Source organism: Paraburkholderia aromaticivorans, from assembly GCF_012689525.1.
Lineage (GTDB): Bacteria > Pseudomonadota > Gammaproteobacteria > Burkholderiales > Burkholderiaceae > Paraburkholderia > Paraburkholderia aromaticivorans_A.
The window spans coordinates 858613-1319985 of record NZ_CP051515.1; the positions used below are offsets into that span (position 1 = coordinate 858613).

The window sequence follows — 461373 nt, forward strand, 5'->3', positions numbered from 1 at the left end:
GATGGATCGAGTTGACCGACTGGTCGCCGGTGAAACGCCTGACTTCGAGACGTCTCATCGGAGAACCAGGCGAACTTTGTCGATTTAAAGCGGATGAAGCTTGCCATTGAGGTCCATCGACCACTTCGAGCCATCGCCGAACGTGAGGACGCCATTCATGGCGTCGATATGGGTCGGCTTTCCGACAGGTTCTTTATCTTTTCCTCCGACGACGCGTGCCATGTCGGAGGAAGTCATTTCTTCGTTGCGATGCAATTCGTGGATCTTCAGGTCTTTCATGACGTTTCTCCTCGAGAAAATTACTGGGGTGTCGAGCACGTTTGTGTGTGCTCGCAAACTCACATTGCACAGGATGTGCCACGCCGTCTGAAAACCCTCAACGTGTTGATAGAAAAGAAAATGTCAGTTTGAAGAACCTGTGGCGAAGTTGCGGGTGGTGCAGTAACCCCAACAGTTGAACAACGCGCTGTCTGTTGAAGGACAACAGGCCTAAACGCGAATGCCCTCGCGCGGTGAGTTAAATGCCGGAAAAAAAGGAGCGTCGATCCGAAGAAGACCGACGCTCAAAAGGAGAACCCGCTGTCCACAGGTTCACACACACCGGGCCGCCATCAATGCATGGGCATGTCTTGCATTGCTGGCTGGTTGTTGTTTAGCGCGCTCTGCTGGGCTGCGTGCATGGCGGCTACTTTTCTTTCCGCTTCCTGAATGTCGGCGGGATAGTCGCTTTCGTCGCCGCGGGACGGATCGTAGCCGGCAGCTTCCAACTCTTCGAGTTCATGGCGCACTTCGGCGCGCGTGACCTGATGCGTGCCGGGCGTGGCCGACGTTTGCGCATAGGCACCGCTTGCCGTTGCCAGAAGGGCGGCGCTTGCAACGAGTGCGCCGGCTGCGGCGCGGACCATGAGACGGTTCAGAGAGGTCAGTTTCATGTCAATACTCCTCGATATGCGAGCGCAATGTTCGAACTCGACGTGAGTCGGCATCAGCACGCTCTGAACGGTTAAACCAGGGGAGTGGAGGTCTTATTCCCGGCAGCGCGTTGAAAAAAGCGCGGGAATAATCACGTCGGATTCCGCGTCTTGCAGTGCGTGAAGACACGAATTGGGGGTGAGCAAAATGAACATCATCGATATGGCCCGTGAATCGGGAATGGCCGTTATCCTCGACGCCCGGATCGGCCGGGAGGAATACCACAGCGTGTGCGGTTCGCTGTCAGCACTGGAGAAATTTGCCGACGCTATCCGCCAGACGCCGGTGAGTCACAAAACGGGTATCGATCGGCGGGAACGGCCTCTCACGCGAGGCCTGAAATGAATCGAACGCGTATTGCGACCTGGAAGCCACTGTATCCGGCCGACATGCTGCGAGCCGCCGGGCGCGCGCCGATAGCGCCTTTTCGGCGGCCGCTGAGTATGGCTGCCCGCGTTGTGAGGGAATCGACTGTCCATACTCTGCTGCGCCGTTGTCAGCTCGTGTCCGGCGTGGTGCTGCTGGTCTATCTGTCCCTGCATCTGGTCAATCACGCGCTTGGGATCTGGTCGCTGGATCTTGCGGGCCGCGGTCTTGTGCTGGCATTGCGGGTGTGGCGCAGCGCACCGGGAACGGTGCTTCTTTATGGCGCGTCGCTATTGCATTTTTCGCTGGCGCTGCGAACGATCTACGGCCGCCGTCACTGGAAAATGCCACTCACTGAATGGGTTCGGCTTTGGGCGGGACTGAGCCTGCCGCTGCTGCTGATCCGCCATGTGGTGTCCACGCGGCTCGCCTCGTCGCTGTACGGTTTCGAACCGAACTACGAGCGCATCGTGATATCGCTCATCACCAGCGGCACGCAAGGTTTGCAGCTTGCACTGCTTGCGCCCGGCTGGGTGCATGGTTGTCTGGGAGTGTGGCTGCGTATGCGTCATCGTACGGGGGCGCGGCGCGCGAAACCTTTTCTGATGGGGCTGCTCGTTGGGTTGCCCATGCTGTCCGCCGCGGGTTTTGTTCGAATGAAGCAGGCGGTCCTGGCACTTTGCGTCGGGCCATTGCAGTCCGACCCAAAGCTGGTCGCGCATCAACTCGCGCTCAATACATGGCGCCACAACATTCTGATGCTGTATCTGACGTTGCTGATCGCGGCGTTCGTCGCAGGTCAGTTACGCAACTGGCGGGAACGTCGGCGGCTTCGGAAGGCGACGATGACCATCTGATTCGCCGCCGTTCAGACTCCCGATCCTTTCGACGACGCCACGCACTCCGCAAAATATTCCGCTGTGGCGCTGAACACATGGTCCTTGCGATACATGAGACTCACGGTCAGTTCGGGCAACTGTGCGTCGGTGGCGAGTCGCGTGAGCAAGCCTGAACGCAGGTGTTCATCAAGCAGGAAGTCGGGCCACACGCTCACGGCGCCGGACTCGCCGGCGAGCTTCGGATACAGCTTGTGCGACGTGCAGACGCTCACGCGCGCCGGCTCCTGAATGGTCCGCTTGCCGCACAATTGCGACCAGAATTCCGGCCAGCTTTCACGCGTGTGGTTATAGAGCCAATGGCCATGCGTTAGAGCGTCGAGGCGGGTTTCGGCGCCAAACGGGTCGCCGTTGCGCACGGCAAGCGATTGCGATCGCACCGCAATGGGGTCGACCTGAAATTCCGCGGTCACGTCGCGCAAGGCAATCGCCGCGACGCAGAGATCGAATGTGCCGTCGCGCAGACCGTCGATGATCTGCCTCGGTTGGCACTCGTACACGCTGAAGCGTGAATCGGGAAACCGGTGCCGGAATGCCTCGATCGCATCCGGCACGGCGACTGACGCCGCGAGCATCGACACACCGATGGAAAGCGTGCGCTCCGACGACGACTTCATGTCCTTCAATTCCTGCTCAGCGCGGGCAATTTCCGTGACCACCCGGCGCGCTCGCTGCAACAGCGCCTCGCCGTACTGCGTAAGCCGCACGCCCGCTCCGCTGCGCACGAGCAGTTGAACACCCAGACGCGTCTCGAGTTCCTTCACGCTTTTCGTGACCGCGGGTTGCGAGAGATTCAACGCTTCGGCGGCGGCCATCAGCGTGCCGTGTTCAGCAATCGCAACGAGCATGCGCAACTGGGTCGTTTTCATGACTGGGCTGCCATAAGCATTCGCTATGGCCATAAGGAATTGGAAATTGATTTGCCCGTGCAATCGCTAGCATGGGCCTCTCGTTAGCGCTGCGTTGGCGCGGAAAGTATACAGGGAGGCACTCGACATGCAGCACACGGAAGCGGATCTCGCGGAACTGATTGCGTTACGCCGCGATATTCACGCCAATCCCGAAGTGGCGTTCGATGAATCGCGCACCAGCGAACTGGTCGCTGCGAAATTGCGGGCGTGGGACATCGAAACGCACACCGGCATCGGCAACACGGGAGTGGTCGGCGTGATTCGCGGACGGCGCGGCCCCGGCCGGTCGATCGCCTTGCGCGCGGACATGGACGCCTTGCCGATGCAGGAAGAGGGGATGCCTTTGCATCGTTCGCTGCGCAACGGCGTATTCCACGGCTGCGGACATGACGGCCACACGGCGATGCTGCTCGGCGCGGCGCGTCATTTCAGCTCGCATCGCGACTTTCGGGGCACGCTCGTACTGGTGTTCCAGCCTGCCGAGGAAACCGGCGGCGGCGCGAACGCGATGCTCGCGGACGGCCTCGAAACACGCTTTCCCTTCGACGAAATCTACGCGATGCACAACGCGCCGCATTTCGCGCCGGGCACCTTCGGCGTCAGGGATGGCGCGATGCTCGCCTCCTGCGATGAACTGCGTATCGAGGTTACCGGCGTGGGCGGACATGGTTCATCGCCGGAAAAGACGATCGATCCGATTGCGGCCGCTGCGCAGTTGATCTGCGCGTTGCAAACCGTGGTGAGCCGCTCGGTCGATCCGGGTTCGATGGCGGTGCTGAGCATCGGCAGCATTCATGCGGGCACGACTTCGAACGTGATTCCAGCGCATGCATCGCTTACCGGCACATTGCGCACGTTCGACGAGGCGATTCGTTCGCTCGCGAAAGGCCGCATCGAGACGATTTGCGCGGGCGTGGCGCTGGCGACCGGCTGCGCGCTCAGCGTCGAGTTCTATGGCAGTTCGCCCGCAACCATCAATCATCGCGAGCAGGCCGAAGCGACCGCGCGCGCTGCCACGACAGTCTTCGGCGCGGCGAACGTGCTGCGCGAATTTGCACCGCTGAATGGCTCGGAAGACTTCTCGGAGTTCCTGCTGCGCCGCCCGGGCGCATACGTATTGCTCGGGCAGGGCGGCGTCTACTGCCACCACCCCGAGTTCGATTTCAACGACGACGTGTTGCCGCTCGGCGTTCGCTTCTTCGTTGCATTGGCAGAAGATCGTCTCGCGGCCTGATTCACTCACTCTTCATTTACTCACTACCCAGGAAGCTGTCATGAAGGCTATTTCGCGCCTTGTTAGCGCGGCGTTTGCTACGTCCGCTGCGTTTGTTTTCGCGTTCCCCGTCAACACGCTCGCCGCGGATACGGCGACGCTGCGCATCGGTACCGACGCCGCTTATCCGCCGTATGAATACAAATTGCCCGACGGCACGCTCGCCGGACTCGAGATCGATATTGACAACGCGCTATGCGCCGAGGCCAATCTGAAATGCGAGTACGTGGTGGGCAGTTTCGACGGACTGATCGCGGGCCTTCAGTCGCGCAAGTTCGACGTGATCGCCGCCGCGATGGCGCCGACCGCCGCGCGCCGCGCCGTGATGGACTTCACACAGCCCGTCTATCCCGCGGATATCCGCCTCGTGGCCGCGAAAGCCGCGAAGCTGGCGCCGACAGCCACGGCGCTCGCGGGCAAGCGCGTCGGCGTGCTGCAAGGCTCGACGCAGGCGAATTTCGCCAGGGCGAATTGGGCGGCGCATCAGGTGACGATCGTCGAGTATCAGGATCAGGACAGCGCGTACGCCGACCTCGCGACCGGACGCCTCGACGCCACGCTCGTGGTTGGGCCTGCGGCGCAGGCAGGTTTTCTCAGCAAGCCGCAAGGCGCTGGTTTCGCGTTTGCCGGCGATCGTATCTCGGACCCCGCGATTCTCGGCGCGAGCAGCGTGATCGGCGTGCGCAAGGGCGACACGAAGACGCTCAACACACTGAACGCGGCGCTCAAAAAGATTCATGACGATGGCACGGTGGACCGCCTGATGCGCAAGTACCTCGGCGCCGACGCATCGACGCAATGACTGGCGCACGCAATCCAAACAACACCATCACTCCCGGAACGGGGCAAGATAAAACAATGAGACGCGCGCTATTGGGTTTGCTATTGACGGGCACGGCGGCGATGCCGGCGTTCGCTCAAAGCAGTGTGACGCTGTACGGACTGGTTGACGAGGGCATCGACTACGCGAGCAATATCGCCGGCCATGCGCAATGGAAGATGTCGAGCGGCGATGCACAAGGCAGCCGCTGGGGATTGAAGGGAACAGAAGATCTCGGCGGTGGCGTGTCGGCCATATTCAGGCTCGAAAACGGATTCGACGTCAACAGCGGGCGTTTGATGCAGGGCGGCCGCGAGTTCGGCCGGCAGGCTTTCGTGGGCGTCGCTTCGACGAGCGCCGGTACGCTCACGTTCGGGCGTCAATACGACTCGATGGTGCAATTCGTTGCACCGTTGACCGCGAACGGCAGTTGGGGCGGTTTCCTGTTCGAGCATCCCTACGATAACGACAACACGGACAATTCGTTTCGCGTGAATAACGCGGTGCAGTACACGAGTCCGTCGATGGGCGGCTTTCAGTTCGGCGGCACCTATGGGTTCTCGAATAGTGCTGGACAGTTCGCGACGAATCGCGCCGCGAGCGTCGGTGCGAACTGGTCGCAAGGCGGCCTGACGATAGGCGCGGCGTATCTCGCTGTCGACGATCCGGGTGCGAATGCGGTGGGTGCGGTCGCATCCAACGACGCGAACTTCCTCGCGCAACGCCAACGGACGTTCGGAGGCGGGCTTAGCTATCAGGCGGGCTCGGCACTATTCGGCTTCGTCTATACGCACACGGATCTGAAGAACCCGACTTCCTATGCGTACATCACAGGATCGATCGTGCCGCCGGGACAGACTGTCTCGTCGCTGAAGTTCGACAACTTCGAAGTGTCCAGCAGTTATCGCTTCACGCCGGCGCTGATGGTCGGCGGCATGTACGACTACACGCAAAGCCGGCTCGATGCGTCCGGTGGCCGATCCAGGCCGCGCTGGCACACGCTGGGCGCGATGGTCGACTACAACCTGTCGAAACGCACGGATGTGTATGTGATGGCGACTGCGCAGAAGGCAGTGGGTGGGAACTCGAACACCGCGCTCGATCATGCGTACGGCGGGGCCGATGATTCGTCTTCATCTGATCGGCAGGTGCTGGCTCGCGTCGGGTTGCGGCACGTTTTCTGACCTGAAGGCAGCGCGGCGCGGCAATGGATTGCCGCGCCGCGCCGCTGTCTTGCCCCGACCGATCGAGGCAAGTTACCGCTCAACTAGCAGCGCACCTCGCGATAGCGAGGAACGTAGGCATCAGAAGCGATGGCGAATGCCCACGCGGAATGCCAACTGGTTGTCCGCGCCCGCACCCGACGGACCGAAGAAGCTCGTGCTGGAGCCGATCTGCGCCTGCACATCGCCCGTTGCCGTGTTGTGGCCCGAAGCGATCTGGTAGATACCCAGCGCGTATACGTCGGTGCGCTTGCTCAGCGCGTAATCGACGCTCAGGTCACCCTGATTCCAGTGGCCTGTGTTCGCGTTGCTCAAATGCATGTACGTATAGCCCGCGCCGACCGTTAAAGCCGCGGTGAACGCGTATTTCGCGCCTGCATCGTAAGCCGTGAACGTGGTCGCCGCACCCGTCAGCGTTTCGAAACGCGTATTGCTGTAGAGCGCCCACAGCGTGGCCGCGCCGATCGTATAACGGCCGCCGACACCGTACGTACGCAGGTCGCGCACGTTGCCTGTCGTCACGTTGGCAAGGGTGGTCGAGAAGGTCGGGACGGCCTGGCTCGGGAAACGGATGTCCGTATACGCAGCGCCGACGCTGATCGGGCCGTTCGCGTAGTTCGCCCCGAAGCTATAAGCGCGCGACGAACCCGCGACCGGTGCCGCGGCCGTGCCGCTTGCCGGCGCGCCGGCAAATGCGCCCGCCTGGTTCGAGAAGCCGTACAACGCGCCGAACGTGAAGCCCGAGAAGTTCGCGCTGCTGAACTTGACCGCGTTGTTGATGCGGCTGGATGTCAACTGGTCGACGTCGTTGATGTGATAAGCGTAGTTGCCCGCAACAGTCTGGCTACCGGTCGAAATCTTCTCGTAAACGAATTCGTAGGTAGTTGTCGTCTTTATGACACACAGTAAGGCGACGTGCGCCGTGGACACCCGGCGTCCCGCTCGCTATATTCAAGCGGATATAACCGGAGAGATGGGATGGAAGCAGCGGCGAAGCAGGCGGTCGGCAGCAAATACGTGCTCGAGTCGATGAAATACGCGCAGGGCAAGACGTGGGAGGTCGTGAACCGGCTGGCGCAACGGGTACAGCCTGGCATGCTGGAGTCGGCGGCAAAGGCCGAATGCCATAACGTGCTCAACGAAATGGGCATGGACCGTATCTGGCATCCGATTCTGGTGCGCTTCGGCGAAAACACGCTGAAGGTTTTCAAGCAGCAGTCGGAAGGCGATCCGCGGCTCAAGGAAGACGATATTTTCTTCGTCGACCTCGGCGTCGTTTTTCACGGGCACGAGGGCGATGCGGGCGCCACGTTCGTAGTCGGCAGCGACGCTGAGATGAAGGCCTGCGCCGATGCCGCAAAAACCGTATTCGACGAAGTGGAACATCATTGGCGCACGACCCGCGCTGGCGGAAAAGCGCTATACGACTTCGCCGGGCAACGTGCGGCCGCGCTCGGCTGGCGTCTGAATCTGGATATCAAGGGTCACCGCGTGAGCGACTTTCCGCACGCAATCTACAAGGCGGGCAACCTCGGCGATTTCGCCGATTGCCCGGACGCCGGTCTGTGGATTCTGGAAATCCAGCTTGCCCATCCGACCCGGCCGTTCGGCGCGTTCTATGAGGACTTGCTGATCTGAGCCTGAACCCGCTGAGTCCTGCATCTCGCAGCGGAGTCAGGCCCTGGCCGTCACATCAGGACGCTGGCGGCACTCGACCTGGTGGCGGCCGTCGGCAACTCGAAGCAGAAGGTCGTGCCCGTTCCCGCCGTGTCGAGCAGACGTATCTGGCTCTGGTGCAATTGCAGCATGCGCTGGACGATCAGCAACCCCAGTCCACCGCCCCGATGCGCGCCGCCGGAACTGAACGGACGTTCGAACAGACCTTCGCGCTGCTCGGGCGGAATGCCGGGGCCGGTGTCGCTGACCGTCACCGACACTTTGCCGTCCCTATGCGCGAGGTCGACTTCAATCGATCCTTCAGCGGGCGTATGGCGAATCGCGTTGTCGAGCAGATTCGTCAGCACGCGCTCGATCATGCCGAGATCGGCGCAGACGGTCGGCAGACGTGGCGGAATATTCGCGCGCAATTGAATGTGCCGCGCCTCGGCCGGCAATTCAAATTTTTGAAAGACGTCCTGCACCAGATCGACCAGCGAGAACTGTTCGAGTGCGGGTTGCACGTTGCCGTGTTCAAGCCTGGCCAATTCGAACAAGGCCTGCGCGAGCCGGCCCACCTTGACGCTTTGCGCGAGCGCGATTGCCAGATAGCGTTTGCGCTCCGTTTCGCCGAGCGTGTCGGACTTCAGCGAGAGCGTTTCGAGGTAGCCGTGCAGCGAGGTCAACGGCGTGCGCAGGTCGTGCGAAATATTGGCGATCAGCTCGCGGCGCTGCTGGTCCTGCCGCGTTAGCGCGCGCCATTGTTCGCCGATGCGGTTTGCCATCTGCGCAAACGTCGCTTCGAGCACGGCGATTTCGTCGCGCCGTCCGGCCGGCGACGAACGCGGCACGCTCGGCTGGGTGTCGGGCTCGCCCTCTGCATCGAAGCGGCGCATGGCATCGGTCAGGCGGCGCAGCGGCCGCGTGATCAGGCCGAATGCGGTCAAACCGGCCAGTAGCCCCAACAGGGCGACCAGCGCCATCGACCACAACGTCGTGCGCAGCACGGAGCTAGCCGCCACGCGCGCGGCGAGCGCGTCGTGTTCCTCGCCGAGCAGGACCACGTAGATATAGCCGGACGGCGCCTGTCCGCTCAATTGCAGCGGTGCTGCGCTGAACACCTTTTTACCGTCGACGCTGCGCGGGTCGTCGCCGAGAATCGGCAGCGCGTCTCCCGTGATGAATTGCCGGATCGGCGCAAGATTCACCTGTTCGCGCTTGACGTGCCCGGCGGGCGCATCGTCGCCTTTTATGTGGCCCTGGTTGTCGAGCAGATACACCTCGACGCTCGGATTCACCCTCATCAACTGGCCGAATAGCTGCCGGACCGCGTCGGGCCGCAAGCCGTTGGCGTCCATCAGCGAGCTGCCATGAGCGATATGGTCGGCGAGATTGCGCGACAGGCTCTGTATGACCTCCTTCTCGTGCAGATCGCTCGAACGGATTTGCAGGAAGGCCGACGCGCCGCAGCATGCCAGTAGCAGCACGGAGAAAACGAGCGAGAGCCGCTGGGTCAGCGTCAGATTCACGATGGGTCCTTCGGTGTCTCGCCGGGCACGGCGAGCTTGTAGCCGCGTCCCCAGACGGTCAGGATGCGCTCGGGTTGAGCCGGATCGGCCTCGATCTTCGCGCGCAGCCGGTTGATATGAGTGTTGACGGTGTGCTCGTAGCCTTCGTGCTGATAGCCCCACACCGCATTGAGCAGGTCCATGCGCGAGAACACTTTGCCGGGATGCTGCGCGAAGTAATACAGCAGGTCGAATTCGCGCGGCGTGAGTTCGATCGGCTTGCCGTCGACGGCGGCCTCGCGTGTCAACGGATCGATCGACAACCCCGCGATGCGCAGACTGCCGGTTTCGATTTTCGAGTCTTTCGCCAGCGCGTCGACGCGGCGCAGCAGCGCTTTCACACGCGCCACCAGTTCGAGCACGGAAAACGGTTTGGCGAGATAGTCGTCCGCGCCGAGTTCGAGGCCGAGAATCCGGTGCACTTCACTCGAACGGGCGCTGGTGATGATGATCGGCGTATAGCGCGTCATCGCGCGGGCGCGCCGGCAGATTTCCAGTCCGTCGACGCCGGGCAGCATCAGATCGAGAATCAGCGCGTCCCAGCCGCCTTGTTCCAGCAGGCGCAGCCCTTCATTGCCGTCGGCGCTGTGCACGACTTCATAGCGCTCGTCGCGCAAATGCAGGCTCAGCACGTTGGCGATATCGACATCGTCTTCGACGATCAGGATGCGCTTCAGATTGTCCATGGTGGGCTTGAGCCGCGGTTCAGGGCTTGGTTGAGGAGGAAGGCCGGGCACGGCCGCCGGGAAAAGCGGCCATGGCGCCATTGTGCAAAATTTCCGGGCAGCGAGTTATCACATTTAATTTAACTTTTCGTGAGGACTTCGACACCGGCGGCGCTCTAGGATGTGGGCACTTTCTGCAGTATCAGGTTTTGAATGAACCGTACGCCGGCTGCCGCCCGAGCCAGCGTGCCCACTTTAACCGACCTATACGAACGTTCGGAACTGCCATGTTACTCATCGTTCTCGCCTATCTCGGCGGCGCCCTTACGATTCTCAGCCCGTGCATCCTGCCGGTGCTGCCCTTTGTTTTCGCGCGCGCCGACCAGCCTTTCGTGCGCAGCGGATTGCCCTTGCTGGCGGGCATGGCGCTGACCTTCGCCCTCGTCGCGACGCTTGCCGCGGTGGGCGGCGGCTGGGTCACGCAGGCTAACCAGTACGGCCGCTGGGTGGCTATCGCACTGCTGGCGATCTTCGGGCTGACGTTGCTGTTCCCGCGCTTCGCCGATCATCTGATGCGGCCGCTCGTCAGCGCCGGCAATCGCCTGTCGAATTTCGCGCAGACCGATGGTCAGCAGGTCCGCGCGGGTTCGTCGTTTCTGCTCGGCATTGCCACCGGCTTGTTGTGGGCGCCGTGCGCCGGTCCGATTCTCGGTCTCGTGCTGACGGGCGCGGCATTGCGCGGCGCGAGCGTCGGCACGACGTTGCTGCTGGTGGCCTACGCGGCCGGCGCGGCGACTTCGCTGGCAGTGGCGCTGCTGATCGGCGGCAAGGTGTTCACGGCGATGAAGCGCTCGCTGGGCGCGGGCGAATGGATCCGCCGCGGCATCGGTGCGTTGATGTTGTGCGGCGTGGCGGCGATCGCGCTCGGTTTCGACACCGGCGTGCTTGCTCGCGTCTCGACGGTTGCGACCGGCGGTCTCGAACAGAAACTCGTCGATAAGTTGTCGCCGAACGCGGTGCCGGGCAAAGCGCCGGTCGCCGGCAATCCGGCCGATGCGTCCGGCGGCGCGATGGCGAGCGTCAACCCGTCGTCGCAATCGACCGCTAGCGCCAATGCGGATTCCACCGTGGCCAATGCGACGCAGGGCGGCGCGATGATGCGCGCCGTTGCAGAGCCGGCGCCGTTGCCGGTCGAAGGCGTGCTGCCCCCGTTGAACGGCGCTGTCCAATGGCTGAATTCGCCGCCGCTCACCACGCAGGACTTGCGCGGCAAGGTCGTGCTGATCGATTTCTGGACTTACTCGTGCATCAATTGCCTGCGTTCGCTGCCGTATGTCAAAGCGTGGGCGCAGAAGTACAAGGATCAGGGGCTCGTCGTGATCGGCGTGCATGCGCCGGAGTTCGCCTTTGAACGCAATATCGACAACGTGAAGAAGGCCACGCACGATCTCGGCGTCGACTATCCCGTCGCGATCGACAACAACTATGCAATCTGGCGCGCGCTGAATAACCAGTACTGGCCCGCGCACTATTTCGTCGATGCGAAAGGGCAGATCCGTTATCACCACTTCGGCGAAGGCGATTACGCGGAATCCGAAAAGGTGATCCAGCAACTGCTGACCGAAGCGGGGCATGCGAACGCGTCGAAGGTCGCGATCGGTATCGCAAACGGCGGCGCGCAAGGCGTGCAGGCCGCGGCGGACAACGCCGACATGCAATCGCCGGAAACCTACGTCGGTTATCAGCGGGCGGAGAACTTCGCGTCGCCGGGCGGGGAAGTGGCGGACAAGACGCACACGTATGCAGCGCCGTCGCAACCCGGCGTCAACGACTGGGGCCTCGCCGGGTCATGGAACGTGGGCGCGGAGCACGCCACGCTCGTGGCACCGTCGGGACGCATCGTATATCGCTTTCATGCACGCGACCTGCATCTGGTGCTCGGCCCGGACAAGGACGGCAAGCCGGTGCGGTTTCGCGTGAGCGTCGACGGCGCCGCGCCCGGCGCGTCGCACGGCACCGACGTCGCCGCCGATGGCAGCGGCACCGTAACCGGGCAGCGTCTCTATCAACTGGTGCGGCAAACCGGCGAGGTCGGGGATCACACTTTCTCGATCGAGTTTCTGGACCCGGGCGTGCAGGCGTTTGCTTTCACGTTCGGCTAAGCCGGCGCAAGTGGCTCGACTCAACTCTTATTTGACCTAAAGGACTGACCATGCGCACGATATCTACCAGCACAGCGTCGCTGCGGAAGCGTTTCTCCGTCACACGAATCATGGGCCTCGTCGTCGTTGCTCTGGGCGTCGTGGCCGCGCAGCACGTCGCGCATTCCGCTGAGGCCGCCACGAAGATCCCCGCGCCCGTACAGGATGAAAAAGCCGCCGCGACGCATAGCGAAACGGCGGTGTTCGCGGGCGGCTGCTTCTGGGGCGTGCAAGGCGTGTTCGAACACGTGCGCGGCGTGAAGCAGGTTGCCTCGGGTTACACCGGTGGAGCGGCATCCACGGCGCAATACGAAACCGTCAGCGAGGGCGATACGGGACACGCGGAGTCGGTGCAGATCACTTACGATCCGACGCAGATCACGTACGGTCGCTTGCTGCAGATATTCTTCTCGGTCGCGCACAATCCCACCGAGTTGGACTATCAGGGCCCCGACCACGGTACGCAATATCGCTCGGCGATTTTCCCGGTGGATGCGGCGCAGCGCGGCATCGCGCAGTCGTATATCGCGCAACTCGACAACGCCCATGTGTTCTCAGCGAAAGTCGTGACTCGCGTCGAGGACTTCAAGGGCTTTTATCCGGCGGAAAGTTATCACCAGAACTTCCTCGCGCTGCATCCGGACTATCCGTACATCGCGATCAACGATCTGCCGAAAGTGACCGGCCTGAAGCGGATGTTCCCGGATCTGTATCGCAATGATCCGGTGTTGTTCGCGACGGCGTCGCGATAGGGCGTGGGTTGATGCGCCGCCACCACCGCGACTGCGGGCGCAGCCGTGGCGGCACGCGGCGCATCACGACCCATTGGCCGGAAGCGGCGCGTGACCCGACACGCGCACGGGCCGCACTTCTTCGACGATGCGGCCGTCTTCCAGCCGGATATAGTGGTCGGCTGCGCTGAAATAGCGGTCGTCGTGCGACATCACGATCGGCGTTTTTCCTTGGCGCTTCAGGTCCGGCAGGATCTCGCTATAGAAAATCCGGCGGAAGGTCGGGTCCTGGTCGGCGGCCCACTCATCGAGCACCATCACCGGGCGGCGTTCCAGATACGCATGCACCAGCCGCCCACCTGGCGCGCTGGCCGCTACCGGGTCATGCGCGGTTGCGCAGCATTTGCGAAAGCCTGATCGCCGGGCCGCCGAATAACGATACGCTCGAGCGCTGGGCTGAGCAGATCGGCGTAAGTTCATGGACCGGAACGCCAACGTAGTTCGTGCTGCGAAGTAAGCGCGAGATATCGACACTTCGATCGTTGAGTTCCGTTTGTTTCCTGGGACGAGCTGAATTTCTGATAAAAGGATGCGACACTATTTCTGCATTACATTCAAATTATCCGTCTTGGTTCGGATAAACGGTCGGCAGAGGCATCAGGGTATTGGTATTACTAATATAAAAATTGCACGACCGCAAAATCGATCTGCGAAAATTCCATCAATCTGCTGACAAATCAAACATTTACGTTTTATCCGCTCTCATGAGGTAGAGCTTTTCCATTCCTTGTCATTTGGAAAAGCTTCGGTCGAATCCTATCGAAATTCTTCGTAATTGTCACTTATCGCCCTTGAACCGGGCACGTTACGCGGATGAAACGTTTATAATTCGTCTGCCAAAAGCTTCTGTAAGTAATACCGGAGAGATGGATCGAGCGCCGACGGGTCTGTAACAGTTACACCCACCGTTGCTGCACTGCGGTAGCTGCTTTACATAGGCGAAGCGGATTGGCGGATCAACGGTTTTTTGGGTTCCGAACCCGACTCGCGAGGCGAGGGCGCACCTCGATCACTGTCGAGCCGACGGGTCCACATTAAAAACCGGCTGTCAACGGTGAACGAAAAAAATTGGATTAATTTTTCGTCATCCTGAATTTCTAAGTCGCCCATATTGGTGCGAAATTCGTTTATCAAACTGAGGTGCACTGGCCTGTCAGTGTGAGCCTCGCCAGATGTTCGAGTCGCGTCAGCGGCATGCATTAACCCCTTGTGACGTTTTCCCGGTCATGCGATCGGCGGGATTCTTCATGCCGGCGTCGACTGAATCTTTCACGCAATCGGTGCGCGTTGCGCTCGATTGCCGCTGTTGAAGATATCGAAGTAGTCATTGTTTGCGATTGTCGAAGGATCGCAGCGCAATGAAATAGTAAGTATAACGTAATAAATAGAATGTTCGCCCGACGCCGGGAAAACATTTCGATTACACCGCTGTTCGGTGAAAGTCGGAATGCGAGCGGACGGCAAGCGCGTCCGCCACCGGATAGCGGCACATCAAAGCTTCATCAGCAATGAACGCGGTCAGCGCGTTCTCAGGTTCACCTCTCTCTGGACTCGATAACGTCAAGGCGGGACGACTGATCGATCTTGCTGAATTCTCGGGGACAACCTGCTTTTACCGAAACATACGGACAATGACGAGATACTTGAAACTATTGGGCGTTGCATCAGCAACAGTGTTGGCATCGTTTGCCGCGGACAGCGCGCAGGCCCAGGCAAGCACCATCACGGTCTCAGGGCAGCAATACAAGTTGTGCGCGCAGGAGAATGGCAAGTGCTCATTCCTCGGAACGGGCTCGGTGGTGTTCGGTGCGGTTCCGCCCACGTCGCCGTCGGTGATGTTGACCGCACCGCGTACGTTCAGCAACGGCGTCGGCTGTTATGTCGGCGCAGTTTCGCAGTCGGACCCCGCGTACGGCTATGGCAAGTCTTGCTGGGTTAAGGCGGTTGCGGCAACGCCGACTCCGGCTCCTACCCCGACACCCGCGCCGACTCCCACGCCGACTCCCACGCCGACTCCCACGCCGACTCCCACGCCGACCCCGACGCCGACGCCGACGCCGACGCCCACTCCGACTCCGACGCCGACGCCTACTCCCGCGCCGTCCCCGACGCCGAGCAGCTCGACCATGTCGTGCAGCACGCCGACGCAAACGGCCGGCGGAACCGCGAACGGCGTGATCAGCGCCGACACGCCGACCACCGACGGCCTGCGCGTGTTCCAGAACAACGCGTCGTTCAAACTGGCGATTACGACGAACGCGCCGAGCGCGGATACGGTCGTCTGGTCCGTCGCGGATTCCAATGGCGCGATCAAGACGCAAGGTAGTTTTGCAGTCAAGGCCGGCGTACAAACCAGCACGATTCCGTGTACGTCGACGTGGTCCGGCTATGGCGCACTCACCGCCACCCTGCGTTCGAGCGGCGGCACGTTGCCGAGCAGCGGCACGCGTCCGGTCGGCATCGCGACGTTCGGCGTGTTGCCGAACCTCAGTTCGGTACTGGGCACCGTGACGTATGCGCACCAGGATCAGCACCGCTTCGGCATGCAGGGCTTCAACGGCAACATCGCCGCGCTGCACGCTCTGGGTATCTCGTGGACGATCGACGATCGTCAGGTATCGGCCATGGAACCCAACGGCCCCAACACGTACACGCCGAACGTGAATGACCTCGATCCGTTCTACAAGGCCAATCCTGATCAGATGCGTATCGTGCGTCTGGATGGACTGCCGGCGTGGGACTCGAAGACCGGCCAGTTCAACGACAGCTACTACGCGCCGTCGAACATGCCCGAGTTCCAGACCTTCATGGGCAAGGTCGGCACCGATACGAGCCTGATCCGCGCCGCCAATTACCCGAATCAGCAGAAGAACTACTATCAGGTAACGTGGGAACCGAGCCTCGGCTGGGCGGATAGCGATGCGAACTTCGTCGCCATGTACAAGGCTGCCTACGAGGGCATCCACTCGACCGATCCGAATGCGGTCGTGATGGGCACCGGCAATCCGTTTGCTTCCAATTGCGATACCTGTACGACGGGTTATCTGCAGAAGTTCGGCGCGCTCGGTCTGTGGAATTACATCGATGCGGTCGCAACGCACGGCTACTGGAATGCGGGTACGTACCCGGCTCACCCGCCTGAACTGCAGGACTCCGATCCGAGTACGGCGAACCAGGCCAACGCGCTCGACAACCAGATGACGCAGCTGCGTTCGGTCATGCAGGCCGGCAAGCCGAACATGAAGCTCTTCTTCACTGAAGCCGGCGTGAGTTATGACCCTGGTCTCAACTACGGTCCGAATGTGCCGTCGCAGAACCAGTTGTTCGCGCATGCGGCAGTCGGTGTGCGAGCGCACATCATCGTGCTTGGCGGCGGTGCGCAGGTGACGACGCTGTTCTACGGTCCGGACTATCCGGGCGAAGTGGGATACGGCTCGTTCTTCGACCTGAACGACGCCCAAGGCGCGTTTGGTGCATCGAACCTTTCACCGAAGCCTGAAGCGATGGCCTTTGCAACGATGACGCGTGTTCTCGACGGCACGAATACGCTGGGCCGGATCAACAGCGCGCCCGCCGGAGTCTTTGCGTATGGGTTCCAGCAACTGGGTAACGGCAAGGTCGTGACCGCCGCGTGGACGCACAGCAATGCGCAGTGGCCGGCGAGCAACGGTACGTATAGCCAGACCTATTCGACCGGCTATTCGCTCCAGGTCGACAACGCTGGCACGTCGGGCAATGTGACGAAGATCGATGGTTACGGCAATGTCAGCACGGTTGCGTACACCAACGGTCAGGTCGCGCTGACGCTCACTGAAGTGCCGCAGTACATCGTGTCGAACAACGCCACGGTTGCCAAAGCAAATGCGACTGTTCCGCTCGGTTACACGGGCCAGTAAGCGGCTCAATAAGCGCTGAAAGAGATCGACGCGCCGCCGATATGAAAGGCGGCGCGTCGATTACGCATCATGGTCAGGTCGGCGACGGTACGCTGTAGCCGTTGCGCGCCGACGTCGATCGCAAGCACGAAGTCCGCCCGCGCTCGCGGCGCATAAAGACGGAGAGAGAGCGGCCCCGCGCCGCGACGTTCTCTACCGCGCGCAACGCCTACCGTTGCGCGTTCAAAACCTCGACACCCTTATCCGTAAAGAACGCGAGCCCGGCACCGAGCATCGCGTATTGGCTCTTGATCACCGGCATATCGTGCGGAACGGCATCGCGTAGCGCCGCAAGATACTTGGGTGTGAAGATGCGGCTCCAGTTGGCGGCTAGCTGATTCGCCGAACCTATCATCTCGTGATGCGTCGCGCTCCAGTTCACTCGCAGCGGGAAGTGAACGAAGCGCGCCGCCTGCTTCGGGTCGCCCTTCAGTGCGGCGAAATAGAAGCCCTGAGCGCGTGCTTCGAATGCGTCATCCGTTTCGTCGGTGATCATCCCGTAGCGATGTCCCGCATTCGCGTCCGCGAACGACATGCCTTCGAGAATGAATTTGACCGGCAAAGTTTTCCCGCCGCCGTTCCAGCTGCCGGCAAGTCCCACGCTATTGGAAAAATCGAGGGGCTGGTCGCCGTTCGATCCATTGCCGACGAAGTGCAGCGTGAACGTGCCGTTCGCCTCCTGCAACGTCAGATTGGTGCCGGATTGTTGGCCTGTCAGCGCAATGTTCCTGAGGTAGCGGTAGTAGAAGTAATGTCCTTTGCCGATCACTTTCCCATGCAGCACGAGCGTCATGCCGACCTTCGCTTCGCCGACCGTACCGGAATACTCGACACTGGCCGTGTTTTCAGTCTGCGCGACGGCAGAGTGATTCATGCTCGTCGAAATCGTCAAGAGCGCGGTAAGCATCGCGATCGTGCGTCGCCGCGTCAGACCATGAAGGCGCAATCGAAGTGTGTTCATGCGACGTCCTGTTATTGGAAGTCACGAGGCTAGCATGAACAGCAAGGCTCCAGAGTCGCCTTGGTGCAGACCACTGAACTCCCGGTCGGACGAAACCGACCGGAAGCCGCGCGCCACATCAAAGCGGCTGCGCGACATTCGCCATCGCCTCGCGGATGAACACCAGCAGCGTTTCATCCGCCCATGTGCCGGCCATCAACTGCGGCTCCGTTTGCAGTGCGTGGCGGAACTTGGCCTGCGTACGTGGATCATCGCCCGCGTAGCTTCTGAAGAGTTCGAGCCAGTGAAGCGCAAGCTCGCGTGCTCGCGATGTCCGCGGCCCGACGCCCGCATCGATCGCATCGCGCACGTCGGCCATGAGTTGCGGCCATTCCATCTCGCGCTTGCCGTAGTTGGCGCGCATGAAGCGAATCTCCTCGGGCGACAGATACTTCTCGTAGATCAGCAGCTTTGTTTCGCTAAAGGCCTTCAGCACGTAGTCGCGCAACTGCGTCGAAATACCGATATGCGCCTGCATCGACGGTTCGTTGTCGTGCATCAGATTCAGCTTGGCGAGCAGACGCGGGTCGCCGTTCGTGTCGCGCACGAGCATCGTCATCCAGCGAATCGACAAGGCGCGCGCCTCGTCGCTCTCGGGTGGCACGCCGCTGTCCATCAGTGCGCGGACCTGGCCGATGAGCTCGGTCCATTCCGGGTTCGGCGTCTGGCTATTGCGGTACATCGGCATACGTGCGAGTTCGTCTTCGGAGAAATACTTGTCGTACATGGTCATCAACTCCAACGTGATAAGCCAATCGGTCAGATCCGGTTCCTTGCCGTCGAGCAACACGCCGTGCAGATCGACGAGGCGTTCGCGCAAGCGCTTCGCCTGTGCGATCTGGTTGTCGAGCATGGCGATCTGCCGCGCGACGATCGATACCAGCGGCGTCTCCGGCTGCATCAGCCAGGTCTGAATCTCGGCGAGGGCGAGTCCGAAACGGCGCAGCGCCTGGATCTGGTGAAGCCGGGCGATGTCGTCGCGGTCGTAAAGCCGGTAGCCGTTCTCAGCACGCGCCGAAGGCGTGAGCAGTCCGATTGCGTCGTAGTGGTGAAGCGTGCGGACGGTCAGTCCGCTGCGCCTCGCAAGTTCTCCCACTTTCAACAGCATTCGAGCCTCCGGTCAGTGTGCACGTTGGAGGTTAGAACCTTACGCTACGTGAGGGTCAAGAGGAACGGCGAGCGGATTCGCGCGACCCGCGAATCCCGGGACATGGCATATTGGCGAAGCTAGTCATCGACAGGAGCACACCATGCGAATCCAGACCTCTTTCCTCTTCGATCTCGACGGAACGCTGGTCGACAGCGTCTACCAGCACGTGCTGGCCTGGAAAGAAGCGCTCGACAGCGAAGGCATTCCCTTGTCGGTCTGGCGAATTCACCGCAAGATCGGCATGAGCGGCGGGCTCTTCACGAATCAGCTTCTGCGGGAAACGCACGGCGAAATCAGCGCCGAGCGGGTCGAGCGTCTGCGTCATGCTCACGCCGCCGCCTATCAGCGATTGCGCGCGCAGGTGTGTCCGCTGCCGGGCGCGCGGGCCTTGCTCGACGCGCTGACGCAAGCCGGAACGCCTTGGGCCGTGGCGACGAGCGGCCGCATGGAGACGGCGGCGCTCAATCTGGAGGCGCTCGGTGTCGATCCCGCGAAGGCCGTGGTCGTGACGCGCGACGACGTCAAATATGCAAAGCCGGATCCGGATCTGTTCATCGCCGCGGCTTTGCGGCTCGGCGTACCGGTCGAAAACACGGTGGTGGTCGGCGACAGCATCTGGGACATGCTCGCGGCGCGGCGCTGTCGCGCGCTGGGGGTGGGCCTGCTCTCGGGCGGGTACGGCACGGAGGAACTCGAGCGCGCCGGCGCGCTACGGGTCTACGACGATCCGGCCGATCTGCTGGAGCATCTGGACGAGGTGGCGTCGCGGCCGTAACAGGTAGCCCTCCAGCGCGGATTGCCCAGAACGCATAAGCGCGGCCGTTGATCGCCGCGGCGACTTCGCGCGATCGATGCCAAGGCCCTGTACTATATTGTTCAGCGGAAAACCGCCTTGGCGACCGGCGTGAGAGAATCCTGCCTATAAGCAGGTGCGAGGCGCGCCGGAATGTTCCATATGCGAACATGCGGGAACCGGAAGCGGCAAAATATGGCGCTGCCATGCGGCCAATGGCCGAGGCAGCGGGTCCCTATATGCTCGGGGAACCGCCGCGTCGCAACGTGTCGTGCGGGTTGCTGTGACCCACGGCTGGCGGCCCGCCGCGGTTGTCCTCCAGCGGGGGCGTGACGAACCACGTGAAAATATGAACAATTTTATTCGACCACCTGTTCTCCATCCGTCGACGGTTGTTTTCGTGGATGACAACGACAGCTATCTCGACGCGCTGCGGCGTTTCTTTCCGGATAGCGCCACCAATCTGTTTTTTACGCGGCCTCAAACCGCGCTTGCCTTCATCCGTCAGCACGCTCGCGAGAATTCGCTGGAGTTCGCGCCGGCGTCGGCATGTGTGAGTGAGACGGGTTTTGAGCGCTACATGGAAACCGCGGCGGAACGGGATATCCTGGCCCGCGGCTCCCGTTTCGCGGAAGTCGCGGCGGTGGTCGTGGATTTCGACATGCCGGGCATGAACGGCGTGGAATTCCTCTCGTCCATCTCCAATCTGCGCTGCGCGAAAGTGCTGCTGACCGGGGTCGCGGACGAAACCGTCGCGGTCAAAGCCTTCAATGCGGGAATCGTCGATTTATACCTGAGAAAAACGGATACCGACTCCGCCAACCGGCTGGCCCATTTCCTGAAGGATGCCAAGGCCAGGCACTGTTCGGAAGGCGGCTGGCTTGCGTTGGGCGAGAACGGCATGACGTATTGCGACCCGCGAACGCGTAAAGTCATCGACGAGGTGGTGGCCGCGAACGGTATCGTCGAGTATTACTGGCGCCCGGAACAGGACGCCATTCTGATGTTCGATCGCGCCGGCAACCCGAGCGTTTTCGTCGCGTGGGCCGAGAACGACTGGATCTCGCAGGGCGAAATCGTCGCAGACGAGGACGGGCCGGCCGACCTTCTGAAGCAAATGGCGGTGCGCGAGGTGATGCCGATCTTCTGGCCGAACCTGGCCTATCGCTCCGGCATGACCGTCAGAACGCTGACCCCACGGACCATTCCGGGCTGGGATGACGTCTTCTATTGCTGGACCCCGATCGACAGGGCCGACGTGGGCATGGACCTGATGACGTTCGCGCAATGGCGGAAGGAGCGGACTCGCTAAAGTCTGCCGAGACGTTAAGCCACATGTACGCCATTCCGACTGCCTGCGTGTCCGCGATGTTCGTGGTGTTCGGCCTATACGTACTGATTACGCAAGGCGCGACGCGTTTGTTCACGCCGTTCATCCTGATGTGCGTCTCGACCTTCGCCTGGCAAGGCGCATGGACGCTGCTGTTCCAGACGGACAACCCGCACACCGCGGACCTGCTGGTCAGAGGCGGCTATCTCTTCATTCTTTTTCTGCCGACAACCTTCTACCACTTCGTGACGGAGGTGGCGGCGCAGCGCCGTGAGCGGCCGATATTGCTCGCGTCGTACGGTCTGTGTTTCGTCCTCGCGATACTGCTGCCCGGTAACGAAGTGGTGGCGGGCTATCAGCATTTCTTCTTCGGCTACTATCCGGTCGCCGGGCCGCTGCATCCGTTGCATGTCGTGCAGACTGTGTTGCTGGCCGGCCGCAGCGCGCAGCTTCTGCTCGCCGCGCGCCAGAAGGCGGAGGGCGACGCGCGGCGGCGCCTCGATCTGTGTCTGGCGAGCCTGTGTTTGTACTCGTTTGCCGCGATGGATTACGCGGTCAACTACGGCTTCGGATTCTATCCGCCGGGCGTCCTGTTCATTGGCCTGAGCCTCGGGCTGCTGGCGATCACCATCGTCCGCTATCACCTGATTCACCCCTATGCCGTGGCGGCGACCATCGCGCACGAAATTTCGACGCCGCTCGCCACCATCGGCATGCACGCCGACGAAATCGCCAGCGTATGGGGGCATGTGTTCAAAGGGTATCGGACGGCCGTCACGCACGGGCTGTATGACGATCACGACGAGTCCGGACAGTCCGAACGCATCGGCCAGCTTGCGACCGCGATCCGGCGCGAAGTCTCCGGCACCAGCGCGATGGTCGAAATGGCGCTCGCGTCTTTCACGCTCGATCGTCTGGACCGCGGCGGCTTCAGCCGGCATTCCGTGCACCAGTGCGTGATGTCGGCGCTGGAGCGGTATCCGTTCAGCGGCGACGAGCGTGAGCGTGTCACGGTGATGCCCATCGACCTCGCCATGTCTTTTTCGGGCTCGGATACGGTCGTGGTTTTCGTGCTGTTCAATCTGCTAAAAAACGCGTTGCATGCCATTCGCGTGGGCGGCGATGGCGAGATCACGATCAGCGCCGTTCGGGATCAGGACTTCTGCGTGCTGCAATTCCGTGACACCGGGCCGGGCATCGCGCCCGACGTCCTGCCCTATATCTTCGACGCCTTCTTCACGACCAAGCGGCACGGCAGCGGTGCGGGCATGGGACTCGCGTTCTGCCGTCGCGCGACGGAGCTGCTGGGCGGCAGCATCGAGTGCAGTTCGATACGCGGCATCCATACGACCTTCACCGTGCGGTTGCCGGCACCGGACACGCCCGCCGATCGCGCACTGCGCAAGACACCTGCGCGTTCGCCACGCCGGCGTCAGAGCCAATAGATAGCCCACAGGTTGAAAGCGGTGGCCGTTGCGATTGACTATCCGGCGGCCTGAACGAGTGCTAACCACCGGCCGCGGACGACGACGGCGTCGCATGGGCGGACAGAAAACGGCACACCTCCGCGTGGAACCGCTGTACGCCGGGGCTCGACTCGATGGCGCGCCAGCATCCATGCACGAGCCCGGCGCCGATCAGGAGCCGCGCCTCGCCACCGGCCGCGTTGATACGCTCGGCAAACACGCGCGCGTCGTCCCTCAACGGATCATGTTCGACGCCGATCGCCAGCGTCGGCGGCAGGCCGTCGTAGCGCGTCGCATCGAGCGGGATCGTCCACGCGGGGTAGGGCGGGTGGGTGCCCCAATACAGATCACGGAACGCATGAACGTCGGTTAGCTTGAGCATCGGCGCGTGCGCTTCGCTTTCGCGCGCGGGCAACTGCGGCTCGGTGCCGAGCATCGGATAAACCAGCACAAGGCCGCTTATGCCTTGGACCGCGTCGTCGCGCAGCCGCATCGCTACGCTGGCCGCCAGCGTGGCGCCGGCGCTGTCGCCTGCCAGTTGCAGCGGAGCGCCGGCACGCAGATCGAACGGCAAGCGCCCTGCCAAAGCGGCGAGCGTGACCTCCATGCAATCGTCATGCGCGGCCGGCGCGGGGTGTTCGGGAGCCAGCCGGTAGTCGACCGCGATCACATCGAGACCGGTGTCCGCGGCAAGGCGTGCGGTCACGAGCTGATGGCTGTCCAGCGAGCCGAGCACGAAGCCGCCGCCGTGAAAGTACAGCACGGCGCCACGCGCCGCCTCATGACGCCTTGCACGGTTCCGGTACAGCCGCAGCGCGATCGAATGGCCGGCACCGGTGTGGAACTCGGCGTCCTGCGTCACGACTTCATCCGGCAACGCGGGGGTGACCGTCGCGGCGTACTGGTCGTAAATCTTGCGCTGTTCAGCCGGCGTCAACGAAGTCGAATGCCCCGGATAAATTGCGGCGGCTCTTTCGATGAACGAGGCCATCTCTGGCTCAAGCATGTCCACTCCCACTCGGCTTCGTCTTCGCGGGCAAGCCGATCACGCGGCCGGCAAACGCGGCGGGCGGCAGTGCGGCATGCGCGTCGGTCAATGCCCGCACGTGCGCCGCGACATCCGGATCGAATGCGGCGGCGCGTGGGCCGGCGGTGTCCACGTGCAGCAACATCTGCTCGCCTGCTGCCACCGGTTCGCCGCCATCGCCGGTGAACATCTCGAGGTACAGATGCAGCCGCTTCGCATCGTGCCCGAGCACGCGCATGTCGACGCGCACCTGCGCGCCTTCCTTGATCTCGTGCAGATAGTTGATATGCGCTTCGAGCGTGTAGATCGAGCGCCGGCGTTTCTTGCGCACGGTGTCCGGCAAACCGATCAGGTCGATCAGGGCGTCGGTCGCGAAGCTGAAGATCAGCATGTAGAACGCGTCGCGCAAATGGCCGTTGTAATCGACCCATTCGGGGCGAACCGTGTCGCGATAGTTAGGGAGGGCAGCGGCTTGTGGCGTCGGCAAAATCGTCTCCGTTGTTCGTATCAAAGGCGGCTGCGCGTGGGGCCATGCGACGCCAACGCGTGACGCGGGTGGCTTCCGCGCTCTTTGGTCCATCCGCGCTTTCCCGCTTCCGCGGCCCCCGTGCCTTTTGCGCGTACGGCATCAATCAGAAGGCTGCATGCCATGCCGCGCCTTCGCCTCCGCAATCGCCGCCAGCACGCTCGTAATGCAATCGTCGCGGTAACGTTCGAGCTGTTTGATCGAGCGCGGCCCGACCTGTTCGGCCGTGCCGTCCACGACGCGATCGATCAGCTCGTCCGTCAGCTTAGGCGCTACCAGTTTAGTCCAGGGCAACTCCAGCGCGGGTCCGAATTGCTGCATGAAATGGCGCATGCCCGCCTCGCCGCCCGCCAGCGTGTACGTCAGGAACGTGCCCATGAACGACCAGCGGATGCCCGCACCGAAGCGGATCGCGTCGTCGATTTCGCCCGTGGTCGCGACGCCTTCGTTGACCAGATGCAACGCCTCGCGCCACAGCGCTTCCAACAGGCGGTCGGCGATGAAGCCCGGCACTTCCTTGCGAACCCGCAGCGGCCGCATCGAAAGCGCACGATACACCTGCAGCGCGGCGTCGATGGTTTCCGGCGCGGTGCGTTCGCCGCCCAGCACTTCGACGAGCGGCAACAGATACACCGGATTGAACGGATGCCCGACGATGCAACGCTGCGGATTCAACGCCCGCGCGTAAAAATCGCTCGGCAGGAGACCCGACGTCGACGAAGCGATGATCGCATCCGGCTTGGCCGCGCGGCTGATCTGTTCGTGCAGCGAGAGCTTCAATTCCTCTCGCTCAGGCGCGCTTTCCTGAATGAAATCCGCTGGCCCGACGCAGGCTTCGATCGTCTCGACGAAGCGCAATCGCTCGGGCGACGCGCCCGCGGCGAGCCCCACGCGCTGCAGCGCCGGCCATGCGTTCGCGACGTTCTCGCGCAACTGCTTCTCGGCACCCGGCGCCGGGTCCCACGCGATGACATCGAGCCCATGCGCGAGCGCGCGCGCCACCCAGCCGCTGCCGATCACGCCCACGCCGATTGCCGCGAATGTTTTGATATCGACGATCACTGCCATTGCTGATGTTTCCTTTGCCTATGTATTGTCTGGTTTCGAAGCGAGTTGCATCGAGCGGGGTGAATCAAACGTACTGTCCCGCCGCACGGCGCTCCAATTGACGTTCGCCACGCGCGGGCAGACCCAGCTTGCGGCGCCCCTCAGCGGGCGTCAGCGCGCGTGCGCCGAGCCGTTCGATGATTTCGACCGCGCGTTGCACCAGCGTGCCGTTCGTCGCGGGCACACCTCTGTCGAGCCAGATGTTGTCTTCGAGGCCGACGCGCACGTGGCCGCCGAGCAGCATCGCCTGCGCGACCATCGGCATCTGCATGCGGCCGATGCCGAAGCCGGCCCATTGCGCGCCGGGCGGCAGGTTGTCGGCCATCGCTTTCATGGTCGTGGTGTCGGCGGGCGCGCCCCAGGGAATGCCAAGGCATATCTGGAACAGTGGCGGCGCGTCGAGCAGGCCTTCCTTGAGCAATTGCTTCGCGAACCACAAGTGGCCGGTATCGAAGATCTCCAGTTCAGGCTTGACGCCGAGTTCCTGGATGCGCTGCGCGCCGGCCCGCAATTGCGCGGGCGTCGATACATAGATGTAGTCGCCGTCGCCGAAATTGAGCGTGCCGCAATCGAGTGTGCAGATTTCCGGCAGCAATTCCTCGACATGGGCGAGGCGCGTGAGGCCGCCGACCAGATCGGTGCCTGCGCCGAAGCGCATCGGGTCTTCGCCCGTACCGATCTCCAGATCGCCGCCCATGCCGGCCGTCAGGTTGATGATCACGTCCGTGCCCGACGAGCGAATGCGGTCGACGACCTCGCGATACAGCTGTGGATCGCGGCTGCCGCGTCCGGTTTTTGGGTCGCGCACGTGGCAATGCGCAACGGTGGCGCCGGCCTTCGCGGCTTCGATGGCGGCCTCGGCGATCTGCTTCGGCGTGACGGGAATGGCCGGATGCTTGCCGACGGTATCGCCTGCGCCGGTGACCGCGCAGGTCACGATGACTTCATGATTCATGCGAGCTGGTTCCTGTGGATTGAAATGCGCGACGGTCGGTTGCAATCAAAGACCGAGATAGGCTTTGACCGCGAGCAAGCCGTCCTTGCCGTCGTAGGTCTTCACGCCGGCAAGCCATGCGTCGAGTACTTGCGGGTTTTTCTTCAGATACGCCTTGGCGGCATCGGCGGGTTTTTCCTTGTTCATGACTGATTGCATGACCACGTTTTCGAGCTGCGTCGAAAAGCGCAGATTGCTCACGAGCTTCCCCGCGTTCGGGCAGCGTGTCAGAAAGTCGGGGGACGTCAGCGTATAAACGCGTGCTTCGCCGTCGTTCGGACCGAATACGCCGTCGCTGCCGGTGAGATATTTCATATCGATCTGGATGTTCATCGGATGAGGTTCCCAGCCCAGAAAGACCACCCATTTCTTCTCGCGGATCGCGCGATCGACCGAGACCAGCATGCCCGCTTCACTCGATTCGATCAGCTTGAAACCGCCGAGGCCGAACTGATTGTTAGCGATCATCTTGAGGATCGCCGCGTTCGCGCTGCTGCCGGGCTCGATGCCGTAGATCTTGCCGTCGAGCTGATCGCGGTGTTTGGCGATGTCGGCGAATGTCTTCAGGCCCGCGTCGTATTCGTAGTTCGGCACCGCGAACGTGGCCTTGGCGCCGGTCAAATTAGGCGGCTGCAGCACCTGGATCGATTTCGAGTCGACGAACGGCGCGATCGCCTTTTCCTGCACCGGCCACCAGTAGCCGAGCGACACGTCGAGCTGTTTGCTCTTCAAGCCCGCGAACGAGATGGGTACGGAAGCGACGGTCGTCACCGGCTGATAGCCGAGTCCTTCGAACACGGTCGACGCGAGCGCGGTGGTCGAGGTGATATCGGTCCAGCCGATATCGGCGAAATGCACCGCGCGGCAGGCAGCGGGCTCCTGAGCCGAGGCTGGCGCCGTGGCGACGGCGGCCGCCAGGCACGCAAGATGGGCAAGCAGGGCTTTGATGCGTAACTTCATGACGTTCCCTCTTCTGACACGGGTGACAGCGTGTTTCGAACCGGGCCGCGCCTGAGCCAACGAAAAGCAGGCGAAGCGGCCCCCGGACATGCGATACGGCTTGTGTAATGCGTGACTGCACGAATGACGTAACGTTAATGCCCCATATTCCCGCCAAAGCGACCGCCAGCGACCCGTTCTTGCTTCCACGCGACAATGAGGGAAAACCTGCGTCGTCCCGCCCTGCGGCGCAACATCGGTCGATGCGGCAATTTTGGCGTGCCTTGCCGGCTCGGCTGCTGCTTGCTACGCTCGCCGGGAACCCGCCCGCGCCTGCGTTTTTTGTCTCCTGATCGAGTCTGAGCACGATGCCCGAAGATATGTCGTTCCTGCTGCTGCCGGGCTTTTCGGCGATCGGTTTCATGTCAGCGGTGGAACCGTTGCGCGTGGCGAACCGCTTCCGTGGCGATCTGTACCGCTGGCGCATTTTGAGTCTCGATGGCGCGCCGGTCGCCGCCAGCAACGGCATTTCAATCAATGCGGATGCCGCCATCGGCGACGTCGACGCGGCGCGGACGCTCTTCGTCGTCGCGGGCTTCGAGCCGCTCGCGTGCTACACGCGCGCACTGGGCGATCGTCTGAAACGCCTGGAGCGGGCGGGGGCGACGCTCGGTGGTATCGACACCGGCAGCTTCGTACTCGCGGAAGCCGGGCTGCTCGGCGGCGCGGACAGTGTGACCGTGCATTGGGAAGCGCTGTCGGCGTTCCGCGAACGCTATCCATCGTTGGACGCAAGTCAGGAGCTGTTCGAGATTGGCGCGCGGCGCATCACGTGCGCGGGCGGCACGGCGTCGATCGACATGATGCTCGACCTGATCGGCCGCGAGCATGGCGCCGCGCTGGCCTCGGCCGTCTCGGAGCAATTCGTGGTGAGCCGTATCCGGCAGCGTTCGGACCATCAGCGCATGGAGATCGCGGCGCGCTACGGCGTGCACAACCGCAAGCTGATTCAGGTGATTGGCGTGATGGAACAGCATATGGAGGAGCCGCTCACGCCGGACCAGCTCGCGCAGGAAATCGGCGTGACGCGGCGGCAACTGGAGCGGCTGTTCTGCGCCTCGCTGAAGGACACGCCGACGCATTTCTATCTGCAGTTACGCCTCACGCGTGCGCGCGAGCTGCTGCAACAGACCGACATGTCGATTACGTCGATTTGCGTGGCATGCGGATTCGAGTCGCCCTCGCATTTTTCACGGACGTATCGTGCGCGTTTCGGAGCGAGCCCGAGAAGTGACCGGCAGGCAACAGGCGGCCGAAATGCCGGTGAACTGGCGCCGTCGCAGGGGCGAAACCTGGCTTCCACGCCCCACTTAGCTCATTAATCGCAACAGTGAATTCGTTGATCTGGGGTTTACCCTGGATAATCTGACTCCTAGACTGTCTCCATACGCTGCAGACACAGGTCCGCAGCATGGCAAAAAACAATCTCTGGAGGTAGTCATCATGAAATCCCTGATCGAAGCCGTTGTTATCGCCGCGCTCATTTCCGCTCCGCTCGCCGCTTTTGCTCAATCGAATCAGCCGGTTACGCGCGCTCAAGTGCGCGCCGAGCTGGTCCAGCTGGAAAAGGCGGGCTACAACCCGGGCACCGCGAACGACGACGACTATCCGTCCAACATTCAGGCTGCTGAAGCGCGCGTCGCCGCACAAAAGAGCGCTGCTCAGACGAGCGGTTATGGTTCGGCCACCAATGGTTCGTCGCAGGCAGGCGGCCATTCGGACACGACGAACAGCTCGTATTCGGCTCCGGTTGTTAACTACGGTCGTTAATCGATCGCGGAGTGTGTAGTAGCTGTAGTAGTAGTTGTAGCCGCGCGCTGGATTGGTTGTCACGCTGGTCGTGACAACTCCAGCGCCTGTGAAACGGCCTGACACGTGGACCGTCCGATCTTATGGTCATACGTGTGGTTACTGGCCTCGATGGAGTCGATAGAACGTTCGACCCATTGCTTCAATTCGGTGACGATAGGCAGCGCGGTGCGAGCGAGTACGGTTAAGCCATACTCGATACGCGCCGGATGTCGGTCATCAACGCATCGCTCGACAAGCCCATCCCTTTCCATCGATCTCAGTGTCTGAGAAAGCATTTTGTCGGAGACGCCGTCTAATCGACGCCTGATCTCGGCAAAGCGCAAATGCTTTTCTCGCAACGCGATCATCGCCAATACGGTCCACTTCTGACCGAGGCGTGCGAGAGCGAGTCGGGACGGGCAAGCTCCCGAAAATGCATCTGGCGACGATCCGCTATGTCGCGGCATAACTTGCTTTACGCAGTAGTCCGCAGATATTGGAAGGGTTGTAGACACCACCTGCATGGCTCTCGCGCCGTCATTCATCCTCATTCCCGACATCTGATCGCACAAACGGCGCATCGTGAATAACATCGCCCTGATAAAACGCAGGGAAGCGGTCGAGTTGCCGTTGTGCGTCCTGTGGAGCGATACCGTCTTTCAGTACCGCACTTGAAAACCCGGTTCGCTCCATCTGAATCAACTGGTCGACGAGCACGTCGCCCGTTGCCCGCAGATCGCCTTTGAAGCCGAGGCGGCGGCGCAGGAGATACGCCTGACTGTAAGCCCGCCCGTCGGTGAAATTGGGAAAGTGCAATTCGACGCGCGCAGCAGTCGCGATCACCTCTTTTTGCTCGGCCGGGTCTGCGTCGTTTGCCAGAGAGACCACCTGCCCGGATGCGTCCGATGCATGCTCGGGTAAAGTGAGCAGCCTGATACGTGTCGAGCCGCTCATGCCGTTTTCTCCATCAGCGTACGCACGCGATCTGCAGCCGTCCTGAACGGTTCGATGCCTGCCCGTCGAACCGTTTCGACGAACGACTCGCGCCTCTCGCCAACCGTCGTCCGGATGTCGAGATAGGCCGACAGCAGCGCGTCGATGACCTCGGGCACTTCAACGGCGGAAAAAGACGGGCCGATGACCTTGCCCGCTTGCGCGCGACCACTGGCGCGCGAACCGTCCGAGCCGCCCAACGTCACCTGGTACCACTCCTTGCCATCCTTGTCGACACCGAGGATGCCGATGTGCCCGCTATGGTGATGTCCGCATGAATTGATGCAGCCGCTGATATGCAGATCGATATCGCCGATGTCGTTGAGTTCGTCCAGATCCTGATAGCGCTCGGTAATCGCCTCGGCAACCGGAATGGAACGGGCATTGGCGAGCGCACAGAAATCGCCACCCGGGCAAGCGATCATGTCGGTCAGCAGGTTCACGTTGGCGCTCGCGAGCCCGGCCTCGCGCGCGGCTTGCCAAAGCGGCAGGAGGTCGTTGACATGCACCCACGGCAGCACGACATTCTGCGTGTGGGTGACGCGCGCTTCGCCCGCCGAGAATCGCTCGGCCAGGTCGGCCACGCGATCGAGCTGTTGCGCCGAGGCATCGCCGGGCGCTTGCAGAAGGCGTTTGAACGAGAGCGTGACAATCCGCAAGCGCTGGTTCCTGTGCGGCGAGACATTGCGCTGGAGCCAGCGTTCGAATTGCGGCGTCTCGAGGGCCGCGGCGTTCGACGTTGCGATCGCTTCAAGGTCGATCGGCGCATCCACGGAAGGCTTGCACGGTAGAGCGAAGCACGCGCTGACGCGTTCGAGTTCCGCCAGCGGAATCGTATGCGGACCGCCGTCGTGCTCGACGATCTGGCGGAACTCTTCCTCGACGCCGTCGATGTAACGTTGACCTTCTGCCTTCACCAGAATCTTGATCCGCGCCTTGTACTTGTTGTCGCGGCGTCCGTACTGGTTGTAGACGCGCACCACCGCTTCGATGTAATTCATGATGTGTTGCCACGGCAAAAACTCACGCAGCACGGTGCCGATCACGGGCGTGCGGCCCATGCCGCCGCCCACCGTGACGCGAAATCCCAGTTCGCCCGCCTCGTTGCGTAGCAGATGGAGCCCGACGTCATGCCAGTCCGTCGCGGCGCGGTCTTCGCTCGCACCGGTGATCGCGATCTTGAACTTGCGTGGCAGGAACGCAAACTCGGGATGGAGGGTTGTCCACTGCCGCATGATTTCGGCGAACGGACGCGGGTCGGCGATTTCGTCGGGCGCGACGCCCGCGCGTTCGTCGCAGGAAATGTTGCGGATGCAGTTGCCGCTCGTCTGAATGCCGTGCATGTCGACGCTTGCGAGCAAGTCCATCACGTCCGCGGCCTTCGAGAGCGGAATCCAGTTGAATTGCACGTTGGTGCGCGTCGTGAAATGCGCATAGTTCGTGGGCAAGCGGACGGTGCCGAGCTTGCGCTGTGCTTCGCTGGCAAGGCGGTAGACCTCGGCCTCCGGTTCGTCGTATTCGCGCGCAATCCGGGCGAGCATGCGCAACTGCCTGCTCGACAACTCTCCGTAGGGGATCGCCACGCGCAACATCGGCGCATGCCGTTGCACATACCATCCATTCTGAAGACGCAACGGACGAAAGTCGTCCTCACTCAGCTTGCCGGACTGCCAGCGTTCGAGCTGGTCGCGGAACTGCGCAGAGCGGCTGCGCACGAATGATTGGTCAAACTCGGTGTATTGGTACATGGTCCGGTGCGGCTATCGCCCTACATGGCACAGTCTGGCTGCGCGTCGGTTTCGTTGGAAGGAGCCGTGGTGGCGTCGGACGACACATGACGTGCCGCGCCCGATCCGAGGGCTTCTGGCGAACGATAGAGGCAATGACGGTCGCTGAAAAGCAGCAGATGCCGCTGAAAACACGCTAGCAGATGGCGAGCGAACCGGCGACCGGGCAGCCGGTCGGTCGCGCAAGACTGCTGCGCTGGAATAGATCGCAACTGCTACTGTTTTGCGGAACCCGACCGGCTCAAACTATCACCTGAGATATAACAACCCCGCCTTGAAGGTGATGCCATGAACCTCTTGAAGATGACACGAATCGTACTGTGGAGTTTTTTCGGCATCCGCCGCGGTGCCTCGCATCAGGCCGACATGGCGGGCGTCAAGCTGCCCCTGCTGCCGCTAGTCGCGGTAGCCCTCGCCGCCGGATTCGGCGCGACGCTGTTTGCGCTCGCCAGGCTTGCGGTTAGCGTCGCGCATTGACGGTAGCGGTGCTTTCGTAGGGAGAGCGCGGTGAACGTGGTTCATCGGCTCGCCTGCTCGAGCAGTGAGCCCAACGTTTGGACAGCGCTTTCCGTGCTGTCGCTCCACGGATGACCGAAGTTCAACCGGATATGGTTCCGGAATTCGTGCCGCGCGGAGAAGATCGGACCCGGCGCGATGCTGATGCCGTTCTCTATCGCCAGGCGGTGTAATTGCATGGCGTCGACATGCGATGGCAGCCGGAGCCACAGAAAATAGCCTCCGGAGGGCAGCGTCCAGTGCGAATCGTCCGGCATGCAGCGGCGCAGCGCGGTGTCCATCGAGGCGAGCTGATTGCGGAACGCACCGCGTAGTTTCCGCAGGTGCTTGTCGTACCCGCCATGCTGTAGATAATCCGCTATCGCCGCCTGGGCGGGAATGCTGGCCGATAACGTGGTCATCAACTTCAGGCGCTGCACCTTCTCGGCGAAGCGTCCCGCCGCGACCCATCCAATGCGGTATCCGGGCGCGAGCGTCTTTGAAAATGAACTGCAGTGCATCACCAGCCCCTTCGTGTCGAAGGCGATGGCGGGCAGCGGGTAGGTCGCCGCATGATGCAATTCGCCGTACACATCATCTTCGATGAGCGGCACGTCACGCTGGGCGAGAAGTTCGACCAGCGCTTTCTTCTTCTCCTGCGACATCGCCGCGCCGGTCGGATTCTGATAGTTAGTCATGAACCAGCATGCGCGGACAGGGTGCTTGTCGAGCGCCTCCGAGAGCGCTTGCAAATCCATGCCTGAAACAGGATCGACTGGAATCTCGACCGCCCGCAGATCGAGGCGTTCGATGGCCTGCAGCGCCGCATAGAAGCCGGGCGACTCGATCGCGACCACGTCGCCCGGCCGCGTCACGGCCATCAAACACAGGTTCAATGCTTCCAGCGCGCCATTGGTGACGACGAGTTGCTCCATTGGCTGAGCAACGCCCATCCCCATGTATCGCAACGATATCTGGCGACGCAATGGCTCATTGCCCGGCGGAAGATCGACGACGGTGCTCCACGGACTGATCAAACGGCTCGAATGCGCGAGCGACCTGGCGAGACGCTGAAGCGGAAACAGTTGCGGAGACGGAAAGGCCGAACCGAACGGCACTACGTTGGGATGCTTCGCGGCTTCGAGCACCGAGAAGACAAGATCGCTGATCTCGACCTTGGCGGACTCCAGAGCGGCTTGCGGTCGGGGCGCCGGTTGCTGCTCGAGCGCGGCGCCCGGCGCGACATAGTAGCCAGAGCGTTCACGTGCTCGAATCAAGCCCCACTCTTCGAGCAGGTAATAGGCGCGAAACACGGTGGACTGGCTGACGCCGTGCTGCGTGGTGAGGTGCCGCAAAGACGGCATGCGGGAGCCGACTGGACGGCTGCCCGAGCGAATTTCATCGGCCATGGTGTTGGCCAGCATTTCGAAGCGTTTCATTTAACGGTCGTTATTCGGCTGCGTGCACCGCGGTCAACTGCCGCAATTGTGCCAGCAGTTTAACGACAGGCCTGGGAGAATGGGGATCCGCTTTTGTTCCCAGCGGAAGAACGGCCGCTGCCACCACACAACGCGTCTGTTTCCAGCGGGCCAACGAAAAACGGCCACGTCAGACATGCCGACGTGGCCGTTCCTCACTTCAAGCTTTGCGGTCAGATCCCGCCGACGCACATGTACTTGATGACCACGTAATCGTCGATGCCGTAATGTGAACCTTCGCGGCCCAAGCCCGATTGCTTGACGCCACCGAACGGCGCGACTTCGTTCGAGATGAGGCCCGTGTTGATGCCGACCATGCCGTATTCGAGCGCTTCCGCGACTCGCCAGACGCGGCCGATATCGCGGCTATAGAAGTACGACGCGAGACCGAACTCGGTGTCGTTGGCAAGACGGATCACTTCTTCATCCGACGAGAAGCGGAACAGCGGCGCGAGCGGGCCGAAGGTTTCGTCGCGCGCCACCTTCATGGCCGGCGTGACATCCGCGAGCACGGTCGGCTCGAAGAAGCCGTGGCCGAGCGCATGACGCTTGCCGCCGGTGACGACGCGCGCGCCTTTGGCGAGCGCGTCTTCGATATGCGACTCGACCTTGAGCACGGCTGCTTCGTTGATCAGCGGACCTTGCGTGACGCCGTCCTCGGTGCCGCGGCCAACCTTGAGTTGTTCGACGGCGACGCGCAGTTTCTCGGCGAACGCATCGTAGACCTTGTCGTGCACATAGAAACGGTTCGTGCACACGCAGGTCTGGCCGCTATTGCGATACTTCGATGCAATCGCGCCGGCCACCGCGGCGTCCAGATCCGCGTCGTCGAATACGATGAACGGCGCATTGCCGCCGAGTTCGAGCGACACCTTCTTCACCGTGGGCGCGCACTGCGCCATCAGCAAACGGCCAACCGGCGTCGAGCCGGTGAACGACAGCTTGCGCACGATCGGATTGCCCGTCATTTCCGCGCCGATGGCTTTCGGCTCGCCGGTCACGACGTTGAACACGCCGCGCGGCACGCCTGCGCGTTCGGCCAGCACAGCCAGCGCGAGCGCGGAGAGCGGCGTGGCTTCAGCCGGTTTGACGATGATCGGGCAGCCCGCCGCGAGCGCCGGACCGACCTTGCGGGTGATCATCGCGGCCGGGAAGTTCCATGGCGTGATGGCCGCGCAAACGCCGATCGGCTCTTTCGTCACGACGATGCGTTTGTCGTTGGCCGGCGTCGGGATCGTGTCGCCGTTCACGCGCTTGCCTTCTTCCGCGAACCATTCGAGGAACGACGCGGCGTACTGGATCTCGCCCTTGGCTTCGGCGAGCGGCTTGCCCTGTTCCGTGGTGAGGATCTTCGCCAGATCGTCGGCGTTTTCCATCATCAGGTCATGCCACTTACGCAGGATCACGGCGCGCTGCTTCGCGGTCGTGGCGCGCCATGTCGGCCAGGCGGCGTTGGCCGTGTCGATGGCGCGGCGGGTTTCCGCCGTGCCCATGCGTGGCACCGTCGCGATCGTCTCGCCGGTGGCGGGATTTTTCACTTCGAAGGTCGTGCCGTCGTCGGCGCCTTGCCATTCGCCCGCGATGTAGGCCTGGCTCTTCAGCAGCGACGGGTCTTTCAAGCTCAACGTGGTCATGTGGGTTTCCTTAAGCCGCGACGGTGACGCTGTCCTTGATCACGTCTTCGAGGATCGCCATGGCTTCGTCGAAGACCGCGTCCTGAATCGTGAGCGGGAACAGGAAGCGCACCACGTTCGAATAGACGCCGCACACGAGCAGCAGCAAGCCGCGTTCGAGCGCACGCGTCTGCACGCGCTTGGTGAATTCCGCGTCCGGTTCCGTGCCGCCTGCCTTGCAGAACTCCACGGCGACCATGCCGCCGGGGCCGCGCACGTCGGCGATTTGCGGCACGTCGCTTTGCAGCGCGATCAGCTTGGCCTTGACGCGGTCACCCAGCACCGTAGCGCGCTCGCAGAGCTTCTCTTCGTCGATGATATCGAGCACCGCATGCGCGGCGGCAACCGCCAACGGATTGCCCGCATACGTGCCGCCGAGGCCGCCAGGCGCCGCGGCGTCCATCACATCGGCACGGCCGATCACGCCCGACAGCGGCATGCCGCCGGCGAGACTCTTGGCGACCGTCATCAGATCGGGCACCACGTCGTAGTGATGCATGGCGAACAGCTTGCCGGTACGCGCGAAGCCCGTTTGGACTTCGTCTGCGATCAGCAGAATGCCGTGCTCGTTGCACAGTTTGCGCAAGGCGCGCACGAATTCGGCCGGCGCCGGATAGAAGCCGCCTTCGCCCTGAACCGGTTCAAAGATGATCGCGGCCACGCGCTTCGGATCGATGTCGGCCTTGAAGAGGAATTCGATGGCCTTCAGCGAGTCGGCCGTGGTCACGCCGTGCAGCGGATTCGGGAACGGCGCATGGAACACGTCCGACGGGAACGGTCCAAAGCCGATCTTGTACGGTGCGACCTTGCCGGTCAGCGCCATGCCCATCAGCGTGCGGCCGTGGAAACCGCCGGTGAAGGCGATCACGCCCGGACGGCCCGTCGCGGCGCGGGCGATCTTGATCGCGTTTTCGACGGCCTCGGCGCCGGTCGTGAACAACGCGGTCTTTTTCGGATGGTCGCCCGGCGCACGCTCGTTGAGCTTCTCAGCCAGTTCGACATACGACGCGTACGGCACGATCTGATACGCCGTGTGGGTGAAATGATCGAGCTGGTCGCGGATCGCGGCGAGGATCTTCGGATGACGGTGGCCCGTGTTGCATACGGCGATACCGGCCGCGAAGTCGATGAAACGGCGGCCCTCGACGTCCCACAGTTCCGCGTTTTCAGCGCGCTCGGCGTAGAAATCGCACATCACCCCGACGCCGCGCGGCGTGGCGGCGTCTTTACGGCTCTTCAGTTCTGCGTTCTTCATAGTCATCTCCTTCGCTCCTCGGTTTTTGCGGACGCCGCGCCCACAGCGCAGCACATGCAGCGACTATAATGAGATTTGGCTCTTAACTTCAGAGCCATTTCAATAAAAATGTAGGAGCCAATCATGCGCGCGAGCGTTTTGTCCGACTGGCTGGCCCAGCGCCTCGACCGGGGCAACGGTCAGCCGATCTATCGTCAGTTGCATCGGCTGTTGCAGCAAGCGATCCTGTCGCGCGAATTGCCGCCGGGCAGCAAGGTGCCGTCGTCGCGTTTGCTGGCGCAGGAGTTGGGCATCGGGCGCAACACCGTCACGCAGGTGTATGAGCAACTCGTACTCGAAGGTTATGTCAGTTCGGCGACCGGGCGCGGCACGTTCGTCGCCGATAGCGCGCCGGACGAGATCGTCGGCGTGCCGGATGCCGAGGCGCCCGCCGCGCGTCCCGAGCCGCCGCCGTTGCAGGCGCGGCGCGCGCTTTCCACGCGCGGCGCGCGGCTGATCGCGGGCGCGGGCGTGTCCAAGCGGCAGTGGGGCGCGTTCATGCCTGGCGTGCCGGACGTCACGAAGTTTCCGGCGCGGGTCTGGAGCCGCCTGCACAACAAATATTGGCGGCGGCTGCGCCCGGACCTGCTGACGTATGCGCCGGGCGGCGGCCTGGCTTCGCTGCGGCATGCGCTGGCCGACTATCTGCGTACTTCGCGCTCGGTGCGCTGCACGCCAGAGCAGATCATCATCACGACCGGGATTCACCAGTCGGTCGATCTTGCCGTGCGCCTGCTGTCCGATCCGGGCGACGTGATCTGGACCGAAGACCCGTGTTATTGGGGCGTGCGCAGCGTGCTGCACGTGTCCGGCCTGGAATCGCGGCCGATCGCCGTCGACGAGGAAGGCATCAATCCGCTTGCCGACGACCTCGCGCAGCCGCCGAAGCTGATACTTGTCACGCCTTCGCACCAATATCCGCTCGGCATGGTGATGAGTCTCGCGCGGCGGCGCATGTTGCTCGAATACGCGCGGCAGAACCAGTGCTGGATCATCGAAGACGACTACGACAGCGAATACCGCTATGGCAGCCGGCCGCTGGCGTCGCTGCAGGGTCTGGATACGTCGGGGCAGGTGATTTACGTGGGCAGCTTCGGCAAGACGCTGTTTCCAGGGTTGCGCATCGGCTACCTCGTGGTGCCGGAAGCGCTGGCGGAGAGTTTTGCCACGGCGAGCGCCGAGTTGTATCGAGAGGGGCAGTTGCTGCAGCAGGCGATGCTTGCGGAGTTCATCGCCGAAGGGCATTTCACGTCGCATATCCGAAAGATGCGCACGCTGTACGGACAGCGCCGCCAGACGCTGCTCGACGCCGCCGCGCAGCGTTACGGCGACGCCTTGCCGGCGGTGGGCGGCGACGCCGGTTTGCATCTCGTGATGCAGTTGCCCGATGGCAGCGATGACCGGCGGGTGGCGGCTGCCGCGCTGGAGCGCAATATCGTCGTGCGGCCGTTGTCGGGGTATTACGCGCAACCGTCGCTGGCGCCGTCGGGTTTGCTGATCGGCTACGCGTGCGTGCCGGATGAGGAGATCGCGCCGGCTTTCAACACGCTCGCCGATGCGATCGATGCGACGTTGCCGGAGTTTGCGTGAGGGGGAGCGCGTTTTGTTCAGATAGCGATGCTATAGGGCCGAACAGCCGAAACAGTTTGCGTGAGACCGAGCCTGGCTAGGGTGTCGAGGTACTCGTCGACGGACTTCGGCGGGTTCTTCAATGATTTCCTGTGCTCGGCCATTGCTTCGAGCACCTTCGCCTGGTTGAGGTCGAACAGATCGGCGATGAAGTCGTCCGGATGTTGCGCGGTTACGTTGAACGTGCCCAAGGCGGCGGCAGGAAAGTCTCTCAGATTGAACGTAACAATAAGTTCGGCCCCGCAGTGGACCGCGGCGGCGACGACGTGCGCATCAGTGGGATCCGGCAACTCGATGGCCGGTATCAAATGCTCGAAGTTTTCGACCAACGCATCGCGAACATGGGTGTCCATGAGTTCTCGGACGCGATAGATTTTGGCGCGATCCAGGTCTGGCCGGTTTGCGATCAGGTTTCGTACCCATTCATCATGGATAGCGCAGGTCCAACGCGCCCGGTAAAGGTCAGTAAGCGCCAGACGCATCAACAGGTTACGCAATGGTTGGGAGTACAGAACGCAAGCGTCGTAGACAGCGGTGAAGTGTGACGACATCGGCTATTCCAGACCCATGTCCTGTGATAAAGCCGCCAGTTCGTCCAGCGCCTTACGCCGCTGTGCGTCAATCCGATTCTTGTAGGCCATTACGTCTTCGTACCGTACGCGCCGGTGAGTGTTCACCTTGCGGAACGGAATCTCCTTCTTCTCAAGCAACTGCACGAAGTAGGGCCGCGACACATTCAACAGATCGGCGGCTTCTTGCGTAGTTAGTTCGGCATGAATCGGAATGATGGAAACGGCGTTCCCTTGGCCGATCTCCGTCAGAACATCGACCATCAGACGCACGACGGAAGTCGGCAATTCGACGGTGCGCGTTTGACCTCTGTCGTCCTTGAAGTCGAACTGCTGTGTCTCGGCGCGGCTGGACAGCACCACCGACAGATTCCGGCTGGAGGTGCGGGCAAGCTCGGCCTCCTGTTGTGACGGAAGCGGGGTGGGATGGATGGTGGTGTTCATAGCGCGACTCGGCTCCTTCGGTTGCGTCATTCTAAATCGAAATAAACGAAATCGCAATAAACGAAACGGAGCGAAGGGGCAGGTGAGCGGCCGTCGGCCGTCAAACCCGTATCAACACCGCCCCCAGCGTCACCAAGGCGCACGCAACGATCCGCCGCGTGGTCAGCTTCTCCCGCATGAACAGCCAGCCGATCACCACCGCGAAGATCGAGCTCATCTCGCGCAGCGCCGAAACCATTGCAATCGGCAGATAGCGGTACGCCTCGATGATCAGGCAGTACGCGCTCAACGCGAGCACGCCCGCCGCGATGCCCTTGAGCACCACCGCGCGCCCGATAAACAGTCCCTTGGCGCCGCCGCGCCAATGCCAGGCGAGCAGAAACTGCGGAATGTTCCAGATCAGATAGACCCACATGATGTAGCTCAGGCCATTGCCCGCCAGGCGCGCGCCGATACCGTCGACCACCGAATAGGTCGCGATAAAGATGCCGGTAAGGAGCGCGAACGGCACACTCTCACCCGAAAAGCGCATGCCGCGTCGAAACGCCAGCGAGACGATGCCGAGCGACACCAGCGCCACACCGATCGCCGCCAGCGGCTTGAGCGCTTCATGGGCGAAGACCAGTGCGCCGACGAATACGAGCATCGGCGAAAGGCCGCGCGCAATCGGATAGATCTGCCCGAAGTCGCCGCTTTTGTAGGCGCGGATCAGCGCCAGCAGATAGCCGAATTCCAGCACCACCGATGCAAAGATGTACGGCCACGCCGCCGGCGCCGGCAGGGGCAACACGATCACGCCGACCGCGCTGACGGCGATATACGGCATCGCCATCATGCCGAGCAGCCAGACGCGATCTTCGGAAAGATGCAGAAACGCATTCCACGTAGCGTGAAGCATCGCGGAGAGCAGCACCAGCAAAACGACTAAGGTTTCCATCGAAGACCAGGGAGAGGAGAAGCAAAGGCTCGCGTGCGGGCCATAAGCCCGTGATTATTCCAGCAGAACGCCGGAATAGAGGAGTGGACGACCCGATTGAAGGGGTTTTATGTGGAAAATTGAGGCGATTTGTGGCGTCAAAAAGACGCTGCAAAGACAGGCAACCCCGGCCAATGCGGGTTGGACCGTTAGCGCAACGGCGCGCGGCGGAAAGCTGACGAAGCCGCGCTTCGCCAAACTTCCCGCCGCCGTGCGAACGCAGTCAGGCCGCCAACTTCAGGTCACGCGCTCGCGCAGCCACGTGGAAACAAGATCGATCACCGTCACGACCACGATCACCATGATCATCACCGCGGCGGTTTGCGCATAGTTGAACGAGCGGATCGCCTCGTACAACACCACGCCGATGCCGCCCGCGCCGACCATGCCCACCACCATCGCCGAGCGCACGTTCGATTCGAAGCGATACAGCGCGTACGAGATCCACAACGGCAATACTTGCGGCAGCACGCCGTAAATGATCTCGTCGAGACTGGTCGCGCCGGTGGCGCGCACGCCTTCGGCGGGACGCGGATCGATGGCCTCGACCGCTTCGGCGAACAGTTTGGCGAGCACGCCGGTGGTGTGCACCCACAGCGCGAGCACGCCGGCAAAAGGACCGAGGCCGACCGCGACGATGAACAGCATCGCGAAGACCATTTCATTGATCGCGCGGCACGCGTCCATCATGCGGCGCATGGGTTGCACGATCCACATCGGCGCCATGTTGTGAGCGGACATCAGTCCGCACGGCACCGCGCACACGAGCGAAAGAGCGGTGCCCCACACCGCCACCGAGAGCGTCACAACCATCTCGTGCAGATAGCTGCGCCATTCGTGGAAGTCCGGCGGGAAGAAGTCCTTGGCGAACTGGCCCATGTTGCCGGAGTCGCTGAGCAGATCCAGCGGGCGCATGTCGGCGCCGTGCCATGCGCCGCCCAACACCGCAAGCACCGCGATCCAACCGAGCAGCGACAGCCAGCTACGCTTGCCGGCAGCCGGCGCGGGATGACGCGCCGCCTGGGCGTCGAGCGCTTCGCTCGCACGCGCCGGCGACGTGATCAGATCGACCGTGTTCATTGCTTCGATTGCGCGCTGTTCAGTGCGCTCAACTTCGCGTCGAGTGCGGCCAACTGGGTCTTGCGATCGTCATCGGAGAGATGCGCGTCGCTCTCGATCTTCTGTTTCTGCTGGAACAAGGCGACCTGGCGGATCGGCAGCAACTGCGCATCCGACGATGCCGCGAAGCCGCCATAACCGAAAATGCCCGCCATCACGGCCTTTTCGTGTGCATCGGTCTTCGCATAGTTGACGAAGAAGTTGCGCAGCTTGTCCTTGGTGGCTTGCGGCAGATCCTTGCGCCACACGATCGGGTCCGACGGAATCAGCGGCGAGGTCCACAGCACGCGCACTTGCGCGAACTTGTCCGGATGCTGCTTCTTCAAGGAATCGAGCATTTCCGTGTTGTTGGTCGCGATATCGATCTTGTTGTTCACCACCGCCAGCAGATTCGCTTCATGGCTCGACGGCAGCACGGTCTTGAACGAAGTATTGACCGGCGTGTTGTGTTGGGCGAACAGGTAGTAGCCCGGGATCAGCGTACCCGACGTGGAGTTCGGATCGCCGAAGCCGAGCGTGACGTCCTTCGTGTTCTTGAATACATCGTCGAGCGTCTTGAAGCGGCTGTTCACGTTGGTGATCAACACCGACTTATACCCGGCGTCGCCATTCGCGTACACGGTCTTGGCGAACACCTCGCCTTGCGAACGATCCACTGCTTCGATCGCCGACGCATTGCCGAGATACGCCACCTGGACCTTGTTGAAACGCATGCCTTCGATAATGCCGGCGTAGTCCGTCGCGAAGAACGCCTTGATGTTCAGACCGGTTTGCTTGTTCATGTCCTGAATCAGCGGTTCCCAGCGCTGTTTCAGCACGGAGGACGAATCGGTCGAAATGATGCCGAGGTTGAGGTCCTCGGCTTGCGCGGTGGCGACAGCAGCAAAGGTCGCCGCGCCGACGGCCAGCGTAATCAATGAACGCAGGAATTTCATTGTTTGAGATCCGGTTGAGTTGACAGAATGAATGGGCGCGCTCAGTTCGAGTGCGCCGGATTGAGTGCGAATGCGTAGCGCGTGGAGGCGGGCGCGGTGTCCTGAGGCGGTGTGCTGCCGGCGGCGTTTTGAGCCTCGATATCGTCCGCGCCTTGGGCGGCTTCATCGAGTAGTTCGCGGGCATCGTCGCCGTAGAGTTTTTTGAGCAAGGCAGGCGTGAGCGCGGCGGACGGGCCGTCGTAGACCACCTTGCCGCGGCGCAGCGCAATCGTGCGCGGGCAGTACTGCATGGCGATGTCGACCTGATGCAGCGACACCAGCACCGTGAGTTGATGCTCGACGTTCAGCGTGCGCAGCATCTCCATCACGCGGCGCGACGACTCGGGGTCGAGCGAGGCGATCGGTTCATCGGCGAGCACGATGCGCGCGCGCTGCACCAGCGCGCGGGCCAGCGCCGCACGCTGCTGCTGGCCGCCGGAGAGATTGGCGGCGCGTTCGCGCGCATGTTCGCCGATGCCGACTTCGTTCAACGCAGCCATCGACAACGCCCGCTCGGCACGCGGAAAACGGCCGCTGAGTCGACGCCACAACGGTAACCGCGCAAGCGCGCCGATCAGCACATTGCTTTCGACGGAGAGGCGGTTCACCAGATTGAATTGCTGGAACACGAAGCCGATATCACGGCGAATGCTGCGCACTTCGCGCACGATGCGGCCATTCTGCTGAATCGGCCGGCCCAGTATCGCGATCTGCGACGGCTGCGCATCCGAAGCCGTGAAGCCCGCGATATGGCGCAGCAGCGTCGACTTGCCCGAGCCTGAGGCGCCGATCAACGCAACCATTTCGCCCGGTTCGACGCGCAGATCGACTTCGTCCAGCGCCTTGCGGCCGTTGCTGAACGTCTTGCTCAACCGTTCGATACGGATTGCTTCCCGAATTGCTTCCATGAGTACCCCTTGATGCATCCGGCCTCTGCCGGCATGTGTGGGGCTCATTCTAGGAAGCGTCTGTGACGGTTGAGTGAAGGCATCGCAACGTCTAGACGACTATATCTATTCATGTCTTTTTTGCGTCGCCAGCAAGGCAAATTGGAGTCATCTGCTCGCATGAAAAATGACATGCATGTGACAGGATTTGCATCGGCCCGCGCCGCTTCAGCATGATCGCCGCCGGCCAGGCTATATTGCGTCAATCGGTGTGCCGTCCCCATTAACCTTGCAATTGCTTGCGACATCGTCATGCAGCCTCTGAGCTTCCTTCCCGACAGTTTTGCGGAGTACGAAGATCTCAGGACGATCCTCGAGCAGGGCAGCGCGAGCTTCGCGATCCGCACGGTCTGCGAGACGACGGTGCGCGGCCGGCAATTCGCCGTCCAAACCGCGAGCATCGGTTCCACCGACCCGCAAGCGCCGGCAATCGGCTTTTTCGGCGGCATTCACGGGCTCGAGCGGATCGGCTCGCAACTGGTGCTCGACTACATGCGCGCGCTGCTTGCGCGGCTCGAATGGGACGAACTGCTGGTGCGCCAATTGCAGTCGATTCGTCTGATCTTTATGCCGATCGTCAATCCGGGCGGTATGTGGGCGGCCACGCGCGCCAACCCCAACGGCGTCGACCTGATGCGCAACGCGCCGCAGAACGCCGACGAACGCGTCCCGCTGCTCGCGGGCGGCCAGCGCGTGGGCGCGTGGCTGCCGTGGTATCGCGGCCGCGAGGGTGCGCCAATGGAACCCGAGGCCTCCGCGCTCCTGCGGGTGGTCGAAACGGAACTGGCCGCGCGACCGTTGAGCATCGCGCTCGATTGCCACTCGGGCTACGGCTGGAGCGACAGTATCTGGTTTCCGTACGCACGCACCCGCAAAGTGATGCCGCATCTGCCGGAAATGTACGTGCTGAAAACCATGTTCGAACGCGCGCATCCCCATCATGGCTACGCATTCGAACCGCAGAGCCATCAATACCTGTTGCACGGCGATCTGTGGGACTTCGCATACGACCGCGCGCCCGCGCCCAACGTCTTTCTGCCGATGACCCTCGAACTCGGTTCCTGGCTGTGGATCAAGAAGAATCCGCGCCAATTGTTTTCGCGTCAGGGCATGTTCAATCCGGTGAAGGCACATCGCACGGCGCGTGTGCTGCGGCGTCACGCGAACCTGCTCGACTTTCTGGCGCGCGCGGCCTTTTCGTCGCAGCGTTGGCTGCCGCAAGGCAATCGTCGCGAGCAATTGCTGCAAAGCGCGATCGACCATTGGTACAAACCGGAAAGCGTATGAGCACGTGGATTCTGCTACGCGGGCTGACGCGTGAAATCCGCCACTGGGGCCGCTTGCCTGGGTTGCTGCAGGGAGCGGTCAATGAATCGCCGTATCGAGCGGGCGCAGCGGGACGTCTGCTGCTGCTCGATCTGCCGGGCAACGGCGAATTCGCGCACTTGCGCGCGCCGTCGACGGTCGCCGACATGGTCGGCTTCGTGCGAAATGCTGCTCTGCAAAGCGGCATGCCGGGTCCCTATTGCGTGCTGGCGATGTCGCTCGGCGGCATGGTGGCGACGGACTGGGCGCAACGGCATCCCTACGAGATCGAACGGCTGGTGCTGATCAACACGAGCATGCGGCCGTTCAGCCAGATGCAGGAGCGGTTGCGTCCTTCCGCATGGCCGGGCCTGCTGGAAGTGGCCGCGCACTGGCGCGACGCGCCGCGCGCGGAACACGGCATTCATCGGCTGACCTGCAATAACGTGGAGATGCTGGGCGACGATCTCGACGCCTGGAGCCGGATTCGCCGCAGCGCGCCCGTGAGCCGTGGCAATGCGTTACGGCAACTCTGGGCAGCGGCTCGTTTCACTGCGGGCGCGGCGCGACCGGAATGCCCGTTGCTGATTCTTTCCTCGCGCGCCGACAAACTGGTCGACCCAGTGTGTTCGGCGAAGCTCGCGGCGGCCTGGGGCGCCTTGCATGGCGAACATCCGTGGGCCGGCCACGACCTGCCGCACGACGACCCGGCGTGGACCAGCGAACAGGTCCGCGCATGGCTCGCGCAGGAGCATGCGGTTCCGAGGGCCGTGCTTTAAACAGCCGGGCGGGGCGTAACGATGCATTCACCGGCAGCGGGTATAACCTAAGTGCCGTCGTCCGTCGCATGCCGGTCGTCAGGTGCATAATTCCCCTTCAGACGATGCATGCGAATCAAGCGAGTATTAAGCCATACCCGCCATTGCCGCCCAGCCGGGGGAGTTGATCATGCAAGCAAAGAACGAAGAAGCCGTCACGCACTTGCTGAACGATGTCGTCGAATTTGCGCGAGGGCGATTGCCCGAGCCAACCTTCAAGGTCGTCGAGACCTTTCTGCGGCACTACTACGATTTCGTCGATGCCGACGATCTGCAAAGCCGCTCGATTGCCGATCTCTACGGCGCGGCGCTCGCGCACTGGCAAACGGCGCAGCGCTTCGTGCCCGGCGCCGAACGGCTGCGCGTCTATAACCCGATTCTCGAACAGCACGGCTGGCACTCCGATCACACGGTGATCGAGATCGTCAATGACGACATGCCGTTTCTGGTCGATTCCGTCTCAATGGCGGTCAACCGGCTGGGCCTCGCGCTGCATTCAGTCGTGCATCCGGTGTTTCGCATCTGGCGTGCGCCCGACGGCAGTATCGCGCGGCTGATCCAGGGCGCCGAGGAAGCCACCGATACGCGTTCGCAGTTGACGTCGTTCATCCACTTCGAAGTGGACCGTTGCGGCGACGCCGCAAAACTCGACGCGCTGCGTGACGAAATCGCCAAGGTGTTGCGCGACGTGCGGGCGGCCGTCGAAGACTGGCCGAAGATCGTCGAACTCGCGCGCGTCACGATCAAAGGCATGAAAGCCGGTGAGGGCGGACCGGAAGGTCTGGAAGCCCGCGCGTTTCTCGAATGGATGGTGGCCGATCATTTCACCTTTCTCGGCCAGCGCGATTACGAACTGGTGCAGCACGACATCGGCTATGGTCTGCGCGCGGTGCCGGGTTCGGGTCTGGGCATTCTGCGCGATGCGCTGCGGCCCACCGGCGCCGCCGAGATCACGCCCTTGCCGCCGGCCGCGGCCGAGATCATTTCCGGTTCGTCGCCGATCTTTCTGACCAAGGCCAATTCACGGGCCACCGTGCACCGGCCGGGCTATCTGGACTATGTCGGCATCAAGCTGACCGGCGCGGACGGCAAGGTGACCGGCGAGCGGCGTTTCATCGGTCTCTATACGTCCACGGCGTATTTCGTGTCGGCCGCGGAGATTCCGATCGTGCGGCGCAAATGCGCGAATATCGTGAGACGAGCCGGTTTCTTGCCGAAAGGTCATCTGGCGAAATCGCTGGTCACGGTGCTCGAAACCTATCCGCGCGACGAGCTCTTTCAGGCCGAAGAGAATCAGCTCTACGATATCGCGCTAGGCGTGCTGCGTTTGCAGGAGCATCAGCGCACCCGGCTGTTCATACGGCGCGACCGCTTCGACCGGTTCGTGTCGTGTCTCGTGTTCGTGCCGCGCGACAAGTACAACACCGATCTGCGTCAGCGCATTGCCAATCTGCTGGCCGACGCATTCAACGGCGAGAGTGTCGAGTTCACGCCGCTACTGTCGGAGTCGACGCTGGCGCGCATTCACTTCGTCGTGCATGCAAAGCCGGGCGGCATGCCCAATGTCGATACACGCGAGCTGGAAGCGCGGCTCGTGCAGGTCACACGCCGCTGGCAGGACGATCTCGCCGACGCGTTGCTCGACGCCTTCGGCGAAGAGCAGGGCAACCGTCTGCTGCAACACTACGGCGATTCGTTTCCCCCCGGCTATCGCGACGATTATCCCGCCCGTACGGCAGTGCGTGATATCGAACTGATCGAACGCGTGCAAGGCAGCGAGCGGCTCGCGATGAACCTGTACCGCCCGATCGAATCGGGCCCGCGCGCGTTCCGCTTCAAGGTGTATCGCGCGGGTTTGCCGATCGCGTTGTCACGCAGTTTGCCGATGCTCGAACATCTCGGCGTGCGTGTCGATGAAGAGCGGCCCTATCTGATCGAGGCGCTGGGCGCGACGCCCGCATGGATTCACGACTTCGGCCTCGAACTCGCGGACGACGCCGAGTTCGACATCGAGCGCGTGAAGGATCTCTTCGAAGAAGCGTTCGAGCAGGTGTGGACCGGCGCGATTGAAAGCGACGATTTCAATCGGCTCGTGTTGCGCGCGCAATTGAATGCGCGCGAGGTGACGATCCTGCGCGCATACGCCAAGTATTTGCGGCAGGTCGGCTCGACCTTCAGCGACGCGTATATCGAGCGCGCGGTGACGGGCAATCCGGCGATTGCGCGCATGCTGGTGGAGTTGTTCATCGCCCGCTTCGATCCGGTATTGGGCGAGACGCGCGAGGCGCGCGTCGACGGCTGGCTCCACACGATCGACAGCGCGCTCGACCAGGTGCCGAATCTCGACGAAGACCGCATACTGCGGCAATTTCTCGGCGTCATCAAAGCCACCAAGCGGACGAACTACTTTCGCTTCGACGCCGATGGCAAACCGAAGCCGTATCTGTCCTTCAAGTTCGATCCCGCGCAAGTGCCCGGCTTGCCCGAACCGAAACCGATGTTCGAAATCTGGGTGTACTCGCCGCGTGTGGAAGGCGTGCATTTGCGCGGCGGACGCGTGGCGCGCGGCGGCTTGCGCTGGTCGGACCGGCGCGAGGACTTCCGCACGGAAGTGCTCGGGCTGATGAAGGCGCAGATGGTGAAGAACGTGGTGATCGTGCCGGTCGGCTCGAAAGGCGGCTTCGTCGTGAAGAATCCGCCGCCGCAAACCGAACGCGATGCGTGGATGCGCGAAGGCATTGCCTGCTATCAGACCTTCCTGCGCGGCCTGCTCGATCTGACCGACAATCTCGCGAGCACGGCCATCGTGCCGCCGCCCGACGTGGTGCGCCACGATCCCGACGATCCCTATCTGGTGGTCGCCGCCGACAAAGGCACGGCCACGTTCTCCGACTACGCGAACGCGATCTCGCAGGAATATGGCTTCTGGCTCGACGACGCGTTTGCGTCGGGCGGCTCGGTCGGTTACGACCACAAGAAAATGGCTATCACCGCGCGCGGTGCGTGGGAGTCGGTCAAGCGGCACTTCCGCGAAATGGGCGTGGATACGCAGACCATGGACTTCACAGTGGTCGGCGTGGGCGATATGTCGGGCGATGTGTTCGGCAACGGCATGCTGCTTTCGCCGCATATCAAGCTCGTGGCCGCGTTCGATCATCGGCATATCTTTCTCGATCCGAATCCCGATCCGGCGGTCAGTCTTGCCGAGCGCGGGCGTCTGTTCATTCTCGACCGCTCCAGTTGGGCCGACTACGATCCTTCGCTGATTTCTGCGGGCGGCGGCGTGTTTCCGCGCAGCGCCAAGACCATTCCGCTGTCGCCGGCGGTGCAGTCGGTGCTCGGCATCAGTGCGCCGGCGCTCGCGCCTGCTGAATTGATGCGTGCGATTCTGCAGGCGCCGGTCGATCTGCTGTACAACGGCGGTATCGGCACCTATGTGAAGGCGAGCCGCGAAACGCATCTGCAAGTCGGCGACCGTGCCAACGACGCGATTCGCGTCAACGGTGCCGATCTGCATTGCAAGGTCGTGGCCGAGGGCGGCAATCTCGGCCTTACGCAGTTGGGGCGCATCGAATTCGCGCAGCGCGGCGGCCGTATCAATACCGATGCGATCGACAACTCCGCGGGCGTTGACTGCTCGGATCACGAGGTCAACATCAAGATTCTGCTGGGCCTGGTCGTCTCCGACGGCGAAATGACGGAGAAGCAACGCAACGCGCTGCTCGCCGAAATGACCGACGAAGTCGGCTTGCTCGTGCTGCAGGACAACTACTACCAGACGCAGGCGCTGTCGATTGCGGGCCGCTACGGCGTCGAATTACTCGACGCGGAAGCGCGCCTGATGCGCTACCTCGAACGTGCGGGGCGTCTGAATCGCGTGATCGAGTTTCTGCCGACCGACGAAGAAGTCGCCGAACGGCAGGCCGCCAAGCAAGGGCTCACCACGCCGGAGCGCGCGGTGCTGCTCGCCTACAGCAAGATGTGGCTGTACGACGCGCTGCTCGAATCGCCGATGCCGGAAGACCCGCTCGTCAGCGACATGCTGGTCGAGTATTTTCCGAAACCGTTGCGGCAGCGCTTCAGCGAACCGATGCAACGCCACCCGCTGCGCCGCGAAATTCTCGCGACGCATCTGACTAACGCGTTAGTGAATCGTGTGGGCTGCGAGTTCGTGCACCGGCTGATGGAGGAAACCGACGCGCAGCCTGGCGTTATCGTGCGGGCCTGCATCATGGCGCGCGACGTGTTCGATCTCGACGACGTCTGGCGCAGCATCGACGCGCTCGACAACCGCGTCGCCGACGACATCCAGGCGCGCATGTTCGTCGAAGTTGCGCGGCTCGTCGAGCGTTCCGCGCTGTGGTTCCTGCGGCAATTGCAATCGGGCGCGGTCAGCGACCGCGACGTGGCCGGCCTGCTCGCGCGTTGTCGCGACGCGGCGCAACGCCTTGCGCCGCAATGGCCCGCGCTGTTGCCGAGCGCCGATCTCGAAGCGCTCTCCGAGCGGCAACGCGTGTTCGTGGACGCCGGCGTGGACAGCGAACTGGCGGTGCGGGTCGCGGGCGGCGAGATCTCGGCCGCGTTGCTCGATATCGCCGAAGTGTCGTCGACCTGCGGACGCAGTCTCGAACTGGTGGCGGGCGTCTATTTCGCGCTTGGCACGCTACTCAATTCCAGCTGGATCAGCGAACGCGCGGCCGCGCTGCCGGCCCCCACGCACTGGGACATGCTGGCGCGCGCGACGGCGGTGGCCGACATCGCGCGTCTCAAACGCGCGTTGACGACGAGCGCATTGGCCGGCGCCGATGAAGCCTCCACACCCGAGACGCTAGTCGAGGCATGGCGTGAGAAGCGCACCGCGCAACTGGAACGCTACGCGCGCCTTCTGGCCGATCTGCGGGCCACCGGCGGTGCGAGCCTGTCGATGCTGCTGGTGATCGTGCGTGAAATGGCGGCGCTCGAAAGGGCATAACACGGCTTGAGGCGAAGGAAGGCGAACGAGGTAGAGCGCAAGCGGAGCACGGTGCAACAACACCCGGGTTGGACGCATGCCGCCCGGCATGCCCATAATACGGGCTGTTGCCCATCGAAAGCTCTTTGCAAACTCACGGACGCCTTCCACGACGATGAAAGAAGAATCGCCGAAAGCCATTTTTTATGCGCTCGCCGCCAACCTCGGCATCGCCATCTGCAAGTTCGCGGCTGCCGCGTCCACCGGTTCCGGCTCGATGTTCGCCGAGGCCATCCACTCCACCGCCGATTGCGGCAATCAATTGCTGTTGCTATTCGGTCTGCGTGAAGCGCGCAAGCCGGCGAGCCCGTTGCATCCCATGGGCGGCGGCCGCGAGATCAACTTCTATTCGCTGCTGGTCGCGCTTCTGCTGTTCTTTGTCGGCGGTGCGTTCTCGGTGTATGAGGGCGTGCATCGTTTGTTCGTGCGCGAGCCGTTGCAGTATGCGTATGTGGCGCTGCTGGTGCTCGGCGTGTCCGTGGTGCTCGAGGCGCTTTCCTTGTGGGGCGCCGTCAAGGAAATCCGCAAGACGCATCCCGACAAAAACATGTGGCGCTGGTTTCGGGAGACACGCGAATCCGAACTGCTCGTGGTAGCCGGCGAGGATATCGCCGCGCTGGCGGGCCTTGCGATGGCCTTCGTGGCCGTGCTGCTCACCATGGTGACCGGCAACCCTGTCTACGACGCGCTGGGGTCCATCGGCGTCGGCGTGCTGCTGATGGTGATCGCGTGGCTGGTGGCGCGTGAAGTGAAGTCGATGATCGTCGGCGAATCGGCGAGCCCCGAAGTGCGGCGCGCTATCGAAGCGCATCTGCGCGCGCGTACCGAGATTCGCAGCATCATCAATATGATCACGCTGCAATGGGGCCGTCATGTGGTGGTGGCCGTGCAGGCGGAAATGATCGACTACGCGAGCGGCCGCGCCATGGTCGATGCGATCAACGTGATCGAAGCGGACTTGCAGGCCACGTTTCCGCAAGTCCGCTGGGTGTTTTTCGAACCGGAGGTGCCGCGCGTTTGAGCGGCACGTGTGGCGCTTACTTGAAGCCGGTCACCGCGTGCGGCACATACAGCTCTTCGAGCTGGCGGATTTCGTCCTCGCTTAAGTTGAGCGAAAGCGCGGCCACCGCATCGTCGAGATGATGCAGCTTGGTCGCGCCGACGATCGGCGCGGTGATCGGCTTCTTCTGCAACACCCACGCGAGTGCGACCTGCGCACGCGGCACGCCGCGCTCCTTGGCGATCTGGCCGACCCGCTCGACAATCTGCCGATCCGCGTCTTCCGTCTGCGCGTAAAGCGTGCGGCCGAATTCGTCGGTCTCGGAGCGCGCGCTTTCGGTGCTCCAGTCACGCGTCAGGCGGCCGCGCGCGAGCGGGCTCCACGGAATCACGCCGATACCTTCGCTTTCGCAGAGCGGCAGCATTTCGCGCTCTTCCTCGCGATATAGCAGATTCACGTAGTTCTGCATTGTCACGAAGCGCGTCCAGCCATTCTTCTCAGCCACGTGCAACGCCTTGGCGAACTGCCACGCATACATGGACGACGCGCCGATGTAGCGCGCCTTGCCGGCCTTCACGACATCGTGCAGCGCTTCCATGGTTTCTTCGATCGGCGTGCCGTAGTCCCAGCGATGGATCTGGTACAGGTCCACGTAGTCCGTGCCGAGGCGCCTGAGGCTGTGGTCGATCTCCGACATGATCGCCTTGCGCGACAGGCCGGCGCCGTTCGGGCCCGGATGCATGCGGCTATTCACCTTGGTGGCCAGCACGATCTCGTCGCGCTTCGCAAAATCCTTCAGCGCGCGGCCGACAATCTCCTCGCTCGTGCCGTCCGAATAGACGTTGGCGGTGTCGAAGAAATTGATGCCGTGGTCGAGCGCCTGCTTGATGAAGGGGCGCGCCGCTTCATCGTCGAGCGACCAGGGATGCGTGCCGCGAGACGGCACGCCGTAGCTCATGCAACCGAGACAAAGACGCGATACATCGAGGCCGGTGCGGCCGAGTTTCACATAATCCATCGTGGTGCTCCTGTTATGAAGTGCACAAAGCCGGTGCGCTGCGGACTATCGATTATAAGAAAACGCCGAAGAACGCGTGCGGACCCGATTGGCGTGCTTTTCCTGCAGTGCACGTCAACGCTGACCGGGAGCGCATCGTGTAGTGGAAAATAATTTCTTCGCACCTATACTTCTTTCGGCCTGAAAGCAGCACTCTCTCCCAACCTGCATCACAAGCAAAAAGGAAGATCACGATGCTGACTCGCTCACTCGGCGCCGTCTGCGCCATTACCCTCGCGGCATGCGCGGCCTTTTCGTCCGGGCCGGCCAGTGCGGACGACAACGACGGTTTCTCGCACGGCGACGGCGGCTCGCACGGGCAGCCCGTCAAGGTGATGATCATTTCGATGTTCGGGCCGGAAGGGCAAGTGTGGCTCGATAACCTCGGACCCTGGCGCGAGATTGCCGTGGACGGCTTGTCGCCCGATTACCCGACCGTCCATTGCAACAAGCAGGACGTGTGCGTGATGACCACCGGCATGGGACATAGCAACGCCGCTGCGTCGATCATGGCACTGACGTTCTCGCCGCGTTTCGATTTGCGGCATACGTACTTCATGGTTGCCGGCATTGCCGGGATCGATCCGCAGCAAGGTACGGTGGGGTCCGCCGCGTGGGCGAAGTATCTGGTCGACTTCGGGATTCAATGGGAGATCGACGGGCGCGAGATTCCGCCCGGCTGGGATACGGGCTACCTTGGCATCAACACCACGAGTCCTTCGGCCAAGCCGCCGCTCGACTACCGCACCGAAGTGTTCCAGTTGAACATCCGGCTCGCCAATACGGCCTTCGCCTTGTCTCGCAACGTGACGCTGTCCGATAACACGCAGGCTCAGGCCGCACGGGCGAAGTATTCGTATGCCCCGGCGAATCGGCCGCCAACTGTCATTCAATGCGATACGCTGGCCGGCGATACGTGGTGGTCAGGAACCCTGCTTGGGCAGCGAGCCCGGGATTGGACCAAAATCCTGACCGATGGAAAAGGCGTCTACTGCACGACGCAGCAAGAGGACAACGCCACCTACGAAGCGCTCAAGCGCGCGGCTTCAGTAAACAAGGTGGATTTGAATCGCGTTGCCGTGTTGCGGGCGGGCTCCGATTTCGATCGGCCCTACGACGGGCAGACGAGTGCGGACAACCTGCTGAACTATGCCGCGCAAGGTGGCTTTACGATCGCCATCCAGAATCTGTTCCTCTCGGGCAATCCCCTCGTGCAGGATATCTCCACACACTGGAGCGAGTGGCGTGACGGCGTGCCGAGGCGCTAGGTCTCTGCAAATGTGACTGTGCCCGCGGACCTGGTCTGCGGGCACTTGCTGCTACCTTCGACACTTAGTGTTGCGGCGCGCGATACGGCGTCCACACAGGGGTGTCGGTATCCCAATTGTCGAGTTCCGAAGGTGTCATGATGAGCTCCTTTTTGAAGACTGCATGAATAGCGCCGCAATGATTATTTCTTTTGGAAACCGAATCATTGCGGCAAGCTGGTTTTACTGTCCGTTGGCCACGCGCGTGACGTCGCCGCTCGTGCCTTCCTGCAGCGCGATGCGTTGGGCCTGGGTTTGACCGATCAGACCTTTGTTCGGATACGTCGTGCGATTCAGCGCGGGCAGCGAACCGTCGCGATAGGCTGCGACAAGTTCGGCCTTCACTTCTTCACGCGACTTCGCGGTCGTGGTCGGCGCGGGTTGCGTGTCGTAAGAGCCGGCGCGGCCAATGCCGCCGCTGCTGCTTTGTGCAAACACCGGTGCGCTCACGAGCAGCGAAAGAGCCAGACCTGCTAAGAGATTGCGTTTCATGATTCACTCCTGTCGATTCGTTTGCAGCACGAGCGGCGCTGCGACAGGGTGAAATGTAGACTTCGAGGCAGTGCGGATAAACTACACTTTCGCGAAATGAATTGTCGCGATTCCAGAACAATCGCGCTGACACTGCGTGAAACGCCTTGCTGGCGTTGCCGCACAAGAAAACCGCGGCATTAGCGCCGCGGTTGGAATTCACTGTTCCAGATTCTGTACTTCGAACTTCAATTCGCGAGAATCACGCGACCCATTCCGTAATCACCGGCGTGTCGAGCATCGGTGCAGACTCGCGTTCTTCGAAAGTGCGCTTCGTGCACGTTGCGTCCAGACTGCCACGTCCGCTCAATAACGGACAACGGTCGAACAGCTCCGCGATCCAGTCTACGAAAACGCGGACTTTAGGCGACAGATGCCGGCTGTGCGGATAGACTGCCGAAATTGGCATCGGCAAAGGCTTCAGTTCCGGCAGCACTTCGACCAACTGGCCCGAGCGCAGATGCGGCAGCACCATGAAGAGCGCAGGCTGAATCAGGCCGAAGCCTTCCAACCCGCAAGTCACGTAGGCGTCCGCGTCGTTCACCGAGACGATGCTCTTCATTTTCACTTCGACTTCTTTGCCATCAACCACGAAGGCCCAATCGAGCGTGCGACCCGTGCGGCTCGAAAAGTAATTGACTGCTTTGTGATTCTCCAGGTCTTCGAGCGATGTCGGCATGCCCGCACGCTCGATGTAGTCGGGGGCCGCGCAGGTCACGCCCTCGAATAAACCGATCCGACGCGCCACCAGCGAGGAATCCTGTAGCGCGCCGACCCGCACCACGCAATCCACGCCTTCCTGCAACAGGTCAACCGGCCGGTCCGTCAGGCCGAGTTGCAGGTCGATGTCCGGATAGCGCGTGTGGAATTCACACAGCGAAGGAATCACCAGCAAGCGGCCGATCGACCCCGGCATGTCGATGCGCAGCTTGCCGTGCGGCTTTTTATTGCCGCTTTGAAAACTGGCCTCGGTCTCTTCGACGTCCGCGAGGATGCGCACGCAGCGTTCGTAGTACGCCGCGCCGTCCGGCGTGAGCGACAAACGGCGCGTGGTCCGATGCATCAGACGCGTGCCGAGGAACGCTTCGAGGTTCTGAATAATCGTGGTAACCGATGCGCGCGGCAGGTCGAGCGTTTCCGCTGCACGGGTAAAGCTGTTGGTGTCGACGACACGAGTGAACACTTGCATGGCCTGAAGCCGATCCATTGCAGACCTCCAATAGGGGCTGGCGCACTGAGCAGGAAAGGACTCCACCGCGAATCCGCAGACAATCCCATTCGATTGTTCAGGGGCGCCGAATTGTGTTGCCGGATTATAGGCATTTATTTACGAGTCTGCCGAACCCACAATTCGCACCATTGAAGTTCTATGCGCATTGCGCGGCTCGACATGGAAGCATTTAAACCGCCGTACTCCTTTGTGCCCACCGGCAGCAGCCCGGACGAGGCCGACAGCACGGCACTCGAAGTCACTGACGTGCAGATCGAAGGGCACGCGCAGGACATCACGTTGCGTCTGTACCGGCAGGCCAAGAAAACCGCACTGCCAGTACTGCTTTATTTCCACGGTGGTGGCTTTACGAAGGGCTCGATCGACCAGGCGGACTTCGCCTCGCGTTATTTCGCAGAACACTTACCGGCTCTGGTCGTGTCGGTCGGTTACTCGCTGGCGCCGCGGTTTCCGTTTCCCGCCGCACCTGAAGACGCGCACCGCGCGGCGCTGTGGGTGCAAACGCGGGCGCGTGCGTTCGGTGGCAACAGTAAGAAGGTCGGCGTAGCCGGCCACGATGCGGGCGGGCAATTGGCCAATTGCCTCGCTTTCATCGCGCGGGATCGCGGTGACGTGCGCATTTCCGCGCAAGCGCTGTTCGGGCCGATGCTCGACCCGAGTCTCACGCGCCTGGGCGACGAAAAGCGCCTCGGCTCGGACATCACGGCAAAAGAGTGCGCGGCGTGTTATCGCGCGTATCTGCCGCAAGCGTCGCAGCGCATGCATCCGTATGCCGCGCCGCTCGAATCGTCGCGGCTCGCGGGCCTGCCTGCCACGCTGATCGCGACGGCGCAAAACGACGTGCTGCATGTGGAAGCGGAGAAATACGCTAGCAGTCTGATCGACGCCGGTGTGCTGACTCAGGTGGTCCGCTATCCGAGTGTCTCGCATGCCGCGTTGGCCGATCATCCGCCCGCCTTGCAGGAAGCGGTGCGATTTTTTCAGTGGCGCTTCGATGCGCGCGCCCATCGCTGAAACACGCGCTGAAACACGAATAAGCAGAACTTTAATCAACGATCTCGGGAGCTTCACATGACTATCCTTCCTCTTTCCCGTCGCCGTGTGGCGATTGCCGCACTTGCTGTCCTCGTCGTGGCCGGGCTGGGCACGTTCGGCGCGATTCGCGTGGATGCGAGCTCGCCCGCCGCGCCGACCATCGTGCCGGAAGTCGATGTGGCCACCGTGGTGCAAAAAACGATCACCGACTGGCAGAGCTATTCGGGCCGCCTCGAAGCCGTAGAAAAAGTGGACGTGCGTTCGCAGGTGCCGGGCACCATCGTGTCCGTCAACTTCAAGGACGGCGCGCTCGTGAAGAAAGGCGACACGCTGTTCGTGATCGATCCGCGTCCGTACGCTGCTGAAGTGGATCGCGCCGAAGCGCAACTCGCCGCTGCGCAGGCGCGCACGGGCTACACGCAAAGCGATTGGGAGCGCGCACAACGTCTGATCGCCGACAACGCGATCGCCAAGCGTGACTACGACGAGAAGCAGAACGCCGCGCGCGAAGCGAGCGCCAACCTGAAGGCCGCGCAAGCCGCCGTCGAAACCGCCCGCATCAATCTCGGCTACACGAAGATTGTCGCGCCGGTGGCGGGCCGCGTGTCGCGCGCGGAGATCACGGTGGGCAACGTGATATCGGCGGGCGCGAGCGCGGCGCCGCTCACCACGCTGGTGTCGGTGTCGCCGATTTACGCATCGTTCGACGCGGACGAACAAACGTATCTGCAATACCTGAGCCGCGCGAAAGACGGCAGCAAGGTGCCGGTGGAACTCGGTCTCGCGGACGAAAGCGGGTACTCGCGCAGCGGCGTGATCGAGTCGGTGGATAACCGTCTCGACACGTCGTCGGGCACGATCCGCGTGCGTGCGCGCTTCGATAACCAGGATGGTGCGCTGATTCCGGGTTTGTATGCGCGCGTGAAAGTCGGCGGCAGCGAGCCGCATCCGGCGCTCTTGATCGACGACGCCGCGGTGGGCACCGATCAGGACAAGAAGTTCGTACTGGTGGTCGACGAGGGCAATCACGTCGTGTATCGCTCGATCGACGTGGGCGGCATGCAGGGCAATCTGCGCGTGGTCAAGGGCGGCCTGAAAGCCACTGACCGGATCGTCGTGAACGGCATTCAGCGCGTGCGTCCTGGCGATTCGGTGCGCGCGCATATGGTGCCGATGACAACGGATGACGATCCGAACAGCGCACCGCTCGCACAAAAGCAGACGCCCGCACAGCCGCAATCGCAGTCACAGGCGCAATCGCAGACGCGCACCAAAGCGGACAAGAATTCGTGAGCCTCGCGTGCCGCGGCCTGACTGCGCGGCGCATGCTCCAACGTTAAGAGCTTCCCATGAACATATCCAAATTCTTCATCGATCGACCGATCTTTGCCGGCGTACTGTCGGTATTGATCCTGCTGGCGGGCATTATTTCGCTCTTCAAGCTGCCGATCTCGGAGTATCCGGAAGTCGTGCCGCCTTCGGTGGTGGTGCACGCGCAGTATCCGGGTGCGAATCCGAAGGTGATCGCCGAAGCGGTCGCTTCGCCGCTCGAAGAGCAGATCAACGGCGTCGAGAACATGCTGTACATGCAGTCGCAAGCGAATAGCGACGGCAATCTCACGCTCACGGTGACCTTCAAGCTCGGCACCAATCCGGACCTTGCGACGCAGCTCGTGCAGAACCGCGTCAACCAGGCGCTGCCGCGTCTGCCGGAAGACGTGCAGCGTCTCGGCGTCACGACGATCAAGAGCTCGCCCACGCTGACCATGGTGGTGCATTTGATCTCGCCGAACAATCGCTACGACATGACGTATCTGCGCAATTACGCGCTGCTGAACGTCAAGGATCGGCTCGCGCGGATTCAGGGCGTCGGCGAAGTGCAGTTGTGGGGTTCGGGCGATTACGCGATGCGCGTCTGGCTCGATCCGCAGAAAGTGGCGCAACGCGGTTTGACGGCGACCGAAGTGGTCAACGCGATCCGTGAACAGAACATTCAGGTGGCAGCCGGTGTGATCGGCGCATCGCCTTCGGTGCCGGGCACGCAATTGCAGTTGTCGGTGAATGCGCGTGGCCGTTTGAGGACTGAGGGCGAATTCGGCGACATCATCGTCAAGACCACGCCGGACGGTGGCGTGACCTACCTGAAAGATATTGCGCGGATCGAACTCGCGGCCTCGGAATACGGCCTGCGTTCGCTGCTCGACAACAAGCCGGCGGTGGCGCTCGCCATCAACCAGGCGCCAGGCGCGAACTCGCTCGCGATTTCCGATCAGGTGCGCTCCGCAATGAAGGAACTCGCGGAAGACATGCCGGCGGGCGTCGAATACAAGATCGTCTATGACCCGACTCAGTTCGTGCGCTCGAGTATCGAGGCGGTCGTGCATACGCTGCTCGAAGCGATTGCGCTGGTGGTGATCGTCGTGATCGTGTTCCTGCAGACCTGGCGTGCTTCGATCATTCCGTTGATCGCCGTGCCGGTGTCGATCGTGGGGACGTTCTCGTTGCTGCTCGCGTTCGGCTTCTCAATCAACGCGTTGTCATTGTTCGGCATGGTGCTCGCCATCGGGATCGTGGTGGACGATGCGATCGTGGTGGTGGAGAACGTCGAGCGGAACATCGAAAACGGGCTGAGTGCGCGCGACGCGACGTATAAGGCGATGCAGGAAGTGAGCGGGCCGATTATCGCTATCGCGCTGACACTCGTCGCCGTGTTCGTGCCGCTCGCGTTCATGACCGGTTTGACGGGCCAGTTCTACAAGCAGTTTGCGATGACCATCGCGATTTCGACGGTGATCTCGGCGTTCAATTCGTTGACATTGTCGCCGGCGCTGGCCGCGATGCTGTTGCGTAGCCACGGCGCGAAAGAAGACATCCTGACGCGAGTGATGAACCGCCTGCTGGGTGGTTTCTTCAAGCGCTTCAACAAGGTTTTTCATCGCGGTTCGACGGAGTATGGGCGCGGCGTGACTGGCGTGCTGCGTCGTAAGGGCGCGATGCTCGCGGTGTACGCCATTCTGCTGGGCGCGACCGTGCTGATCTCGCGCGTGGTGCCGGGCGGCTTCGTGCCCGCGCAGGACAAGGAGTACCTGATTGCCTTCGCGCAATTACCGAACGGTGCATCGCTGGATCGCACGGAGAAGGTGATTCGCGACATGAGTTCGATCGCGCTGAAGCAGCCGGGCGTGGAGAGCGCGGTGGCGTTCCCGGGTCTGTCGGTGAACGGCTTCACGAATAGCTCCAGCGCGGGCATCGTTTTCGTCACGCTCAAGCCCTTCAAGGATCGCGGCAACAAGAAACTCTCGGCCGGTGCGATTGCCGGCGCGCTGAATCAGCAATACGGCGCGATCAAGGATTCGTTCGTCGCGGTGTTCCCGCCCCCACCGGTGCTCGGTCTCGGCACGCTCGGCGGCTTCAAGATGCAGTTGGAGGATCACGGCGCGCTCGGTTACGCGGAGTTGAACAAGGCCGCGGAAGCGTTCGTGAAGAAGGCCGCGCAGACGCCTGAACTCGGCCCGACCTTCTCCAGCTATCAGATCAACGTGCCGCAACTGAACGTCGACCTGGACCGCGTGAAGGCCAAGCAACTCGGCGTACCGGTCACGGACGTGTTCAACACGATGCAGATCTATCTGGGCTCGCTGTATGTGAACGACTTCAACCGCTTCGGCCGCGTGTATCAGGTGCGGGTGCAGGCGGACGCGCCGTTCCGTCAACGCGCCGACGACATCCTGCAACTGAAGACGCGCAATGCCGCGGGCGACATGGTGCCGTTGTCGTCACTGGTGACGGTGACGCCGACGTTCGGTCCGGAAATGGTCGTGCGTTACAACGGCTATACGGCTGCCGACATCAACGGTGGACCGGCGCCGGGCTTCTCGTCGGGTCAGGCGCAAGCCGCGGCCGAACGCGTGGCGGCGGAAGTCCTGCCGCACGGCGTGAAGCTCGAATGGACCGACCTCACGTATCAGCAGCTTCTGGCGGGCAATGCGGGCTTGTGGGTGTTCCCGATCAGCGTGCTGCTCGTGTTCCTCGTGCTCGCCGCACTGTATGAAAGTCTGACGCTGCCGCTCGCGGTGATCCTGATCGTGCCGATGAGCGTGTTGTCCGCGCTGACGGGTGTGTGGCTCACGGGTGGCGACAACAACATTTTCACGCAGATCGGTTTGATGGTGCTGGTGGGCTTGTCGGCGAAGAACGCGATTCTGATCGTCGAGTTCGCTCGCGAACTGGAGCATGACGGGCATACGCCGCTGTCGGCGGCGATCGAGGCGAGCCGCTTGCGTCTGCGGCCGATTCTGATGACGTCGATCGCCTTCATCATGGGCGTGGTGCCGCTGGTGTTGTCGAGCGGAGCCGGTTCGGAGATGCGTCATGCGATGGGTATCGCGGTGTTCTTCGGCATGCTCGGCGTCACGCTGTTCGGTCTGATGCTGACCCCTGTGTTCTATGTGGTGCTGCGTACGCTAGCGGGCGGAACGATTCACGTCGCGCAGAAAGACGCGCCGCACTATGGCGCGCCGGTGACGGACGCCTGAGGAGAAAACAATAATGAAACGCTTTGAATCTTTAGGCGGGTGGGGCCGCGCGGCTGCCAGCGGTTTGCTGGTCGCGTTGCTCGCCGCCTGCTCGTTGGAGCCCACGTATAAGCGGCCGGAGGTGGATACGCCGGTTGCGTTCAAGGAAGCGCCTGCGGCGTCGGCTACGTCGGCTGCTTCCGCGCCTTCGGGTGCGTCGGGTGCATCGGCGCAGGACAACGGCACGTGGAAGCAGGCCCAACCCGCCGACGACGCGCATCGCGGCGAGTGGTGGACGATTTTCGGCGACCCGCAACTCAACGCGCTCGAAGAGCAGGCGGCCGCCGCGAATCAGGACCTGAAGGCGGCCGCGGCGCGCGTGCAGCAGGCGCGTGCGGTGACGCAGGCAGCGAAGTCGGACTGGTTCCCGAAGCTCGATGCGGGCTTCGGCCCGACGCGCGAACGGGCTTCGGCGGCGTCGCAACTTCAGCCGGATAGCGTGGGTGGCACCACTGGCACGATCTGGCGCGCGCAAACCACCGCGTCGTACGAAGCGGATCTGTTCGGACGGGTCGGCTCGAACGTGAACGCATCGCGTTCGGACGAACAGCAAAGCGAAGCGCTGTTCCGTTCGGTGCAATTGTCCTTGCAGGCGGATGTCGCGCAGAACTACTTCGAGTTGCGCGAGCTCGATACGGATCAGGATCTGTACCGTCGTACCGTGGCGTTGCGTGAGGACACGCTGAAGCTGGTCGAACGGCGCTTCAAGGAAGGCGATATCGGCGAACTGGATGTATCGCGGGCTCGCAATGAACTCGCGAGCGCGCGTGCGGACGCCGTGGGCGTGGCGCGTCAACGCGCGGCATCGGAACATAGCCTGGCGATTCTGCTCGGCAAGCCGCCGGCGGATTTCTCGTTCGCGGAAGCGCCGCTGGCTCCGATGACGGTGCGTGTGCCGCCGGGCCTGCCTTCGGCGTTGCTGGAACGCCGGCCGGATATTTCGGCGGCGGAGCGCGCGATGCAGGCGGCGAATGCGCGTGTCGGCCTCGCGAAGTCGGCGTTCTTCCCGAAACTCGATATCACCGGCGCGGCTGGATTCGAATCGGCGACGCTCGGCGATCTGTTCAAGTGGTCGAGCCGCGCGTTCCTTCTCGGACCGATTGCCGGCACGGCGTTGACGCTGCCTCTGTTCGACGGCGGCCGCCGCAAGGCGAACCTCGCACAAGCCCGTTCGAAGTATGACGAGGACGTGGCGCAGTATCGTCAGCAGGTGCTGGTGGCATTCCGTGAGGTGGAAGACAACCTGTCCGATTTGCGTTTGCTCGACGATCAGATGCGCGAGCAGAACGATGCGGTTCAGGCCTCGCAACGGGCGGCGCATCTGTCGCGTACGCAGTACACGGAGGGTGCGGTCAGCTATCTGGATGTGATCGACGGCGAGCGGCAGGTGCTGACTTCGCAACTGCAGGCGAGCCATCTGTCGGGCACGCAGGCGGTGGCGACGGTCAATCTGATTCGCGCGTTGGGCGGCGGGTGGGGTGATGTGAAGGCGGCGGATACGGCGGTGGGTGCGGTTGCGCCGGCATCGGCTCCGGTGGCTGCAGTTGCTACCGTGCAGCAGGTGGCGAAGCAGTAAGTTTTTGAGTCACGGATGAGCGGTGCTCGCCGGGCCGCGCGAAAGCGCGGCCCGGCGTTTTTTTGCCCAAATCATTTTTCCCGCTTTCCTTACAAAAATCCCTTCGTAGACCGCCGCTTTGCCGCCCACTATGATGAGTCGCACCTCATCTGGAGAGAGGCGATGACCTGTCCGACCTTCCGCTGTCCGCGCTGACCCCATTGCGCGTCCTGTCGCTGCCACGCGCGGTTTAAGCCGCACGTAGGATTTTCCGTTGCCCGACTTATCCGGCAACGCTGATTACGTCTCGAAGGAACTCCCTTTGTAGGCACTTCAGCGCATGCCGCTGGATCGGCTCGCCTCGAATCAAACCACGCCCGAAACCTACGAGTTCACCATGCGCATTTTTCTATCCACCGTGCAGCGCTTTTTCCACACGCCGGCTGTCTCGCTTATCAGCGCGTTCGGTCTCGCACTCGCGTTGCAGGCCGCGCCCGCTTCGGCGGCCGACTCGCCCACGCTGAAAATCGGCACCGCAACCAGCCCGCAAATCGAAGCGCTCAAAATCGCCGCGCGCGAAGCGAAAGAACAGGGCCTCGACGTGAAGATCATCGAGTTCACCGACTGGAACACGCCGAACGCGGCGCTCGCCAACAAGGACATCGACGTCAACTACTTCCAGCACATTCCGTTTCTCGAGAATGCAAAGAAGCAAGGCGGTTATAACTTCGTCGCGATCGCGCCGGGCACGATCATGAAGATCGGCCTGTACTCGAAGAAGATCAAGCGCTTCGACGAATTGAAAGACGGCGCCACGGTCGCGATCGCCAACGATCCGGTCAACGGTGGCCGCGGCCTGTTGCTGCTGCAACGCGCCGGTCTGATCAAACTGAAGCCGGGCATCGACTATCGCGCGACGACACTCGACATTATCGACAACCCGAAGCATCTGAAGATCGTGCAACTGGAAGCATCGCAACTGGCGCGTTCGCTCGACGACGTCGATCTCGCACAGGGTTACCCGAGTTTCATCAAGCTGGCCGGCACCACCGATCCGAATAGCGCGCTGCTGTTCGACGGCCTGGAAAACAAGAACTACGCGATTCAATGGGTCGTGCGTCCGGAAAGCGCGAACGATCCGCGCATCCGCAAGTTCATCTCGATCTATCAGCATTCGCCGGCAGTGCGCGCCGCGCTCGACAAAGCCTTCGGCAATCTCTACGCCGTCGCCTGGTAACCCGCGCGGTTAGCCGAAACCGGAAAGCCAAAGGAGCCGCACGATGGCGAAGAAAAAGATCCTGCTGAACGCGTTCAACATGAATGCGGTCGGCCACATCAATCACGGGTTGTGGACGCATCCGCGCGACCGTTCGGCGCATTACACCGACCTCGACTATTGGACGAGCCTTGCGCAAACGCTGGAGCGCGGCAAGTTCGACGGGATCTTTCTCGCGGATATCGTCGGCGTGTACGACGTTTATCAAGGCGGCCCGGAAACGCCGTTGCGTGAATCGGTGCAGATTCCGATCAACGATCCGTCGCTGATCGTGCCCGCCATGGCGCACGTGACCAAACACATCGGCTTCGGCGTCACGTCGAATCTGACTTACGAGCCGCCGTATCTGTTCGCGCGGCGCATGTCGACGCTCGACCATCTGACCAAAGGCCGGGTGGGCTGGAACATCGTGACGGGCTATCTGGACAGCGCGGCGCGCGGCATGGGGCTCGCGCAGCAGATCAGCCACGACGACCGCTACGACTGCGCCGACGATTACATGGACGTGGTCTACAAGCTGTGGGAGCAGAGTTGGGAAGACGACGCGGTGGTGCGCGACCGCGCGGCGCGCATCTTCTCGCATCCGGACAAGGTGCATCGCGTGAAGCACGACGGTCCGTACTATTCGATCGACGCGATTCATCTCAGCGAGCCGTCACCGCAACGCACGCCCGTGTTGTACCAGGCGGGATCGTCGAGCCGTGGCGTCGATTTCGCGGCACGTCACGCGGAATGCGTGTTCGTCGGCGGCCAGAACAAGCAGTTGACGCGCTCGATTGTCGACGACATCCGCGCGCGTGCGGTGAGCTTCGGCCGCGCGCCGGACGACATCAAGATCTTCGCGGGCATCACCGTTGTAGTCGGCGAAACCGAGCGGGCCGCGCAGGAAAAATTCGAGGAATACCGCCGTTACGCGAGCGCCGAAGGCGGCATCGCGCATTTCTCCAGTTCGACCGGCATCGACTTCTCGCAATACGAATTGGACGAACCGATCTCCTACGTGAAGACCGAGTCGATGCAATCGGCCGTCGAGGCGATTTCGAAGAAGAGCGTGAGCGGTGTGTGGACCAAACGCAAAGTGCTCGAACAGATGACACTCGGCGGCCGCGCGAAGCCGGTGGTCGGCTCGCCGCAGCAGATCGCGGATGAACTGGTGTCGTGGATCGAGGAAGCGGGTGTCGACGGCTTTAATCTGACGCGCACGGTGATGCCTGAATCGTTCGAAGACTTTGTGAATCTGGTCGTGCCGGAATTGCAGAATCGCGGCGTTTACAAGGAGGATTACGATCCTGCGCCGACGCTGCGCGAGAAACTGTTCGGCGGCGGCCGTGCGCGACTGCCCGACGTACATGCGGGCGCGCAGCATCGCCGCCGGGTGCAAGCCGCCGCGGAAGCGTAAGAGAGGAGCGAAACCATGGCCAATCTTTTTGACGTGCCGCAGTTCATCGAAGACGCGCCGTCTCTCGCCGTCAATCCTGACTCGCACGCAACGACGGCGCAACCCGCAGTGATATTCGACAACGTCGGTAAAGTGTTCGCCGACGCACGCGGCGTGTCGACCGCGGCGCTCGCCAACGTCACGTTGAATGTGGCGCGGGGCGAAGTGTTCGGCATTATCGGCCGCAGCGGAGCAGGCAAGTCGACGCTGTTGCGGCTCGTCAACGGCCTGGAAAAGCCGAGTTCGGGCGCGCTGCGCGTGAATGGCGTGAGCGTCGGTGAACTCGACGAACGCGGACTCGTGGCGTTGCGCCGGCGCATCGGCATGGTGTTTCAGCACTTCAATCTGCTTTCGGCAAAGACGGTGCGCGAGAACATTGCGTTGCCGCTGAAAATCGCCGGTGTGCCGAAAGCGGCGATCGACAAAAAAGTCGATGCGCTACTGGAATTAGTGGGTTTGTCCGCCAAACGCGACGCGTATCCGGCGAGCTTGTCCGGTGGCCAGAAACAGCGCGTTGGCATTGCGCGCGCGTTGGTCACCGATCCGGACATTCTGCTTTGCGACGAAGCGACCTCCGCACTGGATCCCGAAACGACGCAAGCCATTCTCGCGTTGCTGCGCGATATCAATCAGCGCCTGAATCTGACCATCGTATTGATCACGCACGAAATGCAGGTGATTCGTGAAGTGTGCGATACGGTTGCGGTGATCGAGCGCGGCGAGGTGGTGGAGACAGGCCCAGTGTGGCGCGTGTTCGGCGATCCGCAACATGATGCGACACGCGCGTTGTTGCGCACCTTGGTGCATGACTTGCCGATTGACCTTGCGCAACGGATCAAGCCACTGCACGACATTGCGCAAGTGGACGCGCAGATTCTGCTGGACGTGCGTTTCACCGGCGTCGATGCGCGTGAGCCCGATCTCGGTGGCCTTGCGTCGGCGTTGAGTGCCGATGGCGGCCGGGTGAGTTTCGTGCATGGCGGCATCGACCGGATTCAGGGGCACGCGCAAGGGCGCCTCGTGGTGTCCGCGCAAGTGCGCGCGGACGAGGGCAGCACCGTACAGAAACAGATCGCGACGCTCCTCGAACGCGCGCGCCATTACGCCAATCACGTCGAGGTACTGGGCTATGTCTGAGTTGTGGCTTTCCGAACTCGCCGATGCGATTCGCGACACCATCGTCATGGTCGGCGTGTCCGCATTCATCGCGGCCCTGATCGGCATTCCTCTGGCGCTGGTGCTGGTCACGACGACACGCGGCGGCATCTTCGAGAAGCGGGCGGTGAACAGCACGCTCGGTGCGCTCGTCAACGCGTTCCGCTCCACACCCTTCATCATTCTGCTGGTCGCGTTGCTGCCGCTCACGCGTTTGCTGATCGGCACGACGATCGGTGTATGGGCCGCGATCGTGCCGCTCAGTATCGCGGCGATTCCGTTTTTTGCGCGCGTGGCCGAAGTGAGCCTGCGTGAAGTGGACCGCGGTTTGACCGAAGCCGCGCAGGCCATGGGTGCGCAACGCCGGCACATCATCTGGCATGTGCTCTTGCCTGAGGCGCTGCCGGGCATTCTCGGCGGCTTCACGATTACCGTGGTGGCGATGATCGGTTCCTCCGCGATGGCGGGCGCGGTCGGCGCCGGCGGTCTCGGCGATCTGGCGATCCGCTACGGCTATCAGCGTTTCGATACGACTGTGATGGTGACGGTGATCGTGCTGCTGATCGCGATCGTCACGGCGGTGCAGTTCGTCGGTGACCGGTTCGTGCGGCGGCTTGCGCAGCGGGTCTGATCGTATTTACCGCGCGGCTGCTATTTGCATGAAGAATAGCCGTTCACATTTGCTGCGCTCGCATCACCGCCTATCATGCTAGCTACGGCATCGAGCGCCGCAAACGTTCCGCTTGCTGCCGCTCGCCGAACAACTCTTCAAGTGGAAATTGCATGAACGATCCTCGTCATGCCGATGCGTTGCAAACGCCTCAGGCATTCGCTACGCCCGAGGTGCGCGATCTCGCTGGTTTGCTCGACGCGCTGCGCGCCAGTGCCGCGCAGCGCGATATCGATGGCGGCCATGCCGCGCGGGAAAAACAATGGATCGCCGACGCGGGGTTGCTCACGCTCGCGGTACCGCGCGAATTCGGCGGCCTCGGCGCGCGTTGGCCCGATATCTACGAGACGATCCGCAAGATCGCGCAAGTGGACAGCGCGCTCGCGCATCTGCTGGGCTTCACCTGCTTGCAGGTGGTCAGCGTCAATGTATGGGGCAATCCGGAACAACGAGCCCGCTATTTGAGCGGCACCGTCGAAGGACGATGGTGGTGGGGCAACGCCGTCAATCCGCTCGACACGCGACTGGTTGGAAGCGCAACCGATGACGGCGGCTACCTGCTCGACGGCCAGAAGGGCTTTTGCTCCGGCACACGCGGCTCGCAGATGATGACGGTCTCCGCGCACGATCCGCTCACCGGCAAACCGGTGTTCGGCGTGGTGCCGACGACGCGCGAAGGCATCACCGTTCACGAGGACTGGAACCCGATCGGCCAGCGGCAGACCGACAGCGGCAGCGTGTCCTTCACGCGGGTCAAGGTCGAACCCGATGAAGTGATGGTGCGGCCGGACACGCCGCATGCAAGTTTGCGCACGCTGATCTCGCAACAGGTGCTGACCAATCTGTTCGTGGGCATTGCCCAAGGCGCGCTCGACGAAGCGCGCGCCTACGTCACGCGGAACGGCAAGGCGTGGATCTATTCCGGCGTCGACAAGGCCTCCGACGATCCCTACCTGATCCAGCGTTTCGGCGAAATGCGCCTGCAAGCGGTGAGCGCCGAAGCGCTGGCGACGCGTGCGGCCTGGTTGCTGGAAGACGCGTGGCAACAAGGTCCGTCGCTTTCCGCGGAAACCCGTGCGCAGGTTGCGCTCGCCACGTCGGAGGCGAAGATCGTCGCGCACCGCGCCGCGCTCGACGTCAGCGAAAAACTGTTCGATGCCTGTGGCGCGCGCGCGACGCACGCGCCGCTCGCGCTCGACCGTTTCTGGCGGAACGCCCGCGTGCATACGCTGCATGATCCGCTCGACTATCGCGTGCGCGACGTCGGCCGATACGCGCTCACCGGCGCGTTGCCGGAAGTTTCTTTGTACACTTGAGGCGGTTCGCGGCGGCCGGCACGATGCGCCGCGTTTTATCCCCTTCAAGAGATTCCCGGATTGCAGTTCAAACTACCGACCACCGCAACGGCGCCGTTTTGCCCATCCGAGGTGCAAGGCTCGGTGGCCGTCTCGCAAGGCGCGCCTTTCTGGAAGAAGATCCTGCAATTCGCAGGCCCCGGCCTGCTGATCTCGATCGGCTATATGGACCCGGGCAACTGGGCCACCGACATCGAAGCGGGATCGCGCTATGGCTACAGCCTGCTGTTCGTCGTCATGCTGTCGAGTCTCGCGGCGATGGCGCTGCAATGCCTGAGCATGCGCCTCGGCATCGCGACTGGACGCGATCTCGCGGCGTTGTCGAGAGCGCGTTATTCGCCGGGTGTGGCGCGCTTTCAATGGCTGCTCGCGGAACTGTCGATCGTGGCCTGCGATCTGGCCGAAGTGCTGGGCGGCGCGCTCGCTTTCCATCTGCTATTCAAATGCTCGCTGACCACCGGCGTCCTGCTGACCGCGTTCGATACGCTGATCGTGCTCGGCCTGAAGGGTAAGAACTTCCGCGATCTCGAAGCGATCATGCTCGGCCTGATCGCGACCATCGGCGTGGGATACATCATCGAGCTCGCGCTGGTGCAGCCGCATTGGCCGTCGGTCGCACAAGGGCTGATTCCGTCGTGGCAGGCTTTGAACTCGCGCGAACCCATGTATCTGGCGATCGGCATTCTCGGCGCGACGGTCATGCCGCATAACCTCTATCTGCATTCGTCGATCGTGCAGACGCGCGCGGTGAAGCGCGACCCCGTCAGCATCCGCTCGGCGATCGGCATGTCGCGCATCGACACGATCGCGTCGCTGGTGTTCGCGCTATTGATCAACATGGCGATCCTGATTCTTGCCGCCGCGGCGTTCCATGCCACCGGCCACAATCAGGTCACCGAAATCGAAGACGCCTACAAGCTGCTCGCGCCGATCGTCGGCACCGGTTTCGCGGCGGTGTTGTTCGCCGTGACCCTGCTCGCCTCGGGGCAAAGCTCGACCTTCACCGGCACGGTGGCGGGGCAGGTCATCATGGAAGGCTTCCTGAAGCTGAAGATTCCGTGCTGGCAACGGCGCCTCATCACGCGCGCACTGGCCTTGATCCCCGCGCTGATCGGCGTGCAGATGATGGGTAACGGCGCGGTCGGCAAACTGCTGGTCGCAAGCCAGGTCGTGCTGAGCCTGCAACTGCCGTTCGCGCTTTATCCGCTGATCCGCATGACCAGCGACCGTTCGTTGATGGGCGAATTCGCCAACACGCTGCTGACGCGGTTCGTCGCGTGGACGCTGTTCGTGGTGATCAGCGCGGCGAATCTTTGGCTGGTGGTGCAGACGGTGGGACTGGCCGGCTGATCCGGCTTTTCGCCGCGTGCCTGATGCCGGCCGACGGCGCGAATGGGACGAAAAAAAGTCCGCGCTGAGGCGGACTTTCTAATCAAGGCTTCGGTTCGAATCGGGCTGGACCTGCCCTCATCGACTCAGCGGTGCTCCACTCAGGCGGCTTGCGCGATCTGTGCTGCTTCGAGCGCTTCCTGGCGGGCAGCCGCGGCTTTCTTCGTCTTGCCGGCACGCGACGGCGGCTGGCACGCGCCACACACCACGTTATGCTGCAGATCGTGTTTGTGCGCCACGAACTTGCCGGTGCAACGGCAGCATTTGGTCAATTGCAGAATGTCGGCGTCGAAGAAACGCACCAGCGTCCACGCACGCGTCAAGTCCAGCACGGGTTCGGTTTCGCTGTGCTGGCAATGTTCCAGATACAGCCGATACCCTTTGGTCAGCGCGTCCAGATGCGAGCAACGCGCTTCGTTCTTCAGAAACAGGTACGTGTTGTAGAACAACGACGCGTGGATGTTCGCGAGCCACGTCATATACCAGTCCGCCGAAAACGGCAGCATGCCCTTGGGTGGCGACACGCCCTTGACCTCGCGATACAGGCGGATCATGCGGTCGCGCGAGAGCGTCAATTCACTCTCGAGCACTTGCATGCGTGCGCCCAGTTCGATCAGCGCAATGGCGCGGAATACTTCCTGTGCGTCTTCCGTCAGGCTACGCTTGAGCATCGCAGTCACCTCGATTAAGCGAACTGTTCAGCCGGCTGGCCTGCAAGCAGGATCGCCGCGTGAGTCGGTGCCACTGCGGTGTGCTTTGTCGTTTGCGTCAACGCCGACAGCATCGAGTGATCGTTGAAGCGGAAGAAGCACAAAAGCTGATCGGAAGCGGCCAGCTTGACGATCTGCGCGAGCGACAGCCCGGCAAGCAAATCAGCCAGTTCCGACGACAGTCCCAGCCGGAACATACCGACCGGTTTGTCCTCACGCAACATACGTTGCGCAAGCATGATGTAAGACAAATTAATCTCGCGGATTGAATCCAGCGTCTCGCTGCTACGGTCCATTTCTGTTTTTTCCGAAGCCCCGAATTACTATGTCGGCATTTTTTGCCGTTATGTCTTTTGTGCCTCGCCGGAAACGTTGTCCTCCGGCTACGGGTTACCACCTGATACAGATGGCGACCTTTTTGATACATCACGTTACATTTCGTAACAGCTTGGGACGAATTGTATGAAGGGTAAAACAAGAAATCAATCCCTTCTCAAAAAAATATCTCAAAAAGATACATCAAATTTCGGTAACTCTTTCACGGTGCTGTAATAGACCATGCCAAGTGGATTTTCCGCTATCGGAGACATTTGTCTGCTCCATGGAAACCCTTGTACTACGGGCGTTTTGCTTGTTTGTCTGAGGGGAGAGAGCGGGCCGGCTGCGGATCGGTAATTCCCGCTCGACTCGGAAAGGAAATAGAAAGCGAGCGCAATATAGAGCAATAAATACCGCTATCCGGGGCCGCTATGGGGCCAAAACGAAGGTGTAACAGGTTGGTACGGCCCCGGTTACAAACAAGGCTGTATTTGTAACTTCCTACGTTACATCTGGCAGCCGGTGGAGCGAACGCGTTCGACTTCGAGACCGAACGCCGGCCGCAGGCGCGTGCCCAGCACATTCCCGGCAAAGGCCGCGACCAGCCACAGCCAGCCGTGCAAGCTGCCTGACACGATGCCGCTGAATCCCAGTGACGCTAACAATCGGTCCTGATTCTGGAGCGATTTCAGTGAAGCCAGTCAGCGGGCCCACGGTTCAGAAGCTCAGCAATTGAGCATCTATCAAGTCGGGCAGCCTCGTCAGTTGAGACGCGTAAAAAAGGTTGGCGCTTTCCCTGCGCAAAGACGGCCTTATCGGCTCCAGTTGCAGTCGATCAACGCATGAACGTGGCGCCAATCCTTCCAGTCGCAAAAGTCGAGCATCACGGTGCCGCACGTTTCCGAACGACTCGCGAGTCGCTCGGCAAGCTGCTCGTGAATACCGCGATGCTGTGGATCGCCAAGCGCCACGACGACTGGGGGTGCCGCCATGCCCGTGCCGCTGCAAAAGTTGATAACCCAACGTTCCCCGCACAGACTTGGGGCGAGGTCCAGCAGCGAATCGATGGCGCGCCATTTGGAAGCGATCGATATCGGCACCGGCACGCGAAACTCGTCCTGGATGGTGAACGGCGCCGCCACGTTGTCAATATCAAACGTCGCGTTGTCGTGCCAGGCCGTCAGATCCATACCGAGCGGCTTGTCGCTCGTGAAGCGCCGCAGCAGCACGATGCCCCCGCGTACCGTCTGTAGCAGCGGCAGTTCAGCGGCAAGGTGCCAGCGCACATCCGCTCGTTGCCTCACATACCATTCGAAGGTCGCGGCAAAGGTGCGGGTGCAGTCACGCGCGGGCCATTCGTCCTTGACGGACATCACGATGCATTCGCCGGGGTGACGCGCGAGAAACTGACTGCATGTCCGCACCACATCGTCGAAAGTGAGACCCAGCGGAATGCCGCCGTGATGAATCGCAAAGCGATCGCGCTCATGGCGGCAGCGGATGTCGAGGACCCGCACGCCATGGTGCAACTGATCGTCGAGCGTGGCATGCTGCGTGCGCGCTAGCCGGTCATCGACGGTGTAGGCGCAGGTGTCGTGGCTGCCCGGCAAGGTCGGTGCGGAAAGCAATCGGTTGCCATCGATCGCCGACATCCAGTCAGCGGGCGAAACAGTGGGATCGGTCAGGGCAGGGCACAAGAGAACCACTGGATAAGCAAAGCGTCTGCTGCAACCAACGACAGAAGATTGGAGCTCGCTACTTCAACCCGCCCGAAAAGCCCTGCATCAGGTAGCGCTGCACATAACCCGCGAGCACAAGCGTCGGTACTGACGAAATCAGCCCCGCGCTCATCAGTTCTCCCCAGTCGATGCCGTTCTCGGTCACATAGCCCGCCATGACGAGCGGAAGCGTGAAATGACTCGGCGACGAGACGAACAACAGCGCCAGCAGAAACTCGTTCCATGCAGTGATGAACACGAAGATGGCGGTGGCAACGAGACCTGGCGCGCACAGCGGCATGACGATGAAGACGATGCGCTGTGCGAGGTTCGCGCCGTCGAGCGCGGCGGCTTCTTCGAAGTCGATCGGCACGTCGCGCACGAACGGCAGCAACATCCAGATCGCCATCGGCAGCGTGTATAGCTGATACACGAGTATCAGCCCGAACAGGGAGTCGAGCAGATGGAGCCACTTTGCCAGCGAAAACAGCGGTACGGCCACCGCAATCGGCGGCATCAGCTTGAGGGCGAGCACGAGCATCAGGAACACCAGATCGAGCCGCGCCGGAAACGCAAGTCGCGCGAGGGCATAGGCGGCCGGAAAAGCCAGAGCGAGTGCGAGCAACGTGGCGCCCAGCGCGACCCACACCGAGTTCAGTACCGACTGGGCCATGCCGCTTTCCCACACCGCCGCAAAATGCTCGAACGTGGGCGTGGAAGGCCACAAAGCAAGCGGATGAGCGAGGCGTTCCAGCGTGGGCGTGAAGGCCGCGCCAACCATCCATACGCACGGCAGCAGCAACACCGCCAGCGCACCGAGCCGCAATAGACCACGCACCGCGGCACCGGACGAGCGTCGCGCGAATCCCTGCAGGCGCGCGACCGGCATCACCGGTCGCGCTTGACGGCCGATTTCCATATGTATCCCGAGACCAGCACCGCGCAGGTGACGAGCATCAGTACCGAAGCCGCGCTGGCAGGCCCAACGTTGAAGAACCGGAAGCCCGTGTCGTAGATGTACGTCGACAGCGTCTGCGTGGCATTGCCGGGACCGCCGCCCGTCAACGCGTACACCTTGTCGAACAGCTTGAAAGTGTCGATCGACCGCAGCAGCATGGCAAGGGCGATGTGCGGTGCAACGAGCGGCAGCGTGATGTACCGCAAGCACTGCCATTCGTTCGCACCGTCGGTGCGTGCCGCTTCCGCGACTTCAGGTGGAATCGACTGTAGCCCCGCGAGAATGATGAGGAATGCCATCGGCGTCCATTGCCAGACATCGACCAGCATCAGCGACCAGAGCGCGACGTGCGGATCGGATAGCCAGGGCACCCGCGGCAGACCTGCCGCCGTGAGCAACGCATTCAGGAAGCCGTTGTAATTGAGCCAGTTGCGCCAGATGGCGGAGCAGACGAGCGTGGAGAGCATCATCGGCAGCACGGCGAGCGGCAATGCGATGCGCCGGCCCGGAAACGCGCGAACGAACAGTAGCGCGAGCGCGAGTCCGAATAGGACTTCAGCGATCGAGGCGACGATCATGAACTGGATCGTATTGACGAAACTCGTGCCGAACTCGCCGTCCGCAATGACCGATCGATAATTGGCGAGCCCGATGAACGAGCGGTGCCCCGACGCGTAATCCACTGAGAAAAATGAATCGATCAGTACGCGTGCGACCGGGTAGAGCGCCAGCACGCCGAGCACGAGCACGGCTGGGCTCATCAGGACGATCAGCGGCAGGTAACGTCGCGACCGGCTCATCGACCCGTTTCCCCGCTTGCAGGCGCTGTCACTGCGAGACGGCGTTGGCCTGGGCGATCTTCTGCGCGGCCTGATGCAAGGCTGCGTCGGGCGCGGCCTGCCCGGTCAGCGCGAGTTGCAACGCGTCGCCGAGAATCGCCTCGATCTGCTGCCAGTCCTTCACGCGCGGGCGCGCACGGCCCGCTTCGAGCGCCTTGAGCTGGTCCGGATACCAGCGATATTGCTTGACGAGCGCCGGGTTGGCGAAGACGCTCTTGCGCGTCGGCGGAATGCCCAGCACGGCAAGTTGCGTTTGCGTTGCTGACGAAGTCAGATAGGCAAGGAAATCCGCTGCCACTTTCGCATGCGCTGCATCTTTCGCAATGCCCATTTGCCAGATGCCGAGCATCGGCGCCGGCCCCTTGACCTCGCCGGGCGGAGGCTGCAACGCGATCTGGCCGACGACTCGCGACTTCGCCGGATCGTCGAGCGCAGGCAGCCAGGCGGGCCACACTTCGATGGCCTGCGCGGCCGTGCCGCCCTGCAACGCGTCGCGCACTTCGCCGGCGCCATACACATCGACGTCCTTCGGTGCCCACTTCTTGAGGGCGAGGAGCATCTTCAGCGCGGCCAGCGCCTGGGGCGAATCGATTGTGACCTTGCCGTTCGTGTCGACGACTTCTCCACCATACGCCCACAGGATCGGCAGAAAACCGGTGACGACGGGGTTGCCCTTCATGCCGCGAAACACGACAGCCGAAACGTCCTTGTCGGCTGTACCGATGGTCTGTGCGATTTTCAGCACGTCGTCCCAGTTGCGCGGCGGCTGCAGGCCGCGACTCGCCAGCAGATCCTTGCGATAGGCGAACATCTCGACGTTGCCGACGATCGGCATCGCGTACAGGATGCCCGTCGAGGCGCGTCCCAGGGCGATTGTGGAGGGCACCATGTCAGCGTCTGCGAGCGTGGCGGGCAGCGGCTGAAGCCATCCGTTGGCGATGAATTCGGGGGACCAGGTGTCGTCCATCATCACCAGGTCATAGGCGCGCGTGTTTTCCCGCAACGAGAGCTTCAGCTTCTGATAGAGGTCGTTGTTCGGCAGCTTCAGCAACTCGATATCGACGCCCGGGTGCTGTTTCCTGTAGCCGTCCACCGCCTGCGCGAGCCCGCGGCCGTAGATGTCGTCCCGGCCTGCGATCACGAGATCCGCGGCATGGGCTCCAAGTGCGGCGATGGACAGGGAAGCCGCGACAGACGCCGTGCGGAGGCAGGAGAACAGAGTCGTCCACTGGATCATCGAAGCCATGGCTCTCGAATTCCTCTTGGGGATAGGCGTATGCGTACGATAAGTCCAGAGCTACTCACCCCGTTTTTTTCTTCGCGCGCGGAGGCGCGGAAACATAGATGCCAGTTGCGGCGGTGGGGATTGCAGCAAACTATCATGACGAACATGTGTCAGCAATCAGGGTTGGCGCGTAGCGTTCGAATCGGCACGCAGGCAGGATTGCCGCGTTGTCGGCTCCCGCGCCGCGCCCGCCCTCCGCTAGCCATCGCGCGGGTTGAGGCTACAGATTGCAGCGATGCGCATGGGACGAGGGGACTCTCGCTGGCCATGCCTCCGGTCAGCGTTGAAGGCGGTGGATGGTGGTCAATGAGGCTGCCCTGCCGTTCGACGGTCGGGCCGCGCGCCACGGGCCTGTGCTGAGGCAATTACCAACATCTGGTGAATAGGGGAACGGTATGCCGATGGGCCTGCGGCAGTCTTGAGCCCGGCGCTGCGGCGTCCGAGGCCTGAGGCGGGAGCCACTGGGCACGCGATGCTACGTCATCGTGGAACGGTCATTGCTGGAGCTTCGTCGATGGCTTCGGATCAGATCGTTGCAGTGCTGCCGCAAAAGGTGACCAGATGAGACTTCGCGTAGGGTACGAGTTGGTGTACGAGTGTGCGCAATCGACGCCGATGCTTCTAATGCTGAACACGCACAGCTCCCGCGCCGCGGACATGATCGCTCCGGATCACCTCATTACGCATCCGTGGGTTCTGCTCCGGCAGTATCACGACTCGTTCGGCAACCTCTGCACGCGTCTCACGACGCCACCCGGCGTGCTGACGCTGTCTGCGCGCGGCGTATTCGACGTGTCTCCGAATCAGGAGCTATGCGGGGCCAACAACTATCAGAACGCGATCGAAGAGCTACCCGACGAATGCATGATTTTCCTGCTTGGCAGCCGTTACTGCGAGACAGATCTGCTCTCGGAGGCTGCGTGGCAATTGTTCGGCCACACGCCGCTTGGGCGAGCTCGCGTGCAGGCGATCTGCGACTTCGTGCACAACCATATCCGCTTCGACTATAACTGCGCGCGGCCGACTAAAACGGCGTGGCAAACATGGCAGGACGGTGTCGGCGTATGCCGCGACTACGCGCATCTCGCGGTCGCGCTGTGCCGGGCGATGAACATCCCCGCGCGCTATTGCACTGGCTACATCAGCGACGTGGGTCTTCCACCTCCCTACGCACCGATGGACTTCTGTGCCTGGTTTGAGGCGTATCTGGGAAACAAATGGGAAACCTTCGATCCGCGCAACAATGCGCCGCGCACCGGGCGCATCCTGATGGCACGCGGCCGGGATGCCGCCGATGTCGCGATCAGCAATACGTTCGGACCGGTGGCGCTTACCCGATTTATGGTCGTTTGCGAGACAGACGGTTGACGGTTGACCTGTTGTCACCAGGCTTTACTCTTCAACAGACCTGAGGGACGGGCAGCGCCGATGCAGTCCGCCTGGTAGCAATAAAGTCGTGGCGCAAGAATTGGCTTACGTCGCCCGGCCGAAAACCAACACGAAGGCATGTCGTCATCGATCTCTCGTGGCTTTCAACGGGGCAGGGGACGGGAATGGTCGTTGCGGGCGCTTTGGCGAACGCCCTCGTTCCACGTCGCGCCCAACCTAGGTAAGGCCATGAAAACAGACGCAAACAGAGATGCACCACGCCCCACCGAGGGGAATACGGCGCCGCGCGTGTTGGTGGTTGACGATTGTCGCGCTTCCGCAGACGCCCTCAGCGCCTATCTGACGGCGGGCGGCATGGAGGTGCGCGCGGTTTACCACGGTTCAGATGCGCTGAAGGAAGCCAAAAACTGGCGGCCGGAATGTATTGTCCTTGACGTCGCCATGCCGGGTCTTTCGGGGATCGGCGTTGCGACGGCCCTTAGACGTATCGAGGCCACTGCGACAATTCCCCTTCTGGCGTTCACCGCATACGACACAGTCGATCAGCTTCGAGAGATGGAGGAAGTCGGATTCGAGGCGGTCTGCCTGAAGCCGGCGGAATTAAGTCAGCTCGAAAACCTGATTTTACGATTGATGGGGCGAGAACCGCCCGAAGCGTTTCAGGTCGTCGCGGCTCAGTCGCTTGGCGCGTGACCGATTCATGAACGTCATGTCGTCTTCCAGGTCCGCCCTCAGGCCTGCCGGCCTGTAGGCATACGGGTTGCTGGGCATGGTGCTGAACCGCTGCAGCCGGCCGCGCTGCAGAGCAAGCTCGACGCGGCAGGTAGCAGACTGGTTGGCGACAGCACACTCGCTGTCTAAATCCAGCAACGCGACAGCCATCGCGCCTGCCCATCAAAGCAACAGGCACTTATGACCCTCGAACAGCGGCTTCGCAGCATGCGCAAGACGATGCGCGTCATGTTTGGCATCGCGAGATTGCGCGCCGGACAGGAGGACATCATTCGCAGCGTGCTGGAACGGCACGACCCGCTTGCGACGATGCCCACCGACGCCGGAAAGTCACTGTGCGATCAGTTGCCGGCGCTGCGCCTCGATGGTACGGCGCTTGTCGTGTCGCCGCTCATCGCCTTGATGAAGGATCAGGCTGACAAACTGATGGCGGCGAGGGCATGCGAAGCTGCGCAAGATGCGTTCATGTCGGGCGAGACACGCGTAGTGGTGGCCACCAACGCGTTCGGGATGGGCATCGACAAATCCGATATCCGTTTCGGCATTCATTATCAGATGGCGGGCAGCCTCGATGCCTACTATCAGGAAACCGTCGACAAGGCGGTCGAAGACACCTTCCCCGAAGTGACCCACCCGCGACAGGCGGAACGGCCCGGATTGAGTCAGAGGACGACGAAGAAGCCGACGAGGACGAAGCTATTCGGCAACTATTTTCCAGTCTTGGGTACAGGCTCAACGCGCGAGGTTCCGTATGCTGCGTCAAATAAAAAATCAGTCGATCCCGCGCAAGCTAACGCTGATGTCCACCGCGCGGACCGCCATCAGCAAGTTCTCGGACGACCGCTGCTCAATGATGGGCGCGAGCATCGGTTTCTTTTCCGCATTTTCGCTTGCTCCAACGCTACTCATCGTGCTCGCTGTCGCCGGGTGGTTTTTCGGCCCGGACGCCGCCAAAGGGCGGCTCTTTGACCAGGTCAAAGGCGTTCTTGGCAACGACGCGGCGAGCGCGATGCAAACCCTCGTCGAACATGCGCATAGGGCGAGCGGAGGCGGCATTGCCTCTGCGATATCAGTTGCACTTGTTGCCGTCGGTGCTTCGGCAACGTTTTCATCGCTCAACACCGCTCTCGACGTCGTGTTTGCCGCAGAATCGCCCAAAGGTATCGCTGGACTAGCGCTTTTGCTACGCGCGCGACTGATTTCCTTCGGGATGGTCATGGGCCTAGGCTTCCTGCTGGTTGTTTCCCTTGTGCTGGACACAGCCATACAGTTCGCTGGCCGCATGGTTTTTGGTGACTCCAAACTGGTTGTGCTCGCGGCAATAGGTGAATCAGTCTTCGGACTGGTGATACTCGCGATTGGGTTTGCTGCCCTTATCAAGTTGCTGCCGGATGCAAAGGTGCGTTTTCGCCATGCCCTTATCGGAGGTGTGACTGCATCGGTGCTCTTTACGGCTGGGAGGCATCTGTTCGGGTTTTATCTTGCCCATGCGGGCACTGCAAACTCATTCGGTGCGGCAGGCTCTCTTGCCGTACTAATGATGTGGCTATATTTCTCAGCCGTTGTTTTCTTATTCGGTTCGGAGATTGCCGCATCCATCAGGAAGGCATCAGAAGCAACGGGCGAAAAACCTGCCACGGATCCGCGACCTTCTATAGCGACAAGGCGGTGACAGACGCGGTTGGCGCAATCAGGTTGCGGGGTCGTCGATTCAATTCACGCCCGGACAATGACTAGCGCGCGGCCTATTGGATTCACCGTCTTTCCTGTCCGTGACAGACTTACAGCGGCTGCGAATACTTTGGTGCCGCGCGCCGCATCCTTTTCTTCTTCACGGCTGCGGATGCGGAGATGAGAAGGGTTTTAGGCGGCGTCGCTCCGAACAGTGCGTAATGTCGGACCGCAGTTGCGCCCTCACTGTTTGCGCGGGCATCAAGTTTTTCCGCCAATGCCAGCAGAAAACCTTTTAGATGGATGTTTCCATATCGCGTCAGAAAATTCTCGCTCAGCTCTTCGACACATGCTTGCCGCGACGCTGGATACAACATGCTGATAACGTGCGAGGTTCCGACGGACAGCTCCAATAGATACGCAGTTTCAATTTGAGCCGGTGTGAAGCTTTTCCTTTTTACCTGGTTGCCCACGTCTTTTCTCCGTCGACGTATCTCGTGACCAGCTGAACATGTTTCGGAGTGCCGGGCCCTTTCATCTAGAAAAGCTTGGTGACGCAGGTACCTAGCAACGTGCGAAATGTGCCATGCCGGTGCTCGGCAAGAAGGCGAGCCACGACTCGTAGCACGTCCGGATTGTGAACCATGCCCCAATGACTCACGTTCTCCACTTCGATGTTCCGATGGTACTCGGACTCGGTCCCGACGCATCCTTCCCACCCCACGATACCATCCGATGGCGAATATACCGATGTGCAAGGGACCACAGGGCCTATACTCAGCCGCCGGAGCAACGCCTCATCCATCGGCGATACTCCGCCGTTAAGGAGCGTGAAAAGCCATCCGGCATGGGTTGAGTTTGGCTGGTCTGCAAACGGAGTCCCGAGGGTAATGGCCTGCCGTACCAATCGCGGATGTTTTTTCGCGAGTTCGCGAGCGTACACTCCGCCAAGGCTCCAGCCGATTAACGAAACGGTGCGACTATTCCGGTCATATATCTGCCTCAGTTGCCCGCTTAGTAAGTCGAGAAAGCTGTCGAAATCGGTCTCGGGCCATTGGTTGACGCCCTGTTCCCAATCGTGGACTTCGTAGTTCAACTCTCGCAACCTCTCACGCATGCCTTCGGTCGCGTATCCGCTGACACCCAGACCTGGGAAAATGAGAACAGGGTGACCATCACCTGGCGGCAACGGCTCCGATAAGGGAGCAAGGCTTGCAAAGTAATCCGATATGGCGCGAAGGGGTTCCAGCGCGAGAAGTATTGCCGGGGGTGGCGTTAACGCAAGGTTTTCCATCGAATCTCCCGAGGCACCGATATAGGGTCGACTGCGCGGCGACCAAAATTGTCACAACGCATAGGTCCGTGCGTGCGCGTTGCGGACTGCAAAAAAGCACCAGAGGGACGTAGCCAACGTGGCCCGACCAAACTTCATGGGGTGAGCAGCGGTGAGGCTGTGCGGCACAGAACCCGGGCGCTCAATAGATCGCTCCGCGCCACTGTGCGAATCATGCCCACCACGCGGGCTCGCGGCCCACGTGCAACAGCACGAAACCGGTACCCCGATCTGCATTTATTCTGCTTCGACAATGTTGGTACCGAGCGAAGCGTTCTTCGTGAGGTTCTCGACGAATCCCTGTGCGTCACGCTGAAATTGCTGGTACTGGGACGGCGCGGTTGCGGATAGTGCAATCTGAACGCCTGACATGATTTCGTAGACGTGGCGGCTGTATGCCGCGATTTTTTCCGCCGTGGGCTTCGCGAGGCTTGTCGATAACGCAAACAGTTCTTCAGGCTTCGAGGACAACGCCTTAGCCATCAGCGCCTGGTTTTCAGCGAGCGTCGCCTTGACCACCTGAAGATTCAACGCGGTCAGCTTTTCGATGCCATCGAACGCGCTGCTCGAGAGCGCGAATAGCTGCGTGATACCGGCGGTTTGTGTGTCTGCCAAACGTTGGGGGATAAGCGTGTTCATGGATGCTCCAGATAGGGAAGACGACGAGTGCATGAAACTGATGAATTCACGGTCACGCACAGCTGGCAAAGGCTAATTGCTGCGATGCAACAAAATTCATTGTAGGCGGATAATTTTTGAAGTCAATCGTGCCCTTGTAGTTAATCACTTCGGCGCTGACAAATAGTCCGGACCTTATCGGTCAAAATATTTTCAGTAGAACGAATCAGAGGTAAAATATGGCAGATAGGCTATTGGACGGAGCCGCTCCTACGTCGCCAACTATTTCACTTCACAGCTTCTCCCACTCCGAGGTCGGAGCCGGTCGTCGGAGCGGAGGATGTGTCAGACGCCGTACGCGAGGCCATGGCACGAAGAACATCGGCGTCGTCGGCGGACACGTTAATGGTCGTCGAGCCATCGCCACCATCCACTGCCGGTTTCGGCGCATCGACAGATCCCACTCGGGCCCATCTTTCCACGGATCTCGCGGAGAGCCGTCGCTCGCGGACATTTTGTAAAAGACACTTGTAAATTCCGGGACGCCAGGAAGCTTTCCTTGAGGAAAGTTCGGCTGGATAGAGTGAAGCGCTTTTTCGAACGACTTCTGACGAGCGATTTCACGCGTCATCAGGAAGCACAATGTTTCCTTAATGTCCGGGTCATCGGTTACGTTGATCAGTCGTTCGTAGACTATCTTTGCCCGTGCTTCCGCCGCGATGTTGGAGCGAAGGTCTGCGGTAGGCTCACCGATGGTGTCGACATAAGCCGCTGACTATGGAACACCGGAATGGTAACCGTCTCGTATCGCCACGTATTGGTTTCACCGGAGTCGAGAAACCGAACTTGAAATAATCTGAGTGGGATTTCAAGTTTGCAGTAAGGTGCCGTGGCCCTTACAGGCGACCACAGTTCCGTGACGGTCGAGTTTTTGGTGCAGGACTCGGTTTTCCTCGCAGGACGGGTGCGCCAGACACAGTCGGGGTCATCGCGGTTGCGGAAACAGTTTCCTTGAGCCAGCATCGAGCGTAGTTCCTGCATGAAGCGGTAAGGTAGTGTTTCCTTGGGCGGCGCCAAGAGATCGAGCGACTCTCTGCTGTTGGCCGGAATATGCGGAACGGGGTTCTCGAACTCAACGGCGGTCGCGCCATCAGGACTGTCGTGGATGGTGAGTTTCTTATCGATAATCCAGTCGAGGAAATCGTGCACGTGGTTATTAATGTTGAGCTGATGTTCAACGGTTCCATAACCGACAGGCTGTTTGTCTTGCGTACGGGCTGATTCTTCAGTAGTTCCATGAATGAGCCTTTCGGCACGTCTTTACGCAGGAAGACCGCCGGATCGAATTCGGGACCCTGTCGTGGAAGGTAGCGCATCAGAAAATGATCCAGGGCAACGTGGCTAGCTGCCTTACCGTTTGTCTTCGAAGCGAGCGATCGCAGGCGAGGTTGGCCCATTTTTTCCATACGGGCGTCACAAGCCACTATGTAGCGGAACGGCGTGTCCAACGATTTGAAGAGGATCGTTTTGCAAATGCGCTGTACCGGATTCGAAAAATCGCTTCGCCGCACACGATGTCCGTCGTCGGTTGTTTCTGATACGTGTTCCCGCAGGATCCATTGGAAGAAATCGTGCCGGCTGTCATTGAGCGCCTTTCCTCCACTGAGCTTCTCCGGGCCCAGGGTCTTAGCGATGGGGGGCGTGCAAGTGCGTTCAGGAAAAAATCTTCCGGCCTTTTATCGAACTGAATCCTGACGATGTAATCGGCAAAGAAACGCGTCAGGGCACGCCAGGCTGTGCGCCCTTTGCCTTCCTTGCTGTGCCACTCTGCCGCTAGATGTTGCCATGCACGAAACGCTGGATCAATCGCGAGGAGGTCCGCATAGCTCGGATCATATTTTCGCTTTTTTCGGTTGTTCAATGCGGTTTCCGCGCGGAATTGCCGATGGGCGATCCGGATCATTGGATTCGTTAGCTTGACTACGGGATCCGAGCCTTCCTCAATGCCGCACGTTGAATTCGTATTTTCAAGAACCCATTCAAAAAATCGAAAAGCAGGCATCTGGGCGCGCAGGCCGGCGCCGCGGCCGTCGGCGATAAAACCCCGCCACGCCGACGTGAAGCCGAATGCCGCGTGATACAGCGACATGCCGAGCAGGGCGCCGACAAGATAGAGCGCCGCCTGGCGGCCGCCGACGGTTCGCGCCAGATAAACGTCGCCGAGCGCGATCAGTACGAGCGCGGCGCCGAGCGGTTTCGGATTGATATCGAAACGGCGTGGCACGCGCGGAAGCGAAGTGGAGAGGTCGGACATGTGTGAGTTGACTGACAAACGCCGGATCGAGAGCAGCCCGACGGCGGCTGGAAAGCCGTTTTCAGGGCGGGTGTGGCGAAAAGGCAGTCAAAAAAATAGTACGGATCGCGTGCTGTGGCTGGGCGATTGAATGAGCGTGACGGGGCGCGACGTCCGCCGCGCCAGTATCAGCCAGTATCAATTAGATAAACAGCGCCATCAGATCCGCATCATGAAACACGCCGCCGACATTCAGCGCGCCGATCTCGCAGCCATATTTGCGAAACCCAAGCGACTCATACAGTTTTCTCGCAGCTTCGTTACGGCTGCCGACCAGCAACTGGATTTGCCGTAGGCCTTCCACGCGTGAGGCCCGCGCCAGCAATTCGTTGAGCAACGCGCGTCCAACGCCACGGCCCGCGGCTTCCGGCGCGACATACATGCCGATCACGGCAGCTTTATGCCGCTGCTTGTCGCTCGGATTGCGGATCAGGCCGACCACGCCGATCAACGGCGTTCCGGCCGATGCGTAAGCGCCGAGCAAAAAATCGCCTTCAGCCGCACGCGAGCCCTTCAGCATCGCATCGTGTTGTGACGCACCTTTGGCGAGCGCTTCCTCGTAGCTCTGGCCGAACGAATCCGGATGCGCCCTCAGTCCGCGCAGGCGAAGCTGGAAGTAATCGTCGCGGTCGTCGGGACCGAGTTGGCGTACGAGTACGGCGTTGTCGTTCAAGTGCATCTCTCCGCGTCAATCTGGCGAGTGAAAGGACATGGGCTTAACGCAGCAGTGTGCCTCGTCTTCTACCATCAGGCTACGGTTGGCGTGCCGCTTCGGCGCGCTGGCTCTCGCCGAATTCGCGCAGTGCCGCCGCAGTTTGCTGATCGGCCGGAAAGAACGCTTCGATGGCGAGTTCCGAGAGCGTCACGTCGACCGGTGTACCGAATACCGTGGTCGTGCTGAAAAACGATAGCACGCCGATCGGCGTGCGCAGCCGCAACGGCACCGCGATCTGATTGGCGGCGGCGTTGTCGTGCCCGGCCGCTTCCGCGTCCGGCGGCGCGGGATAGGCGGCCAGTTCGTCGCGCAACGCGCTCAGCGTGCTGTCGCCGCTCACGTCGATTTGCCGCTGCAGCCGAGCCAGAATGTGCTCGCGCCAGGCATGCCAATTGACGATCGACGCCGCGATGCCCTCCGGATGCAAGCTCAGGCGCAGTGCATTGACCGGCGGCTTCAGCAGTTCCGGACTGGCGCCGGTCAGCAGAGGCGCGAGCGCATTGTTCGCGGCAATGATGGTCCAGTGCCGGTCGATGGCGAGCGCCGGGTAGGGCTCGTGTCCCTTCAGCACCAGTTCGACGGCCTCGCGCGCCGCGGCCAATTGCGGATCCGATAGCGGACGCTCGCGGAACAACGGCGCATAACCAGCCGCGACCAGCAGTGCATTGCGCGCGCGCAGCGGCACGTCGAGCCGTTCGGCAAGATGCATGACCATTTCCCGGCTCGGCACCGCGCGACCTGATTCGACGAAGCTCAAATGCCGGGTCGAAATATCGGCTTCAGCCGCAAGCAGCAACTGGCTCATTCTTCGCCGCTGGCGCCATTCACGCAGCAGATCGCCGACCGTGCGGCTGGCCGCCGACGCATGCGACGGGATGGTTTGCGCAAGAGAGAGTGTGTTCATGCCACCGATGATAGCCAAACCGCGCTAGCCATCCATTACCTGGGAGGTAATGGAATACCCCCAAATACACCCGGCCAGGCCTACGAAACCCCGGAAACATTCCTGACAGCCCAGCCCATCCAACGTGCTGACCACCCTACGAAGCCGGCAGAACGGGAAACGCGACTCAGGCCGCCGCCGCGCCTTCCGGCACTGCGTTGAGTTTCACGCCGAGCGCGCGCAGCAGCTTGAACACCGTGTCCATACGCGGTTTGGAACCGGGCGCGAGCGTTTTGTAGAGGCTTTCGCGCCCGAGGCCTGCGTCTGCCGCAACCTTGGCGATACCGCGCGCTTTGGCGATGTCGGCGATAGCGGCGAGCAGAACGTCGGCGTCGCCGTCTTCAAGCGCTGCGTTGAGATACTCAGCGATCACTTCCTCGCTGTCGAGGTAGTCCGACGCGTCGAACCGTGCGATTTTGATCTTGGTCATGACAGTTCCTTTCTGATTGCTGCCCACATTGTTTTGGCATGCTTGATATCCGCCGGCTGGGTAGACTTGTCGCCGCCGCAGAGCAGCAGATACATCATGCGCCCTTCACGCGCAAGGTAGACCCGATAGCCCGGGCCACAGTCGATGCGCATCTCGGACACACCGTCTTCCAGCAACTTCATGTCGCCGAAATGCCCGCGTTCCGCGCGCCTTATCCGCACGAGTATTTTCGTCTTTGCTCGTAAATCCGCGAGCCGCGCAAGCCAGGTGTCGAATTCCTCGGTGCGGTTGACCGTGTACACAGGTGGTGAACCGATCTGCTGAGAATTGTATCCTTGCGGATACGGTTGTGCAAGTGTGAAAGCCATATTGAAAAAGCGCCCCGTGTCCGTGTCGGTTGAGTGCGTCACATGCCGCACGCCAGCGCCGCGCGGCCCCCATTCGCCACACGAGGTTAGCGGCTGCCGCCGCGGCTGACGACTCAGCCGGATGGCCAATCCGATGGACAACACGACGCGCGCGAGGATGCTTACCTCCCACGTAATCGACGCGCCGCGCCCAAGCCGTCAATCTTCATTCCGAGCCCGCCGCCTACATCGAGTCTGCCGAGCGTAGTGCTCAGTCCTGCCAATCAAGGAGTCTGGAGATGAACGCGCATACCGATCTGATCGACCGTTATTTCGACGCATGGAACGAAACCGATGGCACGCGCCGTCGCGAGTTGATCGCCGCGACATGGAGCGCCGACGCGGACTATCGCGACCCGCTGCTGGCGGGCGCGGGCCACGACGGCATCGACGCGATGATCCGCGCGGTGCACGAGCGCTTCCCGCATCACACGTTTCGCCGTACGGGCCAGGTCGATGGCTTTGCCGACCGGCTGCGTTTCTCGTGGGAGCTGACCACGCCCGCGGGCGACGCGATCGTGAAGGGATCCGACTTCGGCGTGGTCAATCCGCATGGACGCTTGCAGGCCGTCACCGGCTTCCTCGACCAGGTGCCTGACGGCGTCTGACCACCACTTTTTTACGGAGACGATCATGCACGAGCCCGCTGCCGCCACGGCTTCCCAATCGGCCCTCACGTTGGCGCGCCTGTGGGGCGCACTCGACTCGCTGTCCAGCGTGATCGCCGGCTTCGCGCTGCTCGCCGGAGCGCGCGCGTTCATGTTCATCGCGCTGCTGGGCTGGCGCGAGCCGGTGTTGGGCGGCGCGGGTCTCGTGCTGCTGGCGGTGGTCGGCTGGCTGCGCTGGCAGTGCGGCGGCGCCGCGACTCTGCCGGCCATGCAGCGCGTTCGGCCGACGACTCGCTCGAGCAACGCGACGTGCAGCCGCCTCGCGCTACCCTCGACGAATGCCCGCAACGTTGCTTGCTACAATCGTCCGCTGGAATGCGATTCGTCGCGCGGACACGCCTTCATCGATCCGGGCGCCTGCTGCTTCAGCCCGACTCGAACGCGGGCGTGATCCGCTCGCTTCGCGCGACCCGATAACCCACGTCCAAACCTCGGCGGTCAGCCGCCAACCGGACCACAAGGAGACACCGTGCTGAAGAATCTGGACCCGCTGCTGAACGCCGACATACTGCATGCGCTGCGCGCGATGGGCCATGGCGACGAACTCGTCATTTGCGACGCCAATTTTCCCGGCGACTCGGTGGCGCGCGACAGCGTGCTGGGCAAACTGCTCCGCCTCGATGGCGTGAGCGCGCCGCGCGCGATTCGCGCGGTGCTGTCGGTGATGCCGCTGGACACGTTCATCGAGCATCCCGCGTCGCGCATGGAAGTGGTGGGCGAGCCGCATACGATTCCGGCCGTGCAGCGCGAGGCGCAGGTCGAGATCAACGCCGCGGAAGCGCGCGACGTACCGTTCGCGTCGATCGAGCGGTTTGCGTTTTATGAACGGGCGCGCAAAGCGTATTGCGTGATCGCCACGGGTGAGGAACGCGGCTATGGTTGCTTCGTCTTCACGAAGGGCGTTCTGCTCGCGCCGGACGCGCCTCAGTCGTAACCTTCGTCAGCTCCATTGCGGCGCGAAGCCATGAGCACAACGCGGCGGCCGCCGCACGCGAATCTCGCGCACGTGCTAATTTTTCGTCTGAGCGCTGGCGGCGGATCGAGCTGATCCGTCACGGCGCATCGCCCTTCATCACGGGGACGAAAACCATGAGCTTCTCGATAGACAGTCTCGATCATCTCGTTCTGAACGTCGCCGACGTGGAAGCCAGCGCGGCGTGGTACGCACGTATGCTCGGCATGCGGCGCACCGAGTTCGAGTCGCGCACCGGCACGCGGGTGGCGATGTTCTACGGCGATCAGAAGATCAATCTGCGTCCCGCGACCGCCGACACCGTCGCGTGGTTCACCGGCCGTGAGCCGGTGCCCGGCAGCGCCGATCTCTGCTTCGTCACGACCACGAGCCCGGCCGAGGTCGAGGCGCATTGGCTTGCCCAAGGCGTCGAAATCGAGGCCGGTCCGGTGCAGCGTGACGGCGCGCGCGGCAAGATGACCTCGGTGTATTGCCGCGATCCGGACGGCAATCTGATCGAAGTCGCGACGTATCCTCAAGCATAAGCACGGCGGCGATTCCGCCATCGGCATGCGCCGTGGCCGCTACCGGGCGGACCGCCCGGACACTTTTTCCTTTCCCGGCATGCGGTGCGTCCCGTGCTGCTCATCCTGGTCCGTGCTAGGAAAAGGCGGGCAAGCTCCCTATTGTCAGGTGCAAAGTGGGGAACTGCGGGCTGCGGGCCGGGTCTGCTGCTTATTCATTTACTGGAGTCCCTCATGTCGCGTCCCGTCGATTCCGGCGTTATCCTCATCGCGCGTATTGCCCTTGCCGTGCTGTTTCTGTGGGGCGGTGTGATGAAACTGCTGGGCTATGCGGGCTTTGTCGGCTACCTGCATTCGAAGGGCGTGCCGTTCGTGCAGATCGCCGCGCCGATTGCGACGGCGGTCGAGGCGCTCGGCGGTCTGTTGCTGATCGTCGGCTTCAAGGTGCGCCCGCTCGCGCTGATCATGGCGGTGTACACGGTGGCGACCGCAGTGCTGGGCCACGATTTCTGGAATGTCACCGACGCCGCCTTGCAACGCGACATGGTCATCCATTTCTGGAAGAACATCGGCATTGCCGGCGGTTTCCTGCTGCTGTTCGTGACCGGCGCGGGCCGTATCAGCATCGACGGCGCACGAGCGCCGCGTGGCGGACTCGGTCGTTGACGCGGCAGTTGAGGTAGTCTGTGCGGATCGCTTTCGATTCTGGCTGTAACCAAGGGAGCAAATAATGATTCAAAGTTTTGAGCAAACCATTGGCGGCAACGTCACGCAGTTGTGCGCGAGTCTTGGTGAAGGGCCCACGCCGCATCGGGTGATTATCAGTCTGGCTGATTCGGCGAAGACGCTGGTGGTGCTGGATGCGTCCGGGCTCATCAGCACGATCAAGGCCGAGATCGAGGAACCGGAGAAACTGATCGCCGACGCTATCGCCAAAGCGCAAAACGAAGGTCTGATCGAGCGCGCCATCGACACCGGCACGATTCAGGAAGCGTCGCTATAAGCCGGGAGGCGGCGTGGCGAACTAGCCAGTTGCCTCCGAACCATTGGTAACCACCCCCGCCATGCGCATGCATCGCGGGGGTCGTTTTTTTGCGCACACGATCCTGAGAGGCGGCACCCTCAGCGCGATTCGCCGACCCGCTCGCGACCTCCATGGCGATGCGCGGCGTCCGACGCCTGCGGCTGTGGATGCACGAAACAGCTCAGCACGCCGCCGAGCACCAGCAAGCCGACCGAGACGGCGGTCGCCGCCCGCATGCCCGAGACGATCTGCGTGGCGGCCGCGCCGCTCGCCAACGCGCCGAAAGCCGCCACGCCGACCGCGCCCCCTGCCTGCCGCGCCGTATTCAATACGGCGGACGCCGTACCGGCGCGTGGCGCGTCCGTCGAGGCGAGCACGGCGGTGGTCATCGCCGGGACCGCCAGGCCCATGCCCGACGGAATCAGCAGGAACGGCAGCAGCAGGCCGATGAGCGGCGTGCCGGCATCGACGAAATGCAGCAGGCCATAGCCGAGCCCGGCCGTGATCGCGCCCGCGATCATCGGCACCCGGACGCCGAAGCGGCCGACCACCCAGCCGCTCGCCACGTTCGACAGCAGAAAACCGCCCGTCAACGGCAGGAACGCGAGGCCCGCCTGCAACGGCGTATAGCCGCGCACGCCCTGCAAATACAGGCTCAGCACGAATACCATGCCGTAGTAGGTGAGATTCACGCAGATGCCGAACAGCACCGCCACGCTGAAGGAGCGTTTGCTGAAGAGCGAGAGCGGCAGCATCGGCGCCGCGACGCGCGATTCCACCCAAATAAAGGCGCTCGCTGCGATCAGCGCAAGCACGAAGCCGCCGGCCACGAGCGGGTGGCCGAGCCCCAGTGGCCGCCATTCGATCACAGCAGCGACGAACGCGGTCAGCGCGACGATGGCAAGACACTGGCCGCTCAGGTCGATGCCGCGCGGCTTCGTGACGAGAGCGGGAGTTGCAGCCGATTGCGGGCCTTGACGCGTCACGGCCCCGGGCCGTGGCACCCATAGCAAGATCGCCAGAAAGCCGGCGGCACAAATCGGCAGATTGACGAGAAAGATGCTGCGCCAGCCGAACGCCGCGATCAACAGGCCGCCGACCACCGGCCCCGCCGCGATCGCAATCGCGCCCGCCGCGGTCCACAGTCCGACCGCGCGGGCCCGCAGTTTGGGATCGTGTCCGTACGACTGATTGAGCAGCGCCAGCGAGTTCGGCAGCATGGCGGCGGCGCCGACGCCTTGCACCGCGCGCGCCGCAACCAGCATGGTCGAGTCGAGCGCGAGGCCGCAGGCGAGCGACGCGAGCGCGAACAGCACAATGCCGGCCGCGTACAGGCGTCGCGCGCCGAAGCGGTCGCCGAGCGCGCCGGCGGACAGCATCAGCACGGCGAACGCGAGCGTGTAGGCGTCGACGACCCATTGCAGGCCCGCGACATTCGCATGCAGATCGGCGCCGATTTTCGGCAGCGCGATGTTGACGATGGTCACGTCGAGTTGCGTGACGACGAAGCCGACACTGACCGTCGCGAGAACGCGGCCGAGTGCGGACGAGTGGGGGGAATTTGAGGAGTTCATGCGATACATCGTAGGCCCGATGCGGCGCACCATGTTTCGGAGTGGCATGAAGTGTGGATGTCGCGTGCGGGCGCGGGGCGCGTCGAGCCCGACGCAAACAGAAACGGCGCACCGTGCGGCGCGCCGTCGTTGCAAAGCACAAGCAGCCGATCAGTGCTTCTGCGGCACGTCCTTGATGAACAGCGTGGTCAGGGCGCCGAGAATGCAGATCGTGCCGACGTACATCGGTGCGGCCATCGGGTTGGACTTCATCATCAGCGAGACGGCGATCGGCGTGAGGCCGCCGAACACGGCGTACGCCACGTTGTACGAGAACGAGATGCCCGAGAAGCGCACCGCCGGCGGGAACGCCTTGACCATCACGAACGGAATCGCGCCGATCACGCCGACGAACAGGCCCGCCAGCGCGTACAGCGGCACCAGCGCGGAGGTGTCGACGGTCAGTTGCTGGAACATCACGTAGTACGTCACCGCCAGCGCCAGGCCGCCGATGAAAATCGTGCGCCCCGCGCCGATGCGGCCGGCGATCGAACCCGCCATCACGCAACCGATCGTCAGGCACAGCGTCGCCACGCAGTTCGCCAGCAACGCAGTGGCCGGCGCGATGTGGAACTGCTTTTGCAACAGCGTCGGCGTCATCAGGATCACCACGACGATCGCGGCGGAGAGCATCCACGTGAGCAGCATCGAGACGATTACGGCGCGGCCGTGGTCGCGCAGCACGGCTTTGAGCGGCACTTCGGCGGCAATCGCCTTGCGCTGCTTGAGTTCGGCGAACACCGGCGTTTCATGCAGCCAGCGGCGCAAATAGACCGAGAACATGCCGAACACGCCACCGACGAGGAACGGAATGCGCCACGCGTACGCGGAGATTTCCGCCGGCGCGAAGTTGCGGTTCACCGCCGAGGCGATCAGCGAGCCGAGCAGAATGCCCGCCGTGAGGCCGGCCGTCAGCGTGCCGCACGCATAGCCGATGTGCCGTTGCGGCACGTGCTCGGAGACGAACACCCAGGCGCCCGGCACTTCGCCGCCGACCGCCGCGCCCTGCATCACGCGAAACAGCAACAGCAGGACCGGCGCCAGCACGCCGATGCTGGTGTAGGTGGGCAGCAGGCCCATCATCAGCGTCGGCACGGACATGAGCAGCACGCTCAGCGTGAACATGCGCTTGCGGCCGAACAGGTCGCCGAAATGTGCCATGATGATGCCGCCCAGCGGCCGCGCCAGATAGCCCGCGGCGAAGATGCCGAAGGTTTGCACCTGACGCAGCCAGTCCGGCATTGCCGCCGGGAAGAATAGCTGGCCGATCGCCGGCGCGAAAAACACGAAGATGATGAAGTCGTAGAACTCCAGCGCCCCGCCGAGGGCGGCGAGGCCGAGCGTCTTGTAATCGCTGCGCCCAAGAGGGCGTGGGGTGACAGCCTGCGCTCCACCCAGATTTGTCGCTTGCATTGCTTGGTCTTGTCTTGAATTGGGAGCCACACGTAGCGCGTGGAAATACGGCGGTCGTCGGGCGAGAAGTGTGGCAAGCGCTGGGTAGAGCACGGAGCACCGGCGCGCCGGCCCGGGTAGGGCAGGCGCGGTGACGACTGGAGCCGGGCGGGGATTTTACAGGATGAAAGCCGATTGTTTCGGGAAGTGCTTAATTAGATTGGGAAAAGTTCCCGGGAATGTGCTTTTTCGGCAGCAATCGACGACGGTGCTCTTGAGACTTGTCGCTAGCGCATGTAGGAATGCGGAGCGGCGCTGTCCGGGCGGACCGATTCATATGTAAATTAGGATTGCTCCTATGGGATGAAATGGGGCCGCCTCTGAGAATCGCGTCCGAGCTATCTTAAGAGTCATCCCATGCGTATTGCCATTCTTCAGCGTGACTTGGTCATGCGTCAGTCGATCGAAAAAGTCCTGACGAGCACCGGCCATTCCTGCACGACCTTTGACGACGGCCTGAGCATGTCGAGAACGCTCGCGCGTTCCACTGTCGATCTGATGGTGCTCGACTGGCAGGGCCTGCGCCTCTCCGGCGCCGAGGTTTTGCGGGCGGCGCGCGCGGTGGGCGGCGATCGTCTACCGGTCATGTTCGCATCGGTGGACACGACCGAGGAAAACATCGTGCGCGCGCTCGTCGCCGGCGCGGACGACTATGTCGCGTTGCCGCTGCGCCCAGCCGAATTTCGCGAGCGGGTCGCGGCATTGCTGCGGCGGGCGTATCCGGACCGGTTCAGCTCCGCCAGTTTCGATGTCGGTCCGTACCACTTCGATACGCATCGCCAACTCGTCATGCTGCGCGGCCAACCGGTCCAGTTATCCGGCACGCAGTACCGGCTGGCGTCGCTGTTCTTCTCCAACATTGGCCGCGTGCTGTCGCGCGACCACATCTTTGCGATGGTATGGGGTCGGGAGTTCCGCGAATTCACCCGCACCATCGACAGTCACGTTTCGCGGCTGCGCCTCCTGCTCGAGATCGAGCCGCAAAACGAATTCCGGCTGCAACCGGTTTATAAAAGCGGCTACCGGTTGCTGCATCTGCGTCAGGGTGAAGCCGCCGTTTTCGATGCGGCTATCCAGAAGCAGGCGGCCTGAAGCCAGCCAGCCGAGTCCTGATCAAATCTGCGGCAGCGCGGGCCGCGTTTCGATCGCCTTGCGAATCAACGCTTCGACCGCCTTGCGTTCGTCGCCTGCCAGCGGCAGACGGGGCGGGCGTACCGGCTCCGTGCCCAGTCCGACGATCGCTTCGGCGAGCTTGATGTTCTGCACCAGCTTCGCCGACACGTCGAGCGCGAGCAGCGGTGCAAACCAGCGGTAGATCGCCCGCGCTTCCTCGAGGCGTCCCGCCTTCAGCAACTTGTAGATCACCACCGTCTCACGCGGAAACGCGCATACGAGACCGGCCACCCAGCCATGCGCGCCCATCAGTATCGCCTCCATCGCGAGATTGTCGACGCCGCAGAGAATCGCGAAGCGGTCGCCGACCGCGTTGATCAGGTCGGTCACGCGCCGCACGTCGCCACAGGATTCCTTGATCGCGACGATCTTCTTCTCGTCGGCGATTTCCGCGAACATGTCGGGCGTCATGTCGACGCCGTAGGCGAGCGGATTGTTGTAGATCATCAGCGGCAGCGCACTCGCGTCGGCGACGCTGCGGAAATGATGCAGCGTCTCGCGGCGGTCCGACAGGTAGCGCAGCCCCGGCAGCACCATGTAACCGGCCGCGCCATGACGGCTGCCGGCTTCGGCCTGACGGGAGGCGTCGAGCGTGCTGTTTTCGGCGATCGTCAGCAGGACCGGCACGCGGCCGCGCGAGGCCTCGACGGCGATGTCGAGCACTTGCAGCTTTTCATCCAGCGAGAGCGTCGACGCTTCGCCCAGCGATCCGCACACGATGATGCCGTCCACACCCGCATCGATCTGCGCTTCGATATTCTTGCCGGTCCATGCACGGTCTATGCTGAAATCCGCGTTGAATTTGGTAGTGACTGCGGGCAATACGCCTTCCCAGATATGCGCCACGACTGCTCTCCTGAGTGTTGATGTGTTCAGCGCAGTGTAAGCAGGGAAAATCCCGCCGTCTTGCGTGAATCGCGCGTGGCGAATGACGATTTCAGCATAGTCGCTTTGCCCATAGCGTCGTCGGATCAGGGTGGATCGCTTATTTCAGGATGGCGGGCGACCTGCGCCGAGTGCGCGTGAGTAGCATGACGGCATGCGCTCTGAGTCACGCCCGTCTTGCGTCTTGCACACCGACTTGGGCCGCGGTCCGCGCCAGGGTGCGAGAGCGTCGAAGGATCGCACAGTTATGCCGAAATCGTCACAATCCGCGCGCAAGCACACCAAGACTCCGCTGCCCACCATTTCTACCATGGGCATCATGAAAACCTTGGACATCATCGACTCGCACACCGGCGGTGAACCGACCCGCCTCGTGGTGTCGGGCGGCCCGGATCTCGGTGGCGGCACGCTGGCGCAACGGCTCGACGTGTTCCGCACGCAGTTCGACGACTGGCGCGCGGGCATCGTCACCGAACCGCGCGGCTCGGAGGTGGTGGTGGGCGCGCTGCTCTGCGAGCCGGACGACCCCACGTGCGCGGCCGGCGTGATCTTTTTCAACAACGTCGGCTATCTCGGCATGTGCGGCCACGGCACGATCGGGCTCGTCGTCTCGCTGGCGCACCTGGGACGGATCGGGCCGGGACGGCATCGGATCGAGACGCCGGTCGGCATCGTCGAAGCGACGCTCAACGACGACGGCAGTGTCGCGGTGTGCAACGTGCCGGCGTATCGGTATCGCCAGTCGGTGCAAGTGGACGTGCCGGGTCACGGTGTGCTGACCGGCGACATCGGCTGGGGCGGCAACTGGTTCTTTCTCGTCGCCGACCATGGGCGTGCGCTGGAGGCGTCGCGGATCGGCGAATTGACGGCGTTCAGCGGGGCGATTCGCGACGCGCTGATCGCGCAGCGCATCACCGGCGTGGACGGTGCCTTGATCGATCACATCGAACTCTTCGGACCCGGTTCGCGCGACGGTATCGACAGCCGCAGCTTCGTGCTCTGTCCCGGCAGTGCGTACGACCGCTCGCCATGCGGCACCGGCACGAGCGCCAAAGTGGCGTGCCTCGCGGCCGACGGCAAACTGGCCGAAGGCGCGGTGTGGCGGCAGGAGAGCATTATCGGCAGCGTGTTCGAGGCGAGCTATCGGCATGCCGGCGATGGCGTCCACGTGATTCCGACCATCACCGGTCACGCGTTCATCACGGCAGAAGCGCGCCTTTGCTTCGACGAGCGCGATCCTTTCGCGTGGGGCATCCCCACGGCATGACGGCAGACGCGCTGATCGTCGGGGCAGGCATTGTCGGCGCGGCGTGCGCAGCGGAACTGGCGGCGCTCGGCATGCGGGTCGAGGTACTCGACGCGCAGGGCATCGGCGGCGGCGCGACGGCGGCGGGCATGGGCCACATCGTCGTGATGAACGACTCGCCGGCCGAATTTGCGCTGAGCCGCTATTCACGAGACTTGTGGCTGGAACTCGCGCCGCAACTGCGTCCGCGCGACGCGTTCGCGCGCTGCGGCACGCTCTGGGTTGCCGCCGACGAAGAGGAGTGGCAGGCCGCGCGCGCGATGCATGCCGCGTTCGAGGCTCAGGGCATTGCCGCGCAGTGGCTCGACGCGCCCGCGCTGTGGGCTTGCGAGCCGGCGCTGGCGGCATCGATGGCGGGCGGTTTGCGGATCGAGCATGACAGCATCGTGTATGCGCCGACCGTCGCCGAGTGGCTGCTGACGCGATCGCCGGGCGCGGCGAATATCCATTTGCGTTTGGGGGCTGCGGCGGCGTCGGTCAGCGCGAGTGACGTCACGCTGACGAACGGCGAACGCATCGGCGCGGCGCACGTGATCGTGGCGAACGGTCTGGGTGCGCAGCCATTGATGCCGTCGCTGCCTTTGCAGCCGAAGAAAGGCCATCTGCTGATCACGGACCGCTATCCCGGCCTGATCCGGCATCAGTTGCTCGAACTCGGCTATATCAAGAGCGCGCATCATGCGGCCGGCACCTCGGTGGCGTTCAACGCGCAGCCGCGGCCCACGGGACAATTGCTGATTGGCTCGTCGCGCCAGTTCGACACCACCGATCCCGCCGTCGAGATGCCCGTGCTCGCGCAGATGCTGCGGCGCGCCGCATGCTATCTGCCGGTGCTGCCGACGCTCAATGGCATTCGCGCGTGGACCGGGTTTCGCGCGGCATCGCCGGACGGCCTGCCGCTGATCGGTCCGGCCGGCGATTTCGCGCCCGGCGTGTGGCTCGCCGTTGGGCACGAGGGTTTGGGCGTGACGACCTCGCTTGCGACTGCGAAGCTGCTCGCGGCGCAAATCGTGGAGAGCGGCACGGTGATTCCTCGCGAGCCTTATCTGCCGGTTCGTTTTGCCCAAAAGGTGATTCATGACTAGCGTGGGCGCCACGACGCGTGTGAGCGTGACGGTCAATGGCCACCGTATCGACGTCGATGCCGGCACGACCGTGGCCGCGGCACTCGCGTTAGCGGGCGTTCGCAGCACGCGGAAGTCGGTGAGCGGTCAACCTCGCGCCGCGTTATGCGGCATGGGCGTGTGTCAGGAATGCCGCGTGACGATCGACGGCCGGGCGCACGCGCTCGCGTGTCAGACTTTGTGTCGGGAAGGGCAGATCGTTCGTACTCAGGACGCAGCGGGTGCGCGATGAGATTGCACTTCGATCATGTGGTCGTGGGCCAGTCTGGGCGACTTGAACGAAGCGGTGGGCATCTGATGAAACAGCACTTGGATATCGTCGCGCCGGGAGCCAGCCTGGCCGGGTTAAACTAGGCGACGGGCTCGCGATGAAACAGCACTTCGACATTGTCATCGTCGGCGCCGGTCCCGCTGGTTTGAACGCCGCCTCCGCCGCCGCGTGCGCGGGCGCTACGGTTGCGCTCGTCGACGACAATCCGCGCGCGGGCGGCCAGATCTGGCGTCAAGGTCCGGGCCACGCGCCGCAGGCGCAACTGCACGTCCTCCTCACGGCGATCAGCGGGCAAAGCACCATCACGCACTGGCCGTCGACGCGCGTCGTCGCGCCGTTGAGTTCTCGCGGCTTGCTGCTCGAATCGACGGAACTCGGCGGCGCGTTCGTCACCTACAAGCACCTGATTCTCGCGACTGGCGCACGTGAACGGCTTCTGCCATTCGGCGGTTGGACCTTGCCCGGCGTGACCGGCGCGGCCGCGCTGCAGGCGCTCGTCAAGGGCGGCATGCCGGTGCGTGGCGAGCGGATCGTGATTGCCGGCAGCGGTCCTTTGTTGATTGCGGCGCTCGCCACGGCGCGCGCGGCCGGAGCACGAGTGGTGGCGGTGGTAGAGCAGGCTTCGGCGTTCGACGTCGCGCGCTTCGGCGTTTCCCTGTTGGCCGCGCCCGCCAGGTTGCGGCAAGCCGTCGGCATGACGCGCGGGTTCGCGGGCTTGCACTACTGGACCGGCAGCATCGTGGAAGAGGCCCAGGGCGACGGCCGCGTCGAGCGCGTCACCATCAGACGTGGCCGCGACAGCAGGCGCGTCACGCTGGATTGCGATCGCGTCGCCTGCGGCTATGGACTCGTGCCGAACATCACGCTGGCCCAGGCGCTCGGCTGCGCGATCGGCGAAGCGGGCGAGATCGTCGTCGATGGCGAGCAGCGTACGTCGATCGAAAGCGTGTTCGCGGCGGGCGAATGCACCGGTGTCGGCGGCGCGGAGCTAGCCGGCGTGGAAGGCGAGATCGCCGGTGTCATCGCAAGCGGCGGCGCCGCCGACCATGCCACCCTCGACGCGCAACGCGCGCGCTGGCGCCGGTTCGGCCGCCGCGTCGACACGGCGTTCGCATTGCGGGACGCCGCGCGCACGCCGCCCGCGGACGGCACGCTGCTATGCCGCTGCGAGGACGTGAGCATCGGCGAGGTGCGCGCCTTCGCCGACTGGCGCGAGGCCAAGCTGCACACCCGCTGCGGCATGGGCGCCTGCCAGGGAAGAATCTGCGGCACGGCGGCCAATCTGTACTTCGGCTGGGAGGCCGCCGCGCCGCGTCCGCCCTTCAGTCCGGCGCAAATCGGTACGTTGATGGCGGCGGTTGCAGAGCCGCCGCCGGTTGAATGACCTGTTCTTCCATACGCCTGCGGATATTGTTGGCGGCGACGCGGCCCTATAATCGACCGCACGTGCCAGGCGCCTGGCCACGAGTCCCGAGTCCCGAGCGTCGGTCGGCAACCGGCACCGGCACCGGCACCGGCAACTGGCAACAGAACAACCAGCAACAGACCAACCGCAAGCCCCCACCACCGCAAAACCGAACGCTCGCCCTACCGCCCCAACCAACACACGGACCAACGGAACCCGCACGATGAACACGCTGGCTCATCCGCTCGAACCGGACGACGCAACGCTGTCCGGCATGCTGTCGCACTTCAGGCTGCTCGAGCCGGTATTCGACGCGATGCCGGACGTCGTGTTCTTCGTCAAGGACGCCGAGGCGCGCTACGCGCTGGTCAACCGCACGCTCGCGTCGCGCTGCGGCTTCAAGGAAAAGTCCGCGCTGCTCGGCCGGACCGCCGAGGACGTGTTCCCGCGCCGCTTCGGGCGCATCTACACGGCGCAGGACAAGGCGATCATTAACGTCGGCAATCAGATGATCGATCAACTGGAGCTGCATCTGTATCCCGGCCGCCAGCCGGGCTGGTGTCTGACCTGCAAACAACCGCTGCGCGATCCCGCCGGCAAAGTGGTCGGCCTCGCCGGCATTTCCCGCGATCTGAAAGCGGACGAAAGCAGCCATCCCGCCTACAGCCGCCTCGCCGCGGTCGTGCAGTCCATCCAGGAAAATTACGTCCAGCCTTTGAATCTAAAGCAGCTCGCGGCCATGGCGAATATGTCGGTCGCGCAACTGGAGCGCTACTTTCACAAAGTGTTTCATCTGACGCCGCGTCAGGTGCTGCTGAAAACCCGGCTGGACGCCGCCACGGCGCTGCTAGTTTCCCACGACAAGGTCACCGACGTCGCCGCGCTGTGCGGCTACACCGACCACAGCGCGTTCACGCGGCAGTTCAAGGCGACCGTCGGCATCACGCCGACCGAATACCGCATGCTGCTGCACGGCACTTCGCGGAGCTGAACCGCAGCACATGGCTCGTCGCAAGCATCACTACTACGTCTACGTCGTCGCGCTGGACGACAAGGTCTGGAACGAGGCGCGTTTTCGCCGCGCGAATCCGGATTACCGGTTTGACAAGCCTTGCGTGTATGTGGGAATGACGGGACTGGACCCGGATCTGCGCTTCGATCGGCATAAGGCCGGCATTCAGGCCAATCGCTATGTGCGCGATTACGGCTTGCGTCTCGTGCCCGAACTGTATGAAGTGTTCAACCCCATGCCTTACCGCGGCGCACAGGATATGGAAGTGGAATTGGCGATTGGCCTGCGTGAGGCGGGGTACGGCGTGTGGCAGGCGTGAGTCGTGTGAAGGGGCTGCGGCGTTCGTCAGCGTGGGTCTGGCCGGCGCTCGGCCAGGTCAAACGGCCTGAGACCTGTACGCGCTCGCTTCGCGTGCTTTCGAGCTCGAACCCAGCGGCGCGCGTTACTTTATGCCGAGGCCGCGCAGCACGGCATTGCCTTCGGGCGTCAGACGGATATGCGAAGCGCCTGCGTCGCCGGATACGGTTTCGATCAGGCCGGCTTCATGAAGCTGTGGAATCTCGGGTTTCGCAAACGCGTCGATCGGCGCGTGCAGCAACAGCAGCAGCGTCGCCAGCTCGTGATGGCTCAGCAGGCGGCGCAGAATGGTAGGTCGCTTGGCCGGCGCCGGCGTGTCGTTCGTGTTGTGATCGGGCTGGTTCATGGTTCGCACCTTGTGCGGTGTGGTATCGGGTGGATGATGCGGACGAAGTCTTAAACGATTCTTAAGACACCATTGTCCTGTAACACCATGACACGAAGATTGCATCGAACCATGTTACCGATTGTCACACTTACGCTTCCTTTCTCTCCCGCAAACCCTTACGGGGCGCAGGTTTTGCCCGCCGACTCGATCCACAGGTTGCTCACGTGGCGCTTGCCCGCATAGAAACGGTAAGTCGTGGCGCCGTTATCGCTACGCACCTTGACGATATTCGAATCGCCGAAATCGAGCATCTGGCCTTGCGGGATCGCCGTGGACTTGAACGCGGCGTCGTGGCTGGTGGCCAATTGCGTCAGGCACGAGACCACGTCGTTGACGGAGCGCTGCGTGTTGGTGTCTGTGACGGGCTCGCCGGCATCCGGATTCTTCTGGAAGTACGCGCAAGCGCTGAGGAGCAGGGGAACTGACAGGACTACGGCAAACTTCTTCATATCTCTCCTGGCGTTACATTCGGCCGACGACGCCACGCGCGGCACCCGCTTGTGACGCAACCGCGCGGCATCGGCCGCGAAATCAGGCGCCATTATATCGGTGCGGCGCGGCTACCCCACCCGAAGCCGCACACGCCGTGCCCGCCCAGCCCGAATCGCCGGACCAGAATTGCCCGCCTGACGCGCTGAAAGCCTACTTGCGCCGCTGCGCCTGCGCGGCGAGCCGCACGGCGGCATTGGCCGCGCCATAGCCGTCGTAACCGCCGCGCCGCTCGACGATCTCCATGAAGAAGCGCTGGTCGAGTTGCTCCGTGTAAGCGTGGAAAAACTCGCCGCCGCGCTCGTCCCGGTCGTACAGGATGTTATTGGCGCGCAACGCCTCCAGCGTCTCGTCCGGCAACGCGTAGCGGGCGGCCAGATCCTCGTAGTAATTGCGCGGGATGCGCAGCACCGGCAAGCCGTCGGCGACGAACTCGGGAATCGCGCTGAAAATGTCGCCGGTGCTGAAGGCGACGTGGTTCAGGCCTGAGCCGTGATAGGTATGCAACGCCTCGGCTACCGCCGTGTGATGGTCCACGGAGGCATTCAGCACGATACGCACCGAGCCGTCGTGGCTGCGCAGCGCGCGGCTGCGCACGAGACCGTACGGATCGGGCACCAGCACGCCAGGCTCGGCCTGGAAGCCCAAAGCAGTGCGCAGAAACAGCACCCACGTATCCAGCGAATTCGCCGGCACCGACAAGCACACATGGTCGATACGGCTGAGCGGCCCCACTTCGCTCGGGCCGTTGATGTCGGTGAGGACGAAATCGGCCTCGAACAACGTAGGCTGATCCGGTGTTTCGTCGACGAAATAGTTCAGGCTGCTGTCCGGCGCCTGCACGGCGGGCAGCACCCGCTCGTTCGGGCCGATCTGCCCGGAAAACGGCGCGTAGCCGAAGCCGGCGGCGCGTTCGAACGCCTGATTGGCGTCGTCCACGCGAAACGCCGACGCGCACAGCGACAAACCGTGCTGCTGGAAAAACGCGTTGGCGAACGAATCCGGCTCGGCGTTGAGCACGATTGAGGCCGCGCCGTGCTGATACAGCGTGACTTCCTTCGAGCGATGCCGGCCCGCCTCGCGAAACCGCAGTTTGCCGAGCCAGTCGACGAGTTGCGCGCGCGTGGCGTGGTCGACCGCGAATTCGAGAAACTGATAGCCGACGTGCGCGGGCGCCGCGGGCGAGCGATACAGGTCGCCGACCGGCTGCTGCGTGGTTTCGAGCAGCGCGCGGGTCTGTTCCTCGAGGAACAGCAGCGAGCGATGACCGTCCGCAGCTGTAATGGTGGTCGGCGCGGCGCGAAAGCCGTCGTTGAAAATTTCCAGCGAAAGCGGGCCGCTGTAGCCCGTTTTCATGACCTGCGCCGTGAAATTGGCCAGGTCGAAATCGCCCTGGCCCGGGAAGCAGCGATAGTGGCGGCTCCATTCGAGCACGTCCATGGCGAGCTTCGGTGCATCGGCGATCTGCACGAAGGCGATGCGGTCGCCCGGAATGTCGGCGATCGCGTCCGGCGTATCGTCGAGCGACAGGGTGTGGAAACTGTCGAGTACGAGCCCAAGATTCGGATGATTCACGGCGTTCACGAGCTTCCACGCGTGCCGGTAGGTCTTGACGTGTTTGCCCCACGCGAGCGCTTCGTAGCCCGCGATCACGCCGGCCGCCTCCGCCGCGCGGGCCAGCGCGCCGAGCTGGTCGGTCATCAGCGAGTCGTCGCCGATGGTGTCGGGCGAAACGTTGCTGCACACCAGAATGCGGTCGGTGCCCAGTTCATGCATCACGTCGAACTTGCGCTTCGCGCGGTCGAGATTGCGCTCGAGGCGCTCCGGGCTGACCCCGTCGAAATCGCGGAAGGGCTGAAACAGCATGATTTTCAGCCCGAGATCTTCGGCGATGCGCCGCACGTCGGCGGGCGAGCCGTCGAAATACAGCAAATCGTTCTCGAAGATCTCGACGCCTTCGAAGCCCGCCGCCTGGATCGCGGTCAGCTTCTCGACGAGGGTTCCGCTGATCGACACGGTGGCAATCGAACGTTGCATGAACGGCTCCTGCAAAAACAATCAAACGGCTGTTGAATAAGGCGCGCAACAGCCGGCGCGCGACGCTCGCATGTCCGGCGACGGGCATGCTGCAATGCGGAAAATGGACTAGTTCGTTACACACGCCAGCAAGACGCAAGCCACAATCGCCCACACTAACCGAAATTCTCGACAGTTTATACAAACTAACTAGATGGTACAAATTCGTAGAAACCCCGAATGACGGCGACGCCCAATGCGCGCACACTTCGCTCACGTTGCAAAACCACGGCGATTGCCGTGGCTGGCTTCTTGCCTTACTTAGCAGGAGTGGTTGTCATGAGTTTTGCGTCAGTACTGGTCCTCAATGGACCGAACCTCAATCTGCTCGGCACGCGCGAGCCGGCTTTCTATGGCTCGGAAACGCTCGACGACGTCGCGAAACTTTGCCGCGATGCGGGAGAGCGGTTGAATCTGTCGATCGACTTCTGTCAGTCGAACGCCGAGCATCAGCTGATCGACTGGCTGCATGCGGCGCGGTCCAAGGTCGACGGCATCGTGATCAATCCGGCGGCTTACACGCATACGTCGGTGGCTATCGCCGATGCGCTTACGGCAATCGAAAAGCCGGTCATCGAAGTGCATATTTCAAACGTGCATCGCCGCGAGGCGTTCCGGCATCACTCGTACGTGTCGGCGGTGGCGGACGCGATCATCATCGGTTGCGGCACGCAAGGCTATGTACTGGCGCTGGAGCGGATGGCGACCATTCTTAAGGATAGGGCGGCGAAATGAACTCACAAGTGAACGCACAAGCGAACTCACAGGCAACTCCCCATTCCTATCTGGTCGGCCTGATCGGCGCGGGCATCAGCGGATCGCTGACGCCTGCGATGCACGAGGAAGAGGGCAGCAAGCTCGGCCTGCACTATGTGTACCGCCGTATCGACCTGGAAGCGTTGAACCTCGACGTCGCCACGCTGCCCGATCTGCTGATGGCCGCCGAACGCATGGGCTTCAACGGCCTGAACATCACCTACCCGTGCAAGCAGGCCGTGATTCCGCTGCTCGACGAACTGTCCGACGACGCGCGCGCCCTCGGCGCGGTCAACACGGTGCTGTTCAAGGACGGCAAACGCATCGGCCACAACACGGACTGGTCCGGCTTCGCGCGTGCGTTCCAGCGCGGCTTGCCGGACGTGTCGCTGGAACGCGTCGTGCAACTCGGCGCGGGCGGCGCCGGCGCGGCAGTCGCGCACGCCGCGCTGAACATGGGCGCGAAGTCGCTCACGCTATTCGACGTGGACGCCACGCGCGCCGCGTCGCTCGCCGACGAATTGCAGAAGCGTTTTCCGGCCGCCGCCGTCAGCGCCGGCAGTTCGCTCGCCGAATCGCTCGCGGCCGCCAACGGCCTGATTCACGCCACGCCCACCGGCATGGCGAAATTGCCCGGCTTGCCGTTGCCGGTCGAATTGCTGCACCGCGATCTGTGGGTCGCGGACATCGTCTATTTCCCGATCCGCACCGCGCTGTTGCAGGCGGCTGAAGCCATCGGCTGCCGCACGCTGAGCGGCGGCGGCATGGCGGTGTATCAGGCGGTCGACGCCATGCGCATTTTCACCGGTCTCGAACCGGACGCTGAACGGGTGTACACCCATTTTCAGTCGTTGTTGCAACGCTAACCGGCAGCGTGCCGACCGGTAACAGCCAGATCGAGGAGACGAACACTTCATGCAGCAACCGATTCAATCCAGTCCCGCCGACGCCGCCACGCCGCAAGGCGCCGCGGTAAGCACCACGCGCCGCTCGAAAGCCCGCTTTCAGATTCTGGCGCTGCTCGCGGTCGGGACGATGATCAATTATCTCGACCGCACGGTGCTCGGCATCGCGGCACCGCAGTTGACCAAGGAACTCGGTATCAATGCCGCGCTGATGGGGCTGCTGTTCTCCGTGTTTTCGTGGAGCTATGTGGCCGCGCAGATTCCGGGCGGCCTGTTTCTCGACCGCTTCGGCAGCAAGGTGACGTATTTCCTGTCGATGACCTTCTGGTCGCTGTGCACGCTCGCGCAAGGGCTGGTGCACGGCATCGGCGCGCTGTTCGCGTTCCGCCTCGGCCTCGGTGTCTCGGAAGCGCCGTGCTTTCCGACCAATAGCCGCGTGGTCGCCACGTGGTTCCCGCAGAGCGAACGCGCCATGGCGACCGGCACCTACACGGTCGGCGAATACATCGGCCTCGCTTTTTTCAGCCCGTTCCTGTTCATGCTGATGGGCGCGTTCGGCTGGCGTTCGCTGTTCTACGTGGTGGGCGGCGTGGGCCTCGTGTTCGGCGTGATCTGGTGGATGTTCTATCGTGAGCCGCGCGACCATCCGTCGGCGAATCAGGCGGAGCTCGACTATATCGAAGCCGGCGGCGGTCTCACGCATCGCAAGAAGGACACCGATGCGGCGGCCAACACGGGCGCGGCGGCATCGGCGAAAAGCGGCGGCTTCGAATGGCGCACCATCGGACGCCTGCTCAAGCATCGTCAACTGACGGGCATTTGCCTCGGCCAGTTCGCCGGCAACTCGACGCTGGTGTTCTTCCTCACTTGGTTCCCGACGTATCTCGCCACCGAGCGCCATATGGCGTGGCTGAAGATCGGCTTCTTCGCGATCATGCCGTTCATTGCTGCGTCGATCGGCGTGATGTTCGGCGGTATCTTCTCCGACTGGCTGCTGCGCCGCGGCAAGTCGCCGAACGTGGCGCGCAAGCTGCCGATCATCGCCGGCCTGCTGCTCGCGTCGACCATCATTCTCGCCAACTATGTGGACAGCAACGTGGCGGTGATCGCGATCCTGTCGGTGGCGTTTTTCGCGCAAGGCATGGCCGCGCTGGGCTGGACGCTGGTGTCCGACATCGCGCCGGATGGCCTGCTCGGCGTGACCGGCGGCATCTTCAACTTCGCGGCGAACCTGGCCGGCATCGTGACGCCGCTGGTGGTGGGTTTCATCGTCGCGGCAACCGGCTCGTTTGTCGGCGCGCTGGTGTTCATCGGCGCGATCGCGCTGGTCGGGGCGCTGTCGTACATCTTTATCGTCGGCGATATCAAGCGGATCGTGCTGGTGGATTGAGCGGCCTCGCGCCAGGCAAAAAAAACGGGACGTGGCGAAAGCCGCGTCCCGTTTTTTAGTTGAAGCCTGATTGCGTCAATCGTCCTTGCGCACGAACCGCAGCACGGCATCGACGATCATGGCGCGATGCCGCGCGCGCAAACGCGGATGCGACGGATCGCGGCCGAACGCCGTGCCGAACGTATGGCGATTGCCGACGCGGTGAAAGCACAGCGAACTGATCAATAAGTGCAGGTCGATCGGATCGATGTCGCTGCGGAACTGCCCAGCCGCAATGCCGCGCGCCAGCAGATCCTCGATCGTATGAATCACGGTGACGTTGCGGCCTTTGAACGTCTTGACCTGCTCGACGTACTTGGCGCCGTGAATATTTTCGATTGTCACGAGCCTCACGAAATCGCGCTGACGGTCGTGATAGTCAAACGTAAACTCGACGAGCGCGCGCATGCCCTCGACCGGATCGAGTTCGCTGACGTGCAGATCCTGCTCGAGCGCGCGAATGTCTCCATACACCTTTTCCAGCACCGCCTGGTACAACCCTTCCTTGCTGCCGAAGTAGTAGTACAGCATGCGCTTGGTGGTGTTCGTGCGCTCCGCGATCGCGTCGACGCGTGCGCCCGTCAGTCCCATCGCGGAGAACTCCTGGGTCGCGACCTCGAGGATGTTGCGCTTCGTCTGTTCGGGATCGTACTTGCGCCGGGCGTCGGTACGCGGACTGTCGGACGGGATGCCGTTGGTATCAGGCTCGGCGGCCTTGCTTCCCTTTTTCATTGTGTATTCGAGCGGCAGTGACGGCGCATTCTAGCATGGTGAAATTGGCCTCTAAAGCTGGTCTCGGGCGTGAGCGGCCATGTATTGGTCGACGTCAAACAGCAGGCCGCCTGCGCGCGGCGAGCGCGTCGCGTGTCTGCATGGCGGTGTAGGTCAGTTGCGCGGCCGCCAGACCGAGCGCGCCGTAAGCGGGCGTGAGGCCGAAGGACGCAAATGCCTCGGGCACCGGACGCTCGCCGGCAATCGCCGACGCCAGCAGTTCGCCGGATACGGTGGTCGGCGCCATGCCGTGTCCGCCGAAGCCGACCGCGTACCAGACGCCATCCGCGCTACGGCCGATCTGCGGCATCTTGTGCCGCGCGTAGCTCATCAGGCCGCCCCACGCGTACTCGATCCGCACGTCGCGCAACTGCGGATAGACCTTCAGCAGATCGCGCTGCAACAGGCGCGCGATCACCTCGGGTGCGCGGTCGCGCACCGAGATGCGGCCGCCCCACAGAATGCGCGTGTCAGGCAGCGGCCGGTAGTAGTCGAAGGCGAAGCGGGTGTCGTAGACGGCGGCGCGCGTGTCGATTGCGTCTTGCAGGCGTGCGCCGAGCGGTTCGGTCGCCATCACGTAGGTGGCGATCGGCAGCACCGCGCGTTCGACCCGCGGATAGACGCGGCGCGCGTAGCCGCCGCCCGCCATCACGACGTGTTGCGCGTCGAGCGCGCCGTGCTGCGTGTGCACCACGAAGCCAGCGCCGTCGCGCTCCAGACGCACGACCGGCGAATCCTCGTGGATCTGCACGCCGGCGTGCGCCGCGGCGTTGGCCACGCCGAGGACGTATTTCAACGGATGAAAGTGGAACGCGTTGCGCTCGAACAGACCGCCGTGATAACGGCGCGTTTTCAGTTGCGAGGCGAGCTGCTGCGCCGCCACCGGTTCCCACTCGACGCCGAACGAATCGCGCATCAGGCGCCGCTGCGACTCGAGCCGCGCCGGTTCGTCGAACCAGTTGGCGAGGATCACGCCGGCGTCGGTCGCGTCGCAGTCGACGTGATAGCGCGCGATGCGCTTGCGCATCAGATCGACGGCGTCGGTGGTCAGCGTATAGAGTTCGCGGGCGCGCACGGCGCCGAGGGTTTTGAGCAGATCGGCGCAATCGAGGCTATAGCCGCCGAACACGAATCCGCCGTTGCGGCCGGACGCGCCGAAACCCACCTGCCGGGCTTCGAGCACGGTGACGTCGGCGACGCCCCGCTCAGCGAGTCCCAACGCCGTGGACAATCCCGCCAGGCCGCCGCCGATGATGCAGACATTGGCGCTACGCCGGCCAGCCAGCGGCGCATAGGCGGACGAACGGGTGACAGTGGCTTCGTAAAAGCTTTGCATAACGGCTAGGGTAGCGGCAATTGCGCGCTCGCGTCCAGCCGTCGCGCGATCCCGGTGTCGAGGCGCGTATGAAACAAAGGCCGGCACCCGCGTCGAGCGAATGCCGGGCTTGTCTGGCTGATCATGAAACGCCTAGGACACCGGCAGCAACTTGCCGGTGAACACCACCGGACCGCTCGGCGCGTTGTGATCCGGCGAGCCGCCCGGCGCTTCGATCGACACGGCCAGCGCTGCATAATTCTCCGGCTTCTGCTGGCCGGCCGTAACCTTGCCGTTCGCGCTGTCCGGCAGCATGCCGAGCGAGACCGGATGGCCGCTCGCCGGAATGCCCCACAGTTCCATCGCCCGGCCGGCGGGCAGATCGACCTTGCCAAGCGGATGCACCGTCATGGTCGAATGCGCCTCGTCCCACGCGACCAGCATGACCGGATGCGCGTCCTTGTTGTTCAGCACGGCGACATGCGACACCGCCGTTTCGGGTTGCTGAGCAACGGTCGGCGCCGTGACAGGCGGTGTGGCGGACGGCAACAGCGAGCGCACGGCGACCACCACGGCGACCGCGGCGAGGCCCGTGACGCCGAGTGCCCAGCCGCGCCAGAACGCCAGGTTCTCGAAGATGCTGCGCGACGGCCGCGCGGGTGTTTTCACCACCGCGCGAGGACGTGCCGCCTCGCGCGTGGCCGCGAGGTCGAGCCGCCGTTCGATGGCGTCCCAAACGGCGGCCGGCGGCATGCGCGGCTCGGAGAGTTCGGCCATCGGCGAGATGCGCCGCTGCCATTCGTCGACGGCTTTGCGGATCGTCGTATCGTGGTCCGCGTAGCGTTCGAAACGGCGCCGCGCACTGCCGCGCAGCGTGCCGAGCACATATTCGGCGGCCAGCAGATCGACGAGCTGAGGATAGCGATGGAAATTCATCACTCGCCTCCCAGGCAGGTCTTCAGCTTGGCGAGGCCGCGCCGGATCCATGACTTGATGGTGCCAAGCGGCACGGTCAGCACTTCGGCGATCTCGCTATGGCTTTGATCGCGCAGATACGCGAGGGCAACCGCCTGGCGTTGCGCGGGTTCGAGCTGCTGCATGCAGCCGGCCAGCAAACGCGCCTGCAGGCTGACCGCGGTCAGCGCTTCGGGATCCGGATCGCCGGTCGCCACGAGATCGTCCAACGCATCGCTCCATTCCGTTTCCTGCGTGTTGACCCGCCGCAGGTGATCGAGAGCACGGTTGCGGACGATCGCCGACATCCACGTCATCGGGGCGGACAATGCGCGGCGATAGTCGCCGGCAAAGCGCCAGATATTGACGAAGCTGTCCTGCAAAACTTCTTCGGCCCACTCGTGCTTGCTCAATATACGGAGCGCGAGGCCGAACAGTTTCGGGGCGGCGAGATCATAAAGCTCGCGTAACGCCGCGCCATCTTGTTTGGCGACACGTTCGAGCAGTTCGGCGAGCGTTTCCGGCGTCAGTTCTCGAGGATTGGCGGTCATGGAGGGAGTCAGGGTGAGCTTGCGCGCCTATGTTACTCAACTTCTCCGCTAGCTTGTATGTGGTTTTTTTTCGTCGGACTGCATCCGTTAGGACGAGGTTTGCGTATGTGGCTGCAGAGCCCGGCGTTGCGTGTGCTTGCGCCATGACGATAGGGCGCGCCGCGCCGCGCTTTCAGGGCAGTCAGGACACGGGGTGCGTGTGAGTGAGAGCAGGGCCGTTGCGCCAGGCTGACGAAAACCGGAGGCCGGCAACGGAGCCAAGCGAGGCAGGAGGGATAAGGCGTCGCGGGCGGCATGACAAAGCACGGGGTGCACGGCTCATTCCTGAGATCAGGTCCGGGCGGTTGGCGATTCGTCGGCAACCGCCCGGACCGGAATGGGCTTATTTGTTCGTGTGGTTTTTGTCGGTTCAGTTTGCCGCGGCTGTTTCGAGGCGCGCTTTAACGACCCCAGCGCAGCACCAACGGATCGAGCCGCCGCGCAACCTTCAACAGTCCTTCGCGCGTGGCGGGATGCATCTGCGGCAACGGATGGCGTACCGCGTCCGACCGGATCACGCCGCCTTCCTTCATCAGCGCCTTGCACGATGCCAGGCCGCCCTGGCGGTTTTCGTAGTTGATCAGCGGCAGCCATTGCTGATAGTGCGCGGCGGCCGCCTCGGTGTCGCCGGCCGCATAGGCGTCGATGATCAGACGGATGCCGTCGGCGTAGCCGCCGCCCGTCATCGAACCGGTTGCGCCCGCATCCAGATCGGCCATCAGCGTGATCGCCTCTTCGCCGTCCCACGGACCGACGATTGCATCGCCGCCCAGTTCGATGAGCTCGCGCAGCTTGTTCGCCGCCTGCGGCACTTCGATCTTGAAGTACGACACGTTGTCGATCTCGCGCGCCATGCGGGCGAGAAACGGCGCGGACAATGGGGTGCCGCTGACCGGCGCATCCTGAATCATGATCGGGATACCTATCGCGTCGGACACGGTGCGATAGAACTCGTAGATGCCGCGTTCGCCGATGCGGATCGTCGCGCCGTGATACGGCGGCATGACCATGACCATCGCGGCGCCCGCGGCCTGCGCGCTGCGGCTGCGCTCGGCGCACTGGTATGAACTGAAATGCGTGGTCGTGACGATCACCGGCACGCGGCCCGCGACGTGGTCGAGTACCACGTGCATCAGCGTATTGCGCTCGTCGTCGGAGAGGGCGAACTGTTCGGAGAAGTTCGCCAGAATGCACAGCCCGTTCGAACCCGCGTCGATCATGAAGTCGATGCAGCGTTTCTGGCCTTCGAGGTCGAGACGGCCGGCGTCGTCGAAGATGGTCGGCGCGACGGGGAAGACGCCGCGCAATGCAGCAGAGTGGGATGACTGGGTCATGGTGGTGGGCGTTTTGTTGGCGTTGGAATGTCTCCAAAGCCGACTATACGGCGCTGAACACGGCGGGTATATTGAATTGTTTCCATCTTGTGATCGCTTTTGCGACTCACCTCCGCTTCAACCCCGCCACGCCGCCATGAAAGACACCCTCAACGTCCTGCTGTCGAAGCTGCGCATGAAGCAACTTCAATTGCTGATCGCACTCGACGACCTGAAGTCGCTGCACAAAGCCGCCGGCGCGATGTCCATGACGCAGTCAGCCGCCAGCAAGGCCTTGCAGGAACTGGAGTCGATGCTCGACGCGCCGCTCTTCGAGCGCTCGAAAAGCGGCATGATCCCGAACCAGCTCGGCCACTGCGTGATCCGCTACGCGCGCCTCATGACGACCGATCTCACCGCGCTCTGCCAGGACGTCGCCGAGATCCGTTCCGGGCGCGGCGGGCGGCTCGCGATCGGCGCGATCATGGGCGCGATTCCGGAGTGCGTCGTGCCGGCGCTGAATCAATTGCATGCCGGGCAGCCGAATCTTTCCGTCGAAGTGGTGGAAGACACGAGCGCTCGCATGCTGCAGCAACTCGACGACGGCCGGCTCGATCTGGTGATCGGCCGCGCGGCGGTGGCGGCCGATCCGTCGAAATATCACTATCGTCCGCTCGGCGACGAGCCGTTGTCGGTGGTGGTCGGCTACGGCCATCCGCCGTTGCCGAAGAAAGAGGTGAAACTGCGCGATCTGGCCGGTCACCGTTGGGTGATGTATCCGTCGCATATGCCGCTGCACGCGCTGCTCGAACGTGAGATGGATCTGGCCGGTCTGCAGATGCCGGATAACCCGGTTTCCACGGCCTCGACGTTCGTGACGGTGGCGCTCCTGCAAAGCAGTCACGATCTGGTTTCGCTGTTGCCGACGGCGATCGCCGCCTTGTTCGTTCGGCAAAAAATGCTGCGCCTCGTGCCGGTGAAGCTCAAGTCGCCTTCGCAGACTTTTGGCATCGTGCAGCGCAAGGGCGGTGTGCTGTCGCCGCCGGCGGAACAGTTCATCGAATTGCTGTGCGCGCAGCCGATCGAGCAGGCACCAGAACGGCTGCCCGAACACGCGACACGAAAGCAAAAAACCGCCTGAAGCGGCGGTTTTTCATCACAGGAAAGACGCTCAATATCGCATGGCAATTCGCGCCGCGCCATGCTTCGCAAACGAGTGTTGTAGCCGCGACACTCTCGGGTAAATCCGAACGGATCGCAGCTTCGCGTTCCGCGCTACACTGCTTTGAAGGTGCGCCGGGCCAAAAGAAACCGGCGTCCGCTCGGGGAGAGCACATGAATCGGCCACTGGTTCGGCTACCGTTTCGCGCGGCAGGCACGGCGTCTGTGCGCAAGTGGTTCAAATGGGCGCTGGTGGCGGCATTTTTGCTCGCGCTGGCATTGGCGGCACGCTTTTGCCAGAACGAGATCGAAACCTCGCGATTGCAGGCGCACTATCTCTCCGAATTGACTCGCGACGTGGGTTTTTCCGTCGCCGACGGTCCCAGTCATTCCATCCGCTTTCCCCAAGCCGACAAAGGCCCTTACGACAGCCGTCTGGGCTACGCGTTGCTGCCGTCGATCCAGCAGCGCCTGCTGCAACGCGGCTTCGAAATCACCGCCCAGGCGCGCGATTCCGAGCGGATGCTGTCGCTGGCGGATAACGGCCTCTTTCTGCCCTACGAAGAAAAAGATCGCGCGGGCCTGCAACTCTTCGACGGCACCGGCGCGCCGCTTTTTGACGCGCAGTTTCCCGGTCGCGTGTACGACGACTTCGACGCGATTCCGCCGCTGGTCGTGAACTCGCTGCTGTTTATCGAAGACCGCTATCTGCTCGATCCGAACCAGCCGAACCGCAATCCGGCGATCGACTGGGGGCGCTTCAGCCGCGCGTTGGCCGATCAGGGTGTGCGCGTGTTCAATCACCATCAGTCGCAGCCCGGCGGCAGCACACTCGCCACACAGATCGAAAAATTCCGCCACTCGGCGGGCGGCCGCACAGCAACGCCGCCGGAGAAATTGCGGCAGATCGCATCGGCTTCGGTGCGCGCCTATCTGAACGGCCCGCAAACCATGCCGGCGCGCCGGCAGATCGTGGTCCACTATCTCAACTCGGTGCCGCTGGCCGCGCAGCCGGGCATCGGCGAAATCAACGGTATCGGCGACGGCCTCGCCGCCTGGTATGGCCGCGATTTCGATGACGTCAACCGCATCCTGACAGCGCCGTCGACCGAACAGAATCTGCCGGAGCAGGGCGTGGCGTTCCGGCAGGTGCTTTCGTTGATGATCGCGCAACGTGCGCCGTCGTATTTCCTGCATCACGGCTACACGGAACTCGAACGGCTGACCGACAGTTATCTGCGGCTGCTGGCGAACGGCGGCATCGTTTCGATCCCGTTGCGCGACGCCGCGCTGTCCGCGGTGGTCGATTTGCACCGCGCGCCCGTCAAAACAGCCAGCGCGGATTCGTTCGTGTCGCGCAAGGCGGTGACGTCCATGCGTTCGCATCTGCTCGCCGCGCTCGGCATTCCGAGTTTTTACGAACTCGATCGCCTCGATCTGCAGGCGAAGGGCACCCTCAACAATGCCGTTCAGCAGGCCGTGAGCGAACGGCTCGCCGCTGCCGCCACGCGCGACGGCGCGAAAGCCGCGGGTCTGGTCGGCTTTGAAATGCTGCGCGCGTCGGACGATCCGTCGAGGATCGCCTATAGCTTCACGCTGTTCGAGCGGCGCGACGGCGCCAACCTCGTGCGGGTTCAAACCGACAGCGTCAACCAGCCGTTCGACATCAACTCCGGCGCTCGTCTGAATCTCGGTTCGACGGCGAAACTGCGTACCGTGGTGACGTATTTGCAGATCGTCTCCGACCTGCACAAGCGTTATGCACCGCTGAGCACAGCGGAACTGAAAGCTGTGAAGTACGATCCAAACGATCAGCTCACGCGCTGGTCGCTCGACTATTTCGCGCACACCTCGGACCGTTCGCTGCAAGCCATGCTCGACGCGGCCGTGGAGCGCAAATATTCGGCCAGTCCCGGTGAAACGTTCTACACGGGCGGCGGCGCGCAGACCTTCAACAATTTCGAATCCGACGACAACAGCCGCATCCTGACGGTGCACCGCGCGTTCCAGCATTCGGTGAATCTGGTGTTCGTGCGGCTGATGCGCGACATCGTGCATTACGAAATGGTGCAGACCACCGGGCCGTCGTCGCAATGGCTGGGCGATCCTGAGATGCGCAAGATGTATCTGACGCGCTTCGCCGATCAGGAAAGCCGCGTGTACATGAATCGTTTCTACACGAAGTATCACGGCAAGACACCCGATCAGGCGTTGGCGCTGCTGCTGCTCGGCGTGCGCAAATCGCCGCCCAAAGTGGCGACGGTGTTGCGCAGTGTCGCCCCGGACGAGTCGAATGCGTGGTTCAACGTCAAGATGCGCGCGGCGTTGAAAAACACACCGGCCGCCTCCGTGCTCGACGACGAAGACCTGGCGAACCTCTATGCCAAATACGCAATCGACCGCTTCAATCTAAACGATCGCGGCTATATTTCGAGCGTGCATCCGCTGGAACTGTGGACGCTCAACTATCTGCGTGAGCATCCCGACGCCACGCTCGAACAGATCCAGACCGCGAGCCGCGACGTGCGTCTGTCGACGTATTCGTGGCTCTTCAAGACGCGCTATCACGCGACGCAAGACCGCCGCATCAAACGGATGGTCGAACTGCGCGCCTACGATGCGATCGGCAAATCATGGCAGGCGCTCGGCTATCCGTTCGCGACGCTCACGCCTTCGTATGCCGCGGCAATCGGCGCGTCGGGCGACCGGCCGGCCGCGCTCGCGCAACTGATCGGCGTGATCGCCAACAACGGCAACAAGGTGCCGACCGAAAGCCTCACGCAACTCGACTTCGCGAAAGACACGCCTTACGAAACGCATTTCCAGCGCGCGGCGGTGGCGCCGCAACAGCAGTTGTCGCCGGAAATTGCCGGCGTCGTAAAAGTGCTGTTGCGCGATGTGGTGACGGGCGGTACGGCGCGCCGTCTCGCGCAAGGCATGACGTTCCCCGACGGCCAGACGCTCGAGGTGTACGGCAAGACCGGTACCGGCGATCAGCGCTTCAATGTGTTCGCCAAAGGCGCCCGGCTGATCGAGTCGCGCAAGGTGAACCGCAGCGCGACCTTCGTGTTCGCGATGGGCGACCGGTTCTACGGCACCTTGACCGCGTGGGTGCATGAACCGTATGCCGCGCATTACGAATTCACGAGCGCGCTGTCGGTGCAATTGCTGAAGTCGCTCGCGCCGGTGTTGCAGCCGTTGCTGAACGATTCGCCTGCAAAGACGGCTTCCGTCACCAAGGTTGCCGCGCAATGAGCATGAGGTGAAGCGTGCCGGTGTCGATGGAGATGCATCACACCGGCCGCGCTTAATAACCCGTTTCCGCCGCCGGCTTCAGGAAAAGCTCATGCACCGGCGCGAAATGCGCGTAGAGCGGCAGAATCGCGCCGCCCATTGCACGCGCATCGGCGCCGATCGCGCCTTCCAGTAATTGCGGACGCACCATGCCTTCCCATTCGAAGCGGTCGAGCACGCGCTCGGTGCGGCGAATGATTTCACGCACCAGTTGCCGGTCGAGTTCGCCGTCGATCACGATCGCTTCGAGATCGAGCAGGGCGGCCGCATTGGTCAGTGCATTGGCGATCGCGGGACACGCGCTATCGAGCCATTGCTCGGTATGCCGCCACATCTCCGGCGACAACGCGCGATGATCGTGCGCCGCCGCGGCCGGCGCGCCCGCATCGGTCAACAGCTTTTCGAGCACGAAGCCCGACGCCGCGTGCAGCAATTGGCGCGCGGGTTTGCGCGCGCCGCCTTCGCGCAGCGGAATCGAGCCGACCGCGCCCGCGTTGTCGTGCGGGCCGCCATGCAAACGGCCGTCGATGACGAGACCGCCGCCGATAAACGTGCCGACGAACAGATATAGAAAATTGTGGATGCCGCGACCTTGGCCCATTACGAGTTCGGCGGCGCAGGCGGCCGTGGTGTCTTTGGCGAACTCGACGGGCAGGCCGGTCATGGTGCCGATGCGCGAGCGCAGATCGATCTCGTTCCACGCTTCGAGCGCGTCGGGCGGCGCGCCGAGAAAGTCACGCCAGCCGCCGAGCCACAAAGGCGCCGCAACGCCCACGCCGACCACCTGGCTGGCCTTCGCGCCGAGCGTCTGATTCACGCGCGCGAGTTTATTTTCGAGCGCGGGAAACAGCGTGCGTGGATCGGGATACGCGTAGTCTAAGACATCGCGGTGCACCACGTGGCCGGCGAAATCCATCGCCAGCACGTCGAGACTGCGGCGTCCCACCTTGATGCCGATGGTGTACGCGCCTTGCGCGCGCAACGCGATCGGCACCGACGGCTGGCCGATCCTGCCGCGCACGCGCGCCTGCTTTTCGAGCAGGCCGTCGTCGATGAGACGCTCGACGATCATCGACACGGTCTGCATCGAAAGACGTGTGAGGCGGCCCACGTCGGCTTTCGGCAGCGGCCCATGCAAGCGTATCGTCTGCAACACGATACGCTCGTTGAACTGCCGCATGCCGACCTGATTCGAGCCGACCGTGCGTTTGAGGGGCGAGCGGGTGCCGGTGGTTTCCATGGTGAGAGCCCGCTCAGCAGGATGCACGCATCATGCAATCGCCTTGACGTCTGCTTCCTTTGCGCCGGTCATGATTGCCACCGCCTCCGACATGTGGATGTCTTTCCTGTTCACGAGCGCCGCGCGCCGGCCGAGTCGCTGAATATGAATGCGGTCCGCGATCTCGAACACGTGCGGCATGTTGTGGCTGATCAGGATCACCGGCAAGCCGCGATCGCGCACGCGCCGGATCAGTTCCAGCACCATGTTGCCTTCCTTCACGCCGAGCGCGGCGGTAGGCTCGTCGAGAATCACCACGTGCCGCGCGAACGCCGCACTGCGCGCCACGGCCACGCCCTGGCGTTGGCCGCCCGAGAGTGTTTCGACGGCCTGGCGCATCGAACGAATGCCGATCTGCAGGTCCTTCATATGCGCGGTCGCTTCGTCCAGCATGCGGCGCTTGTCGATCATCTTGAAGATCGAGCCGCGCCAGCCGGGTTTGAGCAGTTCGCGCGCAAGGAACAGGTTTTCGGCGATGCTCATGGCGGGCGCCACCGCGAGTTCCTGATACACCGTCTCGATGCCTTGTGCGCGGGCATCCAGCGGGCTGCGGAATTTGACCGGCTTGCCGTCGAGCAGAATCTCGCCTTCGTCCGGCACCGTGGCGCCGGAGAGGGCCTTGATCAACGACGATTTTCCCGCGCCGTTATCGCCGATCACGGCCATGATCTCGCCGGGCAACACTTCGAAGTCGCAACCGTCGAGCGCGGTCACGTTGCCATAGCGTTTGATGAGTCCGCGCGCCTGCAGAACGGGCATCGCGGAAGAAACGGAAGTAGGTGTCGACATGACGGGCTCCTCTAGAGCGTTCAACCGCGACGATGGGAAAGTTTGTCCGCGGCTACCGCGAGAATCACCAGCATGCCGGTGATCAACACCTGGTAGACCGAAGAGACGCCGATCAGAGTCAACCCATTGCGGAACACGCCGACGATCAACGCGCCGAGCAGCGTGCCGACAATCGAGCCGCGTCCGCCGAACAGACTCGTGCCGCCGAGCACGACCGCGGTAATACTGTCGAGATTCTCGGTTTGCCCCGCCTGCGGATCGCCCACGCCGGTACGCGACACGGACAACAGCGCGGCGATGCCGTAAATCGCGCCGGCCAGCGAATACACGGTCAGCAAAATCTTCTGCGACGACAGACCCATGAGCCGCGCGGCCTCGGGATTATTGCCCAGCGCGTACAGATGCCGGCCCGGCACCGTATCGCGCAACACAAACCACGTGGCCAGATACATCAGCAAGGTGAGCACGGTGCCGTAGGTGACATCCGCGGGGCCGAGCTTGAACGTGTTGCCGAAGAACATGATCGCGTCTGGCAGGTTCGACACGCTCTCCGCGTTCGAATAGATCTGCGTGAGCGCGAAGGCGATATTCAGCGTACCCAACGTGACGATGAAGGCGGGCAGTTTGATGCGCGTGATCAGCACGCCGTTGAGGGCGCCGAACAGCGTGCTCGCGCCGACCCCGCAGAGAATCGCGAGGGCCGGCGGTACGCCGAGTGTCACCGCGAATTTGGTCATGATGATCGAGCCGAACGCCATCACCATGCCGCAGGAGAGATCGATGCCACCGGTCAGCACGATCAGCGTCTGGCCGATGGCGATGACCGCGACCACCATGGTTTGCTGCAGGATCAGCGAGAGATTCTGGAACGACAGGAAGCGGTTGCTCTGCGAAATGAAGAAGCCGCAAGCCAGCACCAGCGCGATGAGTGGCCCGACTTCGGCAAGCGATGGCATGCGTTCGGCGAACGAACGTGAGTGGCTGGCGGGCGCAGAAGGAGTCGACATGATGGATGACCTCGATGCATGAGCGTGGCGCTCTGGCCACGCGGCAAATCCGATGGCGGCCCGACGCGGCGGGCCACTCTATTCAGTGCGCGTTACTTGTTGCCCCAGCAGTTGTCGAGGCCGAACTTGGTGTCCTTGCTGTCGAGACCGGACATCGGTTTGTCGGTGATCAGCGTCACGCCGGTGTCCTGATAGCCGGAGACTTTCTTGCCGGTTTTCGCGTACTCGACGCCGGCCGTCACGCCGAGCGAGGCCATCTTCAGCGGATACTGCTGCGAGGTCGCGGCAATGGCGCCAGCCTTGACGTTGCGCACGCCTTCGCAGCCGCCGTCGATGGAGACGATCATCACGCTCTTGTCCTTGCCCGCCGCCTTGAGCGCGCGGTAGGCGCCCGCTGCGGCCGGCTCGTTGATCGTGTAGACCACGTTGATGTCGGGCGACTTCTGCAGGCAGTTTTCCATCGCCGTCTGGCCCTTGGCCTGATCGCCACGCGTGTCCTGGCTGCAGACTACCGAGGGATCGCCTTCCTTCACGCCGAAGCCTTCCAGGAAGCCGTTATGACGCAGCACGCCGACCGAGACGCCGGGCGCGAGATCGAGCGTGGCGATCTTCGCGGGCTTGCCGTTGAGCGCGGCTTTCGCGTACTTGCCGATCAGCACGCCGGCCTTGAAGTTGTCGGTGGCGAAAAGGGCGTCGGTCGCGTCTTGCGGATCAGTCGGCGTGTCGAGCGCGACCACCATCACGCCGGCCGCGCGCGCTTTCTTGATGCTCGGCACGATCGCCTTGGTGTCGCTCGGCGTGATCAGGATCGCTTTCGCACCGGCCGTCATCATGTTTTCGATGGCGGTGACCTGGCTCGCGTTGTCGCCGTCGAATTTGCCGGCGGCGGTGATCAGCTTCGCGCCGTTTTTCGAGGCGGCCGCTTCCGCGCCCTGTTTCATCTTCACGAAGAACGGGTTGGTGTCGGTCTTGGTGATGAGGCCGACGACAGGCTGGTCAGCCGCCTGGCTCGCGCTCGCACACCATACCGCCGATGCCGCGACGCACATCGACACGATTTTCCTGGCGACAGGAAGCCTGCGGGAATTCAGATTCATGGGACGCTCCTCCGGTTTTTGGCAACGACGTTGTGGTACTGGCGGTTGCCTGCGCGAACGCTGCGTGCTGACAACCTGGTTTGCGGTCTGCTGCGAAATGAAGGTGGTTCGAAACGACCTGGACTTGGGTCGATTCTCGCCGCCTAAATCACTTTGGTTGATTTAGTACAGCAGGCGCGTCGACGCGCGTCAAGGAAATCATCGGAATGGCAGATTGCGCGCGAAAAGCTGCCAGCTGGCTGCACGCCTTATGTGGTGGGGATTCGGCGGAGTGGTGCGGTGCGAGATCGAGCGTTCGGGCTTGGGGAAAGTCCTGGCTCGCGTGAAAGTAAAGTGAAAGCTGATTGAGGTTTTCTCGACGCCAAATCGTTTGCGTCGCAAGGGTATTCAGCGAACCCTGAAGTGCGCGGACATCGCGGTTATCACGATGTCCGTGACGAATCGGCTTAGCGGCGCGGCGCGAGCGCTTGCCGCCTCGTTTCGGCCCGTAGGCCGTGGAACCGCTTGCCGCAGGCGTTTGCGGGCGGCGCGTGAGGAAGGCGGCGCGCGCGTAGCGAGGATTCGCTACGTAACGTCCGTGATGCTGTTACGGCCACATCAGCGCGAACGCGGTACGCCCGTGGATGCGCGCACGACCAGTTCGGGCGGCGAGGCGATGCGCATCGGCACGCTGGCCGTTGGGCGACCCGCCTGTCCATACGACGACTCGATCAACTCGCGCAGCAGCGATACCGCAAGTCCGGCGACTTCGACCGTCGGTACGGCGACCGTCGTCAACGCGGGGCGCGACTCGCGCGCGAGCTGGATATCGGTGATGCCGATCACGGACAGGTCCGCCGGCACGTTCAGGCCGAGGTCGGCGGCGGCGTGCATCGCGCCGAGCGCGGGCAGGTCGTTGGTCACGAAAATCGCGGTGAGCTTCGGATCGCTTTCGAGCAGCGCGCGTGCCGCTTCGTAGCCGCCCTGGATCGTGTCCGCCGCATGTTTGACACGGCCTTTCGGCGCGCCGCCGGCGCGCAGTGCATCGACGAAACCTTCGTAACGGGCCGCATGAATGCCCGAGGCTTTGCTGCCGACAATCGCGCCGATCCGCCGATGGCCGAGCTCCAGCAAATGCGCACCCGCCAGTTCGCCCGCGCGCCGGAAATCGACCGCGACGCACGGCAGCCCCGGTGGTTCGTTAGGCCGTTCCCACATGCACAGCACCACCGGCGTGCCGCGCGATTCGGTCGTATGGAGATCGGCGAAATCGAGGTTCGCGTTCGTCACGAGCACGCCCTCGGAAAGCGTGCCGGCGATCTGGTCGAGATACGCGCGGCCGGTGTGCGGATCTTCGTTCGTATTGCAGATGATCACGAAGTGGCCGCTGGTGCGCGCCGCGCGTTCGACGGCGAGCGCGAACTCCGGATAGAACGGATTGGCGATGCTCGACACCATCAGCGCGAGGGTCGGCGCGCGACCTTCGGCGAGCGCGCGAGCGGCGAGATGCGGGCGGTAGCCAAGCGCTTCGACGGCTTCGAGCACGCGCTGCCGGGTGGTCGCGCCGACCCGGCCACGGTTGCGCAGCACGTTGGATACCGTCGCCGGCGTGACGCCGGCATGACGCGCGACTTCGCTGAGTGTAGGCATGGTGTTTTCAGTATTTGGGACGGCTGTCCGACATTTGCATCACGCGCCAAGGCGCGGCACCATCTGTCGCACAAACAAAACGATCTCGGAGACAGGCAAGGCCCCAACGATCCCAAGCGATCGATTTTTTTCGGCCCTGCTGATTAAGCGCTTAATCTCCGACTTCGAGCCGATTAAATCACGGAGTCGATGCAATGGCGAGCATTTCGTTAAGAGGCGTGCAGAAGGCGTATGGCGACGGCGCGCCGGTGATCCGCGACGTGGATCTCGAGATCGGCGAAAACGATTTCTGCGTGTTTCTCGGTCCGTCCGGCTGCGGCAAGTCCACCTTGCTGCGCATGATCGCCGGCCTCGAAGACCTCAGCGACGGCGACCTATCGATTGGCGGCAAACTCATGAACGACGTGCCGGCCGCGCAACGCGGCGTGGCAATGGTGTTCCAGAGCTACGCGCTGTTTCCGCACATGAGCGTGTTCGAGAACATGGCGTTCGGCCTGAAGCTCGCAAAAACCCCGAAGGATGAAATCGACCGCAAGGTGCGAGAAGCCGCGCGCATCCTGCAACTGGAAGCCTTGCTCGAACGCAAGCCCAAGGCGTTGTCCGGCGGCCAGCGGCAGCGGGTGGCGATCGGCCGCGCCATCGTGCGCCAACCTGGCGTGTTTCTGTTCGACGAGCCGCTTTCCAATCTCGATGCCACGCTGCGTGGCCAGACTCGCATCGAGATCGCGCGGCTGCATAAGCAGTTCGCCAAAGCCAGCGTGGTCTATGTGACGCACGACCAGATCGAAGCGATGACGCTCGCCGACAAGATCGTGCTGCTGCATGCCGGTAAGGACACCGAGCGCTACGGCAGCATCGCGCAGATCGGCGCGCCGCTTGAGTTGTACCACCGTCCGAAGAGCCGCTTCGTCGCGGGTTTCATCGGTTCGCCGCGCATGAATTTTCTGCCGGGAAGAGTGGCCTCGGTCGATGCGCAAGGCGTGACCGTCACGCTCGATCACACGGAAGAAACCGTGCGCGTGCCGGTGAACGGCGCGGGGTTGCAAACCTCGCAAGCGGTCACGCTCGGCGTGCGCCCTGAACACCTGGAATTTGTCGATCCGTCTTCCGTCGCGCCTGACGACGCCGTGCTGACGCGCACCGTGTCGCTCGTCGAACAGCTCGGCGAACACAGCTACGTCCACCTCGATCAGCCCGGCGGCGCCGCGCTGATCGCCAAAGCGCCGGGCAATACGCGCCTCGCGCCCGGCGAGAGCGCGAGCTTGCGCGTGCCGCCGTCCGCCTGCCATTTGTTTACCGAAGACGGCTTTGCCGCCGCTTCGCTTGAATCCGTCGAACACTACGCATAGAGGACATTTGGATGCGCCTTGGAGTCTGTTATTACCCGGAACACTGGCCGGAGTCGATGTGGGAAGACGACGCTCGCCGGATGAAAGCCCTCGGCATCGAACAGGTGCGGATCGCCGAATTTGCCTGGAGCCGGATCGAGCCGACGCCTGGCGAATACGATTGGGGCTGGCTCGACCGCTCGATCGATGTGCTCGGCGCAGCCGGCCTGCAGGTGGTGATGTGCACGCCGACAGCGACGCCGCCGAAGTGGCTGATCGATCGTCATCCCGACATTCTGCCGGTCGGCGCCGATGGCCGTCCGCGTGCGTTCGGTTCGCGGCGTCATTACGACTTCTCGTCGCCGTCGTATTTCACCGCATCGCAGAAGATTTGCACGGCGGTGGCCGAGCGCTACGGCAAGCATCCGGCTGTCGCTTACTGGCAGACCGACAATGAGTTCGGCTGCCACCACACGGTGGTCAGTTATTCGCCGGCGGCGGTGGGGCGCTTTCGCGAGTGGCTTAAAGCGCGCTATCACACCATCGACGCGTTGAACTGCGCGTGGGGCACGGTGTTCTGGAGCATGGAGTACCGCAGCTTCGAAGAGATCGACGCGCCGGTGGCGACCGTGACGGAAGCGCATCCTTCGCATCGCCTCGACTATCGGCGTTTCGCGTCCGACGAAGTGGCGCGCTATAACCGCATGCAGGTCGAGATCATCCGCGCGCATTCGCCGGGTCGGCCGGTCGCGCACAACTTCATGCAGCTTTTCACCGAGTTCGATCACTACAAGGTCGCCGCCGATCTCGACGTGGCGACGTGGGACAGCTATCCGCTCGGCGCGCTCGAAGAGCAATGGTTCGCGCCGGAGGTGAAGGCGCGTTGGCTGCGCAGCGGGCATCCGGATTTCGCGTCGTTCAATCACGACGTCTATCGTGGCATGTCGAAGCTGCCGTTCTGGGTGATGGAGCAGCAGCCGGGTCCGGTGAACTGGGCGCTGTGGAATCCGGCGCCGCTGCCGGGCATGGTGCGGCTGTGGAGCTGGGAGGCGTTCGCGCATGGCGCGGGTTGCGTGTCGTATTTCCGCTGGCGTCAGGCGCCGTTCGCGCAGGAACAGATGCATGCGGGACTGAACACGCCCGATAACCGGCTCGACGTGGGCGGCAACGAGGCTGCACAGGTTGCCGGCGAGATTCGCACGGTGCTCGCCGCGAATGCCGACGCCAATGCCACGATCCGTTCGAAAGTCGCGCTCGTCTACGACTACGAGGCGAAGTGGCTGTTCGAGATTCATCCGCAGGGAGCGGACTTTCACTATCCGCGCTTCGCCTTCGAGTATTACTCGGCGTTGCGTTCGCTCGGCCTCGACGTGGATATCTTGCCGGTCGACGCGCCGCTGGACGGCTACAGCCTGATCGTCGTGCCGCCGCTGCCGGTCGTGCCTGCGGAGTTTGCAGAGCGTCTGGCGAGTTCGGGTGCGCAGGTTGTGCTCGGACCGCGCACGGGTTCGAAGACTAAAGATTTGCAGATTCCCGTGAACCTGCCGCCCGGTGCGCTGGCTTCGGTGCTGCCGCTGCGCGTGTGGCGCGTCGAATCGATGCGGCCGAACGTGACTGAAGCGGTGCGGCTCGCTGGTACCGGGGACGCGAGCGAAGCAGACGGTTTCGCGCGTCATTGGCGTGATTTCATCGACAGCGACTCGGCGGAATCGCTCGACGTGCGCGCCCGATTCGCGGACGGCCATCCCGCGTATGTACAAGGCGGAGCGTTCCATTACCTGGCGAGTCTGTTCGATGACGCGTTCACGGTGCGTCTGTTTGCGCGGATCGCACAGGAAGCGGGTCTCGAAACGATGCCGCTCGGCGACGGCGTGCGAGTGAGCCGCCGCGGCGCGCTGACCTACGTGTTCAACTACGGCGACGAAGCGCACACGCTCGCCGGTGTAGCCGACGACGCTTTCGTGTTCGGTTCGCCCGCGATCGAACCACAGGGCGTGGCCGTCTATCGATCACGATGACGGTCTGATGCACCGACGCAGTGTCCGATGAAATTCCAAGCAGTAACGACAACGACGCAAAATCAAGGAATCAAGGAGACAGGCAACATGAAACTGAAACCACGCAAGATTCTGTTGGCACTCGCGCTGGCCGCCGCGGCGGTGGGGACGTCAGCCGTCAGCACGGCACAGGCGGGCACGCTCACGGCCAATATCGCGTTCAAGGGCGCGAGCCAGCGCGCGGTCTGGCAGTCGGTCATCGACGACTTCAAGAAGGCGCATCCCGGCATCGACGTGAAAGTGTCGTTCGTCGACGAAGAAGCGTACAAGGTGCAATTGCCCGGCTGGCTGACGACAGTCGCGCCCGATATCGTCAACTGGCATGACGGCGAACGCATGGCCTATTACGCGCAGCGCGGTCTGTTCGAAGACCTGAGCGGCGACTGGTCGAAGAACGGCTGGAACGAGATGTATGCGTCGACCAAGGAAGCGTCGTCGTATAAGGGCAAGCAGTACGCCGCGCCGACCGTGTACTACTCGTGGGGCATGTTCTATCGCAAGGATCTCTTTCAAAAGGTAGGTATTGGCGGCGAGCCGAAAACCTGGGATCAGTTCCTCGAAGACTGCAAGAAGCTGAAGGCCGCCGGCATCACGCCGATCGCCGTGGCGGGCCGCGACGCATGGACGCTCGCGGGCTGGTTCGATTATCTCGACCTGCGCGTGAACGGCAATGCGTTCCACCAGAAACTGATGGCGGGCGAGATTCCGTACACCGATCCGCGCGTGAAGAAGGTCTATACGACGTGGAAGCAATTGATCGACGCGGGCTATTTCATCGACAACTCGCTCTCCTACGATCTCGATTCGGTGCAGCCGTTCCTGTTCCAGGGCAAGGCGGCGATGATGCTGATGGGCACGTTCATCACAGCGGGTTTCCCGCCGAACGTGAAGCCGGAAATGGGCTACTTCCAGTTCCCGATCATCGACGCGAAGGTGCCGACTGCTGAAGACGGTCCGGTGGAGTCGCTGCATATTCCGTCGAAGGCGAAGAACAAGGCGGATGCGCACACGTTCCTGGCGTTCGTCGAGACACCTGAAATCGGCGCGAAGCTGGCGACTGGTCTCGGCTCGCTGTCGGCGAACAGCAAGTCGCCGGAACCGGAAGATCCGATCTCCAAGATCGGCTTCCAGATTCTTGCGAACACCAAAGGCGGTATCGCGCAATTCTATGATCGTGATATGACCAAGGAAATGGCCGACGAAGGCATGAAGGGGATGCAGCAGTTCATCTCCGACCCCACGAAGCTCGACGATGTGCTCGCGCAACTCGAGCAGACGCGCAAGCGGATCTACAAGAAGTGAGCGGTGGCGGCCGCGAGGCCGCCTTCCGTTGCATTGGAGTTGAAGTTGGATCTGGATCTGGAGAATGATCGTGTCGCATTCCGTCACCCGCCACACTGTCGGCGGTCCTGCTGAACCTGGCGGCCCGGGCTTGCCCGCACCGGGCGGCGCCGTGCGCGGCGGCAAACCGGCCGGCGCACGGCGCCGCGGTCCGTCGCCCACCGCGCGCCGGCAGCGGCGCGCCGCTTTTCTGTTCCTCGCGCCGGCCTGCGTGATGGTGGCCATCTACGTGGTGTGGCCGATCCTGTCGACCATCCGCCTGAGTTTTTTCAACTGGGATGGAATGAGCGAGCCGTCGTTCATCGGCCTCGCGAACTATGTGGAGTTGTTCCATGCGCAGACGTTCTATACGGCGCTGAAGAACAACGTCATCTGGTTGCTGCTGTTCCTGCTCGCTCCGCCGATGGGACTCGCCGTCGCGTTGTATCTGAATCAGGCGGTGGCCGGCATCCGTATCGTCAAATCGCTATTTTTCGCGCCGTTCGTGTTGTCGGGCGTGGTGGTCGGCTTGATCTTCTCGTGGTTTTACGACCCGACCTTCGGCCTGCTCGCCACGATTCTCGGCCACGGCGTGCCGGTACTCGGCGACCCACGCTATGCGACGTTCGGCATCGTGTTCGCGGCGCTGTGGCCGCAAACCGCCTATTGCATGATTCTCTATCTGACCGGGCTGACGTCGCTGAACGCTGAACAGATCGAGGCCGCGCGCATGGAAGGCGCGCGCGGCTGGTCGATGCTGTGGCACGTGATCCTGCCGCAACTGCGCCCGACCACGTTCATGGCGATCGTCGTGACCATCATCGGGGCGCTGCGCAGCTTCGATCTGATCTCGGTGATGACGAGCGGCGGTCCGTTCGAAAGCTCGACCGTGCTCGCGTATTACATGTACGACCAGGCGATCAAGTACTACCGCATCGGCTATTCGGCGGCGGTGGCGGTCGTGCTATTCGCCATCATGCTGGTGTACATCGTTTATCACTTGCGGCGGATGCTGCGCGCCGAGCAATAAGGAGCCGACCATGTTTCCGATTCCCATCGACAAATGGAAGCCGGCCACTCGCCGCATGTACAAATTGACGCTGCCGGTCGCGCTGGTGATCTGGCTGCTGCCGATGATCGCCGTGCTCGTCACGTCCGTACGTTCGACGGAAGAGCTGAGCGAGGGCAACTATTGGGGATGGCCGAAGCACTTCGCGATGTTCGATAACTATCGCGAGGCACTGACCACGTCGCCGATGTTGCATTACTTCTGGAACAGCGTGTTGATCACGGTGCCTGCCGTAGTGGGCTCGATTGCATTGGCGGCGATGGCCGGATTCGCGCTGGCGATCTACCGGTTCCGCGGTAATTCGACCTTGTTCGCGACGTTCGTGGCAGGGAATTTCGTGCCGGTGCAGGTGTTGATGATTCCGGTGCGGGATTTGTCGCTGCAACTCGGTCTGTTCAATACCGTCAGTGCGCTGATTCTGTTTCATGTGTCGTTTCAGACCGGATTTTGCGCGCTGTTTCTGCGCAACTTCATCAAACAGTTGCCGTTCGAACTGGTCGAGGCGGCGCGCATCGAGGGCGCGAATGAGTGGACCGTGTTCTTCAAGATCGTGCTGCCGTTGATCCGGCCGGCGCTCGCGGCATTGGCAATTCTCGTGTTCACGTTCGTCTGGAACGACTACTTCTGGGCGCTGTGTCTGACCCAAGGTGACGACGCCGCGCCGATTACCGTGGGCGTGGCCGCGTTGAAAGGGCAGTGGACTACGGCCTGGAATCTCGTTTCGGCGGGATCGATTCTCGCGGCATTGCCGTCGGTGGCGATGTTCTTTGCGATGCAGAAGCATTTTGTCGCCGGTTTGACGTTTGGGGCGACGAAGGGTTGAAGTGGTTGTGTGTCGTGTCGAGAAGGGTTGCCCGCGAAAGCGGGCTTTTTTCTTGCGATTGAAGCTCCCGCTATTCGCATTGCCTCGCAAGAGGAGCGGATAGCAGGAGCGTGGTCAGTTCAATTGAATTCAATAGTGCTTGCCTGACCTCAGTTATTGTCCCAGTGAGTCGGGACCTTGCGATAGCTGCTCCAGTTGTTGCCGCCTTTGCAGATCAGATCCGAACCGTGAGTCTGGCACCAGGCTTCGTAACCCGGCGAGTAGAGCCACTCACCGATCCAGTGCAGATCGACGCGCGGATCCGACGACGGCGTGGAGGCCACGAAGTTGGCCGCGTCGTCCGTGCTGCCCGAGCCCGTGTAATGAGCCACCGCCGGATACGGGAACACCGGACGCGTGCGCGTCGTTTGACCATTCGCATCCACGATCGAGGCGACGATCTTGCCCGGTTTGATGCCGGTCTCCGCCCACGCCATCACCGACGTCACGATGTCGAACGTGTTCGGGCCATTGCCGCCACCGCAGTGCGCGACGCCGGGGAACAGATAGAGCTTCGTGAACTGGTCGACCTTGTCGCTACCCATGTAGTACTTCATCGGCTCGTAGTACTCGATGGTCCCGCGCGGCGTAATGTGCTGATCTTCGAGGCCATGCCACAGAATCAGCTTGCCGCCGCGACGCGCGAACGGGCTCAGGTCCGGATCGGTTGCCGCGAGATAGCTCGACACCGGCACGGTCTTCAGGAAGCCTTCGATCGTGAACTTGAGGTTGCTCAAGGTGGCGGAAGGATTCGAGCCGTTGAGATAGTCGAGGTACTGCAGGAACGGCAGAACGAAGCTGATGCTCCCGCTCGGTCCGGCGTCGGTGGCCGGCACGAACAGACTCCAATTCAACTCGCCGCCCCATTCGCGCGAAACCGGCTGTTCGAGGTGGACGCCGTCCGTATCGGTCGCGCCGTCATGAATCTCGCGGACGACATTCACTTCGGCTTGCGAGAGGCAGGTGGATGCCGCCTGGCCTTTTGCGCACAGCATGGATTGCGGGTTGAAGTGGCATACCTGCGGATTGTCGATCACGCCGTCGGCCACGCCGTCGATGCTATCGCACGCTTGCAGCACGGCAGCGTGGATCAGCGGCAGCTTGCTCGCGAGCAGAATGTATTTGCCGGTCTTCGGATCGACGTTGATCACCGCGGGCCATGCGTGATGGAACGTGTTCTGCACGATGAGGTCGTTCGCCGGCGCGCCCGCTGCGATACCGTCGAAGTCGTCGGGGAAACGCTGTGCTTCCATCAACGCTTCACGGCCGCCATCGGAACAACCATCGAAGTACGAATACTTCGCTGGCCGCGCGTAGAACTTGTTGATGATCGCTTTGGACACCTGTGCGGTGGCATGTTCCGCGCAATACGCGAAATCGATCTTGGTTTGCGGATTGAGCGCCCACGAGCCGTCGTTGCCACCTTCGTGACCCATGTCGGTCGCGGCCATCGCGATCTGTCCGTTGGTGATGGGCACACAGGTCGAAGCCATCGGCGCGTTGACGGAGAGGTTGCCGCACAAGCCGCCACAACCGGCTTGCAAGTAGCGATCTTTGTCTCCTGTCGTTGTCGTCGATTAATACGGGGCGGACACTGTCCGCGACCGTCGGAATAGGGACCGTTTGGAGCGCACCGCAATCGACCTCGGTGCGCGGGTTCAATATAGGCGGGCGTCGTGTGGGAAAGAAGGCGTGGCATGGCTGCCAGAAGGACAATCAAAATAAGCTATCCGAAACTTTCTATCTGTTGCAGCGAATTACGGGCGCGATCTGGAGCGCTTCGTTAATTAGAAAGCTATGCAAAATCAACGGGGTAGGGCGAAGCGTCGCACGGTTCCGCGAAGCGGCATGCGGAGCAGTTCCGCAGCCTGCGTCTGTCCGCGCGATAAGAAAAATCGATTGGATTGCATAACTTTCGCAATCGCTGCTGCGATCGATACCATCATCGATGTCGTCGGCGCTGCGTGGAAATATCGTGTAAGCACTTTTGAATCACGGCGTGTTCTCCCTTCATCGCGCCATCTCGCGAGCGCTATCCTGCTGTCACAGCCAGCGCAATCCCTGATTGACTGGCAGCAGGCCGCGACATAGTTTCGTCACGCCTGAGCCCGGTTACTTCACTGAACAAAGGCCCGGTATGTCCACCTTGAACACCGTTTTGTCCCGCGCTCTTCAACGTCTCGCGACGCCGTCCACATTGCTGTCAATCGGCATGGTGGTTGCAGGCGCCACGCTTGCCGTGGACGCGTCGGCGGCAAGCTTCAAGTGCACGAGCAAGTCGTCTGCGTCGGAAAAGATCGTCTGTAAAGAACCTGCACTGTCGGCACTGGACGACCGTCTCGCCGCCGCCTGGCACCGCGCGAAAGACACCACGCTCGATGCGGCGGCGCTCGAATCGGCACGCACGCATCAATGGCTCTGGCGCCAGCACAACTGTACCGATCAAGCCTGCGTGAAGAGCTGGTACGACCGCCGCATCGCTGAACTGGACGCCGACTACGTGCAGGCGAAGCAGGCGCGCCGCGAAGCGTTCGACGCATCGCTGGCCGGGCAGAACCTCGCGCCTTCGGCTGCCGATGCGGTTCGGAAGATGAAGGGCGAGTCTGTTGCGAATGCGACGACGGCTATCGCGCAGTAGTTGCCGATGATGATGGCGCGTCGGCGGGCACGACGCCTCGGCGCGCCCACACCGATGCCCGAGCCGTCGCGCAACTCATAAACGCGATTGAATGCATTGACGACCAGCAAGCGCGCGTCGAATTTGCCGACAAGAGGCTGGTTGAAGTGCTGGATTACGCCGAGATTGATCTGCGCATAGACGGGCAGAGATGGCGAGCGCGGTTCACGGGCGCGCGGTTGCCCGGTTTTAGGCAGCTGGCGTAGTTCGGCGCGTCTTATTGGCTGTGGGTGTCGTGCGCCGGTCAATGCGGCGGGGAGGCGGTTTTGCTTGTGCGTCGGGGGGGTGTCGAGTCGACCAGGCAACTGTTGCTCTCGCTGACGACGTGGTTTATGCAGCCGCAATGAAGTTGCAGCCGTGGACGCTAAAGTTCAGGGTATGGCTTGTTGAAGAGCCACGAGCATCGCCACGCTGAGAGCAGCGTGGCGGGCAGAGAGCGATTGCCTTGTGAAATGACGCTCTTCGAATCGCACTGGACTGTCTATACGCATACGCCAGTTCAAGACTGCGCGTGCTTCGCCGCATCTTCGATGACCGCTGCCACTTCCTTCGGCCGCGATTCATAGACCGAGTGGCTCGCGCCCGGGATCACCGTCGTGTGGCTATGCGCGCGCGTGTAGTACCAGCGTTCGAGATCCGGATTGATGATCTTGTCGTCGGCCGCCACGATGCCCCAGCTCGGCTTGGTCGTCCACGCGGCGACCGTCATCGGCGCCGAAAAGACGTTCGCAGCCGTCAGAATTTGCGAGTGCGATTCGAACTGCGCTTGCTTGAGCGGCAGATCGGCAGCGAAATCCTTCGGGAAATCCGCGGGATTCAGGTACGTGTATCCGTCTCCGGTCTTCATGATCGCGCCCGGCTGCTTTGATGTGTAGCTCGGCATGCCTTTGCCAAGGTCGCTTTCATCTTCGCCGACGGCCGGTGCGTGCGCGGCCACATACACCAGGCCCACGACGTTCGGGTGCACACCGGCTTCGGTGATGACCGAACCGCCGTAGCTGTGAGCCACGAGAATCGTCGGGCCGTTCTGCTGATCGAGCACGCGTTTTGTTGCGGCGACGTCGTCGTCGAGCGAGGTCAGCGGTTCCTGCACGATGGTGACGTGATAACCGTCCTTGGTCAGTCTGTCATAGACCGGCTTCCAGCCGGAGCCGTCCACCCATGCGCCATGTACCAGAACAATGTTGTGGACAGGCGCGGTTTGCGGCTTGGCGTCTTGTGCCATCGCGGCAGTCGAGGCGAAAAGGGCGGCAGACAACGACAAGGCCGTGGCGACGAGAGGCAGAACTTTCATGACACACTCCGGTTGATAAGTAAGAAATTATTCTTGAAAAAATATTTCGAATAGCTTGATGAAAAGTAGGAATCCTGTCGATATGAAGGGAGAAACAGGATTCCCGATACGTGTCATTCAGCTGCCGAAGAAGACATTGCAGAAACTGACGGGGCCGACGCAGCTGGAATCGATTGACGCGTGCTTGCGCATGCCGGACGAAGAGTTGCCGTTCTGCGCCACGCCGCCGTACGACGACTGCGTCGTTTGCGGGGCGGTCTGCGCGGCGACCTTTGCTTCGGCTGCCTGAATGGCGGTCGGGTAATCAGCGTCGTCCCCACGCGAAGGGTTGTAGCCAGCCTGTTCGAGGCGCACCAGATCGGCACGCACTTCAGCACGTGTGACGGGGCCGTTCGATTGTGCGAAGCTCAAAACGGGGGCGGCCAACGTGCCGACGGCGAGAGCGAAACAAACAAGAGCTTTTTTCATGATAAAAATTCCTTGATCAATACGATGAGTAGAGAGGCAACGATTGCCTGAAGCGTGCTGATTTAACTGCCGAAGTACGGCGTGCAGAAGCCTGCGGGGCCGACACACTGCTGCGTGTTCGTGTGCATATGTTCCTTCGCCGAGGTTTGTGTAGCGAAACCTGCTGAAGCGAGAACGATCAGCGAGAAAATGATGGAAAGTTTGCGTTTCATCTGGATGCCTAAATAGTTAGAGATTGAAGATGTCTTGCGAATTAAGTGAAGCTACGTCTTTGCTTGTCCACCAACATGACCCGCTTGCAACGAGAGCAGCGCGTCCATGCCTGTTTCGTCACTACCGTGCAGCGTTCGTCGCTGTCATGTAGGGGCAAACACATCGGGTTTCCGCTTATTCCAAATTTTTTTCGCGATCGTGACGAAAAGATTGAGTCTTACATTTCCCTGAACGTTCGGCGCGCCGGCGGCTGACGCTTCTGCCATGGAAACGAAAAACCGGCATCGCGCAAAGCCTTATCCAGTCTGGCTCCCAAACGTTTGCGCGGTTAAGTCTGACGATTACGTTTATTAAAGCTTTGCGTTTTGCATGTCGTTATCCAGTCAAATAATCTGGACCATCGGACACGCGCGAGCCTTCTGCACGGCAAGCGCTGACGAGGAAATCGCTCTTCGGGGGAATCATCTTGAATCACCAACGATCGCCATGGTCGCGCACAGCGGCTCCGGGCGAAGTCATCTATTCCGAAGGTTTTGCGGGCGACGCCGTCGTCTACGTCATTGCGGATGGCAAAGTCGAAATTTCTACCCAGTGCGACGAGAAGAAGGTGATCCTCGCCACGCTGGGCAAAGGTGAGTTTTTCGGCGAGGCGGCTTTGTTGCCGCCCGAGCCACGAGCGCACACCGCGAAAGCACTGAGCTTCTGCCAGTTGACCGTCGTCGCGGCGAACGTGGTGGAGGAGGAACTCGAACGTGTCTCACCGTTGCTTCGCCATATCGTACGCACGCTGATCCGACGGGTGAAAAAGAAGGACGACGTCCTCGCCACCAATACGCACGCCGACTTTCTGCCGGGTGTCGTGTCCTACGCGCATGTTCTTTCGTTGATGGCGGGCGGCGAGAACGCCGACAGGCCGGACGGCCGCATGCGTCGCGCGCAAGGCGAGGAATTCTCGGTACCTCTGCCTGACGTAATCAGGAAGTGCCATGCAATTGCCGGCCATTCGCGTCCGCATGTGATGGCCATGCTCAAACGAATGGAGAAACTCAATCTCGTCTCGCTCGAACCCGGCCGGTCCGATCGCCCGAGCACCACCTCGGCGCGCTATTCCGCGCAGGACGGCGCAACGAGCCGGCAACTGGTCACGTTCGATCCGGTGCGAATCACCGAGCGTGCCCAGCAGGTGGCGGACCACGATCTCGATCTCTCCATCAGCAGCGAACTGGAGTTGATCGAACTGGACGACCTGGAAGCTTTGATCGGCGTCGAGAAGAAGGTGATTCTCAACAAGCTGTCCCACGCGGAAATCGCGGAAGACCTCTTTGCGTTTCGCAAGACCAAGGTGTTGAATTACGTCGAGGAAAAAGGCATCAGCTATTTTTCGCGCCGCAATACCCGCGGTTTGACCGAGTTGAAGTCGCTCGACGATCTGGAGTTTGTCGACCAACGGACCTTGTTCGAAGCGGTGAGCGCGTTCGACACATACGACCTCGCGAAACTGCTTTCCGCCGTGACGGGCCAGCCGATCGCCGAGCGCCTGCTCTCGGTAATGACCGAAGCGAGAAAGAAAGAAGTCTCGTGGGTCATGCGTCGTGAGATCAAGATCGATCCGCTCGAAATCGCCGAGATCGAAGAACGCTTTCTCGAGATCGTGCGAGCGATCAAAGCTCCGGCGGCCACGGCTGCGCCGCTTTCCAATCTGGATGCCTGACGCGCAACACGCAAACGGCAGGCCGTGTCGCCTTCGAGGTTCGAAGGCGCGGGCGGCCATTCGAGAGGACGTATGGATCTGTTGACGCTATTTGGCGCGGTGTTCGGCGTGACGGCGATCGTCGCGGGTTTTTCGCTGGAGGGCGGGCACTTTACATCGCTGTTTCAGTTGGAGGCATTCGTCATCGTTCTGGGCGGCACCCTCGGAGCGGTGATGATTCAGAACACCTGGGCGAGGTTTTTCGACGGCATCAAGCAACTGCGCCTTGCTTTTGTGAAGGCGCGGCAGGTCGATCGCGAGAGCCTGTCCGTCCTGCTCGAGTGGGGCGATCAGGCCAAGCTGAATGGCATGCTGGTGTTCGAGTCGATCGAGGCGGGCGGCATCAATCCGTTTGCCAAACGAGGTTTGGAGTTGTTGGCAAACGGTGTTTCGACGGCCGTGCTGGAAGACGCCTTGCAACGGGAGCTGGACGCGTATGAGCGCAATCACATGTTGGCCGCGCGGATCTGGCAACAGGCGGGCGGTTACGCACCGACGTTCGGCATTCTGGGCGCGGTGCTCGGTCTGATTCAGGTGACCGGCCATATGCTCGAGCCCGCGCAACTCGGGCAAGGTATCGCGGTGGCTTTCGTCGCGACGCTATACGGCCTTGCTCTGGCTAATCTGGTCTTTCTGCCGTTGTATGGAAAGATCAGGGCGCAGGTGGACAGCGAATTGCGCTTCAGGCGTTTATATCTCGACGGTTTGCTCGCGATCTCGCGCAAGGAGTCGCCTCACATCATCGAGACGCGGCTCGCGGGTGACGTGCGGGAAAGATCGGCCGAGTTGCTGGGCTAGTTTGCTTCGACGGCAATCACAGGTAATTTCGGGCGCAAACTTTTCGGATATGAGCACCTCCTCGGGTAACAAGCGCCTCACGGCGGACAAGACCGGCTATGACGCCGCCGATGAAGGCGAGGCGCAGTCCGGGCGCTGGCTGATCTCTTACTCCGACCTCATCACCACGCTGATGGTGTTGTTCCTTGCGCTCTATGTGCTGCAGTTGGCAAAAACGAGAGAACTCGAAATCAAGGCACTGGAGCGTCACGTCGTCACAGAGGCGACGTCCGCTACGCCGGATGCCTCGAAGAAACGGCTCCTTTCTCTGCTGGAGTCGCTGCGGGACAATCGGCAGATTACGATTTCGAACGCAACTCAAGGCGTGGAAATCGCCATCAACGCAAAAATTCTGTTCAACTCGGGCGACGCGCGTTTGTTGCCGGAATCATTCGACGTGTTGACTCAGATTGCCGGCGTGCTGCGCGACCGATCGAAGAACAACATTCTCGTGGAAGGGCATACGGACAATGTGCCTATATCGACAGCGAAATACGAATCCAATTGGGAGCTGTCTTCTGCACGGGCAGGCGCGGTGGTTCGCTTCTTCGCGGACAAAGGCATCGAAGCGCACAGAATGGCCGCGATCGGCCGGGCCGACAATTTCCCCTTGATCATCGGCGATGACGCGGCGGCGCGCGCCGCGAATCGTCGCGTGACGATTCTCGTCGAGTACTGAGTTGAACGATCACTCAGCTACCCATATAAAGCGAACGATTCAGGTTGGCGAGCTGACCATCTTTCTCGGCTTGCACGAGTTCCTTGCGCACCTGTGCACGCGTTTTCCGGGCGGCGTTGGCAGCGCTCGCGGACCATTGCGGCTGCGCCGCCTGTGCGATCTGCGAAGAATCGACGATAGCGGTCGAGGGTGCCGGAACTGCGGCGTGCGCAACACTTCCGATCACGCCGGCGGCAAAGGTCAAAGCAATCATGGAAACTTTCATATCGTTCTCCTTGAACGGTTGGATAAGAGACGTCCGCGGATCTGAAGGCAGGAGCAGAGGTCGACCAGGACTTGCTGCGATGCGATTCTTGTCAGAGAAGCGGCGTTGAGGTATTGAACCGCGCAGGCGTATCTGGCATGTATCTGGCATGTGTCGGGAAAGCGGTGAATTGCAATGTTGTGTATCGCCGGAAACCACGGATACATTCCGATACGAACCCCCGGCTATCCTTGTTGCGCGAGCAGGGCTTGAATCTTCGCTTCCGTCTTCGCATAGTCGCCTTCACCGAAATGCGTGTAGACGATACGGCCTTGCTTGTCGAGCAGATAGAAAGCCGGCCAGTACTGATTGTTGTACGCGTTCCAGGTCGCATAGCGATTGTCCTGCGCGACCGGGTAAGTGATGCCGAAGCGCTTGATGGCGGTCTTCACGTTGTCGGTGTCGCGCTCGAACGGATACTCGGGCGTATGCACGCCGATGACCGTCAATCCCTGGTCCTTGTATTTCTGATTCCAGCTTTTCACGTAAGGCAGCGTGTTGATGCAGTTGCCGCAGGTGTAAGTCCAGAAATCGACCAGCACCACCTTGCCGCGCAGTTGCTGCAGCGTGAGCGGATCGCTGTTGAGCCACTGCGAAATGCCGCTGAATTCGGGAGCCGCCGCGTTGGCTGCGAGGGCGGGCGCGCCCGGTTCGGGCGACCCCGCGAAGGCGGCAATGCCGCTTGCGGCTGCGGCGGCGATCACGGTTGCGACGGCGAGCGCTTTGATCTTGGATGCGGAGAGCATGTCAGGGTCCTTTCAGGAAGAGGCAAAAACGGCAATTCGCGTATCAGCCGCGAATGACCGTATTGAAGCGTCCGCAGGTATCTGGCATGTGTCGCCCAAACCGCGTGGGTGCAATGTTGTGTATCTGTACGAGGTCCAGATACACTGCGACACAATTCACCGTGCGAGCCAGGCTATAAAGCAGGCATTGCCAAAACACGGAGAGCACCATGAGCGCCGACTTGCTGCAAGGATCCTGCCATTGCGGGGCCGTCAAATTCGAAGTGCGCAGCCCGATCACCCCGGCCGGCCGCTGCAACTGCAGCCTGTGCCGCCGCAAGGGCGCATTGATGACGCCGCTGTTCCCGGCAAGCCAGTTGAAGATCCTGAGCGGCGAGGATTCACTGACGCTCTATCAGTTCAACACGCGGGTGGCCCGGCACTATTTCTGCAAGCATTGCGGCATCTATCCGTTTCATCAGACGCGTAAAGACGCGCAGCTGTGGCGAGTCAACATCGGTTGCCTGGAAGGCGTCGATCCGTATAGTCTGGAAGCGGGCGTCGCCGACGGCGCGAGCCTCTCCGTGCTGGAGGACGCATGAAACGCCTGCTGGCTATCGTCGTCTTCCTGACGGGCGGCCTCGCCGCCGAACTGGCGCATCCGGTGCAGTGTTCATTGATGGTTGCGAGCCGGGTGCAGTTGAAACGCCAAAAGAGATGATGCATTGATGGAAACCATCGATCACGTACTGATTGTCGACGACGACCGCGGCATCCGCGAATTGCTGGCCGGTTATCTCGAGAAGAACGGCATGCGCGTGTCGCTCGCGGCGAATGGACGCCAGATGCGCGCGGCGCTGGAGCAGGGCGCGCCCGATCTGATCGTGCTGGATCTGATGATGCCCGGCGAGGACGGTCTGGTGCTGTGCCGAGAGCTGCGCGCGGGCAAATTCCGTTCAGTGCCGGTGTTGATGCTGACGGCGCGCAACGAGGAAGCCGACCGCATCGTCGGCCTTGAGATGGGCGCGGACGACTACCTGCCCAAGCCCTTCGCCGTGCGCGAGCTGCTTGCGCGCATTCGCGCCGTGCTGCGGCGTGCCCGCATGCTACCGCCCGGCATGCAGGTGACAGAATCGGCGTCGATGCTGGCCTTCGGCGACTGGCGCCTCGACACCACCGCGCGCCATCTGCTCGACGCCGAAGGTACCATGGTGGCACTAAGCGGCGCCGAGTACCGCTTGCTGCGCGTGTTTCTCGATCATCCGCAACGGGTGCTGACGCGCGACCAACTTCTCAATCTCACGCAGGGTCGCCAAGCCGATCAGTTCGACCGTTCGATCGATCTGATGGTGAGCCGTTTGCGTCAACGGTTGCGCGATGTCGCGCGCGAGCCGCGTTACATCAAGACGCTGCGTAGCGAGGGTTATGTGTTTTCCGCAGCGGTGACGGCCATCGGGGATCCGCAATGAACCGCGGGTCCTGGCTGCACTGGCCGCGCACGCTGTTCGCGCGGCTCGCGCTGATTCTGTTCGTCGGTCTCGCGCTGGCGCAGACCTTGTCGTTCTGGCTCACGCTGACCGAGCGCGACCAGACCATGACCAACGTGATGATGGGTTACATCGAGCGCGAAGTAAGCAGTTCGGTAGCGCTGCTCGATCATCTGCCGCCGAATGAGCGCGCGCAGTGGCTGCCGCGGCTCGCACGGCGCAGCTACGAGTTCATCCTGGGTCCGGGCATCACCGGCAACCCGATCGATGCGCATCTGTCCGAACGCGTGGCGCAATCCATCGCGGACGGCGTGGGCACCCACTATCCGCTGACGGTGAACGCCGTTCCCGGCGACAAGGAGCGCTTGCAGGTGCATCTGCAATTGAGCGACGGCACGCCGTTGACGATCGATATGCGCCCCATGTCGGGCGCGCCGCTGTCGCGCTGGCTGCCGCTCGTGCTGGCGTTGCAATTGGCGGTGCTCGTCGCGTGTTGCTGGCTGGCGGTGCGTCTCGCCACGCGTCCGTTGCATCAGCTGGCGCTCGCGGCGGATACGCTCGGCCCCGACCTGAAGGCGGCGCGCTTGCCGGAGGACGGACCGTCGGAAGTGTCGCGCGCCGCGCGCGCCTTTAACGCGATGCAGGATCGCATCGCCACCTACATGACCGAACGCATGCAGATTCTGGCGGCGATTTCGCACGATCTGCAAACGCCGATCACACGCATGCGCCTGCGCGTCGACGTGATGGAAGACGACGCCCAGGGCGCGAAACTGCGGCAGGATCTGCAGGAAATGGAAAGCCTGGTGAAGGAGGGTGTGACGTACGCGCGCACGCTGCACGGCGCCACCGAAGTCCCTTGCCGCGTCGATCCTGACGCGCTGCTCGACAGTCTCGTCTGCGACTATGTCGACGCCGGTCAGGCGGTCAGCCTGGAAGGGCGGCTCGGCGATTCGCTGGTGACGCGTCCACAGGCCTTGCGTCGCATACTCGGCAACCTGGTGGACAACGCGCTGAAGTTCAGCGGCGCGGCCGAAATCACAGCAGCCACTTTGCCCGGCGGAGAGACAGCGATCGCCGTGCTCGACCGTGGTCCCAGCATACCGGCTGAGTTGCTGGAAGCGGTGTTCGAGCCGTTCTACCGGCTCGAAGCGTCACGCAATCGCGATACAGGAGGGACGGGGCTGGGCCTCGCCATCGCGCGGCAACTGGCCATGGCGATGGACGCGACCCTCACGCTGCACAACCGTCCCGGCGGCGGTCTGGAAGCGCGCTTGACGTTGAGGAATCCGCGCAAGGCGTAGCTGCCGGCCGCCAGGCGCCCGCGGCGCCCGGCCTTAGCGGTTCAGCGCCAGATATTGATGCAGCGACTGAATCGCGGCCGCTCCCTCGCCGACGGCAGCGGCGACCCGCTTGACCGAGCCGCTGCGCACGTCGCCCACCGCGAAGATGCCGGGCCGGCTCGTCTCCAGAAAATGCGGAGGGCGGTCCGACGACCACTGCGGAATCGCATCGGGACCGGTAAGCACGAAGCCGTGTTTGTCGAGCGCGACGCAATCGCCGAGCCAGCCGGTACTCGGCTGTGCGCCGAGAAACAGGAACACATGGCGGATCGGCTTCTCCTCGATGTGGCCTTGACTGTCCCACTTGATCGATTCGAGTTGTGCCTCGCCGTTCAGTTCGACGATCTGCGTGCGCACATGAACGCTGATGTTCGCCGCCGCTTCGATGCGTCGGATCAGATAGTTCGACATGCTCGCGCTGAGTCCGTCGCCGCGAATCACGATATGAACGTGACGCGCGAATCCCGACAGGAACACCGCGGCCTGCCCAGCCGAATTTCCACCGCCGACGATGACCAGTTCCTGGTTGTTGCAGAACGCGGCTTCCATATAGGTCGCGCTGTAATAGATGCCGCTTCCCTCGAACTCTTCGAGGCGCGGCAGCAGCGGTTTTCGATAGCGCGCGCCGGTCGCGATAACGATCGCGCTGGCATAGACGTGCTCGCCGTAATTGAGGCGCAGGTGAAAGGGCGGCGCGTTCTCACATTCGATGCCGAGTACTTCGATAGGTACGCCGACTTCCGCGCCGAATTTGCGGCATTGAGACAGCCCACGGCCGGCGAGCGCTTGCCCCGAAATACCGGTCGGGAATCCGAAGTAATTTTCGATCTTCGAGCTGGTGCCGGCCTGGCCGCCCGGCGCCTTGGTGTCGACAACCGCGACTCGTAACCCTTCTGAGGCCGCGTACACCGCGGCCGCGAGGCCTCCCGGGCCCGCGCCGACCACGACCACATCGAACCGTTCGCCGTTCAGCCGGTCGGGGCTCAGGCCGATCGCATCGGCCACCGCCCGGTTGGTCGGCTGCTTGAGCACATTGCCTTGCAGGGTGACGATCACCGGTATGTCGGCTTCGGTTGCGTCGTAACGCTCGAGCAGGCCCTTGGCTTCCTCGTGCTCGACGATATCAAAGTAGGCGAAAGGCTGCGCGTTGCGGCTGAGGAAATGCCGCAGCACGAGTGTGCTCCAGGAAGCCGAACTGCCGATCACCAGAGTGCCGCCGTGCTGATCCTGAATGAACGCGACGCGCCGCAGGATATAGGCGCGCATGATCGTTTCGCTCAGCTCCGCTTCTGCGACGACGAGCGCCCGCAGCGATTCCTCGTCGATCACGATCACTTCGCAATCGCTGATGGCGCGTGCCGTAGCTACCGCGCCGCGGCCCGCGAGCGTGCCCACCTCGCCGGTGAAGCTGCCAGGGCCGTGCGAGCCGAGAACGTGGTGCTTGTCCCCGGTGCCTCTCGACGACTCGATCGCGCCGGAGACGATGGTGAACATCGGAATATGCCGGTCGCCTTCGGTGAACAGGACGTCGCCCGCTTTCAGCCGGCGCCGTTCGCCGTATCGCTCCAGCACCGCAAACTGATGTTCATCGAGCGTTGGAAAAATCTGATGGTGGCGGCTGCCGCCGGCCACCAGGTCTTCACGTCTGCTTGACGGCTTATTGCTCATGGAGCGTTCCGAATGGAGGGCGCGTGTTGCGCGCTGGGGTGAGCTTGCTGCCGGATGCCGAATCGGCGCGAACGATCTGAATGATCGGATAGGACGGCGGACCGTCCTATCCGCAGAGATTGTGCGCCTGAGATCAGTCGTCGGTAAAGTGCGAAAAACAGGGGTGTTCCGCTTGCTAGTGGACGGCCCATTTCCATTTACATGCACGCTGCATGGTTTAACCGCCGTGCCACGCACATATCATCATACCAATCACCGACTTTTCATATCTGGCGAGGTACATTGTCGAGGAATGATTGTTCGGAGAGCATCGCTCATGGTCAAGCACCGCTTCCGTGCCGCGCTCCTGTGCGCGGCGATCATCATGTTCGCGCAGACCTGTTACGCGCAATACACCACCGACTGGCTGGGCAATACGTTCGGCACACTCGCCGCGCACGTGGGCAACACCGCGCGCTCGATGTGGGTCGCGCCTGAAGGCGTGATCTACACGGCTTCGTTGTGGGACGAGAACGAGGGCGGCATCGCGATCTATCAGAACGGGCAGAGTATCGGCTCGATCGGCACGCACGCCGACTTTCAGGGCAGCGCCATTACCGGCAATGCCACGTCGATCTTCGCAGCTTTGCAATACAACACGTCGTTCGGCAGCGGCTCGGTGGGACGCTACAACCGCGCCACGCAGACGCGCGATTTGATCATCCCGGTCAGCGTGTGGACGTCGATACCGCATGCGGATGTCATCACCGGACTCGCGACCGCGGGCTCATTGCTGTATGCGAGCGACGTCTTCGGCAATCGCGTACGTGTCTTCACGACCGACGGCGTCTGGCAGCGGGACATCAAGGTATCGAGCCCAGGCGCGCTCACGCTGGATAGCACCGGTAATCTCTGGGTCGCGCAGCAGAGCGCGGCCACGATCGTCGAATTCAGTTCGGCCGGCGCGCCGCTGAACACCATCCAGATGCCGGCGGCGTCGCGGCCGTCCGCGCTGTATTTCGATGCCGCGTCCGCGCAACTCATGGTCGGCGACCAGGGGCCGGACATGAACATCAAGCGCTACACGATCGCGGGCACGCCGACGCTCGCCGGCCCGTTCGGCATTCAGGGCGGCTATCTCGACACCACCGGCGGCATCAAAGGACAAGTCGGCGACAAGCGCTTCACACGCGTGGTCGGCATCGGCAAGGACGCCGCCGGCAACCTGTACGTGCTCAACAATCCGTGGGGCGGCGGCTGGGATCTCGGGCGCAACGGCGCCACCGACCTTCACGCCTACGACAGCGCCGGCAACCTCGAATGGAAGCTGCAGTCGCTCAACTTCGAGGCGGTGGCCGCGCCGGATCCGTCGACGGACGGCGCCTACTTCTACAGCGGCACGCACATTTACACCGGCACGGCGGGCGGCACCTTCGTCGCGAATACGGTCGATCCGTTCACGTATCCGTCCGATCCGCGCCTGAACAGGAACGACACGCAGCGCGACGAACACTTCGGCCAGCTCGTCACGGTCGGCGGCAACCGGATTCTGGTGGCGTCCGGACAGAACCCGGGCATCTTCTACTTTTTTCATTTCAACCCGGCGAGCGGCTATATAGCGATTCCCGACGCGTCGATTCCAGGGACGGCGTTCAATACGAACCTGCAGGTCACGGGCGGCTTCTGCATCGATAGCCGAGGTGACGTGTGGGCCGGTCTGGACCGGACGAATCACATCTATCACTATCCGCTGAGCGGCTTCGACGGCAACGGCAAACCGTCATGGGGACCGGCGGTCACGATCTCCATTCCGCAGAGCATCCGGCCGCTCACGCGCATCCTCTACCTCGCGGAGAGCGACACCATGATCCTCGCGCAAGGCATTGCCGGAAGCTGGGACTGGACCGCCATGCAGTCGCGCATCGAGGTCTATCACGGCTGGAGCGCGGGCAATACCACGCGGCCCGATCCGGTGATCACGCTCACCAGCGCCAATCCCAAGTCGATCACGGCGGCGGGCAATTATCTATTCGTCGGCTACGTGCACACGGTGCCCAATATCGACGCCTTCAATCTCACCACGGGCCAGCTCGTTACGACGCTGATCAATTCGAGTCCGGGGACCGTGGATGTCGGCAACGACGTCGATTCGATGTACGGCCTGCGTGCGTATCTGAGGGCAGCGGGCGAGTACGTGATCACGAAAGACAACTACAACGGTTCGAGCATCGTAGTGTATCGCTGGACGCCGTGACGGCCGTGCGCTCGTCTGTGGCACGCGCTCTATCGGATAAGATACGGCCCGCGCCGCAATTTTCCGAACACAAGGAGTGGTTTCAATGATTCAACCGGGCAACGTATTCAAGGACAACCTCGCGCAGATGCCGGGTATCGACGGTATCGCGCGCATCGATCTGGTGGACGGCAAGGGCGCCGTGGTGGCCAGCATCGAGAACAAGCCGGGCAAGCAGGGGTCGCTCGCGGTGTACAACTATCTGCAGCAGACATTCGGCACGCTCGACGCGAAAGCGGCCGAGCACGGCCTCGTCGTGTTCGCCGAGCACACGGCCGATGCGCGTAATCGTCCGGGCGCGCATCCGAACGTCGACATCCTGCTCGCGATCGCGGCGGGTGGGGAAGCTTTGCGGATCGATGTGGTCGCAGCGGGCTGAGGGCTCTACTGCTGGCAGCGCACGCGAGTCGCCCCGCGGGGGCTTGTATGCGGGAAAGGTTCCAGGGGCGACCTTCGCTGGCGGCTGGCAATGCCTGCGTTCAGCCAGCGCATCGAGGTTGCGCTGGACTGAGCAGACGACGCAGTGCACTGGCCTGCCTCGTCGACCGAAACACCTTCAGTTCAACCAGCCCTTGATCGCCTCGGACATCGTGGCGGTCGAAATGCCGTAGCGGTCGTGCAGTGTCGGCAACGCGCCGGCAGCGAGGAACGCATCGGGCAGCCCCACTTGCCGGAAGTGACACGCCACGCCCGCGCACATCAATTCCGCGGCGACCGCTTCGCCCAGACCACCGATCACCGTATGGTTCTCCGCGACCACCACGAGCCGTCCCGGGCGCCTTGCTTCGCGCACGATCGGTTCCGTGTCGAGCGGTTTGATCGTCGGCACATGCAGCACGGCGACGCCGATCCGGTCGCTTTCCAGCGCCTTCGCCACTTCGAGCGCGCGCATCGTCATGATGCCGGACGAGATGACCAGCACTTCAGCGCCGTCACGCAGCAGCTTCGCTTTGCCGAGTTCGAACTTGTAGTCGTATTCGTCGAGCACCGCCGGCACGTTGCCGCGCAGCAGGCGAGCATACACGGGGCCCTTATGCGCGGCGATCGCGGGCACCATCTGCTCGATGTCGAGCGCGTCGCAGGGATCGATCACGGTCATGTTCGGCATGGCGCGCATCACGGCGAGATCTTCCGCGGCCTGGTGACTCGGACCGTAGCCGGTCGTCAGGCCCGGCAGCGCGCAGACGATCTTCACGTCGAGATTATCTTCGGCGATCGCTTGATGAATGAAGTCGTACGCGCGGCGGGTCGCGAAAACCGCATACGTCGTGACGAAAGGTTGCGCGCCTTCATGCGCGAATCCCGAAGCCGCGCCCATCAGCAATTGCTCGGCCATGCCCATCTGATAGAAGCGCTCGGGAAACTCCTTGGCGAAGATATGCAGGTCGGTGTATTTGCCGAGGTCGGCCGTCATGCCGACCACGTTCTGTTTTTGCCGCGCCAGTTCGACCAACGCGTGGCCAAAGGGTGCGGAACGCGTGACCTGTCCTTCACTGGCGATCGATGCGATCATCGCGGAGGTCTTCAGGCGCGGTTTGCTCGCGGTTGCGTTGCTCATGCTTGGCTCCCTTCTTCGAGTGCTTGCAGCGCCAATTGCCATTCATGAGCATCGACGCGGATAAAGTGGTTTTTCTCGCGCTGTTCGAGGAACGGCACGCCGCAACCCATGCGTGTGTCGGCGATGATGATGCGTGGTTGCGCTTCGGGATGCGAGCGCGCCGCGTCGAACGCGGCCGCCACCGCAGCGATATCGTTGCCGTCCACGCGCTGCGTGAACCAGCCGAACGCCTGCAGCTTTTCGAGTAGTGGCTCGAACGCCATGATCTGCGTTGAAGGACCATCGGCCTGCTGGTTGTTCACGTCGACCACGGCGATCAGGTTGTCGAGCTTCCAGTGACTCGCCGACATCAAGCCTTCCCAGATCGCGCCTTCGTCCAGTTCGCCGTCGGAGAACAGCGTGTACACGAAGGATTTCGAACCTTTGCGCTTCAGTCCGAGACAGCGGCCCACCGCGATGGTCAAGCCCTGGCCGAGCGAGCCACCGGACATCTCCATGCCGGGTGTGTAGCTCGCCATGCCCGACATGGGCAAGCGGCTATCGTCGCTGCCGTAGGTCTCGAGTTCTTCGGCGGGCAGAATGCCGGCTTCGAATAGCGCCGCGTACAGGGCGATCGCGTAATGTCCGTTCGAGAGCAGAAAGCGGTCGCGCTCTTCCCATTCGGGATCTTCCGGCCGGTAGCGCATGGCGCCGAAGTAAGCGACAGCGAGAACATCGGCGATGTCGAGTGCCTGGCCGATATAACCCTGGCCCTGCACTTCGCCCATCAACAGGGCGTTCCTGCGAATCTGGTAAGCGTGTTCGGCGAGCGTTGCCGTCGGCACGTGGCTTGGACCGTTCATGTTGTCTCCTGTGATCAGTCGTAAAGAGTAAAAGGGGTTCAGCGGTTCACCGACTTGGCGGGCACCAGGAACACGAGGCAGGCGCCGATCGTGACAGCCACCGAGATGAAGATCAGTCCAGCGGTGGACTTGCCTGTCAGATCGTTGAGCCAGCCGACGATCGCCGGAGAAAAGAAGCCCGCGAGATTGGCGACGCAGTTCACCGCCGCGATTCCGGCTGCGGCCGACATGCCGCCGAGCAACGCGGTCGGCAGCGACCAGAACTGCGAAGACGACGCGAGAATGCCGGCAGCAGCGATGCTCAGACAGACGATGGAAGCCGGCACACTGCCGATTGCAGGCAGCAGGATGAAGCCCGCTGCGGCGATCAGCATCGGAATCGCCAGATGCAACCGGCGTTCGCGGTGGCGGTCGGCACTCATGCCGACCAACGGCAGCGCGATGATGGCGCACAGGTAAGGAATCGCGGTGAACACGCCGATCCACAGCGGATCGGCCACGCCGGATTTGCGGATGATGGTCGGCAGCCAGAACGTCAGGCCGTACTGGCCGAGCACCACGCAGAAGTAGATCGCCGCCATCAGCCACAAGCGACGGTCGCCGATGAACGACTTCACCGAGATGTGGGCGATCTTATGCGCGTTGTCGCCGGCCACATTGCGAGCGAGCAGCGTCTTTTCGGAGTCGGTCAGCCACTTCGCTTTCGTGATGCCGTCGTCGAGATAGAGCAGGATCGAGACGCCGAGCACGAGCGAGGGCACGGCTTCCAGCAGGAACAGCCACTTCCAGCCGGCCATGCCCATCGCGCCTTGCAGCGAGTGCATGATCCAGCCCGACAGCGGGCCGCCGATGATGCCGGCGAGCGGAATCGCCATGAAGAACAGCGACAACGCTTTGGCGCGGCGCGCAGCGGGAAACCAGTAAGTCAGGTAGAGAATCACACCGGGCGCGAAACCCGCTTCCGCGACGCCGAGCAGAAAGCGCAGCACATAGAAGGTGGTAGGCGACCTCACGAAGATGAAGGAGGCAGAGATCACCGCCCACGTCAACATGATCCGCGCGAGCCACTTGCGCGCGCCGACACGATGCAACACCAGATTGCTCGGCACCTCGAAGAGAAAATAGCCGATGAAGAAAATGCCTGCGCCCATGCCGTATACCGTTTCGCTAAAGCGCAAATCATTGAGCATCTGCAGCTTCGCGAAGCCGACGTTGACCCGGTCGAGATAGGCGCCGAGATAGCACAGCATCAGGAATGGGATCAGGCGGCGGCTGACTTTTGCGTAGGTCTTCGACTCGAAGCTCGTCGAGTCCGCCTGGGGCAGCATGTCGGCGGCAATGGATGCCGCGGGATACTTCGGTTTCATGGGTGTCTCCTTCCATGGCCCCGGGTTGGCCCGGGTGCCGGTCACGTGGCTGCTCCTGGCGAGCCGCCGCGCGTCGCTATCAATCAATGAATGAGCATGCCGCCGTTCACGTCGAGCGTGATGCCCGTGAGATAGGTCGACAAATCGCTGACGAGGAACAGGCACGCGTTCGCCACGTCGCTCGCATCGCCGAGCCGGCCGAGCGGAATGCCCTTGATGATGTCGGCGCGCATTTCCGTGGTGAGCTTGTCGCCGGTAATGTCGGTCTGGATCAGGCCGGGCGTGATCGAGTTCACGCGAATGCTGTCGCCGCCGAATTCGCGGGCCATCGCACGCGCGAGACCGAGCACGCCGGCTTTTGCCGCGCTGTAGTGCGGGCCGCCGAAAATGCCGCCGCCGCGTTGCGCGGAGACCGACGACATGCAAACGATGCTGCCGCCTTTCTGCTCTTTCATGACCGGCAGCACGGCTTGCGACATGTAGAGCGTGCCGCGCAGATTGACGCCGACGATCGCGTCGAAGCCTTCGGCGGTGATGTCCAGTGTGCGTGCCGGCTGCGTGATGCCGGCATTGTTGATGAGGCCGTCGATGCGGCCGTACCGTTCGAGCGTCGCTTTGGCGGCCGTCAGGCAGGCGGCCTTGTCGGTGACGTCGCAGGCGAGACCCAGATGCGCGTCGCCGAGATCAGCGGCGGCGCGCTGCGCGTCTTCCTCGCGCAGATCGAGAATGACGATGCGCGCTCCTTGAGCGGCGAGAGCCTTGGCGGTTGCTTTGCCGATTCCGCGCGGTGAGGCGGCGCCGGTCACGATGACGACTTTGTTCTCCAGCAACATGGTTGTCTCCTGAGTGTTGATGTGATGGCCGAAGTGTCTACTGCGCGGCCGGTCGCATCAACGAGGTACTGCTCAACTATGTTTGAGAAATTTTCAGGTGACGTGGCGCGCAAGCTCAGCGCATGCGTTGCGTGGTGCGACGCGACAATCGCATGCTCGAGTGTGTGCTGGAAAACCCTGGCAAAGATCGGCGCGGAGCCTAAGCTTTGCGCTCCATGAGTCCGACCTCGCGCTCGATCCACGCGATAAAGCGCGTGACGCGCGGCAGTTCGGCGTTTTGCTGCGGATAGACCAGATGATGCGCGCCGACCTCCACGGCGTGCGTATTGTCGAAGACCGGCACGAGCGCGCCCTCCTTGATTCGGACCGAGGCGAGCATCACGCTTTCGAGCGCGATGCCGAGGCCGAGCGCCGCCGTCTCCAACGACATGTATGAGCGGTCGAAGGAGAAGTCGAAGGTCTTGTGAGCGGCCGATACGCCGGTGCGCCCGAACCACTGTTTCCACTGCACGAGCGGCGTCTCCGAGTAAATCAGGCGATGTTGCAGCAGGTCCTCAGGCGTTTTTACCGGATGGCTCTCCAGATATTTCGGCGACGCGAGCGGCGCGATGAATTCGCCACGTAGCGTCCTGACTTCCAGATCGCGCCAATTCGCGTAGCCGTGACGCAGATCGATGTCGTAATACCCGCTGGTAAACGAGACATCCTCATACGAGCACGCGAGGTTCAACTGGATATCGTCATTGGCCTCCTGGAACGACGCGAGCCGCGGCAGCAGCCACATGAGCCCGATGCTGGGACTGGAATGCACCCGCAGGATATCGACGTCGGTGCGGCTCGACGCGCGTTCGGTGGCGCGGCTCAGGTCCGCCAGCGACCCCGTCACATCGGACAGATAACGCTCGCCGGTCGGCGTGAGGACGAGCCCGCGGCCCGAGCGATAGAAGAGCGGCTGGCCGATCACCGACTCCAGATTGCTGATCTGATGACTGACTGCCGACGCGGTCAGCCCGAGTTCTTCCGAGGCCCGGTTGACGCTCTTTGTTCGGGCCACGCTCTCGAACGCGACGATGGCCTTGACCGGTGGAATGCGCATAGTGAATTTTTTTCAGATGCAGTTGAATGAAACCGCCTTGTTCGCACGCCATTCGCACTGCCATTCTGTCGACAAGCCGCGCAGCCAGGGATGCATGAAATCCTCTCGGTACTAACCCGGCAGTTTCATTGCCGCGAAGCGGCTAATCATAAACATAGGTTGCGCAGTGCAACAACTGTGCAGGAGACAGTAATGGATTATCCGACTTTCCCGGTGAGCGCGCGATCAGCCGACGCTCACACGCAGCGTTTTCGTCCCGTTCGTTCCCCTATCGAGTGAAGACACGCGCCGGTCACAGCCGATGCGGCATCCGGTGAGGTTCGTACCACGCGCTCGCAAAACACGCGCAGCGTGCGGAAAAACGCGGAAGGAGACAGGACATGGCTGAACAACGCTTCTTGCTGACGGCGCGCTCGATCGTCAAGAGCTTTGGACCGACGAGCGTGCTGAAGGGATTCGATCTTTCGATCGCTCCCGGCGAAGTGCACGCTTTTCTCGGTGGCAACGGCGCGGGCAAATCGACGCTGATCAAAATCATCTCTGGTCAGTTCGAACGCGACGGCGGCACGCTCGAATTCGACGGGCAGGCGATCGGCGCGTCCGTGGGCGGGCATGTCGCCGCCGGCACGATCGCGGTCGTCAATCAGGAACTCGCGCTATTACCGCATTTGTCCGTGGCCGAGAACATCGCGATGCCGCGGCTGCGGCGCGGCACGGCGAAATACAGCGAACGCGCGTCGATGGAAATTGCGGTCGAAGCGCTGTCGCTGATCGATCCTCAGTTCGCGCGTGAATCGTCGGGACGGCTGGTCGGCGACTTGACCTTGCACGAGCGTCAATTGGTGGAGATTGCTCGCGCGCTCGGTTCGGGCGCCAGGCTGTTGTTGCTCGACGAACCGACCGCCAATCTGACCGCTGCGGAAACGATCCGGCTCTTCGCAGTGTTACGGCGACTGATTGCCGATACGGGACTCGCGGTGCTGTTCGTTTCGCACCGCATGCGCGAGATTCGCCAGATCGCCGATGTCTGCACGATCATTCGCGACGGCAAGACGGCCGTCGACCGCGTCGCGCTCGATGCGATCACGGACCGCGAGATCATCGAATGCATGGGTCAGAGCGTCGTCGTCGATGAAGCGGCAGCACGCGTCGCGGAGTCGGCGGAGTTGGGGCATGCGAACCCGGCAGGGGAGCAGCACATCGATGACGGCGGCGGCCGCATCCACGCAGGCGCGTTACGAATCGAACGCGATGGCGTGGCGATCGATGTGCCCGCCGGCGCGATCGTCGGCCTCGCGGGCGCGCCGGTCGGCCCATCTTCGCTGATCGATGCGCTCACTGGTATCGCGCCCGCCGGTTCGTGGGCCATCACTCGCGACGGCGCGCGCGTCAGCTATTCGCATCCTTCCGCCGGCGCGCGCGATGGCGTCGGCTTCGTCTCGGGCGACCGCTCGAACAAGGGCGTGCTCGCCACGCTGCCGATCGTCGACAACCTCGTCGCGGCGGCGCGCGTCGTCAACCGGCGCAGTGTCGTGAGGCGCGAGGAGATCGAGCAGAGCACACGTCTGCTCGACGCGCTGAAGATTCGCGCGGGCTCGCTGTGGGATCTGCCGGCCACACTCAGCGGCGGCACGCAGCAAAAACTGCTGATCGCCCGTTGGTTATTGCTGCGGCCGAGGCTGCTGGTGCTCGAAGAGCCGACCCGCGGCGTGGACATCCGCACGAAGCGCGAAATCTATGCGCTGATTCGCAAGATGGCGCAGCAGGGCACGACGATCGTCTGGTGGTCGACCGAATACATCGAACTGGTCGAACTGTGCGACACCGTGCTCGCGTTCGATCTGGACGGCAAGCCGACCGAAGTCCTGCGCCACGCCGACGTCAACGAAACGCAACTCGCCGCCGCAACGGGCATGGCCGCCTAGCGCCACTTAGCGCTGCCTTGCAGAAGAAACATCATCAATCTGGAGACAATCATGAAATCAGTCACTCACCCGATCGCGGCGGGGCAGCCGAAACGCAGCGGCGCGGGACGCCGCCTGCTGTCGGCCTACCGCACCGAAATTGCGATTGCCATTGCGATCATCGTGATCGAACTCGCGGTCGGCATGATCGTGCCGGCCGCGCTGTCAGGCGGTAATATTTCCAACGTGACGCAGGCGGCCGCGCCGCTCGTCATCATGGCATTCGGCGTGTTGCTCGTGATCATCACGGGTGGGATCGATCTGTCAGTCGGCTCGGTGTTCTCGCTGACCGGCATGGTCACCGGCCTTGCGATGGCGCATGGCTACGGCGCCGTCGCGAGCAGTGTCGCGGGACTCTCGGTCGGCGTCGTGATCGGCGCGCTCAACGGTGCGCTCGTGACGTTCGTCGGACTCGCGCCGTTTGTGGTGACGCTGAGCACCTATGCGATTGCGGGCAGCCTTTCGTTCATCGTCACCGACGGCCATTCGCTACCGATCTCCAACCCTGACTACTGGCTGCTCGATTCAGGAACGCTGATTCCCGGCCTGCCGAACTACGCGCTGTGGTGCGTGCTGCTGCTCGTCGCGATCGAATTCTGTTTGCGCAAGGTGGTGGCGGGCCGCTGGCTGTATGCGATCGGCAGCAGCAGTTCGTCGGCGCGCGTGATCGGGATTCCAGTTAATCGCGTGCGGCTCGGCGCGTATCTGCTCTCGGGCTTGCTGGCTTCGTTCGCGAGCATCGTCAGCGTGTCGTACATCAGCAATGCCGAGGCCACCGCGGGATCGAGCCTGATGCTGCAGGCCATCGCGGCCGTGGTGATCGGCGGCGCGAGTCTGTTCGGCGGGACCGGTTCGGCCATCGGCGCGCTGCTCGGGGCGCTGATGATCACGATCATTCAGAACGGCGCGAATCTGATCGGCGTGAACAGTTTCTGGCAAGGCACCGTGACCGGTGTCGTCATTCTCATCGCGGTTCTCGTGGACCGCATTACCAAGGCCCGGCGTTGAGCACGGGTTCGCAAAAACTATCAGGAAGGAGACATATCATGAACAAGCGCACGTTCAAATCAGCCGGCGGATTCTCGGGCCGGCCGGCCGCACGGATCGTGGCGGCATCGGTGGCGGCGGCGATCGTCGCGCTCGCCGCGGCATTCGCCTCGCAGATCGCGGTGGCGGCGGACAAGCAGACGGTCGCGTATATCGCGCCGTCGCTGGATATTTCGTACTGGCAGTGGGTCGCGTATGGCGTCAAGCAACGGGCGCAGGAACTCGGCATGGACTATGTCGAGTTCACCTCGGAGAACTCGCCGGCCAAGCAGATGGACAACGTGCGCACGGCCATGACGCGTGGCGTCAACGCGATCGTGATCGGGCCGGTCAGTTCGACCAGCACGCCGCCCGTGTTGCGTCTTCTGAAGTCGAAGTCCGTGCCGGTCGCTTTTACGGGTATCGGGCCGCAGGCGGGGCAAACGGACTATACGTCGGCCGTGACGGCGAATAACTACGACACGGGCAAGGCCGAGGGCTCGTATGTGTGCAAGCTCGCGAAAGATCGCGGCAGCAATAAGGTGGCGATGCTGTCATTGCCGCAGGATCGCGAGAATGCGCAGAAGTACATGAAGGGGGCGCAGGAGTCGTTCAAGTCCGATGGCTGCGATCTCGTGCAGGTGCTCGAAACGCACGGCCTCACGGTCAACGAAGCAGTGCAGCAAGCCAACGACCTGCTGACCGCTCATCCTGATGTCAAGGCGATTTACGGCATGTACGACGAAGCCGCGACGGGCGCCGCCAAGGCGCTGCAAACGCGCGGTGCTGTCGGCAAAGTGGCGGTCGTCACGGCCGACGGCAGCCCGACGACGATCAAGCTGCTGCGCGACGGCGCGATCCAGGGGATCTTTTTGCAAGAGGCAGTGGGGCAAGGGATCGACGCGACCACGCAGGTGTTCAACGCGCTGAATCATAAGCCGACCACGCAGGAACTCGCGCTCAAGGAACCGCTCGTGACGAAGGAGACGATCGATCAGCCGGATGCGCAGGCCACAGTGAAGCGTGTCTATCCGCCGTCGGCAGGCAAGTACTGAGCAACCGGTGTTGATCTGATTGCGCGGCCGCTCGTTTAGTGGTGTTTCGTTGCGAGCGCGCCGTGCATCGTATAACTCTATAAGGAGGCACTGTGGACAATCTGCCTATCATCGACCCGCATCATCACCTGTACGATCTGAAGACCGGCAACTATCCGTGGTTGCAGGGGCCGATGCTCGAGCGCGTGTTCGGTGACTATTCGCCCATTCGCAAGGACTATCTGATCGACGATTTTCTTGCCGACATCAAGAGTCAGAATGTGGTCAAGACGGTTCATCTTCAGGTCGAATACGATCACAACGATCCGGTGGCCGAAACCCGATGGCTTCAGAGTGTTGCCGACAAGCACGGCTATCCACACGGTATTGTCGGTTTTGCTGATCTGTCTTCGCCGAACGCACAGGCTGTGATCGAAGAGCACTGTCAGTACAAGAACGTACGAGGCATTCGGCAATGCCTGAATTTCCACCGCGATCCGGTGAAGACGTTTTTCGACAGTCCGCATCTGATGAACGATCCGCAATGGCGTCGTGGCTATGCGCTGCTCAAGCAGCATGGCTTGTCGTTCGACTTGCAGCTCTACTACACGCAGATGGAAGAGGCGCTTGCGCTAGCGCGTGACTTTCCCGATACGCCGATGGTACTCAACCACACCGGCATGCCGGTCGACCGTAAGCCCGAAGAGATCGAAGCGTGGAAGAAGAGCATGACCTTGCTTGCGTCGGCTGACAATGTCTTCTGCAAGATCTCCGGTCTGGGTATGGGCGACTGGAAGTGGACGGTGGACAGCATCCGTCCGTTCGTCCTGCACGCAATCGAAGCATTCGGCGTGACGCGCTGCATGTTCGCGAGCAACTTTCCGGTCGACAAGCTGTTCAGCAGTTACGACGATGTGTTCAACGCGTTCAAGGAGATTACGCGGGAATTCTCGGCGGATGAGCGGGCTGCGCTGTTTCACGACAACGCGGAGCGGGTGTACAGGCTGTGATGGCCATTCAGCGCGCCCATGGCTCCCAGCACTTCGACAATGCCGACGCGCTCAAATGGCATCATCGAAAGCAGCGACGCACCGATGAGTTGATATAGTCGCGTCTTTCCGCTAACCATCCCCAGCGAAGAAGGCAACGTATGGCAGACCGCGAGATTATTGTTCCCGAGCCGATGCGGCTGATCGTCGAACGGGCGGGTTATGCGCCGGCCGTCAAGGTGGGCACGACGGTATTTTGCGCAGGACAGGTGGGCCGTACGGCGCAACTGGAGGTCATCAGCGATCCCGAAGCGCAGTTCCTTGCCTGCTGGGACAATCTGCGCCTGTTAATGGAAGCCGCGGGCTGTACGTTCGACGACATTGTCGACATGACCACGTACCACGTGCAGATGAGCCGGCACATGCCGGTCTTTCGGGAAGTCAAAGACCGTGTCTTTCCGCGGGGTCACTGCGCGTGGACGGCGATCGGCGTGTCCGAGTTGGCGCATCCCGGCTTGCTGGTGGAGATCAAATGCGTGGCGATACAGCGAACGTGAGGGGAGCGTCGACGCGCTGCCGTTGAGCGCGCATTCGCCCGCGTCATCGCCATCACACGCCCGAACCTGCCGGATATCCTTTCGACCGGCCGAACGCCGGTTGTTCGCGAGCCGCGCGGTTGAGCAGCATGGGTATCTCATCCAGACGCAGCAGCGTCAGCGCTCCGCCATACACGAGCCCTGTATCGACATTGATGACGTTGCCACGAACCCTCGGCTCCCGCACCGGCGTATGCCCGACAATGACCGCGGCCACGCCGTCGATGCGGCTGCCCGGGTCACGCCATCCTGAGACAAACCGTTGGCACAGTTGCGCGAAGGCGCGCCGCATCGAAACAAAACCTGCTGCCTTGCCCGGGATCCAGCGCGAGCGATCCCAGATCACCTTGCGGCGCACCGGCCCGTTGCGGTCCTCCTGTTCGAGCGCCTGAACCATCTTCGGCCACGATTGCATGGGGACGTTGGCATGCACGATGCCGACCAGGCCGTCGTCGGTTTCGATTTCGATCGCGTAGGGAAGGGCCGCCATATACGTCACGATGTCGTCCAGCGCCGCTTTGTCGTAGGCCATATCGAACAGCCACTCTCCGCCATTGGATCGAATCGACGCGTTCTTGCCGCCGTGGCGATGCCACCGCACGATCGTGTCCTCATGATTGCCGCGCACCGATTGAATACGATATCGATTCACGAACTCGAGCACGGCCGGCGATTCGATGCCCCGATCCACCAGGTCGCCGACGGCAAACAGTCTGTCGCGCGCCGGATCGTAGCGGCGCAGTTCCAGTTCTCTTCGAAGCCGGCTGAAACAGCCGTGCAGGTCGCCTACGACGAAGTCGCGACCGGCCGTGTTCTTTTTGAAGCGTCGCACGGGTATGAAAGTCTGCTGCATGTTTTCACCGCAATGAGGTTGACGTGAAACGACGAAAGACTTCTGAACGGTTGCTGCGTGAAGCCCATACGGTTTCGACCTCGAAGGTGTCCTCGCTGGTTGGGCATTGCGCGCGCAGTCGCCGCGCAATGTCCAGTGTTGACCGCCAATTGAGCGCTTTCAGTGTCGATTTGTAACGAGGTGTTGGAACCCGCATGCCGTTCCCATCGTCCCGAGCGAGCTTCAGGACGAACGCGGCCTTCGTGGGGAGCAGACGGGGCGGCGACATCGTCGCATTAGTCGTGTGGCGCGGGCAGTGTCTTTTACGCTCGGTTACAAGTGGCGTATGAAGGCGCTCACAACTCTTAGCCAGGTTTTTCGGCGATCGTTGTCGGCGCACCTACTTATGTGGCCCGGCTCGCACGGCTGAACGAAACCGGACGCGTCGGGCTTCTTCGTGATCCAGGGCGCGATGGCGCGCGCGATGAACGACGGTTTTTTCGGTGCGCTCGCGTAACCGCGATGCAGAATCGGACCCCAAATCTCTCTGACAAGCGCGACCAGCAAGGCGCAGCGGATCGTTCGGGAGCAACTGCTGCCTTCCTTGCGGCACCCAAAAAATTTCGCTGCCTGGATCGACCCCAAGGCGTTTCATCAGAAGCGAGAACGACGGGGCGATCCACCGTCAATCGCGCAATGCGCGCTACCCCACATAGCGGAGTGTGCGGACAACGTTTTTCGCCGCCGTGCCGCCTCACCGCTCTCAGGCCGTCCGTCTCACGCTTGCAACATCCCGGACGCGCCCAGTAAAACCTACTTTTGTCGGCTCAATGTCAGCATATTTGACCGAAACATTCGTCGAACCATTGCCAGCCAACGCTCCTACGGGTTTTCCACCCTCCGGAAATTATGCGCGAAGCATGGCAAGCGGGCTCCGCCCCGGCGCTTTCCGGGGTCTCAAATCCGAGCCATCGCGTGTTGCGAACTCCCTTCCGCACCCTCCGCCGAAGCGCCGATCGTTGCCCAGCAAGGCTTTGAGACCTGCTGGCATAGCCGTTGCAAATAGAGAGTCACAAAGCGAAAAAACATGTTGCAGACGGAAAGCAGCAAAAGATCTCCGGCAGCAACAACAGTCTTCGTGAACCGCGTTCGGGGAAGGCCACGCGTTTTACGGGGTGCGGCGGGGCCAACGAAAAACGGCTGTCAATAAACAACGACACGGCGATGGATACGGGGTATCAGCCACTCGTGATCGTGACGAAGTAAAGCGCTGGTCTCGCCACTTTTTCCGTCCTCGTGACGGGCATGAACGCCGCTTCGGCACACCTGTTTTTCAGGCGGCTGCAGACGGCACAAAAGCGAAGTCTACTTTCACTCTACGGGGGTTAGCATGAAGAACACGATCAAGAAGTTTCTGCGCGAAGAAGACGGTGTGGCAGCGATCGAATACGGCCTCCTGGCCGGCCTGATTGCCGTGGCGATCATTGTGGCGGTTACTGCGCTTGGAGCGCGGATGAACGCCATTTTCAACATCATCACGGGCTCGTTGGCGGGCGTAGTCGCTCCGGCCTGACGCGGCAAGAGGCGCAAAGCCGATCGCTCGCCCTGACTCGACGGTCCTTCGGGACAGGGTAGCGACGGCCCCGCGCCGAACGAAACGACTCCAGTAAAGAAGGGCAATTCGATCCTTGAAACGGAGCAGGCAATGAACGGGGTTCCTTTTCCGGTTGGACCGTGCGTGATGACACTGGTGCTCGTCGCCGCACTGTGGGACATGCAAACGCGCCGGATTCCTAACTGGTTGGTGGCGACGGGATTGATCGTGGCGATACCGGTGCAGTGGTTCACGCACGGCGTCGTCGACGGAATGACGATGTGGCTGGGCGGCATGCTCGCGGGTGGCGCGATCTTCCTGCCAGGCTACGCGATGCGGCTGCTGGGCGCGGGCGACGTGAAGCTGATGGCAGCGATCGGTGCTTTCTGCGGCGCTTACGGCGCACTCGAAATTGGTTTGGCGACCTGTGTGATCGGTGCAATCGGGTCGCTCGCAATATGGTTCCGGCGTCGCCAGATGCGCACCGGACTGAACGGGGTGGCGACATTGCTGGTCAGCTGCGCGACGCCGGGAAACGGCGCGCTGCGCAGGTCGGGCAGTGTGGCCGAAGGTAGTGCGACGGGGACCATGACTTACGGCGTCGCGATAGCAATAGGCAGCGCATGCGTGCTGTTCGCCAGCGTGTGACGCGTGCCGGAGCGGGACAAAAAATCGGGGGTTGAAAATGAAAAACGCGCGCGCTGTAACGATGCTGCTGATCGCGACGCTGGCTGGCCTCACCGCGGTGGTGTTCGCCTCGCGCTGGATGGTCTCGCAGTCGTCGAATACCACGACCAAGGTCGTGGTGGCGGCAGCCGATATCAATCTGGGTCAGCGGATCGGCCCGGACTACCTCAAGCTCACTGATTGGCCGTCCAATAGCGTGCCGCCCGGCTCGTACACCGACATCCAGAAACTCGACGGCCGCGTGCTGAAGGAAAGCCTGCTCCGCGGCGAACCGATTCTCGATGCGAAGCTCACGCCGGTCGGCACGCTCGGCGGCCTCTCGGCGGTGATCGGCGAAGGCAAGCGCGCCATCACGGTGCGCGTGAACGACGTGATCGGCGTGGCGGGCTTCGCGCTGCCGGGCAATTACGTCGACATCATCGTCAACACGCAGAAGGATGGCCGCGATCCTGGCGCAACGCGCGATCAGAACATCTCCAAGATCGTGCTCGAAAAGATTCTCGTGCTGGCCGTCGCGCAGGAAGTGGGCCGCGACGAGACCAAGCCGAAGGTGGTCGACGCGGTGACGCTCGAAGTGTCGCCGGAACAGGCCGAGAAGATCGACCTTGCACGCAGCATCGGCACGCTGTCGCTGGTGTTGCGTAATCAGATCGATCCGAAAGCGATCGACACCGCCGGCGCCACCAAGGCCAGCCTGCTGCAAACGCCGGTCGCCGTGGCGCCCGCACCCGAACCGAAGCCGGTGCATATCGTGCGCAAAGTGGCGGCGCACGCGCCGGCCAACTGTGTGCGGGTACTCGACGGCGCCGACGCAAGACAAGAATGTTTTTGACAGGCCCAAGCCTGCAAGCCGTGACCGATGCGTGACTGACATTCAGATCAGCACGCACAAAAATGCGGCACATAACGGGGGTATGACATGAACGCCAGAACCACTCAGCGCGCTAGCGCGCCGCAGCACCCGCTCGGCCCGCGCGAAGCGAATTCGCGCTTGCCGCGGGGCCGCACCCGGATCGCCGAAGCTTGCACGTGTGTGCTGCTGGGCCTGTATCTGACGATGCTGCCGGTGGCGCAAGCGGCCGGCCAGAACGCCGCAGCGGGTGTGCCCGGTTTGCCGGACGTGCCGCTCACGGTGGCGTCGAACGGTTCGGTGCGTCTGACCATCGCCGCGAGCGGCATGGGAATGGGCGGGGGCGCTTCGTCCGGCGGCGCGCAGCAGGGTGCCCGTGGCCCGAATTGCAGCGGCCCGGTCGCCGAACATAGCTCGGTGACGATCCCGGTCGGCAAATCCGCGATGGTCGATGTGCGCGAACCGGTGAAGAGCCGCAGCGTCGGCAATCCGGCCATCGTGCAGGCCATGCTCGTGTCCCCGCAAACACTGTATCTGCTCGGCTCCGACGTCGGTACCACCAACATGATCGTGCAGGGCCGCAGCGGCTCCTGCACGATCATCGACGTGAGCGTCGGCGCGGATCCGGGCGGTCTGCAACAAACACTCGCCGCGCTGATGCCCGAGGAAACCGGTATTCAGGTGAAGGCCGCCGCCGATACGCTGGTGCTGACCGGCACGGTCTCCGATGCGGTCAAGGCCGAACGCGTGCTCGAACTGGCGCGCGCCTTCGTGGCCCGTCCGACCACCGCCTTGCAAAGCGCCGCGCCGATGGGCAGCGGCCCGTTGCCGCTCGGCGCCGCGCCGCGCGCGATGGGTATGCCGGCGCCGTCGCTTGGCGGCGCGGGTGGCGAACGCATCATCAACATGATGCATGTGGCCGCGCCGCAGCAGGTCATGCTCGAAGTGAAGGTCGCCGAAGTCTCGAAGACGCTGATCGACCAGCTCGGCATGGCGGCCAATATCAACGGCGGCATCGGCAGCTGGAGCTTCGGCTTGCTCGCCAATTACCTGTCCGGGGGACTGAGCGCGCTGACCGCATCGAAAGCGAACAACTCGCCGCTCAAGATGGTCGTCGATGCGCAGAAAACCGATCAGCTCGTGAAGATCCTCGCCGAGCCGAACCTGATGGCGATCAGCGGTCAGGAAGCGAGTTTCCTCGCGGGCGGCAAGGTCTATATTCCAGTGCCGCAAAGCAACGGTTCGGGCGGCACGACCATCGTGCTGCAGGAAGAACAGTACGGTGTCGGCCTGACCTTCACGCCGACCGTGCTCGAAGGCGGCCGCATCAACCTGAAGGTGTCGCCGGAAGTGTCCGAACTGTCGTCCACCGGCGTAGTGGTCAGCGCCGGCAACTCGAACACCACCTCGATCCTGCCGCTGATCACGACGCGGCGTGCCTCCACCACGCTGCAGGTGTTCGACGGCCAGAGCTTCGCGATCGGCGGTTTGCTGAAAAGTAACGTGACCGGCTCGATCAAGGGCTTGCCCGGCGCCGCGGAATTGCCGGTGCTCGGCGCGCTGTTCCGCAGCACCAGCTACGAGCAGGACAAGACCGAACTGGTGTTCATCGTCACGCCGCGCCTCGCCAAACCGCTGCCGCAGCACTATCCGCTGCCGACCGACGGCTTCGGCGACGCCAGCGAAGGGGACGTGTACCTGACCGGCCACATGGAAGGCACGAAGCGCGCCGCGCCGGCTGCGGGCGCCTCGGCACCCGTCGTGGCACCGGCAACCGCGCCTGCACCCGCACCGGTTCCCGCACCCGCTCCGAGCGCGGCTGCGTCCGTGGCTGTGATCCCGGCCACGCCGGAAACCAGCGCCTCAAATGCCTCGCAGTAATGCGCGGCCTACCGGAGATCGACATGACAAGCACCAAGACACTGATCCGCACGGCGCTGTGCGCCGGCTTGAGCGCCGCGCTCGCCGGCTGCCTGAGCTCGACGCCGCACTGGGACGCGACGTTCGGCGACTCGGTCAACCAGATCAAGGAAATGCAGACGCTCAATCCCAATGCCTCGGCAAACACCGATCCGGTTGCGGGTATCGACGGCACGGCAGCGGCCGCTGCGCAGAAGAGCTACGCCAAATCGTTCACGGCGCCGCCCGCGCCGACCAATAACTTCGCGATCGGCATCGGCTCATCGAACTCGTATTGACGCGGCACAACCAGGCGGCCAGGTCCGGCGCCAGCGGAGACTTACCATGATCGACACCCTTCTGATTTCGTCCAGCGCCGAGCGCGCGCCGCAGATCGCGGCGCGTCTCGAGGCAAGCGGCATCGCGTTTCGTCTGCGTACGCTGCACGGTACGGCGAAGCAGTTGCGCGTGCACGCCGCGGCGATCAAGAGCGCCGATCTGCTGATCGTCGACGACGCCGACCTGGCGCCGCGCGATCTGAGCGGCGTCGAAGAGGTGCTGTCCCACCTGCCGCATCTGCATTGCATGCTGGTGACCCCCGCGCCGTCGACCACGCTGCTGATGGCGGCGATGCGCGTCGGCGTGCGGCACGTGCTGTCCTGGCCGCTCGACGACGGCGAGATCGCCGACGCGCTCGCCCACGTCTCGGCAAAGAAACACGCCGGCGTGCGCCGCGATGGGCGCGTGGTGTCGTTCACTTCCTGCAAGGGCGGCAGCGGCACGACACTGATCGCCGTGAATCTCGCCTACGCATTGGCCTCCTTGCGCGACAAGCGCGTGCTTCTGATCGACCTCAACCAGCAATTCGCCGACGCGAGCTTGCTGGTCGCCGACAAAGCGCCGCCCGCCACGCTCGCGGACCTGTGCTCGCAGATCGATCGGCTCGACGCCGCTTTCTTCGAAGCCTGCGTGATGCACGTGCACGCGAATCTCGACGTGCTGGCCGGCGCGGGTGATCCGGTCAAATCGGGCGAACTGCGCGCCGCGCATCTCGAACGGATTCTCACGCTGGTGCGCGAGCAATACGACGCGGTGCTGATCGACGTCGGTCAGAACATCAATCCGCTCGCGATCCACGCGCTCGATCACAGCGACTCGATCTGCATGGTGGTGCGGCAGAACATTCTCTACCTGCATGCGGGCCGCCGCATGCTCGACATCTTCAAGGAGCTCAGCTATCCGGCGAGCAAGGTGAAGGTGATCGTCAATCAGTACGACAAGAACGCGCGCATCGACCTGGCGACGCTCGAAGAAACGTTCGGCGCAAAGGTCGCGCATCAGCTGCCGCGCGACGAGAAGCAGGCCACCGAGGCGCTGAATCACGGCGTGCCGCTCGTGACCGGCGCGAAGGGCGGCGCGCTCGCCCAGGGCATCTCGCAACTCGCCGCGCTGCTGTGGCCGTTGCCGGTAGTGGAGCGCAAGAGCGTGCTGGGCCGTCTGTTCCAAAGCCGGCCGAATTCGCCGCCGCAACTGAAGCCTGGACACTGATCCGCCTGAATCCGTTCAGGCTGGGTTGCCATCGAAAAGAATGCGGAGAGCACCATGTCATTGCGCGAACAGTTGATGATCCAGAGCGGCACTATGCCGTTCGACAGCGCCAGTCCCGCGGCCACCGCCGGCGTGGCCGCCGAGAGCCTCGCGGCGCGGCGCGCGTATCAGCAGCTCAAGATGAACATTCATCAGGCGATCATCGACCGGGTGGAGCTCGACAAGCTGCAACGGCTGTCGCCCGAGCAGATCAAGCGTGAACTGGCGCAACTGGTGGAGCGGATCGTCGACGAAGACAAGATTCCGATGAACGAACTCGAGCGCCGCCGTCTCGCCCAGGACGTGCACGACGAAATGGTCGGCCTCGGCCCGCTCGAACCGCTGCTCAACGATCCGACCATTTCCGACATTCTGGTCAACACGTCGCAGCACGTGTACGTGGAACGGCGCGGGCGCCTCGAACACACCGACGTGACCTTCTACGACGACGCGCATCTGATGAAGATCATCGAGCGCATTGTCTCGCGCGTGGGCCGCCGGATCGACGAATCCACGCCGATGGTCGATGCGCGCCTGCCCGACGGCTCGCGGGTCAACGCGATCATTCCGCCGTCGGCGATCGACGGACCGCTGGTGTCGATTCGCCGCTTCGCGGTGAATCCGCTCACCGTCACCGACATGGTGAACAACCAGAGCTTCACGCCCGCGATGGCGCAACTGCTCGAAGCGCTGATCAAGTCGAAGCTGAACGTACTGATTTCGGGCGGCACGGGCAGCGGCAAGACAACGTTGCTCAATCTGCTCTCCGGCTTTATTCCGGAAGACGAACGGGTCGTGACCATCGAAGACGCGGCCGAATTGCAGATGCGTCAGCAACACGTGCTGCGGCTCGAAACGCGGCCGCCGAATATCGAAGGCAAGGGGGAAATCTCGCAGCGCTCGCTGGTGCGCAACGCGCTGCGGATGCGTCCCGACCGTATCGTGCTGGGCGAAGTGCGCGGCGCCGAAGCGCTCGACATGCTGCACGCCATGAACACCGGCCACGAAGGTTCGATGGCGACGCTGCACGCGAACACGCCGCGCGACGCGCTCACGCGGCTCGAAAACATGGTCGGCATGGCGGGTCTGACGATGCCGATCAAGGCGATCCGTCAGCAGATCGCGTCAGCCATCACGGTGGTGGTGCAGGCGTCGCGCCTCACTGACGGGCGCCGCAAGCTGATGAGCATCTCCGAAATCACCGGCATGGAAGGCGACATCATCAACATGCAGGAGATCTTCGCGTTCAAACGTACCGGTGTCGACGAAAACGGCATGATCAAAGGCTATTTCTGCGCGAGCGGCGTGCGGCCGAAATTCTGCGAGCGGCTGGCGGGCTTCGGCATCGTGCTGCCGGACCAGATGTTCGATCCGGCACGGCGTTTCGAAGTATGAACGCGCAACGGGTTTGAGGAGAGGGACATGAACACGTCGTTTATCGGCTTTGCGGTGCTCGCGTTTCTCGCGGTCGTGCTGGCCATCGAGGCCGTCTATCTGTTCTGGAGCAGCCATCGCGGCAAGGACGTCAAGCGCATGGACGAGCGCATTCGCGCGCTCTCCGCGGGCGGCAACGTGAGCAGCCAACAGATCTCGATCCTCAAGCAGCGCATGCTGAGCGAGTCGCCGTTCGTCACACAACTGCTGCTGCGCATGCCGCGCGTGCACGCGCTCGACCGGCAGTTGCAACAGTCCGGGCTGAAGTGGTCGGTGGCGCGCTTCGTCACTTATACGCTGCTGTGCGCGGTTGCGGGCGCCTTTGCCGGCTTCGTGCTGCACGCGCCCGCGCTGGTGCTGGGTGTGTTCGCCGCGCTGGCCAGCCTGCTCCCGACCATGGTTCTGCGCCGCAAGCGCACCAAACGCGTGCGGCAACTCGAGCGCCAGTTGCCCGACGCAGCCGACCTGATCTCCCGCGCGTTGCGCGCCGGTCACTCCTTTCCGGCCGCGCTCGGCATGGTCGGCCAGGAACTGCCCAATCCGCTCGGCGGCGAATTCGCGCTGGTGTTCGACGAGATCAACTACGGCGTGTCGATGAACGACGCGCTTCTGAACATGGTGAACCGCGTGCCGGTCGAGGACCTGCGCTACTTCGTGATCGCCGTGCTGATCCAGCGCGAGGCGGGCGGCAATCTGGCGGAGATTCTCGGTTCCATCGCGGGCATCATTCGCGAGCGGCTCAAGCTGCTCGGCAAGGTGCGCGTGCTGTCGGCGGAAGGGCGCCTGTCGGCCTGGGTGCTCGCCATATTGCCGTTCGCGCTTCTGGGACTGCTGACGCTGCTCAATCCGGGCTACATCAGCGTGTTCTGGAAAGACCCGGCCGGCGTGCAACTCGCCGGCGTGGCGATCACGATGATGCTGTTCGGCATCTTGTGGATGCGCAAAGTCGTGCGCATCCATATCTAGACCATCGCTTTCGACACGAGGAGCGCGGGCCCGGCCCGCAGACCATGAAAATAGAACAGATCGTGATGCTGGGGGTGATGTTCCTGATCGTGTTCGGCGCGGCGCTCAAGGCGATGACGTTGCTGCGCCCCGATCCTGTCCAACGGCGCATCGAGGAGCTCGGGCAGCCGGGCGCGCCCAGTGAAGCCGACGCCGGCGCGCAAAAGAGCTGGGTCGAGACCGTCACGAAGATGTCCGAGCGGGTCGCCAAACTGTCGCTGCCGAAAGAGGACTGGGACAAGTCGGCGCTGCGTCTGCGCTTCGCGAACGCGGGCATCCGCACGCCGTCCGCGCCGGCCATCTATTTCGCCACCAAGACGGTGCTGGCGCTCGCGCTGCCGGCCCTTGCGCTGATCTTTTTCGGCAACGCCTTCGAAGCCGATCAAGGCATGTATCTGCTGCTGACGGTGCTGGCCGCGTCGGCGCTCGGCTTCTATCTGCCGAACCTCGTGATGACGCGCCTCGTCGAAAGCCGTCAACGCAAGCTGTTCGAAGATCTGCCCGACGCGCTCGATCTGATGACCGTGTGCGTGGAAGCGGGGCTCGGCCTCGACGCGGCGATGATGCGCGTCACCCAGGAAATCGGCGTGAAGAGCCACGCGCTCAAAGACGAATTCGACATGGTGCTGCTGGAATTGCGCGCCGGCTCGGGGCGCGACAAGGCGTTGCGCAACCTGTCGCTGCGCACCGGCGTGGAAGATATCGACACGCTCGCCGCAATGCTGATCCAGGCGGACCGCTTCGGCACCAGCGTGGGCGACTCGCTCCGTGTTTATACCGACAACCTGCGCACCAAGCGACGCTTGCGCGCGGAGGAACAGGCTGCCAAGATCGCCCTGAAGCTCCTGTTTCCGCTGATGTTTTTTATCTTTCCGACGCTGCTGACCGTGCTGATCGGTCCGTCGGCGATCCAGATCGTGCGCCAGCTGTTCCCGGCCATCAAGACCATGACGGGCGGTTGAACGCCAGGCATTCACCGGGGAATCCCATGTTCGCATCCAGCCCGTTTCCTGACCTCCTGCAACACGCCAGCGTGTGGCTGCGCATGTACGCGCTCGGACTGGTGATGATGGCCGCGGGCGCGGCGCTGGAACGGCGCTGGCCCGCCGCGATGCTGCAATCGCGCGCCGGCCAGCGTTTCAACGTGACCTATGCGGGCGTCTATCTGGCGATCGTGGAAGCGATGAAGCCGTTGACGGCGGCGGCGAGTATCGCGATCGTGAACGCGCTCGGCGGGGGCATGGTGGTGCTGAACTCGCACGGCTTGGGCGCGTTGGCTTCGTTCGTGATCGTGCTGCTCACTATCGACGTGCTCGAATATGCGTTTCATCGCCTGCAGCACACGTGGCCCGTGCTGTGGAAGCTGCATTCGCTGCACCATAGCGCGGTCGAATTCAATGTCACGGTCGCCTTGCGGCACCACTGGGTCGAGTCCCTCATCAAGGGTTGTCTGCTTTATCCGCTGGTCGGCGTGCTGTTCAAGGTCGAACCATGGATTGTCGGCTCGACTTCGATCGTGTTCATGTTGGGTCATTATTTCGCGCATATGAACCTGCGTGTCGACCTCGGTCGCTACATCACGTGGGTCAACAATCCGCAATATCACCGCCTGCATCATTCGAACCGCACCGAGCATTTCGACCATAACTTCACGCAACTGCTGCCGCTGTGGGATCACCTGTTCGACACGCAGTGGGTGCCGGCCAGAGAAGAGTGGCCGGCCACCGGTCTCGACGACGGCGCGCAGCCGCACTCGCTGCTGGAAGCGTTCTGCTGGCCGCTGCGCCTGCACGCCGAACGCGGCGCGGGGCTTGCCGGCAAGCCGGTGCCGGCGCTGGACAAGGAGACGAAATGAAAGCCGTTCGCCGGAACTCCACCCCTAACGTAGAAGCGCGCGCGAGCAGACGCGGACTCACGCGCAAGCAACGCGGCGTGACCACGGTCGAGTTCGCGTTGATCGCGCCGCTGCTGTTCCTGCTGCTGTGCATCGCCATCGACCTCGGCATCGCGATGTGGGTCAATCTGACCATGCAATACGCGGTGCGGGAAGGCGCGCGCTATTCGGTGACGGGCCAGACCAACCTCGATCCGAACGCGACCAACCAGCAGCGTTATCTGGCTGTCGTGCAGGAGATCAAGAACAGCTCGATGGGTCTCTATTCGCTCGTCTCGCCGAGTTACGTGATCACCATCAACGGCGCGAGCCAGACCTACAACACGCAGACGAGTTACAGCACTGGCATGTTCGGCAATCCCGGCGACATCGTGGTGCTGCAGATCAATTGCATCTGGCCGCTTCTCACACCGCTGGTCAAGCCGTTCTTCGCCAACGGCAAGTTCAGCTTCAGCGTCGCGGCGACGATGCGTAACGAGGGCTTCTGACATGCGCACCCGTTCCTTGCGAAGCCGCCGCGCGTCCAGAGGCATCGTCAGCGTGGAAATGGCGTTGTTGCTGCCGATGCTGCTCGCGCTCGCGCTGCCGGTGTACGACATAGCGCGCAACATCCAGGCGCAGATGATTCTGATCAACGTGAGCCGCGAAGGCGCGAGCCTGTCCTCGCGCGCGTCGCTCACCTATCCGATGCAGACCATCATGTCCTCGCTCACCGCGACCACGCCACCGCTGAACATGACGGCGCACGGCATGATCTACATCACCGAGGTCATGGGCAACAACAACTGCGACAGCAGCGGCAACAATTGCACAGGCGTGGTGGTCGCGCAGTATCGCTGGAATGGCGGCAACTACAATCCGGCGAGCCAGTTGTGGAATTGCGGCAATGCCGGCACGCGCTGGGCGACGGACGGCACCGGCAGTTGCGGCGGCATTCCGGCGGCGGGGAACACGTCGCCGGTGGTGAACCTGCTGCAAGGCAAGCTCTCCGACGGCCAGATCGCATACGTGGTCGAGGCGTTCTATCTGCAGACGCCGCTGATCGGTTCGTTGAATCTCGGCGGCGGCATCACGACACCTGCACTCTCGCCGAATCTCTATGCAATGACGGTGTTCTGACCCGGCGAAAAGCTGGCTCAAATAAAAATACGCAGGACCGGGGGAATTCAATGAAAACAACAGCGGCATTCAGAAGGCGGCAGAGGGGATCGGTCAGCATCATCGTGGCGGTGTCGCTGATTGCGTTGCTGGGCATCCTCGGTCTCGTGGTGGATTCCGGGCTCGGCTACATGATCAAGGCGCGCCTCGACGCCGCCACCGACGGCGCGGTGATCGCGGCCGGCGAAGCGGTCACGCGCGGCAACAACCAGACCGAGCAGACCAATAACGCGCAGCAGGCGGCAACGGCCTTTTTCGCGGCGAACTATCCGGTGGGTTTTCTCGGCTCGAGCGTGACGGCGGGTACGCCCTCGATCGTGTTCAACGCCGGCACGGTGACGATCGGCATGACCGCGCAGGCGAGCGTGCCGGTTACGTTCACGAAAGTGCTCGGATTCAACGTGCTGAACGTGAGCGCGACTTCGCAGTCGATCCGTAAGACGCTGGATATGGCGTTCGTGATCGATAACACTCAATCGCTGAACACTTCCGGCGTGCCGGCCGCGGTACGCTCGAACGCGGTGGCCTTCCTCAATAATTTCGACGTGACCAATGATCGTGTGGCGCTGATGCACTTCGCGTACGGCACGGTGATCGACGTGCCGTTCAACGGCAACACGCGCGGTTTCGATCGCACGACCATGACCGCCGACATCAACAAGTACACGTTCAACGGCAGCACCAATTCGGCCGAAGCATTGTGGAATGCGCGCAATCAGTTGAACACGGTGATTACACAACCTTCGAGCCTGCGCGTGATCGTATTTTTCTCGGACGGTGCGCCGAATAGCTTCTCGTCGTTCTTCACGACCAATCAGAGTAAGTGCAACAACATTGCCACTACGCTCGCGAGCGGCGATGGTACATCCGGCGCAGTCTCGGGACTGTTCAGCATTGGTGCCCTGAGTCAAAAGCTGGCGTCGCCGTGTTACCAGAGCGATACGTCGGGATTCGTGACGGCCATGCCGAAGTGGTACAACGCCCACAACGTCAACGAACAAACCTTCCCGATCTGGCCCGTGACCTCGCCGCGTGTGGTGTCGAACGGCAATGCGACGTATGTGAACGTCAACCGCGCTTCGCGCAATCTGCTCGAAGCAATGGCTGCGGCGGCGCGTGCCGAAGGCACCTACGTGTTCACGCTGGGTTACGGACCGGAGTTGGTGCAGGCCGCCGGTCCGGACAATGAAATCGGTCAGGATATGCTCAAGTGCATGGCGAACACAGCCGATTCGCTATCGCGTTGCTACAACCCAAAACAGCCGGTTGGCGTGTACTGCTACGCCGCGACACCAGCCGATCTGAAGCCGTGCTTTTCGCAACTGGCTTCGCAAATCCTGCGTATTTCCAAGTGAGCGCGCCATGACCACGACGACACCTTTGCAAGACCTGCCACTCGCCGTCGGCCAGCAAGCCGCCTCGGCATCGAGCGCCACGTCCGCCGCCGCGGATAGCGTTGGCGGCCTGCGCCATGCGCTCGTGGAAGTGGCCGCGCGCCTGGGCGCCGCGCTCATGTTGAGCCTGTTCGCCTATGCCGCGATGGCGGAATGGCGCACGCAGCCGTCGCGCATCACGCTGTTATTGCTCGTGGTTGCCGCGTGCTTCACGGTGGGCTTGTCGCTCTTCACACGCGTGCCCATGAAACGCGATTGGCGGCCGTTCGCCTTCATCTGCTCGATGGGCGGCACGTACTATTTCCTCGCCGTGCGTCTCTCACCCGGCGTGCAACTCGTGCCGGAGGCCGTCGGCGCCGCGCTGCAACTGCTGGGGACTTTCTGGCAGTTGTATGCCAAGGCGTCGTTGCGCCGCTCGTTCGGCATCCTGCCCGCCAATCGCGGCGTCGTATCGCGTGGTGCCTATCGCTTCGTGCGCCATCCGATGTACCTCGGTTACTTCATCATCGACATCGGTTTTCTGCTGGTGAACTTCGGCCTGCAGAACCTGCTGGTGTACGGTTGCCAGTTCGCGTTGCAGGTGGGGCGCATCGTGCGCGAGGAGCAGCTTCTCTCCGCGGACGAAGGCTATCGCAACTACAAAGCCCGCGTGCGTTATCGCGTGATTCCGGGCATTTTCTAAGGCCGCAATCCTTGCGCTCGGCCCTCTGGCGGCCAGCGCAAGCCCGTTATCCGCGTGAACCTGCCCTAAGCAAGCCGCACACTCCGCACCGCCTTGCCACCGACCAGACAAACGACCAGCGTCGCCATGACAAGCACGCACAAGGCAAGGCGCAAACCGAGCAGGCCCGCGCCGAGGCCGATCAACGGCGGCCCGACCAGGAAGCCCGCATAACCGAAGGTGGCGGCCATCGACACGCCGGTTGCCGGCGTGAGCGTCGAGCGGCCCGCCGCGCTGAAAATCACCGGGACGATATTCGCGAGGCCGACGCCGACCATCGCGAAGCCCACGCAAGCCGTGAAGATTGTCGGCCAGCTCAACACGAGCGCAAGCCCGGCCACCGCGATCAAACCGCCCAGCGCAACGACCTTGCTCGAACCGAAACGGCGCACCGACACATCGCCGACGATGCGGCACGCCGCCATCGAGAACGCGAACGCGGAGTAGCCGATCGCGGCGACGCTCGCCTCGCGGTTCAGCGCCGAGCGCAGATACACGGCGCTCCAGTCGGCGACCGCGCCTTCCACCAGCATGCAAAGGAACGCGAGCATGGCGAGCTTCATCACGGCGGACGAGGGCCACGCCAGGCCGCTCGACGCGGCAGCCGCCCTCGGACCGAGATCACGCAATGCAAGCACCGCGGCGCCGATGATCAGGACCGCGATGAACAGGTCCGGGATCAACAGGCCGGCGATCACCCCGGCACCGCTCTTTTGCAACATCGCACCCGAGGCGGCGCCGAGCAGGCCCCCCGCGCTCCAGGCCGCATGAAACGACGACATGATGGGCGCGTGCCACTGCGTTTCGATCGTGCTCGCGTGGCCGTTCATGGAGACGTCGAGCGCGCCGTTCGCCGCGCCGAGCAGGAACAGCACGACGCACAGCGCGGCCATGCCGGGCGCGAAAGCCGGCAGCGGCAGCGCGATGACGAACGCCGCGCCGAGTAACGCGGTAGCGCGGCCACTGCCGAAGCGCGGCGCCAGTTGTCCCGCCAGCGGCATCGCGACGATCGCGCCGAGCGCGAAAGCGAACAGCGCGATGCCGAGCGAGGCGTCGCCCAGCGCCAGGCTTTCCTTGATGCGCGGGACTTCGACAGCCCACGCGCCGATGCCGAAGCCGTTGGCGAGAAACACGCCCAAGGTCGCGACGCGTTCCTTGACCGGTTTGATCTGAGGCATAGCGGACGATGTCATGAGCGGGCCACCATCACGTTGTCGCAGACGGCTTCGAGGCTGGCGAGGCGTGCAGCGGGCAGGTCGGCTTCGACGAACAGGTAGTCGACGGCGGACGCGGGCGCCACCGAAAACGGTGCCGCCGTCATCAGCTTTTCCGAGGTCATGGCGATGGCGATCTGGCCGCTTGCCTTGATCATCGACCGTTTCAGTTCGGCATCTTCGGCGTCGAAGGCGGCCACGCCTTCGTCCGGATCGAGCGCGCACGCGCCGAGGAAACAGAGGTCGGCGCGGATCTGTTGGATCTGCAGCAGGGCGGTCGCGCCGAGCGAGCCCGCCGCACCGCGCGCGATCCGTCCGCCGACCAGAATCACTTCGAATCCGGGCCGGTTCAGCAGGCGCGCGGCGGCCTCGGGCGAATTCGTCACGACAGTCAGCTCCGCGTTGTCGGGCAGCGCCTCGGCAATCGCGACGTTGGTCGACCCCGCGTCCAGAAGAATGATCTGCTTGGAGCGGACGATCGACACCGCGGCGGCGGCGAGACAGGCCTTGCGATCCACGGCCTCGCCCATGCGTACCGACGCGGGTTTGTCAGCCGGTGAGATCAGCAGGGCGCCGCCGTAGACGCGCTTGCAATGGCCCTGCTCGGCGAGATCGCGCAAATGGCGGCGCACCGTGTGCTCCGATGTCTGGAGTTCCGCGGCGAGCGCCGACGCCAGTACGCGCCCGTGTGTTCGCAGCCGTTCGAGAATCAGCTGTTCGCGCTGCTCGGGCAGCAGCCCGTCGATGGCTTCCTGTCGCGTTCGTTGCATGTCTTCACCTTGCTCGGTCTACGAAACGATCATAATCGAGCAAAATGTATCGTAAACGAGCGTGACTTGCAATCGGTTTCCGAGGACCGTGGTCCGCACCGGTTTCGCGGGACATGGGACGTCGAGCGCAGAGACGCGGCGCTGCGTCTATCTCCGGGAGCAGCGCCACGGCGAGGTGGCCGCCGTCATGGCGTCGCCGCGCGCCGCGAAGCACGGCCGAAGATCGCGCGATCCGCGAGCCACACCGCGAGCAGCGTGGCGCCCATCAACGGGAACACGATGCCGAGCAGGACGAGGCCGATTTTCCAGCCGCGCATCGGCGGCGCGGCACGTTCACGCGACGGTGCGCCAAGCGAGCGTTGCGGCCGCCGCTTCCACCACGTCACGCAGCCGGTGACGGCCATCGCGGCCAGCCCTAAAGAAATCGCGGCGCAGAGAATCTGGTTGGCGACGCCGAAATAACGGCCCATATGCAGCGACGTGCCGTACGACACGGCCTTCGACACCGCGCCGTAATCGCCATAGCGGATGTCCTTCAGGATCGCACCACTGTATTGGTCGATGTATAGCGTGCGTTCGTCTTTCGGATCGTCCGGAAAGTACGAGACGGTGTAGACGCCGGTCGCGGAAGCAGGCAGCACGATGTTGTAGCCGTCCGTCACGCCGAGCGATGCGGCTAGTGCAACGACGCGTCCGAGCGGCAGCGGATGCGCGGCGCTTGCCTCATCGGAGCCGGAGTGGGAGTTAGGCACGCGTGTGTTGCCGACGGCCCAGGGCGTGAGCGGTAGAGGCAGGTCGTCCATCACCATGCCGGGCATCGAATCCATGGTGGCCGCATGGGCGCCATGGCCGTTGTGTTCGGCGTGCTCATCATGTGCCATGTTTTCCGCATGCGGATCCGTTGCGGAGGGCTGCGTGCCGCTCTTTCCGGGCATGGCCGATTGCAACGGCAAACCGCCCCACGAACCCGGCGGCGCACCGAGATTCGCGGCGGTCGCGAGCGCCTTGAACTGCTTGCCCCACGAACCCGTCCACGGCAGTCCCGTCAATACGAACGCGAGCGCACCGAGCGCGAGCCAGATGCCCATCACAGCATGGACGTTCTTCCACAGCGCGCGGCCCTTGAGCGCGAAGCGCGGCAACAGCGTCGCACTTGCCGTGGTTTTCTCGCGCGGCCACCACAGCGCGACGCCGGTGCCGATCATCACGAGCGTCCAGCATGCGGCCAGTTCCATCAGCAGCTCGCCGGGTTTGCCGAGCAGCAGCTTGCGATGAAGCATCCGGTCCACTTGCATGAAGCGGCGTTCGACGCTCAGCGTGCCCAGCACGGCGCCGGTATAAGGGTTCACATAGACGCTCTGTTTATCGCCGTCCGCGAGACGGAAGATGAATTCGGCGCTGCGCTCCGGTGCGCTCGCGACGACAGCGGTCATTGCGACCGCATCTGGCGGCATGGCCGAACGCGCTCTCGACAGCAGCGTGCCTTCGGGTAGCCTCGGTACGGCTTGCGGTGTGACGATCAGGCGCTGCGTATAAAGCAGCGGCTCGATTTGCGGCTGGAAGCAATACAGCGTGCCGGTGATCGCCAGCACGATCAGAAACGGCATCACGAAGAGGCCCGCATAGAAATGCCAGCGCCAGAGCGTCCGATAGCCTGGATGGACGGCCGTGGTCGCCGACGTGACGCGCCGGGCGTCGCTGCCAGTGGTGGTGGACATGAAATCCTCCTGAAGCAAAGATGAGTCGATCAGTTCGAGCAACGTGGATGCGTATGCGGTTGGTTCAAGCGCGCTCACATGCGCAACTTCGCTTCCACGTAGAACGTACGGCCGGGGTACGGGTGATAGACGAAATAGCGGGCATCGAACAGGTTGTCGACGCCGATGCCGATTTCACTTAGCTTCGTCGGCTTGTAGGTGAATTTCGCGTCGGCCACCGTGTACGAACTGGTGCCGCCGAACACGTCCGGATTCGTGTCGGTATTCGTGAGCGTGTTGTACTGACGGCCCGAATAACGCGCGGCTAGCGTGAGCGCGGCGCGTTCGTCGAAGTGATACGTCGCGGCGAGATCCGCGCGCCACAGCGGAATCCGGTAGAAGTACTTGCCGACCGTGGCCGGGTTCTGCGCGTTGGCGATGATCTTCGACTGCGTGTAGGCCACGCTCGCCAGCAGGTCCAGGCCGCGCACCAGCACGTCCTGTCCCGAGTAGCTCGTTTCGACGCCGCGCGAACGGACCTTGCCGATGTTCTGGAAGTTCGTCACGTTGGGAATCACGGTCGTATCGGTCTGGCTGAAGATCGTGTTCTTCACGTCGTCCTGGAACAGCGAGAAGCGGAACACGCCGTTCCAGTGCGCCCATTCAGCCGTCAATTCCTTCGAGAGATCGTCTTCGGGCTTCAGGTTCGGATTGTTGTTGATGATCGACGAGCCGTTGATCTGCCCTTGAAACAGCTCGCTGACCGTCGGGAAGCGATAGGCGCGGCCGATGGACGCACGCAAGGTCAGGTCGTCCGTGACGTCGAACGACAAAGAGGCTTTCGGCGAGAAGTGCTGCTGGCTCACGTCGCTATACGGCAGGGTCGTGCCGGCTAGCGACTGCGAGCCGCCATAGGCCTGCCAGTCTTCATACCGCACGCCGTAGACGAGCTTCCAGCGCGGCAGAAAGCGCCATGCGTCCTGCGCGTAGAGCGCCTGGGTCTGCGTCTTGCCGGCAAACGCATTGGCGAACGACGTGGCCGCGCCGTCGCGCCAGTTCAGCGTGTTGTAGCTTTCGTTGTCGAGGAAGTAGTTGTCATAGTGATAGCCGAAGCTCAGCGCATGATTCGTGAGCCCGGCCTGATTTGTCTCGGGCGTGTAGGTGCTGCGCAGATCGAGCGTTTTCCAGCCGGCACCGTCGCCGAAGATCACGGTGCCTGGACCGTTGCCCGGCGCGCCGGAATTCGCCGTACGCGCCACGCTGTTGCCGACGTCGTAGTACGAAGCGATCGCTTCGCCGTTCCAGCCGGTGGCATTGCGCGTTTTCAGCGACACGCCGTAGAGCCAGTTCTCGCTATGGCCGAGACTCGGCGCGAATGCGGCGGCGGGAATCGTGTATTCGTAGCCGTCGATCGCGACCTTGCCGCTGTAGACCGGATTGCCGTTCGTGTCGCGCAGAAAGCTCGAGGTCTGGCTGTTGTAGGTCTGATGCCAATAGCCGAGCGTGAAGCCGGCTTGCAGTGTCGGCGTGAAGTCGTATTGCATCTTCAGCTTGAACTGGTCCTGCACCGTGTGTTCGATGCCTTCGCTGTTCACGCCGAGTACCGCCGTCGGCGTATTGGTCTGGTTGTTGTAGAAGTACGCGCCGGTGACCGGCGTGTCGCCAGCTTTCGCGGGTGTGCCGGACTTGGCGAGCGTGGCGAATTGCAGCGGCTGGCTGGTGTTTTCCAGGTGATTCACGCCGAGCAGATACGAGAACTTGCCGATGCGGTCGCCGAGCGTTGCGCTGGCTTCGCTGCCGTTGAAATTCTGATTCACGCCGAACAGGCTGAAGTGCTGCGTGAAGGCTTTGACGTCGGCGGTCGCTTCGAACTGTTTCGGCATGCGGGTGCTGATGAGCACGGTCGCGCCGAGCGAATTGCCCGGATAGAGCGCGGAAAACGGTCCGTAGATCACATCGACCTGCTGGATCTCGTCCGGAAACACCATCGACCAGCGCGGCGGAAACGAGAAGTTGTTGCCGAGAAGATTGCTGAGCAGCAGGCCATCCGCATAGACGAGACCGCGCGCGCTTTGCGAATTGCTGGTGCCACGCACGGCGATGATCGAATTCAGATCGCCGATAAAGCGCTTGCGCACAGCGAGGTTCGGCATGTACTTCAGCACGTCTTCGGTGTTGACGACGTTCCAGTTTTCGAACTGCTCGCGGGTGACGGTTTCGACCGAGGCCGGCAGGTTGGGATCGACGGCGCGCGGCGCGGCGGTCGCATTCGCGCTGACGCTGATGGTGGGCAGCGCGGCCTCGGCACTCGCGCTCTGCGCATGAGCGGGCGAGGCGATGAAGGCCGGCACGAACACCGGAACAATGGCAGGCAGGCACGCGGGAAAAAACGGCCGCGGCAGCGGTTGAAGCGAGAAGCCGCGCGCGCCACGGCGGGCGCAAAAGGGCAGCCTTCGCAGGGCGAAGTTGAACATGAACGTTTCCTCGATGCATGGAACAGACGATCGCGCGCCCCCTCGACGGGTGCGACGAATGCGCGATCAGGACCGACAGCGATCAGGAAACGACGGGTGGACCTCTAGGGCGGCCGGACGGAAAGGCGCCAAGCGGCGTGAAGCGGGTGGACAGCGTGGGCGGCGCGGTGCCGGCAAGCGCGAGGGCGGCGGGCGGCTCGGCCGCGGCGACCGTCGGCATGGCGACGTGGTGCTGAAGCAGATGGCAGTAGCCGCACGCGCCAAAAGCGTCGTCATGGCTCAGATTGACCGGCGCCGGGGTGGCTTGGGTCGTCACGCTCGCCGTGCTTACCACGCTGAAATCGCGCGGCTGCAACGCCGAACAGAGCGCGGCGATGGGCTCGTGCGCGCGGTTCGACATCAACATCTGACTCACGACCGGCGCGAACACGACGAGCCACATGGCGAACAGGCCAAGCCATGCGGTCATGTGGTTGCGGGAGCGTGGATTCATGATGTTGGGCGTAAAGACGCGGGCGATTCTAACATTGCCCCGCCGTCTTTTCGCTCGTAATGCTCGTTACAGTGTGGGATTAGAAGGCCGAAAGCCGCTCATTTCGTCGCGTTACAGGCGCGCCGATTCACGTAAGCTGCGTGGTACATGTTCCGCTTTCGCGGTCGCACCGAGGCTTTGGCACGCCGGATCCGGCAGCCGAAACGCCGGTCAGGGCGCGGCACATGCGATCGACCCGGCCGGATCATCGGCGACTTCCGTTACCACGACTCATGAACCACACGCAGCTCGCATCCTCGATCGACGATATCAACCAGCAGGCCGTCTCGTTGTTCTCGGCCGGACAATTCGCCGAAGCCTTGTCGATGGTGACGCCGCTTGTCGACGGCGATGCGATACCGGACGACGCCCTCGCCGACGCGTTGAATATCGCCGGGGCCTGTTCGTTCGCCTTGCAGCGTCCCGCGGATGCGGAGAGCCATTGGCGCCGCTGTCTGCATCTCAAGCCCGGCTATGCCGAGGTGTACGGCAGTCTCGGCATGCTGCTCAAGTCGCTCGGGCGCCTGTCGGCGGCCAAGGCGATGTACCGGCAACTGGTCGCGCTGCGGCCCGGGCAGGCCGACGCCCGCAATCATCTCGGCGCCGTGCTCTACGGGCTCGGCTACAAGGAGGAAGCAGAGGCGTCGTACCGCGAGGCGCTGGCGATTCGCCCCGACTACGCCGAAGCCCACTATAACCGCGGCATCGTATTGCACGAGCTGCGCCGACTGCAGGAAGCGGAAGCGGCATTCCGCCAGGCGCTGCCGGGATTGCCAGGTCACGCCGAAGCCCATAACAATCTGGGCAACGTGCTGATGGAACTCGGCCGTCTCGCCGAAGCGGACGCCGCCTACCGCGAGGCGCTGACTATCCGGCCGCAGTATCCGGAGGCGCTCAATAACCTGGGTGGCGTGCTGAAGGCCACGTTTCGTCTCGCCGAAGCCGAACTCGCTTTTCGTCTTGCCCTCGCCATTCGTCCGGATTACGCGGAAGCCCTCCTGAATCTCGGCACCGTGCTCGCCGATCTCGAACGTTTGCCGGAAGCCGAAGCGGCTTATCGCGAAGCCATCGCGCAACGTCCCGATTACGCCGAAGCGCACTACAACCTCGGCGTGGCGCTGTGCAAACTGGAGCATCTGTTCGAGGCCGAGTCGGCTTACCGGGAAGCGATTCGCCTGCGGCCCGATCTCGTCCATGCGCACAACAACCTGGGGTGCGTGCTCCGCCGGCTGGATCGTTTGCCGGCGGCGGTCCACGCTTTCGAGCAGGCGCTTAGCGTGTGTCCCGATATGGCGGAGGCGCATTACAACCTCGGCGCGGCGCGGGCGCAACTCGTGCAACTGCCCGAGGCCGAAAATGCGTATCGACGGGCGCTGGCTTTACGTGCCGATTACGACGATGCGAAATTCGGCCTGGCCGTGTTGCTGCTCGGCATGGGCCGCTTCGAAGAGGGGTGGCGTCTTTACGAATGCCGCTACGAGCAGCCCGGTTTCGTCCATCACAAGACCACGTCGATGCTGGGCTGCCCGCAGTGGCAAGGCGATACGCTCGCCGACAAGTCGCTGCTGGTTTGGCAGGAGGACGGCCTCGGCGACATGATCCAGTTCAGCCGCTATTTTGCGTTGCTGAAAGCGCGGGGCGCGTCGCATATCGCCTTCGCGTGCGCACCGTCGCTGCACCGGCTGATGGCTTGCGTCGACGGCGTCGATGCCGTGCTCGACCACGACACCGCGCGCGCACAAGCGTCCGCTTACGACTGCTGGATGAGCCTGCTGAGCGCGCCGCTGCATCTGCGCACGAGCGTGGACACGATTCCGCGCGCCGTGCGTCTCGCGGCAGAGCCGGCGCTGGTCGAGCGGTGGCGCCCCATGTTGGACGCGCTGCCTTCCGGCCGCAAGATCGGTCTGGTATGGAGGGGCAACGCGAACCATCATAACGATGTGAACCGCTCGATACCCTCGCTCGCCATGCTGGCGCCACTCTGGAGCGTGCCCGGCCTGAGCTTCGTGAGCCTGCAAAAAGGGCGCGGCGAGGACGAGGCGCGCCATCCGCCCGCCGGTCAACCGCTGCTCGATCTCGGCTCGCTCGTGACGGATTTCGCGGACAGCGCGGCGATCATCGCGCAACTCGATCTGGTGATTTGTGTGGACACGTCCACCGCGCATCTGGCCGCATCGCTCGGCAAGCCGTGCTGGGTGATGCTGCCTGAAAAAGATATCGACTGGCGCTGGATGCACGATCGCAGCGATTCGCCGTGGTATCCGCACACGCTGCGCCTGTTCCGACGCGCGCCGGGCGAGGATTGGTCGATGCCGGTCGAGCGGGTGCGTCAGGCGTGCGTCGAACGATTCGGCGCGGCGGCCCGCACGCCTATTTGACCCGCGTGCCGCGCTTGCGGGCCGATTGCGTCGATGTGTGAAAGCGGTCCTCGATCGTCTCGATCGCCTGGCCGAGAAACTGCAGGAACATGCGGGACGCAGTTCACGGTGGCGAACGTGTATTCGTTGTCGAAGGCGACGCAGCTGTATGCTGATGTGCGCGCCGTGTCGGAAAAGGTCGGTGTGGCGTCGGCCGCGAAGATGTGCCGCAGCGTCATGATCAAAGGCATCGAAGCGTTGACGGTGGAGTGCCTGCGCGCCGCCCGGCACTATGACGCGGAGTCGGTCGTGCTAGCCTCGCTGGCCGAAACGTTCACGAAGATGCGCGCCGACGCCGACGTGCCCGGCTATCTGATCAGCCGCGTCGCGGAGCATGGCCGGCGGCGCGCGGCGGAAATGCGCGAAGTCTCGCAGACGTTGGAAGAGGCGGGCATCACGCCGTTCATGAGCGACGCGTGCGCGCGTCTGCAGGACAACATCGTCGATGCGATGCAGGAAGGCGGGATCGACTACAGCTCGTTAGCCACGCCATTCGACTGGCGCGCCTCCTTCGACGGACTGCCGGAGTATGCGTTTCTCCAGCCGCACGCGTCTACCGCGACTAATTCGCGGCGATGTTGATCGTGCGCGTCACATCGACCACCGAAAGGCGAATCGCATCGATCAACGCGCGCGCGGCAGGCGAAGGCGTGCCCGTCGCGCGCACGATCAGGCCGATCTCACGCCGGGTGTTGTGCAACTGCACGTCGAGCACCACCAGTTGCCCGGACTGCACCTCGTGATGCAATTGCTGCGCCGATAGCGCGGCCGCCATGTCCGTGCCGAACAGCAGGCCGCGAATCACCGCGAGGTCCGCGGTTTCGACCGTGGGCATGGGCGGCTTCACTTTCATGCGCTTGAACTGCGCCTCGAATAACGCGCGCGCCGGCGCGTGACTGCGCGGCACGATCCACTGCGCGTCGCGCAAATCCATGATGGTCAGATTGCGCGCCTGCGCGAGCGGATGATCGCGGCGCACCAGCACCACCATATCTTCCGACATCAGGCGCTCGTTCTTCAGGCCGCTGCTAGCGTCGTTGTCGCGCAGCGCGCCGAGAATGAAATCGATGTCGCCGGCACGCAGACCCGCGACGAGCGCCTCGTAGTGGCTTTCGTCGGTGACGACCCGTACGCCCGGATTCTCCGAGGTCATTCGCGCGATCGCTTTGGGTAGGATCAGCGTGCGGCCGAGCGGCAGCGCGCCGACCGTCACCGAGCCCTGGATCTTGCCGTGCAATGCGGCGATATCGTCGGGCAGGTGGCGTAGTTCGTTGAGCGCGCGGCGCACGTGCAGCAGAAAATTTTCGCCTTCGGTGGTGAGCAGAATGCCGCGCGGGCTTCGATGAAACAGACTTAGGCCCGAGCCGCTTTCCAGCACGCGAATCGCGGTGCTCACGGCGGGCTGGCTGATGCCGAAAGTCTTCGCGGCACTCGGCATGTGCCGGTGCCGCGCCAGCGCCACGAACAGTTGCAGCCGCCGCGTGTTGAGCAGATATGCCGGCAATGCGCCTTCCGCGGCGGGCCGGCGGCGTGCCTGCCGCGCGCCGCACCAGTGCGCGAGTTCTTCCAGTTCCGCGAAAATCCGTTCGCAGCGCTGCAGCACGGCGCGGCCCACGGGTGTCGGCAGCATGCCCGACGGGCCGCGGTCGAACAGCGGCTCGCCTAGCGCGGACTCCAGTTCCTGCACGGACCGCGTGACCGCCGACTGCGCGCGAAACAGCGCGGCGGCGGCGCGCGTCGCGCTGCCCATGTCGGCGACGAGTCGAAACGCGCGCAATTGCGCGAGGTTGAGCAACTCCTTGCTGCCCAAGGACGACGACGTCCTGGCCGACGCCGGGCTGCCGACGGAGGACGTAGTGGCGCTCGTCATGCCGCGCCCGCGATCAGATGCAGCGTGGGCAGCGACAGGTTCAGGCTTTCCTTCGAGATGTGCGTGTGTTCCTTCATCAAGGCTTCGACGCGCGCGCCTTCGCCTTTTTTCAGCGCGTCCGCAATCGCGTGATGCTGGCGATGCGCGTACATGAGCATCATGAACTGACGCTCCCTGGCGGATTCGTCGAAGGCGACCGTGGCGGGCGAGACGAACGGGATCTTGTCGTTCAGGCTCAAGGCCGCGCTCACGGCCATGTTTTGCGCGGCCTCGATGATGAGCGCATGAAAGCGCCCATTCATGGCGGCGTAGCGCACGTCGTCGCCCTGGTTCAGATGTCCGTTGCCGAAGATCTCGTCGCCTTCGCGCAGGCACTCGTCGAGCGAGGCAGCCAGCGCCGGACCCACGCCGCTCTCCGCAACTGAACGCACGGCCAGTCCTTCGAGTACGCCGCGCACGTCGATGCCGTTCAGCACGTCCTTGACGCTGAAGCGGCGCACGACATAGCCGCGCCCGCCGGAGCGGTCCAGCAGCCCCTCCGATGACAACACGCTCAGCGCATAGCGCAGCGGCGTGCGCGATACGCCGAGCCATTGCGCGAGCTGCGCTTCGACGTGCCGCTGGCCGGGCAACAGTTCGCCCGCCAGAATCTTCTCGCGTAAGGTCTGGACAATCGCCTGTTGGGTGGTCTCGTTCATTGATATCGACTCGTTGGACGCCGTCAAGTATAGCCATGCGAACGATGCTTCACCACGCTTCTCGAGAGGCTTGCGTCTTCGTTTCCGGGCCATCTGTTTTGTTTATTGCGGGTAGCAGAGCGGAAACTTGGGCTAAGGCCGTCCGCACATACTCGGGATACCGATGAGGCCATGCGCCGTGCGGGTTGCAGCGCTGCTTGACGAACGGCTATCAGACCGCGCAGGCACAGCAGCGTTTTGCGGTGGGCGGCGGCTACACGTTCAATAGCGCGTGGGATGTCACGGCCACGTATTCGAACGTCCAGTACATTCCGGGCACCGGTTCGAAGTTCCATGACACGGCGATCTTCAACACCGGCGGTGTGGTCCTGCACTGGAAGCCGGCGATTGCGTGGGATTTCGGCGCGGGCTACAGCTACACGCGTGCGACGCGCGCGAACGGCATCGACGACAACGCGCAATATCACCAGTTCAACCTGTCCCAGTACTACTCGTTGTCCAAGCGCACGGGTCTGTACGCGCTGGAGGCGTATCAGAAGGCGAAGGGCAAGACGCTGGGTACCAATGGCGCGGGGCAGATCATCGACGCTACGGCGACGATCGGCGATGGGTACAACTCCACGCCGTCTTCGTCAGGCATTCAGTTGGCGGTGGGGGCGGGGGTTATTCATCGGTTCTGATTTGAAGTTTCCGTGGTGACATGGGCCGGGTGCGACTGACGCACTCGGCCATTTTATTGGCGCGTGCGCTCTCGCGGCTCGCCATTCCTATTACATGCGAGGTAATTGGCGAGCCTCACGCTCACGCCTATTCTTCGGTTGTCGCGCGGCTCACCCCGAACCGCGTTCACTATCGAGGACACATCATGTCGACGTTTCAGGTTCACACCATCGACTCCGCGCCGGAACAATCCAAACCGGTATTGCAGCAAGTCCAGCAGACTTTCGGCTTCATCCCCAACATCGCGGGGGCCATGGCCGAATCGCCCGTGCTGATCAGTGCGTTCATCAATCTGTTTCAGAAAGTCCACTCGGGCACGTTCACGGAAGCGCAGATCCAGACGCTGTTGCTGACGAACGCCGTCACCAATGCGTGCACGTGGGCGGTCGCGTTTCACACCGCATTGGCACTGAACGAGGGACTCACGCCCGCCGATGTAGAAGCGCTTCGTGCAGGCCGCGCGCCTGCGGACCGCAAACATGCCGCGCTTTCCACGTTGACGAAAACCGTGATCCAGAAGCGCGGCCATCTCGACGAGCGCGACGTGAGCGCATTTCTCGAAGCCGGTTTCCGTCGCGATCAGGTGCTTGAAGTGCTAGCGGTGGCGGCGGCCTCGACGATCACGAACTACGTGGGCAGCATCACGCAACCGCCGTTGGAAGCGCAGTTCCAGATCCACGCCTGGACGGCTTAAGTCTCGTAAGGGAAGGCGCGGTCAGCGCTAGCGAGTATGCTGACCGACGAGGTTCGGTCGAGCGGCGCTCGCCGAACCCCTTATCTGTATCGATCTGTATCGTCTTGCGGACAAGAACACACGATGAATCCTGCGAATCCAGTCAAAAAAGCGCCACCGAACGATCTCGGCGTGTTGTTGCGTCACTGGCGAGATGTACGCGGAATCAGTCAGCTGGACCTGTCATTCAATGCCGGCGTCTCACAGCGTCATATCAGCTTCATTGAAAGCGGACGCAGCGTGCCTAGTCGCCAGATGCTGATGGATATCGCGCAGGCACTCGACATCCCGCTGCGCGAACGCAACGCGCTGCTGCTGGCCGCAGGCTATGCGCCGATGTATGCCGACGCCGCGTGGAATGCGCAAGAAATGCAAAGCGTCACGAACGCGCTCGGACGCATGCTGCGTCAGCATGAGCCGTTTCCGGCGCTGGTCATGGACCGCTACTGGAACGTGCTGATGACCAACGACGCCGCGCCGCGCTTTTTCAATTGCTTCATCGACATGGCGGCGCGCAAGGGGCCGCGCAACATGCTGCATCTGGTGTTCGATCCTGACGGTATGCGCCCATTCGTCGCCGACTGGCAAACCGTGGCGGATAGTCTGATTCAGCGGGTCTACCGCGAGTCGGTGGGCCGCGTAATCGACGACCGGACGCGCGAGTTGCTCGATGCGTTGCGTGCGTATCCGGATGTGCGAACGGGTTTTGAGCCAGAGCACCGCCTGGCTTCGGCTACGTCGGAGGCGGCGGCCATGCCGGTGATCCCGATCGGCTTCGTCAAGGACGGCCACGTCATGAAGTATTTCTCGATGGTGGCGAGCGTGGGCACGCCGCAAACCATCGCGGCGCAGGAACTGCGCCTCGAATGCATGTTTCCCGCCGACGACGAAACAGAAGCGCGTCATCTGGAGATGCTCGACGCGGCGCCGCAGCCGCAGCGCTGAATCAACCGACGGCTGGCGCAGTCGCTCCAAAACTGCGCGGCGACGCATTCCAGCACCGCGCTGAAGCATCAGAACTTATGCCGCACGCCGATGCTGACGATCGCTTGCGATTGCGCCGCCGACGAGTGACTATTGCCCTTGTCGCTGACCGACGCAGTGGCCGCGACCGGATTGCCGAGCGCATCCAGCGTGCCGCCCGACGCGTGCTGATAGCCGCCCATCAGATACACGGTCGAACGCTTGGACAGCGCATACTGCGCGCCGAGTGTCACGTTGTGATACTGCGCGCGTTCATCCACGCCATCCACTTCGCCGCCACGCGTGTAGCTGTAGCCCGCGAACAGTTGCACGGCGGGACGGATCGTCCATTGGCCGAACACGCCCGCGATATTGAACGTCGCATGTCCCTTGAACAGCGAGTCGGCGCCGGAGCGGTATTGCACGTTGCTGTAATTCACGCCGACGATCGCCGGCCCGAAGTCGTAGGTCGCGCCCGTCGCGATGATCTGCTGCGATTGCGCGCTCGCGTAGCCTTCGTTGATCGATGAATTGAACAGGCCGTCGTCCGTGCCGTTCCACTTGCCGTAGGTCGTGTCCTGCGTGCCGGTCTTGCTGTTGTCGGAGCGTTCGTAGCCGACGCCCACATGCAGCGGGCCGTTGCCGTAAGCGGCGCCCACGCTCCACGTGTTCTGCTGTTTCAGGCTGCCGGGTTGGCCGCCGAAACCGTACAGCGCGCCGAACGTGAAGCCCGCATAGTTCGCGCTCGTGTACTTGATGGAGTTGTTGACGCGCGCGGTCTGATCCAGATCGTCGATATCGCCCGGATGCGCGCCGTAGCCGCCGACCATCGCCACCGGTGCGACAGGCGAAACGAAGTCGTTCAGCGAGGTGTACTGGCGGCCCAGTGTGATCGTGCCGTACTGCTTGCTGCCGATGCCCACATACGCCTGACGGCCGAACAAACCGCCGTTCTGGCCGGTCTTGCCGTTCGTGATGTCGAAGCCGTCCTCGAGTTGGAACAGTGCGTTCCAGCCGCCGCCCAGATCCTCCTGACCCTTGATACCCCAGCGGCTGCCGGACAGGTTGCCGCTCGTCACGGCGACGTTCGAATGGCCGCTATAGTTGCCGGCGGTGCCGGTGCGCTCGTTGCTCCGGTACGAAACGCCCGCATCGACGATGCCATACAGCACGACGGAACTCTGCGCGCACGCAATGCCCGCAAACGACATCAACAGGGGTGCGGCAATCCATTGCTTTTTCATCGTAGTCATAGCCTGGTTGGAACTTCTATCTCAAGTCGCCTGAATGGCGATCTGTCTTTTTTCCGCGCACGCGGAAGCCCGCTCCTGAACGACGGAGCGGACTGCGTGAAGCGGGGGATCGGTGTTCACAGCGCGAGCCTTGTTTGCGGCGCGTCCTTTCAGTGGGACGCGTCACGCAAGGCCGCGTGCAATCAGTGACTCAAGGCGGCGCCTGGCGGCATTTCGGGCGCGTGCACCGTGACGGTCTTGCGGACTTTGGCGACCTCCGTCGCGCTGACCGTCGAACCGGTGTTGCCCCAACTGTTGCGCACGAAGTTGGTCACATCCGCGACTTCCTGATCGTTCAGGCGCCAGCCGAAGGCCGGCATCGTGAACGAGGAGGGCGCGGTCTTCGTGCCTTCGAGCGTGCTGCCGGTGAGCAGCACGTGAATCAGCGAGGTCGCGTCCTTGCCCTGCACGACCGGATTGCCGCCTAGTGCCGGAAACACGCGGTTGTAGCCGCGGCCGTCGCTGCGGTGGCAGGCGGTGCAGTTGTCGCGATAGACGGCGGCGCCCGGTGCGGTGGCGTCGCCCATGCGCAGCGCGCGCGCGGCCGTGTCGTCGTACGCGTAGGGCGTTTCCTGCGGATCGGTCGACGGCAGCGTCTTTAGATAACGCGCGATCGCGGTGAGATCGGCGTCGTTCATGTGCTGCATGCTGTGCTGCACGACGTCCGTCATGCCGCCGAAGGCCGCGCTGTGCTGCGTGCGTCCGGTCTTCAGGAATTGCACGAGATCGGCTTCGCTCCATGCGCCTATGCCGGTGCGCGGATTGCCGCGCAGACTCGACGGAATCCAACCGTCGATCGTCGCGCCGCCCGCGAGAAACGCCGGGCCGTCCAGGTCGCTCAGCGCGCGTTCCTGCATCGTTGCCGCGCGCGGCGTGTGACACGCGCCGCAATGGCCGAGCCCTTGCACGAGGTAGGCGCCGCGCGCGATCACCGGATCGGCGTAATGCTTCGCGTCGAACGATGTCGGCTCGGGCGCGAACAGGTGACGCCAGATGCCGAGGGGCCAGCGCATCGACAGCGGCCAGACGATATCGACTGGGCGGTTCGTCTGGTTCACCGGTGCGACGCCCTGCGTGAAGTACGCGAAGAGCGCGTGCATGTCGTCTTCGCTCAGGCGTGCATACGATGGGAACGGCATGGCCGGATACAGCGTGTCGCCGTTCGGCTTCACTCCGGCGCGCACCGCGCGATCGAACTGCGCGAAGGTCCACGAGCCGATGCCGGCGTTGCGGTCCGGCGTGATATTGGTCGAGTAGATCGCGCCGATCGGCGTGTCGAATTTCAAGCCGCCGGCGAAGGGCTTGCCCGCAGGCGCCGTATGACATGCGATGCAATCGCCGGCTCGCGCGAGATACTCGCCATGCGCGATGAGCGCCACGTCGTTCTGGTTCTGTGGAACTGCCGCGTGCGCGGCAAGTGTGGCCATACCCAGCACAGCCGCCGCGCCCACGCGTTTGATCGCCCGCGTGAGGCGTTTGTTATGGATCTTCTTCGTCATACGCTCACCAGCGGCCCGGGGTTTTTCAGATACTGCGTGCGGATCGCCCGCGCCGACCAGTAAGCCAGCGCCGCGACGAGGCCGGTCGGGTTGTAGCCGATGCCTTGCGGAAACGCCGAGGCGCCCATCACGAACACGTTGTGCACGTCCCAGCTTTGCAGGTAGCGGTTCAGCACGCTCGTCTTCGGATCGGTGCCCATCACCGCGCCGCCCACCAGGTGCGTGGTCTGATAGCGGCGCGAGTCGAAGTGCGCGCCGAATTCGCGCGTATAAACGTTGATCGACTTCGGACCCATCTGCTGCGCGATCTTCTGCATCTGGCCGGTCACGTAGCGCGCCATCTTGATGTCGTTGTCCTTCCAGTCGAAGGTCATGCGCAACAGCGGCTGGCCGTACGAATCGCGATAGGTCGGATCGAGATCGAGGAACACGTCGCGGTACGACATGTTGCTGCCGTGCGCGTCCATCGAAATGGTGTGCGCGTAGTGGTCCTTCACCGACTTCTTCCAGTCGGCGCCCCAGTTCGGCGTGCCGGCCGGCGTGGCGATGCCGCTAACCGGCTTGGTGCCCGCCTGGTTCACCCACAACGGCGAACCGCCGACAAAGCCGAGCGGGCCGTGATCGAAGTTGTCGGCGTTGAAGTCGTCGACCGCGACGCCGTTGCCGCCCGCGCCGATGAACGGATTGGTGAAGGTGTCCTTGTCGAAGAATGCGGTGATGGTCGAGAGGTTCTGGTACGCGAAATTGCGGCCGACCACGCCTTCGCCGGAGATCGGGTCATACGGTTTGCCGATGCCCGACAGCAGAAGCAGATGGACGTTGTGATACTGGAACGCCGCGACGATCACCAGATCGGCCGGCTGGAACACTTCGTTGCCCGCCGGATCGACATACGTCACGCCCTTGGCGCGCTTTTTCGTGTCGTCGAGTTCGACGCGCAGCACATGGCAGCGCGAGCGCAACTCGAAGTTCGGCAACTGCTTCAGCGCGGGCAGAATGTTCAGATTCGGCGAGGCCTTCGAATACATGTAGCACGCGTAGCCGCTGCAGAATCCGCAGAAGTTACACGGGCCCATCTGCACGCCATACGGGTTCGTGTACGGCCCCGACGTATTCGCCGATGGCAGACGGTACGGATTCAACCCGAGTTCGCGCGCGGCGTTGCCGAAGCGCTCCGCCGAATACGTGTTCAGTTGAGCGGCGAGCGGAAAATTATCGCTGCGCGGCGCTTCAAATACGTTGCCATCGCCGACCACCTTGCCGTTGACCTTGTACGCCTGGCCCGAGGTGCCGAACACTTTCTCGGCGAAGTCGAAATGCGGTTCGAGTTCGTCGTAGCTGACGCCGTAATCCTGAATCGTCATGCCTTCGGGAATGAAGCGCTTGCCGTAACGTTCTTCGTAGTGACTCTTCAGGCGCAGTTCTTCCGGCGTGATGCGGAAATGCACGCCCGACCAGTGCAGACCCGCGCCACCGACGCCTTCGCCCGGCAGAAACGCGGCCAACTGGCGATACGGCAGGGCGGTATCGTTTGGCGCATGACGGATCGACACGGTGGTCTTCGAGAGATCGAGGAACAGCTTCTTGCGGACGTTATAGGTCAGCTCGTCGATCGTGTTGGGATACGCGCCGTCCGGATAGGTGTCGCGATATTCGCCGCGTTCGAGCGCGACGACTTTCAGGCCGGCTTCGGTGAGTTCCTTCGCGAGAATCGCACCGGTCCAGCCGAAGCCGACGATCACCGCGTCGACGTGCGGTTTGGTTTGAGTAGACATCAGGTGCGCTTTCCTTCGATCGACACGGGGCCATACGGATAAGCCGCGCCGTTCTGATTGACGAAGTCCATGAAATCGGCGCGCGCGCCGGGGAAGCCGATCATCTTCCAGCCGCCCATGTCGCGGTTGCCGCCGTGGATCGGATCGCAGAAGTAGCCTTCGCGCGTGTTTTGCAGCAGTTGTCCGAAGAACACCTCGGCCGGCACGTTCTCCAGATCGACCTTGCCTTTCTCGAGCGCGCCGAGCACGGTGTCGCGCGAGGGTGCGTCGAGGGCATCGAAGGGATGCGCGTACGTCTTGGTGCAGTAAGCGTTGACTGCCGCGATGCCGAGGCGGTACAGATCGCGTGGCACGAGCTTCAACTGATAGCCGAGTTCGGGCGCGCCCTGCGTGAACGGACCCTGCATGTACCAGAGCGCACCGTGCGCGTACGGCGTATCCATCTGCCGGTCGATGAATTCGGGCACGCCGGCTTCGACGGCGCCGGGGCCTTCGCTGTCCGACGGAATCAGACGGTCGACCGCGGCGTGGATGAACGCCCATTCCTTCGCGTCGAAGAAGTGCGGCTTGTAGTCCGCGCCGGACGCGCGGCCCGCGGACGCGTTCGCGCTTTCACTCGAACCCGGCACGGAGGCCGTCGTGGATTGCTTGACCTCGCAGCCGGCGAGCGTGCCGGCCGGAACCAGCGCGATAGCCGTGCGTAAAAAGCCACGGCGAGAGCTAATAGGGGATGAGGGCATGTTGTTCTATTCACCAGATTGGAGCGCGCCATTGCGTTCCCGGCAGTCATCGGATTGCCGGCGGGATGATAGATGGAACCGGTTCCAAAGTCTTTTAGCTTTTTTACAATAGGTTGTTTCGTGGAGTGATGAAATGCCGCGATGTTGTAAAAATCTGTTTTAGATCAAAGGTATTTTAGGCGCAAGACGACGCGGCGGCGAGGGCGCCGGGCGCGCCCGGTTTGATGTGAAAAAGCGACGGCGTCGCAGGGGTGACGCGAGCGGCGGCGCTCACCGCGAACGGAATTGCCGCGCTCGCGCAAGTCAGCACGGAATAGCGGCGGGGCACGCTTGCCTTGAGCACAACGCGGCGAGTTCTTTTACCTCACAGGTAATCGACGCGCGTCATGCCCGAGGGGACCATGAGTGGTATGCAAGTTTTCGATCCGCATCCACTCATCACCAGGAGCCACGCCATGACCGCCTACGCGATTGCCCATCTGCACGACGTCGAACTGGGCGACGACATCGTCGAATACCTCAATTGCGTCGACGGCACGCTCGCGCCGTTCGACGGCCATTTCATCGTGCATGGCGCACGCCCCGACATACTCGAAGGCGAATGGCACGGCGATCTGATCGCAATTGCGTTCCCCGATCTCGCCGCCGCGCGCGCCTGGTATGCATCGGACGCGTATCAGCGCATCCTGCCGTTGCGCACGCGGCATGCGCGCGGGCCGGTGATCCTGATCGACGGCGTGGACGAGCGGCACAAGGCAATCGACATCCTGAGGTAAACGCGGCGGCGTCAACGCGTGAACGTCCCGAGACCTTCCGCGTTGTAGTACTCGAGCGTCACCTGATTGCTCAGGAACGCCACCTTGGAGATCGTCCCCGGCGCGGCGTTTTCGTCGACGAGCGTGAAGGTGAAGGTATCGCCGTCCCAATGCGAAAGCGGCAGGCGCAAGGGCGTGGCGCCGATCGTCAGGAGCAGCGCGCCGTTCGCCGCCGATATCTGGATCGGCCCGTAATAGTCGTTGTTATAGGTGCCGGTATAGGTGGACAGTGCCCGCGCCGGTAGCGGCGCAGCGGGCGGCGTCACGCCGACGAGCGAGCCGGCTGGTTTGTTGAGGTCTGCAAACGCCTTGCTATAAGCCGCAAACCAGTCGCGCTGGATGGAGCCGAACTGCACGATATCGAAGAACTGCGCAGTGAGCGTTTCCGGCACGCCGAGCGGATAGCCATTGGTGAGCGCGACGATCGCGCAGCCCGTCGACGGCACCACCACGAAATTGGTCGCGGCGCCCGCGCCGAATGCGCCCGAATGACTGTACGACGCACGCCCGGCCGCGGTGGTGCCGACGTTGAAGCCGAATCCATAGTAGGACGCGTTCTGGCCGTTGCCGGCCGGCTGGATCTGCGATTGCTGGCTGATCGCCGCGTTGAGCGCGGCGGCGTCGACCGTGCGCGTGCCGTTGAACACGCCCTGGCCCAGCATCAGCGTCAGCCACTTCGCCATGTCGTTCGCGGAGGAACTCACGCCGCCCGCTGGCGCTTGTGCATCGGGCATCGAGCCGAGTCCGACGACCCATTGGCCGTTGCGCTGCACGTGGCCGGTCGCCCGGTTCGCGCGGGCGATGAAATCCGCGTAGCGCGAACTCGTGCTCGTCATGCCGAGCGGCTGGTAGAGCGTGCGCTCCGAGAGCGTCGCCCAATCGAGTCCGGTCGCGGTGGCCACGGAAATCGCGCCCGCCGTCAGGCCGAAGTTCGTATAGAAATACGACCGGCGAAACGGCGCCAGCAGCAAATAACGCAGATGTTCGAGGATGGTGGTCTGATCGTAGCCCATGTCTTCCAGCAGGTCGCCTGCGTGATCGGGCAAGCCGGAGCGATGCGCGTACATGTCGCCGACCGTGACTTGCGCGCTCACGGTCGGATCCGCCAGCGTGAACCACGGCAGATGCGCGCGCAACGGTGTGTCCCACGATACGGCGCCTATACCCACCTGATGCGCGACCACCATCGAACCGACTGGCTTCGACAGCGACGCGAGCTGGAACACCGTGTCGGCATCGACGGCGAGGCCCGAGCCGATGAGCCGCGTGCCGAAGCCTTTCGCATAGACCGTTCGCAGATTGCGCACCACGGCGACCGACATGCCCGGCACGCCGGTGCTGGTCATGAGGTTGTTGACGAGGGCGTCCAGTTGCGCGAGGGCGGCGTCGATCTGGGAATCGGGCACCGGGCCGTTCGGATTGGTGTTGCCGCCGCTGCCCGAATTGTTCAATTCGTCGGAACCGCCGCATGCGGTGACGGCCCCGCATAGCGCCGCGCCGAGAAAGCGCCGGCGTCCTTGCACTGAGGTCATGTCGTGTCTCCGGATAACTTCTTCTGGCTTATAGGGAACCCGGCATGTACAGGGTTCCGCCGGCTTTGACGCGTCTTACGGTGTCCGTTGCGTAGTGTAGGCAGCAAAGAAGCGAATCGAAAGCCGGTTGCGGGAATGGCAGGCATTCTGGCCTGGAGAAGGGCGTTACACTTGCCCATCTTTTTTGCCAGGGTCCCTTCGTCCCGATGCCGGGTTCGCTGTCGAGTTCTTCGGCCTCACCGCGTAAGAAGCAGCAACAATGGAAAACCTTCTCAAGAAACTCGACCTCACCTCGCTGCGCCTGTTCGTCGCCGTCTGCCAGGAGCGCAATATCGCGCGCGCGGCGGAGCGCGAGTTCATCGCATCGTCCGCGGTAAGCCGGCGCATCGCCGAGATCGAGGCGGTGATCGGCTTGCCGGTGATCCAGCGCCAGTCGCGCGGCATCACCGTGACGCCGGTCGGCGAGACCATGCTGCGCTACGCGCTGGCGATCATCGGCAATATCGAGCAGATGAGCGCGGAGCTGTCGCGCTTCTCGTCGGGCGCGAAAGGGCGCGTGCGGGTGGTGGCGAATCTGTCCTCGATCGTGCAGTTTCTGCCGGAAGATGTGGCCGCGTTCGGACGCGCGTTCCCGGAAGTGTCGATCGAACTGGAAGAGGAAAATAGCGCCGACGTGCTGCGGATTGTCGGTGAACACGCGGCGGACTTCGGCATCTGCAACTCGGTGGCGGGCAGCGAGGCGTTCGAACAGGTGCCGTACCGGCAGGATCGGCTGGCGGTGCTGGTGCCGGGCGGCCATCGACTCGCCGGCGCGTTGCGGGTGAGCTTCGACGATCTGCTCGATGACAGCTTCGTCGGGCTGCGCAGCGAGAGCGCGCTGACGCAACTGCTGACGCAGCAGGCAGCCAGCGCGGGGCGGCAACTCGATGTGAAGATTCGCGTCAGCAGCCTTGATGCGCTTTGCCGGATGGTGCATGCCGGGCTCGGCATCGCGGTCGTGCCCGAACAGGTTGGGCTGCTCTATGTGAATGCGCTCGACGTGAGCCTGCTGTCTCTGAGCGATGCGTGGGCGGTGCGCCGCCTCATCATGATCATCAAGGCGCGCGATCAGTTGAGCGCGAGCGCGGCGGCGCTGGTTGGATTTCTTGGCAAGGGCGGTTGACGCGAGCAACGGCGGGCGAATCGGCAGAGGCGTTTCTGCGCCGGTTGCCGGCTATCGTATGCCGGCGCCAACGCGCCAACGCCCGGACCGTGTCGAGAGCGATCGCGCCGATCATCGCCAAACGAGAGGTCTGCGTTGCCGCACCGGCACTTCGGCATTGCCCGCGCGCGCCGTATAGTAAGCGCCAGGAGAGTGCATATGAGCGACACGATTCGTCTGGACGGCCGCGTGCTGTACCTGTCTCAGGACCCCACGGTGATCGAGGCGCAACTCGCCGGCGAGAACTTCACGCGCGCCACGGCCGGCCCGCTGCGCGACAACGTCTCCACCGACGAGATCACGCCGGTTACCGTCATGCTCACGTACGACGAGCGCCTTGGCCAGTATCCGTACGTCGGCTTCAAGGCCGGCGAGCGCATGCCGATCGGCCGCGATGCGGTGAAGAACGGCGGCTTCCAGGTGACGGTGGCGGGCAAGCGCTACGGCAAGGGATCGTCGCGCGAATCGAGTCCGTTGGCGGAACTCTCGGCCGGTATCCGGCTGATCGTCGCGGAAAGCTTCGAGCGGATCTATCAGCAGAACTGCGACAACATCGGCATTCTCACCACCACGGATTTCTCCGTGCTCGATCGTTTGACCGCGGGAGAGGCGGTGCCGATCGACGAATTTCTCGAAGGACGCGACGCGCTCACGCAGCAGATCATTCGCAGCGGCGGGCTGCTCCCGTACAGCAAGTTCGCCGACTGGCCCGCGCCGCGCGCGGGCGATAGCGCTCACGCCAACGTAGCGCAGGCCGCGGAGCCGAAGACGCTGGTCGAGAAGATCATCGAACGGCATCTGCATCCGGGCAGCGTCGGCGCGCAGCGCGGCGACGGCGTGTTCATCGCCGCGGACTGGCGCTTCAGCCACGATTACTTCACCGGCATGTGCGCGCATCTGATGCATCGCGCGTTCGGCAAGCCGGCGCCGCTGCATGCGCCGGATCACATCATCGCGTTCCAGGATCATCTGGTGCTCGCATCGCAGAGCATTCCGCACGTGCGCGACGGTCTGCTGCCGGGCGTCGCCAATCTGATGGAAGGGCATACGTCGTTCTCGCGTGACTATCCGGTGCGCTCGCACGGCGCGCTCGACAGCATGCCGGGCTCCGAAGGCATCTGTCACGCGTTGATGGCCGAGCAATACGCGTTGCCGGGGCAGGTGGCGTGCGGCACCGATTCGCATACGCCGCATTCGGGCGCGCTCGGCTGCCTCGCGTTTGGTGCGGGCGCAACGGAAATCGCCAATAGCTGGGTGACGGGCTACGTGCGCTGCAAAGTGCCGGAGACTTGGCGCATCGAAATCAGCGGTCATTTGCGCGACGGCGTGACCGCGAAGGACGTGGTGCTGCATCTGCTGCAGAGGGATGCGATCCGCTCGGGCGGCGCGATCGGCCTCGTGTTCGAATACGGCGGCGCGGCGGTGCGCGCGATGTCGATCGACGAGCGCGCGACCTTGACCAACATGGTCGCGGAACTGGGCGGCTTCACGGGCATCGTCGAACCGGACGAACGCACGGTGGCGTTTCTCAAAGAACGGCGCGGCGTCGATTTCACCCTTGAAAACTGGATGAAAAGCGATGCGGGCGCCACTTATCGCGACACGATCCGTATCGATGCAAGTGCAATCGAGCCGATGCTCGCGCGTCCCGGCGATCCCGGCAATGGCGTGCCGGCGCCGCAACTGGAACAGGATGTCGCCATCGATATCGCTTACGGTGGTTCATGCACGGCAGGCAAGCGCGAAGACTTCGATTTCTATCACGAGGTGCTGCGCTGGGGCGTCGAGCAAGGTCTTAGCGTGCCCGAGGGGACGCGTCTCTACTTGCAATTCGGCACCATGGCGGTGCGCGCGTATTGTGAGGAGCGCGGCTATTTGCCGGTCTTCGAGCGCGCGGGCGTGACGCTCGTCATGCCGGGCTGCGGGTCGTGCGCGAATTGCGGGCCGGGCCAATCGGCCGAGGCGGACGAAGTGACGATCAGCGCGATCAACCGCAATTTCCCGGGCCGTTCGGGGCCGGGCAATGTGTGGCTCGCAAGTCCGTACACGGTGGCGGCGAGCGCGCTGACCGGAAAAATCATGACCTTCGAACAATTGAAGCGCGCACGCAGCTAGAATGCTGGCCGGACCTTGGGCCCGGCATCATGGTGCGTATGACGCGCGAAAGTACAAGAGGCCGGCGAGACCGGTCCAGCGAGCCCTATCGTTTCGCGAGTATCACCAGGAGACAAACAACATGGCATCCCCCGATCACGCCGGCTCCGTCGCGAAGAAAAGCGGCGGCGCGGCGCATTCCGATAGCACAGCCAATCGCGCCGCTGCGGCCGCGCCGCTCGACGCCGGCAGCATTTCCGCGCGCCTCGACCGGCTGCCCGCCACGCGTTCCGTGTGGAAGCTGGTGGTGCTGCTGAGCCTCGGCTTCTTCTTCGAACTCTACGATTTGCTGTACTCCGGCTACGTCGCGCCGGGCCTCGTCAAAAGCGGTCTGCTGAGCGCGACCACGCACGGCCTGTTCGGCTCGACCGGCGTCGCGAGTTTCATCGCGGCGCTGTTCAGCGGCCTCTTTATCGGCACGATCGCGTGCGGCTTTCTGGCGGATCGCTTCGGACGCCGCGCCGTGTTCACGTATTCGCTGCTGTGGTACACGGCGGCCAATGTCGTGATGGCGTTTCAGGAAACGGCGACCGGGTTGAATTTCTGGCGCTTCGTGGCAGGGGTCGGCATCGGCGTCGAACTGGTGACGATCGGCACGTACATCTCCGAGCTGGTGCCTAAACAGATTCGCGGCCGCGCGTTCGCCTGCGAGCAGGCGGTTGGCTTTACGGCTGTGCCGGTGGTGGCGTTCCTCTCGTATCTGCTGGTGCCGCGCACGTTGCTCGGCTTGGACGGTTGGCGCTGGGTCGTGCTGATCGGCGCGCACGGTGCGCTGTTCGTATGGTGGATCCGTCGCTCGTTGCCGGAAAGCCCGCGCTGGCTCGCACAGCAAGGACGTCTTGCCGAAGCCGATCGCGTGATGACCGAACTCGAAGCGAAGGTGCGCCGCGAATACGGCCGCGAGTTGCCGCCGCCCGCGCCGCCGGCGCCGGTTGCACCGCGCGGCAGCTTCCGCGATATGTGGGTGCCGCCGTATCGCAGCCGTACGCTGATGATGACGATCTTCAATATCTTCCAGACCGTGGGCTTCTACGGCTTTGCGAACTGGGTGCCGACGCTGCTGATCAAGCAGGGCATTACGATCACCACGAGCCTGATGTATTCGAGCGTGATCGCTTTGGCGGCGCCAGTAGGTCCGGTTATCGGGCTTTTCATCGGCGACCGGTTCGAGCGCAAGACCGTGATCGTGGTGATGGCTGGTGTGAACATCGTCTGCGGCTTGTGGTTCAGTCAGGCGGCGGGCGCGGTGTTGCTGGTGAGTCTCGGCGTGTGTCTGACGCTCGCCGGCAACATCATTTCGTACAGCTACCACGCGTATCAGACTGAGCTTTTTCCGACCAGCATTCGCGCACGCGCGGTAGGGTTCGTCTATTCATGGAGCCGTTTTTCCGCGATCTTCACAGCGTTTCTGATTGCCGCTGTGTTGAAGCAGTTTGGCACCACTGGTGTTTTCGTCTTTATCGCTGGGGCGATGCTGATCGTCATGCTGGCAATCGGGTTGATGGGACCGCGCACGAAGGGTATTGAGCTGGAAAAAATATCTCAGTAGCCTGGAGAGACGAGTCTGTGAAAAGACTGCTTACGGCAGCCGTAAAATCGCTCTCATTGATTGACAGCGCACTCTCCGCGAAACGCCAGAGATTTGCTTTGCGTTGTGCGAGCGACATTGAGCCCTGTTTTGGACGCCTCGCTGATCGACGGTGCGCGTCTTTCGCGCGTTGGGGAACACATCTACCCCATGCGGGCTTATCGCTATTTGTCGAGCGGTCTCACACGCCGATAATTGTCAATTATGACTCTGCCGTGGAACGAGATGCGCGACCGAATCGACGACGAGATCACCTTTCGCAAGCTGGAAGTCCTGCTCGCATTCATGGCGACGGGAAACCTCTCGAAGGCGGCAGAGGCGCTGAACGTGAGCACGGTGAGCGTGCACCGCGCGCTGCATTCGCTCGAACAGGGTGTGCGATGCGCGCTGTTCAGGCATGAAGGCCGTAGCCTCAAATCGACGGAGGCGGCACAAATGCTTGCGGACGTGGCGCAAGAGGTGCTCACGCTGATGTCCGACGGCATTCGCGCAACGCGTGAAGCCGCGGGCTATTCATCGGATCGGATCAAGATCGGCTCGCTTTACTCGCTGACCATCAAGACCGTGCCCGGCATCGTCGTCGATATTAAGGTGCGACGGCCTACGCTTCAGGTCGAGCTCGTGCTCGGGTCGAATGCCGAGTTGCTCGACAAGCTGAAGCAGGGCACCGTCGATGCGGCCTTGCTGGCGTTGCCGGACGCGGAACCCGAAGTCGAATCCATCCCGCTTTTCGAAGACGACATATTTTTCGCGGCACCCGCTGATTCGCCGTACGCGAATCAGGAAGCGGTCGATTTGCGGGACTGCCGCGATGAGACATTCGTTTCGCTCGGCGAGGGGTTCGTGACGTATCACGGATTTCTGGAGGCGTTCCGCGTCGCGGACTTCACTCCGAACGTGACGATGAGAGTCAACGATATTTTTTCGCTAATGAACCTGGTGAGTGGTGGGGTGGGCTATACGCTATTGCCGGGCCGCGTGCGCGGCGTGTTCGGCGACAAGGTGCAATTTATTCCTCTTAAGCCGCAATACCTGATGCGCCAGACAATCGGTGTCAGCTTTCTGCGCGCACGCGAGCGCGATCCAAACCTGTTGGCGCTCATGGCCGTCTGCCGTCTTCGCACGAGAAGCGTTGGCTGAGGTTTTAGCCCTCACTCGCGCAGCCTTTCCCGCTCGATCAGCGCGCTCAGGTCCGGCAGCGCGGTGTCGCTGCAACTCACCGCGACCCCCTCTGCAAAAATTGCGCTGCTTAACCGGGTCAGCACGTTGGCGGGCGGCATCTCGACGGCCAGACGTGCGCCTCGTTCCCAAGCAAGCCTCATGGTGTCATGCCAGCGCACTGGCCGCGCCATGTTGCCCGCAAGATCGGCCGCAATGCGCGGGCCATCGAAGAGCGGGCGCGCAGTGCTGCTGCTCAGATAGGTAATGCGAGGCGCACGCGCGGTGACCTGGCCGAATGCATCGGCGAGCGTGGCCGCAGGTGCGTCGAGCAATGCGCAATGCGAAGGGACCGCGACGTCGAGACGCTCGCAACGTTGCGCTCCGTGTTCGTTCGCAAGGCTGGCGAGACGTTGCATGGCCGCATCGCTGCCCGCGACCACCATCTGCGTCGGTGCATTGATGTTGGCCAGAAATACCGGCATGGCGGTGCTGTTCACTTCCGCTATCAAACGTTCGAGCGCGCGCTGCGTCATGCCGACGATGGCGGTCATGCCGTAGCCGTGCGGGAAGGCCTGTTCCATCAACTGTCCGCGCAATGCGACGAGTCTGACAGCGTCGGCGTAGCCAAGTGCGCCCGCGACGACGGCGGCTGGATACGCGCCGATCGACAGGCCCGTGACAATATCGGGCGCATTGCCGTGGGCGCAGACTAAGCGTGCTTGTGCGACGCCCGCAATCAGCAGGCAAAGTTGAACCGCGATAGTGGAGCGCAACGAGTTTGTATCGTCCAGCGACAGGGCGTCGTAGCAAAGCGTTTCGCTGGCTTCTTCAAGTGCGTGAGCGGCCTCGGGGTGATCTGGCAGCGTGTGCAGCATGCCGGTGCGCTGTGCGCCCTGGCCCGGAAATGTGAACAGTACGCTCATGATGCTTTTGCAGCCCACGGGTCCGCTGTCAGCAGGGGACCACGGTTCGTCTTCACCAGCATGCGATCGGCGTTGTCGGCCCACTCCGCCGGCGCGAAGCCGCCGCGACCGGTATTGACCTGCATATCGATGCGAGCGGCTTTCGCTTTCAGCAGAGAGAACAGCGCGCGGGCTGCCTCCCGCGAAAATGGCCGTGCCGCGCGCATCAGCCATTCCCTTGCCACCCGCGCAGGCAAGTCTTTTCTCAAGCGCATGTCTTGTGCGCGGGTCCGAGGGCGATCGTGCGGCTTGAACGAGCCGTCGAGGGTGTCATTGGCGGGCGACAAGGGATGCTCCTTCGCGCGGTACAGGCGGGGATCGCCACACTCAGGCGCCGACCAGCGCTTTGGTCGCAAAGAACAGTAGGGACGGTCCGAGCAGGCAACCGACGCCTGTATGAAACGTTGCGATCAGCGCGCCGTAGGGAACGAGACGGCGATCGGTAGCGGCCAGCCCCGCGCTCACGCCGCTGACGGTGCCGGCGAGTCCGCCGAAGATCATCGCCGAGCGCGGCGTCTTCAATCCCATGAAGCCGGCGGCGAGCGGTGTGCCGATCATCACGATGATCGCCTTGATGAGGCCGGTGGCGATGCTGAGTGCGATCACGTCGGAGCTTGCGCCGATTGCAGCGCCCGTCACAGGTCCCACGATATAGGTAACCGCGCCCGCGCCGATGGTCGTCATGCTCACGGCATCGGTATAACCGAACGCGTAAGCGATGCTCGCGCCGACGATGAATGGCAGCACCGTGCCGAGCAGCAGCGACAACACGCCGATCATTCCCGCCTTGCGCGCCTCGGTCGCCTGCACCTCGAACGCGGTCGCGACAATGGCGAAATCACGCAGCATCGCGCCGCCCATCAGGCCGATGCCGGTGAAGAGCGGCAAGTCGGCGATACCCTTTTGTCCGCCGGTGAATGCGCCGCCGACATAGGCGAGCGCGAGGCCGATCACGATCGCGATTGCCGAGCCGTGCACGCGCCCGAAGGTCAGCTTGCGCGAAATCAGCGACGACACCCACATGATGAGACCCACCAGCGCGAACGCAGTGACGAGGCCGTTCTGAATCAGATTTTTATCGAGAATTTGCAACATGACGGACCCCTGCTTCAGATTTCTTCAAGATGCGGAGCGTTCACGAACGACGTGCTGTCGCGACCGGTGCGGGAAAGAACGGCGATGCAGCATGCGCAGACGGCCGCAGCGCCCAATGCCGAAAGCAGTGCGACGGGGCCGCCTTTGAGCGCGGCCACGACGTTCTGATTGGCGGCCATCGCCACGACGACGGGGATGTACATCGCGCCCCAGAAGCCCACGCCTGCCTCCGTCTCCTTCGGCAACAGGCCTTTCTTGTGCAGGTAAAGTCGCAGGAAAATCAGCAGCAGCATCGCGATGCCGACGCCGCCCACGTTCGTTTTGACGCCGATCGCAACCCCGAGCAGGTCGCCGAGAACGAGTCCCGCCAGATGGCAGAACGCAAGCAGTGCAGTGCCGTAAATGATCATCTTGTGTCTCCAGTATTTGCTTTACCGACGTGGGTTCCGCCGGTTTTTCAGCGTCGTGTGCGACGGCGCATCAGGGCTCGCGTCGCCGCGGATTCAGCGCCATTGTTCGCGCAGCTTCTGCCTCACTTTCACCGACGCCGCGCGGTGTTCGCTGCCAAGCCGGCTGCCCAGGCCGCGCGACGGATCGGCGCGAATGTCGTCGAATGCGGCTTGCAGCGTTTTTTCGACGAGGGATTGATCGGCGCCCGTCGGGGCGTCGGGGTTGGTCACCTTCAGCAGCTTCCACAGCAGGCCGAGCGACGCATAACTGTCGATGTCGTAGGCCATCGGCGGCACGCGGGCCGTGAACGCTTCGAGATCGGCGACCGAGCGCAGCGTGACGCGCGCGGCGGACTCCTTGCCCATTGCGTGAACCATGACCCCCGGATCCTCCAGCGCGATCAGGCGGTTGGCCTGGTAGCCATGGGCGAGAAAAGCACCCGACATCGCACGCCCGACGATCAGCCCGATCACCGGATGGCCGGCAAGGCGCGCGCTGGCGTACGCGTCGGCGGCGCCTGCCAGGGCCTGATGGATGCCGTAGGCTTCCTCGCGTCGGCCATAAGCCTGGCTCGCGACGTCGATCACCGCGACAATCGCGCGCTTCTCGCGGCGCTCAGCATCGGCGTCGACTACTTCGCGCACCGCCCGCGCAATTTCCCATCCCTCGACGAGACCGACCTCGCCGCTGCGGGCACGCGGAAACGGATTGTCCGGGTCCGGCACGACGGCAATGAAACGCGCCGGATGGTCGCCGAGCCGTGCATCGACGACCCGGACCGAAGGCGGGTAGTCTGCCTGCAACGGGGCACTGAAGGTGAGCGCATCCAGCCAGACAGCGCCGCGCTTCGAAAGCTCTTTGGTGCTCATGATTGGAATCCCTTGCCGTAAATGGCGGCTGCCGTTTCCGGGCTGGCTTGCTCGCCCGGATCGATTTCGGAGAGCCGTCGCAGAAAGCCCGCAACCCGTTCGCTGCGGCACGCTTCTGGACGTCCCGCGCGAAAACGCTCAATCACAGCGGCGCGGATCGCACTAGTGTCGTCGCCGACGTACACATCCACGAGCCCTGTGCGATACCGTTGTTCGCCGCCCGTGAAACTCCAGATCATCGGCCGGTCGCGCGAATCGAATTCCGCGATGCCCGCTTCCTGCTCGATCACGGCCGGCCCGTTCAGACCGAGGCGCGCTTCGCGTGTCGCAATCAGGCAACTGCACAAGCCGGCCGCGATCGACATGCCGCCATAGCATCCGATCGGTCCCGCCGTGATCCCGATCACCGGCTGGTAGCGCCGCAAATCGACGATCGCCGCGTGGATCTCCGCGATAGCCGCGAGCCCCAGGTTCGCCTCCTGCAAGCGGACGCCGCCGGTTTCGAAAAGAATCACGGCGCGCGTCGGAATGCCGTTGCGGTTGTCTTCGGCGGCGAGTTCGAGGCTGCCGGCGATCTTCGCGGCGGAAACCTCGCCCATGCTGCCGCCCTGGAAGCCCGCGTCGATGCCGAGCACGACGGCGGGCTGGCCGTCGATGGTTCCCTTCGCGACAACGGTGCCGTCGTCGGCCTGGGTCACGATGCCCTGGCGCGCGAGCCAGGGCGATCTGATGCGCTCGAACGGATCGAGCAACTCAGTGAACGTGCCTTTGTCGAGAAGCTTCTTTGCGCGGTCGCGCGCGCTCAATTCAATGAAGCTTTCGCGCTTGAGCATTTCCTCCGTTTCCATGATCTTTACGCTCCGCCCGTTTGACCCAGTTGTTCGAATACCTGCCCGATGCGCATGCGCACGACGCCCGGTGTCGCGCCGAAATCGTTGATTTCGAGCTTCGCCGCAGGCAGCGAGCTGTCGCTGAAGATGCGCGCGAGCACGGCTTCCCAGACGCGGCCCATGCCGTCGACCGAGGTCGTGACGTTCACTACGGTGCGATGCTCGACGTGCGTTTCGAGCAGCACTTCGAGATCGCCGGACGCGACGACGCCTGCCAGCGCGCGGCCGCGAGCGGGCTGGCCCGCAGGGAATTCAAGGACGATGTTTTCCATTTGCTTTCCTATATCCTGGTCGTGTGACGGGCCTGGTCCTGAAGCCTGTCGAGAAAGAGAGCGGCGGCGAGCAGATCCGCGGCGCCGCCGGGCGACACATGCAGTTCGACGAGCCGCCCGTCGAGCGCCTTCAGATGACGGCGGCCAGCGAGCGTCGCAGCGCCGCCGTGTTCGAGCACGCGCCGCGCGCCGTTTTGCGTTTCGGCGAGCGCGCTGCGTCCGCCGCGTGCGAGCACGCAGGTGTCGTCGAGACTCGCCATGACAGCGAGCAGCGCGTTCAGGCGGGCGGCTGTTTCGCTGTCGCCGCGCAGTCGCGAGCGTGCGAGTTCGGGCAACGCCATCTCGATGACGTGCGGAAAGCCCGCTTGCGCCTGACCTCGCGCGCCGCCGACGTTGTAATCGACGCAGGCCTGTTCGCCCTTGTGACCGGTCAGCGCAGGCGCGTGACGGTCGGGCAGGCGCGCAATCGCTCCGGCGCGTGCGGCTACCTGCTTGGGCGACAGGTCAGCCGGTTCACGCGCGGCGGCCGTCACGAGCAGTCCGAGCGCCCAGATCGCGCCGCGATGCGTGTTCACGCCGCGCGTCGCCGCGAGCATGCGGGCTTCGCCTTCGCGGCCTTGAGCGCCGATGCGCTCGCGAAGCGCCAGCATCGGCCGGGTATCGATACCTGAGCGTGCCATGTCGGTGAAGGTCGGCGTCAGCGCGTGGGCCGACACGCACATCAGTTGCCAATCGAGGTCGTGATGCGCGCCACGGCTGCGCAAATCGACGAGGCCGGGCTTCGGCGCGAGCGTGACTTCGTCGATCAGCGCCGCCGTGACGTGCGCGCCGAGTCGTTCGGTAAAGCGTTCGGCGAATCTTTCGGCAGGCCTTCCGGCGAGCGGGGCCGTCGTTTCCGTTTGCGGTTCGCGATCAGTCGCGAGAGCCATGGCAAAATTCTTGCGCATTACCAGCTCCGAAAACGTGCGGGCGGCTCGTATAGTCCGTCCGACCAGTCCACCAGATCGGCCATGCTTTTTGCCGCCAGCAGCGACCGGCTCGCCTCGTTGCGGTGAATGCCGAGATCTTCGGGCAGCGCGACGAAGCCGTCGCGCCGCAGCGCCGCGAGCTTGTCCGGGCTGCTCCTCATGCCGATGGGCGTGACGCCGGAAACAGCGGCGATCATCTCCTTGCGGTGTTCGAGCGAGCGCGCCTTGTAGAGATACGCGATGCCTTCTTCCGTCAGCACGTGGGTGACGTCGTCGCCATAGATCATGATGGGCGCGAGCGCCATGCCGGATTCGCGGCCCACTTCGACGGCGTCGATCGAGTCGACGATGCTCGGCTGGCCGCCTGCCTGAAACGTCTCGACCATCTGCACGACGAGCTTGCGGCCGCGTTCGAGCGGGCTGTCGGTCTGGCGCAGGTCGAGCCACGCGCGCGTGGCGTGACGGCGGCCGTGTGGATCGTGTCCCATGTTCGGCGCGCCGCCGAAGCCGGTCAGCCGGCCGTGGGTCACCGTCGACGAGTTGCCTTCGCCATCCATCTGCAACGTCGAGCCGATGAACATGTCGGCCGCGTATTGTCCCGCGAGTTGACACATCGCGCGATTGGAACGCATCGACCCGTCGCGGCCCGTGAAAAAGATGTCCGGCCGTTGCGCGACGTAGTTTTCCATGCCCATCTCGCCGCCGAAGCAATGCACGCTTTCAACCCACCCGGTTTCGATCGCGGGGATCAGCGTGGGATGCGGGTTCAGCGCCCAGTGCCGGCAGATCTTGCCCTTCAGGCCGAGCTTTTCTCCGTAGGTCGGCAAGATGAGTTCGATCGCCGCGGTGTTGAAGCCGATGCCGTGGTTGAGCGACTGCACCTGATGCCGCTCGTAGATGCCGCGAATCGCCATCATCGCCATCAGCACGTGAATCGGCGTGATGAGGCGCGGGTCGCGCGTGAACAGCGGTTCCATGAAGAAAGGCTTGTCGGACTGAACCACGAAATCGATCCACGAACCGGGGATATCGACGCGCGGCAGATCTTTCGGATCGTCGACGATTTCATTGACCTGCGCGATCACGATGCCGTCGCGAAACGCCGCAGCTTCGACGAGGGCGGGTGTGTCTTCGGTACTCGGTCCGGTGTACAGATTACCTTGCCGGTCCGCCTTGTAGCCTGCGACCAGCACGACATTGGGCGTCAGATCGATGTAGAGGCGCGCATACAGTTCGATGTAAGTATGGATCGCACCAATTTCCAGGATGCCATCCTGAAGGAACTGCGAGATGCGCAGGCTTTGCGCGCCAGCAAATGCGAAATCGAGCTTTTTGGCGATGCCACGTTCAAAGATATCCAGATGTTCGGCGCGGCTCACGGCCGGGATGATCATGTGCAGTCCGCTGACGACGCCCGGATCCATCTTGGCGAGCGAGCGCGACAGAAAGTCGGCCTGCTTCTGGTTGTTACCCTCGACGACGACGCGGTCGCCCGATGCAATCAAGGTTTGCAGGACTTCGACGATGCGGTCGGAAGGTAGCACGACGCCGTCGGCGATCGAGGCGACGCTCGCGATGCGGCGATGCTTTTCCGCGCGGCGCGTGGCCCAGCGGGAATGAGACGGACTTTGACTGGACATGTGTGATCTCGCTCTAGGTATGAGGTGAGTCTAGGGAGCGAGAAACTCGGGTTCAAGCACGTTGGGGACGCGTCTGTTATCCCAAGGGTAACGATCTCGTGAGGTGAACGCTGAAAGCATGGCGGGACGGGCTGGTGGGGGTGGCTTCGTTGCCTTGGGGGTTTCCCCTGGGCCTGCCGGAGGATAGATAGCGACGAGGAGAATCTGGCGGCATAGCGCTACCAGATTGATCGCCACGCTGGGGCCGGCCGGCTGGCACCAGCCGGTCTTTCCATGAGGCCACCATTAGTGACAGCGCATCGGACCAGATCACGCAAGGGCAGCTACCTCTTGCTGTTCAGATGCCATCTCAACGGGACGCACGCTGATGAGTTGTGGTAACGCGGACGAGCCGACGGGCGTTCTCGCGTTCCGTCTGTACCCAGGTGCGCGGTCCTCATCGCGCGCATTTGAACTAGACTTGGAACACGTGGTGTACGGGCATTTCGCCGGGCACACGGTCAAGATCGCTCGCCATATAGGCGGAACGGAAATCTAGAACTGGAGTGTGAGCCATGAGCGAACCGTGCATTATCTCCGTTGCCATCACTGGCTCTGTTCCGCGCAAGAAGGACAACCCGGCTGTGCCGATCACGATCGCCGAGCAGGTTGAAAGCACGCACGAAGCGTACGAAGCCGGAGCATCGCTTGTTCATCTGCACGTGCGTGACGAGCAGGAGAACTCCAGTTCCGACCGGTCGAGTTTCGCCTCTCTCCAGGAGGGCATCCGGAAGCACTGCCCTGACATCATCATCCAGTTTTCGACAGGCGGTCGTGGCCGTTCGTTCGAGCAACGCGGCGCGATGCTCGATCTGCGCCCGGATATGGCATCGCTCGCAACCGGTTCTGTCAATTTTCCGACTACCGTCTATGAAAATCCGCCGGACTTCGTGCGTGCGCTTGCGAAAATGATGCTCGACCACGATGTCAAACCGGAAATCGAGATCTTTGATCTGGCGATGTTGTACAGCACAGTGGACCTCGTGCAACAAGGGCTGCTGAAACCGCCTGTGCACGTTCAGTTCGTGATGGGTGTAAAAAACGCGTTGCCCGCGCGTCGCGAGATTCTTGAGTTCGAGGTGCAACAACTCAAGGCGGTATTGCCGGATGCAACGTGGACCGCTGCGGGTATCGGACGGCATCAGTTGGAGGTCAATCACTGGACTCTCGAACTGGGCGGCCACTGCCGCACGGGTCTGGAAGACAATGTGCGCTGGGACAAGGACACGCTGGCGAAGAGCAACGCGCAACTGGTTGCGCGGGTGGCCTCATTGTGCGGCGAATATGGCCGGCCGGTGGCGAGCGCTGCCCAGGCGCGCGAAATGCTGGGTCTTCCAGCCAGATAGGCCGACGGGGCGCGCCACCGTGCGGGGCGCGCCACGCACATGCCGTCATGGTCCGCTTGATCAGGGTTGGCCCGTCTGGCGTTCGGCTGACGTCGTCACCTCTCCAGGGCGGCGCAGCATCTTGTCGACTTCGCCCGCGTGCATCTCTTCGACCTGGATCATCTGACGGGCGAACTCCTCGAGTGCGACGGAGCGATCTTCGACCAGCGCGAGCAGTTCACGATAAAGCGCCAGCGCGAGGTTCTCGGCTTGCAGCGATTCGCGGAGGATCGACGAGATATCGAATGTGTGCGAGTCGAGGAGGGGACCGATCGCAAGCGACGGATAGGCGCCCAGTGTGGTGATCCACTCTCCGACCTGCTGTGCGTGCAACAGCGATTCGTCGGCCTGCTCGCGCAGCCAGGATCGGATCGGAATGCGTCCGAATCCGAAAACAAGAAACGAGTAGTGCGTATATCGAACGACGCCGGCCAACTCGGACTCGAGAATCCGGTTCAGCACCGCTACGACGCCTTCCTTATCTATCTCTGCCATTTGGTATCTCCTTTTATGTCACCGCCACAGACGCATTCCGCGATTCACCGCTCGTATCACGCCCTATGATCTTGACGGATATCGATTAAATGTAGTCCCGCAAGGCGATCGCGCAAGGCGTTAGTTCAAACGAACGCTTTTTCGCAGCGTAAGCTGACCGGCCGCCGGCGATCCGACGCGGGCGGCCTGGATGGCTGCGACCGAACGGATAACGCATGACGATGCGCGAACTGGACGGGCGCAAGGTCATTCAGGACGTCGCCGAGGGCAAGCTCAAACCGTGGCGCGCGGCGGAACGGCTCAGGCTGACGACGCGGCAGGTTCGCCGCCTCGTCGGCCGGTTGCGCGAGCATGGACCCGCAGCTCTCGTGTCGCATTGGCTGGAGCAAGCCGCAGAAACCAGTTGAATCTGTCAGCTCTAATGGATTTGGGAATTAGGCATTGCTGCGCTGCGACAGCGACCTGTCGGCTGTTTTTTTAACCCCCTTAATTTCACAGGCACATGCAGGGTCGGCATCGGCGTCGAGCTGGTGACGATCATTCGGGTACGCGCGGTGCCTGGAGAGACGAGTCTGTGAAATGGCTGCTTATAGCGGCCGTAAAATCGCTGACGGCAGACCAACGCATCGGGCGTGAACGACGGCGCCGTCGCTATGCAGGCCTTGCCACCGGCCGGCACCGGCTTGATCCCTCTCATCACTGAAATGAGCGTGAAATGATCTGTCCAGCGGTGAATCGACTCTTACGCTTCGCGTACCACGGATAAGGTGACGAACTTATCGGCTGGCATGGCTCTGCGAGGAGTTTGTCATCGCTTCGCCGAGCTTCTCCGAAATAAACTCGGCGAAGACGGCCACTGCGGGCGGCACCGGCGGGCGGCTCGTGTAGACGAGCTGCAGACCGAGGCCGGTGCTCGCGCGCCGATAGGTCGGCAGCACGCGCACCAGTTTCCCCTTCGCCATGACTGGCTCAACTATTAGCTGCGGCAGCAGCGCAATACCCAGTCCAGCTATACATGCCTCCGCCAGCACTCGCATGTCGTTGACCGCGAACCGGCTGTTGATCGAGACTTCCTGACTACCGCGTGGACCCTGCAGACGCCACGCGTTGCGACCTTGGCGATTAGAAATCGTCAGACAGTCGTGTTCGGCCAGTTCACGCAGCGTGCGTGGTGCAGCGCGCCGTTTCAGATAGGTAGGACTCGCCGCGAGGATCATGGCACTCGGAGCGAGCCGACGTACCTTAAAGCCGCTACCGGTCTCGATGCCCATGCGCAAGGCAAGATCGATGCGCTCGGAAATCAGATCGGTCGGCGTATCGTCGAGCAGAAACTCGAGGCTGATGTGGGGATAGCGTGCGTAAAACTCGACCAGCCATTCCATCCCGATGAGTTCGAACAGGCCGGCCATCGCGGCCACGCGAACCGAGCCGGACGGTGCCTGCTCATCCGCATGGAGCCGCCCGATCTCGAAGATCTGGTCAAGCGCGGGTGCATAGCGCTCGAACAGCGCCTGACCTTCCGTGCTCGGCGCGAGTTTGCGTGTCGAGCGATGCAGCAGACGTGTACCAAGTTGCCCTTCGAGTTTATCGATGCGCCGGCTCAACGTGTTTGCCGGCATCCGGAGAAGCCGCGCCGCCTCGGAGAAACTACCGGCGCGAACTACCTGAACGAACATTGCCAGATCATTCAGATCGAGCATGTTATTACTCCATAAATGGATTAATCCAATCCCATCTTACCATCTAGTGTGAAGCGTATTTAATCCCCATACTTGAGGTGTTCCACAAGAGGCGGTCGTAAAAACTCATTCTTCTGCTCCACGGTGGCATTGCACCACCTGAAGCCTTGCACGGGCGCCGCAACTTAACGATTTCAAGGAAATTGATTTGAAGAAGCATCTGATGATTGCGGCTGGTGCACTCGCCGCCTCGCTGTCGTTTTCGGCATTCGCGGACGTGTCGACGTACCAGCTTGATCCGGACCACACGTACCCGAGTTTCGAGGCCGACCACATCGGCGGCCTGTCGGTCTGGCGTGGCAAGTTCGACAAGTCGCAGGGCACGGTGACGCTCGATCGCGCGGCGAAGACTGGCGCCGTTGAAGTGACGACCGACATTGCGTCGGTCCACACGGGTAGCACGAAGCTCGACCAGAGCCTGCAGTCGGATCAGTTCTTCGACGCGTCGAAGTTTCCGGATGCAACCTACAAGGGCGCGCTCAAGTTCAAGGGCGACAAGCCGGTCTCTATCGTCGGCAATCTGACGATGCATGGCGTGACCAGGCCATTGACGCTGAAAATCGACTCGTTCAAGTGCATGCAACATCCGATGCTCAAGCGCGAAGTGTGCGGCGTCGACGCGGTGGGCGAATTCGATCGCAGCGACTTCGGTGTCGACTTTGGCAAGACGTACGGCTTCAGTATGAAGACCCGGCTGCTCATCTCGGCCGAAGCGCTGAAGCAGTAATCCCGTTCGGAGATAAGTCTTATGAAACTGCTACACGTAGATTCCAGCATCCTCGGGCAAGCCTCGGTCAGCCGTGATCTGTCAGCGGATGTAGTCGCGACCTTCCGGGGCAACCATGCTGAGCTTGCGGTCACCTATCTCGATCTTGCCACCACGCCGATCGGGCATTTAACGGCAGCACACCTCGCGGCCGCGCAAGGCGCTACGGTCGACGAGGCATTGAAGTCCGACGTCACCGCGGGCCAGGTCGCGCTCGAAGACTTCCTGGCCGCCGACATCGTGGTCATTGGTGCGCCGATGTACAACCTCGGCGTGCCCTCTCAACTGAAGGCCTGGATCGACCGCATCTCTGTCGCGGGCAAGACGTTCAGCTACGGCGAGCACGGCCCGGTCGGACTATGCGGGGGCAAGAAGCTGGTCATCGCTTCATCGCGCGGCGGCGTTTACAGCGAAGGCTCGCCCGCAGCTCTCTTCGATCATCAGGAAACCTATCTGAAGGCGGCCTTCGGCTTTCTTGCCATCACGGACATCAGCTTCATTCGCGCCGAAGGCGTGGCGATGGGTGAGGACGCACGCAGTGGGGCGATCGCCTCTGCAAAGAAAGAGACCGCCGCGCTCGCTGCGTGAGCTAGCACCGTCCACCCAAATATCCCTTGGAGCACAACCATGTCGAACACGCAAAAGCTCATCGCCGTCGTGGGCGCAACCGGCCAGCAAGGCGGCGCCGTTGTGCGCGCGCTGCAGGCGAGCGGTCAATTCAAAGTGCGCGCGTTGACGCGCAATCCGGCCGGGCATCCAAAGCTGGGTGACGAAGTCGTTCTAGCTGATTTCAATCGTCCGGAAACGCTTGAGGCCGCTTTTGCCGGAGCACACGGCGTTTTCCTGGTGACCAATTCCTGGGAAGCACAAGCAGACGAGCCCAAGCAGGCGATCGCGGCGATCAACGCCGCGAAAGACGCCGGCGTCCAGCACTTCATCTGGTCGACGCTTCCCAATGTGGAGACGATCACCGGCGGCGCGATCAATGTCCCGCACTTCACGACCAAGGCGAAAATCGAACCCATCGTGAGCGAGGCCGGATTTGCGTACCACACGTTCGTGGTCGCGCCGTTCTATTACCAAAACCTGATCGGCCTGATGGCTCCGCAGAAACAACCGGATGGTGCCGTGGGTTGGGCGCTGCCGCTTGATCCGGAGCGACGCGTCATCCATATGGGCGACATTACCGAACTCGGCCGCCTCGTGGCCGGCGCGTTCGCGCAGCCGGAACTCGCGGGGCGTGGCGAACATTTGGCGATGGTCGGCGATTTCCTGAGTTTCAACGAGATCGTCGCCACCCTGAATCAACAAGGGAACTCGCTCTCGTTCAAGCAAGTCCCACGCGAGGTTTTTGCCGGCTGGTTTCCGCACGCCGACGGTATCGCGGCCATGCTCGCCTACTTCGAAGCGCACACGTATCTCGGCTCGGATTCGCACGACGCGACCGCACTCGCGGTCAAAGTCGCCGGCCAGCAGCCGACGAAATTTGCCGCGTGGGCCAAAGCAAACTTCGCAATCCCGGCAGCCACCTGAACGAATTGCATCCGTCAAACTGCGAACGAGCGGATACCCATGAGTGCTGTCGATGCAGAATCCGTCCCTGACCAATGCGGTCGTTTTGAACGCCGTACCGGGAAGCGTGGCGTCCGGTATGGCGATGTAGCCGTTCGCAGCATTGAAGTGGAAGAAGTAGAAGATATCGGGATTCTGGCCGGACGCCACGAGGATCCGGTTGGCGCCGACGGTGGCAAGTTGAGCGAAGTGCTCATCCCGTGAGCGATCGTTGATGTTGATGCGCGGGTCCGACGGATAGGCGAACGGATCGACGGTGTTCGCGACGAAGGCGCCGCCAGCGCTGCCGGTGCAGATGTTGGTGCCGCGATAGAACAAGGCGCCATCCGTGGCCGGGTCCGGGGCGGCGTCGCCCTCGAGGTTGAGGGACTGAAGCGTCCATCGCAGGTTGCCGGCACTGCTATACGCATGAATGTCGGTGCCGCCGTTGCGGCCGAGGTCCCAGCTTCCGCCCCAAGGGTTGTTGAGCACTTAGAGGTTGCCGGCGGTGTCCTTGCCGATGCCGGCGACGCGGGTGAAGCGCTTCGCGCCGACCTGGCCTTTGATGCCCGTCGTGGTGTCGAGATAACCGCCCTGAATGCCGAACGTACCGGCCAGCGTCGGCCTGCCTGAGAGCTTTAGCGGCTATCGACAACGAGACCGCGCCGTGCGAGGCTGTGACTATTCTTTCTCTGAATCGTCTGGATGGGCTACCGGATATGAGCATTTCCCGTCTGCGCCTTCCCTCTCTGGATGGGCTGCTGGCGTTCGAAGCCGCGGCGCGGTATGGCACTTTCGAGCGCGCCGGCGAAGCGCTCTGCATCACGGGAAGCGCGGTTGCCAAGCGCGTTGCCGCGGTCGAGCAACTGCTCGGCATTCAGCTATTGGACAGAAGCGGAAGAACGCTGGTGCTGACCGATGCCGGCAAGGACTACCTTCAACAGGTCGCGGGGCCGCTTCGTTTGCTGTCGGCGGTGCCGTTGCATCGGCTCGATGACGGACGCAAGCAGCGCTTGCGCCTCTGCGCGCCGCCCACGTTTTCGCGCCAGATTATCGCGCCCAGGCTCGACGAATTGAGTGACCGGTACACGTCGATCGAACTGGAACTGGTCCTGAGCGTGCCGGATACGGACAGCCCGCCCCGCGATACCGATCTCTGGATTCGAGGCGGCGAGCCCGTCGAGGCGGGATGCACGATCTTGACGCGAGATCGCGTAACGCCGCTGATCGCGCCGTCGCTTCTGACGCGTGTCGAACCATTACTTAAGCCCGCCGACATGGCGAGTGTGCGGCTTTTGCGGACCTCACTGGAGCCGTGGACGCCATGGCTGCGCGCCGCGGGTCTCGACTGGAGCGAGCCTGATACAGGGCCACGGCTGATGGATCTCGGCTTGTTGCTGGAGGCGGCGGCAAGCGGGCAAGGCATCGCGCTCGGAAGGCCGACGCTTGCATTGGCATGGCTGGAAACGGGGGCACTCGTCCCCTTGTTTCCCGACATTGCGTGCCCCGTGCCGCCGTACTATCTGATGCCGCATGCCGCGCAAGGCGCTGCGGCCGACATTGCCGCCTGGCTGGTCGACATCTGTGCGCGTGCGAACCGGGCATCGTCGGAATATCTTTCGCGTTTCACCGGAACAGATTTCGCGGGATAAGGAGCGGGCGGCCAGTAGTATCGCTTCGATACAACTGGAGTGAGACAATGCCCGACCCAATCGCATGCATCGAAGACCTGCGCGCAGCGGCCCGCCGGCGCGTGCCGCGCATGTTCTACGACTACGTCGACTCAGGCTCATACACCGAGTCGACCTATCACGCAAACGAAGCCGATCTACGGCAAATCAGATTACGCCAGCGCGTGGGCGTCAATATCGACGCAAGAAGTCTCGAGACCGTGATGGCCGGCCGCAAGGTCGCGATGCCGGTCGCGCTCGCGCCGACCGGGCTCGCCGGAATGATGAGAGGCGACGGCGAAATTCTCGCGGCGCGCGCGGCGCAGCGTTTTGGTGTGCCGTTCACCTTGTCGACCATGAGCATTTGCTCGATCGAGGACGTCGCCCGGAGCGTCCCCAGCCCCTTCTGGTTTCAACTCTATGTCATGCGGGACAGGGCATTCATCGAGCAGCTGATGCAGCGCGCCGCAAGCGCTGGGTGCACCGCACTGGTCGTGACGATGGACCTGCCGGTGGGCGGTCAGCGCCATAAGGACGTGCGCAACGGTCTGTCCACGCCGCCTCGCATGACCTTGAACAACCTCCTGAACATGGCGAGCAAGCCGGCCTGGACCTGGGGCATGGCGCGAGCGAAGCGGCGCCACTTCGGCAATATCGTCGGCCACGTCAAGGGTGTCGACGATATGTCTTCGTTGGCTTCCTGGGTGAGAGATCAGTTCGATCCGACCGTGACATGGGCGGACATCGAATGGATCCGCAAGCGCTGGAACGGCAAGCTGATCCTGAAGGGGATTCTCGACACGCACGACGCGCTTCGCGCGGTCGACGCCGGCGCGGACGTCATTGTCGTTTCGAATCATGGCGGCCGCCAGCTCGATGGCGCGGTGTCGACGATCGAGGCATTGCCGTCGATTGCGGAAGCGGTCGGCGAGCGCGTCGAGGTGTGGTTCGACAGCGGCATCAGGACGGGACAAGACGTCCTGAAGGCCGTGGCCCTCGGTGCACGCGGCACGATGATCGGCCGGGCGTTTCTCTATGGACTCGCGGCGGCGGGCGAGGCGGGTGTCCGAAGAAGTCTGGAAATCATCGCCGCGGAACTCGATACGACGATGGCGCTGTGCGGATATGCCGATATCGGCGCGGTCGGCCCGGAGATTCTGGCTTCGAGAGGTTTTGCGCAATCGTAAGCAGGTCCTGGCCGGATCTGCGTGAAATGTAAGTTTTCTGGCAGTCGTAGCCGGCATTCCAGGGCAACGTGTAGCCGTGGGCATAACGTTCGATAACGAAGCCGGTCACACATCAAGGCCAGGGCCTTCAGGGCGCCGTGCCTCACAGCAAAACCGCTTTTACTCGACGGAGACCGTCGACACGTCGTACGCCTTGAACGCGACATATCAAGGCGGCTGATTCGATCAATTTGTTTCGTAGTACAGCATAATCAGAATATTGGAGTGATGGGATGAGGAAGAAAAGGAGACTGCTCGGTAACGCCGTTCCGCGAATGCGTGATCGGAGCGAGCAAATAAAGATCGGTTCGGCAAGGCCGCGCAAATGTGTGCCGATCATGCTCGCGGGCGTTATTTCAAGTGCGGCGCTGTATTCCGCTTCGGCGAATGCGCAGTCGTCGGTGACGCTTTACGGGCTTGTCGATGCCGGCGTTCGCTATACCACGCATGCGAATCCCGCTGGCGATTCGCAGTTTCAACTCGCCAACGGCGAAAGCGAGAGCCTGTTTGGAATAAAAGGCGCGGAAGACATTGGCGGCGGCACGAAGGTGATCTTCGATATCGAAAACCGCTTCTTTCCGAACTCGGGGGCAACCGACCCCGCTTATCCGTTCTTCAACACGGCGCTTGTCGGCCTGCAGTCGGACACCTTCGGCAAGCTGACGCTGGGGCGTCAGATCAATCCGCTCTCCGACGCGGTTCTCGATGCATTCGTGACGAACCGCTGGCTGCCGACGTTCTATCAGTTCCGGCCGGAAGTCACGATGGCGCAGGGCGTATGGACGAGCAACATGGTCAAGTACGCGGCGCGCTGGCAGTACCTGACGGCCGAAGTTTCGTATGCGTTCGGCGGCGCGGCAGGCCACTTCGGCGCGGGGAGCCAGATTGGCGCGTCTCTCCTGTATCTGCCTGCCGCGCCACTGAACCTGGCGGTCGCTTATCTTGACTCGCGCGACGCGGTGAATGCATCGGCCCATCTCAAGTCGTGGACTGCCGGCGGTTCGTATGCGTTCGACAGCACCACGGTGAGCGCCGGCTGGGTTGTGAACCGGCAGGACGCCGGCTTTGTCGGTAACTTCCCGAATGGCCCGTTTTCCGCGCCCGCATTGACCGCGCTGAAATTCAACGCGTTCACCTCGCGGCAGATGTTCTTTGGCGGCGTGACGCAGCAGATAGGTCTCGCGACACACCTGTCCGCCAACGTGTGGCGCACGACGCAGACCGGAAAAACGCAACCCGCGGACGGAAACGCGACCCAGTTCCAGCTGCTTGGGGACTACAACTTGTCGAAACGTACGGACATCTATCTGGAAGCCGACTATTCACTGTACCGGGGCGGCATGGTCGGCGCGCAATTCCAGGGCATCAACGCAGTGAGCTCGGCCTATAAGACCACGCAACTGGGCGTGACTGCCGGCTTGCGGCATCTGTTCTAGGAGGGATGCACAACGCTCGCGAGTCTGGCGAGCGTTCCCGCTGATCTGTTCATTGGCGCGATCAAACGCAATCCTGAAAGGACGAGAGAATCTCTTTCGAGCATATTTCGATTCGACCATAACGGAGCACGATCGCGCCTTGTTCGGCCAGGGTCTTGAGTTCCAGGGCGAGCGTCTGGCGTGTGATGCCGAGCATCATGGCCAGCGTGTCCTGCGAGAGGCTCAGCTCGCGGCGACACTGCGGCTCGCACGACACGTCGCCTGAAGCGAGCAGCAGCAGGCGTCGGGCGATGCGCGCGCGTGTCGAGTGCAGCGTGGCGTCTTCCACCATGCGATAGAGCCAGTTCATATGGATCGACTGCAACCCGGCGATCGCACGAACAAAGGCGGTGCTCTGCATCAACGCTTCGAAAGCGGCGGCCCCGACCACGAAGAGAGTCGACCGGTCGAGCGCCACGACATCGCGTGGGCGAGGCTGCCCGCTCGTCAAGGAGGTCTGGCCGAACCAGTTGCCCGCTTCAATGACGGCGAGAATCGCTTCCTTGCCGTCTTCACGCAGTGTGAATGCTTTGAGCCGGCCGCTTTGGATTCCGTAGAAGGCAATCGGCGCGTCATCGCGGCGGAACAGATATTCGCCGGGGTGGAGCGTCATCAATTCGCTTTGCCGCATCAGCGCCTCCTGTTCCTCCGCAGGCAACGCGCAGAACCACGGGTTGGTCCGCATGGCTGCGGACGTGTCGGTGAGGTTGGCCATGTGCAGCAGTCCCGGTACGTATCAACAATGAAGCGTGGCGGCTAAAAGCCGCCACGCTACGCGCTCTCATGTTGGAAGGCACTTCCCAGTTTCCGTCGGGGAGTACCGTGGCCCTCGGTCGGCCTGTCCAGTTTTATTTCGTGTTATCGACCAGCGTTTTCAGGTCCGTCACGCTGTACGCCATGGAGCCCCGAAAGCCCGCTCCCACTCGCACCGGCTGCAGATCCGAAATCTCTTCGCCTTCGGCAAGCGGGAACGAGAGCTTGCCCTCTCCAGACCACACGTCGGCGATCTGCGCGTTGTCCATGATGGACATCACGAGTTCGTTGACGGCCGGTGTTTGATGCTCGCCTGCCGCGAGACGCGGGAAGTAGCGCAGATTGACAACCGGCCGACCAGCGATGCCGAGCTTCGACACGTCGGCGACTGCCTGCTCGAGCTTGACTTCGGCACGCGCCAGCCGCTGTCCGGACGCGGACGCCGTGGCGGCGAAGCGGGTGCCCGCCGCGACCGGCGCAGCCGCCGGACTCCGTGCAGCAAATGAACGCGTCTGATACACCTGCCCGTAGCGCTTCGGGAAACCTTGAATCAGGCCGCGCATCATGGCCGAATCGTTGTCCACGAAAATATACGGGCAGTACGAAACAGGCTTTCCGTCGTACAGGGCGTCGATCAGAATGAAAAACTCGCGGTATTGATAACGGGCCGGGTCGAGGAGTTCGTCGTCTTGCGCGGTGAATTGCCAATCGATGAACAGCGCCGTTGCATGGCCCGGCGAAGCTGGATCGATACTCAGGCCTTTGGGGAGCACGGCGGCCGCCGCGGCCGGGTCGGCCCAGAATTCGACCAGGAGGAAGTCGCCGGAATAGTGCCAGGGCGGCGGGGGCGCGATACTCGAAAGACCTCGGGGCGAAAGGGGAATGGTGAACTGCTTCTGCATGGCGACTCCGGATCGAATGGACGGATAACAAAAAGTAGACCGCGTGTCGGCGTTACCGGCCGGTGGAAGACACCGGTGTATCGGCGCTGCGAATGACGGCGCCGCGTCCTGCCAGCCCGTTTCCTGGCGACCAGTTCTCACTGGCCACCTCGATGATGTTGATGAAGACATCCACAGGATCGACGCCCGGGTCGGCCTGGAGCTTCCTGACGAGGTGTTCGTAGAAGCGCTGCTTGTCGTCGGCTGTGCGGCCGACGGTCAGCGTGATCTGGATCAGCAGCAGGGCCGGACTCCGTTCGAACGGGAACGTCATGTTCGCGAGGAAGTTGGCCTCTTCATGTTCGCTGACGGTCATGAAGAAGGCTTCCGGGTGCACGCCCAGCGCTTCGTTGAGCGATGCGTGAATGCCTTTCAATACGGCAGTGCGGAATTGCGCAGATTGACCCTTGCGCATGTAAACATGTGTCATTGGCATGGAAAACTCCGTGTGCTATTCCTGCGTCAAATCTCAAGCGTCGATCATGCTGTTGACAGCCGCTTCCGAAGCCGCCAGATAAGGCGCTCGCATCAGCAGATTCGATTCGCCGCCCGCGCTTTGAAACACAACGGGTTTCGCATGGCTGAACGCCCGGTAGCCATATTCGCCGTGATAGTGGCCCATGCCAGATCCACCCACGCCGCCGAACGGCAGCGTGTCGAAGAACACGTGGGTCATCGCATCATTGACGACCAGCGCGCCGGACGTGGTGCGCGTCGATACCTGCTCGTGCTCCGCCGCGTCGTCGCCGAAGTAGTAGAGCGCCAGCGGACGCGCGCGTGCATTGATATAGGCCAGCGCCTCGTCGAACGTCTCGTAGGTCACCACGGGCAGCACCGGGCCGAAAATTTCCTCTTGCAGGACGCGCATGGTGTCGGTGGCGCCGGTGATCAGGGTGGGCGCCATCTTGCGCACGGCAGGGTCGGAAAGATCTTCGCCCGTAGGCGCCAGGCTCGCGATGCTGGCGCCTTTCTGACGGGCGTCCTCGACGAGCGCGAGCTGGCGCTCGAATCCGCGCGTGTTGATCATCGCCGTGTAGTCGGGATTCGCGCGAATGGTCGGATACATCTGCGATACCGCCGCCTCCGCCTGCTCCACGAACTCGCGGACGCGGTTCCTGGGAATCAGGACATAGTCCGGCGCAAGGCAGATCTGCCCAGCATTGAAGGTTTTCACCGTGAGGACGCGCTGTGCCGCGCGTTGCAGGTCCGCGTCCTTGCCGACGAGCACCGGCGACTTGCCGCCCAGTTCCAGCGTCACGGGCACAAGATTTTCCGATGCCGCGCGCATGACGTGGTGCGCGACCTGCGTGCTGCCTGTGAACACCAGATGATCGAACGGCTGCGCGCTGAACGCCGCGCCTGTTTCAGCGCCGCCAAGCACGGTGGTGAATTCATCGCTGTCGAAGTAACGCGCGACCAGCTCGGCCAGCAGCTCCGATGTCGCGGGCGTCAGTTCCGACGGTTTGAGCATCACCCGGTTGCCCGCCGCGAAGGCACCCGCTAGCGGCCCGAATGCGAGCACGATGGGGAAATTCCACGGGCTGATGATGCCCACGACGCCAAGCGGCTGATAATCGACGCGCGCCTTGACGCCAGGGAACGGTTCCGTTGTCGCCGGCTGGTTCACCCATGCGTCGAGATGCTCGCGGTTGAAACGCAATCCCTCGACCGACGCCAGGATATCGGCGAGCAAGGTCTGCTGCCTGCCGCGACAGCTGTAGTCCGCGTTGATGGCCTCGACGAGCGCGTCCTTGTGCGAGCGCAGCAGATCGATTGCACGATCGATGCGGTCTTTGCGCAGCGCGACCGTCGGCGGGCCGTCTTTGAGATGGGCGCGCTTCATCGTTTCGAGTTGAGCGTGGATCTGCGCGGCAGCCGGCTCGACCGGCAGTCTGAAATTCATCGACATGGGTTAGTGCTCCAGATGGCAACTTGTTGTCTTGCAACGACGTACGCACTGATCCTAACTACTCGTCCTTCGTGCGAAAATACCGTCTGATCCAAAAGATTGTTACGTCATGCGCAAGAATCTGGACTACGGAGTGCTGCACGCCATGACAGCGTTCGTGCGGGTCGTCGACGCCGGAAGCTTCACGGCGGCGGCCGTGCAGATGGAGCTGACCACGGCACAGGTGTCGAGGCTCGTTTCCGAGCTGGAGAACCGGCTGCAGACCAAGCTGCTTCAGCGAACGACGCGGCGCATGTCGGTCACGACGGCGGGCGAGCGCTACGCCAACCAATGCCGGACGATTCTTGAACTGGTGACGGAAGCCGAAAGCGAGGCAAGCGGCGCACGCATCCAGCCGGGCGGCCGGCTGAGAGTGCTCTGCATGGCGAGCTTTGGCGATCGCTACGTGGTACCGCTGGTGGCAAAGTATTGCGCGATGTATCCCTCGGTCACGGTGGAATACAGTGCCTCGCAATACGTGCCGGATCTGTTGGCGGAAGGCGTTGACGTGAGCGTGTATGTCACTCGGAAATTGCCGGATTCGAGCATTGTTGCGCAGCGTCTAGGGGCGGTTCACGGCGTGTTGTGCGCCTCGCCGGACTATCTCAAGCGGCATGGCTCCCCGAAGTCCGTGGATGATCTGGGCGACCACGCCGCTCTGCGGCTCGTCAATTCCTCATCGACGGCGCATTGGGAATTGACCAACGGTAAGAGCACGCATTCGATTCAACCGGTAGGGCCCCTGGTAGGCGATCATCCGGAGGCGGTTCTGCACGCGGCATGCAGCGGGTTGGGCATTGCCATGCTGCCGGGCTTTGCGGTGGTGGACCAGATACGCAAGGGCGAGCTCGTGCACGTGTTGCCTCAATGGCGCTCGCCGGAACATGGCGTCTACGTGTTGATGCCGTCCAGACGTTTTCTCGAAGCCAAGACGCGCGCGTGGGTCGAATTATTGAAGGCTGAGTTGCCCGCGGCGATCGAACGCGACGCAATGCACTTCGTGCAAAAGACCGGGTCGAGGCGGCGCTCGCACGGTTGAAGTTCTGGCTGTGAATACGCATCACTGAAACAGTTGCCGTTCAGTGCGCGTCCTCGCTATCGGCGCGTACTGAACCTTGCGCGTGCGGTCCCGGCCCCGGCCCCGGCAGTCTGGCTTTCACGAAAATCAGCTCGCCTTACCCGATGCCCGCCCTTGAACGCTCAGCAGATGCTCGCGCATGCAGCGGGCCGCTGTCTCTCCATCACGCGCTTTCATGGCATTGACGACAGCCTGATGCTGCTGGGCGAAATACTGCCGGGTCTCCTGGGCCGCCGTCTTCTCACGCACGTCCGGTTTGACGCGCATGCCGTTGATGACTTCCATCAGCGCGATCAGTGCGGGATTGCGGGTGGCCTGCCCAATCAGCAAGTGAAAGCGATGATCCCATTGCTGCCACTCTTCGTCGTCTTTCGCGGCAGCGTTTTTACGCGCGCACTTTTCCAGTTCCAGCAGATCGTCCCAACTGGCTTTCGTTGCGGCGAGTTCCGCGAGTGCGGGCTCGAACAGCAGCCGCATTTCGGCGATATCCGCCGGACTGGTTCCCGCGCGCAGTCCACGCAGCGTGGGACCAAACTTCAGCGGCCGCGCGCCCAGATAAGTGCCGCGCCCGACACCGCGCCACACCCGGCCCGACGCCTCCAGTGAAGCCAGCACCGAGCGCAGATCCCTCCGACTGACGCCAAGGTCTTCGGCCAGCTTTCTTTCGGGCGGCAGCGCGTCGCCGTCCTTGAGTTGATGGTCGGCGATATAGCCGAGCAATCCTTCCAATGCCGTCTGTTCCATTTTCTTCAACCGAACCAATGATCATTGGTATCAACGGTAGCAGAATTGGCGCGGCGCGACGCGCAGTTTCCTGAAATTTTTTTGACCCGGTATATTGCTGGGGGATTTCGGGTTAGCATCACCTGAAATTTACTGGCTTTGGTAGTATTTTTATGGTTTGTTTAATTCGTACCTATCGCGATTGGTTCAGTCGCCAGTCGCCCGCGATCGCAAAGGAGCAGCGCATGTCGTTCACAACCCGCCCGGAACTGATCGGCACATTCGGCATGGTGGCTTCCACGCACTGGCTAGCCAGTGCGTCGGCCATGGCCGTGCTTGAGAAAGGCGGTAACGCATTCGATGCCGCCGCCGCTGCCGGTTTTGTTCTGCAGATCGTCGAGCCGCATCTGAACGGTCCGGGCGGCGAACTGCCGGTCGTGTTCTACAGCGCGCGCGAAGACCGCGTGCGCGTGCTGTGCGGGCAGGGCGTGACGCCCGCGAGCATGACCATCGAGCGCATGCGGAAGTTAGGGCTGGAAGTCGTGCCGGGTACGGGACTGCTGCCTGCCGTGGTGCCCGGTGCATTTGGCGCGTGGATGGCCATGCTGCGCGATTACGGCCAGTTGCCGCTCGAGGACGTGCTGAGCTACGCGATCGGTTATGCGGAAAACGGCTACCCGGTGCTGCCGCGCATGACTTCATCGATCCTCGCCATCAAGGATTTCTTCCGGACGGAATGGACGACATCGGCCGAGCAATGGCTGCGCGACGGCGACGCACCAATGCCAAACCAGTTATTCGCCAACCCGGCCATTGCGAACACGTATAAGCGCATTCTGCGAGAAGCGAATACCCGGCGTGACCGCAGCGAACAGTGCGAACGCGCCCGCGAGGTTTTTTATCGCGGCTTCGTGGCTGATGCCATCGACCAGTATTTTGGTTCGACGGCCGTTCTCGACACGTCGGGTCAGCGCAACCGCGGCCTGCTCGACGCCGGCGACCTCGCTCGCTGGGAACCGTCCTATGAAGACCCGGTTTCGTACGACTACGGGGACCTCCGTGTCCACAAGACCGGCCCGTGGGGCCAGGGGCCGATGTTCCTGCAGCAGCTCGCGCTGCTCAAAGGCTTCGATCTCGCGGCCATGGATCCGATGGGACCGGATTTCGTGCATACGATCATCGAGTGCTCGAAGCTTGCGTTCGCCGATCGCGAGGTGTTCTACGGCGATCCTGCATTCGCGCACGTACCCATGGATGTGCTGCTGAGCGACGCCTACAACGACGAACGTCGTCGGCTGATCGACCCGCGCCGGGCGTCATTGGATTTTCGTCCTGGCAGGCTGGGCGACAGCGAGCAGCGCGCCGCGCGCATCATGGCATTGGCTGGAAAGGAACAGTCCGGCGGCTTCGGCCAGGGCGAACCGACCTTCGCGCCGTTGCCTGAACTGCGAGGCGATACGGTTCATCTCGATGTCGTCGACCGCTGGGGCAACATGGTGTCGGCCACGCCGTCGGGTGGCTGGCTGCAGGCGTCGCCGGCGGTGCCCGGTCTCGGCTTCAACGTCACCACGCGCGCGCAGATGTTCTGGATGGAAGAGGGCTTGCCTTCGTCGCTCGGGCCGGGGCGCCGTCCGCGCACGACGCTGTCGCCGACGCTGGTCACCCGCGCCGGCAAGCCCTACGCCGCATTCGGCACGCCCGGCGGGGATCAGCAGGATCAATGGTCGATCCAGCTCTTCCTCAAACACGTGCACGCCGGCATGAATTTTCAGGCAGCCGCAGATTCGCCCTCGTTCCAGACTGCACACTTTCCGGGTTCGTTTTACCCGCGCGCGATGCATCTCGGCAAGATGTCCGCCGAGTCACGTTTTCCGGAAAGTACCCTTGCCGAATTGCGCGCGCGTGGCCACGACCTGACCGTGGCCGAGCCCTGGTCGCTCGGGCGCGTCTGCGCGGTCGGGATCAGAAACGGTCTGATGCGTGGTGCAGCGACGCCTCGCCAGATGCAGGCCTACGCAATTGGGCGATAACCTCGGCGTGGCGGAGATCGTGTCCATTCCTTCAGGGAGAAAGTTACCGTGTCTGCCGTAGCCGCTCGTCTTGAAAGACTTCCGTTATCGGGCTTTCATCGGAAACTCCTGCTCATTGGTGGGTTGGGATATCTGTTCGATGGACTCGATTCATCGTCGCTCGCGTTTCTGCTGCCGGTCGTGAGCAAGCTATGGCACCTGAGCAGCGCCGAAACAGGCCTCGTGGCGAGCAGCACCTATATCGGGTACTTCTTCGGCGCCTTCCTGTCAGGCGTACTCGCCGATCTGATCGGCCGTCGGCGCATCATGATGACGGCGCTGGCGATTTACTGTGTCGCGTCGCTCGCGAGCGCGGCCGCTACGGACTGGCACACGTTCTTCGCGCTGCGCATCGTCGCGGGATTTGGTTCCGGCGCGGAGACCGTGGTGATCGCGCCATTCCTCGCGGAATTCGTGCCGCGTCGCTACAGAGGGATGTTTTGCGGCGCGCTGGTCGGCTTCATGTCGTTCGGCTATCTGAGCTCATCCATCCTCGGCTTCGTCGTGGTGCGAAACTATGTCGATGGCTGGCGCTACCTCGCCGTGGTGACGTCGCTGCCCGTCGTCATGCTGCTCTGGTGGCGCAGGACGCTGCCTGAGTCGCCACGATGGCTCGAGAGCCAGGGCCGAACGGATGAAGCGAACCGGATCGTGAGCACGATCGAGTCATGGTTTGCCGGCAGAGGCATTCATCTTCCGCCTGTCGGCTCCGTCGGCGTGCTTCCCGCATCGGCACGTGCAAGCGGTAGCGCATTGCAGAACGTGCTGACGTTGTGGTCGCCGCGACTCGCGCGCACTACGGCAGTCAGCTGGCTGATGTGGTTCTCGGTGGCATTCGCGTACTACTCGTTCTTCTCCTGGATTCCGAGCTTGCTCCTCAAAGAGGGTCTCACCATGACGAAGAGCTTCGGCTATTCCATCGCGATCTATGGGGCGCAGATTCCGGGGTATTTCTCGGCCGCCTGGCTCAATGAACGGATCGGGCGGAAGGCGGTGGTCGCATCGTACATGTTGCTGGGCGGCATAGCGGCGATCGCGCTTGCGTTCTCTCACACGGGCATCGGGATCATGGTCGCGGGCATATGCCTGTCGTTCTTCATGAACGGTGCGTTCGCAGGCGTCTATGCGTACACCCCGGAAGTATTCCCGACCGCAGTGCGCACGACCGGCACTGGGTCGTCGTCATCGTTTGGCCGCATCGGCTCGGTGAGCGCTCCCATTCTGGTCGGCCTCGTCTATCCCGTGCTGGGTTTCCTGGGCGTGTTCGCGATGACCACGACGGTTCTGCTCATCGGGGCCTGTGTAGTTTTCTTCCTGGGTATCGAGACTCGCAACCGCTCGCTCGAAGACATCGAGGCCGAGGAATTCGGTCGCGCGCAGGATGTTCGAGGCCCGCTCAATTCCACTGAAATACACGGCTGAATGCCGTGATTTGCCAACTTTCCCATACAGACCATGCAAGGCATCCGGATCGAAACTGCGCCGCCCACCCCGCAAGCGCTGAACATGTCGAACCTTGAGCAACTCGCGAAGGCCATGCGGATCAAGGGTCAGCCGATGGCGATTTTCCGTGCGGTTCATGAAGTAGCGGCAAGCGCAATCGGCTTCAGCCTGTTCACGATCATGTCCTACGATGCGCAAAACCAGGAGGTGGAGCGCGTCTATACGAACATGCCCGACGTCTATCCGGTTGGCGGGCGCAAGAAGAAACACGGCACGCCGTGGGCCAAACAGATCCTGCTCGACCTCAAGCCATTTCGCGCGGAAACCGCACAGGGCATCCGCGAAGCGTTCGACGATCACACCGTGATGACCGGGATGGGCCTCGGATCGATACTGAACATTCCGATCGCGTACGACGGCGTGTGCATCGGCACGATGAACCTGACGCATCAGGAGAGGTGGTACACGACGAGACATGAAGAGTTGGGATTACTGATTGGTTCCTTCCTGGCTCCCGCTCTCATTGCGCGCCATACGATATCCGCCAGCAGCTTGACTGCGCTCTGACATGACCACTACCCAACGTGTTGCGACAACGTCGCCGGTGAGCCAGACTTCCGGGTCGCAAGGCCGCTGGTTGCTTGTTTTCATTCTCGGTTATCTTGCGCTCATGGCCGATGGCGCCGATGTCATGATGTACGGCCTCACGCTGACGCGCATCAAAGACGACTTCGGGCTGAGCAATGTCCAGGCCGGAGCATTGGGCAGCCTGACGTTGTTAGGCATGGCGGTCGGCGGGATTGTCGGCGGCTGGGCGAGCGATCGCATAGGGCGGGTGAGGGTGGTGGTCTGGGCGCTGGCGCTCTTTTCGCTCGGCGCGGGGCTGCTTGGGCTCACGCACAGCTTTGTGGAATTCGCGATCGTCCGCTTCATCAGTTCGTTGGGCATCGGCTCCATGGTGCTGGTCACGACGCTCGTTGCCGAATACGTGCCCACGGAACGGCGCTCGCTGATTCTGGGTGCCTTGCAGACCGGCATTTCGGCCGGCTATATCGTGGTCATTGCGCTGAGCAGCTGGATTTTGCCGCACTACGGCTGGCGCACGCTGTACTACGTGTCGGCGATACCCGTGGTGTTTGCTTTGGCGATCAAGTTCGCGGTGCCCGAGCCGGCTAGCTGGCAGGCGAGCCACGCCGTCGAGCGTACAAGCCAACGCCGATGGCGCGACAGCCGCTACCACGTGATTTTCAGCAATCGACAGACGCGAACCCTGTTTATCCTGTGGACCTTGGCCTCGGTGTTCATTCTTTCCGGGTTCTATGGCCTGAATAACTGGCTGCCGACGTACCTTGAAAAAGAACTGCATATCAAGTTCGGCGCGCTGACGGGATACATGATCGGGACTTACGTAGTCGCGTTCATCGGCAAGATCTTCGCCGGCTGGCTGGGCGACCGCTGGAGCCGGCGTGGCGTGTATGTCCTCGGCTGTGTGGGTGCCGCGCTCTTTCTGCCGGTGATCATCTTCTGGCATACGCGTGAGAACATTGCCGTTCTCATGCTTTTCTTCGGGTTTCTGTACGGCGTACCACTGGGCACGATCGGCACGTTCATGTCCGAGAGTTTCGCCACTTCCATCCGCGGCACTGCTGTGGGTGGCTCCTATAACCTGGGCCGCTTCTGCTCGGGTGCGGCGCCCATTGTGATCGGCTTCCTGGCCACACAGTTCTCCATCGGTCTGGGCTTCCTCGTGGTCGGCGCGGTGTTCTTCCTGAGTGGCGTGACCGCGCTGTTCATCCCGGACCGTTTGTATGACACGGACCGGCCGTCCACGCCGTGACTTGAAGCAGGTGCGCAACGCGTTCGACAACGGCGCGCTCATTCATCCATGGCCTTTGCTGTGCGTCGTCGATACGCCCGATGCTAGCACTGCCTCAGAACAACTGTTTCTGCCCTGACATCAAGGTCGTGAAATCGTCGCGCAAGAGCGGCAGGATAGCGTCGGCGACGGGCTGCAATTGCCGCGTCAGATAATGTTCGTAATCGATTGCCGAACGCAGCGTTTCCAGCGGCTCGGGTCCGGCAACCGTCATCACATAGCTGATCCAGCCGCCGTTCTGGTATTGCAGCGGGCGCCCTTGCCGCCGATTGAACTCGTCCGCCACCCGCGCCGCGCGCACATGCGGTGGCACGTTGCGCTCGTATTCTTCGAGCGGCCGGCGCAGCCGCTTGCGATACACCAGCTGATCGTCGAGCTTGCCGTCGAGCGTGTCGCGCACATAGTCGCGCACATAATCCTGATACGGTTGCTGCGTGAAGATGCGCCGATACAGTTCCTGCTGAAACTGTTGCGCGAGCGGCGTCCAGTCGGTGCGTACCGTTTCGAGTCCTTTATAGACGATGTCCTCGCTGCCGTCCGGCAAAACGGTGAGGCCGGCATAGCGTTTCTTGCTGCCTTCCTCGGCGCCGCGAATCGTCGGCATGAAGAAGCGCCGATAGTGCCGCTCGAATTGCAGTTCGAGCGCGCTGTCGAGCCCGAACCGCTCCTGTAGATTCTTTCGCCACCACGCGTTGATATGTTCGACAAGCGCTCGGCCGATGCAGCTCGCGTCTTCCTCGCTGTGCGCGTGTTTCAGCCACACGAAGGTCGAATCCGTGTCGCCGTAAATGACTTCATAGCCTTCGCCTTGAATCAGTTCGCGCGTGGCATGCATGATTTCGTGGCCGCGCATCGTGATCGACGAGGCGAGACGCGGATCGAAAAAGCGGCAACCGGTCGATCCCAGCACGCCGTAAAAGGCGTTCATGATGATCTTCAATGCCTGCGAAAGCGGTTTGTTGTTCTCGCGTTTGGCCGTCTCGCGGCCTTGCCAGACTTGCCCGACGATCGACGGCAAACAATGACGCGTGCGTGAAAAGCGCGCGCCGAGAAAGCCCGGCACCGATTGATCGTCGGCGGGATTCAGCATGCCTTCGACGAGACCGACAGGGTCGATCAGAAACGTGCGAATAATCGACGGATACAGGCTCTTGTAGTCGAGCACCAGTACGGAATCGTAGAGACCGGGGCGCGAATCCATCACGAAACCGCCGGGGCTGGCGGCGCCGGCCACATCGCCGAGATTGGGCGCGACATAGCCTTGCCGATGCATGCGCGGCATATACAGATGCGTGAACGCCGCCACCGATCCGCCGCTGCGATCCGCCGGCAAACCGGTCACGCTCGCGCGTTCCAGCAGGAACGGCAGCAACTCTGTTTTAGCGAAGATGCGCGTGACCAGCTCGCAGTCTTTGAGGTTGTACCGCGCAAGCGCGGGCTTGTCCTCGTCGAAGCGGCGCTGGATCTCGTCCATGCGCTGATACGGATTGTCGATCGCCTTGCCTTCGCCCAGCACTGTGCGCGAGACATGTTCGAGACTGAACGAAGGGAAACTCCACGTCGCGGAGCGTAGCGCCTCGATGCCGTTGATAATCAACCGTCCCGCGGCGCCGGCGAAGAAGTGGTTCTGCTTGAGCCCGTGCTCGCGCCATTCCATCACGGCACCGCCACGGCCGAGCCGCAGCGGTACGCGATATTGTTCGGCATGCTGCCGCAGCACACGCAGATCGAACTGCACTAGATTCCAGCCGATGATCGCATCGGGATCGTGCCGCTCCAGCCACGCGTTCAGTTTTTCCAGCAACTGTGCGCGGGTTTCACAGTATTCGAGGTCGAAGTCGAGCGTGCTCGCGTCGCCGTTCGGCGGCCCCAGCATGTACACCTGACGCTGTCCGCAACCTTCCAGCGCGATCGAATACAACTCGGCGTGAGCGCTGGTTTCGATATCGAGCGACACCAGCTTCAAGGGCGGACGATAGCCGGTGGCCGGCTTGAGTTCGCTGTACAGGAGCGGGCCGCGGTTTCCGTTGCTTTGCGTGTCGCCACTGAACCACACCGGCGCCGTGATGAAGCGTTCCATCATGTAGCGCTCGGGCGGGAAGATATCGGCTTCGTAGACGTCGACGCCGCCTTGCTTCAGGCGTTTCTCGAAGCCCGTCAATTGCCGGTACTGCGGGCAGTAAAGTCCCATGACCGGCCGATGCTGAAAGTCGCACAGATCGAGCGCTCGCAGATCGAGCGGCGCTTCGCGGCGCAGGATCGTTTCGGCGCGCTCGCGATGTTCGGCGGGAATGAACGCCACCGAAGGCTGAGGGCGCAGGCGGACGTGACGGGGCCCGCCGTCCGTGGCCAGCCAGAAATCGACTTCCGTGCCGGCGGGCGTGTCCCGCCAATGTCGGGTCAAGATGAAACCCTGTTCAAGCTCAGTCAAACTGCCACCTCTAAAACCGGCGTGATCGCCTTGCGCGATTTTACCGCCATGCGCTGCGGGCCGTGACGCCATCCCGGAGCGTTGCCGCGCAGGCTCGTTGGGTTGCCCGCGTGCGACCTTCCGGCACGCTGGATGCAACCGTGCCGCGCAGTCTGTATTATCGTGGTGCAGCGATTCCATTCGGCGCAGGCCATGCGCCGGTCAAGTCTACTAAGAACGGAGTAAGCGATATGACTTTGGGCAAACTTGTTGTTGTCGTCGCAGTAGCTGCAACCAGCCTTGGTGCACAGGCGCAAGTCGCCGGCACGCAACCGCTGAGCGTCACAGTCGAGCAGTCGAATGCGCTGCTGAGCGGCTGGAGTGTAAAGAAGAGCATTCTCGGCAAATCGGTGTACAACGACCAGAACGCGAAAATCGGCACGGTCCGCGATCTGGTGATCGCGCCGGACGGCTCGCTGTCCGCAGCCATCGTCTCCGCTGGCGGTTTCCTGGGCGTGGCGTCGCACGACGTGGCGGTGCCCATCGCAGCGCTGGACATCCGCGAAGGGAATTTCTATCTGGCCGGCGCTACCAAGGACGCCTTGAAAGCGACGCCCGAGTTCCAGTACAACAAGGTGCAGGCGCCGCCGAAGCCTAAAAAGCTGACGGGGCAGTAAATGCAGGAAGCCGGCGCGGTCGCCGGCTGAGCAGCAAGAAGCGGTTCTGCATTGACGTGATCATGGCAAAGCGGCGCTGGCAGCGTGAATCGGTTAGCGGGAGAAACCGTTTCGCGCGTGCAGCGCCGCTTTTTTTTAGTCGACCACGCCGCCGGTTGAGTTCGATTCGAAGTCTTGAATCGGGCCTTTATTCAAGCTTCCAACGCAAGCGTGGCGAATGTGCCCAGCCAGTGCTCGCCCATATAGTCGCCGGCCACGTGCGGCAGTGCGGTTTGCAGATGCCGCTCGGCTGCATCGAACAAAATCGTCCGGCGAATATCGCCTGCGGGCAGTGCGCGCGCCAGCGAACGTTGGCACCATGCGCGGCTGAGATTCAGGCCGTCCAGGTGCGCGATCTTGCCGTCGGTGCGATCCGTCACGGTGACGGGCTCGAACAGCGTAGCGGGCTTTTTCGCACCGAGATCCGGCAGAAAACGACCGAACCAGTCGACGAATTGGGCAGGCGGCAATATGCGGCGCATCAGTTCGGCTTCCATGAGCGAAGGCGAGAGGAATTCGTCGCCGGCAGGCTCCCATGCCTGACACGCGACGTCGCCCACAAACCAGCGTTCCGCGGTATTCACGACCAGTGCTTCCAGCGATTCACGCGACGTTTGCCGCGCGAAATCCAGCGTCAGCGCCAATGCGAAGGCCATGTTGAAGTGCGTACCCACGCGCAGCGGGTAGGTCGCTTTCGGCAGAAAGTCCTCGAAGCGCTCGACAAACAGCTTGGTGAGCGGCGCAAAGGTTTTCGACCAGCGTGCGGCGTCCGAGAGCTTCAGCGAATTGAGTTGCGCGCTGAGCGCGAGCAGCCAGGCCCAGCCATACGGACGCTCGAAGCCACGGTTGTGCGGCAGATCGAGATACGCAATTTCGCCGGCCACGTTAGCCGCGGTGAAATGCTCGTCGACTACCGCGACGATGCGCGCCGCTTCAGGCAGATCGGGAAAACGATCGAGTAGATGCAGAATCAACCAGTAGCCGTGCACGCACGAATGCCAGTCGTAGCTGCCGTAAAAAATCGGATGCAGCGCACGCGGGCCTTGCACGTCGTGCGGCCCGGCGAGCGAATGGGTCAGCTTGTTCGGGTATTCGCGCGTGAGATGGGCAAGCGCCAGATTGGCGAATTTTGATGCGAATTCGCGAGTGAGTTGAGTGATCATCGGCGCCTCCTCAAAAGCGGCATACGAATAAGTATGACAGTATGCTGTTGAGGGTCACCAATAGTAAAGCAGCCGGCAATTGCGACCGGATTGCGCCGCGTCTGCTTCCGACGTTCCAGCAGCGCTGCCGGCGCGATATTGAGGATGGGTGTCGTCGGCGTTGTCGCGGCAACGTAAAAGCTGCGCCGCGTGCCGACGACGCCTAAAACAACTCCAGAATCCGGTGATACATCATCCCGAGTTCCAGCGCCGGCCCGCGCAACGCCGGGCCGCCTGGAAAGCGCGCATGCCGCAACTGCGCGAACAGATCGAAGGCCGCCGTCTCACCCGCCATTGCTTTAGCCACCACGCGGCCAGCGATACCGGTCAACGCCACTCCGTGCCCCGAAAACCCCTGCACGTAAAAGTAATTCGGATCGATCGACCCAAAATCAGGCGCGCGATTGCGCGTCACGTCGACAAAACCGCCCCACGCATAATCGATTCTCACGTCGCCGAGTTGCGGGAACACGCCGATCATGCGCTGGCGAATCTCTTCGCCGAGCTGCACCGGTGAAGCGCCGGTCGAACTCGCCCGCCCGCCGAACAGCACGCGATGGTCCGCCGACAACCGGAAGTAGTCGAGGAAGAAGTTGTTGTCGCAAATCGCCTCGCGCCCTTTGATCAGCGCATCCGCGCGTTCCTTGCCGAGCGGCTCCGTGGCGACGATATACGACGCGATTGGCGCGATACGCGCGGCCACCGGCGCGGGCAGCACGTCGCCGATCGTGGCGTTGCCGCACGCCGCGACGAAGCGGCAACGCACTTCGCCACGAGCGGTACGCACGACAGGCCGTGCACCCCGCACGACCTCGATCACCGGTGAATGCGCGAACAGCTGCGCGCCTTCTCGGCGCGCCGCATCGGCGAGACCGAGACAGTACTTGAGCGGATGCAGGTGGCCAGAAAACGGATCATAGACACCGGCCAGGTAGCGTTTCGAAGCGACGCGCGAACGGACCTCGTCGGTATCGAGCCACGAGAGTTTCGTATAGCCCCAGCGTTGCGAAGCCGATTCCATCCACGAACGCAAATCGGGCACGCGTTTCGGTTTGGTGGCGACGGTCAGATAGCCGGACGTGAAATCGCAGTCGATGCCGTAGCGTTCGATACGCTCGCGCACTAACGAAACACCTTCCACCGACATCGCCCACGCGGCCCTCGCGCCGTCGAGACCGAGCTGGCGCTCCATGATCTCGTCTTTCGCGAAACCCACCAGCGTCTGCCCGCCGTTGCGGCCCGACGCGCCCCAGCCGGGCCGATGCGCATCGAGCACGACCACCGACAAACCGCGCGCCCGGCACTCCAGCGCCGCCGACAGACCGGAGAAGCCCGCGCCGATCACGCACACGTCGGCTTCGAGCGTGCCGTCGAGCGCGGGGTCGTCGGCGAGCGGACGGGCCGCGCTCGCTTCATAGTAGGAGTTGGCGATCAGCGCATCGGCGCGGCGGTCGAGGGTGTTAAGCGTGTTGAGGCCGGGAGTCGGAGCATTCATCAAAGCAGGTCCTTCATTCGATACCAGGCCATCGCGAGTACGAGGGCAGGGGTGCGCAGTGTAGCGCCGCCCGGGAAGTCGCGGTGACGAATCTTGCCGAACAGATCGAAGCGCGACGCCTGGCCGTCGATCGCCTCGGCGATCAGTTTACCCGCGAGACCGGTGGTATTCACGCCGTGCCCCGAGAAGCCTTGCGCGAAATACACAGTCGGCGAGAGCCGGCCGAAATGCGGCGCGCGATTCATGGTGATGTCGACGAAACCGCCCCACGCATAGTCGATTTTGACATCGTCGAGTTGCGGGAAAGTCTTCAGCATATCGCGGCGCATCGCTTCGCCGAGGTTGCGCGGCGCGAGCTTCGAGTAACTCACCTTGCCGCCCCACAGCAGGCGATGATCGGGCGCGGGGCGGAAGTAGTCGAGCACGAAGCGGCTGTCGCACACGGCGGCTTTGGCGGGCATCAGCGCTTCGGCGCGATCGGGGTCGAGCGGTTCGGTGGCGATCACGTAGGTGCCGACCGGCATGATCTTGTTCGCGACATCCGGCGCAAGCTGGCCGAGATAGGTGTTACACGCGAGCACGACGAAGCGCGCCCGCACCTGGCCACGCGCGGTTTCGGCAACATGTAGGCCGTTTTCTTCGCGCAAGGCCGTGACGCAACTGTCCTCGTAAATCCGCGCGCCGGCCTCGCGCGCCGCGCGCGCCAGACCCAGCGTGTAATTCAACGGATGCAGGTGCCCGCTGTCGGCGTCGAACAGGCCACCGAGGTAGCGCTGCGATTGCACATAGTTGCCCACGCCGTCGGCGTCGACGTAACTGAAGCGGTCGTAGCCGAAGCGCCGCTGCGCTTCGTCACGCCATTTTTGCAGCGCGTCGGTATCGCGCGGTTTATTCGCCGCGGTCAGATAGCCGATGGTCAGATCGCAATCGATCTGATGCTTCGCGACGCGTTCCTTGACGATGTCGAGGGTCTCGATCCCCATGTCCCAAACACGCTTCACGTCGTCCGCGGGCAGGTACTTCGCGAACGTATCGATATCGCACGCAAAGCCGCCGATCAACTGGCCGCCGTTGCGGCCGCTCGCTGCCCATCCGACTTTCGATGCTTCGAGCACCGCGACCGAATGGCCGCGTTCGGCAAGATTGAGCGCCGCGGAAATGCCGGTCAGTCCGGCGCCGATCACGCACACGTCGACGCTGATCGTTTCGTCGAGTGCGGGATGGCGGGTGCTGTCGTTGGCAGTGGCGGCGTAGTACGAGGCGACGTGAGGCTGGTTCGAGAATCGGAGCATAGGCAGAGCATGCAGAAAGAGCCTGTGCGCGTGGCCTTTTCGACAACAAGGCCACGCGCCGGCAAGTCGGATTAGAACGAGTAGATGAACTGGGTCGCGAGCAGGTCGTTGGACTTGCCATACGAACCGTCGTTCTTCAGGAACACCTGCTTGTTGGCCCAGTCGTGGCGGTATTCCACCTTGACCGTGATCTGCTGGGTCGGATAGAACAGCAGGTCGAGCGAAACGTCCTGGCGGGTCGCGCCCTTGCATTCGAAACCGAGGCCGCCGTTCGCCTGCGAATTGGCGAGACAGTCCGCGCCGATACCGAAACCGTTCGCCGTGTCCATGCCGTTGCCGTTCAACGCGATGCCACCACCGCCGCCGCCGTTCTTGCTGTCGACCAGCAGGTCATAGCGCACGGTCGCGCCCATGCGGCCCACCACCGGCAGATTGAACTTGCGGTGCGCGAGCAGCGACAGGCCGTACCACTGAGCCTGGCCACCGTTGTACGCGGCGTTCTGCTGCTGGCCGTAGTCGAGCTCGGCGTTGTACTGCACGTCGGCGAGCGTGTAGGTCAGGTCGGCCTCGGTGAAGAAGAACGTACCGCCTGCGCTCGGCGCCTGGCCGCCTACGCCGTAGCTGACCGCGCCGTTCGCGTCGATCGAGCTAGGCAAGGTCTGACGGCCGATATTGACCGACCCGCCGATATCCAGCGCGCTCGACCACGTGTAGTCGGTCCGTGCCGTGAAGGTCGGAATCTTGTTGCTGGTCGTGATCGGATCGCCCAGCGCGTTGGTGCCCGTCTGCGTGACCGCGCCGAACGTGCGGTACTGTTCGTTGCCGAGGAAGAACTTCCATGCCCAGTTGCCGGCCGTGTAGTTCGCGCCGATCCCGACGTAGCTGCCCGGATCCGAGAAGTCGTACAGCAGGTTGTGCGTGAGCGTGAGCATCTGATTCGACTGCTGCACTTCATAGCCGCCGAAGCTCGGAATCAAACCGGCCACGAGTGTCGTAGTCGCCGTCAACGGCACATTCACCACGGCCGTGTTCAGGATGTTGTTGCCGATATCGCCGTGCGAATTTTGCAGCAGCGTAATGCCGTTGCCGCGGTTCGGCATCAAGGTGATCTCGGCCGACGGCGCCATCGGGCCGACACCGAAGGTCTTCTTGATGTCGAGGTACAGATCGCCGAACGTGCTATTGAAATAGGTGTAGCTGCTTTCGTGGTTCGCGAACAGGAACGACGAGCTGCTCTGCGCGCGGTTATAGAGGTAGGTCGGGTCGATATAACCCGTCACCGACAAACCGGCGATCGGCCCGGTCTGCGCCGCGTCTTCGAGCGAGTCGACCTTCAACTGCTGATTGGCGATCTGTTGCTTCATCGTCGTCACGTCGTCGTTGGTCAGCGCCGCCTGAGCCTTGCCGTAATCAGGCGATGAGACATCCACTGGCGCGGCCACGACTACCGGGGCAGGGGCCGCAGTCGCCGCGGTGGCTGCCTTCGGCTTGGTGGCGACTTCTGCCCGCAACTGCTTGACCTCCTTTTGCAGCGCATTGAGTTGGGCCTGGAGCGCCTTGATCTGGTCGCTGGTGGCATCCGCCATGGCCATGCCAGGCAGACTCCCCGCCACCAACAGACAGATGAGCTTCTTTCTCATTCAAATTCTCCTTATTGGTCGTATTGCGAATGGACTTCTTATGCGCGTGCCGTATCCAGCGACTTTCGTACGGCGGCTTGTTGTGGTGCCACGGGCAACGGGTCGGCGGCTTCAGCGAGTGCGAAAGCCATCTGCATGTCGCGATTGCGTTTGCGTTCGCGCAACTGCATCCAGCGGTTCACGGCAATCACGCCGATCGTCACCGTGGTGATGAAGATCGTGGCGAGCGCGTTCATTTCCGGATTCAGGCCAAGGCGGACCCGCGAGAACACCACGAGCGGCAGCGTGGTCGAGCCAGGACCGGAGAGGAATGCGGAGAGTACGAGGTCGTCGAAAGACAACGTGAAGGAGAGCAGCCAGCCCGACATCAGCGCCTGCGAGATCAGCGGCAGGGTGATCAGGAAGAACACCTTGAATGGCGTGGCGCCCAGATCGAGCGCGGCTTCTTCAAGCGATTTGTTCAACTCTTTGACACGCGATTGCACGATGATCGCGACATACGACACACACAGCATCACGTGGCCGATCCAGATCGTAAAGAGACCACGGCCCTTCGGCCAGCCGAGCATCTGTTCGAGCGCGACGAACAGCAGCAGCAGCGAGATGCCCTGAATCACTTCAGGAATCACGAGCGGCGCGTTGATCATGCCGGCGAACAGCGTGAAGCCGCGAAAGCGTCCGAAACGCGCCAGCACGAAACCGGCCCACGTACCGATCACGACCGAGGCACACGCGGTCAACAGACCGATCTTCAGCGAAAGCCATGCAGCGTTCAGCAACTCGCCGTCTTGCAACAGCGCGCCGTACCATTTGAGCGAGAAGCCGGACCACACCGTGACGAGCTTCGACTCGTTGAACGAATACACGATCAGGCTGATGATCGGAATGTAGAGAAACAGAAATCCGAACGTCAGCACGCTATTGGAAAGCGTCTTATTAGGCTTGATCATTTCGCGCCCTCCAGTTCCTTGACCTGGTAGTACTGGAACACGGCCATCGGCACGAGCAGCAGTAGAACCATTGCGACGGTGACGGCGGATGCCATCGGCCAGTCCATATCGTTGAAGAATTCATCCCACATCACGCGGCCGATCATCAGCGTGTCGGCGCCGCCGAGCAGCTCAGGAATCACGTATTCGCCGACCGCCGGAATGAACACCAGCAGACTGCCGGCGATAATGCCGTTCTTCGACAGCGGCAACGTGATGCGCGTGAACGCGGTCCACGGTTTGCAACCGAGGTCGTAAGCGGCTTCGAGCAGCGTCAGATCCATCTTCACGAGGTGCGCATACAGCGGCATCACCATGAAGGGCAGGTAGGAATAGACCATGCCGATATAGACGCCAATATCCGTGTGGTAGAGGCGCAACGGCGAATGAATCATGCCGATCGCCATCAGCGTGTGATTGAGCAGGCCGTCGTCTTTCAGAATGCCGATCCATGCGTAGACGCGAATCAGGAACGACGTCCAGAACGGCAGCATCACGCCCATCATCAGCAGGTTGCGTTTGGTCGGCTCCGAACGCGCGATGTAGTACGCAATCGGATAGCCGATCAGCAGGCAGAAGAAGGTCGAGACCGCGGCCATTTTCAGCGAACTGATATATGTGGCGACGTACAGATCGTCTTGCAGCAGGAACGCGTAGTGGCTGAGTTGCATGGCGAAATGCACCATGCCGTCCTTGACCGTGACGAGATCCGTGTAGGGCGGAATGCCCAGACGCAGATCGGCGAAACTGATCTTCAGCACCAGCACGAACGGCAACGCGAAGAACAGCGTGAGCCAGAGGAACGGCACGCCGATCACGGTCGAGCGGCCCGACGGCACGAACATCGACAGGCGTTTTTTCAGCGAGCCGAGCAGGCGGCTGCCGGACGGCGTGCCGAGCGCCGCGGGGGAAGAGGTAGTGGGATTGCTCATTGCGTCAGCACCACGCCGCTAGCCGGCGACCAGTAGACGAACACGTCGTCGTTATAGGAGGGCGCACCTTCGGCCATCAGATGCGAACTGGAGAGATTCGACACGACGGTCTTGCCGCTCGGCAGACGCACGTGATACAGCGAATAGCTGCCCATGTACGCCACATCCGAAACCACACCACGCGCCCAGTTGTGCGGCGTCGTCGGCTTGTCGAGCGATACCTTGATGCGCTCCGGACGCACCGAGATCCCCACCGGCATGCCGAGCGGCCCGGTAATACCGTGGCTCACGTAGATGCGCGATTCGAGCTCTTCGCTTTCCACGAAAATATGATCGGGTTCATCCGCGACCACCGTGCCTTCGAACAGGTTGGTCGAGCCGATGAATTCAGCGGAGAAGCGGCTATTCGGAAACTCGTACACCTGGCTCGGCGAGCCGATCTGCACGATGCGGCCTTCGCTCATCACCGCGAGGCGCCCGGCCATCGTCATCGCTTCTTCCTGATCGTGCGTGACCATTACGCAGGTCACGTCGACCTTCTCGATGATGTTCACGAGTTCGAGCTGGGTCTTCTGACGGATCTTTTTATCGAGCGCCGACATCGGCTCGTCGAGCAGCAGCAGCTTGGGGCGCTTCACGAGCGAACGGGCGAGCGCCACACGCTGCTGCTGGCCGCCTGACAGTTGATGCGGCTTACGCTGCGCGTATTTGCTCATCTGCACGAGATTGAGCGCATCGGCGACGCGTTCCTTGATCTCGTTCTTCGGCGCGCCTTCCTGCTTCAGACCGAAAGCGATGTTCGCCTCCACGCTCATGTGCGGGAAGAGGGCGTACGACTGGAACATCATGTTGACCGGCCGCTTGTACGGCGGCATCGCGGCGAGATCTTCGCCGTCGACGAAAATACGCCCGGAGGTCACCGTCTCGAGCCCCGCGAGCATGCGCAGGAGCGTGGACTTGCCGCAACCGGAGCTGCCGAGCAGCGCGAACAACTCGTTCTTGGCGATGCTCAGGTTGACGTTGTCGACAGCGGTGCTGTCGCCGAATTTCTTCACGACATTTTCAATGCGAACGAATTCGTCCGATTTCGATTTTGTCGTCACTGCGGGGCGGGCCATCTGGGTGGCGCCGGCTGCGCTTTTTAAGGTCGTCGAGTTCATGATGTAACCATTCCTTGCGAATCGCGGGCGCAAGTGTCTCCGTACGAGGCGCGGGAAGCGTCTCGCAACGTGCGCTGCGATCGGAAAACATGGGACTGCGCGCGGGTGGGACTGTTAAAACAAACGCGCAGGCTGACTACCGTTACGGCTATTCATGCGCTCAGGGTTCGAGCGATCCCTGAGCGCGGGATCAATTGATTAATGTGGCCTGGTTAATGACCGGTTTTAAGCTGCGCCCAAAGACGGTTTTCAAGGCGCAGAATGTCGGTCGGCATCGGCTTCATGAGCGTCATCTTGCTCAACACTTCATCGCCCGGATAAACGGTCTTGTCCTGTGCGACCGCCGGTGTCACGAACTGGCGCGCGGCCTTGTTCGCGGTCGGGTAGAACACTTCGTTGGTGATCGCGGCGTTGACCTTCGGGTCCGAGATGTAGTTGATCCACTTCAACGCTGCTTCAGGATGCGGCGCGTCTTTCGGGATCACCATCACGTCGAACCACAGCAAGCCGCCTTCCTTCACGTTCGAGAACTTGACCTGGTAGGAGCGCTTCGCTTCTTCGGTGCGGCGGCTTGCAATGCCGACGTCGCCCGACCAGCCCACGGCAACGCACACGTCGTTGTTGGCGAGGTCGTTGATGTAGCCCGACGAGTTGAATTGGGTAATGTAAGGGCGAACTTTCTTCAGCACTTCGAATGCGGCCTGGTAGTCGGCGGGGTTCGTGCTGTTCGGATCCTTGTGCATGTATTGCAGCGTGGCGGCGAAAACGTCGACAGCCTGGTCGAGGAACGAAACGCCGCAGCCTTTCAGTTTGGAGAGATTGGCCGGATCGAACACGAGTGCCCAGCTATCCACCGGTGCATTCGCGCCGAGCGCTTTCTGCACGGCCTGCACGTTGTAACCGATGCCGTCCGTACCGTATGCCCAAGGCACGCCGTACTGGTTGCCCGGATCGGCGTCGGCAATCATCTTCATCAGCACAGGGTCGAGATTCGCGAGATTCGGCAACTTCGATTTGTCGAGCTTCTGGTACACGCCGGCCTGAATCTGCTTGGCCATGTAGTTCGAAGTCGGCACCACGATGTCGTAGCCCGAACTGCCGGCGAGCAGCTTGGCTTGCAAGGTGTCGTCGCTATCGTAGTTGTCGTATTTGACCTTGATGCCGTCCTGCTTCTCGAAGTTCGAAATCGTGTCCTTCGCGATGTAGTCCGACCAGTTGTACACATTCAGTTCCGTGTCGGCCGCAAGGGCCGGCGTAACCGACAGCGCCGCAAAACCCGTGAAGGCGAGAAGCGCGGCCCCCGCGACCGCATGACGAAGATGACTAACGCTCATGGTTTTTTCCCTTGATGTGAGGAACCGGCATGAGCGTGTTTTGTGGGTGTGCTCATGCCGGAACGGACTGCCGTTACGAAATGCCGAGTTGTTGTGCTGTCGCGTCGACGGCCTTTTTGGCCTTCGAAACGATTTCGTCGATTTCCAGCTTATTGATCACGAGCGGCGGCGACAGCAGCATGCGGTCGCCGGTGGCGCGCATGATGAGGTTGCCGTTGAAGCAGAAGTCGCGGCAGATCGTGCCGACGTCGCCACCATTGGCGAAACGCTTGCGCGCCTTCGGGTCTTGCGCGAGTTGCAGGCCGGCCACCAGACCCGTACCGGAGATTTCGCCGATGATCGGGTGATTGGCGAAGGTCTCGCGCAACTGCTTCTGGAAGTACGGACCTGTGTCGTTCTTCACGCGATCGACGATCTTCTCGTCGCGCAGCAGCTTGAGGTTGGCGACTGCAACGGCGGCGGCGACGGGGTGACCCGAATACGTGAGACCGTGATTGAAGTCGCCGTTTTCGATGATCGCCTTGGCCACGCGGTCATGCAGGCCGACCGCGCCCATCGGCACATAACCGCTCGTCAGGCCCTTGGCCAGCGTGATCAGATCCGGCTCGAAACCGAAGTGCTGATGCGCGAACCATTCGCCGGTGCGGCCGAAACCGCCGATCACTTCATCGGCGACCAGCAGAATGTCGTACTTGCGGCAAATGCGCTGGATTTCCGGCCAATACGTCGAAGCCGGGAAGATCACGCCGCCCGCTCCCTGGAAAGGCTCACCGATGAACGCGGCGACGTTGTCCGCGCCGATTTCGAGAATCTTCGCTTCCAGTTGCTGCGCACGGGCCAGCGCGAATTCTTCCGGCGTCAGGTTGCCTTCTGCTTCGCCGAAGAAATACGGCTGGTCGATGTGGACGATGTTCTCGACCTTCGATGGCATCTGTTCATGCATGTAGCCCATGCCGCCGAGCGTGCCGCCCGCGATCGTCGAACCGTGATAGCCGTTCTTGCGCGAGATCACGAACTTCTTCGAATGCTTGCCTTGCGTCGCCCAGTATTGATGGACGATACGCAGCACCGTGTCGTTGCCTTCCGAACCGCTGTTGCAGTAGAAGAAGTGGTTGAACGGTTCCGGCGCCAACTCCGCGAGCAAGGCCGAAAGTTCGATCACCGGCGGGTGGGTCGTCTTGAAGAAGGTGTTGTAGTAGGACAGTTCCTGCATCTGCTTGTACGCGGCGTCGGCCAGTTCCTTGCGGCCATAACCGACGTTCACGCACCACAGGCCGGCCATACCGTCGATCACCTTGTTGCCTTCCGAGTCCCACAGATAGACGCCTTGTGCCTTGACGATCACGCGGCTGCCGCTGCGGTTGAGCGAGCCCATATCCGAAAACGGATGGATGTGATGCGCGGCGTCCAGTGCGCGATATTCGGCGGTGCTGCGTTGTTGCGTAGCTTGTGCTGCTTGTGCGCTCGCGGCCGGCTGGGCGGGTTGCACGTAAGCGACTTCTTCTGTTCTGTAGCTCATACTGCCTCCAATTTTTTTGCGTTTGCTTTACACGTGCAACAGCAAATGCCGGCGTTCCCACGAACTGATCACGCGGAAGAACGCTTCGTATTCGGTTTCCTTCAGAGCGAGGTAGGCTTTGACGAACTTTTCACCCAGTACTCCGGCGATCGGCTCGCACGCGCCCATCAACGTCAAACCCTCTTCGAGATTGCGCGGCAACTGGTACGGCAATTCATAGCCGTCGCTAAGCAGCGGCTCGGTGGCTTCGAGGTTCTGCGTCATGCCGAGATAGCCCGCGGCGAGCGTTGCGGCAATCGCCAGATACGGATTGCAGTCCACGCCCGGGATGCGGTTTTCGATGCGGCGCGCAGCCGGTCCCGAATGCGGAATCCGGAAACCCACCGTGCGGTTGTCGTAACCCCATGCCACGTTGATCGGCGCGGCCATGAAACGCGACAGACGGCGATACGAGTTGATATACGGCGCGAAAATCGGCATTAACGCGGGCGTGTACTTCTGCAAACCGGCGATATAGCCCGTGAAAAGCGAAGTCGGTTTGCCATCCGTGCCGGTGAACAGGTTATGGCCGGTTTCTTCGTCGACGAGACTTTGGTGCATGTGCATCGCCGAGCCCGGTTCGCCTTCCATCGGCTTGGCCATGAAGGTGGCGTACATCTTGTGGCGCAGCGCGGCTTCACGCACCGTGCGCTTGAAGAGGAACACGCTGTCGGCGAGCTTGAGCGGATCGCCGTGCATGAAGTTGATTTCCATCTGCGCGGCGCCGACTTCGTGAATCAGCGTGTCGACTTCCAGTTCCTGCACCTCGCAGTACTCGTAGATGTCTTCGAACAGCGGATCGAATTCGTTGACGGCTTCAATCGAGTAAGCCTGACGACCGGTTTCCGGACGACCCGTACGGCCGATAGGCGGTTGCAGCGGCAGATCCGGGTCCTTGTTCATGTCGACCAGATAGAACTCGAGTTCGGGCGCGATGACCGGCTTCCAGCCTTTGGCCTTGTAGAGTTCGAGCACGCGGCGCAGTACACGGCGGGGCGAGATCGCGACGGGCGTGCCGTCGAAGTGAACGCAATCGTGGATCACTTGAGCGGTCGGATCGGTGGCCCACGGAATCATGCGGATGGTGCTGGCGTCGGGCACGCACACCATGTCCGGATCGGTCACGCCGGTGAGCGTGCCGTCTTCCGGATAGTCTCCTGTGACGGTCTGGATCATCACCGCCTGCGGCAAGCGCATGGACTCGCCGGATTCGAATTTGCTGCGCGGAATGATCTTGCCGCGCGCGATCCCGGCCATATCCGGAATGATCGCTTCGATTTCGGTGACACGGTTCTTCTTCAGAAAATCGTCGATGTCATGCATGTTTATTCTCTCTGTTTTGGTGCGCGACCGGCTCAGGCATGCGTGGCAGCGGCGGATGCCGCGCCATAGCCGGCCTTGGTGCGCATTCGATCGCGGCAGGCGTCGCCGAACGCTCGAAAGATCGCGGTGGACAGCGCGTCGTTGCCGTGCTTCCACTCCGGGTGCCATTGCACACCCAGCGTGAAGGCGCGCGCATCTGTCACGCTCACCGCTTCGATCAAGCCGTCCGGCGCGGTGGCTTCGGCCGTAAGGCCGACGCCCAGCCGCTCGACGCCCTGACCGTGCAATGAATTCACACGCGCTTCATTCGTGCCGCCCGCGAGGCGCTGCAACAAACCGCCCTGCGTCAGCGTGATCGAATGCGACGGTGCGTATTGCACGTCGAGGTCGTCTTCCTTGTTCTCGCGATGGTCGTTCAGACCGTCCACCGCGTGAACGCTTTGATGCAACGTCCCACCGAAAACCACGTTCATTTCCTGGAAGCCCCGGCAGACGGCCAGCACCGGCACACCGGCGGCGATCGCCGCGCGCATCAGCGGCAGCGTCGTCGCATCGCGTGCGGCGTCGTGCAGCGTGCCCGGCGTGCTCGGATGACCGCCGTAGCGATGCGGCTCGACGTTCGAGTAGCTGCCTGTAAACAACAGGCCATCGACTGTCGCCAGCACGTCTTCGGCGGACTGACGCTCGCCGAGCGCCGGCAGCAGCATGGCCAGCGCCTGTGAGCCGTCCACGATCGCGGCGATGTATTTCTCGCCGACCATGTGCGACGGGTGGACTCCCATCATCGTTCTGTCGGCGCTGATGCCGACCAGAGGTTTGTTTCGCATAACGAATAGACGTGTGTGTTCCCCGCGGGACGCGGCATGAACAACGTTAAACACAGCGCGGCACGATTCCGCAGCCGTGCGCAAGGCGCAAGGCCACCGGGGTAGTGCAGGCGGTCGTCGTCAACTGAAACGCGCCGCGCGTGATAGTCAGATGGGCCGTTCGATTCGATCCGCTGCGGTGCGCAACTGATCCGACGGGCGTGAAATGCGCAGGCGGCAGACGGCACCGCACAGGCAGGAACGCACGGCTCGAAAGAGCGCGCTCACGCAAACGGATGAATCGAACGGCGAAAAGGAGGGAGGCGCTACGGCAGCAGCGACGCGACTTCGTCCGTGCGCACGGCAATGAAGGCGCGCGCGGAGATTGAGTTATGACGTCGAACTGAACGGCGGGACAGGATCGTGAAGACGGACAGGAAGCGGCGGAACGCAAGGCTGCCGCTGCTGCCGTCGGCGATGGCGCCGTCAGCGCGAGGACAACTCGCCTGACTACGATTCCATCTCACCAAAGGGCCTCGGACTCTCACGATTACACTCGACTAGCGGCGTTGAAAGTATTGAACGGCCTGCTCGAAATCCGCACGGGGCGTTTAAAGAAACAGGACGCTGGGATGATCGCCTTGAACCGATGCGAACTGAATTCGCTGTGCCGCGAAACACACTTTGGTGCCTCGTGACGTCGGTATAACGATCGCCTGGGAACCAGCATATACGAGCCAATAAAGCCGTCAAACCCTTTTTGATAAAACATTTATCAGGGCTTTCCCGAGGGTCCGGCTAGAATCCCGCCCGGTGGGAACGTTCGTTGCGCAATTCATATTTCGGAATCCTTTCAGGGTTTTCCCCAGCGGCGCAAAGATGAAAGTGATTAGAATATTCAACACTCGCGGGCACCTCGTTGCCCGAGTCATGTGGTCACTTAGCGCCCCGATCGTCTTCAATGTCAGAGAACCTAGCGATGTCCATAGAAGTAGCGACCCGTCTGCAATACATCCGCAAGAAGAACGGCTTGTCCCAGCGTGAACTGGCGAAACGGGCGGGAGTGACGAACGGCACGATTTCGCTGATCGAACAGAATCGCGTGAGCCCCTCGGTCGGCTCGCTGAAGAAACTGCTCGAATGCATACCCATGAGTCTCGCCGAATTCTTCACTTTTGAAGTGGAAGTGGAGCGCTCGGTGGTGTCGCGCCGCGCCGACATGCCGAACCTCGGCAATGAGTCGATCGAGTTCTATCTCGCGGGTTCGAGCGTGAAAGACCGCAACATGGGCATTCTGCGCGAGGTCTATCAGCCGTTGTCGGACACGGGGCCGGAAATGCTGGAGCACGAAGGGCACGAGGGCGGGGTGGTGGTCAGCGGTCAGATCGAACTGACGGTGGACGGCACCACGTGGCTGCTCGATCCCGGTGACAGCTATTACTTCGAAAGCCGTCTTCCGCACCGTTTTCGCAATCCCAGCGCGGAGCATCTCTGCGAGATCGTGTCGGCCAATTCGCCGCCCACCTTCTGAAGACTCCGCGCCAACGCGCCTCGACTCAACCCAGTGCCGTAGTTCAGTGCCGCATGAAGTCGATGCAGGTTTGCGTCGAGCGCATAACATTGAGGCATCCTGATGGACAAGAAATCTCTCGCTTTCTGGCAAGACAAGGCCGCTACGCTATCGATCGAAGGCCGCGCGTTTATCGACGGTGAATACCGTGATGCCGAAGGCGGACGCACGTTCGACTGCCTGAGCCCGATCGACGGCAAACTGCTCGCCAAGGTGGCCGACAGCGGCGCGGCCGACGTCGACGCCGCCGTTGCGGCCGCGCGCCGCGCGTTCGACTCCGGCGCGTGGTCGGGCCTCAATCCGCGTCAGCGTAAAGCTGTTCTGCTGCGCTGGGCCGCGTCGATTCGCGAGCACATGGACGAACTCGCGCTGCTCGAAACGCTCGACGCCGGCAAGCCGATCGCCGACACCACCAGTGTGGACGTGCCGGGCGCGGCGTATTGCGTCGAATGGTTCGCTGAAGCCATCGACAAAATCGGCGGCGAAGTCGCGCCGGCCGATCATCATCTGGTCGGACTCGTCACGCGTGAGCCGATCGGCGTGGTGGCGGCGGTCGTGCCGTGGAATTTCCCGATCCTGATGGCGTCGTGGAAATTCGGCCCGGCGTTGGCGGCGGGCAATAGCGTGGTGCTCAAGCCGTCGGAGAAGTCGCCGCTCACCGCCATCCGCCTCGCGCAACTCGCACTCGACGCAGGCATTCCCGCCGGCGTGTTCAACGTCGTGCCGGGCGCGGGCGAGCCGGGCAAGCTGCTGGCGCTGCATCAGGACGTGGACTGCCTCGCCTTCACCGGCTCGACCAACGTCGGCAAGCTGATCATGCAGTATGCCGGGCAATCGAACCTGAAGCGCGTGTGGCTCGAACTCGGCGGCAAGTCGCCGAACATCGTAATGCCGGATTGCCCGGATATGGACCGCGCGGCCAACGCGGCAGCCGGGGCGATCTTCTACAACATGGGTGAAATGTGTACGGCGGGTTCGCGCCTGCTCGTGCATCGCGACATCAAGGAAGCTTTCATCGACAAGCTGATCGCCGCGGCGCGCAGCTATACGCCTGGTAATCCGCTCGACCCGAAGACGTCGATGGGCGCGATCGTCGACAAGGTTCAACTCGAACGCGTGCTTGGGTATATCGAGGCAGGCCGTGCCGAAGCCAAACTGTTGCTCGGCGGCGCGCGCGTGAAAGAGGAAACGGGCGGCTTCTATATCGAGCCGACCATCTTCGAGATTCCGGCTTCAGGCGCGAAGGTCGCGCGTGAGGAAATCTTCGGGCCGGTGTTGTCGGTGATCACGTTCGACACGGTGGAGGAGGCGATCAGGATCGCTAACGACAGCGAGTATGGTCTCGCCGCCGCCGTCTGGACGTCGAACCTGACCACGGCGCACGAGGTGTCGCGTCAACTCCGCGCCGGCACGGTGTGGGTCAATTGCTATGACGAAGGCGGCGACATGAACTTCCCGTTCGGCGGCTACAAGCAATCGGGCAACGGCCGCGACAAGTCGCTGCACGCGCTGGAAAAATACACCGAGCTGAAGTCAACGCTGGTGCGGCTGCGCTAAAGGATTCGCAAAGCCAGCGCGACGGCGCGTGTGAAACGCGCCGTCGCGTTCCCAATGAATCCGAAGCCGGCGTTGCGCGTGCCACCCGGAAGCTTTGCGCGCGGCGCCGGATTGTCTACAGGTATCAGGTCATCCATGACTGAACTCGTTTACGGCGACGGCGCGATGCGTCGCCCGTCGCTTTATGGCTCATCGATCGAAAACACTTATGCGGGCGTGCTGTCATTCATGCGCCGCAAGTACACACGCGAACTCGACGGCGTCGACGTCGTGGTCTCCGGCGTGCCGCTCGATCTGGCCACCACGTTCCGCCCCGGCGCGCGTCTCGGGCCCGCTGCGGTGCGCGCGGCCAGCGTGCAGTTGTCGGAGTTGCATCCGTATCCGTGGGGTTTCAATCCGTTCGACGACCTCGCCGTGACCGACTATGGCGACTGTTGGTTCGACGCGCACAATCCGCTCACGATCAAGGAATCTATCGTCGAGCATGCGCGCACGATTCTGCGTTCGGACGCGAAGATGCTAACGCTCGGCGGCGATCACTACATCACCTATCCGCTGTTGATCGCGCACGCGGAAAAGTACGGCAAACCGCTTTCGCTGATTCATTTCGACGCTCATTGCGACACCTGGGCCGACGACAGTCCCGACAGCCTGAACCACGGCTCGATGTTCTACAAGGCGGTGAAGGACGGCTTGATCGATCCGAAGACCTCGGTGCAGATCGGCATTCGCACATGGAACGATGATTTCATGGGCATCAATATTCTCGATGCCGCCTGGGTTCACGAGCATGGCACGCGAGCGGCGGTGGAGCGGATCGTGTCGATTGTGGGTGCACGTCCCGCGTATCTGACCTTCGATATCGACTGTCTCGATCCGGCCTTCGCGCCGGGCACGGGGACACCGGTGGCGGGCGGTTTGTCGTCGGCGCAGGGACTCGCGATCGTGCGCGCACTCGGCGCGTTGAATCTGGTGGGCGCGGACGTCGTGGAAGTCGCGCCGGCTTACGACCAGAGCGAGATCACGGCAATTGCCGCCGCGCATATCGCGTGTGATCTGCTATGTCTGTGGCGACAGCGCAAGGTCGCAGAACGCAAGGCTTAGGCAAACCCACTCTTCCTGTGAATCGGCGCAAAGACACCGGCTCAGCCCATCGACGACGAGTGTTCGGGCTGGCGCCGGCCTTCGCGCAAGCCGAGCGTGTAGACCACCAGCGCGCCGCTCGTGAGCGCGAGTTGCCACATCAGCATGTCGGTGCCGCGCGCGTTCATCGCGAAGCCCGCGGCGAGCGGCCCCACGATCGAACTCGCGGTGAAGGTAAGCGACAGCAGCCGCAGGTTGCGCGTGAGCGCGGCCTTGTCGCTGCAAGCCGCCGCGTACATGCCGAGTGTGATGAACGAACTGTTCATGCCGCCGAGCAGCAGCGCACTTGCGGCCGCGAGCCACGATGCGGGCGCGGCCAGCGCGAAACCGCAGATGGCCAGCGTGCTGAGCGCGGCGCACACGATCACCGTGGCCGCGAGCCCCGCGCGATCGGCCAGCCAGCCGACCGGAAATTGCAGCACCATGCCGCCGACACCGAATAGCGTCAGCAGCGCGGCGGTTTGCGTCGCGCTGAGGCCGTGCGCGTCGGCGAATAGCGGGAAGAGGCCGTAAAGCGCGCCGTCGCCGATTCCGCCTGCCGCGATGACCACCATGCCGAGACTCACCAGCGGGCCGAGGGCCAAGCGTCGTTGAGCGCTTTTTCGCCGCGCAGGCGGCGCTTCTTGCAAAGCTGGCGGCTTCTCATCCGATGCGGTCAGCCATAGCGGCAGCGCTGCGGCAAACGTGAAGGCCGCGCCGGCCGCGAACGTGATGCGCCCATCGACATCGCACCACACCGCGAGCGCGGGGCCGATGACGCCGGCCGTGGCGATCAGCGCTTCATGCACGCCCACCACGCGTCCGCTCGATTCAGCGGGGACCAGACTGTAGAGCCAGGTTTCGTTCGCGATCCAGCGCAAGCCGATGCCGAACCCCGTCAGCAGACCGGGCACGAGCCACAGCGGCCACGACAATGCACCCATGATGGCGAACGCCACGAGCGTGGCCAGCAGACCCAGCGACACCGTACGTTTCGCGCCGATGCGCGCCATCAGCCACGGCGCGATCAGCAAGCCGGCCAGCATGCCGGTCCATTGCGCGGCGGAAAAGAGGCCGGCGCGCGGCGCGTCCAGGCCGCGATGGGCGAGCCACACCGGCAGCACCATGAAGCCGATACCGAACTGGCCGACCTGCGAGAGCGCCGACACCGCGGTCAATGCCGCGATTGCCGGCCAGCGCACCGGCGCGGCGGATTTCATGTGCTGCTCCGCGCGGGCATGGGCAGCCCCTGTTCGCGGCATTCGACCGGACAGCCGGCCTTCAGACACGGACCGTCGTCGCACAGGCGGCACAGTTGCATGGCGTGCGCGGGGTCGCGAGTCTCGTTCCACAAGATCTTGATTAGCAGGCTTTCCAGCACGTCGCGCTCGCTGTCTTCGAGCCGGCCGACTATGCGTTGCAGCATCTTGTCGCGCGCCGTTTGCAGGCGTTTGGCCTCGCGTTTGCCGGCTGTGGTCAAGGCAAGCGCGACAGTTCGTTTGTCAGCGCCCGATTTTTTCTCGATGAGACCCGCCTCGACCAATCCTGCGACTGCACGTACGGCGGCCGGATGCGACAGATCGACCGCCTCGCGCAGCACTTCAATCGATGAATCGGGATATTGGCCGACCGCGTTGAGCATGGCGCGGGCGGTGGGGCCGGCGAGCGCGTCCACGGCGGGTTGCGCGTTCATTTCGTCCGTGATCAGCAGGGCGAGCACGCCGAGCAGATTTTCTGTGCGCTGCGTCATGGGGATGCCTCAATGTGTGCAACGTGCATATATGCATGTTGCACACATCAGGCGTGAAGCGCAAGCGGTTTTTCGACGGGAGCGCGGCGATATTCGAGGCGCGCGAGGAGCGTTACTTCGCCAGCCGCGCTCGCACCGTGTATTCGCCTTCTTCGCCCTCGTCCTCGATCATGTGGGCCTTCGCGGTGTGGAAGTCGGCCGGCAGCGGTTCGACCGGATAGCCACGTTTCTGCCACGCGTCGAGGCCACCCTTGAGCGCGCGGATATGATGGATATTCTTGCGATGCAGTTGCTCGACAATCCGCTTCGCCGTCGCTTCGTTCGGACACACGCAATAGACGACAATCGGCCGCTTCAGCAACTCGGGGTCGATCGGCTCGGGCGAATCGAGATCCAGCGGCCGCGCGCCGGCAATCCGGTGTGATTCCTTTATGCGGACGCTGCGTGGCCGCGCGTCGAAGATCAGCGGCGGCTCGTTCGACTTCATCATCCCGTCGAGTTGGTCGGGCGAAATGCGCGTATGCGCGAGCCAGCGGCGAAACTGCCAGCGGCGCACCCAGCGATACAGCAGCACGGCCACGAAGATCGCCGCGAACGCATCGAAAATCGTGCCGCCGTTGTGGCGCACGAGCAGCATCAGTTGCACGATCTGGTCATGTAGCGCGGCGCCGCCGATCACCCACACGCTCGCCCACAGCGCCGCGCCGACAAAATCCCACAGCAGAAAGACGCCGACGTTGATGGCCGTCGTGCCGAGCAGCGGCGCGGAGATCAGGCCGAGTCCCGGCAGGAACTTGGCGATGGTGAGAATCGGCGCGCCGTACCGTTCATAGGTATTGCGCGCGACGCGCACGGTGGTGTCGAGCGAGAGGGAGAAGCGCACCAGATAGTTCAGCAGACGGCGGCCGTGGGCCCGTCCGGTGAAGAACCATAGCGAGTCGGCGATTAGCGTGGCGGCGACCGCGGCGCACACGACGCTCGCATAGGAGGTCTGCCCCATGGCAGCCATGGTTCCACCGAGGATCAGCATCGGCGCGGCTGGAATCGGCACGCCGAGTTGCGTGATGAGCACGCTCATGAACACGGCCCACACGCCCAGCGAGGGTGGAATAGCAACCGGAAAATGCCACACAACCGCGCTCCTGAGAATGCACTGAAGGGATTTGAAACGTCCGCGCCCGGGTGGCGCATGGCGAACAGGCCGCGCATGTTCCGTTCCCCCACGACGGCGAGCGCCACGCCGCGTCGGCAGGCGGCCGCCATGGTACAAAAATGATATGAAAAGCGGATTTAAGCACAGGTGGCAAAACGGCGCTGCGGGGAATGCGGAATGCCGGGGTGATTGACGCAGGATGGCGGGGAGGAGAATGCGCGTGGATGCGGTCGGCGGCGAGACCGGTGTAGTCGGCCGTTAGCCATTAGTCATTAGCCGGACCGGCCCCGCCGCCTTCATTTGCAGGATTTCGCGTCAGAAGCAGGATTACGTGTCAGAGGCCGGATCGTACGGCACGACGCGTTCGTGCTCGTCCGCATGGTTGCGCGCCACGATCGCGCGAGCCGCGGTGGTCGCGTCCAGATTGAACGGCTGATGCGGCACGCCCGGCGGAATGAACAGAAAATCACCCGGTTCGGTGATGACAGACTCGCGTAAGCCGGGCCCATAGCGGGTCTCGATCTTGCCCTCGAGCTGGTAGATCGCGGTTTCGTAGTCGGCGTGAAAGTGCGGCTCGGCATGGCCGCCCGGCGGCACTACGACCATATACATCGACAATCCCGTGCTGCCCGCGGTGCCGGCGGAGATGCCGACAAAGTAAGGCAGCCGCTGGGTCGTCGCCATTTCCCGGTCGGGTCGAACCTTGACGACGGGCGCTCGCGCGTCGTGCAAAACGTCTGACATGGTCAGCTCCTGCTGAAATCCGGCCGGCGCCGGTCGTCGCGGCGCGGCTCATGCTCCCTTGAGTGCAAAGTCTAGACGATATGGGCGTCGATATCGGACCTTGTTGAGCATAGGCATGCTGGCCGTGCGGCTTGCTAGAATCGTCGTCATACCCATACAGATACGACGGAGACATCGCATGACAAAGCCTCAGCCGATCAGCCGCTACCCCGTGCCCAAACCGGACGCATGGCCGGACGACATTCGCGCGCGCATTCTCGAAGTGCAGGAGAAAGCCGGTTTCGTGCCGAACGTGTTTCTGACGCTGGCGCACCGCCCGGACGAGTTCCGCGCGTTCTTCGCCTATCACGACGCGTTGATGCTGAAAGAGGGCGGCCTCAGCAAAGGCGAGCGCGAGATGATCGTGGTCGCCACCAGCGCGATCAACCAGTGCCTGTATTGCGTGGTCGCGCATGGCGCGATTCTTCGCATCTACGAAAAGGCGCCGTTGGTGGCCGATCAGGTCGCCGTCAATCATCGCAAGGCGGATATCACGCCACGTCAGAAGGCGATGCTCGACTTCGCGGTCAAGGTTTGCAGCGCGTCGGGCACGGTCGGCGACGCCGATTTTCAAGCCCTGCGCGAACACGGCTTTTCCGACGAAGACATCTGGGATATCGCGGCGATCACCGCATTTTTCGGTTTGTCGAACCGCATGGCGAACGTCATTTCCATGCGTCCGAACGATGAGTTCTATCTGATGGGACGCGTGCCGAAAGCCGCGGCGGATACGCCGAAAAAATAGCAACGCAGACTGCTTTTCGCGCTGCTTTTAACGTCATGCCGATGGTTACGTCCGCGAGCACCACCGGCACACACGCTCACGCTGCCGCCGGTTCAGCTCGAAGCGCGGGCGTGCTGACGGCCGTGTCGTCGATCGGAAAGTGCAGCATCGCGGCGACGAGGCCGGCTACCACGGTCGCTTCCCAAAGCAGCGAATACGAGCCGGTCAGATCGAACACCAGACCGCCTAGCCACGCGCCGAGAAACGAGCCGATCTGATGGCTCAGAAAGCAGACCCCGAACAGGCTGCCGAGGTGGCGTATGCCGAATACTTTCGCGACGAGTCCGCTCGTGAGCGGCACGGTGCCGAGCCAGGTCAGACCCATCATGGCCGCGAAGATCACGACCGACGCCGGGCTTTTCGGTAGTAGAAAGAACGCGCCGATCGTCACGCTGCGAATCACGTAAAGCCAGCCGAGCACATAATGCTGCCGGAAGCGGCCGCCCAGCCAGCCGCACGCCCAACTCCCCGCCATGTTGAACAGCCCGATCAGCGCGAGCGCGGTGGCGCCGAGTCCGACCGGCATATGGCAAAGCGACAGATATTCGGGCAGATGCGTGGCGATAAACGCAAGCTGGAAACCGCAAGTGAAGAACCCGAGCGACAGCAGCCGGTAGCCGCGATGCCCGGCCGCTTGAGCCAGCACCTTGCGAAGCGGCGCGGCCGGCGCTTCCTGAACGGGCGTGCCGACCCGCGCGCGCCGGTCGAGCACCATGCCGAGCGGGGCGATCAGCAGCATCAGGAAAGCCAGTGCGAAGAGCGACGTCGCGATGCCCGAACTGAGCCGGATGCCTTGTACGAGCGGGACCAGCAGCACCTGGCCCGCAGAGCCGCCGGCGCTGACCAGCCCCATCGCCATGCTGCGTTTTTCCGGCGAGGCGATGCGGCCGACCGCCGGCAGCACCACGCCGAACGTCGTGCAACTCACGCCGATGCCGACCAGCAACCCCATGCCAACGATCAACATGGCACCACTGGGCGCCACGGCCGCGAGGCCGAGGCCCGCCGCGAACGTCGTCGCGCCGAACGCGACCACCGGTGCCGAGCCGTAGCGATCCGCGGCGGCGCCCGCGAATGGCTGGGCGAAACCCCACACGAGATTGTGCAGCGCGATCGCGAACGCGATCAGCGTGACCGGCAAGCCGCGGTCGAACGAGAATGGTCCGATGAAGAGGCCAAAGGTCTGCCGGATGCCCATCGCGGCGCTCAGAATGAGCGCGCCGGCGAGGATCACGAGCGTCGTCTGATTGAAGGCGGGGGCGAAGCGTTTGCTGGCGGCGGTGGACATGGTTCTGATCTCCTTCGACACATGGTCGCAGCGAGCGTCGGAAGCGGCAAAAGAAAAGTTTTCGATGACAGGTGAGCGTGGCTCACCTGTGCGGAGGGGACCTGGGGTTCAGTTGGCGGCGCTGTGCAGTGCCTGGTCGGCGGCATCGGGGCGCGCGTCGATGTGCTCGGCCTCGCTCACCAGCCAGCGTTTGAAATCGAAAAGCTCCGGCCGCCGATCCGCGTTTTCGGCGCTCACCAACCAGTAGGCCGTGGTGGACGCGATCGTCGCCGCACAGGTTTGCACCAGTGTGCCGCTGTCGATATCCCGATCCACCAGCGGCCGTCTGCCGAGCGCGACGCCGAGGCCCATCGCGGCGGCTTCGAAGGCAAGCTGGATCGTGTCGACGCGCAGGCCCGCGGTGGTGTCGATGCCTTCGGTGCCGGTCGCATCCAGCCACGCCTGCCAGTCCTCGCTGGCGGCGTTGACGTGAATGAGCGTCGCGCGACGCAGGTCCGCATCGCCGTGCTCGTCGCGCAGAGTCGCCAGATACGCGGGGCTGCATACGGGCACGAAGCGCTCGCCGAACAGCCGCGTCCACGCGGTGCCTGCAACCGGCGCACGGCTCATGCGGATCGCAAAGTCGAAACCGTCAACGGGAAAGCCGACTTGCCGATGCGACGTGTCGACGCTCACGTTCACATTCGGCCAGCGCGCGCGGAAGCCGGCGAGGCGTGGCAGCAGCCAGCGCGACGCGAAGGTCGGCGCGCAACTCAGCGCGATCGGCCGATCCGCGCGATGGTTCGGCAGACGCTGCGTGCCGATGGCGATCAACGAAAACGCTTCGGAGACGTACGATAGATAGTCCGCGCCGCTCGCCGTGAGCGAGATGCCGCGCGGCTCGCGCACGAACAGTTCGACGCCGAGCGCCTGTTCCAGCCCGACAATGCCGTGGCTGATCGCGCTCGGCGTGACATTCAGTTCCGCGGCGGCAAGTTTGAAACTCTGATGCCTGCCGGCCGCTTCGAAGAAACGAAGCGCCGGCAGCGGTGGCAGACGAAGCGGCATGTTGCATCCCCATGGACGGCGCGCCTGGCGCGCGTGCTGTTGCGCTAAAGGATACCCTGCCGGGCGCTTCGGGTTGCGGTGCTGACGCGCGTGTGCATCGCCAAAAAGATTTCGCGGATGCTGTCGATTTGCCGCCGCACGGCTCGTCGTGACTACATAGAGGACGAGAACGCGCCCGCGGTCGCGGCGCGCTGCTCGCGCCCTTTGTCCTTGTTCCGTAAGAGGAGATGGCTGATGACTGACGTACACGTATCCGCACAAACATTGAAGCCGGCCCGGCAACTAGCGGCCGACTTGCCAAGCCGCTTTCCAGGCGAAAGCGCCGACTATCGCCGCGCGCGCAACGACTTGCTTGCCGAGGAAATCGAGTTGCGCCGCCATATCGAGCGGGTCGCGGAACAGCGCCGCGCGCTGCCGCCCGGCGGCGTCGTGCCCGAGGATTATCTGTTCATGGGCGAAGCAGGGCCGGTGAAGCTATCGGACATGTTCGGCGAACATGACACGCTCGTCACCTACAACTGGATGTTCGGCCCGCAGCGCGCCCGGCCGTGTTCGATGTGCACGTCGCTTCTGAGCGCGTACGACGGCGAAATGCCCGACATCCTGCAGCGTGTCGCCTTCGCCGTGATCGCGCGTTCGCCGATCGAGAAGCTGGTTGCGTTCAAGCAGGAACGCGGCTGGCGGCATCTGCGGCTGTATTCGTCGGGCGGCAACACCTTCAATCGCGATTACGCGGCGGAAGATCCGGCCGGCGACGACAATCCCGCGTTCAACGTGTTCACGCGCTCAGGCGGCACGGTGCGGCACTTCTGGGCAGAGGAGATGGGGCCGTCGACTGCGGACCCCGGGCAGGATCCACGCGGCGCGCCGGACGTGATGCCGATCTGGACCGTGCTCGATATGACACCCGGCGGGCGCGGCACGGATTGGTATCCGAAGCTCGAATATGAGAACGCGGCGGGTTAGCGACCGTGGTGAAGGCGGCTAGGCGCCGCGCCGCCCGTACGCCGCCGAAGCAAAAACGGGCCGCGACCTTTTCTGCGTGGCCAGTGACCGCCTCGCCACTGCCCGCCGGTCAGACGCGCCGGGCCTTTCGTCCATGCCCCGCACGCGCGGCCATCGCTTCGCCCACCGCGTCTCGGATGCACTGTGCGACCAGTTCCGAAGCCTGCGTGCGCGACGCCCGTTTCGAGCGCGCGATCACCAGCGGCTGCCGGATGGTCTCCTCGCGGATCGGCCGTTCGGCGACCGCCGCGCTGACCGTTGCCGCCGGGCTTTGCGTGATCAGCAGCGATACGCCGAGCCCATTGGCGACCATGCTGCGCACCAGTTCGATCGACGTCGCGCGGTAACGAACCTCCGGCGCCAGCCCGCATTGCCAGAACGGCGCCATCAAAAACTCGCGGCTGTGCGGCAGATCGATGAGGATCAACGGCTCTTTGGCCAGCTCATACAGCGAAATGCCGCCACGCGCTTTGGCCAGCTTCGAATCGGCGGGCACGAGTCCGTACGGGCGCAACGATGCCAGCGGTTCCAGTTCGAGCTCGACGGGCAAGCCCACGTCGTAGGTCAGCGCCAGTTCGATATGGCTGCTGTTCAGCCATTCCTCCAGTTCCACCAGATTGCCTTCGACAAAACGCACCGTCAGGTTCGGAAAACGTGTGCGCGCGATGCGCAGCAACACCGGCAGATACACCGGCGCCAGCGTGCTGAACACGCCGATGTGGACTTCTCCCGCTGCGGCGTCGCCGCTGTCGTCGAGTTCGAAGGCGTTGGCGGCGGTGAGCAGTTGACGCGCTTCCGCGAGCTTGCGCGCGCCGAAGCGGGTCAGCGTCATCTTCGAACCGGCGTCGCGCGCGAACAGTGTTTCTTCGAACAGCGCCTCCAGTTCGCGGATCGCAACGGAGATCGACGGTTGCGACACGTTGAGCTGACGTGCCGCCGCCGTCGTGCTGCCGGTTTCCGCCGCAGCCGCGAAATAGCGCAAAAGTCGCAGTGAGATACGCATTAAGAAATCCTATAGCGGCTAATTTATTCCGATATTTTACTTGATAGGTCAGGGTGACGAGAATCAAGGCATCGTCTTCAACAGGAGTTCGCCGTGAACTTGCCCGACTTGTCCGATTTGCCGCTCACCGGCGTGCGTATCGTCGATTTCTCGCGTGTACTTGCCGGGCCGTTCTGCACGGCTTTGCTGAGCGATCTGGGTGCCGACGTGATCAAGGTCGAGCCGCCGGGCGGCGACGACTATCGCGCGGTGGGTCCTTTTGCGGATGGCGAGAGCGGCCTGTTCGCGGCGATGAACCGCAACAAGCGCAGCATCGTGATCGATCTGAAAACCGCCGCCGGCCGCGAACTGGCGCAGACGCTGTGCGCCGGCGCCGACGTGGTGGTGGAAAACTTCCGGCCCGGCGTGGCGGACAAGCTGGGCATCGGCTACGCGGAGCTGGGCGAGCGCAACCCGGCGCTCGTCTATGCGAGCGTGTCCGGCTTCGGCCAGACCGGTCCTGAATCGCATCGTCCCGCGTACGACATCATTCTGCAGGCCATGTGCGGCCTGATGGACGCGACAGGTTCTCCCGACGGCCCGCCGACGTTGATCGGCGAATCGGTCTCGGATGTGGTGAGCGGACTGTTCGCGTCGTGGGGCGTGCTTGCCGCGCTGTTGTCGCGCGAGAAGACCGGCAAAGGCACGCATGTCGATGTCTCGATGTTCGACGCGACCTTGAGCCTGAGCGCGACGCTGGTGGCCCGCTTTGCCGCGACCGGAATCGCGCCGCAGCGGGTAGGCAATCGTCATTCGTCGTCGGCGCCGTTCGGCGCTTTTCGCGCGCGGGACGGTTTCTATGTGGTCGCGGTGCTCAACAACAAGCTGTTCGACGCGTTCGCCCAGGCGATCGGCGAGCCGCAACTTTCCGGCGATCCCCGTTACGTGGACGATGCGACGCGCTGCGTGCACGAAGCGGAGTTGCGGGCTTGTGTCGAAGCTTGGTCGGCGCAGCGCTCGGTGGCCGAAGTGAACCGGATTCTCGGCGCCGCCGGCATTCCGGTCGCGCCGATCCGCAACGTGCAGCAAGCGCTCGAAAGCGATCAGGCGACGTTTCGCGGCTTGCTGACCGACGTGCCTCGCGTGAATGACGTCGCGGGCCACACGCGGCGTCTGCCTTCACAGCCCGTCAAGTTTTCCGCCTACGGCAGCAACCGTGTCACCGCCGCGCCGCAATTGGGCGAACACACCGCCGAGATTCTGCATACGTTCGGCCTCGACGCAGCGCGAATCGCCGGGTTGCGCATGCAAGGCGTGTTCGGTCGCGATCACGATGCCGCCAATAGCGCGCAATTCACGCATTCCGATGCATTCAACAAGGAGACCGATCATGTTTAAGCGAATGAGCGTCGAACAGAACGATCTGGAGATCGCCGACGCGATCGAGCGCTTTGCGCAAAGCGAACTGGCGCCGCGCGCGGCTGAGGTGGACCGCGATGAAATTTCCACCACGCGTTACGTCGGCCAGCTCGCCGAGCTCGGCGTGATGGGCATGAATTTGCCCGAGCGATGGGGTGGTATCGGCGCGTCGCCGGTGGCGATCATTCTGTCGCTGGTCGAAATCGCGAAGGCGTGCGCATCGACGTCGTCGATGATCGGCGCGCACTATCTCGCGACCGATTCGATCCTGATCGGCGGCGACGACAGTTTGCGCGACCGCTATTTGCCGGAAGCCGCCGCGGGCGCGAAGCTCGGTGCATTTGCGCTGACCGAGCCGCGCGCCGGTTCGAATCCCGCCGACATGGCGACCCGCGCCACGCGCGAAGGCGACGGCTACCGGATTCGCGGCGTCAAGCATTTCATCTCGAACGCGCAGGCGGCTGATTTCATCGTCGTGTATGCGAAGACCGATCCGGAGGCTGGCGCGCGCGGCATCAGCGCGTTCGTGGTCGACCGGCACAGTGCCGGCGTGGACGTGGCGCCCGCCGAGAAGCTGATGGGCATTCGCGGCGCGCCGGCGCACGAAATCGCCTTCGACTGCTTCGTGCCGGCCGCGAATCGGCTCGGCGCCGAGGGCACCGGTTTCCGCACGGCGATGAAGGTGCTCGACAACAGCCGGCTCGATGTCGCTGCCACGAGTCTGGGTATCGCGGAGGCCGCGCTTGCGAGCGCGGTCGAGTGGGCGAAGCAGCGTCAGGTAGGCGGGGAGCCGCTGTCGCGCAAGCAGGGTCTGCAATGGATGTTCGCCGACATGAAGACGCGGCTCGAAGCGGCCTGGCTTCTGACCTTGCAGGCGGCCGTGCGGCGCGCGGCGGGCGAGCCTTTTACCGACTACGCGTCGATGGCGAAGCTGTATGCGTCGGAGACGGTCGGCTTCGTTACGGATACCGCTTTGCAGATCCACGGCGGCTATGGTTTCACGCGCGAGATGCCGCTCGAACGGCTGGTGCGTGACGCGAGAATTCTGCGGATTTACGAGGGGTCGTCGGAGATCCAGCGCACCGTGATTGCGCGGATGGTGCTGGCCTGATTCATTGAGACTTTGCGATAGGAGTGCGGCATGAAGGCGTTGGTGGCTATGAAGCGGGTGGTCGATTACAACGTGAAGGTCCGGGTCAAGTCGGACGGCACGGGTGTGGATATCGCGAACGTGAAGATGTCGATGAATCCATTCGATGAGATTGCGGTTGAGGAAGCGGTGCGGTTGAAGGAAGCGGGTGTGGTTAGCGAAGTGGTGGCGGTTTCTTGCGGCGTTGCGCAGGCGCAGGAAACGCTGCGCACGGCGCTGGCTATTGGTGCGGATCGGGCGGTTCTGATCGAGTCTTCTGAGGACCTGCAACCGTTGGCGGTTGCGAAGGTGTTGAAGGCGCTGGTGGATAAAGAGCAACCTTCTTTGGTCATTCTCGGCAAACAGGCCATCGACGACGATTCGAACCAGACTGGTCAGATGCTGGCTGCTTTGGCTGGTTTGCCGCAAGCGACCTTTGCTTCGAATGTTGTCGTGGCAGACGGCAAGGCTACCGTTTCGCGTGAAATCGACGGAGGCGCGGAAACGCTGTCTTTAAAGCTGCCCGCAGTCATCACCACTGATCTGCGCCTGAACGAGCCGCGCTACGTGACGCTGCCGAACATCATGAAGGCGAAGAAGAAGCCGCTGGAAGTCCTCAAGCCGGAAGATCTCGGCGTCGATGTCACTCCGCGCCTGAAGACGCTGAAGGTCGTCGAGCCGCCGAAGCGCTCCGCTGGTGTGAAGGTGCCGGATGTGAAGACGCTGGTCGAGAAGCTGAAGACCGAAGCCAAAGTGCTTTAAGTAGAACGCGGAGACAGAGCAAATGACGAATCTGGTTAATCTTGTAATAGCAGAACACGACAGTGCGTCGATCAAGGCCGCCACGCTGAACACGATTGCAGCGGCGCAGAAGATTGGCGGCGACATTCACGTACTGGTGGCAGGGCACAACGCGCAAGCCGCGGCAGATGCAGCAGCGAAGATTGCAGGCGTGAGCAAAGTGTTGCTGGCCGACGCGCCGCAACTCGAAGCAGGCCTCGCGGAAAACATCGAAGCCACGGTGCTGAACATCGCGAAGGACTACACACACATCCTCGCGCCAGCAACCGCTTACGGCAAGAACATCACGCCGCGTATCGCCGCGAAGCTGGATGTCGCGCAGATCAGCGACATCACGGCAGTGAATTCTGCTGATACGTTCGAGCGTCCGATCTATGCAGGTAACGCAATCGCAACGGTGCAATCCGCTGATCCAATCAAGGTCATCACAGTCCGCACGACCGGCTTCGATCCGGTTGCAGCCGAAGGCGGCGGTGCAACGGTCGAGAAAATCGAAGCGGCAGCCGACAGCGGCATCTCGTCTTTCGTGAGCCGTGAAGTAACGAAGCTGGACCGTCCGGAACTGACGTCGGCGAAGGTCATCGTCTCGGGTGGCCGCGGTCTGGGCAACGGCGAGAACTACACCAAGGTTCTGGAGCCGCTGGCGGACAAACTGAACGCAGCGCTCGGCGCATCGCGCGCAGCGGTCGATGCGGGCTTCGTGCCGAACGACTATCAAGTGGGACAAACCGGCAAGATCGTCGCGCCGCAACTGTATGTGGCCGTCGGCATCTCGGGTGCGATCCAGCATCTGGCCGGGATGAAAGACAGCAAAGTCATCGTCGCAATCAACAAAGACCCGGAAGCGCCGATCTTCAGCATCGCTGACTACGGTCTCGTAGGCGATCTGTTTGAAGCAGTGCCGGAACTCACCACCGCGTTCTAGCGAACCAAACCGAACCACGCACCGGACGAATCGAATAACAACATCAGATAGCCACCGATCGTCACCCAACCGCACACCCATAGCTGCCGCAATGCAGCTTAGCGACATGTCAGGAGAGTCACATGGCAACTTCCATCCCGCGTGCATCGACGCCCGCGCTGATCGAGCAGCGCTCGATCGACTACATTCCCGAAGCGGAACGTCACGGCAGCCTCGTTAGCCAGTTCACGCTGTGGTTCGGCGCCAATCTGCAGGTTACGGCGGTCGTGACCGGCGCGCTCGCGGTCGTGCTCGGCGGCGACGTGTTCTGGTCGCTGATCGGCTTGCTCGTTGGACAGATCATCGGCGGCGCGGTGATGGCGCTGCATGGCGCGCAGGGTCCGCAACTCGGTTTGCCGCAGATGATTTCGAGCCGCGTGCAGTTCGGCGTCTACGGCGCGATCATTCCACTCGCACTGGTCTGCGTGATGTATGTGGGCTTCTCTGCCAGCGGCACCGTGCTCGCCGGGCAGGCGATCGGGCAATTGCTGCATGTCGAGAACACCACTGCGATCTTCATCTTCGCCGCGCTGATCGTGGTGCTGACCGCGCTCGGCTATCGCACCATTCATTCGATGGGGCGTATGTCGAGCGTCGTCGGCGTACTGGCTTTCCTTTATCTCTTCGCCAGTCTGCTGCATGGGCACGATATCGGCGTCCTGCTGAGCAACCGGCACTTCACGGTCGGCTCGTTTCTGCTCGCGGTGTCGTTGTCGGCTTCGTGGCAGATCGCCTACGGTCCGTATGTCGCCGACTATTCGCGCTATCTGCCGAGATCCACGTCGGCATTGAAGACGTTCTGGGCGGTAGGTCTCGGCTCGGTGATCGGCGCGCAGATCTCGATGGTGTTCGGCGTGTTTGCAGCCGCGCTTGCAGGGAACCGCTTCGCGGGGCATGAGGTGTCGTTCATCGTCGGACTGGGTGCGACCGGCATGCTCGCCGCCGTGCTCTACTTCACGATCGCACTCGGCAAGCTCACCATCACCACGCTCAATGCGTACGGCAGTGTGATGTCGGTGGCGACCATCGTGACCGGCTTCGGCGGGCAGCGGTCGATTTCGAATCGCACGCGGCTTTGCTTCATCTTCGTGATGGTGGGCGCGTCGACGGGTCTGGCATTGGCTGGCCACCATTCGTTCCTGAAAGAATTCACCGCGTTTCTGCTCTTCCTGCTCGCGTTCTTTACGCCCTGGAGCGCCATCAATCTGGTCGACTACTATTTCGTGACTAAAGAGCGTTACGACGTGCCGGCGTTATTCGATCCCGATGGCCGCTATGGTCGCTGGAATATGACGGGCATCGCGGTCTACGCGTTCGGCGTGCTGATCCAGATGCCGTTCATCGCGACGAGCTTCTATACCGGCGGATTGGTGGAATCGTTGGGCGGCGTCGATATTTCGTGGATCGTCGGGCTGGTCGCGCCCGCCTTGCTGTACTACTTTGCCGCACGCGTAAAAGGCGCTGACATTCCCGAGCAGATGATCCTGCCGCATGAATTCGGCGGCGCGGACAGCGTGGGGCAATAGAGCAGGGCGACGAGACGCGGGGGAATCGACTACGGCAGCATTTGCACAGCGTAGTCGTGCCCCTGCGCCGTCTGCAAATAGGCGGCGATTGCGCTCGCCCGCATCGGCCGGCTGAACAGATAACCCTGCACCGCGCGTGCGCCAAGCATCTTGACGACCTCGACTTGCGATGGCGTCTCGAGTCCTTCCACCACGCATTCGAGTCCAAGGTTGCGGCACAGGTCGAGTACCGACTTGACGATTTTCTTCGATGCGCTGTTGGTATCCACGTCCGTCATGAAGCTGCGGTCGATCTTGATCGTATCGAAGGGCAGGCGATGCACGTAGCTGAGGCTCGAATAGCCGGTGCCGAAGTCGTCGAGCGACACGCGGCAGCCGGCTTTCTTGATCATGGTGAGCGAACAGCGGGCCTGTTCGAAATCACGTGTCACGGCGGTCTCGGTGATTTCGAACGACACGCGATGCGGCGGCACGCCGCTAGCCAGCACGATATCGATCAGCCGGCGGGCGCGCGCCGACGTGCAGATATCGATCGCCGACAGATTGAACGACAGATAAAGCTCGGCCGGCCAGCGCGCCGCTTCGTCGAGTGCTTTGTGCAGCAGGACTTCCGTGATGCGCAGAATCAGTTCCGTACGCTCGGCAATCCGGATGAATTCTTCCGGCCTCACGGCGCCGAGCCGAGCGTTATGCCAGCGCCCGAGCGCTTCCAGGCCGAGGGTGCGTTGCGTGACCACGTCGTAAATCGGCTGAAATTCCAGAAACAGTTCCGACTCGAGGTCCGCATGGCGGAGTTCCTGGGTCACGAGACTCGAACGCCGGATGCGCGTTTCATGTTCGGTCGAGAAGATGACCGGCGTGCCGCGTCGGCTTTCCTTGCCCACGTACAGCGCCGCGTCGGCGCGTTCGAACACTTGCGCCACCGTCGTGCCGGCCTCGGGAAACGCGGCCCAGCCGATCGTACCTGACAACTCGGCGACATTGCCGGCGACCCGATATGGCTGACCCAGCGTCTCGCAGATGCGCTCGCCCAACTCGAGCAGCGTCTCGTCCGCCAGTTTGTGTTGCGCCAGCACGCCGAACTCGTCGCCGCCGAGCCGTGCGAAGAAAATGCCGGGCTCGGCAAGCGCCAGCAAACGCGAGCCGACTTCCTGAAGGACGAGGTCGCCGCTGGCGTGGCCGTAGATATCGTTGACCTGTTTGAAACCGTCGAGATCGATCAGTCCGACATTGAAGCCGCTGCTGGTGCCCATCGCCTGTTCGGACAGCGCGCGCAGCGAGGCGAAGAAACTGCGCCGGTTGGGCAGGTCCGTCAGACTGTCGATGCTCGCGAGCCGGAAGTTGTCGTCGCTGAGGCGTTGCGTCTTTTGCTGGCTCGCCTGCAATTCGCGCTGTGCGTGCACCACGTCGGCAAAGGTGCGGCAATAGAGCTGAATGATGAAGGCGAGCGCGACGCCGACCAAGGTCATGTCGACAGCCATCGCGATGAAGACCGGATAGCCGGTGAAAACCAGAAAGGTCGAAAAGCTTAGGATGACGATCGACAGCAGCAGCATGGCCGCCGCGCGCAGGTGCATCAGGCAGAACACGCAGCCAACCAGCGTGGTCGCCATGTAAAACGCGACCTGCGTCTGTTCGTACGCGGTGCCGTAGGGGAAAAGGAACAGCGACCAGGCGCTGAATGCGACGGCGAAGAGGCCCGCAAGCCAGGTCAGCTTGCGCAGTTCGGGCACCGCTTGGTCGAGAGTCAGGACGCGGTGCCGAAGATGCCACCATCGCATGCACCGGATGATGCACAGGGTGCACAGCGTCGCGGGAAAGTAGATCGATAACCACGCCGGCGCGCAGCTCACATGCGTGATCGCGACGGCCGCCGTATTGACGAGCAGGATGAAATACAGAAGCGGGACCTGGTGGCCGAATGCTTCGAGCTGCGAACGTACGAGATCGGGGTCGCGTTCCGCGACCGACAGCGCATCCCTCAATTTGGCTAACAGAATCATCCCCGTCCCTTTAAACGTTTGCGCAGCACACGCAGCTTTGTATATCGGCAGGACGGGTGGGACCTTGAGGGCGGCTCAGATACAAATCGATCGCTCTGCGAATAAACGGTAAGTACGACCGGACGGCAAGGTCCTGTGTGTCATTTGTGCCGCGTCCAGACGGGCGAAGTGACAGGTCGCCGTCTCAAAGCGCCGGACATGAGAGCACGTTTTGCGGCGCGAGTGTCGTGCCGGGTTGGCCGTTCTGCGCCGGCGTGCCTTGCGGCGGCGTGGAGACGAGCCGCACGCTGTTCACACCGGCATTCGCCAGCACAAATTTTTCCGGGCTGTTCTCGGGCTGCCAATAGGCCCGGAAAACGCCGCTGTCGCCGAAAACCAGCAGCTTGCCGTGCACGGTTTTAGCGCCGCTGACGAGGTCGACCGGCCCGCCGTCACGTACCTGAAAGCTCTGCGGCGCGGGTGAATTTGCCGTGCCGACAAGCGTCGCGCAACTTTTGTCGTCGGCTGCGAGGGCCGCGCAGGACGTCGCGGCGAGCAACGCACATGTTGCAATATGGCGAAATTTCATTTTTTTATTCCTCCCGGATTCTTTATTTACCGCCGCCACGCCTGACAAATGCCGAGTCTTCCCGATCCACCATAACATAGTAAAAAAGCCCGCTGGTAGCGGCTTGCGGCGCGCTAAATCACTGAAATTGCAACGGATTGTGATAACGCGGAAACACGCATCGAGCCGAAGAAACGTCTAAGCGCACGATTCTTATGGCACTTTGCCGGAAAAAATCGTCAAATTCCCTGTGGGCGGGTGATACAAGGCTTACACCCAAGGTTTGCGCGAACCCGCGCCTATGCGTTAGTGTGTCGGTCCCGGCGCAACAGATGTGGCGCCGGTTCCATGATTACCATACGGGAAGTGCTATGAACAAACAGGAACTGATTGATGCAGTCGCCGCAGCGACGGGCGAAAGCAAAGCGGCCACCGGCCAAACCATCGACGCGATCGTCGAAGCGGTGACCAAAGCCGTGGTGGGTGGTGATACGGTGCAACTGGTCGGTTTCGGTTCTTTCTCGACTGGCGCGCGCGCAGCACGCGTGGGCCGCAATCCGTCGACGGGTGCCGAGATCCAGATCGCGGCTGCCAAGACGGTGAAGTTCACCGCAGGCAAGGCGTTCAAGGAAGCTGTCAACGCGTCGTAATGCAACGCGCTTCGCGCCGGAGCATCCACGCGCGCTGCCATGGCGCGCGGCGAGCGATGTATCGGGCGTGAGGAATCACGCGCTGCCCAACCCCGGTAAGGTGGATCGATCGGCGGATGGTGCGGCGCGTGTGTTTTTGTGCTCTGCCCCAAGGGGCTTCCTCGGGGGCATGCTCGACGCGGCGTTTGCAGCCCGGCGCGCGCTCAGCCCGCGCGACGTTTGCGGGTGGCCTCGGCGAGCGTCTCGAGCGCCGGCTCGGTCTGCGCCCAGCTAACGCAGGCATCCGTGATCGATACGCCGCGACGCAACGGCACGCCTGGCTTCAGATCCTGACGGCCTTCTTCCAGATGACTTTCCAGCATGACGCCGATGATGCGGCGCTCGCGCTGCGACAATTGCTGCGCCAGATCCTGCACCACCTCCAACTGACGCAAATGCGACTTGCCCGAGTTCGCATGCGAACAGTCGACCATGACCTGCTCGCGCAAACCCGCTGATTTGAGCGCCGCGCAGGTGGCTTCCACCGACGCGCTGTCGTAGTTCGGGCCTTTCTTGCCGCCGCGCAGGATCACGTGCGCATCGTCGTTGCCGCGCGTTTCGAAGATCGCGGCCATGCCCATTTTCGTCATGCCCATGAACGCGTGGCTCGCGCGTGCGGCGACGATCGCGTCCGCGGCGATCTGCACGCCGCCGTCCGTGCCGTTCTTGAAACCGATCGGGCAGCTCAACCCCGAAGCCAGTTGACGATGGCTCTGGCTCTCGGTCGTGCGCGCGCCGATGGCGCCCCACGCGATCAGGTCGGCGATGTACTGCGGGCTCAGCAGATCGAGAAACTCGGTGGCCGTGGACAAGCCGAGACCATTGATGTCGAGCAGCAGTTGCCGCGCCAGACGCAGACCTTCGTTGATGCGGAAACTGCCATCCAGACGCGGGTCGTTGATATAGCCTTTCCAGCCGACCGTGGTGCGCGGCTTCTCGAAGTAGACCCGCATCACGATCAGCAGATCGTCTTTGTAAGTGTCGGTGGCGACTTTCAGTTTATGTGCGTATTCGATTGCCTGGTCGTGGTCGTGAATCGAACACGGTCCGACGATCATCACGAGACGGTCGTCACGGCCATGCAGAATGTCGGCGATTTCCGCGCGGGTTTTCTCGACCAGCGTCTGCACCGAAGGCGGCACGGGCAACTCGTCCTGCAGCAGGGCAGGGGAAATCAGTGGACGTACCGCGCCGATCCGAACGTCGTCGATGCGCGTGGTGTCCTGGGTGGCGTCGGCCGAGCCGACTTCCTGATCGTGCAAAGGATTGTCGATGGCGCTCAAAATATTCTCCCGGACCTTGGTGATGAAGCGGCCTCGCGGCCTGACTGCGTGTGTGGGGGTGCGTCGATTGTGCCTGTCTTCGCTGCCGGGATTATGACACTCGCGCGATGCGGCCGGGAGGCGCGTGTCAGAGACGTTTGATCAGCGCCATGGCGGCCGCCGGATTGCGTTCCTTGAAGCCGCTGATCACGTAGAGGTAGACGTCGCGCGCGGCGGTTTTTGCCGGAGCTTCCGCGGAGGTTTCAAGGTCGTCCGGTGTGGTGCCCGCCGCCAGTTGCCGCGCGCGTTCTGCCCATGCGTCGAGCGCTTTGGTCGAATAGCCTTTGGCCTGTTTGTCCGTGGTGCCCATGATGCGGGCGTACACGAAGGGCGCCGTGATATCCGCGATCTGCGGGTACTCGCTGTCGCCGGCCAGCACGACGGCGACTTTATATTTGCGGGCCAGCGCGATGAAGTCCGGCGTCTTGAAGGTGTCGTTGCGAACTTCGATCGCATGCCTGAGCTTCTGGCCTTCGATACTGGCCGGCAGTAACTTCAGAAAGGCTTCGAAGTCTTCCTTGTCGAATTTCTTGGTGGTCGCGAATTGCCAGTTGACCGCGCCGAGCTTCTGTTTGAGCAGCAGCACGCCGCTGCCGAAGAAGCGTTCGATCGTTTCGCCCGCGTCGGCGAGGACTTTTCTGTTGGTCGCGTAACGCGGCGCCTTCAGCGAAAAGACGAAATCATCCGGGGTTTCCTGATACCACTTTTCGTAGCTCGCCGGTTTTTGCAAACCGTAAAACGTGCCGTTGATTTCAATCGATGTGAGGTTCTTGCTCGCGTATTCGAGTTCGCGGCTTTGCGTGAGGTCGGACGGGTAGAAAGTGCCGCGCCAGGGCGCGTAGGTCCAGCCGCCTATGCCGACGCGGATGTTCGAGGTTTTTGCGGTCTTCGCGGCTGCTTCTTTCGGCACTTGGCTTCTCCATCTGACTTCGCCCGGGAAGCAGTAGATTAGCCGTTTTTTTGCCGCGGAACAGAGGCGCGCGGCTACGAAATCGCGGCGGCTATTCGCTGCCGCGAGTGGACGTATCCGTTACGCCCCGCGCAGCCTCTTCAAACCGCCGGTTCGCCTCCGCCACTTCCACCCTGAACTGCTGCAACGCGCTTACCGCGAGATCCGGTGGCGTTAGCGCGGCCCACAACACGTCGATCAACTGATCCGCCGTCGCATCGATATCGATATGCCGGTTCGCGAGCGTGGCGTCCCACAGCACATGCTCCATCGGCCCGAACACCATCGAGCGCAACAGGCGCAATGGCATGTCGGCACGAATCTGCCCGCTCTCCTGGCCTTGCGCCAGCACGCGCATCAACGGCGCGGTATAGCGGCGCTGCAACTCCGTCAGCGCCTCGCTCAGTTCATGATGCCGCGCCCGACCTTCGGACAACACCAGCGCGCAAAGATCCGTGCCGTTCACCAGCATTAACCGCAAGTGCGTGCGAACGATGAACGCAAACTGCTGGCGCACATTGCCGTCGCGCGGCAAGCCGGACTCGATGGCTTCGATGATCTCGTCGTACCAGTCGCCGATCACCCGCGCGCATAACTCGCGTTTGCCGCGGAAGTAGCTGAACACGGTCGCCTCGGAAATGCCGAGGCGCTGCGCGATTTCGGCGGTGGTCGCGCGCTCGTAGCCCTTTTCGGAGAACACGTCGCGCCCCGCCTGAAGGATCTCCTTCACGCGTTGCTGCGACTTGCGCCCGGCCGGCTGGCGGCGCGAGGCGGGTAACTCGGCCTTCGTGGCAACCGTCATATGAGTCCAGTTCAGATTTGTGAGGCTCGTTCGGCCCGTGTAGGTGCGGAATGAGCCCGATGACTGCGATGCTATCACGTCATAACGGCTTTGTAGGCAAGCGCTTCAGTTTCTGAGTAACACTCAAAAATACCTATTGACGCTTACGTAAATCTAGCGTGAAATGCGCCTTGAACGTTTCGCGCCTCGTGCGGGACGACTGAGGCGGCCCACAAGGCTGCCGCCGTCCGCTGAGCCGCAACCGGAACCGCCGGCGCCTACCCAGGCCGGCCGCCAACGAACTCTGGAGACACTGCAATGAGCAACCTGCCCGGTTTGCAATTCCCGCTCGGCGAAGAAATCGCAATGCTGCGCGACAGCATTGCGGGATTCGCCGCCAAAGAAATCGCCCCGCGCGCCGCGGAAATCGATCGCACGGATCAGTTTCCCATGGACCTGTGGCGCAAGTTCGGCGATCTGGGCGTGCTCGGCATGACGGTCTCGGAAGAATACGGCGGCGCGAACATGGGCTACACGGCGCACATGATCGCCATGGAGGAAATCTCGCGCGCATCGGCCTCGGTCGGTCTCTCGTACGGCGCGCATTCGAATCTGTGCGTCAACCAGATTCATCGCAACGGCACGGAAGCGCAAAAACAGAAGTATCTGCCGAAGCTCGTGTCGGGTGAACACATCGGCGCACTCGCCATGAGCGAGCCGAACGCGGGCTCGGACGTGGTCAGCATGAAGCTGCGCGCCGAGAAGAAGGGCGACCACTACGTGCTCAACGGCACCAAGATGTGGATCACCAACGGCCCGGATTGCGACACGCTGGTCGTCTACGCCAAAACCGATCCCGAAGCGAATTCGCGCGGTATTACGGCGTTTATCGTCGAGAAGGGCATGAAGGGTTTCTCCGTTGCGCAGAAGCTCGACAAGCTCGGCATGCGCGGCTCGCATACCGGCGAACTGGTGTTCCAGGACGTGGAAGTGCCGGAAGAAAACATTCTGGGCCAGTTGAACGGCGGCGCGAAGGTGCTGATGAGCGGTCTCGACTACGAACGCGCCGTGCTCGCGGGCGGCCCGACCGGCATCATGGTGGCAGTCATGGACGCGGTCGTGCCGTATATCCACGACCGCAAGCAGTTCGGCCAGTCGATCGGCGAATTCCAGCTCATTCAAGGCAAGGTGGCCGATCTCTACACCACGTTGCAGGCGTGCCGCGCGTACCTCTACGCGGTGGGCCGTCAACTCGATACGCTCGGCACGGCACATGTGCGCCAGGTGCGTAAAGACTGCGCGGGCGTGATTCTCTACACGGCGGAAAAAGCCACGTGGATGGCGGGCGAGGCGATCCAGATTCTCGGCGGCAATGGCTATATCAACGAGTATCCGGTCGGCCGTTTGTGGCGCGATGCGAAGCTCTATGAAATCGGCGCCGGTACGAGCGAAATCCGCCGCATGCTGATCGGCCGCGAGTTGTTCGCCGAAACGGCATGAGCGCAACGGCCCGAAGCGAATAAGAAGCGGCGAACAGGAGAGCCACGTAATGCCGATCATCGAATCAAAGCTGAATCCGCGCTCGGACGACTTCCGCGCCAACGCGACGGCGCTCGAAGCGCTGGTCGCCGACCTTCGCGCGAAAGTCGAGAAGCTCGCGCTGGGCGGCGGTCAGGCGGCGCGCGACAAACACACGGGCCGCGGCAAACTGCTGCCGCGCGAGCGCATCGAGAAACTGCTCGATCCGGGCACACCGTTTCTCGAGTTCTCGCAACTCGCAGCCTACGGCATGTATCACAACGATGCGCCGGGCGCGGGGGTGATCACGGGTATCGGCCGGATCGCCGGGCAGGAGTGTGTGATCGTCTGCAACGATGCAACGGTCAAAGGTGGCACCTACTATCCGGTCACGGTGAAGAAGCACGTACGGGCCCAGGAAATCGCCGCTGAAAATCACTTGCCGTGCGTCTATCTGGTCGACTCGGGCGGCGCGAATCTGCCGAACCAGGACGACGTGTTCCCGGACCGCGATCACTTCGGCCGCATCTTCTTTAACCAGGCGAATCTGTCGGCGGCAGGCATTCCGCAAATCGCTGTTGTGATGGGGTCGTGCACGGCAGGCGGCGCGTATGTGCCCGCTATGAGCGACGAGTCGATCATCGTCAAGAATCAGGGGACGATTTTTCTCGGCGGTCCGCCTTTGGTGAAAGCCGCGACTGGCGAAGTGGTGAGCGCGGAAGACCTCGGCGGCGGCGACGTGCATACGCGTCTGTCGGGCGTGGTCGATCATCTCGCGCAGAACGACGCGCATGCGCTGGGGATCGCGCGCAGCATCGTCGGCAATCTGAATCGCAGCAAGCAGGTGCCGGTCGCGTTGCAGGAACCGAAGCCGCCGCGCTACGACGTGAAGAGCATGTATGGCGTGATTCCCGTGGATACCCGCAAGCCGTTCGATATTCGCGAGGTGATCGCGCGTATCGTCGACGATTCCGCGTTCGACGAATTCAAGGCGCGCTACGGCACCACGCTCGTCACGGGCTTCGCGCATATCTGGGGGCATCCGGTCGGCATCATCGCGAACAACGGCATTCTGTTTTCGGAGTCGGCGCTCAAGGGCGCGCACTTCATCGAGCTGTGCTGCCAGCGCAAGATTCCGCTCGTGTTCCTGCAGAACATCACCGGCTTCATGGTGGGCCGCAAATACGAAAACGAAGGCATCGCGCGTAACGGCGCGAAGATGGTGACGGCGGTGGCCACGGCCAAGGTGCCGAAGTTCACGGTGATCATCGGCGGGTCGTTCGGTGCGGGCAACTACGGCATGTGCGGCCGTGCGTATTCGCCGCGCTTCCTGTGGATGTGGCCGAACGCGCGCATCTCGGTGATGGGCGGCGAACAGGCGGCGTCGGTGCTGGCTACGGTCAAGCGCGACGGCATCGAAGGCAAGGGCGGCTCGTGGAGCGCCGAAGAAGAAGAGGCGTTCAAGCAGCCGATCCGCGATCAATACGAACATCAGGGCCACCCGTACTACGCGAGCGCGCGTCTGTGGGACGACGGCGTGATCGATCCGGCGCAAACGCGCGATGTGCTCGGTCTCGGCTTGTCGGCCACGATGAACGCACCGATCGAAGACACGCGTTTCGGCGTGTTCAGAATGTGACGATGCGCAACGAAGCGCGGGAGCAGCGACGATGCAATACGAAACATTGAATGTCGAATTCGCCGGACCGATCGCGACGATCACGCTGAATCGTCCGGACGTGCGCAACGCGTTCAACGAAACGATGATCGCGGAAGTGACCTCGGCCTTCACGGCGTTGAACGATCGCGACGACGTGCGCGCGGTGGTGCTCGCCGCGAACGGCAAGGCGTTCTGCGCGGGCGCGGATCTGAACTGGATGAAGAAGATGGCCGGCTACTCGGACGACGAGAACCGCGCCGACGCGATGCTGCTGGCGAACATGCTGTCGTCGATCTATCGCTGCAACAAGCCGGTGATCGCGCGCGTGAACGGCGACGCGTACGCGGGCGGCATGGGTTTGATCTCGGCGTGCGACATCGTGGTGGCCGTCGAAAGCGCGCGCTTCTGCCTCTCGGAAGCGCGTCTCGGTCTGATTCCCGCCACTATCGCGCCGTACGTGATTCGCGCGCTGGGCGAGCAGGCATCGCGCCGCTATTTCACGACCGCCGAGCAATTCGATTGCGCGACGGCATTGCGTCTCGGGCTCGTCAGCGAAGCCGTCGGCATGGAGCAACTCGACGCCACCGTGCGGCAGATTGCCGACACGCTTTGCGCCAACGGCCCGCAGGCAGTGCGCGCATGCAAGCAACTCGTGCAGGACATTGCGGGCCATGAGTTGAACGACGCGATGATCGAGGACACGGCGGCGCGCATCGCGCGTACGCGTGCCGGCGCGGAAGGCCGTGAAGGCGTCGCGTCGTTCCTCGAAAAACGCACACCGGCCTGGCGCAACTGAAGCATCTATTCCAGGGCGCCCGCCGCGCCTTGATCAGAACAACAGCCCCGAAAAAAACGGCTCACTTCATCGAGACACTTCATGTTCAACAAGATCCTGATTGCCAACCGGGGCGAGATTGCGTGCCGCGTCGCCGCGACCTGCAAGCGGCTCGGCATCGCGAGCGTGGCCGTCTATTCCGATGCGGACGCCAACGCCAAACACGTGGCCGCGTGCGATGAGGCGGTGCACATCGGCGGCTCGACGGCGGCGGAGAGCTATCTGCGCGTCGAACGCATTATCGAAGCCGCGCGCGCCACTGGCGCGCAGGCGGTGCATCCGGGCTACGGCTTTCTGTCGGAAAACGAGGACTTCGCGCAGGCGTGCGAGGCGGCCGGCATCGTCTTCATCGGACCGCCGGTCGAAGCCATCGCCGCGATGGGTTCGAAGGCCGCCGCGAAGGCGCTGATGCATACAGCCGCCGTGCCGCTCGTGCCGGGTTATCACGGCGACGATCAGGATGCGCAACTGTTGCACCGCGAGGCGGATGCGATCGGTTATCCGGTGCTGCTCAAAGCGAGCGCGGGCGGCGGCGGCAAGGGCATGCGCGTGGTGGAACGCAGCGAGGATTTCGCGGCGGCACTCGCTTCGTGCAAGCGGGAAGCGGCGAGCAGCTTCGGCAATGATCGCGTGCTGATCGAAAAATATCTGACGCGGCCGCGTCACGTGGAAGTGCAAGTGTTCGCGGATCGTCACGGCGGCGCGGTCTATCTGTTCGATCGCGATTGCTCGGTGCAGCGGCGTCACCAGAAAGTGCTGGAGGAGGCGCCGGCGCCCGGATTGGCCGCTGAAATCAAGCGCGAAATGGGCGAGGCGGCGGTCGCCGCCGCGCGTGCGGTGAATTACGTCGGCGCGGGCACGGTCGAGTTCATCATGACCGGCACGGGCGACTTCTACTTCATGGAAATGAACACGCGCCTGCAGGTCGAACACCCGGTCACGGAGATGGTGACCGGCCAGGACCTGGTGGAATGGCAACTGCGCGTCGCCGCCGACGAACCGCTGCCGCTCACGCAGGAACAGCTGAAGATCGACGGTCACGCGATCGAGGCGCGTATCTATGCCGAACATCCGGCGCGCGGCTTCCTGCCGTCGACGGGCACGCTCAAGCATCTGCGCATGCCGGAAGGCGTGGAGTTCGCTCTCGACGCGGCCGGTCTCGGCGAGCCGGGACGCAAGGCGCCGGTGCGTATCGACAGCGGCGTGCGTGAAGGCGACACGATCACACCGTTCTACGATCCGATGATCGCCAAGCTGATCGTGCACGGCGCGACGCGTGAAGAGGCGCTCGCGCGTCTGAGCCGCGCGTTGCATGCCTGCGAGGTGGTCGGCCCGCACACCAACGTCGAGTTCCTGCAAAGCATCGTCACGAGCGAGCCGTTTGCGACGGGCGATCTCGACACGGGCTTGATCGAGCGTCATCACGACGCCTTGTTCGCGCCGCGCAAGAAGCCGTTCAAGGAAGCGTTGGCGTTGGCTTGCGCGGCGTTGCTCAAGCGCGAGGGCGGCACGGCGCACGGCGCGTCGCCGTGGGATGCGCTGTCGCACTGGCGCCTGAACGGCGGCTACACGCAGACGCTCGGCTGGCGCGATCTGGACAGCGGCAGCGCGGGTAACGACAGCGAAAGCACCTTCACCGTCACGTTCGCGCGCGACGGCGGCGCGCAAACGCTCGAACACGACGGCGTGCGCGCGAACTTTAGCTGGTCGGACGGCAGCGGTCCGCATGAATACCGCGCGACGATCGGCGATGCGCGCGCAACGGGCCGTGTGTTCGTCGACGGCGACACGTTCCATGTGTTTTGCCTTGGCGAAGCGCTGTCGTTCGAATGGCAGAACCTGCTCGCGCATGCCGCGGATGCCGAAGGCGGCGAAGGCCGCTTGACCGCGCCGATGCCGGGCAAGGTGATCGCGGTGCTGGTCGAACCGGGCACCGTGGTGGAGAAGGGTACGCCGCTGATCGTGATGGAAGCGATGAAGATGGAGCACACCATCGGTGCGCCGACGGCCGGTACGGTGTCGGAAGTGCTGTACTCGGTCGGCGATCAGGTTGCCGACGGCGCGCAGCTTCTGGTGCTGGACGTGCAGCCGCAGTAAATCCGCGGCTCAGGCCTCAGGCGAGGCGCGTATAGCCGACGGCGCGCGCTTCGTTTTCGAGTTGCTCGATGCGTTCGTAGTCCGAGGGCGGCAACACGGAAAAGCCCTGCAAACGCAGACGTTTCGCGCGCTCGGGCTGGGTCACGAGCGCCTCGTTCAGCGCTTCGCGCAGTGCCTCGATCGTCGCTGAGGGCACCGTGTCGGAGGCAATTAAAGGCAGACCCGGCGAGGGCGCCGTCGTGCCGATCCGGCGAACCTGCCGGGCCAGTTCCGGCATTTCATCGCACACGAAAGCGAACGTCACGCAATCGATCGCGGCGACGTCCGCGCGATTTTCCGCCACCGCGCGCAACGAGCCGAGATGCGAGCCGGTTCGCAACACTGAGCTAAAGAACATGCCGGCGCGCGAGAACGGCGCCACGGCGTGGCGAAATACGTTCATGCCGCTATTCGAATCGTCCTGATTGTAGGCGGCGCGCGCGCCGTGGCAGGCCGCGAGCGTCTCGAACTGCGCGTCCGCGCGCGTCACCAGCACGCTCGAATAATGCGCGCCTTCGCAGCCCGGTGCGTCGAAGCGCGGCGTCGCGACCAGTTGAACCTGTTCCTGCAGACCATGCATGAACGGATAACCGCAGGTCTGCGAGATCAATAGATTGGGACGCCGCCAGAAGCCGTGCAATTCCTCGTCCGGTTCGACGATGCGGCACGCGGGCTTGACCATGCGCAGCACGTCGGCGAGCCACTCGCGCCACTCGAGGTCGAGCGCGGGCGTGACGTTATACATTGGCAGGGCGGCGATCCAGGTCATGATGCGATTCTGGCATACCTGTTGTTTTAATGTCTGACCAGTCGGAATTCGTCGAGGCCGAGACGCACCGGCTCTGTCGGTCTGAATGCCCATTTCTGCGCCGCGACCGACAGGATCTCGAACTGCGCATCCTCGAATGCGACGAGCAGATCTTCCTTGCGTTTGCTCGCCGCGCCGCAAAAGGTCACAAGTGCCTCGGCGCTGACCTCGAAAATCTGCGCGCGATCATCACAGCACACCCGGAACGCGACCGTCGCGCATTCCGTCACACAGGGCCTGAACCCTTCATCGACATAGACCGACATAGCCATCTCCCGCCATACACACGCCTGAGCCATCAGGATGACAAGTCGTAAGCTGTCGGTATGTGGGAAAACCGGCATTTGCGGTGAAATGGCGCGACTCAATAGGCTGCGTCGAGCAGAAACTGAATACGTCTGCGGAAGCTTTTTGTAATCGGCTCCCTCTTTGTCCCCGGTATTCGACCGTTTTGCGGCGAAGCTCGCTGGCTACACTCGCTCCAGCGATTTCGCGTTGGCGCAGGCCAATCAACACGAGAGGGGAACGATGATCCACAGCAGTCGATACAGCCAGCTTGCGCGCAACCGCACCCGGCAACCGCGCAAGCCGCGCGAGCGGCGCGCGGCCGTGTGACCACCATGGAATTGCACGACGACAAATCGGCCTACGCACGCGAGATGGCGGGCCGCGCCGGCGTTGCTTCTTATGTCGATTTCAAGGTCGGCAATGCGGTCGCCCTGATCGAGGATATGCCGATCAAGCCGGATTTCGTCTTCATCGATCTTTGGAAAGATCTCTACGTGCCGTGTCTCGACGCGTTTTATCCGAAGCTCAATGCGGGCGCGATTATCGTCGCCGACAACATGATTCGGCCAGGCGGCGAGAATGCGTTGCGCTATATGCGCGCGGTTCGCGCGAAGCCGGGCATGACGAGTCTATCGTTGCCGGTGGGTTCCGGTCTGGAGGTCAGCCGGTTTCGCTGAGGGGTAAACCCGCTCAAACGGATCATCGCGGCGGCCATCGAGAATGCTCGACAAAGCGGGCTTGCGCAGCGGGGAATGATGATTGATCACGCCATTGCGTTTCCGGTATCGCGCCGCAGACCCGGTCGTCAAGCTCCCGTGCTATCCCACGGCGGGGCAAGACCCGGCGGATCTACGATCCGGCTATTCGCCGTCGCCAATGCGTGGATGGCCGCCATGTCGGCACCATCTAACTCGAAGTCGAATACCGCCATGTTTTGTGCCAACCGATCGATCCGCGTGGTTTTCGAAAGCGCCACAACGCCGGGCTGTTGAACAAGCCACCGTAAGACGATCTGGGCGATGGTTTTGTCATGACGGGCCGCGATCTCCTTGAGCGTTGGGTCGGAAAACACGCGGCCAATCGCCATGCCGCAATAGCCTGTCACGGCAAGCCCAGCTTGACGCGTGCTTTCGATGAGCAAGGATTGGTTCAGGTACGGATGGTATTCGAACTGATTCGTGACCAGCGGAGCCGCCGAAAGCCGGATAGCTTCCGTCATCAGTGCACGGTTGAAATTGCTGACGCCTATGTGCCGGACCTTGCCGGCGCGCACGGCCGCATTGAGTCCCGCGACCTGTTCGGCCAAGGGCACATCCGATCCCGGCCAGTGCAGCAGGAGCAAGTCGATATGGTCCGTCTTGAGCTTGCGTAGACTCTCGTTCACGGACGCATCGAAGTGTCTTGCGGAGTAGTTGCTGACCCAGACCTTGGTCGTGAGAAATATTTCGTTTCTGGGGATGCCGGATTCGGCGACGCACTCGCCGATCTCGACTTCGTTACGGTAGATCTGCGCGGTGTCGATATGGCGGAAGCCAGCACGAAGGGCGGCGGGGATCATTCGATGGATGTCGTCGCCATTCATCCCGTAGGTGCCAAAGCCTATGGCCGGAATGGCCGCGTTACCGGCACGGACGTTTTGCATGAACTGTTCCTGATGGGCCAAGCGTCAAGGAGGATGGCGGGAAGAGTAAGCGTTGGCGTGTCGGAAAAGAAGCCTATAGCTTTCGATGCGATCTATCGTCGGAGGCGATACTTATTGGGCGGGTTATATCGACGTGAGGCCATCCGCGAAGCCTCGTGCAGTTACGCGCTCACGATCACTTCCGGTTCAGTTCTTCGAATCCCGAAACCAGGGCGTCCAGTAGATGCCGGACGGCCGGAACCATGCCGCGGCGCGTGGGGAAGATCGCGTGCACGAGGCCAGGCGTCGTAGCCAGACCCGCCAGCAAGTGCTGCAACCGGCCGGCCTGAATATCGGCGTCGACCAGTTCGCGAGGCAGCATCGCCACGCCGACGCCTTGCAAGGCGGCAACCCGCAAGCTCGCTAGGTCGTCGGTCGCCAGACGAGGTAGATGCGCCCATGACGTCGTGCGACCCTCGGCGTCCACCAGGTTCCACGCAAACCGCTCGCTCCTGCTGGACATGGCAAGAGTGGGCCATTCCTTCAGCGATTCAAGCGACTTGGGCACCGGATGGCGCGCCGCCAGATCCGGACTGGCGACCAGAATCTGAACGGATAAGCCTAATTGCCGGACGGCGAGATCGGTGTCTTCCAAAGGGGGAAGCCGGACCCGGATGGCGAAGTCCAGACCTTCCTCGACCACATCCACGCGGCGGTTGGTTGCATCGACCAGGACCTGCACTTGCGGGTTGTCCTGGACATACTGCGCAATGATCGCGGAGATGCCGGAGGTCAGCAGTGCCACGGGGCAGCTTATCCGTATGGTGCCCTGCGGCTTTGAGCGCGTCTGGTCCACGAAATCCCTGGCGGCCTTCGACTCCGCGACCAGGGCGAGGCAATGCTGGTGGAAGCGTCGCCCGGTTTCCGTCAGGGACAGGCTCCTGCTGGTGCGATTTAGCAGACGAACGCTAAGCTCTTCCTCCAGTGCGCGAACACGGCGGCTGAGTTTCGACGTTTGTACGCCGAGGCTGCGGGCCGCTGCCGTGAAACTTCCGTGCTCGACGACTTCCGCGAAAAGTCGAAGATCATTGAGGTCGGTGATTGGGTTCATCGGGGGCTTTAAGTTGGGCCTTTGACGACTTGGTTATCTCGCGGATCGAAGTGCCCCACACGCGCAAGGACGGATCGACACTGGCTGTGCCTGGCCGCTATGTAGTTTCCATACTCCACCACCTCAGCGAGGAACCGAAGATCGCTTAGACGAGTGATCTGGTCCATCGGGAAACCGTGATTCATTCCCATCGTTCTACCAGAAGCAACGATACATTGTCGACACGGAGATATGCGCATCAACATTGCGGACGTAGCATTCATGTCGGTCGTCATTTCACTTCAGGAGATTGTCATGGATCGTTATAGGTTTCTTCCGTTGTTGGGCCGCATCTTGATCGGGGCGCCGTTTGTCATGAGCGGGCTTGGCAAGCTGGGAGCGTATGCTGCGACAGTCGGCTATATTGCCGCCATGGGTCTGCCGGTGCCGCCGCTTGCGTTTGTTGTTGCCGTGCTGACCGAACTGGGCGGCGGCCTGCTGCTGCTGTCGGGCTACAGGGCTCGCGCCGTATCGCTGGCGATGGCGGTATTCTGCGTGGTCACTGCATTGTTCTTTCACCACAACTTCGCCGATCAAAACCAGATGATTCACTTTCTCAAGAACGTGATGATGGCCGGTGGTCTTCTGCAGATCACCTACTTCGGTGCCGGCGCGTTCAGCCTGGACGCGCGCTCCGCGCGGACAGCTTCGGGCCGTTCACCTCTGAGCGCGAGCTAACAGGACGGATCCGCTGAGACGACCGCCTGGCCGGCCGGATCGTCTCACATGAATGGGCACCTCGCAGTAACACAGTGCGCGTTGTCGGGCGCACATCATTTCCCCCAGTGGCATCACCGCAGATATAGGAAGGAGATCGAAATGTCGAAAGTTCTGGTTCTATACTATTCCTCGTATGGTCATGTCGAAGCGTTGGCGGATGCCGTCGCCGAAGGTGCGCGCTCGGCGGGCGCTACGGTCGACGTCAAGCGGGTGCCTGAGACCGCGCCGGAGGAAGTCGCCAAAGCCGCCCACTTCAAGCTCGACCAGCAAGCGCCGGTTGCAACGATCGCCGAGCTCGCCAACTACGACGCGATCGTCGTCGGCACGCCGACCCGTTTCGGGCGCATCTCGTCGCAGATGGCGGTGTTTCTGGATCAGGCCGGCGGCTTGTGGATGAGCGGCGCATTGAACGGCAAGGTCGGCGGTGCCTTCACTTCGACCGCCAGCCAGCACGGCGGACAGGAGGCGACGCTGTTTTCGATTATCACCAACCTCCTGCACTTCGGCATGACCATCGTCGGCCTGCCGTATAGCCATCAGGGGCAGATGACGTTGGACGAGATCGTCGGCGGCTCTCCGTATGGCGCCACGACCATTGCCGGTGGACAAGGTCAGCGTCAGCCGAGCGCTATCGAGCTTGCCGGTGCTCGCCACCAGGGCGAACTGATCGCCCGCACGGCAAACAAGCTGTTTGCCTGAGCGTCATTCAGGTTTGCACCATCGACGCGTGAATGAGACGGCCAGGCGGATTCCCGCCTGGCCGGTACCGGTCTGGATATCGAATTGACCTGGATAGGAGCGTCGTACGACATTGGCGACACGCGCCGCATTGACCGTGGCGCGAAACGGAAAAAGACATGCTTATACACAGACGTTGGGAATCATTGGACGGGGCAGAGCGCGGCTGGCTGCGCGCGAAACATCACTTCGTGGTCAGCGCCGACGGCAATCCCGCACACGCCGCCCTAGGTCCCCTGATTGTCTGGAACGATGACGAGATCGCGGTTGGCAGCGGGTTCCCCCTGCACGGGCACCGCGACATGGAGATCATCACGTATGTGCGCCAGGGCCTGCTCGGGCATCGAGACACCCTGGGATCCGAGGGAACGATCCACGCGGGCGATGTCCAGGTCATGAGCGCCGGCACGGGCATACGCCACGCCGAGTTCAACAAGGGTGAGGTGCCGCTCAAGCTTTACCAGATCTGGCTGCTGCCTCGTGAAGCCGGTCGTGAACCCGCATGGGATACCAGGCCGTTTCCCAAAAGCGACCGGTCAGGGCGCTTTGTAGTCCTTGCCAGCGGGTTCGCTCGCGATGAAGGCGCGCTTCCCATTCGCGCCGATGCGCGTGTGCTTGGCGCAATGCTCAAGGCAGGCGAAAGCGTTCGACACGAGTTGGGTCCGGCGCGTCGTGCCTATCTCGTCGTGGCCTCGGGACGCATCGAGGTGAATGGCGAGCCCGTCGGGCCGCTGGACGGCGTGGCGATCACGAAAGTCGCCGCGGCGCAGATTGCCGCCCTCGAAGATTCCGAACTGGTGATGGTGGACGCGGGCTAATTCCCTTTTTTGCACTCCACCGACGCAAATTCAGTTCAGACCAGATCGCCGTAATTAACCTACTTCCCCAGTTGTGCGATGAAGGCGCGGGCAGCCGGCCCCGGCGGCGCGTCCTTGCGGTAAACAACCTTCATCGGCATCACGACTTCGCGCGGCAGGCCTTCAATGCGAATCGTGACCAGGGCGCCACTGTCGAGATCCTCCTTGACCATGTGCAGAGGCATATGGCCCCAGCCCAGTCCCGCCTTCAGAAAGGCGTGCTTGGCCCCCAGATCCGCGAGCCTCCACGTCGAGGCGGTCAGGACACCGAATTCGCGTCCTTCGGACAGTGCGGTCCGGTCGCTGAGGACCAGTTGCACGTGCTTTTTGATTGCGGCCGCCGACACAAGGCCTCGGCGATTTGCCAGCGGATGAGAGGGGCTCACGACGGTGACCAGCTCGAGCTCGCGCAACAGTTCGACCTGCAGTTCGTCCGTAACGATCGGCAGGGTGCCGATCACGCCGATGTTGCAAACCCGATCGAGCACCAGCTTCATCACGCCACCCAGTGCCTCGACATAGAGCCGCAGCGGCGTGTGCGGATAATCCTTTTGCGATTGAGCCGCCGCGCTCGTCAGGCTGTCCATGGGGTACATCACGTCCATCGCCACCGCGAGCTCGGGCTCCAGACCTTCTCGCATCGCGCGTGCTCGCGCCTTGAAGCCATCAATCGTATCCGCCACGGAACGGGCGTCGAGCAGCAAGCTCTTGCCGGCGTCGGTGAGTTGCGGGTAACGGGCCGTGCGATCGAACAGTTTCACCCCGAGCTGTGCCTCGAGATTCGAGAGGGTCTGGCTGACCACTGATTGCGCGCGCCGGAGCTTGCGTCCGGCCGCTGAGAAGCTGCCTTCATCGACTGCCGCGATGAAGGTCCGAAGCTGGTCCAGGGTCACGCCGTCAAGCATATCCATCGCTCCAGGCGATATGTGAAATCTAAAAATATAGGCTTTTAAGATGGCGTGCAAGCTCTTATCTTACGGGCATCGCGTTTTTCTTGAGGCAGAGCCATGAACATCGACACAGCCGTACTCAACCCGATTCAGGAAACCATGCTGGCGCCGCGCCGGATTGCTTTTCGCACCGGCGGCAGTGCGCACGGCGGCATTACTCGTCTGGCCAGTCCTTCCGATATCGGAGAATTGATCAAGCCTTTTGTGTTCCTCGATCACGCCGTGGTTGTGCCGACCGGCAAGCCGATGTTTGGGTTCCACCCGCACTCGGGCATCGCAACACTCACCACCGTGCTGAGTGGCGGCATCTCCTATGCGGACACGACCGGCAAGCATGGAGAACTTCACGCCGGCGGCCTCGAATGGATGAAGGCGGGCAATGGTGTCTGGCACGACGGAAACGTCTTGCCTGGCGAAACCGTACGCCTCTTTCAACTCTGGGTTGCGCTACTGCCCTCGCTGGAGAATTCGCCGCCGGAAAGCCAGTACATTTCGCCGGCCCTGGTCCAGCGCGATGGACCCGTCCGCGTGATTCTCGGTCGCCACGGATCTGCGGCGAGTGAGATTCGCGCGCCTGAAGGCATCAACTACTTTCACGTTCAACTGAGCGCTGGAGAGACGTGGCGATATGTGCCGCCCGCCGGGCACAACGTCGCGTGGCTCGCGATCGACAAGGGCCGCTTGAACGCGTCCGAGCCGATCGAGGCGGGGCAACTCGCCGTGTTCGAGGAATCGGACGAGGCGCCCATTGAGTTGCACGCCGAGGACGCGACGTCGTTCGTCATCGGCTCCGCTATCAAGCATCCGTATCCGCTGGTGCTCGGCCACTACTCGGTGCATACGAACCCAGACGCGCTTGCGCAGGGCGAGGCCGAGATCCGCCGCGTCGGTCGCGATCTGGCCGCGCAGCGTCGCAACGGTGCGGCGCGAAATACTTGATGTGGGAACTCGTCCGGCAGCTTATTGTGACCTGCCGATCACCGCAAATTTTCACGCGGCAGGGGTCGCCAATGCCGCCGCGACTCGCTCGCGCAATGTCGGCAAAACGCTCGCATCGAACCACGGATTGCGTTTGAACCAGGCAATGTTGCGCGGCGACGGATGCGGCAGCGGCACGACCTGTGGGCCGAATTCGCGCCACCGGACGAGCGTGTCCGTCAGGGTCGGTCCGAATGCCTTGCCCAGTCCGAATCGCTGCGCGTATTGTCCGACCAGCAGCGTGAGCCGGACCGACGACATGTGCGCGAGCAATTCCTTATGCCAGCGGGCGGCGCACTCGGGGCGCGGCGGCAAATCACCGCTCGGGCCGCGGCCTGGAAAACAGAAGCCGATTGGCACGACGGCGAATTTCGACGTGTCGTAGAACGTGGTGTCGTCGACGTCGAGCCACGCGCGCAACCGCGCACCGCTCGCGTCGCTCCACGGAACGCCAGACGCATGAACCCGCGCGCCCGGCGCCTGGCCGATGATCAGAATGCGCGCCTGCTCGGATGCCGCCAGCACCGGCCGTGGAGCGTGCGGCAGCACCGCCGAGCAGAGTGTGCAGGCGCGAATCTCGCGAAGAAGGATATCGAGCGACGTGGGTTGTGTAGTGGCAGTCATGCAATCGTGCAAAACGGCTGACGGGCAGTCGCGTTGTGTGCCGGTTCAGGTCGTGGTTTGAGCCGGATAGATCAACGTGCCGTCGGGTTGAGGTTGCGCGCCCGGTGTCATCGTCGCAACGGTCGTGTGACGCGCGTCCATGATGTGCAGTACGGTCTCGCCGTGCAGCAGCAGGTAATCCGTGATGATACGCCGGTGGCAGCGCCACCAGACCGCCTCCGCGCACATGATCGCGCAGCGGCGCTGATGGCCGAGCGCGAGCAGCTGCGCCAGGCCATCGCGGAAAGCGTCGCTCATCGCATAGTCCGCGTAATTGCGGAACGCCGGATGGGTCCAGTACGCGTTGAGCGACGATGCATCGTCTTTGCGCCTGCTGCGGCGCCCACCCAGATCTGCGAGATGCACGTAATCGATGTGTTCCGGCGCGAGCGCATCCGGCAGCGTGTCCTGATTGAACTGCGGATTGGTGCGTGAGCGTGGAATGCTGCGCACATCGATCAGCGTCGCGACTTCCGCCTCCTTCAGCAGACTCACGAATTCGGGCAACGGACGGTTGGAATGACCAATCGTGCAAAAGGGGCGGCTCATCGGTGCCTTCCTGAAACGCTTGCGTCCATGCCATGTTGTGTACAACGTGGGTTGCGAAAGGTCAACGTGCCGACGCCAACGAAATCGTCGCGCGGCGAGGGCCGATCCATCGGTTTGAACGATCGCCATGTCCTCTACGGAGCAATCTGCACCTTGGAACTATACTGGAGCACCTGGAGGCCTCAATGACCGATCACGACAGACTGCATCCACTACGTCCGCTCCTGAAAAATTGGGTTTGGGAGCATGGTCGAGTTGGGACTCGCTACTTGGACTGCGTTGATGGCGAGATCAAGTTTGACGAAGGCAAGAAATCGCATTTTGCAGCCGAGAAGTATACCTACGTGCCCCTCGGTAAGGACGCTCAAGACAATGTATCCGAGGAGGGTCCCGCGATCCAGGAGGCGGGACTTGCCCGATTTTTGCGGGCTGCGCAGTTGGGCAAGCCAGAGGAAGCCGGTTCTGTGGCGGAGGTTCAACGCGCGGTGCAGGACTGCGTTGAACTCGGCCTGTTCAGCGCCTATCAATGGGAGGCGCGCGAGGCATTTGCCCGCTACGCGCAGGAACCCATGTTCGAGGACGAGATCCGCGCGGCGGTTGTCGACGACATCCGGCGTAGTTACGCCCGCATGCCGGAACAACTGGCGCTGTACGATTTCAGTGTGCTTTACGGCTTGCCCACACCGCTGCTTATCAGCGAGACGCCCTTCATCGACTGGCGCGTGCGCGCCAGTCCGGCTCTTCCGTTTGTATCGCTTCCGCTGGGACCTTATTGCCTGCTTGTCGGCGCGCCGTCGGGCAGGCAAAGCCGAGTCGGCCCGGTGGTCTGGAAGGCGGCTGCCGCGATGGGCCCGTTGAAGGACCACAACCGCCGGATCGCGGAGCACGCACGTCTGTGGCTGGTGGCGACTACGGATGACCAGCTCGTTGCCGCACAAAGCCGTATTGCTGCGGCGTTGGGCGCGAGGCAAGAGGATATGAAGCGCTGACCGCCACTGAAGGCGGAGGTTGGTGGCGCCCGGTCGCCAATTCGGTCTCCCGCGGGAGCGAACAGAAGGGGATGAACTTCTGAGCGACTCAACGGGCCCGCTTGCCGAACCTACTCCGTCGGCCTGGACCCAAGTAAAAGTATATCGACCAGCCTCTTCGCACTTTGCTGCCAGTCTGGCGCCGACGCGACATTCGAAACGCCGACGAGCGCGCGAAGCAGATCCAGTGGCTCGATATCGGGGCGGATGTCGCCACTCGCGATTGCGCCCATGACGAGCGAGTGAATCGCGTCCTTGATCTGCGCGCCGGACGATTCGAATAGCTTCGTCGGCCCTCCGACGATTGAATTCAATGCAGGCGCAATGATCTTCTTCGTTTCGATGTAATCCACGAAGAGCAACATCCACGATCGCAACGCATCGGGAGGAGGCAGCGAGTCGGACAGTCTGCGCTGCTCCTCGGCAAGCTTCGCCACCTCGGCACGGTAGACGCTCTCCAGCAGCGCATCGCGCGTAGGGAAGTGCCGGTACAGCGTGCCTGCACCGACGCCCGCCTGACGGGCGACGTCCTCCAGGCTGATTTCGCCACCAGCGCGAGTGAACGCCGTTTTCGCTTCTTCAAGGATGCGCTCGCGATTGCGCAGCGCGTCTGCTCTGGGTTTTCGTTCTTTTGGCGTCGAATCGGTCATTTACACGTCGGGTCCTTGCAAACGGAGGGTGTCTCCGTTTAGTATCGATAAAAGCGGAGGTAAGCTCCGTTTCTATCCCGGACGGGGAATGACGTCAATCTTCATTGTGCTGGAGCGGCGGAAATGACTGAGAAATTTGGGGCGACTTCGACGACGGACGACGTGCTCGCAGGCGTCGATCTTCATGGCAAGCGAATTCTGGTGACCGGTGTGTCGGCGGGATTGGGCGTAGAGACGGCGCGGGCGCTGGCGGCGCGCGGGGCCAACGTTATCGGCGCGGCTAGAGATCTGGAAAAAGCAAAGCAGGCAATCGCTGAGGCGCGGCGGGAGGCCGCCGCGGCGGGCGGCAGCATCGAGCTGATAGCGCTCGATCTTGCGAGCCTCAAGAGCGTCAGGGATTGCGCCGACAGGCTGCGGGAGGACGGCAAACCTATCGACGTCATCATCGCGAACGCGGGCGTGATGGCAACGCCCTTTGGCAAGACCGCGGATGGATTCGAGACGCAGTTCGGTACGAACCATCTGGGGCATTTCGTGCTGGTGAATCGCCTGGCGTCGCTGATCCCATCGGGTGGTCGAGTCGTGATGCTCGCGTCGTCGGGCCACCGTTTCGCTAACGTGGATCTCGACGAACCGGGCTTCGAGCGAACGCCTTACGACCCGTTCGTTGCATACGGGCGCGCCAAGACGGCGAATATTCTGTTTGCGGTGGCCTTCGATCAGCGGCATCGAGCGCGCGGTGTACGCGCAGCCGCAGTTCATCCGGGCGGAATCCACACAGAACTCGCTCGTCACATGGACGAAAGCCAAATGACTGCGCTGCTCGGAGGGATCAACAAGCAGCTCGAGTCGGAGGGGAAGGGGCCGTTTCAGTTCAAGACCGTGCCACAAGGGGCAGCGACTTCCGTGTGGGCGGCGGTGGTGGCGGCAGCTGACGCCGTGGGCGGTAGATACTGCGAGAACTGCCATGTGAGCCAAACCGTTGCCGACGACGTTGTCATCACGCCCGTCAGCGAAGGCGTCCGACGCTATGCGCTTGACGCTGCAGGCGCTGACGCGCTCTGGCGCAAGAGTGAAGAAATGGTCGGTGAATCGTTCTGACGCGACGCTGCGGATGCTACTGAGGCGGTCGTCCGCTACGCGAGAGTCATTGCTTCATGCGGCGGTCGTTTCCGGGTCGACATGAGTGTTCTCGGCGGGTCTTTTCATCATTGCGTCTGCGGCAGACTGGGAATCGATGACACGCGGCCACAGTTCTGCATGCCATGCGTTTCGGACTCGGCGAGTGCCGCTCACGGCGCATTTTTGGCAGTCGTACGCCTGCTGCGACATGACTCAACTAACGCATTAAGCTGCTCGAGATTGGCGGGCTTGACCAGGTGACAATCGAAACCAGCCTGCCGGCACCGCTCGGCATGCTGTTCCCCTCCATACCCACTCACCGCGATCACGACAGCATCGGCCAGAGCCGGCATCGTACGTAGCCGCTGTACGACCTCATAGCCGTCCATTCCGGGCAGGCCAATGTCGAGCAATACCACGTCGGGGCGAAAATCCTCCGCGGTCCGCAACGCGGCTGGCCCGTCGCAGGCTATCTGCACCTCATGTCCGTCGAGTCGCAACAGCGCGGCGCTGCTTTCCGCCGCGTCGACATTGTCGTCGACGACCAGAATCCGGTGGGTAGCGGTTGGTCCTTCCGCCGATCGACCGGGGTTCGGTGAATGTTCCGGTGCGGTGCCCGGCAGCAGTGCCGGAAGCCGGACGACAAACCTGCTGCCGCGATCAAGACCTTCGCTGGAAGCATGCACCGATCCCCGGTGCAGTTCAACCAGCCGCCGCACCAGCGTCAGGCCGAGCCCGAGACCCGCGCCCCTGCGATCGGACGTTCGCTGCGCTTGAACAAAGATCCTGAAAATCGTAGGGATGAACTCGGCAGTCATCCCGATACCGTTGTCGGTGACGCTCAGTACGGCATCGTGTCTTTCGCGTTCGAGCGAAAGCCGGATGCGACCACCGGCAGGGGTGTACTTGATCGCGTTGCCGAGCAGGTTCGTCACGATCTGCTCAAGCCGCATCGTATCGCCCTCGACCGTCAGGATTTCCTCTGGCAACTCGAGTGTCAACTCGTGCTGTCGCGCTCCGATTTCCGCCTGCATCGTCTCGACCGCGTGGCGAACCGCATCAGCCAGATCGATGCGCTGTACCTTGAGCGTGATGATGCCGCGCGAAATCCGGGATACGTCCAGCAGGTCGTCGACCAGACCGATCTCATTGGCAAGCTGACGCTGGGCGGCAGCCTGAGCCGCCTTGATGGACGCATCGTCGGCATCACCGCGTTGCCATAGCTGTATCCCGTTGCGAATCGCAGCAAGAGGATTACGCAGTTCGTGCGCAAGCATGGCAAGGAATTCGTCCTTTTGATTATCCGCTGCCTCTAGACGCGTCACCGCATCGCGCTGCTGGGTCATGTCCTGAATGGTGAGCAGGACAAGCGCCTGCTCAGGCCATGCGATGCGCACTGCGTTCAGGCACATGGTGCGCGTGCCGACGCGCGGAAACTCGTGCGTTATCTCGTAGTCGCGAACGCTGGTCCTCTCTGGAAGAATTTCTTCGAGCATCGTGCGCAGCGCAGGAATATCCCACTGGCCGTTGCCGAGCAGATACAGCTTCGTGCCAATCGTCGCCTCGGCCGAGGTCGCGAATGCCTGGTAGAAGGCCCGATTGGCTCGCGTGATGCGCAGATCCGCCTCGAGTACGAGGACCGGTTCGGCGATCGTTTCAATGATCGCCTCGGCGTAGTCGCGCGCACGCGTGACTTCATCGTGCAGGGTCTTCAGCTCACGGACCCGATAGCGCAGCTCGTCGTTGGTCGTGGAAAGCTCCTCGTTGACTGACTGCAGTTCCTCCTTGGCTGTCTCGAGTTCCTCGTTGGTGCTCTGGAATTCCTCATTGCTGGAGAGCAGTTCCTCCTCGCTCGATTTGAGCTCTTCCCGGGCGCTCTCATGCTCTTCGATCGTTGCCCGAAGCTGTTCACGGGTGGCGTCCAGTTCGGTTCTGAGACGCGCGATCTCCGCGTCCTGGTCGCCTCGATCCTGCTCGTGCGTTCGGGCGAGGCCCCGCTTCAAGGTCCGAAGCACGGCGGACCTGATCGAACCATCTTCGAACGCGGCTGGCCTGCTTTCCGCTATCCGTTGCGGCGCGCCCTCAAAGAAGACGATAAACCACCGTCCATCGGCACCGGCGATCTGTATCTGATGCACCTCGATGCCGGCATCGCCCGCGCTCCCCGCAGTTCCGACGCGCAGTCCTGTCTTGCGCAACGGGGCGCCACTCGTGCGGGCCTGCCGGACGGCTTCGCTGATGGCCAGAAACACTTCCGGTCGGGCGAGCCGTTGCAGATTGCTGCTCGGCGGCCCTTCGGGATTGACCAGATACGGTCCGGTGTCGCCGTGAAACTCGATGATGTTCAGTTCGTCATCGCACAGGACATAGGGTGGTGCATACCGCGTGAGCGCCTTGCGTGCGGCCTCGCGCCCCAGCCGTTCGACTAGCGGTGGCTCGCGTCGATCCTGCGTCGAACTCGTGGGCTGGACCGCCGATTCGGGCGACGACATCAGACTGAGCGAACGGGCACCCGGGTGTGCGGGACGAGGCTTCTTGCTATACAGCTTCGTACGCTTGCTTTCGATGACGCCGAACAGGTCGGAGAAGGCGCCCACCGTTTCCGATGGCCCCAGCATCAGCACGCCGCCGGAACGCAACGCGTAGTGAAACAGCGGCATGACGTTTCGCTGCAGAACCGGATTCAGGTAAATGAGAAGATTGCGGCAGCTAACAAGATCCATCCGCGAGAAGGGCGGGTCGGTGGCAACGTTGTGACGTGCGAACGTGCAAAGATCCCGGATGCGCTTGTCGAGCCGGAAGTAATCGCCGTCCCGTACAAAGAAGCGTTGCAGACGCTGGGACGATACGTTTCGTGCGATGTTTTCGATGTAGCGTCCGGCGCGGGCAACGTCCAGTGCATCGACGCTCACGTCGGTACCGAAAATCTGGATCGGCGTATCCGCTGCGCGTTCTCCCAGGTATTCGATCAGGCAGATGGCGATCGAATAGACTTCCTCGCCGGTCGCACAGCCGGGAATCCACAACCGGATCGGCATATCCGGTTCGCGGTCTGCGAGCAACCTCGGAAATACGATCTGGACCAGCGCTTCGAACGTTTCTGGGTCGCGGAAAAATTGGGTCACCTGGATCAGCAGATCCCGTCCGAGTGCGAGCACTTCCGTCGCATCGGATTCGAGCACGACTGCGTAGTCCGCGACGGACGAGATCTGACGCAGCGCCATGCGCCGGGACAGCCTGCGTTCAATGGTGCCGCGTTTGTAGTGCGTGAAGTCGACGTTGCAGGCCTTGTGAAGCAACCGGAATACATGCCGCAGACTTTTTTCAGCCTGGGTTGCCGGCATCGACTGATCGGGACCGGTATGGGGCTGCCGTCCGATGCGCGCGATCTCCTCCGCGATTTGCCGCGGGGGAAGAACCAGATCGACGCATCCCGTGCCAATAGCTGCCTGAGGCATGCTGGCAAAACGGGCGGACGCCTCGTCCTGGGCGAACGTGATGCCACCTTCATTCTGAATTGCCTTGAGACCTAGCGCACCGTCGGATCCACTGCCCGAGAGTATGACCCCGATGGCGTTGGCGCCCTGGTCGTTGGCGAGCGACTCCAGCAGGTCGTCGATTGGCATTGGTGGCCCGAGAATGTCGACGCGTGGCTGCAGGTTGATGCGCCGCTCCGCAATCAGCATGCGGGCGTTGGGCGGAATGACGTAGACGTGGTCAGCCTCGATGGCCATTCCCTCGATCGCCTCGACAACTGGCATCGCGGTATGTTTGGTCAGAATCTCCGGCAGCAGGCTACGACGGGACGGATCGAGATGCTGCACGATAAGGAATGACAGCCCGCTCGAACGCGGAATCGTGGAGATGAGTTCGGAGATCGCCTCCAGTCCGCCCGCGGAAGCGCCGATACCTACAATGGGAGAGGCTGAAGGCGCCAACTCTGCCTCTGCCGCTGGTATGTTGAACACAGGCTGGATCCCGTCCGGAGCAAACGCAGATATTGACATGGCTGAAGCCAATTTTATGCCTGATTACTCGCAAACAAGACAATGAATGATAGTCGGCCCGGCATTTGATCGCTTAGCGTAAATATTACTGCGCCGACGGAGCGGCAACCGGGGCAACCTTACCGTCTTGGCCATGATGGCCGTCTGGGCCGCGCGGCTTGTCCGCCTGTCATGAGAGAGGCGGCGACGCTCCCGCTCCTACGCCGTTTGCCAAGACCTCAACTGCCGATGACATCTCCGCCGAGGTTGTGCAGCGACGCGTCGCCGCTAAATGGCAAAGCGCGAGGTTGCATTCCGCACAGACCAGATCACAGATGAGTGCGTGAGCGCCTATATTTGACCGTGCGGCGCAGCGGACGCCTCGCGATCATCTTTGCGACCGGAAAGTCTGACAGGTTGCTCGCATCACAGCGTGTGGCAGTAGCCGATTCTTCAGGCTGGAATCCAGGCGCGGGGAAAAACGTTGCCCAGAGCCAGTAAGGCATTGCAAATGTGTTCATCGGGACTACCTCGTTGAAATGTGGTCATGCGAAAAGGTGGCACACGCGTCGACTGGCCCCCACCTCCTGCGCATTTCCCGTTCCCGCACATTATTTCTTCGGCACTCCGTCCATGTCCTCCTTGCAGAGCCATATTGATCCCGCTACGGACCCTCCTATCACTAGCGGCCGTTAACCACGTCGGAGGGCGGCCAATCAATCGCAAGCGAGCGATTCGCTCCGGATCGTCGGGTACGGTGCACGGTACGCACCGCAGCACGTGTCCGCAACTGGAAAAGCTGCCGCGAAGGGTTGAAGGTTTGCGTATTTGACCGATTCGTACACGACGGCAAATCGCGAACGGCTGCTTGATTGCAGGTTTCGGTCGCTTGCATCGACCGGTTGAATCCGCAGTCGAACTGAGCCGGTCGTGTTGGACCGGGTCTGGCGAGTTCAAGGACGTTCTTGACCAATCACTCACCGAACTCCGCGTCACTGTTGCCTGGGGTCTGGGAGTTATTCAGCAGCTTGACCGCTCGCGCTCCATGCGCCAATGCGAGGCGTGCGAGCACCGCCTTACTTCTGCTCGCCGGTCGCTTCGAGGATCAGAACCGCCACTTCCGTCGGATGCGACAGCAGCGACACGTGGCTCGACTTAAGCTCGATCGTATGCGCGTGCATCCGGTTCGCCACGAAGCGTTGCAGATCGGGGTCGATGGTCCGATCGTCGGTTGACACCGCATACCAGGTCGGCTTGTCGTGCCACGCGGCGACGGTCGTCTTCGTCATCGTGATCGCCTTGCCAATCGGCGGCTGAACCGCGTAGTACATTTCGGCTTCAGCCGTCGGTAGATTGCCGGCGAAGTCTTTGACAAATGCCTGCTCGTCTTCAGGCAGCCATTGCATTTGGACAAGCGCAAACGGCTGATGTGGGGCGAGCCGGGAAGCTGACTTCGTGGGGAAGCACATCGTTCGATTCCCGTCATCGATGGAAGTGCGCCGATGAACGCAAGGGCCAAATTCCGGTCCCGGTCGAAACGGCGGCGGTCCGATCGCGGTGTAGTATCCCACCATGTCTACGCTATTGCGCGGCCTCGACGGCGCAGATTCGACGCATCCATGACGAGGACGGCAAGCTGGTCAAAGGCCTGAAAACTGGTCCAACGGTACCTAGGGTGGCGTCGGCCGTAACAGCGGCATCGATGGGAAAAACATCATGTCAATCGAGTGGAAGCGCCGCTTCAAGCTATTTATCCAGCGTTTCTGGCAGCCGACCAGCGCGTGCATGACCTGCATGCCGGGGAGCTGGGGCAACATCATTAGCCTTCCCCACTGGACGATTGCATTCCATACAGGGCTGCTCACCGGACTCCTGGCCGTACTGTTGACCTTCACGCCTGCCGCGAAACTCTACACGAATCGATACGGCAATGCGCTGGTCGTCGGATTACTGACAACCTTAGGCGACGCCTATTCGCACGTGGGTCACTACCGCATCCCCTATGTCGAGCACATCGTGACGGGTGTTATTTCAGGTCTCTTCACGCTGGCTGCGTCATATCTCTTTGAAGACCGCGCGCGGCGCCTTCGGGCGGTATGGGTTCGGGTTTTCAAATGACCTATCCGTGGACTTTCCGGCCCGCCTTGTCGAACAGAAGGAGGCTTGCCGGTTTGGCTGCTCGTCATTGCCAAGGAGCCTGCGCGTGGACAACGGCCGTTCGGCATCGGCCATCTCGTCGACCATTTTCGTTCCGATCGAACAAGGCTAGGCAAGGAGCGTTTTAACCAGCGCGTTGGTCGAGGGCGCGTCGAACTTCTTCAACAGTTTTCCACGAAAGACCTCAACAGTGCGGGGGCTGATACCCAACGCTATGCCGATCTCCTTGGCGGTCTGGTTCTGGATGAGCAATGCCGCCACATCGCGCTCGCGCCTGGTCATTGAATTCTTGGCCTCTGCGATCAACTTATTAGCGGAGCTTGCACCGCCGGATAGGCTGGTTGCCACACCCATCTCCGAGAAAAACCACAGCGCCTCGCGGTACGGGTCGTCCCGGTGTTCACTGACACCCGTCACATTCACCCAGAACAGCTCGCCGTCGGTCCGTTGCATGGCGCGCGGCTCCGTGATCCGGCCGAACTTCTTTAGCGCCGGAATCACACGAGCACCGAACCGTTCGAAGGCCACGTCATTCGGATAGAGGATTCGGACCGTCTGGCCGACGAGTGCCTCGCTGGTGGCGCGGAACATGTCCATGAATTGCTGGTTGCACGCGGTTATCACCCGCTGTCGGGTGACCATTAGTGCAACCGGCACGTGCGCGAAAACCTGCTCGTAGTCAATCGGCTCAGACAGCGGCGCGCTGGCGGGCATTCCTTTCATACAACCTCTTCGAAGTCAGGGTGATTCCGTACGTAACCGATACGTATTGTTGTACGTATATTGAACTCGTATTCTCATACGTGCAATGACATTTAAACCGTTGATTTGGAGGAAGAAATGGACGACTACAAAAATCGCTCGTATGGCGCCGTTGAGATCGGCATGAAGGGGAAGGTCGGGATTGTCGTCGTGGACTATCAGTTGGCCTTCACCGAGTCGAAATACCCATTGGGTGGCGCGCCGCTGGTCATGCGTGGACTTGAAAATACGGCACGTCTTCTCAAGGTGGCGCGCGCGCACGACGTACCCATCGCAACTTGTTTCACCGCTTATAAAACCGAGCGTGACATGCCGCACTGGAAAGTGGCCGCAGTCCGCGATCAGTTCAGACTCGATCATCCGAGCTCGGCACTGGACCCTCGGATATACGATAAGGATTACGACGTAGTGGTTTGCAAGTTTGGCCCGTCGATATTCTTCCAGACGCCCGTAGTGCCTTATTTCATCAGAGAGGGCGTTGAGACGGTCATCATCACGGGCTGCAATACGAGCGGATGCATTCGCGCATCGACGATCGACAGTTTTCAGTGGGGCTTTCGCACGATCGTTCCGGAAGACTGCGTGGGCGACATCGAAGAAGGACCGCACCGCGACAACCTGCGCGATGTCGGTCGACGGTACGCGGACGTGTCGAGCGCTGACGATGTGATCGCGTATATCAAACACTCGACAGCGTAACGCTCGGCATACCGTGGCTGGAATCGCCAGTGCACGGAAATCTGCTCCGGATGCCGCGCTTAGCCGAGGTGTCCGGCCGCCACTAATCTGGATTGGCGTACTACACGACCCAGCGCTCTGAAATCGACGGTCGCGTCCGCTGACCTGAAAGAACTCGTAGGTCCCGCTCCGCCCCTGATCCGAACAGTGTCAAACCCTATTGACAGTGCCCGGATAGTCGGCGCGCGCTCAATTTCCCGTGGAGCCTCCCATGAATCACGCCAGCACCGTCGACGGTACCCTCGAACCGGATGAAATCGAGTACAGCATGAAAAGAATTGCGATCGCGAGTGTCATTGGCACAACCGTCGAATGGTACGACCTGTTCGTGTTCGCGACCGCCTCGGCGCTTGTGTTCAATAAGGTGTTCTTTCCGGGTTTTGTGCCGTTGATTGGCACCTTGCTTGCGTTCGGCACCTTTGCGTCTGCGTACCTGGCACGTATCGTCGGCGCGGCGCTGTTCGGCCATTTCGGCGACAGGCTAGGGCGCAAGTCGATGCTGCTGGTGTCACTGGTGATCATGGGCATGGCCACATTTTGCATTGGGCTCCTGCCGGACTATGCGTCGATCGGTATCTGGGCGCCGCTCCTGCTGCTCACGCTACGCATCGTGCAAGGTCTCGCGCTGGGTGGCGAATGGGGCGGTGCGGTGTTGATGGCGGTCGAACACGCCCCCGCGAACCGGCGTGGCCTCTACGGTTCCTGGGTGCAAATTGGTGTGCCGGCAGGCACGTTGATCGCCAACCTCGTGTTTCTGTTGAGCAACGCATTGCTGCCCAACGGCGCGCTGCTTGCATGGGGTTGGCGTCTCCCTTTTCTGGGCAGTGTGTTGCTGGTCGCCGTCGGACTTTACGTTCGGTTGAACACGTCGGAAACGCCGTCGTTCCGTAAGATCAGGGACACCAACGCTCAGGTTAAAGTGCCGTTGGCCGAACTGCTGGGCAAGCACTGGAAACCGGTGCTGCTGGGCGGCATTGCGACGATGTCGACCGGTACGTCCTTCAACCTGATCGTTGCATTTGGACTGACCTATGGAACGCAAACACTCGGCTATTCTCGCAACGCGATGCTATCCATTGCGCTCATCGCCTGCGCGCTTTGCGTTGTGATGTTGCCCGCGTTTGGGCGGCTTTCGGATCTGATCGGGCGCAAGCCCGTGATCATTGGCGGAATCGTCGCGGAGGCGTTGCTGGCATTCCCGCTTTTCTGGCTGCTCGACACCCGCGAGTTTCCCCTCGCGCTGCTGGGATACCTGTTGATGATGACCGCTTTCGCGGCCAACTACGGGCCGATTGCCACCTTTCTCGCGGAACTGTTCAGCACTGAGATTCGATACTCGGGCCTGTCGGTCAGCTACATGCTGTCCGGTCTGTTGGGCAGTGCAGCGACGCCGATCGTCACGACGGCACTACTGTCGGCCACCGGGAAGGGATCTTCGGTTGCGTGGTTTTTGGTCGCGTCAGCGATCATTTCGATCGCTGCGTTGCTGCTGATTACGGAAACGCGCGGAAGGGACACGAATACAGCGACTTGGCCCGTGGCCGCGAGCCCTACGGTTCGCGGACAGCCACGCTGACTGCGATGGACGACTTATGGCTTGCGGCCTGCTTTGTTTTTTTGTGCATAAATCAAGGCTCCGGTTTCAACCGGGACGAACGGCGCCTGAAAATGAACGATCAAAAAATCAATGAATGCTCGCGCGCGCGCAGTCTGGTTCCGCTGGCTGGGATAGTAGACGAACAGATCAGCGGACGGCAGTAGTGTATCGGGCAACACCAGTTTTAACCGGCCGCTCTGAACGTACTTCGCCAGATCCCATTCGGAACGGATCAATATCCCGTGCCCGTCGAGCGCCCACCGCAGCACGATGTCACCATCGTTGCTTGAGAGCGCTCCTTTGACTTTCAGCGCTTCGGTGTGATCGCCTTGCAGGTATCTCCAGACGCCATAGGCATCATCGTTCTGGCGATGAATGATGCAGCGGTGCCGAACAAGGTCCTCGACGCGCTCGGGTGTTCCGAAACGCTCAAGGTACTTTGGAGACGCGCAAAGGAAACGACGGTTGCTCATGATGCGCCGTGCGCTAAGCCGGCTGTCGGGAAGCTCGCCAAAACGGATTGCCATATCGAATGCTTCCTCGACCAGATCGATGGGGCGGTCGGTTACCTGAAACTGGATTTCGACATTGGGAAACCGCTTCGCGAAGTCAGATACCAGCGGCGCGATGGTCGTGCGCCCGAAGCCGAGCGTCGCATTGACGCGTAACAGCCCATGCGGGTCGGACTTGGCCCCGGATATCTCGTCTTCCATCTGCCGGACTTGCCCGACGATCTGCGTCGCGTAGCGCAGGTAGGTTTCGCCTTCCGGCGTCAGACTGACACTCCGCGTCGTCCTGTTGACCAGCCGCGCCCCCAGCCTCTGTTCGATCAGCCCCAGCCGTTTGGTCGCCGCCGGCGGGGTGAGATCGAGCGCACGCGCCGCTCCTGACATGCTTTTCAGCCTGGCGAGGAGGATAAAAAACTCGAAATCGGAGGTCGAATCCGTTGTCACTTCAGTTGTTCACCTAAAGTAAAAAATGAAATGAATCTAAGCGAATTCTAACCCCTCCTTTCGCGGATAAGCTTGTTTCCATTGCAGCCAGACGCATGCAATACGTGCCCAAACTCAGGAGACAGTGTCATGAAAATTGTTGAAATCCGCGAAAAGACCATTCCGATCAGCTCCCCGATCCGGAATGCTTACATTGACTTCAGCAAGATGACGCTGAGTCTCGTCGCCGTGGTGACGGATGTCATCCGGGACGGCAAGCCGGTTGTCGGTTACGGTTTCAATTCCAACGGCCGCTACGGGCAGGGCAAGCTGATGCGCGAGCGTTTTATTCCGCGCATCCTCGAAGCCGATCCCGCCACGCTCGTCAACGATGCCGGCGACAACCTCGATCCGCACAAGATCTGGGCGACCATGTTCACGAACGAAAAACCGGGTGGCCACGGCGAGCGCTCGGTCGCGATCGGCACCATCGACATGGCGATCTGGGATGCGGTGGCGAAAATCGAAGGCAAGCCGCTGTTCCAGTTACTGGCTGATCGTTATGGTAATGGCCAGCCCGACCGCAAGATTTTCGTGTACGCCGCCGGCGGTTATTACTACCCCGGCCAGGACCACCAGAAGCTGAAAGACGAAATGCGCAGCTACATCGACCGTGGCTATACGGTGGTGAAGAAGAAGATTGGCGGCGCATCGCTCGATGAAGATCTGCGCCGCATCGACTCGATTCTGAGCGTGCTCGGTGACGGTCAGAAGCTGGCGGTCGATGCAAACGGCCGCTTCGATCTCGACACCGCCGTTCAATACGCGAAGGCGCTCTCGCAGTACGACCTGTTCTGGTACGAAGAACCGGGCGACCCGCTCGACTATGAATTGCAGGCAACGCTGCGTAACTACTACGACAAGCCGATGGCGACCGGTGAAGACCTGTTCTCGATGCAGGACGCCCGCAACCTGATTCGCTACGGCGGCATGCGCCCGGATCGCGACTGGTTGCAATTCGACTGCGCGTTGAGCTATGGCCTCGTCGAATACCTGCGCACGCTCGACATGCTGCGTCAGCATGGCTGGTCGCCGAGCCGCTGCATTCCGCACGGCGGACATCAGATGTCGCTGAATATTGCCGCCGGCCTCGGTCTGGGCGGCAACGAATCCTATCCGGACCTGTTCCAGCCGTTTGGCGGATTCCCCGACGGCGTAAAGGTGGAAAACGGTTACATCACCATGCCCGATCTGCCCGGCATTGGCTTCGAAGGAAAAGCCGATCTCTTCGCCGAGATGCAAAAGCTGTCCGCATAAGCCGTCAACCGGCATAACGCGCCGACAAAAGCGTCGGCGTAGCGTTCAAAAAAACAGACAAAAGGAACGCAGCCGAAATCACTCGGTGCTCACCGCAGCGGTAGATCCCGCTGCGGGTGTTCGACCTGACTTTCATTAAAAGATGCCACGCATAGGAGACAGTCATGCGGGTTTCAAAGATCGGAAAATCTCTTTCCAAGCTCTACGTCCAGGTTCTGATTGGCATTATTGCCGGTGTCCTCGTCGGCCACTTCTACCCTGACATCGGTTCTCAACTTAAACCACTCGGTGACCTGTTCATTAAACTGATCCGGATGCTGCTTGCCCCGATCATTTTCGCATCCGTTGTTGTCGGTATTGCCCGCATGAATGACCTTCACGAGGCTGGCCGGGTGGGCGTCAAGGCAGTCCTTTACTTCGAAGTCGCATCGACGATTGCGCTGCTGGTTGGCCTCGTGGTCGTGAACATCGTCAGGCCCGGCAGCGGGATGAACATTGATCCCACGCACATCGACAGTTCAGCCATTGCCACCTACACCCACGCGGCTGAGCAGCATGGGATGCTTGAGTTCTTGATGAGCATCGTTCCGAACAGTATTGTCGGGGCATTCGCGAATGGAGATATTCTGCCCATCATCTTCTTCTCGCTTCTGCTCGCGGTCGCCCTCGCCAAGCTTGGTCCCCGCACAGCGCCGTTCGTCGACATGCTCGACATGTTCCTTCAGGGCATGTTTGGCGTGGTTCGGATCGTCATGTATGTCGCACCGATCGGCGCCTTCGGCGGCATGGCGTTCACAATCGCCAAGTATGGGATTGGCACGCTGGCGTCGAGTTATCGTCAGAAGTGGTGTACGGGGATGAGTCGGGGATTTGAGAAGGCGGCGGCGGTTAGCTGAGAATGTTGCTTGTCGAGAGTAACGAACCAGCGAACCGGAATCCACCACCATGAAGAAGTTTACGGAAGAAACGAACGACGGTAAAGCAGCAGCAAGCGTTGGTAGCCTTGATGAGCTGATCCAGCAAGGCGCGCGACAGATCATCCAGCAGGCGATCGAGGCAGAATTGGCAACATTGCTCGAACAGTACGGGAACGTGAAGACACTCGACGGCCGGCGCGCCGTGGTGCGCAACGGCTATCTGCCGGAGCGTGAGGTCGTCACGGCGATCGGTCCGGTCCCAGTCAAAGTGCCGAAGGTACGCGACCGCTCAGGCTCGGGCGTGAAGTTCAATTCGAACATTGTGCCGCCCTACATCCGCAAGTCACCACGGGTGTCGGCGGCGCTGCCGTGGCTCTACCTGCGCGGCGTGTCGACCGGCAACATGAGTGAGGCGCTCAGCGTGCTGCTGGGCGAGCAGGCGAAAGGGCTTTCGCCGAACGTAGTCAGCCGCCTGAAGGCGCAATGGGCCGAGGAGCACCTGTTATGGAACCGACGCGACCTAGCAGACGCGCGCTGGGTCTACTGGTGGGCTGACGGCATTCATACCGGACTGCGCAGCGACGATTCCGAGGGCCAGTGCCTGCTGGTGATCATCGGCGTGAAGCCGGACGGAACGAAGGAGCGCGTGGCGATCGCCGACGGCTATCGCGAATCGAAGGACGCGTGGCGCGACGTGTTGCTTGATCTGAAGGCGCGTGGCCTGCAAGGCGGCCCGATGCTGGCAAGCGGGGACGGTGCCATGGGGTTGTGGGCAGCATTGGCCGAAGTGTTCCCGCAGACGCGGCACCAGCGCTGCTGGTTTCACAAGACCGGCAACGTGCTCAACGCATTACCGAAATCGCAGCACAGCCGGGCCAAGGAAGGACTACAGGAAATCTGGCAAGCCGCCACGCGCGAAGACGCGCTCGCGGCCTTCAACCGTTTCGTCGACGTCTATTCGGCCAAATATCCGAAAGCCGCCGGGAAGCTCACAAACGATCGCAATGAGTTGCTGGCCTTCTACGATTTTCCCGGGGAGCACTGGCAGCACTTGCGGACCACAAACCCCATTGAATCGACGTTTGCAACCGTCCGGCATCGCACGACGCGCACGCGCAATTGTGTTTCGCGAGCGACCTTTCTCGGTCTGGCATTCAAGCTGATCGAGTCGGCCGAGCAATCGTGGCGACGCATTCGCGCACCAGAGAAGATCGCCTCGCTGCTTGAAGGAATCCCTTTCAAGGATGGCGTACCGGTGACCGACAGCACACCGGCCCAGCAACCGTTGGCCGCCTGATCATGCCTGCCGCCCGTACACCACATTTGACTTTAACTCTGGCGTCGTTTGGCCAGTTGATGGGCTGCCTCTATCTGACTTGTGTCATCTTCGTGGTCGTTGTCCTCGGCATCGTGATGCGGATGTGTGGGTTGTCGTTATGGAAGTTTCTCCGCTACATTAGGGATGAAATCTTCATCACCCTCGGCACGGCTTCAACTGAAGCGGTGCTCCCGCAAATGCTCATCAAGATGGAGAAACTGGGGTGTTCACGACCCGTCGTTGGGATGGTATTGCCTACGGGCTACACTTTCAATGCCGATGGAACCGCGATTTACCTGACGATGGCCGCACTGTTCATTGCTCAAGCGATGAATATCCATCTGACGATCTGGGACCAGTTGCTCCTGCTCGGCGTGATGTTGCTGACGTCCAAAGGGTCTGCGGGTGTAGCCGGAGCGGGATTCGTGGCGTTGGCTGCCACGCTGGCCACCATGCACAAAATCCCTGTGTCCGGATTGGTGCTGTTGCTGGGCGTTGACCGCTTCCTCAACGAGGCCCGCGCGGTGACGAACCTGATCGGCAACGGGGTGGCGACCATTGTGGTGGCCCGATGGGAGGGTGCGCTCGATATGGACAAGGCGCGAGCGATGCTCAACCGGACCGCCGACACAAGCATTGATGCCCTTGAGTCCACTGGTCTGGAGCCGGCAGTTGGGGCGACGCCGACGAAAGATTCCATTGTCCAGCCCCACAGTCATTGAGTCGTCCAGTCAACTTCATCCCGAGTACCGCAGCCATGACCAAGCAATCTGATACAACGAGCTTCCGCGAAGCCGCCCTCGATTACCACGAGTTCCCGACGCCTGGGAAGCTGGCGATCACGCCGACGAAGCAGATGATCAACCAGCGCGACCTGGCGCTGGCCTACTCTCCCGGGGTTGCGTTCGCGTGCGAGGAAATCGTCGAAAACCCGCTGAACGCCGCGCGCTTCACTGCGCGCAGCAACCTCGTCGGCGTTGTCACAAACGGCACCGCGGTGCTGGGCCTGGGCAACATCGGCCCGCTGGCGTCCAAGCCGGTTATGGAAGGCAAAGCGGTGCTATTCAAGAAGTTTGCCGGCATCGACGTGTTCGACATCGAGCTGAACGAGTCGGATCCGCACAAGCTGGTGGATGTGATCGCCGCGCTGGAGCCGACCTTCGGCGGGATCAATCTGGAAGACATCAAGGCGCCGGACTGCTTCATCGTCGAACGCGAATGCCGCAAGCGCATGAAGATTCCGGTCTTCCACGACGACCAGCACGGCACGGCGATTGTCGTCGCGGCGGCGATCATCAACGGTCTGAAGGTAGTCGGCAAGCACATCAAGGAAGTGAAGCTGGTGGCGTCGGGCGCAGGTGCGGCGGCGCTGGCCTGTCTTGACCTCCTCGTCGATCTCGGGTTGCCACTCGAAAACATTCTGGTGACGGACCTCGCCGGCGTGGTCTACAAGGGCCGCGTCGAGTTGATGGACCCGGACAAGGAACGGTTCGCACGCGAAACCGACGCCCGCACGCTTGCCGAAGCCATCGCCGGCGCGGACGTTTTCCTGGGGCTGTCGGCCGGCGGCGTGCTCAAGCAGGACATGGTCAAGCAGATGGCGGACAAGCCGCTGATTCTGGCACTCGCCAATCCAACGCCGGAAATCCTGCCGGAACTCGCCCTCGAAGTACGTCCGGATGCCATCCTCGCCACGGGACGTGCCGACTTTCCGAACCAGGTGAACAACGTTCTGGTGTTCCCGTTCCTGTTCCGCGGCGCGCTGGACGCGGGCGCGACCACGGTGACGCGGGCAATGGAAATTGCGGCCGTCAACGCGCTTGCTGAACTGGCGCGCCAGGAGCAGAGCGATATCGTTGCGACGGCTTACGGCATTCGGGATCTATCGTTCGGGCCGGAATACCTGATTCCGAAGCCGTTTGACCCACGTCTGATTGTCAAACTCGCGCCAGCGGTGGCGAAGGCCGCGATGGATTCAGGCGTCGCCGAGCGTCCGATCGAGGACATGGAAGCCTACGCACAGCATTTGCAGCAGTTCGTGTATCAGAGTGGCACAACGATGAAGCCGATCTTCCAGTTGGCGCGTAGCGTTGAGCCGGAGAAGAAACGCATTGTGTTCGCTGAAGGCGAAGAAGAGCGCGTGCTGCGCGCGGTGCGGATTATCGTCGACGAAAAGCTGGCTAAGCCGATTCTGATTGGCCGTCCGGCCGTGATCGAGCAGCGGATGACGCGTTACGGCCTGCGTCTGGTCGCGGGTCAGGACTACACGGTCGTGAACACCGACCATGACGAGCGCTACCGCGATTTCTGGCAGGAATACTACAAGATGATGTCCCGCAAGGGCATCACACAGCAGATGGCGAAGCTCGAAATGCGCCGCCGCACCACGCTGATCGGCGCAATGCTGGTGAAGCGGGGCGAGGCGGACGGCATGATCTGCGGCATGATCAGCACGACGCACCGGCATCTGCATTTCATCGATCAGGTGATTGGCAAGAAGAAAGGCTGCAACGTCTACGCAGCGATGAACGCGCTGGTGCTGCCTGGTCGGCAGATTTTCCTCGTCGATACGCACGTGAACGTCGATCCGACGGCCGAAGAACTCGCCGAAATCACGATCATGGCTGCCGACGAAGTGCTGCGCTTCGGCATCGAACCTAAGATCGCGCTGGTGTCGCATTCGAATTTCGGCACGAGCAACGCGCCGTCGGCGCAGAAGATGCGCGATGTGCTGGCGCTCCTGCGCCAACGCGCACCACACTTGCAGGTGGACGGAGAAATGCATGGTGGTCTTGCGCTCGACCACAAGCTGCGCCGCGAAGTGATGCCCGATTCGACGCTCGAAGGTGACGCGAACCTGCTCGTGTTGCCGAACATCGACGCGGCCAACATCTCGTACAACCTGCTGAAAACGGCCGCGGGCAACAACGTCGCAATTGGCTCGATTTTGTTGGGCGCGGCGCAGCCGGTGCATGTATTGCCGCCATCCGCGACGGTGCGCCGGATCGTCAATATGACGGCGTTGCTGGTGGCGGATGTGATCGCACTCAAGTAGCCGCGGCGTTCAAATACCAGGACTGCGTTATGCGTGGTTTCTGCAAATTCACGTGTTGGCAGAAAGAAAATGCGCGACGAACGGCGCTCTGTTATCGAGGCACGACGGTCGGGTCGAAGCGCAGCTTCGGACCTTCGGCAAAAGGCTGTGAATGACGGCAACGGGTCGTCACGTGTCCGACGCGTCAAGCAGTACGCGGCCAGCTTCCACCGCGCGCTCGAAACATATTGCAGTCAACCCGTCTTTATTCTGCAATGCGCTTGAAACTGACGTAGTAATCGTCGGTGTAATAGCAGTCGCCTGTCTGCCTGCGCGGTCCACCACATATGATCCGGCGCTGCCCGCGATCCGTCGACCCAGGCGTGCGAACTGTGTATGTGTGGTAATAGCCGCGCGGATGCTGCGGCAGCAATCCCGCGCTGTTGCGGAACACTACGCCGTCTTCCCCAAAAGGGAAGGGGCCGCCTGCCTTGATCAGCCGCAATGTTTCGGCTGCTTCCCCCGGCAACTGTGCCTTGGTGACGGTGCCCAGTGCGCCTGACGCGACGGGTGTACCGCTCGCGCCCTGCGCTGGCTGAACCGGCGCCTGGCTCGCGGATGCGCCCGATGCCTCAGTGACGTTTTGCGATCCCTCCTTGCCGCATCCGCCGAGGATCGCGCTCAACGCGACGATGCAGGAGAAAGCCCACGCTCTTTTCACGAAACGGGTCTCCTCTCGTTGACCAGAATTCGACGACCAGGATAGATGTAAAGGTATCGCTATTGGCGGAGCAAATCAATGTTCGGCAGGAGATAGACACTTTATACACCGCAACCAGGGCGATGTACCGTTTTCGGCGTTTGGGACTGCATGGCGCCCGCATGCAAGATGTCGACTCTCCACTAAAGTCCACCATGTACCGGCCGTTAACGATGTGATGGCGTTCCGGGCCGATCTATATCTCGGTGACTGGCGAAATTAGTCCGTCGCAACCTATCGGCTCACGGTGCACGCCATCAACGATCCTGGAACCACTCGGAAGAACCGGTGCAGGAGTTCATTTACCTACGATGTTGCAATTGGGTTCAACACCAGGATAAGCCGGTGGACCGGCTACAGGGGATCTGGAGATGGGTGCAAAAGGACCGTTGGAAGTTGTCAATGCAAGCGAGTGGATCCGCCGCACGGCGCTGACTCTCAGCGCGCGAAGCGCGAGCACACGGCGCGTCGATGCTGCGTACTCCGTCTGGTGCACGGCGCGCTTCGACTCGCTCAAGGCCGCCACCCTGCGCGACGCCCTCGACGACTACGTCGCCGAAAAAGGCGGTGACTGGGCCCGAGTGCCGCGCAACACCGACAGTGGCGGCCTGATGGAATACATCCTGCGGCAGGCAACCGCCGTTGCACCGCCCCGGGCGTCGGCCGCGGCCGCCCGCGACCGGATCCGGAACTTCGATATCCCGCACTCGCGTTACGGTGTGCTCTACCTGCTGGGCAATCTCAACATCGACATGAACTGCTTCACCATCGCGATGGAGGGCGTGGCCGCCGTCGGTGGCGCAGTGGGGTCCGGCTTCGCCACGAACACGCAACATCTGAACAGCGCCACCCAGGCCACCCGGCATGTCAGCATGGCAGGCCACCAGGTGTCCGCTCAAGCGCTCACCACCGCATCCGCGACAGGCGTCAAGCTGTTGCCCAAGGGGGTCGCGAAAGTGGACGATATTTTCGGTCTGAGCGCCCCCAACACCAGAGAGCGGCGCTGGGCGACCACCGGCACCGTCAGGCCCGGCATGGAGAGCCCCGGCAGCGGAGTGGTCAAGTCCAGCGTGACCTGGACTTACCCGGTGACCCAGGCCGGCTTCGACATGATCAAGGAAGATCCGGCTCTTTTCCTCAACCCTTGGGTCTTGCCGACCACCATGGTCGGCGCGGCGTTCGTCACCGTCACGGAAACGCTCAACAACCTGCGCCGCGAGATAGAAAGCGCCGTCACGTGGGCTTTCGAGAAGATCAAGAATGCCTTGCTCGGCGCATCGGCCGGCACGTTCAACCTGGCCGGCAGCGTGGTGCGTTCGTTGATCAAGGTCGTCGTCACACAGTGCCTCGCCAGCGCGGCGCCTTTCGTGGGCGCGGCCATCGACATCGGCGCGGGTATTGTCAAGACGCTGCGCGCCGCGGCGGAAAAGGTCGGTGCCTGGCTGCAGCGGCGCCGCATCGAACTGAACCCAGGACATCCCGAACTGATTGCCGCAACGCTTGAAGGCGAAATGGAATCCGGCATTTTCCAGGGATTGTGGACCACGCTGAAAGGCGTGGTGTCCATGTCGTTGAGCACCTTCCTGCCGGGCGCCGGCAGCCTCGTATCGGCTATCGTCACGGGCGTCGAGTGGCTGGTGAAGTTCACCTTCCGCCTGTGGGAGCAGAGCAAGATTCACGCGTTTCTCGTCAAGGCACGCGAGGTCTACCTGCAAGAGCGTGAGCTCGCCACGCGCGACCCGGGCCCGCGTGGCCTCGAGTTCCAGCCGAATATGGATCCGTCCAAAGGCGGCATCATCCATGATCTCGACAAGTTCAAGACGTTTTTCCAGGAAGGGTGCGACGCCAGCCCGCTGATCCCGATGCTGACGTTGAATACCGGCATTTGCGGCAGCCTGATGACGCTCGCCAACCTGTTCCGGGATGAAATGGAACCGGCTCGCGAGGTGGTCGATCGCGCCACCTATAACAGCGGCGCGGAGTATTTTGCCCGGCTCAAGGGTTTCGGCGCGCGGTATCTGCAGAGCTCCGGCTTCAAGTTCCAGACACGCGACACCGAGGGCCGCAGCAATATTCAGGGTCTGCTCGATCACGCGGTGCATCATCACACGCAGGATACGTTCGCCGACAAGGCCGCCGCCTTCCTCTCGGCAACGTAAGCGCCGCACACGGAACGTTGTTCCGCCACTACTCGGCGGCGGGTTTCCATTGCGAAAAATGGCCACCCGCCGGTCGTCGCGGGCCGGTCGACGACCGGCCCGCAGAGCCCTCACTGACCCTATATCGACCCTCACATGGCGACGCAAACGTTAGCGTGGCCCAGGCTCGTAGGTACTAACCCGGTTTCTGAAGGAAAACTCTAAAGATCAAACAGACGCCCGCCGATATAGCTTTGGCGACGGTTGCGCGCGCCTGCCCTCGTCATGCGATTCCTGCGCGTTCCACCCCGAATTACCTGATATGCCGCTCGCCTTCGAGAAGACGAGCGGGACGGTTTTCTTAATGTATGCGAGCTTCATCGGGAGATACGTATGTCCAATAGTTTGCAGAAGTGGGTTGGGCGTAATCGTCCGCCGCGCGTCCAGATCACCTATGACGTGGAAATCGGCGACGCGATTGAAAAGCGCGAATTGCCGATGGTCGTCGGCCTTCTGGCTGATTTGTCCGGTCACCCGGCACAGCCGCTGCCGAAGCTGAAAGAGCGCCGGCTGGTCGAAATCGATCGCGACAACTTCGACGAGATCATGGGCAAGATCGCACCGCGTCTGGATCTGTCGGTTCCGGACACGATGAAGGGCGAAGGCAATCTCAAGGTGGAACTGAATTTCGCCAAATTCGGCGACTTCCATCCGGAAGCGATCGTGCAGCAGGTTCCGCGCCTTGCGAAGCTTCTGGAAGCACGTCAGCAACTGCGTGATCTGCTGGCCAAACTCGACGGCAACGACGAACTCGATCTGATGCTGGAGCGCATCGTCCAGAACACCGAGGACCTGAAGAAAGTTCAAAGCCAGGCTCACGGCGGCGACAAGCCGGCGGCCGCAGGCGCTAACACTCAAGCCGAGGCTGCAACTGAACCGGCCGATGAAAGCGCACCCGCAGCGTAACGGCATTGCATGCCCGTCATGGCGGGCGTAACGAACTTTCACAGGTGATCCAGATGGCAAGCAAGAATGCAGCCGGCATGGCGGCAGGCGATACCCAGACAATCGAAGCAACGGCGCCGGGCGCCGAACTGAGTCTGCTCGAACGCATCGTTCACGAAGGGAACATGGCGGTCGAGGAGTCGCAAAGCGTCTACGCGAAGAAGCTGATCGGGCAACTCGCGTCGCAGATTCTCGATGAAGGCATGCGCACGAGTCCTGACAAGTCCGTTGTCGCGATGATCAACGAACGTGTCGCGGAAATCGATTCGCTGCTGACCGATCAGATCAACGCGATCATGCACGACTCGTCGTTCCAGGCGCTCGAAGCATCGTGGAGCGGTCTGCACGACATGGTGTACGGCACGGAGACGAGCACGCAGCTCAAGCTGCGTCTGCTAAACGTCACGAAGAAGGAACTGCTGAAGGATCTCGAAACAGCTGTCGACCACGACATGAGCGTGCTGTTCAAGAAGATCTACGAAGAAGAGTACGGCACGTTCGGTGGCTATCCGTATTCGCTGCTGATCGGCGACTACAGCTTCGGCCGTCATCCGCAGGATCTCGCATTGCTTGAACGCCTGTCGAAGGTCGCCGCGGCCGCGCACGCGCCGTTTATCACCGCCGCCGCGCCGAGCCTGTTCGACCTGAAGTCGTTCACCGAGCTGGGTGTCACGCGCGATCTGTCGAAGACTTTCGAAAGCGCCGAACTCGCCGCATGGCGCAGCTTCCGCGATTCGGAAGATTCACGTTACGTGTCGCTGGTCTTGCCGTCGTACGCCGCGCGTTTGCCGTATGGCGCGAAAACCAAACCGGTCGAGAGCTTCAACTTCGAGGAAGACGTCGACGGTACCGATCACAGCAAGTATCTGTGGGCCAACTCGGCATACCAGCTCGGCCTGCGCATTACCGACGCCTTTGCGAAATACAGCTGGTCGACAGCGATTCGCGGCGTGGAAGGTGGCGGCAAGGTGGACGGCATGGTCGCTCACACGTTCAAGACCGGTGAAGGCGACGTTGCGCTGAAGTGCCCGACGGAAGTCACGATTACGGATCGCCGCGAGAAGGAACTGAACGACCTCGGCTTTATCGCGATCGTCAATTCGAAGGGCTCCAACTACGCGACGTTCTTCGGCAGCCAGACGGCCAACCGTCCGAAGGTCTACAACAAGGACGCGGCAAACGCGAACGCGCAACTGTCGTCGCGCCTGCCGTATGTGCTCGCCGCGTCGCGCTTCGCGCATTACCTGAAGGTGATCATTCGCGACAAGATCGGCAGCTTCCAGACCCGCTCCGACGTGGAAAGCTATCTGAACAACTGGATTGCCGACTACGTGCTGATCAATCCGTCGGCCTCGCAGGCTTCGAAGGCACGCTATCCGCTCGGCGAAGCGCGTATCGACGTGACGGAAGTGCCGGGCAAGCCGGGCGCGTATCGCGCAACCTGCTTCCTCAAGCCGCATTTCCAGATGGAAGAACTGACGGCGTCGATCCGCCTCGTCGCCGAATTGCCGGCAGCGGCAGCCTGATGCATGGCGTGCGGCCAGGCCGCACGCGAGCTTGCTCACCCACTCGAATAAACCAGGACAGTCATGGATACGATTCTTCTTCAGATCAAGGACATCAAGGGTAACGCGATGATCGACGGCTACGCCGATCAGATCGTGATCCACTCTTTCTCGCATTCCGTTTCGCTGCCGATGGGCATGGACGCGACCAATACGGAACGCACACTCGGCCGCCCCAGCTTCCAGGAATTCACGTTCTCCAAGAGCACCGACCAGTCGACGCCGGGGCTTTACGCAGCCTGTACGGCCGGCACGAAGCTCGGCGACGCGACGTTGTCGATCGGCCGTAACGAAAACGGCAAATTCATGCTGCAAATGAAGTACGTGATGACCAACGCCATGGTGTCGTCGATCGGCACGAGCGGCGGCGGCCAGATGAGCGACTCGTTCTCGCTCAACTTCACGCAGATCACGTCGGCGTACACGCAGCAAAACATCGATTCGACGAAGAAGGGCAATGCGTCGTTCGGTTGGGACCTGTCGAAGAACGTCGCGGTCTCGCCGGCTGCCTGAGTATTTGTCGCGGGTCGCGCAAGCGAACGTCGTATCACCGTCCGCGTTTCAGGAGTATTTGCGTCATGTCGGCAATTGCAAGGGGTTCGGCCATGCCCCTGTTCGACCGTCTCGCCGCTGCCGGCGAGACGCAACTCACGGGCACGAGTGCGCTCCGTGAGTCGGTGGCGCGCGACCTGGGCAGGTTGTTGAATACGCGTTCGCGGCTCACCTTCGAGGAGTTCGGTGAGACCGACGGCAGCGTCATCGATTACGGAGTGCCGGATTTCTCCGAGCGTTCGTTGCGCTCGGGCGGCGATCGCGACGCGATTGCCGCGGTAGTGCGGCACGCGATCACGTTATTCGAGCCGCGTCTGAAGGACGTGACGGTCAGTTTTGCTTTTCCCGCCGATCGCGCGCCCGACGCGATCCTGATGATCGGCGGACAGATCCGTGAACAAAGCGGCGTTGGCCACGTGGCCTTCGAACTGGCGCCGTCGGGCCATTACACCGCTGATCCGCGCTGGGTGGAACATGGCTGACCTCGCGCACGACGATATTCTCCAGTACTACAAACGCGAACTGTCCTATCTGCGCACGCAGGGCGCCGATTTCGCGCAGCGCTATCCGAAGGTCGCGGCGCGGCTCGCGCTGCACGGCACCGAATCGCTCGATCCTCACACCGAGCGGCTGATCGAAGCGACCGCGTTTCTCGCGGCACGCGTGCATCGCGATCTCGACCAGGAATTCCCGCAGGTCGCGTCGGCGTTGCTGGACAACGTGTGTCCGTCGCTCGTTCAGCCGACGCCGTCCATGACGGTCGCGCAGTTCGAACTCGATCCGAGTCAGGGCAAGGTGACGGCGGGCTTCAAGGTGCCGCGTCACACGGGACTTCAGGCGCTCACCGAGAGCGGCGACGCTTGCCGGTTCCGCACCTCGTGGGAGACGGTGCTGTGGCCGCTGCGAATCAGCCGGGCCGCGTTCGGTGATGACTCGACGCTGCGCCTCACGCTCGAATGCGAGCCGGGCGTCGATTTTTCGGAGCTCGAACTGAAGCAGTTGCGCATCCATTTGCACGGCGACTGGATGGTGACGATGCCGCTCTATGAATTGCTGGCCTCGGCCGTGACGAACGTATCACTGCGGCCGGAAAGCGGCGGTGGCGTGGTTCTGCCCGCATCGGCGTGGCGCGAGGTAGGTTATGCGGAGGCGGACAGCGTGCTGCCGCAGCCGGCCCATGCGCAGCCCGCCTATGGGCTGATGCAGGAGTATTTCGCCTTTCCGCGCAAGTTTCATTTTTTCGATCTGCACCATCTGGCGGGTCGTCTCGGCACCGGCCGCACGTGCGAAATCGTGCTGCATCTCGAACGCGTGCCGCGCGGCCTCGGCATGCTCGGCGCGCAACATTTCAAGCTCGGCTGCACGCCCATCGTCAACCTGTTTTCGCAGACGAGCGAGCCGATCGCGATCGATCACCGTCATTACGAATACCGGCTGGTCGCGGATCAGCGGCGCGACGCCATGACGGAAATTCACTCGATCGTCTCAGTGGTCGCGTCGGACCCGTCGATGGAACGCTCGGCGACCGTGCCTGGCTTTTCCTCGATCGATCACGTCGACGCGAACGGCGCGACGATCTTCTGGTCCGCGCGCCGCGAGCCTAGCTTGCGCGAGAACGTGCAGGGCACCGACATGTTCCTGAGCTTCGTCGACGCGAGCAATGCCGTCAGCGAGCCGGCCGAGCCGGTGGTCTACGCGAACGTGCTGTGCACCAACCGACATCTTGCCGAGCAGGTGCCGGTCGGTGCCCGCATGCTGGTCGACAAGGTGTCGCAGAACGCGCGGGTGCGCTGCCTGTATGAACCGACCCTGCAGCGCAACCCGCCGCTCGGCAGCGAGACGCTGTGGCGTTTGATCTCGTTGCTGACGCTCAACTATCACTCGCTCGTGAGCGGCGCGACGGGCCACAAGCAGTTGCAGGAAATGCTGCGTCTGTTCGCGTCCGAGAGCACTCGTGAGCAGGACCAGATTCGCGGTATCAAGAGTATTCAGGCGCGCAGCGTGACCGCGCATGTCGGCGCCGACGCATGGCGCGGCTACTGCCGCGGCACGGAAGTCAGCATCGAGTTCGACGCGCATGCGTTCGTCGGCGGATCGCCGTTGCTGATGGGCGCGGTGCTGGCGCGCTTTTTCGCCATGTACACATCGGTCAATTCTTTTGTGCGGTTGGTGGTGCGCCGTGGAGACGAGATATGGAAGCAATGGGAACCGATGACCGGTTGCCAGCAGCTGCTCTGATCGCCCGGCTCATCGCGAATCCGCAGGGCTTCGAGCTGTTCCAGGCGATCAGTCTGCTCGAACGCGCGGTGCCGCATGCGCGCCCGCTCGGTCGAGGCAATGGCGCGGGCGAAGGCGTGCGGCTGAGCGGTTTCGTGTCGCTTGCCTTCGAGCCGAGCGATGTCCACGGTGTGCGGCGTGGTGAGTCGCCGAGGCATCCGTCTGCTCACGAGCGCGAGCCGCAAGACGCGCCTCGCGCATACGAACACGAACACGACCGGCAAACTCCGGCCTACACGCTGTCCACGCCGGTGCTCACGCTGGCCGGCGCAAACGGCCCGCTGCCCATGCCGTTCACGGAACTGGTGCTGGAGGGTCGCGCACGGCGCGACTTCGCCACCGCCGACCTGCTCGACATTTTCAATCACCGCTTTCTCTCGTTTCTCTATCGCAGCCGCAAGAAGCACGCGCCCGGTTTGAACTGGCGCTCGCCGCACGCTTCGGCGCTGGCCGCATGCCTCGATGCGTTGAGCAATCTGGGGCTGCACGGTGCGCTGCGCGGCCCTCACGAGGAACGGCTGTGGATGCGTCATGCGGGCCTGCTCAGTGCGGCGCCGCGTTCGATGACGGGTCTGCTCGCGTTGCTGTCCGATCGCCTTGGGACGCCGGTGCGCGGTATGCAGTTTGTCGGCGGCTGGCGCCAGATCGACGCGACGGATTCGCTGCGGCTTGCGCGGGTGGGTACGCGCGCGCCCCGGCTCGGCGGACACAGTGTGCTCGGACGGCGGGCGTGGGACCAGGCCACCGGCATCCGCATCGAGTTCTCCGACCTGTCGCGTGAGCGCTTTGCCGCGTTGCTGCCCGGCGGCCGCGATCACGCGCTGGCGCAATGGCTGATCCAGTGTTACGTGCAACAGGATTTCGACGTGGAGTTCGTGCTGAAACTCACGCCGCAAAGGGTGAATTGCGCACTCGGCGGCCCGAATGCCGCCCGGCTCGGCTGGACCTCCTGGGTGGCCGGCGGACAGCAGAATGCGCAAGACGACGGCGCCTCGCTTGACACCGCGCGCACCAACCCTACAACAACCGCACTCGGCACCACTGCCGCGGCGCCGGCGCCAGTTCGTCTCGCGCTGCGCGCGGCCGGCAACCCCCCGCGCCACTACGAAGGATGCAGCGCATGAACATCGATATCCGCACGTTGCTGAGCCGGCTCAATCCGGAGTGCAAGCACGCGATGGAGCAGGCCGCGCAAGCGTGCGTGCGGCAGACCCATTACAACGTGGATGTCGAGCATCTGCTGTTGACCTTGCTCGAAGCGGATGCGCCCGATCTGCACGCGATCCTCGCGCATTTCCAGATCAAGCCCGACACGCTGATCGCGCAACTCCAGAAATCGATCGATCAGTTCAAGCGCGGCAATGGCCGCACGCCGGCTTTGTCGCCGAACTTTTCGTCGCTGTTTCAGGAAGCCTGGTTATTGAGCTCGATGCTGCTCGCGGAGCAACAGATCCGCTCCGGCACGCTCGTGCTCGCGCTGCTCGAGGTCGACAGCTTGCGCGGCCTGCTGCTCGAATCGGCGCCGGCGTTGCTGAACATTCCGCGCGCGACCTTGCGCGAGATGCTGCCGACCGTGCTGGCCGGCTCGGCGGAAGACGCCGGCGGCGCTGCCGCGCGCAGCGCTGCGCCAGGCGGCAAGCCTGCCGATGCGTCCGGTGAAACGGCCACTCCGCAAGTGCAATCCGCCATGCCGTCGATGTCGCGCGCGCCGGGCGGCGGCACGCAACGCACCGCGCTCGATCAGTACACCGTCGACCTCACCGGTCTGGCCCGCGAAGGCGCGATCGATCCGATTCGCGGCCGCGATGCGGAGATCCGTCAACTGATCGACGTGCTGCTGCGGCGGCGCCAGAACAATCCGATTCTGACGGGTGAGGCAGGCGTCGGCAAGACGGCGGTCGTCGAAGGTTTCGCGCAACGCATCGTGTTGGGCGACGTGCCGCCCGCGCTGATGAACGTGTCGGTTCGCTCGCTCGATCTCGCGTTGCTGCAGGCCGGCGCCGGCGTGAAGGGCGAATTCGAGAATCGCCTGAAGTCGGTGATCGCCGAGGTGAAGGCGTCGCCGGTTCCCGTGATTCTCTTTATCGATGAAGCGCATCAGCTGATCGGCGCGGGCGGCAGCGAAGGACAGGGCGATGCGGCCAACCTGCTCAAACCGGCGCTGGCGCGCGGCGAGCTGCGCACCATCGCCGCGACGACATGGGCGGAATACAAGAAGTATGTCGAGCGCGACCCGGCGCTCGCGCGGCGCTTCCAGGTGGTGAAGGTCGAGGAGCCGAGCGAAGCGGTCGCCATCGACATGCTGCGCGGCATGGTGCAAAAGCTCGCCGAACATCACGGCGTGGAAATTCTCGACGACGCGGTGCGCGATGCGGTCAAGCTGTCGCATCGCTATATTTCCGGCCGCCAGTTGCCCGACAAGGCGATCAGCGTGCTCGACACCGCGTGCGCGCGGGTCGCGATCGGGCAGAACGGCGTGCCCGAGGAAATCGAAGCGCTGGGCCGTTCGATCGAGAGCAACGAAAACCAGTTGCGCATTCTGCGTCACGAAGCCGCCACCGGCAGCGATCGCGCGGACGCGATCGTTGCCGTCAACAAGCAGCTCGACGAAGAGCGCGCGCAGCACGCGCGTCTCTCTGAAAAGCTCGTCACCGAAAAGCATGCGGTCGGCGAAATCATCGCGTGGCGCAAGAAAATCGGCCTCTATCTGGCGGATGAACGCAAGGCCGCGGAGGGCGACGATGCCGAGGACGGCGCGTCGTTGACGGCGAATCTGGCGCGCCTGGAGAAAGGGCTCGAAGCTGTCCAGAGCGATGAGCCGATGGTGCCGGTCTGCGTCGATTCCGCCATCGTGGCGAAGGTGATTTCTGGCTGGACCGGCATCCCGGTTGGCCGGATGCTCGCCGACGAATTGCACACGGTTCTATATCTGCAGGACAAGCTCGCCGAGCGCGTGGTCGGCCAGGACCAGGCGCTCGACGCGATTGCGCGCCGCGTGCGCACGTTCCGCGCCGATCTCGACGATCCGGGCAAGCCGGTCGGCGTATTCCTGCTGGTCGGGCCAAGCGGTGTCGGCAAGACGGAAACGGCCTTTGCACTCGCGGACACGCTGTACGGCGGCGAGCGCAACATGATTACCGTCAACATGTCCGAGTTTCAGGAGGCCCATAGCGTGTCCGGCCTGAAGGGCGCACCGCCCGGCTACGTGGGCTATGGACGCGGCGGCGTGCTGACCGAAGCGGTTCGGCGTCGTCCGTACAGCGTCGTGCTGCTCGACGAAATGGAAAAAGCCCATCCCGACGTGCTCGAACTGTTTTTCCAGGTGTTCGACAAGGGCGTGATGGAAGACGGCGAAGGCGTCCCGATCGACTTCAAGAACACGCTGATCCTGCTGACCTCGAACGCGGCGCAGGACATCATCACCGACGCGTGCCAAGGCGGCCGGCGGCCGGAACCCGAGGCGCTGATCGAACGCCTGCGTCCGGCGCTGCTCAAGCAGTTCAGCCCAGCGTTTCTCGGCCGCCTCGTGCTCGTGCCTTATTACCCGCTCGGCGACGCGCAGATCACGTCGATCGTCAATCTGAAGCTCACGCGACTCGCGCAGCGTTTCGAACGCAATCACCACGCGCGTCTGACGTGGGACGAACCGTTGGCTGCGTTGATTACCGAGCGCTGCAAGGAAGTGGATAGCGGCGCGCGCAATGTCGATCACATCCTGACGCAATCGATCTTGCCCGAACTGGCGCGCCAGGTGCTGGAACGCATTTCGATCGCCGAACCGTTCGGCGGCGTGCACCTCGCGTTGAATGACGTGGGTGGCATCGAATTCCGCTTCCTGTCTGTCGAGGAGGCGTAGCAGCATGTCCAGCGTGCCCAGCCAGGCCAACAGCTTCGTCTCGGTCACGACGCCGTTCGGCGCCGACGTGCTGCTGCTCGACGGTTTCGGCGGTCGCGAGGCGATCTCCGAGCCGTTTCATTTCGACTTGCGGATGCACTCGGCGAACAAGGCACTGGACGCGCAGACCATCATCGGCAAGAGCGTCACGGTGACGGTCAAGGATCAGGTCGGCACGCCGCGCTACTTCAACGGCATCGTCAAGCGCTTCGCGCACACGGGCGCCAATTCGCAGTACGGCTTCTACTCGGCCGAACTTGCGCCGCGCCTGTGGCTGCTGACGCTCGGCCAGGACCGGATGATCTATCAGAACCAGAGCGCGCTCGACATCGTCAAGACCGTGCTGGGCAGCTTTCAGGTGCCGCTCGAATTGCGCATCAGCGGCAGCGACTATGCGGTGCGCGAGTACTGCGTGCAGTACGACGAAAGCGCGTTCGCCTTTATTTCGCGGCTGATGGAAGAGGAAGGCATTTTCTATTTCTTCACCTTCGCGAATGGCGCGCACACGATGGTGCTCGCCGACAGCCCGTCGGCGCACGAAGTCGGTCAGCCGACGCTGTATTTCGCGCCCGACAGCAGCGTGGCGCCGCGCGCCGAGCGGGTCGCCGACTTCACCCTGACGCAGGGCATCGTGTCCGGCGAACATGTGCTTGGCGATTACGACTATCTGGCCGCGGCCAGTTCGACGGCGTCGTCGAGCGCGAGCGCGTCCGTGCCCACCGGACGGCGCTATACGTTTCCCGGCAAGTACGCGACCAGCGCGGAAGGCACGCGCAAATCCGCAGTCCGGCTCGCCGCGCAAACCGTACAGCAGCAGACCGGACGCGGCGCCAGCTATTGCTATGCGCTGACGGCCGGCACGTCGTTCGCGCTGAGCGGACACGTCAACAGCGCGCTCAACGTGTCGTATGTGGTGCGCGACGTCACGCATACGGCATCGAACGATACGTACAGCAACGAATTCCATGTGTTTCCGGAATCGGTGCCGTTTCGCGCGCCGCTCGTGACGCCGCGTCCGCTGGTCGCCGGGACGCACACCGCGAAAGTGGTCGGTTCGTCCGGCGAAGAAATCTGGACCGACGCGAACGGCCGCGTGAAGCTGAAATTCCCTTGGGACGGCAGTGCCGGCGCCGATGAGAACAGCTCGTGCTGGGTGCGCGTGTCGCAGGCATCGGCGGGGCAAGGATGGGGACATCTGTTCCTGCCGCGCATCGGCCAGGAAGTGGTGGTGAGCTACGTCGACGGCGACCCCGACCGGCCGCTCGTGACCGGCAGTGTCTACAACGGCCAGAACACGACGCCGGTCGCGCTGCCTTCGCTGCAGACACAAAGCGTGATGCGCTCGCGCTCGTCGAAAAGCGGCACCGCCGGCAACGAAATCCGCATGGAAGACAAGCTCAATTCAGAAGAGCTGTATTTCCACGCGCAAAAAGACATGACGGTCGCGATCGAAAATGCGCTGACCACGACCGTCATGGCCGGCGCCGAATCGCATGTGATTCAGAAGGGCGACCGCACGATCGACGTGCAGACCGGCAAGGAAACGCACAACGTCAAAGGCACCCGTTCGCTCGACGTCACCGGCGACGAGACGCACACCAACCATGCGGCCTTCACGCAGAACGTGACCGGCAATTACACGCTGAAGGTCAGCGGCAACCTCGTGCTCGACGTAAGCGGTTCGATCAGCATCAAGGCGGGCACGTCGCTCAGCAGCGAAGCCGGCACCACGCATGCGAGCAAGGCGGGCACGACCTTGAGCAATGAAGGACTGTCGCTTTCACACAAGGCCTCGACGACGCAGACCGTCGACGGCGGCGGCATGCTCGCGCTCAAGGGCGGACTGGTCAAACTGAACTGAGGCAAGCGATCGAAACTTTTCTGTCACCGCCAGCCGCAACGCCAGCCGACCCGTCGATGCCATCGCAAGCGACGGATGGCGGCGCGCGGATCGTCGAAGAGCGCGACGAAGCGGGCCGCCTCGTCGGCCGCGCGTCGTTGCTGGCCGGCGTGCCGCATGGCGAGAACACGCGCTATGCGCCCGACGGCACCGCGCTCGTGCAGGCCAACTTTGCGCACGGCGCACTGAGCGGGCCGCTGACCGCCTTCGACGAGCAGGGCGTGCCGCTGCAGCAAGCGCACTACCTGAACGGCAAGCTGCATGGCGTGACGACGCTTTATCAGGAAGGCCGCGTTGCCGCGCGTCAGCACTATGTGCAAGGCGTGCCGCATGGCGAGAGCGTCTCCTACGCGCCGTCGGGACTCGTCACGTCACGGCTGAATTACACGGCGGGCAAACTCGATCGCGAGGCGTTGTTCATGAGTGACGGCGTCATCGTGCGGCGCGTGAACTACCGTCACGGACTGCTCGACGGCGAAACGCGCGACTACTCACGCGAAGGCGCGCTGGTTCAATCATCGCCTTACCGCGCGGATCTGCTGCATGGCACCGTGCGCCGCTTCGCGCCCGACGGCAGCGTGGTGGAAGAGCGTGTCTACCAGCAAGGCAAGCCGCAAGGCGAATGGCGCAAGGTCGACGCGGGCCAGCCGCCCGGCGGTTCGCCCGCCGCGCCGCGGCTCGTCAAGCATTTTGAAAAATGGGTGAGGGGCTAGACGTGGGCATCCAGGTAACGGCAGGGACCACGCTCCAATGCAGCTTCGGCGCCGCGCCCGGCGCGCTCGGCGTACTGCCGGCGAACCGCGTGCTGTCCGGCGCGCCGGCGGCCACCATCATGGACCATCTGCCGATGGTCAACGTGGTGCCGTTCGGCACCTGCAGTTGCCTGGGCAATCCGATGGTCGCCGCCGCGACCGCCGCGGCGCTCGGCGCGTTGACGCCGATGCCGTGCCTGCCGGTCACCGCCGCGCCGTGGGTGCCGGGTTCGCCGACCGTGCTGATCGGCGGAATGCCGGCGCTGCAGAATTCGTCGAAGCTGATGTGCTCCTGGGGCGGCGTCATCCAGATCGTCGCGCCCGCGCAGTTCACCACCATGGTTCCTTGAGGATAGAGGCCAATGCAGCAATACGTTTTTTCCATGACTTCGCGGATGGTGACCATTGCCGCGGCCTGTGCGTTGTTGCTCTGCGTCCTGCTGTTCCTGCTGGGCGTCGAGATCGGCGCGCGTTTCAGCGCCGACGCGCCGCGGGACGAATCCGCGACACCGGTAGCCCGCGCGACGGTCGCCACCGGCAGCGTGGCGCCGCAGTCGGCGTCGCCGGGCGCCAATGACCTCGCCCCGGTTCCCGCTTCTTCGACTCTCTAAGGCTGGTATTTTCATGTCGTTTCCGCTCCTTATCCTCGTCCGGTTCCTCGACCGCCAAGCCCTGGCGGCATGCCTCACGCGCGGCGTGCAGCGCCGGGTGGCCGTGCTGCTCATCGCGATTGCCACGCTGACCACCCTGGCCATACTGGGCTCGCCGCCCGCCGGCGCCGCGGGCACGCCGCCGGCACCGGCTGCGGCCGTTTCACCGGCTGCACCGGCCGCCGCCGCTGCCACAGCCGCGTTGCCGACCACCTCGACGGGGCTCGTCCAGATGCCGGACGGCCGCCTGCTGGCGCCGGAGTTCGCACGCATCGTCGGCCGGGGAGAGCTGGTGGTCGCGGTGCTCGGCGTCGACCAGCCGCCGTTCTTCGAAGAACACGATGGCAAGCTGAGCGGCCTCGACATCACGCTCGCCACCGACATCGCCAGAAAGCTCGGGGTAAAGGTGCGCTTCAATCGCGACGCGAAGACTTTTGACGACGTTGTGAGCCTGCTCGCTAAAGGTAAGGCGGATATTGCCGTCAGTAAGTTGTCGCGGACGCTGTCGCGCGCGCAGGTGATCAGTTTCAGCGCGCCGTATCTGAGCCTGAAACGTTCGCTGCTGCTCAATCGCGTGAAGTTCGCGCAACTGGCGCATGGCCGGCCGGTGCCGGAAGTGATCCGCGCGTACGACGGCTCGATCGGCGTGGTCGCCAATTCGTCATACGCCGGCTATGTCACCAACAACTTTCCGAAGGCGCAAGTGCGTAGTTATCCGACCTGGGATGCGGTCCTGAGCGCGCTGAACGCCGGCGAAGTGACAGCGGCCTTTCGCGACGAGTTCGAGGTCAAGCGCGTGCTCAAGATCGACCCGACCGCGTCGCTGCGGCTTCGTGTCGTCACCTTGCAGGATCTGGAAGACACGCTTGCCATCGGTGTGAACGTGTCCGAGCCGACGCTGCTCGCGTTCGTCAACCAGTTTCTGGCAGAGCGCAATACGAAGTTCGATGTCGGCACTGTTCTTCAGGCCACCGATCACTGATACGCATCACGCAAGAGAGCACACCATGAATTCCAGCAGGATCTATGCATTCGTTCTAAACCCGTGGGTGGTGATCGGCAGCCTCGCGATCGGTGGCGCACTCGGCCTGCTCATGCCGGTCGAGGCGCAGAAACTCGGCTTCATCGGCGACATCTATGTCGATCTGCTAAAAATGACGACGTTGCCGTTCATGATTTCGGCGGTCATCTTCAGTTTGCAGCGCCTGTTTCGCGACGGCGGCACCTCGCGCCTGCTGGTGCGGGTCATTACGGTGTTCATCTGCACCTCGGCGACCGTGGCGGTGGTCGGCGCGATCGTGCTGCTGACGCTTCATCCGGGCGCCAACCTGTCGAGCGCGACGATGCGCACGTTCGGTCTGATGGTGGGCAGCGACGCCACCTCCAGCGACACCGTGATGAACCTGTACGGCGCCGATGTCCCGCAACCGTCGCTCAGTTTTTCCGACGTGCTGACGAGCCTCGTGCCGACCAACATCTTCGCGGCGCTCGCGAACGGCGATGCGCTGAAAGCGCTGGTGTTCGCGTTGCTGTTCGGCCTGGCGGTCGGACGCGTGCCCGAGCGCATTTCGGCCGGCCTGAGCCAGTCGCTGGAAACGATCTATCACGCCTGTCAACGGCTGATGCACTGGCTCAGCTATCCGCTGCCGCTGATCCTGATCTGCATGAGCGCCGCTCAGCTCGGCAAGTCGGGCGTCGGACCGCTGCATGCGATGCTGCAGTTCGTCATCGCTTTCTTTGTCGTGTCGGTGCTGTTGCTGATGCTCGCGGCCGCGATCATCTGGAAGCGTTCGAGTCACAGCCTCGCCAGGACGCTGGACGCGCTGCGCGCGCCGTTCGCGCTGGCCCTCGCCACCCGCAATAGCGCCGCCTGCATGCCGAGCATGATCGAAAGCCTCGTCGACGGACTGGGTTTTGCGCGTTCACGTGTCGAGCTGCTGGTGCCGCTCACCATTTCGCTGTTGCGCGTCGGACCGATGGTCTATTACGTGTGCGCGACGCTCTTCATCGCGCAACTGTATGGGCGCCCGCTGGGCGTCGTCGAGGTCGCGACCGTGCTGCTCGCGTCGGTGCTGGCCGGTTTTGCGTCGGCCGGCATGACCGGGCTCGTCACTGTGTCGCTGGTGGGCATGACGTGCGCGTATCTGCGCCTGCCGTTCGAAGCGGCGTTCATTCTGTTTCTCGCAGTCGATCCGTTGTGCGACATGCTGCGCACGTTGATTCTCGTGATCGGCAACGCTGCCGCGGTCACGCTGATCTGTCCGCGTCCGCTGAAGATCTAGGAGCCTCGATGGCACTCATCGGAATCCTCGGCGGCATGGGGCCGCTCGCAACGGTCGACTTCATGGCCAAGGTCGTGCAGCTCACCGACGCCTCCTGTGACCAGCAGCATCTGCCGATGCTGGTCGCCAATCTGCCGCACATCGCGGACCGCTCCCGTGCCATTCTCGGCGACGGCGAGGATTGTCTCGACGGTCTGCTGGAAGGCATCGATCTGCTGAACCGCAACGGCGTCGGGCTGATCGCGATACCGTGCAATTCGGCGCATCACTGGTATCCGCAGATCGCGGCGCGCAGTGCCGCGCCGGTGCTTCATATCGCCGAGGCGTGCGTGGCCGCGGTGCCCGTTTCGGCGCGGCGTGTGGCCGTGCTCGGCACCGGCGGTACGTTGAAGTCGGGCTTTTATCAGGCCGCGCTGACCGTGCGTGACATCGAGCCGCTGGTGCCCGGCGCGGACCTTCAGCAAAGCATCGCGGCGTGTATCCGTGAGGTGAAGGCCGGCGCGCTTGAGCAGGCCGCCGGCCACCTGTCGGTGGTGCTCGACAGTCTGGCCGCACAGGATGTGCGTGCGGCGGTGATGGCCTGCACCGAGATTCCCGTGGCGGCGCGGCATCTTTCGAATCCACCGCTGACGTTGATCGACAGTTCACTCGAACTGGCACGCGCCACCGTCACCTTCGCGGTCGCGCGCGGCTGGAACAGGCCGCAATGAAGACTTTGCAGACGCTCTCGCAGAGCACGCTCGGCCTGCTGCTGTGCGTGGCAGTGGGCGGTTTGTGCGGCGCGTTTGCCGCGCCGGCCGGCGCATTCGCGTATTTCATCGGACAACTGTATCTGTCGGTCGTCAACATGGCGGCCGTGCCGCTGCTGGTGGTAGCGACGTTTTTCGGCTTGCGCCAGGTGCTGGCGTTGCCGCGGCCGGCCGTGCGCGTCGGCACGATTCTCGGTCTGGCCATGCTGCTGGTGGTGCTGTGCGCGATCGGCGGCACGCTGACCGGCGTGCTGATGATGCCGGGTCAGCATCTCTCCAACGCCGCGCACGCCCAGCTTGGCGGACTCGTCCTCAAAAGCGCGAGCGATGCGGAGGAAGTGCGCATCACCCTGTTCGAGCAGGGCGCGCACGCCGCGTCGAGCGTCAGCGCCTACGGCGTGCAGGATCTGTTTCCGGACAATTTCTACCGGGTGCTCGCGGAAGGCCGCTCGCTCGGCATCCTGACCGGCACGCTCCTGTTCGGCATGGCATTCGCCACGCTCTCACGCGAGCGCACGAACATGTTGAACAGCGTGTTCGAAGGGATCTATCGCGCACTCGAGATCGTGATTGCGCGTGCGAACCTGCTGATTCCCGTGCTCGCCTTCGGCATGGCCGCGCATCTGACATCGCATACCGAACGCGCGACGCTCAGCGCGATGGGCGGCTTTCTGCTGTGCTTCCTGCTGGCCACCGTGCTGTTCGGCGGCGTCGCGTTGGCGATGATCGCGGTGCGCAGCAGCCAGCCCCTCGGGAGGGTGCTCACAGGTCTGAAGGCGCCGCTGCTGGTCGGCCTGACGTCGGGCAGCGCGACCGCGCCGATCCCGCACACCATCGAGGCGATGAGCACGGTGCTGGGATTCAGCCGCGGTGTGGTCGAACTGGTGGTGCCGTTCGGCTCGGTGTTCCTGCGGGCCGGCTCCGCGCTGTACTTCGCGCTGGCGACCGTGTTCGTCGCGAATCTCTATGAGCGTCCGCTCGGTGCCGGCGAGATCGTCATGATCGGCGCCGCCGCGGCGGTGGCCGCATTCGCCTCGGCCGGGCAGAGCGGGGTGGCGACTGCCGGCTACACCGGCATCGTGCTGTCGTTGCTGCATCTGCCGGTGGAAGCGGCTGGCGTGCTGTTCGTCACGATCGATCTCATCTGCGAAGGGCCGCGCAACGTGCTGAGCCTGCTATCGGTGTGCGCGGTGATCGCGCTCGTGTCGGCGGGCTTGCCGTCGGAGCGCACGCACCTGGCCTATGCGCGTGGCGACGCCGAACTCGGCGAGGTGCTGCGCTTCGCGTTCACGCGCGCGCAGCTCGTGCTGGCGGCGGGCTGCGTGTTCGCGGCGGCATCGCTGATCGTATTGATGGGCATTGGAGTTGGAGCGAGATGAGGAACTGCCTGATTAGCGAAGGTACGCGCCACCTGTCGCGCCGCGGAGCTCGCCTCCTGATGGCGCTGGGCTGCGCATGCGTTCTCGCAAGCTGCGGCATGCTGGGTTTGAGCGGCGAGAAAGCCCCCTGGTCGCAGGTCACGCTCGCGGCCAGCGACGACGTGAATAACAACAGCCCGGTGGCCGTCGATGTCGTGCTGGTGAGCGATGACGCGATGCTCGCGCGGCTCGCCGAGTTGCCCGCATCGAAATGGTTTGCGGGACGCGGCGATCTGCTCAGCACGTTCCCGAAGAGCCTGCGCTACCGCAGCTGGGAGCTGGTGCCTGGCCAGCGGCTCGACGTGCCGGAAGATTCGTTCGCCGGCCCGCGTGTGGTCGCGGCCTTTGTATTTGCCAATTACCCGGACTCTGGCGCGCATCGCGTCCGGATTCAGAAGTTCAGCGGGCGCCTTGTCGTGCAGCTGGACAGCAATAATTTTTCCGTCGCGGATACGAAATGACAGCGTGTGAAGGTGTTTTGAAGAATCCCCTCGCCAGCCGGGCGGCCACACGCCGCCGCGCGAAAGAACTCGGCGAGAGGAGGAGCAACCATGTCTAAGCTGGCTAATGCGGTGACCGACCGCATCGAGTGGTTCGAGGGCATGCTGCTGTCGCCGCAGCATTTCCAGTTGACGGCCGCGCGCGTCGATTCGCTCGTGGCCTGGCAGACGCTCGCCGCCGCGCCGTTCAGTTGGGGCGTGCGGCGTCTGGTGTTCGACAACGGCCTGTTGCCGACCGGACTCGTGCGGATTCTTGCGCTCGACGCGATCATGCCCGACGGTACGGCGGTCTCATATGCGGCCGAGTCGAGCCAGCACGGGCGGCTTGAACTGTCACTGGAGCCGTTTGCCGAGCAGTTGGCGAAAGGGCCGCTGGATTTCTATCTGGTGCTGCCGGTCGCGGCGACGATGCGCCGCGATGCGCAGGTGAAGCGTTTTCGTTCGACCGCGGGCGTGCCGGTGGAAGACGAAGTGTCCGATGCACCACCTGCGGATATTCCACGCCTCGTGCCGAATCTCGCGCTCACCGCGGGCGAGCTGCCTTCGGGGATGCACGTGCATTTGCGACTCGGCTCGGTCTATCGCGACAACGAGGTGGTGCGGCTCGGCGACACCTTGCCGCCGCTGCTCGAAATTGCCCGCGACAACCCGCTGTGGACCGCGGTCGCTTCCCTGCTCGGACAGTTGCGCGGCAAGGCGGCTTTCGTCGCGCGGCAGACGGCCAATCCGTCGTCGAAAGTGGATGACCGTCTGACCCAGCTCGAATTGAAGGATCGCCTGCGCAGTCTGCTGACCGCGCTGCCGCAGGCCGAAGCGGTGCTGCGCACGCCGCATCTCCATCCGCTCGCGCTGTTCTGGTCGCTGGCATCGCTGAGCGGCGCGCTCGCGACGCTCAAGCCCGGCGGCTTGCCGCCCGTGCCGCCCGATTACGAGCATGCCGATCCGCTGGCGGTGTTCACACCGTTGCTGCGTTCGCTGCGCGATTCGGTGTCGGAAGTCAGCGAGGACTACCGCGAACACAAGTTCGATTTCCGTCACGGCGCCTTCGAAATCGCCTTGCAGCCGGACTGGGTCGGCGAGCGTCTCGTCGTCGGTCTGCGCGGCCAGTCCGAACGCGATTTGCTCTCGTGGATGGACGGCGCGGTGATCGGCTCGCAGTCCGTGTATGCGTCGCTGCGGGCGCGCCGCGTACTCGGCGCGACGCGGCGCGGCGTCGACTATGCGGAAGAACTCGGGATTCGCTCCGGCTCCGGCTATCTGCTGTTCGAGATCGACGCGGAACCGGCGCTCGTGCATGCCAGCGAACCGCTGGTGATCGGTAATCCGAACGAAGGCGCGAGCGCGCAACGGCCGCAGGAAATGCTGCTGTTCGTGAAGGGCTGATGCCCCGCATGCGATGAGACAGTGAAGATGAATGCAACGATGAAGGTAGGCTGAGCATGGCACGCAATCGACCACTTGAACCCGAAGAAGACGACCTCGTAACCGAACAGTTCCGGGTCTTTCTCGACGAGCTCGTCAAGGCGCAGGCGCGTTTTTCCGAGGTGCCCGGCACGGATCCGGATGTCGCCGCACAAGGCCTGAGCCGTCATCTTCTGAATCTGCTCGAAGTGCAGACGCTGCAGTCGCGGCGCGACAGCTCACGCTTCGAAATGGAAAACGTCGCCGATGCGCGCTACCTGAAAGCCGTGCTCGCCGACGAAATCCTGCTCAATACGCCTTGGACTGGCCGCGAGCACTGGACCGCGTATCTGCTCGAATCGACGCTGTTTCGCACCAACGTCGCGGGTGATCTGGTGTTTCGCCGCATCGAGCAATTGCTGTCGGACCGCGAACCGTCGCGCCGCCACATCGCGCGGCTTTACCTGTTCGCGCTGGCCATGGGTTTTCAGGGCCGCTTTCGCGATGCCGACGCGGCAGCACGGCTGCGTGGCTACCGCGAGGAACTGTATGAGTTCGTCTATCAGCGCCGCGCGGATCTCGGCGGCCGCGATCGTGTGCTGGCCGAGCCGGCCTACGCGAACACGCTGTCGCACGTCGCGCCGCGCAAGCTGCCGACCGTCAGTCGCTGGACAGTCATTTTTCTGCTGGCATTGGTATCGTTGCTGGCCATTTCCGAGGTGCTGTGGCTATGGCAATCATGGCCGGTGCGCCAGGCGTTGTATGCCGATCCGGTGACGGGAGTGCAGCCGTGAATTCACGCAAGCTGATAAAAGTTGCGGCGCCGTGCCGCGCGCGATGCAGGGGAGCGCGAGCATGCTGACCAGCAATCTGTTCCTGTTGTCCATTGCCGTGCTGACGCTCGTGGTGTGCGTCGTGCTCGGCGCCGTGCTGTACTTCGCGTTGCATGGTGCGAACAGCAAGCCGGCGCCGGATCGCAAGATCGTCCGCCTGCGCTCGGATTCGCTGCGCAGCGCGTTTCGCCAGGCGGTCGAACTGATCGAAGGGAATATCGCGTCGCGCGCCGAGCGCTACAACATTCCGTGGATCATGATCCTCAATGAAGGCGACGATCCACGCCCGCTGCCGATCGCGCAATCCGGCGTGGCGAGCGTGTTGAGCGCGGAGTCGGCGAGTCCCGCCGCCACCCAGGGCATCTCGTGGCATTTCTTCGATCGCGGCATTGTCGTCGATATCAAGGCGGCGTATCTGGGTTCTCCCGATGACGACGGCGACGAGAAGCCGTGGGACGAGTTTCTCGGCCTGTGCCGCAATTACCGGCAGCAGCGTCCGTTCGACTCGGTCGTCATCACCGTGCCGGCTGCGACGCTGCTTGCCGACGACACTGATGCGCAACTCGAACTGGTGCGTCATGCCAAACTCGCGCATCGGCGCCTGTGGCTCGCGCAGAACCGCTTCGCGATGCGCTTCGCGGTGTACGTCGTGGTCACGGGCTGTGAATCGCTGACCGGCTTCGCTCCGTTTGCCCGCGCGCTGCCGGAGACGTTGCGTGCGAGCATGCTCGGCTGGTCGTCGCCGTATGACCTGTCCACCACGTATTCGTCGGATTGGGTCGACACGGCGATGCACAGCATCATGCGCTCGGTCTCGGATGCGAGCGCCGAACTGTTCGCGCTCGACGCCGGGCAGATGGATGCGCGCCAGTTCCTGCTCTTGCCGTCGCGGATCGAGGCGATGAGCGCGCAATTGCAGCGCTACGTCGATGAACTGCTGCGCGCGAGCGCGTACCACGAGCCGTTTTTCTTCCGCGGCATCTACCTGACCGGCGACAGCAGCGAGTTTGCGCAATGGAGCATGGCGCAGGGCGACGAATCGGCGCTGAGGCGCGATGCGCTCCCATCGCCTGCGTTCGATGAAGCGGCGGCGGGCGGCGTGATGGCCTACGACGCGGGCGGCGCGTTGCAGCCAGTTCGCGGCGATTCGCCCGTGGGCCGTCGCGAACCGGGTGGCCCGCTCAACGAGTTGATGCTGCAGCCCGCGTTTCTGCGCGACCTGTTCGAGAAGAAGATCTTCCTGGAGTATGGCCTGACGCGTCCGTCGCGCTCGCAATATCTCGCGCGTCCGGTACTGAACCGCGCGTTGCGCTGGGGCGGCATCGCGCTGCTGGGCACCTGGGGCGTCGGCCTCGCCGTCGCGACGTTTCAACTGAGCCATCGCAACGGCGAACTGGTCGCCGCGCTCAGTTCGCTCCAGCGCGACGCGCACGACCGCGCCGCAGCCGCGCAGCAGGCCCAGGACCTGCCGGCGGACTGGTATCGCCGCAAGGCACTTGCGCTGATCGCACTGAACCAGCATCTGAAAACCGACAGCACGTGGACGGTTTTCATGCCGGGTTCATGGAGTCCGGTCGACGATCTGAACGCACGCGTGAAGGAACGCTTCGAACGGGAATTCGGCGAAATCGCGGTGACGGCGCTGGAGCGTGAGATGTATTCGCGCGTGGGCCAGTTGACCGGCGAAAGCCGCGACCCGAGCACCGGCCAGTTGATTATCGGCGACGACTGCGCGGCACCAGCGGCGGCGCGCAGCGACGTGCACGGCGCCCCGAGCCTGGCTGTCGACGACTTGCCGCAGATGCGCGCGCTCCAGCAGTACGTCGGCTCGGCCGATCAGCTCGACGCCGCCTTGCAGGCGTTGCAGCGCCTGCAGACACCGTCGGCGGACAATGCCGAAGCGTTGCGGCTGGTGGTGCGTTACGCGCTTGGCGCCGAATTGCAGGGCAGCGTCGCCGGTACCTTGCCTTACTTCTATCGCGATCCGGCCCGGCGCGGCGCCGATCCAACCAACGCCGCCGACGGCATCAATCTGCCGGTCATCCAGCAGGCGCTGCGCTGCTCCTTCGACAAGGGCGCGCAACAGGTCGATAGCGGGCTCTTCACCGACAACGCGTTGCTGGCTGCCGAACGTTCGATCACCGAGCATCTGAACAGCCTGTCGGTCGGCACCGCGGGCGCGGCGGATTTCACGCAACTCACCAATAACTATCGCGCGGTCGTCGCCGGTATCGACACGCAGCGGGATCTGCTCGCGTCGGGCAAGGGGAACTGGTTGCGACAGCCGCAGTTCTCGCCGGGGTCGGTCTATGAACGCACGTTGGCACATGCCGCGCAGAATCGCCTGCTCGGGCCTGAGCTCGCGGCGCGTGTGCGTGAGCGTGACGACACGGCGTTCCATGCATTCCGCAGTGAATTCGCGGTACGTTTCGACGGATCCGACGGCGGCCTCGTCTGGCTTGACAAGGACGCGCGCTACGCGGTCTCGCCGACACGGCTCGCGCTGCGCGACGGTCTGTCGACGCTGCTCGCCCAGCCGTTCATGACGGCGCCGCGTGACCGTGCGTTCCCTGAACTCAGCGATGGCTCGACGATCGTGTGGGACCGCGCGCAGCTCGACCAGGCGCTGACGCTCGGCGACGTGCGCAAGCGCTTCCTGACCGATGGTCTCGCGTCGATGCCGCCGGCAATCTTGCCCTCTATCGAACAGGCGCTCGACGTGCAGTTCGCGCAGTTGATACTCGATCAGACCGCGGCCGCCGCGACCACCAAGCCGGCTCAAGGCGACACGGACAGCGCGGCGTTCGACGCGTCGCGCGCGCGCCTCGTCAGGATCGAAGCACTGTTGACGGAGATGAACGCCACGGCGCAGGTCGAGGATCTGGATAACCTCATGTCGCGCGATGCGATGGCACACCTGAAAGTCGTCGACGATGCGCTGACGCAGTCCGAGTTGTATGCGACCCGCCAAAGCGTCGCCTACGACGGCCCGCGCAATGGGCGCTCGCCGGTGCTGACCGCGTTCGGCGTCGCCGATGCCGGCGCGCTCGCGGTGTATCTCGACCAGCAATCGAGCCGTGCGCTGACGCTCGGCAAGCAGGCGTCCGTCTATCTGGCCGCGCTCGACACGACTGATGCCGCGTCGCCGCTCGCGCAGCGCTGGCAGTCGATCGTGCGCGATCTCGAACGCTATCGGCTGAAAAATCCGAACAGCAGTTTGCTGCGGCTGGAGCAGTTCGTCGCGACCGCCGCGGGTGAGCCCGGCGCGGGCAGCTGCATGTCGAAGTTTGCGGGCCGGCCTGCCGCGAACGGCGCCGACGACTACTTCGCGGCGCTGCATGAGCGTCTTTATGACCGCCTGCTGTCGCGCTGCAGCCAGAGCTTTGTGTACGAGTTGCGTGAGCAGTGGGACAGCTTCGCGACGGTCTTCAATCAGAGCGTAGCGGGGCGGCCACCCTTCAACGGGGCGAGCTTGATGCGCGTGGCCAACCGGGGCGACGCCGGCTCGGCGGATTTCGGCGAAGTCGGTCAGATGCTCCGGCGTTACGCGGGCGTGTCGGATACGTTCCGCGCGGCGCGCTCGGGCGGCGGCGTGCAGACCTCGTTGACGAACGCCTCGGTGCGCCAGTTCATCGACAATTTCGATCAGGTCAGAACGCTGCTCGCGCCGCTCTATCCGGCTGACGACGGTGCGCCGACCGGCTACGACGTCAACGTCGATTTCCGCGCCAATCGCGGCGCTGAAGTGGCCGCGAACCAGGTGATCGACTGGACCTTGTCGATCGGCTCGCAAAGCGTGTCGTTGCACGATGCGCCGCATGCGCTGCATTGGGATTACGGCACGCCGGTGTCACTGGTGCTGCGCTTCGCCAAAGACTCGCCGCTCACGGCCGTCAGCGACCCGCAGCAGCGCGCGCTGTCCACCGACGGACGCACGCTCACCTGGCAATTCGCAGACCCTTGGGCGTTGCTGTCGTTCATCGCCCGGCAGCGCGTGCCGGATGCGAGCCTGCGAGGCGACAGCGCGGCGCAATTGCTCGGCTTCGATTTTCCGCTGGGGACGGCGAGTGCGGCCGATCTCGTCCTGTTGCCGAAGCAGGCACGCGGCAGCGTGTTCCTGCGCCTCACGCTGACGCCCGCCGGCAAGAAAACACCCTTGCCGTGGCCTGCCAATTTCCCGGCGCGCGCGCCGGACTGGACCGCGTTATGAAACTGGTTGAACCGATAGACTTTGCCCCGGCGTTCGACGTCGATTTCGAAGCGCTGCTCGCGCCGGTCGCGGGCGGCAATGATGATGGCGGCGGCGTTTCGTTGCGTTACGACGCGCTCTATCAGCAGATTCGCGACGCCCGGCATCATGACGACGCGACACTGCCGATGGGCGAATGGGAGCGCCCGCTGATCAAGGCCGACTGGAAAGCGGTCGCGGCAATGTGCAGTGGTGCGCTCGGCAGCTGCAGCAAGGATTTTCAGCTTGCCGCATGGCTTTGCGAAGCGTGGACGCATCTGCACCGGATCGAAGGATTCGTTGCCGGGACGCATCTGCTTGCCGCGCTCGTCGAACGCTATTGGGATCACGCGTGGCCGCGAATCGAAGAGGGCGACGCGGACGCGCGCATCGCGTCATTCGTCTGGATGAACGACACGTTTTCCTTGCTGCTGTCACTGCACGTGCCGTTGATGGCGATCGAAGGACGCGAACCGTCCACGGTCAATCTCGACGACTGGCAGCGGGTTCTGCAGCTTGCCGAAGACGAAGCGGGTCCCGGCGCCTTGACGCGCGAACTGCTCGCGCAGCATCTGGCCAAAGGGCGCAACCTTGCGAACCTCATGTCGCTGCATCGGCAGATCGCCGGCGCGCTCGACGCCTGGCGCTCGCTCTCCGCACTGATCGACGAACGGTTGCACGACGACGGCCCGAATCTGTCGCGTGTGAGCGACGTGCTGGCGCGTCTCGCGCGCGCGGCGACCAGCCTGCTCGGCGACCACGCGTTGCCGCACACGCAGGCTGGCAACATGCAGGATGCGTTCGGCTATCCGCCGGCAGGAGGACAGCCGAACACAGGCGGATTTGCGTCGGCGGTGCAACATCGGGAGGATGCAATGGAACTTGAGGCGCTCGCTGCCGACTCGCAGCGTGAGATGGCGGAGAAAACCCTGGCGGCGGTTGCGGCATTGCCGGGGCATATCGAGAGCCGCGCGCAAGCGTACCGGCTGATCGAAATCGTCGCGCGCTACCTCGAAGAAAACGAGCCGCATAGTCCCACGCCGTATCTGCTCAAGCGGGCCGTGGCGTGGGGGCAAATGCCACTGGCGGATCTGATGCGCGAAATCGTCCGCACCGAGGGCGACATGACGCGCTATCTCGCGCTGCTCGGACTCGAATAGCGCCATCCGATGCCGGCCGGTTGGCGCCAGGCCAGTGAACCGGTTTGAATCCGCGGTCAAGTCGCATCTAACATGGCATGCTGGCATTCGCCCAGCATGCCATGATGCCACCGTCGCGTGGCGATCCCCCTCTGCTTTGCGTGAAAACACGAATCTGTCTGGTCGGACATTTTGTGGTTTTCCCTTATTCTAAAAAATCCGTTTCCCGTTTCCCGACGCGCTTGCCAAGCCGCTTATAGCGAATAAAGCCCGGGATAATTTATGTGCACTACCGCGCATACTTGGTGCAGCCTGTGCCGTACTGTTGCGTCAGGGAAAGGACCAATACCGTTAATCGCACATTTCCCTCGTTCGAATCCGCTTGCCTGAGCGGTCAAATAAAACCACGTGACGAGACGTGCCCATGAAACTCAAATATCAAGCGTCAGAGGGATTATCCGAACGTAACGACGAATTCGATCCTGGATCGATCATCGATACGTTGATTAATCACCGCAAAATGATTGCCGCTATAACAATGGCATTCATTCTGGTGGGCGCGCTGTACGCGTTTTGTGCGACGCCCATCTATCGAGCAAGTATTTCGATCAGGGTCGAGGACAATTCACCGACCGCGCTGCCGGATTCGAAGGATCTGGTGCGCAATGCGTCGTCGTTGTTCCAGGAGAAGTCCTCGGCCGAAAGCGAAATGCAGATCCTGAGGTCGAAAGCCATCGCCATGCAGACGGTGGATTACCTCAAGCTCTACATCGAAGCCGAGCCGAAGCGCTTTCCGCTGCTCGGCGGGCTGATCGCGCGTCACACCGACTCGCGGATGACGCCCGGACTCTTCGGCTGGGGCGGCTTCGTCTGGGGTGACGAATCGATCAGCGTGGCGACGTTCGAAGTGCCGAGAAAGCAGGAAGGCAACGCGTACACCGTCACCGCATTGCCCGGCGGCCAGTACCAGTTGCGCGGGCCGGGACTGGAACAGCCGGTCACCGGACGCGTCGGCGTCGACGAGCAATTCGAAACCAGCCACGGGCCGGTCAATCTGCTCGTGAGCAAGATCGACGGCGAGAGCGGGGCGGAGTTCAAGCTCACGCGCCACTCGCGTCAGCAGGCCCTCGAACAGCTGCAAAAGGGCCTCCAGATCGACGAGCAAGGCAACAAGTCGAATGTGCTGGGCGTCATGCTGGAAGGCCGCGACCCGGTTCTCGTGACCAACATCCTCAACGATATCGGCGCGGTGTATGTGCGCCAGAACGTGAATCAGAAGGGTGCCAACGCCGAGAAGTCGCTGAACTACCTCGAGCAGCAGCTGCCGGGAGCGAAGCGCCAGATGGAGCAGGCCGAAGAAGCCTATAACACCTATCGCAACAGTCACGGCCTTCTGGATGCGGACGAGGAAAGCCGGCTCATCCTGAGACAGGCCACTGAAGCGGACTCGCGCCTCTATGACCTCAAGCGTCAACGCCAGGACCTGACCGCTCACTTGACCGCCGAGCACCCGAGCGTGGTGGCCATCGACCAGCAGATCGCCAGCACCAACAAGTACGTCGAGAGTCTCGCGAGCCGCGTCAAGGCCATGCCGACGGCGGAGCAAGGTGCGCTGCGCCTGATGCGGGACATGCGCATGAGCTCCGACATGTATGCGGCGTTGCGTAGCAACATCGACACCCTGCGGCTGGTCAAGGCCGGTCAGTCCGCTTCCGTGCAGTTGCTGGATACCGCGGACGTCCCCGAGCGGCCGGTCAAGCCCGCGAAATCGCTCGTGCTGCTCATCGCAGCGGTGCTGGGGCTGTTCGTCGCTGTCGGGCTGGCTTTCCTGCGTGATTATCTGTTCAAGGGCGAGGCCGATCCGGAAGAGCTGGAATCGCGCACCGGCCTGACCGTGTACGCGACGATCCCGGTTAGCGACCAGCAGATGCAACTGACGCAGAAAATGGCCATCCGCGGCCCGGAGAAACTGGCTCTGGCTTTCCGCTACCCGATGGACCCGGCTGTAGAAGCGCTGCGCACGATGCGCGCATCGCTGCAATTCGCGCTGAACGGCGAACGCAACAACGTCGTGATGCTCGCGGGGCCGCTGCCGGGAATCGGCAAGTCGTTTCTGTCAGCCAATCTCGGCACCTTGCTCGCCTCAGGCGGGAAGCGCGTGCTGCTGGTGGACGGCGATTTGCGCCGCGGCCATCTGAACCAGTACTTCGGCTTGCAACGCGGTGCAGGGCTGGCCGATCTGATCACGGGTGCCCGTTCGCTCGAAGACACGGTGCACAAGGACGTGCTGCCGAATCTCGACGTCCTGCAGTGCGGGGAGTACCCGCACGACCCGGCCGAACTGTTGTTGAGCAGCAATTTCAGGGCAACCATTCGCGCCGCTTCGGAGCAGTACGACATTGTGTTGCTGGACGCGCCCGCCATCCTTGCGGTGTCGGATACGGTGACCATGGCGCCCGTCGCCGATTCGATCTTCATGGTCGCGCGTTTCGCCGATACGCGCGCTGGGGAGATCTCGGAATCGGTCAAGCGTCTGGCGCAAACGGGTTCGAAAGTCGAAGGCATTCTGCTGAACGGATTCAAGGTGAGCCGCGGCAATTACGCTCAGTCGCGCCGGTACGGCGGCTACGCATACGACGCTTACTACTCCGATTCGGTCACGAAATAGCGCGCGTGGCCCCGGGCAAAGGTTCAGTCCTGCTGAATCTTGCCCGGGGTTTTGACAAAGACGCGAATCCATAATAAAGGGGAGCAACAATCATGCATTCGTTAAACGAGCTGAAACTCGCCGTGATCGGTCTGGGCTATGTTGGATTGCCGCTTGCGGTGGAGTTCAGCAAGCATCGCCCGGTAGTGGGTTTCGACATCAACGGCACCCGCATCTCGGCGTTGCGTGAAGGACGGGACGTCACGCTCGAAGTCTGCAATGAAGAACTGGCCGCCGCCACGGGCATGACGTTCACGTCGGACGCGGAAGAGCTGAAAGCCTGCAACGTGTACATCGCAACCGTTCCGACGCCGATCGATGACTACAAGCGTCCCGATCTCAGGCCCTTGATCGGCGCCAGCGAAACCATCGGCAGAGTGCTGAAAAAGAACGACGTGGTCATCTATGAATCGACCGTCTATCCGGGGGCGACGGAAGAGGAATGCGTGCCGGTTCTCGAGCGGACCTCGGGGCTGAAATTCAACGTGGATTTCTTTGTCGGCTACAGTCCGGAGCGGATCAATCCCGGCGACAAGGCGCACCGCGTGACGGATATCCGGAAAGTCACCTCGGGATCGACGCCGGAGATCGCTGAACTCGTCGATCAGCTGTACCGCGAGATCATCGTCGCGGGCACGCACAAGGCGAGCAGCATTCGCGTCGCCGAGGCGGCCAAGGTCATTGAGAACACGCAGCGCGACGTCAACATCGCGCTGATCAACGAACTGTCGATCATCTTCAACAAGATGGGAATCGATACGGAGTCGGTCTTGCAGGCAGCCGGAACCAAATGGAACTTTCTGCCCTTCAGACCGGGTCTGGTGGGCGGGCATTGCATCGGCGTCGATCCGTATTATCTGACGCACAAGGCGCAGGCCATTGGCTATCACCCGGAGATCATCCTCGCCGGCCGGCGCCTGAACGACAGCATGGGCGGTTATGTCGCGTCGCAACTCGTGAAGGCGTTGACCAAGCGGCAGATCGGCGTCTCCGGTGCCCGCGTGCTGATCATGGGGCTCACATTCAAAGAGAATTGTCCCGACCTGCGCAACACCCGGGTCGTCGACATCGTTGCCGAGTTGCGGGAGTACGGCGTCGAAGTCGATGTCTACGATCCATGGGTCTCGAAAGAGGACGCCCGGCGCGAACACAACCTGGACCCCATCGAGCATCCCGCCAAAGGTGTTTACGACGCGACGATTGTGGCCGTCGCGCACCGCCGGTTTCTGGAACTGGGCGCGGAAGCCATTCGCGTCTTCGGGAAGCCCGAGCATGTGCTGTACGACCTGAAATACCTGCTGCCTCGAGAGGCCAGCGATCTGCGTCTCTAGCAAATGCCACGCATATCGCACGCTACGCCATCACGACGTGATGGCTTTCTCATCTGATCCGGAGGCACGATGCCCGATCGCTACGACACAATACGGCAACAACTCGCCGGGCACCCGCAGCAGTGGCTGATTACCGGGGTGGCCGGTTTCATCGGTTCGAATCTGCTGGAGGCGCTGCTCAAGCTCGATCAGACCGTGGTCGGACTCGACAACTTTTCCACCGGCTATCAGCGCAACCTCGACGAAGTACGCTCCGTCGTTTCGCCGGAACAATGGAAGCGCTTCAGATTCATCGAAGGCGATATCCGGCGTCTGGAAGATTGCGTGAGCGCCGTTCATGGCGTCGATCACGTGCTGCATGAGGCGGCGCTGGGTTCGGTGCCGCGGTCGGTGGTCGACCCGATCGCGACCCACGAAGTGAACATCAGCGGCTTCCTCAATATGCTCGTGGCCGCGCGCGATGCGCAAGTGTCGAGCTTCACGTATGCCGCGTCGAGCTCGACGTATGGCGACCATCCCGGCTTGCCGAAAGTCGAAGACCAGATCGGGCAGCCGCTTTCACCGTATGCCGTCACCAAGTACGCCAATGAACTGTACGCATCGGTGTTTGCTCGTGCCTACGGCTTCAAGACGATCGGCCTGCGCTACTTCAATGCATTCGGCCAGCGCCAGGATCCGGACGGCGCGTATGCCGCGGTCATTCCCAAATGGACGGCCGCGCTCATTGCCGGCGACGACGTCCTGATCAATGGCGACGGCGAAACCAGCCGGGACTTCTGTTTTGTCGACAACGTGGTGCAGGCGAACATCCTGGCGGCGATGGCGGATGAGGCGGCAAGGAACGAGGTGTACAACGTCGCCGTCGGCGATCGCACAACCTTGATCCAGCTCTACGACGGCTTGCGGGCCGTGCTCACCGACAACGGCGTGCGCTGCGACAAGCGCCCGGTGTTCGGGCCGTTTCGCGCCGGCGATGTCAGACATTCGCAGGCCAATGTCGACAAGGCGGAACGGCTGCTGGGCTATGAGAACAGGATTCCCTTCGTCGAAGGCTTGTCCAGAGCGATGCCCTGGTACATCGAATTCGTATCGCAAAGGTAATGCCTTCAGGCGCCCAGTCTCACGGGCGCACTTCGGCATGACAGATTCATGCGCAACGCGTCGATTCTTTTAAGGCGGTAACGTCAATGTCTCACATCGCAGGTTGGCGAAACCGTCTTGCGCAGATTCATCCTGACCATAGCCGGATCGCACGCAGTGCGGTCTGGGTTTCCATGTTCGCGCTTATCGGCAAGTCGGCGGGCGCGCTCAAGGAAATGGCGATCGCGTATCGCTATGGCATCAGCAATGTCGTCGATGCCTATCAGCTCACGCTCACGCTGATCACCTGGCTGCCGGCAACGCTTGTCGCTGTCCTGAGCGTCGTGCTGGTGCCGGCGCTGGTCGAACTGCGCGCGAGGCCAAAACAGGAGCAAGCGAAGTTTCTCGGCGAACTCGACGTGATGGCGATTGTCGTCGGCGTGGCGTTCGCGGTCATTCTCTATTTCTCCTGGCCGTATGCGCTCGACCTGATGGCGCGCAACCTGTCGGACCAAACCCGCGTGATGTCGCGCCGGATGATGCTCGGCATGGCGCCGGTCGGCATCGTCATGCTGACGATCTGCGTCTATGCCGCACGCCTCCAGGCACGCGAAAAGCACGTCAACACGCTGCTGGAGTGCGTGCCCGCGGTTGTGTTGCTGGGCTTCGTGCTGGCCTGGCACGATGCAAGCTCCCCCGCGCCGTTGATCTGGGGCAGCACGCTCGGCTTCGTCCTCCAGGCGGTGCTATTGAGCGTGCTCTCCGGGCGTGCCGACCAGATCCGCGCGCGACTCAGCTTCTCTCTCAGCTCGCCGCAGTGGCCCCACATGTACCGCGCGGTCGGTGTGTTCATGATCGGCCAGTTCATCATGAGTCTGGCCACGCCGCTGGATCAGTATTTCGTGGCCGGTCTCGGCGACGGCAACATCGCGACGCTCGGCTATGCAAGCCGCGTGCTCGGCCTGATCGTCAGCATGGGCGCGGTGGCGATCAGCAGGGCGACCTTGCCGGTTTTATCGGAGCTGTTGAGTGCAGGAGATAACGTTCGTGCCCGAAGCATCGCGCTAAAGTGGTCGCTGTTCATGCTGGCGATCAGCGGCGTGGTGGTGGTGGTGGCGTGGCTTCTCGCGCCGATGGTCGTGAAGCTGCTATTTCAGCGCGGCGCCTTTAGCGCGGCCGATACGGTGGCGGTGTCCAGCCTGTTTCGCTGGGGATTGATTCAGATTCCTTTCTATTTCTCGGTACTGGTGCTGGTTCAGCTTTTCGCGAGCCAAGGTCGCTTTAAAGCCATGGCAGGCATCGCGGTCGTGAACTTTGCTGTAAAGGCAGTTGCAAATTTCTTCCTGATTCGATGGTTTGGCATCACGGGGGTCGTTCTTGCAACCGGCGTCATGGGCGCCAGTTCGTTCGTATGCTATCTGTCTCTCACGCTGTCGAACCGGTCATTAAAGAATAAGGCAGGTCCGTTATGAAGATTCTGCTGTTCATCCATTCACTGCATTACGGCGGTGCGGAACGTGTGGCAATGAATCTGTCGAGCGAATGGGCGGCACAAGGTCAGGAAGTCTGCGTCGTGACGCTGACTTCCACGGCGAGCGACTTTTATTCACTACACGATTCGGTCGAGCGCATGACGCTCGATCTCGCGGGCGCCACTAGCGGCCTGGCGGGCGCGGTATTCGCAAATGCGCGCCGGATGCTGGCATTGCGGCGCGTGCTCAAACAGGTGCGCCCGGACGTGGTCCTCGGTATCGAGACAAGGCCCTCGATTCTGGCCATCCTGGCCGGCCTCGGCTTGCCATGCAAGGTCATCGCGACCGAGCACATTCATCCGCCGATGCTGTTCGAAGGCAAGTTCTGGGAATGCCTGCGCCGCTGGACTTACCCGTTCGCGGACAAGGTGGTCGCGTTGACGGAGAAAAGCAAGGTATGGCTGCAGGAACACTGCCATTGCAAAAGCGTCACCGTTATTCCGAATTCGATCTCGCTGCCGATTCCTGTCGTGGAACCTCTCGTATCGCCGCAAACGGTCGTAGGCGCGGAGCGTCGCGTATTGCTCGCGGCGGGACGGATGGCCGAGCAGAAGGGCTTCGATATCCTGATCGATTCCTTCGCCCGGATCGCGAGCGATTTTCCCGCGTGGGATCTCGTCATTCTCGGCGATGGCGATGACCGGCGCGCGCTCGTTGCACAAGTAGCGGCGGCGGGATTGGGTGATCGCGTGCTCCTGCCGGGCCAGGTCGGCAATATGCCTGACTGGTACGAGCGTGCGGATCTCTACGTTCTGAGCTCGCGCTTCGAAGGCTTCTCGATGACGATCGTCGAGGCGATGGCCAGCGGCTGTGCGGTGGTGAGCTTCGACTGCGACGCGGGTCCTGGCGACATCATCACCCACGGCCATGACGGCCTGCTGGTTCGCCAGGTTGGCGACCCGCAAGCACTCGCCAATGCCTTGTCGACCTTGATGAAGGATGACGAGACCCGGGCACTCATGGCATCGCGCGCGCGTGCTGTCGTCGACCGGTTCTCGGTGGCCAGGGTTTTTTCGATGTGGCGTGACGTGTTCACGCAAACCGGCGCGAAACCTTCAGGACTCGTCGATCGTCCTTCCGTGCGGGTGACGGAGTGAGTACCGGGCGCGCTGCATTCCATCAACCACGTGGACCGAATCCGGACCGTTCATGAATATCGTCTTGTTCATTAGCGCGATGCAGGATGGCGGTGCCGAAAGTGTCGCCGCGACGCTTGTCAATGCCTGGGTCGAGCGCGGCGACTCGGTCACGCTCGTCGCCACGTATTCCGGGCGGAGCGCCTGCAATTACCCCGTTTCAGCCGGCGTGAAGTTCGTTTACCTGGCTGACCTGGTGACGCGGCGAGGCCGGGGACCGCTCGCCTTTATCGAGCGCATGCGTGCGTTGCGTGCGCTCATGCGCGAGAGCAGGGCGGATGTGATCGTGTCGTTTCTGACGAATGTGAATGTCGCGACGATTCTCGCATCGCGAGGGCTCGGCATTCCCATCATCGTGAGCGAGCACACGAATCCGCTTGCCGATCGCCGTTCGTTGTTGTGGCGACTGCTGTGCCGGTTCATCTATCCGAAGGCCAATCTCCTGACCCTGCTGACCGACGACGTGGTCGCGCCGTTCAGAAAGGTCGTGCCGGGAATGAAGGATATCGCGGTGATGCCCAATCCCCTGCCCGATGGACTGTTCCTCCAGCAACGGCAACCGGCCACGGCACGCAAGCGCGTCATTTCGCTGGGACGGCTGAACAGGACAAAGCAATTCGATTTGCTGATCCGCGCCTTTTCACTGCTGGCGGACGAGTGCCCTGATTGGGACTTGTGGATTTGGGGAGAAGGACCGGAGCGCGCGGCGCTAGAGGCTCAGATCGGGCAACTGCGCATGGGAGAGCGGATTTTTCTGCCAGGACGGACGCTGACCCCGTGGAGCGAACTGGCCAAGGGACAGGTCTTTGCGATGTCGTCGAGTCACGAAGGTTTGCCCATGGCGCTGATGGAAGGCATGGCGATCGGACTGCCGGTGGTGTCGTTCGACTGTCCTAGCGGACCACGGCAGTTGACGCGCAACGGCGAGGACGGCCTGCTCATCCCGCCAGGCGACGCGAATTCCATGGCTGCCGCGTTACGCCGGCTGATTTCGGACGACCCGCTGCGCGCCGAACTGGGCAGGAAGGCCGCCATGTCGGTACGGGAACGCTATTCGTTGAAGGCGGTATTGCATATCTGGGACCAGTTGTTCGAACGGGTTGGGGCGCGTGCAAAGGCTGTTGAATCCACGCATTGAAAAAACCCAACGGCATGGTTGCGGTCGTGACCTGCCGTGTTTACATACAGCTCAGAGATTCAGGAGCGGACATGAACGGACGTAAAGTAGTTCTCTTTGCCAATACCGACTGGTATCTCTACAACTTCCGGCTCTCGCTGGCGCAGAGACTGCGGCAAGACGGATATGAAGTGGTCTTGCTGTCGCCGCCGGGAGAATTCGGACCGAAGCTGCAGGCACTCGGATTTAGCTGGCACGCCGTGCCGATGAATCGTCGCAGCCTCAATCCGTTGCGCGAACTCGGTGTGCTCGCATGGCTCGTCCGGTTTCTCCGCCGCGAAAAGCCCGACCTCGTCCACGGATTCACGATCAAGAGCGCGGTGTACGGCTCGCTGGCGAGCAAGCTTGCCGGCGTGCCCGCGCGAATCAACGCTGTAGCGGGCATGGGCTACGTCTTCACGAGCCGGGATTTGAAAGCCCGCGTGCTGCGGCCTATCGTGCGCCAACTAATGCGGTCCGCTCTGAATGGCCGACGCAATGCGCTGATTCTGCAGAATCCCGACGATGTCGCGATTTTCAAGCGGGCGAGAATTGTCGACGATCGGTCGATACAGCTCATCAAGGGGTCCGGAGTGAACTGTTCGCGGTTCTCCGCCCGGCAAGAGACCGATGAGAACACACAGGCTCCATTGCGGGTCGTGCTGGCTGCTCGCCTGTTGTGGGACAAAGGGATTGCCGAGTATGTCGAGGCGGCCCGGGCACTGAGAGATGAAAACCGCTCGGTGCGGTTTCTTCTTGCCGGCTCCCCGGACGATGGCAATCCCGCCTCGGTCCCCCGCGAGCTCGTCCAAGGCTGGGCTAACGACGGCCTTCTCACATGGTTGGGACATGTCAGCGATATGCCGAAGCTGCTGTCCGAAGTGGACGTCGTGGTGCTGCCGAGTTACCGCGAAGGCTTGCCCAAGACGCTGATCGAGGCGGCCGCGTGCGCGTTGCCGCTGATCACCACCGATGTCCCGGGCTGCCGTGAAGTCGTCAGTGGCACGGGAGAAGACGGCTTGCTCATTCCGGTGCGCGACGCCGCGGCGTTGGCCGATGCGATTCGCCTGCTCGACGACGATCGGAAGCTTTGCCGGAAACTCGGCCTTGCGGCCCAGGCTAAGGCGCTGAGTGAATTCGACGAATCGATCGTGATCAGCAAGACGCTGCGGGTGTATAGCGAATTGCTGGACCCCGTGCCTCGCGAAGTGGTCGTGGCGAGTCAGCGCGAGCGGCAGATTTGACAGATTCAGCGAAATATCCTGAAGGAGATTGAGTGGCCATGGTCGTTCCGAAATTCATATTGCGCTTCGATGACGTCACCCCGGAAATGGCCTGGTCACGATTCGATCCCTTCGATGAGCTTTCCATGGATCAGGACCTGCCGTTGCTCATCGGCGTCGTGCCGAACTGCCTCGATCAGACGCTCGTTGTCGAGCCGGCGAGAGACGCGTTCTGGGATACGGTCCGTGGTTGGGCCGATCGCGGCTGGAGCATCGCGCAGCACGGCTACACCCACCAGTACGTCACCGAGCACCCCGGGCTGTTGCGTCTCGGCAGCAAATCAGAGCTGGCCGGTCTCTCTTACGAGGAGCAGTTCGCCAAACTGCAAGCGGGAAAAACGATACTCCAGGAACAAGGCGTTTGGCAGCCGGTATTCATGGCGCCTTCCCACTCGTTCGATGAAGCGACGCTCCGCGCACTGGCCGATCTGGACTTCAAGTACCTGACGGACGGCAGCGGCGTCTATCCGTACAAGTTCGGCGCTCTGACCGCGGTGCCGCAACTGTTCGCAACGCCGCTGCATTTTGGTTTTGGCGTGTATTCCATCTGCCTGCATGTCAATACGCTCAGCGAGCCCGAGATCGACAGGATCGTTGGATTCGTGAAGAAGAACCGCTCGCGGTTCATCTCCTTTGAAGAGGCCGCGAGTGTCAAAACCTCCGTCCCAGGCGTCGCGATGGCGATGCGTTTTCTAACCTCTACCCCGTTGCGCGCGATGCGCCGCTTGAGGGGCTGAACTCTTTATGGGGTGCACGGTGCGCAATAGCCGGAGAGCGATAAATGCTTTTCTCCTCAGCAGCATGGTGGGTGCGATCACGCGTCCTCTCGCTGCGGTGGCCGACGTCGTGACCAATCAGCACGCCGCGACTGACGAGGTCATCGATCGATCGTTCGGCGTCAGCGCGGACGGCAAGACGAACGACCGTGCCGCGCTTCAGAAGGCGGTCGACAATTCGGTCGGCAAGACGCTCGTGATTACGGGCCCATGCAGGATCGACGCGGAAGGACTGCACATGCGCAGCAACAGCCGCGTCCGTTTCGCGCCCGGCGCCTCGATCAAACTGCTTCCGCATGACACGCAAAACTATGAGGTCATCCGTATCTGGGACGTGCGGCACGTGGTTCTGGAAAATCCTCGCGTCGACGGCAGTAAAGAACTGAACGCCGTGAAGGGCGGAGAGTGGGGCATGGGCATATCCATTGCAGGAAGCACCGATGTGACGATACTGTCCCCCAGCACGACCAACTGCTGGGGAGACGGCATCTATATCGCCAACAGCTTCGGCAATGGTCTGCCCTATTCGAGCGACATCCGGGTAATGAATCACTATGCCTCCGGTTGTCGTCGACAAGGTGTTTCGATTATTAGCGGCAAGAATATTCTGTTCGATCGTCCGGTGTGGGAAAACATAGCCGGTACGCTTCCTTCCGCCGGACTGGACATCGAGCCGAACGCAAACACGGACATCGTGGAAAACATCCGGATTGTGAATCCGACGACACGGCACTGCCAGTTCGGCATTCTGGTCTATCTGGAGGCGCTGCCGGGAAGCCGGGAAAAGAACGTCAGCGTCGTGATCAGCGGACACAAGGACGAAGACAGCAGGGAAGCGGCCTTCAGTGTATCCGGATTGAAGATGAAAGGCAGCGTCGTCACCGGCTATATCACGAGCAATTCGCCCACTTGGATTCGTCCGAGGAGAGACGCCTTTGTTAGCACCGACTATGACCGTGCGGGGCCGAAGATCGACATCACGAATCCCACGATCGTCCGGTAGCCGCGTTCAAAGGTGTGACGCTCAACGCGTCACACCCTTCGCACGTAGCAATGTCGCGTACATGTCCCGATACTGCTGCCAGCACACCGTAATCGAAAAGGATTCGACAATCCGCTCGCGCGCCAGTCTTCCCAGTGTCTTGCGCTGCTCCAGACTCAACGTCGCCATCTGTTCGAGCGCGTCGGACAAACTGACGGGATCGCGCGGCGGAACAACCAGACCAGTGTCGCCGACCAATTGGCCGGTATCGCCCACGTCCGTGACCACGCACGGAACGCTGCAGGCCATCGCTTCGCCCACGACCGTGGGCAAGCCTTCTGTTCGGGACGAGAGGCACAGCATGTCGAACGCCGGCATGATCCGATGCAGGTCATTGCGGGCGCCCAGCAAGTGACAGACGCCGGTCAAGCCGAGCTCGCTCATCGTGCGTGCGAGCGCCTTGTTGTTGGCATCGACGTCCTTGCCGACCATCACGAAATGGCATTCCGGCACGCGCTGATGAAGCATCGCGGCCGCACGCAGAAAGTTATCGTAATCCTTGGCGGGATTGGAGCGTCCTACGATTCCAATCAGTATCGAGCCTGGCGGCAGGCCGAGCGAATTCAGCAGCGTAGTCCTTGCGGTGGCGTCCGGCACGAACTTGCGAACATCGAAGCCGTTATGAATCACCCGCATCTTCGTGCGCTCGTAGCCGTACTCGACGTGAGTTCTGAACGACGCGTTGGCACAGCAAATGACCGAATCCGGCAACCGGTTGGAGGTCGCTGCGCCCATTCGTGCAAGCGTATTCAGAACGCGCCCGACTTTGGCCGTGGGCACTTCGGTTCGATGGATGCCCCAGACGAGCACGAACCGGTGGCGATGCCTGCTGAGCCGAAACATCAGCCGTGCTAGCAACACCGCCACACCGCCGAAAATATCCGCGTGATACATCCATGTCTGGACGACATCGGGGCGGGCTTCGACGATCCACCTGGCCAGTCGAATCAGGAGCAGCGGATTCGGAACACCGGGTCGCATTCCCAGAAACCTGACTTCCGCACCCGCTGCGCGCAGACGGTCCGCCATCTTATCCATGGCGGACAGGGAAATGATGACGTGCGTACCGCCGGCGGTGCGCGACTCCGAAACCAGGTTCAGAAGCAACGTTTCGGCGCCGCCCACCCCGAGTCCCGAAATAATATGGACAATTTTCATTTTGTTTGCACGGTACGGCATTCGGTGACGTAGAACGGCTGCTATTTCAATCGGGTCAACCCGTGTCGCGTGTTTTTAACGGAGTCGATATCCGTAATCGCGAAAGGACAATGGAAGGCTAAGTGATCGAGCCGCCGCCATACCGTTCGGCATCGAACACAGCCCGGGACAATTGTCCTTGGTCATTCCCGGATGCGATTTATTGTTTATACAAGTCTACGGACTGACGCTCCGGAATCGATGCAAGTCTTATGTGCCGTTCCGCTCGTAATGTCCAACCAAAACCTGATAGCGTGCAAGGGCGTAAGGCAAAGTTAGTTTCAAGGCCATCCAATGGCCCGATAGCAATACCGATCACCGAGCGCGGTCCGCTGAACGGCGATTACCGAGAGCACGTCTGAGCGGCATAAAAATCAACGCACCTCCTCCGGTTTGCGCAGCGCTGGCAAGCTGAAAGGCAAGAGAGGGATGAAAGTGGCAGAACAACTCAACACGAAGCTCCAGATCCATCCAATCGGCTACCGGTGGTTGCGTCCGTCCATGCTCGGATTCCTGGCATTGTCGGCGTTCATCCTGTGCAAGATCGCCGTCGGCGATCGGAGCATGTTGCTCGATCAGGACAATTACGTTGCGTACTTCAGGGATGCCGATCCGCTCTGGATCGTTCATCTCTGGTCCAGTAGCCAGTCGGTGGTGTATTTCATCGTGAAGACGATCACGGATGAACTCGGCTGGCGGCTTTGGGTGCTAGGCATCGATGCACTGGGCTTCTCACCGGACACCGCGGTACGCGTGACGGTTGTCGTGCTGAACGTGCTCATGGCGCTTGCCCTTAGCCGGACGCGCCGGCCGCTTCTCGGCCTGCTTTTATGGGCGCTTATCCCCACCGGCCTCGCGACGGTCGGGTTATTCCAGATCCGCCAGGGATTTGCCCTGTCGATCGCCATGTACTTCGCGATGTGCCGGCAGCAGCCCATTCGAGGCGCGCTTCTCGCCAGCATTGTTCACACCACCTTTGCGTATCCGGCCTTGTTCCTGATTCTCGCGCACTTTCTCATGAGGCGAAGCAAAGCGCTGGCAATCGTGGGCGTGATGGGCGCGGCGCTTGCGATGTCGCTGGCGTCAGCGTGGCTTTTCAACACGTTCGGCGGCCGCCGGCTCGAGGAATACACCCAGCAGGAAGAATTCACCTTGAACTTCCTGATATCGCTCGCTCTCTATCTGATCGTACCGATGCTCGTGATCGTGCTGCGTCGAAAGCATATCGAGCACATCGCGCGCGAAATGGTCGTCCATGAGATCGCGATCATGCATGTCGGGTTGCTCATGTTCCTGATCATTTCCTTCTTCGTCTATCCGTTCGGGACCCAGCGCATCGTCTACTACGGACCGCTGCTGTTGGCCTTCATGCTGCCGGAGATCCGCATCAAGAACTCGCTGGTCCTGTGGACCGTCGCTTTTATCCTGGCTATTTTGACTTACGACATTCACAAGAACTATCTGCTGGACACTTATAAGTACTTTCTCTGAGCGGGTGTCCAGTAGCCCCTAAGTAACGCTCGCCGATGCGAAGCGCGCCTCCTTTCCGTAGCGGGCGCAAGAGCGGGCAATCGTCATTTCATAGACATATTCCGATGCGTCGATAACCTGAGTCGGCGTATGCCGTGGCACGTCGTATTTACGCTTATTTGTCGGCTCATAAAATGATCGTGTCCGGGTTGTGTTGGGAATGCCACAGAGGAAAGATTCAAAGTGAGAGACGGTGTGCATCACTAACCTTGTCCTAAACATGCATTAAAGCGACAAGAAAATAAAAATTCCTCCGTTTATGTTGGAGACCGAGATGTTAAATCTTGCGTTTGGCTTTGTTGTCTCATTCCTGGTTATCTTTTTTATCGTACGAAGTTCGGGGTTGCACGGGTCGCTTACGATGGACCACGACTTGCGCGGCATCCAGAAGAACCACGCCTATGCGGTGCCAAGAATCGGCGGAATTGGCATTGCATGCGCCGCCACTGTCATTCCGGTCATCCAGCCGCTGTGGGCGACCGCCCCCGGGACGGGCCAACTGCTGCTCCTGTTGTGCGCCGTGCCGGCGTTCGCAGGCGGCGTGATCGAGGACATGACCAAGCGCGTGAGCCCGCGAGTGCGGCTGCTGTGCGCGCTCGCTTCGGCGCTCGCGGCCTGCTTGCTGGTGCACGCGACGCTCACGCGGGTGGATTTGCCGCTCGTCGATCAGTGGCTGCGCATCGTGCCGATCGGGATCGGCTTCACGATGCTCGGCGTCGCCGGGCTCACGAACGCGGTCAATATCATCGATGGCTTCAACGGACTCGCCTCGGTGGTGACCATGCTGATCTTCGCTTCGATCGGCTACGTCGCCCACAGCGTCAACGACTGGCTCGTCATGAGCATGGCACTGACGATGATCGGAGCGATCGGCGGCTTTGTGCTCTGGAACTTTCCAGTGCCTTCCGTCTTCCTCGGCGATGGCGGGGCTTATTTCATCGGTTTCATCATGGCGGAGCTGCTCGTCCTGTTGATCGTGCGCAACCCGAACGTGTCGGCGTGGTACGCAATGGCCGTCGCAATCTATCCGACCTTCGAGACGCTCTTTTCCATCTATCGCCGCAGGATCGTGCGCGGAAGGCCAGCAGGCGCCCCCGACGGACTTCATCTGCATACGCTCGTGTATCGGCGTGTCGTGCGAAAGGGTATCGACGGTGGCAATCTGCGCCGGCGCGCGCTGCGCAATTCATGCACCTCGGTTTATCTGTGGGTGCTGAGCCTCGTCGGTATCGTGCCGGCTACGTTCTTCTGGGACACGCCTATCGCGCTTGCCGGGGCAACGATCGCCTTCGTCACGATCTACGTTCACATCTATGTGGCGATCGTGCGCACCAGGACGCCGCGCTGGCTGGTGATCACGGGGCACGCACCGGTTGTCGCGCCGCGCGGAGCCGAGGAGCCGCGCCACTGACGTGGCGCTGCGATTTCCATTCATTTACGCAGGCAGTGTGTGAGGACGTACGTTGCGGGAGCGAAACCCGATGCACCATATGAACATACAAAGGCACGGGGAAAAGCCTTGAAAACCACGGCGAGGATCCGAGAAAAGGCGGACCTCGCAGGTAACGCCTCAAAGGGCCATGAGAAAAGAAAATGAACCACGGATACGAAACATCGCTTGTCAAGCGAGTGGTCAACCAGGTGGTGACCGGTATCATCAACGGGGATTACGACGGCGACATGCTTCCTCCGCAGGTCATCCTCTCGAAGAAGCTTGGAGTGAGCCGCTCAATCATGCGCGAAGCGATCAGCATCCTGATTTCGCGCCGGATTCTCGATGTCAGGCCTAAGACGGGGACGCGCGTTAAGCCGACGAAAGACTGGCTCATCGTCGATCATGAAGTTGCCGAGTGGCGGCTTCGCGCCACGCCCGATCCGGAGTATCTGCACGGGCTGATCGAATTCCGCAAGCTCGTCGATCCCCGTGCGGCTGCGTTCGCGGCCACCCGGGCGAACCGGCATCAGCGCATTGCTATCGCCGCCATGTATCAGAATCTCCAGCAGGCGAGCGGGGATCCCGTCGCGCGCAAGGCCGCCGAAGACGCGTTGCAGGTGGCGATCATCGACGCAAGCGGCGACACGTTGCTCAGCCAGATGGGCAATATCGTCCGGATGGGGCTGAAGGCCATGCAGCCGATCTCCCGCATGCAAGCGCTCGCGTACGACGCGCGGGTCGCCGACTACGGCAAGGTCGTGCGCGCGATCGAGGTTGGCGATGCGGAGGGGGCGAAGGCGGCGATGATGCAACTCATCAGCCATAGCGCGGACCAGCTGCTTGCGGAAACGGTTTGAGCCGAGTGTCGGTCGCCGCATTTGTCGGGCGGTGTCTGAATTAATTCGGATGCCTATAGAGAAGAAGGATGCGCGAAGCAACGGACAGCTTTAGCGCAACGAAGCACGCTTTATGAAGTCCACGCGATATTCCAACAAGGCTGAGTCGCGCAACGGACTAAACCATCGGAGGGGAATATGTGTGGAATCGTGGCTGGGATCGCGGAACGCAACGTCGTTCCGGTATTGCTCGAAGGCTTGCGGCGGCTGGAATACCGCGGCTACGACTCCTGCGGCGTGGCAGTGCTGCGGGATGGCGCGCCACACCGCGTGCGCAGTCTGACGCGCGTTCGCTCTCTGGATCTCGAGGTCCGCGAGATGGGGCTCGAAGGCTGGACGGGCATCGCGCACACGCGGTGGGCGACGCACGGCGCGCCGGCGACCCAGAACGCGCATCCCATCTTCTCGAAGAACGAGATCGCGATCGTTCACAACGGCATCATCGAGAACTTCGAGGCGCTGAAGCTCACCCTGAGCGCCGCGGGCTATGAATTCGCGAGTCAGACGGACACGGAGGTGATCGCTCATCTGATTCACAGTTACTACCAGGGCGATCTGGCGGAAGCGGTGCGTCGCGCCGTGAGCGAACTGCGCGGCGCCTATGCCATCGCAGTCTTCTGCAAATCCGAGCCGGAGCGCGTGGTGGGTGCGCGGTATGGCTCGCCGCTCGTGATCGGGATAAACGGCAAGGAATCGTTTCTTGCGTCGGACCCGCTTGCGCTGTCCAACGTAACCGACCGGTTCATCTTCCTGCAGGACGGCGACATCGCCGATCTGTCCCACAGCGGCACCCGGATCATGAACCGCGACGGCCAGCCGGTCGTGCGCGAGGCGCGCACTTTGCTCCACCCGCCCACCGAGGCGGCGCTCGGGCCGTACCGTCATTTCATGCAGAAGGAAATTTTCGAGCAGCCGTTGGCTGTGTCCAAAACGTTCCCCCGCAACAGCGCGTTCGACGCCACGCTCTTCGGGGCAACCGACCCGCAGGCGTTCGCACAGATCGACCGCATCCTGCTGCTCGGCTGCGGCACGAGTCACTATTCCGCGTTGACCGCGAAGACGTGGTTCGAGTCGATCGCGAAGATCCCGACGCAGGTCGAGATTTCCAGCGAATACCGTTACCGCGAGACGATCCCGGGCAAGAACACGCTCGTGGTGCCGATTTCGCAATCGGGCGAGACCGCCGATACGCTCGGCGCCCTGATGCATGCGCAATCGCTCGGTCAGGACCACACGCTCGCGATCTGCAACGTGGCGACGAGCGCGATCGTGCGGCAGTCGCGTTGGTCGTTCATCACGCAAGCCGGTCCCGAGATCGGTGTCGCATCGACCAAGGCGTTTACCACGCAACTCGTGGCGCTGTTTGTTCTCGCGGTGACGCTCGGCCGCTCGCGCGGGTACGTCGATGCGCAGCAGGAAGCGAGCTATCGCTCGCAGCTCTCGGGCCTGTCCACGGCGCTGCAGGGCGTGCTTGCGCGCGAACCGCAGATCATCGCGTGGGCGCACGAGATCGCGCGCACGGACAGCGCAATCTTCCTCGGCCGCGGATCGCACTTCCCGATCGCTCTCGAAGGCGCGTTGAAGCTCAAGGAGATTTCGTACATTCACGCCGAAGGGTATCCCGCCGGCGAACTGAAGCACGGACCGCTTGCGCTCGTGACCGACGCGATGCCGATCGTCGTGACCGCGCCGAACGACGGCTTGCTGGAGAAACTGAAGTCGAACATTCAGGAGGTTCGCGCCCGCAGGGGCCAGGTGTACGTCTTCGCCGATGCCGATGCGAATCTGTCCAGCGAGGAAGGGCTGCGCGTCATTCAGATGCCCGAGTACTACGGGGCGTTGTCGCCGATCCTGCACGTGCTGCCTTTGCAACTGCTCGCGTATCACACGGCGTGCACGCGAGGGACCGACGTCGACAAGCCGCGCAACCTCGCGAAATCGGTGACGGTGGAATGAAGCGCGGGGCACGTTGCATATTGATCCATCAAGACAATCCGCGATGAACACGATAAAGGTTGGGGTTCTCGTCGACGACATTGCGTTGCCGGCCTGGGTGAATCACATGCTCGGACTGATTGCCGCTGAGCAGGGGATGGAGATCGCCCTTGTCGTCAAATATGCGTATCAACGGCGGCCGGCAAGGAAAACTGCTTCGCAGGCCGGTCCGTGGCCCTTATCGCTGTGGATGGCGCTCGACAAACGGCTCGTCAAGGTTGGACATGACGCATTCAGGACCGAGTCCCTGGCCCTGGCGCTGCCAAATGTCCCGACCTTGAATGTCGAGGTGGAGAGCAAGGAATGCGGGGATCATTTCGATCCTCGCGACCTGGCGAAAATCGCCGCGCATGGCATCACCGTATTCCTGCGGCTGGGCCCGTTGCGGCCGTGCGGCGAGATCTTCGATACGGCTTCCTGCGGCATCTGGTCGTATCGGCATGGCGATGAAGTTGTCGAACGCGATGGACCGGTCGGCGTGTGGGACATTCTTCTGGACCGGACAACGACAGCCTCCGCCTTGCAGTTTCAGACCCGGGCAGGCGAACGGCCGCATACGCTGCAAAGATCATGGTCGATGACCTATCCTGTGTCGATTCACAGGAATCGCAGCCACTGCTACTGGAAGACGCTTTCGTTCGCGCCGCGAAAGTTGCGCGAGCTCAGGCAGATCGGCGAAGACAACTTCAGGCTGAAATACACGCAGGCTGATACGCCACCGGCGTTCTATTCCGGAGAAAAAATCGCCGAGCCGACCAGCGGCACCTGTGGCAAGTTCATTGGCCAGTTGATGGCGAGAACCGTCGCAAAGAAGGCAAGCGGGCTGCGCAAGTTCGAACAGTGGATGTTGCTGTACCACTTCGGCGAGAACGATCATCTCCCTGAGCGTCTTTTCGAATTCAAGCAACTGGTGCCGCCTAAGGACCGCTTCTGGGCAGACCCGTTTGTCGTCGAAAGAAATGGCGAGTATGCGGTCTTTATCGAAGAACTCGAATACTCGAAGAACAGGGGGCACCTTTCGGTTATCCGTTTCGATGCAAACGACCAGCCGATCTTGCCTCCCGTGAAGATTCTGGAGCGGCCTTATCACCTGTCTTATCCTTTCATGCTGGAGGAGGGCGGCGAACTCTATATGATTCCGGAGACGAACGAGAGCAGGGCCATCGAGCTTTATCGGTGCACGCGGTTCCCGGATCAATGGGAACATGTCATGAACCTGATGGATGACGTCATGGCCGTCGACACGACGATCTGGCGTCACGACGGTAAATATTGGCTCTTCGCCTGCATGCGGGAAAACGAGCACGCACCGCTGTCCGATGAGTTGTTTCTGTTCTGGTCGGATACGCTGTTGAGCAAGGACTGGCATCCTCATCCCTGCAACCCGATCGTGTCGGATATCAGGACTGCTCGCCCGGCAGGGAGCATCTTCGAGCATCACGGGCAGTGGTATCGGCCCGCGCAGGACTGCAGTGGTAAATACGGGCGCGCATTGTCGTTTCAGCGTATCGACGTTATCGACGAGACCACCTATAAGGAAACGTCGGCAAGCCGGATTGAAGCAAACTGGGACGCCAGCATAGATCGCGTACACACGTTCAACCGGGTGGGGAGATTGACCCTCATCGACGGGATGAAAAAGCGCGGTAAGGTGTGACTCACTGCCGGATCCGGCGCGCGGCGTCGGATCTACCGGCGATCATATATCCAGGCAGCCCGCGCAACGCGCTCGCGGCAGCGAGTCATCAAGCAAAGTCGCAGACTTCACACAGCGAATCCCGCATACAGGACCATTGAAGCGCACGGCCCCGCATCGCGCGGGGGGCTGTCATAATTCGCGTCCGTCTATATCAAGGCGTTCTCTTTCTTCCGGACGGCCCATGAATCTCCGGCGAGTCTGCGAGACCGTTATCGGCATCCCCATAGCGCCGTTCGGACGCGGCACGCGCCTTCTTTTTGTTTGCGGCCGGCTTTTCGTATTCCTCTCGCTCTCGTATTGAACCGTTGCGAACCAGTAGCCAAAGCAGGACTACGACGGTGACCCATACGGAAACGATGAGAATAATTGTGGTTGATGTGAACATGGCGAGCCTGCATATTGGAATTGATTTATGGGCGTGAACGGCGGTAAAGCGTTCAATCCAGGCGACTCAACCTGGTGCCTCAAATTTACTGATTGCCACTTTGGTCCCCCCCGTTTTGATGTATTTGATGCCGATGTTGAAGCTAAAGGCGTGCCCCTTCTGCGGCGCCGCGCACACAGAAATCAAACTGCGCAAGAATGCGCGGACAATAAACAACCCGGCTAATGGGCGATGATCGGGAGTGGTGAATGCCGCTATGGGTATACTCTTAAGAATGCGATTCTTGCTGCGGCTTAGCGGATGCCGGCATCCGCTATATAGCGCAGGGCTCATCGTCGCCCTGAACCGCAGGGAGGCCAAGGCTGGACGCGCGTGTCTTGCTAACAACTTAATGGAGCGTTATAGGAGAATGCAGGGTTGAGCCGGCGAATCGGGTGTGGCGGAGCGTGCAGCGTTGCAAATCGCGGCCACGCCCCGTGGGAATGATAAAGTCCGCATCGGTCCGCGTTTCCCTTAACCCACGGAGGACATATGACACTTTTGAGCATCATCGGGACGGTTGTTTTCGTCGCGATTGTCGTGCTCTCGCTGCTGGCGGTGATGGATGTCCTGTTATTTACGTCCAATAAAAAGAAGATTCTGAAGAACGGTGCTGGAGCGCGAAAACTAAGCGGACGTCGAAGGTGCTTGCGTAAATGAGTTGCTTCGCCTGCGCAACCTTCAGTTCGCCCTCGGCTCGCAGGTTGCGGTGAAGCGGCTCTCGCACCGGGCGATCCTCTGACCGCATCATCAGGGCGCCTGGACGGGCGGCCCCCCGGCCGTGAGCGCATCCAGATCCATCGCGTCGGCGATGGCTTGCAAGCCCGCCTCGTTCGGATGGAGGTTATCGCCGCTGTTATAGGCCGGCAGCAAAACAGCGGGATTGGCGGGGTCGCTGACTGCCTTCGCCTGATCGAGTACCGCATCGCAGCCGCTTGTCGAACTCAGGATGAAGGCGTTCACGTCCTGACGCGCAGCTTCGATGGCGCCCGTTGCGGCAAAGGGCGTCAGCGTCGAGCAGATCGCCTTGATGTCGGCGCGGTGCGCGCGCTCGATGAGCTGTCGCAATGCGCCGATCAACCGGGGAGCCGTGGACGGGTTGTCGGTGTTCAGATCGTTGATTGCATCGTCCGAGATGACCACCCATTTCGCGCCCGGTTGCTGGAGCACGTCGCGATTGAAGCGTCTAAGACCAGCCTGTCCGGCGTTATTGGTGAAGAAGTCATTTCCGCTGATGCCCTGGTTGAGCACGCCCACAGTCATGCCAGCCTGTTGCAGCCGTATTGCGAGGCGATTGGGCCAGCGACGGTTTCCATTGACGCTCGACACGAGGCCGTCGGTTATGGAAGCGCCAAACGTGACCACCGCGCCCGTTGCGGCCGGGTTCAGTACGTCGAGATTCGTCAAGAAATAGTAGGACTGGCCGCCTGGGGAGGGCGTGCTCCCGCCGGTGAAGGCCGGGTCGGCGCCAACGTCTCCAGCGGCGATATACATGTCTTGCAGGCCGTCGACGTGGCCTGTCGAACGCGGAGCCGTCTGCACGGGTAGATAGAGGCTGATGGCGACATCGGTGAGCGGCGAGAACTCGAACGCGACCGGGTCGCTCACGACCGAGGCGCCCACGGGAATCGTCACATTCGGCTGACCGCCGAACGTGACGGCGCGGTCGCTGCCGACCGCCGTTTCCTGACCTCGCGCGCGCCGCGCGATTCGCGCTTCGCCGATTACCAGCGGCTCCGAGCCGAAAAGGTTCGACAGATGGATTCGCGCCGACGTCCCGCCGATGCTGGTGCGCACGATCTGCCGCAACGTCTGGTTATTGAAGCCGGCATCGTCGGTGATGGAGGGCGAAACCGACCACGTGCCTATCCAGGCCGCGGACGGCTCGACGCCTTGCACACGGTTGCTGGCTGCATCAGGCAGCACGATAAAGATGACTAGGGCCGCTTTCAGAAGCGCCGGGATCCATCGTTTCACATTCTGTTCCTCGTGGAAGGCCGAGCTTCGGCTAGTGCAATGACTTTTGCAGACGCAGCGCACAAGCCTGATCCCCTTTTTGTTGGCTTGATCGCTATCTCTCGATTTAAACGTTCTTTGCATATGAGTTCGGTGCGGTAGACAACACTGTGCCCGGCGGCGAGCGAATCAAATCGCCTGCCCGAACCGAACAGGTGGTCAAAAGATCGCGCCGCGAGACGTTGCTCGGCGACGCATGTAATTTTGTGTGAGGTCGCACATAGCATCGTTGTCTCGCGCAGTAATCTGTTTGCGAGAGTAGAGTGCCCAAGACCAAATACGAGGCATTGTCGGAATGCGACTGTTCGCCGGCGCCCGCCGGCCGACAGGCAGATAAATACATATAACGCTTTATTCCACTACCGGTGCACGGGATGAATCACGAGAATTTCGTCGGGGCCAGCATGCGCATGTATGCGCGCGAACCCATATTTCAGAACTTGCCGGAGCGCGTCGCAGAATCGCGCATGTCACGCTTCGCCGCGACGCTGGAAAACTTCACCGGTGAGCGTTTCGCGGACTATCCAGAACTACATGCTTATTCGACGCGCGAATTCCGCCGGTTCTGGCAGTGCTTTCTGCAGTGGACCGAGGGAATGGAATGGTGCGGTCAGGCGGAACCGGCCTGTGTCGGCGACGAATGCGAGACCGCGCGTTTCTTTCCGAACGTCGAGCTGAATTACGCACAAAGCGTTCTTGGGCGAAAGATCGCGCCGGACGAGTCGCCGGCAGTCACCGCCCGTTACGCCGATGGCCGCCGCGAAACGATGACGCGCGGCGAGCTGCGCGACCGGGTCGCGCGCCTTGCCTGTTCGCTGAACGAGCTCGGTCTGCGTCCGGGCGACCGCGTGGTCGCGATGATGCGAAACGACGCACAGGCAATCATCACCGCGCTCGCGGTGACGGCGCTGGGCGCGACGCTCTCCACCGCGGCGCCTGAAACCGGCGTGCAGGCGATCCTCGACCGCTTCGAGCCACTCGAGCCGCGCATGCTGTTCGCGCACACGACGCAGCGCTCATTCGATACGGCCGGCTCGATCGCTGCACACGTCGCCGCAGTGGCCGCGGCGTTGCCGACGCTCACCAACGTCATTTGCCTGGATGAAACGCCGCTGCCGAGCACGGTGAGCCAGTCTCAGCACTCGCTGCGCGATCTCATCGTTCAGGGTGACGCCGCACGGTTCGAATGGCGGCGCTTTCCGTTCAATCATCCGCTTTTCATCATGTTCTCGTCGGGCACGACGGGAAAGCCCAAGTGCATCGTGCACGGTGCCGGCGGCACCTTGCTCGAACATCTGAAAGAGCATCAGTTGCACAGCGACCTGGGTCCTGGCGACAAGCTGTACTTTCACACGAGTTGCTCGTGGATGATGTGGAACTGGCAGTTGTCAGTGTTGGCTTCGGGCGTCGAGATCGTCACGTACGACGGACCGGTTACGGAAGTCGACACGCTTTGGCGGCTGGTCGCCGATGAGCGCGTGACCGTATTCGGCACGAGTCCCGCCTATCTGAAGATGTGCGAGGACGCGGGCCTGAAACCCGGCGAGCAGTTCGGACTGGATGCGCTGCGCGCGATGATGTCGACGGGCGCCGTGCTCTACGACTCGCAGTTCGATTGGGTGCGCGCATACGTCAAGCCGTTGCAGCTCCAGTCGATTTCCGGAGGCACCGATATCATCGGCTGCTTCGTGCTCGGCAATCCGAATCTGCCGGTTTATGCAGGCGAAGCACAGTGCAGGAGTCTCGGCCTCGATGTTCAGGCGTGGAACGAGGGCGCACTCACCTCCATGACCGGCGAGCTGGTTTGCGTCAATCCGTTCCCGTCGCGCCCGCTTGGCTTCTTCGGCGACGCGGACGGCTCCCGCTTTCACGCCGCCTATTTCAAGGCGAACCCGGGCGTGTGGACGCACGGCGACATCATCGAGTTTTCGGCGCAGGGATCGGCGCGCCTGCACGGGCGCAGCGACGGGGTTCTGAATGTGCGCGGCATCAACGTGAGCCCCGGCGAGATCTACCGCATTGTCAGCAGTATTGGCGAGATCCATCAGTCGATGGTCGTCGCGCAGGCTGCCTATGACGCGAGCGGACCGGGCCAGCGCGTCGTGCTGCTGCTCGTGTTGCGCCGGGGCGCGAAGATGACCGCCGCGCTCGCTTCGCGCGTGCGGCGTGAGCTGATGCTGCAGGGTTCGGCGGCGCTCGTGCCGGACGTGATCGCCGAAGTCGAAGCGCTGCCCGTCACGCATAATGGCAAGGCCTCGGAGGCGGCCGCGCGCGATGCCGCGAACGGCCTGCCGGTGCGCAACCTGTCGTCGCTGGCGAACCCCGGATGCGTCGAGAAGATCAGCGCACATCCCGCGCTTGCCCGCACACGTCGCGAGTTACCGGAACCCGGCGAATCGGCCGAGCAGGTGGAAGTCTATCTATGCGCGCTCTGGGAGCAGCTTTTCAGCTTCTCGCCGGTCAGTCTCGACGACAACTTCTTTGAACTCGGCGGCCATTCGCTGCTCGCCGCGCAGATGCTCGCCGAAATACGGCTGGCAACCGGCCGAACCCTGCCGCTTGCGACGCTCATCATCGCGCCGACCATTGCGCGGCTCGCGGCCGTCATCACGGGCGCGCGCAAGCAGGACGCGCATCCCAACGTCGTGCCGATGCGTGCGGGTCGCGGAAGACCGGTCTTCATGCTTCATAGCATCACGGGTTCAGTCATGGAGTGCCTGACGCTGGCCGGCGCGCTGGCGAGCGAGCGGCCTGTGTACGGTCTGCAGGCGCGCGGGCTCGATGGCGACGAGGAGCCACAGCGATGCGTCGAGGAGATGGCGAGCGTCTATGTCGAGCAGATGCGTGCTGTGCAGCCGAGCGGTCCGTATGCGCTGGTCGGCTATTCGTTTGGCGGGCTCGTCGCGTTCGAGATAGCGCAGCAACTTGTCGCGGCGGGCGAGAAGATCGAGTTGCTGTGTCTGCTCGATACCTACGTGGATGAACGCTATTTGCCGTTGCATGAGTGGTTGTGCTTCCAGGGCGAAATCATGGCGGAGCGCGTGCGAGCGTTCCGAGCGCTTTCCGCACGCGGTCGCCTTGCCTATATGAAGGACAGGGTGTTCGGAGCCGCCGACCGGATTCGCATGCGGCTCGGCAGGATGGCCTCCAGGCCGGCAGCCGATACACAGGGGCTGCCGCCGGTACTGCGGCAGGTACGCGAGTCGATGCGCGTCGCAATGGCGACGTATCGTCCGCGCCGCTATCTTGGCAGCCCGATTGTGTACGTGCGCGCGTCCGGCAGGGAGGGCGGGCAGGGCGATCCGCTGCCGGCCTGGCAGCGCGTCGCAAGGAGCGGTCTGCTGGTGAAGACCATCAACGGCGCACATACCGACCTCGTTGTCGAACCGAACCTCGCCACGGTGGCCGATACGCTCGCGCGTAGGCTGGCCGGCGCGTAGCAAGTCGAAGGACGGTGCACCGTACAGCACCGATATCACGATCTGGTTCATCTGAAACTGCGCACGCGATCGATCCCGGACCGTCTGATCCGGTTCGACGACAAGAAGACTGATAGTCATGAAGCTCTTTCCCCTCAACTGAGATCGACGAAGTCAGGGCGTCCGTGCGCTGTCGCGCGGGTGCCTCGATGAGGACCCGATGATGAGCAGGAAAGGCGCGGCAATGATGGGAATCTAAGGAAATTCTGTGAAGTCCTAAGGCAATTGCGAAAGCGCCGGCTTGCGGAGAAGACATCACCGGGCGCGAAGCAAACGCCTTGTTCGAGCGCTTCGTCGAAGAGCTCTCGCGAGTCGAAGCGCCTTGGCAGTTCCAGTGCGTATTGTCGAAAATAGAATGTGCGCGATTCATTTATCTATATATGCATAAATACGGGACCATTCTTCGCTCTTGTTGAAATGCCGGATACGTCGTTCGTCCAATGAATGCGCTTGACCTGCTCGCGGTGGGAACGGCTTCGCCATGCTTGCGTGTCCGATCTTCTCCAGTACTATCCCGCCACAGATTCGCCTCCAGAAGACCAGAAGCGTCGATCCGGAGAGCGCAGCGACCGCATAACCTCGGGGCACAGCAGGCCTGTCGGCCGCGGCGGAGGACATGATGAGCGACGATCAGAAGGTCGGACAGGCGCGCAGCGATACGACGCGTCAGTGCTGGTTACTGCGACGCGCGCTCAAAGCGAAGATTTCCGAGGCGGAGAGGTTGATCGCGCAGGCGTTCGAGGGCGGTATCGAGATCGACCCCGCGGACATGGCAGTCGTCAGACGTGCGCGTCACGCCGTATGGCATTTCAGCGGCTCTGAAGACCTTGAGATCGCGCTCGACCGAACGCTGCTGCGACTCGTGAAGCAGGTGCGATATCCCAACGCGCAAGTTGCTGAAGACTTGCGTCGCGCTGACGAACTCGCGTCGTACGCCGCGTTTTCAGGCCATAACCTCGCGCCCGGCGACATCGCGGTTTTCTCGCGGGCCAGAGCCGCGCAGAAGCAGGGGACGTGGGACGCGGATGTCGAATCGGCCTTTTACCCGGCCGTAGACCGCCTGGCAAGCAGCACATTACCGGTGGTTGCGGAAACGGCGGGCGGCGAAGCCAGACGCGGCGCGCGTCGAGCGATCCGGATCTACACGTGGTCAGCCGTCGTGCTGACATTCGCCGTCGTTTCGCTCTCGTGCCTGCTTTTCACGGTCAATCAGGTGTCCGATGACGTGCTGCATACTGTTCAGCTCAACGACGCCGGCTCGATGGCACTGCATAATCAACTGGTGAGCTACGGCGAGAACATTGTGGTGTCGAAGCAGAAGACCGACCGTGAACTTCGAGCGCTGCTGGGTTCTGCTTATCAGGAAACTTTTGAATCGGGAAACGATACGCCCGAGGTTATCGAGGCGAGAGAGAAGGCGAGCAACGAACTGTATGCGCTGAGTAACTCGCAGCCCGCCTTGCAGATCAAAGAGAATCTGCAACAATTCGCAACCAACAACAGGCAGCTATTCAACGACGTGCATCGCATCCGGCTGATCGGACGGCTCCTGAATCTATCCGTGACTAACCGGTACACGGATCGTGATCCGGATTGTCCCGACACTGCGCCGAAACCGGTGCTCCTTCCTGTCAGTGCGGCCTCGTCTCCGGTAGCGTCGGATTGGATCTGTGATCAGAAGCGGATCCGGGACAGTCTGGAAATCAAGGTGCCGATGCTGCAACCGGTCATCAACGAGGGGAAGGACAAAGACAAGGACAATGACTATTCAGTCCATCCGGAGGGCGTAATAAAGGATGGATTCGTCAAGATCGCTGCCTATCAGGACATCCGGGCAATGGCGCTGTATGGGCGCGAGATCATCCTTTCTTTTGTCGGCGCGCTGACCGGCTTTGTCCTTCCCGTGGTTTATGCATGGCTGGGCGCGTGCGCGGCGATCCTGAGGAAGATAAAGATCGAGTGTGAGACGAACCGGTTTCATCCTGAGTACTCGAAGGTGGGGAATCGTTCGCATGTCACGTGTGCCATCATTGTCGGGATAGCGATCGGGTTATTCAGCGATCTTGTTCAGGGCGGCAAGAACATTTCGCCGCTGGGGGTCGCTTTCGTGGCCGGATATGCATCGGATAAGTTCTTCTATTTCGTGGACCGATTGGTCGATGTGATCTTTCCCTCGCGACAAACGGGTAGCGGTTCGGTTGCAACGGATGAGCGCAGCCCCACAACGACCGTGACTCATTCGGGGTTGCCGGTGAGCGGCGCTGCGTTTGCAGAACAGATTGAGAAGCCCAAGTTCACATAGTCGATCCGGACAGGCAAACGTGCGCCAACTTGTGCCGCGCCCTTTGCGGGGCTATGCACGGGCATTTCGCCCGTCTTCACCCGCTCCGGGCGCGCTCAATTCATCTCATCACACGCCGAAGTCGCGCAGACATGGCGTCGATCCCATCGGGCACCGTCACGGCGCGTCCGAGCATGGCGGAAGTCGCGGTGCGCACCGTATCGGAAATCTCTCCATAGCGGTCCGATACGGGGCGCGCTCGCGCCGATTCGAGGACGGGCTTGGCGGACGAGAACCAGGGCGCCGACTTCAGCACGGCTGCGTCCTGAAAGACGCCCGGGTTAGCGGGCATCATCGCCGCGTTGATGGCAAGAAACTTCGAGACCTCGGGTGTCGCCATCCACCGCACCAGCGCCACGGCATCCTTCTTTTGCGTCGAGTACGCGGACACGGCCCATTGCCAGCCGCCCGCGCACGTATCGCTGCTACCACCTGCCATCGCGGGGATGGGCATGATGCCGACCTTGTCCTTCACCGCGGAATCGGGCTCCTGGAAGTGGCCCCACACCATGCCCCAACTGACGGCGAATACCGCCTTGCCGCTTCTGAAATCAGTCGTGGTGTCCTGAGTCTTCACCTCCGCGACGTTCTTCTTGATGACGCCCTGATCAACCAGATTCAGCCACATGTTCATGCCTTTTTCGGCGGCCGGCTTGTCGAGGGCCAGGCGGCCGCTCGCATCGATCAACTCTTTACCCTGGCTCCAGTAAGGTGTCAGAAACGTACACACGGCGCCTTCGATCGGCGCACCCTGGATCGACAGTCCTTGTAGCGACGTGTCACGCTCGCCCGCGAGCACGGTCTTCGCTTCCGACGCAAGCTGGTCCCAGGTCTTCGGTTCAGGCAGGTGATACTTGGCGAGCAGGTCTTTGCGGTAGTACATGAACTGCGCATCCGCATACGCTGGGAGGGAGGTAATCTTGCCGTCGACGACGCTCGCCTTCGCGTAGGCCGGCATATACGATTTCATGATGTTCGTGGCATCGCTGCCCAGGTACTTGTCCAGCGGTTCGATCCACTGCGCGTGCATGTACTGCGCGGGATTCACGATGTCGATCATCATCACGTCGAGGCTCGAGTCGTGCGCGGACAGCACCGTGGAAAGGTATGCGCGCTGGAGTTCCGACGTGCTGCCGCCGGACTCGATGACGACCTTCACGCCGGGCGTTTTCCGCTCGAACTGATCGAACATCTTGCGCATCAGGTCCGGGCGGTTGGCGCCGCCTACGTAGACGCGAAGCGTGGTGTCGGCCATCGCGCTGTGTGCGAAAAGCGCCGCGACGGCAACGCATAGCGCCTTGCAATATCTCGTTTTCACATTGTCTCCTTTTCGTCTTTTATCGATCTATGCTCGCCGGCAGCGAGAGCAGATAATCCTGCCAGCGGCTTCCCTGCAAGACAAAAACTGGTGGCTCGCCGAGTTCGGCGCGGACTTCGACGCGCATGCCGCCCGCAAACACTTCTCCCGACCACAGATGGACCCATTGCGCACCGGCGGGCAGATACGGATGCCATGAGCGGACATCGACGGTATGCACGGGCGCCACTAGCAGCGACTCGCCATACAGGTACTGATCCTGGATGTCGTAAGTGCTGCGGTCGTCCGCATAGTGCAGGAACAAGGGGCGCTGCAGCGGCAAGCCGCGCTGCGCAGCTTCCTCGACCAGCTCGCGTACATAAGGCGACAGGGCGACGTGCAGGCGCGTCATGCGCGCGAGATGCCGCAACACGTCGACGTCCTGGTAGAACTGGAAGTTCTGCTCGGGCCGGTTGCCTTCGTGTGTGCGCATCATCGGCGTGAACGCGGCCATTTCGGCCCAGCGCTGAAACACCTCGGGCGTGCGCGTGTTGCCGAAGAGACTCGTATAGCCGCCGATATCGCTGTGATGATACGCGTTGCCGACGAGCCCCGCGGAGAGCGCGGCGCATATCACCGTTTGCAAGCCGTCGTGACGACTGAAATCGACCGACTGGTCGCCTGCCCACAGCATGGGGCAGTGCGCCTGCACGCCGGTGTAGCCCGAACGCATGAAGAACACGACCTCTCCGGTTTTACCCGCTGACGCGACCGCGTGCGCATTCACCTCGGCCCACTGCGAAGGGAACGCGTTGTGTGCCAGCATCGGATCCGCGCCGCTCGCGAGTTGCGCATCGACAGGCAGATACTCGCCGAAATCGGCCATCCAGCCGTCGTGGCCCTGATCCAGCATTTCACGCACGAGAATCCGTTCGCTGAACCAACGCGCGGCTGCGGGATTCGTGAAGTCCACGCTGGCGCACATGAACTCGCCGAAGTCGACGAGTTGCGCGGCGCCGCTCCTGTCGCGCACGAGATAGCCGAGTTCCCGTGCCTCCCTGAACAGCTGTCCGTCCTCACAGAGGTAAGGGTTCGCGTAGCCCATGAAACGGATGCCCGCGCCGCGCAGCGCCTGCACCCAGCGTGCGTGATCCGGATAGCGTTCTTCGTTCCAACGCCAATCCCAGAAGAGCCGCGTGCCAAACGATGTCTTGCGCACACCGGCCCAGTCTTCGCACCACAACGCGCTCACTTGCACGCCGTGTTCGAGGGCGAGCGCCAGCACATGGTCGGCATGACGGCGTCCGTTTTTCAGGCCGAGCACCGCGCCCTGATGCAGCCATTCCGGCAGGCGCGGCTGGCGGCCAAAACGTGTCGACAGGCGCTCGACCAACGTCGCGAAGTCGTCAGCCAGCGTGAATTCCAGTTGTTCGGGGACGCCCCAGAAATGCAACTCGTGATACTCCGCGCGACGAAAATCGAAGTCGGCGTAGGCGGTGGTCTGCGCATGCAACGCGTAGCGGTGCGAGGACACGAAAGTGGGTTGCGGATAGTAGGTCTTGTAGTAGTCGCCCCCGCCGCCGCCCGCGATTTCGGCTTGCCACGTGATGTGAGTCGACTTGTCCCGGCCGACACCTGGCTCCGAGGTCCAGAGCGGAAAATGCCGTCCGCGCAGATTGAAGTAGGAGAACTGTTCACCGCAGCCCCATACGTATTCATCGGCCTCTGCGGGTACGCGCCACCAGAGGCGGTTGATCCGCGCATCGTGTGACTGAATGCGCAAATGCACGCCGGTCTCGACCGGCACGATCTCGACGCTCAGAACAACGGGACCATCCGCGCTCATTGAAAAATCAATGCATTCGCGACCATTGCGTCTTTGCAGCCGCGCGGCGCGCAGCGCGATCTTCTCGTCGAGATCGTCGCGCAAGTCAGCGTGGCCCTTGCGCGTCTTCACGATCGCGGTTCCGATGCCGACGAAGCAGCAAGGCCGTGTCTCGTGATGGTTGAACAATACGCGGCCTCCTGCCTTGAGGGTCAGGGTGCCGTGTTCGAACTCCAGTGTCATTGCTGCGCTCCCGTCGTAGCGGGCTGGCCGGCAAGGCCTGGCCCATTGGGCAAGTGACGGCGCGTGTCTGGCAAGACGCCACGCGCCGGATGGTTGGAACAGGCTGTCCAGGTTTCGCGTAGCCAGCGCGCGCAGGCCACGTTGTCGTCGAACAGCGAATAGCGCGAACCCGCGCCGTAGTCGTGAAACGGCAGGATTTCCGTACTGACGTGTCCGAGCCGGCTCGACGGCGCGCGCGCATGATGCGCGAGCAGCGTGCGCATGACATGCTTCCATGGCTCGAGTGCCGCTTCGTTCCAGGCGCTGTGCCAGCTGCCGGCGGGTGGATTGCGAAACGGATACTGGATGCCGCGCCCTGGCCGGCCGTCGGCGCCGCGGCTCCATACGTTGACGGGATTGTTCGGCACGGCGGGGCGCGCGTGGGCGTGTCCGACAAGATTGCCGCTGATCCAGCGCTGGATCACACTGTGTTCATCAACAGGGTCGAGCCGCACGCGGCCCGCCTGCACGTCGGCGAGCATGCCTTGCGCTCGCTGTTCGCCGGTATTGCCGATCTTGTGGATGACATGCGATGGATCGAGCGTGATGTTGAACGGCACGCCTTCGCGTTCCACCAGCCGCGCCACTTCCTCGACCCGCCCGAAGTGCTCGGACCACATGTCCACATGCACTTCGAAGCACGGCGTCACGCCTACCTTCGCACCCACGTTCAAGGCGTGCAGGTAGGCGGCTGCAACGCGGGCATTCGATACCGGCACGCCGTTCGCATCGAGATGCCGCAGCTGGACGTTCTGTACCTTCGCGCCCAGTTCGCCGCCGATGCGCATATGCCAGTCCAGCAGCGGCTCATCGCGTTCGAGCATGTAGATGAATGCGCCTGCGCGGATCGGCAGCTTGTAGCGCTCGCTCATCCGCAGATGGAGATCGATCTCATGCGGTGGCGGCGAGCGTTCGTAGTAGTCGAAGACGCCTGCCTCGCTGACCATGCGAAAACGGGCCTCAAGATCGAACGTGTCGGCGTCGGTGTGCACCACGCTGTTGCCCGTGATGCCGATGAGGAGAGTAGCGGCGGTTGTCATGGATGCATGATCGCCGCTCGGTCGATCATGCGCTGCGCGGATCGTGCTGAGGTGTCTTCACTTGCCGCTAAACTGCGTTGTCGCCCAGCAATTCGCGCGGCGTCACGCCGGTGGCGTCATAAAGCACGCGGGCAAATTGCGCATAGCTGCCGAAGCCCGCGTCGAACGCAGCCTGCGTCAGGTTGCGACAGCCGCCGAGTTGCAGTTGTTCCTGGAAACGCCGCAAGCGGACATGGTTGCGATGTGCGGAGACGGATCGCTCGACCTGTTCGGCGAACAGGTGGCTCAGGCGGCTCGGGCTCAGATGGACCACCTGCGCGAGTTTGGGCAGCGGGATCGACGGATCCGCGTCGAGTAGCGCCAGCGCTTTGATGATGGCGGGATGCATCGGACGGCCGGCGCGGCCATCGTGCGCCTCGGTGATCCGGACGGCCGCGTCGAACCACCAGGCGAGCCCGTTGGCATGATGAGCCGGGTCGTCTTCGCACTCCGTCAGCGATTGCAGCACCGAGGTCAGATGGTTGCGCTCGCTTTCGCGCAGCCGGTGCGGACGGGCAAACTGCTCGCGCTCCTGCGCGGAGGTCGGCACGCGTTGCGTGCGCGACGCGAGAAAGCCGGGCCGGCCGAGGATCACCCACAGCGACATGTCGTCGCTCGCATCGATCAGCATGTGCGGCTGCTCGGGAAAGAGCCACATCAGATCACCACGCGTCAGGTTCTGGATGCGATCGTCCACCAGATAGCGGCAGGTGCCCGACTCGACCAGATTCGCCTCGATCTCGACGTGGCTGTGCGGACTGGTGCGGCGCTTGTAACGCGGTTGGGCCGCGGGGCTCAGCCAGCACATTCCGGATAGCGCACTAGGGATGATGTCGATCGTCTGAGCCATTTACCGTGTCCTCATTCTGTCCTCACAACGGCCAGATACGCTCTGCATGAATCATGGCGTGCGGGCTGATCTTGCGGCCCGGCGCGGCGCTTGCCTGCGAGCCGCCATTGTTCGGGGGCACCTGGTTTTCTGTCAAGAAGGGGAGTACGCGGATAGCGGTGGGGGAAACCCTTGCCAATACGATGGCGACATGGGCATAGCTCGTACCTAGCACGAAATGCAGAGACGTCAGTTTGATCGGCAGAGATCGCCGCGAAAGTTGGGCCTAATCTGGAGGCTCTTTGACGACAGGAGCGACACGATGCTCAGCCAGGACCAGATCGACAGTTTCAGGAAGAAGGGTTATTGCGTGATCGAGAATGCGATGTCGGAGCAGGAACTGGAGGGCGCCCGCGACGCCGCCGACGCCCTCGTGGAAGCAGCAGTAAAAGGCCGGCCATATCCGCCGTCGTTTCTGCGGGAAGGCCAGGCATACAGCGCTATCAGCAAGGGGAACCGGCACTTCTTCTCGAACCGTTGCGAGATCTTTCCCGCGCTCGATCGATTTATCAAAGGCCAGATGATGGCGGAACTCGCCTCCGATCTGCTGGGGCCGAAGGTGTATCTGTTCAATGAACAGCTCGTGGTGAAGGCGCCGCAGCATGGCGACAGTTTCGCCTGGCACCAGGACTCAGGCTATGTGCCGTTTGCGCATCAGCCGTACCTCACGGTCTGGTGCGCGCTCGACCGCTCGACGCGCGATAACGGTACGCTGTTCGTGATTCCGCGTGACATCTCGCAGGACCTCTCCGTGACGAAACACGAGTGGGATTCGAACGGCGCCAATCTGGTGGGTTTTCGCGGCGACGAAGAGGGTGAGGTGATCGAAGTGCCGGCTGGCGCGGCGGTGGCGTTCTCGAGCGTCATGATGCACCGCACGGGCGCGAACCGCACCGCGCATCCGCGCCGCGCGCTGGTTTGCCAGTACACCGCCGAGCCGTTGCTGCGTCCCGAAACGGGGCGGCCACACAACCGGGCGGTGCCGATGCCGTGCGCGGCCGGAACCGTGGATGCCTGAAGCGTGGTGAAACGCGTGAACAGGAGGCGCCGCCGCTTATGAACCGTAATCCGCCGCCGATGCCGGATTGGTTGGACGCGGCAGTCGGGCGAGTCGCCGACGCTCGGCCTTGCGTGCGTCCCGGGCAGCGTCTTCGCTGTTCGCGGTCCGCACGGCGGAGGCGCCGTTCGCCGCAGCCGGCAGTGACGTGTTGCTGTCGGCGAAAGCCGCGGAAGCGGCGAAACCGAGCGATGCCAATAGCACGCAGGAGGAAATGAGACGTTGTCTCGTAGTCATTTTGCGGGACTCCTTCTGGAAAAAGCCGATTTGAGCGGAGCGGCTCATCGGACTTGTGTCGGTTATTAATTAGGGTAGCAATTTTCATCGCGGGCAGGCAAGGACAGGTTGCAGGAAGGGAAGTAAAAGACTATTGCGATTCTTGAGTGCAATCAGATAGTTAGATTTGACTGCATTAACTGATGTGAATGATACGACTTTAAATTTACTGAGTCTGGGAGGTTAATTCGGCGAATCTTCACGGTAATTGAATGCGAATAAAAGGCAACACAATCTAGAGGTAGCCGATTGGACAAGACACTCAGACGACTCGAAGCGTTGCGCAGTCAACGCTGGCTTGCCCCGGACGACATGCGCTCCTTTGCGCACCGGCAGCGTCTTCAGCAAATGGGTTTGCGGCGCGAGGAATTCATGACGCGGCCGGTCATCGCCGTCGTCAATACGTGGAGCGATCTGTCGCCGTGTCATAGCCATCTGCGCGAAACGGCCGAAGCCGTGAAGCGCGGCATTCTGCTGGCCGGTGGTTTGCCGTTCGAGTTACCGGCCATGTCGCTCGGTGAAGTGATGGTCAAGCCGACCACCATGCTGTATCGCAACTTTCTGGCGATGGAAGTCGAGGAACTGCTGCGCTCGCTTCCGATCGACGGCGCGGTGCTGCTCGGCGGATGCGACAAGACCACGCCGGGCCTGCTGATGGGCGCGTTGAGCGCGGACCTGCCGTGCATTTTCGTGCCGGCGGGACCGATGCTCAACGACCGCTACCGTGGCGTGCCCGTCGGCGCGGGAACGCACACCAAGCTGTTCTGGGACGAATACCAGGCCGGCAATCTCCCGCAGACCGAATGGGTGGCGCTCGAAGCACGGATGACGCGCACGCCCGGCACGTGCAACACCATGGGCACGGCCAGCACGATGACGTCGATCGCGGAGGCGATGGGCTTCGTCTTGCCAGGTGCGAGCAGCATTCCGGCGATGGATTCCGCGCATACCCGCATGGCGTCGGCCAGCGGTGCGCGCATCGTCGAGATGGTCTGGGAGGATCTGCGGCCTTCGACGTTCTTCGACGCGCATGCGGTTGATAACGGCATCGTCGCCTATATGGCGCTGGGCGGGTCGACCAACGCGGCGATTCATCTGATTGCCGTAGCCGGGCGAGGTGGCGTGGTGCTCACGCTCGACGACCTCGCGCGCAAAGGCGAGGGCATTCCGGTGCTGGCCAACGTCTTTCCATCAGGCGACCGCTTGATGGAAGACTTCTATTACGCCGGGGGCTTGCCCGCTTTGCTGCTGCAGGTTCGCGACCTGTTGCATCTGGATTGCCGGACGGTCAACGGCCTGACGCTCGGCGAGAACCTGGAGCAGGCGCGTTGCATGGACGCGGAGACGCTGCGTCCACGCGACAATCCGGTCGCGCACGCGGGCGCACTGGCGGTGCTGCACGGCAACCTCGCGCCCTCGGGCGCCGTCATCAAGCCCAGTGCCGCGAGCGAGAAGTTCCTTAAGCACGCGGGCCCCGCACTGGTGTTCGATTCGATGGCGGAGATGAATGCGCGCATTCATGACGAGGCGCTCGATGTCACCGAAAACACCGTACTGGTACTACGCAACGGCGGCCCGCTCGGTGCGCCCGGCATGCCGGAGTGGGGCAATCTGCCGATCCCACGCAAGCTGCTGGCCGCCGGTGTGCGCGACATGGTGCGGCTGTCGGATGCGCGCATGAGCGGCACGCACTACGGAACCTGCGTCCTGCACATCGCGCCCGAGGCGGCGGCGGGCGGGCCGCTCGCGCTCATTAAAACCGGCGACATTGTCGAACTCGACGTGGCGGCGGGCCGCCTCGACATGCGCGTCAGCGAGGCCGAGCTGGCGCGTCGCCGTGCGCAATGGCAACCCGCTGCGCCGCTTTGCAAGCGAGGCTATACGCGGATCTTTCTGGAGCATGTCACGCAGGCCCACGAAGGCTGCGACTTTGATTTTCTGATGGGGCGAGAAACCCCGCTCGAACCAACGATTTTCTAAGGAACCCATCGCGATGGACAAGAACAGCACACACACGGACTCGAATGGCTTCAGGCGCGCGCTCGCGGCAGATGGTGTGCCGTTGGGCACGTGGCTGATGTCGGGAACCGCCAGCACTGCCGAAGCGCTCGGCCGCGCGGGCTTCGACTGGCTGTTGATCGACATGGAGCATGTGCCGATCGAATTCCGCGACACGTGGCAACTGCTGCAGGCGGTCGGCTGCACGCCGGCGACGCCCATCGTTCGGCTGGCGGCGAACGATCCCGTACTGGCCAAGCGTGCGCTCGACATGGGCGCGCAGACCTTGATGTTTCCCTTCGTCGAAACCGCGGACGATGCGCGGCGCGCGGTCGCGTCGACGAAATACCCCCCGCTGGGTACGCGAGGTTACGCGGCGATGCATCGCGCGAGCGGCTATGGCACGCAGGCCTCGTACAGCACCGAGGCGAACCAGACGACCGCCTGCATCGTGCAACTGGAAACCCCTGCGGCCATCGAACGGCTCGAACAGATCGCCGCAGTGCCGGGTGTCGATGCGCTGTTCGTCGGCCCGGGCGACCTGTCCGCCGCCATGGGCAAGATCGGTAACCTGAAAGACGAAGCGGTGCAGGCGCTGATTCGCGAGGCCGCGCAACGCGCGCGCCGGATCGGCATGCCGATCGGCATCGTGGGGCCGACGCCCGAGATGGTCGATTCGTTCGTGCGTGCGGGCTACGGCTATGTCGCCATCGCGTCGGATATGGGCATGATGATGCGGCAGGCGGCGGCGTGGCTGGCTGATCTCAAGGGCCGTGTGGTGGCGACGGAAAGTGCCGGGCCGTATTGAGCGCCGTAGGCCTCGCGCAAGCAAGGCAAGCACTACAGGCAGCACAACATTGATTCGCGTCCAAGAGACGCGAGCGGAGACAGATATGGCGACAGTGACCTTCAATCGTGTGGTCAAGGCGTATGACGGCAACGCCGCGGTGTTGCACGACATCAATCTCGATGTGAAGAACGGCGAGTTCGTCGTGTTCGTCGGACCGTCGGGCTGCGGGAAGTCGACGCTGATGCGCATGCTCGCGGGGCTGGAAACGGTCACGGACGGCGAGATCATGATCGACGGCAAGCGCGTGGACGGTCTGGCGCCGCGCGAGCGCGAAATCGCCATGGTGTTTCAGGATTACGCGCTCTATCCGCACAAGTCCGTCTACGAGAACATGGCGTTCGGTCTGCGTCTGCGTAAAACGCCAAAACTCGAAATCGACTCGCGCGTGAAATCGGCAGCAAAGCTGCTGCAACTCGATCATCTGCTGGAGCGTAAGCCGCGCAATCTATCGGGCGGTCAGCGGCAGCGTGTGGCGATGGGCCGCGCGATCGTACGCAATGCGAAGGTTTTTCTGTTCGACGAGCCGCTGTCGAATCTCGACGCCAAGCTGCGCAACGAAATGCGCGTCGAGATCAAGAAGCTGCACCGGCGGCTGGGCGCGACGATGATCTACGTCACGCATGATCAGGTCGAGGCCATGACGCTTGCGGACCGCATCGCGGTGCTGTCGGCCGGCCGGGTCGTGCAGTACGGCACCCCCGACGAAGTCTATAACGCGCCGCGCACCACCTTCGTGGCGGGCTTCACTGGATCGCCCGCGATGAACCTGCTGGAGCTGGACATCGAGCGGACGCGCGCGCGCGGTCAGGGCATCGACATCGAAATACCCGCCGGCGTACTGGCGAAGCTGAAACCTGGTGAGCGCCGCCTCACGCTCGGCGTTCGGCCCGAATGCCTGAAGTACGCGACGGACGCCGAAGCGGCCGCACAGGGCGGCGCGTGCCCGATCCGCTCGCGCGTGGTGGTGAACGAGCCCCTCGGCGCCGAGACGCTGTGCACGCTGGATCTCGGCGGCCAGCCGCTGGTGGCGCGGCTTCCCGCGGATATCCACTTGTCGCCCGGTGCCGAAGCCTGGCTCTCCGTGAAGCACGAGAAGACCCACTGGTTCGATACGCAAACAGGCGCGTCCCTTCAGCACGCGAGGTCGCGATGAACAGCGTCAGCGTCACCGAGAAACACGCGCAACCGGAACAGCGGCGCTCGCGTTGGCTCGACCCTTCCGACAAGCAGCTCGCCTTCATCCTGCTCGCACCTGCCGCGTTGCTGTTGGGACTGATCGTCGTCTATCCGATCGGCAAGCTGCTGTACAACAGCTTCTTCGACATCCGGCTCTCAGGCGGTCTTGCGCCGAGTTTTGCCGGTCTGCGCAATTACGCGGACGCATTGCACGATCCGGACTTCTGGAACGCGACGAAGAATACGTTGCTCGTCACGGTGATCACGGTGCCCGGCGCGTTCCTCGTCGGTCTGCCGCTGGCGCTCCTCGCGAATCTGCCGTATCGCGTGCGCTGGCCGATCCGTCTCGCCTTGCTGTTGCCGTGGGCGTTGCCGCTGGCGTTTTCCGGTCTCATCTTCGCGTGGTTCTTCAATACGGATCACGGCATCGTCAACGACGTGCTGGTGCGGCTCGGCTTCGAGCCGGTGATGTTTTTGCTGAGCCCCGCCTGGGCGTTCGCGGCTGTGTGCCTGACGACGATCTGGAAGACCTCGTCGTTCGTGGCGCTGATTCTGCTCGCCGGGCTGCAGACGATCCCGCGTTCGCTTTACGAAGCCGCGGAGGTCGATGGGGCAACCCGGCTGCAGAAGTTCTTTCACATCACGTTGCCGATGCTGGTGCCTTCGATCGTCGTGGCGATGATCTTCCGCACCATCAGCGCGCTGCAAACGTTCGACATTCCCTACACGATGGTGCACGGCGGTCCGGGCAACAGCACCACAACGCTGGCAATGCTGATCAACTCGACCATGATCGACTATCTCGACGTCGGCTACGGCGCGGCGCTGGCGGTATTCATGTTTGTGATTTCGCTGGCGATCAGCGTGTTCTATCTCAAGTTCGTGCGAGGAGAAGGCAGAAAATGAATCAGCTACAAGGGCTTTTTAGCGGCGCGCGACTGCGCTGGATCGCGGCGGCGGTCGTCGTGTTCAACGGCTTTTTTCCGGCCGTATGGATTCTGCTGACTTCGTTCAAGAGCGAGGCGGAACTGGCACGCACACCCATCACGTATTTGCCGCACCATGCGACGCTCGCCAACTACGTGCACGCGTTCACGGATCAGCCGCTGCTGGTGTTTCTCGCCAACAGCTTTGTCGTGGCCTTCTGCTCGACAGCGATCGCGGTGCTAGTGGCGGCGTGCGCGGCTTACGCGATTGCGCGCCTCAAGCTGAAGTATCGCGGCTTGATCCTCTCGCTGATCATCGCGTCGTCGATGTTTCCGCTCGTCACCCTGCTCGTGCCGCTGTTCGAAATCATGCGCACGTTGGGGCTGCTCAACACGTACCTTGCGCTGATCATCCCGTATAGCGTGCTGAGTTTGCCCGTCTGCACGCTCGTGCTGGTGAGCTTCTTCCAGGCCATTCCCGAGGACCTGGAAAGCGCGGCCCTGCTCGATGGCTGCACGCGCATCGGTGCGCTGTTTCGGATCGTGCTGCCGTTGTCGGCGCCGGGCGTGTTCACGGCGGAGATCCTGGCGTTCGTGAATTCCTGGGACGAATTTTTGCTGGCGCTTTCGCTCAACTCGTCGCCGGCATTCCGCACGCTGCCGGTCGGCATCACGCTCTACCAGGGTGAGTTCAGATTCCCGTGGCCGCTGATCTCCGCCGCGCTCGTGGTCGCCATCGTGCCCGTGGCGGCGCTGATGGCGATCTTCCAGGAGCGGGTGATCGGCGGCCTCACCGCCGGAGGGTTGAAAGGATGAGCGCGACGCGGCAATACACGCTGTATCCGAGCCTGCATCGGAAGGCCGTATTCGTCTCGGGTGGTGCATCCGGGATCGGCGCGGCACTCGTGGATGCGTTTGTTCAGCAGGGCGCGCGGGTGGCCTTCTGCGATATCGACGAAGCTGCCGGCGCAGCCTTGTGCGATACCTATCCTGCCGAGCAGCGCCCCGTTTTTTTGCGCTGCGACGTGCGCGACGTCGCAGCATTGCATCAGGTATTGGACCGCGCGGCTGACGTGACTGGCCCCATCCGCGTGCTGGTCAACAACGCGGCGCGCGACGATCGTCATGCGCTCGCGGATCTCAGCGAGGCGCGCTGGAATGACCTGCTGGCGGTGAACCTCACGCATCACGTGTTCGCCACGCAACGGGTCGCCCCGGGCATGGCCGGCGCGGGAGGCGGCGCGATCATCAATCTGGGGTCCATCTCCTGGCTACGCGGGCGGCCCAACCTGATCGGCTACACGGCCTCGAAGGCAGCGATCAGCGGGATCACCCGCACGCTGGCGCGGGAACTCGGTGAGCTCAACATTCGGGTGAACGCGGTTCTACCGGGTGCGGTCGTGACGGAGCGGCAACAACGACTGTGGCGCGACGCTGGTGCGGACCAGGGCTATATCGAATCTCAATGCCTGAAGTTCCGCGTCGAGCCGCATCACGTGGCCAGCATGGTGTTGTTTCTGGCGAGCGAGGAGTCCGCTGCGATTACGGGGCAGAACCTGCTCGTCGACGCGGGTCTCGCACAGACTTCCATGGTCGGATGATACGGATACCCAGGTAATAGGGTGACGGAGACCTTCGGGCTCTGGGCAATATCAGGAAAGAAAAGAGGACCGGCAATACCGGTATCGATCTGTGCAGCAGCACAGGCGAACCAAGGCGGGTGGACAAACGGCCGTGGCGAAAAAGGCTGCACTTTTTCTCTCGACCGGCAGCGCTACCTTAAAACAATGCATGACAGGAGACATCGAATGAAACAGCACCCGCTGGGGCGTGCCGCGTTGGGGATGGGCTTGATGGCGCTTGCCGGAGCAAGCCATGCGCAGTCCTCCGTGACGATCTACGGCATTGTCGACGCCGCAGTCCAGTACGTGAAATACGATCACAGCGTCAGTCCAACTGCCCAGGCAGCCACGGGCAACTTGCAGGCGTCGCGCTGGGGCTTTCGCGGCACCGAGGACCTCGGTGGCGGATATAGCGCCAACTTCATGATGGAAACTAACTTCAACACCTATACGGGGGCGGGCGGCGGCGCAACGCTGTGGGCCCGCGGTGCTTCGGTCGGTTTGGGCAGCAAGCAGTACGGTAACCTCGATTTCGGCTACATGTACCTGCCGATCTACTGGACGTTCCTCGGCTCCGACGTCGGCACGTATGGACTCGCCACTTATTCGGCCATCATCACGCTGGAGCACACCTACACGCTCGGCAAATCCGGTACCGGCGGCTTCTATCCGAACTCGGTGCGATACCGGACGCCGAATTACTATGGGCTGTCGTCGGAACTGGGCTACTCGTTCGGCGCGCAGAACGCGAGCGGACAAACCGCTGCCGGGCGCAACCTCGGCTTCAACGTCATCTATTCGCGCAACAGTCTCTGGCTGGCGTACGGTTTCAATCATGACCAGTACTACGCCAACGCGACGACGCTGACTGCCTCCGCGCAACTCACGCACGTACTGAGTGCGACGTATAACTTCGGCCCGGTGATACTTGGCGGCAACTACATTTACACGAAGACCACCGACGGCACCAACTTCTTCGCCTCCGCGGAAATGGTCAATGCGAAGATTCCGGTCGGCCCCGGCGACGTGAACATCGGCGTGGCGCGGCGCATCGAAAACAAGGATGCGAGGGCGCTGGCCTACGACCTCGGCTACGTGTACTACTTCACCAAACGGACGCAACTGTACGCCTACGCCGCTTACATCCAGAACAATTCGAAATCGACGCAAGGCTTCGGTTTGTTGAATTCGAATTTCGCGACGATTACGCCGGGCTTCAAACCCTGGGCTTTTACCGCCGGTCTGCGGACATCGTTCTAAGTTAGTTTCAGTTGGTTTTTCTGGTCGGTGCTTTGGAATATTAAATAAGGATTCCATATGAAAAGGGTGGTGATTAGCGAGTTTATGGACGCGTCTGCAGTGGACAAGTTGCGAGCTGACTTCGAAGTTCAATACGACCCCTCGCTGGTCGAGGTCCCCGAAACCCTTCGCGAAGCACTGGCGGACGCGCATGCACTGATCGTGCGCAATCGCACCCAGGTCACCCGTGCGTTGCTGGATGGCGCGCCGAGCCTGCTCGCCGTCGGACGGCTCGGCGTCGGGCTCGACAATATCGATCTCGACGCCTGCGCCGGCCGCGGCGTGACGGTTCATCCCGCTACGGGAGCCAACGCACAGGCCGTGGCCGAATACGTGATCGCGTCAGCACTCCTGCTGCTGCGCGGCGTCTATTTCGCGAGCACAGACGTGGCGGACGGACGCTGGCCGCGCACTGCGCTTTCGAACGGCCGCGAACTGGCGGGTGCCACGCTTGCCGTGATCGGGTTCGGCGGCATTGGGCAACTTGTGGCGCGGCTTGCCCGTGCGTTGGGCATGCAGGTCGTCGGCCACGACCCGCAACTCTCGACCGATGCGCCCTGTTGGCGGGAAACGGGCGCGCGTGCGGTCTCGCTGGACGACGCGCTGCGTTGTGCCGATGTCGTCACGCTACACGTACCGTTCTTGCCGGCGACACGCAATCTGCTCGACGGTGCGCGGATCGCCATGCTCAAGAAGGGCGCGGTCGTGATCAATACGGCTCGTGGCGGCATTGTCGATGAAGTTGCACTGGCCGCAGCGTTGCGCACCGGGCACGTGGCTGGCGCCGCGCTCGACGTGTTCGCCAATGAGCCGCTTGCCGCGGCATCACCACTCGCGGGCGCGCCCAATCTGATTCTTACGCCGCATATCGCGGGCTTGACCGTGCAATCGAACGAGCGCGTCAGTTCGCTGGTCGCCGAGCGTGTCAAGGCAGCATTGTGTTCGGCGGAGCTCGCGTTGGCGGAGAGAGAGGGCGGCAGGTAATCGGGCGGCGATTGTCGACGCGTCGTGTTGCATCGAAAGCGGGGGGCGTGACGCCCGGAGTTCGCGTTAGCACTCTCCGGGCGCATTGCTTCAGGGAATACCGTTTTCGTATGGCGGCGTGGGTAACGTGGTCGCCCCGACGTATTCATGCTTCGCCGTATTGACATTGGAGATGCGGACTTCGACGGGAACCTGCTGGTAGGAATAGGCGACGCGCCGGATCTCGAGTAGCGGAGCGCCGACTGGGACATCCAGCGACCCGGCCAGGGTGTGATCGGCGACGGTAGCACGCAGGCGTTCTTCGATGCCGGTGACGTAGACGTGGAAGACGTCCTGATAGAAGTTGTAGAGCGTGCTTGGTCGCTCGCGCAGCGCGTCTTCAGTTAAGCCGCGAAAGCGGGATTCGGCCACGACGATGCGATCGATCATCACGACTTCACCTTCTAGCGCGAGGCTATTTGAGAACTTGTAGATAGTTGCACCGGGTGCGATGGCGAGAAGGCGCGCGACGCTGGGAGAGGCCTTGGCCTGTTCAAACGATAACAGCTCGACGGTGGGGAAACGTCTGTCACCTCCCGCTCCGACGACACGAAAGAAGCGGAAAAAATGCCGGTCGCGCTGATGATGAGCAACGAAGGTGCCGAGGCCTTGATGTCGCACGAGGATGTTTTCGGCGACCAGTTCGTCGATCGCTTTGCGCACGGTGCCTATTGAGATCCCGAATCGCTCCGCAAGGCGTCGCTCCGACGGAATGGCCTCGCCGCCTTTCCACTCCTGTGAAGCGAGCGCCGCAAGCAGTGCGTGCTTGGCTTCCTTGTAGCGCTTTCCGCCGATGCCGAGGTTGTCGATTGTCATCTCCGCCGCGCTCCCGTTGTCGTGAGCTGTTGAAAATTTTTACCTTGAGGTTTTATAACATACGTCTCATCCAAAACATATAGATGACATGGTTGACATGAATGTATCGGATGCCTAAGATGTTTTCGTAACGAAGCAGACTGTCGTTGCCAAATCAACAGGCCAACTTCAGGCGCTGGCGGACCGAGGGGTTCGTTTTATTCACATAGGAGACGCAAATGAAAATAGTCAGTCGGAGTAAATGGTTTGCAGCCTGCCTGCTCGCAACGGCGACGATTGCACACGCACAATCTGGCGGCAGCGCGGCCGCTACAGCGAACGCGTCAGCGCCCGTTGCGGTCGCTTCGCCGGTGAGTGCGAAAGCGCAGCGTGCTGCGAATCGTCAGCTCGCGAAAAATGTGCGGCAGGCGCTCGCGCGAACGAAGAACCTGAATATCGTCAACGTGACTGTTCGAGCAAAGCAGGGTGTCGTGACGCTGCAAGGGTCAATGCCTGATAACGGTCAGATCGAGCAGGCCGCGAAAATCGCGAGCGCGGTGAGTGGCGTCGCCAGCGTCAAGAACGATCTGACGACAATCCGACAGGCTCAATGAGCTTGACAGTCCATGCATGCGCGAGAAATCCCAGCGATGACCCGTAATCGAAACGTTATCCTCGCGATCGACGAGGGGACGTCCGGCACACGCGCGGCAGTGGTCGCCGCCGACGGACAGGTTTCCTGCCTCACTTACGAGCCGCTCCGTGTCGACAGTCCACGCTCCGGCGTCGTCGAGCAGGACGCGAACAGCATTCTCGAGAAGACCATCGCGGTGTGCCGCGCGACACTTGCGCGCGCGGCCGCCGAACAATTGAACGTGGTCGCGCTCGCCATTGCGACGCAACGTGCGACCGCCGTGCTATGGGACACCCACACTGGCCGCGCGCTCGTGCCCGCGATGGTCTGGCAGGACACGCGCCACGCTGGTGAACTGAACCGGCTCGCCGAAGCGTGGGATCGCACGTTGATCGAACACGTAGGCCGCCCGGCCGGCGTGCGGTCGCCATATTTATGGGCCGCCCATCATTTAAAGGCAACGCCTTCCGTGATTCTCGCGAATCGCGAGCGCCGCCTCGCGTTCGGCACCATCGACACCTGGCTGCTGTGGCATCTCTCCACCGAACGCGTGTGCGTGACAACGCCGACCAACGCAACTTCCGCAAGCGCGTATCTGCTCGACGAGCACCGCTACTGTCTCGACTGGATCGACGCACTCGGCTTTCCACAAGCCCTGTTGCCCGAACTTCGTCAGGATGCCGATGAATTCGGCCGCACGCGCACCGAGATACTCGGCATCGACGTGCCGATTTTTGCCTGCGCGGGCGACCAGCTCGCGGGCGCTATCGGTCTCGGCTGCCTGGATCGCGGCCAGTCGCTGTGCGTGCATGGCACGGGCAGCTTCGTCGATCTGCTGGTCGGCACGCAGGTCCCTTGCGCGACAGAGACGTCGCGCGACGGCACATTGACGATGACCGCACGCCGCCAGCACAGCGTCTCGCACTTTTCGCTCGAAACCTTCGTGGCGACGACCGGCTCCGCCTTGAACCGGATCTGCGAGCAGTTGCACTGGTTCGACACTCCCGCGCAAATCAGCGCACTCGCCGCGACGGTGAATTCGTCGCGCGGCGTGACGTTTCTGCCCGCCCTGACCGGTTTGCGCGTTCCACAGTTGCAGCCCAACGCGCGCGCCTCGCTGAGTGGCATTTCCATTGCCACGACGCAAGCCGACATCGCTTACGCGATTCTCGAAGGCATCGCACACTCGGTCGCGTTGTGTATCGACGCGAACCAGGCCATCGCGGATGTCACCGCTTCCGAACTGGTTGTCGGCGGCGGGCTTTCCGGCAGCGACACGCTGCTGCAAATCCAGGCCGACCTGAGCGGCATGCCGGTGCGGCGCATGCACGAAAGCGATCGCGCGAGCCTGCGCGGCGCCGCGTTCCTCGCGGGATCGTCGGGCTTGCTGTGGGATTCGCTGCAACACGCGCGCACCACCACCGTCACCGACGCAGTATTCGAACCCTCGGCGAGATCCTTATCGCGTGAAAAGCGGCGCACGTCATGGCACGCAAGGGTCGAGGCGGAACTCGCACACGCAGGTGCGTTCAATCATGGTTGCGGGGACTGATACATGTTGTTTATTCCAGCCAGAAAGGCATCGAAAGAGCGCGCGGAGATGACCGGCACCGAGCCTTTGCGCATGGTGCGCACTGAGCAACTCGAGCGACTCGGTAGCGAGACATTCGATATCGTGATCGTGGGTGGCGGCGTGACCGGCGCGTACGCGGCGCTCGACGCAAGCTTGCGCGGTTATCGCGTGGCGCTGCTGGAAAAGAGCGATTTCGCGTCGGGTACGTCGTCGAAGTCGTCGAAGATGGTGCACGGCGGCTTGCGTTATATCGAGCAGGGCAATCTCGGACTGGTGCGCCACTCTTTGTTAGAGCGGCAACGCTTGCGCCGCAATGCGAGACACCTCGTGCAACGCCTGCCGTTTCTGTTCCCCGTCATGGAGAAAGACGGCGTGTTCGACAAGCGGCTCGCCAAGGCCTTCGAGAGTCTGCTGTGGACTTATGACATTGCCGGCGGCTGGCGCGAAGGCATCTTGCACCAGAAGCTCAGTAAGGCCGAAGTGCTGTCGCACTGTCCCACGTTCAACGAAGAGAACCTCACCGGCGGCTTCATGTATTTCGATGCCCGCGTGGACGATGCGCGCCTCACGCTGAATCTCGCGCGCACCGCGGCGTTTCATGGCGCGTCCGTCGTGAATCACGCGAAGGCTGTCGAAATCACGCGCAATGGGCATGGCAATGTGGACGGCGTGATCGTCCAGGCAGACGAGCGCGAGATACGCGTGCGTGCGGGCGTGGTGATCATGGCCACCGGCGTGTGGCTGCGCGACTGGAATGGCCGCAAGAAGGACGACCCGGCGGCGCTGCAGATTCGTCCCGCCAAGGGCGTGCACGTCGCGATTCCGTGGCTGAAGGTGCGCAACGATTGTACGGTGACGATCCCCGTGCCGGGCCGCAGCCGTCGCGCAACCATCACGCGCTGGGGCAACGTGTCGTATCTCGGGACCACCGACGAAGACTATCGCGGCAATCTCGACGACGTCTGCTGCACGCGTCAGGAACTCGACTTCCTGATCGAAGGCGCGCGCTCCGCCTTGAAGACCGATTTGCGGGCTGAGGACGCGGTGGGCAGCATCGCCGGTTGCCGACCTTTGGTGGGGCCGCCGGGCGGAAAGACCCTGGAAATGAAGCGCAATCATGAAATCCATATCGCGCCGGACGGTCTCGTCACGATCGTCGGCGGCAAGCTCACGACATCGCGGCACATGGCGGAGCAGACCATCGATGCCGCGCAGAAAGTGATCGGCAAGCGCGCGAAATGCCGCACGAAGTCCGCCTATCTGCTCGGCGCGGCGGGTTACGACTCGCAGGCGATCGTCGCATCCGGCGGTTTGTCGGCGCAACTGGGCGAGCGCTACGGCACCGAGGCGCGTTTCGTCACCGACATGCTGGACGGCGACGGGAGCTTGTTGAAGCCGATCGTCGAAGGCCTGCCTTACACCGAAGCCGAAGTGCTTTACGCCGTGAGACACGAACTCGCGTGCAGCGTCGACGACGTGCTGTCGCGCCGCATCCGCGCACGCCTGATGGCACGCGATGCGTCGGCGCGCGCTGCCGCACGCGTCGGCGAAATTTTGCAGACGGAGCTTGGCTTGTCCGGGGCGATCGTCGCCAGGCAGGTGAGCGACTATGTCGCCGCCGTCGAACATGAAAAATCTGTTCTTATGGGAGAAACCGAATGATCAGCAAGGAAGCAATCAAGCGTGGCTACAACCGCGGCAACTATGTCGTCGGCGCGCATACACCACCGGCTTATGTGGCGACGATCAAGGGCTCGACGGGCCAAGCCGGTCTGCAACGCGATCCTGTCCAGGTGAGCGCGCAACAGGTCGACGCGCTGCGCGCCATCGCCGATGACGTGCTCACGCTGGCACCGGACGTGGTGGCCTGGACGCGCGACTGGTGGGCCGCTTCGATGGTGAGCGAAACGGCCGGCAAGCCGGCCACGCCGCACGCCGTGATCGTGCGTGTGTCCACGGTCGAACAGATTCAGGCGGTCATGTTCATCGCGAATGCGGCGTCGATTCCGGTGACCGTTTCCGCGGGCCGCAGCAACGTGACGGGCGCGGCGCTGCCGGTGCGCGGCGGCATCGTGCTGGACGTGTGCGAGCTGAACCGATTGATCGGCTTCGACAAGGACAGCCAGATCGTCGAAGTCGAAGCGGGCATGTTCGGCGACATCTTCGAAGAAACGATTCAGCGCGACTACCGTATGACGATGGGCCACTGGCCGTCCTCGTATGCGATCAGCACGGTCGGCGGCTGGGTGGCGTGCCGCGGCGCGGGGCAACTGTCCACGCGCTACGGCAAGATCGAAGACATGGTGTTCGGTATGGACGTGGTGCTCGCCGACGGCAGCCTCATCAGCGTGGGTGGTTATTCGCGCGCGGCGCTCGGGCCGGATCTGCAGCAGCTTTTCATCGGCTCTGAGGGCACGCTCGGCGTGATCGTGCGCGTGCGTTTCAAGCTGCATCGCCTGCCCGATTACGGCCGTGCGATTGCTTACGGCTTCAAGACCTTTGCGATCGGCCTCGAAGCTTGCCGCCAGATCATGCAACGCGGCGCGAATCCGGCCGCCTTGCGTCTGTACGACGAACTCGAAAGCGGCGTGCAGTTCGGCCTCCCTGAATCGAACGTACTGCTGGTCGCCGACGAAGGCCCGCGCGAAATCGTCGAAGCCGTGCTCACGATCAGCGAACGCGTCTGCGCGGAACTGGGCGAGCGTCTCGACGACAAGGTCATCTTCGAGAAGTGGCTCGACACGCGTTACCTCACGGGCAAGAGCGCCGAAGGTTTCAAGCGCAGCCCCGGCTTCGTGGCCGACACGCTGGAAATGGCGGGTCCGTGGAAAGACCTGCCGGGCATCTATACGGATGTGGTGAATGCGATCAACGCGGTGCCCGGCACGCTCGCCGGTTCGGCGCACCAGTCGCACGCTTATGTGGATGGCGCGTGTCTTTACTTCTCGCTGCGAGGCGAAGTCGAAGTGGAGAATCGCGCGAAGTGGTATCGCGCGGCGTGGGATGCCGCGAACGCGGTGCTCATCAAATACAATGCGGCGTTGAGCCACCACCACGGCGTCGGCCTGTTGCGCGCGCCGTATATGAGCGAATCGCTCGGTAGCGCATTTCCCGTTCTGCAGGCCGTCAAGCGCACATTTGATCCGAAGAACATTCTTAATCCGGGCAAGCTTGGGCTGAGTGACGAGCAAGCTCAGGACACGAAGCGGTAGTCACATAGACAGGCCAACTGGGACGCGCCTCACGCACTCACGGATCGTCGACATGCGGTCACTCTCATATGAGCGCGACGAGGAGCGGTCCCAGTAACGCCAACAGCACAGTTGCGATTGCATACGTAACGGCAAAAGGCACGTTAGGTACTGCGCTTTCTGATTAAGCCGATCCTTAAACGTTCCACCGCAAAAATAGATTGACTCATAGCCGATCGCAGGTCAAAATCTTTCCACTGTAAAAATAGCGTTCGAGTATTAACCACGATCAAAAGAGCGCGCGCGCTGGATCTCGCTGTCAACAGTTCAAGCGCCACGACGCGTTCGGCCTCGCCAATGCTCGAACCAGGCGGACGATAGGTCTTTGCCAATGGCATGGTGCTGAAGATTCGTTCAATCGGCAATTTGCGGGTCGCCGGACATACTATTGCTGAATTAACGATAACCAAGGTGCTGATGATGAATGGAAACGTATTGATTTCCGGGGCGGGTGTCACGGGTCTGGCATTGGCATACTGGCTGGATCGCGCGGGGTTTGCCACCACGCTGATCGAGCAGGCCCCGGCATTTCGCCGAGGCGGGCAAGCCGTCGACATTCGCGGTGTCGCGCTCGATGTCGTCGAGAAGATGCGATTGCTCGACGACGCCCGTGCGTTGCGAACGCGCCTGAAGGGTATGTCGATGTTCGATGCCGCCGGCAACGAAACAGAACGCACCGAGGAACGCACCTTCAGTGCGGGAAGGCTCGACAGCGACGACATCGAAATTTTCCGCGATGACCTGTGCGAGCTTCTCATGGGCGCGATGAGTGAACGCGTCGAATTCGTCTACAACGACAGCATCCGTGCGATCGACGATCAGGGCGACGGCGTGGTGGCGACGTTCGCGAGCGGCGTGAAGCGGAAATTCGATCTGCTGATCGGCGCCGACGGCGTCTACTCGAACGTCCGCAAACAGCGTTTGAACGATGAACCCACGTTTGTTCATCCGTTGGGCGTGGTTCTCGCCCTTTTCTCGACGCCCAACCTGATCAATCTGCTCGATTGGCAACTTGGCCACCGGGAGGAGGGCGTCGGCTACGTGATCTATCCGAGCCGCGACAAGAGCGAACTCCGGATTGGCGTTGGCTTCGCCGCTCCGGAATCCGCGGTGTCCCGAAGCGATATGGAAGCGCAGAAGCTGCTTGTGGCTGGGCAGTGCGCTCACCTGAAGGGCGAATTTCCCCGCTTCATCGACGCAATGAAGACGACCGATCAGTTCTACTACAACGAGCTAGCGCAGATCCGCATGCCGTCCTGGTCCAAAGGCCGTGTCGTGCTTGCCGGCGACGCGGCATATTGCGCGTCCCCTTTCTCGGGACAAGGCACGAGCCTCGGGCTCGTCGGCGCTTTCGTGCTGGCTTGCGAACTGGTTCGGCACTGGGATGATCCGACGCAGGCGTTTGCTGCATACGAACATCGTATGCGGCCGTATGTGGATATCAATCAGGCTCTCGTCGATCTCACTCGCGAGGGCCCGATGCCGGATCACTTATTGACGCAAGCCAAGAACGGTATCGACCTGAGCGACCTGTTGAGAGAGGCGGTATAGCATTCGGAGCGCGGCCGATATGCGCCGGTCGCGCATTGACGGCCGCAACGCCGGCCCTTGCGAAGGCGCAAGGACTTTCAGATGCGAGCAGTAGGAACATCAGCCCAACGTGATCCGGCACGCTGCGCCGACCTCACGTTGGTCCGGTCGGCCGCGATCTGGACTGGCCTGCCGGAACAGCGCGCTACCTCCGATGCCACGTCTTCATTTAACCAGTTCAACCAGGACGAATTCCGTTCGCCGAGAAGAATCAGGTCAGCACCCGTCTCGTCGGCAACAGAAGCGATCGCGCGCCCAATCGTCATTCTGGCCGTCGGCAGCGTAATCATGCGGACTTCTGCTGTACGCGCCTGACTGTCCAGTACATTCCTGACATGCGTGACCACTTCGCGTCCATGCTGCTCCATTGACTCGACAATCAGGTCGACGTAACAGTCGGCGGCTCCAATAAAACAGGGCGTCGGGTCGACTACGTGGAGCGCGACGATTTGGGCATCGTACTTTCGCGCGGCTTCGATGGCAGACGCCAGGATAGTATCGGCGGGACTTGCACTGACTGCGACGAGTATCTTTGTGAACATTCTGGGTACCTCATAAATGACCAGGTAAGCCATCTTGACCACGCAGAATGAGCGCTGAATGAGTTGGAGTAGATCAGGTCGGTCCTGCTACCGGCTTCGATAATTCTCTGCTCATTGCTCGAGCGCACAATGCGTCAGACGGGGCATCACTTTGATTTCACCAGGAGGAATTCAACGACCATGAGCAAAGTCACGAAAAAGCAGTTGCGAAGCCAGGCCTGGTTCGGCAAGACCGACAAGGACGGCTTTATCCATCGGTCCTGGATGAAAAACCAGGGTATCCCCCATGACGAGTTCGACGGCCGCCCAGTGATCGGCATCTGCAACACGTGGTCCGAACTGACACCGTGCAATGCGCATTTCAGGGAACTGGCCGAGTACGTGAAGAAAGGGGTCCACGAGGCGGGTGGACTGCCGCTTGAGTTCCCGGTGATGTCTCTTGGTGAATCGAACCTGCGCCCCACGGCGATGCTGTTCCGCAACCTCGCCTCGATGGATGTCGAGGAGTCAATCCGGGGAAATCCTATCGACGGTGTGATTCTGCTGGTCGGTTGTGACAAGACCACGCCGGCGTTGCTGATGGGCGCCGCCTCGTGCAATCTGCCCACGCTCGCCGTTTCGGGTGGTCCGATGCTCAACGGACGGTTCCGTGGCAGAAGCATCGGCTCGGGCACTGGCGTATGGCAGATGTCCGAGGAAGTTCGCGCCGGCACGATGTCGCAGGAAGAATTCATCAACGCCGAGTCCTGCATGAACCGCTCGCGCGGCCATTGCATGACGATGGGTACCGCATCGACGATGGCGTCGATGGTGGAATCGCTCGGCATGGGGCTGCCGCAAAACGCGGCAATTCCTGCCGTGGATGCCCGCCGCCAGGTACTGGCCCATCTTGCCGGTCGGCAGATCGTTGAAATGGTGCGCGAAGACCTGACAATGGACAGGATCCTTACGCGCGAGGCATTCGAGAACGCAATCCGCACGAATGCGGCAATCGGCGGGTCCACCAATGCGGTCGTGCATCTGCTGGCAATTGCCCGCCGTATCGGCGTACCGCTGTCACTCGAGGACTGGGAACTCGGTTCGAACGTGCCGTGCCTCGCGAACCTGCAGCCGTCCGGCGAGTTCCTGATGGAGGACTTCTACTATGCAGGCGGCTTGCCCGCCGTGCTGCGGCAACTCGGCGAGCAGGGGCTGTTGCATCGTGATGCTTTGACAGTGAATGGCCGCACGATCTGGGAAAACGTCGCCAGCGCGGCGAACTACGATGAGCGCGTCATCACGACATTCGCACAGCCGTTCAAGCCGAAAGCCGGCATCGCGGTGCTGACAGGCAATCTTGCACCCAATGGCGCAGTGATCAAACCGTCGGCGGCGACTGCCGCGCTGCTCAAACATCGTGGCCGGGCGGTGGTGTTCGAGAACGTCGAGGAACTGCACGCGAAGATTGACGACGACTCGCTCGATATCGACGAGCATTGTGTCATGGTACTCAAGGGGGCCGGGCCGAAAGGTTATCCGGGATTTGCCGAAGTGGGCAACATGCCTCTACCGAAAAAGGTGCTGCAAAAAGGTATCACCGACATGGTGCGGATTTCCGACGGCCGCATGAGCGGAACCGCATATGGCACGGTGGTGCTGCATGTATCGCCCGAAGCGGCGGCGGGCGGTCCACTTGCACTGGTACGTACGGACGACATGATCGAACTCGATGTCGAAGCGCGGCGCTTGCATCTCGACGTGGCCGAGGAGGAACTGGCTCGCCGCCGGGCTGAATGGCAAGCGCCCGAGCTGCCCGAGCGCGGGTATTACCGGCTCTACGTCAAGCACGTACTGCAGGCGGATCAGGGCGCGGATCTCGACTTCCTGGTGGGCGCCAGCGGCGCTGCGGTACCGCGTGACTCGCACTGAACCGGACTTCAACGCCATGAATACTTCAACACTTCACGATCCTGGCATTGCCGGGATATACCCCATCCTCTATGCATTCTTTGATCGCGACAACCGCCTCGACCGTGCCGCCATGCGACGGCAGGTTCAGGCGGCAATACGCGCTCAGGCCCCCGGTGTCGCGGTACTGGGACTGGCGACCGAGGTCAACAAGCTCACGCGCGCCGAGCGCGAACAGCTGATCCGCTGGGCGGCCGAGGACTGTACGGGTGAGTTGCCGCTGACGGTAACGATCAGTGGATCCTCGGTGGATGCGCAAAGGGATCTCGCTCGTTTCGCCATTGAGCAAGGTGCGGCGTGGCTGATTCTCCAGCCCCCACCGCTGTCGCCCGGCGAGGCCCCGCGGCCCGAAGCGTTCTATTTCGATTTTTTCGCCAGTGTCATGGAAGGCATCGAGGTGCCGGTCGGTATCCAGAACGCGCCCGAGTATCTGGGGGTGGGCCTCGCACCGGCCAGCCTGCGTGCGCTCGCGACAAGGTGTCCGAATTTTCGTGTGCTCAAGGGTGAGGGACCGTCGGTCACGCTTGCCGACACGATTGCCATGGTTGGCGATCTCATGCCTGTGCTTAACGGTCGCGGCGGAATGGAACTGCTCGACAATCTGCGCGCCGGCTGCGCCGGCATGATCGTTGCGCCCGATTGCTTTGACTGGCAGCAGCGCATCTATCGTGCCTTCCGCAGCGGCGACACGGACCAGGCCGATGCACTGTACCAACAGGTCCTGCCTGCCATCGTGTTCGTCATGCAATCGCTGGACACGCTGATCTGCTACGGCAAGCGCATCGCGGCATGGCGTATGGGTTTCGACGTCGAGCATGATCGTGACGCAAAAATACAGCCGACCCGCTTCGGCCTGGAGGCCGCGCACCGGTTCGCCCAGACGCTGGGACCATTGCCCTGATCAACGTGAACGGGCCTACCTGTTACTCATCCTGGACAGGACTCGATTTTGAAATTTTCCCGCCACCCAGGACAAGTTTGTGGATATTGCCCGGATACACCCACTCGCGAGCTTGACGCTCGATTAAGTCCATAAATGTTGGAGGACCGCTGCAGTAGACCTGTGTGTTCGCATGGGCGGGGCTCAGCGCGTGGTGAGTTGTCTGTATCAATCGCTCAGCAGCCAAGCCAAAATGTTGATAGACCTTGCCGTGGCTTTGAAGCGCGTCAAGTTCGTCGCGAAAGACTGCCCGTTCAGGTGAACGGGCGAAGTTGTGCAGTTCGAAGCTTTGGTTTGCCGACGCAAGCTGTCTTGCGATACCCAGGATCGACGCAGTTCCAACGCCGCCAGCAAAAAGTAACGATCGTCCGCGCCCGTCTAAAACAATTGTAGGATTCCGTGGCGTACCAACAAATGCTTCGTCTCCCTGATTAAATGAAACGTCAGTTGTTTTCGTATCTGTGTCGCCATCATGTTGTCTCACAGCGATTACGTATCCAAGAGGTTGAGACGAAGAGCAACACAGCGGGTAAGTTTTTTCGTTGTAGTTAGCGTTGTCCAGAACAAGCGTAACGCAAGCTCCATCGGCAAAAGGCGGAACCTCGGACCGGGACCTGGTTTGAAGTTGAACGGCATCGTATCCCTCTGCAAGTTGCCATTTCCGTGAAACGATGACTGAGACGAGGTTGTCGCGCATGTTTTCTCCAGTAGGACCTTCACCTTCCGAAATCGGGGGTTTGTCGGTGTACGGATCGAAGTAAATGGCCGGTCTAGGACACTGATGCAAGGAGGGCTGAACGTCAAACTCAGGGTAGAACGGAACGGGAACCTCCAGCAAGGCGTTCGGCGCGAATACCAGTTATATAAACTCGCGAATAGTCTTCTGGGCGGTATTGCGCTTTGAAAGCGGACGGCGTCGTTACGTCGGCTCGGAGGGCGGAAGTGGGCCCAGTGGGCCCGACAAGGCTGAGTGCGTGCGGCCGGTGGTAGACCTTCCGTTTGCGTTTGGTCGGAGATTTAAACGACCGCTACGCTAGGACCAGATCGAAAAAGAGCGTGGCGTGACGGTATCGCCTTCAACGCTTGTCGGTGATGAAATCGCCGGTCTTGTCGCGCCTGCCCTCGCGTTGTGGCGGACGATCGTGGAAATCGTCCGCAAAGAGTTCGTTGAACAAGGCCCCTTTCGCTCGGCGCTGCACCTCTTCGGTATTACGGCGAACAACGTCTGTAGCGGGCCCACTGATCTTAGCGGGCATTGTTGCCCTCCCTGTTTTTGCACCCGGCTGTGGTTCGATATCTGGCGTAGGCGGCGGGAAAGCTGCGGGACTGCGACGAGAACGCGAGGAAACATGAAAAACTAAACATGATCGCCCACGACGCTCAATCTGACGAGTTCAGTAGCATGCCGAACGAATGATTTGTCCTGACTGGGGATGGGTGATGTTCGGCTCGTACGGCCGTCCAGGTGTTGCGCGGGTAAGGCTCGAAAAAAAACACATTGCCGATTGCACTTTCAATGGTCAATGTACGTGGGGGATTTCCGGTTGCCTCAGCGGTAAATGCCTCACTTATGTAGTCGCGGGTTCCCACTTCTTGTCTCCGTATACCCTTTCATCAGGGCGTTCTTGCACATCGAAGAGCCATCGAGGTGCGGTTGATTTCACGCATCTTGCGTCACGAGGCGACGCGTCAAAGCCAACTCGGCGTGGCGTGTCACCCGCTGCGATCGTTGGCAAACTCAGACGAAACGCGGCCGCCTCTCAGCGGAATTGCTTCGGCCGATCAAGATCGGCCGAAGCAATTTCAATGTCGAGTCAACTCTCTTCGACAAACGTCAGGAATTCATCCACTGCTGTGATGGTCTCACTCAGCTTTTCAACCTGCGGGATATGGCCGCAATCGTCAATTATCGCCACCGTAATATCGGCGACTTCCTTCTGCCATTCTTCGGTATAGCGAACCGGTACGATTGCATCGTCGCGACCCCATACGAGCAGTACGGACGCGTTCAACCGGTGAAGGCGAGTTCGCAGACCACGTTCGGGAATCGGCCACGCAAACTTGCCGGTACAACCGAAGGCCCACACCCTGGCCGCGATGGCAGAGGCGGCGATGTTGGCGTCCTCGGGGAGCGCAAGCATCGACTGGGCGGCGCGACTCGCAGGGTCTTTGAACAGGAGTCCAGGCAACCGTTCGGCCGGGGCCGAAATCCAGTCGATGATCGGCAGGTCTTCACGCCAGAGGCCAATCGGATCCAGAAGGATCACCCGTGAAAAAAGATCAGGAAACGTGGCTGCGAGTTCGGCCGCAAGCATCCCGCCAAACGATTGGCCGACGACAACTGGATCGTGAAGTCCGAGCGAACGAACTAGTTCTTCATAGACCAATACGACGTCCGCAAGATTGTGAATGGCGTGGATCGCGTAAGGATCGCCAGCGCTGGTGCCGGGAAACTCCGGAGCGTAGACGGTATAGCGCTGCGCAAGGTAGGACAGGAACGGATCCCACACAAGTCCAGCCGACGGATGAAGGTAGAGTAGTGGCGCGCCATTTCCGGCAACCTTGACGCGCATCTTGAGGCGTCCATTCCAGACCAGCAACGTTTTTTCGCTGATGGCGGGGCCCTGTGTATGAATTTCTGTAGGCATGGGTGATCTCCTTTAGCGATTGGCAGTGGCAACCGGGCGCTCGACGCTGGACTTTTTTGTCTCTCCGCTCGAAACGTGCACAGTCGCAGAGGCGCCTGCGGTGACGGGCTTCGGAGTTCCACCGAGCCGTTCTGGCCACCAGTGGTGGACATGCTCGCTACCGGCCCAGATGTTGCGAAGGTATGGCGCGACTTCGTCTGCGAAGAGTTGCACGTTTTTCATCGCAAGATGCCTGGGCAGCGAACCAAACGTCAGCATGGCGTGGAGATTTCCAATACCGTAGAGCTTGAGATATTCTGCGAGCTGTTCGCGTACGGTCGCGGGACTGCCGGCGATCACGCAGCCTGCGTCGACGAGTTCGCGATAAGTTGCCGTTCGAAGTCGGTCCACCATGCCAAAGTCGCCAGGGTCTTTGACCAACGCTTCGACGCCACGAATGTCAATACCGCCCGGCAGTCCAAGCTTTTCGACCGGGATACTGCCGAGACCTTTGCGGAAGCTGTATTCGAGATGCTTCGCGTAGTCCTCTTCGGCCTGCGCGTCGGTCTCGGCAACCGCGATAGTCTGCACAAATCCCATGCGATAGGGATTGCGGGACACACCAATCTGGTCCGCCGCTTCCCAAAACCGATCAAAAATACGCTTGCCGGTGAGCTTCGCGCCAAACCAGCTTAGGTAGTTGAAAGCCATATTCCGCTCCAGGCACATCTGCATCGTGCGCGGATTTCCGGTGCCGGTGATATACACGGGAATGTCGCGTTGCAGAGGCCGGGGCCAAATGTTGACCTGCGGGTACTGACCGAACCGTCCATTGAAAGCAAATGGTTCGGTTTGTTTCCAGGCGCGCAGGATCAGTTCGAGGCCTTCGTCGAAACGCGGTCGGATTTCAATTGGGGGAACGCCATTGTTGATCGCGGCATCATATGAGAGACCGATCGGAAAACCGGCAACGAGGCGTCCTCCGCTTATCACGTCGATCATGGCGTATTCTTCGGCGACGCGAAGCGGCTCTCGTGCCTTGCCCAGCGAACGACCCATCGGGACGATCGCCACGTCGAGCCCTTCGGCCTCGGTCATATACGCCAACGCACTGGCGATGAGATCGGGATTGGGGACCATGTCGTACGCCGACTGGCTGTGCTCGGTCACTGCGAGTCCGTCAAAACCCGAGCGTCCGGCGAACATCAGTACGTCAAGGAAGTCGCGCATCGACGAATAAACGCCGTCGCGCGTAGTGAGCGAGTAGGGTGTACTGCAAACGGATTCGTACTGTCGTTCGAAATCATCAGGCAGGCCCCGGTAGGGGGCTTGCGAGAACAGAGTGATTTTCATGTCTCCTCCATAGGTATTGGAAACCACGTGGTGTCGTAGAAGCGACGGATTCAAGCCGCCTCGGTATGCTGTTGCAGTCGGTGAGCGGCGCCTATCCAGCTGGGAACAGGCGGGTTATCCAAGCTCAGGACCATCGGCCCATCGAGCATTGGCAGGCCAGCGCTGGTAAATCGACCGTCACTGAATAGCAGCGGGGCACCCTCGCGCGTCAGACTGCTTGTCACCTCGCCAATCTGCAACACGTGATCGCCACCGTCATAGCGTTGCCAGGGCTTACACCTGAAGACGGCGATCGCCTCAGACAGGCTTGGCGGATCATCGCCGCTCGTGGCATCCCATGCGATAGCGCTGCCGGGCTGAGGTCGGCCGGCAAAATGCATCGCCACGTCCATCTGATCGGCGCGCAGCACGTTGATTGCGAAAGGTAGTCGATCGATCGCGGCGCTGATCCTGGTTGTGCGAGACAACGAGACCAGGACCAGGGGTGGGTCAAGCGACACCGACGTGAACGAGTTCAACGTTGCTCCGCGAACGCCGTCGGCGCTCAGGTAGGTCACCACCGTTACGCCTGTAGCGAACCGGCCAAAGCACTGGCGCAGATTGCGAGCATCTGTCTTCGCGTCCATCTTTCCTCTCCATAGTGTGGCGTGGGAGAACCGTCGACATCGAGCGGTCGTCAAGCACGCCTGTAACCGCCGTCCTTGGCCGTCTGGCTTCGGACGCATAACGTGCGTTATGGTTTTGGCGCACGGCCCTCGAATGCGTCCTGAAGCAGCGCACGAATCGGTCCCTGTTCGACGGGCCGCGGATTCGGGTACGGACTGGAGCTCGCGAGTTTCGCCGCCCGATCGAGATCTGACTCCGACATGCCGATGTCACGCAGTGCAAGTTGAGTACCGCCGGTCTGAGCAAGATCGAAAGCACCGAGTGGTGCGTCTACCGTGCCGAGCGCGTTAGCAATACGATTCATTGCCTCAGGTGCGGCGCGCGCGTTGTATGCCAACGCATGCGGAAGAACGATGGTGTGAGTCGCAGCATGTGGAAGGCCAAAGCTGCCACCGAGTGTATGGCACAGCTTATGATGTAGCGCCATGCCGACTGAGCCAAGCACGGTTCCTGCTAGCCACGCGCCGTAAAGCATGAGCCGACGCGCTTCAACATCGCTTCCGTCGGCACACACGGCAGGAATGCCTTTGGCGAGCGCAGCGATGGCCTCTTCGGCCAGAAGGCTCGTTACAGGATTCGCGTCGGGCGCATACAATCCTTCCGCTGCATGGGCGAGGGCATTGATGCCGCTGGTAACAGACATCGCCACGGGTAACGATAACGTCAGTTCCGGATCGTAGATAACGGCGCGAGGTAGTACTCTGCGGCTGGTTCCAGTGTTCTTGATTCCGGCTTCGGTGATGCCATAGATTGGCGTCATCTCGCTTCCCGCATACGTGGTCGGAATGGCAATAATGGGTAGATCCGATTTGAGCGCGATCGCTTTGCCGAGGCCGATCGCAGAACCGCCGCCAATCGCAATCGCACAGTCTGCGTGCAGGGACCTCGCGACGGCCTGCGCTTCTGTGACGACTTCGATGGGCACGTGCATGGCGGCTCCGCTAAAGACGCCGATCGCGCGATTGCCTGGCTTAAATGCGATTGCCTCACCTAGCTCGCGTTGTGCGGGCGAACACAAGACCAGCGCGCGAGTCGCCCCAAGTGCACGCACCTCTTTTTCAAGGTGCTGCAAGCTGCCAGCGCCGAACAGGACGCGACCGGGGTTAGCGCGGTAGATGAAATCAGGTACACGCATGTCTCACTCCAACAGGTAGTCGACCCGATGGCGACCCGTCCCTATGCCATCGAGTTCGAACTGAACACGAAGGTGCTCAGGGGGAGTTGCAACGTGTCCGATCATTTTGCAGATCCGCTGGGATTCAGGACGAAGTCATAGTCGAGCGTGTAAAACTCCTCGTCTTTCCCGTCGGCATCCGGCGACGATTCATGGAACACCCAATCGGCGATAAGGCTTGAGCGCACGCCGAACACGGCGTCCGAGTCGAGGTATCGACCATCCTTGCGGAAGACATGCGTAATCAGCCTCTCGTATCCCGGTGCCTCGATCATGAAATGCAGATGCGCGGGCCGCCATGGGTGGCGGCCTAGCGCCCAAAGCAGGGCGCCGACCGGACCATCGTGCGGAATCGGATAGTGCATTGCGAGAATGGAACGGAAGCTGAAATTGCCATGCGCGTCGCTAAGCAATCGGGCGCGTGCACGATGTTCGTGTTGTCCCGATTCCGACGGCGTCTGTACGTCGTAGAAGCCTTCTTCGTCGGATTGCCAGACATTGATCACGGCCTCCGGCACGGCCTTACCGTCCAAACCTCGCACCTGGCCCCGCACGTAGCATGGAGCGCCCTTGGCGCCGTTGGAAATATCAGAGCCGTTCTCGAGCGCCGGAGCACCGTCGACGAAGAACGGACCGAATACAGTGGATTCCGTACAGCCTTCGGGTTTCGCATTGTTTTGCGCCGTCACCAACATGGATAAACCACGAACGTCGGATAGCAGGATGAATTCATGCCGTTTGTCGTCAGTGATGTGACCGGTGTCTTTCAGAAACTTGATGCCTGCATGCCATTCGGCCTCCGTGAGAGCGATCTCGCGGGCGAATGTGTGGAGATGCTGGACCAGACCGGTCATCACCGTCCTGAGCCGATCATTCTCGCAACCGGACATGGCGGCGATGACTGCCTGTGTAATCGTGTCTTCGTTGATGTTCCGCACGACCGTGTCTCCGCTATAACGTTTGAGAGGATAATTTCGGACAATTGATGAAAGACTGTGGGAATGTCGCCATTGGAGAAAAACCCTGAAATCCAAACGCTTAATGCCGCTCGGTGGAAGAATCAAAGACTGCGGATTGACGGCTCCCGACGAGCCGTCTAACCGTGATGCCTCAATCTGACGCGTGCTCGCAGGTTCGGATGGCTACATCAATACCCGCAACCATGAAATCCGATATCGATACGCAACGACGATCTCCACCGCGGGATTCGGGAAGCGCCGGTTAGATTCTGGCAACAGGGGCGCTATGCATCATCGCAAAGCGTTGCTGGCTACCGTGAGCGCGTTCAACTACAGGTTAGAGGCTGGCAGAAGATCGCGGAAGCCCTCATGTTTCGATAGAATCCATCGTTCGGGTTAATAGATACGCGAACTTTGGCGCTTGATCGATACCGTCGAGCACATCCTCGAGGTAGCGTATCTCTGCCGCACGCACCCAGCGCGCCAGATCGCGCAGTGCAATGTCTTCGTGTTCAGGATGGTCTAAAAGATGCAAAGGTAGAGGCAGCGCGCGCCCGTTCGATGCTCGCTGGCTCTTCTCCCTGAGCGGATGAATCAGATCGCCCAGCCTCCGTCAACGGCGACCTCGGCGCCTGTCATGAAGGCGCTTTGATTCTTTAGAAGCCGACGCTTCGGCGCCCCTTGAGATTCAACATTGCACGAGCTTCATCGGGTGTCGCCACTTGAAGCGAAAGGGCTTCTATGATTGTGCGAATGCGCTTTAACTGCGTAGCGTTGCTACTTGCGAGCTTGCCAGGGCCATCCCAAAGGGAGTCCCCGAGTCCGACAAGTGACGCGATCGAGAGTGGCAACCTCGAGTGGGAAGGGGCGTTGCTAGCAGCCTATCATCAGGTGAACAGCATACCGCCGATCATCGGGAATCCAGAACGCGTCAACCCGACATGGGATCTCGCGCACGACAAGTTTCACTCGACCTTACTGGAAGGATGCAGATCAAAGTGGCTCAAGCGTTTCGCCGCAACCCTGCGCATCCAGACAATCCGCTACCGGGATCAGTCGATCCAGGCCCCTCACGCGGCTTCACGCAATTTCGCGCAAGAGCACGACGACATTGTAAAAGCCGTACTCGCGCGTGACGCTGACCGCGCGTGCGAACTACTGTGCCAGCACTTCGCCGCCACGACTGAACTGGTGATCGAGGACATCGCTAGCGACAAGCCCGCGAAGAGCGAAGGCGCAGCGCGAGGCCGGACACGGGCGCGGTCCACTACGTGATGCCGTGAAATGAAACGCGTTGTCTGCGTGGACCGCCTGCTCGAGTTAACTTGAGCAGTGCGGTCACGCCGTTATACAGATCGCCGTCACTCTTGTAGCCTGGGTTCGAAGGGCCGTTAGTCCAGCGTGGCTCTAGCCAGAAATGGGGCGAGGAGCTCCCGGGCGATCTCCGGCGTCACGACGTCGGCGGGCGCCAGTTTCTCATAGGTGTAGCTCTCCGGGTCGTCGTAGATCCGCTCCGCGATGAGCTTCGGCTTCGGCTCGTTCGTGTACGTAAAGATCTGGAAGAGGTGATGCGTCATCAGGTAGTGCGCCGCAGGGTCAGCGTCGATGCCGTGGTCCTTCAGACACACGCCGGGTACGACGTGAGTCCATACGGCTTCCGTCGTGACGCCGTAGTCGTCGACGCCCATATTCATGGTTCGCGCGCCCATCACGTTCTGGCGTGTTTCAGCGGCTTCACGATAAAACCCCTCGACGGCTACCTTGCCCGTCAGGACGTGCATCTGCCGCCGGTCACCGACGCGGTACATGGGCTCATCGACCGTGAGTTCAGGAACGATGATCTGATTCCAGTATCCCGCCACTTCCAGCAGCAAATGGCGGAAGTAGTTCTTTAACATGGCCCGGTGATGAGGGTTGGTCGTCTTGTGGAGAAAAGCTTCGACTTCCCGGGGCCATTGGGTTACGTCGAACTTTGCGGGGACGTGCATCAACGTCAGCGCATCTGTCGTGGGCATTTCTCGGCCTGGCGCCGCCAGGTTGGCATATTTCATGACTTGCTCCTGCTGGTTGTGCGGATGGAATTCAAATAACGTGCAGGTTTGCGCTGCTGCTTCAGACAGGCGATCTTGCGCCGTTGCAGACATGATTAGCGCACCTTCACGCTCAACTCTCCCAGACCGGTGATACCACCCGTCATGATGTCCCCGCGGTGGACGGGGCCTACACCTTCGGGAGTGCCGGTATAGATAAGATCGCCAGGCTGCAGTTCGAAATACGTGGACAGATTGGCGATGATTTCAGGCACAGACCAGATGAGCTTGCTGAGGTCTGTCCTTTGTCGATCCTCGCCATTGACCTGTACCCAGAGCGCACCTCGGTCGATGTGGCCGATTTCGCTCGCTCTATTGAGCGGCGCGATGGGCGCTGACTGATCGAATGCTTTGCCAAGTTCCCACGGTCGCCCCTTGTCACGCAGCGCTAACTGCAGGTCGCGCCGGGTCATGTCGAGACCGACCGCGTATCCAAAGACATGAGTCAGTGCATCTTCTACCGCGATGTCACTGCCTGCGCTTCCAATCGCTACGACCAGTTCGATTTCATGATGGTACTCACTGGTCTTCGACGGATACGGAACTTCGACGGTCTTTCCGATTGGGACATTCACGATGGCATCTGCCGGCTTGCAGAAGAAAAACGGCGGTTCGCGGTTCGGGTCGAAGCCCATCTCGCGAGCGTGGGCGGCGTAGTTGCGGCCTACGCAGTAGATACGCCGAACCGGAAAGACGGAGTCGCCGCCCTGGATCGGCACGGCCGGCACGGGTAAAGTGAACTCGATGCGCATGAAGGCAAGTCCTTTTTTCAATAGCCGCTAGTCGATGATCCGTGCCGGCAATTCTTCGAGCCCGGACCGAGAGTTTGTTTGAGCGCCGCGACTTGAGGCTCCCGGGTAACAAATCCCCGTGGTTGTCGGCCGGCGCCGTTGTACAGCGACAAGGGCGTAATGGATCCTGTCGTACCGCCGAATTTGATCGGGCGAGGGCATGAACGCAACGGCACCGTTGGCCTGTCAGAGCCCGGTGGTCGTGGTTGTGCTCGTTTCTCAAGTGACAGGAAGTATGGTTGTGCGCTGCGTCCGCGTCCAACGATGAATACTGACATCGTGATCTCGAAGTCAGATCGCCGCGTCCCACTTCGGCTTGCCTGGCGGTTTTTGTGCGGCGCAACCCTTAGACGTAGCCGCTTGAACGGAGCATGCGCGAACGTGGGTCCGCTGCATCTTGAGACATTGACGATCGTTAATGCAGATCAAGCGCCCAATTTTCATCATTAGACAGTGATCGCAACTCCTCCGATAGTTTGTCCAATCCACGTGCAAGGAACTTGGACGTGCAACCAATCCCGGAGACTGCCATGCAAATTCAACCGATGACGGACGAGCAGCGCAAAGCTGTTGCGATAGAGTTTTTCAGGCGCGTAGATCGTGGGGGCGACGTTCTTGAACTATTCGACGAGAAGGCCGAATTCTATTTCCCGAAATGGGGTATCGCCCATGGTCGTGGAGAGATTGCCCAATTTCTCGAAGACCTGACGAGTATCCTCGCTGAAATTTCGCACGACATGTCATATGCGAATTTTATTCAGCAGGGCGATCAGGTGGTGGTCGAAGCCACTTCGTCTGGGAAGCTGAAGAGTGGCGCGGTGTGGCGAGCAGGGACTACACATGCCGGGCGGTGGTGCGACGTATTCGAAATTCGCGACTTCAGGATTCAACGCTGCTTCGTCTATCTCGATCCCGACTACGCAGGAGCCGACACGGAACGCTATCCATGGCTCGCTGGCAAGCCAACGAGCCGTTATTGACTTGACACGACGCTCGGAAGGCGATATTCCTCGATAAATACCATTCGGGAAATCGATGTATGCTCGACGGCGTATCCATGGATCAACTGCGTACTTTCATCGCTGCCGCTGAAGAAGGAAGCTTCTCTGCGGCAGGGCGGAAGCTTCGCAGGACACAGTCCGTGGTGAGCCAGACGCTCGCCAATCTCGAAGGCCAGATCAATGTGTCATTGTTCGACCGGAGCGGTCGCTATCCACGACTGACGGAGCAAGGCGCCGTATTACTCTCGCAGGCGCGTCTCGTCGTCGGCGGCATGGATGGTTTCAAGTCGACGGCGCGAGCAATCGCAGAAGGGCTTGAACCGGAGCTTTCCGTGGTGGTGGACGTCATGTATCCAATGGCCTCGCTCACGGTCGCGGTTGGAGAATTCCGTGACGCGTTTCCTCACACTCCGTTGCGGTTATATGTCGAAGCTTTGGGTGCGGTAGTGCAACGAGTGCTGGAGCGCGCGTGCAGGCTTGGTATTAGTGGTTCCATGCCGGCCGTGCCCGAAACGATTGATGCCGAGAAGCTGCTCGATGTGCCGATGGTCACTGTTGCCGCTCCTAAGCATCCTCTGGCGTCGTTTAAAAGAGTGATCCGATCGCGCGAGCTTGAAGAACATGTGCAGCTTGTATTGACTGATCGCACGCCGCTGACCGATGGGAAGTCGTTCGGGGTGTTCTCTCCGCAAATCTGGCGATTATCGGATCTGGGCGCAAAGCACGCGTTTTTAAGAGCGGGCCTCGGCTGGGGACACATGCCCGCGGCAATGGTACACCCCGATCTTGTTTCAGGCGAGCTGGTACCCCTTCGAATCGAAAACTTTCAACCCCGAACGCCGCCGATCGCAATGTATGCGATCTATCGCAGAGACACGCCGCCGGGTCCAGCAGGCCGTTGGTTCCTCGGTCGACTAAAGCAAACCTCAAACGAAGACTGACGCTCACGCTCGACGTGACGCTTCTTTACCACGGTTGTATTCCATCCAGGAACTTGACAAGCAGCGCGTTGACGCTCTCAGGCGCTTCCCCTGTACATACGTGGCCACGACCTGGTATCAGGCAGCGTTTTTCCCCCGTAATGTTTTTCTGAATATTGCGAACTTGCTCCGGACTTATCCCCCGATCAGCAGCGCCGTGCAAAATAAGCATAGGGCATTGGAGTCGGTTGAACTGCGCGATCACGTCAGGCTTTTTCGATCCACGACCGGTATTCGAAGTACAGCGAACGGGCGATGCGTTTCGCCCAGCGTCGCTTCAAGTCTTCAATTAACTCGGGCTGATGATCCATCGCACGCTGAGTGAAGATCGCGGGCACGAACTACTCGATGAAGCTCGAAGAGAGATTTCCGTCACCGTCAAGAGGGTCGAAGTGCTGACCGAACAAGCGCTTTTCCTCGTCTGTATTAGACAGGGCCGGTACGCCACGTACTCGCGAGGGGTATGCCGCGCAATGGTGATGACGTGATTCGAGGTAGTGGGCATTCGGAGGCCGTTCGGGAGCGTTGATATCCGCAGCCGATAACAGAACGACGCATCCGTGGAGGCATTGCATGTACGGAACGCTGCGCGCGGCATGTCTTAGGCGCCGTCGGAGAGTCTGTGATGGGAAATGCTGAAGGAACAGCGCGCTATCAGCTGTGCAGACAGCGAACCGAAGGAACATTTGCAAACCGCCGCGCGGAGATGTTCGTCGCAGGGGATCCATAAGTCAAGACGATGGGTTCCATTAAAATATATAGGCTTCCCGTGGGGTCGGCCGGCATCTAACCTTCGTTCATGTCATCCCCAAACGGAAATTGCCATGGCGACTGTGTCTGATCCATTAGAAGCGGCCAATCCTGCCGTCCGGCCGGCTCGTCTTCTGCGCGCCATTGTGGCGCGTACCCAAGGGCGCCCCCATGGGCCAGTCACGCGCATCGTCAGTCCCGGCGAACTAGGTGAGCTAATCAAGCCGTTCGTGTTTCTGGACTACTTCGACTTCACGCCGTCGAGCGACGCTCTGTTTCCAATGCACCCGCATTCGGGTATCGCGACGATCACGGTCCTCCTCTCTGGCAATCTAAGATACGAAGATACAACGGGCGCATCCGGCGAGTTGTCCGCGGGCAGCGTCGAATGGATGAACGCGGGCAACGGCATCTGGCACGACGCCAGTCCCGCGGACCTGGAGCGCTTTCATGGCTATCAGATGTGGGTGGCATTGCCTCGCGAAGTCGAGAATGGCGAACCGCAAACCCAATATCTTCCCGCACAGGCCATCCCGCATGTGGGGCCCGCGCGCGTAATTCTTGGCAGCTACGGGAACACACACAGCCCGGTGACGTGTCCTGAGGGGATCAACTATCTGCATGTACGGCTCAAGGCGGGCGAGCAATGGCGTTATGTGCCACCTGTTGGACATACGGTGGCCTGGACCCATGTGCACCGAGGCACGCTTTGCGTCGCAGGTGAACGTCTGCGCAGCGAGCTCGCGGTCTTCAACGAGTCCGAAGACGCTCTCGACTTCGCCGCAGAAACCGAAGCCGAATTCATTTTCGCGTCTGCAGTAAAGCACCCGCATGACCTGGTGCTCGGCTACTACTCGGTTCACACGTCAGAGGCCGCACTGCAAGCGGGAGAAGCCCAGATCGCCCGAATTGGCGAACAGCTTCGCTTTCGCGGCCGTATCCGGTAGTCACTCAAGCAGTCCTCTTGGCCTCGGCCTATTTTTCCAAAACTTAAGGAACTCGTCATGAACTCAACCTCTGCAAATACTTACCAGACTCTCCCTCTGATTGGACGCATTCTCATCGCAGTCATCTTTCTCGTGAGCGGCTTTAGCAAACTCACAGCGCCGGGAGCGACCATTGGTTACATCGGGTCGCTAGGATTGCCAGTGCCGCTACTCGGGTATCTCGGCTCAATGGCTCTTGAGTTGGTTGGCAGCGTTCTGCTGATCGTCGGCTATCGCACGAGACTCGTTGCCGTGCTGCTGGCAGTGTATTCGATTATTACCGCACTGATCTTCCACCACGCGCTCGGCGACCAGAATCAGATGTTCCATTTTCTCAAGAACGTCGCGATGGCCGGCGGCTTGCTCCAGGTCGTCGCATACGGTGCAGGCGCATTCAGCTTTGATAACGGTCGCGAACTGCCGATCGCGGGTACCGCACAGTAACGACGCTCGGGACGGCCCTGGGCCGTCCTGGCAATACACCTGTTGCACCCTTGCGGCGCCATGACGGCCCGCTTCATCACCCTAAGGAGATTGCGATGGCCAAGGTACTTGTTCTCTACTACTCGTCGTATGGACATATCGAGCAGATGGCTGATGCCGTCGCGCACGGCGCCCGCAGCGCAGGCGCGCAGGTCGACGTCAAACGTGTACCTGAAACGGTGCCTGAAGAGGTTGCCAAGGCCGCGCATTTCAAGCTCGACCAGGCGGCTTCGGTCGCAACGGTCGCCGACCTCGAGAACTATGACGCGATCGTTGTGGGCACTGGTACTCGGTATGGTCGCATGTCGTCGCAGATGGCAGCGTTCCTCGATCAGACCGGCGGGTTGTGGATGCGTGGTGCACTTAACGGCAAGGTCGGTGGTGCGTTCGCGTCGACTGCCACGCAACATGGTGGGCAGGAAACCACGCTTTTTTCGATCATCACGAATCTGATGCATCTCGGCATGGTCATCGTTGGCCTGCCTTATAGCCATCAGGGGCAGATGAACATGAGCGAGATCGTCGGCGGCGCGCCTTATGGCGCAACCACCGTCGCTTCCGGCGACGGGTCGCGTCAGCCGAGCGAGATCGATCTGGCCGGCGCACGCCACCAGGGTGAACTGGTGGCGAAGACGGCGGCGAAGCTGTTCGGATAACGCTTTTTCTGGCAAGTCTGCGAGTGAACTGGGCCTTGTCGCCCAGCGAAACGAAACAATAAATCGGTATGCTAATTATTAGCCTGTGTAAAGATGCCGTATGAGGGATCATCATGACTGAGGATTTCAACGGAAAAGTCGTACTCGTGACGGGCGCTGGCTCCGGTATCGGCCGAGATGCCGCACGTGCCTTCTCCAGCCGCGGCGCGTACGTCTACGCAGCCGACATCAATGAGCAGGGGCTTAAAGAAACCGAGGATCTGATCGTCAGGGCCGGCGGAAAGGCTGCCATCGCACGGGTCGACGTGGCAAGCGAAGAAGATGTTTGCGCGTTCCTCGCACGTATAGAAAGGGATGCGGGTCGACTTGATGCGGCGTTCAACAATGCCGGGATCACGGGCGGAACTTACAGGATCGAGGATTACCCCACGGACGACTTTGATAAGGTACTCAGGGTCAATCTTCGCAGTGTGTTCCTCGGCATGAAGTACCAGTTACCGCTGATGAAGCGAAGCGGTGGCGGCGCCATCTGCAATACGGCGTCCGTCGCCGCGCTGACTGGCCCTGGTGGGATGAGCGCCTACGCGGCATCGAAGCATGGCGTCCATGGTCTGACCCGCGTTGCGGCGATGGAAAACGCTGCTCACGGCATTCGCGTCAACGCATTGGCCCCCGGATGGACCGAAACGCCGATGGTGGTCGAGAACAGTGCGCAGAACCCGGCCTTCGCCGAACTTGCTCGCACCGCGATCCCGGCAAAACGTGGTGCCCAACCGGCCGAGGTGGCTGCCGCGGCAGTCTGGCTCTGCTCGTCGGCGGCGAGTTACGTGATCGGGCAGATGCTGGTGGTCGACGGAGGGATGACTATCGGCGGCTTCGAGTTGCCGTGACTGATCCGTATGAGTTGTGAACTGAAAAACTCGCATTTCAACCATTTTGGAGCATGACATGGCCCATAGCAACGCAAGCGAAGAAGCAAAGGCTGTAGTTCGTCGCAATACCGAAGAGGTACAAGGGGGCGGCAACTTCGACGTATTCGAAGAATTGTTCGCGGACGATTTCGTCGACCATACGCCGCAGCCGAATTGCACTCCAGACAAGGACGGTGCACGCGCCCTCTACCACGTGCTGCGTGCCGCATTCCCCGATTTCCACGCGAACATCCATTGGCAGGTTGCCGACGGGGATCTGGTGACCACCTACAAGACGTATCACGGCACACACGAAGGCACCTTCCTTGGCGTGCCGCCCACCGGTCGAAAGATCCATTTTGAAACAGTCGACGCGATGCGCGTGCGCAGCGGCAAGATCGTAGAGCACTGGGGCGTGGCTAACCTGTTCTTGCTGATGCAGCAACTCGGTGCGTTTCCTGCAGGCGGGACGAAGGCGTGAACAATAGCCCGCGTCTGCACAGCGACGCCGTGATGCCCGCTACGCATCGGTAGATCGCCGGGCCAGTGCATGCAGTCAATCTTACTTATTTATAAGGATACCAAAGTGAGCGATGTTCTCAAAGACAAGGTCGTACTGGTCACAGGTGCAGCCAGCGGAATTGGTCGAGCCATTGCGATTAGTGCGGCGCGGCATGGAGCGAAGGCCGTGATCGTCTCAGACGTCACGGAGACTCCGCACGAGGGCGGTACATCGACCATCAGCGAGATTGAAGCACTGGGTGTGCCCACACGGTTTCAGCGCACCGACGTGACGCAGCACGCGGAAGTCGACGCGCTGGTCGACGCGTCGGACGAGTTCGGCGGAGTCGACGTGATGGTTTGCAACGCCGGCATCACGCTGCGTGAGGATGGTCCCGAGGTGGCCGAAAGCGACTACCGGAAGTTGATGGCGGTCAATCTTGACGGCGTGCTTTTTGGCGCGCAAGCGGCGGCGCGCCAGATGAAGGCGCGTGGCAAGCCAGGCAGCATTGTGTTGATGGCGAGCATGGGAGGCATCGCGGGCGCGGGAATGACCGTCGCTTATTCCACGAGCAAGGGGGGCGTCGTGCTGATGGCCAAGGCCCTGGCGGATGCGCTCGGGCCCGACGGCATCCGCGTCAACGCGATCTGCCCCGGCACGATCGACACGCATTTGCTACGCACGAATCCCGGCATTGCCGCAGCCTCGGAAGGTTTTCGGCAACGCACTCCGCTGCGCCGCCTGGGAAAGCCGTCAGAAATAGGCGACGCCGTTGCGTGGCTCGGTTCGGACATGTCGAGCTATGTCACCGGTATCGCCCTGCTCGTCGATGGCGGCCTGCTTTCGGTCATTTGATACGTCAGGGCGGCTGTATATGTACGGTCGTTCAATCAGGAGTTACCCATGAAAGCTATACGTGCCCACGCCTACGGCGGGCCCGAGCGTTTGACGCTTGAAGATATCCCTGACCCCGTCCCCGGCGAGGGCGAAGTATTGATCGACGTCGCGGCGAGCGGCGTCAATCCGGTCGATTGGAAAATCCTGGAGGGCAGGATGAAAGCCTTCCTGCCGCTGTCACTGCCTTACTCACCTGGCGTCGAAGTGTCGGGAAAGATTTCGGGGCTGGGCGCTGGGGTCACGGACTTCGCTGTGGGGGACGAAGTCTTCGGTTTCATCGGCATCGTCGGCGGGTACGCCACCAAGGTGGTGGCCTCTGCTGCACGCCTGGCGTCAGTGCCAAAAAAACTTTCATTGCTTGAAGCGGCAGGAGTGCCGGCGGCAGCGTTGACCGCATGGCAGGCGTTGCACGAGCACGCTGATATCAAGCCGGGTCAGCGCGTCCTGGTTCATGGCGCGGCGGGCGGCGTTGGCAGTATGGCGGTGCAGTTGGCCAGAATCGCCGGCGCGGAGGTCATCGGAACGGCGTCGTCCGGCAATCTCGACTACGTCAGACAGCTAGGTGCGATGCAGGTCATCGACTACCGGAGGGAAAGCTTCGAACAGAGCGTGTCGTCCGTGGACATCGTCCTGGATCTGGTTGGCGGCGAAACGCAGGATCGCTCCTGGTCGTTGCTAAAACCTGGCGGCATCCTGGTGTCGCCGGTGAGCCCGCCAGACGCCGAGCGCGCCAAGTTGGGTGGTGTGCTAGGGAAGCATTTCGGCACCCGCTCCGACGGCAAGCAGTTGACTGCAATCGCGGCACTCTTTGACTCGGGTGAACTCATGGTCGAAGTCGAGACGGTCTTTCCGCTGTCGCGTGCCGCCGATGCCTTGCAAAAAAACCTGACCGGTCATGCGCGCGGCAAGCTCGTGCTCGACGCGACCCGATAATCCCGATTGGCCGGTCTACGGAGGCACGGCTTCCGTAAATTGTCTGGCGGGCCGCCGTCGACTGGCCAAGGTTCACCCTCGTGAGGAAAGCGCCTGAAGGTGCGGAACTTCGATGGGACTTTCGTAACCTTATGGCGCTCTTTCATCATGGACCTGCGTAGACTTCGGTATTTCACGGCAGTCGCCGAAGAGTTGCATTTCGGCCGGGCCGCACAGCGTATGCACGTCGTGCAGTCAGCGGTGAGCCATCAGGTGAAACTACTTGAAGAAGAGCTCGGATTTTCGCTGCTGCAGCGTTCACGCCACAACGTTCGGCTCACGGTCCCCGGCGAGATATTCTTACCTGAAGCGCGCGATCTGTTGCGTCGGGCGGATGAAGCGATGCGTCGTGCGCGTGCGTCGGCCGATGGTACGGTCGGGAGGCTAGCGATCGGCTTTGTTGATAACGTCCTGTGGTCCATTCTGCCGCCGATACTCCGGGACTTTCGCCAGAGGTGGCCGCAAGTCGAATTGACGCTGCATCCGCTCGATCGAAGCGCGCAGATCGAGGCGATTCGAACATCAACCATCGATATAGGGATCATGCCCTCGCCGTCGCCTGGTCATGCTCTCAAGTCTGCGGAACTTGCCGCAGGCCCTTTGGTGGCGGCCATCCCCCAGGGCCATCCGCTCGCCGTACGGCCGACGCTCTCAATTGTCGAACTAGGCATCGAGCCGTTTGTGCTGTTTCCCCGCAGGATGAACAGCCGGATTCTGGAAATCATCGTTGCGTGCTGCGCTTTGGCCGGGTTCGCACCTCGAATCGTCCAGGAGGCCGAACAGCTTCACACTCTCCTCGCGCTCGTTAGCGCGGGCCTCGGCGTTACGCTGGTACCGCAGTGGGTTGCTCGCGTCCAGCAACTCGACGTCATCTACATACCGCTCGACGAACTGCTCACGCCTTATGAACTGATCGCAGCATGGAATCCCAGCACGGACAATCCGGCGGTCGCGAACTTCCGTGAGATCGCAACCGGGATCGCCGGCCAGATGCTTCTCGAACCGCAAGCCCGATAGAACATATCGGATCTGTTCTCCGAATTTCGGATGCCGGTGATCAGGTATCGAGATCGCGTAGTTATTTTTAATCGTTAGACAGTGATCACCGGAACCTCGATAGTTGGCAGCAATGCGAAACGCAAATGCGGAGCCAACAAAGTTCTGAAGCCTTTCCGCGATTGACGCATCGGTTCTGACCTGAACCATCAGCGCAAAAAAAATCACCAACACTTAGCTACCGGCATCTTTCAGTGTCCAGGAGAATTCTTATGCCAGAAATTGAAGCGGATGCGCATCGCGATGACAGTTTGGCCTACTTGCTCCGATGCGAAACGCAGGATTTGCAGCGATAGTGGGGCGCGGCCTGCATGGCAGGCGGTGGGGGTAACCCAAAGTCATAAAAAGGAAGCACAGATAACCCATCTTTTACGTGCACGAAAAATCGCCTTCTTTATTGGTAGTCATACTAAATAAAAACATACCGTTTAATCGGTTGATGAGCGTGCGACTGGATTCACGTTTTGCTGTTTGCCTTCGTCTGAAAAACAAGGCGCCCGCAGCTTCCACGCTACGGAAAGAATGCCCGCTAAAAAAACACGAATACGTGGGGATACAGAGAGTTTCGAGATGGCAATTCTAAACGGAGGGGACTTTTGATGAAGAGGCAGATGTTCGCCGGCCTGGTGGCCGGGACGTTTGCGGTTTGTGGGCATGCTGAATCGAGCGTAACGCTCTATGGCATTCTCGACACCGCAATCGAGTTCACCAATCATTGGCCAATCAATCCCGGCCAGTCTGGGACCACCGGCAATCGCTGGTCAATGGCGGACGGAGCTCGTTCGGGTGGCTCACGCTGGGGTCTGACTGGCAATGAGGACCTCGGAGGTGGTCTGAAGGCGGAATTCCAGGTAGAGAGCGGATTTCTGGTTCCTAACGGCGCTTTGATGCAAGAGTTTTTTGGTCGTAGCGCGTGGGTCGGTCTGACGTCGCCGAAGGCTGGCACGCTTCGCTTTGGTAGACAGTACACGTCGCTCGTGGATGCACTTTACCCGTCGTCGCCGACGGACCTGTCGGGTACGTACGAGCCGGTCGTTGCGGAAGTCGGTTCAAATCTTTGGGAGAGCAATGTCGTCAAGTACAAAAACGCTTTCGGACCGGTGACGCTGACGGGACACTATTCCTTTAGCAACCTTGCAGGGCAGTTCTCGAATGGTTCGGGTTACGGTGGCGCTGCTTCATACGATAACGGCACGCTCTCTGTTAGCTTGGGATACGACAACCTTCACCGCTCAGAGGGTATTGGCAGCAACTATGCGCGGTTCGAAAAGGCGGCTATCGGGATCACCTATTCAACCGCCGCGCTCAAGTTCATGGGAGGGTACCGGTATGGAAAGAACGATCCGCTCGCCGGGTACGCCGCACGCGACGATTACTTCTGGGTGGCCACACGCTACCTAATTGCCGTCGACAAGATCCTGACCCTTGCGTACTACTACGACCGCATTCAGACGGCAACTGGAGCTAATGGCGAGGTGACAAGGCCGGCCAGCCCCCAGCAGATCATGGCCATCGGCGATTACCTGCTATCAAAGCGCACCGATCTATACGTGGTAGTGGGCTATTCGCGTCATTCGGCGCTGAACTTCGACTCGTACAACGGCACGTCTGCTGCCTATCGGACCGCGTCTGCAGACGGTAGCCAGACCGGTGTGCAGGTTGGTGTGCGGCATTCGTTCTAAGGCTAAAAGACGTCAGGCCGGCCGCTTGTCGAAAGGCGATCTGTGTCGGGGAAGGCGCTGCTGTGGCGGTGTCTGCCTGACGGAAGATACCGCCATTGACTCGCAAAAGTTGCTGCGTGTATCCAAGCAGGCCTCAAACATCTCTAACATAGTGAAAAGCAAAATGAGAACAATCGTACAGATTGGATTGGTGGTCGCGTTGTCAGTTGCCGTTGCACCGTTGGCGACATTTGCGCAGGACGGCAATAGCGGTGCGGTGGTCGCGTCGGCGGCTGCGGGTGGCGCACCGAGCGCAAAATCAATCAGGGCCGCTAATCGTAAGCTCGCCAAAAATGTGCGAACTGCAATGGCGAAGGCAAACGGGATCGACATGACGCAGTTGTTCGTCTACGCGAAAGGCGGCGCGATAACGTTGTCTGGTTCTGTGCCGAAGAGTGATCAGGTGGATCGCGCGGGAGAGATCGCCAAGAGTGTGCCTGGAGTCTCTTCAGTGGACAATCGGCTCAGCGTATATGCCATAGAGCGGTAATCGCGAACCGGCCGTTGCTTGCCGTGCAACGGCCCTGGCTTTGAATGGTCGTAGTCCGTCTATTGCACGTTCGCCGAAACTCCCGGCTGGCCGGATTGCGACGAACCGCTGGTCGACGGACCGTAGTTATTGGATGTTGCTTGACCGGCGACATTTTGCCGGGCGACCCGAGCCTCCGCAGCCCGAAGGTTCGCGGGGTAGTAAGGACCCGTGGAAGCACCCTTAAATCCAGCGGCCTCGAGTTGGCCGAGTTCTGCACGCACCTGAGCGCGCGTGACAGGCGACGAAGATTGCTGAGCAAAGGACAGAACCGGAACGGCCAGAACTGAGGCGACGATTAGCGTGTTGAAAAGGGAATTCATGGAGGCAGCCTTGATGGGTTGATTTCGCGCTACAGACGTCCGTGTCCGCAGTCAGTGATCGTAGTGTAATAGGGATTACCACTATTTCGCATCATGTTTTGCCAGGAAAGATCGTTGCGGGTTCGACTCAAATTGAACGCCAGATCGGGTAATTCGAATCCTTTGTGTCCAACGGATCTTGAAGATACTTAGCGTTGCGAAATTAACATGGAAATGCGCGTTGAACCCGTCTGACTGGTAATCACTTATTGAGATCATGCAGTCGATTTTTATCGTTGGACAGCGATCACGGCGGCGTCGATAGTGAGTAACAACGCAAAATCGAGCAGGAGACAAGGATGATCGATGAACTTCCGGCGACGGGCGTAGCCGCTCACGCATATCACAAGAGCGCGTCCAGATTCGCGAGGGGCTTTGCCACGCTGCCAAAGTCATCCGCTATACATCGGTTGTACCAATCCTTAATAGCGTTCCTCAAGTGATTAACGCCCTTAATTTCGATCTCGCCATGACCCCTTTCCCACTCGCGCAGCGAATTTCGAATGCGGCTCTGGCAATGCCGGCGTTCGAACGTGCGATGCCATCCAACCAGAAGGACTTCGAATGAACGTCACCCCTCCGCTGGCGCCCTCAACGGTAGCGCCGTCGCACGTTGAGTCGTCAAAAAGCTATGAATGGAAAGCTGTCATGCTGATGGCCATCGGCATGGGGCTCGTCGGCATAGATCGCTTCCTGATTGTGCCGTTGATGCCAGTACTGATGCACGATTTGAAGCTCGACTATCAGGACCTTGGGCATATCACGGGAGCATTGGCGCTCGCATGGGGCTTGTCGGCACTACTGACAGGAAATCTCTCAGACCGGATCGGCTTCAAGAGAGTCATCGTACCGGCCATGATCGGATTTTCGTTGCTGGCGGGTCTTGGCGGACTCGCGACGGGGGTCGGCAGCCTGATTGCCATCCGGGCATTCATGGGGGTAGCTGAGGGTGCCTTCACGCCTGCTAGCATAATTGCAACGATGGATGCGTCGCCACCGAGCCGGCACGGACGCAACGTCGGGATTCAGCAAATGATGCCAGCGCTTCTCGGGCTTGGTCTCACCCCGATCGTGGTGACGCAACTTCTCAAGGTGATGAGCTGGCCCTGGATTTTCCTGCTGGTGGCATTTCCGGGTCTCATCGTAGCGTTCTTCGCGCAACGGGTGTTACGCCGGCCGTCACCGATGGAAATTGCGAAGCACACCATGACACACGATGCTGCTCAGCATCGCTGGTATGAGGTGTTTCGCTATCGCAATGTGCCGCTCGGCATCATTTGCATGTTGTGTTGGCTCGCGTGCCAGATCGTCATTGCTGCGTTGTTTCCCAACTATCTTGTCGACTATCTGCATCTGGATATGCAGCAGATGGGTTTCATTCTTTCCTCGCTGGGCTTTGGCGGGGCGATCGGGGCTCTCGTGCTGCCGGCACTTTCAGACCGCGTCGGCCGCAAACCCGTCATGCTGTTTTCCGCGGCGGGCGTATTTCTGTCGCTTTGGATTTTCCTGCGAACCGGAGCGTCGCCGGTTCCGTTGTTCATCTGCCTGATGATCGCCATGGGTTGTCTGTACAGCCTGATCACACTGACCGTTGGTCCGGTCGCGGCGGAAGCCGTGCCGGTTCAACTGATGTCCACGGCATCGGGCATGATCATCGGTATTGGGGAAGTCTTTGGCGGCGGCGTGGCACCGGCGTATGCAGGCTATCTGGCCAAACATTTCGGCATCGAGCATGCGGTGACTATGCCGCTTTGGACAATCTGCGCTGGAGCCATTGCAGTCGCGGCGTTAAAGGAAACAGCTCCTGCGCGGATTTTCAATAAACGCGGGATTGAGTCGGAAAAGGACGAGGGAAACGATGCCTGATAACTCTGACAAGCTGCGTGTGATGGAGACGCCCGAGCGTGAGGCTTTTTACGAACGGATCGGCCAGAAGAACCTCGCGCCGCTTTGGACGTCGCTGAATGACCTGATTACGCCCGAGCCGCGGAGCAAATGCGTGCCGGCACACTGGCGTTTCGCAGACGTCCGCGCGGCCATGATGGAGGCCGGCGACATCATTACGGCAAAGGAAGCCGAGCGGCGCGTGCTCGTGCTAGAGAACCCCGGCCTGCGTGGTGAATCGAAGATCACGACCGATCTGTATGCGGGGGTGCAACTTGTCCTTCCCGGCGAGATCGCGCCCGCGCACCGTCACGCGCAGACGGCGCTTCGTTTTGTGATGGAAGGCGCTGGCGCTCACACATCGGTGAATGGCGAACGCACAATGATGAACGAAGGGGATTTCATTATCACGCCGCCGATGGCGTGGCACGATCATGGCAATGAAAGCGACCGGCCGATTATCTGGCTGGACGGTCTGGACATACCGGTGGTGCAGTTTGTGGACGCTTCGTTTGCCGAGCATCTCGGCGAGGACGAACAATCGATTACACGCCCCGTCGGCGACAGTGACGTCCGCTACGGAGCCAATCTGCTTCCGGTAGACCATCGTCCTGCCGGCGGGACCTCGCCCATCTTTAACTATCCGTATGGGCGGACACGCGAAGCGCTGGAGCGGATGCGCCGCGCGAACGCCTGGGATCCCTGTCATGGGCTGAAGATGAAATACGTCAACCCAAACAATGGAAAGTATGCGATGGCGACGATGGCTACCTTCACGCAGTTGCTGCCCAAGGGGTTTTCGACGGAGGCGTACCGTTCAACCGACGCTACGGTCTTTGTGCCTATCGAAGGGCGGGGCCGTAGTCGGATCGGAAACGACGTCACCGTGGAATGGAGCAAGCGAGATATCTTTGTCGTCCCGTCGTGGCATCACGTTCAGCACGAGGCTGACGAGGACAGCGTCTTGTTCTCGTTTTCCGACCGGCCCATACAGGAGGCGCTCCATCTGTTCAAGGAGGAAAGGGGCGCGGCCTGAATCGCCTCCGGTAACGTGCGCCGCGTCGTGGCGAATTTGATCTCGAAAAGGCATATGGTCAGTCCTCGCAGACGGCCCAAACGATGTTCTTGTTGTGGGTGATCGTCCGCAGTTGCAGCTGCTTTTCATAGGCCTTGGAGTGAATGCCGGACGCCACCACCCTGGCCACATCGTTGCGACGTTGGCGGCCTCGCTTATCGACCGATCAGGGGAATCGCCCAAGGGTATAACTGCAATCTTTGCCATCCAGCGGGCAGTCAAATTTCCCCACCTTCGAACCCGAGACCGGCACCCGCGGATACCTGGAGCGCGATCACGGCGCTTATAGGGCTTGTCTTGCGGCCTGGCGTTCAGTAGGAGCGGACAGGTTCGCTTCACGGAGTTCTCCTCGACGGATAACTACCATGAATTTTTCCCGCAATTTACCTGCAAAGCTGGCGGAAACAGGCGGATCACTCTGGATGAAATCGGGCAGATTGCCATGCACCGGATGCGCAACCGAAGCGAATGCGTAAAGCCTCAACCACTCGCTGTAGCCCCGTACGAGAAAGCCCCCTGAGCGCTCTATGTATTGCTGGCGGGACGTTTCATAGACGTCCCGGAGTGCAAACCACGGTACATGAGGCAAGTCATGATGAACGAGATGGTAGTTGTTGTTCAGAAAGAGCAGACGCCAGAACCACGCGGCTTCGTTAATGACGGTGCGATGCTCATGCGCTTGCGCCTCGCGATGTTCCTGAAACGAACGGATCGAACCCAACGACAGGGCTCCATAACCCGCACCGACGATAAAGACCCACGCCGGGATTCCGCACGCATGTTGCAGCCAGGCCGCGAGCACGGCGACGGCGGCGAAGTGCGCGAGCCACACCGGGACATCGCGCCAATCGCCGCTTTTGATCTTACGCAGCGCATCCACGCCCGTTGCGGCGATGGCGAACGCCGGACCGACAAGCAGGCGGCCGATAAACGTATTACGGAAGGTCAGCAGCGCGCGAATCGCCCAACCTGTGCGTCGCCATACGAGCGCGCTGACGAAGTAACTTTCGGGGTCGCGCTCGGAATGCGTCAGATGCGGATCGTCGTGATGCTGAAGATGTGAATCGCGATAGATGCCATACGGAAACCACACGGCGAGCGGCGCGAAACCGAGCAGGGCGTTGACGAGCGGCGAGCGCGTGGGATGACCGTGCAGCAGTTCATGTTGCAACGACATGTACCACGTGCCGAGCACAGCGAGCAGGAGCGTGGTGAACGGCAGGCCAAGTTCGCGCGCATGGGTCGCCACGCCGAACCATCCCCCATAGATCGTTATGATTAGCGCCCAGGTCGGCCATTGCGTGCGCCATGTCCAGCTTGTCGCCATGCGGGCGAGTGTGTTGCGTTGCGTGTCGTCGAGATAAATCGCCATTGACAGGATCGGTCGGAATGCAGGTTCAGACCGATCCTACGGACCCGCGCGCGTTGCCAGAACCAATTTGTTCAGCAATGCATCTGTGAAAACGTGAAAAGGCGGGCGGGCCTAAGCGCCGGCGCGCCTTCCGGCCTTATTGGTCAGGCGCTCAGGGCGCGTCCGCCACGCGGCAGGCGTGATCCTGGAGACCTTCAGCCGAGCCGCTGCCGTTGTCCACGTCGATCCCGCTGTTCACGATCAACCAGCCGTCCTTGTCGGCGGACGGCCCCGCGCCCGTCACGAGGATGGTTTGCCCGGCCATCGCCGCCGCGCCCTGATTGTCCCGCGCGACGATGCGAAACGGGTTGTCAGCTGCGCCAAGCGAGGTCACGCGCATGATGCGGTAGCGATTACCGTCGAGTGTCTCCCAGCGCCATTCATCCGGCGAATCTTTGGCGTGACGCGCGAGCGCTTCGCTGATATCGGCGCGCATGCAATCGATATGAATATGCAACTGGTTCTGCGTGCGGCGATATTGCGAGTTGATTTCTAGGCCGAGTTGATTGTCGGGCAGCGAGCGTTCGACCGACTTCTCCACGTAGGTCCGCGCGTCCCAGGCGTCCACCCAGTAATCCTGTGCATGCGGCGCGAGCACGAGCGGGCTTTCGATACCGGTGATGCGATCGGTCGGAATCAACAGGTGCTGCGAGCGTCCGACGATATCCTTCAGGATAGCGTAGCGTTTGTTCAGGTCGACAAACGTGCATTGACCCGGCGTGCCGGTTGCCTGCTGCGACGGCACGCAACGCAAATCGACGATTTTCCACAGCGCGTTCGAGTCGACCGCGGCGAGGCGCGCGCATGCGCTGGCGGCCAACGCGAGGGCCAACGCCGCAGCGACTCGCGTGCCGTGGCGTAAGAGGGCCCGCTGCGGGAGAGCGGGCGTTGATGTTTTCATCGGCGGATTGGTTGAGTTTTTAGAGGTGTTGTGAAGGTGGCTGCGGTATCAAAGCGTGGGCGCCGGCAGCACGCCGAGAAGCTGCTCGAAAGCAATGCCGATCGCCAGCAGGCGCCGGTCTTCGCCGAGCGGGCCGTCCAGTTCGAGTCCGACCGGCAAGCCGCTCGCGGTCATGCCCGCCGGCAGCGAGAGCCCCGGAATGCCCGAGGTGCTGGCCGGATCGGTGTTGCGCAGGAATGCATCCATGGTGTCGATCGGCTCTGAACCGTCGATCGAGACCGTCGACGAGCCGTTCACGTCGTCGATCGGCACGGCGGCGAGGCGCGTGGTCGGAAACAGCAGCGCATCGAGGCGCTCGTCGGCGAACGTCGCGGCCACATACTGCTGCAAGCGCGGCCGCCAATGATTCAGCGCCGCCTCGTAGCGGTCGCCGAGCACATCGTCGAGCACGCCGTCGTAAATCGCGCGCACGTCCGGGCTGGCAATGCGGGCCGCCAATTCGACGATGGTTTTGACGGGCGCGTCGTTGGCGACGAGCCAGGCGGGCACGTCGTCGCGCGGCTCATGGATTGCGATCGGGCCGCCCACCATGCCGTTCAGATCGTCCAGATCGCTCATCGCCACCGGCACGAACACCACGCCGGCCGCTTCGAGTCTCTTCAACGCGGTCCGTGCGACGTCTTCCACCTGGCGTTCGAGTCCTTCCCACAGCGGCGCGGGCAAGCCGATGCGCAAGCCGCTCAACGCGACGGTTGGCAATGCGCCGGCACCGGTGATCACGCCGTCGAGCAGCGCGATATCGGCGACGGTGCGTGCCATCGGCCCGACGGTGTCGCGCGTATGGCTGATCGGCACCACGGCGTCTGGATCGTGATAGCGCCGTTCGGCGCCGCCGTTGCCGACTGACGGACGAAACCCCGCCGTGCCCGTCAACGCGGCCGGAATGCGAGTCGAGCCGCCGGTGTCGGTGCCGAGACCCGCGGGCGCGATGCGAGCGGCAATCGCCGCGGCGGTGCCGCCCGACGAGCCGCCAGGAATCAGCCTGGGATCGTAGGGATTGCGCACCGGGCCGGCATGCGTGGCGAGGTTCGTACTCGTGATGCCGAACGCCAGTTCATGCATGTTGGCCTTGCCGAGCACGATCGCGCCGGCGTCGATAAGGCGCTGGACGGAGGGCGCATTGGTCTTCGGTATGAAGCCCTCGAGCGCCGGTGTGCCCGCCGAGGTCTGCATGCCCGCCGTGTTGATGTTGTCCTTCACGACTATGGCCAAACCCGCGAGCGGCAAGCGAGCCTTCTCGGCTGCGGGCAATGCGTCGATGCGCCGCGCGGCGGCGAGCGCGCCGTCGAGGTCGAGCGCGGTGAGCGCATTGAGGCTCGAGAGCGCCGCCGCGCGTGCGAGCAAGGTGGCCACGTAGTCGGCGGCATTCAGGCGGCCTGACTGGATCGCGGCGACGGCTTCGGTGGCGGTCAACGCGAGTTGTTCATCGACGGTCCATGTCATGGCCGGCGTCTCCTTGTCCTGATGGGGTGTCCCGGCGCGAGGGTTTCATGAAGCGCAGTGCGAAGCGCGGCTGCGTGGGCACCAGCCTGGGCCGCAGCAGTCTCGCATCGTAACCGCTCATGCGCCGGTCGTTTTCCGCGAGGCAGAGCGTGAACAAGTCGCGCGCATTCATGGCTTCACCAATTACCCCACTGTTCGCGAGCAGAAAATTCGAATCGTGCGCGGTGCCTTGCGCGTCGATGCCTCTCGCGATCGCGAAGCGCTGCCAGACCAGCACCACCCTGATCGCGGCCACGCGCAGCGAGTGCCACGGTCTGCGCCAGAGCGGCATGGTACGCCGATACCACGCGACCCAGTTGATGTACAACAAAAGTGATGGCTTCGCGCAGCAGGGGATCGCGCAATTGCGCGGCATAGGTATGGACGGCAATCGACGCGCGGCCTTCGGTCTCGCGATGTCCCAGATGGGCAGCGAACACAGCCGTTCGAGTGCATCGGGCGGCAACGGCGGCCATTCGAGTACGGCCGGCTTAGAAGGGATGTAGGTTTCAGGCAGCATGCGGCAAAACATCTGCCTGTGCGCCTCGGAACCGATTTTCACGCGGGCAGGGCCGCGGAATGTCCAGTGGCGTAGGGTGCGGTCTTCGGCAACATCTGTCAGTGTGTCGGACATGGCAGGCGTACAGAGGGCGAACTCGATGCGTCGCCCATTCTGGCACAACCGTCTAAAAACCGATGCCGAGCGGCGCAAGCCGGCTGGCGCCGCTCCCATCGCACATGATGCCAATGACGCGATCGGTGACTTTACTGGTGGTTATCGATCCACATGCGTCCCCAGCGGAATGCGTAGGCCAGCGCGTGCTCTTCGTCGAAGAAATAATCGAGCGCGTCGAATGAATAATGCTGGTCGTGATTCGCGGAAGTTTTCTCGATGGTCAGGTTGGCGGCGAACAGGCCATTGGGTAATTGTTGTGCGGCCGGTGCAACTTCGTAACCCTTGTAGCGAATATGTGCATTCATGATTTTTGGCAGTCGTTGTGCCCCGCTTGCGTCGAAAAGGCCGGCACCTCGGACGCAACCCGTAGCGTCACGCGGCCGGTAAATCAGCGGGCAAGGTCAAGCCTAGGCCGCGCTGCGCAGCGGGTGAACCAATCTTTAGTCGTAAGCAAATCAGAAGGGAAGTGTGCAGGAGCCCCGATCGGATCATATTCGCTGTGTTCAAACACACTATCCGGCGATGCGGAAGACGGGTCTGTTATGTGCCGCACGGTTCGCGCGAACGACCGCGCCGTGGGCCGCCCAGGCGGGTCCACGGCGTCGTGAGACGGTAGGCAAAGAGGGGATTTAAACCGCGTGCAGGAGGCGTGCGGGTTGTGCGTCCTTGAGCGCGTTGCCGACCGGCGCGGCGTCCGGCACGCGATGCGCGTTGAACGCCAGCGCGAATTGTGCGGCCTGCTGGCCGACGGTGGCGAGCTGATCGACGACCTTCTCGTCCGAACAGGTGTCGACGGTGTCGAAGCGCGTTTCCAGCGTATTGATGCCGGCGCCGAACGGCGTGGGCCAGCCGCGCAACGCGTGGACGATCGAGCGCAACGACGTCAGCACCGAGCCCGCGGCTTGCCAGCCATACGCCGTGACGATACAGCCGACCGCGCGGCCATCCAGATACGGGCGCTCGTCGGCGCGCAATTCCTCGAGCGTGTCGAGCGCGTTCTTGACGAGACCGGACACGCCGCCGTGATAGCCGGGCGTGGCGATGATCAGCGCGTCCGCATGGCGCACCGCCTCGATCACTTCAAGCTGCTCGTCCGTGCGGTGGGTCTGCTCCGGCGCGTAGTGGGGCAGACTGTGCAGGAAGGTGCCGCCGAACAGGCGGGTGTTCGCTCCGGCGGCCTGCGCGCCGCGCAACGCGAAGCCGAGCGCGCGCTCGGTCGACGAAGCTGCACGTGTCGTGCCGCCAATGCCGATGACGAGCGGCCGGCGATGATGATCGAAACTGGTCAACGAAATGCTCCTTCGGTAGCGGCTCACGGTGCGCCGGCACGGGGCTGCGCGCGGCGGACCGGGGCGAACCGGACTTTGAAGTGTTATCTTAATCAGCGCTGGGCGCCGCACGAAGCGACTTTTTGTTCTAACGATATAACCGTGCGGCGTGTTGCCGGAACGGCGGCGCGGCCGCCTTCGGTGTCGCGGAGCCTATGCCGCGTGTACTGCAATGCACTTGAAGCCGCGCCGGATAAGCATATGGCGAACCATTGTTTGGGGGCGCGATGACACGCGGCTATGATCGAATCGTCTCCTCCATGACACCTCCTTGACATGGGACTCGGCCTCGCCACGCCAGTGGTGGGGCCTTTTTTTATCCGCTGACCGAGAGCCTTGCGACCGGGCCACTTCACGATAAAGCCGTTTTTTGCATGTTACGATCCTCCGCAAAGCCAATCACGGCGAGGTCGAACAAGCAATGGCAACTCTTTATGACACCCTCGGCGTGCCCACGCACGCCACGGACGAAGAAATCAAGCGGGCCTACCGCAAGGCCGCGATGAAGTGGCATCCCGACCGCAATAGCGGCGCCGAAGAAGTCGCGCGCGCCACCTTCCAGGAAATCAAGGACGCGTACGCGATCCTCTCCGACGCCGCGCAGCGCAAGGTGTACGACGCGGTCTACGCCGAGCAGATGCGCGGTTGGGAAGCGCAACACACCCGCCAGCAGAAGGCGCAAGCCGAACGCGAAGCGGCGGCGCGCGCTGCCGACGAAGCCGCGTACGCGGAGATGGTCTCGCTCGCCATGCGTTTCGCCGACGACGGCCACAACCGCGATGTGCTGTTCGGCGTGCTGCTCGGGCGTCGATGTGAGGCGCGGCGAGCCGCGCAGATCGCGGACAGCGTATCGGCGTTGCAGGCCGCGCGCCGCGAAACGGCGAAGGCCGAGGCTGAACCAGTCGCGGCGGATGCGCCCGAGAGTGTCGATGGTTCGGTCAGGACCGAGGCGACTTCAGCGAAAGATGATGCCGCCGTACACGGTTCACCAGTTCACCGCGCGAAGCAGGACAAGCGCGAAGAACCCGCCAGCGACACACATCCAGCCGGTACCCTGAGCGGCCTCTGGTTCCAGTTTCTCAACGGCTTGCGGCTCTGACGCATCACGCCGGTTGCCCGGCGATCCGTGCCAGCTCGGCGGCGAGTTCGTCGATATAGGCATCGTTAAGGCCGCAGTCCGCGAGCGCGCTCTGCAGCTTGAACACGTACTCCGCGTTCGTGCCGAACAGACCGGTCGCCACGGCCATCGACGGTGCGATCAGCGGCGCGCGCGCGTCGCCTTCGTATTGCGAATTCCCGTGATCCGCCACGAAGGCGATCGCGGATAGTTCGGTGCCGTCCTGGAGTGTGACCGGCGCCCACGTCGGACGATAGGCGCCGGTGACCATCTCGCGAATCCAGAGAATGCGCAGTTCTTCTTCGAGCGTCTCGCCGCACAGGCGCAACGCGACGCCTTGCGTGCTGCCGCCTTGTTCGAGCGAGAGCATGCGGCCCGGCTGCTGCGGCGTGCCGCGTCCGGCGATCATACGGATGCAGAAGCTGCGATGCCAGCCGTGCAGGGTCGCGATGCGGCGGCTGTCGAAGTCCGAGATCGGATTCCACATCAGCGAGCCGTAGGCGAAGACCCAGACATCGCCGTTGCCCGGACGCTGCCGCATGGTATGCGCGAGCGAGGCGTCGATCTGCGCCTGCGTCCAGAGCATGTCCTTGGGCAGCGATTCAAAACTTTCGAGGTAGGCGCCCGAGCTAATGGCGTTTCTGTTCAGCATCCCGTGATTTCCTTCGTGGGGTGACGCGTCGCGCGCTCGGTCGACATGGCGTGCGCATAAAAAGTCAGCACCAGTATGAAGGCGGGACTGGCCGGGATAAATCCGTCTGGGAAAAATAGTGCGTCGCCAGCAGCAGCACAATCGGCGGGCGCGCAACGCGCCATGTCCTTGCCGCGAGCCGCGATGCGAGACCACCGAATCCGCAGCCGTGTGAGGAATGACGCCCTGGCTGGTAGACCATGAGGTTCTATACTTCGCCCGCCGCGGCGTCCGACGGAAGCGACGCGGCCAACCGCATCGTGTCCGGCCGACGCGAGAGCGACGCTTCGGTGTGAAATGCCCGATCTCGGTTTGCTCTACACCGAAGGCTGAATGAAAGCTTGGCGCTTGCGTTGGTACACTTCGGCGCACGCGCGACGCGCGGTGCCCGTGAGTGAGCAAGCCCTGGTACAAATTCTCGTGGCGCAACAAATTTGAACATCGTAGTGTCACGAGGGCGCAAGACTGGGCCGGCAGAATTGCACACAGAAACAAACAAAAAAACACGGGTACGGGGTAAGCGTGACCAGAAAATATAAGGTGCTGTTTCTCTGTCGCGAGAATTCAGCACGGAGCATCATTGCCGAAGCTTTGTTGCGGGAACTGGCGGGACACCGGTTCGACGCGTTCAGCGCGGGGCCGGAACCGGCCGCGCGGGTCCATCCATTCGCGGTCGCGCAATTGCGGCCGGGCATCTCGGACCTCGGCATTCTCAGTCCGAAAAGCTGGCTGGAATTCACCGGTGAATGGGCGCCGCGCATGGACCTCGTCGTCGCGCTGGACGAATCCGTCGACGCACACCACGCGCCCGCGTTTCCTGGCGAGCCTGCGTCGTGCAGCTGGACCTTCGCCGATCCGCTCGCCGACGACATCGCCGAGCCCGAGCGCGCGCGCCTGTTCGAAAAGGTGTTCTGGCAAATCGTGCGGCAGATGAGCGCGTTTATCGAACTGCCGCAATACGCTACGCCGGCCAGCGCTGTCGCAACGGCCACGATTCCCGCGTCGAGCCCCTCGCCGCAGCGCGTCACGACGTGCGACGCGTGAACACATTGCGCAGGCGCCGCCTCAGTCTGAATCAGGCCTGAGGCGAAACGCCGGCAAAAGTTACTGCGCGGTTTTCGAGGGATTCATTGGGTCGCCGGGCGACATCGGCTGCGGATTGCCCTTGGCCGAATCCATGTTTTTCATGCTGGTGCCCGGCATCGGATCCAGCGGATTCGAGACGGGATCGCCCCAATGGGTCATGCCCGCGGTGGCCGCGCTGTGCGCGTTGCCTCCGCCGCTGCCGCCCTGGCCGTTGCCGCCGCCTTGAGCGAGCGCCGCACCGCTTGCCACTGAAAGCGCGGCGATACACCCCAGCATGATTTTCAGCATTGATTTGCGCATGATCCTTCTCCTTGCGAGCTCATCGGCATCAGGATCGCTGTGAGCTGGACGTATGCCGCTCGCGATGATCATGATCGGTCCTCGAGATGCAACGCGCAATTGCGCTGCTCTGTCCGGATATACGGCGGGCACGGGCGGCTGGATGCAAATGGGCAAAGCAGGGCAAAGCGGGGGCAAGCGCACGCGACAGCGCATCACATGTGTGCGTGGCACGGGTACATGCGTGCTTGCGAACGCGCCGAACCGGCGGTTTCCCACGGAGGAAGTGTGAGGTGATTTCTTTACGCTAGCGGCTGAATAATACGGTGGTCTATCGATTGCTCGAACGCGCGAGCGGACTTCCGGCGAATGGGTCGTTCTGCCAGTCCACGCGTTTTTTCGGCTGCGGGGCAGGCGCCGGCGCCGCCGACAATTCAAAGTGGTCGATGGATTGACCCGCGCTGATTGCCTGTTTCAGCCACTGAGGCATTTCGCCCTGGCCGTCCCAGCTATCTCCAGTTGCGCTACGGTAGCGTCCGGCCTTTTGCGCGGCCGGCTCGGATGCCAGCACTGCAGCAAGGTCTTCTGGTCTGATGCCAAACTCTTCCATGCGATGGCGGAGATACGCAATCATGCTATCTCGCTTCCTTTCGTCCATAAGATATTCGTCCTTCTAAAACGTCCGGCGTTCTGTCAATTACAGATTGCAAGGGAAATCCGCGAAAGCATCGATCCATATAAATGGGGACGGCCCGCGGTGTGGTTATCGATTGAAGGAAATGCTAAAGGCAGCGTTTAGAAAACGTCGCTCCATATATCGCGGCGCAGCAATTAGCCGACCCGGCCGCCAATCAAACTCAAGGGTGTCAATCAGTGAATATTCAAGCGCTTCGCCGCGCGGCAAGGAAGGCTGCGGATGTCTCGCGCCAAGCCTCATGCTCACAAGGGAAAAAACGGTATTGACGACGCACTGATTGCGGCAGGCCGGTCTCATCTCCACGCTCCGTCTCTCGCCGGTACGTCGTGCGGGGCCGATTATTGACGTTATGTCAGCATCATAACGCACTGTGTGGCCAAAGCACGTACCGGTTTGGGTGATTTTGTGCAAATCTCTTCTTTCCAACTACTTCGGCTGCGGCAGACGGGACCGGGTGTTCCGCGATTGAATTCCTGAGTGGCCGAGCTATAAAGAAATCAGCGGAGCCAAAATCCGTGCTTCCAGCCTGCGGCGACTGATTCCGGCCAGCCGCGAGAACGCGTCCGACATCGGTTGCAGGTCTGGCAACTCATTACTCGTTTAGTTCGATGACTCGCCGCAGCAGTTGGCATCGGCATCGACTCGTCCGTCAGCCCATTGGGCAACCTGGCTTTTTTTCGCGGATCAATTCTTTGGAGGACGAGAACTGCTGCGCCGGATTCAAGGAGTCTGGACATGAAACTACGATTATGGATGGCGCTGGCCAGCGCCGTGCTCTTGCTGGCGCCGAAAACAGCGGGCGCGCTGGACATCGAAGGCCAGCAGGGCGCCGGCACGTCGGGCCGCGCGCTGATGCAACAGAACGCGAACGAATCGGCGCAAGCGACGACCGACATGTCGTTCAGTGAATCGGGACAGGGCACGCCCGGCGCCCAGCCGGTGCAGAACGTGTCCTACGGAGGCGTAGCCGCGGGGCAATCGCAGGCGGGAGGCCCGCAAAACCAGCCCTGCACGTCTTCCGCGCCGCAATGCAGAATCTATTTTGGTCAATGATGGTTTTATCTTTGGGAATGCGGTGCGCATGAGCCGGCACCGCTTCCCGTCAAGCCGCCCTCGGACGAGCGCGAAATCCGCACCCATAACCCCACGCTCGACTGCAATTTTCCGGAGTGGTCAGCGAGCGATTTAATACGATGTTATGGTGTGGTCTATTCGGGTTTTCACCCGCTGATTTTCCAGACTGCAATCGCGTCACTTCCGGCAAGCAGGCCCATATGGCCTGCTTTTTTAATCGTGCCGGGCGGTCTGCGAATGGATTAGCGCGGTGCGGCCGCTCCAATCTCACCCGTTGTTAATAGACTCGCAAACAATACTATGTTGATCGAAGACAATCTGCCCGCGAGCATGGCCTCGCTGGACGATGGCGCCTCGTCGTCCCTGCGTTCATGGCTGGCTGTCGTGGCTGTCGCCATTGGTGCTTTCGCTTTCGTGACGACGGAGTTTTTGCCGGTCGGACTGCTGCCGCGCGTCGCCGCGGATCTGGGCGTGCTGCCCGGCACCGCCGGCCTGATGGTCACCGTGCCCGGCGTCATCGCGGCCATTTCAGCACCGGGTCTGATGCTGGTGGCGGGGCGCATGGATCGCCGGCGAGTGTTTCTTTTGCTCACGGCTTTGCTGCTGGCGTCCAATCTGATCTCCGCTTGTGCGCCGAATTTTCTCTGCATGCTGCTCGGGCGCGCGTTGCTCGGCGCCGCGCTGGGCGGTTTCTGGACGCTGGCCACGGCGGCCTCGGGGCGTCTCGTGAAGCCGAAGGATTCGGCGCGGGCCATGGCCACGATTCTCACCGGCGTGACTTGCGCAACGGTGATCGGCGTGCCGCTCGGCACGTTCATCGCGAGCTTCGCCTCATGGCGCGTGTCGTTCATGGCGACCGGCGTGCTGGTCGCGGTCGCGCTGGTCGCGCAGTTCCTGTTCGTGCCGTCCTTGCCGTCGACCGCCGCGCTGCGTCTGCGCGATCTGGTGGCGCTGCTGCGCCGGCCGCATCCGCGCCGCAGCATGCTGATGGTGGCGCTCGCTTTCGGCGCGCATTTTTCCTCGTACACGTACATCACGCCTTTCCTGCTGCACAACGCGAATCTGGACATGTCGACCATCACGTGGCTGCTGCTTGGATTCGGCATCATCGGGTTCTTCTCGAACTTCGCCGTGTCGTCGACGGTGACGCGCAACCTGAAAGTGTCGGTCGGCGCGATGGTTTCGCTGTTGATGTTCGCACTGGTCCTGCTGCCGTTGCTGCAGCATTCGACGATCGGCGTCGTGGCGCTGATGCTCGCGTGGGGCATTTCTTTCGGCGCGTTGCCGCTGTGTTTCAGCATCTGGATTCAGCGCGCCACGCCGGATTCGCCCGAAGCCGGCTCGGCATTGTTCGTGAGCATCATTCAGGTGGCGATTGCGCTGGGGTCGCTGGTGGGTGGCGTGGTGGTCGACCATGTGGGGATTTCCGCCGACTTTCTGCTCGGTAGCGGCCTCGCCTTGCTGGGGCTTGCCGCGCTGGCGAGCTTTGGCCGCAGCGAACAGAAGGTCGCCGCCGAAGCGGTGGCTTGCCCCGCGTGTACGGAATAATTGTCGGGTATCGGTCTAGCCGTTCAGACCGTGCTCACGGTAATTCAACCGGAACGCAAAAGAGTGATGAATCGACAAAGCGATCAAGGCATCAAACGTCACTTGCGGTGGGCGCTGTTCGCAATGGTCACGCTCGGTTCCGCTTCTGCATTCGCTGCCAGCTTCGACTGCGGCCGGGCGCGATTGCCGGACGGAAAGGCCGTATGCGCATCACGGCAGCTGAGCGAGATGGACGTCGAAATGGCCGTGCGTTACCAGATGCTGACGGGCCTGGTTGCGATGGGCGCGCGGGGCGACATGCAGGACGAGCAGCAGGCGTGGCTGAAGTCCAGAAACGCTTGTGGCGGAAATCAGTCGTGTCTGCTCAATGCATACCGGCGACGCATCGGGACGCTCAAGGACGAATATGCCCGGCTCGCGAGCCGTGGGCCGTTCTGAGTGCGCTGGGTGTCTTCCAGAAACGGATGCGGGATAAAGAGCCGCGAAGGCAAGCCGAATTCAATCCATCAGTGAGCAGCGGAAGCGCCCGGCGCGCGTCTTCCGCGCGCGACCGAACGTATCGCTCACGTCGCTGTCTCAACGCGTTACCATGAAATTCTTCCGCTGCTTACCCTCCGATTCAGGTCCCGATGCGCTCAACTTTCACCAAATGGCTTTTTATCGTCTACCTCCTAGGTAGCGGCACGCTGTATTCAATCATCATCCTGCTCCTGTTTCCCTTCGTCGGACGCGCCGGCCGATACTGGCTCGCCAAGCAGTGGTGTCGTGCACTGGTTTTCGTCATGCGTTGGCTACCCGGCGTTTCATGTTCGATAGACGGGCTCGATAACCTTCCCGATGGTCCGGCGATCATCCTGTCCCGTCATGAATCGACGTGGGAAACGCTCGCGTTTCTCGCACTTTTTCCGCGCCGCGTCAGTTTCGTGTTCAAGGAAGAGCTTCTGCGCATCCCGTTCTTCGGCTGGGTGTTGCGTGGCCTCGATATGGTCAGCCTGAACCGCGGCTCCGCTCGACAGGCTCACCAGGCCGTGACGAAGGAAAGCGCCGAGCGGCTGGCAAAGGGCGATGTCGTCGTCATTTTCCCCGAGGGCACCCGGGTGGCGCACGACGCGCCGTTGCGGATGACGTCGGGCGGCGTTCGGCTGGCGTGTGCGACCGGCGTGCCGGCCGTTCCCGTGGTCTTGAACGCGGGCAAGGTCTGGCCGACCAAAGGCTGGCCCGACGGCCGCGGGCATATTCGCGTGGTGGTCGGGCCGCCGTTGTCTCCGCAGGACATGACCCAGCAGGAATTGAGTCACGCGGTCCACGAGTGGATGAAAAACGAACTGCTGCGGCTTTGATGATTGTCGAGCCCGCATGTGACGCGGCGGATCATTTGCCGATGCCATAGCCTGGCGTACCGCTCGATTGAACTGGAACCCAATTGAGCATATGGTGATTGCTCCCTAGTCCAATCGGAGTCCGGTATGCGATGTCTTGCAATGACTGCGGCCGCATTGATGGCCGCTGGTTTCACCCTGTCCGCGAGTGCCCAGGTTGTCGTCACCATCGGTCATTCGGCGCCGCTCACCGGTCCGCAGGCGCCGAACGGCAAGGACAACGAGAACGGCGCGCGGCTCGCCATCGACGAGCTGAACAAGACGGGCGTCACCGTCGCGGGTCAGAAGGTCACCTTTAAACTGGACTCGGAAGACGACCAGGCGGACCCGAAAATCGGCGTGCAGATCGCGCAGAAACTAGTCGACAACGGCGTGGTCGCCGTGGTCGGGCCGTATAACTCGGGCGTGGCGATTCCCGCTTCGCGCGTCTACAACACCGGCAATGTGCCGATGCTGCCGGTCGCATCGAACCCGGCGCTGACGAAGCAGGGCTTCAAGAACATCTTCCGGATCGGCGCGAGCGATGAGCAACTGGGCGGCACGATGGGGCAGTTCGCCGCCAAGACGTTGAAGGCCAAAACGGCCGCTGTCATCGACGACCGCACGGCGTACGGTCAAGGCGTTGCCGAGCAGTTCGTGAAGGTCGCCAAGGCGAACGGCATTCAGATTATCGAACAGGAGTTCACCAGCTCGTCGGCGACCGACTTCCTCGGCATTCTGACGACCATCAAAGCCAAAAATCCCGACGTGATTTTCTTCGGCGGCTACGCGGCGCAAGGCGCGCCGATGGCTAAACAGATGCGCCAGCGCGGACTGAGGGCGAAGCTGCTCGGCGGCGACGGCATCTGCTCGGCTGACATGGGCAAGGTCGCGGGCGACGCGGCATCGATCGTCTATTGCGCTCAGGGCGGCATTGCGCTGGAGAAAACCGCAGCCGGCCGCGAGTTCCTGCAAAAGTACAAGGCAGCCTACAACATCGATACGCAGGTCTACGCCGTGAGCTACTACGATGGCGTCAAGTTGTTAGCCGACGCGATGGTGAAGGCGGGCACGACAACGGATAAGGCCAAGCTGACCGCCCAGCTCGCGAAGGAAAGCTATAAGGGCGTCGCAGGCACCTATTCGTTCGACGAGTACGGCGACCTGAAGGGCGCGCCGACCACCGTGTACGTCATCAAGAACGGCTTGCCGGCCCCTTACGGTCCGTAACGGCAGTCGGGCCATCCACTTCACGAAGCAGACATGAAAATTTCACGCACGATCCAGACCGTTGAAGTTCACACCGGTGGCGAGGCATTCCGCATTGTCACCAGCGGTTTGCCGCGTCTGCCCGGCGACACGATCGTCAAGCGGCGCGCATGGCTGAAGGAAAACGCCGACGATATTCGCCGGGCTTTGATGTTCGAACCGCGTGGGCATGCCGATATGTACGGCGGGTATCTGACGGAACCGGTCAGCCCCAATGCGGACTTCGGCATCATCTTCCTTCACAACGAAGGCTACAGCGACCATTGCGGCCACGGTGTCATCGCGCTGTCGACGGCAGCGGTCGAACTGGGTTGGGTTCAGCGTGAGATACCCGAAACGCGCGTCGGCATCGACGCGCCGTGCGGGTTCATCGAAGCATTCGTGAAGTGGGATGGCGAGCACGCCGGCAACGTTCGCTTCGTCAACGTGCCGTCGTTTATCTGGAAGCAGGACGTGACCGTCGAGACGCCGTCGTTCGGTTCGGTGACGGGCGATATCGCGTTCGGCGGCGCGTTCTACTTTTACACCGACGGCGAGCCGCATGGTCTCGCGGTGCGGGAGTCGTCCGTGGAAGAGCTCATCCGCTTCGGCGCTGAAGTGAAGCAGGCGGCCAACCAGGCATTTCCTGTCGAGCATCCCTACATTCCCGAGATCAACCACATCTACGGCACCATCATCGCGAATGCGCCGCGGCATGCGGGTTCGACGCAAGCCAACTGCTGTGTGTTTGCCGATCGTGAGGTGGACCGTTCACCGACTGGCTCCGGAACGGGAGGCCGGATCGCGCAGCTTTATTTGCGTGGGAAGCTGGGTAAGGACGACACCCTGGTGAACGAGTCCATTATCGGCACCGTGTTCAAAGGGCGTGTCCTGAGCGAAACGACGGTGGGTGATTTCAAGGCCGTCATTCCGGAAGTTGAAGGCAATGCTTTTGTTTGCGGCTTCGCGACCTGGATAATCGACGAGCGTGACCCGCTCACCTACGGGTTCCTCGTTCGGTAGGTCAGACAAGCAACGACGCCTAGAACCGCTCGACCCATGGTCGCAGTTCGACCTCCCACGTCCACGCACTGCGGTGCTGACGATGAATGTGAAGGTACTCCCTGGCAATCGCGTCGGGGTCCAGCCATTTGTCGTCGGCATCGCCGTCTTCCGAACCTCTCGCGCTGCTGGCGATGCCGCCGTCGATAACAAAATGCGCAACGTGGATATTCTTTGGCGCAAGCTCGCGCGCCATGCATTGGGCCATGCCTCGTAGCGCGAATTTTCCCATGGCGAATGGTGTCGAGCCGGGCAGACCTTTCACGCTGGCCGTTGCGCCGGTCAGCAGTACGGTGCCGTGGCCGCGCGCCAACATTCGCACCGCTGCGGCCTGAGCGACGAGAAAGCCGCCGAGGGCGGTGATTTTGAAGGCGTCTTCGAGTTTCTGTGGCTCGATGGCTTCTAGTGGCGCGCGATAGCGGCCACTCGCGTTGTAGACAACGAGATCGGGGGCGCCGAATGCTTTCTCCACGCGCTCGAAGAGTGCCGTGACCTGGTCCGGTTGACTGGCGTCGCAAGCCACGGGCAGGGCGCCCGTCTCATTGACCAGCTCTGTCAGCTTGCTGGTGTCGCGGGCGGCGAGCGCGACCTGCATGCCCTCCGCCGCAAACAGGCGCGCGAGCGAGGCGCTCAAGCCCTTGCCCGCGCCGACAATCAATGCAGTCTCAGTTCGACTCATGGTTCCTCCGGAATCAACAGGGAAGCGCGGCGGCGTGTGTCTGCCGCGTCATGCCTTGCTGATTGTAGGCGTTCACCGTGAATCGCACTGACGTTGGTGGATGGCCGTACCGATGGCTCAATGAGCCGTTTCGATGACGCTCCAGATCCGTTCGTTAGAGTCGCCGGTGAATTGTCTGGCGATAACGGCCCGGCATTTATCGCAGCGATAGTGTTCGAGGGCTAGCGTGCCGTTGCACTCCGCTACACCGATTAGCGTGAGGTTTTCCTGCCGTTGCACATCGACTGGCAGGCCGTCGATATCGGAGCATCCATCGCAGACTTCCATGGCGCCTCCTGACGTTCGCATCCATCGTTCGAAAGAAGCCCGCATGGGGCGGGCGAAGACTGGTGCACCCGCAGCAGACAACGCGGGCCAAACCAGTATCGGACTCGACGGAGCGGTTGTGCAAGTGCAAAAAAAATAAACTAAAAGGGGTTGGATGGGGCGTCTTTGAGAGGTTTGAGCGCGAATGCGCTGCACCAGCACGGCATTGCAACTGACACATTCGCGTCTGTGTCGATCTGGCACGTACGACAGGGCGAGGCGGAAGCGAGCGCGTCGGTAAGCTCTGATGACATAAGTGTCAGCCTTCTGCTGGTCGCCCCTTCGATCCACTTTTGTTATCGCCCCCTCCAATACTCGAATTGTTAGTGCATCGCACCGCTCGTATATTGGCTGAACCGTCAGCACCAACAGCGCTGACACCACAACCAGCCGGCATACAACAACACAAAGGCACGCCGCTCAGGCCTGCCACAGGAGCACAGCGATGAATCGAATCGATCTGGAGGGGCGCGTAGTCGCCATTACCGGCGGCGCGCGTGGCATCGGCTACGCGGTGGCGCAACGGGCGCTGAACTCGGGCGCGTCGGTCGCGCTGTGGGACGTGGACGCCGAGCGCCTCGCGCTTAGCCAGCGCGAGCTCAGCGAACTGGGCAAAGTCACGGCAGTCACCGTCGAACTTACGCAGGAAGCCGCCGTCGCGCAGGCCGTGGCGCAAACCGTCGCCGATCACGGCGCGATCGACGTGCTGATCAATTGCGCCGGCATCACTGGAGGCAACGGCGCCACGTGGGAACTGGAGCCCGACGTCTGGCGCCGCGTGATCGACGTGAACCTGATCGGCCCGTATCTCACCTGTCGTGCGGTCGTGCCGCAAATGCTCAAGCAGGGCTATGGCCGGATCGTCAATATCGCGTCGGTGGCCGGCAAGGAAGGCAACCCGAACGCCTCGCACTACAGCGCCTCCAAGGCAGGGCTCATCGGCCTGACCAAATCGCTCGGCAAAGAACTCGCGACCAAGAACATTCTCGTCAATGCCGTCACGCCCGCTGCGGCCAAAACCGAGATCTTCGACTCGATGTCGCTGCAGCACATCGACTACATGCTCTCGAAGATTCCGATGAACCGCTTTCTGATGCCCGAAGAAGCGGCATCGCTGATTCTGTGGCTCTCGTCCGAGGACTGCGCGTTCAGCACCGGTTCGGTATTCGATCTTTCCGGCGGGCGCGCAACGTACTGAGGCGCCGCGGCATTACGCGAGCCCGACCTCGGCAGCGGTACACAAGATAAGAAAACGCAGCGCCGCCGACCGCGCGCGCTCTGCGAAGGAGATGGTATGGAAGCGCATGCGCCCGTTTCACTCGAGGCGATCAACAGCAAGGTCATGCGACGGCTACTGCCGTTTCTGCTGCTGATGTACGTGCTGGCGTTTCTCGATCGCGCCAATATCGGTTTCGCGCAGAAGGCCTTGCAGCACGATACCGGTCTGTCGAATGCGGCGTTTGCGTTCGGTGCGGGCGTGTTTTTCGTCGGCTATGCATTGTTCGAAGTCCCGAGCAATCTGCTGTTGCATCGCGTCGGCGCGCGTGTCTGGATGTGCCGGATCATGGTGACATGGGGGCTCGTATCGGCGGCCATGTGCCTCGCTCATACGCCCACGGCGTTCTATACGCTGCGGTTTCTGCTCGGCGTCGCCGAGGCGGGTTTCTTTCCCGGCGTGATCTATTACCTTACGCACTGGTTTCCGCAATCGGCCCGAGCGCGCGCGGTGGGCGTGTTTTATTTCGGCGCGCCGCTGGCGTTTATTTTTGGCAGCCCGTTGTCGGGTTCTCTGCTCGAATTGCACGGTGCGCTTGGCTTTACCGGCTGGCAATGGCTCTTTCTGGTGGAAGGCGCGCTGGCTTCGGTGGTGGGCGTGTGGGCGTTCTGGTATCTCGACAATCGTCCCGAAGACGCGCGTTGGCTCGAACCGCAAGAGTGCGCCAGCTTGCGCGCGGCTCTCGACGACGACGCACTCGTTGCGTCCGCGCACGGCCCGCATCGCATTCTGGCCGCGCTGGTGGACCGCCGCGTGTTGCTGCTGTCGGCGATCTATCTGCTGATCCAGATGAGCGTGTACGGCGTGATTTTTTACCTGCCGCAACAGGTGGCGGCTTTCCTCGGAACGACGGTCGGCTTGCGTGTGGGACTCGTCACCGCGTTGCCGTGGCTGTGCGCGCTGGCCGTGACCTGGTACGTGCCGCGCCGCGCGGATCGCACGGGTGAGCATCGGCGTTGGGCGGTGGCGTTGCTGATCGTCGCCGGACTCGGCATCGGCTTGTCGGGACTCGCGCATAGCCCGCTGCTCGGCTTGCTCGCGCTGTGTTGCGCGGCGAGCGGTTTCATCGCGGCGCAGCCGCTCTTCTGGACGTTCCCCACGCGTTACCTCACAGGCGCCGCCGCGGCGGGCGGCATCGCATTGATCAATTCGCTCGGCGGACTCGGCGGCTTCATCGCGCCGAGCTTGCGCACCGCGGCGGAACGCGCGTTTGCGTCGACGTCGGCGGGACTGATCGTGCTGGGCGTGTCGAGTCTGCTCGCCGCGCTGCTGATCGGCACGCTCTTGCGCCGCGATCCCACCCAGCCGCACACAACTTTCGAAAACCTTACTGCATCGCGCCCGCTAGGCGCTCGCTCGACGCACTCATAACGGAGCCCCATTCATGGCCATGCCTACCATCCGGCACGTGCGTGCCTTCATCGTCCGCGGCGGCGGTGCGGATTATCACGACCAACCCGGCGGACACTGGATCGACGATCACATCTCCACGCCGATGGCGCGTTATCCGGAGTATCGCCAGAGCCGCCAGTCATTCGGTATCAACGTGCTCGGCACGCTGGTGGTGGAGATCGAAGCGAGCGACGGCACCGTCGGCTTCGCGGTGACGACGGGCGGCGAGATCGGCGCGTTCATCGTCGAGAAACATCTCGCGCGTTTTCTCGAAGGCCAACTCGTTACCGACATCGAGAAGATGTGGGATCAGATGTACTTCTCGACTTTGTACTACGGCCGCAAAGGCGTGGTGCTGAATACGATTTCGGGCGTCGATCTCGCGTTGTGGGATCTGCTCGCGAAAGTGCGCAAGGAGCCGGTGTACCAGCTATTGGGCGGTCCGGTGCGCGACGAACTCGTGTTCTATGCAACCGGCGCGCGGCCCGATCTCGCGAAGGAGATGGGTTTCATCGGCGGCAAGCTGCCGTTGCAGCATGGCCCGGCCGAAGGCGAAGCGGGCCTCAAGCTGAATCTGGAGAAGCTCGCGGACATGCGCAACCGCGTCGGCGACGACTTCTGGTTGATGTACGACTGCTGGATGAGCCTCGACGTGCCGTATGCCACGCGGCTCGCGCAAGCAGCGCATGAATACGGCCTGAAATGGATCGAAGAATGCCTGCCGCCCGACGACTACTGGGGTTACGCCGAACTGCGCCGCAACGTGCCACGCGGCATGATGGTGTCGACCGGCGAACACGAAGCGACGCGCTGGGGCTTTCGCATGCTGCTGGAAATGCAATGCTGCGATCTGATTCAACCGGATGTTGGCTGGTGTGGCGGCATCACTGAATTGATCAAGATCTCCGCACTCGCCGATGCCCACAATGTGATGGTCGTGCCGCACGGTTCATCGGTGTATAGCTATCACTTCGTGGTCACGCGTCATAACTCGCCGTTCGCCGAGTTTCTGATGATGGCACCCAAGGCCGACGAAGTCGTGCCGATGTTCACGCCGCTCTTGCTCGACGAACCGGTGCCGGTGAATGGACGCATGAAGGTGCCGGATACGCCGGGTTTCGGCGTGAGGCTGAATCCGGAATGTGCATTGGTGCGCCCGTACGCGCGTTGATGGCGTGTTGCTGAGTGGCGGCGCTCTCTGCGCGTAACCCGTCGCAATGTAGAAACATAAAAGGAGAATGACGTGCTGCTCAAGGACAAGGTCGTGATCGTCACCGGCGGCTCGCGCGGGATCGGGCGCGCGATAGCGGTTGCCTGCGCAACCGAAGGCGCGGACGTGGCGATCAACTACTGGGGCGATAACGACGCATCGTACGGCCGCCGCTCCGCTGTCGCGGAAGTGGTCGGCGAAATCGAGGCGCTGGGGCGGCGCGTGATCGCAATCGAAGGCAACGTCGCCGCGCGCGAAACCGGTCAGGAACTGGTTCGCCATACGGTCGAAGCCTTTGGCAAGGTCGACGTGCTGGCCAGCAACGCCGGCATCTGTCCGTTCCACGCGTTTCTCGACATGCCGCCGGAAGTGCTGGAGTCGACGGTGGCGGTCAATCTGAACGGCGCGTTCTACGTTACGCAAGCCGCGGCGCAGCAGATGAAGTTGCAGGGCACAGGCGGCGCGATCGTGGCGACGAGTTCGATCAGCGCGCTAGTGGGTGGCGGCATGCAAACGCATTACACGCCGACCAAAGCGGGCGTGCATTCGCTGATGCAATCCTGCGCAGTGGCTTTGGGACCGTACGGCATTCGCTGTAACTCGGTGATGCCGGGCACCATCGCAACCGACCTGAACGCGGAAGACCTCGCCGACGAAGCCAAAAAAGCCTACTTCGAAAAACGCATTCCGCTCGGCAGACTGGGCCGCCCGGAAGATGTCGCCGATTGCGTGACGTTCCTCGCTTCCGACCGCGCGCGCTATGTCACGGGCGCGGCGTTGCTGGTGGACGGCGGTCTCTTCGTCAATCTGCAGTAACGCGGCGATGCCGATTTCAGTTCACGGGAGCCGAAGACACGATCACGGAGTCGGCAGCGGCCGCGGTGGTGTCATCGCGCTTGAGCTTGCGCGAGAAACCGCGCAACAGGTCGATGAAACGCAGCGCCGGTTCAGCGAGCGGTTCTTCCTTGCGCGTGAGAATGCCGAAACCGGAGAGACTTTTGCCGATTTCGAGCGGCAATGCGACCAGCAGCTTGCCGCGCAAATGGTCGCGTACCACCGACTCGGGCAGCATCGCCACAGCATCGTAATTCTCGAGCAATTGCAGCGTGGCGAAGATCGACGCGCATTCGGTCAGGTTCACCGGCGTGGCGAGTCCCGCACGCGCGAGTTCCTCTTCGAACAGCACGCGCGCCGGACTGGTGACGGGTTGCGCCACCCACGGCCAGTCGATCAGTTCACGCAAGCTGAGGCGCGCGCGCTGCGCGAGCGGATGCACCGACCGCACCACCAGCAACAAAGTCTCGCGTGCGAGCGGCTCGAAACTGAAATCGTTGTGTTGAAGCGGACTGGTGAGGCGCCCAAGCGCCAGATCGACCTCGCGGCGATGCAGCAATTGCACGACCTGGTCGCTGGTTTCGCCGAGAATGCGCACATTCAGCAGCGGGCTCTCGGTTTTCAGCGCGGCGACGGCCATGGCGAGCAGATCGGGCGCGGCGCCCATGATCGCGCCGACCGTCAGTTGGCCGTGACCGCCGCGGCGCTTGACGTCGAGGTCTTCGGCGAAACGGGTCAGCTCGGCCAGCGCGCGCCGCGCGTACGCCAGCGTGACGACGCCGAGCGGCGTGGGCGTCATGCCGCGCGCGTTGCGCTCGAACAGCAGGAAGCCGAACGCTTCTTCGATATCGCCAAGCATGCGGCTCGCGCTCGGCTGGGCCACGTTGACGGCCTCGGCGGCCTGATGGAGATTGCGCGCGTCGTCGAGTGCGACGAGCAGCGCGAGGTGCTTGAACTTGAGCCGGTTAACGAGTGCGACAGTGGCGGAGTGTTGGCTCATGGGTCCGGTGCGATTCGGTTTGTGGATCGCCCAATCCCAACTTCGGATTGAGATGCTATCGACGCAGGAATTATAGTCGTATCAGACGCTTCCACGCTTCGCTGGAAAAGCGCCCGGATACGACGGGAGACAGGCCGCAATGGAGACAATCGCTTTCCGGATGGTGCTCAACCCCGGCATGCGCGAGGAATACGAACGACGTCATGCGCAAATCTGGCCTGAGCTGGTTGACGCATTGCACAACGCCGGCGTACGCGACTATCGGATTTTCTTCGATCCGGACTCGGATCATCTTTTCGCCGTGCTGACGCGAAACAGCCACCACACCATGGACGAACTGCCGCAACTCGACGTGATGCGCAAATGGTGGGATTACATGGCCGACATCATGCAGACGGCCCCGGATCACACGCCGGTGCAGCAGCCACTCGAACCGGTCTTTCATTTGAATTCGCTGAGTTGAATTGAGCTGATCCGATCCGACTGGATCTCAAACCTCGAAACGATCTTCACCGGACGGAGGATGTCGCATGCAGGTGGTCGATTCGCATATCCATTTGTGGGATCTGAAGACGCATCGCTATCCGTGGCTGGAAAACCCCGGCGTGTCGTTCGTGGGGGACGCGCGCGATCTGAAGCACGATTACCTGCTCGACGATCTACTGGGCGAAGCGGGCGATATTGAAGTGCTGAAGCTCGTGCACGTCGAAGCGAATCACGATCCCGCCGATCCGGTCGAAGAAACGCGCTGGCTGCAGTCGATTGCGGATCGCAAAGAATCGCGCGGATTGCCGAACGCGATCGTCGCCGCGGTGGATCTGTCCGCGCCGAATGCGCCGGCCGTGCTCGAAGCGCATGCGTCGTTCGCCAACACGCGTGGCATCCGGCAGATTCTGAACGTCCACGAAAACAAGCTGTTCGACTACGTCGGCCGTCATTTCATGCGCGAGCCGCAGTGGCGTGAGCACTTCGTCTTGCTGCGCCGTTACGGCATGTCGTTCGATCTGCAACTGTATCCGTCGCAGATGGAAGAGGCGGCAGCACTGGCGCGCGCGCATGCCGACACGCAGTTCGTGATCAATCACGCGGGCATGTTCGTCGACCGCAGCAGCGTGGCCGGCTATCGCGCATGGCGCGAAGGCATGCGCCTGCTCGCGGATTGCCCGAATGTCGACGTGAAGATTAGCGGACTCGCGATGTTCGATCATCGGTGGACTGTTGAAAGCCTGCGGCCTTATGTGCTCGAAACGATCGACACATTTGGCGTGGGGCGCGCGATGTTCGCGTCGAACTTTCCAGTCGACCGGCTGTTCGGCTCTTACGCGGATCTGTGGCATGCGTATGCGTCGATTGTCGAGGGCGCGAGCGTCGCCGAGAAGGACGCGCTGTTTTGCCGTAATGCGGAGCGTTGCTACCGCATCTGACACAGTCAGGACCCAAGAGAAAGAAGGAGACACGCAGTGCAGCAACCCACATCCGCTGTGCCGAGGCTCGAATTGCGGCATGCGAGTAAATCATTCGGGCGGGTTCGCGCGTTATCCGACGGCGATCTCGCGCTATGGCCGGGCGAAGTGCATGCCTTGCTCGGCGAAAACGGCGCGGGCAAATCGACGGTCGTGAAGATTCTCGCGGGCGTGCATCAGCCGGACACCGGCGAGTTGCTGGTGGACGGCGAGGCGCGCCGCTTCGCGACGCCCGCCGAGGCACGCGACGCCGGGCTCGCGGTCATCTATCAGGAACCGACGCTGTTCTTCGATCTGTCGATCGCGGAAAACATTTTCATGGGACGGCAGCCGGTGGACCGCATCGGCCGGATTCAGTACGACGCGATGCGCCGCGAGGTGGACGGCTTGCTGGCGTCGCTTGGTGTCGATCTGCGTGCCGATCAACTGGTGCGCGGTTTGTCGATTGCCGATCAGCAGGTGATCGAAATTGCCAAGGCGTTGTCGCTGAACGCCAACGTGTTGATTATGGACGAGCCCACCGCGGCGTTGTCGCTGCCGGAAGTGGAGCGGCTCTTCACCATCGTGCGCAAGCTGCGCGAGCGTGACGTGGCGATTCTGTTCATCACGCACCGGCTCGACGAAGTATTCGCGTTGACACAACGCGTCACGATCATGCGCGACGGCGCGAAGGTCTTCGACGGTTTGACCGCCGATCTCAACACCGAATCCATCGTGGCCAAAATGGTCGGGCGCGATCTGGAAACCTTCTATCCGAAGGCCGAGCGGCCGCCCGGCGAAGTGCGGCTGTCGGTGCGTGGTCTCACGCGCGTCGGCGTATTCAAGGACATTTCCTTCGACGTCCGCGCAGGCGAAATTGTCGCGCTCGCCGGACTGGTCGGCGCGGGGCGCAGCGAAGTCGCGCGGGCGATCTTCGGCATCGATCCGCTCGACTCGGGCGAAATCTGGATCGCGGGCAAGCGTCTCACCGCGGGACGGCCCGCGGCCGCGGTGCGCGCCGGACTCGCACTGGTGCCGGAGGATCGCAGGCAGCAAGGGCTCGCGCTGGAATTGAGCATTGCGCGCAATGCCTCGATGACGGTACTCGGACGGCTCGTTAAACACGGCCTCATTTCCACGCGCAGCGAGACGCAGCTCGCCAATCAATGGGGCACGCGCCTGCGCCTCAAGGCGGGCGATCCCAACGCGCCGGTCGGCACGTTGTCGGGCGGCAATCAGCAGAAGGTCGTGCTTGGCAAATGGCTGGCCACCGGGCCGAAAGTTTTGATCATCGACGAACCGACGCGTGGCATCGACGTCGGCGCGAAGGCCGAGGTGTATAGCGCGCTCGCCGAACTGGTGCGCGACGGCATGGCGGTGCTGATGATTTCCAGCGAATTGCCGGAAGTGCTCGGCATGGCCGACCGTGTGCTGGTGATGCACGAAGGACGTATCAGCGCGGATATAGCGCGCGCCGATGCCGACGAGGAACGCATCATGGGCGCCGCGTTGGGTCAACTCGTGGGCCAACCCGGCCAACCCATTCCACCGCTGGGGCACGCCGCATGATGCGCCATTCTTCAGCCCATCCCGCGCCGGTGCAGGCGCCGGTCCCGAAACGCGCGGCGAGTTCACCGGGTGGCTTTGCCGCGAGCATCGCGAAGAGCCGCGAGACGACGCTCTTCGTCGTCCTGATTCTGTTGATCGTAGGGACCGGGCTCGCGAAGCCGCAGTTCCTGAATCTGCAGAACCTGCGCGACGTGCTGCTGAATGTGTCGATTATCAGCTTGCTGACGGCCGGCATGACCGTGGTGATCCTGATGCGGCATATCGATCTGTCGGTCGGCTCGACGGTCGGCGTCAGCGCGTATGCGGTCGGCAGTTTGTATGTTGCGTTTCCGCATATGCCGGTGATCGTGGCTTTGGCGGCGGGGCTGGCCATCGGCCTCGTGGCGGGCAGCATCAATGCGCTGCTCGTCGCGGTGGGGCGTGTGCCGTCGCTCGTCGCAACGCTGTCCACGCTGTACATTTTTCGCGGCGCGGACTACGCGTGGGTGCACGGTGGACAGATCAACGCCACCAGCCTGCCGGATGCGTTTTCCCGTCTTGCCACCGGCACCTTGCTCGGCATTCCGACGCTCGCGCTGATCGCGGTCGTCGTGTTGATCGGTCTCGCCGTCTATCTGAAGCAGTTTCGCGGCGGCCGCGAACACTACGCGATCGGCTCGAATCCGGAGGCGGCGCGTCTGGCCGGCGTGAACGTCGAGCGTCGCGTGATGGCGGGTTTCCTGCTGTCCGGCGCGATTGCTGGTTTTGCGGGCGCGTTGTGGCTGGCCCGCTTCGGCACCGTGGATGCCAGCACCGCGAAGGGCATCGAATTGCAGGTCGTGGCCGCCGCCGTGGTGGGCAGCGTCGCGATCACCGGCGGCGTCGGCACGATTCTCGGTGCCACGCTCGGCGCGCTCGTGCTGGGCGTGATCAGCATCGCGCTGGTGGTGCTGCACGTGTCGCCGTTCTGGGAGCAGGCCATCGAAGGCGCGCTGATCGTCGCCGCGATTACCGCCGATACCTTGCTGGCCCGCTCCGTCGCCAAACGCATGATGAGGAAACGCGATCATGGCTAAACCCGATTCCGCGCTGCTCACGCGCAAACGCGAAACGCCGCTGCAATGGGAAGTGCTGCTGGTGATCGTGCTGATTCTCTCGCTCGCGCTCGGGCGCTTGCTGTCGCCAGTATTTCTGACCGGCGCGAACCTGAGCAACGTACTGGCCGATCTGACCGAGATCGCGTTGATGGCGCTGCCGATGACGCTGATCATCGTCGCCGCCGAAATCGATCTGTCGGTGGCGTCGGTGCTCGGCGCATCCAGCGCGTTGATGGGCGTGCTGTGGCACATGGGCTTGCCGATGCCGCTCGTGATCGTGCTGGTGCTGGTTGCCGGCGCGCTGGCCGGCTTGCTGAACGGCCTCGTGATCGTCAAGCTCAATCTGCCTTCGCTCGCGGTCACGATCGGCACGCTGGCGCTGTTTCGCGGCCTCGCCTACGTATTGCTCGGCGACCAGGCCGTGGCGGATTTTCCGGCCGCTTATACGGCGTTCGGCATGGACACGCTCGGCGGGAGTTTCATCCCGTTGCCGTTTGTCATCGTGATCGTCGGCGCGGTGCTGTTCACCGTGCTGCTGCAGTCCACGGCGTTCGGCCGCAGTCTCTACGCGATCGGCGCGAATCCGACCGCCGCTGCGTTCTCCGGCATCGAGGTGGCCAAGATCCGCTTGCGTCTGTTCGTGCTGTCCGGCGCGATGAGCGCGCTGGCGGGCATCGTCTATACGCTGCGCTTTACCAGCGCGCGCGGCGACAACGGCGAGGGGTTCGAACTGTCGGTGATCGCTGCGGTGCTGTTCGGCGGCGTGAGTATTTTCGGCGGACGTGGTTCGATGATCGGCGTGTTGCTGTCGCTGCTGATTATCGGCGTGCTGAAAAATGCGCTCACGCTCGACGACGTGTCCAGCGAAACGCTCACCATCGTGACCGGCGTGCTGCTGCTGGCGTCGGTGCTGATACCGAATCTGGTTGCCCGCTGGCGCGCGGCGCGCGACCGGCGTTTCATCGCGAAGTCCGCTTCTTCCGTCTAACGTTTTTAGCAAGGCCTGCGTCTGCAAAGAGAAAGTCCAACAACCGATAACCCGGACAACATCACGTCCAACAACAAGGCAGGAGACACTCCATGTTCAAACCTCTACGTCACACCGGCACCGCGGCGCTGTGCGTCGCGTTGATCGCGATCAGTTGCGCCGCGTCCGCCGCGGGCCTGAAAAGCGGGCTGAAAATCGCCTTCGTGCCGAAGCAGATCAACAATCCCTACGAAGTGATCGCCGACGACGGCGGCATGGCCGCGATCAAGGAATTTGGCGGCGTGGGCAAGGCGGTGGGACCGTCGGACGCGGGCGCGTCGTCACAAGTGCAGTACATCAACACGCTGATCACGCAGCGGCAGGACGCGATCGTGATCGCCGCCAACGACGCCAATGCAGTGGTGCCGTATCTGAAGAAAGCGATGTCGCAAGGCATCAAGGTCGTGACCTTCGACTCGGACACGGCGCCCGAGGGACGTCAACTGTTCGTCAACCAGGCGAACGCGGAAGGCATCGGCCGGGGTCAGGTTCAACTGGTCGCGAAGCTGATGGGCGGCGAGGGCGAGTTCGCGGTGCTGTCCGCCACGCCCAACGCAACCAATCAGAACACCTGGATCAAGTGGATGCAGGAGGAACTGAAAAAGCCCGAGTATTCGAAGATCAAGCTCGTGAAGATCGCCTACGGTAACGACGACGATCAGAAGTCGTTCACCGAAACGCAGGGCCTGTTGCAGGCGTATCCGAATCTGAAGGCGATCGTCGCGCCGACCACGGTCGGCATTGCCGCCGCCGCGCGATATATCTCGACCTCGTCGAGTAAGGGCAAGGTGGCGGTGACTGGTCTCGGCACGCCGAACCAGATGCGCGCGTTCGTGAAGAACGGCACCGTGAAGGCGTTCCAGTTGTGGGATCCGGGTCAACTCGGTTACCTGGCCGCGTATGCCGCGGCAGCGCTGTCGTCGGGCACGATCACCGGCAAGGAAGGCGAGTCGTTCGACGCCGGCAAGCTCGGCAAGCGCACCATCGGGCCGCAAGGCGAAATCATTCTTGGACCGCCGACCACGTTCGATTCCAGCAATATCGATAACTTCAATTTCTAGAGCGGTAATGCATCGCCGCGTGACGTTGCGCGGCTGAAGTGTTTGGCAAGTTACGAAACGTGAGGCGCGTGGGCGAGGCAACCGTCCACGCGCCTCGTGTTTTTTAAAGCTTGACTGATGCAGGTGAGCATCGTGGGAACCGGACAGCGGCATCCGTCTGTTACTTGCAATGTGCCCGGAATGGCTTCATGCCTGCCGCACACATACTCACGTTCTTCGCGTGAAGCGTAACGGTCTTTGCGGTGCCCTTGTATTTGCAGACGAGGTACGGGTCAATTTTATCGGTGTCCCAGCGATCGACACGACCAGCGGGTACGGGTGCAAGGTCCACCTTCTGGTCCGGCGGGCCATCGTATAACGCCGCGTTGTTCAAGACATGCCGGACTCCGGAATCGAGCATATTGGCCGGACAAGCAAGCGGCGCTGCCACTGCGGCGCTGCTTGCTACGGCGCAGAACAACACACAAAGGGCTTTACTCGACCACATAGAATTGATCTCCGTCGTTAACCTTCACGCCGTGACCGTTTCTGAGGCGGATTGTTCGTTCGTGGACGGACTGCACCGTATGTCCGTTCCATTGATCCAGAACCTGAATGCCGGCTGCGTTGCGGCCAAGATAAATGGCTGAATGGCTGCGCCCGTCAGTGTGGTTTCCGTACCTGCCGTTAGGATCGAATGTTGCGATAACCGTTCCTGGCCTGATCAGAATCGCGGTACTTGCTTTTTCTCCCTGGTGCCACGACGAGGAAGGTGGAATGGAAACAACAGCATGGACGAATGTCACACATTGTCCGTTGCCGACAAGTTGTCCTTTAAGAGCATTTGCGCCAGCAATATTTGCTACGTAAGACATGCTTTGACCTTTCTTATTCGCGTGGTTTCGGTATTAGTCCACACCCTTGTGTGTGGACCAATGTTCACGGCGGGCGCGGTGAGCGAATCTAATGTAGTGTCACATTAGCCGTATCTGACTGAGAAAAATCCGCTTTGCAGATAGTAGAATTCATCGAGCGCGCCCGCTTCGTCGCCGCGCGACTCGGCGAGCGAGAAGCTTCAGAAGCGATGCTGTATCCCCGCCGTGACGCCCGCTTGCGTATCCGCCGCGCCGATCAGATCGCGCGACAGACTAACCGCATTGCCGTGCTTGGCCATCGCATAGCCGCCCGCCATATACAGCACTGTGCGCTTCGACAGTGCGTACTGCGCGCGCAGCGAGAACAGCGTCGGATCGGCGTCGCTCGCGTCCTTGATGTCCTGATGGTAGACCGCGGCGAGCAGCGAGATGAACGGCGTCACGTCGTATTGACCGCCGATCCAATACATGTCGCTGCGTAGCGCCGGCGCGCTGGTGTGAAACGTGCGGCGGTAGTTCCGGTAGCCGGCCATCGCCTTCACGGCGCCGAAGTCGTAGCTCAAGCCCGCGTGAATCCCCTGGATATAGTTGGTGGTATCGGCGGGCGTGACGCTGTCGTTCGCGCCGTTCTGCCGGTCGAAGGTCGCGACCGCGGCGAATGGACCGTTCTCGTAGCCGAGACCGAAGTCGTACTTCGAACTCGATTTCATGCTGCCGGGCACATTGCCGAAGCCATACATCGCGCCGAACTTGAAGCCGGAGAACGTGCCGTCGTAACGCGCGGCGTTGGCCGAGCGCGAGAACAGACCGTCTTTCCGGCCGCCCGTCGCCGTGGATGACGTCGCCCAGGAGTAGTTCGGCGCGTAACCCATCGGGTCGAACGGCAGCATGTAATCGTAGGTGGTCGTGAAATTGCGGCCGAGCGTGATTTGCCCGAAGCGGTTTTTCAGGCCGATGGTCGCGCGGCGGTCGAAGATCGCACCAGGGCCGTCGTCGAACTGGCCGTTGGCAATGTTGATGCCGCTTTCCAGTTGAAACACCGCCTTCAGTCCGCCGCCGAGATCCTCCACGCCGCGCAAGCCCCAGCGAGAGGTGTTCTTGCCGCCCGACACGAGGCGCGTGGCGCCGCCGTCCTTGCTTGCGTGGTTCACGTATTCGACGCCCGCGTCGACGATGCCGTACAAGGTCACGCTCGACTGCGCGTGCGCGCCCGCTGCAAACCCGGCGAGCCCGGCGCAAGTCACGCCGACGGTTGCCTTCTTCATGCTCCACTTCATCAATCGTCTCCTTTGGTTGGTCTTTTTTGCTTCGGTTGATTCCATGCAGTCCTTCAACCCGCCTGAGCGAACGCCCAACAATCGTTGGTGGGGAATTCGATCCAGTGACGGCCGGCCGCGCGCGGCACGTGGCCAAAGGCGCGCAGCCGCAGATCGCCGCAATGGAACAGGTATTCCCAGCGGTCGCCGAGATACATCGACGTGACGAGTTCGGCTTCGAGCCGGTTCGCGCCGGGACCGTCGGCGACCTGCACGCGTTCGAGGCGGATCACGGCTTGCGCGTGCTGTCCGGCAGTCAGCGCTTCGCGCGCTTGCGCCTGCAATTGCCAGCCGTCGCCGGCAAGCGTCACGCGTTCGCCGTCCACCGCGGCCACGCGGGCCTCGATGCGGTTGTTGCTGCCCATGAATTCGGCGGTATAGAGCGAGCGGGGCGCGCCGTACAGTTCGGCGGGCGTGCCTTCCTGTTCGATGCGGCCGTTGCGCAGCAACAGGATGCGGTCGGACATCGCCATCGCTTCGGTCTGGTCGTGCGTCACGCACAAGGCCGAGAGGCCGAGTGACACGATCAGTTCGCGCAGCCAGGCGCGCGCTTCTTCGCGCAGCTTGGCGTCGAGATTGGAGAGCGGTTCGTCGAGCAGAATCACCGGCGGGTTGTAGACGAGCGCCCGCGCAATCGCGACACGCTGTTGCTGGCCGCCGGACAGCTGATACGGATAACGCGCGGCGAGGTGGCCGAGGCCGAGCTGGTCGAGCGCGGCCTGCACGCGCTTTTTCTGCTCGGCGGCCGAGACGCGCCGCAGCTTCAATCCATAGCCGACGTTCTCGGCCACCGTGCGATGCGGCCACAGCGCGTACGACTGGAACACGAGCCCGAGCGAGCGCTGCTCGACCGGCAGATCGACATGCGTGGCGCCGTCGAAAAACGCCTTGCCGTCCAGTTCGATGCGACCCGACGACGGTTGTTCGAGACCGGCCACCGCGCGCAGCAGCGTGGTCTTGCCGCTGCCCGACGCGCCCAGCAGGCAGACCACTTCGCCGGGATTCAGCTCGAACGACACGCCCTTGAGAATCGGGTTGTCGCCGTAGCTGAGAAAGAGGTTGTCGACCTTGAGCTTATCCATGCAGTTTCACTCCGAAGCGCAGCGCGACGCCGAGTCCGGCGCCGACCATCGCGATGTTGATGACAGAAAGCGCCGCAACCTGATCGACCGCGCCGGTCGCCCACAGCGACACCAGCAGTGCGCCGATCACTTCCGTGCCGGGCGAGAGCAGATAGACGGCGGTCGAGTACTCGCGCTCGAAAATCATGAAGATCAGCAGCCATGCCGCGAGCAAACCGAAGCGCACGAGCGGCAGCGTTACGTCCAGGCTGACGCGTGCGCGCGTGGCGCCGACGCTGCGTCCCGCTTCTTCGAGTTCGGGGCCGACTTGCAGCAGTGCGCTCTGAATCAGACGCATGCCGTACGCGAGCCACACGACCGTGTACGCGATCCAGATGCTCCACATGGAGTTCTTCAGTTCCTTCAGGCCCGGTACGAAGAGGAAGATCCAGAGGAACGCGAGACCGGCGAGCAGGCCCGGCACCGCGCGAGGCAGCAGCACAAGGTAATCGAGCAGACGCGTGGCCCAGTCGTTGCGACGATGGCCCGCGAACGCCACCAGCGAATAGAAGCCCACCGCCAGCGCCCCGCCGATCACGCCGATGCCGAGCGTGTTCAGAATCGCGCGCACCAGGTTGTCCTGCTCGAACAGTTCGGTGAAGTTCGCGAGGGTGAGGACTTCGGCGAGATGCACGCCTTGCCCCCAGTTGGTGACGAACGCGCGCAACGTGATGCCGGAGATCGGCACGAACACCGTCAACAGCAGCCACAGCGCGACGATGGCGAGCGCGATCCAGCGCCACGCGCCGAGCGGCAGCACGGTTTGTCGTCCCGCTTTGCCCTTGACCGTGACGAAGCGGTTCGCACTCTTGAGCAGCCGGCGTTGCAGCAGCACGAGCGGGAACGTGATCGCGACGATGCACATCGCGACCGCGGCCATCAGGTGGTACGAAGGCACGCCGAGCTTGTTGGTGAGCTTGTAGAGATAAGTGGCCAGCACGAGGTGCCCTTCGGGATCGCCGAGCACGAGCGGCAGGCCGAATACTTCGAAGCCGAGGAAAAACACCAGCACGCCGGCGAACAGCAACGCGGGCAGCGTCATCGGCAGGCTGACGTCGAGTGCGACGCGAAACGGCCGCGCGCCGGCGACACGCGCCGCTTCTTCGACGTCCGAGCCGAGATTGCGCAGCGCCGCCGACGAATACAGGTACACGTGCGGCACATGCGTGAGGCCGACGATCACCGTGATGGCGAACACCGAGTAAACGGTCCACGGTACTTCGGTGGTGCCGAACAGCTCCATCCACCAGACCGAGTAAAAGCCGACCGGGCCGGCCGCGACGATGTAGCCGAAAGCGAGCACCATCGGCGAGACGAACACGGGCGTGAGCAGCAACGGTTCGAGCCAGCGGCGGCCGGGCAGGTCGGTGCGCACCATCAGGAACGCAAGAATGCCGCCGAGCGGAATCGAGATGAACAGCATCCCGGCCGCGATGACGAACGAGTTTTTCAGCGCGGCCCAGAAGTCCGGGTCGCTAAAAATGAATTCGAAACCGGTGAGGCCGAACGTGCGCTTCGCGTCGAAGAACGGCGCGTTCAGCACGCTCTGCAACAGGATGAAGCCGAGCGGCAGCGCCACTGCCACGGTCAACACCGCGATGACGAGCCAGCGCAGCAGCCCCATGAACGGCTGCAGTCCGCCGCTTGGCAGCGCGCCGATGGAGCCGCCGTCCGCCGCGTGCGGCGGCGCGGCGCGACGTCCGGTTGCGCTAGTGGAAAGCATGAGTGTCCCCCTGCGGCTCGCGGGCCGCATATCGACAGGTATGGAAAGGAAGGGCGGGCGGCCGCGTGTGTCAGTGCGGCCGATTGCGTGTCAAACGCGAACGGCTAGCGCTTGATCGACTGTTGCCATTGCTTGAGGAATTCGAGGCGCTTCGACTGATCGAGATAGACCAGCAGGCCCGCGCCGATCGGGATCGGTTTGAGCGAATCGCCGAGTTGCTTCGTGAGGCCCGCCATCGACGTTTCACCCTCTACGTCGGTGCGAATCGAGAACAGGCTCGCCTGATTCGCCAGCAACGTCTGGCCGCGTTGCGAGAGCAGGTAGTCGACCCACAGCTTCGCGGCGTTCGGGCTTTGCGCCTTCTTCGAAATCGTTACGAGGCGGCTCACCACCAGCGTGTAGTCCTTCGGATAGACATAACCGATGGACGGATCTTTCTTCGCCTTGGTCAGCGCGTACGAGCCGAGAATGTTGTAGCCGATCAGGTTCTCGCCCGAGGAGATGCGCTCCATCATCGCGCCCGTGCTCGATTGCAGCTTCGGGCCGGTGGCGCCCATGGCCTTGACCAGATCCCACGTGACCTGCGGGTTGACGCGTGCGTCCTGGGTCAGATAGTTGAAACCGACGCCGGACTTTTCGATGTCGTACGTGGTGACCCGGCCTTTGAACTGAACGGGCTTGGTTTGCAGCAATTTGATCAGGTCGGCGCGCGTTTGCGGCACGTCGCCGGCCGGCAGGAGGCGTTTGTTGTAGACGATCGCGAGCGGCTCGTACGTCGTGCCGTAAGCCTGCTTCTGATACTGCGCCCATTGCGGCAAGTGCTTCGCTTCGGGCGATTCGTAGGTGGCCATCAGGCCGTCGTTGACGAGCTTGACCTGGAGGTCCATGGCCGAGCTCCACAGCACGTCGGCGCTGGTGCTGCTGGCCGCGTTTTCGCTGATGTAGCGGTTGTACAGCTCGGTACTGTTCATGTCGTTGTACTCGACTTTGACACCGTACATGCTTTCAAAATCCTTGATAAGCGAGCGCACCAGCGCGGTGTCCGTGACCGAGTAAACGATCAGCTTGCCTTCCATTTTTGCGCCGTCGACGGTGGCCTGATAGTCACTGGGATAACCGGCTGGAATGGCTGCCCACGCTGAACTTGCAGCGAATACGACAGCGGCTGCGAGAGCCTTCAAAGTGTTCTGCACGTCTTCCTCCAAAAAATTTCGTGTTGGTTTTGTGTAGGCGAATAGTAAGCGACTGATGCTTTCTGAACGCTTTCAATTCCAGGGGGAAATGCGTCACAATGGTCGAATTCACCTCGTGGATTTCCCTGGGATTCCGTTCTATGCGCGTGCTCCTCGTTGAAGACAATCCGATCCTCTCCCGCTCGCTCACCGACGCGCTGACTAGCGCGAAACTCACCGTCGACTGCATGCACGACGGCGAGTCCGCCGACCACGTATTGCGCACACAGGACTACGCGCTGGTGATTCTCGATATCGGCTTGCCGAAGCTCGACGGGCTCGAAGTGCTGCGCCGTTTGCGCGCACGTCGCAATGCGGTGCCGGTGCTCATACTGAGCGCGCACGGGTCGGTGGACGAGCGCGTGCGTGGTCTCGATCTCGGCGCCGACGACTACCTCGCCAAGCCATTCTCACTCACCGAACTCGAAGCGCGCGCACGTGCGCTGCTACGCCGCAGTCACGGCCAGGAGCCGCTCAGTGCGCAATGCGGTACGTTGCTATACGACAGCGTGGATCGCGGCTTCACACTCGACGGTGAAGCGCTCGCGCTGACGCCGCGCGAGCGCTCGGTGCTCGAAGTGCTGATCCTGCGCAACGGCCGCGCGATCAACAAGGACACGCTGTCGGAGAAGATCTTCGGACTGGACGAATCGGTGAATGCGGACGCCATCGAAATCTATGTGCACCGCTTGCGCAAGAAACTCGAACACAGTTCGGTCGGCATCGTGACGCTGCGCGGGCTCGGCTATCTGCTGGAAGCAAAAAGCGCATGACGCGGCCGAATCTGCGCGTACGGATCGCGCTGTGGTTGTTGTTGCCGCTGCTCCTGCTGCTCGCGTTAGATGCATGGCTCACGTACCAGCGCGCGATGAACGCGGCACATGCGGCATTCGACCGCACGCTCGAATTTTCACTGCGCTCGATCCGCGACGGCATCCGCTTGCGCGACGGCGAGATCCAGGTCGATCTGCCGTACCTCGCCTTGGAGATGTTCGAATCGAATGGCGGCGGCAACATCTACTATCAGATTCGCGAGGAAGGTGGCCGCGTGGTGACGGGCTATCCCGATCTGCCAGACCCCGGGATAGTGCCGAGCGAGCCCTACAGCGTGCGGTTTTACGACGACGTGTTTCGCGGCCGTCCGCTGCGCATCGCCATGCTCAGGTTGCCCGTGCACGATGTGCCGAGCGCGCAGACACGCGTGGTGCTGGTGAGAGTCGGCGAAACGATCGAGCAGCGTCAGGCGTTGGCGCGCGAGATTCTCACCGGGTCGCTGCAACAGGAAGGGTTGTTGGTGGTGCTCGCGCTCGGCATCGTCTGGTTGGGCGTGGCGCGCGGCTTGCGGCCGTTGGACCGCCTGTCGGCGAAAGTGGCCGCGCGTGCCGAGGACGATCCGACGCCGCTCGACACCGTCGGTCTGCCGAGCGAAGTGGCACCACTGGTCGATTCGATCAATCAGTACATCGGCCGCACGCAGTTGATGCAGTCGTCGCGCCGGCGTTTTTTCAACGACGCCGCGCATCAGTTGAAAACGCCGCTCGCGGTGATTCAGGCGGAGTCCGAACTGGCGCTGCACGATATCGACGTCGCGGAGGAAAGTGCGGGCGGCAATCGCCGGCCAGGGGTACATTTGCGACGGCTGAATCGCGCCGTGCAGCAGGCGGTGCGCATCGTGCAGCAGTTGCTCTCGCTGTCGCGGCTCGACGCGGACAGCGGCTACACGGTCAAGCATGCGGCGGTGTCGCTGCATAAGGTCGCGCGCAGCGTGACGCTCGACTGGTCGCCGGTGGCGCGCTCGCACGGCATCGATCTCGGTTTCGAACAGGAGGTGCGTGTCGACGTGACAGGCCAGATCGATCTGCTCGCGGAACTGGTCGGCAATCTGATCGATAACGCCATCCGTTATTCCGGCGACGGCGCGGTGATCACCGTGCGGGTCGCGCTCGAAGGAGAACAAGCGTTGCTGCAGGTGATCGACAACGGGCCGGGCATTGCCGCCGGTGAACGCGACGCGGTGTTCGAACGCTTCTATCGCAGCGAGGCGACGCAGGCGATCGAGGGTAGCGGCCTGGGTTTATCGATCGTGCGGGAAATCGCGCGCGTGCATGGCGCGCTGGTGGCGCTCACCGATGCGCACGGTGGCGGCCTGGTCGTCAGTGTGCTGTTTCCGCCGTTGAAAACGGCGTGACGTGGGCGAGCCACTCAGCAACTCAGCTCAGCAACTCAGCGGCGAATCGGAAAGCGCTGTGCATAGGCAGTGGGTGAAGTGCCGTCGCTCCACGTTTCGCCGTCGATCAAAACCTGAGATGCGCCTTCTTCCGGCGCGGCCACGTTCACAGCGATGGCCGCCTCGCGATACAACTGCGTCTGGTTGATCCGCGCGGCAATGTCCGAATAGTCCGCACGCGCGTCGATCATGCCCCAGCGTTCGAACTGCGTAAGAAACCACGCGCCTTCGAACGCATGCGGGTAGTTCGCCGCGCCGTTGTCGAAGAAACGCATGGGCAGACCGCACGGCGCGGAAGCGGCAATCTCGTCGCCCAGACGCGCCGCGATCAACGTTTCATCGATGCCGACATACTCGGGCCGTGCAAGCCAGCGCGCGATTTCGTCGCGATGTCCCGCGCCGTCGAGCCAGCGGCACGCTTCAAGCATGGTCTGCACGAGCGCGCGCGCGGCATTCGGATTCGCGCTGACAAAATCGCGCCGGCACGCCAGCACTTTGTCGGGATGATCCGGCCACACGTCGCTCGTATAAGCGATCGTTCTGCCGACACCTTGCGCTTCCGCCTGCGCGTTCCACGGCTCGCCGACACACAGGCCGTCGAGTTTGTCTTCGGCGAGCGCCGCGACCATTTGCGGCGGGGGAATCGCCACGCTCTCGATCTCGCGCAACGGATCCACGCCTTGCGACGCGAGCCAGTAGTACAGCCACATCGCGTGCGTGCCGGTCGGGAAGGTTTGCGCGAAGACCGGCTTGCGGCCGAGCGTCGCGAGCGCCTTGGGCAGCGTGCCGTGTTCGGCGAGCGCATCGGCGAGACGGTTCGACAGTGTGATGGCCTGGCCGTTGCGGTTGAGCACCATCAGCACGGCCATCTCCGTTTGCGGTCCGCCGAGGCCCAGTTGCACGCCGTAGACGAGTCCGTAGAGCGCGTGGGCCGCATCCAGATCGCCCGACAGCAGTTTGTCGCGCACGGCGGCCCACGACGGCTGACGCGACAACTCCAGCGTCAGGCCGTGTGCATGGCCGAATTCGAGCAGCTTGGCGGCGACGAGCGGCGCGGCGTCCGAGAGCGCCACGAAACCGAGCCGCAAATGAGTCTTCTCGAGTTGCCCCGATGCGGACGTGGTGGCGAGTGAAGTAGGAGAGTTCATGGACGGCGCTTCATTTGAGCGAGTCAGCCGCCGCGACGATGGCGCGCGCGACCTCGGCGAGTTTGACGCCCTGGTTCATCGCGCGTTTGCGCAGGTTGGCGTAGGCGGCGTGTTCGGTGATTTTCTGCTGATCCATCAGGATGCGTTTGGCGCGATCGATCAGCTTGCGCTCGGCGAGTTCGTTTTCGACTTGCGCGAGACGTTCGCGCAACTGCGATTCCTGCGCAAAACGCGCGAGCGCGACTTCGAGGATCGGCGCGAGACGCTCGGTCGCGAGACCTTCGACGAGATAGGCCGTGACGCCGGCGCCGACGGCGTCGCGAATCAATTGCTGGTTGGCGTCGTGGCTGAACATCAGCACCGGACGCGGCGCGGTGGCGTTCATCACGGCGAGCTGTTCGAGCGTGTCGCGCGACGGCGATTCCGTATCGATGATGATGACGTCCGGCCGCTCGCTCTGCACCACGCGATGCAGCGCCTGTGGCGTGGCGGTGCCCGCCAACATCTCGTAGCCGAGGCGGGCGAGGGCGTCGCGGAGGTCGCCGATGGGCTTATCGGTGTCGGTTACGAGGAGAACGCGCAGCATGGAGTGGGGTTTTATCGACGGCTAGCTAACCATAAAGCAACGGCTATGCCAGCCGGCGCATGCGACGGCGAAACGAAAGCAATCACGGACTTAGCGGCCGCACCGATAGCCGCGGCTGCACCGGCGCGGGGCACGCCAGGACGATGCACCGAAGCGGCGCATGGCGGCGCCGCTCACTTCATCGGCGCCACTCGCTGTAACTGCGGGGCGAGAACAGAGAACTGACCACGATCATGGCGACGACGCAGCCGGCCAGCATGATCCACGCGACGCCGAAGCTTCCGCTCCAACCCCGCACGAGGCCGGCCACGACGGGCGCAATAGCCGCCACGATGAAGCCGACGCCTTGGGTGAACGCGACGAGCTTGCCGGCCACGCGATGGTCGGCCGAATGATCCATGGCGGTCACGAGCGTCAGCGAAAAAGTCCCGCCCAGTCCCGCGCCTGCCACGCCGACCCACAGCAAGGGCGCGGCGTCGGGCCAGACGATCAAGCCAAGCAATCCGACTAGTTGCGCCGTGAGGCCGAGCGTGAGCCACGGCCGGCGATCGCGGAACGACGCCGCGGCGAGCGGCAGTAGCAAGGCCGCGGCGGCCTGGAAGACGGTCATGCCTGCCAGCAGCGAACCGCTTGCCGCGACGCTCACGCCGCGCTGCTGATAAAACGCCGGCAGCCACGCGACGAGACTCGTATAGCCGCCGTTGACGATGCCGAAGTAGAGGCCGAGCGTCCACGCGCGCCGCGTGCGCCACAGCGAAAGGGTGGTGGCGTTGGCAGGAGCGGCCTTTGCCGCGACGCCGCCCTCAGAAGTATGCCGGTTCAATGCCCACCAGCAGAGCAGCGCGACGCACGCCGGAAGCGCCCACACCGCGAGCCCCGCATGCCATGACTGCGCCGCGCGACTTATCCACGGACTCAAACTCGCGCCCAGCCCGCCGCCGCCCATGATGGACGCGGAGAACACGCCCATCGCCAGCGGCACGCGCGCATGAAAGCGCTGCTTCATCACGGCGGGCAGCAGCGCCTGGATGGCCGCGACGCCCACGCCCGCGAGCAACGCCGTGGCGAGCAGTGCCGCGCCGCTCGATGCCGTCCACCGCGCCGCGCAAGCCAGCGCGATGGCCAGCAAGCCGAGCGCGACACCGCGTGTTTCGCCGATCGTGCGGGTCAGCGCGCCCGCGCCGAACGCACCGATGCCCATCGCGACGACCGGCAGGCTGGTCAGCAACGACGCGCCGTAGAAACTGAGGCCGGTTGCGTCGCGGATCGTCGTCATCAAAGGGCTGATCGATGTGAGCAGCGGGCGCAGATTGATGCCGATCACGACGATCGCCGCGAGCCAGACGACGTCCTGCCACTTCAGCGCCGTGGTGGCGTGGTGAGCGGAAGTGCGGGTCGGGTTGGCGCTGGAGGGCGAATTCACAATGGTCCTGGTGGCGGGCGATGGGCGGCGCAAATAAACCGTGCGAGCTGGTTGGTCAACCATAATAACAAAAAATGGTTGACCATTTTAGTGATGCCCGGTATAACGCGAAACGCTTTGTGAGCGCTCGCCGCTCTCCCTTCCACCCGGACAGCTACTGCAAATACCGCACGATGAGCCGTGTGGCCTCGTCGGCGAGCGCGCGCACCGCTTGCTCCATCGGCAGCGCCGCCGTCTCTGCTAACGCGCCACGGAAGACCTGCATGACTTGCTGACCATGGCGCTCGATGACTGCACTAACGAGTGCCTCTTTGCCGGGGAAATATTGGTAGAGCGAACCAACACCCACGCCCGCTCTTCCGGCGATACGGTTGGTGCTGGCTTTATCGAATCCGTCCCTGACCAGAATGCGAGCGGTTGCTTCGATCAGGGCGTCGACAGTCACGCGCGATCTGCCCTGAGACGCGTGTTTTCTGGGTTTCGTGAGCGGTTTTCGCGCCATTTCTCGCGCTCCAAATGCGAGTAGGTAAGTACGGGTTTTCACTCGTATTACTTATTGCCGTCAAACGATGGGCCGATCGCGGCCTCTACGATGCTGTCAGCCAGAATTTCGACCGGCTGAGCAGTGAGGAATCGTCGATCATGCTCCGCATCCTCGACCATATCCATGTGGTCGACAGAATCTTTCAGCATCATCTGCAGGGACTGTCGCACACGTTTCAGGCGCCGCGATCGGACAGCATGCCGGAACTCCAGGCGCTGGCAAGCAGTGCGCGAAAAGTCGACGACTGGTACGCGGATTACGTGGACAGTTTGACGGAGAGCGACTTCGAGGAGCCTGTCGATTTCGTCTTCACTAGCGGAAAGCCGGCGCGCATGCGGCGAGGCGAGATCATTCTGCATGTGTGCCTGCATGGCACTTATCACCGGGGCAATGCGGGTGCCGTTCTTCAGTTGAAGGGGCTCACCCCGAGCCGTGATGCGATCACGGACTTTCTCGAAGACGCCGCCTGATCCAGGCTGGCGAGCGCTCAACGCAGTGCTGTCACAGGCGCTCAGGCATGCCTGGCGCGTGCGCTTCATGGCGGCGGGTCAAGCGTTGCGGCCGAATGTCGATTTGTTCCTGCTACGCAAGACTGTTTGTCGGATGCGGGTGTTCGAAATCGGAATCAATGCGCCTACATTGGCGTCTATTGGAGCAGTCGGCGCGATCGGCATTGCAGCCGAACAACCCATGTTCGAAGACATGAGGAGGCGTGGCGCGAACAGCGCCCGCATCCCGCCATAGGAGCAGACATGAGCGAAGCAAATCAGGGCGCTGTGCGCGAGCTGAGTCATTTCATCGACGGCCGACGCGCCGCTGGCGCGAGCGGCCGGTTCGGCGACGTATTCGATCCGGCACAAGGCCGGGTGGCGGCCCGCGTGCCGGTCGCAAACTCAGCTGAAGTCGACGCCGCCGTCGCCGCTGCGAAGGCCGCGTTCCCGGCCTGGAGCGAAACCGCGCCGTTGAAGCGCGCCCGTTTGATGTTCAAGTTCAAGGAACTGCTCGAGGCGCATTCGGACGAACTCGCCGAGCTCATTACGCGCGACCACGGCAAGCTGTTTTCCGACGCGAAGGGTGAGGTAGTGCGCGGTATCGAAATCGTCGAATTCGCGTGTGGCATTCCGACCCTGCTCAAGACCGATTTCACCGATCAGATCGGCGGCGGCATCGACAACTGGAATCTACGTCAACCGCTCGGCGTGGCGGCGGGAGTCACGCCGTTCAATTTCCCGATGGTGGTGCCGTGCTGGATGTTCGTGATGGCAGCCGCGTGCGGCAACACGTTCGTGCTCAAGCCCTCGGAGCGCACGCCGTCGGCATCGATCCGGCTTGCCGAGCTGTTCATCGAGGCGGGCTTTCCCAAAGGCGTCTTCAACGTCGTGCATGGCGGCAAGGCCGTCGTCGATGCGCTGATCGAGCATCCCGATGTGGCCGCGATGTCTGTCGTCGGCTCGACGCCGGTCGCGGAATACATCTACAGCGAAAGCGCAAAGCGCGGCAAGCGCGTGCAGGCATTGGGCAGTGCGAAAAACCATCTGGTCGTCATGCCCGACGCCGATCTCAATCAAGCGGTCGATGCGTTGATCTCGTCGTCGTATGGGTCGGCCGGTGAGCGCTGCATGGCGACCTCGGTCGCGGTGGCGGTAGGGCGTATTGGCGATGAGTTGGTCGAGCGTCTCGCGCCGCGCGTGCGCTCGCTCAGGATCGGCGGCGGCATGGAGCCCGATCTGGACATGGGGCCGCTTATCAGCGCCGCGCATCGCGCCAAGGTGTTGGGCTATATCGACGCGGGCGTCGCGGCAGGCGCCAGGCTCGTCGTCGATGGTCGCGGCCATAGCGTGCCCGGCCACGAAGAGGGCTTCTTTCTCGGCGGCTCGCTCTTTGACGACGTGAAGCCCGATATGAGCATCTATCGGGAAGAGATTTTCGGGCCGGTCCTGTCGGTTGTTCGCGTGCCGGATCTCGCGAGTGCGATAGCACTCGTCAATGTGCACGAACTGGGGAACTGCGTATCGCTCTTTACATCCGACGGCGGCGCGGCGCGCGCATTCTCCCGGCAGATTCACATCGGCATGGTGGGCATCAACGTGCCGAGTCCGGTGCCGCCGGCGTGGCATTCGTTCGGGGGCTGGAAGCGATCGCTGTTCGGCGATCATCACGCGTACGGTCAGGAAGCCGTGCGCTTTTACACGCACTACAAGAGCGTCATGCAGCGCTGGCCGGACGGCATCGCCAAAGGTGCGGAATTCGCGATGCCCGTGGCCCAGTAAGTCGACGCTCATCCGTGAAGGTGACGTATCCCGTCATACAGGCGCCCCTGCTAAACTCGTCGTGATTCCCGACTTAAGTGTCTTTGAGTAAGCCAATCATGAAGAGTAGTTCAAAAGGTGGCCTTGTCTATTCCACCGATGGCGGCCGTATGTGTCCCGAATGCGGCCAGGTGCTCGCGCAATGTGTCTGCAAGACGGTCGCCAAAACACGAGCGGTCGGCGACGGCGTGGTGCGAGTGACTCGCGAGACCAAGGGCCGCGGCGGGAAGAGCGTGACGCTCGTTAAGGGGCTGGCGCTCGATCCCCTTGCCTTGGCGGTGCTAGGCAAGCAGTTACGCACGGCCTGCGGTTCTGGCGGAACGGTCAAGGATGGCGTGATTGAAGTGCAGGGCGACCATTGCGAGCGAGTCATCGAGGCGCTAAAAAAGGTTGGCCACAGCGCGAAGAGAGCCGGGGGCTAAGCTCATCGCTTCAACGATCTCCGCCCCTTTGGTGCCCGTTCGAAACAGAGTCATCACCCATTGCCAGACAGGCGAGGCCGGGGCGCGGCGCCGACAATATGGCGTAAGCTGAGCGCTTGATCGGAGGGTGACGTCGGTGGCAAATCTGCGAACCGGGCTCGGTCAACTCGCGTTCGTCTCTTGCATAGGGAGGAAAGCGATGCGGACGATGAAGGCAGTGCAGGTCGCAAAGGCTGGCGGACCCCTGGAACTCGTCGAACGGGACGTGCCGGAGCCGGGTGCTGGACAGGTGCTCATCAAGATCCAGGCGTGCGGTATCTGCCACAGTGACGTATTGACAAAAGAAGGGCAGTGGCCGGGCCTGGAATATCCGAGGGTGCCCGGGCATGAGATTGCAGGCGTCATCGATACAGTCGGCGCAGGCGTTGAAGGATGGCAGGCGGGGCAGCGCGTCGGCGTCGGCTGGCACGGCGGACATTGCGGTCGGTGCGAGCATTGCCGTCGAGGCGATTTCGTTCTGTGTCAGCGCGCACTCGTACCTGGCATCAGCTACGACGGCGGCTATGCCGAGTTCATGGTGGCCCCGGTCGAAGCGCTGGCGCGCATTCCGGATGATCTTTCCGATGTCGATGCCGCACCTCTTTTGTGCGCAGGCATCACGACATTCAACGCGCTGCGCAACAGCGGCGCGCGCGCCGGCGATGTAGTCGCCGTGCTGGGCATTGGCGGACTCGGTCATCTCGGTGTGCAGTTCGCGCGAAAGATGGGATTTGTCACGGTAGCCATCGCGCGCGGGCAGGACAAGGCAAGTCTGGCGAAAGAACTTGGCGCTCATCACTACATCGACAGCACGGCGGCGAACGTCGCGGAAGCGTTGCAGGCGCTGGGTGGCGCTCGCGTCATTCTTGCAACCGTCACCAGCGGCAAGGCGATGAGCGCCGTAGTGGGCGGCTTGGGATTGAACGGCAAGCTGATCATGGTCGGACTCTCCGACGAGCCTGTCGAGGTGCCGATCGCGCAGTTCATCATGGGGCGAAATTCGGTGCAAGGGTGGCCGTCGGGCACGTCAGCGGATTCTCAGGACACGCTCGCCTTCAGCGCGCTATCGGGCATCAAGCCGATGATCGAAGAATTCCCGCTAACTAAAGCCGCCGACGCCTACGACCGGATGATGAGCGGCGCTGCACGATTCAGGGTTGTGCTCAACACGGGGCAATAAGAGCGCGACTGACGACCGGAGCCGATGCCGCTAGAATGCCTGCCGATATCGCTCCGTTCCCGACTACTGAATTCATGGCTCCACGTCCCCGCCGTTCGTCGCCTGCCGACACCGAAACGCCTCTTCAAGCCGCACGCGGCGACGATCCGATCAGCGTCGAAGAGCGCATTTATGCGTCTATTACCGCGGCGTTGTTGCAAGGACGCCTGCGGCCGGGCGCGCAACTCGTCGAACGCGATCTCGCCGCTGCGTTCGGCTGCACGCGCGGCGCGCTGCGCAAGGTGCTGGCGCGGCTGGGCTTCGAGGGCAAGCTCGTGCTGGAGGCGAATCGCGGGGCGTTCGTGCCGTCCCCGTCGGAAGAGGGCATTCGCCAGGTGTATCGCGCGCGGCAGATCGTCGAGGCGGGCATCGTCGCGGCTTTGTGCGGGGCGTTGAGCGCGCCGCACAAGCGGCGCTTGCGGGCGCACGTGCGCAGCGAGGAGAAGGCGTTGAGCGCGGGCGCCGTCGAAGAGTCCGTGCGCCTTGCCGGCCAGTTTCATGTGCTGCTGACAGAACTGGCGGGCGGCACGGAATTGCTCGGGCTGGTCGGGCAACTGGTCGCCAAAACCGAGCTGTATAAAGCGCTGTTCGACCCCTCAAAGGGCTCGACCTGCTCCGCGGACGAACACACGCAAATCATCGACGCACTCGACGCGGGCGACCTCGACGTTGCTCTGTCGGCTATGCGCGAACATCTGGCGGAACTGGAGGAGCGGGTAGTCGAGCAGGTGCGCAAAAGCGCCGCCGGAGAAGATCTCGGGGCGGTGTTCGGGCTTTAAGCGCGCGTATAGGGGAAGCGAGGGCGGTGGTGAAACGCCCGCTGGCAACAGAAAGCGCCAGGCGCTAGAGAAAACCAGGCTGCGACAAAGCGATGCCGCAGCGCGCCGCTCAGGCTCGAGTCAACGAGTCAAGCCGGAGAAGGCGCGCGAATGGCTTCGCGTACAACTCAATCGCAATGGATCACGCCAGGACCGCGCGGGGCGCGGTCAGCGTGCCGCCAGCCTTAACGGCGACGGAATTGCGTGTTGCGAGCACCGCCGCCACCGGTGGCGCGCTCGTCTTTGTGACGGAAATTGATCCGGCCTTTGGTCAGGTCGTAGACCGACAGTTCCAGCGTCACGCGGTCGCCCGCGAGAATACGGATGTGGTTCTTGCGCATGCGTCCGGACGCGTAAGCGCCAACCACGACGCCGTTGTCGAGCGTCACGCGGTAACGGCTGTCCGGAAGTACTTCGTCGACGATACCGTCAAGTTCAAGCAGTTCTTCTTTCGCCATGCATAACTCCTGGTCGATGGGATAAGGGGTGTTGGTCGCCCACGCCGGGCAGCACAACATCAGATGGGGGCAAAAGCGGGCTTTTCGAGCCCGCCGTACTGCGGTTTCAGCCTATGTGCTGATAGTACCGCTCAAAGATCGGCGACGGACTGGCCGTCTACACGGCCGTCGATCAATTGTTCGGCGTGGGCCATGCACGCAATGCGCGCCTTGCCCGTGCCGTCGAACGGAAACAGGTACTGCAGACGGAACACACGCCCGTCGGCGGCCGGATTGGCGCCCACTCGGCAGATGCGCACCGACGCGTCGTAACCGGCGTCCGGATTGCGGCTCGTCAGACCGTCCGCCGGGCGGCGCGGATAGACGAGCGGGTGAATTTCATAACCCTTGTACGTCTTGACAACTGAATTCATGAAGCACGTGTCCTGTATTACGTGGCCGGCATGTCACGCGTGTTACGCGCGGCACGACAGGCCGGGCAGCGCAGCATCTTGGGGCGCGCCGCCATGGAAAAAGATTGGCACAGGCCCAGTGGCAAGGGCTTGAGCGCGGCCGCGCAAAATCGCGGATTCGATGGAGAAGAAACACGCTGATGTCGCGCGGACACCGGGCGCGTAAATGCTGAACACTCAGCTGCACAACTCGCGACGGCGAATGCATGCGACGCATTGCCGGAGTGACGGGATCGCCGGCAGGCGGCGGTCGAACAGTCGGGGGTGGTGCGCAGACGCCGGTTCGAGACTGTCCGGAGTTGCCTGATGTTGCCTGGTAAAGCCGGTTGTTGCCTGGTAATGCGAATGCGGGGCACAGCTATTCCAATATGATGCACTAAATGGGGCTAATTGGATAGCAAAAAGTTCCACGCAGGGGCAAACCGCCCGGCGGCCGGGGCTTTGAGGGCGACACAGCGGTCGCGGCCGGCGTGCCGGGGTATGAGCGGCACGCCGGGTGAGGGTTGCGCCGTGCCGGCGCGGGCGCTGGACGATCAACAGACTCGTGCTTCAGCGGGAAGTTTCGGCGACACGCTTCTGCAACTCGCGCGACGCCGCCAGCGGAATGCGGGCGTCATCCCAGCCGGCCAGCCATTCGACTTCCTTCGACGTGAAGATCTGTCCATGATTGCGCAGCGTGTATTGCAGCGAATCGATGATGTGATTGCGGATGATTTCCGGCGTGCCTTCGTCATCGAGCACGGCGCGAAACGCTTCAAGCGTGGCCATCTGTTGCTCCGTGAAATAGATGGGTCTTTTATCGCACGAAAAAAAATCGCTCGCCAAGCGGACAAAAATCGCCTCGTGACGAAGAGCATCAGCGTTCGTTTTTTGAAGGCGTGGCCGGCGCCATGGTCGCCGTGGTCGGGCCGGGTGGCTACAATGGCGAGTTGCCGCATCCTTCGAACACTGCGACTGCCCCATGCGCAACCCAAACGTGCCTCCCGTGAAAGACCTGCTGCTCGAGCGCTACGCTCCCATCGCCGACGGCATCGCGGCGCTTTTCTACCCGTGTGCCGAAGTGGTGATTCACGACCTGCGCGATCAGACCATCGCCTACCTCGTGAACAACCTGTCGAAGCTCGAAGTCGGCGGGCCGTCGGTGCTGGACGAAGTCCACTACGCGGCGCGCGGCCAGACGATCGGACCGTACGAAAAGCTCAACTGGGACGGCCGGCGCATGCGTTGCGTGAGCAACATCCTGTTCGACGACGACGGCAAGCCGGCCGGCATGCTGTGCATCAACTTCAATATCGCGGTGTTCGAAGATGTGCGTTCCACGCTCGATCTGTTCATCAAAGGGGGCAATCTGACGGACGCGCCCGCGGAGGAACTGTTCCGCGACGACTGGCAGGACCGCATCAACACGTACCTGCACACGTGGCTGCGCGAGCGGCAGATCGGCATCAATGCGCTCACGCGTGAGCACAAGCGGGAAATCGTCGAGGCGCTGCACGCACAAGGCGCGTTTCGCGGCCGCAGTTCCGCGAACTACGTGGCCGCCGTGCTGACGATGGGACGCGCCACTGTCTACAAGATTCTGAAGCAGATGAAAGAGAGCGGCTGACGGTTCGGCCGTTGCCGTGCTTAACGTCGAGATGGGTCGATTCAGGGAGAAAAGAATGGTGCGTTACCGGCACTACAAAGGCGGGATTTACGAACTGGTTTGCGAGGCCACGCTCGAGTCGGATCCGACGGTCACGATGATCGTCTACACAGCGAGCAATGGTACGATCTGGACGCGTCCGGTTTCGGTATTTTTCGAAATGGTCGAAGTCGACGGCGCCAAGGTGCCGCGCTTCGCACCGATCAACTAGTCACTATCAACAACAGGAAATCTGCATGCGTCTACTGCTTGCCATCATTCTGCCGTGGTTCCAGTTCTTCACGATCGGCCGCCCGTTCGCGGGCATCATCTGCCTGATCCTGCAGATCACGCTGATCGGCTGGATTCCGGCCGCGATCTGGTCGGTGTATGCACTGAGCCAGTACAACACCGACAGGAAAATCGCCCAGGCGATGGGTAACGGGCGTTAAAGGGTGACGATCACGAACATCCGGCCGCAACGTGAAATCCGTATGGATACCGTAGCCAGCAATCGAGCCAGGAAAAACGCGGACATACAGTGTCTTCGTGCGGTCGCGATTATCTTTGTGATGTTGCAGCACTATCGGAATCGCCTGCCGG

417 protein-coding genes and 13 pseudogenes (2 of these 430 cut by a window edge) are annotated in these 461373 nt (G+C 62.2%); 241 read left to right on the plus strand and 189 right to left on the minus strand.

Annotated features, from left to right (window positions below; all coding sequences use genetic code 11):
- Positions 1–2, plus strand: a 2-nt sliver of a protein-coding gene (locus tag HF916_RS15690; protein WP_168789822.1) for a hypothetical protein. It extends 967 nt beyond the left edge of the window; just 2 of its 969 coding nucleotides fall inside the window; the start codon falls outside the window, past its left edge; only part of the stop codon is in view: it crosses the left edge, with 2 bases visible at positions 1–2.
- A gap of 82 nt (positions 3–84) precedes the next feature.
- Here the strand turns inward: HF916_RS15690 and HF916_RS15695 are convergent, their stop codons facing one another.
- Both HF916_RS15695 and HF916_RS15700 read right to left on the minus strand, forming a co-directional pair.
- Positions 85–279 carry a hypothetical protein gene (locus tag HF916_RS15695; RefSeq protein ID WP_168789823.1) on the minus strand — a complete coding sequence of 65 codons (195 nt, stop codon included), beginning with the start codon at positions 277–279 and terminating at the stop codon, positions 85–87.
- A 332-nt stretch (positions 280–611) separates the two neighbouring features.
- Positions 612–932: a DUF4148 domain-containing protein gene (locus tag HF916_RS15700; protein WP_168789824.1), complete on the minus strand. Its 321-nt coding sequence runs from the start codon at positions 930–932 to the stop codon at positions 612–614.
- 187 nt (positions 933–1119) lie between these two features.
- Here HF916_RS15700 and HF916_RS15705 point away from each other — a divergent pair, with 187 nt between their 5' ends.
- Together HF916_RS15705 and HF916_RS15710 are read left to right on the plus strand one after the other, a co-directional pair.
- Positions 1120–1317: a hypothetical protein gene (locus tag HF916_RS15705; RefSeq protein WP_168789825.1), complete on the plus strand. Its 198-nt coding sequence runs from the start codon at positions 1120–1122 to the stop codon at positions 1315–1317.
- Positions 1318–1415: 98 nt separating this feature from the next.
- Positions 1416–2195 (plus strand): hypothetical protein, encoded by a 780-nt coding sequence (locus HF916_RS15710; RefSeq protein WP_168789826.1) that lies wholly within the window; start codon positions 1416–1418, stop codon positions 2193–2195.
- An 11-nt stretch (positions 2196–2206) separates the two neighbouring features.
- Here the strand turns inward: HF916_RS15710 and HF916_RS15715 are convergent, their stop codons facing one another.
- Entirely contained in the window at positions 2207–3103 is an 897-nt protein-coding gene (locus tag HF916_RS15715; protein WP_168789827.1) for a LysR family transcriptional regulator, read from the minus strand.
- Positions 3104–3230: 127 nt separating this feature from the next.
- Here HF916_RS15715 and HF916_RS15720 point away from each other — a divergent pair, with 127 nt between their 5' ends.
- Genes HF916_RS15720 through HF916_RS15730 form a run of 3 tightly spaced genes read left to right on the plus strand, consistent with a single transcriptional unit; the run spans position 3231 to position 6422 of the window.
- Positions 3231–4379, plus strand: a complete 1149-nt coding sequence (locus tag HF916_RS15720; protein WP_168789828.1) for a M20 aminoacylase family protein — start codon at positions 3231–3233, stop codon at positions 4377–4379.
- A 40-nt stretch (positions 4380–4419) separates the two neighbouring features.
- The gene (locus HF916_RS15725) at positions 4420–5220 is read left to right on the plus strand and encodes a transporter substrate-binding domain-containing protein (RefSeq protein WP_168789829.1); all 801 of its coding nucleotides are present in this window, start codon (positions 4420–4422) and stop codon (positions 5218–5220) included.
- A 56-nt stretch (positions 5221–5276) separates the two neighbouring features.
- On the plus strand, positions 5277–6422 hold the full coding sequence (locus tag HF916_RS15730) for a porin (protein WP_168789830.1): 1146 nt from the start codon (positions 5277–5279) through the stop codon (positions 6420–6422).
- A gap of 120 nt (positions 6423–6542) precedes the next feature.
- Here the strand turns inward: HF916_RS15730 and HF916_RS15735 are convergent.
- Positions 6543–7319 (minus strand): annotated as a pseudogene (locus HF916_RS15735) (porin); the annotation flags it as partial.
- Positions 7320–7439: 120 nt separating this feature from the next.
- Here HF916_RS15735 and HF916_RS15740 point away from each other — a divergent pair.
- Positions 7440–8099: a M24 family metallopeptidase gene (locus tag HF916_RS15740; protein WP_168789831.1), complete on the plus strand. Its 660-nt coding sequence runs from the start codon at positions 7440–7442 to the stop codon at positions 8097–8099.
- Positions 8100–8149: 50 nt separating this feature from the next.
- Here the strand turns inward: HF916_RS15740 and HF916_RS15745 are convergent, their stop codons facing one another.
- Together HF916_RS15745 and HF916_RS15750 are read right to left on the minus strand one after the other, a co-directional pair.
- Positions 8150–9646 carry a HAMP domain-containing sensor histidine kinase gene (locus HF916_RS15745; protein WP_168789832.1) on the minus strand — a complete coding sequence of 499 codons (1497 nt, stop codon included), beginning with the start codon at positions 9644–9646 and terminating at the stop codon, positions 8150–8152.
- Complete coding sequence (locus HF916_RS15750; protein ID WP_168789833.1) at positions 9643–10371, minus strand: response regulator transcription factor; 729 nt, start codon at positions 10369–10371, stop codon at positions 9643–9645. Before HF916_RS15750 ends, HF916_RS15745 begins: the two co-directional genes overlap by 4 nt.
- A 266-nt stretch (positions 10372–10637) precedes the next feature.
- Here HF916_RS15750 and HF916_RS15755 point away from each other — a divergent pair, with 266 nt between their 5' ends.
- Both HF916_RS15755 and msrA read left to right on the plus strand, forming a co-directional pair.
- Positions 10638–12512 carry a cytochrome c biogenesis protein DipZ gene (locus HF916_RS15755; protein ID WP_168789834.1) on the plus strand — a complete coding sequence of 625 codons (1875 nt, stop codon included), beginning with the start codon at positions 10638–10640 and terminating at the stop codon, positions 12510–12512.
- 50 nt (positions 12513–12562) lie between these two features.
- Positions 12563–13303 (plus strand): peptide-methionine (S)-S-oxide reductase MsrA, encoded by a 741-nt coding sequence (gene msrA / locus HF916_RS15760; RefSeq protein ID WP_168789835.1) that lies wholly within the window; start codon positions 12563–12565, stop codon positions 13301–13303.
- Between the two features lie 63 nt (positions 13304–13366).
- Here the strand turns inward: msrA and HF916_RS15765 are convergent.
- Positions 13367–13633, minus strand: a pseudogene (locus HF916_RS15765) (cyclic peptide transporter); the annotation flags it as partial.
- A 1340-nt stretch (positions 13634–14973) separates the two neighbouring features.
- Between HF916_RS15765 and HF916_RS15770 the strand changes: the two are divergent.
- Positions 14974–17238: a hypothetical protein gene (locus tag HF916_RS15770; RefSeq protein WP_206001895.1), complete on the plus strand. Its 2265-nt coding sequence runs from the start codon at positions 14974–14976 to the stop codon at positions 17236–17238.
- A gap of 5 nt (positions 17239–17243) precedes the next feature.
- On the opposite strand, the gene HF916_RS51505 is transcribed toward HF916_RS15770, so the two are convergent.
- The 3 genes from HF916_RS51505 to HF916_RS15780 all read right to left on the minus strand — a co-directional run bounded on the left by HF916_RS51505 (position 17244) and on the right by HF916_RS15780 (position 19385).
- Positions 17244–17366, minus strand: coding sequence for a hypothetical protein (locus HF916_RS51505; RefSeq protein WP_277352287.1), 123 nt, complete (start codon positions 17364–17366; stop codon positions 17244–17246).
- Positions 17367–17446: 80 nt separating this feature from the next.
- Positions 17447–18238 carry a hypothetical protein gene (locus HF916_RS15775; protein ID WP_168789836.1) on the minus strand — a complete coding sequence of 264 codons (792 nt, stop codon included), beginning with the start codon at positions 18236–18238 and terminating at the stop codon, positions 17447–17449.
- Positions 18239–18356: 118 nt separating this feature from the next.
- Entirely contained in the window at positions 18357–19385 is a 1029-nt protein-coding gene (locus tag HF916_RS15780; protein WP_168789837.1) for a MerR family transcriptional regulator, read from the minus strand.
- A 142-nt stretch (positions 19386–19527) separates the two neighbouring features.
- Between HF916_RS15780 and HF916_RS15785 the strand changes: the two genes are divergently transcribed.
- The 3 genes from HF916_RS15785 to HF916_RS15795 all read left to right on the plus strand — a co-directional run bounded on the left by HF916_RS15785 (position 19528) and on the right by HF916_RS15795 (position 22995).
- The gene (locus HF916_RS15785) at positions 19528–20202 is read left to right on the plus strand and encodes an HAD family hydrolase (protein WP_168789838.1); all 675 of its coding nucleotides are present in this window, start codon (positions 19528–19530) and stop codon (positions 20200–20202) included.
- Positions 20203–20569: 367 nt separating this feature from the next.
- Positions 20570–21532 (plus strand): response regulator, encoded by a 963-nt coding sequence (locus tag HF916_RS15790; RefSeq protein WP_168792031.1) that lies wholly within the window; start codon positions 20570–20572, stop codon positions 21530–21532.
- Between the two features lie 23 nt (positions 21533–21555).
- Positions 21556–22995: a sensor histidine kinase gene (locus tag HF916_RS15795; protein WP_168789839.1), complete on the plus strand. Its 1440-nt coding sequence runs from the start codon at positions 21556–21558 to the stop codon at positions 22993–22995.
- A 61-nt stretch (positions 22996–23056) separates the two neighbouring features.
- Here the strand turns inward: HF916_RS15795 and HF916_RS15800 are convergent, their stop codons facing one another.
- From HF916_RS15800 to HF916_RS15820, 5 genes are all read right to left on the minus strand, one after another.
- Positions 23057–24022 (minus strand): alpha/beta hydrolase, encoded by a 966-nt coding sequence (locus HF916_RS15800; protein WP_168789840.1) that lies wholly within the window; start codon positions 24020–24022, stop codon positions 23057–23059.
- A complete protein-coding gene (locus HF916_RS15805; protein ID WP_168789841.1) occupies positions 24015–24530 on the minus strand; it encodes a thioesterase family protein in 516 nt (171 codons plus the stop codon). Before HF916_RS15805 ends, HF916_RS15800 begins: the two co-directional genes overlap by 8 nt.
- Before the next feature lie 141 nt (positions 24531–24671).
- Positions 24672–25637: an L-carnitine dehydrogenase gene (locus HF916_RS15810; protein ID WP_168789842.1), complete on the minus strand. Its 966-nt coding sequence runs from the start codon at positions 25635–25637 to the stop codon at positions 24672–24674.
- Positions 25638–25701: 64 nt separating this feature from the next.
- Positions 25702–26631 carry a 3-keto-5-aminohexanoate cleavage protein gene (locus HF916_RS15815; protein WP_168789843.1) on the minus strand — a complete coding sequence of 310 codons (930 nt, stop codon included), beginning with the start codon at positions 26629–26631 and terminating at the stop codon, positions 25702–25704.
- 45 nt (positions 26632–26676) lie between these two features.
- On the minus strand, positions 26677–27630 hold the full coding sequence (locus tag HF916_RS15820; protein ID WP_168789844.1) for a choline ABC transporter substrate-binding protein: 954 nt from the start codon (positions 27628–27630) through the stop codon (positions 26677–26679).
- 347 nt (positions 27631–27977) lie between these two features.
- Here HF916_RS15820 and HF916_RS15825 point away from each other — a divergent pair, with 347 nt between their 5' ends.
- Positions 27978–28991, plus strand: a complete 1014-nt coding sequence (locus HF916_RS15825; protein WP_168789845.1) for a GlxA family transcriptional regulator — start codon at positions 27978–27980, stop codon at positions 28989–28991.
- A 121-nt stretch (positions 28992–29112) separates the two neighbouring features.
- Complete coding sequence (locus HF916_RS15830) at positions 29113–29439, plus strand: DUF4148 domain-containing protein (protein ID WP_168789846.1); 327 nt, start codon at positions 29113–29115, stop codon at positions 29437–29439.
- A gap of 59 nt (positions 29440–29498) precedes the next feature.
- Here HF916_RS15830 and HF916_RS15835 read toward each other — a convergent pair whose 3' ends face one another.
- The 3 genes from HF916_RS15835 to HF916_RS15845 form a co-directional block, all read right to left on the minus strand.
- The gene (locus HF916_RS15835; protein ID WP_240975651.1) at positions 29499–29828 is read right to left on the minus strand and encodes a winged helix-turn-helix transcriptional regulator; all 330 of its coding nucleotides are present in this window, start codon (positions 29826–29828) and stop codon (positions 29499–29501) included.
- A gap of 169 nt (positions 29829–29997) precedes the next feature.
- Positions 29998–30414, minus strand: a complete 417-nt coding sequence (locus HF916_RS15840) for a DUF934 domain-containing protein (RefSeq protein ID WP_168789847.1) — start codon at positions 30412–30414, stop codon at positions 29998–30000.
- On the minus strand, positions 30411–32201 hold the full coding sequence (locus HF916_RS15845; RefSeq protein ID WP_168789848.1) for a nitrite/sulfite reductase: 1791 nt from the start codon (positions 32199–32201) through the stop codon (positions 30411–30413). Before HF916_RS15845 ends, HF916_RS15840 begins: the two co-directional genes overlap by 4 nt.
- Before the next feature lie 327 nt (positions 32202–32528).
- On the opposite strand from HF916_RS15845, the gene HF916_RS15850 reads away from it, so the two are divergent.
- Entirely contained in the window at positions 32529–32717 is a 189-nt protein-coding gene (locus HF916_RS15850; protein WP_168789849.1) for a DUF2970 domain-containing protein, read from the plus strand.
- A gap of 41 nt (positions 32718–32758) precedes the next feature.
- Here the strand turns inward: HF916_RS15850 and HF916_RS15855 are convergent, their stop codons facing one another.
- The 3 genes from HF916_RS15855 to HF916_RS15865 all read right to left on the minus strand — a co-directional run bounded on the left by HF916_RS15855 (position 32759) and on the right by HF916_RS15865 (position 37141).
- A complete protein-coding gene (locus HF916_RS15855; protein WP_168789850.1) occupies positions 32759–34174 on the minus strand; it encodes a PLP-dependent aminotransferase family protein in 1416 nt (471 codons plus the stop codon).
- A gap of 212 nt (positions 34175–34386) precedes the next feature.
- Positions 34387–35847, minus strand: coding sequence for an NADP-dependent succinate-semialdehyde dehydrogenase (gene gabD / locus HF916_RS15860; protein WP_168789851.1), 1461 nt, complete (start codon positions 35845–35847; stop codon positions 34387–34389).
- A 10-nt stretch (positions 35848–35857) separates the two neighbouring features.
- Complete coding sequence (locus tag HF916_RS15865) at positions 35858–37141, minus strand: 4-aminobutyrate--2-oxoglutarate transaminase (protein WP_168789852.1); 1284 nt, start codon at positions 37139–37141, stop codon at positions 35858–35860.
- A gap of 123 nt (positions 37142–37264) precedes the next feature.
- Here HF916_RS15865 and HF916_RS15870 point away from each other — a divergent pair, with 123 nt between their 5' ends.
- Positions 37265–38770: a PLP-dependent aminotransferase family protein gene (locus tag HF916_RS15870; RefSeq protein ID WP_168789853.1), complete on the plus strand. Its 1506-nt coding sequence runs from the start codon at positions 37265–37267 to the stop codon at positions 38768–38770.
- Between the two features lie 17 nt (positions 38771–38787).
- Here the strand turns inward: HF916_RS15870 and HF916_RS15875 are convergent, their stop codons facing one another.
- The 6 genes from HF916_RS15875 to phnC all read right to left on the minus strand — a co-directional run bounded on the left by HF916_RS15875 (position 38788) and on the right by phnC (position 43799).
- Complete coding sequence (locus tag HF916_RS15875; protein ID WP_168789854.1) at positions 38788–39360, minus strand: PIN domain-containing protein; 573 nt, start codon at positions 39358–39360, stop codon at positions 38788–38790.
- Between the two features lie 3 nt (positions 39361–39363).
- Positions 39364–39822, minus strand: coding sequence for a helix-turn-helix domain-containing protein (locus tag HF916_RS15880; RefSeq protein WP_168789855.1), 459 nt, complete (start codon positions 39820–39822; stop codon positions 39364–39366).
- A 100-nt stretch (positions 39823–39922) separates the two neighbouring features.
- Positions 39923–40759 (minus strand): DMT family transporter, encoded by an 837-nt coding sequence (locus HF916_RS15885; protein WP_168789856.1) that lies wholly within the window; start codon positions 40757–40759, stop codon positions 39923–39925.
- A gap of 276 nt (positions 40760–41035) precedes the next feature.
- On the minus strand, positions 41036–41878 hold the full coding sequence (gene phnE, locus HF916_RS15890; RefSeq protein ID WP_168789857.1) for a phosphonate ABC transporter, permease protein PhnE: 843 nt from the start codon (positions 41876–41878) through the stop codon (positions 41036–41038).
- Positions 41875–42852: a phosphonate ABC transporter substrate-binding protein gene (phnD, locus tag HF916_RS15895; protein WP_168789858.1), complete on the minus strand. Its 978-nt coding sequence runs from the start codon at positions 42850–42852 to the stop codon at positions 41875–41877. The genes phnE and phnD overlap by 4 nt, the downstream gene beginning before the upstream one ends.
- A 41-nt stretch (positions 42853–42893) precedes the next feature.
- The gene (gene phnC, locus HF916_RS15900; protein ID WP_168789859.1) at positions 42894–43799 is read right to left on the minus strand and encodes a phosphonate ABC transporter ATP-binding protein; all 906 of its coding nucleotides are present in this window, start codon (positions 43797–43799) and stop codon (positions 42894–42896) included.
- A 291-nt stretch (positions 43800–44090) separates the two neighbouring features.
- On the opposite strand from phnC, the gene HF916_RS15905 reads away from it, so the two are divergent.
- From HF916_RS15905 to HF916_RS15920, 4 genes are all read left to right on the plus strand, one after another.
- Entirely contained in the window at positions 44091–45125 is a 1035-nt protein-coding gene (locus tag HF916_RS15905) for a M14 family zinc carboxypeptidase (protein ID WP_168789860.1), read from the plus strand.
- Positions 45122–45922 carry an alpha/beta fold hydrolase gene (locus HF916_RS15910; RefSeq protein ID WP_168789861.1) on the plus strand — a complete coding sequence of 267 codons (801 nt, stop codon included), beginning with the start codon at positions 45122–45124 and terminating at the stop codon, positions 45920–45922. Before HF916_RS15905 ends, HF916_RS15910 begins: the two co-directional genes overlap by 4 nt.
- 169 nt (positions 45923–46091) lie before the next feature.
- Positions 46092–50933: an NAD-glutamate dehydrogenase gene (locus HF916_RS15915; RefSeq protein WP_168789862.1), complete on the plus strand. Its 4842-nt coding sequence runs from the start codon at positions 46092–46094 to the stop codon at positions 50931–50933.
- 154 nt (positions 50934–51087) lie between these two features.
- Complete coding sequence (locus HF916_RS15920) at positions 51088–51993, plus strand: cation diffusion facilitator family transporter (protein WP_168789863.1); 906 nt, start codon at positions 51088–51090, stop codon at positions 51991–51993.
- A 16-nt stretch (positions 51994–52009) separates the two neighbouring features.
- Here HF916_RS15920 and HF916_RS15925 read toward each other — a convergent pair whose 3' ends face one another.
- Entirely contained in the window at positions 52010–52990 is a 981-nt protein-coding gene (locus HF916_RS15925; protein WP_168789864.1) for an aldo/keto reductase, read from the minus strand.
- A 233-nt stretch (positions 52991–53223) separates the two neighbouring features.
- Here HF916_RS15925 and HF916_RS15930 point away from each other — a divergent pair, with 233 nt between their 5' ends.
- The gene (locus HF916_RS15930) at positions 53224–54297 is read left to right on the plus strand and encodes a purine-nucleoside phosphorylase (RefSeq protein WP_168789865.1); all 1074 of its coding nucleotides are present in this window, start codon (positions 53224–53226) and stop codon (positions 54295–54297) included.
- A 222-nt stretch (positions 54298–54519) separates the two neighbouring features.
- Here HF916_RS15930 and HF916_RS15935 read toward each other — a convergent pair whose 3' ends face one another.
- Together HF916_RS15935 and HF916_RS15940 are read right to left on the minus strand one after the other, a co-directional pair.
- Positions 54520–54828, minus strand: coding sequence for a DUF4148 domain-containing protein (locus HF916_RS15935; protein WP_168789866.1), 309 nt, complete (start codon positions 54826–54828; stop codon positions 54520–54522).
- 241 nt (positions 54829–55069) lie between these two features.
- Positions 55070–56074 (minus strand): LysR family transcriptional regulator, encoded by a 1005-nt coding sequence (locus HF916_RS15940; protein WP_168789867.1) that lies wholly within the window; start codon positions 56072–56074, stop codon positions 55070–55072.
- Between the two features lie 183 nt (positions 56075–56257).
- Between HF916_RS15940 and HF916_RS15945 the strand changes: the two genes are divergently transcribed.
- The 10 genes from HF916_RS15945 to HF916_RS15990 all read left to right on the plus strand — a co-directional run bounded on the left by HF916_RS15945 (position 56258) and on the right by HF916_RS15990 (position 70506).
- The gene (locus tag HF916_RS15945) at positions 56258–57112 is read left to right on the plus strand and encodes an alpha/beta hydrolase (RefSeq protein WP_168789868.1); all 855 of its coding nucleotides are present in this window, start codon (positions 56258–56260) and stop codon (positions 57110–57112) included.
- A 57-nt stretch (positions 57113–57169) separates the two neighbouring features.
- Positions 57170–58426, plus strand: coding sequence for an efflux RND transporter periplasmic adaptor subunit (locus HF916_RS15950; RefSeq protein ID WP_168789869.1), 1257 nt, complete (start codon positions 57170–57172; stop codon positions 58424–58426).
- Positions 58427–58482: 56 nt separating this feature from the next.
- On the plus strand, positions 58483–61668 hold the full coding sequence (locus tag HF916_RS15955) for an efflux RND transporter permease subunit (protein ID WP_168789870.1): 3186 nt from the start codon (positions 58483–58485) through the stop codon (positions 61666–61668).
- 13 nt (positions 61669–61681) lie between these two features.
- Positions 61682–63283 (plus strand): efflux transporter outer membrane subunit, encoded by a 1602-nt coding sequence (locus HF916_RS15960; protein WP_168789871.1) that lies wholly within the window; start codon positions 61682–61684, stop codon positions 63281–63283.
- 376 nt (positions 63284–63659) lie between these two features.
- Entirely contained in the window at positions 63660–64499 is an 840-nt protein-coding gene (locus HF916_RS15965) for a MetQ/NlpA family ABC transporter substrate-binding protein (RefSeq protein ID WP_168792033.1), read from the plus strand.
- A 43-nt stretch (positions 64500–64542) separates the two neighbouring features.
- Positions 64543–65937, plus strand: a complete 1395-nt coding sequence (locus HF916_RS15970; protein ID WP_168789872.1) for an LLM class flavin-dependent oxidoreductase — start codon at positions 64543–64545, stop codon at positions 65935–65937.
- Positions 65938–65952: 15 nt separating this feature from the next.
- Positions 65953–67113, plus strand: a complete 1161-nt coding sequence (locus HF916_RS15975; protein WP_168789873.1) for a methionine ABC transporter ATP-binding protein — start codon at positions 65953–65955, stop codon at positions 67111–67113.
- Positions 67106–67762: a methionine ABC transporter permease gene (locus HF916_RS15980; RefSeq protein ID WP_168789874.1), complete on the plus strand. Its 657-nt coding sequence runs from the start codon at positions 67106–67108 to the stop codon at positions 67760–67762. The genes HF916_RS15975 and HF916_RS15980 overlap by 8 nt, the downstream gene beginning before the upstream one ends.
- Before the next feature lie 152 nt (positions 67763–67914).
- Positions 67915–69117, plus strand: coding sequence for an acyl-CoA dehydrogenase family protein (locus HF916_RS15985; protein ID WP_168789875.1), 1203 nt, complete (start codon positions 67915–67917; stop codon positions 69115–69117).
- Between the two features lie 60 nt (positions 69118–69177).
- Positions 69178–70506, plus strand: a complete 1329-nt coding sequence (locus tag HF916_RS15990; protein WP_168789876.1) for an Nramp family divalent metal transporter — start codon at positions 69178–69180, stop codon at positions 70504–70506.
- Positions 70507–70646: 140 nt separating this feature from the next.
- On the opposite strand, the gene flhC is transcribed toward HF916_RS15990, so the two are convergent.
- The 7 genes and pseudogenes from flhC to HF916_RS16025 all read right to left on the minus strand — a co-directional run bounded on the left by flhC (position 70647) and on the right by HF916_RS16025 (position 76334).
- Positions 70647–71216, minus strand: a complete 570-nt coding sequence (gene flhC, locus HF916_RS15995; protein WP_007177883.1) for a flagellar transcriptional regulator FlhC — start codon at positions 71214–71216, stop codon at positions 70647–70649.
- Between the two features lie 14 nt (positions 71217–71230).
- On the minus strand, positions 71231–71551 hold the full coding sequence (gene flhD / locus HF916_RS16000) for a flagellar transcriptional regulator FlhD (protein WP_007177882.1): 321 nt from the start codon (positions 71549–71551) through the stop codon (positions 71231–71233).
- A gap of 528 nt (positions 71552–72079) precedes the next feature.
- Positions 72080–72220, minus strand: a pseudogene (locus HF916_RS16005) (YeeE/YedE family protein); the annotation flags it as partial.
- A gap of 165 nt (positions 72221–72385) precedes the next feature.
- The gene (locus tag HF916_RS16010) at positions 72386–73270 is read right to left on the minus strand and encodes a phosphatidylinositol-specific phospholipase C (protein WP_431311426.1); all 885 of its coding nucleotides are present in this window, start codon (positions 73268–73270) and stop codon (positions 72386–72388) included.
- Between the two features lie 58 nt (positions 73271–73328).
- Positions 73329–74180, minus strand: coding sequence for a carbohydrate ABC transporter permease (locus tag HF916_RS16015; protein WP_168792034.1), 852 nt, complete (start codon positions 74178–74180; stop codon positions 73329–73331).
- Positions 74180–75049, minus strand: a complete 870-nt coding sequence (locus tag HF916_RS16020) for a carbohydrate ABC transporter permease (RefSeq protein ID WP_168789878.1) — start codon at positions 75047–75049, stop codon at positions 74180–74182. Before HF916_RS16020 ends, HF916_RS16015 begins: the two co-directional genes overlap by 1 nt.
- A 28-nt stretch (positions 75050–75077) precedes the next feature.
- Entirely contained in the window at positions 75078–76334 is a 1257-nt protein-coding gene (locus tag HF916_RS16025) for an ABC transporter substrate-binding protein (RefSeq protein ID WP_168789879.1), read from the minus strand.
- A 600-nt stretch (positions 76335–76934) separates the two neighbouring features.
- On the opposite strand from HF916_RS16025, the gene HF916_RS16030 reads away from it, so the two are divergent.
- The 4 genes and pseudogenes from HF916_RS16030 to HF916_RS16050 all read left to right on the plus strand — a co-directional run bounded on the left by HF916_RS16030 (position 76935) and on the right by HF916_RS16050 (position 80166).
- Positions 76935–77741, plus strand: a complete 807-nt coding sequence (locus HF916_RS16030) for a transglutaminase-like domain-containing protein (RefSeq protein ID WP_168789880.1) — start codon at positions 76935–76937, stop codon at positions 77739–77741.
- 249 nt (positions 77742–77990) lie between these two features.
- Positions 77991–78455, plus strand: a complete 465-nt coding sequence (locus HF916_RS16035) for a response regulator (protein WP_168789881.1) — start codon at positions 77991–77993, stop codon at positions 78453–78455.
- Between the two features lie 219 nt (positions 78456–78674).
- A pseudogene (locus tag HF916_RS52055) lies at positions 78675–79082 on the plus strand (DEAD/DEAH box helicase); the annotation flags it as partial.
- A 211-nt stretch (positions 79083–79293) separates the two neighbouring features.
- Entirely contained in the window at positions 79294–80166 is an 873-nt protein-coding gene (locus HF916_RS16050; protein WP_240975558.1) for a YihY/virulence factor BrkB family protein, read from the plus strand.
- 109 nt (positions 80167–80275) lie between these two features.
- On the opposite strand, the gene HF916_RS16055 is transcribed toward HF916_RS16050, so the two are convergent.
- The 10 genes and pseudogenes from HF916_RS16055 to HF916_RS16100 all read right to left on the minus strand — a co-directional run bounded on the left by HF916_RS16055 (position 80276) and on the right by HF916_RS16100 (position 86967).
- Positions 80276–80638, minus strand: coding sequence for a hypothetical protein (locus tag HF916_RS16055; protein ID WP_206001896.1), 363 nt, complete (start codon positions 80636–80638; stop codon positions 80276–80278).
- A 65-nt stretch (positions 80639–80703) separates the two neighbouring features.
- Positions 80704–81459, minus strand: a complete 756-nt coding sequence (locus tag HF916_RS16060) for an alpha/beta hydrolase family protein (RefSeq protein WP_168789883.1) — start codon at positions 81457–81459, stop codon at positions 80704–80706.
- A gap of 276 nt (positions 81460–81735) precedes the next feature.
- Positions 81736–82137, minus strand: a complete 402-nt coding sequence (locus HF916_RS16065) for a phasin family protein (protein ID WP_168789884.1) — start codon at positions 82135–82137, stop codon at positions 81736–81738.
- 266 nt (positions 82138–82403) lie between these two features.
- Positions 82404–82891: pseudogene (locus HF916_RS16070) on the minus strand (manganese catalase family protein); the annotation flags it as partial.
- The gene (locus tag HF916_RS50940; RefSeq protein ID WP_431311427.1) at positions 82810–83325 is read right to left on the minus strand and encodes a VPA1269 family protein; all 516 of its coding nucleotides are present in this window, start codon (positions 83323–83325) and stop codon (positions 82810–82812) included. The gene HF916_RS50940 and the pseudogene HF916_RS16070, both read right to left, overlap by 82 nt.
- Positions 83326–84175: 850 nt before the next feature.
- A pseudogene (locus tag HF916_RS16080) lies at positions 84176–84430 on the minus strand (YeeE/YedE family protein); the annotation flags it as partial.
- Positions 84431–84611: 181 nt separating this feature from the next.
- Entirely contained in the window at positions 84612–85148 is a 537-nt protein-coding gene (locus HF916_RS16085; RefSeq protein WP_168789885.1) for a GNAT family N-acetyltransferase, read from the minus strand.
- A gap of 73 nt (positions 85149–85221) precedes the next feature.
- Positions 85222–86088: a helix-turn-helix domain-containing protein gene (locus tag HF916_RS16090; RefSeq protein WP_168789886.1), complete on the minus strand. Its 867-nt coding sequence runs from the start codon at positions 86086–86088 to the stop codon at positions 85222–85224.
- Positions 86089–86254: 166 nt separating this feature from the next.
- On the minus strand, positions 86255–86557 hold the full coding sequence (locus tag HF916_RS16095) for an addiction module antidote protein (RefSeq protein WP_168789887.1): 303 nt from the start codon (positions 86555–86557) through the stop codon (positions 86255–86257).
- The gene (locus HF916_RS16100; protein WP_346777732.1) at positions 86554–86967 is read right to left on the minus strand and encodes a type II toxin-antitoxin system RelE/ParE family toxin; all 414 of its coding nucleotides are present in this window, start codon (positions 86965–86967) and stop codon (positions 86554–86556) included. The genes HF916_RS16095 and HF916_RS16100 overlap by 4 nt, the downstream gene beginning before the upstream one ends.
- A gap of 236 nt (positions 86968–87203) precedes the next feature.
- On the opposite strand from HF916_RS16100, the gene HF916_RS16105 reads away from it, so the two are divergent.
- The 6 genes from HF916_RS16105 to HF916_RS16130 all read left to right on the plus strand — a co-directional run bounded on the left by HF916_RS16105 (position 87204) and on the right by HF916_RS16130 (position 90111).
- Positions 87204–87572 (plus strand): nuclear transport factor 2 family protein, encoded by a 369-nt coding sequence (locus HF916_RS16105; protein ID WP_168789888.1) that lies wholly within the window; start codon positions 87204–87206, stop codon positions 87570–87572.
- Between the two features lie 25 nt (positions 87573–87597).
- Positions 87598–88023: a hypothetical protein gene (locus HF916_RS16110; RefSeq protein ID WP_168789889.1), complete on the plus strand. Its 426-nt coding sequence runs from the start codon at positions 87598–87600 to the stop codon at positions 88021–88023.
- A gap of 78 nt (positions 88024–88101) precedes the next feature.
- Positions 88102–88566: an RbsD/FucU family protein gene (locus HF916_RS16115; RefSeq protein ID WP_168789890.1), complete on the plus strand. Its 465-nt coding sequence runs from the start codon at positions 88102–88104 to the stop codon at positions 88564–88566.
- Between the two features lie 155 nt (positions 88567–88721).
- Positions 88722–89129 carry a VOC family protein gene (locus HF916_RS16120; protein ID WP_168789891.1) on the plus strand — a complete coding sequence of 136 codons (408 nt, stop codon included), beginning with the start codon at positions 88722–88724 and terminating at the stop codon, positions 89127–89129.
- Between the two features lie 213 nt (positions 89130–89342).
- Positions 89343–89774, plus strand: coding sequence for a DoxX family protein (locus HF916_RS16125; protein ID WP_168789892.1), 432 nt, complete (start codon positions 89343–89345; stop codon positions 89772–89774).
- A 64-nt stretch (positions 89775–89838) separates the two neighbouring features.
- Positions 89839–90111: a hypothetical protein gene (locus tag HF916_RS16130; RefSeq protein WP_168789893.1), complete on the plus strand. Its 273-nt coding sequence runs from the start codon at positions 89839–89841 to the stop codon at positions 90109–90111.
- A 119-nt stretch (positions 90112–90230) separates the two neighbouring features.
- Here the strand turns inward: HF916_RS16130 and HF916_RS16135 are convergent, their stop codons facing one another.
- Positions 90231–91715 (minus strand): MFS transporter, encoded by a 1485-nt coding sequence (locus HF916_RS16135; RefSeq protein WP_431311440.1) that lies wholly within the window; start codon positions 91713–91715, stop codon positions 90231–90233.
- Between the two features lie 141 nt (positions 91716–91856).
- Positions 91857–93158 (minus strand): MFS transporter, encoded by a 1302-nt coding sequence (locus HF916_RS16140; RefSeq protein ID WP_168789894.1) that lies wholly within the window; start codon positions 93156–93158, stop codon positions 91857–91859.
- Positions 93159–93554: 396 nt separating this feature from the next.
- Here HF916_RS16140 and HF916_RS16145 point away from each other — a divergent pair, with 396 nt between their 5' ends.
- On the plus strand, positions 93555–94289 hold the full coding sequence (locus HF916_RS16145) for a response regulator transcription factor (protein ID WP_168789895.1): 735 nt from the start codon (positions 93555–93557) through the stop codon (positions 94287–94289).
- Positions 94290–94310: 21 nt separating this feature from the next.
- On the opposite strand, the gene HF916_RS16150 is transcribed toward HF916_RS16145, so the two are convergent.
- Entirely contained in the window at positions 94311–95216 is a 906-nt protein-coding gene (locus tag HF916_RS16150) for a dihydrodipicolinate synthase family protein (RefSeq protein ID WP_168789896.1), read from the minus strand.
- A gap of 349 nt (positions 95217–95565) precedes the next feature.
- Here HF916_RS16150 and HF916_RS16155 point away from each other — a divergent pair, with 349 nt between their 5' ends.
- The 6 genes from HF916_RS16155 (at position 95566) to HF916_RS16180 (ending at position 100692) form a co-directional block, all read left to right on the plus strand.
- The gene (locus HF916_RS16155) at positions 95566–96522 is read left to right on the plus strand and encodes a 4-hydroxyproline epimerase (RefSeq protein ID WP_168792037.1); all 957 of its coding nucleotides are present in this window, start codon (positions 95566–95568) and stop codon (positions 96520–96522) included.
- On the plus strand, positions 96519–97646 hold the full coding sequence (locus HF916_RS16160; protein ID WP_168789897.1) for an NAD(P)/FAD-dependent oxidoreductase: 1128 nt from the start codon (positions 96519–96521) through the stop codon (positions 97644–97646). Before HF916_RS16155 ends, HF916_RS16160 begins: the two co-directional genes overlap by 4 nt.
- Positions 97639–97917, plus strand: a complete 279-nt coding sequence (locus tag HF916_RS16165) for a (2Fe-2S)-binding protein (RefSeq protein ID WP_168789898.1) — start codon at positions 97639–97641, stop codon at positions 97915–97917. Before HF916_RS16160 ends, HF916_RS16165 begins: the two co-directional genes overlap by 8 nt.
- A 136-nt stretch (positions 97918–98053) precedes the next feature.
- Positions 98054–99340, plus strand: coding sequence for an FAD-dependent oxidoreductase (locus tag HF916_RS16170; protein ID WP_168789899.1), 1287 nt, complete (start codon positions 98054–98056; stop codon positions 99338–99340).
- Positions 99341–99584: 244 nt separating this feature from the next.
- Complete coding sequence (locus HF916_RS16175; protein ID WP_168789900.1) at positions 99585–100352, plus strand: AraC family transcriptional regulator; 768 nt, start codon at positions 99585–99587, stop codon at positions 100350–100352.
- Positions 100353–100362: 10 nt separating this feature from the next.
- Positions 100363–100692, plus strand: coding sequence for a hypothetical protein (locus tag HF916_RS16180; protein ID WP_007177862.1), 330 nt, complete (start codon positions 100363–100365; stop codon positions 100690–100692).
- Positions 100693–100815: 123 nt separating this feature from the next.
- On the opposite strand, the gene HF916_RS16185 is transcribed toward HF916_RS16180, so the two are convergent.
- The 3 genes from HF916_RS16185 to HF916_RS16195 form a co-directional block, all read right to left on the minus strand.
- Positions 100816–101076 carry a hypothetical protein gene (locus tag HF916_RS16185; protein WP_168789901.1) on the minus strand — a complete coding sequence of 87 codons (261 nt, stop codon included), beginning with the start codon at positions 101074–101076 and terminating at the stop codon, positions 100816–100818.
- A gap of 158 nt (positions 101077–101234) precedes the next feature.
- Positions 101235–101567 carry a hypothetical protein gene (locus tag HF916_RS16190; protein WP_168789902.1) on the minus strand — a complete coding sequence of 111 codons (333 nt, stop codon included), beginning with the start codon at positions 101565–101567 and terminating at the stop codon, positions 101235–101237.
- A 193-nt stretch (positions 101568–101760) separates the two neighbouring features.
- Positions 101761–103644: a bifunctional sugar phosphate isomerase/epimerase/4-hydroxyphenylpyruvate dioxygenase family protein gene (locus HF916_RS16195; protein ID WP_168789903.1), complete on the minus strand. Its 1884-nt coding sequence runs from the start codon at positions 103642–103644 to the stop codon at positions 101761–101763.
- A 318-nt stretch (positions 103645–103962) separates the two neighbouring features.
- Here HF916_RS16195 and aroQ point away from each other — a divergent pair, with 318 nt between their 5' ends.
- The 3 genes from aroQ to HF916_RS16210 are packed head-to-tail and all read left to right on the plus strand — an operon-like array spanning position 103963 to position 106734.
- Positions 103963–104418 carry a type II 3-dehydroquinate dehydratase gene (gene aroQ, locus HF916_RS16200; RefSeq protein ID WP_168789904.1) on the plus strand — a complete coding sequence of 152 codons (456 nt, stop codon included), beginning with the start codon at positions 103963–103965 and terminating at the stop codon, positions 104416–104418.
- Positions 104415–105305: a shikimate dehydrogenase gene (locus HF916_RS16205; RefSeq protein WP_168789905.1), complete on the plus strand. Its 891-nt coding sequence runs from the start codon at positions 104415–104417 to the stop codon at positions 105303–105305. Before aroQ ends, HF916_RS16205 begins: the two co-directional genes overlap by 4 nt.
- Before the next feature lie 49 nt (positions 105306–105354).
- Positions 105355–106734, plus strand: a complete 1380-nt coding sequence (locus tag HF916_RS16210) for an MFS transporter (RefSeq protein WP_168789906.1) — start codon at positions 105355–105357, stop codon at positions 106732–106734.
- 75 nt (positions 106735–106809) lie between these two features.
- Here the strand turns inward: HF916_RS16210 and HF916_RS16215 are convergent, their stop codons facing one another.
- From HF916_RS16215 to HF916_RS16235, 5 genes are all read right to left on the minus strand, one after another.
- Complete coding sequence (locus HF916_RS16215) at positions 106810–107505, minus strand: TetR family transcriptional regulator (RefSeq protein ID WP_168789907.1); 696 nt, start codon at positions 107503–107505, stop codon at positions 106810–106812.
- Positions 107506–107599: 94 nt separating this feature from the next.
- Positions 107600–108880 (minus strand): NAD(P)/FAD-dependent oxidoreductase, encoded by a 1281-nt coding sequence (locus HF916_RS16220; RefSeq protein ID WP_168789908.1) that lies wholly within the window; start codon positions 108878–108880, stop codon positions 107600–107602.
- A 132-nt stretch (positions 108881–109012) separates the two neighbouring features.
- A complete protein-coding gene (locus HF916_RS16225; protein ID WP_168789909.1) occupies positions 109013–109795 on the minus strand; it encodes an anti-sigma factor in 783 nt (260 codons plus the stop codon).
- Positions 109795–110364 (minus strand): RNA polymerase sigma factor, encoded by a 570-nt coding sequence (locus HF916_RS16230; protein WP_168789910.1) that lies wholly within the window; start codon positions 110362–110364, stop codon positions 109795–109797. Before HF916_RS16230 ends, HF916_RS16225 begins: the two co-directional genes overlap by 1 nt.
- 440 nt (positions 110365–110804) lie before the next feature.
- On the minus strand, positions 110805–111737 hold the full coding sequence (locus tag HF916_RS16235; protein WP_168789911.1) for a dihydrodipicolinate synthase family protein: 933 nt from the start codon (positions 111735–111737) through the stop codon (positions 110805–110807).
- 136 nt (positions 111738–111873) lie between these two features.
- Here HF916_RS16235 and HF916_RS16240 point away from each other — a divergent pair, with 136 nt between their 5' ends.
- Positions 111874–112857, plus strand: a complete 984-nt coding sequence (locus tag HF916_RS16240) for a LysR family transcriptional regulator (RefSeq protein WP_168789912.1) — start codon at positions 111874–111876, stop codon at positions 112855–112857.
- A gap of 194 nt (positions 112858–113051) precedes the next feature.
- Positions 113052–116132 (plus strand): transglycosylase domain-containing protein, encoded by a 3081-nt coding sequence (locus tag HF916_RS16245; RefSeq protein ID WP_168789913.1) that lies wholly within the window; start codon positions 113052–113054, stop codon positions 116130–116132.
- Between the two features lie 52 nt (positions 116133–116184).
- Here HF916_RS16245 and HF916_RS16250 read toward each other — a convergent pair whose 3' ends face one another.
- The 5 genes from HF916_RS16250 to HF916_RS16270 form a co-directional block, all read right to left on the minus strand.
- The gene (locus HF916_RS16250) at positions 116185–117411 is read right to left on the minus strand and encodes an ROK family transcriptional regulator (protein WP_168789914.1); all 1227 of its coding nucleotides are present in this window, start codon (positions 117409–117411) and stop codon (positions 116185–116187) included.
- 30 nt (positions 117412–117441) lie between these two features.
- Complete coding sequence (locus HF916_RS16255) at positions 117442–118239, minus strand: ATP-binding cassette domain-containing protein (RefSeq protein ID WP_168789915.1); 798 nt, start codon at positions 118237–118239, stop codon at positions 117442–117444.
- A 20-nt stretch (positions 118240–118259) separates the two neighbouring features.
- Positions 118260–119246 (minus strand): ABC transporter permease, encoded by a 987-nt coding sequence (locus HF916_RS16260; protein ID WP_168789916.1) that lies wholly within the window; start codon positions 119244–119246, stop codon positions 118260–118262.
- Positions 119247–119338: 92 nt separating this feature from the next.
- Positions 119339–120343, minus strand: coding sequence for a sugar ABC transporter substrate-binding protein (locus HF916_RS16265; protein WP_168789917.1), 1005 nt, complete (start codon positions 120341–120343; stop codon positions 119339–119341).
- A gap of 597 nt (positions 120344–120940) precedes the next feature.
- Positions 120941–121972: a LacI family DNA-binding transcriptional regulator gene (locus HF916_RS16270; protein WP_168789918.1), complete on the minus strand. Its 1032-nt coding sequence runs from the start codon at positions 121970–121972 to the stop codon at positions 120941–120943.
- 194 nt (positions 121973–122166) lie between these two features.
- On the opposite strand from HF916_RS16270, the gene HF916_RS16275 reads away from it, so the two are divergent.
- From HF916_RS16275 to HF916_RS16295, 5 genes are all read left to right on the plus strand, one after another.
- Positions 122167–123321 carry an ABC transporter ATP-binding protein gene (locus HF916_RS16275; protein ID WP_168789919.1) on the plus strand — a complete coding sequence of 385 codons (1155 nt, stop codon included), beginning with the start codon at positions 122167–122169 and terminating at the stop codon, positions 123319–123321.
- A gap of 11 nt (positions 123322–123332) precedes the next feature.
- Positions 123333–125318, plus strand: a complete 1986-nt coding sequence (locus tag HF916_RS16280) for a beta-galactosidase (protein ID WP_168789920.1) — start codon at positions 123333–123335, stop codon at positions 125316–125318.
- Between the two features lie 87 nt (positions 125319–125405).
- Positions 125406–126659: an ABC transporter substrate-binding protein gene (locus tag HF916_RS16285; RefSeq protein ID WP_168789921.1), complete on the plus strand. Its 1254-nt coding sequence runs from the start codon at positions 125406–125408 to the stop codon at positions 126657–126659.
- Between the two features lie 64 nt (positions 126660–126723).
- The gene (locus HF916_RS16290; RefSeq protein WP_168789922.1) at positions 126724–127707 is read left to right on the plus strand and encodes a carbohydrate ABC transporter permease; all 984 of its coding nucleotides are present in this window, start codon (positions 126724–126726) and stop codon (positions 127705–127707) included.
- Between the two features lie 10 nt (positions 127708–127717).
- Positions 127718–128569 (plus strand): carbohydrate ABC transporter permease, encoded by an 852-nt coding sequence (locus HF916_RS16295; RefSeq protein WP_168789923.1) that lies wholly within the window; start codon positions 127718–127720, stop codon positions 128567–128569.
- A 149-nt stretch (positions 128570–128718) separates the two neighbouring features.
- Here the strand turns inward: HF916_RS16295 and HF916_RS16300 are convergent.
- A pseudogene (locus HF916_RS16300) lies at positions 128719–130176 on the minus strand (tannase/feruloyl esterase family alpha/beta hydrolase); the annotation flags it as partial.
- Between the two features lie 590 nt (positions 130177–130766).
- Here HF916_RS16300 and HF916_RS16305 point away from each other — a divergent pair.
- The gene (locus HF916_RS16305) at positions 130767–131246 is read left to right on the plus strand and encodes a lysozyme inhibitor LprI family protein (RefSeq protein ID WP_168789924.1); all 480 of its coding nucleotides are present in this window, start codon (positions 130767–130769) and stop codon (positions 131244–131246) included.
- Positions 131247–131784: 538 nt separating this feature from the next.
- Here the strand turns inward: HF916_RS16305 and HF916_RS16310 are convergent.
- From HF916_RS16310 to HF916_RS16320, 3 genes are all read right to left on the minus strand, one after another.
- The gene (locus HF916_RS16310) at positions 131785–132579 is read right to left on the minus strand and encodes an alpha/beta hydrolase (RefSeq protein WP_168789925.1); all 795 of its coding nucleotides are present in this window, start codon (positions 132577–132579) and stop codon (positions 131785–131787) included.
- Positions 132580–132696: 117 nt separating this feature from the next.
- Positions 132697–133047, minus strand: coding sequence for a DUF4148 domain-containing protein (locus HF916_RS16315; protein WP_168789926.1), 351 nt, complete (start codon positions 133045–133047; stop codon positions 132697–132699).
- A gap of 62 nt (positions 133048–133109) precedes the next feature.
- Entirely contained in the window at positions 133110–133259 is a 150-nt protein-coding gene (locus tag HF916_RS16320) for a hypothetical protein (RefSeq protein ID WP_168789927.1), read from the minus strand.
- A gap of 467 nt (positions 133260–133726) precedes the next feature.
- Here HF916_RS16320 and HF916_RS16325 point away from each other — a divergent pair, with 467 nt between their 5' ends.
- The 3 genes from HF916_RS16325 (at position 133727) to HF916_RS16335 (ending at position 136526) form a co-directional block, all read left to right on the plus strand.
- The gene (locus HF916_RS16325; protein ID WP_168789928.1) at positions 133727–134971 is read left to right on the plus strand and encodes a Crp/Fnr family transcriptional regulator; all 1245 of its coding nucleotides are present in this window, start codon (positions 133727–133729) and stop codon (positions 134969–134971) included.
- Between the two features lie 72 nt (positions 134972–135043).
- The gene (locus tag HF916_RS16330; protein WP_168789929.1) at positions 135044–135808 is read left to right on the plus strand and encodes a flagellar motor protein; all 765 of its coding nucleotides are present in this window, start codon (positions 135044–135046) and stop codon (positions 135806–135808) included.
- Positions 135809–135857: 49 nt separating this feature from the next.
- Positions 135858–136526 carry an OmpA/MotB family protein gene (locus HF916_RS16335; RefSeq protein ID WP_168789930.1) on the plus strand — a complete coding sequence of 223 codons (669 nt, stop codon included), beginning with the start codon at positions 135858–135860 and terminating at the stop codon, positions 136524–136526.
- Positions 136527–136539: 13 nt separating this feature from the next.
- Here HF916_RS16335 and HF916_RS16340 read toward each other — a convergent pair whose 3' ends face one another.
- Together HF916_RS16340 and HF916_RS16345 are read right to left on the minus strand one after the other, a co-directional pair.
- Positions 136540–136791 carry a DUF4148 domain-containing protein gene (locus HF916_RS16340; RefSeq protein WP_168789931.1) on the minus strand — a complete coding sequence of 84 codons (252 nt, stop codon included), beginning with the start codon at positions 136789–136791 and terminating at the stop codon, positions 136540–136542.
- A gap of 224 nt (positions 136792–137015) precedes the next feature.
- Complete coding sequence (locus HF916_RS16345) at positions 137016–137576, minus strand: thioredoxin family protein (protein WP_168789932.1); 561 nt, start codon at positions 137574–137576, stop codon at positions 137016–137018.
- Positions 137577–137785: 209 nt separating this feature from the next.
- On the opposite strand from HF916_RS16345, the gene HF916_RS16350 reads away from it, so the two are divergent.
- The 4 genes from HF916_RS16350 to HF916_RS16360 are packed head-to-tail and all read left to right on the plus strand — an operon-like array spanning position 137786 to position 140346.
- A complete protein-coding gene (locus HF916_RS16350) occupies positions 137786–138157 on the plus strand; it encodes a GFA family protein (protein ID WP_168789933.1) in 372 nt (123 codons plus the stop codon).
- Entirely contained in the window at positions 138154–138276 is a 123-nt protein-coding gene (locus HF916_RS51510; RefSeq protein WP_274378474.1) for a hypothetical protein, read from the plus strand. The genes HF916_RS16350 and HF916_RS51510 overlap by 4 nt, the downstream gene beginning before the upstream one ends.
- A gap of 7 nt (positions 138277–138283) precedes the next feature.
- On the plus strand, positions 138284–139024 hold the full coding sequence (locus HF916_RS16355; RefSeq protein WP_168789934.1) for a response regulator: 741 nt from the start codon (positions 138284–138286) through the stop codon (positions 139022–139024).
- On the plus strand, positions 139021–140346 hold the full coding sequence (locus HF916_RS16360) for a sensor histidine kinase (RefSeq protein ID WP_168789935.1): 1326 nt from the start codon (positions 139021–139023) through the stop codon (positions 140344–140346). The genes HF916_RS16355 and HF916_RS16360 overlap by 4 nt, the downstream gene beginning before the upstream one ends.
- Before the next feature lie 33 nt (positions 140347–140379).
- Here HF916_RS16360 and HF916_RS16365 read toward each other — a convergent pair whose 3' ends face one another.
- Positions 140380–142053 (minus strand): FAD-dependent oxidoreductase, encoded by a 1674-nt coding sequence (locus HF916_RS16365; protein ID WP_168789936.1) that lies wholly within the window; start codon positions 142051–142053, stop codon positions 140380–140382.
- A gap of 316 nt (positions 142054–142369) precedes the next feature.
- On the opposite strand from HF916_RS16365, the gene HF916_RS16370 reads away from it, so the two are divergent.
- On the plus strand, positions 142370–144286 hold the full coding sequence (locus tag HF916_RS16370; protein WP_168789937.1) for an SMP-30/gluconolactonase/LRE family protein: 1917 nt from the start codon (positions 142370–142372) through the stop codon (positions 144284–144286).
- 85 nt (positions 144287–144371) lie between these two features.
- The gene (locus tag HF916_RS16375; RefSeq protein ID WP_168789938.1) at positions 144372–144704 is read left to right on the plus strand and encodes a DUF2322 family protein; all 333 of its coding nucleotides are present in this window, start codon (positions 144372–144374) and stop codon (positions 144702–144704) included.
- Between the two features lie 177 nt (positions 144705–144881).
- Here the strand turns inward: HF916_RS16375 and HF916_RS16380 are convergent, their stop codons facing one another.
- The 5 genes from HF916_RS16380 to HF916_RS16400 all read right to left on the minus strand — a co-directional run bounded on the left by HF916_RS16380 (position 144882) and on the right by HF916_RS16400 (position 150021).
- On the minus strand, positions 144882–145883 hold the full coding sequence (locus HF916_RS16380; RefSeq protein ID WP_168789939.1) for a transketolase family protein: 1002 nt from the start codon (positions 145881–145883) through the stop codon (positions 144882–144884).
- On the minus strand, positions 145880–146725 hold the full coding sequence (locus HF916_RS16385) for a transketolase (RefSeq protein WP_168789940.1): 846 nt from the start codon (positions 146723–146725) through the stop codon (positions 145880–145882). The genes HF916_RS16380 and HF916_RS16385 overlap by 4 nt, the downstream gene beginning before the upstream one ends.
- 38 nt (positions 146726–146763) lie before the next feature.
- Positions 146764–148092 (minus strand): MFS transporter, encoded by a 1329-nt coding sequence (locus HF916_RS16390; protein ID WP_168789941.1) that lies wholly within the window; start codon positions 148090–148092, stop codon positions 146764–146766.
- An 83-nt stretch (positions 148093–148175) separates the two neighbouring features.
- Positions 148176–148925, minus strand: a complete 750-nt coding sequence (locus HF916_RS16395; RefSeq protein WP_168789942.1) for an SDR family NAD(P)-dependent oxidoreductase — start codon at positions 148923–148925, stop codon at positions 148176–148178.
- Between the two features lie 199 nt (positions 148926–149124).
- A complete protein-coding gene (locus HF916_RS16400) occupies positions 149125–150021 on the minus strand; it encodes a LysR substrate-binding domain-containing protein (RefSeq protein WP_168789943.1) in 897 nt (298 codons plus the stop codon).
- A gap of 380 nt (positions 150022–150401) precedes the next feature.
- Between HF916_RS16400 and HF916_RS16405 the strand changes: the two genes are divergently transcribed.
- The 5 genes from HF916_RS16405 to HF916_RS16425 all read left to right on the plus strand — a co-directional run bounded on the left by HF916_RS16405 (position 150402) and on the right by HF916_RS16425 (position 155591).
- The gene (locus tag HF916_RS16405) at positions 150402–151946 is read left to right on the plus strand and encodes an ATP-binding cassette domain-containing protein (RefSeq protein ID WP_168789944.1); all 1545 of its coding nucleotides are present in this window, start codon (positions 150402–150404) and stop codon (positions 151944–151946) included.
- A gap of 51 nt (positions 151947–151997) precedes the next feature.
- On the plus strand, positions 151998–152993 hold the full coding sequence (locus HF916_RS16410) for an ABC transporter permease (protein ID WP_168789945.1): 996 nt from the start codon (positions 151998–152000) through the stop codon (positions 152991–152993).
- A gap of 38 nt (positions 152994–153031) precedes the next feature.
- A complete protein-coding gene (locus HF916_RS16415) occupies positions 153032–154066 on the plus strand; it encodes a substrate-binding domain-containing protein (protein WP_168789946.1) in 1035 nt (344 codons plus the stop codon).
- Positions 154067–154167: 101 nt separating this feature from the next.
- Complete coding sequence (locus tag HF916_RS16420) at positions 154168–155055, plus strand: amidohydrolase family protein (RefSeq protein ID WP_206001931.1); 888 nt, start codon at positions 154168–154170, stop codon at positions 155053–155055.
- Positions 155056–155195: 140 nt separating this feature from the next.
- Complete coding sequence (locus tag HF916_RS16425) at positions 155196–155591, plus strand: RidA family protein (RefSeq protein ID WP_168789948.1); 396 nt, start codon at positions 155196–155198, stop codon at positions 155589–155591.
- 52 nt (positions 155592–155643) lie between these two features.
- On the opposite strand, the gene HF916_RS16430 is transcribed toward HF916_RS16425, so the two are convergent.
- Complete coding sequence (locus HF916_RS16430; protein WP_168789949.1) at positions 155644–156483, minus strand: metallophosphoesterase; 840 nt, start codon at positions 156481–156483, stop codon at positions 155644–155646.
- Between the two features lie 1369 nt (positions 156484–157852).
- Between HF916_RS16430 and HF916_RS16435 the strand changes: the two genes are divergently transcribed.
- From HF916_RS16435 to HF916_RS16500, 14 genes are all read left to right on the plus strand, one after another.
- A complete protein-coding gene (locus HF916_RS16435; protein ID WP_168789950.1) occupies positions 157853–158035 on the plus strand; it encodes a Flp family type IVb pilin in 183 nt (60 codons plus the stop codon).
- A gap of 132 nt (positions 158036–158167) precedes the next feature.
- Complete coding sequence (locus HF916_RS16440; RefSeq protein ID WP_168789951.1) at positions 158168–158704, plus strand: A24 family peptidase; 537 nt, start codon at positions 158168–158170, stop codon at positions 158702–158704.
- A 37-nt stretch (positions 158705–158741) separates the two neighbouring features.
- Positions 158742–159575, plus strand: a complete 834-nt coding sequence (cpaB, locus tag HF916_RS16445; protein ID WP_168789952.1) for a Flp pilus assembly protein CpaB — start codon at positions 158742–158744, stop codon at positions 159573–159575.
- Between the two features lie 87 nt (positions 159576–159662).
- Positions 159663–161474, plus strand: a complete 1812-nt coding sequence (locus HF916_RS16450) for a type II and III secretion system protein family protein (RefSeq protein ID WP_168789953.1) — start codon at positions 159663–159665, stop codon at positions 161472–161474.
- A gap of 23 nt (positions 161475–161497) precedes the next feature.
- Positions 161498–161791: a hypothetical protein gene (locus HF916_RS16455; RefSeq protein ID WP_168789954.1), complete on the plus strand. Its 294-nt coding sequence runs from the start codon at positions 161498–161500 to the stop codon at positions 161789–161791.
- 46 nt (positions 161792–161837) lie between these two features.
- On the plus strand, positions 161838–163040 hold the full coding sequence (locus HF916_RS16460; protein WP_168789955.1) for an AAA family ATPase: 1203 nt from the start codon (positions 161838–161840) through the stop codon (positions 163038–163040).
- Between the two features lie 54 nt (positions 163041–163094).
- Complete coding sequence (locus HF916_RS16465; protein ID WP_168789956.1) at positions 163095–164474, plus strand: CpaF family protein; 1380 nt, start codon at positions 163095–163097, stop codon at positions 164472–164474.
- Positions 164475–164501: 27 nt separating this feature from the next.
- A complete protein-coding gene (locus HF916_RS16470; protein WP_168789957.1) occupies positions 164502–165479 on the plus strand; it encodes a type II secretion system F family protein in 978 nt (325 codons plus the stop codon).
- Positions 165480–165523: 44 nt separating this feature from the next.
- Positions 165524–166480, plus strand: a complete 957-nt coding sequence (locus tag HF916_RS16475; protein WP_168789958.1) for a type II secretion system F family protein — start codon at positions 165524–165526, stop codon at positions 166478–166480.
- A gap of 26 nt (positions 166481–166506) precedes the next feature.
- Positions 166507–167373 (plus strand): sterol desaturase family protein, encoded by an 867-nt coding sequence (locus HF916_RS16480; RefSeq protein WP_168789959.1) that lies wholly within the window; start codon positions 166507–166509, stop codon positions 167371–167373.
- Positions 167370–167900 (plus strand): TadE/TadG family type IV pilus assembly protein, encoded by a 531-nt coding sequence (locus HF916_RS16485; protein ID WP_168789960.1) that lies wholly within the window; start codon positions 167370–167372, stop codon positions 167898–167900. The genes HF916_RS16480 and HF916_RS16485 overlap by 4 nt, the downstream gene beginning before the upstream one ends.
- A 1-nt stretch (position 167901) precedes the next feature.
- Positions 167902–168531, plus strand: coding sequence for a TadE/TadG family type IV pilus assembly protein (locus tag HF916_RS16490; RefSeq protein ID WP_168789961.1), 630 nt, complete (start codon positions 167902–167904; stop codon positions 168529–168531).
- Positions 168532–168581: 50 nt separating this feature from the next.
- Positions 168582–169925 (plus strand): vWA domain-containing protein, encoded by a 1344-nt coding sequence (locus tag HF916_RS16495; RefSeq protein ID WP_168789962.1) that lies wholly within the window; start codon positions 168582–168584, stop codon positions 169923–169925.
- A gap of 7 nt (positions 169926–169932) precedes the next feature.
- The gene (locus tag HF916_RS16500; RefSeq protein WP_168789963.1) at positions 169933–170646 is read left to right on the plus strand and encodes a methyltransferase family protein; all 714 of its coding nucleotides are present in this window, start codon (positions 169933–169935) and stop codon (positions 170644–170646) included.
- Positions 170647–170711: 65 nt separating this feature from the next.
- Here HF916_RS16500 and HF916_RS16505 read toward each other — a convergent pair whose 3' ends face one another.
- The 5 genes from HF916_RS16505 to HF916_RS16525 all read right to left on the minus strand — a co-directional run bounded on the left by HF916_RS16505 (position 170712) and on the right by HF916_RS16525 (position 177333).
- On the minus strand, positions 170712–171878 hold the full coding sequence (locus tag HF916_RS16505; protein WP_240975559.1) for an MFS transporter: 1167 nt from the start codon (positions 171876–171878) through the stop codon (positions 170712–170714).
- Positions 171875–172669 (minus strand): DeoR/GlpR family DNA-binding transcription regulator, encoded by a 795-nt coding sequence (locus tag HF916_RS16510; protein WP_168789965.1) that lies wholly within the window; start codon positions 172667–172669, stop codon positions 171875–171877. Before HF916_RS16510 ends, HF916_RS16505 begins: the two co-directional genes overlap by 4 nt.
- Positions 172670–172854: 185 nt before the next feature.
- Positions 172855–174387: a PepSY-associated TM helix domain-containing protein gene (locus tag HF916_RS16515; protein ID WP_168789966.1), complete on the minus strand. Its 1533-nt coding sequence runs from the start codon at positions 174385–174387 to the stop codon at positions 172855–172857.
- Positions 174388–174461: 74 nt separating this feature from the next.
- Positions 174462–176840: a TonB-dependent receptor gene (locus HF916_RS16520; RefSeq protein ID WP_168789967.1), complete on the minus strand. Its 2379-nt coding sequence runs from the start codon at positions 176838–176840 to the stop codon at positions 174462–174464.
- 82 nt (positions 176841–176922) lie between these two features.
- Complete coding sequence (locus HF916_RS16525; protein WP_168789968.1) at positions 176923–177333, minus strand: DUF2946 domain-containing protein; 411 nt, start codon at positions 177331–177333, stop codon at positions 176923–176925.
- Positions 177334–177605: 272 nt separating this feature from the next.
- Here HF916_RS16525 and HF916_RS16530 point away from each other — a divergent pair, with 272 nt between their 5' ends.
- Positions 177606–179750, plus strand: coding sequence for a tetratricopeptide repeat protein (locus HF916_RS16530; RefSeq protein ID WP_168789969.1), 2145 nt, complete (start codon positions 177606–177608; stop codon positions 179748–179750).
- 108 nt (positions 179751–179858) lie between these two features.
- A complete protein-coding gene (locus HF916_RS16535) occupies positions 179859–180371 on the plus strand; it encodes a DUF1932 domain-containing protein (protein WP_240975560.1) in 513 nt (170 codons plus the stop codon).
- On the opposite strand, the gene HF916_RS16540 is transcribed toward HF916_RS16535, so the two are convergent.
- Both HF916_RS16540 and HF916_RS16545 read right to left on the minus strand, forming a co-directional pair.
- Complete coding sequence (locus HF916_RS16540; RefSeq protein ID WP_206001898.1) at positions 180352–181659, minus strand: LysR family transcriptional regulator; 1308 nt, start codon at positions 181657–181659, stop codon at positions 180352–180354. The genes HF916_RS16535 and HF916_RS16540 overlap by 20 nt on opposite strands.
- Entirely contained in the window at positions 181656–182357 is a 702-nt protein-coding gene (locus tag HF916_RS16545; RefSeq protein WP_168789970.1) for a GntR family transcriptional regulator, read from the minus strand. Before HF916_RS16545 ends, HF916_RS16540 begins: the two co-directional genes overlap by 4 nt.
- Positions 182358–182554: 197 nt before the next feature.
- Here HF916_RS16545 and HF916_RS16550 point away from each other — a divergent pair.
- The 3 genes and pseudogenes from HF916_RS16550 to HF916_RS16560 form a co-directional block, all read left to right on the plus strand.
- Positions 182555–183037 (plus strand): annotated as a pseudogene (locus HF916_RS16550) (porin); the annotation flags it as partial.
- Between the two features lie 185 nt (positions 183038–183222).
- Entirely contained in the window at positions 183223–183771 is a 549-nt protein-coding gene (locus HF916_RS16555; protein ID WP_168789971.1) for a carboxymuconolactone decarboxylase family protein, read from the plus strand.
- 123 nt (positions 183772–183894) lie between these two features.
- Entirely contained in the window at positions 183895–184755 is an 861-nt protein-coding gene (locus tag HF916_RS16560; RefSeq protein ID WP_168789972.1) for a helix-turn-helix domain-containing protein, read from the plus strand.
- Between the two features lie 68 nt (positions 184756–184823).
- Here HF916_RS16560 and HF916_RS16565 read toward each other — a convergent pair whose 3' ends face one another.
- From HF916_RS16565 to HF916_RS16580, 4 genes are all read right to left on the minus strand, one after another.
- Positions 184824–186017, minus strand: coding sequence for a porin (locus HF916_RS16565; RefSeq protein WP_168789973.1), 1194 nt, complete (start codon positions 186015–186017; stop codon positions 184824–184826).
- A 191-nt stretch (positions 186018–186208) separates the two neighbouring features.
- Entirely contained in the window at positions 186209–187564 is a 1356-nt protein-coding gene (locus HF916_RS16570; protein WP_168789974.1) for a cytochrome c, read from the minus strand.
- Complete coding sequence (locus tag HF916_RS16575; protein WP_168789975.1) at positions 187561–189339, minus strand: GMC family oxidoreductase; 1779 nt, start codon at positions 189337–189339, stop codon at positions 187561–187563. Before HF916_RS16575 ends, HF916_RS16570 begins: the two co-directional genes overlap by 4 nt.
- Positions 189339–190079 carry a gluconate 2-dehydrogenase subunit 3 family protein gene (locus HF916_RS16580; protein WP_168789976.1) on the minus strand — a complete coding sequence of 247 codons (741 nt, stop codon included), beginning with the start codon at positions 190077–190079 and terminating at the stop codon, positions 189339–189341. The genes HF916_RS16575 and HF916_RS16580 overlap by 1 nt, the downstream gene beginning before the upstream one ends.
- A 455-nt stretch (positions 190080–190534) precedes the next feature.
- On the opposite strand from HF916_RS16580, the gene HF916_RS16585 reads away from it, so the two are divergent.
- Positions 190535–190855, plus strand: coding sequence for a DUF1330 domain-containing protein (locus HF916_RS16585; RefSeq protein WP_168789977.1), 321 nt, complete (start codon positions 190535–190537; stop codon positions 190853–190855).
- A gap of 11 nt (positions 190856–190866) precedes the next feature.
- Here HF916_RS16585 and HF916_RS16590 read toward each other — a convergent pair whose 3' ends face one another.
- The gene (locus HF916_RS16590; protein ID WP_168789978.1) at positions 190867–192426 is read right to left on the minus strand and encodes a serine hydrolase; all 1560 of its coding nucleotides are present in this window, start codon (positions 192424–192426) and stop codon (positions 190867–190869) included.
- A 259-nt stretch (positions 192427–192685) separates the two neighbouring features.
- Between HF916_RS16590 and HF916_RS16595 the strand changes: the two genes are divergently transcribed.
- From HF916_RS16595 to HF916_RS16610, 4 genes are all read left to right on the plus strand, one after another.
- Positions 192686–193588, plus strand: a complete 903-nt coding sequence (locus HF916_RS16595; RefSeq protein WP_168789979.1) for a LysR family transcriptional regulator — start codon at positions 192686–192688, stop codon at positions 193586–193588.
- A gap of 198 nt (positions 193589–193786) precedes the next feature.
- The gene (locus HF916_RS16600) at positions 193787–195742 is read left to right on the plus strand and encodes an aconitase family protein (RefSeq protein ID WP_168789980.1); all 1956 of its coding nucleotides are present in this window, start codon (positions 193787–193789) and stop codon (positions 195740–195742) included.
- Positions 195743–195863: 121 nt separating this feature from the next.
- A complete protein-coding gene (locus tag HF916_RS16605) occupies positions 195864–197330 on the plus strand; it encodes an MFS transporter (protein WP_168789981.1) in 1467 nt (488 codons plus the stop codon).
- A gap of 264 nt (positions 197331–197594) precedes the next feature.
- The gene (locus HF916_RS16610) at positions 197595–198509 is read left to right on the plus strand and encodes a LysR family transcriptional regulator (protein ID WP_168789982.1); all 915 of its coding nucleotides are present in this window, start codon (positions 197595–197597) and stop codon (positions 198507–198509) included.
- Between the two features lie 11 nt (positions 198510–198520).
- Here HF916_RS16610 and mdcH read toward each other — a convergent pair whose 3' ends face one another.
- The 9 genes from mdcH to mdcA form a co-directional block, all read right to left on the minus strand.
- Positions 198521–199453, minus strand: a complete 933-nt coding sequence (gene mdcH / locus HF916_RS16615) for a malonate decarboxylase subunit epsilon (protein ID WP_168789983.1) — start codon at positions 199451–199453, stop codon at positions 198521–198523.
- On the minus strand, positions 199450–199779 hold the full coding sequence (locus HF916_RS16620; RefSeq protein WP_206001899.1) for a phosphoribosyl-dephospho-CoA transferase MdcG domain-containing protein: 330 nt from the start codon (positions 199777–199779) through the stop codon (positions 199450–199452). The genes mdcH and HF916_RS16620 overlap by 4 nt, the downstream gene beginning before the upstream one ends.
- A gap of 40 nt (positions 199780–199819) precedes the next feature.
- Complete coding sequence (gene madM, locus HF916_RS16625; RefSeq protein WP_168789984.1) at positions 199820–200587, minus strand: malonate transporter subunit MadM; 768 nt, start codon at positions 200585–200587, stop codon at positions 199820–199822.
- Between the two features lie 14 nt (positions 200588–200601).
- Positions 200602–200997, minus strand: coding sequence for a malonate transporter subunit MadL (madL, locus tag HF916_RS16630; RefSeq protein WP_168789985.1), 396 nt, complete (start codon positions 200995–200997; stop codon positions 200602–200604).
- Between the two features lie 93 nt (positions 200998–201090).
- Complete coding sequence (gene mdcE, locus HF916_RS16635) at positions 201091–201906, minus strand: biotin-independent malonate decarboxylase subunit gamma (RefSeq protein WP_168789986.1); 816 nt, start codon at positions 201904–201906, stop codon at positions 201091–201093.
- Complete coding sequence (locus HF916_RS16640) at positions 201903–202754, minus strand: biotin-independent malonate decarboxylase subunit beta (RefSeq protein WP_168789987.1); 852 nt, start codon at positions 202752–202754, stop codon at positions 201903–201905. The genes mdcE and HF916_RS16640 overlap by 4 nt, the downstream gene beginning before the upstream one ends.
- Positions 202755–202759: 5 nt before the next feature.
- Entirely contained in the window at positions 202760–203068 is a 309-nt protein-coding gene (locus tag HF916_RS16645; RefSeq protein WP_168789988.1) for a malonate decarboxylase subunit delta, read from the minus strand.
- Positions 203069–203076: 8 nt separating this feature from the next.
- Positions 203077–203997: a triphosphoribosyl-dephospho-CoA synthase gene (locus HF916_RS16650; RefSeq protein ID WP_168792040.1), complete on the minus strand. Its 921-nt coding sequence runs from the start codon at positions 203995–203997 to the stop codon at positions 203077–203079.
- Between the two features lie 17 nt (positions 203998–204014).
- The gene (gene mdcA / locus HF916_RS16655) at positions 204015–205676 is read right to left on the minus strand and encodes a malonate decarboxylase subunit alpha (RefSeq protein WP_168789989.1); all 1662 of its coding nucleotides are present in this window, start codon (positions 205674–205676) and stop codon (positions 204015–204017) included.
- A gap of 554 nt (positions 205677–206230) precedes the next feature.
- Between mdcA and HF916_RS16660 the strand changes: the two genes are divergently transcribed.
- Complete coding sequence (locus tag HF916_RS16660; protein WP_168789990.1) at positions 206231–207061, plus strand: 3-keto-5-aminohexanoate cleavage protein; 831 nt, start codon at positions 206231–206233, stop codon at positions 207059–207061.
- 60 nt (positions 207062–207121) lie between these two features.
- Here HF916_RS16660 and HF916_RS16665 read toward each other — a convergent pair whose 3' ends face one another.
- Complete coding sequence (locus HF916_RS16665) at positions 207122–207595, minus strand: ferritin-like domain-containing protein (RefSeq protein WP_168789991.1); 474 nt, start codon at positions 207593–207595, stop codon at positions 207122–207124.
- A 215-nt stretch (positions 207596–207810) separates the two neighbouring features.
- Between HF916_RS16665 and HF916_RS16670 the strand changes: the two genes are divergently transcribed.
- Positions 207811–208002, plus strand: coding sequence for a helix-turn-helix domain-containing protein (locus tag HF916_RS16670; protein WP_240975562.1), 192 nt, complete (start codon positions 207811–207813; stop codon positions 208000–208002).
- A 369-nt stretch (positions 208003–208371) separates the two neighbouring features.
- Here the strand turns inward: HF916_RS16670 and HF916_RS16675 are convergent, their stop codons facing one another.
- Positions 208372–209295: a LysR family transcriptional regulator gene (locus tag HF916_RS16675; protein WP_168789992.1), complete on the minus strand. Its 924-nt coding sequence runs from the start codon at positions 209293–209295 to the stop codon at positions 208372–208374.
- A gap of 187 nt (positions 209296–209482) precedes the next feature.
- On the opposite strand from HF916_RS16675, the gene HF916_RS16680 reads away from it, so the two are divergent.
- From HF916_RS16680 to HF916_RS16690, 3 genes are read left to right on the plus strand one after another with little or no spacing between them, the layout of a single operon-like run.
- A complete protein-coding gene (locus tag HF916_RS16680; RefSeq protein ID WP_168789993.1) occupies positions 209483–210061 on the plus strand; it encodes a YceI family protein in 579 nt (192 codons plus the stop codon).
- Between the two features lie 21 nt (positions 210062–210082).
- Positions 210083–210688 carry an FMN-dependent NADH-azoreductase gene (locus tag HF916_RS16685; protein WP_168789994.1) on the plus strand — a complete coding sequence of 202 codons (606 nt, stop codon included), beginning with the start codon at positions 210083–210085 and terminating at the stop codon, positions 210686–210688.
- A gap of 39 nt (positions 210689–210727) precedes the next feature.
- Positions 210728–211633 (plus strand): NmrA/HSCARG family protein, encoded by a 906-nt coding sequence (locus tag HF916_RS16690; RefSeq protein WP_168789995.1) that lies wholly within the window; start codon positions 210728–210730, stop codon positions 211631–211633.
- A gap of 36 nt (positions 211634–211669) precedes the next feature.
- Here HF916_RS16690 and HF916_RS16695 read toward each other — a convergent pair.
- Positions 211670–212287, minus strand: a pseudogene (locus HF916_RS16695) (SMP-30/gluconolaconase/LRE-like region family protein); the annotation flags it as partial.
- A gap of 83 nt (positions 212288–212370) precedes the next feature.
- Here HF916_RS16695 and HF916_RS16700 point away from each other — a divergent pair.
- From HF916_RS16700 to HF916_RS16710, 3 genes are all read left to right on the plus strand, one after another.
- The gene (locus tag HF916_RS16700; RefSeq protein ID WP_168789996.1) at positions 212371–213303 is read left to right on the plus strand and encodes a LysR substrate-binding domain-containing protein; all 933 of its coding nucleotides are present in this window, start codon (positions 212371–212373) and stop codon (positions 213301–213303) included.
- A gap of 47 nt (positions 213304–213350) precedes the next feature.
- The gene (locus HF916_RS16705) at positions 213351–214508 is read left to right on the plus strand and encodes an alpha-hydroxy acid oxidase (protein WP_168789997.1); all 1158 of its coding nucleotides are present in this window, start codon (positions 213351–213353) and stop codon (positions 214506–214508) included.
- Positions 214509–214885: 377 nt separating this feature from the next.
- Entirely contained in the window at positions 214886–215983 is a 1098-nt protein-coding gene (locus HF916_RS16710; protein ID WP_168789998.1) for a porin, read from the plus strand.
- Between the two features lie 61 nt (positions 215984–216044).
- Here HF916_RS16710 and HF916_RS16715 read toward each other — a convergent pair whose 3' ends face one another.
- The 4 genes from HF916_RS16715 to HF916_RS16730 all read right to left on the minus strand — a co-directional run bounded on the left by HF916_RS16715 (position 216045) and on the right by HF916_RS16730 (position 219625).
- Complete coding sequence (locus HF916_RS16715) at positions 216045–216737, minus strand: Crp/Fnr family transcriptional regulator (protein WP_240975563.1); 693 nt, start codon at positions 216735–216737, stop codon at positions 216045–216047.
- A 133-nt stretch (positions 216738–216870) separates the two neighbouring features.
- A complete protein-coding gene (locus HF916_RS16720) occupies positions 216871–217677 on the minus strand; it encodes an acetoacetate decarboxylase family protein (RefSeq protein ID WP_168789999.1) in 807 nt (268 codons plus the stop codon).
- Positions 217678–217729: 52 nt separating this feature from the next.
- On the minus strand, positions 217730–218152 hold the full coding sequence (locus HF916_RS16725) for a tautomerase family protein (RefSeq protein WP_168790000.1): 423 nt from the start codon (positions 218150–218152) through the stop codon (positions 217730–217732).
- A 33-nt stretch (positions 218153–218185) separates the two neighbouring features.
- Positions 218186–219625 (minus strand): coniferyl aldehyde dehydrogenase, encoded by a 1440-nt coding sequence (locus tag HF916_RS16730; protein WP_206001900.1) that lies wholly within the window; start codon positions 219623–219625, stop codon positions 218186–218188.
- Positions 219626–219734: 109 nt separating this feature from the next.
- Between HF916_RS16730 and HF916_RS16735 the strand changes: the two genes are divergently transcribed.
- Complete coding sequence (locus tag HF916_RS16735; protein ID WP_168790001.1) at positions 219735–220703, plus strand: LysR family transcriptional regulator; 969 nt, start codon at positions 219735–219737, stop codon at positions 220701–220703.
- Positions 220704–220829: 126 nt separating this feature from the next.
- Here HF916_RS16735 and HF916_RS16740 read toward each other — a convergent pair whose 3' ends face one another.
- Positions 220830–221486, minus strand: a complete 657-nt coding sequence (locus HF916_RS16740) for a FadR/GntR family transcriptional regulator (protein WP_168790002.1) — start codon at positions 221484–221486, stop codon at positions 220830–220832.
- Positions 221487–221710: 224 nt separating this feature from the next.
- Between HF916_RS16740 and HF916_RS16745 the strand changes: the two genes are divergently transcribed.
- From HF916_RS16745 to HF916_RS16760, 4 genes are read left to right on the plus strand one after another with little or no spacing between them, the layout of a single operon-like run.
- Positions 221711–223495: a gamma-glutamyltransferase family protein gene (locus HF916_RS16745; protein WP_168790003.1), complete on the plus strand. Its 1785-nt coding sequence runs from the start codon at positions 221711–221713 to the stop codon at positions 223493–223495.
- 48 nt (positions 223496–223543) lie between these two features.
- Positions 223544–224956 carry an MFS transporter gene (locus HF916_RS16750; protein WP_168790004.1) on the plus strand — a complete coding sequence of 471 codons (1413 nt, stop codon included), beginning with the start codon at positions 223544–223546 and terminating at the stop codon, positions 224954–224956.
- A 33-nt stretch (positions 224957–224989) separates the two neighbouring features.
- Positions 224990–225544: a GAF domain-containing protein gene (locus HF916_RS16755; protein ID WP_206001901.1), complete on the plus strand. Its 555-nt coding sequence runs from the start codon at positions 224990–224992 to the stop codon at positions 225542–225544.
- Between the two features lies 1 nt (position 225545).
- Positions 225546–226814: an MFS transporter gene (locus HF916_RS16760; protein WP_168790005.1), complete on the plus strand. Its 1269-nt coding sequence runs from the start codon at positions 225546–225548 to the stop codon at positions 226812–226814.
- Between the two features lie 94 nt (positions 226815–226908).
- Here the strand turns inward: HF916_RS16760 and HF916_RS16765 are convergent, their stop codons facing one another.
- Positions 226909–229284 carry a DNA polymerase II gene (locus HF916_RS16765; protein WP_168790006.1) on the minus strand — a complete coding sequence of 792 codons (2376 nt, stop codon included), beginning with the start codon at positions 229282–229284 and terminating at the stop codon, positions 226909–226911.
- Positions 229285–229514: 230 nt separating this feature from the next.
- Between HF916_RS16765 and HF916_RS16770 the strand changes: the two genes are divergently transcribed.
- Positions 229515–229940 carry a PRC-barrel domain-containing protein gene (locus tag HF916_RS16770; protein ID WP_012426540.1) on the plus strand — a complete coding sequence of 142 codons (426 nt, stop codon included), beginning with the start codon at positions 229515–229517 and terminating at the stop codon, positions 229938–229940.
- 191 nt (positions 229941–230131) lie between these two features.
- Here the strand turns inward: HF916_RS16770 and HF916_RS16775 are convergent, their stop codons facing one another.
- The 12 genes from HF916_RS16775 to HF916_RS50945 all read right to left on the minus strand — a co-directional run bounded on the left by HF916_RS16775 (position 230132) and on the right by HF916_RS50945 (position 244258).
- A complete protein-coding gene (locus HF916_RS16775) occupies positions 230132–231142 on the minus strand; it encodes a DUF2891 domain-containing protein (protein ID WP_168790007.1) in 1011 nt (336 codons plus the stop codon).
- 202 nt (positions 231143–231344) lie between these two features.
- Positions 231345–232676, minus strand: coding sequence for an NAD(P)/FAD-dependent oxidoreductase (locus HF916_RS16780; protein ID WP_168790008.1), 1332 nt, complete (start codon positions 232674–232676; stop codon positions 231345–231347).
- Positions 232676–233968: an NAD(P)/FAD-dependent oxidoreductase gene (locus HF916_RS16785; protein WP_168790009.1), complete on the minus strand. Its 1293-nt coding sequence runs from the start codon at positions 233966–233968 to the stop codon at positions 232676–232678. Before HF916_RS16785 ends, HF916_RS16780 begins: the two co-directional genes overlap by 1 nt.
- 71 nt (positions 233969–234039) lie before the next feature.
- Complete coding sequence (locus HF916_RS16790) at positions 234040–235608, minus strand: DUF3138 family protein (RefSeq protein ID WP_168790010.1); 1569 nt, start codon at positions 235606–235608, stop codon at positions 234040–234042.
- 38 nt (positions 235609–235646) lie between these two features.
- Positions 235647–236558 carry an ABC transporter permease subunit gene (locus HF916_RS16795; protein WP_116145496.1) on the minus strand — a complete coding sequence of 304 codons (912 nt, stop codon included), beginning with the start codon at positions 236556–236558 and terminating at the stop codon, positions 235647–235649.
- Positions 236555–237529 (minus strand): ABC transporter permease subunit, encoded by a 975-nt coding sequence (locus HF916_RS16800; RefSeq protein WP_168790011.1) that lies wholly within the window; start codon positions 237527–237529, stop codon positions 236555–236557. Before HF916_RS16800 ends, HF916_RS16795 begins: the two co-directional genes overlap by 4 nt.
- Positions 237526–238647, minus strand: coding sequence for an ABC transporter ATP-binding protein (locus HF916_RS16805; RefSeq protein ID WP_168792044.1), 1122 nt, complete (start codon positions 238645–238647; stop codon positions 237526–237528). The genes HF916_RS16800 and HF916_RS16805 overlap by 4 nt, the downstream gene beginning before the upstream one ends.
- A gap of 254 nt (positions 238648–238901) precedes the next feature.
- On the minus strand, positions 238902–240023 hold the full coding sequence (locus HF916_RS16810; RefSeq protein ID WP_168790012.1) for a polyamine ABC transporter substrate-binding protein: 1122 nt from the start codon (positions 240021–240023) through the stop codon (positions 238902–238904).
- A 73-nt stretch (positions 240024–240096) separates the two neighbouring features.
- On the minus strand, positions 240097–241542 hold the full coding sequence (locus HF916_RS16815; RefSeq protein ID WP_168790013.1) for an aspartate aminotransferase family protein: 1446 nt from the start codon (positions 241540–241542) through the stop codon (positions 240097–240099).
- 27 nt (positions 241543–241569) lie between these two features.
- Entirely contained in the window at positions 241570–242904 is a 1335-nt protein-coding gene (locus HF916_RS16820; RefSeq protein WP_168790014.1) for a glutamine synthetase family protein, read from the minus strand.
- A 32-nt stretch (positions 242905–242936) separates the two neighbouring features.
- On the minus strand, positions 242937–243731 hold the full coding sequence (locus HF916_RS16825; RefSeq protein WP_168790015.1) for a gamma-glutamyl-gamma-aminobutyrate hydrolase family protein: 795 nt from the start codon (positions 243729–243731) through the stop codon (positions 242937–242939).
- Positions 243732–244036: 305 nt separating this feature from the next.
- On the minus strand, positions 244037–244258 hold the full coding sequence (locus HF916_RS50945) for a hypothetical protein (RefSeq protein WP_370577238.1): 222 nt from the start codon (positions 244256–244258) through the stop codon (positions 244037–244039).
- 431 nt (positions 244259–244689) lie between these two features.
- Between HF916_RS50945 and HF916_RS16835 the strand changes: the two genes are divergently transcribed.
- The 3 genes from HF916_RS16835 to speB all read left to right on the plus strand — a co-directional run bounded on the left by HF916_RS16835 (position 244690) and on the right by speB (position 247941).
- A complete protein-coding gene (locus HF916_RS16835) occupies positions 244690–245241 on the plus strand; it encodes a cupin domain-containing protein (RefSeq protein ID WP_106277429.1) in 552 nt (183 codons plus the stop codon).
- Positions 245242–245343: 102 nt separating this feature from the next.
- On the plus strand, positions 245344–246837 hold the full coding sequence (locus HF916_RS16840) for an aldehyde dehydrogenase (RefSeq protein WP_168790016.1): 1494 nt from the start codon (positions 245344–245346) through the stop codon (positions 246835–246837).
- 135 nt (positions 246838–246972) lie between these two features.
- Entirely contained in the window at positions 246973–247941 is a 969-nt protein-coding gene (gene speB / locus HF916_RS16845; RefSeq protein ID WP_168790017.1) for an agmatinase, read from the plus strand.
- Positions 247942–247982: 41 nt separating this feature from the next.
- On the opposite strand, the gene HF916_RS16850 is transcribed toward speB, so the two are convergent.
- From HF916_RS16850 to HF916_RS16865, 4 genes are all read right to left on the minus strand, one after another.
- Positions 247983–249179, minus strand: a complete 1197-nt coding sequence (locus HF916_RS16850) for an MFS transporter (RefSeq protein ID WP_168790018.1) — start codon at positions 249177–249179, stop codon at positions 247983–247985.
- Positions 249176–249709 carry a MarR family winged helix-turn-helix transcriptional regulator gene (locus tag HF916_RS16855; RefSeq protein WP_168790019.1) on the minus strand — a complete coding sequence of 178 codons (534 nt, stop codon included), beginning with the start codon at positions 249707–249709 and terminating at the stop codon, positions 249176–249178. The genes HF916_RS16850 and HF916_RS16855 overlap by 4 nt, the downstream gene beginning before the upstream one ends.
- A 112-nt stretch (positions 249710–249821) precedes the next feature.
- Entirely contained in the window at positions 249822–250841 is a 1020-nt protein-coding gene (locus HF916_RS16860) for a VTT domain-containing protein (RefSeq protein WP_168790020.1), read from the minus strand.
- A gap of 348 nt (positions 250842–251189) precedes the next feature.
- Positions 251190–251606 (minus strand): cupin domain-containing protein, encoded by a 417-nt coding sequence (locus HF916_RS16865; protein ID WP_168790021.1) that lies wholly within the window; start codon positions 251604–251606, stop codon positions 251190–251192.
- Between the two features lie 178 nt (positions 251607–251784).
- Between HF916_RS16865 and HF916_RS16870 the strand changes: the two genes are divergently transcribed.
- Complete coding sequence (locus HF916_RS16870; RefSeq protein WP_168790022.1) at positions 251785–252390, plus strand: peroxidase-related enzyme; 606 nt, start codon at positions 251785–251787, stop codon at positions 252388–252390.
- 76 nt (positions 252391–252466) lie between these two features.
- On the opposite strand, the gene HF916_RS16875 is transcribed toward HF916_RS16870, so the two are convergent.
- The gene (locus HF916_RS16875) at positions 252467–253717 is read right to left on the minus strand and encodes an MFS transporter (RefSeq protein WP_168790023.1); all 1251 of its coding nucleotides are present in this window, start codon (positions 253715–253717) and stop codon (positions 252467–252469) included.
- Between the two features lie 108 nt (positions 253718–253825).
- On the minus strand, positions 253826–254764 hold the full coding sequence (locus tag HF916_RS16880) for a LysR substrate-binding domain-containing protein (RefSeq protein WP_168790024.1): 939 nt from the start codon (positions 254762–254764) through the stop codon (positions 253826–253828).
- A gap of 234 nt (positions 254765–254998) precedes the next feature.
- On the opposite strand from HF916_RS16880, the gene HF916_RS16885 reads away from it, so the two are divergent.
- Positions 254999–255730 (plus strand): DUF899 family protein, encoded by a 732-nt coding sequence (locus HF916_RS16885; RefSeq protein ID WP_168790025.1) that lies wholly within the window; start codon positions 254999–255001, stop codon positions 255728–255730.
- A 109-nt stretch (positions 255731–255839) separates the two neighbouring features.
- Here HF916_RS16885 and HF916_RS16890 read toward each other — a convergent pair whose 3' ends face one another.
- Complete coding sequence (locus HF916_RS16890; RefSeq protein WP_168790026.1) at positions 255840–256772, minus strand: LysR family transcriptional regulator; 933 nt, start codon at positions 256770–256772, stop codon at positions 255840–255842.
- A gap of 93 nt (positions 256773–256865) precedes the next feature.
- Between HF916_RS16890 and HF916_RS16895 the strand changes: the two genes are divergently transcribed.
- The 5 genes from HF916_RS16895 (at position 256866) to HF916_RS16915 (ending at position 262590) form a co-directional block, all read left to right on the plus strand.
- Positions 256866–258149: a CaiB/BaiF CoA transferase family protein gene (locus HF916_RS16895; protein ID WP_240975564.1), complete on the plus strand. Its 1284-nt coding sequence runs from the start codon at positions 256866–256868 to the stop codon at positions 258147–258149.
- Positions 258142–259281, plus strand: a complete 1140-nt coding sequence (locus tag HF916_RS16900) for an acyl-CoA dehydrogenase family protein (RefSeq protein ID WP_168790027.1) — start codon at positions 258142–258144, stop codon at positions 259279–259281. Before HF916_RS16895 ends, HF916_RS16900 begins: the two co-directional genes overlap by 8 nt.
- A 30-nt stretch (positions 259282–259311) precedes the next feature.
- A complete protein-coding gene (locus HF916_RS16905) occupies positions 259312–260061 on the plus strand; it encodes an electron transfer flavoprotein subunit beta/FixA family protein (protein ID WP_168790028.1) in 750 nt (249 codons plus the stop codon).
- Positions 260062–260092: 31 nt separating this feature from the next.
- Complete coding sequence (locus HF916_RS16910; RefSeq protein ID WP_168792046.1) at positions 260093–261025, plus strand: electron transfer flavoprotein subunit alpha/FixB family protein; 933 nt, start codon at positions 260093–260095, stop codon at positions 261023–261025.
- Positions 261026–261147: 122 nt separating this feature from the next.
- Positions 261148–262590, plus strand: coding sequence for a purine-cytosine permease family protein (locus HF916_RS16915; RefSeq protein ID WP_168790029.1), 1443 nt, complete (start codon positions 261148–261150; stop codon positions 262588–262590).
- Positions 262591–262619: 29 nt separating this feature from the next.
- On the opposite strand, the gene HF916_RS16920 is transcribed toward HF916_RS16915, so the two are convergent.
- Together HF916_RS16920 and HF916_RS16925 are read right to left on the minus strand one after the other, a co-directional pair.
- Complete coding sequence (locus HF916_RS16920; RefSeq protein WP_168790030.1) at positions 262620–264593, minus strand: putative bifunctional diguanylate cyclase/phosphodiesterase; 1974 nt, start codon at positions 264591–264593, stop codon at positions 262620–262622.
- Positions 264594–264777: 184 nt separating this feature from the next.
- Positions 264778–265161 carry a hypothetical protein gene (locus HF916_RS16925; protein WP_168790031.1) on the minus strand — a complete coding sequence of 128 codons (384 nt, stop codon included), beginning with the start codon at positions 265159–265161 and terminating at the stop codon, positions 264778–264780.
- Between the two features lie 350 nt (positions 265162–265511).
- On the opposite strand from HF916_RS16925, the gene HF916_RS16930 reads away from it, so the two are divergent.
- On the plus strand, positions 265512–265790 hold the full coding sequence (locus tag HF916_RS16930) for an HU family DNA-binding protein (protein WP_006049832.1): 279 nt from the start codon (positions 265512–265514) through the stop codon (positions 265788–265790).
- A gap of 203 nt (positions 265791–265993) precedes the next feature.
- Here the strand turns inward: HF916_RS16930 and HF916_RS16935 are convergent, their stop codons facing one another.
- The 3 genes from HF916_RS16935 to HF916_RS16945 form a co-directional block, all read right to left on the minus strand.
- Positions 265994–267112 (minus strand): 3-deoxy-7-phosphoheptulonate synthase, encoded by a 1119-nt coding sequence (locus HF916_RS16935; protein ID WP_277352288.1) that lies wholly within the window; start codon positions 267110–267112, stop codon positions 265994–265996.
- Positions 267113–267239: 127 nt separating this feature from the next.
- Complete coding sequence (locus HF916_RS16940; protein ID WP_168790032.1) at positions 267240–268061, minus strand: DUF72 domain-containing protein; 822 nt, start codon at positions 268059–268061, stop codon at positions 267240–267242.
- A gap of 91 nt (positions 268062–268152) precedes the next feature.
- Positions 268153–268902 carry a TetR/AcrR family transcriptional regulator gene (locus tag HF916_RS16945; RefSeq protein ID WP_168790033.1) on the minus strand — a complete coding sequence of 250 codons (750 nt, stop codon included), beginning with the start codon at positions 268900–268902 and terminating at the stop codon, positions 268153–268155.
- Positions 268903–269199: 297 nt separating this feature from the next.
- On the opposite strand from HF916_RS16945, the gene HF916_RS16950 reads away from it, so the two are divergent.
- The 4 genes from HF916_RS16950 (at position 269200) to HF916_RS16965 (ending at position 274991) form a co-directional block, all read left to right on the plus strand.
- Positions 269200–270381, plus strand: a complete 1182-nt coding sequence (locus tag HF916_RS16950) for an isovaleryl-CoA dehydrogenase (protein ID WP_168790034.1) — start codon at positions 269200–269202, stop codon at positions 270379–270381.
- 49 nt (positions 270382–270430) lie between these two features.
- On the plus strand, positions 270431–272038 hold the full coding sequence (locus tag HF916_RS16955) for a carboxyl transferase domain-containing protein (protein ID WP_168790035.1): 1608 nt from the start codon (positions 270431–270433) through the stop codon (positions 272036–272038).
- A gap of 31 nt (positions 272039–272069) precedes the next feature.
- Positions 272070–272855: an enoyl-CoA hydratase/isomerase family protein gene (locus tag HF916_RS16960; protein WP_168790036.1), complete on the plus strand. Its 786-nt coding sequence runs from the start codon at positions 272070–272072 to the stop codon at positions 272853–272855.
- Positions 272856–272936: 81 nt separating this feature from the next.
- Positions 272937–274991, plus strand: coding sequence for an acetyl/propionyl/methylcrotonyl-CoA carboxylase subunit alpha (locus HF916_RS16965; RefSeq protein ID WP_168790037.1), 2055 nt, complete (start codon positions 272937–272939; stop codon positions 274989–274991).
- A gap of 16 nt (positions 274992–275007) precedes the next feature.
- On the opposite strand, the gene HF916_RS16970 is transcribed toward HF916_RS16965, so the two are convergent.
- Complete coding sequence (locus HF916_RS16970; RefSeq protein ID WP_168790038.1) at positions 275008–275799, minus strand: phosphate/phosphite/phosphonate ABC transporter substrate-binding protein; 792 nt, start codon at positions 275797–275799, stop codon at positions 275008–275010.
- A 26-nt stretch (positions 275800–275825) separates the two neighbouring features.
- A complete protein-coding gene (locus HF916_RS16975) occupies positions 275826–276104 on the minus strand; it encodes a DUF1488 family protein (protein ID WP_168790039.1) in 279 nt (92 codons plus the stop codon).
- 354 nt (positions 276105–276458) lie between these two features.
- On the opposite strand from HF916_RS16975, the gene HF916_RS16980 reads away from it, so the two are divergent.
- The gene (locus HF916_RS16980) at positions 276459–276803 is read left to right on the plus strand and encodes an O-methyltransferase (protein ID WP_240975657.1); all 345 of its coding nucleotides are present in this window, start codon (positions 276459–276461) and stop codon (positions 276801–276803) included.
- A 128-nt stretch (positions 276804–276931) separates the two neighbouring features.
- Here HF916_RS16980 and HF916_RS16985 read toward each other — a convergent pair whose 3' ends face one another.
- Positions 276932–277768 carry an aldo/keto reductase gene (locus HF916_RS16985; protein ID WP_168790040.1) on the minus strand — a complete coding sequence of 279 codons (837 nt, stop codon included), beginning with the start codon at positions 277766–277768 and terminating at the stop codon, positions 276932–276934.
- A 175-nt stretch (positions 277769–277943) separates the two neighbouring features.
- The gene (locus HF916_RS16990) at positions 277944–278858 is read right to left on the minus strand and encodes a LysR family transcriptional regulator (protein WP_168790041.1); all 915 of its coding nucleotides are present in this window, start codon (positions 278856–278858) and stop codon (positions 277944–277946) included.
- A 294-nt stretch (positions 278859–279152) separates the two neighbouring features.
- Here HF916_RS16990 and HF916_RS16995 point away from each other — a divergent pair, with 294 nt between their 5' ends.
- The 3 genes from HF916_RS16995 to HF916_RS17005 all read left to right on the plus strand — a co-directional run bounded on the left by HF916_RS16995 (position 279153) and on the right by HF916_RS17005 (position 281173).
- On the plus strand, positions 279153–279575 hold the full coding sequence (locus HF916_RS16995) for a DoxX family protein (RefSeq protein WP_168792048.1): 423 nt from the start codon (positions 279153–279155) through the stop codon (positions 279573–279575).
- A gap of 141 nt (positions 279576–279716) precedes the next feature.
- On the plus strand, positions 279717–280316 hold the full coding sequence (wrbA, locus tag HF916_RS17000; protein WP_168790042.1) for an NAD(P)H:quinone oxidoreductase: 600 nt from the start codon (positions 279717–279719) through the stop codon (positions 280314–280316).
- Between the two features lie 158 nt (positions 280317–280474).
- Positions 280475–281173, plus strand: a complete 699-nt coding sequence (locus tag HF916_RS17005) for a pirin family protein (protein WP_168790043.1) — start codon at positions 280475–280477, stop codon at positions 281171–281173.
- 59 nt (positions 281174–281232) lie between these two features.
- Here HF916_RS17005 and HF916_RS17010 read toward each other — a convergent pair whose 3' ends face one another.
- Positions 281233–282117, minus strand: coding sequence for a LysR family transcriptional regulator (locus tag HF916_RS17010; protein WP_168790044.1), 885 nt, complete (start codon positions 282115–282117; stop codon positions 281233–281235).
- Positions 282118–282219: 102 nt separating this feature from the next.
- Between HF916_RS17010 and HF916_RS17015 the strand changes: the two genes are divergently transcribed.
- Positions 282220–283101 carry a pirin family protein gene (locus HF916_RS17015; RefSeq protein ID WP_168790045.1) on the plus strand — a complete coding sequence of 294 codons (882 nt, stop codon included), beginning with the start codon at positions 282220–282222 and terminating at the stop codon, positions 283099–283101.
- 51 nt (positions 283102–283152) lie between these two features.
- On the opposite strand, the gene HF916_RS17020 is transcribed toward HF916_RS17015, so the two are convergent.
- Together HF916_RS17020 and HF916_RS17025 are read right to left on the minus strand one after the other, a co-directional pair.
- Entirely contained in the window at positions 283153–283764 is a 612-nt protein-coding gene (locus tag HF916_RS17020) for a uracil-DNA glycosylase family protein (protein WP_168790046.1), read from the minus strand.
- 45 nt (positions 283765–283809) lie between these two features.
- Positions 283810–284352 carry a DUF488 domain-containing protein gene (locus HF916_RS17025; RefSeq protein WP_168790047.1) on the minus strand — a complete coding sequence of 181 codons (543 nt, stop codon included), beginning with the start codon at positions 284350–284352 and terminating at the stop codon, positions 283810–283812.
- 185 nt (positions 284353–284537) lie between these two features.
- On the opposite strand from HF916_RS17025, the gene HF916_RS17030 reads away from it, so the two are divergent.
- On the plus strand, positions 284538–285341 hold the full coding sequence (locus tag HF916_RS17030) for a hypothetical protein (protein WP_168790048.1): 804 nt from the start codon (positions 284538–284540) through the stop codon (positions 285339–285341).
- A 110-nt stretch (positions 285342–285451) separates the two neighbouring features.
- On the opposite strand, the gene HF916_RS17035 is transcribed toward HF916_RS17030, so the two are convergent.
- Positions 285452–286030, minus strand: a complete 579-nt coding sequence (locus HF916_RS17035; RefSeq protein ID WP_168790049.1) for a TetR/AcrR family transcriptional regulator — start codon at positions 286028–286030, stop codon at positions 285452–285454.
- 123 nt (positions 286031–286153) lie between these two features.
- On the opposite strand from HF916_RS17035, the gene HF916_RS17040 reads away from it, so the two are divergent.
- On the plus strand, positions 286154–287131 hold the full coding sequence (locus tag HF916_RS17040) for an SDR family NAD(P)-dependent oxidoreductase (protein ID WP_168790050.1): 978 nt from the start codon (positions 286154–286156) through the stop codon (positions 287129–287131).
- Positions 287132–287322: 191 nt separating this feature from the next.
- On the opposite strand, the gene HF916_RS17045 is transcribed toward HF916_RS17040, so the two are convergent.
- Positions 287323–291090, minus strand: coding sequence for a chemotaxis protein CheB (locus HF916_RS17045; RefSeq protein ID WP_168790051.1), 3768 nt, complete (start codon positions 291088–291090; stop codon positions 287323–287325).
- 1124 nt (positions 291091–292214) lie between these two features.
- Positions 292215–292544, minus strand: coding sequence for an alpha/beta hydrolase (locus HF916_RS17050; RefSeq protein WP_346777733.1), 330 nt, complete (start codon positions 292542–292544; stop codon positions 292215–292217).
- Between the two features lie 310 nt (positions 292545–292854).
- On the opposite strand from HF916_RS17050, the gene HF916_RS17055 reads away from it, so the two are divergent.
- Positions 292855–293256, plus strand: a complete 402-nt coding sequence (locus tag HF916_RS17055; protein WP_168790053.1) for a hypothetical protein — start codon at positions 292855–292857, stop codon at positions 293254–293256.
- Between the two features lie 147 nt (positions 293257–293403).
- On the opposite strand, the gene HF916_RS17060 is transcribed toward HF916_RS17055, so the two are convergent.
- Entirely contained in the window at positions 293404–294018 is a 615-nt protein-coding gene (locus HF916_RS17060) for a LuxR C-terminal-related transcriptional regulator (protein ID WP_168790054.1), read from the minus strand.
- A 117-nt stretch (positions 294019–294135) separates the two neighbouring features.
- Between HF916_RS17060 and HF916_RS17065 the strand changes: the two genes are divergently transcribed.
- Together HF916_RS17065 and HF916_RS17070 are read left to right on the plus strand one after the other, a co-directional pair.
- A complete protein-coding gene (locus tag HF916_RS17065) occupies positions 294136–294756 on the plus strand; it encodes an isochorismatase family protein (protein ID WP_168790055.1) in 621 nt (206 codons plus the stop codon).
- A 250-nt stretch (positions 294757–295006) separates the two neighbouring features.
- Positions 295007–296371, plus strand: coding sequence for an MFS transporter (locus tag HF916_RS17070; RefSeq protein WP_168790056.1), 1365 nt, complete (start codon positions 295007–295009; stop codon positions 296369–296371).
- A gap of 14 nt (positions 296372–296385) precedes the next feature.
- Here HF916_RS17070 and HF916_RS17075 read toward each other — a convergent pair whose 3' ends face one another.
- Positions 296386–297285: a LysR substrate-binding domain-containing protein gene (locus tag HF916_RS17075; RefSeq protein ID WP_240975658.1), complete on the minus strand. Its 900-nt coding sequence runs from the start codon at positions 297283–297285 to the stop codon at positions 296386–296388.
- A 189-nt stretch (positions 297286–297474) separates the two neighbouring features.
- Between HF916_RS17075 and HF916_RS17080 the strand changes: the two genes are divergently transcribed.
- The 5 genes and pseudogenes from HF916_RS17080 to HF916_RS17100 all read left to right on the plus strand — a co-directional run bounded on the left by HF916_RS17080 (position 297475) and on the right by HF916_RS17100 (position 303931).
- Entirely contained in the window at positions 297475–298641 is a 1167-nt protein-coding gene (locus HF916_RS17080) for a mandelate racemase/muconate lactonizing enzyme family protein (RefSeq protein ID WP_168790058.1), read from the plus strand.
- 164 nt (positions 298642–298805) lie between these two features.
- A pseudogene (locus tag HF916_RS17085) lies at positions 298806–299471 on the plus strand (cation:dicarboxylate symporter family transporter); the annotation flags it as partial.
- A 115-nt stretch (positions 299472–299586) separates the two neighbouring features.
- Positions 299587–300855, plus strand: a complete 1269-nt coding sequence (locus tag HF916_RS17090) for an IS256 family transposase (RefSeq protein WP_168787787.1) — start codon at positions 299587–299589, stop codon at positions 300853–300855.
- A 35-nt stretch (positions 300856–300890) separates the two neighbouring features.
- Positions 300891–301598: pseudogene (locus HF916_RS17095) on the plus strand (cation:dicarboxylate symporter family transporter); the annotation flags it as partial.
- Between the two features lie 35 nt (positions 301599–301633).
- The gene (locus HF916_RS17100; protein WP_168790059.1) at positions 301634–303931 is read left to right on the plus strand and encodes an NADP-dependent malic enzyme; all 2298 of its coding nucleotides are present in this window, start codon (positions 301634–301636) and stop codon (positions 303929–303931) included.
- A 244-nt stretch (positions 303932–304175) separates the two neighbouring features.
- On the opposite strand, the gene HF916_RS17105 is transcribed toward HF916_RS17100, so the two are convergent.
- Entirely contained in the window at positions 304176–304631 is a 456-nt protein-coding gene (locus HF916_RS17105; RefSeq protein WP_168790060.1) for a ribonuclease, read from the minus strand.
- A gap of 410 nt (positions 304632–305041) precedes the next feature.
- Here HF916_RS17105 and HF916_RS17110 point away from each other — a divergent pair, with 410 nt between their 5' ends.
- From HF916_RS17110 to HF916_RS17255, 30 genes are all read left to right on the plus strand, one after another.
- Complete coding sequence (locus tag HF916_RS17110) at positions 305042–306829, plus strand: hypothetical protein (RefSeq protein ID WP_168790061.1); 1788 nt, start codon at positions 305042–305044, stop codon at positions 306827–306829.
- Positions 306830–307201: 372 nt separating this feature from the next.
- Positions 307202–307774: a type VI secretion system contractile sheath small subunit gene (gene tssB, locus HF916_RS17115; RefSeq protein WP_168790062.1), complete on the plus strand. Its 573-nt coding sequence runs from the start codon at positions 307202–307204 to the stop codon at positions 307772–307774.
- 53 nt (positions 307775–307827) lie between these two features.
- A complete protein-coding gene (gene tssC, locus HF916_RS17120; protein WP_168790063.1) occupies positions 307828–309339 on the plus strand; it encodes a type VI secretion system contractile sheath large subunit in 1512 nt (503 codons plus the stop codon).
- A gap of 63 nt (positions 309340–309402) precedes the next feature.
- A complete protein-coding gene (locus HF916_RS17125; RefSeq protein WP_168790064.1) occupies positions 309403–309891 on the plus strand; it encodes an Hcp family type VI secretion system effector in 489 nt (162 codons plus the stop codon).
- Between the two features lie 65 nt (positions 309892–309956).
- Positions 309957–310412, plus strand: coding sequence for a type VI secretion system baseplate subunit TssE (tssE, locus tag HF916_RS17130; RefSeq protein ID WP_168790065.1), 456 nt, complete (start codon positions 309957–309959; stop codon positions 310410–310412).
- Positions 310405–312168, plus strand: a complete 1764-nt coding sequence (gene tssF, locus HF916_RS17135) for a type VI secretion system baseplate subunit TssF (RefSeq protein ID WP_168790066.1) — start codon at positions 310405–310407, stop codon at positions 312166–312168. Before tssE ends, tssF begins: the two co-directional genes overlap by 8 nt.
- Positions 312123–313331: a type VI secretion system baseplate subunit TssG gene (gene tssG / locus HF916_RS17140; RefSeq protein WP_168790067.1), complete on the plus strand. Its 1209-nt coding sequence runs from the start codon at positions 312123–312125 to the stop codon at positions 313329–313331. The genes tssF and tssG overlap by 46 nt, the downstream gene beginning before the upstream one ends.
- Complete coding sequence (tssH, locus tag HF916_RS17145) at positions 313328–316063, plus strand: type VI secretion system ATPase TssH (protein WP_168790068.1); 2736 nt, start codon at positions 313328–313330, stop codon at positions 316061–316063. The genes tssG and tssH overlap by 4 nt, the downstream gene beginning before the upstream one ends.
- Positions 316064–316067: 4 nt before the next feature.
- Positions 316068–317963: a type VI secretion system Vgr family protein gene (locus tag HF916_RS17150; RefSeq protein ID WP_168790069.1), complete on the plus strand. Its 1896-nt coding sequence runs from the start codon at positions 316068–316070 to the stop codon at positions 317961–317963.
- Between the two features lie 56 nt (positions 317964–318019).
- On the plus strand, positions 318020–318715 hold the full coding sequence (locus HF916_RS17155; RefSeq protein WP_168790070.1) for a toxin-antitoxin system YwqK family antitoxin: 696 nt from the start codon (positions 318020–318022) through the stop codon (positions 318713–318715).
- A gap of 2 nt (positions 318716–318717) precedes the next feature.
- Positions 318718–319104: a DUF4280 domain-containing protein gene (locus tag HF916_RS17160; RefSeq protein WP_168790071.1), complete on the plus strand. Its 387-nt coding sequence runs from the start codon at positions 318718–318720 to the stop codon at positions 319102–319104.
- Between the two features lie 12 nt (positions 319105–319116).
- The gene (locus tag HF916_RS17165) at positions 319117–319365 is read left to right on the plus strand and encodes a hypothetical protein (protein WP_168790072.1); all 249 of its coding nucleotides are present in this window, start codon (positions 319117–319119) and stop codon (positions 319363–319365) included.
- A gap of 13 nt (positions 319366–319378) precedes the next feature.
- Positions 319379–320386 carry an ABC transporter substrate-binding protein gene (locus tag HF916_RS17170; protein ID WP_168790073.1) on the plus strand — a complete coding sequence of 336 codons (1008 nt, stop codon included), beginning with the start codon at positions 319379–319381 and terminating at the stop codon, positions 320384–320386.
- Positions 320387–320411: 25 nt separating this feature from the next.
- On the plus strand, positions 320412–321686 hold the full coding sequence (locus HF916_RS17175; RefSeq protein ID WP_168790074.1) for a dicarboxylate/amino acid:cation symporter: 1275 nt from the start codon (positions 320412–320414) through the stop codon (positions 321684–321686).
- 8 nt (positions 321687–321694) lie between these two features.
- Complete coding sequence (locus HF916_RS17180) at positions 321695–322396, plus strand: aspartate/glutamate racemase family protein (RefSeq protein ID WP_168790075.1); 702 nt, start codon at positions 321695–321697, stop codon at positions 322394–322396.
- On the plus strand, positions 322393–323814 hold the full coding sequence (locus tag HF916_RS17185; RefSeq protein ID WP_168790076.1) for a dicarboxylate/amino acid:cation symporter: 1422 nt from the start codon (positions 322393–322395) through the stop codon (positions 323812–323814). The genes HF916_RS17180 and HF916_RS17185 overlap by 4 nt, the downstream gene beginning before the upstream one ends.
- A 59-nt stretch (positions 323815–323873) precedes the next feature.
- Complete coding sequence (locus HF916_RS17190; protein ID WP_168790077.1) at positions 323874–324314, plus strand: type VI secretion lipoprotein TssJ; 441 nt, start codon at positions 323874–323876, stop codon at positions 324312–324314.
- Between the two features lie 90 nt (positions 324315–324404).
- Entirely contained in the window at positions 324405–325736 is a 1332-nt protein-coding gene (gene tssK / locus HF916_RS17195; RefSeq protein WP_168790078.1) for a type VI secretion system baseplate subunit TssK, read from the plus strand.
- 56 nt (positions 325737–325792) lie between these two features.
- Positions 325793–326548, plus strand: coding sequence for a DotU family type IV/VI secretion system protein (locus HF916_RS17200; RefSeq protein ID WP_168790079.1), 756 nt, complete (start codon positions 325793–325795; stop codon positions 326546–326548).
- A 61-nt stretch (positions 326549–326609) separates the two neighbouring features.
- A complete protein-coding gene (locus HF916_RS17205; protein WP_168790080.1) occupies positions 326610–330797 on the plus strand; it encodes a type VI secretion system protein in 4188 nt (1395 codons plus the stop codon).
- Complete coding sequence (gene tssA, locus HF916_RS17210; protein ID WP_168790081.1) at positions 330794–331975, plus strand: type VI secretion system protein TssA; 1182 nt, start codon at positions 330794–330796, stop codon at positions 331973–331975. Before HF916_RS17205 ends, tssA begins: the two co-directional genes overlap by 4 nt.
- 403 nt (positions 331976–332378) lie before the next feature.
- The gene (locus HF916_RS17215) at positions 332379–334622 is read left to right on the plus strand and encodes a polysaccharide biosynthesis tyrosine autokinase (protein WP_168790082.1); all 2244 of its coding nucleotides are present in this window, start codon (positions 332379–332381) and stop codon (positions 334620–334622) included.
- Between the two features lie 92 nt (positions 334623–334714).
- Positions 334715–335992 carry a Vi polysaccharide biosynthesis UDP-N-acetylglucosamine C-6 dehydrogenase TviB gene (gene tviB / locus HF916_RS17220; protein WP_168790083.1) on the plus strand — a complete coding sequence of 426 codons (1278 nt, stop codon included), beginning with the start codon at positions 334715–334717 and terminating at the stop codon, positions 335990–335992.
- 69 nt (positions 335993–336061) lie between these two features.
- The gene (locus HF916_RS17225) at positions 336062–337093 is read left to right on the plus strand and encodes an SDR family oxidoreductase (protein WP_168790084.1); all 1032 of its coding nucleotides are present in this window, start codon (positions 336062–336064) and stop codon (positions 337091–337093) included.
- A gap of 86 nt (positions 337094–337179) precedes the next feature.
- On the plus strand, positions 337180–338544 hold the full coding sequence (gene murJ / locus HF916_RS17230) for a murein biosynthesis integral membrane protein MurJ (protein ID WP_168790085.1): 1365 nt from the start codon (positions 337180–337182) through the stop codon (positions 338542–338544).
- On the plus strand, positions 338541–339701 hold the full coding sequence (locus tag HF916_RS17235) for a glycosyltransferase family 4 protein (protein WP_168790086.1): 1161 nt from the start codon (positions 338541–338543) through the stop codon (positions 339699–339701). The genes murJ and HF916_RS17235 overlap by 4 nt, the downstream gene beginning before the upstream one ends.
- 52 nt (positions 339702–339753) lie before the next feature.
- Positions 339754–340878 carry a glycosyltransferase family 4 protein gene (locus HF916_RS17240; RefSeq protein ID WP_168790087.1) on the plus strand — a complete coding sequence of 375 codons (1125 nt, stop codon included), beginning with the start codon at positions 339754–339756 and terminating at the stop codon, positions 340876–340878.
- Entirely contained in the window at positions 340875–342140 is a 1266-nt protein-coding gene (locus tag HF916_RS17245; RefSeq protein WP_240975566.1) for a glycosyltransferase family 4 protein, read from the plus strand. Before HF916_RS17240 ends, HF916_RS17245 begins: the two co-directional genes overlap by 4 nt.
- Before the next feature lie 38 nt (positions 342141–342178).
- Complete coding sequence (locus tag HF916_RS17250) at positions 342179–342916, plus strand: DUF2334 domain-containing protein (protein ID WP_240975659.1); 738 nt, start codon at positions 342179–342181, stop codon at positions 342914–342916.
- A gap of 109 nt (positions 342917–343025) precedes the next feature.
- Entirely contained in the window at positions 343026–343958 is a 933-nt protein-coding gene (locus HF916_RS17255; RefSeq protein WP_240975567.1) for a right-handed parallel beta-helix repeat-containing protein, read from the plus strand.
- Positions 343959–343979: 21 nt separating this feature from the next.
- On the opposite strand, the gene HF916_RS17260 is transcribed toward HF916_RS17255, so the two are convergent.
- Positions 343980–345155: a glycosyltransferase gene (locus HF916_RS17260; protein ID WP_168790090.1), complete on the minus strand. Its 1176-nt coding sequence runs from the start codon at positions 345153–345155 to the stop codon at positions 343980–343982.
- Between the two features lie 468 nt (positions 345156–345623).
- On the opposite strand from HF916_RS17260, the gene HF916_RS17265 reads away from it, so the two are divergent.
- The 7 genes from HF916_RS17265 (at position 345624) to HF916_RS17295 (ending at position 353833) form a co-directional block, all read left to right on the plus strand.
- On the plus strand, positions 345624–346685 hold the full coding sequence (locus HF916_RS17265) for an EpsG family protein (RefSeq protein WP_168790091.1): 1062 nt from the start codon (positions 345624–345626) through the stop codon (positions 346683–346685).
- A 313-nt stretch (positions 346686–346998) separates the two neighbouring features.
- Positions 346999–348135, plus strand: a complete 1137-nt coding sequence (locus tag HF916_RS17270) for an MraY family glycosyltransferase (protein ID WP_168790092.1) — start codon at positions 346999–347001, stop codon at positions 348133–348135.
- A gap of 182 nt (positions 348136–348317) precedes the next feature.
- On the plus strand, positions 348318–349016 hold the full coding sequence (locus HF916_RS17275; protein ID WP_168790093.1) for a FadR/GntR family transcriptional regulator: 699 nt from the start codon (positions 348318–348320) through the stop codon (positions 349014–349016).
- Positions 349017–349193: 177 nt separating this feature from the next.
- Complete coding sequence (gene glmS, locus HF916_RS17280) at positions 349194–351011, plus strand: glutamine--fructose-6-phosphate transaminase (isomerizing) (protein ID WP_168790094.1); 1818 nt, start codon at positions 349194–349196, stop codon at positions 351009–351011.
- A 43-nt stretch (positions 351012–351054) separates the two neighbouring features.
- The gene (locus tag HF916_RS17285) at positions 351055–352707 is read left to right on the plus strand and encodes a glucosamine inositolphosphorylceramide transferase family protein (RefSeq protein ID WP_168790095.1); all 1653 of its coding nucleotides are present in this window, start codon (positions 351055–351057) and stop codon (positions 352705–352707) included.
- A gap of 454 nt (positions 352708–353161) precedes the next feature.
- Complete coding sequence (locus HF916_RS17290) at positions 353162–353359, plus strand: hypothetical protein (protein ID WP_168790096.1); 198 nt, start codon at positions 353162–353164, stop codon at positions 353357–353359.
- A 306-nt stretch (positions 353360–353665) separates the two neighbouring features.
- Positions 353666–353833: a hypothetical protein gene (locus HF916_RS17295; protein WP_168790097.1), complete on the plus strand. Its 168-nt coding sequence runs from the start codon at positions 353666–353668 to the stop codon at positions 353831–353833.
- Positions 353834–353923: 90 nt separating this feature from the next.
- Here HF916_RS17295 and HF916_RS17300 read toward each other — a convergent pair whose 3' ends face one another.
- Entirely contained in the window at positions 353924–355150 is a 1227-nt protein-coding gene (locus HF916_RS17300) for a GDSL-type esterase/lipase family protein (protein WP_168790098.1), read from the minus strand.
- 413 nt (positions 355151–355563) lie between these two features.
- Here HF916_RS17300 and HF916_RS17305 point away from each other — a divergent pair, with 413 nt between their 5' ends.
- Both HF916_RS17305 and HF916_RS17310 read left to right on the plus strand, forming a co-directional pair.
- Positions 355564–358629 carry an acetoacetate--CoA ligase gene (locus HF916_RS17305; RefSeq protein ID WP_168790099.1) on the plus strand — a complete coding sequence of 1022 codons (3066 nt, stop codon included), beginning with the start codon at positions 355564–355566 and terminating at the stop codon, positions 358627–358629.
- A gap of 658 nt (positions 358630–359287) precedes the next feature.
- Positions 359288–360970 carry a hypothetical protein gene (locus tag HF916_RS17310; protein WP_168790100.1) on the plus strand — a complete coding sequence of 561 codons (1683 nt, stop codon included), beginning with the start codon at positions 359288–359290 and terminating at the stop codon, positions 360968–360970.
- 100 nt (positions 360971–361070) lie between these two features.
- Here the strand turns inward: HF916_RS17310 and HF916_RS17315 are convergent, their stop codons facing one another.
- The 4 genes from HF916_RS17315 to HF916_RS17330 form a co-directional block, all read right to left on the minus strand.
- Complete coding sequence (locus tag HF916_RS17315) at positions 361071–362327, minus strand: ABC transporter substrate-binding protein (protein ID WP_206001902.1); 1257 nt, start codon at positions 362325–362327, stop codon at positions 361071–361073.
- Between the two features lie 19 nt (positions 362328–362346).
- Complete coding sequence (locus HF916_RS17320) at positions 362347–364374, minus strand: alpha-glucosidase (protein ID WP_168790101.1); 2028 nt, start codon at positions 364372–364374, stop codon at positions 362347–362349.
- Positions 364371–365453 carry a xylose isomerase gene (locus HF916_RS17325; protein WP_206001903.1) on the minus strand — a complete coding sequence of 361 codons (1083 nt, stop codon included), beginning with the start codon at positions 365451–365453 and terminating at the stop codon, positions 364371–364373. Before HF916_RS17325 ends, HF916_RS17320 begins: the two co-directional genes overlap by 4 nt.
- A gap of 67 nt (positions 365454–365520) precedes the next feature.
- Entirely contained in the window at positions 365521–366342 is an 822-nt protein-coding gene (locus HF916_RS17330) for an AraC family transcriptional regulator (RefSeq protein WP_168790102.1), read from the minus strand.
- Positions 366343–366643: 301 nt separating this feature from the next.
- On the opposite strand from HF916_RS17330, the gene HF916_RS17335 reads away from it, so the two are divergent.
- Positions 366644–367399, plus strand: coding sequence for a phytanoyl-CoA dioxygenase family protein (locus HF916_RS17335; RefSeq protein ID WP_168790103.1), 756 nt, complete (start codon positions 366644–366646; stop codon positions 367397–367399).
- A 36-nt stretch (positions 367400–367435) separates the two neighbouring features.
- Here HF916_RS17335 and HF916_RS17340 read toward each other — a convergent pair whose 3' ends face one another.
- Positions 367436–367675, minus strand: a complete 240-nt coding sequence (locus HF916_RS17340) for a hypothetical protein (RefSeq protein ID WP_168790104.1) — start codon at positions 367673–367675, stop codon at positions 367436–367438.
- A gap of 351 nt (positions 367676–368026) precedes the next feature.
- On the opposite strand from HF916_RS17340, the gene HF916_RS17345 reads away from it, so the two are divergent.
- From HF916_RS17345 to HF916_RS17380, 8 genes are all read left to right on the plus strand, one after another.
- Positions 368027–369694, plus strand: coding sequence for an IlvD/Edd family dehydratase (locus tag HF916_RS17345; protein WP_240975660.1), 1668 nt, complete (start codon positions 368027–368029; stop codon positions 369692–369694).
- A gap of 13 nt (positions 369695–369707) precedes the next feature.
- On the plus strand, positions 369708–370520 hold the full coding sequence (locus HF916_RS17350) for an HpcH/HpaI aldolase family protein (protein WP_168790106.1): 813 nt from the start codon (positions 369708–369710) through the stop codon (positions 370518–370520).
- An 85-nt stretch (positions 370521–370605) separates the two neighbouring features.
- Positions 370606–371715 (plus strand): ABC transporter ATP-binding protein, encoded by a 1110-nt coding sequence (locus tag HF916_RS17355; protein WP_168790107.1) that lies wholly within the window; start codon positions 370606–370608, stop codon positions 371713–371715.
- A complete protein-coding gene (locus HF916_RS17360; protein ID WP_168790108.1) occupies positions 371712–372644 on the plus strand; it encodes a carbohydrate ABC transporter permease in 933 nt (310 codons plus the stop codon). The genes HF916_RS17355 and HF916_RS17360 overlap by 4 nt, the downstream gene beginning before the upstream one ends.
- The gene (locus HF916_RS17365) at positions 372641–373480 is read left to right on the plus strand and encodes a carbohydrate ABC transporter permease (protein ID WP_168790109.1); all 840 of its coding nucleotides are present in this window, start codon (positions 372641–372643) and stop codon (positions 373478–373480) included. Before HF916_RS17360 ends, HF916_RS17365 begins: the two co-directional genes overlap by 4 nt.
- On the plus strand, positions 373477–374265 hold the full coding sequence (locus HF916_RS17370; RefSeq protein WP_168790110.1) for an SDR family NAD(P)-dependent oxidoreductase: 789 nt from the start codon (positions 373477–373479) through the stop codon (positions 374263–374265). Before HF916_RS17365 ends, HF916_RS17370 begins: the two co-directional genes overlap by 4 nt.
- Positions 374266–374472: 207 nt before the next feature.
- Positions 374473–375546, plus strand: coding sequence for a porin (locus HF916_RS17375; RefSeq protein ID WP_168790111.1), 1074 nt, complete (start codon positions 374473–374475; stop codon positions 375544–375546).
- Between the two features lie 57 nt (positions 375547–375603).
- Positions 375604–376569, plus strand: coding sequence for a hydroxyacid dehydrogenase (locus HF916_RS17380; RefSeq protein WP_168790112.1), 966 nt, complete (start codon positions 375604–375606; stop codon positions 376567–376569).
- 90 nt (positions 376570–376659) lie between these two features.
- Here the strand turns inward: HF916_RS17380 and HF916_RS17385 are convergent, their stop codons facing one another.
- Positions 376660–377424: a GntR family transcriptional regulator gene (locus HF916_RS17385; protein ID WP_168790113.1), complete on the minus strand. Its 765-nt coding sequence runs from the start codon at positions 377422–377424 to the stop codon at positions 376660–376662.
- Between the two features lie 218 nt (positions 377425–377642).
- Between HF916_RS17385 and HF916_RS17390 the strand changes: the two genes are divergently transcribed.
- The 5 genes from HF916_RS17390 (at position 377643) to HF916_RS17410 (ending at position 384412) form a co-directional block, all read left to right on the plus strand.
- The gene (locus tag HF916_RS17390) at positions 377643–378017 is read left to right on the plus strand and encodes a BON domain-containing protein (RefSeq protein WP_168790114.1); all 375 of its coding nucleotides are present in this window, start codon (positions 377643–377645) and stop codon (positions 378015–378017) included.
- A gap of 36 nt (positions 378018–378053) precedes the next feature.
- On the plus strand, positions 378054–379589 hold the full coding sequence (locus HF916_RS17395; RefSeq protein WP_168790115.1) for an FGGY family carbohydrate kinase: 1536 nt from the start codon (positions 378054–378056) through the stop codon (positions 379587–379589).
- A 3-nt stretch (positions 379590–379592) separates the two neighbouring features.
- Complete coding sequence (locus HF916_RS17400) at positions 379593–381272, plus strand: glycerol-3-phosphate dehydrogenase/oxidase (protein WP_168790116.1); 1680 nt, start codon at positions 379593–379595, stop codon at positions 381270–381272.
- Entirely contained in the window at positions 381269–382822 is a 1554-nt protein-coding gene (locus tag HF916_RS17405) for an FAD-binding oxidoreductase (RefSeq protein ID WP_168790117.1), read from the plus strand. The genes HF916_RS17400 and HF916_RS17405 overlap by 4 nt, the downstream gene beginning before the upstream one ends.
- A 459-nt stretch (positions 382823–383281) precedes the next feature.
- Entirely contained in the window at positions 383282–384412 is a 1131-nt protein-coding gene (locus HF916_RS17410; RefSeq protein ID WP_168790118.1) for an FAD-dependent monooxygenase, read from the plus strand.
- Between the two features lie 77 nt (positions 384413–384489).
- Here the strand turns inward: HF916_RS17410 and HF916_RS17415 are convergent, their stop codons facing one another.
- Positions 384490–385026 carry a universal stress protein gene (locus tag HF916_RS17415; protein WP_206001904.1) on the minus strand — a complete coding sequence of 179 codons (537 nt, stop codon included), beginning with the start codon at positions 385024–385026 and terminating at the stop codon, positions 384490–384492.
- 147 nt (positions 385027–385173) lie between these two features.
- Here HF916_RS17415 and HF916_RS17420 point away from each other — a divergent pair, with 147 nt between their 5' ends.
- Positions 385174–386901, plus strand: a complete 1728-nt coding sequence (locus HF916_RS17420) for an IlvD/Edd family dehydratase (protein WP_168790120.1) — start codon at positions 385174–385176, stop codon at positions 386899–386901.
- 16 nt (positions 386902–386917) lie between these two features.
- Positions 386918–387841: a dihydrodipicolinate synthase family protein gene (locus HF916_RS17425; protein ID WP_206001905.1), complete on the plus strand. Its 924-nt coding sequence runs from the start codon at positions 386918–386920 to the stop codon at positions 387839–387841.
- 22 nt (positions 387842–387863) lie between these two features.
- Here the strand turns inward: HF916_RS17425 and HF916_RS17430 are convergent, their stop codons facing one another.
- The 8 genes and pseudogenes from HF916_RS17430 to HF916_RS17465 all read right to left on the minus strand — a co-directional run.
- Positions 387864–388577, minus strand: a complete 714-nt coding sequence (locus HF916_RS17430; protein WP_168790121.1) for an oxidoreductase — start codon at positions 388575–388577, stop codon at positions 387864–387866.
- Between the two features lie 379 nt (positions 388578–388956).
- On the minus strand, positions 388957–389136 hold the full coding sequence (locus HF916_RS17435) for a hypothetical protein (RefSeq protein WP_206001906.1): 180 nt from the start codon (positions 389134–389136) through the stop codon (positions 388957–388959).
- 558 nt (positions 389137–389694) lie between these two features.
- Positions 389695–390528 carry an alpha/beta fold hydrolase gene (locus tag HF916_RS17440; RefSeq protein WP_168790122.1) on the minus strand — a complete coding sequence of 278 codons (834 nt, stop codon included), beginning with the start codon at positions 390526–390528 and terminating at the stop codon, positions 389695–389697.
- Between the two features lie 12 nt (positions 390529–390540).
- Complete coding sequence (locus tag HF916_RS17445) at positions 390541–391860, minus strand: LLM class flavin-dependent oxidoreductase (protein WP_168790123.1); 1320 nt, start codon at positions 391858–391860, stop codon at positions 390541–390543.
- 50 nt (positions 391861–391910) lie between these two features.
- Positions 391911–392486 (minus strand): flavin reductase family protein, encoded by a 576-nt coding sequence (locus tag HF916_RS17450; RefSeq protein WP_168790124.1) that lies wholly within the window; start codon positions 392484–392486, stop codon positions 391911–391913.
- 107 nt (positions 392487–392593) lie between these two features.
- Positions 392594–393661 (minus strand): maleylacetate reductase, encoded by a 1068-nt coding sequence (locus HF916_RS17455; protein WP_168790125.1) that lies wholly within the window; start codon positions 393659–393661, stop codon positions 392594–392596.
- 101 nt (positions 393662–393762) lie between these two features.
- On the minus strand, positions 393763–394638 hold the full coding sequence (locus HF916_RS17460) for an intradiol ring-cleavage dioxygenase (protein WP_168792052.1): 876 nt from the start codon (positions 394636–394638) through the stop codon (positions 393763–393765).
- 677 nt (positions 394639–395315) lie between these two features.
- Positions 395316–395486 (minus strand): annotated as a pseudogene (locus HF916_RS17465) (3-keto-5-aminohexanoate cleavage protein); the annotation flags it as partial.
- Between the two features lie 43 nt (positions 395487–395529).
- On the opposite strand from HF916_RS17465, the gene HF916_RS17470 reads away from it, so the two are divergent.
- On the plus strand, positions 395530–395934 hold the full coding sequence (locus tag HF916_RS17470; protein ID WP_168789125.1) for an FCD domain-containing protein: 405 nt from the start codon (positions 395530–395532) through the stop codon (positions 395932–395934).
- Between the two features lie 116 nt (positions 395935–396050).
- Here the strand turns inward: HF916_RS17470 and HF916_RS17475 are convergent, their stop codons facing one another.
- Together HF916_RS17475 and HF916_RS17480 are read right to left on the minus strand one after the other, a co-directional pair.
- On the minus strand, positions 396051–396803 hold the full coding sequence (locus HF916_RS17475; protein WP_168790127.1) for a hypothetical protein: 753 nt from the start codon (positions 396801–396803) through the stop codon (positions 396051–396053).
- A 2-nt stretch (positions 396804–396805) separates the two neighbouring features.
- Positions 396806–397501, minus strand: coding sequence for a fumarylacetoacetate hydrolase family protein (locus tag HF916_RS17480; protein WP_206001907.1), 696 nt, complete (start codon positions 397499–397501; stop codon positions 396806–396808).
- A 569-nt stretch (positions 397502–398070) separates the two neighbouring features.
- Between HF916_RS17480 and HF916_RS17485 the strand changes: the two genes are divergently transcribed.
- Together HF916_RS17485 and HF916_RS17490 are read left to right on the plus strand one after the other, a co-directional pair.
- On the plus strand, positions 398071–398520 hold the full coding sequence (locus HF916_RS17485) for a nuclear transport factor 2 family protein (protein WP_168790128.1): 450 nt from the start codon (positions 398071–398073) through the stop codon (positions 398518–398520).
- 59 nt (positions 398521–398579) lie between these two features.
- Complete coding sequence (locus HF916_RS17490) at positions 398580–399482, plus strand: LysR family transcriptional regulator (RefSeq protein WP_168790129.1); 903 nt, start codon at positions 398580–398582, stop codon at positions 399480–399482.
- A 245-nt stretch (positions 399483–399727) separates the two neighbouring features.
- Here the strand turns inward: HF916_RS17490 and HF916_RS51515 are convergent, their stop codons facing one another.
- Entirely contained in the window at positions 399728–399859 is a 132-nt protein-coding gene (locus HF916_RS51515; RefSeq protein ID WP_277352289.1) for a hypothetical protein, read from the minus strand.
- Between the two features lie 486 nt (positions 399860–400345).
- Here HF916_RS51515 and HF916_RS17495 point away from each other — a divergent pair, with 486 nt between their 5' ends.
- From HF916_RS17495 to HF916_RS17540, 10 genes are all read left to right on the plus strand, one after another.
- Complete coding sequence (locus HF916_RS17495) at positions 400346–401218, plus strand: pirin family protein (protein ID WP_168790130.1); 873 nt, start codon at positions 400346–400348, stop codon at positions 401216–401218.
- Positions 401219–401275: 57 nt separating this feature from the next.
- On the plus strand, positions 401276–401701 hold the full coding sequence (locus HF916_RS17500; RefSeq protein ID WP_168790131.1) for a DoxX family protein: 426 nt from the start codon (positions 401276–401278) through the stop codon (positions 401699–401701).
- Positions 401702–401796: 95 nt separating this feature from the next.
- Entirely contained in the window at positions 401797–402396 is a 600-nt protein-coding gene (gene wrbA, locus HF916_RS17505; protein WP_168790132.1) for an NAD(P)H:quinone oxidoreductase, read from the plus strand.
- Positions 402397–402509: 113 nt separating this feature from the next.
- On the plus strand, positions 402510–403286 hold the full coding sequence (locus HF916_RS17510; protein WP_168790133.1) for an SDR family NAD(P)-dependent oxidoreductase: 777 nt from the start codon (positions 402510–402512) through the stop codon (positions 403284–403286).
- Positions 403287–403344: 58 nt separating this feature from the next.
- Positions 403345–403788, plus strand: coding sequence for an ester cyclase (locus HF916_RS17515; RefSeq protein WP_168790134.1), 444 nt, complete (start codon positions 403345–403347; stop codon positions 403786–403788).
- Between the two features lie 105 nt (positions 403789–403893).
- On the plus strand, positions 403894–404664 hold the full coding sequence (locus HF916_RS17520) for an SDR family NAD(P)-dependent oxidoreductase (RefSeq protein WP_240975568.1): 771 nt from the start codon (positions 403894–403896) through the stop codon (positions 404662–404664).
- Positions 404665–404712: 48 nt separating this feature from the next.
- On the plus strand, positions 404713–405639 hold the full coding sequence (locus tag HF916_RS17525; RefSeq protein WP_168790136.1) for an NADP-dependent oxidoreductase: 927 nt from the start codon (positions 404713–404715) through the stop codon (positions 405637–405639).
- Between the two features lie 99 nt (positions 405640–405738).
- On the plus strand, positions 405739–406695 hold the full coding sequence (locus HF916_RS17530) for a LysR substrate-binding domain-containing protein (RefSeq protein ID WP_168790137.1): 957 nt from the start codon (positions 405739–405741) through the stop codon (positions 406693–406695).
- A gap of 638 nt (positions 406696–407333) precedes the next feature.
- Positions 407334–408416 carry a porin gene (locus tag HF916_RS17535; protein ID WP_168790138.1) on the plus strand — a complete coding sequence of 361 codons (1083 nt, stop codon included), beginning with the start codon at positions 407334–407336 and terminating at the stop codon, positions 408414–408416.
- A gap of 163 nt (positions 408417–408579) precedes the next feature.
- Positions 408580–408945 (plus strand): BON domain-containing protein, encoded by a 366-nt coding sequence (locus tag HF916_RS17540; protein ID WP_168790139.1) that lies wholly within the window; start codon positions 408580–408582, stop codon positions 408943–408945.
- Between the two features lie 59 nt (positions 408946–409004).
- On the opposite strand, the gene HF916_RS17545 is transcribed toward HF916_RS17540, so the two are convergent.
- On the minus strand, positions 409005–409307 hold the full coding sequence (locus tag HF916_RS17545) for a DUF4148 domain-containing protein (RefSeq protein WP_168790140.1): 303 nt from the start codon (positions 409305–409307) through the stop codon (positions 409005–409007).
- Between the two features lie 603 nt (positions 409308–409910).
- Between HF916_RS17545 and HF916_RS17550 the strand changes: the two genes are divergently transcribed.
- Both HF916_RS17550 and gtdA read left to right on the plus strand, forming a co-directional pair.
- Complete coding sequence (locus HF916_RS17550; RefSeq protein ID WP_168790141.1) at positions 409911–411212, plus strand: MFS transporter; 1302 nt, start codon at positions 409911–409913, stop codon at positions 411210–411212.
- Positions 411205–412266 carry a gentisate 1,2-dioxygenase gene (gene gtdA / locus HF916_RS17555; protein ID WP_240975569.1) on the plus strand — a complete coding sequence of 354 codons (1062 nt, stop codon included), beginning with the start codon at positions 411205–411207 and terminating at the stop codon, positions 412264–412266. The genes HF916_RS17550 and gtdA overlap by 8 nt, the downstream gene beginning before the upstream one ends.
- A gap of 322 nt (positions 412267–412588) precedes the next feature.
- On the opposite strand, the gene HF916_RS17560 is transcribed toward gtdA, so the two are convergent.
- The 6 genes and pseudogenes from HF916_RS17560 to HF916_RS17585 all read right to left on the minus strand — a co-directional run bounded on the left by HF916_RS17560 (position 412589) and on the right by HF916_RS17585 (position 418124).
- Complete coding sequence (locus tag HF916_RS17560) at positions 412589–413677, minus strand: fatty acid desaturase (protein WP_168790142.1); 1089 nt, start codon at positions 413675–413677, stop codon at positions 412589–412591.
- Between the two features lie 151 nt (positions 413678–413828).
- Positions 413829–414617 carry a CDP-diacylglycerol diphosphatase gene (locus tag HF916_RS17565; RefSeq protein ID WP_168790143.1) on the minus strand — a complete coding sequence of 263 codons (789 nt, stop codon included), beginning with the start codon at positions 414615–414617 and terminating at the stop codon, positions 413829–413831.
- Positions 414618–414665: 48 nt separating this feature from the next.
- The gene (gene iaaH / locus HF916_RS17570; RefSeq protein WP_168790144.1) at positions 414666–416120 is read right to left on the minus strand and encodes an indoleacetamide hydrolase; all 1455 of its coding nucleotides are present in this window, start codon (positions 416118–416120) and stop codon (positions 414666–414668) included.
- Positions 416101–416793: pseudogene (locus HF916_RS17575) on the minus strand (ferritin-like domain-containing protein). The gene iaaH and the pseudogene HF916_RS17575 overlap by 20 nt, the downstream one beginning before the upstream one ends.
- 131 nt (positions 416794–416924) lie before the next feature.
- Positions 416925–417140, minus strand: coding sequence for a transcriptional regulator (locus tag HF916_RS17580; protein ID WP_012427561.1), 216 nt, complete (start codon positions 417138–417140; stop codon positions 416925–416927).
- A gap of 324 nt (positions 417141–417464) precedes the next feature.
- On the minus strand, positions 417465–418124 hold the full coding sequence (locus tag HF916_RS17585; RefSeq protein ID WP_168790145.1) for an NADPH-dependent FMN reductase: 660 nt from the start codon (positions 418122–418124) through the stop codon (positions 417465–417467).
- A 460-nt stretch (positions 418125–418584) separates the two neighbouring features.
- On the opposite strand from HF916_RS17585, the gene HF916_RS17590 reads away from it, so the two are divergent.
- Positions 418585–419262, plus strand: a complete 678-nt coding sequence (locus HF916_RS17590; protein ID WP_168790146.1) for a J domain-containing protein — start codon at positions 418585–418587, stop codon at positions 419260–419262.
- A 4-nt stretch (positions 419263–419266) separates the two neighbouring features.
- Here the strand turns inward: HF916_RS17590 and HF916_RS17595 are convergent, their stop codons facing one another.
- Entirely contained in the window at positions 419267–419932 is a 666-nt protein-coding gene (locus HF916_RS17595) for a gamma-glutamylcyclotransferase (protein ID WP_168790147.1), read from the minus strand.
- Between the two features lie 561 nt (positions 419933–420493).
- Between HF916_RS17595 and HF916_RS17600 the strand changes: the two genes are divergently transcribed.
- The gene (locus tag HF916_RS17600) at positions 420494–421015 is read left to right on the plus strand and encodes a low molecular weight phosphatase family protein (protein WP_168790148.1); all 522 of its coding nucleotides are present in this window, start codon (positions 420494–420496) and stop codon (positions 421013–421015) included.
- A gap of 60 nt (positions 421016–421075) precedes the next feature.
- Here the strand turns inward: HF916_RS17600 and HF916_RS17605 are convergent, their stop codons facing one another.
- Together HF916_RS17605 and HF916_RS17610 are read right to left on the minus strand one after the other, a co-directional pair.
- Entirely contained in the window at positions 421076–421357 is a 282-nt protein-coding gene (locus tag HF916_RS17605; protein ID WP_168789126.1) for a hypothetical protein, read from the minus strand.
- Between the two features lie 310 nt (positions 421358–421667).
- A complete protein-coding gene (locus HF916_RS17610; RefSeq protein WP_168790149.1) occupies positions 421668–421994 on the minus strand; it encodes an H-NS family nucleoid-associated regulatory protein in 327 nt (108 codons plus the stop codon).
- 774 nt (positions 421995–422768) lie between these two features.
- On the opposite strand from HF916_RS17610, the gene HF916_RS17615 reads away from it, so the two are divergent.
- From HF916_RS17615 to lhpH, 6 genes are all read left to right on the plus strand, one after another.
- Positions 422769–423086 (plus strand): hypothetical protein, encoded by a 318-nt coding sequence (locus HF916_RS17615; RefSeq protein ID WP_168790150.1) that lies wholly within the window; start codon positions 422769–422771, stop codon positions 423084–423086.
- A gap of 321 nt (positions 423087–423407) precedes the next feature.
- Entirely contained in the window at positions 423408–424655 is a 1248-nt protein-coding gene (locus HF916_RS17620) for an MFS transporter (protein WP_168790151.1), read from the plus strand.
- A 123-nt stretch (positions 424656–424778) separates the two neighbouring features.
- On the plus strand, positions 424779–425093 hold the full coding sequence (locus tag HF916_RS17625) for a lysozyme inhibitor LprI family protein (RefSeq protein ID WP_240975570.1): 315 nt from the start codon (positions 424779–424781) through the stop codon (positions 425091–425093).
- A gap of 191 nt (positions 425094–425284) precedes the next feature.
- On the plus strand, positions 425285–425995 hold the full coding sequence (locus HF916_RS17630) for a lysophospholipid acyltransferase family protein (RefSeq protein ID WP_168790153.1): 711 nt from the start codon (positions 425285–425287) through the stop codon (positions 425993–425995).
- 126 nt (positions 425996–426121) lie between these two features.
- The gene (locus HF916_RS17635; RefSeq protein ID WP_168790154.1) at positions 426122–427243 is read left to right on the plus strand and encodes a branched-chain amino acid ABC transporter substrate-binding protein; all 1122 of its coding nucleotides are present in this window, start codon (positions 426122–426124) and stop codon (positions 427241–427243) included.
- Positions 427244–427276: 33 nt separating this feature from the next.
- A complete protein-coding gene (gene lhpH / locus HF916_RS17640; RefSeq protein ID WP_168790155.1) occupies positions 427277–428284 on the plus strand; it encodes a trans-3-hydroxy-L-proline dehydratase in 1008 nt (335 codons plus the stop codon).
- Between the two features lie 19 nt (positions 428285–428303).
- Here the strand turns inward: lhpH and HF916_RS17645 are convergent, their stop codons facing one another.
- On the minus strand, positions 428304–429002 hold the full coding sequence (locus HF916_RS17645; protein ID WP_168790156.1) for an SDR family NAD(P)-dependent oxidoreductase: 699 nt from the start codon (positions 429000–429002) through the stop codon (positions 428304–428306).
- A 117-nt stretch (positions 429003–429119) separates the two neighbouring features.
- Positions 429120–429329, minus strand: a complete 210-nt coding sequence (locus HF916_RS17650) for a hypothetical protein (protein WP_168790157.1) — start codon at positions 429327–429329, stop codon at positions 429120–429122.
- A gap of 484 nt (positions 429330–429813) precedes the next feature.
- Between HF916_RS17650 and HF916_RS17655 the strand changes: the two genes are divergently transcribed.
- The 4 genes from HF916_RS17655 (at position 429814) to HF916_RS17670 (ending at position 434062) form a co-directional block, all read left to right on the plus strand.
- Positions 429814–430566: an SDR family NAD(P)-dependent oxidoreductase gene (locus HF916_RS17655; protein ID WP_168790158.1), complete on the plus strand. Its 753-nt coding sequence runs from the start codon at positions 429814–429816 to the stop codon at positions 430564–430566.
- Between the two features lie 96 nt (positions 430567–430662).
- On the plus strand, positions 430663–432015 hold the full coding sequence (locus tag HF916_RS17660; protein ID WP_240975571.1) for an MFS transporter: 1353 nt from the start codon (positions 430663–430665) through the stop codon (positions 432013–432015).
- A 13-nt stretch (positions 432016–432028) separates the two neighbouring features.
- Positions 432029–433207, plus strand: a complete 1179-nt coding sequence (rhmD, locus tag HF916_RS17665) for an L-rhamnonate dehydratase (protein ID WP_168790159.1) — start codon at positions 432029–432031, stop codon at positions 433205–433207.
- 72 nt (positions 433208–433279) lie between these two features.
- Complete coding sequence (locus HF916_RS17670) at positions 433280–434062, plus strand: SDR family NAD(P)-dependent oxidoreductase (protein ID WP_168790160.1); 783 nt, start codon at positions 433280–433282, stop codon at positions 434060–434062.
- Positions 434063–434078: 16 nt separating this feature from the next.
- Here the strand turns inward: HF916_RS17670 and HF916_RS17675 are convergent, their stop codons facing one another.
- Complete coding sequence (locus HF916_RS17675) at positions 434079–435080, minus strand: LysR family transcriptional regulator (RefSeq protein WP_168790161.1); 1002 nt, start codon at positions 435078–435080, stop codon at positions 434079–434081.
- A 139-nt stretch (positions 435081–435219) separates the two neighbouring features.
- Here HF916_RS17675 and rhaM point away from each other — a divergent pair, with 139 nt between their 5' ends.
- From rhaM to rhaS, 6 genes are all read left to right on the plus strand, one after another.
- Positions 435220–435543, plus strand: coding sequence for an L-rhamnose mutarotase (rhaM, locus tag HF916_RS17680; protein ID WP_168790162.1), 324 nt, complete (start codon positions 435220–435222; stop codon positions 435541–435543).
- Between the two features lie 67 nt (positions 435544–435610).
- Complete coding sequence (locus HF916_RS17685) at positions 435611–436504, plus strand: amidohydrolase family protein (protein ID WP_168790163.1); 894 nt, start codon at positions 435611–435613, stop codon at positions 436502–436504.
- A gap of 36 nt (positions 436505–436540) precedes the next feature.
- A complete protein-coding gene (locus HF916_RS17690; protein WP_168790164.1) occupies positions 436541–438091 on the plus strand; it encodes a sugar ABC transporter ATP-binding protein in 1551 nt (516 codons plus the stop codon).
- Positions 438088–439146, plus strand: a complete 1059-nt coding sequence (locus tag HF916_RS17695) for an ABC transporter permease (RefSeq protein WP_168790165.1) — start codon at positions 438088–438090, stop codon at positions 439144–439146. Before HF916_RS17690 ends, HF916_RS17695 begins: the two co-directional genes overlap by 4 nt.
- Positions 439139–440155: an ABC transporter permease gene (locus HF916_RS17700; RefSeq protein ID WP_168790166.1), complete on the plus strand. Its 1017-nt coding sequence runs from the start codon at positions 439139–439141 to the stop codon at positions 440153–440155. The genes HF916_RS17695 and HF916_RS17700 overlap by 8 nt, the downstream gene beginning before the upstream one ends.
- Positions 440156–440247: 92 nt before the next feature.
- On the plus strand, positions 440248–441255 hold the full coding sequence (gene rhaS / locus HF916_RS17705) for a rhamnose ABC transporter substrate-binding protein (protein ID WP_168790167.1): 1008 nt from the start codon (positions 440248–440250) through the stop codon (positions 441253–441255).
- A gap of 160 nt (positions 441256–441415) precedes the next feature.
- Here the strand turns inward: rhaS and HF916_RS17710 are convergent, their stop codons facing one another.
- The 6 genes from HF916_RS17710 to HF916_RS17735 all read right to left on the minus strand — a co-directional run bounded on the left by HF916_RS17710 (position 441416) and on the right by HF916_RS17735 (position 447462).
- Complete coding sequence (locus HF916_RS17710; protein ID WP_168790168.1) at positions 441416–441742, minus strand: STY0301 family protein; 327 nt, start codon at positions 441740–441742, stop codon at positions 441416–441418.
- Positions 441729–442109 (minus strand): BPSL0067 family protein, encoded by a 381-nt coding sequence (locus HF916_RS17715; RefSeq protein ID WP_168790169.1) that lies wholly within the window; start codon positions 442107–442109, stop codon positions 441729–441731. Before HF916_RS17715 ends, HF916_RS17710 begins: the two co-directional genes overlap by 14 nt.
- A gap of 200 nt (positions 442110–442309) precedes the next feature.
- Entirely contained in the window at positions 442310–443386 is a 1077-nt protein-coding gene (locus HF916_RS17720; RefSeq protein ID WP_168790170.1) for a porin, read from the minus strand.
- Positions 443387–443439: 53 nt separating this feature from the next.
- On the minus strand, positions 443440–444507 hold the full coding sequence (locus HF916_RS17725; RefSeq protein ID WP_168790171.1) for an ABC transporter ATP-binding protein: 1068 nt from the start codon (positions 444505–444507) through the stop codon (positions 443440–443442).
- Positions 444500–446269, minus strand: a complete 1770-nt coding sequence (locus HF916_RS17730; protein ID WP_168790172.1) for an ABC transporter permease — start codon at positions 446267–446269, stop codon at positions 444500–444502. Before HF916_RS17730 ends, HF916_RS17725 begins: the two co-directional genes overlap by 8 nt.
- A 104-nt stretch (positions 446270–446373) precedes the next feature.
- The gene (locus tag HF916_RS17735) at positions 446374–447462 is read right to left on the minus strand and encodes an ABC transporter substrate-binding protein (RefSeq protein WP_168790173.1); all 1089 of its coding nucleotides are present in this window, start codon (positions 447460–447462) and stop codon (positions 446374–446376) included.
- 140 nt (positions 447463–447602) lie between these two features.
- Between HF916_RS17735 and HF916_RS17740 the strand changes: the two genes are divergently transcribed.
- Together HF916_RS17740 and HF916_RS17745 are read left to right on the plus strand one after the other, a co-directional pair.
- Positions 447603–448274 carry a response regulator gene (locus HF916_RS17740; protein ID WP_168790174.1) on the plus strand — a complete coding sequence of 224 codons (672 nt, stop codon included), beginning with the start codon at positions 447603–447605 and terminating at the stop codon, positions 448272–448274.
- Positions 448271–449689: a sensor histidine kinase gene (locus tag HF916_RS17745; protein WP_168790175.1), complete on the plus strand. Its 1419-nt coding sequence runs from the start codon at positions 448271–448273 to the stop codon at positions 449687–449689. Before HF916_RS17740 ends, HF916_RS17745 begins: the two co-directional genes overlap by 4 nt.
- Before the next feature lie 35 nt (positions 449690–449724).
- Here HF916_RS17745 and HF916_RS17750 read toward each other — a convergent pair whose 3' ends face one another.
- The 4 genes from HF916_RS17750 to HF916_RS17765 all read right to left on the minus strand — a co-directional run bounded on the left by HF916_RS17750 (position 449725) and on the right by HF916_RS17765 (position 453387).
- Positions 449725–450876: a CmpA/NrtA family ABC transporter substrate-binding protein gene (locus HF916_RS17750; RefSeq protein WP_168790176.1), complete on the minus strand. Its 1152-nt coding sequence runs from the start codon at positions 450874–450876 to the stop codon at positions 449725–449727.
- A 10-nt stretch (positions 450877–450886) separates the two neighbouring features.
- Positions 450887–451462 carry an ANTAR domain-containing response regulator gene (locus tag HF916_RS17755; protein ID WP_168790177.1) on the minus strand — a complete coding sequence of 192 codons (576 nt, stop codon included), beginning with the start codon at positions 451460–451462 and terminating at the stop codon, positions 450887–450889.
- A 178-nt stretch (positions 451463–451640) separates the two neighbouring features.
- Positions 451641–452885, minus strand: a complete 1245-nt coding sequence (locus tag HF916_RS17760) for a cyanate transporter (protein ID WP_240975573.1) — start codon at positions 452883–452885, stop codon at positions 451641–451643.
- Between the two features lie 154 nt (positions 452886–453039).
- A complete protein-coding gene (locus HF916_RS17765; protein WP_240975574.1) occupies positions 453040–453387 on the minus strand; it encodes a TetR/AcrR family transcriptional regulator in 348 nt (115 codons plus the stop codon).
- 140 nt (positions 453388–453527) lie between these two features.
- Between HF916_RS17765 and HF916_RS17770 the strand changes: the two genes are divergently transcribed.
- The 5 genes from HF916_RS17770 to HF916_RS17790 all read left to right on the plus strand — a co-directional run bounded on the left by HF916_RS17770 (position 453528) and on the right by HF916_RS17790 (position 458197).
- Entirely contained in the window at positions 453528–453899 is a 372-nt protein-coding gene (locus HF916_RS17770; RefSeq protein ID WP_240975575.1) for a DinB family protein, read from the plus strand.
- Positions 453900–454181: 282 nt separating this feature from the next.
- Entirely contained in the window at positions 454182–455699 is a 1518-nt protein-coding gene (locus HF916_RS17775; protein WP_168790179.1) for a CoA-acylating methylmalonate-semialdehyde dehydrogenase, read from the plus strand.
- Positions 455700–455797: 98 nt separating this feature from the next.
- Complete coding sequence (locus tag HF916_RS17780; protein ID WP_168790180.1) at positions 455798–456160, plus strand: translation initiation factor Sui1; 363 nt, start codon at positions 455798–455800, stop codon at positions 456158–456160.
- Between the two features lie 199 nt (positions 456161–456359).
- A complete protein-coding gene (locus HF916_RS17785) occupies positions 456360–457379 on the plus strand; it encodes an alcohol dehydrogenase (protein ID WP_168790181.1) in 1020 nt (339 codons plus the stop codon).
- Positions 457380–457453: 74 nt separating this feature from the next.
- Positions 457454–458197 (plus strand): GntR family transcriptional regulator, encoded by a 744-nt coding sequence (locus HF916_RS17790; RefSeq protein ID WP_240975576.1) that lies wholly within the window; start codon positions 457454–457456, stop codon positions 458195–458197.
- 224 nt (positions 458198–458421) lie between these two features.
- Here HF916_RS17790 and infA read toward each other — a convergent pair whose 3' ends face one another.
- The 3 genes from infA to HF916_RS17805 form a co-directional block, all read right to left on the minus strand.
- Positions 458422–458694: a translation initiation factor IF-1 gene (gene infA / locus HF916_RS17795; RefSeq protein ID WP_012427521.1), complete on the minus strand. Its 273-nt coding sequence runs from the start codon at positions 458692–458694 to the stop codon at positions 458422–458424.
- Between the two features lie 131 nt (positions 458695–458825).
- The gene (locus HF916_RS17800; RefSeq protein WP_168790182.1) at positions 458826–459107 is read right to left on the minus strand and encodes a hypothetical protein; all 282 of its coding nucleotides are present in this window, start codon (positions 459105–459107) and stop codon (positions 458826–458828) included.
- A gap of 588 nt (positions 459108–459695) precedes the next feature.
- Entirely contained in the window at positions 459696–459914 is a 219-nt protein-coding gene (locus HF916_RS17805) for a hypothetical protein (protein WP_106277571.1), read from the minus strand.
- A gap of 193 nt (positions 459915–460107) precedes the next feature.
- On the opposite strand from HF916_RS17805, the gene HF916_RS17810 reads away from it, so the two are divergent.
- The 4 genes from HF916_RS17810 to HF916_RS17825 all read left to right on the plus strand — a co-directional run.
- Positions 460108–460752 (plus strand): helix-turn-helix transcriptional regulator, encoded by a 645-nt coding sequence (locus tag HF916_RS17810; RefSeq protein WP_168790183.1) that lies wholly within the window; start codon positions 460108–460110, stop codon positions 460750–460752.
- 55 nt (positions 460753–460807) lie between these two features.
- Complete coding sequence (locus HF916_RS17815; RefSeq protein WP_168790184.1) at positions 460808–461002, plus strand: DUF1653 domain-containing protein; 195 nt, start codon at positions 460808–460810, stop codon at positions 461000–461002.
- A 25-nt stretch (positions 461003–461027) separates the two neighbouring features.
- Positions 461028–461222, plus strand: a complete 195-nt coding sequence (locus HF916_RS17820) for a YqaE/Pmp3 family membrane protein (RefSeq protein ID WP_168790185.1) — start codon at positions 461028–461030, stop codon at positions 461220–461222.
- 120 nt (positions 461223–461342) lie between these two features.
- Positions 461343–461373, plus strand: the start of a protein-coding gene (locus tag HF916_RS17825) for an acyltransferase family protein (protein ID WP_240975661.1). Its footprint extends 1049 nt past the window's final position; 31 of the gene's 1080 nt are visible here — the first part of the coding sequence; its start codon is at positions 461343–461345; the stop codon falls past the right edge of the window.

What these genes read in the sequence shown, in the direction of transcription:
- HF916_RS17745 (WP_168790175.1), top strand. Translation starts at nt 448,271, where the DNA reads ATGACGCGGCCGAATCTGCGCGTACGGATCGCGCTGTGGTTGTTGTTG.
- HF916_RS17350 (WP_168790106.1), top strand. Translation starts at nt 369,708, where the DNA reads ATGGACAAGAACAGCACACACACGGACTCGAATGGCTTCAGGCGCGCG.
- madL (WP_168789985.1), bottom strand. Translation starts at nt 200,997, where the DNA reads ATGATCATTTACGGCACTGCACTGCTTGCGTTCTGCCATCTGGCGGGA.
- HF916_RS16885 (WP_168790025.1), top strand. Translation starts at nt 254,999, where the DNA reads ATGACTGACGTACACGTATCCGCACAAACATTGAAGCCGGCCCGGCAA.
- HF916_RS15950 (WP_168789869.1), top strand. Translation starts at nt 57,170, where the DNA reads ATGACTATCCTTCCTCTTTCCCGTCGCCGTGTGGCGATTGCCGCACTT.
- HF916_RS17060 (WP_168790054.1), bottom strand. Translation starts at nt 294,018, where the DNA reads ATGAAAGGAATGCCCGCCAGCGCGCCGCTGTCTGAGCCGATTGACTAC.
- HF916_RS17330 (WP_168790102.1), bottom strand. Translation starts at nt 366,342, where the DNA reads ATGGCTCAGACGATCGACATCATCCCTAGTGCGCTATCCGGAATGTGC.
- HF916_RS17040 (WP_168790050.1), top strand. Translation starts at nt 286,154, where the DNA reads ATGACTGAGAAATTTGGGGCGACTTCGACGACGGACGACGTGCTCGCA.
- HF916_RS16875 (WP_168790023.1), bottom strand. Translation starts at nt 253,717, where the DNA reads ATGTCCACCGCCGCCAGCAAACGCTTCGCCCCCGCCTTCAATCAGACG.
- HF916_RS17175 (WP_168790074.1), top strand. Translation starts at nt 320,412, where the DNA reads ATGAATTCCAGCAGGATCTATGCATTCGTTCTAAACCCGTGGGTGGTG.
- rhaS (WP_168790167.1), top strand. Translation starts at nt 440,248, where the DNA reads ATGTTCAAACCTCTACGTCACACCGGCACCGCGGCGCTGTGCGTCGCG.
- HF916_RS16280 (WP_168789920.1), top strand. Translation starts at nt 123,333, where the DNA reads ATGCGCCTTGGAGTCTGTTATTACCCGGAACACTGGCCGGAGTCGATG.
- HF916_RS17275 (WP_168790093.1), top strand. Translation starts at nt 348,318, where the DNA reads ATGAACCACGGATACGAAACATCGCTTGTCAAGCGAGTGGTCAACCAG.
- HF916_RS17485 (WP_168790128.1), top strand. Translation starts at nt 398,071, where the DNA reads ATGCAAATTCAACCGATGACGGACGAGCAGCGCAAAGCTGTTGCGATA.
- HF916_RS15910 (WP_168789861.1), top strand. Translation starts at nt 45,122, where the DNA reads ATGAGCACGTGGATTCTGCTACGCGGGCTGACGCGTGAAATCCGCCAC.
- HF916_RS16490 (WP_168789961.1), top strand. Translation starts at nt 167,902, where the DNA reads ATGCGCACCCGTTCCTTGCGAAGCCGCCGCGCGTCCAGAGGCATCGTC.
- HF916_RS17180 (WP_168790075.1), top strand. Translation starts at nt 321,695, where the DNA reads ATGGCACTCATCGGAATCCTCGGCGGCATGGGGCCGCTCGCAACGGTC.
- tssB (WP_168790062.1), top strand. Translation starts at nt 307,202, where the DNA reads ATGTCCAATAGTTTGCAGAAGTGGGTTGGGCGTAATCGTCCGCCGCGC.
- HF916_RS17515 (WP_168790134.1), top strand. Translation starts at nt 403,345, where the DNA reads ATGGCCCATAGCAACGCAAGCGAAGAAGCAAAGGCTGTAGTTCGTCGC.
- HF916_RS17070 (WP_168790056.1), top strand. Translation starts at nt 295,007, where the DNA reads ATGAATCACGCCAGCACCGTCGACGGTACCCTCGAACCGGATGAAATC.
- HF916_RS15930 (WP_168789865.1), top strand. Translation starts at nt 53,224, where the DNA reads ATGCTGACTCGCTCACTCGGCGCCGTCTGCGCCATTACCCTCGCGGCA.
- HF916_RS17435 (WP_206001906.1), bottom strand. Translation starts at nt 389,136, where the DNA reads ATGCCCGCTAAGATCAGTGGGCCCGCTACAGACGTTGTTCGCCGTAAT.
- HF916_RS17730 (WP_168790172.1), bottom strand. Translation starts at nt 446,269, where the DNA reads ATGCTTTCCACTAGCGCAACCGGACGTCGCGCCGCGCCGCCGCACGCG.
- HF916_RS15935 (WP_168789866.1), bottom strand. Translation starts at nt 54,828, where the DNA reads ATGAAACGCAATCTCTTAGCAGGTCTGGCTCTTTCGCTGCTCGTGAGC.
- HF916_RS16410 (WP_168789945.1), top strand. Translation starts at nt 151,998, where the DNA reads ATGAAATCAGTCACTCACCCGATCGCGGCGGGGCAGCCGAAACGCAGC.
- HF916_RS17545 (WP_168790140.1), bottom strand. Translation starts at nt 409,307, where the DNA reads ATGAATTCCCTTTTCAACACGCTAATCGTCGCCTCAGTTCTGGCCGTT.
- tssH (WP_168790068.1), top strand. Translation starts at nt 313,328, where the DNA reads ATGAACATCGATATCCGCACGTTGCTGAGCCGGCTCAATCCGGAGTGC.
- HF916_RS16995 (WP_168792048.1), top strand. Translation starts at nt 279,153, where the DNA reads ATGGATCGTTATAGGTTTCTTCCGTTGTTGGGCCGCATCTTGATCGGG.
- HF916_RS17620 (WP_168790151.1), top strand. Translation starts at nt 423,408, where the DNA reads ATGTTGATCGAAGACAATCTGCCCGCGAGCATGGCCTCGCTGGACGAT.
- HF916_RS16230 (WP_168789910.1), bottom strand. Translation starts at nt 110,364, where the DNA reads ATGACCGCCAATCCTCGAGAACTGACGCCGGAAACGCTCGCCGAACTG.
- HF916_RS16190 (WP_168789902.1), bottom strand. Translation starts at nt 101,567, where the DNA reads ATGAAGAAGTTTGCCGTAGTCCTGTCAGTTCCCCTGCTCCTCAGCGCT.
- HF916_RS17185 (WP_168790076.1), top strand. Translation starts at nt 322,393, where the DNA reads ATGAAGACTTTGCAGACGCTCTCGCAGAGCACGCTCGGCCTGCTGCTG.
- HF916_RS17270 (WP_168790092.1), top strand. Translation starts at nt 346,999, where the DNA reads ATGTTAAATCTTGCGTTTGGCTTTGTTGTCTCATTCCTGGTTATCTTT.
- HF916_RS17550 (WP_168790141.1), top strand. Translation starts at nt 409,911, where the DNA reads ATGAACGTCACCCCTCCGCTGGCGCCCTCAACGGTAGCGCCGTCGCAC.
- HF916_RS16185 (WP_168789901.1), bottom strand. Translation starts at nt 101,076, where the DNA reads ATGAACCAGCCCGATCACAACACGAACGACACGCCGGCGCCGGCCAAG.
- HF916_RS15945 (WP_168789868.1), top strand. Translation starts at nt 56,258, where the DNA reads ATGGAAGCATTTAAACCGCCGTACTCCTTTGTGCCCACCGGCAGCAGC.
- HF916_RS16470 (WP_168789957.1), top strand. Translation starts at nt 164,502, where the DNA reads ATGAACACGTCGTTTATCGGCTTTGCGGTGCTCGCGTTTCTCGCGGTC.
- HF916_RS16960 (WP_168790036.1), top strand. Translation starts at nt 272,070, where the DNA reads ATGCAATACGAAACATTGAATGTCGAATTCGCCGGACCGATCGCGACG.
- iaaH (WP_168790144.1), bottom strand. Translation starts at nt 416,120, where the DNA reads ATGACATGGACCGTCGATGAACAACTCGCGTTGACCGCCACCGAAGCC.
- HF916_RS17400 (WP_168790116.1), top strand. Translation starts at nt 379,593, where the DNA reads ATGTTGTTTATTCCAGCCAGAAAGGCATCGAAAGAGCGCGCGGAGATG.
- HF916_RS16640 (WP_168789987.1), bottom strand. Translation starts at nt 202,754, where the DNA reads ATGGAAACGGAGGAAATGCTCAAGCGCGAAAGCTTCATTGAATTGAGC.
- HF916_RS16320 (WP_168789927.1), bottom strand. Translation starts at nt 133,259, where the DNA reads ATGAAACGCAAACTTTCCATCATTTTCTCGCTGATCGTTCTCGCTTCA.
- HF916_RS16250 (WP_168789914.1), bottom strand. Translation starts at nt 117,411, where the DNA reads ATGGAAACCACCGGCACCCGCTCGCCCCTCAAACGCACGGTCGGCTCG.
- HF916_RS17700 (WP_168790166.1), top strand. Translation starts at nt 439,139, where the DNA reads ATGGCTAAACCCGATTCCGCGCTGCTCACGCGCAAACGCGAAACGCCG.
- HF916_RS15800 (WP_168789840.1), bottom strand. Translation starts at nt 24,022, where the DNA reads ATGCTTGAGCCAGAGATGGCCTCGTTCATCGAAAGAGCCGCCGCAATT.
- HF916_RS16110 (WP_168789889.1), top strand. Translation starts at nt 87,598, where the DNA reads ATGCACGAGCCCGCTGCCGCCACGGCTTCCCAATCGGCCCTCACGTTG.
- HF916_RS17285 (WP_168790095.1), top strand. Translation starts at nt 351,055, where the DNA reads ATGAACACGATAAAGGTTGGGGTTCTCGTCGACGACATTGCGTTGCCG.
- HF916_RS16225 (WP_168789909.1), bottom strand. Translation starts at nt 109,795, where the DNA reads ATGAATTTCCATCGCTATCCTCAGCTCGTCGATCTGCTGGCCGCCGAA.
- HF916_RS15955 (WP_168789870.1), top strand. Translation starts at nt 58,483, where the DNA reads ATGAACATATCCAAATTCTTCATCGATCGACCGATCTTTGCCGGCGTA.
- HF916_RS16135 (WP_431311440.1), bottom strand. Translation starts at nt 91,715, where the DNA reads ATGTATCGCATGAACTCCTCAAATTCCCCCCACTCGTCCGCACTCGGC.
- HF916_RS16790 (WP_168790010.1), bottom strand. Translation starts at nt 235,608, where the DNA reads ATGAGAAAGAAGCTCATCTGTCTGTTGGTGGCGGGGAGTCTGCCTGGC.
- HF916_RS16800 (WP_168790011.1), bottom strand. Translation starts at nt 237,529, where the DNA reads ATGAGCAATCCCACTACCTCTTCCCCCGCGGCGCTCGGCACGCCGTCC.
- HF916_RS16140 (WP_168789894.1), bottom strand. Translation starts at nt 93,158, where the DNA reads ATGCAAGCGACAAATCTGGGTGGAGCGCAGGCTGTCACCCCACGCCCT.
- HF916_RS16805 (WP_168792044.1), bottom strand. Translation starts at nt 238,647, where the DNA reads ATGGCCCGCCCCGCAGTGACGACAAAATCGAAATCGGACGAATTCGTT.
- HF916_RS15755 (WP_168789834.1), top strand. Translation starts at nt 10,638, where the DNA reads ATGTTACTCATCGTTCTCGCCTATCTCGGCGGCGCCCTTACGATTCTC.
- tssE (WP_168790065.1), top strand. Translation starts at nt 309,957, where the DNA reads ATGTCGGCAATTGCAAGGGGTTCGGCCATGCCCCTGTTCGACCGTCTC.
- HF916_RS16900 (WP_168790027.1), top strand. Translation starts at nt 258,142, where the DNA reads ATGTTTAAGCGAATGAGCGTCGAACAGAACGATCTGGAGATCGCCGAC.
- rhmD (WP_168790159.1), top strand. Translation starts at nt 432,029, where the DNA reads ATGGCCATGCCTACCATCCGGCACGTGCGTGCCTTCATCGTCCGCGGC.
- HF916_RS16870 (WP_168790022.1), top strand. Translation starts at nt 251,785, where the DNA reads ATGACAAAGCCTCAGCCGATCAGCCGCTACCCCGTGCCCAAACCGGAC.
- murJ (WP_168790085.1), top strand. Translation starts at nt 337,180, where the DNA reads ATGTCTCACATCGCAGGTTGGCGAAACCGTCTTGCGCAGATTCATCCT.
- HF916_RS16780 (WP_168790008.1), bottom strand. Translation starts at nt 232,676, where the DNA reads ATGAATGCTCCGACTCCCGGCCTCAACACGCTTAACACCCTCGACCGC.
- HF916_RS16815 (WP_168790013.1), bottom strand. Translation starts at nt 241,542, where the DNA reads ATGAGCTACAGAACAGAAGAAGTCGCTTACGTGCAACCCGCCCAGCCG.
- HF916_RS16665 (WP_168789991.1), bottom strand. Translation starts at nt 207,595, where the DNA reads ATGGCAGAGATAGATAAGGAAGGCGTCGTAGCGGTGCTGAACCGGATT.
- HF916_RS16165 (WP_168789898.1), top strand. Translation starts at nt 97,639, where the DNA reads ATGACTAGCGTGGGCGCCACGACGCGTGTGAGCGTGACGGTCAATGGC.
- HF916_RS17335 (WP_168790103.1), top strand. Translation starts at nt 366,644, where the DNA reads ATGCTCAGCCAGGACCAGATCGACAGTTTCAGGAAGAAGGGTTATTGC.
- HF916_RS16460 (WP_168789955.1), top strand. Translation starts at nt 161,838, where the DNA reads ATGATCGACACCCTTCTGATTTCGTCCAGCGCCGAGCGCGCGCCGCAG.
- HF916_RS17755 (WP_168790177.1), bottom strand. Translation starts at nt 451,462, where the DNA reads ATGCTGCGCGTTCTCCTCGTAACCGACACCGATAAGCCCATCGGCGAC.
- HF916_RS16270 (WP_168789918.1), bottom strand. Translation starts at nt 121,972, where the DNA reads ATGCCTACACTCAGCGAAGTCGCGCGTCATGCCGGCGTCACGCCGGCG.
- HF916_RS17775 (WP_168790179.1), top strand. Translation starts at nt 454,182, where the DNA reads ATGAGCGAAGCAAATCAGGGCGCTGTGCGCGAGCTGAGTCATTTCATC.
- HF916_RS16465 (WP_168789956.1), top strand. Translation starts at nt 163,095, where the DNA reads ATGTCATTGCGCGAACAGTTGATGATCCAGAGCGGCACTATGCCGTTC.
- HF916_RS16745 (WP_168790003.1), top strand. Translation starts at nt 221,711, where the DNA reads ATGTCGTTCACAACCCGCCCGGAACTGATCGGCACATTCGGCATGGTG.
- HF916_RS17050 (WP_346777733.1), bottom strand. Translation starts at nt 292,544, where the DNA reads ATGCAATGGCTGCCTGAAGACGAGCAGGCATTTGTCAAAGACTTCGCC.
- tssC (WP_168790063.1), top strand. Translation starts at nt 307,828, where the DNA reads ATGGCAAGCAAGAATGCAGCCGGCATGGCGGCAGGCGATACCCAGACA.
- HF916_RS16215 (WP_168789907.1), bottom strand. Translation starts at nt 107,505, where the DNA reads ATGAAAAAGGGAAGCAAGGCCGCCGAGCCTGATACCAACGGCATCCCG.
- mdcH (WP_168789983.1), bottom strand. Translation starts at nt 199,453, where the DNA reads ATGAGCGTACTGTTCACATTTCCGGGCCAGGGCGCACAGCGCACCGGC.
- HF916_RS17375 (WP_168790111.1), top strand. Translation starts at nt 374,473, where the DNA reads ATGAAACAGCACCCGCTGGGGCGTGCCGCGTTGGGGATGGGCTTGATG.
- HF916_RS17430 (WP_168790121.1), bottom strand. Translation starts at nt 388,577, where the DNA reads ATGCGCGACAACCTCGTCTCAGTCATCGTTTCACGGAAATGGCAACTT.
- HF916_RS15845 (WP_168789848.1), bottom strand. Translation starts at nt 32,201, where the DNA reads ATGTACCAATACACCGAGTTTGACCAATCATTCGTGCGCAGCCGCTCT.
- HF916_RS17035 (WP_168790049.1), bottom strand. Translation starts at nt 286,030, where the DNA reads ATGACCGATTCGACGCCAAAAGAACGAAAACCCAGAGCAGACGCGCTG.
- HF916_RS17385 (WP_168790113.1), bottom strand. Translation starts at nt 377,424, where the DNA reads ATGACAATCGACAACCTCGGCATCGGCGGAAAGCGCTACAAGGAAGCC.
- HF916_RS17565 (WP_168790143.1), bottom strand. Translation starts at nt 414,617, where the DNA reads ATGAAAACATCAACGCCCGCTCTCCCGCAGCGGGCCCTCTTACGCCAC.
- HF916_RS17205 (WP_168790080.1), top strand. Translation starts at nt 326,610, where the DNA reads ATGCTGACCAGCAATCTGTTCCTGTTGTCCATTGCCGTGCTGACGCTC.
- HF916_RS17710 (WP_168790168.1), bottom strand. Translation starts at nt 441,742, where the DNA reads ATGTGGTCGAGTAAAGCCCTTTGTGTGTTGTTCTGCGCCGTAGCAAGC.
- HF916_RS17075 (WP_240975658.1), bottom strand. Translation starts at nt 297,285, where the DNA reads ATGTCAGGAGCGGCGCGTGCGCTCGATCTCACCCCGCCGGCGGCGACC.
- HF916_RS15960 (WP_168789871.1), top strand. Translation starts at nt 61,682, where the DNA reads ATGAAACGCTTTGAATCTTTAGGCGGGTGGGGCCGCGCGGCTGCCAGC.
- HF916_RS16285 (WP_168789921.1), top strand. Translation starts at nt 125,406, where the DNA reads ATGAAACTGAAACCACGCAAGATTCTGTTGGCACTCGCGCTGGCCGCC.
- HF916_RS16295 (WP_168789923.1), top strand. Translation starts at nt 127,718, where the DNA reads ATGTTTCCGATTCCCATCGACAAATGGAAGCCGGCCACTCGCCGCATG.
- HF916_RS16360 (WP_168789935.1), top strand. Translation starts at nt 139,021, where the DNA reads ATGAACCGCGGGTCCTGGCTGCACTGGCCGCGCACGCTGTTCGCGCGG.
- HF916_RS17805 (WP_106277571.1), bottom strand. Translation starts at nt 459,914, where the DNA reads ATGGCCACGCTTGAAGCGTTTCGCGCCGTGCTCGATGACGAAGGCACG.
- HF916_RS17695 (WP_168790165.1), top strand. Translation starts at nt 438,088, where the DNA reads ATGATGCGCCATTCTTCAGCCCATCCCGCGCCGGTGCAGGCGCCGGTC.
- tssG (WP_168790067.1), top strand. Translation starts at nt 312,123, where the DNA reads ATGGAAGCAATGGGAACCGATGACCGGTTGCCAGCAGCTGCTCTGATC.
- HF916_RS17655 (WP_168790158.1), top strand. Translation starts at nt 429,814, where the DNA reads ATGAATCGAATCGATCTGGAGGGGCGCGTAGTCGCCATTACCGGCGGC.
- HF916_RS16880 (WP_168790024.1), bottom strand. Translation starts at nt 254,764, where the DNA reads ATGCCGCTTCGTCTGCCACCGCTGCCGGCGCTTCGTTTCTTCGAAGCG.
- HF916_RS16930 (WP_006049832.1), top strand. Translation starts at nt 265,512, where the DNA reads ATGAACAAACAGGAACTGATTGATGCAGTCGCCGCAGCGACGGGCGAA.
- HF916_RS16760 (WP_168790005.1), top strand. Translation starts at nt 225,546, where the DNA reads ATGACCACTACCCAACGTGTTGCGACAACGTCGCCGGTGAGCCAGACT.
- HF916_RS17155 (WP_168790070.1), top strand. Translation starts at nt 318,020, where the DNA reads ATGCCATCGCAAGCGACGGATGGCGGCGCGCGGATCGTCGAAGAGCGC.
- HF916_RS17475 (WP_168790127.1), bottom strand. Translation starts at nt 396,803, where the DNA reads ATGTCTGCAACGGCGCAAGATCGCCTGTCTGAAGCAGCAGCGCAAACC.
- HF916_RS16595 (WP_168789979.1), top strand. Translation starts at nt 192,686, where the DNA reads ATGGAAAACCTTCTCAAGAAACTCGACCTCACCTCGCTGCGCCTGTTC.
- HF916_RS17065 (WP_168790055.1), top strand. Translation starts at nt 294,136, where the DNA reads ATGGACGACTACAAAAATCGCTCGTATGGCGCCGTTGAGATCGGCATG.
- HF916_RS15965 (WP_168792033.1), top strand. Translation starts at nt 63,660, where the DNA reads ATGCGCATTTTTCTATCCACCGTGCAGCGCTTTTTCCACACGCCGGCT.
- HF916_RS16795 (WP_116145496.1), bottom strand. Translation starts at nt 236,558, where the DNA reads ATGATCAAGCCTAATAAGACGCTTTCCAATAGCGTGCTGACGTTCGGA.
- HF916_RS15940 (WP_168789867.1), bottom strand. Translation starts at nt 56,074, where the DNA reads ATGGATCGGCTTCAGGCCATGCAAGTGTTCACTCGTGTCGTCGACACC.
- HF916_RS16560 (WP_168789972.1), top strand. Translation starts at nt 183,895, where the DNA reads ATGAATCCTGCGAATCCAGTCAAAAAAGCGCCACCGAACGATCTCGGC.
- HF916_RS17440 (WP_168790122.1), bottom strand. Translation starts at nt 390,528, where the DNA reads ATGCCTACAGAAATTCATACACAGGGCCCCGCCATCAGCGAAAAAACG.
- phnE (WP_168789857.1), bottom strand. Translation starts at nt 41,878, where the DNA reads ATGAACACGGTCGATCTGATCACGTCGCCGGCGCGTGCGAGCGAAGCG.
- HF916_RS15775 (WP_168789836.1), bottom strand. Translation starts at nt 18,238, where the DNA reads ATGAACACACTTCGATTGCGCCTTCATGGTCTGACGCGGCGACGCACG.
- aroQ (WP_168789904.1), top strand. Translation starts at nt 103,963, where the DNA reads ATGAGTTTTGCGTCAGTACTGGTCCTCAATGGACCGAACCTCAATCTG.
- HF916_RS16855 (WP_168790019.1), bottom strand. Translation starts at nt 249,709, where the DNA reads ATGACGCAGCGCACAGAAAATCTGCTCGGCGTGCTCGCCCTGCTGATC.
- HF916_RS16205 (WP_168789905.1), top strand. Translation starts at nt 104,415, where the DNA reads ATGAACTCACAAGTGAACGCACAAGCGAACTCACAGGCAACTCCCCAT.
- HF916_RS16675 (WP_168789992.1), bottom strand. Translation starts at nt 209,295, where the DNA reads ATGCTCGATCTGAATGATCTGGCAATGTTCGTTCAGGTAGTTCGCGCC.
- HF916_RS16385 (WP_168789940.1), bottom strand. Translation starts at nt 146,725, where the DNA reads ATGAACGGTCCAAGCCACGTGCCGACGGCAACGCTCGCCGAACACGCT.
- HF916_RS17090 (WP_168787787.1), top strand. Translation starts at nt 299,587, where the DNA reads ATGAAGAAGTTTACGGAAGAAACGAACGACGGTAAAGCAGCAGCAAGC.
- HF916_RS17740 (WP_168790174.1), top strand. Translation starts at nt 447,603, where the DNA reads ATGCGCGTGCTCCTCGTTGAAGACAATCCGATCCTCTCCCGCTCGCTC.
- HF916_RS16735 (WP_168790001.1), top strand. Translation starts at nt 219,735, where the DNA reads ATGCGCAAGAATCTGGACTACGGAGTGCTGCACGCCATGACAGCGTTC.
- HF916_RS16715 (WP_240975563.1), bottom strand. Translation starts at nt 216,737, where the DNA reads ATGGCCAACCTCACCGACACGTCCGCAGCCATGCGGACCAACCCGTGG.
- HF916_RS17605 (WP_168789126.1), bottom strand. Translation starts at nt 421,357, where the DNA reads ATGCGCAAATCAATGCTGAAAATCATGCTGGGGTGTATCGCCGCGCTT.
- HF916_RS16725 (WP_168790000.1), bottom strand. Translation starts at nt 218,152, where the DNA reads ATGCCAATGACACATGTTTACATGCGCAAGGGTCAATCTGCGCAATTC.
- HF916_RS15855 (WP_168789850.1), bottom strand. Translation starts at nt 34,174, where the DNA reads ATGAAACGCTTCGAAATGCTGGCCAACACCATGGCCGATGAAATTCGC.
- HF916_RS15695 (WP_168789823.1), bottom strand. Translation starts at nt 279, where the DNA reads ATGAAAGACCTGAAGATCCACGAATTGCATCGCAACGAAGAAATGACT.
- HF916_RS16330 (WP_168789929.1), top strand. Translation starts at nt 135,044, where the DNA reads ATGGATCTGTTGACGCTATTTGGCGCGGTGTTCGGCGTGACGGCGATC.
- HF916_RS17005 (WP_168790043.1), top strand. Translation starts at nt 280,475, where the DNA reads ATGCTTATACACAGACGTTGGGAATCATTGGACGGGGCAGAGCGCGGC.
- HF916_RS17310 (WP_168790100.1), top strand. Translation starts at nt 359,288, where the DNA reads ATGAGCGACGATCAGAAGGTCGGACAGGCGCGCAGCGATACGACGCGT.
- HF916_RS16175 (WP_168789900.1), top strand. Translation starts at nt 99,585, where the DNA reads ATGAACACGCTGGCTCATCCGCTCGAACCGGACGACGCAACGCTGTCC.
- HF916_RS16120 (WP_168789891.1), top strand. Translation starts at nt 88,722, where the DNA reads ATGAGCTTCTCGATAGACAGTCTCGATCATCTCGTTCTGAACGTCGCC.
- HF916_RS16520 (WP_168789967.1), bottom strand. Translation starts at nt 176,840, where the DNA reads ATGTTCAACTTCGCCCTGCGAAGGCTGCCCTTTTGCGCCCGCCGTGGC.
- HF916_RS17540 (WP_168790139.1), top strand. Translation starts at nt 408,580, where the DNA reads ATGAGAACAATCGTACAGATTGGATTGGTGGTCGCGTTGTCAGTTGCC.
- HF916_RS17355 (WP_168790107.1), top strand. Translation starts at nt 370,606, where the DNA reads ATGGCGACAGTGACCTTCAATCGTGTGGTCAAGGCGTATGACGGCAAC.
- HF916_RS15715 (WP_168789827.1), bottom strand. Translation starts at nt 3,103, where the DNA reads ATGAAAACGACCCAGTTGCGCATGCTCGTTGCGATTGCTGAACACGGC.
- HF916_RS15975 (WP_168789873.1), top strand. Translation starts at nt 65,953, where the DNA reads ATGGCCAATCTTTTTGACGTGCCGCAGTTCATCGAAGACGCGCCGTCT.
- HF916_RS15820 (WP_168789844.1), bottom strand. Translation starts at nt 27,630, where the DNA reads ATGAAGTTACGCATCAAAGCCCTGCTTGCCCATCTTGCGTGCCTGGCG.
- HF916_RS16025 (WP_168789879.1), bottom strand. Translation starts at nt 76,334, where the DNA reads ATGGCTTCGATGATCCAGTGGACGACTCTGTTCTCCTGCCTCCGCACG.
- HF916_RS16650 (WP_168792040.1), bottom strand. Translation starts at nt 203,997, where the DNA reads ATGGCTCTCGCGACTGATCGCGAACCGCAAACGGAAACGACGGCCCCG.
- HF916_RS16485 (WP_168789960.1), top strand. Translation starts at nt 167,370, where the DNA reads ATGAAAGCCGTTCGCCGGAACTCCACCCCTAACGTAGAAGCGCGCGCG.
- HF916_RS16480 (WP_168789959.1), top strand. Translation starts at nt 166,507, where the DNA reads ATGTTCGCATCCAGCCCGTTTCCTGACCTCCTGCAACACGCCAGCGTG.
- HF916_RS17410 (WP_168790118.1), top strand. Translation starts at nt 383,282, where the DNA reads ATGAATGGAAACGTATTGATTTCCGGGGCGGGTGTCACGGGTCTGGCA.
- HF916_RS17340 (WP_168790104.1), bottom strand. Translation starts at nt 367,675, where the DNA reads ATGACTACGAGACAACGTCTCATTTCCTCCTGCGTGCTATTGGCATCG.
- HF916_RS16775 (WP_168790007.1), bottom strand. Translation starts at nt 231,142, where the DNA reads ATGATCACTCAACTCACTCGCGAATTCGCATCAAAATTCGCCAATCTG.
- HF916_RS16435 (WP_168789950.1), top strand. Translation starts at nt 157,853, where the DNA reads ATGAAGAACACGATCAAGAAGTTTCTGCGCGAAGAAGACGGTGTGGCA.
- HF916_RS17500 (WP_168790131.1), top strand. Translation starts at nt 401,276, where the DNA reads ATGAACTCAACCTCTGCAAATACTTACCAGACTCTCCCTCTGATTGGA.
- HF916_RS15725 (WP_168789829.1), top strand. Translation starts at nt 4,420, where the DNA reads ATGAAGGCTATTTCGCGCCTTGTTAGCGCGGCGTTTGCTACGTCCGCT.
- HF916_RS16530 (WP_168789969.1), top strand. Translation starts at nt 177,606, where the DNA reads ATGAACCACACGCAGCTCGCATCCTCGATCGACGATATCAACCAGCAG.
- HF916_RS17345 (WP_240975660.1), top strand. Translation starts at nt 368,027, where the DNA reads ATGCGCTCCTTTGCGCACCGGCAGCGTCTTCAGCAAATGGGTTTGCGG.
- HF916_RS16920 (WP_168790030.1), bottom strand. Translation starts at nt 264,593, where the DNA reads ATGATTCTGTTAGCCAAATTGAGGGATGCGCTGTCGGTCGCGGAACGC.
- HF916_RS16825 (WP_168790015.1), bottom strand. Translation starts at nt 243,731, where the DNA reads ATGCGAAACAAACCTCTGGTCGGCATCAGCGCCGACAGAACGATGATG.
- HF916_RS16020 (WP_168789878.1), bottom strand. Translation starts at nt 75,049, where the DNA reads ATGAGCCGGTCGCGACGTTACCTGCCGCTGATCGTCCTGATGAGCCCA.
- HF916_RS15815 (WP_168789843.1), bottom strand. Translation starts at nt 26,631, where the DNA reads ATGAATCATGAAGTCATCGTGACCTGCGCGGTCACCGGCGCAGGCGAT.
- HF916_RS16245 (WP_168789913.1), top strand. Translation starts at nt 113,052, where the DNA reads ATGAATCGGCCACTGGTTCGGCTACCGTTTCGCGCGGCAGGCACGGCG.
- HF916_RS15835 (WP_240975651.1), bottom strand. Translation starts at nt 29,828, where the DNA reads ATGATCGCGTTGCGAGAAAAGCATTTGCGCTTTGCCGAGATCAGGCGT.
- HF916_RS15705 (WP_168789825.1), top strand. Translation starts at nt 1,120, where the DNA reads ATGAACATCATCGATATGGCCCGTGAATCGGGAATGGCCGTTATCCTC.
- HF916_RS17510 (WP_168790133.1), top strand. Translation starts at nt 402,510, where the DNA reads ATGACTGAGGATTTCAACGGAAAAGTCGTACTCGTGACGGGCGCTGGC.
- HF916_RS17800 (WP_168790182.1), bottom strand. Translation starts at nt 459,107, where the DNA reads ATGAATTCAGTTGTCAAGACGTACAAGGGTTATGAAATTCACCCGCTC.
- HF916_RS17265 (WP_168790091.1), top strand. Translation starts at nt 345,624, where the DNA reads ATGAAAGTGGCAGAACAACTCAACACGAAGCTCCAGATCCATCCAATC.
- HF916_RS17495 (WP_168790130.1), top strand. Translation starts at nt 400,346, where the DNA reads ATGGCGACTGTGTCTGATCCATTAGAAGCGGCCAATCCTGCCGTCCGG.
- glmS (WP_168790094.1), top strand. Translation starts at nt 349,194, where the DNA reads ATGTGTGGAATCGTGGCTGGGATCGCGGAACGCAACGTCGTTCCGGTA.
- HF916_RS17560 (WP_168790142.1), bottom strand. Translation starts at nt 413,677, where the DNA reads ATGGCGATTTATCTCGACGACACGCAACGCAACACACTCGCCCGCATG.
- HF916_RS16375 (WP_168789938.1), top strand. Translation starts at nt 144,372, where the DNA reads ATGATTCAACCGGGCAACGTATTCAAGGACAACCTCGCGCAGATGCCG.
- HF916_RS15985 (WP_168789875.1), top strand. Translation starts at nt 67,915, where the DNA reads ATGAACGATCCTCGTCATGCCGATGCGTTGCAAACGCCTCAGGCATTC.
- HF916_RS16335 (WP_168789930.1), top strand. Translation starts at nt 135,858, where the DNA reads ATGAGCACCTCCTCGGGTAACAAGCGCCTCACGGCGGACAAGACCGGC.
- HF916_RS16155 (WP_168792037.1), top strand. Translation starts at nt 95,566, where the DNA reads ATGGGCATCATGAAAACCTTGGACATCATCGACTCGCACACCGGCGGT.
- HF916_RS15925 (WP_168789864.1), bottom strand. Translation starts at nt 52,990, where the DNA reads ATGGATTATGTGAAACTCGGCCGCACCGGCCTCGATGTATCGCGTCTT.
- HF916_RS16495 (WP_168789962.1), top strand. Translation starts at nt 168,582, where the DNA reads ATGAAAACAACAGCGGCATTCAGAAGGCGGCAGAGGGGATCGGTCAGC.
- HF916_RS16555 (WP_168789971.1), top strand. Translation starts at nt 183,223, where the DNA reads ATGTCGACGTTTCAGGTTCACACCATCGACTCCGCGCCGGAACAATCC.
- HF916_RS15850 (WP_168789849.1), top strand. Translation starts at nt 32,529, where the DNA reads ATGAACCTCTTGAAGATGACACGAATCGTACTGTGGAGTTTTTTCGGC.
- HF916_RS16700 (WP_168789996.1), top strand. Translation starts at nt 212,371, where the DNA reads ATGAGCATTTCCCGTCTGCGCCTTCCCTCTCTGGATGGGCTGCTGGCG.
- HF916_RS15905 (WP_168789860.1), top strand. Translation starts at nt 44,091, where the DNA reads ATGCAGCCTCTGAGCTTCCTTCCCGACAGTTTTGCGGAGTACGAAGAT.
- HF916_RS17535 (WP_168790138.1), top strand. Translation starts at nt 407,334, where the DNA reads ATGAAGAGGCAGATGTTCGCCGGCCTGGTGGCCGGGACGTTTGCGGTT.
- HF916_RS17615 (WP_168790150.1), top strand. Translation starts at nt 422,769, where the DNA reads ATGAAACTACGATTATGGATGGCGCTGGCCAGCGCCGTGCTCTTGCTG.
- HF916_RS16085 (WP_168789885.1), bottom strand. Translation starts at nt 85,148, where the DNA reads ATGCACTTGAACGACAACGCCGTACTCGTACGCCAACTCGGTCCCGAC.
- HF916_RS16570 (WP_168789974.1), bottom strand. Translation starts at nt 187,564, where the DNA reads ATGACGAAGAAGATCCATAACAAACGCCTCACGCGGGCGATCAAACGC.
- speB (WP_168790017.1), top strand. Translation starts at nt 246,973, where the DNA reads ATGACTGAACTCGTTTACGGCGACGGCGCGATGCGTCGCCCGTCGCTT.
- HF916_RS17305 (WP_168790099.1), top strand. Translation starts at nt 355,564, where the DNA reads ATGAATCACGAGAATTTCGTCGGGGCCAGCATGCGCATGTATGCGCGC.
- HF916_RS16455 (WP_168789954.1), top strand. Translation starts at nt 161,498, where the DNA reads ATGACAAGCACCAAGACACTGATCCGCACGGCGCTGTGCGCCGGCTTG.
- HF916_RS17750 (WP_168790176.1), bottom strand. Translation starts at nt 450,876, where the DNA reads ATGAACTCTCCTACTTCACTCGCCACCACGTCCGCATCGGGGCAACTC.
- HF916_RS15720 (WP_168789828.1), top strand. Translation starts at nt 3,231, where the DNA reads ATGCAGCACACGGAAGCGGATCTCGCGGAACTGATTGCGTTACGCCGC.
- tviB (WP_168790083.1), top strand. Translation starts at nt 334,715, where the DNA reads ATGCATTCGTTAAACGAGCTGAAACTCGCCGTGATCGGTCTGGGCTAT.
- HF916_RS17030 (WP_168790048.1), top strand. Translation starts at nt 284,538, where the DNA reads ATGACCGATCACGACAGACTGCATCCACTACGTCCGCTCCTGAAAAAT.
- HF916_RS17420 (WP_168790120.1), top strand. Translation starts at nt 385,174, where the DNA reads ATGAGCAAAGTCACGAAAAAGCAGTTGCGAAGCCAGGCCTGGTTCGGC.
- HF916_RS17405 (WP_168790117.1), top strand. Translation starts at nt 381,269, where the DNA reads ATGATCAGCAAGGAAGCAATCAAGCGTGGCTACAACCGCGGCAACTAT.
- HF916_RS16905 (WP_168790028.1), top strand. Translation starts at nt 259,312, where the DNA reads ATGAAGGCGTTGGTGGCTATGAAGCGGGTGGTCGATTACAACGTGAAG.
- HF916_RS17610 (WP_168790149.1), bottom strand. Translation starts at nt 421,994, where the DNA reads ATGGACGAAAGGAAGCGAGATAGCATGATTGCGTATCTCCGCCATCGC.
- HF916_RS16785 (WP_168790009.1), bottom strand. Translation starts at nt 233,968, where the DNA reads ATGCTCCGATTCTCGAACCAGCCTCACGTCGCCTCGTACTACGCCGCC.
- HF916_RS15880 (WP_168789855.1), bottom strand. Translation starts at nt 39,822, where the DNA reads ATGAACACCACCATCCATCCCACCCCGCTTCCGTCACAACAGGAGGCC.
- HF916_RS15780 (WP_168789837.1), bottom strand. Translation starts at nt 19,385, where the DNA reads ATGCTGTTGAAAGTGGGAGAACTTGCGAGGCGCAGCGGACTGACCGTC.
- HF916_RS16035 (WP_168789881.1), top strand. Translation starts at nt 77,991, where the DNA reads ATGAAAACAGACGCAAACAGAGATGCACCACGCCCCACCGAGGGGAAT.
- HF916_RS15785 (WP_168789838.1), top strand. Translation starts at nt 19,528, where the DNA reads ATGCGAATCCAGACCTCTTTCCTCTTCGATCTCGACGGAACGCTGGTC.
- HF916_RS16180 (WP_007177862.1), top strand. Translation starts at nt 100,363, where the DNA reads ATGGCTCGTCGCAAGCATCACTACTACGTCTACGTCGTCGCGCTGGAC.
- HF916_RS17260 (WP_168790090.1), bottom strand. Translation starts at nt 345,155, where the DNA reads ATGAAAATTGTCCATATTATTTCGGGACTCGGGGTGGGCGGCGCCGAA.
- HF916_RS17635 (WP_168790154.1), top strand. Translation starts at nt 426,122, where the DNA reads ATGCGATGTCTTGCAATGACTGCGGCCGCATTGATGGCCGCTGGTTTC.
- HF916_RS17630 (WP_168790153.1), top strand. Translation starts at nt 425,285, where the DNA reads ATGCGCTCAACTTTCACCAAATGGCTTTTTATCGTCTACCTCCTAGGT.
- HF916_RS17595 (WP_168790147.1), bottom strand. Translation starts at nt 419,932, where the DNA reads ATGCTGAACAGAAACGCCATTAGCTCGGGCGCCTACCTCGAAAGTTTT.
- HF916_RS17370 (WP_168790110.1), top strand. Translation starts at nt 373,477, where the DNA reads ATGAGCGCGACGCGGCAATACACGCTGTATCCGAGCCTGCATCGGAAG.
- HF916_RS16945 (WP_168790033.1), bottom strand. Translation starts at nt 268,902, where the DNA reads ATGACGGTTGCCACGAAGGCCGAGTTACCCGCCTCGCGCCGCCAGCCG.
- HF916_RS17110 (WP_168790061.1), top strand. Translation starts at nt 305,042, where the DNA reads ATGGGTGCAAAAGGACCGTTGGAAGTTGTCAATGCAAGCGAGTGGATC.
- HF916_RS16450 (WP_168789953.1), top strand. Translation starts at nt 159,663, where the DNA reads ATGAACGCCAGAACCACTCAGCGCGCTAGCGCGCCGCAGCACCCGCTC.
- HF916_RS16600 (WP_168789980.1), top strand. Translation starts at nt 193,787, where the DNA reads ATGAGCGACACGATTCGTCTGGACGGCCGCGTGCTGTACCTGTCTCAG.
- HF916_RS17150 (WP_168790069.1), top strand. Translation starts at nt 316,068, where the DNA reads ATGTCCAGCGTGCCCAGCCAGGCCAACAGCTTCGTCTCGGTCACGACG.
- HF916_RS16670 (WP_240975562.1), top strand. Translation starts at nt 207,811, where the DNA reads ATGACGATGCGCGAACTGGACGGGCGCAAGGTCATTCAGGACGTCGCC.
- HF916_RS16720 (WP_168789999.1), bottom strand. Translation starts at nt 217,677, where the DNA reads ATGCAGAAGCAGTTCACCATTCCCCTTTCGCCCCGAGGTCTTTCGAGT.
- HF916_RS15865 (WP_168789852.1), bottom strand. Translation starts at nt 37,141, where the DNA reads ATGAAGAACGCAGAACTGAAGAGCCGTAAAGACGCCGCCACGCCGCGC.
- HF916_RS16290 (WP_168789922.1), top strand. Translation starts at nt 126,724, where the DNA reads ATGATCGTGTCGCATTCCGTCACCCGCCACACTGTCGGCGGTCCTGCT.
- HF916_RS17100 (WP_168790059.1), top strand. Translation starts at nt 301,634, where the DNA reads ATGACCAAGCAATCTGATACAACGAGCTTCCGCGAAGCCGCCCTCGAT.
- HF916_RS16645 (WP_168789988.1), bottom strand. Translation starts at nt 203,068, where the DNA reads ATGGAAAACATCGTCCTTGAATTCCCTGCGGGCCAGCCCGCTCGCGGC.
- HF916_RS17240 (WP_168790087.1), top strand. Translation starts at nt 339,754, where the DNA reads ATGAATATCGTCTTGTTCATTAGCGCGATGCAGGATGGCGGTGCCGAA.
- HF916_RS17580 (WP_012427561.1), bottom strand. Translation starts at nt 417,140, where the DNA reads ATGAATGCACATATTCGCTACAAGGGTTACGAAGTTGCACCGGCCGCA.
- HF916_RS16015 (WP_168792034.1), bottom strand. Translation starts at nt 74,180, where the DNA reads ATGCCGGTCGCGCGCCTGCAGGGATTCGCGCGACGCTCGTCCGGTGCC.
- HF916_RS16590 (WP_168789978.1), bottom strand. Translation starts at nt 192,426, where the DNA reads ATGACCTCAGTGCAAGGACGCCGGCGCTTTCTCGGCGCGGCGCTATGC.
- HF916_RS16430 (WP_168789949.1), bottom strand. Translation starts at nt 156,483, where the DNA reads ATGCAGCAGACTTTCATACCCGTGCGACGCTTCAAAAAGAACACGGCC.
- HF916_RS51510 (WP_274378474.1), top strand. Translation starts at nt 138,154, where the DNA reads ATGAAACGCCTGCTGGCTATCGTCGTCTTCCTGACGGGCGGCCTCGCC.
- HF916_RS17010 (WP_168790044.1), bottom strand. Translation starts at nt 282,117, where the DNA reads ATGCTTGACGGCGTGACCCTGGACCAGCTTCGGACCTTCATCGCGGCA.
- HF916_RS17765 (WP_240975574.1), bottom strand. Translation starts at nt 453,387, where the DNA reads ATGGCGCGAAAACCGCTCACGAAACCCAGAAAACACGCGTCTCAGGGC.
- phnC (WP_168789859.1), bottom strand. Translation starts at nt 43,799, where the DNA reads ATGGAAGCAATTCGGGAAGCAATCCGTATCGAACGGTTGAGCAAGACG.
- HF916_RS16095 (WP_168789887.1), bottom strand. Translation starts at nt 86,557, where the DNA reads ATGACCAAGATCAAAATCGCACGGTTCGACGCGTCGGACTACCTCGAC.
- HF916_RS17660 (WP_240975571.1), top strand. Translation starts at nt 430,663, where the DNA reads ATGGAAGCGCATGCGCCCGTTTCACTCGAGGCGATCAACAGCAAGGTC.
- HF916_RS17170 (WP_168790073.1), top strand. Translation starts at nt 319,379, where the DNA reads ATGTCGTTTCCGCTCCTTATCCTCGTCCGGTTCCTCGACCGCCAAGCC.
- HF916_RS16705 (WP_168789997.1), top strand. Translation starts at nt 213,351, where the DNA reads ATGCCCGACCCAATCGCATGCATCGAAGACCTGCGCGCAGCGGCCCGC.
- HF916_RS17080 (WP_168790058.1), top strand. Translation starts at nt 297,475, where the DNA reads ATGAAAATTGTTGAAATCCGCGAAAAGACCATTCCGATCAGCTCCCCG.
- HF916_RS16540 (WP_206001898.1), bottom strand. Translation starts at nt 181,659, where the DNA reads ATGACGAGCGCCACTACGTCCTCCGTCGGCAGCCCGGCGTCGGCCAGG.
- HF916_RS17490 (WP_168790129.1), top strand. Translation starts at nt 398,580, where the DNA reads ATGCTCGACGGCGTATCCATGGATCAACTGCGTACTTTCATCGCTGCC.
- HF916_RS17480 (WP_206001907.1), bottom strand. Translation starts at nt 397,501, where the DNA reads ATGCGCATCGAGTTCACTTTACCCGTGCCGGCCGTGCCGATCCAGGGC.
- HF916_RS16950 (WP_168790034.1), top strand. Translation starts at nt 269,200, where the DNA reads ATGAGCAACCTGCCCGGTTTGCAATTCCCGCTCGGCGAAGAAATCGCA.
- HF916_RS16525 (WP_168789968.1), bottom strand. Translation starts at nt 177,333, where the DNA reads ATGAATCCACGCTCCCGCAACCACATGACCGCATGGCTTGGCCTGTTC.
- HF916_RS15870 (WP_168789853.1), top strand. Translation starts at nt 37,265, where the DNA reads ATGCGCGCGAGCGTTTTGTCCGACTGGCTGGCCCAGCGCCTCGACCGG.
- HF916_RS17020 (WP_168790046.1), bottom strand. Translation starts at nt 283,764, where the DNA reads ATGACTGCCACTACACAACCCACGTCGCTCGATATCCTTCTTCGCGAG.
- HF916_RS16405 (WP_168789944.1), top strand. Translation starts at nt 150,402, where the DNA reads ATGGCTGAACAACGCTTCTTGCTGACGGCGCGCTCGATCGTCAAGAGC.
- HF916_RS17395 (WP_168790115.1), top strand. Translation starts at nt 378,054, where the DNA reads ATGACCCGTAATCGAAACGTTATCCTCGCGATCGACGAGGGGACGTCC.
- HF916_RS17055 (WP_168790053.1), top strand. Translation starts at nt 292,855, where the DNA reads ATGTCAATCGAGTGGAAGCGCCGCTTCAAGCTATTTATCCAGCGTTTC.
- HF916_RS16510 (WP_168789965.1), bottom strand. Translation starts at nt 172,669, where the DNA reads ATGCAACGAACGCGACAGGAAGCCATCGACGGGCTGCTGCCCGAGCAG.
- HF916_RS15830 (WP_168789846.1), top strand. Translation starts at nt 29,113, where the DNA reads ATGAAATCCCTGATCGAAGCCGTTGTTATCGCCGCGCTCATTTCCGCT.
- HF916_RS16710 (WP_168789998.1), top strand. Translation starts at nt 214,886, where the DNA reads ATGCTCGCGGGCGTTATTTCAAGTGCGGCGCTGTATTCCGCTTCGGCG.
- HF916_RS16475 (WP_168789958.1), top strand. Translation starts at nt 165,524, where the DNA reads ATGAAAATAGAACAGATCGTGATGCTGGGGGTGATGTTCCTGATCGTG.
- HF916_RS16090 (WP_168789886.1), bottom strand. Translation starts at nt 86,088, where the DNA reads ATGAACACACTCTCTCTTGCGCAAACCATCCCGTCGCATGCGTCGGCG.
- HF916_RS17165 (WP_168790072.1), top strand. Translation starts at nt 319,117, where the DNA reads ATGCAGCAATACGTTTTTTCCATGACTTCGCGGATGGTGACCATTGCC.
- HF916_RS16395 (WP_168789942.1), bottom strand. Translation starts at nt 148,925, where the DNA reads ATGTTGCTGGAGAACAAAGTCGTCATCGTGACCGGCGCCGCCTCACCG.
- HF916_RS16970 (WP_168790038.1), bottom strand. Translation starts at nt 275,799, where the DNA reads ATGACCTGGATCGCCGCCCTGCCAATGTATAACGTCACGCCCGCGCTC.
- HF916_RS16125 (WP_168789892.1), top strand. Translation starts at nt 89,343, where the DNA reads ATGTCGCGTCCCGTCGATTCCGGCGTTATCCTCATCGCGCGTATTGCC.
- HF916_RS16105 (WP_168789888.1), top strand. Translation starts at nt 87,204, where the DNA reads ATGAACGCGCATACCGATCTGATCGACCGTTATTTCGACGCATGGAAC.
- HF916_RS17380 (WP_168790112.1), top strand. Translation starts at nt 375,604, where the DNA reads ATGAAAAGGGTGGTGATTAGCGAGTTTATGGACGCGTCTGCAGTGGAC.
- HF916_RS16835 (WP_106277429.1), top strand. Translation starts at nt 244,690, where the DNA reads ATGTCCATAGAAGTAGCGACCCGTCTGCAATACATCCGCAAGAAGAAC.
- gabD (WP_168789851.1), bottom strand. Translation starts at nt 35,847, where the DNA reads ATGACCACGTTGAGCTTGAAAGACCCGTCGCTGCTGAAGAGCCAGGCC.
- HF916_RS16740 (WP_168790002.1), bottom strand. Translation starts at nt 221,486, where the DNA reads ATGGAACAGACGGCATTGGAAGGATTGCTCGGCTATATCGCCGACCAT.
- flhC (WP_007177883.1), bottom strand. Translation starts at nt 71,216, where the DNA reads ATGCTCAAGCGTAGCCTGACGGAAGACGCACAGGAAGTATTCCGCGCC.
- HF916_RS17235 (WP_168790086.1), top strand. Translation starts at nt 338,541, where the DNA reads ATGAAGATTCTGCTGTTCATCCATTCACTGCATTACGGCGGTGCGGAA.
- tssF (WP_168790066.1), top strand. Translation starts at nt 310,405, where the DNA reads ATGGCTGACCTCGCGCACGACGATATTCTCCAGTACTACAAACGCGAA.
- HF916_RS15980 (WP_168789874.1), top strand. Translation starts at nt 67,106, where the DNA reads ATGTCTGAGTTGTGGCTTTCCGAACTCGCCGATGCGATTCGCGACACC.
- HF916_RS16575 (WP_168789975.1), bottom strand. Translation starts at nt 189,339, where the DNA reads ATGTCTACTCAAACCAAACCGCACGTCGACGCGGTGATCGTCGGCTTC.
- mdcA (WP_168789989.1), bottom strand. Translation starts at nt 205,676, where the DNA reads ATGTCCAGTCAAAGTCCGTCTCATTCCCGCTGGGCCACGCGCCGCGCG.
- wrbA (WP_168790132.1), top strand. Translation starts at nt 401,797, where the DNA reads ATGGCCAAGGTACTTGTTCTCTACTACTCGTCGTATGGACATATCGAG.
- HF916_RS17295 (WP_168790097.1), top strand. Translation starts at nt 353,666, where the DNA reads ATGACACTTTTGAGCATCATCGGGACGGTTGTTTTCGTCGCGATTGTC.
- HF916_RS16350 (WP_168789933.1), top strand. Translation starts at nt 137,786, where the DNA reads ATGAGCGCCGACTTGCTGCAAGGATCCTGCCATTGCGGGGCCGTCAAA.
- HF916_RS15770 (WP_206001895.1), top strand. Translation starts at nt 14,974, where the DNA reads ATGACGAGATACTTGAAACTATTGGGCGTTGCATCAGCAACAGTGTTG.
- HF916_RS16240 (WP_168789912.1), top strand. Translation starts at nt 111,874, where the DNA reads ATGAAAGACACCCTCAACGTCCTGCTGTCGAAGCTGCGCATGAAGCAA.
- HF916_RS17790 (WP_240975576.1), top strand. Translation starts at nt 457,454, where the DNA reads ATGGCTCCACGTCCCCGCCGTTCGTCGCCTGCCGACACCGAAACGCCT.
- HF916_RS17720 (WP_168790170.1), bottom strand. Translation starts at nt 443,386, where the DNA reads ATGAAGTGGAGCATGAAGAAGGCAACCGTCGGCGTGACTTGCGCCGGG.
- HF916_RS16580 (WP_168789976.1), bottom strand. Translation starts at nt 190,079, where the DNA reads ATGCCCTCATCCCCTATTAGCTCTCGCCGTGGCTTTTTACGCACGGCT.
- HF916_RS17810 (WP_168790183.1), top strand. Translation starts at nt 460,108, where the DNA reads ATGCGCAACCCAAACGTGCCTCCCGTGAAAGACCTGCTGCTCGAGCGC.
- HF916_RS16345 (WP_168789932.1), bottom strand. Translation starts at nt 137,576, where the DNA reads ATGCTCTCCGCATCCAAGATCAAAGCGCTCGCCGTCGCAACCGTGATC.
- HF916_RS15885 (WP_168789856.1), bottom strand. Translation starts at nt 40,759, where the DNA reads ATGGAAACCTTAGTCGTTTTGCTGGTGCTGCTCTCCGCGATGCTTCAC.
- HF916_RS16310 (WP_168789925.1), bottom strand. Translation starts at nt 132,579, where the DNA reads ATGAAAGTTCTGCCTCTCGTCGCCACGGCCTTGTCGTTGTCTGCCGCC.
- HF916_RS17425 (WP_206001905.1), top strand. Translation starts at nt 386,918, where the DNA reads ATGAATACTTCAACACTTCACGATCCTGGCATTGCCGGGATATACCCC.
- HF916_RS16370 (WP_168789937.1), top strand. Translation starts at nt 142,370, where the DNA reads ATGGTCAAGCACCGCTTCCGTGCCGCGCTCCTGTGCGCGGCGATCATC.
- HF916_RS16820 (WP_168790014.1), bottom strand. Translation starts at nt 242,904, where the DNA reads ATGCATGACATCGACGATTTTCTGAAGAAGAACCGTGTCACCGAAATC.
- HF916_RS17015 (WP_168790045.1), top strand. Translation starts at nt 282,220, where the DNA reads ATGAACATCGACACAGCCGTACTCAACCCGATTCAGGAAACCATGCTG.
- HF916_RS17290 (WP_168790096.1), top strand. Translation starts at nt 353,162, where the DNA reads ATGGGCGTGAACGGCGGTAAAGCGTTCAATCCAGGCGACTCAACCTGG.
- HF916_RS17445 (WP_168790123.1), bottom strand. Translation starts at nt 391,860, where the DNA reads ATGAAAATCACTCTGTTCTCGCAAGCCCCCTACCGGGGCCTGCCTGAT.
- HF916_RS16400 (WP_168789943.1), bottom strand. Translation starts at nt 150,021, where the DNA reads ATGCGCATTCCACCGGTCAAGGCCATCGTCGCGTTCGAGAGCGTGGCC.
- HF916_RS17815 (WP_168790184.1), top strand. Translation starts at nt 460,808, where the DNA reads ATGGTGCGTTACCGGCACTACAAAGGCGGGATTTACGAACTGGTTTGC.
- phnD (WP_168789858.1), bottom strand. Translation starts at nt 42,852, where the DNA reads ATGAAATTCCTGCGTTCATTGATTACGCTGGCCGTCGGCGCGGCGACC.
- HF916_RS17525 (WP_168790136.1), top strand. Translation starts at nt 404,713, where the DNA reads ATGAAAGCTATACGTGCCCACGCCTACGGCGGGCCCGAGCGTTTGACG.
- infA (WP_012427521.1), bottom strand. Translation starts at nt 458,694, where the DNA reads ATGGCGAAAGAAGAACTGCTTGAACTTGACGGTATCGTCGACGAAGTA.
- HF916_RS16195 (WP_168789903.1), bottom strand. Translation starts at nt 103,644, where the DNA reads ATGCAACGTTCGATTGCCACCGTGTCGATCAGCGGAACCCTCGTCGAG.
- HF916_RS16365 (WP_168789936.1), bottom strand. Translation starts at nt 142,053, where the DNA reads ATGAGCAATAAGCCGTCAAGCAGACGTGAAGACCTGGTGGCCGGCGGC.
- HF916_RS16390 (WP_168789941.1), bottom strand. Translation starts at nt 148,092, where the DNA reads ATGAAACCGAAGTATCCCGCGGCATCCATTGCCGCCGACATGCTGCCC.
- HF916_RS16500 (WP_168789963.1), top strand. Translation starts at nt 169,933, where the DNA reads ATGACCACGACGACACCTTTGCAAGACCTGCCACTCGCCGTCGGCCAG.
- rhaM (WP_168790162.1), top strand. Translation starts at nt 435,220, where the DNA reads ATGGAGACAATCGCTTTCCGGATGGTGCTCAACCCCGGCATGCGCGAG.
- wrbA (WP_168790042.1), top strand. Translation starts at nt 279,717, where the DNA reads ATGTCGAAAGTTCTGGTTCTATACTATTCCTCGTATGGTCATGTCGAA.
- HF916_RS16955 (WP_168790035.1), top strand. Translation starts at nt 270,431, where the DNA reads ATGCCGATCATCGAATCAAAGCTGAATCCGCGCTCGGACGACTTCCGC.
- HF916_RS16770 (WP_012426540.1), top strand. Translation starts at nt 229,515, where the DNA reads ATGACTTTGGGCAAACTTGTTGTTGTCGTCGCAGTAGCTGCAACCAGC.
- HF916_RS17785 (WP_168790181.1), top strand. Translation starts at nt 456,360, where the DNA reads ATGCGGACGATGAAGGCAGTGCAGGTCGCAAAGGCTGGCGGACCCCTG.
- HF916_RS15810 (WP_168789842.1), bottom strand. Translation starts at nt 25,637, where the DNA reads ATGGCAGTGATCGTCGATATCAAAACATTCGCGGCAATCGGCGTGGGC.
- HF916_RS15700 (WP_168789824.1), bottom strand. Translation starts at nt 932, where the DNA reads ATGAAACTGACCTCTCTGAACCGTCTCATGGTCCGCGCCGCAGCCGGC.
- HF916_RS15790 (WP_168792031.1), top strand. Translation starts at nt 20,570, where the DNA reads ATGAACAATTTTATTCGACCACCTGTTCTCCATCCGTCGACGGTTGTT.
- HF916_RS17685 (WP_168790163.1), top strand. Translation starts at nt 435,611, where the DNA reads ATGCAGGTGGTCGATTCGCATATCCATTTGTGGGATCTGAAGACGCAT.
- HF916_RS16755 (WP_206001901.1), top strand. Translation starts at nt 224,990, where the DNA reads ATGCAAGGCATCCGGATCGAAACTGCGCCGCCCACCCCGCAAGCGCTG.
- HF916_RS16030 (WP_168789880.1), top strand. Translation starts at nt 76,935, where the DNA reads ATGAGACTTCGCGTAGGGTACGAGTTGGTGTACGAGTGTGCGCAATCG.
- flhD (WP_007177882.1), bottom strand. Translation starts at nt 71,551, where the DNA reads ATGGACCGTAGCAGCGAGACGCTGGATTCAATCCGCGAGATTAATTTG.
- cpaB (WP_168789952.1), top strand. Translation starts at nt 158,742, where the DNA reads ATGAAAAACGCGCGCGCTGTAACGATGCTGCTGATCGCGACGCTGGCT.
- HF916_RS17625 (WP_240975570.1), top strand. Translation starts at nt 424,779, where the DNA reads ATGGTCACGCTCGGTTCCGCTTCTGCATTCGCTGCCAGCTTCGACTGC.
- msrA (WP_168789835.1), top strand. Translation starts at nt 12,563, where the DNA reads ATGCGCACGATATCTACCAGCACAGCGTCGCTGCGGAAGCGTTTCTCC.
- HF916_RS16850 (WP_168790018.1), bottom strand. Translation starts at nt 249,179, where the DNA reads ATGAAATCCGCCGCGCCGGTGCGCTGGCCGGCAATCGCGGCATTGACC.
- HF916_RS17225 (WP_168790084.1), top strand. Translation starts at nt 336,062, where the DNA reads ATGCCCGATCGCTACGACACAATACGGCAACAACTCGCCGGGCACCCG.
- HF916_RS15875 (WP_168789854.1), bottom strand. Translation starts at nt 39,360, where the DNA reads ATGTCGTCACACTTCACCGCTGTCTACGACGCTTGCGTTCTGTACTCC.
- HF916_RS16275 (WP_168789919.1), top strand. Translation starts at nt 122,167, where the DNA reads ATGGCGAGCATTTCGTTAAGAGGCGTGCAGAAGGCGTATGGCGACGGC.
- HF916_RS15840 (WP_168789847.1), bottom strand. Translation starts at nt 30,414, where the DNA reads ATGAGCGGCTCGACACGTATCAGGCTGCTCACTTTACCCGAGCATGCA.
- tssK (WP_168790078.1), top strand. Translation starts at nt 324,405, where the DNA reads ATGTCTAAGCTGGCTAATGCGGTGACCGACCGCATCGAGTGGTTCGAG.
- HF916_RS16130 (WP_168789893.1), top strand. Translation starts at nt 89,839, where the DNA reads ATGATTCAAAGTTTTGAGCAAACCATTGGCGGCAACGTCACGCAGTTG.
- gtdA (WP_240975569.1), top strand. Translation starts at nt 411,205, where the DNA reads ATGCCTGATAACTCTGACAAGCTGCGTGTGATGGAGACGCCCGAGCGT.
- HF916_RS16265 (WP_168789917.1), bottom strand. Translation starts at nt 120,343, where the DNA reads ATGAATCTGAATTCCCGCAGGCTTCCTGTCGCCAGGAAAATCGTGTCG.
- HF916_RS16415 (WP_168789946.1), top strand. Translation starts at nt 153,032, where the DNA reads ATGAACAAGCGCACGTTCAAATCAGCCGGCGGATTCTCGGGCCGGCCG.
- HF916_RS17715 (WP_168790169.1), bottom strand. Translation starts at nt 442,109, where the DNA reads ATGTCTTACGTAGCAAATATTGCTGGCGCAAATGCTCTTAAAGGACAA.
- HF916_RS15795 (WP_168789839.1), top strand. Translation starts at nt 21,556, where the DNA reads ATGTACGCCATTCCGACTGCCTGCGTGTCCGCGATGTTCGTGGTGTTC.
- HF916_RS16380 (WP_168789939.1), bottom strand. Translation starts at nt 145,883, where the DNA reads ATGAGCAACGCAACCGCGAGCAAACCGCGCCTGAAGACCTCCGCGATG.
- HF916_RS16255 (WP_168789915.1), bottom strand. Translation starts at nt 118,239, where the DNA reads ATGTCGACACCTACTTCCGTTTCTTCCGCGATGCCCGTTCTGCAGGCG.
- HF916_RS17650 (WP_168790157.1), bottom strand. Translation starts at nt 429,329, where the DNA reads ATGGAAGTCTGCGATGGATGCTCCGATATCGACGGCCTGCCAGTCGAT.
- HF916_RS17125 (WP_168790064.1), top strand. Translation starts at nt 309,403, where the DNA reads ATGGATACGATTCTTCTTCAGATCAAGGACATCAAGGGTAACGCGATG.
- HF916_RS15740 (WP_168789831.1), top strand. Translation starts at nt 7,440, where the DNA reads ATGGAAGCAGCGGCGAAGCAGGCGGTCGGCAGCAAATACGTGCTCGAG.
- HF916_RS16610 (WP_168789982.1), top strand. Translation starts at nt 197,595, where the DNA reads ATGCGCGACCGAATCGACGACGAGATCACCTTTCGCAAGCTGGAAGTC.
- HF916_RS16685 (WP_168789994.1), top strand. Translation starts at nt 210,083, where the DNA reads ATGAAACTGCTACACGTAGATTCCAGCATCCTCGGGCAAGCCTCGGTC.
- madM (WP_168789984.1), bottom strand. Translation starts at nt 200,587, where the DNA reads ATGTTGCAAATTCTCGATAAAAATCTGATTCAGAACGGCCTCGTCACT.
- HF916_RS16210 (WP_168789906.1), top strand. Translation starts at nt 105,355, where the DNA reads ATGCAGCAACCGATTCAATCCAGTCCCGCCGACGCCGCCACGCCGCAA.
- HF916_RS15710 (WP_168789826.1), top strand. Translation starts at nt 1,416, where the DNA reads ATGGCTGCCCGCGTTGTGAGGGAATCGACTGTCCATACTCTGCTGCGC.
- HF916_RS16315 (WP_168789926.1), bottom strand. Translation starts at nt 133,047, where the DNA reads ATGAAAAAAGCTCTTGTTTGTTTCGCTCTCGCCGTCGGCACGTTGGCC.
- HF916_RS16690 (WP_168789995.1), top strand. Translation starts at nt 210,728, where the DNA reads ATGTCGAACACGCAAAAGCTCATCGCCGTCGTGGGCGCAACCGGCCAG.
- HF916_RS16050 (WP_240975558.1), top strand. Translation starts at nt 79,294, where the DNA reads ATGTCCACCGCGCGGACCGCCATCAGCAAGTTCTCGGACGACCGCTGC.
- HF916_RS15825 (WP_168789845.1), top strand. Translation starts at nt 27,978, where the DNA reads ATGCCCGAAGATATGTCGTTCCTGCTGCTGCCGGGCTTTTCGGCGATC.
- HF916_RS16605 (WP_168789981.1), top strand. Translation starts at nt 195,864, where the DNA reads ATGGCATCCCCCGATCACGCCGGCTCCGTCGCGAAGAAAAGCGGCGGC.
- HF916_RS17820 (WP_168790185.1), top strand. Translation starts at nt 461,028, where the DNA reads ATGCGTCTACTGCTTGCCATCATTCTGCCGTGGTTCCAGTTCTTCACG.
- HF916_RS16985 (WP_168790040.1), bottom strand. Translation starts at nt 277,768, where the DNA reads ATGCAAAACGTCCGTGCCGGTAACGCGGCCATTCCGGCCATAGGCTTT.
- HF916_RS16545 (WP_168789970.1), bottom strand. Translation starts at nt 182,357, where the DNA reads ATGAACGAGACCACCCAACAGGCGATTGTCCAGACCTTACGCGAGAAG.
- HF916_RS16980 (WP_240975657.1), top strand. Translation starts at nt 276,459, where the DNA reads ATGGAATTGCACGACGACAAATCGGCCTACGCACGCGAGATGGCGGGC.
- HF916_RS16990 (WP_168790041.1), bottom strand. Translation starts at nt 278,858, where the DNA reads ATGAACCCAATCACCGACCTCAATGATCTTCGACTTTTCGCGGAAGTC.
- HF916_RS15730 (WP_168789830.1), top strand. Translation starts at nt 5,277, where the DNA reads ATGAGACGCGCGCTATTGGGTTTGCTATTGACGGGCACGGCGGCGATG.
- HF916_RS16865 (WP_168790021.1), bottom strand. Translation starts at nt 251,606, where the DNA reads ATGTCAGACGTTTTGCACGACGCGCGAGCGCCCGTCGTCAAGGTTCGA.
- HF916_RS17215 (WP_168790082.1), top strand. Translation starts at nt 332,379, where the DNA reads ATGAAACTCAAATATCAAGCGTCAGAGGGATTATCCGAACGTAACGAC.
- HF916_RS16925 (WP_168790031.1), bottom strand. Translation starts at nt 265,161, where the DNA reads ATGAAATTTCGCCATATTGCAACATGTGCGTTGCTCGCCGCGACGTCC.
- HF916_RS16145 (WP_168789895.1), top strand. Translation starts at nt 93,555, where the DNA reads ATGCGTATTGCCATTCTTCAGCGTGACTTGGTCATGCGTCAGTCGATC.
- HF916_RS15750 (WP_168789833.1), bottom strand. Translation starts at nt 10,371, where the DNA reads ATGGACAATCTGAAGCGCATCCTGATCGTCGAAGACGATGTCGATATC.
- HF916_RS16260 (WP_168789916.1), bottom strand. Translation starts at nt 119,246, where the DNA reads ATGTCGACTCCTTCTGCGCCCGCCAGCCACTCACGTTCGTTCGCCGAA.
- HF916_RS16565 (WP_168789973.1), bottom strand. Translation starts at nt 186,017, where the DNA reads ATGAAAAAGCAATGGATTGCCGCACCCCTGTTGATGTCGTTTGCGGGC.
- HF916_RS17675 (WP_168790161.1), bottom strand. Translation starts at nt 435,080, where the DNA reads ATGAGCCAACACTCCGCCACTGTCGCACTCGTTAACCGGCTCAAGTTC.
- HF916_RS17200 (WP_168790079.1), top strand. Translation starts at nt 325,793, where the DNA reads ATGGCACGCAATCGACCACTTGAACCCGAAGAAGACGACCTCGTAACC.
- HF916_RS17025 (WP_168790047.1), bottom strand. Translation starts at nt 284,352, where the DNA reads ATGAGCCGCCCCTTTTGCACGATTGGTCATTCCAACCGTCCGTTGCCC.
- HF916_RS17390 (WP_168790114.1), top strand. Translation starts at nt 377,643, where the DNA reads ATGAAAATAGTCAGTCGGAGTAAATGGTTTGCAGCCTGCCTGCTCGCA.
- HF916_RS17645 (WP_168790156.1), bottom strand. Translation starts at nt 429,002, where the DNA reads ATGAGTCGAACTGAGACTGCATTGATTGTCGGCGCGGGCAAGGGCTTG.
- HF916_RS16975 (WP_168790039.1), bottom strand. Translation starts at nt 276,104, where the DNA reads ATGTCGGTCTATGTCGATGAAGGGTTCAGGCCCTGTGTGACGGAATGC.
- HF916_RS16065 (WP_168789884.1), bottom strand. Translation starts at nt 82,137, where the DNA reads ATGAACACGCTTATCCCCCAACGTTTGGCAGACACACAAACCGCCGGT.
- HF916_RS16170 (WP_168789899.1), top strand. Translation starts at nt 98,054, where the DNA reads ATGAAACAGCACTTCGACATTGTCATCGTCGGCGCCGGTCCCGCTGGT.
- HF916_RS17320 (WP_168790101.1), bottom strand. Translation starts at nt 364,374, where the DNA reads ATGACACTGGAGTTCGAACACGGCACCCTGACCCTCAAGGCAGGAGGC.
- HF916_RS16840 (WP_168790016.1), top strand. Translation starts at nt 245,344, where the DNA reads ATGGACAAGAAATCTCTCGCTTTCTGGCAAGACAAGGCCGCTACGCTA.
- HF916_RS16915 (WP_168790029.1), top strand. Translation starts at nt 261,148, where the DNA reads ATGGCAACTTCCATCCCGCGTGCATCGACGCCCGCGCTGATCGAGCAG.
- HF916_RS16730 (WP_206001900.1), bottom strand. Translation starts at nt 219,625, where the DNA reads ATGTCGATGAATTTCAGACTGCCGGTCGAGCCGGCTGCCGCGCAGATC.
- HF916_RS17365 (WP_168790109.1), top strand. Translation starts at nt 372,641, where the DNA reads ATGAATCAGCTACAAGGGCTTTTTAGCGGCGCGCGACTGCGCTGGATC.
- HF916_RS16220 (WP_168789908.1), bottom strand. Translation starts at nt 108,880, where the DNA reads ATGCAAAGCTTTTACGAAGCCACTGTCACCCGTTCGTCCGCCTATGCG.
- HF916_RS17360 (WP_168790108.1), top strand. Translation starts at nt 371,712, where the DNA reads ATGAACAGCGTCAGCGTCACCGAGAAACACGCGCAACCGGAACAGCGG.
- HF916_RS17780 (WP_168790180.1), top strand. Translation starts at nt 455,798, where the DNA reads ATGAAGAGTAGTTCAAAAGGTGGCCTTGTCTATTCCACCGATGGCGGC.
- HF916_RS16340 (WP_168789931.1), bottom strand. Translation starts at nt 136,791, where the DNA reads ATGAAAGTTTCCATGATTGCTTTGACCTTTGCCGCCGGCGTGATCGGA.
- HF916_RS17725 (WP_168790171.1), bottom strand. Translation starts at nt 444,507, where the DNA reads ATGGATAAGCTCAAGGTCGACAACCTCTTTCTCAGCTACGGCGACAAC.
- HF916_RS16515 (WP_168789966.1), bottom strand. Translation starts at nt 174,387, where the DNA reads ATGTCCACCACCACTGGCAGCGACGCCCGGCGCGTCACGTCGGCGACC.
- HF916_RS16660 (WP_168789990.1), top strand. Translation starts at nt 206,231, where the DNA reads ATGAGCGAACCGTGCATTATCTCCGTTGCCATCACTGGCTCTGTTCCG.
- tssA (WP_168790081.1), top strand. Translation starts at nt 330,794, where the DNA reads ATGAAACTGGTTGAACCGATAGACTTTGCCCCGGCGTTCGACGTCGAT.
- HF916_RS17190 (WP_168790077.1), top strand. Translation starts at nt 323,874, where the DNA reads ATGGCGCTGGGCTGCGCATGCGTTCTCGCAAGCTGCGGCATGCTGGGT.
- HF916_RS16965 (WP_168790037.1), top strand. Translation starts at nt 272,937, where the DNA reads ATGTTCAACAAGATCCTGATTGCCAACCGGGGCGAGATTGCGTGCCGC.
- HF916_RS16160 (WP_168789897.1), top strand. Translation starts at nt 96,519, where the DNA reads ATGACGGCAGACGCGCTGATCGTCGGGGCAGGCATTGTCGGCGCGGCG.
- HF916_RS17415 (WP_206001904.1), bottom strand. Translation starts at nt 385,026, where the DNA reads ATGGCTTACCTGGTCATTTATGAGGTACCCAGAATGTTCACAAAGATA.
- HF916_RS15970 (WP_168789872.1), top strand. Translation starts at nt 64,543, where the DNA reads ATGGCGAAGAAAAAGATCCTGCTGAACGCGTTCAACATGAATGCGGTC.
- HF916_RS16355 (WP_168789934.1), top strand. Translation starts at nt 138,284, where the DNA reads ATGGAAACCATCGATCACGTACTGATTGTCGACGACGACCGCGGCATC.
- HF916_RS16425 (WP_168789948.1), top strand. Translation starts at nt 155,196, where the DNA reads ATGGCAGACCGCGAGATTATTGTTCCCGAGCCGATGCGGCTGATCGTC.
- HF916_RS16060 (WP_168789883.1), bottom strand. Translation starts at nt 81,459, where the DNA reads ATGGAAAACCTTGCGTTAACGCCACCCCCGGCAATACTTCTCGCGCTG.
- HF916_RS15915 (WP_168789862.1), top strand. Translation starts at nt 46,092, where the DNA reads ATGCAAGCAAAGAACGAAGAAGCCGTCACGCACTTGCTGAACGATGTC.
- HF916_RS15920 (WP_168789863.1), top strand. Translation starts at nt 51,088, where the DNA reads ATGAAAGAAGAATCGCCGAAAGCCATTTTTTATGCGCTCGCCGCCAAC.
- HF916_RS17250 (WP_240975659.1), top strand. Translation starts at nt 342,179, where the DNA reads ATGGTCGTTCCGAAATTCATATTGCGCTTCGATGACGTCACCCCGGAA.
- HF916_RS16505 (WP_240975559.1), bottom strand. Translation starts at nt 171,878, where the DNA reads ATGACATCGTCCGCTATGCCTCAGATCAAACCGGTCAAGGAACGCGTC.
- HF916_RS16440 (WP_168789951.1), top strand. Translation starts at nt 158,168, where the DNA reads ATGAACGGGGTTCCTTTTCCGGTTGGACCGTGCGTGATGACACTGGTG.
- HF916_RS16235 (WP_168789911.1), bottom strand. Translation starts at nt 111,737, where the DNA reads ATGACCCAGTCATCCCACTCTGCTGCATTGCGCGGCGTCTTCCCCGTC.
- HF916_RS17325 (WP_206001903.1), bottom strand. Translation starts at nt 365,453, where the DNA reads ATGACAACCGCCGCTACTCTCCTCATCGGCATCACGGGCAACAGCGTG.
- HF916_RS16890 (WP_168790026.1), bottom strand. Translation starts at nt 256,772, where the DNA reads ATGCGTATCTCACTGCGACTTTTGCGCTATTTCGCGGCTGCGGCGGAA.
- mdcE (WP_168789986.1), bottom strand. Translation starts at nt 201,906, where the DNA reads ATGAGCACCAAAGAGCTTTCGAAGCGCGGCGCTGTCTGGCTGGATGCG.
- HF916_RS16585 (WP_168789977.1), top strand. Translation starts at nt 190,535, where the DNA reads ATGACCGCCTACGCGATTGCCCATCTGCACGACGTCGAACTGGGCGAC.
- HF916_RS17590 (WP_168790146.1), top strand. Translation starts at nt 418,585, where the DNA reads ATGGCAACTCTTTATGACACCCTCGGCGTGCCCACGCACGCCACGGAC.
- HF916_RS17450 (WP_168790124.1), bottom strand. Translation starts at nt 392,486, where the DNA reads ATGGACGCGAAGACAGATGCTCGCAATCTGCGCCAGTGCTTTGGCCGG.
- lhpH (WP_168790155.1), top strand. Translation starts at nt 427,277, where the DNA reads ATGAAAATTTCACGCACGATCCAGACCGTTGAAGTTCACACCGGTGGC.
- HF916_RS17770 (WP_240975575.1), top strand. Translation starts at nt 453,528, where the DNA reads ATGCTCCGCATCCTCGACCATATCCATGTGGTCGACAGAATCTTTCAG.
- HF916_RS17455 (WP_168790125.1), bottom strand. Translation starts at nt 393,661, where the DNA reads ATGCGTGTACCTGATTTCATCTACCGCGCTAACCCCGGTCGCGTCCTG.
- HF916_RS16810 (WP_168790012.1), bottom strand. Translation starts at nt 240,023, where the DNA reads ATGAGCGTTAGTCATCTTCGTCATGCGGTCGCGGGGGCCGCGCTTCTC.